The organism is Novosphingobium oxfordense (assembly GCF_044029435.1).
Classification (GTDB): Bacteria; Pseudomonadota; Alphaproteobacteria; order Sphingomonadales; family Sphingomonadaceae; genus Novosphingobium.
Genome location: NZ_CP147005.1, coordinates 60172 through 516484, shown reverse-complemented (window position 1 = coordinate 516484; position 456313 = coordinate 60172). Strand labels below are relative to the sequence as shown.

423 protein-coding genes, 4 tRNA genes, 2 pseudogenes and 2 riboswitches (2 of these 431 running past the window's edge) are annotated in these 456313 nt (G+C 65.0%); of the genes and pseudogenes, 186 read left to right on the top strand and 243 right to left on the bottom strand.

The annotated features are described in order from the left end of the window. From WBP07_RS02395 to WBP07_RS02385, 3 genes are all read left to right on the top strand, one after another. Positions 1-959, top strand: the end of a protein-coding gene (locus WBP07_RS02395) for an HWE histidine kinase domain-containing protein (protein WP_395394047.1). The gene continues 1615 nt to the left of window position 1, outside the view; 959 of the gene's 2574 nt are visible here — the last part of the coding sequence; its start codon lies off the left edge, out of view; the stop codon is at positions 957-959. A gap of 124 nt (positions 960-1083) precedes the next feature. Beyond that, positions 1084-1485, top strand: coding sequence for a hypothetical protein (locus WBP07_RS02390; RefSeq protein ID WP_395394046.1), 402 nt, complete (start codon positions 1084-1086; stop codon positions 1483-1485). Positions 1486-1609: 124 nt separating this feature from the next. After that, entirely contained in the window at positions 1610-2062 is a 453-nt protein-coding gene (locus WBP07_RS02385) for a hypothetical protein (RefSeq protein ID WP_395394045.1), read from the top strand. A 30-nt stretch (positions 2063-2092) separates the two neighbouring features. Here WBP07_RS02385 and WBP07_RS02380 read toward each other — a convergent pair whose 3' ends face one another. Continuing rightward, positions 2093-3091 carry a DNA topoisomerase IB gene (locus WBP07_RS02380; RefSeq protein ID WP_395394044.1) on the bottom strand — a complete coding sequence of 333 codons (999 nt, stop codon included), beginning with the start codon at positions 3089-3091 and terminating at the stop codon, positions 2093-2095. Positions 3092-3224: 133 nt separating this feature from the next. On the opposite strand from WBP07_RS02380, the gene WBP07_RS02375 reads away from it, so the two are divergent. Together WBP07_RS02375 and WBP07_RS02370 are read left to right on the top strand one after the other, a co-directional pair. After that, the gene (locus WBP07_RS02375) at positions 3225-3707 is read left to right on the top strand and encodes a hemerythrin domain-containing protein (RefSeq protein ID WP_395394042.1); all 483 of its coding nucleotides are present in this window, start codon (positions 3225-3227) and stop codon (positions 3705-3707) included. A gap of 154 nt (positions 3708-3861) precedes the next feature. Further along, positions 3862-4326: a pyridoxamine 5'-phosphate oxidase family protein gene (locus tag WBP07_RS02370; protein ID WP_395394041.1), complete on the top strand. Its 465-nt coding sequence runs from the start codon at positions 3862-3864 to the stop codon at positions 4324-4326. An 88-nt stretch (positions 4327-4414) separates the two neighbouring features. Here WBP07_RS02370 and WBP07_RS02365 read toward each other — a convergent pair whose 3' ends face one another. The 3 genes from WBP07_RS02365 to WBP07_RS02355 form a co-directional block, all read right to left on the bottom strand. Then, positions 4415-4825 (bottom strand): DUF2501 domain-containing protein, encoded by a 411-nt coding sequence (locus tag WBP07_RS02365; protein ID WP_395394040.1) that lies wholly within the window; start codon positions 4823-4825, stop codon positions 4415-4417. Positions 4826-4910: 85 nt separating this feature from the next. After that, positions 4911-5336, bottom strand: a complete 426-nt coding sequence (locus WBP07_RS02360; RefSeq protein ID WP_395394039.1) for a response regulator — start codon at positions 5334-5336, stop codon at positions 4911-4913. 46 nt (positions 5337-5382) lie between these two features. Then, positions 5383-6048 carry a sigma-70 family RNA polymerase sigma factor gene (locus tag WBP07_RS02355; RefSeq protein ID WP_395394038.1) on the bottom strand — a complete coding sequence of 222 codons (666 nt, stop codon included), beginning with the start codon at positions 6046-6048 and terminating at the stop codon, positions 5383-5385. 557 nt (positions 6049-6605) lie between these two features. Between WBP07_RS02355 and WBP07_RS02350 the strand changes: the two genes are divergently transcribed. Continuing rightward, positions 6606-7400, top strand: a complete 795-nt coding sequence (locus tag WBP07_RS02350; RefSeq protein WP_395394037.1) for a response regulator — start codon at positions 6606-6608, stop codon at positions 7398-7400. An 88-nt stretch (positions 7401-7488) separates the two neighbouring features. Here the strand turns inward: WBP07_RS02350 and WBP07_RS02345 are convergent, their stop codons facing one another. Further along, positions 7489-7860 carry a PilZ domain-containing protein gene (locus tag WBP07_RS02345; protein WP_395394036.1) on the bottom strand — a complete coding sequence of 124 codons (372 nt, stop codon included), beginning with the start codon at positions 7858-7860 and terminating at the stop codon, positions 7489-7491. A 171-nt stretch (positions 7861-8031) separates the two neighbouring features. Further along, on the bottom strand, positions 8032-9699 hold the full coding sequence (locus WBP07_RS02340; protein ID WP_395394035.1) for a CHASE domain-containing protein: 1668 nt from the start codon (positions 9697-9699) through the stop codon (positions 8032-8034). A gap of 434 nt (positions 9700-10133) precedes the next feature. Between WBP07_RS02340 and WBP07_RS02335 the strand changes: the two genes are divergently transcribed. From WBP07_RS02335 to WBP07_RS02325, 3 genes are all read left to right on the top strand, one after another. Then, positions 10134-10355 carry a NepR family anti-sigma factor gene (locus tag WBP07_RS02335; RefSeq protein ID WP_395394033.1) on the top strand — a complete coding sequence of 74 codons (222 nt, stop codon included), beginning with the start codon at positions 10134-10136 and terminating at the stop codon, positions 10353-10355. Continuing rightward, positions 10348-10893, top strand: a complete 546-nt coding sequence (locus tag WBP07_RS02330; RefSeq protein ID WP_395394032.1) for a sigma-70 family RNA polymerase sigma factor — start codon at positions 10348-10350, stop codon at positions 10891-10893. The genes WBP07_RS02335 and WBP07_RS02330 overlap by 8 nt, the downstream gene beginning before the upstream one ends. Before the next feature lie 107 nt (positions 10894-11000). Then, positions 11001-11780, top strand: coding sequence for an SDR family oxidoreductase (locus WBP07_RS02325; protein WP_395394031.1), 780 nt, complete (start codon positions 11001-11003; stop codon positions 11778-11780). Between the two features lie 25 nt (positions 11781-11805). Here the strand turns inward: WBP07_RS02325 and WBP07_RS02320 are convergent, their stop codons facing one another. From WBP07_RS02320 to WBP07_RS02305, 4 genes are all read right to left on the bottom strand, one after another. Then, positions 11806-12672 (bottom strand): NAD(P)-dependent oxidoreductase, encoded by an 867-nt coding sequence (locus WBP07_RS02320; RefSeq protein ID WP_395394030.1) that lies wholly within the window; start codon positions 12670-12672, stop codon positions 11806-11808. Between the two features lie 145 nt (positions 12673-12817). After that, positions 12818-13420, bottom strand: a complete 603-nt coding sequence (locus WBP07_RS02315; protein WP_395394029.1) for a superoxide dismutase — start codon at positions 13418-13420, stop codon at positions 12818-12820. 314 nt (positions 13421-13734) lie between these two features. Next, positions 13735-14025, bottom strand: a complete 291-nt coding sequence (locus tag WBP07_RS02310; RefSeq protein ID WP_395394027.1) for a hypothetical protein — start codon at positions 14023-14025, stop codon at positions 13735-13737. 74 nt (positions 14026-14099) lie between these two features. Next, a complete protein-coding gene (locus tag WBP07_RS02305; protein WP_395394026.1) occupies positions 14100-14369 on the bottom strand; it encodes a GlsB/YeaQ/YmgE family stress response membrane protein in 270 nt (89 codons plus the stop codon). A gap of 234 nt (positions 14370-14603) precedes the next feature. On the opposite strand from WBP07_RS02305, the gene WBP07_RS02300 reads away from it, so the two are divergent. Further along, positions 14604-15293, top strand: a complete 690-nt coding sequence (locus WBP07_RS02300) for an energy transducer TonB (RefSeq protein ID WP_395394024.1) — start codon at positions 14604-14606, stop codon at positions 15291-15293. A gap of 80 nt (positions 15294-15373) precedes the next feature. Further along, positions 15374-16675, top strand: a complete 1302-nt coding sequence (gene fahA, locus WBP07_RS02295) for a fumarylacetoacetase (protein ID WP_395394023.1) — start codon at positions 15374-15376, stop codon at positions 16673-16675. 45 nt (positions 16676-16720) lie between these two features. Here the strand turns inward: fahA and WBP07_RS02290 are convergent, their stop codons facing one another. From WBP07_RS02290 to WBP07_RS02140, 31 genes are all read right to left on the bottom strand, one after another. Next, positions 16721-17659, bottom strand: a complete 939-nt coding sequence (locus WBP07_RS02290) for an NAD-dependent epimerase/dehydratase family protein (RefSeq protein WP_395394021.1) — start codon at positions 17657-17659, stop codon at positions 16721-16723. Further along, positions 17656-18804: a glutamate 5-kinase gene (gene proB, locus WBP07_RS02285; RefSeq protein WP_395394019.1), complete on the bottom strand. Its 1149-nt coding sequence runs from the start codon at positions 18802-18804 to the stop codon at positions 17656-17658. The genes WBP07_RS02290 and proB overlap by 4 nt, the downstream gene beginning before the upstream one ends. A gap of 114 nt (positions 18805-18918) precedes the next feature. Next, positions 18919-19863 carry a DMT family transporter gene (locus WBP07_RS02280; RefSeq protein WP_395394018.1) on the bottom strand — a complete coding sequence of 315 codons (945 nt, stop codon included), beginning with the start codon at positions 19861-19863 and terminating at the stop codon, positions 18919-18921. Between the two features lie 124 nt (positions 19864-19987). Further along, positions 19988-21043 (bottom strand): GTPase ObgE, encoded by a 1056-nt coding sequence (obgE, locus tag WBP07_RS02275; RefSeq protein ID WP_395394017.1) that lies wholly within the window; start codon positions 21041-21043, stop codon positions 19988-19990. A gap of 156 nt (positions 21044-21199) precedes the next feature. Further along, positions 21200-21275 (bottom strand) — tRNA-Ala (locus WBP07_RS02270). Between the two features lie 211 nt (positions 21276-21486). Further along, a complete protein-coding gene (locus tag WBP07_RS02265; protein ID WP_395394015.1) occupies positions 21487-22263 on the bottom strand; it encodes a hypothetical protein in 777 nt (258 codons plus the stop codon). A gap of 109 nt (positions 22264-22372) precedes the next feature. Continuing rightward, positions 22373-23125 carry a Bax inhibitor-1/YccA family protein gene (locus WBP07_RS02260; protein WP_395394014.1) on the bottom strand — a complete coding sequence of 251 codons (753 nt, stop codon included), beginning with the start codon at positions 23123-23125 and terminating at the stop codon, positions 22373-22375. Between the two features lie 161 nt (positions 23126-23286). Further along, complete coding sequence (locus tag WBP07_RS02255; protein ID WP_395394013.1) at positions 23287-24096, bottom strand: pyrroline-5-carboxylate reductase family protein; 810 nt, start codon at positions 24094-24096, stop codon at positions 23287-23289. A 164-nt stretch (positions 24097-24260) separates the two neighbouring features. Then, positions 24261-24770 (bottom strand): YbjN domain-containing protein, encoded by a 510-nt coding sequence (locus WBP07_RS02250; RefSeq protein WP_395394012.1) that lies wholly within the window; start codon positions 24768-24770, stop codon positions 24261-24263. 194 nt (positions 24771-24964) lie between these two features. Further along, positions 24965-27064: an SPOR domain-containing protein gene (locus WBP07_RS02245; protein ID WP_395394011.1), complete on the bottom strand. Its 2100-nt coding sequence runs from the start codon at positions 27062-27064 to the stop codon at positions 24965-24967. Between the two features lie 372 nt (positions 27065-27436). Continuing rightward, complete coding sequence (ftsZ, locus tag WBP07_RS02240; protein WP_395394010.1) at positions 27437-29020, bottom strand: cell division protein FtsZ; 1584 nt, start codon at positions 29018-29020, stop codon at positions 27437-27439. Positions 29021-29200: 180 nt separating this feature from the next. Then, a complete protein-coding gene (ftsA, locus tag WBP07_RS02235; RefSeq protein WP_395394009.1) occupies positions 29201-30481 on the bottom strand; it encodes a cell division protein FtsA in 1281 nt (426 codons plus the stop codon). Then, entirely contained in the window at positions 30481-31467 is a 987-nt protein-coding gene (locus WBP07_RS02230; RefSeq protein WP_395394008.1) for a cell division protein FtsQ/DivIB, read from the bottom strand. The genes ftsA and WBP07_RS02230 overlap by 1 nt, the downstream gene beginning before the upstream one ends. After that, positions 31464-32426, bottom strand: coding sequence for a D-alanine--D-alanine ligase (locus tag WBP07_RS02225; protein ID WP_395394007.1), 963 nt, complete (start codon positions 32424-32426; stop codon positions 31464-31466). The genes WBP07_RS02230 and WBP07_RS02225 overlap by 4 nt, the downstream gene beginning before the upstream one ends. Then, positions 32426-32944, bottom strand: a complete 519-nt coding sequence (locus WBP07_RS02220; RefSeq protein ID WP_395394006.1) for a DUF4262 domain-containing protein — start codon at positions 32942-32944, stop codon at positions 32426-32428. Before WBP07_RS02220 ends, WBP07_RS02225 begins: the two co-directional genes overlap by 1 nt. Beyond that, positions 32941-33849 carry a UDP-N-acetylmuramate dehydrogenase gene (gene murB, locus WBP07_RS02215; protein WP_395394005.1) on the bottom strand — a complete coding sequence of 303 codons (909 nt, stop codon included), beginning with the start codon at positions 33847-33849 and terminating at the stop codon, positions 32941-32943. The genes WBP07_RS02220 and murB overlap by 4 nt, the downstream gene beginning before the upstream one ends. Beyond that, positions 33846-35267 (bottom strand): UDP-N-acetylmuramate--L-alanine ligase, encoded by a 1422-nt coding sequence (murC, locus tag WBP07_RS02210; protein ID WP_395394004.1) that lies wholly within the window; start codon positions 35265-35267, stop codon positions 33846-33848. The genes murB and murC overlap by 4 nt, the downstream gene beginning before the upstream one ends. Next, a complete protein-coding gene (gene murG, locus WBP07_RS02205) occupies positions 35264-36448 on the bottom strand; it encodes an undecaprenyldiphospho-muramoylpentapeptide beta-N-acetylglucosaminyltransferase (protein ID WP_395394002.1) in 1185 nt (394 codons plus the stop codon). The genes murC and murG overlap by 4 nt, the downstream gene beginning before the upstream one ends. After that, the gene (locus tag WBP07_RS02200) at positions 36445-37644 is read right to left on the bottom strand and encodes an FtsW/RodA/SpoVE family cell cycle protein (RefSeq protein ID WP_395394001.1); all 1200 of its coding nucleotides are present in this window, start codon (positions 37642-37644) and stop codon (positions 36445-36447) included. Before WBP07_RS02200 ends, murG begins: the two co-directional genes overlap by 4 nt. 1 nt (position 37645) lies before the next feature. Continuing rightward, complete coding sequence (gene murD, locus WBP07_RS02195) at positions 37646-38995, bottom strand: UDP-N-acetylmuramoyl-L-alanine--D-glutamate ligase (RefSeq protein WP_395393999.1); 1350 nt, start codon at positions 38993-38995, stop codon at positions 37646-37648. A gap of 4 nt (positions 38996-38999) precedes the next feature. Continuing rightward, on the bottom strand, positions 39000-40070 hold the full coding sequence (gene mraY / locus WBP07_RS02190; RefSeq protein WP_395393998.1) for a phospho-N-acetylmuramoyl-pentapeptide-transferase: 1071 nt from the start codon (positions 40068-40070) through the stop codon (positions 39000-39002). A gap of 17 nt (positions 40071-40087) precedes the next feature. Beyond that, on the bottom strand, positions 40088-41608 hold the full coding sequence (gene murF, locus WBP07_RS02185) for a UDP-N-acetylmuramoyl-tripeptide--D-alanyl-D-alanine ligase (RefSeq protein WP_395393996.1): 1521 nt from the start codon (positions 41606-41608) through the stop codon (positions 40088-40090). Positions 41609-41615: 7 nt separating this feature from the next. Next, complete coding sequence (locus tag WBP07_RS02180) at positions 41616-43079, bottom strand: UDP-N-acetylmuramoyl-L-alanyl-D-glutamate--2,6-diaminopimelate ligase (RefSeq protein WP_395393994.1); 1464 nt, start codon at positions 43077-43079, stop codon at positions 41616-41618. A 10-nt stretch (positions 43080-43089) separates the two neighbouring features. Next, positions 43090-44844 (bottom strand): peptidoglycan D,D-transpeptidase FtsI family protein, encoded by a 1755-nt coding sequence (locus WBP07_RS02175; protein ID WP_395395701.1) that lies wholly within the window; start codon positions 44842-44844, stop codon positions 43090-43092. A 17-nt stretch (positions 44845-44861) separates the two neighbouring features. Further along, positions 44862-45416: a hypothetical protein gene (locus WBP07_RS02170; protein ID WP_395393991.1), complete on the bottom strand. Its 555-nt coding sequence runs from the start codon at positions 45414-45416 to the stop codon at positions 44862-44864. Next, positions 45413-46426 (bottom strand): 16S rRNA (cytosine(1402)-N(4))-methyltransferase RsmH, encoded by a 1014-nt coding sequence (gene rsmH, locus WBP07_RS02165; RefSeq protein ID WP_395393988.1) that lies wholly within the window; start codon positions 46424-46426, stop codon positions 45413-45415. The genes WBP07_RS02170 and rsmH overlap by 4 nt, the downstream gene beginning before the upstream one ends. After that, positions 46423-46971 carry a division/cell wall cluster transcriptional repressor MraZ gene (locus tag WBP07_RS02160; RefSeq protein ID WP_395393985.1) on the bottom strand — a complete coding sequence of 183 codons (549 nt, stop codon included), beginning with the start codon at positions 46969-46971 and terminating at the stop codon, positions 46423-46425. Before WBP07_RS02160 ends, rsmH begins: the two co-directional genes overlap by 4 nt. Positions 46972-47293: 322 nt before the next feature. Beyond that, positions 47294-48043: a DUF4350 domain-containing protein gene (locus WBP07_RS02155; RefSeq protein WP_395393983.1), complete on the bottom strand. Its 750-nt coding sequence runs from the start codon at positions 48041-48043 to the stop codon at positions 47294-47296. A gap of 124 nt (positions 48044-48167) precedes the next feature. Further along, a complete protein-coding gene (locus WBP07_RS02150; protein ID WP_395393980.1) occupies positions 48168-48527 on the bottom strand; it encodes a hypothetical protein in 360 nt (119 codons plus the stop codon). A 16-nt stretch (positions 48528-48543) separates the two neighbouring features. Next, entirely contained in the window at positions 48544-49554 is a 1011-nt protein-coding gene (locus WBP07_RS02145) for a cysteine synthase A (RefSeq protein ID WP_395393977.1), read from the bottom strand. A gap of 198 nt (positions 49555-49752) precedes the next feature. Next, positions 49753-50070: a 2Fe-2S iron-sulfur cluster-binding protein gene (locus WBP07_RS02140; RefSeq protein ID WP_395393976.1), complete on the bottom strand. Its 318-nt coding sequence runs from the start codon at positions 50068-50070 to the stop codon at positions 49753-49755. 105 nt (positions 50071-50175) lie between these two features. Here WBP07_RS02140 and WBP07_RS02135 point away from each other — a divergent pair, with 105 nt between their 5' ends. Then, positions 50176-50793: a DNA-3-methyladenine glycosylase family protein gene (locus tag WBP07_RS02135; protein ID WP_395393973.1), complete on the top strand. Its 618-nt coding sequence runs from the start codon at positions 50176-50178 to the stop codon at positions 50791-50793. 18 nt (positions 50794-50811) lie between these two features. Here WBP07_RS02135 and WBP07_RS02130 read toward each other — a convergent pair whose 3' ends face one another. Together WBP07_RS02130 and WBP07_RS02125 are read right to left on the bottom strand one after the other, a co-directional pair. Next, positions 50812-51936, bottom strand: a complete 1125-nt coding sequence (locus WBP07_RS02130) for an acyltransferase family protein (RefSeq protein WP_395393971.1) — start codon at positions 51934-51936, stop codon at positions 50812-50814. Between the two features lie 2 nt (positions 51937-51938). Further along, complete coding sequence (locus WBP07_RS02125) at positions 51939-52238, bottom strand: 4a-hydroxytetrahydrobiopterin dehydratase (RefSeq protein WP_395393970.1); 300 nt, start codon at positions 52236-52238, stop codon at positions 51939-51941. A 67-nt stretch (positions 52239-52305) separates the two neighbouring features. On the opposite strand from WBP07_RS02125, the gene ccmA reads away from it, so the two are divergent. The 5 genes from ccmA (at position 52306) to WBP07_RS02100 (ending at position 56332) form a co-directional block, all read left to right on the top strand. Next, on the top strand, positions 52306-52884 hold the full coding sequence (gene ccmA / locus WBP07_RS02120; RefSeq protein WP_395393969.1) for a heme ABC exporter ATP-binding protein CcmA: 579 nt from the start codon (positions 52306-52308) through the stop codon (positions 52882-52884). Then, positions 52881-53540: a heme exporter protein CcmB gene (locus tag WBP07_RS02115; protein WP_395393967.1), complete on the top strand. Its 660-nt coding sequence runs from the start codon at positions 52881-52883 to the stop codon at positions 53538-53540. The genes ccmA and WBP07_RS02115 overlap by 4 nt, the downstream gene beginning before the upstream one ends. Positions 53541-53645: 105 nt before the next feature. After that, positions 53646-54788, top strand: coding sequence for a sulfotransferase family protein (locus tag WBP07_RS02110; protein ID WP_395393966.1), 1143 nt, complete (start codon positions 53646-53648; stop codon positions 54786-54788). 29 nt (positions 54789-54817) lie between these two features. Continuing rightward, on the top strand, positions 54818-55441 hold the full coding sequence (locus WBP07_RS02105; protein ID WP_395393963.1) for a carboxymuconolactone decarboxylase family protein: 624 nt from the start codon (positions 54818-54820) through the stop codon (positions 55439-55441). Positions 55442-55879: 438 nt separating this feature from the next. Continuing rightward, positions 55880-56332 (top strand): hypothetical protein, encoded by a 453-nt coding sequence (locus WBP07_RS02100; RefSeq protein ID WP_395393961.1) that lies wholly within the window; start codon positions 55880-55882, stop codon positions 56330-56332. Between the two features lie 25 nt (positions 56333-56357). Here the strand turns inward: WBP07_RS02100 and WBP07_RS02095 are convergent, their stop codons facing one another. The 4 genes from WBP07_RS02095 to WBP07_RS02080 form a co-directional block, all read right to left on the bottom strand. After that, positions 56358-56645 (bottom strand): DUF1294 domain-containing protein, encoded by a 288-nt coding sequence (locus WBP07_RS02095; RefSeq protein WP_395393959.1) that lies wholly within the window; start codon positions 56643-56645, stop codon positions 56358-56360. A 207-nt stretch (positions 56646-56852) separates the two neighbouring features. Next, positions 56853-57734, bottom strand: coding sequence for a transglutaminase domain-containing protein (locus WBP07_RS02090; protein WP_395395700.1), 882 nt, complete (start codon positions 57732-57734; stop codon positions 56853-56855). After that, complete coding sequence (locus WBP07_RS02085; protein ID WP_395393956.1) at positions 57734-60298, bottom strand: circularly permuted type 2 ATP-grasp protein; 2565 nt, start codon at positions 60296-60298, stop codon at positions 57734-57736. Before WBP07_RS02085 ends, WBP07_RS02090 begins: the two co-directional genes overlap by 1 nt. A 4-nt stretch (positions 60299-60302) precedes the next feature. Continuing rightward, entirely contained in the window at positions 60303-63680 is a 3378-nt protein-coding gene (locus tag WBP07_RS02080) for a DUF2126 domain-containing protein (protein ID WP_395393954.1), read from the bottom strand. A gap of 205 nt (positions 63681-63885) precedes the next feature. Between WBP07_RS02080 and WBP07_RS02075 the strand changes: the two genes are divergently transcribed. Continuing rightward, positions 63886-66054 (top strand): RNA degradosome polyphosphate kinase, encoded by a 2169-nt coding sequence (locus WBP07_RS02075; RefSeq protein ID WP_395393951.1) that lies wholly within the window; start codon positions 63886-63888, stop codon positions 66052-66054. A 58-nt stretch (positions 66055-66112) separates the two neighbouring features. Beyond that, positions 66113-67594 carry a Ppx/GppA family phosphatase gene (locus WBP07_RS02070; RefSeq protein ID WP_395393948.1) on the top strand — a complete coding sequence of 494 codons (1482 nt, stop codon included), beginning with the start codon at positions 66113-66115 and terminating at the stop codon, positions 67592-67594. Between the two features lie 123 nt (positions 67595-67717). On the opposite strand, the gene virB11 is transcribed toward WBP07_RS02070, so the two are convergent. From virB11 to WBP07_RS02030, 8 genes are all read right to left on the bottom strand, one after another. Next, positions 67718-68767: a P-type DNA transfer ATPase VirB11 gene (virB11, locus tag WBP07_RS02065; RefSeq protein ID WP_395393945.1), complete on the bottom strand. Its 1050-nt coding sequence runs from the start codon at positions 68765-68767 to the stop codon at positions 67718-67720. A 4-nt stretch (positions 68768-68771) separates the two neighbouring features. Next, entirely contained in the window at positions 68772-69863 is a 1092-nt protein-coding gene (locus WBP07_RS02060; protein ID WP_395393944.1) for a TrbI/VirB10 family protein, read from the bottom strand. 3 nt (positions 69864-69866) lie between these two features. Beyond that, positions 69867-70757, bottom strand: a complete 891-nt coding sequence (locus tag WBP07_RS02055) for a TrbG/VirB9 family P-type conjugative transfer protein (protein ID WP_395393943.1) — start codon at positions 70755-70757, stop codon at positions 69867-69869. After that, positions 70757-72097 (bottom strand): type IV secretion system protein, encoded by a 1341-nt coding sequence (locus WBP07_RS02050; protein ID WP_395393941.1) that lies wholly within the window; start codon positions 72095-72097, stop codon positions 70757-70759. The genes WBP07_RS02055 and WBP07_RS02050 overlap by 1 nt, the downstream gene beginning before the upstream one ends. Positions 72098-72102: 5 nt before the next feature. Next, entirely contained in the window at positions 72103-74520 is a 2418-nt protein-coding gene (locus tag WBP07_RS02045) for a VirB4 family type IV secretion/conjugal transfer ATPase (RefSeq protein WP_395395699.1), read from the bottom strand. A gap of 26 nt (positions 74521-74546) precedes the next feature. After that, entirely contained in the window at positions 74547-74828 is a 282-nt protein-coding gene (locus WBP07_RS02040; protein ID WP_395393938.1) for a type IV secretion system protein VirB3, read from the bottom strand. Beyond that, complete coding sequence (locus WBP07_RS02035) at positions 74828-75136, bottom strand: TrbC/VirB2 family protein (RefSeq protein WP_395393936.1); 309 nt, start codon at positions 75134-75136, stop codon at positions 74828-74830. Before WBP07_RS02035 ends, WBP07_RS02040 begins: the two co-directional genes overlap by 1 nt. 320 nt (positions 75137-75456) lie before the next feature. Continuing rightward, a complete protein-coding gene (locus tag WBP07_RS02030) occupies positions 75457-75831 on the bottom strand; it encodes a hypothetical protein (protein WP_395393935.1) in 375 nt (124 codons plus the stop codon). Positions 75832-76128: 297 nt separating this feature from the next. Here WBP07_RS02030 and WBP07_RS02025 point away from each other — a divergent pair, with 297 nt between their 5' ends. The 5 genes from WBP07_RS02025 to WBP07_RS02005 all read left to right on the top strand — a co-directional run bounded on the left by WBP07_RS02025 (position 76129) and on the right by WBP07_RS02005 (position 82476). Next, a complete protein-coding gene (locus WBP07_RS02025; RefSeq protein WP_395393934.1) occupies positions 76129-77724 on the top strand; it encodes a hypothetical protein in 1596 nt (531 codons plus the stop codon). Between the two features lie 104 nt (positions 77725-77828). Then, the gene (locus tag WBP07_RS02020; protein WP_395393931.1) at positions 77829-80519 is read left to right on the top strand and encodes a TonB-dependent receptor domain-containing protein; all 2691 of its coding nucleotides are present in this window, start codon (positions 77829-77831) and stop codon (positions 80517-80519) included. Positions 80520-80646: 127 nt separating this feature from the next. Further along, a riboswitch (yybP-ykoY riboswitch) is annotated at positions 80647-80779 on the top strand. A 59-nt stretch (positions 80780-80838) separates the two neighbouring features. Beyond that, positions 80839-81414, top strand: coding sequence for a TMEM165/GDT1 family protein (locus WBP07_RS02015; protein ID WP_395393930.1), 576 nt, complete (start codon positions 80839-80841; stop codon positions 81412-81414). Between the two features lie 141 nt (positions 81415-81555). Continuing rightward, positions 81556-81960: a Rap1a/Tai family immunity protein gene (locus tag WBP07_RS02010; RefSeq protein WP_395393928.1), complete on the top strand. Its 405-nt coding sequence runs from the start codon at positions 81556-81558 to the stop codon at positions 81958-81960. A gap of 114 nt (positions 81961-82074) precedes the next feature. Continuing rightward, a complete protein-coding gene (locus WBP07_RS02005) occupies positions 82075-82476 on the top strand; it encodes a hypothetical protein (RefSeq protein ID WP_395393926.1) in 402 nt (133 codons plus the stop codon). Between the two features lie 25 nt (positions 82477-82501). Here the strand turns inward: WBP07_RS02005 and WBP07_RS02000 are convergent, their stop codons facing one another. Both WBP07_RS02000 and WBP07_RS01995 read right to left on the bottom strand, forming a co-directional pair. Then, on the bottom strand, positions 82502-82900 hold the full coding sequence (locus tag WBP07_RS02000) for a nuclear transport factor 2 family protein (RefSeq protein WP_395393925.1): 399 nt from the start codon (positions 82898-82900) through the stop codon (positions 82502-82504). A gap of 83 nt (positions 82901-82983) precedes the next feature. After that, the gene (locus WBP07_RS01995; RefSeq protein WP_395393923.1) at positions 82984-83658 is read right to left on the bottom strand and encodes a response regulator transcription factor; all 675 of its coding nucleotides are present in this window, start codon (positions 83656-83658) and stop codon (positions 82984-82986) included. 257 nt (positions 83659-83915) lie between these two features. Here WBP07_RS01995 and WBP07_RS01990 point away from each other — a divergent pair, with 257 nt between their 5' ends. Further along, positions 83916-84803: a UDP-2,3-diacylglucosamine diphosphatase gene (locus tag WBP07_RS01990; RefSeq protein WP_395393921.1), complete on the top strand. Its 888-nt coding sequence runs from the start codon at positions 83916-83918 to the stop codon at positions 84801-84803. Beyond that, a complete protein-coding gene (locus WBP07_RS01985) occupies positions 84800-85867 on the top strand; it encodes a glycosyltransferase family 4 protein (protein WP_395393919.1) in 1068 nt (355 codons plus the stop codon). Before WBP07_RS01990 ends, WBP07_RS01985 begins: the two co-directional genes overlap by 4 nt. Here the strand turns inward: WBP07_RS01985 and WBP07_RS01980 are convergent. From WBP07_RS01980 to WBP07_RS01970, 3 genes are all read right to left on the bottom strand, one after another. After that, entirely contained in the window at positions 85854-86198 is a 345-nt protein-coding gene (locus WBP07_RS01980; protein WP_395393918.1) for a hypothetical protein, read from the bottom strand. The two genes, WBP07_RS01985 and WBP07_RS01980, sit on opposite strands and share 14 nt — an antisense overlap. A 5-nt stretch (positions 86199-86203) precedes the next feature. Further along, positions 86204-86971: an IclR family transcriptional regulator gene (locus tag WBP07_RS01975; protein ID WP_395393916.1), complete on the bottom strand. Its 768-nt coding sequence runs from the start codon at positions 86969-86971 to the stop codon at positions 86204-86206. A 63-nt stretch (positions 86972-87034) separates the two neighbouring features. Next, positions 87035-88054 (bottom strand): LLM class flavin-dependent oxidoreductase, encoded by a 1020-nt coding sequence (locus WBP07_RS01970; RefSeq protein ID WP_395393914.1) that lies wholly within the window; start codon positions 88052-88054, stop codon positions 87035-87037. A 208-nt stretch (positions 88055-88262) separates the two neighbouring features. Between WBP07_RS01970 and WBP07_RS01965 the strand changes: the two genes are divergently transcribed. Then, positions 88263-89336 (top strand): acyltransferase family protein, encoded by a 1074-nt coding sequence (locus WBP07_RS01965; protein ID WP_395393913.1) that lies wholly within the window; start codon positions 88263-88265, stop codon positions 89334-89336. Positions 89337-89412: 76 nt separating this feature from the next. Here WBP07_RS01965 and WBP07_RS01960 read toward each other — a convergent pair whose 3' ends face one another. Both WBP07_RS01960 and WBP07_RS01955 read right to left on the bottom strand, forming a co-directional pair. After that, positions 89413-90294, bottom strand: coding sequence for a tyrosine-protein phosphatase (locus WBP07_RS01960; protein ID WP_395393912.1), 882 nt, complete (start codon positions 90292-90294; stop codon positions 89413-89415). A gap of 26 nt (positions 90295-90320) precedes the next feature. Next, entirely contained in the window at positions 90321-92606 is a 2286-nt protein-coding gene (locus tag WBP07_RS01955) for a TonB-dependent receptor (RefSeq protein ID WP_395393910.1), read from the bottom strand. 226 nt (positions 92607-92832) lie between these two features. Here WBP07_RS01955 and WBP07_RS01950 point away from each other — a divergent pair, with 226 nt between their 5' ends. Further along, positions 92833-93999, top strand: coding sequence for a TetR family transcriptional regulator (locus tag WBP07_RS01950; RefSeq protein WP_395393908.1), 1167 nt, complete (start codon positions 92833-92835; stop codon positions 93997-93999). A gap of 82 nt (positions 94000-94081) precedes the next feature. On the opposite strand, the gene ssb is transcribed toward WBP07_RS01950, so the two are convergent. The 5 genes and pseudogenes from ssb to WBP07_RS01925 form a co-directional block, all read right to left on the bottom strand. Further along, entirely contained in the window at positions 94082-94684 is a 603-nt protein-coding gene (ssb, locus tag WBP07_RS01945; RefSeq protein WP_395393907.1) for a single-stranded DNA-binding protein, read from the bottom strand. An 81-nt stretch (positions 94685-94765) separates the two neighbouring features. Further along, positions 94766-96610, bottom strand: a complete 1845-nt coding sequence (locus WBP07_RS01940) for a ferrous iron transporter B (protein ID WP_395393905.1) — start codon at positions 96608-96610, stop codon at positions 94766-94768. A gap of 77 nt (positions 96611-96687) precedes the next feature. After that, positions 96688-96939: pseudogene (locus tag WBP07_RS01935) on the bottom strand (ferrous iron transport protein A); the annotation flags it as partial. A 230-nt stretch (positions 96940-97169) separates the two neighbouring features. Further along, on the bottom strand, positions 97170-97850 hold the full coding sequence (locus WBP07_RS01930) for a COQ9 family protein (RefSeq protein WP_395393903.1): 681 nt from the start codon (positions 97848-97850) through the stop codon (positions 97170-97172). A 32-nt stretch (positions 97851-97882) separates the two neighbouring features. Continuing rightward, the gene (locus WBP07_RS01925) at positions 97883-98524 is read right to left on the bottom strand and encodes an ankyrin repeat domain-containing protein (protein WP_395393901.1); all 642 of its coding nucleotides are present in this window, start codon (positions 98522-98524) and stop codon (positions 97883-97885) included. Between the two features lie 117 nt (positions 98525-98641). On the opposite strand from WBP07_RS01925, the gene WBP07_RS01920 reads away from it, so the two are divergent. From WBP07_RS01920 to WBP07_RS01895, 6 genes are read left to right on the top strand one after another with little or no spacing between them, the layout of a single operon-like run. Next, complete coding sequence (locus WBP07_RS01920) at positions 98642-99265, top strand: SCO family protein (RefSeq protein ID WP_395393900.1); 624 nt, start codon at positions 98642-98644, stop codon at positions 99263-99265. Positions 99266-99284: 19 nt separating this feature from the next. Beyond that, on the top strand, positions 99285-99794 hold the full coding sequence (locus WBP07_RS01915) for a YcgN family cysteine cluster protein (protein WP_395393898.1): 510 nt from the start codon (positions 99285-99287) through the stop codon (positions 99792-99794). Positions 99795-99796: 2 nt separating this feature from the next. Further along, positions 99797-100522: a M48 family metallopeptidase gene (locus WBP07_RS01910; RefSeq protein WP_395393896.1), complete on the top strand. Its 726-nt coding sequence runs from the start codon at positions 99797-99799 to the stop codon at positions 100520-100522. A 33-nt stretch (positions 100523-100555) separates the two neighbouring features. After that, on the top strand, positions 100556-101089 hold the full coding sequence (locus WBP07_RS01905) for a hypothetical protein (protein ID WP_395393894.1): 534 nt from the start codon (positions 100556-100558) through the stop codon (positions 101087-101089). Beyond that, the gene (gene ribD, locus WBP07_RS01900; RefSeq protein WP_395393891.1) at positions 101086-102060 is read left to right on the top strand and encodes a bifunctional diaminohydroxyphosphoribosylaminopyrimidine deaminase/5-amino-6-(5-phosphoribosylamino)uracil reductase RibD; all 975 of its coding nucleotides are present in this window, start codon (positions 101086-101088) and stop codon (positions 102058-102060) included. The genes WBP07_RS01905 and ribD overlap by 4 nt, the downstream gene beginning before the upstream one ends. 3 nt (positions 102061-102063) lie before the next feature. After that, positions 102064-102681, top strand: coding sequence for a riboflavin synthase (locus WBP07_RS01895; protein WP_395393889.1), 618 nt, complete (start codon positions 102064-102066; stop codon positions 102679-102681). A gap of 259 nt (positions 102682-102940) precedes the next feature. On the opposite strand, the gene WBP07_RS01890 is transcribed toward WBP07_RS01895, so the two are convergent. The 3 genes from WBP07_RS01890 to WBP07_RS01880 all read right to left on the bottom strand — a co-directional run bounded on the left by WBP07_RS01890 (position 102941) and on the right by WBP07_RS01880 (position 105758). Further along, positions 102941-103471 (bottom strand): GNAT family N-acetyltransferase, encoded by a 531-nt coding sequence (locus WBP07_RS01890; RefSeq protein ID WP_395393888.1) that lies wholly within the window; start codon positions 103469-103471, stop codon positions 102941-102943. Between the two features lie 2 nt (positions 103472-103473). Next, positions 103474-104652, bottom strand: a complete 1179-nt coding sequence (locus tag WBP07_RS01885) for an aromatic amino acid transaminase (RefSeq protein WP_395393887.1) — start codon at positions 104650-104652, stop codon at positions 103474-103476. Positions 104653-105011: 359 nt separating this feature from the next. Next, positions 105012-105758, bottom strand: a complete 747-nt coding sequence (locus WBP07_RS01880) for a DUF1134 domain-containing protein (protein ID WP_395393886.1) — start codon at positions 105756-105758, stop codon at positions 105012-105014. A gap of 322 nt (positions 105759-106080) precedes the next feature. Here WBP07_RS01880 and WBP07_RS01875 point away from each other — a divergent pair. From WBP07_RS01875 to WBP07_RS01810, 14 genes are all read left to right on the top strand, one after another. After that, positions 106081-106172, top strand: a tRNA-Ser gene (locus WBP07_RS01875). A gap of 205 nt (positions 106173-106377) precedes the next feature. Beyond that, positions 106378-106665 carry a hypothetical protein gene (locus WBP07_RS01870; protein ID WP_395393885.1) on the top strand — a complete coding sequence of 96 codons (288 nt, stop codon included), beginning with the start codon at positions 106378-106380 and terminating at the stop codon, positions 106663-106665. Further along, entirely contained in the window at positions 106662-107315 is a 654-nt protein-coding gene (locus tag WBP07_RS01865) for a hypothetical protein (protein WP_395393884.1), read from the top strand. Before WBP07_RS01870 ends, WBP07_RS01865 begins: the two co-directional genes overlap by 4 nt. Positions 107316-107442: 127 nt before the next feature. Continuing rightward, a complete protein-coding gene (locus tag WBP07_RS01860) occupies positions 107443-108180 on the top strand; it encodes a response regulator transcription factor (RefSeq protein WP_395395698.1) in 738 nt (245 codons plus the stop codon). After that, a complete protein-coding gene (locus WBP07_RS01855; protein ID WP_395393883.1) occupies positions 108180-109505 on the top strand; it encodes an ATP-binding protein in 1326 nt (441 codons plus the stop codon). The genes WBP07_RS01860 and WBP07_RS01855 overlap by 1 nt, the downstream gene beginning before the upstream one ends. 149 nt (positions 109506-109654) lie before the next feature. Beyond that, positions 109655-110287, top strand: coding sequence for a hypothetical protein (locus WBP07_RS01850; protein ID WP_395393882.1), 633 nt, complete (start codon positions 109655-109657; stop codon positions 110285-110287). 183 nt (positions 110288-110470) lie between these two features. After that, the gene (locus tag WBP07_RS01845; protein ID WP_395393881.1) at positions 110471-111160 is read left to right on the top strand and encodes a carbonic anhydrase; all 690 of its coding nucleotides are present in this window, start codon (positions 110471-110473) and stop codon (positions 111158-111160) included. After that, positions 111157-112686, top strand: coding sequence for a SulP family inorganic anion transporter (locus WBP07_RS01840; RefSeq protein ID WP_395393880.1), 1530 nt, complete (start codon positions 111157-111159; stop codon positions 112684-112686). Before WBP07_RS01845 ends, WBP07_RS01840 begins: the two co-directional genes overlap by 4 nt. A gap of 294 nt (positions 112687-112980) precedes the next feature. Beyond that, entirely contained in the window at positions 112981-113823 is an 843-nt protein-coding gene (locus WBP07_RS01835; RefSeq protein WP_395393878.1) for a TorF family putative porin, read from the top strand. Positions 113824-114003: 180 nt separating this feature from the next. Next, positions 114004-115446, top strand: a complete 1443-nt coding sequence (locus WBP07_RS01830; RefSeq protein ID WP_395393877.1) for an FAD-dependent oxidoreductase — start codon at positions 114004-114006, stop codon at positions 115444-115446. 51 nt (positions 115447-115497) lie between these two features. Continuing rightward, positions 115498-116811, top strand: coding sequence for a polysaccharide pyruvyl transferase family protein (locus WBP07_RS01825; RefSeq protein WP_395393876.1), 1314 nt, complete (start codon positions 115498-115500; stop codon positions 116809-116811). A 535-nt stretch (positions 116812-117346) separates the two neighbouring features. Continuing rightward, positions 117347-120082, top strand: coding sequence for a S8 family serine peptidase (locus WBP07_RS01820; RefSeq protein ID WP_395393875.1), 2736 nt, complete (start codon positions 117347-117349; stop codon positions 120080-120082). Positions 120083-120585: 503 nt separating this feature from the next. Then, complete coding sequence (locus tag WBP07_RS01815) at positions 120586-120843, top strand: hypothetical protein (RefSeq protein WP_395393874.1); 258 nt, start codon at positions 120586-120588, stop codon at positions 120841-120843. After that, positions 120818-121393 (top strand): calcium-binding protein, encoded by a 576-nt coding sequence (locus WBP07_RS01810; protein WP_395393873.1) that lies wholly within the window; start codon positions 120818-120820, stop codon positions 121391-121393. The genes WBP07_RS01815 and WBP07_RS01810 overlap by 26 nt, the downstream gene beginning before the upstream one ends. A 97-nt stretch (positions 121394-121490) precedes the next feature. Here WBP07_RS01810 and WBP07_RS01805 read toward each other — a convergent pair whose 3' ends face one another. Continuing rightward, complete coding sequence (locus WBP07_RS01805) at positions 121491-121697, bottom strand: hypothetical protein (RefSeq protein WP_395393872.1); 207 nt, start codon at positions 121695-121697, stop codon at positions 121491-121493. A gap of 470 nt (positions 121698-122167) precedes the next feature. On the opposite strand from WBP07_RS01805, the gene WBP07_RS01800 reads away from it, so the two are divergent. Together WBP07_RS01800 and WBP07_RS01795 are read left to right on the top strand one after the other, a co-directional pair. Then, positions 122168-123130 (top strand): sulfotransferase family protein, encoded by a 963-nt coding sequence (locus WBP07_RS01800; RefSeq protein ID WP_395393871.1) that lies wholly within the window; start codon positions 122168-122170, stop codon positions 123128-123130. A gap of 120 nt (positions 123131-123250) precedes the next feature. Continuing rightward, positions 123251-124729, top strand: a complete 1479-nt coding sequence (locus tag WBP07_RS01795) for a hypothetical protein (RefSeq protein WP_395393870.1) — start codon at positions 123251-123253, stop codon at positions 124727-124729. On the opposite strand, the gene WBP07_RS01790 is transcribed toward WBP07_RS01795, so the two are convergent. The 8 genes from WBP07_RS01790 to WBP07_RS01755 all read right to left on the bottom strand — a co-directional run bounded on the left by WBP07_RS01790 (position 124653) and on the right by WBP07_RS01755 (position 135818). Further along, positions 124653-125816 (bottom strand): acyltransferase family protein, encoded by a 1164-nt coding sequence (locus tag WBP07_RS01790; RefSeq protein ID WP_395393867.1) that lies wholly within the window; start codon positions 125814-125816, stop codon positions 124653-124655. The genes WBP07_RS01795 and WBP07_RS01790 overlap by 77 nt on opposite strands. Next, positions 125797-127086, bottom strand: a complete 1290-nt coding sequence (locus tag WBP07_RS01785; protein WP_395393866.1) for a glycosyltransferase family 4 protein — start codon at positions 127084-127086, stop codon at positions 125797-125799. The genes WBP07_RS01790 and WBP07_RS01785 overlap by 20 nt, the downstream gene beginning before the upstream one ends. Positions 127087-127105: 19 nt before the next feature. Further along, positions 127106-127669, bottom strand: coding sequence for a polysaccharide biosynthesis/export family protein (locus WBP07_RS01780; protein WP_395393865.1), 564 nt, complete (start codon positions 127667-127669; stop codon positions 127106-127108). 24 nt (positions 127670-127693) lie between these two features. Further along, positions 127694-128815 (bottom strand): glycosyltransferase, encoded by a 1122-nt coding sequence (locus WBP07_RS01775; RefSeq protein WP_395395697.1) that lies wholly within the window; start codon positions 128813-128815, stop codon positions 127694-127696. 5 nt (positions 128816-128820) lie between these two features. Next, on the bottom strand, positions 128821-131055 hold the full coding sequence (locus WBP07_RS01770; protein WP_395393864.1) for a GumC family protein: 2235 nt from the start codon (positions 131053-131055) through the stop codon (positions 128821-128823). A 40-nt stretch (positions 131056-131095) separates the two neighbouring features. Continuing rightward, positions 131096-132373 carry an outer membrane beta-barrel protein gene (locus WBP07_RS01765; RefSeq protein ID WP_395393862.1) on the bottom strand — a complete coding sequence of 426 codons (1278 nt, stop codon included), beginning with the start codon at positions 132371-132373 and terminating at the stop codon, positions 131096-131098. Positions 132374-132606: 233 nt separating this feature from the next. Then, positions 132607-133971 carry an HlyD family type I secretion periplasmic adaptor subunit gene (locus WBP07_RS01760; protein ID WP_395393861.1) on the bottom strand — a complete coding sequence of 455 codons (1365 nt, stop codon included), beginning with the start codon at positions 133969-133971 and terminating at the stop codon, positions 132607-132609. Further along, entirely contained in the window at positions 133968-135818 is a 1851-nt protein-coding gene (locus WBP07_RS01755) for a type I secretion system permease/ATPase (RefSeq protein ID WP_395393859.1), read from the bottom strand. Before WBP07_RS01755 ends, WBP07_RS01760 begins: the two co-directional genes overlap by 4 nt. A gap of 327 nt (positions 135819-136145) precedes the next feature. On the opposite strand from WBP07_RS01755, the gene WBP07_RS01750 reads away from it, so the two are divergent. Together WBP07_RS01750 and WBP07_RS01745 are read left to right on the top strand one after the other, a co-directional pair. Further along, entirely contained in the window at positions 136146-137597 is a 1452-nt protein-coding gene (locus WBP07_RS01750) for a TolC family outer membrane protein (protein WP_395393858.1), read from the top strand. 133 nt (positions 137598-137730) lie between these two features. Continuing rightward, positions 137731-139032 (top strand): cell wall hydrolase, encoded by a 1302-nt coding sequence (locus WBP07_RS01745; RefSeq protein WP_395393856.1) that lies wholly within the window; start codon positions 137731-137733, stop codon positions 139030-139032. Positions 139033-139038: 6 nt separating this feature from the next. Here WBP07_RS01745 and WBP07_RS01740 read toward each other — a convergent pair whose 3' ends face one another. The 4 genes from WBP07_RS01740 to WBP07_RS01725 form a co-directional block, all read right to left on the bottom strand. Then, positions 139039-139977, bottom strand: coding sequence for an endonuclease/exonuclease/phosphatase family protein (locus WBP07_RS01740; protein WP_395393855.1), 939 nt, complete (start codon positions 139975-139977; stop codon positions 139039-139041). A gap of 77 nt (positions 139978-140054) precedes the next feature. Further along, positions 140055-140981 (bottom strand): glycosyltransferase family 2 protein, encoded by a 927-nt coding sequence (locus tag WBP07_RS01735; RefSeq protein ID WP_395393854.1) that lies wholly within the window; start codon positions 140979-140981, stop codon positions 140055-140057. 133 nt (positions 140982-141114) lie between these two features. Beyond that, the gene (locus WBP07_RS01730; RefSeq protein WP_395393853.1) at positions 141115-141915 is read right to left on the bottom strand and encodes a sugar transferase; all 801 of its coding nucleotides are present in this window, start codon (positions 141913-141915) and stop codon (positions 141115-141117) included. Positions 141916-142478: 563 nt separating this feature from the next. Continuing rightward, positions 142479-143264, bottom strand: a complete 786-nt coding sequence (locus tag WBP07_RS01725; RefSeq protein ID WP_395393851.1) for a sulfotransferase family protein — start codon at positions 143262-143264, stop codon at positions 142479-142481. Between the two features lie 101 nt (positions 143265-143365). Here WBP07_RS01725 and WBP07_RS01720 point away from each other — a divergent pair, with 101 nt between their 5' ends. Both WBP07_RS01720 and WBP07_RS01715 read left to right on the top strand, forming a co-directional pair. Then, positions 143366-143545, top strand: coding sequence for a hypothetical protein (locus WBP07_RS01720; RefSeq protein ID WP_395393849.1), 180 nt, complete (start codon positions 143366-143368; stop codon positions 143543-143545). Between the two features lie 74 nt (positions 143546-143619). Beyond that, on the top strand, positions 143620-145086 hold the full coding sequence (locus WBP07_RS01715) for an oligosaccharide flippase family protein (protein ID WP_395393848.1): 1467 nt from the start codon (positions 143620-143622) through the stop codon (positions 145084-145086). On the opposite strand, the gene glgX is transcribed toward WBP07_RS01715, so the two are convergent. The 5 genes from glgX to WBP07_RS01690 all read right to left on the bottom strand — a co-directional run bounded on the left by glgX (position 145083) and on the right by WBP07_RS01690 (position 154393). Further along, complete coding sequence (gene glgX / locus WBP07_RS01710; protein ID WP_395393846.1) at positions 145083-146894, bottom strand: glycogen debranching protein GlgX; 1812 nt, start codon at positions 146892-146894, stop codon at positions 145083-145085. The genes WBP07_RS01715 and glgX overlap by 4 nt on opposite strands. Then, the gene (glgA, locus tag WBP07_RS01705; RefSeq protein WP_395393844.1) at positions 146891-148348 is read right to left on the bottom strand and encodes a glycogen synthase GlgA; all 1458 of its coding nucleotides are present in this window, start codon (positions 148346-148348) and stop codon (positions 146891-146893) included. The genes glgX and glgA overlap by 4 nt, the downstream gene beginning before the upstream one ends. Positions 148349-148509: 161 nt before the next feature. After that, complete coding sequence (gene glgC / locus WBP07_RS01700) at positions 148510-149769, bottom strand: glucose-1-phosphate adenylyltransferase (RefSeq protein ID WP_395393842.1); 1260 nt, start codon at positions 149767-149769, stop codon at positions 148510-148512. A 50-nt stretch (positions 149770-149819) separates the two neighbouring features. Then, positions 149820-151997: a 1,4-alpha-glucan branching protein GlgB gene (gene glgB / locus WBP07_RS01695; protein WP_395395696.1), complete on the bottom strand. Its 2178-nt coding sequence runs from the start codon at positions 151995-151997 to the stop codon at positions 149820-149822. A gap of 14 nt (positions 151998-152011) precedes the next feature. Further along, positions 152012-154393, bottom strand: coding sequence for a glycogen/starch/alpha-glucan phosphorylase (locus tag WBP07_RS01690; protein ID WP_395395695.1), 2382 nt, complete (start codon positions 154391-154393; stop codon positions 152012-152014). Positions 154394-154692: 299 nt separating this feature from the next. Between WBP07_RS01690 and WBP07_RS01685 the strand changes: the two genes are divergently transcribed. The 3 genes from WBP07_RS01685 (at position 154693) to WBP07_RS01675 (ending at position 159860) form a co-directional block, all read left to right on the top strand. Beyond that, positions 154693-156345 carry an alpha-amylase family glycosyl hydrolase gene (locus tag WBP07_RS01685; RefSeq protein ID WP_395393839.1) on the top strand — a complete coding sequence of 551 codons (1653 nt, stop codon included), beginning with the start codon at positions 154693-154695 and terminating at the stop codon, positions 156343-156345. A gap of 393 nt (positions 156346-156738) precedes the next feature. After that, a complete protein-coding gene (locus WBP07_RS01680) occupies positions 156739-158415 on the top strand; it encodes a TIGR00341 family protein (RefSeq protein ID WP_395393838.1) in 1677 nt (558 codons plus the stop codon). Positions 158416-158543: 128 nt separating this feature from the next. Next, a complete protein-coding gene (locus WBP07_RS01675) occupies positions 158544-159860 on the top strand; it encodes an HD-GYP domain-containing protein (protein WP_395393837.1) in 1317 nt (438 codons plus the stop codon). A 34-nt stretch (positions 159861-159894) separates the two neighbouring features. On the opposite strand, the gene WBP07_RS01670 is transcribed toward WBP07_RS01675, so the two are convergent. After that, entirely contained in the window at positions 159895-160176 is a 282-nt protein-coding gene (locus WBP07_RS01670) for a hypothetical protein (protein ID WP_395393835.1), read from the bottom strand. A 296-nt stretch (positions 160177-160472) separates the two neighbouring features. Between WBP07_RS01670 and WBP07_RS01665 the strand changes: the two genes are divergently transcribed. Together WBP07_RS01665 and WBP07_RS01660 are read left to right on the top strand one after the other, a co-directional pair. Then, the gene (locus tag WBP07_RS01665) at positions 160473-160868 is read left to right on the top strand and encodes a hypothetical protein (protein WP_395393832.1); all 396 of its coding nucleotides are present in this window, start codon (positions 160473-160475) and stop codon (positions 160866-160868) included. Positions 160869-161029: 161 nt separating this feature from the next. Next, positions 161030-161965, top strand: coding sequence for a DUF3011 domain-containing protein (locus WBP07_RS01660; RefSeq protein ID WP_395393831.1), 936 nt, complete (start codon positions 161030-161032; stop codon positions 161963-161965). 24 nt (positions 161966-161989) lie between these two features. On the opposite strand, the gene WBP07_RS01655 is transcribed toward WBP07_RS01660, so the two are convergent. Together WBP07_RS01655 and WBP07_RS01650 are read right to left on the bottom strand one after the other, a co-directional pair. Next, entirely contained in the window at positions 161990-163123 is a 1134-nt protein-coding gene (locus WBP07_RS01655; protein WP_395393829.1) for an acyltransferase family protein, read from the bottom strand. Between the two features lie 206 nt (positions 163124-163329). Beyond that, the gene (locus tag WBP07_RS01650; protein WP_395393827.1) at positions 163330-164895 is read right to left on the bottom strand and encodes a GNAT family N-acetyltransferase; all 1566 of its coding nucleotides are present in this window, start codon (positions 164893-164895) and stop codon (positions 163330-163332) included. Between the two features lie 119 nt (positions 164896-165014). Between WBP07_RS01650 and WBP07_RS01645 the strand changes: the two genes are divergently transcribed. Next, a complete protein-coding gene (locus tag WBP07_RS01645; protein WP_395393826.1) occupies positions 165015-165278 on the top strand; it encodes a hypothetical protein in 264 nt (87 codons plus the stop codon). A 282-nt stretch (positions 165279-165560) separates the two neighbouring features. Here the strand turns inward: WBP07_RS01645 and queF are convergent, their stop codons facing one another. After that, a complete protein-coding gene (gene queF, locus WBP07_RS01640) occupies positions 165561-166022 on the bottom strand; it encodes a preQ(1) synthase (protein WP_395393825.1) in 462 nt (153 codons plus the stop codon). A 197-nt stretch (positions 166023-166219) separates the two neighbouring features. Between queF and WBP07_RS01635 the strand changes: the two genes are divergently transcribed. Together WBP07_RS01635 and metC are read left to right on the top strand one after the other, a co-directional pair. Beyond that, positions 166220-167608, top strand: a complete 1389-nt coding sequence (locus WBP07_RS01635; protein WP_395393823.1) for a hypothetical protein — start codon at positions 166220-166222, stop codon at positions 167606-167608. A 209-nt stretch (positions 167609-167817) separates the two neighbouring features. After that, positions 167818-169038: a cystathionine beta-lyase gene (metC, locus tag WBP07_RS01630; protein WP_395395694.1), complete on the top strand. Its 1221-nt coding sequence runs from the start codon at positions 167818-167820 to the stop codon at positions 169036-169038. Between the two features lie 16 nt (positions 169039-169054). Here the strand turns inward: metC and WBP07_RS01625 are convergent, their stop codons facing one another. Further along, positions 169055-169939 carry a GGDEF domain-containing protein gene (locus WBP07_RS01625; RefSeq protein WP_395393819.1) on the bottom strand — a complete coding sequence of 295 codons (885 nt, stop codon included), beginning with the start codon at positions 169937-169939 and terminating at the stop codon, positions 169055-169057. Positions 169940-170227: 288 nt separating this feature from the next. Next, positions 170228-170974, bottom strand: coding sequence for a helix-turn-helix domain-containing protein (locus WBP07_RS01620; RefSeq protein ID WP_395393817.1), 747 nt, complete (start codon positions 170972-170974; stop codon positions 170228-170230). Between the two features lie 615 nt (positions 170975-171589). Between WBP07_RS01620 and cobA the strand changes: the two genes are divergently transcribed. The 5 genes from cobA to WBP07_RS01595 are packed head-to-tail and all read left to right on the top strand — an operon-like array spanning position 171590 to position 175561. Then, positions 171590-172363: a uroporphyrinogen-III C-methyltransferase gene (gene cobA, locus WBP07_RS01615; RefSeq protein ID WP_395393815.1), complete on the top strand. Its 774-nt coding sequence runs from the start codon at positions 171590-171592 to the stop codon at positions 172361-172363. Continuing rightward, positions 172360-172656 (top strand): DUF2849 domain-containing protein, encoded by a 297-nt coding sequence (locus WBP07_RS01610; RefSeq protein WP_395393814.1) that lies wholly within the window; start codon positions 172360-172362, stop codon positions 172654-172656. Before cobA ends, WBP07_RS01610 begins: the two co-directional genes overlap by 4 nt. Then, positions 172656-174290 (top strand): nitrite/sulfite reductase, encoded by a 1635-nt coding sequence (locus tag WBP07_RS01605; RefSeq protein ID WP_395393812.1) that lies wholly within the window; start codon positions 172656-172658, stop codon positions 174288-174290. The genes WBP07_RS01610 and WBP07_RS01605 overlap by 1 nt, the downstream gene beginning before the upstream one ends. Beyond that, a complete protein-coding gene (locus WBP07_RS01600; RefSeq protein WP_395393810.1) occupies positions 174283-174714 on the top strand; it encodes a DUF934 domain-containing protein in 432 nt (143 codons plus the stop codon). The genes WBP07_RS01605 and WBP07_RS01600 overlap by 8 nt, the downstream gene beginning before the upstream one ends. A 46-nt stretch (positions 174715-174760) precedes the next feature. Beyond that, positions 174761-175561, top strand: a complete 801-nt coding sequence (locus WBP07_RS01595; protein ID WP_395393809.1) for a phosphoadenylyl-sulfate reductase — start codon at positions 174761-174763, stop codon at positions 175559-175561. Positions 175562-175600: 39 nt separating this feature from the next. Here WBP07_RS01595 and WBP07_RS01590 read toward each other — a convergent pair whose 3' ends face one another. Next, positions 175601-176524 (bottom strand): DMT family transporter, encoded by a 924-nt coding sequence (locus tag WBP07_RS01590; protein WP_395393806.1) that lies wholly within the window; start codon positions 176522-176524, stop codon positions 175601-175603. Positions 176525-176526: 2 nt separating this feature from the next. Between WBP07_RS01590 and WBP07_RS01585 the strand changes: the two genes are divergently transcribed. Beyond that, positions 176527-177096, top strand: a complete 570-nt coding sequence (locus tag WBP07_RS01585; RefSeq protein ID WP_395393805.1) for a helix-turn-helix domain-containing protein — start codon at positions 176527-176529, stop codon at positions 177094-177096. Positions 177097-177158: 62 nt separating this feature from the next. Here WBP07_RS01585 and WBP07_RS01580 read toward each other — a convergent pair whose 3' ends face one another. Together WBP07_RS01580 and WBP07_RS01575 are read right to left on the bottom strand one after the other, a co-directional pair. Continuing rightward, entirely contained in the window at positions 177159-177986 is an 828-nt protein-coding gene (locus WBP07_RS01580) for a proline dehydrogenase (RefSeq protein WP_395393804.1), read from the bottom strand. Between the two features lie 10 nt (positions 177987-177996). Then, positions 177997-179127, bottom strand: a complete 1131-nt coding sequence (locus tag WBP07_RS01575) for a GNAT family N-acetyltransferase (protein ID WP_395393803.1) — start codon at positions 179125-179127, stop codon at positions 177997-177999. Between the two features lie 224 nt (positions 179128-179351). Here WBP07_RS01575 and WBP07_RS01570 point away from each other — a divergent pair, with 224 nt between their 5' ends. Beyond that, positions 179352-180548, top strand: coding sequence for an MFS transporter (locus WBP07_RS01570; protein WP_395393802.1), 1197 nt, complete (start codon positions 179352-179354; stop codon positions 180546-180548). Positions 180549-180772: 224 nt separating this feature from the next. On the opposite strand, the gene WBP07_RS01565 is transcribed toward WBP07_RS01570, so the two are convergent. Together WBP07_RS01565 and putA are read right to left on the bottom strand one after the other, a co-directional pair. Then, entirely contained in the window at positions 180773-181312 is a 540-nt protein-coding gene (locus tag WBP07_RS01565; RefSeq protein WP_395393800.1) for a dihydrofolate reductase family protein, read from the bottom strand. Positions 181313-181693: 381 nt separating this feature from the next. Continuing rightward, complete coding sequence (gene putA / locus WBP07_RS01560; RefSeq protein WP_395393799.1) at positions 181694-185299, bottom strand: trifunctional transcriptional regulator/proline dehydrogenase/L-glutamate gamma-semialdehyde dehydrogenase; 3606 nt, start codon at positions 185297-185299, stop codon at positions 181694-181696. Between the two features lie 98 nt (positions 185300-185397). Between putA and WBP07_RS01555 the strand changes: the two genes are divergently transcribed. Then, complete coding sequence (locus tag WBP07_RS01555) at positions 185398-185871, top strand: Lrp/AsnC family transcriptional regulator (protein WP_395393798.1); 474 nt, start codon at positions 185398-185400, stop codon at positions 185869-185871. Between the two features lie 176 nt (positions 185872-186047). Here WBP07_RS01555 and WBP07_RS01550 read toward each other — a convergent pair whose 3' ends face one another. The 6 genes from WBP07_RS01550 to ptsP (WBP07_RS01525) all read right to left on the bottom strand — a co-directional run bounded on the left by WBP07_RS01550 (position 186048) and on the right by ptsP (WBP07_RS01525) (position 195078). Next, positions 186048-187478 carry a protoglobin domain-containing protein gene (locus tag WBP07_RS01550; RefSeq protein ID WP_395393796.1) on the bottom strand — a complete coding sequence of 477 codons (1431 nt, stop codon included), beginning with the start codon at positions 187476-187478 and terminating at the stop codon, positions 186048-186050. 187 nt (positions 187479-187665) lie between these two features. Continuing rightward, the gene (locus WBP07_RS01545) at positions 187666-188343 is read right to left on the bottom strand and encodes a hypothetical protein (protein ID WP_395393795.1); all 678 of its coding nucleotides are present in this window, start codon (positions 188341-188343) and stop codon (positions 187666-187668) included. A gap of 143 nt (positions 188344-188486) precedes the next feature. Further along, the gene (locus WBP07_RS01540; protein ID WP_395393792.1) at positions 188487-189821 is read right to left on the bottom strand and encodes a carbohydrate porin; all 1335 of its coding nucleotides are present in this window, start codon (positions 189819-189821) and stop codon (positions 188487-188489) included. A 54-nt stretch (positions 189822-189875) separates the two neighbouring features. Then, entirely contained in the window at positions 189876-191570 is a 1695-nt protein-coding gene (locus WBP07_RS01535) for a fructose-specific PTS transporter subunit EIIC (RefSeq protein WP_395393790.1), read from the bottom strand. Further along, a complete protein-coding gene (pfkB, locus tag WBP07_RS01530) occupies positions 191570-192562 on the bottom strand; it encodes a 1-phosphofructokinase (protein WP_395393787.1) in 993 nt (330 codons plus the stop codon). The genes WBP07_RS01535 and pfkB overlap by 1 nt, the downstream gene beginning before the upstream one ends. Then, the gene (gene ptsP, locus WBP07_RS01525; RefSeq protein WP_395393784.1) at positions 192562-195078 is read right to left on the bottom strand and encodes a phosphoenolpyruvate--protein phosphotransferase; all 2517 of its coding nucleotides are present in this window, start codon (positions 195076-195078) and stop codon (positions 192562-192564) included. Before ptsP (WBP07_RS01525) ends, pfkB begins: the two co-directional genes overlap by 1 nt. Before the next feature lie 178 nt (positions 195079-195256). On the opposite strand from ptsP (WBP07_RS01525), the gene WBP07_RS01520 reads away from it, so the two are divergent. The 8 genes from WBP07_RS01520 (at position 195257) to WBP07_RS01485 (ending at position 210187) form a co-directional block, all read left to right on the top strand. Next, complete coding sequence (locus WBP07_RS01520) at positions 195257-196267, top strand: LacI family DNA-binding transcriptional regulator (protein WP_395393782.1); 1011 nt, start codon at positions 195257-195259, stop codon at positions 196265-196267. Between the two features lie 4 nt (positions 196268-196271). After that, positions 196272-197135, top strand: coding sequence for a shikimate 5-dehydrogenase (locus WBP07_RS01515; protein ID WP_395393779.1), 864 nt, complete (start codon positions 196272-196274; stop codon positions 197133-197135). Positions 197136-197200: 65 nt separating this feature from the next. Further along, positions 197201-198208 (top strand): class 1 fructose-bisphosphatase, encoded by a 1008-nt coding sequence (locus WBP07_RS01510; RefSeq protein WP_395393776.1) that lies wholly within the window; start codon positions 197201-197203, stop codon positions 198206-198208. A 1081-nt stretch (positions 198209-199289) separates the two neighbouring features. Further along, on the top strand, positions 199290-200618 hold the full coding sequence (locus WBP07_RS01505) for a DNA cytosine methyltransferase (RefSeq protein ID WP_395393774.1): 1329 nt from the start codon (positions 199290-199292) through the stop codon (positions 200616-200618). 9 nt (positions 200619-200627) lie between these two features. Then, on the top strand, positions 200628-202739 hold the full coding sequence (locus tag WBP07_RS01500) for a hypothetical protein (protein WP_395393772.1): 2112 nt from the start codon (positions 200628-200630) through the stop codon (positions 202737-202739). Positions 202740-203143: 404 nt separating this feature from the next. After that, positions 203144-204247, top strand: coding sequence for a hypothetical protein (locus WBP07_RS01495; protein WP_395393770.1), 1104 nt, complete (start codon positions 203144-203146; stop codon positions 204245-204247). Then, complete coding sequence (locus WBP07_RS01490) at positions 204244-209724, top strand: hypothetical protein (protein WP_395393768.1); 5481 nt, start codon at positions 204244-204246, stop codon at positions 209722-209724. The genes WBP07_RS01495 and WBP07_RS01490 overlap by 4 nt, the downstream gene beginning before the upstream one ends. A 10-nt stretch (positions 209725-209734) precedes the next feature. Next, a complete protein-coding gene (locus WBP07_RS01485) occupies positions 209735-210187 on the top strand; it encodes a very short patch repair endonuclease (protein ID WP_395393766.1) in 453 nt (150 codons plus the stop codon). A 93-nt stretch (positions 210188-210280) separates the two neighbouring features. On the opposite strand, the gene WBP07_RS01480 is transcribed toward WBP07_RS01485, so the two are convergent. Beyond that, on the bottom strand, positions 210281-211156 hold the full coding sequence (locus WBP07_RS01480; protein WP_395393764.1) for an FRG domain-containing protein: 876 nt from the start codon (positions 211154-211156) through the stop codon (positions 210281-210283). Positions 211157-211511: 355 nt separating this feature from the next. On the opposite strand from WBP07_RS01480, the gene WBP07_RS01475 reads away from it, so the two are divergent. The 5 genes from WBP07_RS01475 (at position 211512) to WBP07_RS01455 (ending at position 215017) form a co-directional block, all read left to right on the top strand. After that, positions 211512-211973: a hypothetical protein gene (locus tag WBP07_RS01475; RefSeq protein ID WP_395393762.1), complete on the top strand. Its 462-nt coding sequence runs from the start codon at positions 211512-211514 to the stop codon at positions 211971-211973. Between the two features lie 41 nt (positions 211974-212014). Next, on the top strand, positions 212015-212458 hold the full coding sequence (tnpA, locus tag WBP07_RS01470; protein ID WP_395393759.1) for an IS66-like element accessory protein TnpA: 444 nt from the start codon (positions 212015-212017) through the stop codon (positions 212456-212458). Continuing rightward, a complete protein-coding gene (tnpB, locus tag WBP07_RS01465; RefSeq protein WP_395393757.1) occupies positions 212455-212808 on the top strand; it encodes an IS66 family insertion sequence element accessory protein TnpB in 354 nt (117 codons plus the stop codon). The genes tnpA and tnpB overlap by 4 nt, the downstream gene beginning before the upstream one ends. Positions 212809-212900: 92 nt before the next feature. Next, a complete protein-coding gene (gene tnpC, locus WBP07_RS01460) occupies positions 212901-214409 on the top strand; it encodes an IS66 family transposase (RefSeq protein ID WP_395395693.1) in 1509 nt (502 codons plus the stop codon). Next, a complete protein-coding gene (locus WBP07_RS01455) occupies positions 214406-215017 on the top strand; it encodes a UPF0149 family protein (protein WP_395393755.1) in 612 nt (203 codons plus the stop codon). Before tnpC ends, WBP07_RS01455 begins: the two co-directional genes overlap by 4 nt. Before the next feature lie 298 nt (positions 215018-215315). Here the strand turns inward: WBP07_RS01455 and WBP07_RS01450 are convergent, their stop codons facing one another. After that, positions 215316-216425: an IS110 family transposase gene (locus WBP07_RS01450; protein WP_395390983.1), complete on the bottom strand. Its 1110-nt coding sequence runs from the start codon at positions 216423-216425 to the stop codon at positions 215316-215318. An 80-nt stretch (positions 216426-216505) separates the two neighbouring features. Between WBP07_RS01450 and WBP07_RS01445 the strand changes: the two genes are divergently transcribed. The 3 genes from WBP07_RS01445 to WBP07_RS01435 all read left to right on the top strand — a co-directional run bounded on the left by WBP07_RS01445 (position 216506) and on the right by WBP07_RS01435 (position 220297). After that, entirely contained in the window at positions 216506-217138 is a 633-nt protein-coding gene (locus tag WBP07_RS01445; RefSeq protein ID WP_395393753.1) for a hypothetical protein, read from the top strand. Positions 217139-217416: 278 nt separating this feature from the next. Then, positions 217417-218490, top strand: coding sequence for a hypothetical protein (locus tag WBP07_RS01440; RefSeq protein WP_395393751.1), 1074 nt, complete (start codon positions 217417-217419; stop codon positions 218488-218490). Between the two features lie 4 nt (positions 218491-218494). Beyond that, on the top strand, positions 218495-220297 hold the full coding sequence (locus WBP07_RS01435; protein ID WP_395393749.1) for a hypothetical protein: 1803 nt from the start codon (positions 218495-218497) through the stop codon (positions 220295-220297). On the opposite strand, the gene WBP07_RS01430 is transcribed toward WBP07_RS01435, so the two are convergent. The 3 genes from WBP07_RS01430 to traA all read right to left on the bottom strand — a co-directional run bounded on the left by WBP07_RS01430 (position 220272) and on the right by traA (position 225188). After that, positions 220272-221357 (bottom strand): hypothetical protein, encoded by a 1086-nt coding sequence (locus tag WBP07_RS01430; RefSeq protein ID WP_395393747.1) that lies wholly within the window; start codon positions 221355-221357, stop codon positions 220272-220274. The genes WBP07_RS01435 and WBP07_RS01430 overlap by 26 nt on opposite strands. Before the next feature lie 297 nt (positions 221358-221654). After that, on the bottom strand, positions 221655-222353 hold the full coding sequence (locus WBP07_RS01425; protein WP_395393745.1) for a DUF6118 family protein: 699 nt from the start codon (positions 222351-222353) through the stop codon (positions 221655-221657). Between the two features lie 9 nt (positions 222354-222362). Continuing rightward, positions 222363-225188 (bottom strand): Ti-type conjugative transfer relaxase TraA, encoded by a 2826-nt coding sequence (gene traA, locus WBP07_RS01420; RefSeq protein ID WP_395395692.1) that lies wholly within the window; start codon positions 225186-225188, stop codon positions 222363-222365. A gap of 171 nt (positions 225189-225359) precedes the next feature. Here traA and WBP07_RS01415 point away from each other — a divergent pair, with 171 nt between their 5' ends. Both WBP07_RS01415 and WBP07_RS01410 read left to right on the top strand, forming a co-directional pair. Beyond that, complete coding sequence (locus WBP07_RS01415; protein ID WP_395393742.1) at positions 225360-225698, top strand: conjugal transfer protein TraD; 339 nt, start codon at positions 225360-225362, stop codon at positions 225696-225698. Positions 225699-225714: 16 nt separating this feature from the next. Then, complete coding sequence (locus tag WBP07_RS01410; RefSeq protein WP_395393739.1) at positions 225715-225927, top strand: conjugal transfer protein TraD; 213 nt, start codon at positions 225715-225717, stop codon at positions 225925-225927. A 72-nt stretch (positions 225928-225999) separates the two neighbouring features. Here the strand turns inward: WBP07_RS01410 and WBP07_RS01405 are convergent, their stop codons facing one another. Beyond that, entirely contained in the window at positions 226000-226359 is a 360-nt protein-coding gene (locus tag WBP07_RS01405) for a hypothetical protein (RefSeq protein ID WP_395393737.1), read from the bottom strand. 508 nt (positions 226360-226867) lie between these two features. Between WBP07_RS01405 and WBP07_RS01400 the strand changes: the two genes are divergently transcribed. Then, positions 226868-227449: a hypothetical protein gene (locus tag WBP07_RS01400; RefSeq protein WP_395393735.1), complete on the top strand. Its 582-nt coding sequence runs from the start codon at positions 226868-226870 to the stop codon at positions 227447-227449. Positions 227450-227781: 332 nt separating this feature from the next. Next, on the top strand, positions 227782-228000 hold the full coding sequence (locus WBP07_RS01395; protein ID WP_395393732.1) for a helix-turn-helix transcriptional regulator: 219 nt from the start codon (positions 227782-227784) through the stop codon (positions 227998-228000). A 63-nt stretch (positions 228001-228063) separates the two neighbouring features. Here the strand turns inward: WBP07_RS01395 and WBP07_RS01390 are convergent, their stop codons facing one another. Both WBP07_RS01390 and WBP07_RS01385 read right to left on the bottom strand, forming a co-directional pair. Next, on the bottom strand, positions 228064-228348 hold the full coding sequence (locus WBP07_RS01390; protein WP_395393730.1) for a sigma factor-like helix-turn-helix DNA-binding protein: 285 nt from the start codon (positions 228346-228348) through the stop codon (positions 228064-228066). Continuing rightward, positions 228345-229232: an ArdC family protein gene (locus WBP07_RS01385; protein WP_395393728.1), complete on the bottom strand. Its 888-nt coding sequence runs from the start codon at positions 229230-229232 to the stop codon at positions 228345-228347. Before WBP07_RS01385 ends, WBP07_RS01390 begins: the two co-directional genes overlap by 4 nt. Positions 229233-229659: 427 nt before the next feature. Here WBP07_RS01385 and WBP07_RS01380 point away from each other — a divergent pair, with 427 nt between their 5' ends. Then, positions 229660-230313, top strand: coding sequence for a hypothetical protein (locus WBP07_RS01380; RefSeq protein WP_395393725.1), 654 nt, complete (start codon positions 229660-229662; stop codon positions 230311-230313). A gap of 102 nt (positions 230314-230415) precedes the next feature. Here the strand turns inward: WBP07_RS01380 and WBP07_RS01375 are convergent, their stop codons facing one another. From WBP07_RS01375 to WBP07_RS01345, 7 genes are all read right to left on the bottom strand, one after another. Then, positions 230416-230673, bottom strand: a complete 258-nt coding sequence (locus tag WBP07_RS01375; RefSeq protein WP_395393723.1) for a hypothetical protein — start codon at positions 230671-230673, stop codon at positions 230416-230418. After that, positions 230670-230882: a hypothetical protein gene (locus tag WBP07_RS01370; RefSeq protein ID WP_395393721.1), complete on the bottom strand. Its 213-nt coding sequence runs from the start codon at positions 230880-230882 to the stop codon at positions 230670-230672. The genes WBP07_RS01375 and WBP07_RS01370 overlap by 4 nt, the downstream gene beginning before the upstream one ends. Before the next feature lie 79 nt (positions 230883-230961). Beyond that, complete coding sequence (locus WBP07_RS01365; RefSeq protein ID WP_395393719.1) at positions 230962-231171, bottom strand: cold-shock protein; 210 nt, start codon at positions 231169-231171, stop codon at positions 230962-230964. A gap of 199 nt (positions 231172-231370) precedes the next feature. Next, positions 231371-231571 carry a hypothetical protein gene (locus WBP07_RS01360; protein WP_395393718.1) on the bottom strand — a complete coding sequence of 67 codons (201 nt, stop codon included), beginning with the start codon at positions 231569-231571 and terminating at the stop codon, positions 231371-231373. Between the two features lie 59 nt (positions 231572-231630). Then, a complete protein-coding gene (locus WBP07_RS01355) occupies positions 231631-231843 on the bottom strand; it encodes a hypothetical protein (protein ID WP_395393716.1) in 213 nt (70 codons plus the stop codon). Positions 231844-232685: 842 nt separating this feature from the next. After that, entirely contained in the window at positions 232686-232850 is a 165-nt protein-coding gene (locus WBP07_RS01350) for a hypothetical protein (protein ID WP_395393713.1), read from the bottom strand. A 139-nt stretch (positions 232851-232989) separates the two neighbouring features. Next, the gene (locus WBP07_RS01345; protein WP_395393711.1) at positions 232990-233577 is read right to left on the bottom strand and encodes a hypothetical protein; all 588 of its coding nucleotides are present in this window, start codon (positions 233575-233577) and stop codon (positions 232990-232992) included. Positions 233578-234373: 796 nt separating this feature from the next. Between WBP07_RS01345 and WBP07_RS01340 the strand changes: the two genes are divergently transcribed. After that, positions 234374-234592 (top strand): hypothetical protein, encoded by a 219-nt coding sequence (locus WBP07_RS01340; protein ID WP_395393709.1) that lies wholly within the window; start codon positions 234374-234376, stop codon positions 234590-234592. Positions 234593-234820: 228 nt separating this feature from the next. Here the strand turns inward: WBP07_RS01340 and WBP07_RS01335 are convergent. After that, positions 234821-235117: pseudogene (locus tag WBP07_RS01335) on the bottom strand (transposase); the annotation flags it as partial. Between the two features lie 349 nt (positions 235118-235466). Between WBP07_RS01335 and WBP07_RS01330 the strand changes: the two are divergent. Then, on the top strand, positions 235467-236810 hold the full coding sequence (locus WBP07_RS01330; protein WP_395393707.1) for an amidohydrolase family protein: 1344 nt from the start codon (positions 235467-235469) through the stop codon (positions 236808-236810). A gap of 149 nt (positions 236811-236959) precedes the next feature. Then, complete coding sequence (locus WBP07_RS01325) at positions 236960-237592, top strand: plasmid pRiA4b ORF-3 family protein (protein WP_395393705.1); 633 nt, start codon at positions 236960-236962, stop codon at positions 237590-237592. 124 nt (positions 237593-237716) lie between these two features. Here WBP07_RS01325 and WBP07_RS01320 read toward each other — a convergent pair whose 3' ends face one another. The 4 genes from WBP07_RS01320 to WBP07_RS01305 all read right to left on the bottom strand — a co-directional run bounded on the left by WBP07_RS01320 (position 237717) and on the right by WBP07_RS01305 (position 240289). Next, entirely contained in the window at positions 237717-238352 is a 636-nt protein-coding gene (locus tag WBP07_RS01320) for a hypothetical protein (protein WP_395393703.1), read from the bottom strand. A 237-nt stretch (positions 238353-238589) separates the two neighbouring features. Further along, positions 238590-238883 carry a hypothetical protein gene (locus tag WBP07_RS01315; RefSeq protein WP_395395691.1) on the bottom strand — a complete coding sequence of 98 codons (294 nt, stop codon included), beginning with the start codon at positions 238881-238883 and terminating at the stop codon, positions 238590-238592. A 29-nt stretch (positions 238884-238912) separates the two neighbouring features. Further along, positions 238913-240055, bottom strand: a complete 1143-nt coding sequence (locus WBP07_RS01310; protein ID WP_395393701.1) for a tyrosine-type recombinase/integrase — start codon at positions 240053-240055, stop codon at positions 238913-238915. 144 nt (positions 240056-240199) lie between these two features. Next, positions 240200-240289, bottom strand: a tRNA-Ser gene (locus WBP07_RS01305). Positions 240290-240444: 155 nt separating this feature from the next. Here WBP07_RS01305 and hspQ point away from each other — a divergent pair. Then, a complete protein-coding gene (hspQ, locus tag WBP07_RS01300; protein ID WP_395393700.1) occupies positions 240445-240825 on the top strand; it encodes a heat shock protein HspQ in 381 nt (126 codons plus the stop codon). Positions 240826-240912: 87 nt separating this feature from the next. Here the strand turns inward: hspQ and WBP07_RS01295 are convergent, their stop codons facing one another. Then, positions 240913-241791, bottom strand: coding sequence for an ABC transporter permease (locus tag WBP07_RS01295; RefSeq protein ID WP_395393699.1), 879 nt, complete (start codon positions 241789-241791; stop codon positions 240913-240915). A gap of 100 nt (positions 241792-241891) precedes the next feature. On the opposite strand from WBP07_RS01295, the gene WBP07_RS01290 reads away from it, so the two are divergent. The 5 genes from WBP07_RS01290 (at position 241892) to WBP07_RS01270 (ending at position 245986) form a co-directional block, all read left to right on the top strand. After that, positions 241892-242593 carry a GcrA family cell cycle regulator gene (locus WBP07_RS01290; protein WP_395393697.1) on the top strand — a complete coding sequence of 234 codons (702 nt, stop codon included), beginning with the start codon at positions 241892-241894 and terminating at the stop codon, positions 242591-242593. A gap of 4 nt (positions 242594-242597) precedes the next feature. Further along, positions 242598-243320 (top strand): peptidylprolyl isomerase, encoded by a 723-nt coding sequence (locus WBP07_RS01285; protein WP_395393696.1) that lies wholly within the window; start codon positions 242598-242600, stop codon positions 243318-243320. Positions 243321-243392: 72 nt separating this feature from the next. Further along, positions 243393-244280: a GGDEF domain-containing protein gene (locus WBP07_RS01280; RefSeq protein WP_395393694.1), complete on the top strand. Its 888-nt coding sequence runs from the start codon at positions 243393-243395 to the stop codon at positions 244278-244280. Next, positions 244277-244552 (top strand): diguanylate cyclase domain-containing protein, encoded by a 276-nt coding sequence (locus WBP07_RS01275; protein ID WP_395393691.1) that lies wholly within the window; start codon positions 244277-244279, stop codon positions 244550-244552. The genes WBP07_RS01280 and WBP07_RS01275 overlap by 4 nt, the downstream gene beginning before the upstream one ends. Positions 244553-244708: 156 nt before the next feature. Continuing rightward, complete coding sequence (locus tag WBP07_RS01270) at positions 244709-245986, top strand: diguanylate cyclase (protein WP_395393689.1); 1278 nt, start codon at positions 244709-244711, stop codon at positions 245984-245986. A 404-nt stretch (positions 245987-246390) separates the two neighbouring features. Here the strand turns inward: WBP07_RS01270 and pnp are convergent, their stop codons facing one another. The 6 genes from pnp to WBP07_RS01240 all read right to left on the bottom strand — a co-directional run bounded on the left by pnp (position 246391) and on the right by WBP07_RS01240 (position 252918). After that, a complete protein-coding gene (pnp, locus tag WBP07_RS01265; RefSeq protein ID WP_395393687.1) occupies positions 246391-248709 on the bottom strand; it encodes a polyribonucleotide nucleotidyltransferase in 2319 nt (772 codons plus the stop codon). 170 nt (positions 248710-248879) lie between these two features. Further along, positions 248880-249149 (bottom strand): 30S ribosomal protein S15, encoded by a 270-nt coding sequence (rpsO, locus tag WBP07_RS01260; protein ID WP_132265086.1) that lies wholly within the window; start codon positions 249147-249149, stop codon positions 248880-248882. A 5-nt stretch (positions 249150-249154) separates the two neighbouring features. Then, on the bottom strand, positions 249155-250201 hold the full coding sequence (gene truB / locus WBP07_RS01255; protein ID WP_395393686.1) for a tRNA pseudouridine(55) synthase TruB: 1047 nt from the start codon (positions 250199-250201) through the stop codon (positions 249155-249157). Positions 250202-250258: 57 nt separating this feature from the next. After that, the gene (locus WBP07_RS01250) at positions 250259-250930 is read right to left on the bottom strand and encodes a site-2 protease family protein (protein WP_395393684.1); all 672 of its coding nucleotides are present in this window, start codon (positions 250928-250930) and stop codon (positions 250259-250261) included. Positions 250931-251092: 162 nt separating this feature from the next. After that, positions 251093-252013, bottom strand: a complete 921-nt coding sequence (locus WBP07_RS01245) for a hypothetical protein (protein WP_395393682.1) — start codon at positions 252011-252013, stop codon at positions 251093-251095. Positions 252014-252324: 311 nt separating this feature from the next. After that, a complete protein-coding gene (locus tag WBP07_RS01240; RefSeq protein ID WP_395393680.1) occupies positions 252325-252918 on the bottom strand; it encodes a thymidine kinase in 594 nt (197 codons plus the stop codon). 155 nt (positions 252919-253073) lie between these two features. Here WBP07_RS01240 and WBP07_RS01235 point away from each other — a divergent pair, with 155 nt between their 5' ends. Continuing rightward, positions 253074-254813 carry a DUF1963 domain-containing protein gene (locus WBP07_RS01235; RefSeq protein ID WP_395393678.1) on the top strand — a complete coding sequence of 580 codons (1740 nt, stop codon included), beginning with the start codon at positions 253074-253076 and terminating at the stop codon, positions 254811-254813. Positions 254814-254859: 46 nt separating this feature from the next. On the opposite strand, the gene rbfA is transcribed toward WBP07_RS01235, so the two are convergent. Further along, a complete protein-coding gene (rbfA, locus tag WBP07_RS01230; RefSeq protein WP_395393675.1) occupies positions 254860-255255 on the bottom strand; it encodes a 30S ribosome-binding factor RbfA in 396 nt (131 codons plus the stop codon). A gap of 113 nt (positions 255256-255368) precedes the next feature. Between rbfA and WBP07_RS01225 the strand changes: the two genes are divergently transcribed. Beyond that, positions 255369-255689 carry an RcnB family protein gene (locus WBP07_RS01225; RefSeq protein ID WP_395393672.1) on the top strand — a complete coding sequence of 107 codons (321 nt, stop codon included), beginning with the start codon at positions 255369-255371 and terminating at the stop codon, positions 255687-255689. Positions 255690-255755: 66 nt separating this feature from the next. Here the strand turns inward: WBP07_RS01225 and WBP07_RS01220 are convergent, their stop codons facing one another. The 10 genes from WBP07_RS01220 to pspF form a co-directional block, all read right to left on the bottom strand. Next, positions 255756-256286: a DUF1697 domain-containing protein gene (locus WBP07_RS01220; protein ID WP_395393671.1), complete on the bottom strand. Its 531-nt coding sequence runs from the start codon at positions 256284-256286 to the stop codon at positions 255756-255758. A gap of 470 nt (positions 256287-256756) precedes the next feature. Continuing rightward, positions 256757-259573: a translation initiation factor IF-2 gene (infB, locus tag WBP07_RS01215; protein WP_395393669.1), complete on the bottom strand. Its 2817-nt coding sequence runs from the start codon at positions 259571-259573 to the stop codon at positions 256757-256759. A gap of 23 nt (positions 259574-259596) precedes the next feature. After that, on the bottom strand, positions 259597-260325 hold the full coding sequence (locus WBP07_RS01210) for a DUF448 domain-containing protein (RefSeq protein ID WP_395393667.1): 729 nt from the start codon (positions 260323-260325) through the stop codon (positions 259597-259599). Beyond that, positions 260306-261937, bottom strand: coding sequence for a transcription termination factor NusA (nusA, locus tag WBP07_RS01205; RefSeq protein ID WP_395393666.1), 1632 nt, complete (start codon positions 261935-261937; stop codon positions 260306-260308). Before nusA ends, WBP07_RS01210 begins: the two co-directional genes overlap by 20 nt. Positions 261938-261940: 3 nt before the next feature. Further along, a complete protein-coding gene (rimP, locus tag WBP07_RS01200) occupies positions 261941-262501 on the bottom strand; it encodes a ribosome maturation protein RimP (protein WP_395393664.1) in 561 nt (186 codons plus the stop codon). 610 nt (positions 262502-263111) lie between these two features. Beyond that, entirely contained in the window at positions 263112-263474 is a 363-nt protein-coding gene (locus tag WBP07_RS01195) for a JAB domain-containing protein (RefSeq protein WP_395393662.1), read from the bottom strand. Further along, positions 263471-263974: a hypothetical protein gene (locus WBP07_RS01190; protein WP_395393659.1), complete on the bottom strand. Its 504-nt coding sequence runs from the start codon at positions 263972-263974 to the stop codon at positions 263471-263473. The genes WBP07_RS01195 and WBP07_RS01190 overlap by 4 nt, the downstream gene beginning before the upstream one ends. A gap of 20 nt (positions 263975-263994) precedes the next feature. Then, a complete protein-coding gene (locus WBP07_RS01185; RefSeq protein WP_395393657.1) occupies positions 263995-264324 on the bottom strand; it encodes a hypothetical protein in 330 nt (109 codons plus the stop codon). 97 nt (positions 264325-264421) lie between these two features. Continuing rightward, on the bottom strand, positions 264422-264937 hold the full coding sequence (locus WBP07_RS01180; RefSeq protein ID WP_395393656.1) for a LuxR C-terminal-related transcriptional regulator: 516 nt from the start codon (positions 264935-264937) through the stop codon (positions 264422-264424). Positions 264938-265213: 276 nt separating this feature from the next. Beyond that, positions 265214-266269 carry a phage shock protein operon transcriptional activator gene (gene pspF / locus WBP07_RS01175; protein ID WP_395393655.1) on the bottom strand — a complete coding sequence of 352 codons (1056 nt, stop codon included), beginning with the start codon at positions 266267-266269 and terminating at the stop codon, positions 265214-265216. Positions 266270-266428: 159 nt separating this feature from the next. On the opposite strand from pspF, the gene WBP07_RS01170 reads away from it, so the two are divergent. The 8 genes from WBP07_RS01170 (at position 266429) to WBP07_RS01135 (ending at position 270490) form a co-directional block, all read left to right on the top strand. Continuing rightward, a complete protein-coding gene (locus tag WBP07_RS01170; RefSeq protein ID WP_395393654.1) occupies positions 266429-266617 on the top strand; it encodes a hypothetical protein in 189 nt (62 codons plus the stop codon). After that, a complete protein-coding gene (gene pspA / locus WBP07_RS01165; RefSeq protein WP_395393653.1) occupies positions 266614-267519 on the top strand; it encodes a phage shock protein PspA in 906 nt (301 codons plus the stop codon). Before WBP07_RS01170 ends, pspA begins: the two co-directional genes overlap by 4 nt. Positions 267520-267636: 117 nt before the next feature. Then, positions 267637-268077, top strand: coding sequence for a PspC domain-containing protein (locus tag WBP07_RS01160; protein WP_395393651.1), 441 nt, complete (start codon positions 267637-267639; stop codon positions 268075-268077). A 26-nt stretch (positions 268078-268103) separates the two neighbouring features. Further along, complete coding sequence (locus tag WBP07_RS01155) at positions 268104-268403, top strand: hypothetical protein (RefSeq protein ID WP_395393649.1); 300 nt, start codon at positions 268104-268106, stop codon at positions 268401-268403. After that, positions 268400-268675: a hypothetical protein gene (locus WBP07_RS01150; protein ID WP_395393648.1), complete on the top strand. Its 276-nt coding sequence runs from the start codon at positions 268400-268402 to the stop codon at positions 268673-268675. The genes WBP07_RS01155 and WBP07_RS01150 overlap by 4 nt, the downstream gene beginning before the upstream one ends. 19 nt (positions 268676-268694) lie before the next feature. Beyond that, positions 268695-269030 (top strand): hypothetical protein, encoded by a 336-nt coding sequence (locus tag WBP07_RS01145; protein WP_395393646.1) that lies wholly within the window; start codon positions 268695-268697, stop codon positions 269028-269030. Beyond that, entirely contained in the window at positions 269027-269266 is a 240-nt protein-coding gene (locus tag WBP07_RS01140) for a hypothetical protein (RefSeq protein ID WP_395393644.1), read from the top strand. Before WBP07_RS01145 ends, WBP07_RS01140 begins: the two co-directional genes overlap by 4 nt. Positions 269267-269626: 360 nt before the next feature. Further along, positions 269627-270490 (top strand): hypothetical protein, encoded by an 864-nt coding sequence (locus WBP07_RS01135; RefSeq protein ID WP_395393643.1) that lies wholly within the window; start codon positions 269627-269629, stop codon positions 270488-270490. A gap of 445 nt (positions 270491-270935) precedes the next feature. On the opposite strand, the gene WBP07_RS01130 is transcribed toward WBP07_RS01135, so the two are convergent. Next, positions 270936-272987 (bottom strand): NAD(+) synthase, encoded by a 2052-nt coding sequence (locus WBP07_RS01130; RefSeq protein ID WP_395393641.1) that lies wholly within the window; start codon positions 272985-272987, stop codon positions 270936-270938. A gap of 78 nt (positions 272988-273065) precedes the next feature. On the opposite strand from WBP07_RS01130, the gene WBP07_RS01125 reads away from it, so the two are divergent. Then, the gene (locus WBP07_RS01125) at positions 273066-273479 is read left to right on the top strand and encodes a SufE family protein (RefSeq protein ID WP_395393639.1); all 414 of its coding nucleotides are present in this window, start codon (positions 273066-273068) and stop codon (positions 273477-273479) included. Further along, positions 273476-273835, top strand: coding sequence for a YbaN family protein (locus tag WBP07_RS01120; protein WP_395393637.1), 360 nt, complete (start codon positions 273476-273478; stop codon positions 273833-273835). The genes WBP07_RS01125 and WBP07_RS01120 overlap by 4 nt, the downstream gene beginning before the upstream one ends. 41 nt (positions 273836-273876) lie before the next feature. On the opposite strand, the gene WBP07_RS01115 is transcribed toward WBP07_RS01120, so the two are convergent. After that, on the bottom strand, positions 273877-274389 hold the full coding sequence (locus tag WBP07_RS01115; RefSeq protein WP_395393636.1) for a sterol desaturase family protein: 513 nt from the start codon (positions 274387-274389) through the stop codon (positions 273877-273879). Between the two features lie 541 nt (positions 274390-274930). On the opposite strand from WBP07_RS01115, the gene WBP07_RS01110 reads away from it, so the two are divergent. The 8 genes from WBP07_RS01110 to WBP07_RS01075 all read left to right on the top strand — a co-directional run bounded on the left by WBP07_RS01110 (position 274931) and on the right by WBP07_RS01075 (position 279953). Then, entirely contained in the window at positions 274931-275305 is a 375-nt protein-coding gene (locus WBP07_RS01110; protein ID WP_395393633.1) for a hypothetical protein, read from the top strand. Between the two features lie 75 nt (positions 275306-275380). Next, the gene (gene leuC, locus WBP07_RS01105; RefSeq protein WP_395393631.1) at positions 275381-276814 is read left to right on the top strand and encodes a 3-isopropylmalate dehydratase large subunit; all 1434 of its coding nucleotides are present in this window, start codon (positions 275381-275383) and stop codon (positions 276812-276814) included. Positions 276815-276821: 7 nt separating this feature from the next. After that, the gene (locus WBP07_RS01100) at positions 276822-276983 is read left to right on the top strand and encodes a hypothetical protein (protein WP_395393629.1); all 162 of its coding nucleotides are present in this window, start codon (positions 276822-276824) and stop codon (positions 276981-276983) included. Further along, entirely contained in the window at positions 276983-277585 is a 603-nt protein-coding gene (gene leuD / locus WBP07_RS01095) for a 3-isopropylmalate dehydratase small subunit (RefSeq protein ID WP_395393627.1), read from the top strand. The genes WBP07_RS01100 and leuD overlap by 1 nt, the downstream gene beginning before the upstream one ends. A 248-nt stretch (positions 277586-277833) precedes the next feature. Beyond that, entirely contained in the window at positions 277834-278151 is a 318-nt protein-coding gene (locus WBP07_RS01090; RefSeq protein WP_395393626.1) for a DUF1476 domain-containing protein, read from the top strand. Positions 278152-278163: 12 nt separating this feature from the next. Beyond that, complete coding sequence (locus WBP07_RS01085) at positions 278164-278397, top strand: BolA/IbaG family iron-sulfur metabolism protein (protein WP_395330957.1); 234 nt, start codon at positions 278164-278166, stop codon at positions 278395-278397. Positions 278398-278427: 30 nt separating this feature from the next. Beyond that, a complete protein-coding gene (grxD, locus tag WBP07_RS01080) occupies positions 278428-278757 on the top strand; it encodes a Grx4 family monothiol glutaredoxin (RefSeq protein ID WP_395330955.1) in 330 nt (109 codons plus the stop codon). Between the two features lie 401 nt (positions 278758-279158). After that, on the top strand, positions 279159-279953 hold the full coding sequence (locus tag WBP07_RS01075; protein WP_395393624.1) for an NUDIX hydrolase: 795 nt from the start codon (positions 279159-279161) through the stop codon (positions 279951-279953). Between the two features lie 55 nt (positions 279954-280008). On the opposite strand, the gene WBP07_RS01070 is transcribed toward WBP07_RS01075, so the two are convergent. From WBP07_RS01070 to cyoA, 22 genes are all read right to left on the bottom strand, one after another. Beyond that, positions 280009-281280, bottom strand: a complete 1272-nt coding sequence (locus tag WBP07_RS01070; RefSeq protein WP_395393623.1) for an MFS transporter — start codon at positions 281278-281280, stop codon at positions 280009-280011. Positions 281281-281681: 401 nt separating this feature from the next. Then, the gene (locus WBP07_RS01065; RefSeq protein WP_395395689.1) at positions 281682-282008 is read right to left on the bottom strand and encodes a PilZ domain-containing protein; all 327 of its coding nucleotides are present in this window, start codon (positions 282006-282008) and stop codon (positions 281682-281684) included. A 152-nt stretch (positions 282009-282160) separates the two neighbouring features. Beyond that, entirely contained in the window at positions 282161-283456 is a 1296-nt protein-coding gene (locus WBP07_RS01060) for a sugar MFS transporter (RefSeq protein WP_395393621.1), read from the bottom strand. Between the two features lie 246 nt (positions 283457-283702). Then, positions 283703-284713, bottom strand: coding sequence for a bile acid:sodium symporter family protein (locus WBP07_RS01055; protein ID WP_395393619.1), 1011 nt, complete (start codon positions 284711-284713; stop codon positions 283703-283705). 536 nt (positions 284714-285249) lie between these two features. Further along, positions 285250-286575, bottom strand: a complete 1326-nt coding sequence (locus WBP07_RS01050; RefSeq protein WP_395393617.1) for a glycoside hydrolase family 1 protein — start codon at positions 286573-286575, stop codon at positions 285250-285252. Between the two features lie 10 nt (positions 286576-286585). Further along, positions 286586-287431, bottom strand: coding sequence for an alpha/beta hydrolase (locus tag WBP07_RS01045; protein ID WP_395393615.1), 846 nt, complete (start codon positions 287429-287431; stop codon positions 286586-286588). Further along, positions 287428-287910 (bottom strand): hypothetical protein, encoded by a 483-nt coding sequence (locus tag WBP07_RS01040; protein ID WP_395393614.1) that lies wholly within the window; start codon positions 287908-287910, stop codon positions 287428-287430. The genes WBP07_RS01045 and WBP07_RS01040 overlap by 4 nt, the downstream gene beginning before the upstream one ends. After that, on the bottom strand, positions 287910-288698 hold the full coding sequence (locus WBP07_RS01035; protein WP_395393613.1) for a TonB-dependent receptor domain-containing protein: 789 nt from the start codon (positions 288696-288698) through the stop codon (positions 287910-287912). The genes WBP07_RS01040 and WBP07_RS01035 overlap by 1 nt, the downstream gene beginning before the upstream one ends. Continuing rightward, the gene (locus WBP07_RS01030; RefSeq protein ID WP_395393612.1) at positions 288665-290137 is read right to left on the bottom strand and encodes a TonB-dependent receptor; all 1473 of its coding nucleotides are present in this window, start codon (positions 290135-290137) and stop codon (positions 288665-288667) included. Before WBP07_RS01030 ends, WBP07_RS01035 begins: the two co-directional genes overlap by 34 nt. Before the next feature lie 65 nt (positions 290138-290202). Continuing rightward, positions 290203-291036, bottom strand: coding sequence for a fumarylacetoacetate hydrolase family protein (locus WBP07_RS01025; RefSeq protein ID WP_395393609.1), 834 nt, complete (start codon positions 291034-291036; stop codon positions 290203-290205). Between the two features lie 48 nt (positions 291037-291084). Next, entirely contained in the window at positions 291085-291969 is an 885-nt protein-coding gene (locus tag WBP07_RS01020) for a VOC family protein (protein WP_395393607.1), read from the bottom strand. Beyond that, positions 291966-292397 carry a heme-binding protein gene (locus tag WBP07_RS01015; protein ID WP_132261666.1) on the bottom strand — a complete coding sequence of 144 codons (432 nt, stop codon included), beginning with the start codon at positions 292395-292397 and terminating at the stop codon, positions 291966-291968. The genes WBP07_RS01020 and WBP07_RS01015 overlap by 4 nt, the downstream gene beginning before the upstream one ends. Further along, positions 292394-293917, bottom strand: a complete 1524-nt coding sequence (locus tag WBP07_RS01010) for a bifunctional 3-(3-hydroxy-phenyl)propionate/3-hydroxycinnamic acid hydroxylase (RefSeq protein ID WP_395393604.1) — start codon at positions 293915-293917, stop codon at positions 292394-292396. Before WBP07_RS01010 ends, WBP07_RS01015 begins: the two co-directional genes overlap by 4 nt. Positions 293918-294033: 116 nt before the next feature. Continuing rightward, positions 294034-295266 (bottom strand): amidohydrolase family protein, encoded by a 1233-nt coding sequence (locus WBP07_RS01005; RefSeq protein ID WP_395393602.1) that lies wholly within the window; start codon positions 295264-295266, stop codon positions 294034-294036. A gap of 97 nt (positions 295267-295363) precedes the next feature. Then, complete coding sequence (locus tag WBP07_RS01000; RefSeq protein WP_395393599.1) at positions 295364-296293, bottom strand: LysR family transcriptional regulator; 930 nt, start codon at positions 296291-296293, stop codon at positions 295364-295366. Positions 296294-296318: 25 nt separating this feature from the next. Further along, positions 296319-296870 (bottom strand): response regulator transcription factor, encoded by a 552-nt coding sequence (locus WBP07_RS00995; RefSeq protein ID WP_395393598.1) that lies wholly within the window; start codon positions 296868-296870, stop codon positions 296319-296321. Between the two features lie 30 nt (positions 296871-296900). Then, a complete protein-coding gene (locus tag WBP07_RS00990; protein ID WP_395395688.1) occupies positions 296901-298211 on the bottom strand; it encodes an ATP-binding protein in 1311 nt (436 codons plus the stop codon). Further along, positions 298199-298939, bottom strand: coding sequence for an SURF1 family protein (locus WBP07_RS00985; RefSeq protein ID WP_395393597.1), 741 nt, complete (start codon positions 298937-298939; stop codon positions 298199-298201). The genes WBP07_RS00990 and WBP07_RS00985 overlap by 13 nt, the downstream gene beginning before the upstream one ends. Before the next feature lie 22 nt (positions 298940-298961). Next, positions 298962-299342: a cytochrome o ubiquinol oxidase subunit IV gene (gene cyoD, locus WBP07_RS00980; RefSeq protein ID WP_395393595.1), complete on the bottom strand. Its 381-nt coding sequence runs from the start codon at positions 299340-299342 to the stop codon at positions 298962-298964. Further along, positions 299342-299977 (bottom strand): cytochrome o ubiquinol oxidase subunit III, encoded by a 636-nt coding sequence (cyoC, locus tag WBP07_RS00975; RefSeq protein ID WP_395393594.1) that lies wholly within the window; start codon positions 299975-299977, stop codon positions 299342-299344. The genes cyoD and cyoC overlap by 1 nt, the downstream gene beginning before the upstream one ends. 3 nt (positions 299978-299980) lie before the next feature. Next, positions 299981-301987 (bottom strand): cytochrome o ubiquinol oxidase subunit I, encoded by a 2007-nt coding sequence (gene cyoB, locus WBP07_RS00970; RefSeq protein ID WP_395393592.1) that lies wholly within the window; start codon positions 301985-301987, stop codon positions 299981-299983. A gap of 6 nt (positions 301988-301993) precedes the next feature. After that, positions 301994-303286 (bottom strand): ubiquinol oxidase subunit II, encoded by a 1293-nt coding sequence (gene cyoA, locus WBP07_RS00965; RefSeq protein ID WP_395393590.1) that lies wholly within the window; start codon positions 303284-303286, stop codon positions 301994-301996. Positions 303287-303482: 196 nt separating this feature from the next. Here cyoA and WBP07_RS00960 point away from each other — a divergent pair, with 196 nt between their 5' ends. Further along, positions 303483-304796, top strand: a complete 1314-nt coding sequence (locus WBP07_RS00960; RefSeq protein WP_395393588.1) for an MFS transporter — start codon at positions 303483-303485, stop codon at positions 304794-304796. Between the two features lie 253 nt (positions 304797-305049). Then, positions 305050-307488 (top strand): TonB-dependent receptor, encoded by a 2439-nt coding sequence (locus WBP07_RS00955; RefSeq protein WP_395393586.1) that lies wholly within the window; start codon positions 305050-305052, stop codon positions 307486-307488. Between the two features lie 81 nt (positions 307489-307569). On the opposite strand, the gene WBP07_RS00950 is transcribed toward WBP07_RS00955, so the two are convergent. The 6 genes from WBP07_RS00950 to WBP07_RS00925 all read right to left on the bottom strand — a co-directional run bounded on the left by WBP07_RS00950 (position 307570) and on the right by WBP07_RS00925 (position 315596). Next, complete coding sequence (locus WBP07_RS00950; RefSeq protein ID WP_395393584.1) at positions 307570-308979, bottom strand: efflux transporter outer membrane subunit; 1410 nt, start codon at positions 308977-308979, stop codon at positions 307570-307572. A gap of 17 nt (positions 308980-308996) precedes the next feature. Continuing rightward, a complete protein-coding gene (locus tag WBP07_RS00945) occupies positions 308997-312194 on the bottom strand; it encodes an efflux RND transporter permease subunit (protein ID WP_395393583.1) in 3198 nt (1065 codons plus the stop codon). 60 nt (positions 312195-312254) lie between these two features. Then, positions 312255-313502, bottom strand: coding sequence for an efflux RND transporter periplasmic adaptor subunit (locus WBP07_RS00940; protein WP_395395687.1), 1248 nt, complete (start codon positions 313500-313502; stop codon positions 312255-312257). Between the two features lie 32 nt (positions 313503-313534). Beyond that, positions 313535-313951, bottom strand: a complete 417-nt coding sequence (locus tag WBP07_RS00935; protein WP_395393580.1) for a hypothetical protein — start codon at positions 313949-313951, stop codon at positions 313535-313537. Positions 313952-314383: 432 nt separating this feature from the next. After that, entirely contained in the window at positions 314384-315004 is a 621-nt protein-coding gene (locus WBP07_RS00930) for a TetR/AcrR family transcriptional regulator (protein ID WP_395393578.1), read from the bottom strand. 118 nt (positions 315005-315122) lie between these two features. Further along, positions 315123-315596, bottom strand: coding sequence for an Lrp/AsnC family transcriptional regulator (locus WBP07_RS00925; RefSeq protein WP_395327846.1), 474 nt, complete (start codon positions 315594-315596; stop codon positions 315123-315125). Between the two features lie 131 nt (positions 315597-315727). Here WBP07_RS00925 and WBP07_RS00920 point away from each other — a divergent pair, with 131 nt between their 5' ends. Continuing rightward, the gene (locus WBP07_RS00920) at positions 315728-316777 is read left to right on the top strand and encodes a Glu/Leu/Phe/Val dehydrogenase (protein ID WP_395393576.1); all 1050 of its coding nucleotides are present in this window, start codon (positions 315728-315730) and stop codon (positions 316775-316777) included. A gap of 215 nt (positions 316778-316992) precedes the next feature. On the opposite strand, the gene WBP07_RS00915 is transcribed toward WBP07_RS00920, so the two are convergent. From WBP07_RS00915 to WBP07_RS00875, 9 genes are all read right to left on the bottom strand, one after another. Then, positions 316993-317712: a siderophore-interacting protein gene (locus WBP07_RS00915; protein ID WP_395393574.1), complete on the bottom strand. Its 720-nt coding sequence runs from the start codon at positions 317710-317712 to the stop codon at positions 316993-316995. 56 nt (positions 317713-317768) lie between these two features. Next, a complete protein-coding gene (locus WBP07_RS00910; RefSeq protein WP_395393571.1) occupies positions 317769-318674 on the bottom strand; it encodes a phosphate ABC transporter substrate-binding protein in 906 nt (301 codons plus the stop codon). 17 nt (positions 318675-318691) lie between these two features. Continuing rightward, positions 318692-320245 carry an acetolactate synthase large subunit gene (locus tag WBP07_RS00905; protein ID WP_395393570.1) on the bottom strand — a complete coding sequence of 518 codons (1554 nt, stop codon included), beginning with the start codon at positions 320243-320245 and terminating at the stop codon, positions 318692-318694. Positions 320246-320247: 2 nt separating this feature from the next. After that, positions 320248-321105: an HpcH/HpaI aldolase/citrate lyase family protein gene (locus WBP07_RS00900; RefSeq protein WP_395393568.1), complete on the bottom strand. Its 858-nt coding sequence runs from the start codon at positions 321103-321105 to the stop codon at positions 320248-320250. 319 nt (positions 321106-321424) lie between these two features. Further along, positions 321425-322423 carry a protocatechuate 3,4-dioxygenase gene (locus WBP07_RS00895; RefSeq protein ID WP_395393565.1) on the bottom strand — a complete coding sequence of 333 codons (999 nt, stop codon included), beginning with the start codon at positions 322421-322423 and terminating at the stop codon, positions 321425-321427. 312 nt (positions 322424-322735) lie between these two features. Further along, positions 322736-324034 carry an MFS transporter gene (locus WBP07_RS00890; RefSeq protein WP_395393563.1) on the bottom strand — a complete coding sequence of 433 codons (1299 nt, stop codon included), beginning with the start codon at positions 324032-324034 and terminating at the stop codon, positions 322736-322738. Positions 324035-324237: 203 nt separating this feature from the next. After that, a complete protein-coding gene (locus WBP07_RS00885; protein ID WP_395393562.1) occupies positions 324238-325092 on the bottom strand; it encodes an amidohydrolase family protein in 855 nt (284 codons plus the stop codon). Between the two features lie 278 nt (positions 325093-325370). Further along, on the bottom strand, positions 325371-326396 hold the full coding sequence (locus WBP07_RS00880; RefSeq protein WP_395393560.1) for an amidohydrolase family protein: 1026 nt from the start codon (positions 326394-326396) through the stop codon (positions 325371-325373). A gap of 227 nt (positions 326397-326623) precedes the next feature. Further along, positions 326624-327613: an ABC transporter substrate-binding protein gene (locus WBP07_RS00875; protein WP_395393558.1), complete on the bottom strand. Its 990-nt coding sequence runs from the start codon at positions 327611-327613 to the stop codon at positions 326624-326626. 452 nt (positions 327614-328065) lie between these two features. Here WBP07_RS00875 and WBP07_RS00870 point away from each other — a divergent pair, with 452 nt between their 5' ends. Continuing rightward, on the top strand, positions 328066-329322 hold the full coding sequence (locus WBP07_RS00870; protein WP_395393557.1) for a LysR family transcriptional regulator: 1257 nt from the start codon (positions 328066-328068) through the stop codon (positions 329320-329322). Positions 329323-329755: 433 nt separating this feature from the next. Continuing rightward, positions 329756-330505 (top strand): dienelactone hydrolase family protein, encoded by a 750-nt coding sequence (locus WBP07_RS00865; RefSeq protein ID WP_395393556.1) that lies wholly within the window; start codon positions 329756-329758, stop codon positions 330503-330505. Between the two features lie 77 nt (positions 330506-330582). Here WBP07_RS00865 and WBP07_RS00860 read toward each other — a convergent pair whose 3' ends face one another. After that, entirely contained in the window at positions 330583-332454 is a 1872-nt protein-coding gene (locus WBP07_RS00860; protein ID WP_395393554.1) for a TolB family protein, read from the bottom strand. Positions 332455-332772: 318 nt separating this feature from the next. On the opposite strand from WBP07_RS00860, the gene WBP07_RS00855 reads away from it, so the two are divergent. Then, positions 332773-335064: a TonB-dependent receptor gene (locus tag WBP07_RS00855; protein WP_395393552.1), complete on the top strand. Its 2292-nt coding sequence runs from the start codon at positions 332773-332775 to the stop codon at positions 335062-335064. Between the two features lie 81 nt (positions 335065-335145). Here the strand turns inward: WBP07_RS00855 and WBP07_RS00850 are convergent, their stop codons facing one another. The 4 genes from WBP07_RS00850 to WBP07_RS00835 form a co-directional block, all read right to left on the bottom strand. Next, positions 335146-336903, bottom strand: a complete 1758-nt coding sequence (locus WBP07_RS00850) for a tannase/feruloyl esterase family alpha/beta hydrolase (protein ID WP_395393550.1) — start codon at positions 336901-336903, stop codon at positions 335146-335148. Between the two features lie 138 nt (positions 336904-337041). Further along, entirely contained in the window at positions 337042-338862 is a 1821-nt protein-coding gene (locus tag WBP07_RS00845) for an acyl-CoA dehydrogenase C-terminal domain-containing protein (protein WP_395393549.1), read from the bottom strand. Positions 338863-338917: 55 nt separating this feature from the next. Beyond that, positions 338918-341260 (bottom strand): 3-hydroxyacyl-CoA dehydrogenase/enoyl-CoA hydratase family protein, encoded by a 2343-nt coding sequence (locus WBP07_RS00840; protein WP_395393548.1) that lies wholly within the window; start codon positions 341258-341260, stop codon positions 338918-338920. Next, positions 341257-342393 (bottom strand): thiolase family protein, encoded by a 1137-nt coding sequence (locus WBP07_RS00835; protein WP_395393547.1) that lies wholly within the window; start codon positions 342391-342393, stop codon positions 341257-341259. The genes WBP07_RS00840 and WBP07_RS00835 overlap by 4 nt, the downstream gene beginning before the upstream one ends. A 189-nt stretch (positions 342394-342582) precedes the next feature. On the opposite strand from WBP07_RS00835, the gene WBP07_RS00830 reads away from it, so the two are divergent. From WBP07_RS00830 to WBP07_RS00810, 5 genes are all read left to right on the top strand, one after another. Then, a complete protein-coding gene (locus tag WBP07_RS00830) occupies positions 342583-343029 on the top strand; it encodes a DUF2147 domain-containing protein (RefSeq protein ID WP_395393544.1) in 447 nt (148 codons plus the stop codon). A 132-nt stretch (positions 343030-343161) separates the two neighbouring features. After that, positions 343162-344460: an OmpP1/FadL family transporter gene (locus WBP07_RS00825; protein ID WP_395393542.1), complete on the top strand. Its 1299-nt coding sequence runs from the start codon at positions 343162-343164 to the stop codon at positions 344458-344460. An 86-nt stretch (positions 344461-344546) separates the two neighbouring features. Then, on the top strand, positions 344547-346208 hold the full coding sequence (locus WBP07_RS00820; RefSeq protein ID WP_395395686.1) for a long-chain fatty acid--CoA ligase: 1662 nt from the start codon (positions 344547-344549) through the stop codon (positions 346206-346208). Positions 346209-346279: 71 nt separating this feature from the next. Beyond that, positions 346280-346678: a MerR family DNA-binding transcriptional regulator gene (locus WBP07_RS00815; protein ID WP_395393539.1), complete on the top strand. Its 399-nt coding sequence runs from the start codon at positions 346280-346282 to the stop codon at positions 346676-346678. Further along, complete coding sequence (locus WBP07_RS00810) at positions 346671-347528, top strand: acyl-CoA thioesterase (RefSeq protein WP_395393537.1); 858 nt, start codon at positions 346671-346673, stop codon at positions 347526-347528. Before WBP07_RS00815 ends, WBP07_RS00810 begins: the two co-directional genes overlap by 8 nt. Before the next feature lie 196 nt (positions 347529-347724). On the opposite strand, the gene WBP07_RS00805 is transcribed toward WBP07_RS00810, so the two are convergent. After that, positions 347725-348885, bottom strand: a complete 1161-nt coding sequence (locus WBP07_RS00805; protein ID WP_395393536.1) for an isovaleryl-CoA dehydrogenase — start codon at positions 348883-348885, stop codon at positions 347725-347727. Between the two features lie 112 nt (positions 348886-348997). On the opposite strand from WBP07_RS00805, the gene WBP07_RS00800 reads away from it, so the two are divergent. Continuing rightward, a complete protein-coding gene (locus WBP07_RS00800) occupies positions 348998-349897 on the top strand; it encodes a LysR family transcriptional regulator (RefSeq protein WP_395393534.1) in 900 nt (299 codons plus the stop codon). A 59-nt stretch (positions 349898-349956) separates the two neighbouring features. Then, positions 349957-350490: a phosphoribosyltransferase gene (locus tag WBP07_RS00795; protein WP_395393533.1), complete on the top strand. Its 534-nt coding sequence runs from the start codon at positions 349957-349959 to the stop codon at positions 350488-350490. A 180-nt stretch (positions 350491-350670) separates the two neighbouring features. Here WBP07_RS00795 and WBP07_RS00790 read toward each other — a convergent pair whose 3' ends face one another. The 13 genes from WBP07_RS00790 to WBP07_RS00730 all read right to left on the bottom strand — a co-directional run bounded on the left by WBP07_RS00790 (position 350671) and on the right by WBP07_RS00730 (position 367261). After that, positions 350671-351687: an adenosine deaminase gene (locus WBP07_RS00790; protein WP_395393531.1), complete on the bottom strand. Its 1017-nt coding sequence runs from the start codon at positions 351685-351687 to the stop codon at positions 350671-350673. Beyond that, complete coding sequence (gene guaD / locus WBP07_RS00785; protein ID WP_395393530.1) at positions 351684-352982, bottom strand: guanine deaminase; 1299 nt, start codon at positions 352980-352982, stop codon at positions 351684-351686. Before guaD ends, WBP07_RS00790 begins: the two co-directional genes overlap by 4 nt. Then, positions 352982-354328 carry an NCS2 family permease gene (locus tag WBP07_RS00780; protein ID WP_395393528.1) on the bottom strand — a complete coding sequence of 449 codons (1347 nt, stop codon included), beginning with the start codon at positions 354326-354328 and terminating at the stop codon, positions 352982-352984. Before WBP07_RS00780 ends, guaD begins: the two co-directional genes overlap by 1 nt. Positions 354329-354394: 66 nt before the next feature. Beyond that, complete coding sequence (locus WBP07_RS00775) at positions 354395-357607, bottom strand: SdrD B-like domain-containing protein (protein ID WP_395393526.1); 3213 nt, start codon at positions 357605-357607, stop codon at positions 354395-354397. Between the two features lie 323 nt (positions 357608-357930). Then, positions 357931-358872: a hypothetical protein gene (locus WBP07_RS00770; RefSeq protein ID WP_395393525.1), complete on the bottom strand. Its 942-nt coding sequence runs from the start codon at positions 358870-358872 to the stop codon at positions 357931-357933. A gap of 207 nt (positions 358873-359079) precedes the next feature. Then, positions 359080-359610, bottom strand: coding sequence for a DUF4402 domain-containing protein (locus WBP07_RS00765; RefSeq protein ID WP_395393524.1), 531 nt, complete (start codon positions 359608-359610; stop codon positions 359080-359082). Positions 359611-359750: 140 nt separating this feature from the next. After that, positions 359751-360248 (bottom strand): DUF4402 domain-containing protein, encoded by a 498-nt coding sequence (locus WBP07_RS00760; protein ID WP_395393522.1) that lies wholly within the window; start codon positions 360246-360248, stop codon positions 359751-359753. Positions 360249-360435: 187 nt separating this feature from the next. Beyond that, positions 360436-361008, bottom strand: a complete 573-nt coding sequence (locus tag WBP07_RS00755) for a DUF4402 domain-containing protein (RefSeq protein WP_395393521.1) — start codon at positions 361006-361008, stop codon at positions 360436-360438. Positions 361009-361251: 243 nt separating this feature from the next. After that, positions 361252-361815, bottom strand: a complete 564-nt coding sequence (locus WBP07_RS00750) for a DUF4402 domain-containing protein (protein WP_395393519.1) — start codon at positions 361813-361815, stop codon at positions 361252-361254. Positions 361816-361878: 63 nt separating this feature from the next. Continuing rightward, a complete protein-coding gene (locus WBP07_RS00745) occupies positions 361879-362448 on the bottom strand; it encodes a Pycsar system effector family protein (protein ID WP_395393517.1) in 570 nt (189 codons plus the stop codon). A 120-nt stretch (positions 362449-362568) separates the two neighbouring features. Then, complete coding sequence (locus tag WBP07_RS00740; protein WP_395393515.1) at positions 362569-363855, bottom strand: spinster family MFS transporter; 1287 nt, start codon at positions 363853-363855, stop codon at positions 362569-362571. Between the two features lies 1 nt (position 363856). After that, the gene (locus WBP07_RS00735) at positions 363857-364750 is read right to left on the bottom strand and encodes an alpha/beta fold hydrolase (protein WP_395393513.1); all 894 of its coding nucleotides are present in this window, start codon (positions 364748-364750) and stop codon (positions 363857-363859) included. A gap of 198 nt (positions 364751-364948) precedes the next feature. Next, complete coding sequence (locus WBP07_RS00730) at positions 364949-367261, bottom strand: TonB-dependent receptor (RefSeq protein WP_395395684.1); 2313 nt, start codon at positions 367259-367261, stop codon at positions 364949-364951. A 190-nt stretch (positions 367262-367451) separates the two neighbouring features. Between WBP07_RS00730 and WBP07_RS00725 the strand changes: the two genes are divergently transcribed. Both WBP07_RS00725 and WBP07_RS00720 read left to right on the top strand, forming a co-directional pair. After that, positions 367452-368105, top strand: coding sequence for a TetR/AcrR family transcriptional regulator (locus WBP07_RS00725; protein ID WP_395393512.1), 654 nt, complete (start codon positions 367452-367454; stop codon positions 368103-368105). A gap of 143 nt (positions 368106-368248) precedes the next feature. Further along, positions 368249-368884 carry a L,D-transpeptidase family protein gene (locus tag WBP07_RS00720; RefSeq protein WP_395393510.1) on the top strand — a complete coding sequence of 212 codons (636 nt, stop codon included), beginning with the start codon at positions 368249-368251 and terminating at the stop codon, positions 368882-368884. A 436-nt stretch (positions 368885-369320) separates the two neighbouring features. Here WBP07_RS00720 and tilS read toward each other — a convergent pair whose 3' ends face one another. From tilS to WBP07_RS00695, 5 genes are all read right to left on the bottom strand, one after another. After that, positions 369321-370334 carry a tRNA lysidine(34) synthetase TilS gene (gene tilS / locus WBP07_RS00715; protein WP_395393508.1) on the bottom strand — a complete coding sequence of 338 codons (1014 nt, stop codon included), beginning with the start codon at positions 370332-370334 and terminating at the stop codon, positions 369321-369323. Then, positions 370315-371298: a tol-pal system YbgF family protein gene (locus WBP07_RS00710; protein ID WP_395393506.1), complete on the bottom strand. Its 984-nt coding sequence runs from the start codon at positions 371296-371298 to the stop codon at positions 370315-370317. The genes tilS and WBP07_RS00710 overlap by 20 nt, the downstream gene beginning before the upstream one ends. A 171-nt stretch (positions 371299-371469) precedes the next feature. Continuing rightward, positions 371470-372444: a helix-turn-helix domain-containing protein gene (locus WBP07_RS00705; protein WP_395393504.1), complete on the bottom strand. Its 975-nt coding sequence runs from the start codon at positions 372442-372444 to the stop codon at positions 371470-371472. Between the two features lie 239 nt (positions 372445-372683). Continuing rightward, entirely contained in the window at positions 372684-374960 is a 2277-nt protein-coding gene (gene ptsP / locus WBP07_RS00700) for a phosphoenolpyruvate--protein phosphotransferase (RefSeq protein ID WP_395393503.1), read from the bottom strand. 236 nt (positions 374961-375196) lie between these two features. Then, the gene (locus WBP07_RS00695) at positions 375197-375352 is read right to left on the bottom strand and encodes a DUF465 domain-containing protein (RefSeq protein ID WP_395393501.1); all 156 of its coding nucleotides are present in this window, start codon (positions 375350-375352) and stop codon (positions 375197-375199) included. A 313-nt stretch (positions 375353-375665) separates the two neighbouring features. Here WBP07_RS00695 and WBP07_RS00690 point away from each other — a divergent pair, with 313 nt between their 5' ends. Together WBP07_RS00690 and WBP07_RS00685 are read left to right on the top strand one after the other, a co-directional pair. Continuing rightward, entirely contained in the window at positions 375666-375863 is a 198-nt protein-coding gene (locus WBP07_RS00690; RefSeq protein WP_395395682.1) for a YdcH family protein, read from the top strand. A 242-nt stretch (positions 375864-376105) separates the two neighbouring features. Beyond that, positions 376106-376573 (top strand): DUF1465 family protein, encoded by a 468-nt coding sequence (locus tag WBP07_RS00685; RefSeq protein ID WP_395393498.1) that lies wholly within the window; start codon positions 376106-376108, stop codon positions 376571-376573. Positions 376574-376597: 24 nt separating this feature from the next. Here WBP07_RS00685 and glpK read toward each other — a convergent pair whose 3' ends face one another. Then, positions 376598-378085: a glycerol kinase GlpK gene (gene glpK, locus WBP07_RS00680; protein WP_395393497.1), complete on the bottom strand. Its 1488-nt coding sequence runs from the start codon at positions 378083-378085 to the stop codon at positions 376598-376600. A gap of 61 nt (positions 378086-378146) precedes the next feature. Between glpK and WBP07_RS00675 the strand changes: the two genes are divergently transcribed. The 4 genes from WBP07_RS00675 to WBP07_RS00660 all read left to right on the top strand — a co-directional run bounded on the left by WBP07_RS00675 (position 378147) and on the right by WBP07_RS00660 (position 381583). Further along, positions 378147-379034: an MBL fold metallo-hydrolase gene (locus WBP07_RS00675; RefSeq protein ID WP_395393495.1), complete on the top strand. Its 888-nt coding sequence runs from the start codon at positions 378147-378149 to the stop codon at positions 379032-379034. Between the two features lie 99 nt (positions 379035-379133). Next, complete coding sequence (locus tag WBP07_RS00670) at positions 379134-379859, top strand: hypothetical protein (RefSeq protein ID WP_395393494.1); 726 nt, start codon at positions 379134-379136, stop codon at positions 379857-379859. A gap of 86 nt (positions 379860-379945) precedes the next feature. Then, the gene (gene nadA / locus WBP07_RS00665; RefSeq protein WP_395393492.1) at positions 379946-380932 is read left to right on the top strand and encodes a quinolinate synthase NadA; all 987 of its coding nucleotides are present in this window, start codon (positions 379946-379948) and stop codon (positions 380930-380932) included. Positions 380933-381496: 564 nt separating this feature from the next. Further along, a tRNA-Leu gene (locus WBP07_RS00660) sits at positions 381497-381583 on the top strand. Positions 381584-381694: 111 nt separating this feature from the next. On the opposite strand, the gene WBP07_RS00655 is transcribed toward WBP07_RS00660, so the two are convergent. From WBP07_RS00655 to WBP07_RS00645, 3 genes are all read right to left on the bottom strand, one after another. Beyond that, positions 381695-382579, bottom strand: coding sequence for an NTP transferase domain-containing protein (locus tag WBP07_RS00655; protein WP_395393490.1), 885 nt, complete (start codon positions 382577-382579; stop codon positions 381695-381697). Between the two features lie 112 nt (positions 382580-382691). After that, positions 382692-383564 carry a MipA/OmpV family protein gene (locus WBP07_RS00650; RefSeq protein WP_395393489.1) on the bottom strand — a complete coding sequence of 291 codons (873 nt, stop codon included), beginning with the start codon at positions 383562-383564 and terminating at the stop codon, positions 382692-382694. An 86-nt stretch (positions 383565-383650) separates the two neighbouring features. Then, the gene (locus tag WBP07_RS00645) at positions 383651-384214 is read right to left on the bottom strand and encodes a GNAT family N-acetyltransferase (protein ID WP_395393487.1); all 564 of its coding nucleotides are present in this window, start codon (positions 384212-384214) and stop codon (positions 383651-383653) included. A 74-nt stretch (positions 384215-384288) separates the two neighbouring features. On the opposite strand from WBP07_RS00645, the gene crtY reads away from it, so the two are divergent. The 6 genes from crtY (at position 384289) to WBP07_RS00615 (ending at position 389722) form a co-directional block, all read left to right on the top strand. After that, the gene (crtY, locus tag WBP07_RS00640) at positions 384289-385494 is read left to right on the top strand and encodes a lycopene beta-cyclase CrtY (protein ID WP_395393486.1); all 1206 of its coding nucleotides are present in this window, start codon (positions 384289-384291) and stop codon (positions 385492-385494) included. Next, positions 385491-386984 carry a phytoene desaturase gene (locus WBP07_RS00635; RefSeq protein ID WP_395393484.1) on the top strand — a complete coding sequence of 498 codons (1494 nt, stop codon included), beginning with the start codon at positions 385491-385493 and terminating at the stop codon, positions 386982-386984. The genes crtY and WBP07_RS00635 overlap by 4 nt, the downstream gene beginning before the upstream one ends. Next, the gene (locus tag WBP07_RS00630) at positions 386981-387418 is read left to right on the top strand and encodes a hypothetical protein (protein ID WP_395393482.1); all 438 of its coding nucleotides are present in this window, start codon (positions 386981-386983) and stop codon (positions 387416-387418) included. Before WBP07_RS00635 ends, WBP07_RS00630 begins: the two co-directional genes overlap by 4 nt. 1 nt (position 387419) lies before the next feature. Then, a complete protein-coding gene (locus WBP07_RS00625) occupies positions 387420-388016 on the top strand; it encodes a TIGR00730 family Rossman fold protein (RefSeq protein WP_395393480.1) in 597 nt (198 codons plus the stop codon). An 8-nt stretch (positions 388017-388024) separates the two neighbouring features. Then, complete coding sequence (locus tag WBP07_RS00620; protein ID WP_395393479.1) at positions 388025-389014, top strand: phytoene/squalene synthase family protein; 990 nt, start codon at positions 388025-388027, stop codon at positions 389012-389014. Positions 389015-389575: 561 nt separating this feature from the next. Beyond that, positions 389576-389722 carry a lmo0937 family membrane protein gene (locus tag WBP07_RS00615; RefSeq protein ID WP_395393478.1) on the top strand — a complete coding sequence of 49 codons (147 nt, stop codon included), beginning with the start codon at positions 389576-389578 and terminating at the stop codon, positions 389720-389722. A 49-nt stretch (positions 389723-389771) separates the two neighbouring features. Here the strand turns inward: WBP07_RS00615 and WBP07_RS00610 are convergent, their stop codons facing one another. The 3 genes from WBP07_RS00610 to WBP07_RS00600 form a co-directional block, all read right to left on the bottom strand. Further along, a complete protein-coding gene (locus tag WBP07_RS00610; protein WP_395393476.1) occupies positions 389772-391043 on the bottom strand; it encodes a multidrug effflux MFS transporter in 1272 nt (423 codons plus the stop codon). A gap of 326 nt (positions 391044-391369) precedes the next feature. Then, positions 391370-391972: a hypothetical protein gene (locus WBP07_RS00605; protein ID WP_395393475.1), complete on the bottom strand. Its 603-nt coding sequence runs from the start codon at positions 391970-391972 to the stop codon at positions 391370-391372. A 46-nt stretch (positions 391973-392018) separates the two neighbouring features. Continuing rightward, positions 392019-392783 carry a DUF72 domain-containing protein gene (locus WBP07_RS00600; protein ID WP_395393474.1) on the bottom strand — a complete coding sequence of 255 codons (765 nt, stop codon included), beginning with the start codon at positions 392781-392783 and terminating at the stop codon, positions 392019-392021. 72 nt (positions 392784-392855) lie between these two features. On the opposite strand from WBP07_RS00600, the gene WBP07_RS00595 reads away from it, so the two are divergent. Beyond that, complete coding sequence (locus WBP07_RS00595; protein WP_395393473.1) at positions 392856-393164, top strand: alkylphosphonate utilization protein; 309 nt, start codon at positions 392856-392858, stop codon at positions 393162-393164. A gap of 16 nt (positions 393165-393180) precedes the next feature. Here WBP07_RS00595 and WBP07_RS00590 read toward each other — a convergent pair whose 3' ends face one another. The 3 genes from WBP07_RS00590 to thiC are packed head-to-tail and all read right to left on the bottom strand — an operon-like array spanning position 393181 to position 395997. Then, complete coding sequence (locus tag WBP07_RS00590) at positions 393181-393468, bottom strand: hypothetical protein (RefSeq protein WP_395393471.1); 288 nt, start codon at positions 393466-393468, stop codon at positions 393181-393183. A gap of 44 nt (positions 393469-393512) precedes the next feature. Further along, positions 393513-394091, bottom strand: coding sequence for a DUF2199 domain-containing protein (locus tag WBP07_RS00585; protein ID WP_395393468.1), 579 nt, complete (start codon positions 394089-394091; stop codon positions 393513-393515). A 22-nt stretch (positions 394092-394113) separates the two neighbouring features. After that, entirely contained in the window at positions 394114-395997 is a 1884-nt protein-coding gene (gene thiC / locus WBP07_RS00580) for a phosphomethylpyrimidine synthase ThiC (RefSeq protein WP_395393466.1), read from the bottom strand. 48 nt (positions 395998-396045) lie between these two features. Further along, positions 396046-396191, bottom strand: a riboswitch (TPP riboswitch). A 46-nt stretch (positions 396192-396237) separates the two neighbouring features. Here thiC and WBP07_RS00575 point away from each other — a divergent pair. Next, complete coding sequence (locus WBP07_RS00575; protein ID WP_395393465.1) at positions 396238-396870, top strand: SOS response-associated peptidase family protein; 633 nt, start codon at positions 396238-396240, stop codon at positions 396868-396870. A gap of 3 nt (positions 396871-396873) precedes the next feature. On the opposite strand, the gene WBP07_RS00570 is transcribed toward WBP07_RS00575, so the two are convergent. Further along, complete coding sequence (locus WBP07_RS00570; RefSeq protein ID WP_395393462.1) at positions 396874-397281, bottom strand: hypothetical protein; 408 nt, start codon at positions 397279-397281, stop codon at positions 396874-396876. A gap of 129 nt (positions 397282-397410) precedes the next feature. Here WBP07_RS00570 and WBP07_RS00565 point away from each other — a divergent pair, with 129 nt between their 5' ends. The 4 genes from WBP07_RS00565 (at position 397411) to WBP07_RS00550 (ending at position 400023) form a co-directional block, all read left to right on the top strand. Next, entirely contained in the window at positions 397411-398007 is a 597-nt protein-coding gene (locus WBP07_RS00565; protein WP_395393461.1) for a uracil-DNA glycosylase family protein, read from the top strand. 127 nt (positions 398008-398134) lie between these two features. After that, positions 398135-399607 carry a helicase HerA domain-containing protein gene (locus tag WBP07_RS00560; protein WP_395393460.1) on the top strand — a complete coding sequence of 491 codons (1473 nt, stop codon included), beginning with the start codon at positions 398135-398137 and terminating at the stop codon, positions 399605-399607. A gap of 9 nt (positions 399608-399616) precedes the next feature. Further along, complete coding sequence (locus tag WBP07_RS00555; RefSeq protein WP_395393458.1) at positions 399617-399820, top strand: DUF4169 family protein; 204 nt, start codon at positions 399617-399619, stop codon at positions 399818-399820. Beyond that, positions 399820-400023 (top strand): hypothetical protein, encoded by a 204-nt coding sequence (locus tag WBP07_RS00550; RefSeq protein ID WP_395328029.1) that lies wholly within the window; start codon positions 399820-399822, stop codon positions 400021-400023. Before WBP07_RS00555 ends, WBP07_RS00550 begins: the two co-directional genes overlap by 1 nt. Before the next feature lie 202 nt (positions 400024-400225). Here WBP07_RS00550 and WBP07_RS00545 read toward each other — a convergent pair whose 3' ends face one another. Further along, on the bottom strand, positions 400226-400708 hold the full coding sequence (locus WBP07_RS00545; RefSeq protein ID WP_395393456.1) for a hypothetical protein: 483 nt from the start codon (positions 400706-400708) through the stop codon (positions 400226-400228). Positions 400709-400960: 252 nt separating this feature from the next. Between WBP07_RS00545 and WBP07_RS00540 the strand changes: the two genes are divergently transcribed. Beyond that, positions 400961-401989, top strand: coding sequence for an MBL fold metallo-hydrolase (locus tag WBP07_RS00540; protein WP_395393455.1), 1029 nt, complete (start codon positions 400961-400963; stop codon positions 401987-401989). Positions 401990-402610: 621 nt separating this feature from the next. On the opposite strand, the gene WBP07_RS00535 is transcribed toward WBP07_RS00540, so the two are convergent. Further along, positions 402611-403684, bottom strand: a complete 1074-nt coding sequence (locus WBP07_RS00535) for a L,D-transpeptidase (protein WP_395393454.1) — start codon at positions 403682-403684, stop codon at positions 402611-402613. Positions 403685-404039: 355 nt separating this feature from the next. After that, positions 404040-404999, bottom strand: coding sequence for a GAF domain-containing protein (locus WBP07_RS00530; RefSeq protein WP_395393451.1), 960 nt, complete (start codon positions 404997-404999; stop codon positions 404040-404042). 202 nt (positions 405000-405201) lie between these two features. Here WBP07_RS00530 and bioF point away from each other — a divergent pair, with 202 nt between their 5' ends. From bioF to WBP07_RS00500, 6 genes are all read left to right on the top strand, one after another. Next, entirely contained in the window at positions 405202-406365 is a 1164-nt protein-coding gene (bioF, locus tag WBP07_RS00525; protein ID WP_395393450.1) for an 8-amino-7-oxononanoate synthase, read from the top strand. Then, positions 406362-406997 carry an alpha/beta fold hydrolase gene (locus WBP07_RS00520; RefSeq protein WP_395393448.1) on the top strand — a complete coding sequence of 212 codons (636 nt, stop codon included), beginning with the start codon at positions 406362-406364 and terminating at the stop codon, positions 406995-406997. Before bioF ends, WBP07_RS00520 begins: the two co-directional genes overlap by 4 nt. Further along, a complete protein-coding gene (locus WBP07_RS00515) occupies positions 406994-407740 on the top strand; it encodes a methyltransferase domain-containing protein (RefSeq protein ID WP_395393446.1) in 747 nt (248 codons plus the stop codon). Before WBP07_RS00520 ends, WBP07_RS00515 begins: the two co-directional genes overlap by 4 nt. Positions 407741-407747: 7 nt before the next feature. Further along, complete coding sequence (gene bioD, locus WBP07_RS00510) at positions 407748-408392, top strand: dethiobiotin synthase (RefSeq protein ID WP_395393445.1); 645 nt, start codon at positions 407748-407750, stop codon at positions 408390-408392. After that, positions 408389-409642: an adenosylmethionine--8-amino-7-oxononanoate transaminase gene (locus WBP07_RS00505; protein ID WP_395393442.1), complete on the top strand. Its 1254-nt coding sequence runs from the start codon at positions 408389-408391 to the stop codon at positions 409640-409642. The genes bioD and WBP07_RS00505 overlap by 4 nt, the downstream gene beginning before the upstream one ends. 180 nt (positions 409643-409822) lie before the next feature. After that, positions 409823-410482 carry a peroxiredoxin gene (locus tag WBP07_RS00500; protein ID WP_395393440.1) on the top strand — a complete coding sequence of 220 codons (660 nt, stop codon included), beginning with the start codon at positions 409823-409825 and terminating at the stop codon, positions 410480-410482. Between the two features lie 151 nt (positions 410483-410633). On the opposite strand, the gene WBP07_RS00495 is transcribed toward WBP07_RS00500, so the two are convergent. Further along, a complete protein-coding gene (locus tag WBP07_RS00495) occupies positions 410634-411425 on the bottom strand; it encodes a class I SAM-dependent methyltransferase (protein WP_395393439.1) in 792 nt (263 codons plus the stop codon). An 81-nt stretch (positions 411426-411506) separates the two neighbouring features. On the opposite strand from WBP07_RS00495, the gene WBP07_RS00490 reads away from it, so the two are divergent. Then, complete coding sequence (locus WBP07_RS00490; protein ID WP_395393438.1) at positions 411507-412286, top strand: helix-turn-helix domain-containing protein; 780 nt, start codon at positions 411507-411509, stop codon at positions 412284-412286. 219 nt (positions 412287-412505) lie between these two features. Here the strand turns inward: WBP07_RS00490 and WBP07_RS00485 are convergent, their stop codons facing one another. The 3 genes from WBP07_RS00485 to WBP07_RS00475 form a co-directional block, all read right to left on the bottom strand. Then, the gene (locus tag WBP07_RS00485; RefSeq protein ID WP_395393436.1) at positions 412506-413555 is read right to left on the bottom strand and encodes a hypothetical protein; all 1050 of its coding nucleotides are present in this window, start codon (positions 413553-413555) and stop codon (positions 412506-412508) included. A 153-nt stretch (positions 413556-413708) separates the two neighbouring features. Continuing rightward, positions 413709-414539 (bottom strand): type I methionyl aminopeptidase, encoded by an 831-nt coding sequence (map, locus tag WBP07_RS00480; RefSeq protein WP_395393434.1) that lies wholly within the window; start codon positions 414537-414539, stop codon positions 413709-413711. Between the two features lie 226 nt (positions 414540-414765). Further along, positions 414766-415575 carry a PdaC/SigV domain-containing protein gene (locus WBP07_RS00475; protein WP_395393432.1) on the bottom strand — a complete coding sequence of 270 codons (810 nt, stop codon included), beginning with the start codon at positions 415573-415575 and terminating at the stop codon, positions 414766-414768. 89 nt (positions 415576-415664) lie between these two features. Between WBP07_RS00475 and WBP07_RS00470 the strand changes: the two genes are divergently transcribed. The 8 genes from WBP07_RS00470 (at position 415665) to WBP07_RS00435 (ending at position 423447) form a co-directional block, all read left to right on the top strand. After that, positions 415665-417059, top strand: a complete 1395-nt coding sequence (locus WBP07_RS00470; protein ID WP_395393431.1) for a leucyl aminopeptidase family protein — start codon at positions 415665-415667, stop codon at positions 417057-417059. Positions 417060-417122: 63 nt separating this feature from the next. Beyond that, on the top strand, positions 417123-417488 hold the full coding sequence (locus WBP07_RS00465; RefSeq protein ID WP_395393429.1) for an SH3 domain-containing protein: 366 nt from the start codon (positions 417123-417125) through the stop codon (positions 417486-417488). Further along, positions 417488-418411 carry an N-acetyl-gamma-glutamyl-phosphate reductase gene (argC, locus tag WBP07_RS00460; protein WP_395393428.1) on the top strand — a complete coding sequence of 308 codons (924 nt, stop codon included), beginning with the start codon at positions 417488-417490 and terminating at the stop codon, positions 418409-418411. The genes WBP07_RS00465 and argC overlap by 1 nt, the downstream gene beginning before the upstream one ends. 392 nt (positions 418412-418803) lie before the next feature. Further along, positions 418804-419142: a P-II family nitrogen regulator gene (locus WBP07_RS00455; RefSeq protein WP_021233466.1), complete on the top strand. Its 339-nt coding sequence runs from the start codon at positions 418804-418806 to the stop codon at positions 419140-419142. Between the two features lie 217 nt (positions 419143-419359). Then, on the top strand, positions 419360-420769 hold the full coding sequence (gene glnA, locus WBP07_RS00450) for a type I glutamate--ammonia ligase (protein ID WP_395393427.1): 1410 nt from the start codon (positions 419360-419362) through the stop codon (positions 420767-420769). A gap of 196 nt (positions 420770-420965) precedes the next feature. Beyond that, positions 420966-422177 carry a hypothetical protein gene (locus tag WBP07_RS00445; RefSeq protein WP_395393426.1) on the top strand — a complete coding sequence of 404 codons (1212 nt, stop codon included), beginning with the start codon at positions 420966-420968 and terminating at the stop codon, positions 422175-422177. 38 nt (positions 422178-422215) lie between these two features. Further along, entirely contained in the window at positions 422216-422779 is a 564-nt protein-coding gene (locus tag WBP07_RS00440; RefSeq protein WP_395393424.1) for a fasciclin domain-containing protein, read from the top strand. 86 nt (positions 422780-422865) lie between these two features. Next, a complete protein-coding gene (locus tag WBP07_RS00435) occupies positions 422866-423447 on the top strand; it encodes a lysozyme (protein ID WP_395393422.1) in 582 nt (193 codons plus the stop codon). On the opposite strand, the gene WBP07_RS00430 is transcribed toward WBP07_RS00435, so the two are convergent. Continuing rightward, on the bottom strand, positions 423432-424523 hold the full coding sequence (locus tag WBP07_RS00430; RefSeq protein WP_395393420.1) for an acyltransferase family protein: 1092 nt from the start codon (positions 424521-424523) through the stop codon (positions 423432-423434). The genes WBP07_RS00435 and WBP07_RS00430 overlap by 16 nt on opposite strands. A 92-nt stretch (positions 424524-424615) precedes the next feature. After that, a complete protein-coding gene (locus WBP07_RS00425) occupies positions 424616-425125 on the bottom strand; it encodes an Lrp/AsnC family transcriptional regulator (protein WP_395393419.1) in 510 nt (169 codons plus the stop codon). A gap of 117 nt (positions 425126-425242) precedes the next feature. Here WBP07_RS00425 and WBP07_RS00420 point away from each other — a divergent pair, with 117 nt between their 5' ends. Beyond that, the gene (locus WBP07_RS00420; protein WP_395395680.1) at positions 425243-426220 is read left to right on the top strand and encodes a DMT family transporter; all 978 of its coding nucleotides are present in this window, start codon (positions 425243-425245) and stop codon (positions 426218-426220) included. Between the two features lie 189 nt (positions 426221-426409). Here WBP07_RS00420 and WBP07_RS00415 read toward each other — a convergent pair whose 3' ends face one another. From WBP07_RS00415 to WBP07_RS00405, 3 genes are all read right to left on the bottom strand, one after another. Next, positions 426410-426766, bottom strand: coding sequence for a VOC family protein (locus WBP07_RS00415; protein ID WP_395393418.1), 357 nt, complete (start codon positions 426764-426766; stop codon positions 426410-426412). A 40-nt stretch (positions 426767-426806) separates the two neighbouring features. Then, a complete protein-coding gene (locus WBP07_RS00410; protein ID WP_395393417.1) occupies positions 426807-427643 on the bottom strand; it encodes an arginyltransferase in 837 nt (278 codons plus the stop codon). A gap of 255 nt (positions 427644-427898) precedes the next feature. After that, on the bottom strand, positions 427899-429152 hold the full coding sequence (locus tag WBP07_RS00405) for a threonine ammonia-lyase (protein WP_395393415.1): 1254 nt from the start codon (positions 429150-429152) through the stop codon (positions 427899-427901). 211 nt (positions 429153-429363) lie between these two features. Here WBP07_RS00405 and WBP07_RS00400 point away from each other — a divergent pair, with 211 nt between their 5' ends. Then, positions 429364-430260, top strand: coding sequence for an NAD(P)-dependent oxidoreductase (locus WBP07_RS00400; RefSeq protein WP_395393414.1), 897 nt, complete (start codon positions 429364-429366; stop codon positions 430258-430260). Further along, the gene (locus WBP07_RS00395) at positions 430257-431969 is read left to right on the top strand and encodes an amidohydrolase (RefSeq protein WP_395393413.1); all 1713 of its coding nucleotides are present in this window, start codon (positions 430257-430259) and stop codon (positions 431967-431969) included. The genes WBP07_RS00400 and WBP07_RS00395 overlap by 4 nt, the downstream gene beginning before the upstream one ends. A 345-nt stretch (positions 431970-432314) precedes the next feature. Here WBP07_RS00395 and tatC read toward each other — a convergent pair whose 3' ends face one another. The 10 genes from tatC to WBP07_RS00345 form a co-directional block, all read right to left on the bottom strand. Further along, positions 432315-433139, bottom strand: coding sequence for a twin-arginine translocase subunit TatC (gene tatC / locus WBP07_RS00390; RefSeq protein ID WP_395393412.1), 825 nt, complete (start codon positions 433137-433139; stop codon positions 432315-432317). 57 nt (positions 433140-433196) lie between these two features. Beyond that, on the bottom strand, positions 433197-433613 hold the full coding sequence (tatB, locus tag WBP07_RS00385; RefSeq protein WP_395393411.1) for a Sec-independent protein translocase protein TatB: 417 nt from the start codon (positions 433611-433613) through the stop codon (positions 433197-433199). Positions 433614-433633: 20 nt separating this feature from the next. After that, positions 433634-433882: a twin-arginine translocase TatA/TatE family subunit gene (locus WBP07_RS00380; RefSeq protein ID WP_395393409.1), complete on the bottom strand. Its 249-nt coding sequence runs from the start codon at positions 433880-433882 to the stop codon at positions 433634-433636. 130 nt (positions 433883-434012) lie between these two features. After that, complete coding sequence (gene scpB / locus WBP07_RS00375) at positions 434013-434621, bottom strand: SMC-Scp complex subunit ScpB (protein ID WP_395393408.1); 609 nt, start codon at positions 434619-434621, stop codon at positions 434013-434015. After that, a complete protein-coding gene (locus tag WBP07_RS00370; protein WP_395393407.1) occupies positions 434618-435436 on the bottom strand; it encodes a segregation and condensation protein A in 819 nt (272 codons plus the stop codon). Before WBP07_RS00370 ends, scpB begins: the two co-directional genes overlap by 4 nt. 3 nt (positions 435437-435439) lie before the next feature. Continuing rightward, a complete protein-coding gene (gene nagZ / locus WBP07_RS00365) occupies positions 435440-436450 on the bottom strand; it encodes a beta-N-acetylhexosaminidase (protein WP_395393406.1) in 1011 nt (336 codons plus the stop codon). 94 nt (positions 436451-436544) lie between these two features. After that, positions 436545-437369: an SPOR domain-containing protein gene (locus WBP07_RS00360; RefSeq protein WP_395393404.1), complete on the bottom strand. Its 825-nt coding sequence runs from the start codon at positions 437367-437369 to the stop codon at positions 436545-436547. A 3-nt stretch (positions 437370-437372) separates the two neighbouring features. Further along, complete coding sequence (gene argS, locus WBP07_RS00355; RefSeq protein ID WP_395393403.1) at positions 437373-439118, bottom strand: arginine--tRNA ligase; 1746 nt, start codon at positions 439116-439118, stop codon at positions 437373-437375. 118 nt (positions 439119-439236) lie between these two features. Then, a complete protein-coding gene (locus tag WBP07_RS00350) occupies positions 439237-439503 on the bottom strand; it encodes a helix-turn-helix domain-containing protein (RefSeq protein WP_395393401.1) in 267 nt (88 codons plus the stop codon). 394 nt (positions 439504-439897) lie between these two features. Continuing rightward, positions 439898-441127: an amidohydrolase family protein gene (locus tag WBP07_RS00345; protein ID WP_395393400.1), complete on the bottom strand. Its 1230-nt coding sequence runs from the start codon at positions 441125-441127 to the stop codon at positions 439898-439900. A 119-nt stretch (positions 441128-441246) separates the two neighbouring features. On the opposite strand from WBP07_RS00345, the gene miaB reads away from it, so the two are divergent. Together miaB and WBP07_RS00335 are read left to right on the top strand one after the other, a co-directional pair. Continuing rightward, a complete protein-coding gene (gene miaB / locus WBP07_RS00340) occupies positions 441247-442581 on the top strand; it encodes a tRNA (N6-isopentenyl adenosine(37)-C2)-methylthiotransferase MiaB (RefSeq protein ID WP_395393398.1) in 1335 nt (444 codons plus the stop codon). Continuing rightward, positions 442578-443273 (top strand): alpha/beta fold hydrolase, encoded by a 696-nt coding sequence (locus tag WBP07_RS00335; RefSeq protein ID WP_395393397.1) that lies wholly within the window; start codon positions 442578-442580, stop codon positions 443271-443273. The genes miaB and WBP07_RS00335 overlap by 4 nt, the downstream gene beginning before the upstream one ends. 3 nt (positions 443274-443276) lie before the next feature. On the opposite strand, the gene WBP07_RS00330 is transcribed toward WBP07_RS00335, so the two are convergent. Together WBP07_RS00330 and WBP07_RS00325 are read right to left on the bottom strand one after the other, a co-directional pair. After that, on the bottom strand, positions 443277-443870 hold the full coding sequence (locus tag WBP07_RS00330) for a hypothetical protein (RefSeq protein WP_395393396.1): 594 nt from the start codon (positions 443868-443870) through the stop codon (positions 443277-443279). A 212-nt stretch (positions 443871-444082) separates the two neighbouring features. Beyond that, positions 444083-444532, bottom strand: coding sequence for an RcnB family protein (locus WBP07_RS00325; protein WP_395393394.1), 450 nt, complete (start codon positions 444530-444532; stop codon positions 444083-444085). Positions 444533-444812: 280 nt separating this feature from the next. Between WBP07_RS00325 and WBP07_RS00320 the strand changes: the two genes are divergently transcribed. Beyond that, entirely contained in the window at positions 444813-445847 is a 1035-nt protein-coding gene (locus WBP07_RS00320; RefSeq protein WP_395393393.1) for a PhoH family protein, read from the top strand. Between the two features lie 156 nt (positions 445848-446003). Here WBP07_RS00320 and WBP07_RS00315 read toward each other — a convergent pair whose 3' ends face one another. Next, positions 446004-446309 (bottom strand): GIY-YIG nuclease family protein, encoded by a 306-nt coding sequence (locus WBP07_RS00315; protein ID WP_395393392.1) that lies wholly within the window; start codon positions 446307-446309, stop codon positions 446004-446006. A gap of 224 nt (positions 446310-446533) precedes the next feature. Between WBP07_RS00315 and ybeY the strand changes: the two genes are divergently transcribed. The 6 genes from ybeY to WBP07_RS00285 all read left to right on the top strand — a co-directional run bounded on the left by ybeY (position 446534) and on the right by WBP07_RS00285 (position 450798). Continuing rightward, positions 446534-447025, top strand: coding sequence for an rRNA maturation RNase YbeY (gene ybeY, locus WBP07_RS00310; protein ID WP_395393390.1), 492 nt, complete (start codon positions 446534-446536; stop codon positions 447023-447025). Between the two features lie 22 nt (positions 447026-447047). Beyond that, positions 447048-447971 (top strand): hemolysin family protein, encoded by a 924-nt coding sequence (locus WBP07_RS00305; protein WP_395393387.1) that lies wholly within the window; start codon positions 447048-447050, stop codon positions 447969-447971. A gap of 54 nt (positions 447972-448025) precedes the next feature. After that, a complete protein-coding gene (locus tag WBP07_RS00300) occupies positions 448026-448910 on the top strand; it encodes a LysR substrate-binding domain-containing protein (RefSeq protein WP_395393385.1) in 885 nt (294 codons plus the stop codon). A 49-nt stretch (positions 448911-448959) separates the two neighbouring features. Beyond that, positions 448960-449493 (top strand): hypothetical protein, encoded by a 534-nt coding sequence (locus WBP07_RS00295; RefSeq protein ID WP_395393384.1) that lies wholly within the window; start codon positions 448960-448962, stop codon positions 449491-449493. 125 nt (positions 449494-449618) lie between these two features. Next, positions 449619-450377 (top strand): DUF2059 domain-containing protein, encoded by a 759-nt coding sequence (locus tag WBP07_RS00290; RefSeq protein WP_395393383.1) that lies wholly within the window; start codon positions 449619-449621, stop codon positions 450375-450377. 16 nt (positions 450378-450393) lie between these two features. Then, positions 450394-450798, top strand: coding sequence for a hypothetical protein (locus WBP07_RS00285; RefSeq protein WP_395393382.1), 405 nt, complete (start codon positions 450394-450396; stop codon positions 450796-450798). Between the two features lie 70 nt (positions 450799-450868). Here the strand turns inward: WBP07_RS00285 and WBP07_RS00280 are convergent, their stop codons facing one another. After that, positions 450869-451339: a peptidylprolyl isomerase gene (locus tag WBP07_RS00280; protein WP_395393381.1), complete on the bottom strand. Its 471-nt coding sequence runs from the start codon at positions 451337-451339 to the stop codon at positions 450869-450871. 193 nt (positions 451340-451532) lie between these two features. Here WBP07_RS00280 and mgtE point away from each other — a divergent pair, with 193 nt between their 5' ends. From mgtE to WBP07_RS00255, 5 genes are all read left to right on the top strand, one after another. Continuing rightward, positions 451533-453023, top strand: coding sequence for a magnesium transporter (gene mgtE / locus WBP07_RS00275; protein ID WP_395393380.1), 1491 nt, complete (start codon positions 451533-451535; stop codon positions 453021-453023). A gap of 59 nt (positions 453024-453082) precedes the next feature. Continuing rightward, complete coding sequence (tenA, locus tag WBP07_RS00270; protein WP_395393378.1) at positions 453083-453745, top strand: thiaminase II; 663 nt, start codon at positions 453083-453085, stop codon at positions 453743-453745. Positions 453746-453812: 67 nt separating this feature from the next. Next, complete coding sequence (locus WBP07_RS00265; RefSeq protein ID WP_395393377.1) at positions 453813-454214, top strand: DUF1489 family protein; 402 nt, start codon at positions 453813-453815, stop codon at positions 454212-454214. A gap of 194 nt (positions 454215-454408) precedes the next feature. After that, positions 454409-455245 carry an alpha/beta fold hydrolase gene (locus WBP07_RS00260; RefSeq protein WP_395393376.1) on the top strand — a complete coding sequence of 279 codons (837 nt, stop codon included), beginning with the start codon at positions 454409-454411 and terminating at the stop codon, positions 455243-455245. Between the two features lie 290 nt (positions 455246-455535). Then, positions 455536-456313, top strand: the 5' portion of a protein-coding gene (locus tag WBP07_RS00255) for a DUF2268 domain-containing putative Zn-dependent protease (RefSeq protein WP_395393375.1). It continues 155 nt past the right edge of the window; only the first 778 of its 933 coding nucleotides appear in the window; its start codon is at positions 455536-455538; its stop codon lies off the right edge, out of view.

Sequence of the window (456313 nt, the reverse complement as noted above, 5' to 3'; positions counted from 1 at the left end):
TGACGCAGAGCAAGGAAGGCGCCAGCACGATAGACGAATTTGCGGACATCGTCGGCAGCCGCATCCATGCCCTTGCCCGCGCGCACGATCAGGTGACGCAGAAGGACTGGTCCCCCTCCTCGCTCTACGAATTGATCCGCACGGAAGCCGCCGCCTATGCCGGCCCCCATGCGGACGACAGCGCGGACCGCGTGGAGATCACCGGCCTCGACGCGCTGATCGCGCCCGGCGCCTTCACCACGCTGGCGCTCGTCTTCCACGAGTTGACCACCAATTCGGTGAAGTACGGCGCGCTGTCGGACGTACGCGGCACCGTGGCGGTCACGCTGGAACGCGACGAAAGCGGCGCGCTGGAAATCGACTGGCGCGAAGTGGATGGCCCCCCGGTCGTCCCGCCCACCCGGCGCGGCTTCGGATCGACGATCATCGAACGCACGATCCCGCACGAACTGGGGGGATCGGCCACGGTCGCGTTTCCCGCGACGGGCCTTCATGCTCGCTTCGTGCTGCCTTCCGAACATATCGCCGCTTTCGACAAGCCGGCGGCAGAACCCTCCGGGACCAAAGTGCTGCCCGCGCAGGAAGCCCGTTTTTCCGCCGCGCTTCACGCCGGCGCCGCCATGGTGGTGGAGGACAACGTCATCATCGCGATGGAAGCGGAAGACGTGCTGCGCGACCTCGGCTTCGAGGATTGCCGCATCGCCGGCACCGTGGCCGATGCCCTTGCCATGGTCGAAACCGGCGAAATCTCGTTCGCTATGCTCGACGTCAATCTGGGCAAGGACACCAGCGAGCCGGTCGCCCATGCCTTGCGCGAGAGAGGCGTCCCGTTCATTTTCGCGAGCGGCTACGGAGAACGCTCCATGCTGGCGGAAGTCTTCGCCCAGGTTCCCGTCGTCACCAAGCCTTATGGCAAGCGTGACGTACAAGTCGCCATGGCGCGGCTTGCGACCGAATAAGCGCGCCGGCCTGCATCCGGTTTATCGGAACCGGGCATGCCCGCTTTCATGATGTTAATCTATAAGCCGCTGTTCCGGACACGCCAACGTTGCGGACGTTGCTACATTGATGAATGGTCGCTCCATGGCGGCGATAGATGATTGCGATTGGAGTCTTTCCAACCCCGGACCAGACGAACTTATCGTCTGGCTTGAGCCATGGGCTGAAGAGCTTGTGATCCCGGCCAGGTCCAACGTCGCGTTGAAGGCGGTAGGCGGATCCGAGACGCAGGCACTGAGCGACATCGAGTGGGCGTCTGATCATATCGTCGTTTGGGCAAATGCAACTACGGTGGAAGCCTTCGTCGATGGCGTTCTTCAGGACACAACTTCAGCGGTCGTTCCAATACCCGCGGGCCTGAGCAAAGAGATATTGACGGCCCTGTTCGCGGATCAGCCTTCCGCTCGTCTTGGCGGAGCGGCGAACTCTGAAATCGCTCCCACTCCGTGGTGGAAACGGCTTCGAACCAAATTTCGTTTGGGTTGACGTCCGCATTCCCCAACTGCCGAGCGACTTTCTGCCGTTCCGGAATCGCCGACTGAGGCGTCCGGAGCAATTGCCAGAATGCGGACGTCCGTCCATACACCGAGCAAATGCTCAATAGGCCGCGATGCAGATGATGGATTTCCCCGAAGGCCTTATAAATCTCTACCTTACTGAAATCGGCGAGCCATCCGAAAATAGTCTACGGATAGTTGTGGCCGAAGGCGTCCTTGGAATACCATCGCCAATAAAAATCGGAAATATCGATCTTGGTGAAGGCCACCCCATCGAGTTGAATAGTGATAGCCGCTATTTTGAGATAAATTGGGACGATTATGTCGCATATGCTGTCCGCAATGAGAGCTTCTGGAAAGCAGAGCCCAATGAGCCGCAGATGATCAATCATCTTTACATGCGCGCCGATTCTGCATTTCTTGAGTTCGTTTCCACAACCACATTTGCTGACAACGATTACCCCGGTCCACTACGGCATTGGGCTCTGAGCACGCTGACCCACTGTGTCGATGTAGTGAGTGTCCGACCACCGCGGGTTCGGCAATTTAATGCGAAGGGCGGCTAATGCCGTTTCATTGCAAGTAGGCGACGTCCGCTAGCCCCAACTGGCCGCCGGTGGTGCCGCTTCCAGAAAGGCGATCAGGCCGCGCTCCTCTCGCGTCAGCCATTGGGTGCGGCGTGGTAGGCGGGCGGGGAGTTCGGGCACCGGATCGGTCTGGCGCACCAGCGCGATCAGGGCCGGATGAACGTAGGACTTGCGGGCGATGGCGGGCGTGTTGCCCAGCCGATCGGCCACTTCCTCCAGCATCGTCTTCAGGTTCGTGCCCGGCTCCTGCCAGAGCCGGGCGAAAGCGATCGTGCTGGCGGCGAAAGTGCGGAAATCCTTGGCGGAAAAGTCCTCCCCCATGGTTTCGTGGAGATAGGCATTGACGTCCTGCGACCCCACCGGAACCGCGCAGCCTTCCTCGTCCAGATACTGGAACAAGTGCTGGCCCGGCAGGTCCTGCATGCGGCGCACGCAGGAAACCAGCGCGCGGTTGGCGCTGATCACCTCTCGCAACTTGCCGTGTTTGCCGCGAAAGCGCAGGCGCAGCTTGCGTCCATCCAGCGTGGCGTGGCGCATGCGCAGCGTGGTGGCGCCGAAGCTCTTGTTGGCGGCGGCATAGCGTTCGTTGCCGATGCGGATGGCTTCTGCATCCAGCAGCGCCACGATCGAGGCCACCGCCCGTTCCCGGCACAGGGTGGAGCAGGCCAGATCGCGCGCGACGCGTTGGCGCAGGCCCGGCAGGGCGTGGCCGAACGGCGCACAGCGGTCGAACTTGCGGGCATCGCGGTCCGCGCGCCATTCGGGGTGATAGCGATACTGCTTGCGTCCGCGCGCGTCGAAACCGGTGGCCAGCAAGTGTACTTCCGGCTCCGGCGAAAACCAGCAATCGACATAGGCAGGCGGCAGGGCAATGCGGTTGAGGCGGTCGATCTCTTCGCGTTCGGTAATGCGGGCACCATCGGGATCGAAATAGGCCCATTTGCCCGCGCGCGTTCGGCGGCGGGTGATGCCGGGAACGTCGGGATCGGCAAAGCTCAGGAGCGGCATCGGCGGAACGGGCTCTTTCAACGACTGCCCGATGAAAACGCACCAACCGGCGCGAGGTTGTCGGCCGCAGGAAACCTTGCCTTGCCCCGATCGGTTTTCCAGCCATGCGAACCATTCCGAAAGGACCGAGACAATGGCCGATGCCCGCATCTTCAACGTTCTGAAGCACGATCACGACCGCCACCGCCAGATGCTGGCCCAGCTTGCCGAAACGCATGGCGACAGCGCCGAGCGCCGCGACCTGTTCGAAGCCTTGCGCCGCGAACTCCAGGCCCATGCCGCCGCAGAGGAGGAGACGCTCTACGCGACGATGCTGGCCCAACCGGACTTGCGCGACGATGCCCGCCATTCGGTCTCGGAACACAAGGAGATCGACGATTTCCTGGGCGAACTGGTCGAAACCGAAATGAGTTCACCTGGCTGGCTGGTGAAGTTCAAGGAGATGCGCCACCGCTATCTCCATCACATTGACGAGGAAGAGGAAGAGATGTTTCCCACCGCCGCCAAGGCCTTGTCCGCAAAGGCCGAACACGAGATGGCGGCGCGCTTCGAAAAGCGCAAGCCACGGGAATTGCAGGCCGCCGCCCACGAACTTCCCGGCGATGCGCGCGAATAGGCAAAGTACAGTGTCCAGCAATCTCCGGCCATGCCTTTCTATTGAAGCCGGCCGGAAGCTGCGCCGTTACATGACCTTTTCTTCTGGATTCCGCACTGACCGGGAACGCGGCCAGTCTTCATGACGTTTTCTTCGTGACCGAGAGGAGACAGTCATGGAATCCAATGTACGCGAGACGTTCTGGAAAGCCTTTTCCGTCAGCCCGATAGCGATGATACGGCTGGAAGGCGCGCCCTGCCATGCGGAGCCGATGACTGCCCTGCTTGACAAGGAAGCGCATCACGCGGTCTGGTTCGTCTGCCGCCGCGACAATCGCATCGCCAAGGGCGGAAGGGCGATGGCCCAGGTCGTCACGCTGGGCCATGAAGTCTTCGCCTGCGTTGCCGGCGCGCTGCTGGAAGAAACCGATCCCGCCGAGCGCGACCGGCACTGGAACAAGGCCGTGGAAGCCTGGTTTCCGGACGGAAAGAACGATCCGGCCGTGATCATGCTGCGTTTCGAAGTGGATGACGCCGAAGTCTGGACAATGGACATGGGGATCAAGGGCGTATTCCGCCTCGCCACCGGTGGCACGATCGATCCCGCCCGCGTGGGCGAGCACGAAACCGGCGTGGTCTGAAAGTCCGATCTGACGAAACAGCGAACCGCGAGCCCGGCCCTTGCCGGGTTCGCGGTTTCGCGTTTTGGGCTAGAAGCCGGCGCGGCCCCTAGAGCAGCGACCGGGACTGCTTCAGCACCATGTCACAGGCCTTCTGCCGCACTTGCTTGGGCGCTTTGTCCAGCGAAAAGCTCTTGCCGTCGCCGGTCAGGATATTGCCTGAAGAGCCTGAAGTATAGCTGCTGCTGTCAGTCGATACGTCGGGCTTCTTGGTCAGCGCCGAATAGACCGAATTGCTCTGGGCGGAATCGATCAGCTTGTTCTTGGCGCAGTAGGTAAGCACGCCCGCCGCATTGCTGCCGCCCATCGTCGCAAGGTCCGGAACGGCGCTGGGGACCTTCGGGACCTGGGCACCCGCCCCGGTGGCCGACAGCATGGCGAGGCAGAGCGGCGCAAGCATTCGCGCGGCCGCGAACGCGGGAGCGCTATGGGGGGCGCTATGGAACGTGATCGCTTTCATGGGCTGCTTCCCTTGTTGAAACCGGAAAAGCCCCCCGCACCTCTATCTCGATACGCGATTTCGCGGCATCGCGCAGGCCAGCCGGCTATCGCGCTTGCACGGTCGCCGGCTGCAGTGGCTCAAGCCCGCGCGGCCAGGATGCGTCGGGGCACCCGGCCAGCGCATAGGCCACCGCCGAAAGGATCGCCTCACGCGAGAAAGGCTTCTGGACCACGCCCACCGCAGTCGGCGCGGGGCAATCGATCTGCCCCGGATTGGCCGTGACGTAAATCACCCGCGATCCAAACTTCACGGCGATTTCCCGGGCGATAGCAGGGCCGGTGAGCCCGTCGCGCAGGTTCAGGTCTACCAGCGCCACGTCCGGCGCTTCGCCCAGCATGGCAACAGAGGCGGCATCGGGATAAGTGCCGAGCACCGCGTGCCCACCGTCGGAAAGGATATCCTCCAACTGGAGGGCGAGCAGAAACTCGTCCTCCACGATAAGGACTTTCGCTCCCCCGACGGCTTCCATCGAAGCCCCCCCTGCTGCTATCTGGCCCAAGACACGGCAATCCTTGTCATGCGGCGAGTTCGGATCTCTCGTCGGCGTTGGCGATCTTGACCAGCTCTTCGAAGAAGGCATCCACGGCCTCTCCGGTCAAGACGAAATTGTGGCGAAAATCCGGGAGCTGTCCGGATTCGAGAACTTTTGCCAGCATCGCGCGGGCGCGGCAGATCCGGCTCTTCACGGTGCCAAGGGCGATGCCGCAGATCCGGGCGATCTCCTCGTAGGAAAGATTGCCCGCGGCGACCAGGATCAGCGCCTCGCGATAGGTTTCGGGAATGGTGGTCAGCGCGCGCAGCACGTCGGCCAGTTCCACACTGCTTTCCTGGCTGGCTTCGGCGCAGAGAATGCGCTCGGCAGCCACTTCGTCATAGTCGCCATGGAAGCGGGCGCGGCGCGCCTCGCTGTAGAAATGGTTGCGCAGGATCGTGAAGGTCCAGGCCTTGAAATTGGTGCCCGCCGCATAGCGTTCGCGGGCCGCCCAGGCGCGCAGCATCGTTTCCTGCGCCAGATCGTCCGCCCGGTCGCGGCAGCCGCACAGGCCGCGCGCAAAAGCACGCAGATGCGGCGCCACTTCTGCCAGGGCGCGCTTGAAATCACTGTCTGAAAGACGAACTACCACCTGCGCCGCTTCCGCCCGGCGCTCCGTCTGTGCCCCTGCTTCGATCGTTCCAGCCATCGCGATACCCTCCATGTCTGTCGTCCGCTTCGGGATCAGTGCAGGGCAAACGCACGCAACTCGCGGAAAGTTCCTGAAAACGTATGCGCTGCATCGCCATTCTGCCGCAGGGGACACTCGGACGGACGCATTGGCCACGAAGCGCGTTGCGCGAAAAATTACACATAGGCCGGGAACAACAGCCCCCGGGAACGATTGAGGCCAGCAAGCATGACGCCTGAACCCAAACCGGACCGAAAGAAGCTTGGCCAAAAGACCCTTGGTCAAAACAACGACGGCCGAAACGAAAAAGGCCCCCGCCCACTTCTTTCGGTGGACGGAGGCCTTTGGGATCGGATCACCACCGGTTTGCGGGGGGTGGGGAGCCAGTGGTGATACCGTTGGAACGTGCAAACGCTTCGCCGGTTCCCGACCGAATGGCATTGTGCGAAAAAATTTTGGTGTTGCCCTCCCCTCGCGCCACCGCCAGACACTTCGATTGATCGGGGTGGGAATAAGCCGGTTTCGCCGGGAATAAGACAACGGGAAGTAGCTTCCCAAGGAGCCGAGGAATTTCGATGTCCGTCTCTGACCAGATCGCAGCCCAATTGCCCTACTTGCGTCGCTATGCCCGCGCGCTGACCGGATCGCAGCATTCGGGCGATGCCTATGTCCGCGCCACGCTGGAGGCCGCGCTGGCCGACCGCACGCTGCGGGACGAGGTGGCGCAAAGCCGCGCGGCGCTCTACGCCGGCTTCACCCGCATCTGGGCCACCGGCCATGTGGAGGATCCCACCCCGCTTCTGCCGCCCGATTCCGATGGCGCCGAACAAGTTGCGCAGACGCGGCTGGCGAAAGTTCCCCCCACGCATCGCCAAGCACTTCTGCTGACCACGGTGGAGGAATTCTCGCGCGAGGATACGGCCACGATTCTGGGCGTGACGCCTGAGGAAGTGGACGCGCTGGTCATGCAGGCCGTGATCGAGATCGAAAGCGAAAGCGCGACCGACGTACTCATCATCGAGGATGAGCCGCTGATCTCGATGCAGCTTGAAGGGCTGGTGACCGAGCTTGGCCACAATGTCGTGGGCACTGCCGCCACGCATCGGCAGGCGCTGGAAATCTTCGAGCGCAGCCCGGCCGGGCTGGTGCTTGCCGATATCCAGTTGGCCGACGGCAGTTCCGGGATCGACGCGGTGGAAGACCTGCTGCGCTTCGGCGACGTGCCGGTAATCTTCATCACCGCCTATCCCGAGCGGCTGCTTACCGGCGAACGGCCCGAACCGACCTATCTGGTCACCAAGCCGTTCCAGGAAGCAACCGTGCGCGCCGCGATCAGCCAGGCGCTGTTCTTCGCACCGGGCGCTGCCTGACTTGGGATGGATGAGGCACCCCGGCCATCAGGCCGGGGTCGCCGAATGCGCCGCCGACGGGTTCGGTTGAGCGCTTCGGAAATATTCTTCAGTAATATACGGGCCGTTCGCCCGCGTCGATCGGGGGGAGCACCCTGCCGAACCGGTCACGCGGGGCCTGTGCCTCAAAATCGACCTCGGGCGGGGTGAAGCCCAGATGGCGGACAACCGCCTCATGCAGCGGCGTGTCGAAACGGACGCCGGCGCAGCAATCGTGCGACCATACCACCTGCCCGGTGGTCCGCTGGATCCCGCCGAAGGAAATCTCAACCGCGTCGCCCACCACCATCGGAAGCTGCGCAACGTCCAGCATGCCGCCGCCGACCGAGAGATTGTACAGGAAGACGGTGCCGATCCGCTCTCCGACGCGGCAATCGACCTGCTTCTCCACGATATGCCGGTCCCAGGCTCGCGAATCCATTACGTAACCCCCGAATAATATGACCGGGTCGGATTACGGCGCGTTCACTTAAATAAAGATGAAATAATACGAAAGAACGAGCTACGTGTTGGCACGGTTCGATGGCGCGAATGCGTGCTTTCGGGCAAGCAATCGCACCGCGCTTACAGTCCGCCCGCTTACAGTCCGCCCCTACAATCCACCCGGCCGCCGATCATTCCGCAGCGCGAATTCCCGGCTGAAGCGCACCGGGATCTTTAGGCGACATTCGACGCCGGCCGGCCGGAATTCCAGCTCTACTTCGGCTTTCAACTCGTGCGCGACGATCTTTTCGATCAGGTCGCGGCCGAACCCGCGCTTGGCCGGCTCGCTGACCGGCGGGCCGCCTTCCTCGCGCCAATGGACCTGGGCGATTTCGGGCGTAAGGATGTCCCAGTGGACGTGGATGCGCCCGTCGGGCCGGCTGAGCGCCCCGTATTTGGCGGCATTGGTGGCCAGTTCGTGGATCGCCAGCCCCAGCGACATGGCGTCGTTCGGGGCCAGCTTGATATCCGGGCCGGACATTTCGACGTGCCCCTCGTTACCCTCCATATAGGGCGCCAGTTCCGACCGCACCACGTCGCCCAGACCGGCGTGCCGCCAGTCCGATTGCGAAAGCAGGTCGTGCGTGGCCGAAAGCGCGCGGATGCGGGCGGTCAGACTTTCGGTGAAATCGTCGATATCGGTCGCCCGCCGCCGCGTCAGCGCCGCGATCGACAGGACGTTCGCCAGCGTGTTCTTGACGCGGTGGTTCAACTCGCGCGTCAGCGAGTTGCGGATCGAAGCCTGCCCCTGCAGCCATTCCAGCACGCGCCGGTCTTCCGCCGCGCGCCGGGTGATGAAGCGGCCGATCGCCATGACCATCAGCGACGTCAGCGCCCCGAAGAACAGCGTAATGCGCGATGCGGTGGACAGCAGGCCAACCTTGCGGTCGCTGATGACCACCACCCAGGTATGGCTGCCCACATCGATCCGCCGTTCCATCGTCGGCCCGGTCAACCCTTCGGTCTGGCGTTCGGCCAGCAGGTTTTCAGGCGCGACCGAACCGTCGTAGACGGCCACGTCGATCTGGTCGTTGCGGTAAAGTTCGGAGGCGGAGGCCAGGAACGTCTGGGCGCGAAACGGGCTGTAGACGAAACCCTTCACATCACGATGCCCGCCGTTGTTGACGATCACCGGCATGTAGATCAGGAACCCGGCCGCCTTTTCGGCGTCCTGCACCAGCTGGACCTTGCCCGATGCCACCGGCTTGCCCTGCGCCATCGCCCGCTCCATCGCGGCGCGGCGAACCGGCTCGGCAAACATGTTGTAGGCCACTGCCGTCCGGTTGGCCGGATCCTGCGGTTCGATGAAGACGATCGGCGCTGCAAATTCCTCCCCCACACCGGGGCGCGGATGCACCAGCCAGTCGGGATCGCGGCTTTCCTGAATCGCCACTTCGAGTTCGGACAGATGGTCGACCGGCACCAGTGGGGCCCAGCCCATTCCCAGCGAACCGTACAAGTCGCCCCGGCCCTGCAGATCCTCTGCAAAGGCGCGGAACTGGTCCTCGCTCACTTCCCGCTGGCTGGCGAACAGCGCGCCGCCGGCGCGCAGCAGCGCGATATTCTCGGTCGCGCGGCGTTCCAGCGCGGAGGCGATCTCGGTCAGGTTGCGGTCCAGCTCCACCCGGCGGGTCTGCCGGTCGGCCCGCTCGATCGCCATGACCGAGACCGCCGTGGTGATGGAAGCGATCACGAAAAGCAGGAACGGCCAGCCGCGCGGGTATTTGTGGAACCACGCCTGCTTCTGCACCCTGTCCAGCAGAGCCTGGTCAATCACACGGCGGTCCCCGCAGCTTCAAATCCGGTTTCCCGATAGGCATCCCCCGGGCGAACGGCAATTCGCAAAAGGAATCTGTCGCAAAAGGGGGCGGTCGCAATAGGACCAACCCCAAAAAGGCTACGCCCGGAATGAGGAAGGCTCATCCGTTGCAAATCATCGATGCAAGTCATCGTATGCGAGGGAACCTTGGGCGGGGCAGTTTGTTCCAGCCAAAACGATGCTTGCCCTTCGCGCCCCCGCAACGACGCCCGGACATCCGAAAGCGATCCCTTCCGCCGCCCGGCCGAGGATCGACGTGTCCGGGCAGAAGACGGCCGGTTCGACTGCGCAAGCGCCGCGCATGACGTATTTGTAATGCGTGACACTGCCCGCCCCATCCTTGACCGTGCCCCGATCCGTACGCAAGTGAGCAACTCGAAAGGGAGTTCGCATTGAATCAGCCTCCAGCACAAGGCGAGCCGGGTAAGCCCGGCATGCCCCCCGAAACCGGCACCGATACGCATATCGGCGGCGGATCGGGCGCCGGCGTCCGCGAGGGCGAGCCGGGCTGGGCCAAAGGCCTGAGGAAGCTGTACAACTCCGTGGTCGACGAACCGCTTCCGGACAGCTTCAGGGATCTCCTCAAGAAGCTGGACGGAAGCGACGATGACTGATCGCACCCGCGCCTCTCCGGCCGAGGAAGCTTTCCGCATCGAGTTGCTTGGCGTCCTGCCGCACTTGCGCGCCTTTGCCCGCGGCCTGTCCGGCCGGCCCGACTTTGCCGACGATCTGGTCCAGGAAGCGCTCATCAAGGCCTGGACCGCGCGCGAGCGCTATACGCCCGGCACCAACATGCGCGCGTGGACTTTCGCGATCCTGCGCAACCACTACTTGTCCGAACTGCGCAAGAGCCGTCGCCAGACCGATCTGGACGAAGGCACGGTGGAGCGCCTGCTGGTGATGGAGGCGGATCAGGAGAGCCCGCTGCATCTTGGCGACATGGAAGTGGCCTTGCAAAAGCTGGCGCCCGAACGGCGCGAAGCGGTGCTGCTGGTGGGCGCATCGGGTTTCAGCTACGAGGAAGCGGCAGAGATCGCCGGTTGTCCGATCGGCACGATGAAAAGCCGCGTCGCCCGCGCGCGCGGGGACCTGACACGACTGCTGGATGGCGAGCCGGAGCCCAACGGCCCGAAAGGCCGCCGTTCGGGCTGATCGATCTGCCGTACCAGGCTATCCGACTTGCGCAATCGTTCCGAGCACCCGCTTGCCGGCCCGGCCCCGCCACCTTAGGCCGGGTGCCGGTCATCAGGAGTATTGGCATGGATCTCGGCATTTCCGGACGCAAGGCGATCGTCTGCGCATCCTCGCGCGGGTTGGGGCTTGCCTGCGCCACTTCGCTGGCGCGCGAGGGGGTGGAAGTCTGGATCAACGGCCGCGATGCCGGCCGGCTGGACGAAGCCGCCGCCCGGATCGCGGCGGCCACCGGGGCGCAAGTTCACCGCGTGGTGGGCGACATGAGCCTTGCCGAAGGCCGCGCCGCCGTGCTGGCCGCCTGTCCGGATCCGGACATCCTCGTCAACAACAACCACGGCCCTCGCTCCGGCCGGCTTGCCGATCTGGAGCCGGCCGACTGGGAGGCCGCCGTTGCCGCGAACATGATCGCGCCGATCGAGATGATGCGCGCCGTGCTGCCCGGCATGCGCGCGCGCCGCTTCGGCCGGGTGGTCAACATCACCTCCGCGCAAGTGAAGGCGCCGACCGTGGACATGGGCCTTTCCGTCGCGGCGCGGGCCGGGCTGATGGCGATGACCAAGTCCGCGCAGGCCGAAAGCGTGGCGGATAACGTGACGATCAACAACCTGCTGCCCGGCCCCTTCCGCACCGACCGGCTGATGGAACTGGCCAAGCGCCGTTCCGCCGCCGAAGGGATCGATATCGAGGAAGCCTTCGCCCGGATCGGTCGACGCGGCCCCGCAGGGCGCATCGGCGATCCGAGCGAGTTCGGCGATGCCTGCGCCTTCCTCTGCGCGGCGCAGGCCGGGTTCATCTCCGGCCAGCACCTTGCGCTGGATGGTGGGGCCTATCAGGGGCTGATCTGACGGATCAGGGCCTGTCGGGGGCCGATCAGCCCTGGGCCTGCTTGATGGTGAAGTCCGCCATCGAGGCCCAGTCGCGCGCGGCATAGCCGCCCTCTACCGTTGCGCCCATCTGCGCGTGGACGGCATCGAGCATCGGCAAGCGGCCCTGCGTGCCCGGCGCGGTCTCGGCGGCGAGTTCCTTGGCGAGGCGCAGGTCCTTCAGGCCCAGCGTGGCCTTGAAGCCCGGCTCGTACTTGCCCTCGGAAATGATGCCTGAATAGTTCTGGTAGATGCGCCCGCCGAACAGCGTGCCGGTCAGCAGTTCGAAGAACGGTTCCCGCTCCACGCCCAGTCCTTCGGTGAGCACGACGGCCTCTGCCATGCCCTCGATGGCCATGGTGATCAGCATGTTACAGGCGATCTTGGCGGCATTGGCGCGCGGTGCGTCCTCACCCATGTCCCACACCTTGCCGGCGATCGCGGCGAAGACCGGGTCGAGCCCGCCGCGCAGCGCGGAGGGCCCGGCAAGGATCACATTGAGCTGACCCGCCGCCGCCACATCCGGACGGCCCAGCACCGGCGCCGAGAGATAGCCGACGCCCGCCGCCTCATGCCGCTCCACCAGTTCGCGCGCGAAGGCGACCGAGATCGTCGAGCAGACGAGGTGCACCACGCCCTTGGGCGCCGCGTCCAGCACGCCGCTGTCCAGCAGGACTTCCCGGATCGCGCCGTCTTCCGAAAGCATCGTCAGCACCACATCGCTGGCAAAGGCTTCCGCCGGGGTGGAAACCATGTCCACGCCTTCCAGCGTGCCGCCAGAGCGGTTCCACGCGCGCACGCGGTGCCCGGCCTGCGCCAGATTGCGCGCCATCGCAGTGCCCATCGCGCCAAGCCCGATGAATCCGATATCCATGTCAGAATGTCCTCTTGAAGGAAAACCAAGGGATGAGCGCAGGCCCGTGCCCTGCCCTCACCGCTTGGTTCCGCACATGTGAAAGGGCCGGACCGCCTGTGGCGACCCGACCCTTTTCAAAAAACCTGCGATCAGGCTTCCTGGCTTACGCCGGGTAGGTCCAGGCCGTACCACGGTCGAAGTTTTCGCCCGCGAAGTCCCAGTTGATCAGGTTCTCAAGCACAGCCTTCACATAGGCCGGGCGCTTGTTCATCTGGTCGATGTAGTAGGCGTGCTCCCACACGTCGATCGTCAGCAGCGGGTTGACGTCGGTGGTGATCGGGCAGCCGGCGTCGTGGGTCGAGATGACCTTGAGCGTGCCGCCATCGACGACCAGCCAGGCCCAGCCCGACGCGAAGTGGTTCACCGCTTCGTTCGACAGCGCTTCCAGCAGCGCGTCGAGCGAGCCGAAGTCCTTTTCGATGGCAGCGGCCAGCGCGCCGCTGGGCGCGGTCTTGGTCGGGCTCATCGAGTGCCAGTAGAAACCGTGGTTCCAGGTCTGCGCGGCGTTGTTGAACAGCGGGCCCGAAGCCGACTTGGTGATTTCGTCGACCGACTTGTCGGCGTTCGGCGTGCCGGCGATGGCAGCGTTCAGCTTGTCGACATAAGTCTTGTGGTGGGCGCCGTGGTGGATTTCCAGGGTCTTGGCCGAGATATGCGGTTCGAGCGCGTCCTGCGCGTAGGGCAGCGGGATCAGGGAAATGGTCATGGCTGTCTTCCTGTTTCAGGTTATCAAGAACGTAGGCTTCGAAGCATCTGGCCGTTCACCGGCGATCGCGTGGGAGCGACGGCGAACGCATCGAATGGGTCGCGGGCTATGTCTGTCTTATTGCCCGACAATTCAAGCACGGATTGCCTAGAAAACGAAGGCATGCGCAGCTTCTTTCCGACAAATGCAAAGCAAGGAAGGACAGCGGCCATGCCGCCATCCTTCCCGCAAACCTTCCCGGTTTCATTCCCCGCCCCAGATTCTCCGGCAAAACCCAGGAAAACGGGGCGATAGGGCGTCCTGTCAGGGGCGCCTTACTGGGGGTTCTGCTTGACCTCGTTGTCGGCCTTGTTGTGCAGCGCGTCGGCCTTGGCCTCGCCCGTCTTCTTCACGGCATCCGCCTGGGCGTCCATGGAATTGGCGGCGGCGCCGGTCATCTGGTCTGCCTGGTCATGCATGGCGTCGGCTGCGTTGTCGGAGGCCTGCTCCACGGCATCGGCCTGCTTTTCGGTCGCATCGTCAGCCTTGTTGTTGCAGGCGGCCAGGCCCAGCGTGGCAGCAGCGAGTGTCGCGACGGCGACGGTGGTCATGCGGATTGGTTTCATGTCTTTTGCATCCTTCCCTTTGAACACTCCGGAGGGGCACTCGCGTGAGCGAGCCCCTCCGGTCGCCGTTGGACTCAGCGGATTGAGCCGCGGCGGAACAAGTTGACGATCGCCAGCAGGATCACTGCGCCCAGGAACGAAGCGAACAGCGACATGATGTCGAACGCACCGCTTGTAATCGGCGCGCCGCCGATCAGCGGGGTAATCAGCACTCCGGCAATCAATGCGCCGACCACGCCGACGACGACGTTCAGAAACAGCCCTTGCTGCGCATCGGTGCGCATCAGGATCGAAGCCAGCCAGCCGATGACACCACCGACCACGAGGATAAGAAGAAGAGTCATTGTTGCATCTCCGTTATGGGTCGTAGTGATCAGGATAACGGGCTGGAAGAACGGCGGTTCCTGCAGGGGAGCAACATTTCGTCGTATTGGGATCGACTTGGACGAACGGCGAATCCGCCGAAACCAATTGGCTCCGCAACTTGTTCCCCGAACATGAGGCAAGCAGCCGGCAGACCGCGTAGCCCCGCCAGGGCCCCCATATCCGAACTTGCATCCGCGCTTGCGTCGGCATGCGTGGTCGCGGCGGGGTTCGTGGGGCTGCTGTTCGGACTGGACCTGCACATGCCCGCCGCCGCCCCGCATTCGGCGCTGGTGGCGATCGTGCCGACCCGGGATATCGCCACTCCGAAACCGCCACCTCCACCCCCGCCTCCCCAGCGACCGGCGCGCAAGGCGGGCGGCGGGTCGCCCACGCCGGAAGGGAGCAAAGGCGCGCCCATCGTGGCCCCTCCGGCCGCAGTGGTTCTCGCCCCTCCGCCGCCTTTCGCCACTGCCCCGGTCGCAGGCAGTGGCGGCACGGGAAACGAAGGTACCGGCACGGGGAGCGGCGGCAACGGGTCGGGCAACGGGTCGGGCAACGGACGGGGAAGCGGGGGCGGCAGCGGAGCGGGTCCAGGCGGCCCCAACGCGGGCGTGACCACCTATCCGCGCCAGATCGCCGGCAAGATGCACTTCGCCGACTTGCCCCCGGACTTGCGCAAGACCCGCGCCGGGGCGGAACTGACCGTGCGCTATCGCATCGGCACCGATGGAACGGTGAGCGGCTGCACGGTGATCGCATCCAGCGGCCGCCCGGAACTGGATGCCGCCACATGCGACTACATAACCAGCCGTTTCCGCTTCCGCCCGGCGCTAGACGCGGCTGGAAGGCCGACGGCTTTCGTCATGACCGAGACGCAAGGATGGAATAATGGCGCGCAATAATCTGGCACATCCGTCGTGACCTTACCGCCCGCCCGCGCTAATGAACCGCAACGAATAATTGTGAAGGAGCGGAAAGACCCATGCCCATCATCGACCAGACCCACGCGCCCACGCTGCGTTCCTGGGTAGAGAGCGCGAACGGGCATCGCGATTTCCCGATCCAGAACCTGCCGTTCGGCGTGTTTTCGCGGGCTGGCGAGCCCGCGCGCGGCGGCATCGCCATCGGCGCGATGATCCTGGACCTTGCCGCGCTGGCGCAGTCCGGCCTGCTGGACGGCGAAGCGCTGGACGCGGCACGGGCGGCTTCCGGCGACAGCCTGAACCCGCTGCTGGTTATGGGCGCGGCGCCCCGCGCCGCGCTGCGCCATCGCGTCTCCGCACTGCTGGCCGAAGGCGCTGCCGAGCGCGCGCAAGTGGAGCCGCTGCTGGTGCCGATGGCCGATGCCACGCTCCATCTGCCTGCCCGCATCGGCGACTACACGGACTTCTACGTCGGCATCCATCACGCCACCAATATCGGCAAGCTGTTCCGGCCGGACAATCCGCTGCTGCCGAACTACAAGCACGTTCCCATCGGCTATCACGGCCGCGCCTCCACCGTGCGGCCCAGCGGCGCGCCGGTGATCCGCCCGCAAGGCCAGACCAAGGCCCCCGATGCCGAGGCGCCCTCGTTCGGCCCGATCAAGCGGCTGGACTATGAGCTGGAACTGGGCGTGTGGATGGGCACCGGCAACGAAATGGGCCAGCCGATCCCGATCGGCACGGCGCTGGACCATGTCGCCGGCCTCACCCTGCTGAACGACTGGTCCGCGCGCGACGTGCAGGCGTGGGAATACCAGCCGCTGGGGCCGTTCCTTTCCAAGAACTTCCTCACCACCGTATCCCCCTGGCTGGTGACGATGGAAGCGCTAGCCCCGTTCCGTAAGGCACAGCCGCCGCGTCCCGAGGGCGATCCCCGCCCCCTGCCCTATCTGTGGGACGAGGCGGATCAGGCCGATGGCGCGCTTTCGCTGGAACTGGAGGTCTTCCTCTCCACCGCCAAGATGCGCGAAGCCGGGCTCGATCCCGTACGCCTCAGCCACGGCCCCGCTGCCAACATGTACTGGACGATTGCCCAGATGGTGACGCACCACGCCTCGAACGGCTGCGCGATGGCCACGGGCGACCTGCTGGGCACCGGCACGATTTCCGGCCCGGAAGACGGCACGCAAGGCAGCCTGATGGAGATCACCCGCGCCGGGAAGGAACCGATCACGTTGCCAGGCGGCGAAACGCGCACGTTCCTGGAGGACGGCGACGAACTCTCGCTGGCCGGTCACTTCGTGGCGGACGGTGCAGTGTCCATCGGCTTCGGCGCCTGCACCGGCACGGTGAAAGGCTGAAGTCCTCGTCAGAGCTGCGGCGCAGGAGCGTGCCGCGGCTCTCGATCAGAGCCAGCCTTCGCCGCGATACCATTCGGCCGTGGCGCGAAGCCCGTCGGCCGTGGCGATGCGCGGCTGCCAGACCGTGGCAGGCACGCGCGCCTCGGTGCCGACCACCCAGTCGGGATGGCTGAAATAGGTGGCCCGGTCCGCCGTCATCTTGGCATTGGCGCCGCGCAGGAAATTGTCGGCCTTGGCCGCCATCATCAGCGCCCCGCGCGAAAGGCCGATCACGCGCACCCGCTTGCCCATCGCGATGCCGATGGCGCGCGCCGTCTCGTCATTGGCCCAGCCGCCCGGCTGGCCGTCATCGGGTTCGAACACGCGGCCGGTCACCGGCTCGCCCACCGGCACCAGCGCCACCAGCAGCCGCGCCAGATCCTCGACATGGATCATCGAGGCGCGACCGTTCTTGGGAACCGGCACCACGCCCCAGCGGGCGGCGCGGAACAGTTCGAACATCTCCTTGTCGCGCGGGCCATAGATCGCCGGCGGACGCACGATGGTCCATTCCAGCGGGCTGGCCATGACCAGCTTCTCCGCCCGCGCCTTGGACGCGCCATAGGCGGAAAGCTGCGGTTCGCGCGCGGAGAGCGAGGAGACGTAGATGAAGCGAGCAATGCCCTTCACCACCGCCGTCTCGATCAGGTTGAGCGTACCGGCGACGTTGCCCGCCTCGAAACCGGCAACGTCCGGCGCGTTGACCACGCCGGCGACATGGATGATCGCCTCCGTCCCGCGCGTCAGCAGCGAGAGCGAGGCGGTATCGCGCAGTTCCCCGCGCACCCAAGTCACGTGCGGGTCCAGCAGCGGGTTCGGCCCCTGCTCTCGCCGGGTCAGCGCACGCACGTGATAGCCGGCGCGCACTGCCTCCTCGATCACGGATTGGCCGACGAAGCCGGTGGCGCCGGTAAGCGCGATTACGGGACGGTCGCTCTGGTTCATGCTCTTTCCGGTCGGGCCTTCAATACCATCTGGTCACGGTGGACCACGGACGAGCGCGGGGCATAGCCGAGAACGGCCGCCTGCTCACTCGAATGAAGCCCCTTGATCGCCGCACATTCCCCTGCGGCATATTCGGACAGGCCGTGGGCGATCACATGGCCCCGGCTGTCGGTTACGGCTACGGCGTCGCCACGCTCGAACGCGCCGTCCACCCCGATCACGCCCTTGGCGAGCAGGCTGGAGCCGCGCAGCAGCGCCGCCGCCGCGCCATCGTCCACCAGGATCGTGCCGGTCAGCCGCAGGCGGCCGCCCAGCCACGCCTTGCGCGCGCCGGCCTTTCCGCGCGGCAGAAACAGCGTGCCGATGCCGCCGCCGATAATACGTTCGATCGGCCGCTCCACCTGGCCATTGCCGATCACCATGGCGATCCCGGCCAGCTCGGCAATCTCGGCGGCCTGAAGCTTTGAAATCATGCCGCCCGAACCCATGCCGGAGTTCGATTCGGCGCTGGCCATGGCGCGCACTTCGGCGGTTACGCCTTCCACCACCGGGATCATCGCTGCGCCGGGCAGCTTCGGGTGGCGATCGTAAAGCCCGTCGATATCGGACAGCAGCAGCACCGCGCTTGCCTGCGCGGCCTGCGCCACGCGGGCGGCAAGGCGGTCGTTGTCGCCGAAGCGGATTTCCTCGGTCGCCACCGAATCGTTCTCGTTGATCACCGGCACCGCGCCCGCGTCCAGCAGGCGGCCCAGCGTGGCGGTGACGTTCAGGTAGCGCCGGCGTTCCTCAAGGTCTTCCAGCGTCAGCAGCATCTGCGCGGCCGTCAGCCCGTGGGTGCCCAGCAGTTCCGCCCAGAGGCCCGAAAGCGCGATCTGGCCGACTGCCGCGCTCGCCTGCGCATCGGCCAGCGATCCGCGCCCGCCCTTCTCCAGCCCCAGCGTCGCCGCGCCCAGCGCGATCGCGCCGGAGGAGACGACGATAACCTGCTGCCCGCGCGCGCGCGCCGCCGCGATCTCCGCCACCAGCGCGGTCAGCCATGCACGGCGCACACCTTCCGCGCCCACGAGCAGCGCCGATCCCACCTTGACGACAAGGCGAGGGCACAGGACGGGATCGGAAAGGTCTGTCAGACGGGCGATAGGCATTTCCCGCAAGCCTCTAGGTGAAATGCCACGCGCTGGAAAGCGCCCGTATGCGAAACATTTCGTCTCCTGTCTCACCCCGGGAACGATGGCGGTTCAGGCAGTGCTTTTCGAACGTCAGGCCGCCGACGCGCGGCGGGCCTGCCTTGCCCGAAACATCTCGTGCCCGCTCACCAGCAGAATGCCGGCGATCACCATGACCGCGCCGGCGATGAAAGCAGCCTCCAGCCGCTCACCCAACAGCAGCACGCCGAATGCCACCCCGAACAGCGGCGTCATGAACGACAGCACGCCAAGGCGCGATGCCAGATAGACGCGCAGCATGCCGAACCAGACCAGCAGGCTGACCAGCGAGACACCGATGGTCTGGAACGCGAAGCTGAGGCCCAGCAACGGCGTAAGTCGGATTGCCGTCTGCTCCGTCGCCAGCGCCAGCAAGGTCAGCAGCACGAAGGCGCCAAGCAACTGGTAAAGCGTGGTTACGGTGCTGGGCGCGTGGGAAAGCTTCGAGAAGCGCAGCGTCAGCGTCGTCGCGCCCCAGGATGCGCCGGCGCCGATGCCCATCAGATCGCCTATCCACGCCGAATTGCCTTTGCCGCCGCTGCTCGCTCCGCCCAGGAAAGACACCGCCACGCCCGCAAAGGCAGTGACGATGCCCAGCCATTGCAGCGGGCTCAACCGCTCTTCCGGCAGGCCGACATGCAGCCCCAGCGCCGTGAAGATCGGCGCGGTGTAAAGGAAGATCCCCATGTGCGAGGCGCTGGTGAAGCGCAGCCCCTCCCCCATGAACAGGTATTCCAGCGCGAACAGCACGCCGATCGCAAGACCCGGTTTCCATGTTCCGCCGCGCAGCGCGTGCCCTTCCCCGCGCCAGAACACCAGCGCAGCGATCGCCACGGCAGCGATGCCGGAGCGGAGGGCGATCTGCAGCACCGGCGCCATATCGGGCGCGGCGGCCTTCAGCGCAGTCTGCTGCATGCCCCAGATCGCGCAAAGCCCGACCATCATCAGGGCGGCCCGGCCGTCCACGGGCCGGCGCTGGTTCACATGAGAATCCGTCATCGCCCCGCCCCTTAGCGATATCTCGCCGGCAGCGGCAGGCCCAAAATCGCCCGCCATTGCGCCAGGCCTGGCCTCTACCGCTCTATCGCCGGCAAAGGCGGCGCCTGTTACAGAGCAAAAGCAATCAGATCGGCGACCAGGGCTTTGCGTCAACCTCTTCCTGCTCGCCTTCGGGACGTTCGGTGACGGTTGCGGCCGGAAGGTAGTCGATCACCGCGTCCAGCAGCTTCGACATGCCCTTGCCGGTGGCGCCGGAAATCGGGAACACTTCGTGCGCGCCGGCCTTCAGCAATTCCTTGGCGTATTCGGCGGCCAGTTCGTCATCCACAAGGTCGATCTTGTTGAGCGCGACCAGGCGCGGCTTGCCCTCAAGGCCGCCGCCATAGGCTTCCAGCTCTTCCTCGACGATCTGCATCGCCTCCACCGGATCGGTGTTGGAGATATCGATCAGGTGCACCAGCACGCGGCAGCGTTCGATATGGCCCAGGAAGCGGTCGCCGATGCCGGCACCGTCGGCGGCGCCCGCGATCAGGCCCGGAATGTCGGCCAGCACGAACTCGCGGTTCTTGTGCATGACCACGCCCAGCTGCGGACGCAGCGTGGTGAAGGCATAGTCGCCCACCTTGGCCTTGGCGTTCGACAGCTTGTTGATGAAGGTGGACTTGCCGGCGTTGGGCATGCCCACCAGGCCCACGTCGGCCAGCAGCTTCAGCCGCAGCCAGACCCACATTTCCTGCGCGGGAATGCCCGGCTGATGCTGGCGCGGCGCGCGGTTGGTGCTGGTCTTGTAGCTGGCATTGCCACGGCCGCCCATCCCGCCTTCCATCAGCGTGACGCGCTGGCCTGCCTCGGTCAGGTCGGCCAGGACCGTTTCGCGATCCTCGTCATCGATGATCTGGGTGCCGACGGGAACCTTGACGACAAGGTCCTTGCCCGCCGCGCCATTGCGGTTCTTGCCCATGCCATGGCCGCCGCGCGGGGCCTTGAAGTGCTGGGTGTAGCGGAAATCGATCAGGGTGTTGAGGCCAGCCACGGCTTCGAACACGACATCGCCGCCCTTGCCGCCATTGCCGCCATCCGGGCCGCCGTACTCCACGTACTTCTCGCGACGGAACGAGACAGCGCCCGGGCCACCGGCGCCGGAACGGATGTAGATTTTCGCCTGATCAAGAAAGTGCATGGGTTCGGTCCAGCGGATTCAAAGACGGCCACGGGCGGTGCTGCGACAAACGCGGCACCTCTGGCCAGATAAACAAAAAACCCGACCTTGTCGCGCATCCACGCCTCGGGCCGGGGTAGAACCGGTTCGTCCGGTTCAGGTCAGTCATGTAAGGATTGGTGGAGCCGAGGGGGATCGAACCCCTGACCTCGTCATTGCGAACGACGCGCTCTCCCATCTGAGCTACGGCCCCGTTCCATTCCTTTCCCAAGGCGAGTTACCGCATCGGGAGCGCTCCCTTAGCGAGAACAAAGGCGCGTTGAAAGAGCAAAAATGGCGGCGGAGGAAATTTCGGCCGCGCCCCTCGCCCCCGTAGAAACGAACGAACCGGCACGCCTTGCGGACGCGCCGGTTCGAAGAAAACCGCTAGCTGCGGGTTTGGCCCGCAGTTCTAGCCCGCAGCCTTACTGGGCGTAGGCCTGCTGCTGCGCCTTCACGGTCGGCGCAGCCGCCACCGGGGCCGCCGCCGTGCCGCCGGACTGCGGTGCCGCCAGCATCGGCGAGGGTTCGCCGGCACCGTAACGCGCGTTCCAGGCCGCCAGGTCAGCGCGGTACTGTTCATAGGAATTGAAGAATTCCATGTACGGCGCCTCTGCCTTGGCAAGACCGCCAGCGGCATAGCTGTCCAGCTGACTGGCCGGCAACGCCTGCATTTCGGCAGCAAGGCCGATCATGGCATTGCACAGCGCCGGAACCACCGGCGGCAGCGCGAAGAAATTGTAGACCTGCGTCTGGTAGGTTTCACGCGCCTTGGCGCCGCCCTTGCCATAGCGGGTGACGAATTCCTTCTCGACCGCCTTGTTGGTGGCCGCCAGCACCTTGGCATGGCGGACCAGGAAGTCCTTGTACCCAGCCAGGATCGGGCCATGGTCGGGGCCCATGCAGTTCAGCGCCGCCACGTTATAGGCCGAACGCAGGTTCCACAGCGTCTGCGCGGACGAAATGCCCGAATTGACGGTCGTGCGCGCACCGTTTGCACCCAGCGCCGGGATGATCATGTTCACTTGCGCGCCCATCGGCGGCATCGGACGCGGCGGGATCACGACAGCTGGCGGCGGCGGCGGCGGCGCCACGGCCACCTTTTCCGGCCCACAGCCAGCCAAAGCAACGGCGAGCGAACCTGCTGCCAGCGAAAGGCCCCATGCCAGGCCGCGTTTTTTCAGGTTTACCACCCCGTACACTCCAAATTTCCTCGATCTTTACTAACTACCGCGACCGGACGGCAAAGAAAATGCCCGGTGCGACGAATCGAACCGGGCATGGCAACTGCCAGATGTGGAAAACAGTGGATTACCTGCGATCGCCCAGGAAGCTCAGCAGGAACTGGAACATGTTGATGAAGTCCAGATAGAGGCGCAGCGCACCCATCACCACGGCCTTGCCGACGTATTCGGTGCCGCGAACGCTGTAATACTGGTTCTTCAGCGCCTGGGTGTCATAGGCGGTAAGGCCCGCGAAGATCAGCACGCCCAGGATCGAAATCGCCAGCTGCAGCGCCGTGGACTGCACGAACATGCCGATCAGCATGGCGATGATGATGCCGAACAGGCCCATCGTCAGGAACGTGCCGAAGCCCGAAAGGTCCTTCTTGGTGGTGTAACCCACCAGGCTGAGACCGGCGAAGGCCGCGGCCGTCGCGAAGAAGGTCGTCGCGATCGAGGCGCCGGTGAAGACCAGGAAGATCGAGGCCATCGACAGGCCCATGATCACGCAGAAGCCCCAGTAGAGCATCTGCAGCGTAGAGGTCTTCATGCGCTGGAAGCCGAAGCTCATGGCCATCACGAAGCCGAGCGGCGCCAGCATGACCAGCCAGCGCAGCGGGCTGGTGAGCACCTGCACGGCAAGGCCCGACGAAGCGAAGCCAAGCGCAACGACGCCCGAAAGCAGCACGCCGGAGGCCATGTAGTTGTAGATCGACAGCATGTAGCGACGCAGGCCGGTATCGTACGCGACCTTGCCGCCGGCCCTGCCGGATACCGTGCCATCTGGGCTCGGAGACGCTCCGAAGCCCGAACGGGGCTGGGGGTCGTTCCAATTCGCCATGTCACACTCCCTTAGACGGGTCCTCCGCCAAACGCGGGAACCCGGACAGCCTGAATATCGCCTCCGGCGCCCCGTATTTCAAGGAAAACCGGCCATGACTCTTTGTGTCAAAGTGTAAACGGGGTTGGCGACGAAGGAACCGAGCCCCCGCGCCCGCCCGATCAGGCGCGGCGCGCTTCCGCCGCCATCTCCGCATTGCGGTCGTTCGAAGCCTGCATGGTGGCCGCGATCAGCGCCGCCAGTGCGCCATCGGCGTCCAGCACGTTCATGCCCGCGCGGGTGGAACCGCCGGGGCTGGCGACCTTGTCCGCCAGTTCGCCGGGCGAAAACGGCGAGGCCGCCGCCAGTTGCGCTGCCCCCTCGACCATAGCCACGGCAAGGCGCTGGGCCTGCGCAGGCTCGATCCCGAGCTTCACGCCCCCCGCCGCCAGCGCATCGATGAAGCGATAGACGAAGGCCGGGCCGCACCCGGTCAGCGCCGTTACCGCGCTGAACTGCCCCTCGTCATCAAGCCATTCGGGCGTGCCGAGCGGCTCCATCAGCGCCGCCACTTCCGCGCGGCCGAGGTCGTCCAGCCCGCGCGAATCGAGTGCCACGGGGGACTTGCCGATCGCCACCGCCAGATTCGGCATGATGCGCAGGATCGCGCCGGCATTGGGAAAACGGGCGGAAAGGCTGTCGAACTCGACGCCGGCCAGGATCGAGAACAACACCGTGTGCGGGCCGACCAGCGGCGCGATCGCCGGCGCCGCGCCGTCCAGACCCTGCGGCTTGATCCCCAACATCACGGCATCGAAGCGCCCTTCCGCCGGCAGATCCTGAAGCAGCGTCACGCCTTCGGGCACGGATTCGCGCTTGGGATCGACCACTGTGAAGCGCGAAGCGGGAATGCCGCCTTTCAGCCAGCCTTCAAGCATGGAGCCGGCCATGTTGCCGCAACCAACGAGAAGGATGTTCTGAAAGCGGTCCATGTCATTTCCTCAAGCCATCACGCGCCGTCATGCGGCGAACGCGGGCGGCTTAGGCGACCGCCGGGTGCGTGCCAAGACCCAAGCGAGAAGAGGCGGACCGGGCCAGAAACGCGAATGGCCCGCAGCCAGTCCCGTTTGCAGGCCCGCTTTCCGCGAAAAGGCGCTCAGGCCTCTCCAGCAGCGTCGATCAGGGCAGCGGCCAGCGCTTCCGTCGGGGTCTTGTCGCCCCAGAGGATGAACTGGAACACCGGATAGAACCGATCGCATTCCTCGATCGCGGCTTCCACCACGGTCTGCGCCTGTCCGGGGCCAAGCAGCCCGTCCTCGCCGAGCATGAGGCCGTGGCGGTAAAGCACCACGCCGCCGTTCGACCAGACATCGAAATGGCCGACCCAAAGCTGTTCGTTGATGAGCGCCAGCGCCTCATACATGGCCTGACGCTTGGCATCGGTGATGCGCACATCCGGCAAGCAGAGCAATTGGAGCACCCGATCCTCGGCCCGCCAGATCGCCTGGAACTGATACGTGGCCCAGGCGCCCTTTACCTCGCCCGAAAGCTCATCCTCGCTTGCAAGCTCGAAGGGCCAATCGCGCGCTTCGAAGAGTGCCGCCAGCATCTCCACCGGAGCGCTGTCTTCCTCGTCACGGCCGATATCGTCCTGAACCGTTCTCATGATTTCCGACATTCGACCTCCGCAACGCCTGGCCGCATGGATGCTTCGCCTTGCCCCTGCTGCACAATCCGGGTTGCGCGATCGCCTGCGCAAAACTGAACAAGGCTGTTAACAGCGTGTGGATAAGCCCTGTCAGGCGCCGCAGCCACCCATGGCATTCGTCCGCCTGAGAGCCTTACCCAGCCGGAAGGCCTTTACTTGACCGAAAGCGGGTCCACAACCTGCCCTGCCGGGCTGGTCCACGGCAAGGCATCACTGAAGCCCTGCTTCCTGGCATCTGCCATGAACGCGTTGGCGGCCTTCTGGGTTTCAAACGGCCCTATCAGCACGCGGTTGGTGCGGCCCATCTCGCTGACATAGGGCTGACGCCCCTTGAGCAGCGTCGGCGATTGTTTGAGATCGCGGCGCCAGTCGAAAGCGATGGCATCCTTGTCACGACCAACGCCGATCTGCACCCAGATGCGGCTGGGATGCGCGGGCGGCGCGGGTTTCTTGCCCTTGGCAGGCACTTCCGCCTTGCTGCCCGGCTTCGCGTCGGCCTTTGCCCCGCCCTTGGGATCGGGCTTGCCGCTCGCCTTGGCATCCGGCTTCGCATCGTCCTCGGCGTCTGCCTTTGCGCCGCGCTTGGCGGTACCCTTGGCGACGGGTTTGGCGTCTTCCTTGGCCTCGGGCTTCACATCGGCCTTGGGTTCCGGCTTTACCTCGGCCTTGACGGGCACCTTCGGCGCAGGCGGCGGCGCAGGGCGCGCCGGCTCGATCTGACGAATGTCCACCGCGCCCGCAGCAGGCACGATCTGCATGCCCGGCTTGCCCAGGTCCGCGAAGATCTCCGAAAGCGAAGGCTGATGTGCGCTGGGTTCGGGCGGCGCCTCGGCGATGGCCGGCTTGGCCGGAGCCAGCGGAGCGGGCGCCGGCGCGGCTGGCGTGGACGTCGCTGACGACATGGTCGGCGAAGCGGCCGCGATCGGGGCAGTGCCGGCTGGGCCTGCCGTGGTCGGCGCCGTCGAGGTGGGCGCAGTCGCGGTTAACGCCGTTGTAGCCGGGGCACTCATGCCCGGCTTGGGCGCAGTGGTAAGCGGCAATGTCGATGCGACGGCGGCTGGCGGCGTCTGTCGCACCGGCATCGTCGCGACGGGCGCCGCTGCCGTGGCCAGCCGGCCCGCATTCGGGTTGGAAGCCACCGGCGCCAGTTCGCCATTATCGTCCCGCACGATGGTCGGCATCGGCTCGGGCGGAGCGACGCGCGCGGTTTCTCCGCGAGCCGTCGTCGTGCTGTGGGACGAAGCGGGATTGGCGGTTTGCGCCGCGTATTGCGGGGCCTTCGATGCAACGGAATAGGCCGGCGCCGTAGTCCGTGCCGTCTGTGCAAGAGCGGTCGAGGGAGTGCTGCGCGTCGTGGTCGCAGCAGTGGAGCCCTTCCGCCCGCCCCGGCCGCCCGCCTTGCCCGTCGCCGGCTGGTTCGCGGCGACTGTCGCGCGGGAGGCCATGGCCGCCTCGGTAGCGGCCAACTGCGTTGCATAGGCCGAGAGGCGCGAATCGTCGCGGCCGATTTCCGATGCGCGCGGGAACTTGCCGAGGTTCGCTGCGGCAGCCTGCTGCGCGCGCGTCAGGCGCGGCATGTAGCGCAAGTATGGCGCGATGTTCTGCGCCAGTTGCGGCGGCAGGATCGAGTTGGAAACTTCCACCGCCTGCTGCGTGTCGCCGCCGATGGCCAGCGCGAAGGCGCGCGTGCGCCAGCCCGGCTTGTCCTGCTTTTGCAGCAGCGGCATCAGCGTCGTCTGCGCAGAATTGCCATCGCCCGCGATCGCCTGGCTGATGGCCAGACGCATGCGCACTTCGCCGTCGGTCGAACTGCCCAGTGCCATGGCGTAGTAGTGCTGCGCCGTGGCGTTAGCACCTACCAGGTCGTAAGCCAGGCCGCGATCGGCAGCGATCTGCGCGGGAAGCGCGCCAGCCTTTTCGGCCTCCGCAAAGATCGGGATGGCGGACACGGGGTCGCCGCTCATCGCCAGGGCCGCGGCAAGCCCCGCCTTGATATGCGGGTTGCCCGGAGTGATCTCGTCCGCGCGGCGGTAGAAACCGATGGCCGCGTCATAGTCCGCCAGCGCTTTCGCGGCATCGGCGGCATCGACCAGCGCCGCCGCGTCACGCGGATTACGACCCAGGCGCGCCAGTGCGGAACTGAGGCGCTGCGAATCTGCGCCAGGGATGGCCTGAACCACCGGCCGCGCCACCACGGGGGCGCTCTGCGCGGCAAAAGCATGCGGCGCCATCGCGACAAGCGGCGCAAACATCGGAACAGCAAGCGCCGCGCGGATGCGACGACGGGCCGCTTGCCCGATGCCCGAATGCTTCTGCCTGACCGCCAAGTTCCGCGATACCCTTGCTGCCGCGCGCTACCGGCCCAGCCGTCGCGCGCCGATTGATTTCATGGAGGCGGGCCTATGGCGCCCGCAACCTGAACCTCGCGCTAACACGCCTCCTTAGAGCAGTTTCCGATCCGACTGCATCGGATCAACTGCTCTAAGTTTTTGGTTTTTCGCGTTTTCCGAGTCATCAAGTGATTCCACCTGATTAGAAAACGCTCTAGCACGGAGCACGTCAGCCGGCCCTGAAATAGCGACAGGGCGGGCGGCCCGAAAGCCGCCCGCCCCGCGCGATGCCGATTACTGGTTGTTCTGGCGACCGAGGAAGCGCGGGATCGAGATCGATGCCGCATCCTCATCTTCAGCCGAAGCCTCAGGCGCCGCGGCCTTCGGACGCGACAGGCTGGTCATGCGTTCGAACAGCGTGCTGCCGCCACCGACCGGACGGGCCGGAGCAGCAGGGGCCGGTGCCGGCTCTGCCGGGCGGCGCTGGCGCAGCGGCGAGTTCGGCACGGTCTGCCCACCATCCAGCAGCAGTTCGTCCTGCGGAGCGGCCGGCGCTTCGAAACCACCCGACAGGTCAAGCGGCGCACGCTGGCCATGCAGGCCGGTCAGGCTGCCGTAAGCGTCGTTTGCCGCTTCATCGACATGGTCGCCCAGTTCCTCACCCACACCCAGTTCGAAGGGTTCGGCTTCCGGAGCGGCAGCCTGAACCGGCGCAGGCGCAGGCGCCGGTGCGGGAGCCGGAGTCGACAGATCGAGCGGCGCAGGCGCCGGCGTGTAGGCCGAAGGCGTCTGGATTGCCGGACGCACAGGCGCGTGGTGCTCGACCGGAGCCGGGCGCGAAACCATCGGGCGAACCGGGCCACGGCCCGAGCCCAGCGTCATCGGACGTGCAGCAATTTCCGCCTGCTCGGCGCTTTGCTCTATACCGGTGGCGACCACCGAGACGCGGATCTTGCCCTGAAGGTCCGGATTGAAGGCGGAACCCCAGATGATGTTCGCATCGGGATCGACCAGCTCGCGAATGTGGTTCGCGGCTTCGTCGACTTCCAGCAGCTTCATGTCGTCGCCGCCGATGATCGAGATGATCACACCCTTGGCGCCCTGCATCGACACGCCGTCGAGCAGCGGATTGGCAATGGCGCGTTCGGCGGCTTCAAGAGCGCGGTTCTGGCCTTCGCCCTCACCGGTGCCCATCATCGCCTTGCCCATTTCGCCCATGACCGAGCGAACGTCCGCGAAGTCGAGGTTGATGAGGCCCGGCATGATCATCAGGTCGGTGATCGAACGCACGCCCTGCTGGAGCACTTCGTCGGCCAGCGAGAACGCTTCCTTGAAGGTGGTTTCCGCCTTGGCGACCAGGAACAGGTTCTGGTTCGGGATGACGATCAGCGTATCGACGTGCTTCTGCAGCTCTTCGATGCCCGCGTCGGCAGAGCGCATGCGGCGCGTGCCTTCGAACATGAACGGCTTGGAAACCACGCCCACCGTCAGAACGCCCTTGGCGCGCGCGGCCTGCGCGATGATCGGCGCGGCGCCGGTGCCGGTGCCGCCGCCCATGCCGGCGGCGATGAAGACCATGTGCACGCCATCGAGCAGACGCTCGATGTCAGGCAGGGTTTCCTCCGCAGCCGCGCGGCCCACTTCGGGGCGAGCGCCGGCGCCAAGGCCCTGCGTGATATCGGGCCCCAGCTGGATGCGGGTTTCCGCGATCGAATTGTTCAGCGCCTGCGCGTCGGTATTGGCAACGACGAAGTCGACGCCCTCGATCTGCGCTTGGATCATGTTGGCGATGGCGTTGCCGCCCGCCCCGCCAACGCCGATGACGACGATGCGCGGACGAAGCTCTTCGATTGCCGGCGGTCCGATGTTGATGCTCATTTCGTTCTCCTGGCAGGCCCGTGCGCGAAGAAATTTACCTTGACTAGTCTGATTGCATGCTTCGCTTCATCGAAGCAAAGCGTGACGGCTCTTTGTCCACAGCAGAAACCGCCGTTTGCGGCCAATCGTGCCGGTTTTGCCATGGCCCCAGCGAGCCCGGCACCGCATCGGCACGACCGGTCAAAAGTATTCCCTCAGTGCTCTATAGACGCGATTGATCACGCCCAGCCCCGAATAACTTATTGTCTGCTGGCGGTTCTTGCCGAAAGTGCGAATGTCCACCGGGTCCGCCCCGGCATAGAGAACCAGCCCGGCAAGCGTGGAAAAGCCCGGCTTCACGTGCGCCTCTGCCAGTCCGGTCAAGTGCGGCACGCTGCCCACGCGCACCGGCTTGCCCAGCGCGGCCTGCGCATAATCGGCGAGTCCCACCAGTTCGGCGCCGCCGCCAGTAAAGACCACCTGCTTGCCGCGCTGCGCATTGAAACGCATCGCTTTCAACGCCTTGTTTATTTCTTCCATCAGCACGCCCAACTGGCCGGTGATGACACCGATCAGTTCCGCGCGGGGAATGCGGTTCTTGTCGTCGGCATGGCGCGCGATCGGGCCGGCGTTTTCCTCACCCGGGGCGTTGACCGGGATCATCTCGCGATGGTCATGCGGGCTGGCGATGGCCGACCCGTTCACGCATTTCAGGCGTTCGGCCTGGAAGCGGCGGATGCCGAAAGCCGAAGCGATCGCGTCGGTGATATCTGCCGATCCCATCGGGATCGAGATCATGTCGATCAGCAGCCCGTGCGAGTAAACGGCCACGTTCGTCACTTCCGCGCCGAATTCGACCAGCGCCACACCCAGGTCCCGCTCCTCGGGCGAGAGGCACGCCTGCCCGGCCGCGATGGGCGAACCGACAATCGCCTCCACCTCCAGATGCGCGCTCTGCACCGCCTCGGTCAGGTTGCGGATCGGCGCACCGTCCGCCAGCATGATATGGATGTCCACGCCCAGACGCTCGGCATGGAGGCCCTTCGGGTTGCCCACACCATGCGCGCCGTCGAGCCGATACTGCGCGGGCTGCGCGTGCAGCACCATGCGCCCGTCCGGCTGGATCACCTCCCGCGCGGAGACGAGCAGTTGGTCGATATCCTCCTGCTCGATACGGCGGCCGCCGATCTCGGCATCGAACTGGTCGATACGGCTGGCGAGCCCTGCCCCGGAGCAGCCGATCCAGACCTTGGAAACGCTGGTGTCGGCCATCTTTTCGGCACGATCGATGGCATCGCGCACGGCATAGGTCGCGGCGGCCATATCGGTGACGTAGCCGCGCTTGATGCCCTGGCTGGCGCGGTGGCCGGAGCCGAGCACGATCATGTCGCCCATCTCGGACATGCCGGCAACGATGGCGGAGATGCGGAAGGATCCGATGTTGACCGCGCCGAACACGCGGGTGATCCGGGGGCCTGCCATCACTGCTCCTCCGCGTCGGCGGGAATTAAAGTCTTGGGCGCCTTGTCGGCGGAGTCGGCAGCAGCCTGGCCGTGCGGCACGGCTCCGGCGCTGGAGGCGATTTCCTGCCCCTCTCCTTCCGGCACGCGCATATAGATACGATCCGGCGCGCGCATGTCGAACGCCATGACCTTGCCGCCCAGCAGGCGGTTGGTGCCGTCAAGCCGCGCGAACGTGACCAGCGCGCCTGCCGCTTCCTTGTCACCTTCAGGCAGCGCGAGCACTTGCCCGGTGCGGAAGGTCAGGTTCCAGCGACGATTGCCGATCCACTCGGCCTCCTGCACGCCGGGCTGGAGCGCGGGGGCGGCCTGCAACAGGTTGGCTAGCTCCGTCACCTGCTGGCCCGCACCGGGGCCGGAAACGATCAGCTTGCCGCCGGTATCCTTGCGGGAAACCTGCTCCAGTTCGTGGCCAGTCTCGTCGATCAGCACGAACTGATCGTCCTTGCGCAGCACGGCGTGGGCTTCCCGCTCGACGATGTCGATCACCAAGGTATCAGGCAGCTGGCGGGAGACGCGCGCGTCCTTCACCCACGACAGGCCGAGCAGTTCCACACGCAGCGCGTCGAGATCGACTTCGGTCATCGCCCGATCACGCTCGGCCAGCGCCTTTTCGTAGACCTTCAGTTCATTGAGGTGCTTCACGCCGCGCACTTCCACGCGTTTCACTTCGAAGCCCGCATCGGCCGAGACGCGCGCGAACTGCGCATTCGCCAGCATCGGCACGCCGGCGGCATTGGCCACCACGCAGGCAAGCCCCACCGCGCCGCCAAGGATGGCGACGAGGAAGATCTTGTGCAGCTGCTCTTCGGTGAAAGGCAGCCAGGACATCGCCGCGTCGAGCGTCGATCCCGTGGTCGCCTTCGCCTTGCGGACCTTGGCCTTGGTGCCTTGCCGGGCGGCGACTTTCCTTGCGCTCTTCGGCTTGCGCCGGATCGTCTGGCTCATCCATCCCCCTTCGCAGCCTTGCGGGCGCGCGCATCTTCGAGCGCTTCGGCGATGATCGCCTCGACGAGATCGGGATATTCCATGCCGCAGGCGCGGGCCTGTTCGGGCACGAGGCTGAGCGGGGTCATGCCCGGCTGGGTGTTCACTTCCAGCAGGAACAGTCCTTCGACGCCCTGCGTATCGTCCCAGCGGAAGTCCGAGCGGCTGGTGCCCTTGCAGCCCAGCAACTGGTGCGCGCGCAGGGCCAGATCCTTGCATGCCGCCGTGATCTCGTCCGGGATCTCGGCCGGGCAGATGTGCTGCGTCATGCCGTCGGTGTACTTGGAATCGAAGTCATAGAAGCCCGACTTGGGCCTCAGTTCGGTGACCAGCAGCGCACGATCACCGATGACGGCGGTGGTCAGTTCAAGGCCACGGATATAGGGCTCTGCCAGCAGGCGGTCGAAGTGCTGCCAGGGCCCTTCGGTCTCGCGGCCGATCGGATTGCCGTAGTTGCCCTCTGCCGTGACGATGGCGACGCCGACCGACGAGCCTTCGTTCACCGGCTTCAGCACATAAGGACGCGGCAGCGGATCGTGCTCGAAAATCTCGGCGCTATCGACGATGCGGCCGCCGGGCATCGGAATGCCGTGGGGCACGAGCGCCTGCTTGGTCAGTTCCTTGTCGATGGCGATCACCGATGTGGCGAGGCCGGAGTGCGTGTAGGTGAGGCCCATCAGGTCCATCATGCCCTGCACCGTGCCATCCTCGCCCGGCGCGCCGTGGAGCGCATTGAACACCACGTCGGGCTTGGTTTCCGCCAGACGCAGCGCGACATCGCGGTCCATGTCGATGCGCGTGACCTTGTGGCCCTTGGATTCAAGCGCCTTGGCCACGCCCTCGCCGCTCATCAGCGAGACCGGCCGTTCGTTCGACCAACCGCCCATCAGGACCGCGACGTGAAGTTTGGGGAGGGACATCAATGGATACTCGTTTGGTAGAGGGCAGGTTGTTGGGAAATCACGTAATCGTCGCAGCCATTGTCCCACGGGAAAAGGCCTTGCTGCGCGCCGGGCCAAACGATCTGATATGCTTCCTTAACAGCATTCCCATGCTGGCTGCGGTGATACCAGATGGCCCAACCGAGATGCTCCTTGATCGCCACGGGATCAGTCACATGACGCAGGACGCAATCGAAACCTTCCAGAAGCCCGCTGACCACGACCCCCTCGCCAAGCACAAGACCACCCGCACATTGCCGACGCATCTCGTTGACCATAAAGTGCATCAAATCGCGCCGTAGGCCATATACGATGACCTCCGGTTGACCGACCGACACCGGGAAGCCGATCGAATAGGCAAAATCGGGCTCTTTACCGTCAGGATCGAACACGAATTGCGACTGGCAACCATGGTCTCGCACGTTGTCGAGCACCGCTTGTTCCTGCTCGTCAAGTTCGCGCTTTCCGCCCGCAAATTTTCCGAAAACCCCTTTCACGGCCGTCCCACCCGCTGGATTTCCCATTCGAGCGTGACGCCCGACTTTTCCTTGACCCGGCGGCGGACTTCCTCACCCAGCGCTTCGATATCGCTGCTGGTGGCGTCGGCCACGTTGAGCAGGAAGTTGGTGTGCTTCTCGCTCACTTGCGCGCCGCCCATGGTGAGGCCGCGGCAGCCGGCCTCATCCACCAGGGCCCAGGCCTTGTGCCCTTCGGGGTTCTTGAAGGTGGATCCACCGGTCTTGCTGCGCAGCGGCTGGCTGGCCTCGCGGCTGGCGGAGATGCGGTCCATCTCGGTCTGGATCGCCTCGGGCTCGCCCGCCTGGCCCTTGAAACGGGCGGAGACGACCACCGCGCCTTCGGGCAATTCCGAATGGCGATAGGTATAGCCGAGGTCGGCATTGTTCAGCGCGACCAGTGTGCCATCCCGCAGGACGACGTCGCAATCGACCAGCACGTCCTTCACCTCGCCGCCGTAAGCGCCGCCGTTCATGCGCACGAAGCCGCCAACGGTGCCGGGGATCGAGCGCAGGAATTCCACACCGGCAATGCCGTTGTCGCGCGCGGTCGAGGAGACGAGGATGCCGCTGGCACCGCCGCCGCAATCCAGCGTGACGTCATCGACCTTCGCGACCTTGGCAAAAGGTTTGCCAAGGCGGATCACCACGCCGGGCACGCCGCCGTCGCGCACGATCATGTTGGAGCCGAGGCCCAGCGCCATGACCGGAACGGAGGGATCGAGATCGCGCAGAAACGCCTGCAGGTCGGCAAGGTCCTTGGGCTCGAACAGCCATTCCGCCGCGCCGCCGGATTTGAACCAGACGAGCGGGGCCAGCGGCGCAGCGGCCGTCAGCTTGCCACGCACGTCAGGAAGTTTGCCGGAAAGGTTGGCGGTCTCGCTCAAGCGGCCCTCCGCTTGACCACGGCATCGGCAAGGCCGGCCGCCCACTTGGTGATGTCGCCCGCGCCGAGGCAGACGACCATGTCGCCCGGCTGGATAGAAGTAGCGAGTACGTCAGCCAGCGCGTCCGGCCCAGCGATGACTTGTGCCGAACGATGCCCGCGCGCCTTCATGCCCGAAACCATGTGATCGGAATCGATGCCCTCGATCGGCTGCTCGCCGGCGGCGTAAACCGGGGCGGCATAGACCACGTCGGCGTCGTTGAACGCGCTTTCGAAGTCTTCCATGTGATCGCGCAGGCGCGTGAAGCGGTGCGGCTGTACCACTGCGATAACGCGGCCCTTCACGCCTTCACGGGCGGCGGCGAGCACGGCGCGGATTTCCACCGGGTGGTGGCCGTAATCGTCGATCACGGTGACGGCACCGCCCTCGACTTCGACCTCACCCACCTTCGTGAAGCGGCGCTTCACGCCGCCGAACTTGGAGAAGCCGGTCTGGATGCAGGCGTCCGAACAGCCCATCTCCACCGCGACGCCGATGGCGGCGAGCGCGTTCTGGACGTTGTGGCGGCCCGGCATCGGCAGTTCGATGCCCTCGATCCGGCGGAAAGAGCCGTCCCGCTGGCGCAGAGCCACGTCGAAGCGATTGCCGCCCGGAACCGGCGTCACGTTCTCACCGCGAATGTCGGCTTGGGCCGAGAAGCCGTAAGTCACCACGCGGCGGTCGCGCACCTTAGGGATCACCGCCTGCACTTCGGGATGGTCGATGCAGAGCAGCGCGCAGCCGTAGAACGGCACGTTCTCGATGAATTCGACGAAGGAATCCTTCACCTTGTCGAACGAGCCGTAGTGATCGAGATGCTCGGGATCGATGTTGGTGACGACGGCGATGGTACCGTCCAGACGCAGGAACGAACCGTCGCTCTCGTCCGCTTCCACGACCATCCAGTCGCTCTCGCCCAGTCGCGCGTTGGAGCCGTAGGCGTTGATGATGCCGCCGTTGATGACGGTGGGATCGACCCCGCCCGCATCGAGTAGCGCCGCCACCATCGATGTGGTGGTGGTCTTGCCGTGGGTACCGGCCACCGCCACGGTGTTCTTCAGGCGCATCAGTTCGGCGAGCATTTCCGCGCGACGCACCACCGGAATGCGGTGTTCTAGCGCGTAGACGACTTCCGGATTTTCACGCTTCACGGCGGTGGAGGTGACGACGACGGCCGCGCCTTCCACGTTCTCCGCCGCGTGGCCGATCGCAACCTTGATGCCGCGCTTGCGCAAGCCTTCAACCACATAGCCTTCGGCAATGTCCGAGCCTTGCACGGCGTAGCCAAGGTTGTGCATCACCTCGGCAATGCCGGACATGCCGATGCCGCCGATGCCGACGAAGTGGATCGTGCCGATGTCGGTGCCGACGCCCTTCATGCTACGCCGCCCTTGCGTGCGAGGGCTTCGCCGCCCTTGGCGGGCACGGTCTTGTCCATTCGAATTACGTCCATGATCGGTGCCGCGCCGAAGCTTTCGACAAGGTCGGCAAGGTCGCTGGCGGCATTGGGATAGCCGCAGTTCCACGAGGCGTGGGCGGCATTGGCCAGCGTTTCGGGATGAAGCGCCATCGCCTGAATTTGCTTGGCCAGCGTGGTGGCGGTGAAGCTTTCCTGACGGATCGCGCGCGCGCCGCCGGCGGCGACGATTTCGCGCGTGTTGGCGGCCTGGTGATCGTCGGTGGCGATGGGCAGCGGGATCAGGATCGCCGGGCGGCCCACATCGGTCAACTCTGCAATCGTCGACGCGCCGGAGCGGCCGATGAACAGGTGTGCGCCGGCGAGACGCGCAGCCATGTCTTCAAAGTAAGTCGCCAGTTCGGCGGGGATACCGTGGCTGGCATAGCGGGCCCGCACCGCCTCGATATCCTCGGGCCGGCACTGCTGGATCACCTGAAGGCGCGAGCGCAGCGCCGGGGGCAGCATGGCAAGACCATCCGGCACCACTTCGGAAAGCACCCGCGCGCCCTGGCTGCCGCCGGTGACGAGGATGCGCAGCAGGCTGTCCTCGGTGAATTCGGGGAACGGCGCATCGCGCAGCGCCAGCACTTCGTCCCGCACCGGATTGCCGACCAGCGTGACTTTGCCGGAAAGCTTGGGATCAAGGCGATCGACCTGCTCGAATGCGGTGGCAATGGCATCGACCTTGCCCGCGAAATAGCGGTTCACGCGGCCGAGCACCGAGTTCTGCTCATGCAGGATCGTCGGGATGCGGGCCGATCGGGCGGCCAGCATCGTCGGCAGCGCGGGATAGCCGCCGAAACCGACCACGGCGGTGGGCTGGAAGCTTTCGAACAGGCGCAGCGCCATGCGCTTGCCTTCCAGAATGCCGCGCAGGCCCTTCAGCCAGTTCAGCGGATTCTTCCCCGCGATACGGCCCTGCGGCAGCACGTGGGCGGGCAGATAGTCGGGCTTGCCCGGAATCGCGGCGCCGCGCTCATCGGTGATGAGCGCGACGTGATGCCCGCGGCGGTCCAGTTCGGCGGCAAGCGCGAAGGCGGGAATGAGGTGTCCGCCCGTCCCGCCCGCGGCGAGAACGTAGTGGCGGCTGACCAGACTCATGAAGAAACGTCTCCGATGGCGCGCAGCGAGAAAGCCTCGCGCTTGATAAAGGGGTTGCGGCGCGTGATTGCCAGCAGCAGGCCCACCGTCAAGCACATGGCGACAGTCGACGATCCACCGTAGCTGATCAGCGGCAGGGTCATACCCTTCGACGGGAAGAGCTGAAGGTTGACCAGGATATTGATGAAGGCCTGCCCGCCGAACTGGGAGGCGATGCCCGAAGCGGCGAGCACCGTGAACAGGTCTTCCTCGTCCACCAGGCGCAGCATCACCCGCACCAGCAGCGCAAGGTAGAGGCCGACGATCACCATGCAGGCGATCAGGCCGAATTCCTCACCGATGACGGAGAAGATGTAGTCGGTATGCGCTTCGGGCAGTGCCATCTTGCGGATGCCCATCCAGAAGCCCTGCCCGAACCAGCCACCGTTCAGCAGGGTGCGCTGGGCAAGGTCCACCTGGTCGAACGCGTTGCCGCCCGACAGGAACGAATCGATGCGGTTCCGGCCGTTGGCATACGTGAAATACATGACGACGATGCCGCCAATGCCCGCCCCCGCAAACATGCCGATGCGCTTCAGCGGGATGCCCGCCAGCAGGATCATCACGAAGAAGGTGCCGGAAAACAGCATGGTCGAGCCGAAGTCCGGCTGCGCCATCAACAGCGCGCCGATCAGGCCCATCAGGCAGAAGCACAGCGCCACCACCGGAATGTTCGGATCGCGCGCCCGCCAGGACAGGATCCACGCCAGCAGGATCGGGAAGCCCGTGCCCAGAAACTGCGAGGGCTGGAGCGAAATCCCAAAGTGCAGCCAGCGCTTGGCGCCGTTCACTTCCGAACCCACCACCGGCACCAGCAGCAGGCCGAAGATCATCATGCCCGCGATCAGGATGCCCAGCCGCCGCGCGCTGTCCTTCGACAAGCTGGAGGCCCAGAACATCGCGCAGAGCCCCACGAACTGCCAGCGCAAGTGCAGCCAGAAGAAGTAGAGCGAGGGCAGATGTTCCTGCGAAGTCGACAGGCGACGCGCGCTTGCGGGGGAACCGGCCGCAACGGCAATCGCGCCGATCCCCATCAGGATCAGCACGAGGGCCAGGAATGTGCGGTCGATCTCTTGCCACCAGATCGCCAGCTGACCGCGACGGTTGCGGTTGTAGCGGACGTTGGCGGGCGTTGCCCCCGGCACGGCGGTTGCCATCCTAGCGCTTCTCCCCTGCGGTCGCCCCTGCGCCCTGCGTTTCCAGCAGCGCCTCCACGATCTGGCGGAAGGCCAGCCCGCGCGCTTCGTAATCGCGGAACTGGTCGAAGCTGGCGCAGGCGGGCGAGAGCATGACGATATCGCCGGGTACGGCTTCGGCCATGGCTTCGCGGATGGCTTCCGCCATCATCTCGCTGCGGTGGACGCGCGTATAGGGCGCGAGGATTTCGGCAAAGCGCGGGCCTGCATCGCCGATGGTGTAGGCGGCAGCGATATTGCCGAAGAACGGCGCGCACTCGTCCAGATCGTCACCCTTGGGCAAGCCGCCGAGGATCCAGTGGATGCGCGGCTTGGGATCGGGTGGGAACGCGGCGATGGCGGGTGCGGCCGAGGCCGGGTTGGTGGCCTTGGAATCGTTGATGTAGACGACGCCGTTGGCTTCCGCCACGCGCTCCATGCGGTGCGGCAACCCGCGGAACTTGCGCAGCGCCGGCTTCCATTTGGCAGCCGGAATGCCCAGCGCCTCCACAATGGCGACGGCGACGGCGGCGTTCTGCAGGTTGTGCGGCCCCTGCAGCGAGGGCCAGTTCTTCTGGAGTGCAGCGATATCGTGGCCGTCCACTTCGCGCACGAGACCGGGTTCCCGGCGCGCGGTTTCGACGGCGGCGATATCGGCGGTCTCCACATCGCCCTTGCCGAAGACGGCGGGGCGATTGGCGTCCTGCATCTCGAAAAGCCGCGCTTTCGAGGCCGCGTAGGCAGCGAAGCCCTCGTAACGGTCGAGATGGTCGGGCGTGATGTTCAGCAGCGCGGCGACATCGCAGTCGAGGCTGCGGGTCAGATCGATCTGATAGCTGGAGAGTTCCAGCACGTAGACCCCGCCCTCGGGCAGCGGCTTGGCCGACAGCACCGGCACGCCGATATTGCCGCCAACGCGCGCCGCCACGCCGGCCGACTTCAGCAAGTGCTCGACCAGCGAGGTGGTCGTGGACTTGCCGTTGGTGCCGGTGATGCCGACCACGCGGTGCGACGGCAGGCTTTCGCGGGCGAGCGCGAACAGTTCGATATCGCCGATCACCGGCACACCGAAACGGCGCGCAGCTTCGGCGATCGGATGGGTGTTGAGCGGAATGCCGGGCGAGACGATCACGCCGTCATAGCCCGTAAGATCGGCAGTGACGGGATCCGCCAGCTCTACCCGGCCGGCGAGTTGCTGGCGCGGCTCATCGCGCGCATCCCAGGCCATGACATGCGCCCCGCTGGCCAGCAGCGTCTCCACGGCAGCAAGGCCGGAACGCGCAAGGCCGAGGACCGCGTAACGCTTTCCGGCGAAGGCGGGAGAAACGATCACGCGCTTATCGCAGCTTGAGCGTGGAGAGGCCGATCACCGCAAGGACGATCGAGATGATCCAGAAGCGGATGACGACGGTCGATTCCTTCCAGCCCTTCTGTTCGAAGTGGTGGTGGATGGGTGCCATGCGGAACACGCGGCGCCCGGTCCGTTTGAACCAAAAGACCTGGATGATCACCGAAGCCGCTTCCAGCACGAACAGCCCGCCAACGATAGCCAGCACGATCTCGTGATGCGCGGCAACGGCGATCGCGCCAAGGGCGCCGCCGAGGGCGAGGCTGCCGGTATCGCCCATGAACACGGCGGCAGGCGGCGCATTGAACCACAGGAAGGCCAGGCATGCGCCGATGATGCCCGCGCAGAACACGGCAAGCTCACCCGCGCGCGGCACGTGGGGAATGCCAAGGTAGTTGGCATAGTCGACGCGGCCGGCAAGGTAGCAGATGATCGCGAACGTACCCGCCGCGATGATGACCGGCATCGTCGCCAGACCGTCCAGCCCGTCGGTAAGGTTCACCGCATTGCCCGCACCCACGATCACGAAGGCGGCGAAGACGTAGTAGAACGGCCCCAGCGGAATGTACCGGCCCGAAAGGAACGGGACGTAGAGGTTCGTGTTGAGCTGGCTGACGATGATGTAGGCCGCGATCCCCGCCACCACGAATTCCAGCGCCAGGCGAAGCTTGCTGGAAAGCCCGGCGGTCGAACGCTTCGACACCTTGTCGTAATCGTCCAGGAAACCGATGATCCCGAAGCCCACGGTAACGGCGACGCAGGCCCAGACGAACGGGTTCTTCACGTCCATGAACAGGATCATGGAACTGACCAGCGCGGTCAGGATCATCAGGCCGCCCATCGTCGGCGTGCCGCGCTTGGCCAAGTGGCTTTGCGGCCCATCCTCACGGATCGGCTGCCCCTTGCCCTGGCGCACGCGCAGCATGTTGATGAAGCGCGGACCGATCAGCAGGCCGATGCCCAGCGCCGTCATCAGCGCAGCGCCGGAACGGAACGATTGGTAGCGGAAGAGGTTGGACAGTCCCTCGTAGTGGAACCATTCTGCGATCAGATACAGCATCTTGCGGGGGAGCCCCCCTACCCTTCCTGTTTACCGAGATCCGTTACCAGAGAAGCCAAGCCAACCGAGTTCGAGCCCTTGACCAGGATCACATCGCCCTGCTCCAGCCCGAACGCGCGCAGCGCATCGACGGCTTCCCGCACAGTGAGGCAATGGGCGAAGGGCACGCGCTTGCCAAGCGGAACGCTGCCCGTTTTCCCCGATTCCGGGGATTCCGTCGCATTCGCAAGCACATCGCCCAGGATGGCGGCCAGCGCGCTCATCTCATCACCCACCAGAACCGCGTAATCGACCTTCGCCGCCGCCAGCGGCGCGGCCAGTTCGGCGTGGAAGGCGGGGCCGTGCGCGCCCAGTTCCTTCATCGAACCCAGCACTGCGATCCGGCGCGTGGCCGGAGTGCGGCCAAGCTGCTCCAGCGTCGCCCGCATGGAAGCCGGGTTGGCATTATAGCTTTCGTCGATCAGCAAAGCGCGGCGGCGGCCCTCGACGTCGGGCTCCCCACCCGGAACGTCGACCTGGAGCCGCGCGCCGCGCCCCGGCAACCCGCCCATTTCGGCGAGCGCCACGCCTGCGGCGCCAAGGTCTCCTTTGACCGCACGCACCGCGGCCATGACCGCGAGGGAATTGATCACATGATGTTCGCCCGGCGCCGCCACCGTGTAGCAGACGCGCCGATCGCGCATGTCCACCGTCACCAGCGATCCGCCGCCGATGGCCGGCACGGTATCGAGCAGGCGCACGCCGGCATCGGCCGCCTTGCCGAACGAGACCACGTCGAAGCCCAGCGCCTCGGCCGCTTCCTTCAGGCGGTGGAAATAGGGGCTGTCGGCCGGAATCACGGCAACGCCGCCAGGCTCCAGCCCTTGGAAGATCTCCGCCTTGGCGTCGGCGATGGCCTCCATCGAACCCAGCATTTCGATATGCGCGGGCGCGATGGTGGTGATGACGGCAACGTTGGGGCGCACCTGACGGGTCAGCGCGGCGATCTCTCCCGCGTGGTTCATGCCCATCTCGAAGATGCCGAACCGCGCCCGCGCCGGCATCCGCGCCAGGCTGAGCGGCACGCCCACGTGGTTGTTGTAGCTTTTGACCGAGCGGTGCGCATCGCCCCGGCTGGCCCGCTCCAGCGCTTCGAAGATCGCTTCCTTCACGCCGGTCTTGCCCACCGATCCGGTGACGCCGATGATCGGGCCGCGCGCCCGTGCGCGCGATGCCGCGCCAAGGCGTTCCAGCGCTTCGGTGGTGTTCTCGACCAGAATGTGCGGACCATCGACAGGACGATCGACCACGACGGCGGCAGCGCCCTTGGCGAATGCGCCTTCCACGAAGCGATGGCCGTCCATCGCCTCCCCCTTCAGGGCAAAGAACAAGTCGCCAGGCTGAACATCGCGGCTGTCGATCTCGACGCCGGAGACGGTGAAATCGCCGCTCGCTTCCCCTTTCATCACCCGCGCGAGTGTGGCCGCATCCCACAATGCTTGGGTCAAGTCCTCGGCGGCTTCAACGGGCCATTCGAGAATCCGGGCGTGAGCGTTCATGGCATTCCTACCTTCCAACCGTACCGGCCATTTCCCTGGCAACGGTAACGTCGTCGAATGGCAGCACGCGCACGCTGTCGCCGCTGCCGATGATTTGCCCCTGTTCGTGCCCCTTGCCGGCGACGAGGACGATGTCCCCATGCTTGGCTTCGGCAACCGCCGCGCGGATCGCCTCGCGCCGGTCTCCGATTTCACGTCCCTTTCCGTCCATGCCGGCAAGCACCATGGCGCGGATCGCGGCGGGGTCTTCGCCGCGCGGGTTATCGTCGGTGACGATGGCGAGGTCTGCCCCCTCTGCCGCCACCTTGCCCATTTCGGGCCGCTTGCCCTGGTCACGGTCGCCACCGGCGCCGAACACCACGATCAGGCGTCCTTCTACATGCGGACGAAGCGCGGCAATCGCCGCCTCCAGCGCATCGGGGGTGTGCGCATAGTCGACATAGACCGGCGCGCCAACCGGAGAAATCGCCGCGCGCTCCAACCGGCCGCGCACGGTGACAAGGCGCTTCATCGCATCGAAAGTCGTATGGGCATCGCCGCCCGTCGCCAGCACCAGCCCCGCGGCTACCAGGGCATTGGCCGCCTGATAGGCCCCGATAAGCGGCAGCTCGAGCACGCGGGATTTCCCGTCATGCTCGAGCTCCAGCTTCTGGCCGAGTCCGCCCGGCGTGCGACCCGAGAGGCGGATGCTGGTGCCATTGGCACCCACGGTGAATACCTTCAGCCCACGCTTTTCGGCCTGGGCAATCGCCTTGGCCGACCATTCGTCATCGGCCCAGATCACGGCCATGCCGCCATCGACGACCACGTCGTCGAACAGGCGCATCTTGGCCGCAAAATAATCGTCCATGTCGGCATGGTAATCGAGGTGATCGCGCGACAGGTTGGTGAAAGCGCCCGCCGCCACGCGCGGCCCTTCGATGCGGAATTGCGACAGACCGTGGCTCGACGCTTCGTAGGCCACATGCGTCACGCCCTCACGCGCAAGGCCGGTAAGGTTGGCCAGGAACGTGACGATATCGGGCGTGGTGAGCCCGGTCGAAACCGTCTCGTCACTGGTTGTGACGCCCAACGTGCCGATCGAGGCCGCGCGCTGCCCGGCCATGCGCCAAAGCTGGCGAGTCAGTTCGACCGTGGAGGTCTTGCCGTTGGTGCCGGTGACGGCCACCAGCGTTTCCGGCACGGGCTGGAAGAACGGCGCGGCAAGGTGTGCAAAAAGGTGGCGCGGTTCATCGGCGGAGAAGTGGATCGCGCCTTCTACCTTCGCCTCGGCGCTGGCAACGACGGCGACGGCACCGGCCTTGATGGCATCGGCGATATAATCCTCGCCATTGAACTTGGCACCCTTGAACGCACCGAACACGGTTCCGGGCGCGACCTTGCGGTGATCGATGGCAAAGCCCGTCACGTTCACATCCGCGCCTGCCGGAACGGCGATATCAGCAGCAGCGCAGAGGGCATTCAACTTCATTCTTCAGGGCTCACTCTTCAGCACCGCCAGCCGGAATCAGCGGCTTGAGGTCGGAAACGTCGATGTCGCGGGTCTCGTCCGGCATGATGCCGAGCAAGGGCCCGATGCGGGGAACCACGCGCGCCACGACCGGGGCCGCATTCCATGCGGCGGTGCGCTGGAACGAGGTGGCCTCGGTGCCCTGCGGCTCGTCCATCATGGCGATGACGACATAGCGCGGGCGGTCCATCGGGAAAGCGGCGGCGAACGTGGCGATCAGCGAGTGGTGGCGATAACCGCCCGCACCCGGCTTTTCGGCCGAGCCGGTCTTGCCGCCCACGCGGAAACCGGGCGCATCGGCCTTGCGGCCGGTGCCGTAGGACACGATCATGCGCAGAAGCTGACGGATGCGCGCACTGGTCGCTGCCGTGAACACGCGGCGGCCCTCTGGCACCTGACCGGCATCCAGCTTCTTCAGCGTTGCCGGGCGCCAGATACCACCGTTGACGAGGGCCGCATAGGCGGAGGCAAGGTGCAGCGGCGTCACCGCGATACCGTGGCCATAGGCGACGGTCATCGTGCGCAGACGCGGCCATTCGCCACGCGGCCACAGCGGGAAGCCGCGCGCGGGCAGTTCGACATAGGGCCGCTGGTTCATGCCCAGCGATTCCATCGTCTTCTTCAACCGTACGCCGCCCAGTTCGTCAGCGATCTGGGCAGTGACCACATTCGACGAATGGATCAGCGTTTCCAACACGTTGAGCGAGCTGCCATAGTTGTGCAGGTCGTGGATCGTGAAGCCCGCCACATGCAACGGCGATGCCGGCCAGCGGCGGCGCAGATCGGTGATCGTGCCTGCATCGAGGGCCGCCGCGACGGTGATCGGCTTGAAGGTCGAACCCAGTTCGTAGACCTGGTTGGTCACGCGGTTGAAGCCGTGCGGCACGTCGCCCTGCGCGGCCTGCTCCGGCGTGATCATCAGGTCCGAAGGCTGAACATGGTTCGGATCGAACGACGGCAGTGAGGCAAGGCCAAGAATTTCGCCGGAATCGACGTCAAGGATGACGCCTGCCGCGCCCTTCGCCTTGCTGAGCGCCATGCCGCGCGCCAGTTCGTCTTCCAGCGCGCTCTGCACGCGGAAATCGATCGAGAGGACGGAGGGATGCGTGCGGCCGTCCACGCTGGTCAATTGCTTGTCGAACGCCTCTTCCATGCCGACCTGGCCCTTGCCGTAGGTATCGACATAGCCAAGCACGGACGCCGCCATCGACCCTTGCGGGTAATAGCGGGTGGCTTCCATCGGATATTCCAGCGCGGGCTCACCCAGCGCGTGAACCTTGTTGGCGTCTTCCGGCAAGATCGACTTGCGCAGATAGCCCGGCTTGCCCGAGCGCAGCTTGGCGATCACTTCGGCGCGGTTCAGATCGGGGAAGATGCGGACGAGGCCGTCGGCCACCTGCTCCGGCGTGTGGATCAGGGAAGAGCCTTCGCTCATCGCCTTCGGGTTGAACCACAGCGAATAGGTATTGAACTCACGCGCCAGCGGCACGCCGTTGCGGTCCACGATCTCGCCGCGATTGGGCACGAGAAGGCCGGACAGATCGCCATCGCGACCGCCCGGTCCGGTAATGCCCAGCCAACAGATACGCGTCAGCGCCAGTACCCCCACCAGCGCGAAAACCCCAAGGATCCACAGCGTGCGCAGCTTGGCGACCAGCAGCGAGCGCTGCCGGACGTTCACAAGCTTACGCCGCCCGGTGGATACCGTGGTGGGGATCGCGCCCATGGGGAAGGCGGGGGCGTTCACTGCTGGGCAGCCTCCGCCACTTCGATGCGCGCCAGACGCTTGCCCAGGCCGGCAGCGTCACGCAGCATTTCCTCCCGCTCCGGATCGCGGTTCTTCGCGCCCGCGCCGGAAGTGCGCGGCGGCGTGGCCGCGTGCGCGGGATCGACCGGCGAAACCATCGCCAGCAGGCCAGTGCCCTGCTTTTCCTCAGCCCCGTCGCTGCCGGTCTGCTCGGCATTGGCATAGCGGATCGGCTGCGGCGCACCCGGGCCCATCGGCTTACCCAGCGCGGCAAGCTGACGCTCACCTTCAATGTACTGCGCGGCGGACGGTGCCTTGTAGCCGAATTCCAGCTCGTTGAGCTGGTTCAGCGCCTGCTGGTTGGAGCGGGTCTGGAACTCGGTCTCAAGGAAGTTGATCGATTGCTGCACGCGCACGATGTGGTTCTCGGTCGCATGGACCTCGCTTTTCACCGCATTGACCCGAAGCGTGAGCGCAAGCGTGGCCGCGCCGCAAACCAGCAGCACCGAAATCCATCCGATGGAATGGACGCGATCGCGCGTGAGGTTCATGCCGGACTCCTGTCTTTCTGCCGCTTCTGCGTTCTGGGGGGGGCTTGGGTACGCACGGCGCTGCGAAGCGTGGCAGAGCGCGAACGGGGGTTGGCTTCCAACTCGGCCTCGCCGGGGCGGATGGCTTTGGAGAGCTTTTCGAATGTGGGCTGCACACCGCCGACTTGCGGCAGGTGGCGCGAGGTCGTGCCGCCCTGCCCTGCCGCATCACGCAGGAAGCGCTTGGCCATGCGGTCTTCCAGGCTGTGGAAGGTGACGATGGCAAGCCGGCCGCCCTCACGCAGCACGGTTTCCGAACCGGACATGCACTCTTCCAGCTCGTCCAGTTCGCCATTCACATGAATGCGGATCGCCTGGAACGTGCGGACCGCCGGGTCCTTCGGGGCATTGCTGCCCTTGTAGGCCGGGTTGTAGCCGATGGCCTTGCGCACCACGCGGGCCAGGTCCGCCGTGGTTTCCAGCGGACGCGCGGCCACGATGGCGCGGGCGACGCGGCGCGACTGGCGCTCTTCGCCATACTGGAACAGCACGTCGGCGATCTCCGCCTCATCCGCCTCGTTCACGAAGTCCGCGGCGGAGCGGCCGTCCTGGCTCATGCGCATGTCGAGCGGACCGTCGGCGCCGAACGAGAAGCCCCGCTCCGCCTGGTCAAGCTGCATAGAGGATACGCCGATATCCATGACGACGCCGTCCACAGTGGTGACTCCGGCTTCTTCAAGCCCGGCGACGATTTCGGAGAAGCGGCGCGCGTGCAACACGAGGCGCGGCGGGCTGAGGTCAAGCTCGGGCCATTTTCCACGGTTTTCCTCGATCGCGGCAATCGCGTCGGGATCGCGGTCGAAAGCGTGGACGGTGGCGCCGGCATCGAGCAGGCGGCGCGTATAGCCGCCCGCGCCCAGCGTGCAGTCGACGATGACGTCGCCGCCCTGGGGGTTCAGGGCGGCGACGACCTCCTCAAGGAGCACGGGCACATGAGGGACACCCTCAGGAATGGTGCGCGATCCGGTCATTTACGGCCTGCTTTCGCCAGGTCCTTGGCGGCAAGGCTCTTGCAGGCGGTCTGTGCCGCCTTCCAGCTATCGTCCATTTCGTAGAGGCTTTCGGGCGACCACACGGTGAAGAAACGACCGTTGCCGCGGAAGTAGAGTTGGTCGGTCACGCCGGCGAGCGCAGTCAGATCCTCGGGCAGGACGAAGCGGCCCGAACCGTCGAAGGGAACTTCGTAGGAGGCGTAGATGTCGCTTGCGCGCTTGTCGGCATCGAATTCCTTGCCGGCGCGGATGGCCAGATCCTGCTCTTCCTTCAGTTCGTCGGCGAATTCTTCGATGCGCGAAAGGCCGAAACCCACGAGGCAGGGCCAGCGGTCATGCGTGGTCAGGCAGAGCAGGTCCTTGCCGCTCGATTCGCGCACGGTGGGGCGGAAGGCATTGGGCAGCACGAACCGGTTCTTGTCGCGCAGAAGCGAGAAGCCCTGTCCGTTGTATATGTATGGCCGCCCCGCCATGACGATGCCGCCTTGCCCCTTCTTGCCCTGTTGCAGCCGCTCTGCGGCCACTCGTCCCGGTACGTCCGGGCCCGCCTTGGCATGACCGATGTCGCCCCCGCCGCAGCAAATGCCGCAGGGCCCGGCCCCCTCCTCCGGGAGCACGGCAAGACTCAGCCATTCCGATTGCCTTCCTATGTATAGCGGGAAGATCGGGGATTAAAGGGAAATTTGGGGATCAGAGGGAACAATTCGCCGAATTCTCTCCGATTTGGCGCACGGCTCACCCACGAGGATCCGGCGATTAACCTAGAATTAACTCCATAAGTGACTGATTTTAAAGAGATGATACTCCGGGAAAATACGTATCCCAGGCCGCCCCAAAACGCCCCGGTCAATCCCCACTTTCCAGGCGAGAAACCAGCCACGCCAACGCCTTTCGGCGCATGGGCAGGTCAGCCGCACCAGACGCCTCCTCAAACAGCGCCGCGTCAGCCACTGCCAGCACCCTGCCCCTTCCGATCCGGCAATCGGCAAGGATTTCCGCCGATTCAAGGGAACAGGACCCATTGCCGTCCCCGGATTTCCCCGAAGCTGCCGGCATCCCCACCATCCCGCCATTTCCCCGATCGGAGGTTCCATCCCCATAAATCCCCAATAGGCGAAAACGCCCTGGCAGGTTCACCGGCAGCGATCCCTCCCCAAGCGGAACCATGCGTTCTCCGGGCTTTTCGGAAGGGTCGAACCGAAGCTCCAGCCCCCAATGGGCAAGGATCGGGGAAAGCATGGCCATGTCCTGCGGCCGACGCGGATCGCCAAGCGGATAGCGCGAAGGCTGCGTGAGCATGGGATCGACGAACAGCAGCAGCCTTCCGCCCGCCCTAACCCAGCCATCGAGCGCCACGTTTTCCTGCGGCGTCAACGCACGCGGCTGCGCCATGACCAGCAAGGCATCGGCAGGCAGCGGAAAGCGCCCTTGCGCATCGGCAAGACTGTCGAGCGGCAGGACTTCGCCTTGCGACGCCAGCGCATCGCCCGCCCACGAACGCGGTGCTCCGCTCGACAGCAGTTCGCGCGGATCGTCACTTTCATCCCAGAGAATGGGAAGACTGGTACTCAGCCCGATCCGCTGCGTGCGGGACAAAGATTCGCCGCCGTCATGGCAACCGGCCGACAAGGCGAGAAGAAGGCCGGCCCCGGTGAATCGCAAGCTGGTGAATCGCAAGCCGGCGAATCGCAGGCCGGCGAACTGCACTTCCAGATATCGCTTATTGCGCGACGAGCGGCGCAGTCCCGGCGCTGTCCGTGGCATCGCCCGTGGGCGTCGGCGTCGGCGAGGGATCGGCGGCGGGCACCACGCCGATATCCGCCAACGGATCGGCCACCTGACGCTTGGGCTTGGCGTCGGCAGCGACGACCTGCTGGATCGGATCGGCAGCATCGACAAGCCGGGCACGGTCCATGATGATGTTGGCCAGTCCCACGATCAAGAGCATCGCGCAAAGGCCGAAAAGGCCGACCTGCAAGCGATGCACCGCCTGCGCGCGCAATTCGCGCGTGGACGGCGGCACGAAATGCTGGGGAGCAACGGCCGGTTCGATCAGGTTAGGCGGAATGTTCCCTGCCATCGGCAGATCGTTTACCTCAGCTTGCCAGCCAAGGGAAGACGGGGAGGCCCTTCGACTCCAGCCATTCGCGATTGTAGAGCGACGAAAGGTAGCGGAAACCGGTGTCGCACAGGATGGTCGCCACCCGCACGTCGCGCTTGCCTTCGGCCACCAGCTGGCGACCGAGTTCCACCGCGCCCGCCACGTTGATGCCCGAGGACAGGCCAAGGCACAGCCCCTCTTCCGACAGCAGTCGGCGGACCCATTCCAGGCCTTCCTCGTCGGAAATGCGGAACTGGGTATCGATCGGCGCGCCCTCAAGGTTGGCGGTAATGCGGCCTTGGCCGATACCTTCCGCCACCGAATTGCCTTCCGCCTTCAACTCGCCATGGGCGTAGTAATTGTAGAGCGCGGCGCCATAGGGATCGGTCAGCGCGATGGTAATCGCCTCGTCAAAGGCCTTGAGGCCCATGCCGGTGCCCGCGATCGTGCCGCCGGTACCGGCCGCACATGTGAAGCCATCGATCCGGCCGTCCATCTGCTGCCAGATTTCGGGCGCGGTGCTTTCGATGTGCGACTTGCGGTTGGCGATATTGTCGAACTGGTTGGCCCAGATCGCCCCCTCCGTCTCGGCCGCCAGACGGCGCGAGGTGTGGACGAAGTGGTTGGGGTCCGAAAACTTGGTGGGCGGCACCGTCACCAGCTGGGCGCCGAGCGCACGCAGCGTGTCCATCTTTTCCTTGGACTGGTTGTCCGGCATGACGATCACGGCCTTGTAGCCGAGCGCGTTGCAGACCAGCGCGATGCCGATGCCGGTGTTGCCGGCCGTGCCCTCGATCACCGTACCGCCGGGCTTCAGCTCGCCGCGCGCTTCCGCGTCGCGCACGATCCACAGCGCCGCGCGATCCTTCACCGATGCGCCGGGATTGGCGAATTCGCACTTGCCCCAGATCTCGCAACCCGCAGCTTCGCTGGGGCCCTTGAGCAGGACGAGCGGAGTATTGCCGATAAGGTCGAGGGTGGAGCGCTGGGCTGCGGGAGCTGTCATGCCCGCACAACTAGGAACGCGAAGGCCCCGGCGCAAATGATTTGCGCTTTAGTCCGCTAAAGTCAGTGTGATTTTTCGCCCAGCAGACGCCTGAAACACAGGGCGCGAACGCGAGAACGGCAGGTCTGCGCCAATCCGCAAACCCGCCGTTCGCAATCCACCCGGCACTCCACCCGAGGGCGGAAATCGCCGACTTTTTCAGTCTTCCTGCGCGATCGTGACCTTGCAGCCTTCAAGCGCGTCGGTGATCGGCACCTGGCACGACAGGCGCGAATATTCGTTGCGATGGTCGGAACTGTCGAGCAGGTCGTTCTCGTCCTCGCTCATCGCCGGAAGCTTGTCCGCGAAAGCCGGATCGATGTGGACGTGGCAGGTCGCGCAGGAGCAGCAACCGCCGCAGAGCGCCAGAAGCTCATCGAAGCCGCTGTCACGAATCGTTTCCATCAGCGTGCGGCCGACACTGGCCTCGACGGTCGATTCTTCACCCGACTGGTTGACGACAATAATCTGCGGCATTCCCGTCCATCCTTTTCTGATCCAGCATGTATCATAACATGCCCATTCCGGCCTTTGCCTGCGGCTGCTAAAGGCTGCAACCCCCTTTGGCAAGAAAGACGCAAGATGGGCTTGAACGCCGACGCACTGAAACTTGGACTGGACGAAATCGCCGCGCGCGAACCGGCCATGGCGCGCGCGCTGGAACGCGCGGGCTATCCCGAGCCGCGAATCCGCGCGACCGGCTATGCCACGCTGCTGCGCACGATCGTGGGCCAGCAGGTTTCCGTGGCGGCGGCGGCATCGGTATGGAACCGGATGGAGACGCTGCTGGGCGAAGGCATTGCGCCCGAAACCCTGCTCGCCGCCGATTTCGACGCGCTGCGTGCCTGCGGCCTCTCCCGCCAGAAACAGGGTTATGCCCGATCGCTGTGCGAACTGGTGGTAGCGGGAACGCTGGACCTCGAAAACCTGCCCAAGGATGACGAGCAAGCGATCGCCCAGCTCGTGCAGATCAAGGGGATCGGCCGCTGGTCGGCGGAAATCTACCTGCTGTTCGCGGAGGGGCGGCCGGACATCTGGCCCGCCGGGGACCTTGCCGTGCAGGCCGGCATCCACAAGATCCTGGGTCTCGACGCGCGCCCCAGCGAAAAGGAAGCCCGCGTGCTGGCAGAACAGTGGCGCCCGCATCGCGGCGCGGCGGCGATCTTCACCTGGCACTGCTACAACAACCCGGCGCTTTAACGTCTGCCCGAGCGGGGCTCAGGCTTCGGTGCCCCGCTCCCTGCCCATCGTCTCCCTGCCCATCGCGGGCGCGAACATCCGCGCCTCCATCCAGCGCCTTAGCCGGGGCGACTGGCGCTCCGTCAGTAGCGAGATCAGCGCGCAAGCCGCCACCACCAGGCCCAGCAACGCCACGAAAGCGACGGGACTACGCCCCGCAACCAGCCCGTGCGAGCGCGCCAGTTGCAGCAGCGGCCAGTGGAACAGGTAGAGCGTAAAGGAAAACCCGGCGAGCAGCCCGGCAAGGTCCTTCAATCGCATCACCGGCCCTGCAAAGCGCTCCGCCATCGGTCTCAGCGAAACCAGCGCCATCACCATGATCAGGCCCATCGCGAAATCCGCGAAGGCCCATTGCGACCATTGCGTCTGCCCCGGCCACCAGGCCTTGAGCAGTGGGTTGAGCACTGCACGGTCCACTTCAAACAGCGCCAGGGCCAGGCCGAGGCAAGCCGCCATGACCACGGGCGCGGTGGCCAGCGGCAGGCGGCGGGCCATCGGCGCATGGGTCAGCGCCACGCCCATCAACCACACCGGCATCAGCAGCAGGATCGCCCCTCCGGCGGTAATGCAGGCCACCGTGACCGTCGCCACGCGAGCCCAGCCGCGCAGGAACATGGCCAGCGCAAAGATCGCATAGAACCACACTTCGTAGCAGAGCGACCAGTATGGCGGGTTCCACACCGGCGCCGGCATTCCCGGCCAGGCGCTGACGAACGCCATCGGCGGAAGCAGCCGCGTCGCCACTTCCAGCGGATCGTCGGGGCTGTTGTCGATATAGACCCGCATCGGCCCCGCCAGCACATAGGCCGCCAACACCGCGAACAGCAGCGCCGGGATCGCCACCGGCAGGATGCGCGATACGCGTGCGACGAAATAGCGCGGCAGGCTGGACCGGCCGCCCAGCACCGACGTGCTGATCACCAGCCCCGAAAGCACGAAGAATACGATTACGCAGTAATGCTGCATCCGCAGGCCGAACGGGAACGGCCCACGGTAGATGCCCAGTTGCACCGCATGCCCCACCGCCACCAGCAGCGCGGCGCCGAAGCGCGCGAAATCGAGCACGACCGAAAGCGGCCGGGTGAGGAACCTGTCCTCGGCCACGATCAGGCCGCCGGGGCCGCGCCGTCGATAAAGCGGGCCAGAGCCACGTCGCGCTGGCTCAGGCCGCCAGCGTCGTGCGTGGTGAGCGTGATTTCAACGCGGTTGTAGACGTTGAACCATTCGGGATGGTGATCGCGCTTTTCCGCCTCGATGGCGACGCGAGTCATGAAGCCGAACGCTTCGTTGAAATCGGTGAATTTCACTGTCCGCACAATGGCAAGGCCATCTTCGCGCAAGGTCCAGCCGGGCAGCGTGCCCAGCACCGCAACGCGCTCCGCATCGGTGAGTCGAGCGATAGACATATGTCCTCCTCTGCCCTGTTTTGCCTTCGCTTGGCAGCCCCGCGCCTTTCCACTATCGCAGGGCCGCATGCAAGGGGCATCCATCGCTATCGAAGATCTCGCGTGTCGGCGTGGGGACAGGGTGCTGTTCCGCGGCCTCTCGCTGCGGCTTGCCTCTGGGGAGGCTTTGCACGTCACCGGCAGCAACGGCATCGGCAAGTCCAGCCTGCTGCGCATCGTCGCCGGGCTTGCCCCCGCATTTGCCGGGCGCGTAGAGACGAGCGGCGCGATCGGCCTTGTCGATGAACGCCACGCGCTGGACCATGCCCTGCCGCTGGGCCGCGCACTCGGGTTCTGGAGCGTGATCGACCATGCCGCCGAGAGCGGGCTGGAGCGGCTTGGCCTGACCGCCCTGCTCGACGTGCCGGTGCGCTATCTCTCCACCGGCCAGAAGAAACGCGCCGCGCTGGCCCGTCTGATCGGGCAGAAGGCGGCGATCTGGCTACTGGACGAACCGCTCAACGGCCTGGACGGCGATGCGGCGGCGCTGACCGAGGCACTGGTGGCGGAACATTGCGCGGGCGGCGGCATTGCCCTGATCGCCTCTCACCAGTCCTTCACGCTCGCGCACAAGCGCACGCTGGCCCTTGGCGAGCACGCGGCATGAGCGGGCGCTTCCTCTCCCTGCTCAAGCGCGATCTTGCCCGCCTGCTGTTAGGCGGACGCGGCGGCGGTGCGGCGATGCCGGTGCTGTTCTTCCTCTCCGTCGCGATGCTCTATCCCTTCGCGGTGGGCCCCGACGCCCGGCTGCTGGCGCGGACCGGCGGCGGCGTGATCTGGGTTGCCGCCTTGCTGGCGGCGATCCTGCCGCTCGACCGGCTTGTCGAGCCGGACATCGAGGGCGGCCTGTTCGACCAATGGGCCCTGCGCGGCATTTCCGAGGAAATGGTGCTGGCCGTGCGCGTTCTGGCCCACTGGCTGAGCTTCGGCCCGCCGCTGATGCTGGCAGCGCTGCCCGCCGCCGCCCTGCTGGGGATCGACGGGGCGACGCTGCGCACGGTGGAGCTTGGCCTGCTGGCCGGCACACCCGGCCTTGCCGCGCTGGGCGTGACTGTGGCGGCGCTCACTGCCGGCCTGCGGGGCGGTGCCGCGCTCGGCGGATTGCTGGTGATCCCGCTGGCGGTGCCGGTGCTGATTTTCGGCGCGGGCAGTCTCGGCTCGGGTGGACCCAGCGGCCTCGCTCTGGCGGCGGCATCGAGCCTCGTTCTGCTGGCGATAGCGCCCTTCGCCGGTGGCGCTGCTGTGCGCGCCGCGCGGGGCTGAGAACCCGGGCCTCCATCATCGCCCCAGCGGTTGGCGCCCACCCCCTCGCCCCGCATAGTCGCCCCCGGAACGATCCGGCCCAAGCCGGACGCCGGGGAGAGAGCGATGCAGGGCCACAAGGAGCTGATCGAAGACGCGAAACGCCAGACCGGCCTCGAAGACTTCGGGCCGGACAGTTTCCGCGAAGGGCTGGAAATCCTGGTCAATTCGCTGGAACGCGAAGCCCGGCTCAATGCCGTGGGCGAACGCGCGCTGACCGAGCGGATCGTGCTGCACCTCAAGCAGCGCCTGCTGGTGGAAGACTGGTATCGACGCCATCCCGAGATCGAGGACGAGCAGATCATTGCCCCTCTCTTCGGCGTCAGCCTGCCGCGCACAGGATCCTCAGCCCTGTCCTTCCTGCTCGCGAGCGATCCGGCGATCCGTTACCTACGCGTCTGGGAAAGTTCCCAGCCCTGCCCGCCGCCCTCCACCGTCACCGGGCCGGACCCACGTCGCGGCGTCGCGGTGACGAGCGGCGACGCGCTGCTGAAAGGCGGCAAGCGCACCCCATCCGGGATCGATGGCGCGATGGAATGCCAGGACCTGATGGCGCTCGATTTCAAGAGCCAGATCTTCCAGGCCTTCGCCCAGATCCCGCGCTATTCGGACTGGCTGCTGGATGCCGATCATTCCAGCACGTACGCTTATGAAAAGCGCGTACTGAAGCTGCTGCAATGGGGCGCGCCGGCCCGGCCATGGCGGCTGAAGGCGCCCACCCACATGCTCTACCTCGATGCGCTAACTTCGGCCTTTCCCGATGCGCGCTTCGTGATGACCCACCGCGATCCGGCCGACGTAATCCTCTCCGTCGCCACCGTCTACGCCGACATCATTGGCAAGTTCAGCGACCATATCGACATGGCCTACCTAGGCGCGCTCAACTTGCGTTGCTGGTCCGAAGCGATGAACCGCGCCATCGCCTTTCGCGAGAAGGGCAACGACCACCGCTTTTTCGACATCCACTTCCGCGCCATGCACAAGGACCCGCTGGGCGAAGTGCGCGCGCTCTACGCGTGGCTGGGCGAAGAGGTCTCGCAAGACTTCGCGCGGGCCATGGCGGACTGGTGGGAAAGCAACAGCAGCGCGGAGCGCATGACGAAGCCCGATCCGGCCCACTTCGGCCTTGATCCGGCGGCCGTGCGCCAGCGCTTCATCCCTTATCTTGAGCGCATGGAGCGCTGGGCGCCGTTCGACGCGGCGGCATGATCCTTTCCCTAGACACAGGTGATTCGAAAATGAGTAAGGCGATCAGCGGCCGGGTGGAATTCGACGAGGCCGCGCGCATGGCGCAGACGGTGGAGAGCGGCCCGCGCTATGCCCCGCTGCGGTTGGATGAAGTGAGTCCCGAGGGGCAGGAACAGGTCGATGCGATTCGCGCGGCCTTCCACATTCCCGAAAGCCGCCCCTTCCCCGACGTCAGCCTGATCACGCTGCGCCATCCCGGCATGTTCAAGGGCCAGATGGTGCTGGGCATCGAACTGGCGGCACGGGGAACGATTCCCGGCCGTGAGCGCGAACTGATGATCCTGCGCCTTGCCCGCCTGGCCGGCGCGCCGTTCGAATGGTGCGAACATGTCGATATCGGCAAGGCGTTCGGCATCACGACCGAGGAAATCGAGCGCGTGCTGGAAGGCTCCGCTGCCGCCGGCTGGAACGAGCACGAATCGGCCATGCTGCGCGCGGTGGAGGAACTGGTAGCCGATCACTGCATGGCCGATTCGACCTGGGACATCCTCGCGAAGACCTGGGATGAGAAGCAGATGCTGGAAGTGCCGATGCTGGTCGGCTCCTACCTGATGACCGCGCTCCAGCAGAACACCTTGAAAATCCAGCCGAAGGGCGGTTTCGACTACCGCTGACTGGCTTCGCGCGGCGCTGAACCGCCGCGCTTTCCCGCGAATCGACAGAACACCGAACGCGCGCCTCCCCCCGGGTGGCGCGCGTTGACATGTCTGTGGACAACTACTGCACAAGTCCGGGAGATCATGGGGACAGTCGGTGGACCGCTTGTGGGCGTTGCCGGGATATCCCTGTGGGCAAACCTGCGAAAAAACCCTGCATAACCGTGGGATTGGCCGGTAAAAAACGGGCCGGACCGATCTCTGCATAAAGCGAAACACGGTCCGGCCCAGTAGGACAGGAAGGGCAGTCTCGACACCCCATGACAAGTGTCGAACCTGGGTCCTCGGGTGCAGGCTTGACGGCCAGGACAAGCTGCGTATCAATGGCTAATGATAATCATTCGCAAGTTCAAGCCCCTTTTCGCATAACTTGTTTCGCCACCTGGAGACCCTGCCATGTACCAGTATGTCGACCGCCCCCTGAGCAGCCTTGATGAGGGCTGCCGTTTCCTCGTCTGGTCGATGCGGGCCTGGGTCACGACGCTCGCGCAGCGCCGCTGCCCGGCGGAGGCCCTGGCCCCCGCATTCGCCCGCTGGCGGATGATCGGCGGCCTCCAGCCCTTTCACCGCGCCATGCTGATCTTCAACCGCGACGCGCTGGAAACCTTCGCTTTCTGCCCGATGGCCTGCGACCATGTGTCCGAGCATGAGGCGGTGATCCTCGAACTCGTCACCTCGCTGCGCGATCGCGGCGCGCAGGAAACGCGGGGCACGCTGGAACTGGTGGTTCAGGAAGACGCCGTCGGCGACATACTGGAAACGCTGTCCAAGCTGGGCGCCGCGCTGGCGATTGCCGGGATCTTCCCCGGCCAGCCTGTCGCAGCGCGTGGCCTACAGGATCGCGGGTGAGTCGAAACGAATCGGGATGGGCGTTTCAGGGGGCGCCCATCACCCAACAGGCTGCGCCGGCCAGTATCAGGCACTGAAGGCACAGGATCGCCCGCAGGTGGTTCACGAAAGGCTGCTTGCGGGTCTTGTGCCGGAACAGGCGGCGCGCCAGCAGCGCTGCCGGAGAGCCGCCGATGGCGGCGAGCGTCAGCAGGCGACGCTCAGGCACGCGGCCGCCTCCACGCCGCGACTGCGCCTTGTCATAGCCATAGACGGCGAAAGTCCAGAGATTGAGCGCGGCAAAGGCGATGGCAACGAGCAGCGGGGCATTCATAGGCCGCCTCTAGAACCGGTGCGCTTCGGATTGAACCCGAAACCTCTCTGGGCTCACCAGCTGTGTCCCACCAAATCTGCCATCCTCCACCCTCACCGTCATCCCCGCGAAGGCGGGGATCCCGCTTCTCTTGGCGAGCATGGCAGAAAGGCAGCGGGGCCCCGGCTTCGCGGGGATGACGGAGTTCCGTGTGGAACGCATGGGCGTTCAATCCAGCGGCGCGACATCCACCGAGAAGAACATCGTCTGCTGCGACGAGCCCCGGAAAGTTCCGTCCAGCGGCGCGACGTCCGAATAGTCCCGGCCCATGCCGATGAAGATGTGGTCGGTATCGGCCAACATGTCGTTGGTAGGATCGAAGCCGATCCAGCCCAGATCCTCGCCACACCAGAGGTTCACCCAGGCATGCATCGCATCGGCGCCCACCAGCCGCGCCTGCCCCGGCGGGGGCAGCGTGCGCAGATAGCCGCTGACATAGGCCGCCGGAATGCCGTGCGCGCGGGCGGCGATGATCATGATGTGGCTGAAATCCTGGCACACCCCATGCCTTGCCCGGAAGGCCTCGATCGGGGGCGTATCGGCAACGGTCGCGCCCGATTCGTAGGCGAATTGCTCATGGATCGCCGCCATCAGCCGCCGTCCCGCCTCCACCACCGGCATCGATTCGGTCAGGAAGCCGCTGGCCCACATGGCAATGTCCCGCTCCGGCGCAGCGATGGGGGAGGCGAAGCTGTAGGATGCCGGCCCCAGCGCCGAAAGGTCCGGCTTCTGCATCGCCCGCTCACGCAAGTCGGCAAGGGCTGGACCGGTGGAGCCCGTGATGAAGAAGGGCAGCGACTCCTTCTCTATCGTGAAGCGGCTCTCGATCTGAAGCTGGCTGATCGGCTCTCGCAACGAAAAGCGCGCCTCGTTGATGTAATAGCCGCCTTCACGCTCGGCCACTTCGGCGGGCTGCGGATCGACGCTGAGCATGTACCCGGTCATCGTCTGCCCCGGCCATGCCGCCGGGCGCAGCCGCGCGTTGAACTGCGCCAAACGGACCGGTTCGGCATATTTCAGCGTGGTGATGTGGCTGACCGAATAGCGCATCACAGCAGCGCCGTCCGCCGTTCGGCCTGCTCGGGATCGAACTGGAGGAAATAGCGCGCCGAAAGCGCATCCGACAGGTCGTAGAGCTGTTGTTCGACCGTTTCGAGAACCGCGCTGGTCATGTCCTGCGCGGTCGCCGCCTGCAACTGCCCCAGCAGTGCGCGGGCCGCGCGCATCGGCGGTTCGGGTAGGTTATCGTCCCGCCCGCTGGGCAGCGCGGAAAGGTGTTCGACGATCCCGGCGATCTGGAACACCAACGCCCGCGGATTGTCCGGATCCAGCAACAGCAGATCGCGCACCGGCCCGGCCATCGGCCCGGTCAGATAACGCGTGCGATAGATGATCTGGCTGTCGCACAAGTCCAGCAGCACGCCCAGCGCGCCGCTACCGTCATGGCCCCGCCCATCCTGCGCATCCTGTCCGTTCTGGCCATCCCCGGTCGCCGCATCGCCCAAGCTGCGGACCATGCGGCAGATGCCTTGCGCGCGCTCGATTCGCTGGCCGATCTCCAGAAAATGCCACGCGGCGGACCGCACCATGTTTTCGGAAATCAGCCCCGCCAGCGCGCTGAAATGGTCGGTCAACCGGCGGACCGCGCCCAGCAGTGTGGCGGGGCGGTGGCGGTCCACCTGCGGCACCCCCTGGCTCACTAACCGCCAGAAGTCGCGAGCGAAGCGCTCACGCAAGGCAAGGCCCACCATCTGGCGCCGCCGCATCAGCGCCGTCACGCCCCCCGGCAGATCGGGTTCCGCCAAGGCTGCGGCGCAGATTGCCTGCACATCGGGTACGGTCTGGAGCGGTTCGATACTGCCGGCTTCTTCCAGCAAGCCCACCAACGCATCGACCACGCCGCCCTGCTCCGTCGGGCCGCCATCGATCTCTACAGAGCCGTCCAGCAAGGCGCGCAGCACGCGCGTCACGATCTGCGCGCGTTCGTTGTAGCGGCCGAACCAGTAGAGGTTGTCCGCCGCCTGGCTGGCAAGAATACCGCCCCCGCGCGAAATCGGCGGTTCGGGGATCGTGCGCGACACGGCCTGCGCCGGGTTCGACACTTCGTCCACCACCCAGACGTCGGCGGAAATCTCCCCCTCGCCCATCAGCGAGGTCGGCAGCGCCTGACTGGCCGCCAGCCGCGCAAAGCCGCCCGGCATCACCGTCCATGTCCCGTCAGCGTCGCGGGCGACGTAGGCGCGCACAGTGAACGGGCGCGGCACCACTTCGCCATCGACGATGGCCGGGGCGGTGGAAAGGTGGACGATCTCCTGCCCGCAATAGTCCATCGGGCGGCGGCGCAGCGCATCCAGCAGCGCAGCACGCTGCCCGCCGTCCAGATCGGCACCGGCCACCGGCTCCCGCCGTTCCAGCCCCTCCACCGCCTGACCGAAGGCCGGCAGCACCGCCAGTTCATCCAGCCGCGCGGCGACGGTCGCGCTTTCGGCCGCCTGTCCGCACCACCAGGTGGCGATGTTCGGCAAGATCGGAGCCTCACCCAGCAGCACTTGGCACAGGCGCGGCATGAAGGCGGCGAAAGCAGCGCTTTCCAGCACTTCGGTTCCTGGCCAGTTGATCATGCCCACCCCGCCGCGCGCCCAAGCCTCGAACAAGTTGGCGACGCCGAGTTGCGAGCGTGCATCGAAGGCCAGCGGATCGAGCGAGGTGGTGTTGATCCAGCGCCAGATCGAATCGACCCGCTTGGGCCCCGCGATCGTGCCCACCCATAGCCGATCGTCCACCACCGACAGATCGCGGCCTTCCACCAGTGGGAAGCCCAGATAGCGCGCCAGATGCGCCTGCTCCGCATAGGTCTGGTTGAAGCGGCCCGGGGTGAGCAACGCGATGCGCGGCGCCTCCCGCCCGCAGGCCGCGATCATCCCTTCGCGCATGACCGAGAAGAAATCGACGATGCGGCGCACTTGCTGGTCGGCCAGCAAATGCCCGGCCAGCCGCGTCATCGCCAGCCGGTTTTCCAGCGCATAGCCGATGCCGGCAGCGATCCGCACGCGGTCCTGCAGGACGCGCCATTGCCCGCGCGGTCCGCGCGCCAGATCGGCGGAGTAGACCTGGATGAAGCGGGCCTGCCCTTCGCCCGTACCCTTCGCCCGGCCCAGCATCTTGCGCGCGAAGAACGGGCTGCCGGCAATCACTGCCGCCGGCAGATGCCCGTCGCGTACCAGTGTCTGCGGGCCGTAGATATCGGCGGCAAGGTGTTCGAACAGTTCGGCACGCTGGATCAACCCGCGCTCGATGGTCTGCCATTCGCCCGAACCGATCACCACCGGCATGGCGTTGAGCGGCCAGGCGCGCTCCTCTTCCTCGCCCGTCACACGAAACGTCAGGCCCAGATCGGCGGCATTGCGCGTCGCGATCTCCTGAAGCGCGATGGGATCGCCTTCGGACAATGCGGCGAGCCCGGACGCGACTGCCTTCCAGCTAGTCGCTACGGGATCCGCAGCATCGCCGAACAAGTCCCCGCCCGAAACCGCCACCGGATAGGCATCCAGCCAACCGGGCGAGTTTTCGGCCGGCGAGATATCGGTCAGTCCAGAGGGTGGAACGGCTGCCATGGCATCAGCTTGCGCGGGTCGGGCGGCGCAAGTCCAGCGAATAAGGGAATTCGCCCGGCACTTCCTCAGGCGGGGTCACCATTGGCCCCGGCGAATGACCATGCGGCTGGAACCTCGCCTTACGCCGTGCTTCCGCCTCGTACCCGTTGATCGGCACGTCGTCGTAATGGCGCCCGCCCGGATGGGCGACGTGATAGACGCAGCCGCCCAGCGAGCGGCCGTTCCACAAGTCCAGGATGTCGAACGTCAGCGGCGCATTGGCCTGCAGCATCGGATGGAGGCATTCGGCTGGCGCCCATGCCTTGTAACGCACGCCGCCGACGCCTTCGGACGGACCGGTCATCGTCAGCGGCACCCGCCGGCCGTTGCACGAGATCACGTGGCGGCCGGACACCAGCCCACTCGCCCGCACCTGAAGCCGCTCGGTCGAACTGTCGACATAGCGCACGGTGCCGCCGATCGCACCGGTTTCGCCCAGCACGTTCCACGGCTCCAGCGCATGGCTGATTTCCAGCGAGACGCCGCCGCCCTCGACCTCACCATGAACCGGGAAGCGGAACATGCGCTGCGCCTCGAACCACGCCGGATCGAAATCGTATCCCGGTCGGCGCAAGTCGGCGAGCACATCCAGGAAATCGGCCCAGACGAAGTGGCCGAGCATGAACCTGTCGTGCAGTTGCGTGCCCCAGCGCACCAGCGGGCCGGACTGCGGCTCCTTCCAGAACCACGCCATCAGCGCGCGCAGCAGCAATTGCTGGGCCAGGCTCATCTTTGCATCCGGCGGCATCTCAAAGCCGCGAAACTCGACCAGGCCAAGGCGGCCGGTCGGGCCGTCCGGGCTGAACAGCTTGTCGATACAGATTTCGGTGCGATGGGTATTGCCCGTCACATCCACCAGCAGGTTGCGGAACAGCCGGTCCACCACCCAGGGCGCAGGCTGGTCACTGTCCGGCCCCGACACTTGCGAGAGGGCGATCTCCAGCTCGTAGAGCGCGTCGTGCCGCGCCTCGTCGATGCGCGGGGCCTGGCTGGTCGGGCCGATGAACAGGCCGGAGAACAAGTAGCTGAGCGAGGGGTGCCGCTGCCAATAGGTGACGAAACTCTTCAGCAGATCGGCCCGGCGGATGAACGGGCTTTCCAGCAAGCTGGGCCCACCCAGCACGATATGATTGCCCCCGCCGGTGCCGATCGAGCGACCATCGACCATGAACTTATCGGCCGTAAGCCCGATCTCTCGCGCCGCGTCGTAGAGCGTTTCGGTGATCTCTACCGTCTCTCGCCAAGAGGCGGAGGGGTGGATGTTCACTTCGATCACGCCGGGATCGGGAGTGACCTTCAGCACTTGCAGGCGCGGATCGGGCGGCGGCGGATAGCCTTCGATCCGCACGGGCACGCGCTGTTTCTCCGCCACCGCCTCGATCGCGGCGACGAGTTCGAGATAGTCCTCCAGCCGCTCGGTCGGCGGGATGAACACAGCCAGATAATCGCCGCGCGGCTCGACGGTGACCGCCGTGCGCACCGCGCCTTCGATCAGGTGCTGCTCGACCCGCTCGCCCGCCGATCCGGATTGAGGTTGGGCGACCAATTCCACCCGCTGCGCTTCGCTGCCGGTCGCAAGGCGCGTCTCAGTTCCGGCTTCGGGTGCCTGCTCGCGATAGTCCGCCAGCGGTTCGAGCGGCTCGGCCGTGTCGCGCGGGTGGATATAGGGATAGGCCGAGGGCGGCACGTAAGGCAGCGAGCCCAGCGGCAGGCGGTAACCCAGCGCGGAGTCGCCGGAAACGGCGGTAAGAATGCCGCGCCGCACCTGCCAGACTTCACTCTTCCAGCGCGGCGCCTGTTGAACGGACGCATTCCAGCGCTGCACCGGCAGCACGAACCCGGTCGCCTTCTCCAGTCCGCGCCGATACGTGCGGCGGAAACGGCGGGCCAGTTCTTCATCGTCGAGATGCGATTCTTCAGGCGTGGTGTTGACCGGAAGCTCCGCCTCCCGAAACGCCCACCAGTCCTTGTCTTCGAACACCGGCTGCACGAATTCATCGCTCAGCCCCAGCCTGACCGCCGCATCGCGCAACAGGTGCTCGGCGGCGGCGGGGTCGATGCTGGGCACTGGATCGGCATCGCCGCCCTTTTCCAGCGGCTTCTCGCCCGCGATCAGACTGTCATCCCGCCAGATCGGCACGCCGTCCTTGCGCCAATAGATCGAATAGCCCCAGCGCGGCAGCGTTTCGCCCGGATACCACTTGCCCTGCCCGTGGTGCAGCAACGATCCCGGTGCGAACTTCGCCCGCAGCAGGCGGATCAGCTTGTCCGCATAGGCCGCCTTGGTGGGGCCGACCGCCGCGCCGTTCCATTCCGCCGCCTCGAAATCGCCATCGGCAATGAAGGTCGGCTCGCCCCCCATGGTGAGGTTGGCACCCGCCGCGTCGAGGTCGGCGTCGACCCGGTCCCCCAGGTCGAGCAACGCCTGCCAGCGATCCTCGGTAAACGGCTTGGTGATCCGCACCGCCTCGGCAATGCGGGAGACATCCATCTTGAAATCGAAATCGACTTCGGCCGGCTCCGCCATGCCCTCGATCGGGGTGGCGGAACGATAGTGCGGTGCAGCACAAAGCGGGATGTGCCCCTCCCCCGCGAACATGCCCGAGGTTGCATCCAGCGCTATCCAGCCGGCGCCGGGGACGTAAGCCTCTGCCCAGGCGTGAAGGTCGGTCACATCCTCCAGCACGCCCTTGGGGCCTTCCTTCGGCGTCACGTCGGCGACCAGCTGGATCGAATATCCGGAAACGAACCGCGCCGCGAAACCCAGCCGGCGCAGCAGTTGCACCAGCAACCAGGCGGAATCGCGGCACGATCCGATGCCTGCCGCCAGCGTCTCCTCCGGGGTCATCACCCCGGTCTCCATGCGGATCACATAGCCGATGCGCTGTTGCAGCTTGCTGTTGATATCGACCAGGAAATCGACCGTGCGCCCTTCGTATCCGGCATGTTCGGCCACCAGCGCGTCGAACAGCGCCCCCTGGTCCTCCAGCTCGAAATAGGCGGCCAGATCGGCCTTCATCACATCCGAATAAGCGAACGGATAAGTCTCCGCCTCAGGCTCCACGAAGAAGTCGAACGGATTGATGACGGCCAGTTCGGCCAGCAGATCCACTTCGATCGAGAAGTGATCGACCGGATCGGGAAACACCACGCGCGCCTGCCAGTTGCCGTGTGGATCCTGCTGCCAGTTCAGGAAATGCTCCGGCGGGCTGATCTTCAACGAATAGTTGGGCACTGCCGTGCGACTGTGCGGTGCGGGGCGCAGTCTTATGACCTGTGGACCGAGGCGCACCCGCCGAGAGTAGCGGTAACGCGTGAGATGGTGGAGGGCCGCCTTGATCATCAGCAGGGAGTGTGCGTCAAACTATGCTGCACTGCAATGATCTTCCATTGGTGCGGTGCGAGGAACCTGTTAGATTGCGCGAGAGACCTTCAAATGCGGCATTCGGCACGATTGCAGCATTAGGTTCATCGTGGCATGCAAGGTGGTCCAATGCGGGAGTTCATATGTGAACTTCCCGATACTCGCTCGGATGAAGACGTAGGACATGCTGGACATTAACGAAGCGCAAGCCGCCGGTGAGAGCAGCCCGGTGACGGAAGTCGCCACGCTGCCAGCCCGCTATTTCAACCGCGAGCAGAGCTGGCTGGCCTTCAACGAGCGCGTCCTCGCCGAAGCGACCAACCCCAACTACCCGCTGCTGGAACGGCTGCGGTTCCTCTCGATCTCCGGCAGCAACATCGACGAATTCCTGATGGTACGCGTCGCCGGCATCGCCGGGCAGGTGCGCCGCCAGATCGAGGAAATCTCCATCGACGGCCTCACACCGTCGCAGGCCATCGCCATCACCCATGAAAAGGTGCTGGAACTGGAAGCGATCCAGCAGGAAACCTGGGCCGACCTTAAAGTCCAACTGGCCGAAGAAGGCATCCGCATGGTGGGCGAAGAGCCCCTGGATGCGGAGCGACAGGACTGGCTGCGCAGCTATTTCCTCGAACACGTCATGCCGGTGATCACGCCGCAGGCGATCGACCCGGCGCACCCGTTCCCCTTCGTGGCCAACCAGGGCATCGGCATCCTGTTCTCCTTGACCCGCGTGGCGGATGACGCCCCGGTCATGGAAATGGTGCTGATCCCCGCGCCGCTGCCCCGCTTCATCCGCATTCCGGGCGAAGACGCGGCGTGGATCTCGATCGAAGACGTGATCTGCCGCAATGTGGACGAGCTGTTCCCCGGCTTCGTGCCCCACGGCCACGGCGTGTTCCGCATCCTGCGCGACAGCGATATCGAGATCGAGGAAGATGCAGAGGATCTGGTGCGCTACTACCGCACCGCGATCCAGCGCCGCCGCCGCGGCCTTGTCATCGTCCTCCAACTGCAGGGCAAGTTCGACCCCGCGGCAGAGGAACTGCTGCGTAACCAGCTGGGCCTGGACAAGGCGCTGATCATGAAGACGGAAGGGCTGATCGGCTTCTCCGGCCTCTCCGCGATCTGCGACGAGGATCGGCCCGAGCTGAAGTTCGAACCCTATTCCCCCCGCTATCCCGAGCGCATTCTGGAGCATGACGGCGATATCTTCGCGGCGATCCGCGAAAAGGACATCGTCATCCAGCACCCCTACGAAAGCTTCGAGGTGGTGATCGATTTCCTGCGCCAGGCGGCGCGCGATCCGGACGTGATCGCGATCAAGCAGACGCTCTATCGCGCCGGCAAGCAGTCCGCGATCATCTCCGCCCTGATCGGCGCGGCGGAACAGGGCAAGTCGGTGACGGCAGTGGTCGAATTGAAGGCCCGCTTCGACGAGGAGCAGAACCTGCTCTGGGCCAGTCAGCTGGAACGCGCGGGCGTGCAGGTGATCTACGGCTTCGTGGACTGGAAGACCCACGCCAAGACATCGATGGTGGTCCGGCGTGAGGGCGAAGGCTATCGCACCTACTGCCACTTCGGCACCGGCAACTACCACCCGGTCACCGCGCGCATCTATACCGACCTGTCGTACTTCACCGCCGATCCGGCGATGGGCCGCGACGTTGGCCGCCTGTTCAACTTCATCACCGGCTATGTGGAGCCCAAGGGCACCGAATGCCTGTCGATCTCCCCGATTTCGCTGCGATCCACGCTCTACACGAATATCGAGGGTGAGATCGCCAATGCCCGCGCCGGCAAGCCCGCGCAGATCTGGGCGAAGATGAACTCGCTGACCGATCCGGACCTGATCGACAAGCTCTACGCCGCCAGCGAGGCGGGCGTGGATATCGAACTGGTCGTGCGCGGCATCTGCTGCCTGCGCCCGGGCATCACCGGCCTTTCGGAAAACATCACCGTGAAATCGGTGATCGGCCGTTTCCTGGAACATTGCCGCATCTGGGCCTTCGCCAACGGCGCCGAACTGCCCAACCGCAAGGCCAAGGTCTACATCACCTCGGCCGACGCGATGAGCCGCAATCTGGACCGCCGTGTGGAGGTTCTGATCCCGATCACCAACAAGACCGTGCACGATCAGGTGCTGGATCAGGTGATGCTGGCCAACCTGCTGGACACCGAACAGTCGTGGGTACTGCATCCGGACGGCAGCTACGACCGGGTGGGAGAAGTGGACAACCCCTTCAATATTCACCGCTATTTCATGACCAACCCGTCGCTTTCCGGGCGCGGTGCATCGCTTGCCAGTGGACGGAAGGTGCCAAAGCTCTCGCTAAGACGCGGCAACATCTGACATAAGGGGCCACCCGCCCGAGTCTCGGGCAAAGAGGCATAACGACCAAAGACCCCCTATGATCGGCATAAGCCTCAAGAGTGAAAAGCGCGCGATAATCGACATCGGTTCGAACACCGTGCGTCTGGTGATCTACAACGGGCCGCCCCGTGCGCCCGTTGTTGTGCTCAACGAAAAAGTCAGCGCGCGCCTTGGCCGCGACCTCGGCAAGACTGGGGCCATCGCGGAAAAGGCGATGCGCAGCGCCCTCGTCACGCTGGCCCGCTTCGCCGGGCTGCTACGGCTGTTCGAGGTGAAGAACGTCGAATGCGTGGCCACCGCCGCCGCACGCGACGCCAGCAACGGGCCGGAATTCCTGGACGCCGTCCGCGCGCTGGGCCTTTCGCCCCGCCTGTTGACCGGCGAGGAAGAAGCCCGCGCCAGCGCCACCGGCGTGATCGCCGCTTTCCCCGGCGCCAAGGGCGTCGCGGCCGACCTCGGCGGCGGCAGCCTCGAACTCGTAGAGATTGCCGATGGTGAAAGCTGGCATGGCATAACCCTGCCCTTCGGCACGCTGCGCCTGCCCGACTTGCGGGCCGAGGGCGTTACCGCCTTCTCCGAAACCGTGCGCGACGGTCTGAGCCGGGCCGGTTGGGAACAGGGTCGCGGCCTTCCGCTCTACATCGTCGGCGGATCGTGGCGCGCATTGGCGCTTCAAGCCATGCGCGTGCTGGACTGGCCAGTGGACGATCCGCATGGCTTCGAACTGCCCGCCTCCGAAGCGCTGCACCTTGCGCGCGACTTCGCCAAGGGCAAGCTGGGCGATGTGGACCCGCGCATTTCGGGCTCCCGCCTTGCCTCGCTGCCCGATGCGGCGGCACTGATGGTGGAGGTGATCACCCGCATCAAGCCGTCCAAGCTGGTATTCTCGTCGTGGGGCCTGCGCGAAGGATTGCTCCACGCCCAGCTCGATGCCGATGTGCAGGCAGAGGATCCGATGCTCGCCAGCGTCGCCGGCTTCTCCGCCAGTGCCCGCGTCACGGCCGACGATGCCGTCGCCGTTGCCCGCTGGACCGCCGGCGTCTGTCGCGAAGAGCCGCAGGACCGCCAGTTGCGCGAAGCCTGCGGACTGCTCGCCCTCGCCGCCATGCGCACCGAGCCGAACCTGCGGACCGAAGAAGCGATGACCTGGGCGCTGCGCAAGCGCTGGATCGGGCTGGACATGCACGGCCGCGCGATGATGGCGATGACCGTCTTCGCCAATTCCGGCCAGACCGAAGTGCCCGATGCTTTCGCCCGCCTCGCCTCCAAGGAAGATCTGGACCGCGCGATCGGCTGGGGCCTTGCCGTGCGCCTGTGCCGCCGCCTGACCGGCTGTTCCGAAAGCGGCCTGTCGCAGACCTCTCTGCGTATCGAACACGGCTCGCTTGTGCTTACTTTGTCCGAAGCCATGCGCCCGCTCTACAGTCCCGGGGTCGCCAAGGACCATAAGGCGCTGGCGGACTGGCTGGGGCTGGAATGTCAGGTGCGCGATCCCACCGGGCTGGCGATCGTCGATTAAGTTGGCCGATCCTCCCCCTTAGGGGGAGGTGGCAGCGCGAAACGCTGACGGAGGGGTATCACCGCTGAGGTGGACACCCCTCCACCGCCTTTCAGGCGGCCCCCCTCCCCCTAAGGGGGGATTTTACCCTACCAGCGTCGCGCTTTCGGCGATCTGGCTGATCCCGCGCTTGCCGTCGCGGCGGTCTAACTGAACCACGATGTCGATCACCGAGGACGCATATTCCAGCGTTTCCGCGCGCGTCAGCCCGATTCCGGTCTGCATCGACATCAGCGCGATCTGCTCCAACGCGCCGCGTGGCGTGTTGGCATGCACGGTCGAGAACGATCCCGGATGGCCGGTGTTGATCGCGCGCAGGAACGAAACCGTCTCGCTGCCACGCAATTCGCCCAGCACGATGCGATCGGGCCGCAGGCGCAGCGCCGCTTGAAGAAGGTCGTTGGCGGAAACCTTCGCCTCGCCCAGTTCACCCTTCACCGCGATCAGGCCCACGCCATTGGCGCCGGGCAAGTGCAGTTCGGCAGTGTCTTCCACCAGCACCACCCGCTCATGCTCCGGGATTTCGCCCAGCATGGCATTGAGGAAGGTGGTCTTGCCCGTGGAGGTGCCGCCCGAAATCAGGATGGTGCGGCGGCGGCGAATGGCATCGCGCAGGAAGGCGATCGGCTCCGCCATGGGATCAGGCGTCGGCTCTTCCACCGGCTGTGTGATGGGCCCGCGGTCGTAGGCATCCAGCGGCAGTTCCAGCAGGCGGTGACGGCGGATCGCCATCGCCCAATCCGAACGCGTGGCCGGCGGCCCGACAAGCTGGATACGTGCACCGCCGCCGTTCTGGCCGCCATAGCCGGACAGCGTGGCCGAAAGCAGCGGATGTTCGCGGTTGATGCCCTGATGGCTGATGCGCGCCACCTGCTCTGCCAGGCGCTGCAACAGGCGATTGTCCAGCGCCGGCAGCAGCACGCGCTGCATGCCCGAAAGCGCGGCATCCTCGATCCACACCTCGCCCGGCCGGTTGACCAGGATTTCCGTCACCGTCTCCTTGTCGAGCCAAGGGCGCAGCGGCGCGAGATAGGCGTCGAGATAGACGCTGCGCGAAGAAGCGCCCGCCGGCTGCTCGTCCGCTGTCACGGCGAGGCTTGCAGGAGCGCCCTGCAAGGAAAGAACGTCTGCCATCGTCTCACTGTGCCTGGCTGAAATCGAGATCCTTGGCGGTGAAGACGCGGATCGGCTCGCCCTGACGCACGCGGATCGTCGGGCCCACGGTGCCGCTCTGCTGGATCGCCGCCGCCGCTGCCGACTGGCCGCCGCCGACAACCACGCTGGCACCGCTGGACGCGATGGTCGAAAGACCGCCGACGACGGAGAGCAGCATGGCCGAACCGAAGCGTTCGAAGAAGTGGCTGTTCACCTTGCCCGCAAGGCCCGTTTCGCCGCCGAACGAGATGGCCGGCGACCCGAGGTTCACCGAGACGCCGTCCGGACGGATCAGGCGGCTCCAGATCACATAGGCGCGCTTCTGCCCCGCAGTAAGACCGCTCTTGTACTGGCCGATCAGGCGCGAGGAGCGCGGGATCAGCACGCGCTTGCCATCGAAGCTGCGCACGTCGGCGGAAACGATGGCGCGCACATAGCCCGGCACGTCGGTATCGATCGCGGTTTCCAGCACCGCCGGGATCAGGGTGCCCTGCGTGACCGTGGTAGCCGGATCGAAATTGCGCGTGGCAGTGGCGGTGGCGCCGGTTCCGCCGATGCGCGCGGCGAAATCGTCGTTGCCATTGCCGCTTGCCTTGCCCTCACCCGCCGGGCCGACCAGCGGTGCCGCGCCGGGGGCGCCGCCCACATCGAAGACCACGGTGGGGCTGGCATAGGGATTGGCGGCCGGCGCTGCGGCAGCACCGGGCGCGGCGGCCAAAACCGGCGCCGGGGCCGGCGCGGCCAGCGGCGTCGGGCTTGCTTCAGGCTGCGGGGCCGCCTGCGGCACAGTGATCGCGGCCGCCGGAACTGCCGGAGCGGCTGGCTGCGGCGCGGGCGGGATGGCGGCAGGCTTTTCGTTGCGCGACGAATCCAGCGTCCAGAGCGTCAGCCCACCCAGCGCCATCACGAAGACGATGCCGGCGGCAAGGCCAAGCCCATCGGCTTTCTTGCGCTGGGTAACCTGCGGCAGGACATTGCGGGTGGTAAGGTCGATGACCTCCGCACCCTGCCCGTCGCGCGGGTCCGTGGCGGCTTCGGGTGCGATCCGTTCACGCAGCGATGAATTCGGCGCCATGTGTCAGTTCCCCTGTGAAGAAGCAGCGGCAGGAGCGGTGCCGACCGTATTGGCCGCAACGGCGGCGGGCTGCGTTTTTGCACTGGCAGGCTGCGCAGCGGGCTGAGTGGCCGCGGCAGGCGCGGAACTTGCCGCCGCGCTGGCCGGGCGGTTGTTCTCCAGCGTCGCGCTGGCCTTGCCCGAACGCAGGATGATCACCTTGGGCACTTCGGCCACCACGATGGTCTGGCCGCGCACGGCATAGTTCACCGGGCCTTCGTCACCCTTCTCGTTCTGCACGAGGATGGCGGGAACGGCCGTGTTTTCGGGCCAGAGCAGGTAGGTGGACAGGCCATCGTCATAGACCCGCGCCGGCAGCAGCTTGGGGGCACCGGCCGTCTTCCACGAGAAGTTCAGCGCCGCCGCATCAGCCGGCATTGCCAAAGGATCGCCTTCGGCAATCGCCCGCTCCGACGCGTCGAGCGAGGCCAGCGCCGCGCCCGTCGGCACGGCGCCGGGGGCCTCTGCCGGCTCGTCCTTGTAGGTAAAGCGCAGCATGTAGAGCGGGCGCGCCTTGGGCGAGGCGACAAGGTCGAAGAAGTACGTGTGGCGGTTGGTAACCACCGTCATGTTGGTGCGCGCGGAAGGTTCCAGCGGCTTCACGAACAGCAGGTCCGCCCGCTTGTTCGGGGTGATCTGCCAGCTCTGGGAATCGCCCACGGCCACGTTCTCGATCGACTCGCCCTTGCCGAAGGCAATCGTCGCCTGCACGCCGGCATGGCCCTCGATCCGCACCACTTCGTTGTCGGCGAAGGCATGGTTGACCAGCCGCTCATCCGCTTGCGCGGGAGCGGCAAGCGCGACCAGTACCGGGGCAACGGTCGCTGCCAGGGCATGAACCTTGCGGCGGATCATCACGAATTCTCCTTCGCCGGCCGCGAGCCGGTATTTACGCCGTTATTTGCGCCGATATTTCCATGGGCAGAGCGCCCCGTATCGTTGGATGCGCTGCGGAACCGGCTGCCGATGCCGCGCGCGCGCGATGCCGTGCCTTGCGCCAGCGGCTCCAGACCGCCGCCCGAAACCTGCGTCACCACCGTGCGCCGATCGCTGGAATGCGTGGCCGAACCGCCCTCACCCGATGGCGCGGCCGCCATGGCCGCCGCGCTCGCCGCCGAGACCGCCGGCGCACGTCCCGCCGTGTGCGCGGGAACGAAAGGCTGCACTTGTACCGAAGGCGGCGGCGCCGATGCGGCCTGCGACGGACCATCGCCCCGGCCGCGCGAACGCTCGGTATCGGCCAGGCCGAAAACCCGCCAGCCGGATACCAACGTGCCAGCCACCTTGAGCACCATGCCCATCAGCGCCAGATGCACGGCTGCAACCACGAACAGCGCCATGGCCGCGCGCCCGTCGATCTCACCCAGCTGCGCACCCTGCACCAGCGAGGAGACGATCGGTACCAGCAGTTCCAGCGTGATCCCGCCGCCCAGCACCACGAACAGCGGCGTCAGCGCAGTCAGCACCACACCGCGCAGCCAGCCAGCGGTCAGGCCGCGCGTACCGCCGAACAGGCCCAGCACCACGAAGATCGGCCCCAGCGCAACCAGAACGCCCAGCGCGATGCGCGCGGTGAGCAGCACGCCCACGGTGCCGAGCAGCAGCATCAACGCGCCCATCCACATCACGCTGTCGGGCGAGAACAGGCCCTTGCCGCCCGCGGCAGCGGCGGCCTTGATGCCGGTTCCTGCCGCAGCTCCAGCGGCACCCGCCTGCGCGGCGCCGTCGGCTGCGCCCTGTGCGGCATCACCGGCTTGCCCGCTGGCAGCCTGCGACGCTTCGGCAATGGCGTTGAAGACGATGTCGATGCGGTCGCCGAAGATCTGCGTGGCCGATCCCTTCGCGCCCATCAGCACGCCCGCGATCCAGTCCGGCCCGCCGATGGCAAGGTTCCAGACCACACTCTGATAGGCGATCCAGCTGGTTGCGAAGGTCAGCACGAAGCCGATCGTCAGCATGCGCGGCGTCAGGGCCGAAACGCTGAGGCTGGACCGTCCCGACAGCAGGGAGAAGCCGAGAAAAGCGATGTAGAGCGTCAGGACGAGGATCAGCACCGGGGCCATCGCCCCGCCAGCGCCGAACAGGCGGCCGAACGCTGCCGCCGCCATCTCGTTGGACACGCAGTCGACCGCGCGCAACGCCGGGGCTACGCCCTGAGAAGCCAGTTCAGTGAGTTGTTCGCAGGCGGCGCTCATCCGCCCTACTCCGCCGCCTGGCCCCAGGCGGCATCGTCATCCACTTCACCGGGCCACTGGAAGCCCGTGAGCAGCGGATACCATGCCGAAGGCTCGTCGCCATAGCGTTCGCGCAGCTGGTCCAGCTTGCGCACCGTGCTTTCGCGGCCCGAAAGCACGGTCAGCACTTCCGGCATGCCCGAAAGGTCGAGACGAACGACGACCGAAGCGTCCGACTGGCGGATCAGGAAGCAGCGCGAATGCGCGGGCAGCGTTTTGATGACGTCCAGCTCGTGCTGCGAAAGGCCGAAGCCCTCGCAGTAATCCTCGTACCGCGCACGGGCATTGGGCATGAACACCATGGTCGCGGTCTGCTCGACCAGTGCCGTGGCGATCTTGCTGTCCAAGGCGTCACGCGCCGACTGCGTGGCGAAACCGACCAGCGCGTTGCGCTTGCGCAGCGTCTTCAGCCAGTCGCGGATACGCGCGGCGAAGACTTCGTCGTCCAGCGCCTTCCAGCCCTCGTCGATCAGGATCATCGTCGGCTCGCCATCCAGGCGCTCGTCGATGCGATGGAACAGGTACATCATGACCGGCGTGCGCAGGCGCGGGCTTTCCAGCAGCGCGGTCATGTCGAATCCCAGCACGCGGGCCGAAAGGTCGAGACGGTCGTGCTGGTTGTCGAACAGCCAGCCATGCTCGCCGCCCTGTATCCAGGCATCGAGGCGGCTTGCAAGGTCGCCCGGTTCGGGACGACGTGCGCCCGCCAGCAGCTCGCGGAAGTGCGAGAGGCGGCGCAGCGAGGGATCGTTGTGATAGGCCGCGTCGACCGCAGCGGCCAGCGTCGCCAATTCCTCGGGCCCCTTCGCCTCCAGGAGCACGCCCAGCCAGTCGCGCAGGAATGCCCGGTTGGCGGCGGTGTCCGGCAGCGAGAGCGGGTTGAAGCCGGTCGGGTGCCCGGCGGCAACGCGGCTGTACATGCCGCCGATGCCGCGCAGGAACACTTCGGCGCCGCGATCCTTGTCGAACAGCACGGTGCGCGGGCTGAACTTCTGCGCCTGCGCGGCCAAGAAGTTCATGACCACCGTCTTGCCGGAACCCGACGGACCGATGACGGTGAAATTACCAAGATCGCCCTGGTGGAAATTGAAGAAGAACGGTGTCGAGCTGGTGGTGGCCAGCAGCGTCACCGCATCACCCCAGTGATTGCCGCTCGCCTGGCCCATCGCGAAACCGTGGAGCGAACCAAAGCAGGCCATATTGGCACTGGAAATCAGCGCCCGGCGGACGATGTAGGCCTCGTTGCCAGGAAACTGGCCCCAGAAGCCCGGCTCCATGTTCACATCTTCGCGCACCGCGACGGCGCCGGCATCGGCCAGCGCGGCGGCGCAGGAGGCGGTGACTTCGTCGAGCGATTCCAGCGAAGGCGCACGCACCAGCACCGAAAGGTGATGATCGCCGAAGCCGACCGCGCCAGTGCCCAGCGCGTCGCGCGCGGCGCTCATTTCGCGGCGTTCGGCCATCGCTTCCTCGTCCGCCGAACGCAGGCGGCGGATGGCAAGGTCGATACGCTCGCGCGCAATCTGGCGATCACACGGCGCGTAAGTTTCGGTCAGGACCAGTTCGGTGGGCAGGCGCAGCAGCGCGTCGGTCAGCCCCGGCGAGGTCGAGTCCGGATAGTCCTTCAGGCTGACGAGCGAGGCGAAGCTGGATCCTTCGGCGCCGCGCAGTTCCAGCGCGTCCATGCCGAAGCTGATGCGGCGATAGGGCAGCATGTGGCCAAGATCGGTGGTCTCTTCCGGGCGGCGCACGGGGCGCATCTCACCGTTGTAGAGCGCCGAGATCAGTTCCAGCACTTCGGAACAGTTGCCAGCCCCGCCCTCGTAATCGCCAAGGATGCGCGCGCCGTAGGAGCCGAGCGAGGCCACCATCGCCGTCGCTGCCGAACGCAGCGCGCGCACGTCGGCAACGTCCGCTTCGGCCGGGGTTTTTCCGTTATTTTTCATGAAGCGCGAGAGGCGGTCGGCCCAGCCGGCCTTGCCGCGCGCAGGCCGGCGGACCAGGGTAATGAACTGGTCGTTGACGAACAGCGCACCTGATCCGGTCCGCCCTTTCCAGCGGGCATCGATATGCGCGGCCAGCGGATCGTCGAACTGGCCGTCCATCGCGATCTCGACACGGCGGCGGATCACGTGATGATAGAGCACGAAACGCGCATCGAGAGAGGAGCGCAGCAGCACTTCGCGCGTGGCGACGTGGGCGTTCAATTCCTCGCTATCGGCGGTTTCGAAGGCAAGGCCCGGCACTACCAGCGAGAGCATGACCGAACCGTCGCGCAGCAGCACCACGTTCTCGTCGACGAAGGACTGGTAGGGCAGCCGGTCGCCAACCAGCTTTTCCTTCGCTCCCCAGCCCGTCAGCACCGATTTCCTGTTGCCTGACATCGTACCGAAATCCCCCGGCCGCCCGATCAGGGCGAATAGCTGTTGCAGCCCCAGCGCTGCCAGTTCGGCACGCGCGGGCATTTGCTGACTTTGGCAAGCCAGAGATCGAAAATCCGCGGCTCGCGAAGGCAGGCGACATAGCCAATGCCATGGATCGCCAGCGCCGCCGGAAGAGCCCAGAAGTTCTTGGTGATCAGGAAGATTTCCGTCGTCACCAGGCCGTTGATGATAAAGAAGGTGAACGTCACCCCCGCGAACATCTGCGGGCGGGTGAGCGCCCTGTGCACGGGGAAGCGCGCCAAGCTCATCAGCCGGCGGCCGACTGGATGCCGGACACGATCGCGCCGGCGCCGAACAGCACGAAGCAGCCGATGATGACGGTTGCACCGAAACGCCAGTTCATGCGGCCGGTCAGCATCATGAAACCGACTGCGGCAACGGCCATCACGGCAACGGCCGTGGCGACATTGCCCAGTAGCGTGCCTTGAAGCCATCCAAGAGCTGCCACAATCGGGCCGGAACCGGCCGGATCGGCGCGCGTTACCTGCTGCGCCTGCGCCGCGGAGGCCGCAAAAGCGCCGAAAACCCCGGCAAAAACCGAAAGAAGACCGCGCATCTTACGGGTCTGAATCTGAACGAGTCGAATCACCATTGCCCTCCGTATGACGGCCCAGTGCGCCACGCAGATGACAGAAGTGTGACGAGGAGACGACCCTGAACGGGCCAAACCTGTCTCCACACCCCCCGCCCGAGGCACCTGTCAACCGCCTGCACGGAGCCGCTGCCTTCGCGGAAAGCCGGGCGATACGAAGGTCCGCTCCCCAGCCGGCCCGCAAAGGCGGGCGCACTATACGTCAGATCACCCCTTTGTGACTACACCCGATCGCGCACCCGCCGGCAGCGCGCGATCAGGCAATGGAGCAAGCTGTCCGCGCGTCAGCGCGAGGCTTGCGCAGTGCTGCGCAGCATCTTCTGCATGGCCATGCGCGCAGCATCGCGCGAATCGACCCAGCTGCCGTCGGCGAGCTGCAGATCATAGCGATCCTGACTGTCGATAGCGGCGCGATAGGCCAGCAAAGCCTTGTCGGAGCGGCCCGTGGCGGCATAGGCCGCGGCAAGATTGATCAGGGTCGCCGGGTCGCTCGAACGGGCGGCGCCATTGGCCTCCAGCTTGCGGAGCGCCTCTTCCGCACGGCCGGCGGAAAGGTCCTGATAGGCCACATCCACGGTATCGTGCGTCGGCACGTCCGTCGCCAATGCGGCGGGGCTTTGGGCCAGCAGGACGGAGGCGAGGGCGACAGTGAGCGACATGGTTTTTCTCCCGGACAGACAGTGTTGATTGCTTGCAACATCTGCCGGAATTTCGTTGGCAGCAAGAAAATGACGCAAGTGTCATAAAACTGCAATCTGAACGTGAATCAGCGGGAGTTTCGCGAGTTCGAGCACCGAATTGGACCCAAGTGCCGGGCGATTGTCATATTACAGTTATAAATTCGTACATTTCTGTCACGGTTTCGCCAACAAACTGTCACCCCCTCACCCTAGACGCCCCTGACAGCGAAGGCGGACTCGCCGTCTCGTACCGACCTGTGCAACGGGGGAAATCACGTGAAAACTATCCATGGCATGATGCTGCTCGGGTGCAGCGCTCTTGCTCTTGCCGGTTGCGGCGCCGACGACATCTCCTCGCCCGGCGCGGGCAGCATCGTGATCAACAATCCGACGCCGACCCCCACGCCGACCCCGACCCCGACGTCGGGCACCGTGGTCGCAGCAGCCAGCTGCCCCAGCTTCAGCGCCACCGGCGGTCTGACCGACAGCGGCGTTCTCCCCGGCCCCGAAGGCACCTGGCGCGTTTGCACGCTGCCGGCGCTGATCGATGCCAACTCCACCCTGCCGAAGGTTGCCGGCGTGATCTATCGCATCAGCGGCCGCGTAGACGTGGGTTGTGACGGCGGCTTCGCTGCCCCGACTTCGACCGCGACTTTCGCCACCACCACTGCCAGCTGCAATGGCAAGGTCCTGAACCAGGACACCAACGTCACGCTGTCGATCGATCCGGGCGTGATCGTCTTTGGTGAAAACGGCGCCGAGCCGGCCTGGCTTGCCGTGAACCGCGGCAACAAGATCAACGCCAGCGGCACCGCCGCACTGCCGATCATCTTCACCAGCCGCTCGAACGTCGTCGGCAGCAACGACGACAACTCGCAGGGCCAGTGGGGCGGCGTCGTGCTGCTCGGCCGCGGCAAGGTCACGGACTGCAACTACGGTTCGACCACCGCCAACACCTGCGAGCGCGATACCGAGGGTTCGGTCAACAAGGCCGTCTTCGGCGGCAACGACAACACCTATAACGCTGGCACGATGAAGTACGTGCAGATCCGTTATTCGGGCTATGTGCTGAGCAACGGCAAGGAACTCCAGTCGCTGACCGCCGAAGGCGTCGGCACCGGCACCACGCTGGAATACTTCCAGTCGGTCAACAGCTCGGACGACGGTGCGGAATTCTTCGGCGGCGCCGTGAACTTCAAGCACTACATCGCGGTCAACGCCGATGACGACAGCCTCGACATCGACACCGGCCTGCAGGGCGCATTCCAGTACGTGCTCCTGCTGCAGCGCAGCGGCGGCGGCGACGCCATGGTCGAAGCCGACTCCGACGGCGCCGAAGACCAGCTGCCCCGCCAGAAGTCCATCGTGGCCAACTTCACGATGGTCCAGCCGCAGTCCAGCTCGAACAACGATGCCAACGACAAGGCCTCCCTGCTGATCCGTGGCAACTCGGACATCACGCTGGTCAACGGCATCATCAACACGCCTGCCAACGAGTGTCTCCGCCTCAACGGTTCGGGCACCACGCCCGCCACGCTGAAGGCCTACTCGGTGGTCATGAGCTGCAACACGACCAAGTACCTCGACACCGGCACTTACGCTGCCGGCAGCACCGCGGCGCAGTTCGCCACCGGCACCAACAACAACGACGCGTTCACCTCGACCCTGACGAGCACCTTCATCAACGGTACGAACGAAACCGGCGTTGCTGCCTACGCCAGCCTCTCCTCGCTTTCGAGCTACCTCGACAACGTCGCCTACATCGGTGCCGTCGCGAACGCTTCGGACACCTGGTACAAGGGCTGGACCTGCAACAACGGGACCGCAGCCTTCGGTTCCAGCACCAGCTGCACCGCGCTGCCGACTTACTGAACGGGCCGCCCATGACTTTGGGGGGGCGGCCCGGCGTGGCCGCTCCCCCTTTGTCACACTCTCGCATCACGCAAGACATCCTAAGAGTTCCAGGGGGACCAGACATGACCAAGCCGCGGCTCGCCTCGTTGCTGCTGCTTTCCACTACGATCCTAACGCCGTCGCTGGCGTGGGCGCAGGACAGCACGACGACTTCCGCCTCCGATGCCCAGCCTGCAACCGGGGAAGATACCCAGGCCGACGAAGGTCAAGCGCCTGACATCTCGGTACCCGGCGGCGCCATCATCGTTACCGGACAGCGCAACCGCAATGTCATGCGGACTGCCCCGCAAGTCATTTCGGTCCTCTCCACCGAGGAAATCGCCCGCACCGGCGAAGGCGACATTGCCGGCGCGCTCAGCCGCGTCACCGGCCTCTCGGTCGTCGGCAACGGCTATGTCTACGTGCGCGGCCTTGGCGATCGCTATTCGCTGGCCCTGCTCAACGGTTCGCCCCTGCCGAGCCCGGAACCGCTCAAGCGCGTGGTCCCGCTCGACCTGTTCCCGACCAGCATCGTCGCTTCCTCGCTCGTGCAGAAGAGCTATTCGGCGAACTTCCCCGGCGAATTCGGCGGCGGCGTGATCAACCTCACGACCAAGGCGATCCCGGACGAGAGCTTCCTCGAAATCGGCGGCGGCATCGGCTGGGACACCGAAACCACCAACAAGCTGAGCTATAACTACTACGGCTCGAAAACGGACTGGACGGGCTGGGACAACGGCAACCGCTCGCTGCCCTCGGCGCTGAAGGACTATTTCAACAGCGACACCGTCATCAATCCGACCAGCGATCTGGCCCAGCAGCTTGGCGGCCTGCTCGTCAACAGCCGCAATGCGGTGGTCCAGAAGGACAACCACACCCAGCCGAACTGGTCTGCCGACCTTTCGGCAGGCACGTCGTTCGATCTCGGCTGGGGCACGGTCGGCGTGATCGCGGCAGCCGGCTATTCGAACAAGACCCAGACCAAGCAGATCACCCAGCAGCGTGCGCAGGGCCTCACCTCGGCGCAGCTGTTCGAAGACTTCACAGCCGTGAACACCGACAATCGCATCGTCGGCAACGCGCTGCTCGGCCTCGGCCTGGAGTGGGGCGACAACTCGATCCGCTGGACCAACGTCTACATCCACGACACCGACAAGCACACCGGCCTGCGCATCGGTAAGCGCGAGAACAACTCGCAGGCCGACTACATGCAGCAGACCACCGCGTGGTACGAGCGCCAGCTGATCGACACCCAGTTCGTGGGCGAGTTCAAGCCGGCCGACGACACTACGATCGACCTGCGCGCCGGCTATGCCAACTCGAAGCGCCTCGCGCCGTTCGAGATCAACGCCGAATATCTGCGCACCAATACCGCTTCCGACCAGTACGGCGACGATTTCGTCAACCGTCTCGGCAACGGCAACCAGGATCCGACCACGATCACCTTCTCGCGCCTGAACGAGAACGTGTGGTCGGCCGGCGCCGACGTCAGCCATGTCTTCGCCCCTGGCTGGACGGGTACGGTGGGCTATTCGTACCAGATCAACTCGCGCACCAACTCGCGCCGCTCGCTGGCGGTCTATGCCTATGGCGACCAGACGCAGATCTCGAACTTCGGCCTGCTGCGCCTGGACGTCCTGCTGCAGCCGGGCTCCTGGTACCTGATCGACAACGGCGTGAACTACGGCCTCGAACTGCGCGAGCCGGACGCCACCACCGCGGTCTTCGACTCGCGCCTGCTCAACCACGCCTTCTACGGCAAGGTTGACGGCCAGCTGACCGACGCACTGTCGTTCGACCTTGGCGTGCGCTGGGAATATGCCAAGGAATCGACGATCCTGCGCCCGATCGGCCAGGCGGCGTCCAAGGCGACCGACCTCAAGAACGAATACTTCCTGCCGGCACTGACGCTGACTTACGAGATCCAGCCCGGCATGCAGGTCCGCGCGAGCGCCTCGAAGACGATCGCCCGCCCGCAGTTCCGCGAACTGCTGTATCAACCGTACTTCGATCCGGACACCAACCGTACCTACCAGGGCAACCCGTTCCTGGTGGACAGCCAGCTCTACAACGCCGAAGCGCGCTGGGAATGGTACTTCGCGCGTGACCAGCGGGTTTCGCTGGGCGGCTTCTTCAAGCGCCTGAACAACCCGATCGAATCGTACCTGACCGGTACCGAAACCTTCGTCACGTCCTATGCCAACGCGCCGAAGGCGAACCTCTACGGCTTCGAACTGGAAGCGCAGAAGTACGTCCCGCTCGAAAGCATGGGCAAGTTCTTCGAAACGCGCCGCCTGCTGCTGATCGGCAACTACACCTTCACCAAGTCCGAACTGAAGGTGACCGATACCGATACCGTCCGCATCTTCGGCGCCGGTACCGGCACGTCGCTGGCCACCGACTACTTCAAGAACGGCGCGCCGCTAACGGGCCAGTCGAAGCACATCGGCAACGTCCAGATCGGGCTTGAGGATACGGACAGCCTCTCGCAGCAGACGATCCTGATCAACTATGCCAGCAAGCGCGCGGTCAGCCGCGGCCTTGCCAACTCCGGCCAGCCGGACGTGTTGGAAAATCCGGGTCTGACGATCGACTTCGTCGTGCGCCAGGGCATCAAGCTGTCCGAGAACAAGGAAATCGAACTGAAGTTCGAAGCCCGCAACCTCACGGGCCGCAACCATCAGGAATACCAGCAGATGGAAGACGGCCGGGTGAACTACAACACCTACGATCTGGGCCGGATCTTCACGCTCTCCGGTTCGTTCAAGTTCTGAACCTACTCACCCGGGGGCCCTGACCCCTGGCTCATCCTGGAAGGACCCGGCTGCGGCCTTGCAGCCGGGTCCTCTTTTTTTGCCGCGCACATTTTCCTTTACCCGGCCCGACCGGGCGGGCTATGGGCCGCCCGTCATCTGGGGAGTAGCCGCCCGCAACCCCTGCGGGACCCGTCGTCAACATACTTGGTCGAGAGACCATGGCGCACGGGAGGACGGAGCACCGTTCGGGCGAGACCAATGGCGTTGCAGCTCCGTCCGGCCGGGCGGGTTCTGCCACGCTATTGTCTTGTCTGTCGCCCGGCCCGGAGAATTCGCCTTGGAAGCGCTGCTCACCTCTACCGCCGTCGTTGCCCTTGCCGAGATCGGCGACAAGACCCAGCTTCTCGCCATCGTCCTGGCCACCCGTTTCAAGCGCCCCTGGCCGATCGTTGGCGGCATCTTCGTGGCGACGCTGGCCAACCACTTCCTGGCCGCACTGGTGGGCGAACAGGCCTCCGCCTTCCTCAGCGGCCAGTGGTTCCGCTACCTGATCGCCTTCAGCTTCATCGCCATGGCCGCCTGGACGCTGATCCCCGACAAGTTCGACGATGACGATGCGCCCAAGCCCAGCCGCTTCGGCCCGTTCCTTGCCACTGCCATCGCGTTCTTCCTGGTGGAGATGGGCGACAAGACCCAGCTTGCAACGATCGCGCTGGGCGCCCGTTTCCAGAGCGTGCTGCCCGTCATGGCCGGCACCACCATCGGCATGATGATCGCCAACGTGCCAGCCGTGTTCCTGGGCGATGCCCTGATCAAGCGCGTGCCGCTGGCCGTGGTCCGCACGTTCGCGGCACTGCTGTTCCTGGTGATCGGCCTCTGGCTGCTGGCCCAGACCGCCGGCTGGTTCGGCTGATCTCTGCGCCGGCGTCGCGACACCGGCAGGACTCTGGAACGGAGGGGGCATCTTACGCCCCCTCCCCAGAAGACCGATTGTTGACGGGCCCGCCGTTTGCCACAAGGTTCCGGCATTGTGCCTTGGCCGGGAGAATCGCGCATGAAATCCAGAAAGTTGGCCTGCATCGCCGCCGCTACGTCGGCAGCGCTGGTCCCCATCGCTGCCGACGCGGGTTTCTACACCGGCAACGATCTCTATGAGATCTGCTCGGTGCAGAAGGGCGAGAAGGAGTATCTTGAGCGCTCCTACGAATGCATCGCCTACATCACCGGCGCCGTCGATGCCTTCAACACCACGCGCGAGGCGGCCAAGCTCAAGAGCTGCATCCCAGCGGGCGTGACGATCAGCCAGTTGAAGGACGTGACCGTAAGCTATCTGCGCGACAACCCGGAAACCCGCAACAATTCCGCCTCCTCGCTGGTCCTCGCCGCCACCCGCAAGGCCTGGGCCTGCCCGGGCACGACGCCGACACCGGCAAAACCGACTGTGAAGAAGAAACGGTAAGCCGGAAACAACCGCCCGGGCTGAAACTCGGTCACGCCTGGGCAGATCCTCCTCTCCCTGGATTTGCCCTTCTCAGTAGCTTGATTTCCCCAATTCCCGCACCATGTTACGGGCATGCTACCTCATACGCGCGCGATGGTTGCCGCAACCGCCTATGCCTTCATCACCGGCAGGAAAGTTGCAGGCCTTCATGATCACTCGACGGGACGGGACGTGCGGATTGCCGCCGAATCCCGCGGCGATCAGGTGCAGGGGATCGACGGTGACCGCTCGGCCAAGTTCGGCGGCACGCTTCCCGAAATCTATGACGCGGGCGAACGGGCCCATGTCTCGTTCGAGATCGATGGCACCAAGGCGCAGGGTTACGACCGCGCCTCTTCCGGCTTCTACACCGCCCAAGTGAGCGGGCAGCGCGTACAGTTGTATGACCACGACGAGAGCGTCTGGTTCACGTTTTCCGTGCAGGACATGGAAACGACCATCGACGCGCCGGCCGGCACGGAAGCGAACCACTAGGCAACATCGCGCGGCCGCCTGACGTTCAGGCGGCCACTTCCCGCACCAGTGCGGTATCCGCGAACTGGATGAAGCTTGCGATCTTGCCATGATCGTCCAGCGTGATCAGGTCGAACAGTTGCGTGTCCACCGGCGCCTTGCCTTCGGTGGACACGGTTACCCGCCAGCGTGCGGCGATCCGGTTTCCTTCCACCACCGCGTCCAGAAGCTCCAGGTCGCTGAACCGGAAGCGTTCCATCAATCGGCGGATAGTATCCATCGAAGTCGGTGCGTGAAGACCCGCCGAATTGAGCAGAGTCCGCTCGCCGACAAATTCGAAATGCGCGTCATCGGCCCAGTATCTGGCGACATCTTCCTGATTTCCCGCCACGCGGGCAGCATAGACCTGTCTAACCGTGTCCAGCACGGCATCGCGGTCAAGCATGGTCACCTCCATCGGATAGGAGCAGTGACCGAGTTATAATGCAGAACCAGGCCGCATGCGATCCGCAATAGCCGCGATCGCCGTCACGCCGTATCGAAGACGTATCCCAGCGAACGGACGGTGCGCAGCGGATTGCCCGCGCCCACGCCCTTCAGCGCGCGGCGCAGGCGGCCGATCCATACGTCCACGGTGCGCTCGTCCACTGCCGGTTCCTGCTTGCCCAGCGCAGCGATCAGCTGCGTGCGGGTGAAGACGCGGCCGGGATGTTCGATGAAGTACCGCAGCAGGCGCAGCTCGTTGGGCATCAGCGAGATCGGCTTGCCCTGCCAGCGCGCCTGGAATGCGGCAACGTCCACCGTCAGGTCACCCTGCGCCAGCACGCGCAATCCGGTGCTTTCCTGTTCGCCGATGTTGGCGCCCAGCACCCGGTCCAGCAGCGCGGCGCGAGTCAGCGGACCGACGATGTAATCGTCCGCGCCCATGCGCAGCGCGCGCTTGCGGTCTTCCTGGTTGTCTTCTTCCAGCACCATCGTCACATGCGCGTTCTGCGTCAGCGCATCGGCGCGCAGGCGGCGGCAGAGTTCCAGCCCCGACATTTCCGCCAGAACCCAGTCGATAAAGATCCACAGCGCGCCTTCGATCAGCGGCAGCTCTGCAAAGTCGCTCCAGCGGTGCAGCACGACATCGAAATCGTCATGCCGAAAAGCCGCCAGTCCGCCCGAAAGCTCGCTGGTAAGGAAGATGTCGATACGCTGCATGGCCCCCGTTCGCCTGCCCCTGTCATTTGGTGCGAGCGGCTAATTGCCGCGTCAGTGTGACGAACAGGTGACATATCAATGACACAGGCAAGAAGTTGGGCAAGAAATTGAGTCCGGGATGAATCCCCCCCTCCCGCGCCGATTCTGCCGCGCCCGAAACGCGGCGGAATGCTGTCATCGAAGTGACCCGCAACCGTCACGCCGACGCAACGCGATCATGCGAAATATGACAGAGGCGAAACGGGGGTTTTGGACCGATGCGCAACGACGTGCAGACACTACTCGAACGCACCACTGGCGGCGATTTCGGCGGCAACATTCCCGCCTGGCTCGACCTGCCCGACCCTAAAGGTTTCCGCCCAAAGCGGAAATACGAAACCGTCTGGATCTCAGACGTCCACCTCGGCACGCGCGGCTGCAATGCCGAGATGCTGGTGGACTTCCTGCGCTCCATCGAGTGCAAGACGCTCTATCTGGTTGGCGACATCGTCGACGGCTGGCGGCTCTCCAAGGGCTGGTACTGGCCGGACGCGCATAACGAAGTGATCCGCCGCATCCTCAAGATGGCGCATCGCGGCACCCGCGTGGTGTTCGTGGCCGGCAATCATGACGAGATGCTGCGCGATTACGCCGGTCTCACCTTCGGCGGCGTGGAACTGGTGCTGGAAGCCGTCCACGAAACCAAGGACGGCCGCCGCCTGCTGGTCACCCACGGAGACGCGTTCGACGGCGTGGTGCTCTATGCCAAGTGGCTCGCCTTCCTGGGCGACAAGGCATACGGCCTGCTGCTGCGCGCCAACATCGTGTTCAACGCAGTGCGTCGTAAGCTGAAGCTGCCTTACTGGTCGCTCTCGGCCTACATGAAGAAGAAGGTCAAGAACGCCGTTCAGTACGTGTGCAGCTATGAAGAGGCTGTGGCGAACGAGGCGATCTCGCGCGGGTTCGATGGGGTGGTCTGCGGCCACATCCACTGCGCGGAAATCCGCCAGTTCGGCGGCATCACTTATTATAACGACGGCGATTGGGTGGAAAGCTGCACCGCGCTGGTCGAAGATGCCGCTGGCGACATCACCATCATCGACTGGATCGCGGAAACCGGAGGGCACACTGCCCCGGCGGATACCCTTGCGGAGGCCGCCGAGTGAAGCTGACGCTGGCGACCGACGCCTGGCTCCCGCAAGTCAACGGCGTCGTCCGCTCGCTCACCACCACTCTCGACGAACTGACCTTGCGGGGCCACGAAGTCGATACGCTGACGCCGGATCTGTTCCTTACCCTGCCGATGCCGGGCTATGCCTCGATCCGGCTGGCCATGGCGCCGCGTTTCGGGGTGCGACGGATGCTCGATCGGACCCGGCCGGACATCGTCCACATCGCCACCGAAGGCCCGATCGGCTGGGCCGCGCGCGGCTGGTGCCTGGCCCGCGGGGTGCCTTTCACGTCGGCCTTCCACACGCGCTTTCCCGAATATGCCGCCGTCCGCACCGGCATCAGCGCGGAACGTTTCTGGCCGATCATGCAGCGCTTTCACGCGCCCAGTCAGGCCGTGCTGGTCTCTACCGATGGCCTTGCCGCCGAGCTTGCGGGCCGGGGTATCGGCCATACCCGGCGCTGGAGCCGGGGCATCGACCACACGCTGTTCCGCACCGACGGCCCGCGCCATCCGGCGATGACCGCCCTGCCCGGCCCGGTGCTGCTCAATGTGGGCCGCGTGGCGCCGGAAAAGAACCTTGAGGCATTCCTCGACGCCAACGTGCCCGGCAGCAAGGTCGTGGTGGGGGACGGTCCGGCACTGGAAAGCCTGAAGCGCCGCTATCCGCATGTGCTGTTCATGGGGGCGCTGGCGGGCAAGGAACTGGCAAGCGCCTATCGCGCCGCCGACTGCTTCGTTTTCCCGAGCCTGACCGACACTTTCGGCCTTGTGGTGATCGAGGCGCTGGCCTGTGGCACCCCGGTCGCCAGCTTTCCCGTCACCGGCCCGGTCGACATCCTCGGCCGTGACGGCCGCGGGGTAGACGAACCGCTCGTTCGCCCGGCCGGCGCGGTCGACGAAGACCTTGCCACCGCGATCCGCGCCGCCCTGCGGATCGATCGCAAGGACGCCGCCGCACTGGGCCTTCAGTTCTCCTGGGAACGCGCGACGGATCAGTTCCTTGCAGCACTGACGGCAGCGCTGGAAGGCGATCGCGGACTGCTCAGCGCGGCTTGAAGAAGCGCCTGAGATTGATGAGAAGTCCCCCGCGAGGGTGCTTCTCGCGCACTCCGGCCACGCTTGCCTCATTCGCTGTGAGCGCCTCTAAAGGTTCTGGTCGCGGCGGCGATGAGATTTGGCGACGCTCGAAAATTTCGACTTCAGCAAAATTATCGCCCCCATCCCAGATTGTTATAAATTCTTCGGGATGCACATCAATCGAGAACGGAAAGCCATCATCAAGCGTCACGACAGCCTCGCCGCCGGCGGGTACATCATACTGGTCGCAATATGGCTCGATGAAAATAGTCAGCCGCGTAGCGAGATAGTTGCGTATAGGTAACTTCATAGTCTCTACCTGAACCCCAGACTGCGCGAGATCAGAGCCGCTTCGACCATTACCATCCGCGCCAGTTCCGGCAGGCGATCCTTCGCACGCGCCGTTGGTGCGGCAATCACCAGTGCGCCCATCACTTGCCCCGCTGCATCGCGGATCACCGCCGCCGTGCCGGTAACTCCCTCCGCCGCCTGATCGACGGTTTGCGCGAAACCCTGTTCGCGTGCGGTTTCGATCGCCGCCTTCAACCCCGCGCGATCGATCATCGTGGCCGGCGCCAGCCGCTCGGCCGTCAGGCGCTTGAGATAGCTGTCCACGGCATCTGGCGAGCAGGTGGCGAGCAAGGCGCGCCCACCTGCCGTCGCATAGAACGGCCGCCGGTCGCCGATGGAGACGAGGTAGCGCACCACGTGCGCGCTCTCGACCAGATCGACATAGGTCATGCTTTCGCCTTGGGCTCCACCGGGAGGAGCGCTCTGCGCATCCCCCACCCCCAGCAGCACCGTCTCTCCGCTGGCCGCACTGAGCCGGCGCATGCCATCGCGGATCAGGTCCGAACTCTGCAGCCGCCGCCGTGCCTCGGTCAGCGCACTGCCAAGGCCGAAGGCACCGGGCCCCAGCCGCCATGTGCCGTCCGTGCCGATCACGAAGCCCTCGTCCGCCAACCCGCGCAGCAGCGCCGCAAGGCTGCTTTTCGGCGTGGCGAGGCGGCGGCTGAGATCGGCCAGCGAGACCGGCTCGCTGCTGGCGCAGAGCACTTCCAGCAGGCGGATCACCCGCGTCACCGACTGCGGCGATGCCGCCCGCCGTTCACTTATCTGCGCACCCTGCTCCAAGCTTTGCCTGCCTCACCGAAATGCGGGAATGACTTCATCCGCGAAGACCTTGGCATAGGCAAGGAAACGCTCGGCCGGAAGCCCGGGCGGCTTCATCATCGTCACATGTTCGATCGGTGCCTTTTCCCGCAGCCGCCGGAAATGGTCGATCGCCTCGTCCGGGGTCAGGATACGCATCGCGCCGCTGGCCTTGAAGCTATCGAGGTCCATCGCCTTCATCGCCGGATCGTCGATGCCGATCGCGCTGTCTTCCGCCATCCAGGCGGCATAGGAATTGCTGACATGCAGGAAATGCGGCGCCAGTTCCTCCATCGCCGCCGCCTTGTCGTGCGCGACCACCAGCATCAGTTCCTGGATCCAGACTTTGGCCGCCGCCGGGTCCTTGCCCTGCGCTTCCAGCTTCTGGCGGTAGAGCGGCCAGACATCGGCATTGCCGAAGTAACCGTCGCCATATTTCGCCACGCGCTCCATCGCCTTGGGCGCGAAGCCGCCGATATAGAGCGGCACCTGCCCCCTGCTCGACAAAGCCGTGACTTGCGCGCCGTCCAGCCGGAAGTGATCGCCCGCGAAATCCACTCTCTCGCCCGCCCACAGCCGCCGAACCACGTGAAGGAACTCATCGAACCGCGCGCCGCGCTTGCGGAAATCCAGCCCCTGCGCGGCATATTCCCGCGCGCGGTACCCGATGGCGAGGCCCATCCGCAGCCGCCCGCCGGACAGTGCATCCAGCACCGCGCAATCCTCTGCAAAGCGCAGCGGCTCGTAGAGTGGGGCCAGCGCGATACCCGATCCGATCGCCATGCGCTTCGTGCGCGCGGCGATGGCGGCCAGCATCACCAAGGGCGAGGTCAGGTAGCCATCCTCTGCCAGATGATGCTCCGGCACCCAGGCCCCGTCGAAGCCCAGCGCCTCGGTCTCGGCAACCACGTCCAGCACTTCGGCATGCAGCGCCTCTGGCGGCTGCCGCCACGGCGCCGGATTGCGCATGTCGTAGAGATAGCCGAAGCCCAATTCGCCTGCCAATTCGCTCACTCCTGCCCCGCCTGCCGGTCCGGAGCGAGCCTAGCGCCCCGGAAGCGCGCGGAACATCGGGCGGTGGGGCGCCGGGGCGATGATGCGGATCGCGCCCAATCCGCCCTTCCCGGTTCGCCCTACTGGATTCTGCCAATGCCCCGGCCGCGCTGGGCCGGTACGATACCACCGCCAGATTTGTGCCAATTTGCAACAAGAGGTGGCAATCATGAACAAGCTGAACGTGGTTCAGGGGGCGAGAGCCCTCGCCGCCGCATTGGTGGTCGTCTCGCACGGAGAACTGTGGGCAGCCGGGTTCGGCCCGATCGGCCTGCCGGAGCGCGACTTCGGCCTGCTGGGCTCGATCGGGGTCATGATGTTCTTCACCATCAGCGGCTTCATCATGCTTCATGTCCATCACGACATGTTCGGCATGCGCGACGCGCCCGGCACTTTCCTGCGCCGCCGGATCGCCCGCATCGTTCCCCTTTACTGGCTGATGACGATAGCCGCCGCCGCGATCGTCGTGAAGAACGCCCAACCGCTTGGCGTCGCCGATATGGTGCAGTCGTTCCTGTTCATTCCCAGCTTCGGTGCCTTGGGGCTCATGCGCCCGGTGCTGGGAGTGGGCTGGACGCTGAACTACGAGATGTTCTTCTACGCCCTGTTCGCCGCCGCGCTTTTCCTGCGGCGGGGGCTGGCGTTGCTATGCCTGACGCTGGCCGCCCTGCTGGTTTTCGGCCAGATCATCAATCCGGTCTGGAACTACCACGAACCGCGCAACGCCATCGAATTCTGGACCACGCCGCTGCTGCTGCCGTTCCTGCTGGGCGTCGGCTTTGCAGTGGCCCGCCGACGCGTGCCGAACCTGCGCGTCCATCGCCCGGCCCTGCTGATGGCCTGCGGCATCGCGGCGATCGCGGTGATCCAGACGTTGCTGGTCCCGGTCGGCCAAAGTCCCGGTTGGTGGCGCGTAACGCTTCCCGTCGATTCAGCGATAGTGGCGGCATTCGCGATCCTGGCCCCGGGCACGATAGCGGTGCCGGCGTGGATCGTGCTGATCGGCGACGCTTCGTTCAGCCTCTATCTGGTCCATCCGCTGCTGTTCGGCGTGGCCCAACATCTGGGCGGGGTCGCCTTGGGACGCGTGAGCCCGGTACTGGCCCTCGTGTTCTACATGGGCCTGAGCATCGTTGCTGCCGTGGCGCTCTATTTCGCGGTGGAGCGACCGCTGACCCGGCGCTGCGCGCAATTTCTTTCCGGCCTGGGCCGCAAGCGCGAGGCGCAGGCCTCGGCCGCATGACGTTACGAGATCATTGGCCGTTTCTTCCCGGACGTAGCCGCAAGGCAATTTGCGGCCCCGTCCGGGAAGCCCCCAATCAGTCGAGGTACATGGCGCGCAGCTTGGCGATCTGGGCCTGATCCATGCCCATCTCGGTCTTGAAGTAGCCCATCGCGCCGCCGGGATAGGCATCCAGCTTGTTCAGCGCGGCTTCGATGTAGCTGCGATCGGCGCGCATGAAGGCGCCCTGCACCGCCGGCGGCAGTGACAGGAAGGCCTGGCCGGTGGCGGCGTTCGGGCTGGTCTTCGCCTTCTTCATCGCTTCCGGCAGGTAGGTGTTGGTCAGCAGGTAGTCCTGGATCACCGTATCGCGCGGAACGCCCAGCGCGGTCAGCAGCAGCGCCGCCGAAACGCCGGTGCGGTCCTTGCCGGCCGAACAGTTGAAGGCCAGCGGCGCATTGCCGGCGAGAAGTTCGCCAAACATGCGCTTGAACTGCGGCGCGAAGGTCTTGAGCATCATCGGATAGCTGGTGGCCATCATCGTGGTCGCCCCTTCGGGGGTGATCTTGCTCAGGTCCTTCGGCATCAGGCCGATCGCCATGCCGCTGTAATCGTCTGCAAAGACGGTGGGGCCGGTGCCTGCCGCCCAGGGCATCGGCTCCGCCTTGCGCTCACCGGTGTCGCGGTAGTCGCACACGGTCTTCAGGCCCAGCTTGTTCAGGTAGGCAAGGTCGCCCGCGGTCAGGTCCACCATAGAGCCGGAGCGGAACAGCATGCCCCACTTCACAGTGTGGCCGTCGGTGGTGCGATAACCGCCAAGGTCACGGAAGTTGCGGCCGCCTTCCAGCGGCAGCAGACGCTGATGCGCGGGCGCGGCAACGGCGGCCGGCGCCTCGTTCGCGGCTTGCGCCGCGAAGAAGGCCGGGGTGGAGAGTGCGACCACAGCGGCGCCGAGAATGGCGATCTGACGGATCTTCATTGTCGTTTCCTTATTTTCTTTATCGATCAGAACTGCACGGTGCCGGTGAGGCCGAAGGTGCGCGGATCGTTGAAGATGCCGTAGTAACCCAGCGAAGAACCGCCGTTCGCCTTCACGAAGGCATAGCTTTCGTTGAACAGGTTGCGCGCCCAGACCGAGAGTTCCAGCTTGGCGCCGGTGCCCGGCATCTCGATACCGCCCAGCGCGACGCGGCCGTTGACCACGAACGAGGAGTCGGTCTTCGTCGGGTCGCTCGCCATCGAGTACTGGCCCGAGGAATAGTTGCCGTCGAGGTGGAAGCGCAGCGTGGCATCGGCCACCGGCAGTTCGTAATCGATCGCCCCGCTGGCGGCATGGGTCGGCGTGTAGACGACGTAGACCGAGGTCAGCGCGTCGTTCTGGAACGGGTTCTCGGCCGGCGGCAGATGGGTGTGCGTGTAGGCGTAGGAACCGGTCAGCGTCAGGCCCTGAACCGGGGTGACGGTAAGATCGGCCTCGATACCCTTGATGCGGCCGTTGCCTTCGGCATTGGTGGTTTCAAGCGTGGTGCGCGTGGTGTTCAGGACCGGCGCGATGAAGTCTACCTGCATGTCCTTGTACGCAGAGGTATAGGCAGCCAGGTTGAAACGGGCGTGGCGATCGAAGAACTCGGTCTTGGCGCCAATTTCGAAGGTCGAAACCGATTCCGGATTGAACTTGCGATAAGTGAGCGAGCGGCTGTTGGCACCGCCGGCCTTATAGCCGGTGCTCCACTTACCGTAGAGGTGGACGTCCTGCGTCGCGTCGACGGCAAGGTTCACCATCGGATCGAAGCGGTTCCACGCTGCGTCGAGCGTGTACGGGGTGGCGACGCCGTTTACTTCGTCCAGTGCGCCGGTCTTCTTGTCATGCGTGTAACGGCCACCAGCGGTGAGGTGGACGATCTCGCTCAGCATTTCCGGCGTCCAGGTCGCCTGCCCGAACACGCCGACGCTTTCCGTCGTGGCATGGCTGGCGCGGTCCGGGAACGGGATCGACGAGGTGGGCGTGGCAAGGATCGTGTAGCTGGTGCCGTCCGCGTTCCACTTGTTGGTGTACGGCGTCCAGGCGTTGTCGTTCACCTTCTCATGGTAATAGAAGGCGCCGCCCACGAAGGTGACCTGCTTCATCGTGCCGATCAGCTGGACTTCCTGGCTGTACTGCTTCTGCCACGTATCGGCGAGGCTGAAGCGGCTGAAGTTGGTGTTGTTGCTGTAGCCCGGAATGAACACGCCCAGGTTGCTGGAACCGTTGTCGTTCTGCGTCTGGCTGAGCTGGCGGTACGAGGTGATCGACTTCAGTTCCAGCTCGGGCGAGACATTCCAGTCCAGCGTCAGCAGGTGGCCGTGCGTCTTGCCGACGGCCCAGGGCTGCGGCACGCCGATGTTCGCGGTCTTAGCACGATCGGGCTGCATCTGGAGCAGCGGGCCGGTGGTCTTGGTCAGCAGCTGAAGGTAATAGGGCGTGCTCTCGTCGCGCGAGATGTCGAACGAGTAGAGCGCGTTGAAGTTGGTGCTCGGCTGCCACAGCACGCCGGCGTGGAAGCCCTTCTTGTTGTAGGCATTGAAATCGTGCTGGCCGGCCAGCGGGTTGTCCACGGTACCGTCGCGCGTGGTGATCAGGCCGTCCAGCTTGACCGAGATGTTGGCGACGCTCGGCAGGTCGAGGTGCAGGCTGGCTTCGCGCGAACCGTAGTTGCCGACGCCGACACTGGCGCGGCCGTCGAATTCGCCGCTGGGCTTCTTGGTGACGATGCTGATCGCGCCGCCTTCGGTGTTGCGGCCGAACAGCGTGCCCTGCGGGCCCTTCAGCACTTCGATGCGCTCCACGTCATAGAGCGCCGAGCCGAGGCCCTGTGCGCGGCCCATGAACACGCCGTCGATATAGACGCCCACGCCCTGGTCGCGGGCGGGCTGGTTGGCATCGCCCAGCGTGCCGATGCCGCGCATGCCCACGGTCAGGGCCGAGCTGCGCGAGAACATCGGCGCGATACGCAGCGAGGGGATCGAGCCGTCGCCCAGCGATTCAAGGCTGACGACGTGACGGTTGGCCAGGTCTTCCGCACCGACGACCGAGATCGAGATCGGCGTGGTCTGAAGGTTCGTCTCGCGCTTCTGGGCGGTCACGACGATATCGGTCAGGCCCGAGCTGCCGTCGACAGCGCCGTCCGCAGCCGGATCGGCGGCAGCAGCGGCGGGCTCAGCGGCGTGCGCGGCGCCAGCGATGGTGAGCGCGACGAGCGCGGTGCCGGTAAGCGCGGCAGTGCGGAAGGAATCGGCGATACGAACGAACATGGGCAACCCCTGTGATGTCTTCGGGGCGCCGACTAGAACGCTTGTATGGCAAGCTTGTTACGTTTGTATGGAAGTTCAGAGACAGTCTCAAAGCCATGATTGTCATAACTTCGTCGCACATGGCATGATATTGCGCAGTATGCCGATTGCGGCATGGCGGGGATGCAGCAACGGGCCGTTTCGCGTGATGGATGCAGATTTTCAGGACTTTCCTACTCAAAAACGCTTGATAGCCACCGTTCTGGAGCTTTGGGCGACGCAAGGCCACGCGGCGATTTCCGCCCGTCTGTTGAGCCGGATGACCGGCGTGCCGACATCCAGCATCTATCATCACTTCGGATCCATGGAACACTTGTTCCACTCCGCGCAGGGCCACGCGCATGAAGCCGCGCAGGCATGGTGCGCCGATCGCCTGGCCGATCTGACCCACTGGCCGGAGCATGGCGGCGGCGATTCGCTGGCCGCCGTGGTGGCCGTGCTGATCGACGACTGGGCCACCGATGCCCGCACGCTGGCCTTTGCATGGACGCAGTGTCATCTGCTGGCCCTGCGCGACCCCACTTATGTCCCCGCACTGGACGCATGGCGCGACCTCTGGGCCGGTTTCTGGCGCGACGTCTGCGCGCGCGCGGGCCTTGGCGAATTCGCGCGATCGACCGGCCACTTCTTCGAAGGCGCAGCGCACCTGCACCTGATCCGCTGGCGCCGCACGGTCGATCGCGCCGCGCTGGATGAACTCTGCCGCGGCTGGGGCCAGTGGCTGGACGGCAGCCTGTCCGGCGAAGGCGCATGGCGCGGGCTCGCCCGCCAGTCTGCGCAAGAGGCCGAACCGCGCCGCCAGAGCCGCAACAACGTGGCGGATGCGATCGCACAGGCCGCCGCCAGCGTGGTGGAAGAAGGGGGCGTTGCCGCCCTCACCCACCGTGCCGTCGCCACGCGGGCGGAAGTAACGCTGGGCGTGGTCTCCTACAACTTCCGCACCAGCGCCGATTTGGCGCAAGTCGCGTTCGAGACGATCTACCGCAACATCACCGATCACGTCCGCGAGGCTGTGAAGGCCCGGTTGGACCGCGAAGAAGCGATCCTGGCGTGGAAGGACTTCCCCTCTCAGCCCAGCCCGCTGGTCGCCATCGAGGAACTGATGCTGGCCGTGGCGCGCGATCCCGCGCTGGCCGAGTTCGGCCCGCAATTGCGCTATCTGCGCGGACGTACCAGCGGCTTGCAGCTGGCCGCTCTGCTTGGGGGCAATGCGCAAGTCTCTCCGCTGGACATGGCGGTCTATTCCAGCTTCGTGAGCGGCCAGCGCCGGGCGCTGATCGGGCGCGATGTCGCCGAAATCCACGCCAGCCTGGACGAGACCGACCGCCTGCTTGAACGGTTACGGCCCGCCTGAACATCGACCGGAACGGCGGACAGCAAAAAGGCAGCGTTTCCGCTGCCTCATTGCCTTCGATACTGTACCGGTCGCTGACCGATCAGAACGGGATATCGTCGTCCAGATCGTCGCCGAAGCCGCCGCCCGAGGACGAGGGCGTACGGCCCCAATCGTCGCCGCCCGAGGACGAACCACCCGACGATCCACCCGAACGGCCCCAGTCGCCGCCGCCCGACGAGCCACCGCCCGAACGGCCGCCACCGCCGAAGCCGCCGCCCGAACCGCCCGAGGAACCACCCTCGTTCCAGCCGCCGCCGGAGCCGCCACGGGCACCGCCGCCACCGCCGCCCTGCGCGCCGTCCAGCATGGTCAGCACGCCGCCGACGCCGCCCACCGAAACTTCGGTGGTGTAGCGGTCGTTGCCGTTCTGGTCCTGCCACTTGCGCGTGCGCAGCTGGCCTTCGATGTAGATCTTCGAACCCTTGCGCAGGAACCGCTCGACCACGCCGACCAGGCCTTCGCTCTGGATCACGACCGAGTGCCACTCGGTGCGTTCCTTGCGCTCACCGGTGGCGCGGTCCTTCCACGATTCCGAGGTGGCGATGCGCAGATTGGCAATGCGCCCGCCGTTCTGGAACGACTTCACTTCGGGATCGGCTCCGAGGTTGCCGATCAGAATGACCTTGTTGACACTGCCTGCCATGATGGAATCGCTTTCTTCTGAATCTTGGCGCTTGGGGTAGCCAATGGGGGCCGGCGATGCGAGTCTGCCGGCCTCGGTTTTCTACAGCCCCGCGCTCACCGCGATCCAGTAGGTCGCGCCGGCCGCCACGTAGGCAAGGCCGAACAGGTAGGCCAGCATGAAGATCGGCCATTTCCAGCCGTTCGTCTCACGCCGGGTCACCGCGATGGTGGACATGCACTGGGGCGCGAACACGAACCATGCCAGGAACGCCAGCGCCATCGGCAGGGTCCAGCGGCCCTTCAGGCGATCGCCCAGTTCGACGGCCTGCTCGTCCTCGTTATCGCCCGCGTCCACCGCATAGGTCGTCGCCAGCGAGGAGACGGCCACTTCGCGCGCAGCCATCGCCGGGATCAGCGCGAGGGCCATGTCACGGTTGAAGCCGATCGGCTCCACCACCACGGCCAGGCCATTGGCAATCTTGCCCGCGATCGAGGCATCGACCTGGCTCTCGCCCGGCTTGGCCTGCGGGAAATTGAGCAGCACCCACAGCACCACGGTCACCGTGAAGATGATCGTGCCTGCGCGGCGCAGGAAGATCCACGCGCGCTGCCACAGGCCGATCGCCATGTCCTTCAGACGGGGCAGCTGGTACTTCGGCAGCTCCATGATGAAGCCGGAAGCCGCGCCCTTGGTGATCGAATGGCGCAGCACCAGCGCCACGATCATGGCGCCGACGATGCCCGCGACATAGAGGCCGAACAGCACCAGCCCCTGCAGATGCACGCCGCCGCCCACGTCCTTGTTCGGGATGAAGGCGCCGATAATCACCGCGTAGACCGGCAGGCGGGCCGAGCAGGTCATCATCGGCGCGATCAGGATCGTGGTCAGCCGGTCCTTGGGATCGGTGATCGAACGCGTCGCCATGATGCCGGGAATGGCGCAGGCAAAGCTGGAGAGCAGCGGGATGAAGCTGCGGCCGGACAGGCCGACGAACGACATCAGCCGGTCCATCAGGAAGGCGGCGCGGGCCATATAGCCCGATGCTTCCAACGCCAGGATGAAGGCGAAGAGGATGACGATCTGCGGCAGGAACACGATCACCGCGCCAACGCCAGAGATCACGCCGTCGGTCACCAGACCGCGCAGCAGGCCGGGCGGCATCGCGGCCTTCACCGTGTCGTGCAGCCAGCCGGCGCCGGCATCCAACGCGTCGGCAAAGGGCGTCGCCCAGGCGAACACCGCCTGGAACATGACGAAGAACACGCCCATCATGATCAGGAAGCCCAGCCAGGGGTGCAGCAGCACCTTGTCGAGCCGAGCATGAAGACGGTGCCGCTTCGATTCGGACAGGATCGCAGCATCGGCCATGGCATGAGCAGCCACGCGGCGCTCGGTCGGCCCCAGCGCGGTGAGGCCCGGCCCCGGATGGCGCGTTTCGGCCGAAGCGATCGCCTCAGCCAGTTCGACCAAGCCCCGGCGGCGCACGGCCACCGTGGAGATCACGCGCACGCCGAGTTCTTCCTCAAGCACGGCGGGATCGAGCACCAGCCCGTCCCGCTCGGCAAGGTCGACCATGTTGAGCGCGACGACGGTGGGCTTGCCCAGCGCCAGCACTTCCTGCGCGAAAACCAGATGCTGTTCGAGGTTGGAGGCGTCCAGCACCACCACCAGCACATCGGGCATCGCCTCGCCCGCGAAGTGGCCGGCGATGACCTTGGCGGTCACTTCCTCGTCCGGGCTGGTCGCATCCAGGCTGTAGGCGCCCGGAAGGTCGGTCATCTCCACCGGCTCGCCAGTCGGCAGCACCATGCGGCCCGACTTGCGCTCCACGGTGACGCCCGGATAGTTCGCGATCTTCTGCCGCGCGCCGGTCAGCGCGTTGAACAGCGCGCTCTTGCCCGCATTGGGATTGCCGACGAGGGCGACCTTGCGCTGGCGGCTCATGCGGCGATCCCCGGCTTGCCGGAAGTTTCGGCCGGCTTTTCAGCCTCGGCAGACTTGTCCTTCGCGCCGCCGTTCTCGATCGCCTCAACGGTCATCGCGGCGGCATGGGCACGGCGCACGGCCACGGTCATGCGGCCGACAGTGATGGCGATGGGATCGCGCCCGACGAAAACGCCGCGATGCGCGACGGCAACGCGGGCGCCCTCCTCCAGCCCCAGCGCGCGCAAACGGCGCGCCTCCTCTTCAACGAGTACGCTCCAGTCCACGGCGACGATGCGGGCGAGCTGGCCGAGGGGAAGCCTGTCGAGAGTAAGCGAATGAAGACTCATGGGGCTGCGCTGCCAGATATGCACATCGATTGCAACTGGTTCGCAATAGCCTCGCAATTACGGGAGGATAGCGGCACCGGCCTACTCCCCCACCCGATCTCCACAACAGCGTATCCTGGATGGGAGGTCGGCCCCCTCAGTAAAATGGTCCCCCGGACCTTTTTATGTTCTTCGGGGCGGGAGTGGGCCGGTGCCGCAAGCCTTCGACGGATGTCGAAGGCGCATAAGCATCAACGCGCGGGGTAACGCAGGCGGCCCATCAAGCGGACCAGGCTGATCCGCTCCTCCCGCGGGCGGAAAAGCTGCGCCTTGGTCTTTTCGAAGCGCATGATACCTTCGATTCGGCGGTCCAGGAAGGCGCGCGTGTCGGCCTTGGGGCCGGTGGCATCCTCGCTGGTGTCGCTGGCGAAAACCTTCAGCGTGGCGGCGTAGATCGCCCCCAGAGTCGCCCGTTTGGTATAGTGGTTGTAATCGGTCGCCGTATCGCCGGCCAGGCGCCACATGGCGTCCGCGCTACGCCAGCCCAGCCGCGTGGCAGAGATCACGTTGCGCGGCAGCGCCATGATCGCCAGCGCGCGGCTCAGCGCTTCCTCGCGCCCGGTCACGGCATCGAGCCGGGCCATGACGAGGCGGCGAATACGCTCCCGGATCGGCAGGCCCGCCAGCGACGAGGCCGGCGTGGTGCGTGCCATTTCGGCATCGACATGGCCAATCCAAGCCTCGATCATCGCCATCTGCGCAGAGTGAGCGGAGTCCGCCCGGAACGCAAAGCGCGCCAGTTCGGGATCGACGCCGGCAAGGCGCGCGGCTTCCGTCACGGCCTTGTCGGTCCAGCCATCGAACACCGCCGCATCGGCGATAGCCGGGGCAAGCTGGCGGCGCAGTTCCTGAAGCGTTGCGGGTTCTTCCATCTCTCGTACTTTCGCCGCCACAACCATGCCGATTACATTACCGGGCCGTAGACGGCCTTGGCCTTGCCGCCCTTGACGCCGTAGGTCTCCACGGTCTGCGCCAACTGGCTGCCCTTACCGCCTTCGGTATTGGCATAGTCACGCGCGCTGCGGCCGGAATTGTCCGCACGGTCGGCATTGGCGCCGGCCTGAAGCAGCGCCTTCACCATTTCCACGTCCTTGCGGTGCACCGCGAAGATCAGCGGGGTTTCGCCGGCATCGTTCGAAACGTCGGTGGAGGCCTTTGCGTCCAGCAGGATCAGCAGGCCATCGCGCCAGCCCAGGCTGACCGCCATCTGCAGCGGGGTGCGGCCGTGATCGTCCGCCAGATTGACGTTGGCGCCCTTGCCGATCAGGAAGTTCAGCCAGGTGGCATCGCGGCGCTGGGTGACGATCATCAGCGCGGTCTCGCCGGTCGTCACGTCCTTGGCATTCACGATCTGGCTGTTGTCCATCAAGGCCTTCTCGACCTTGTCGCCCTCCTTCTTCTTCACCGATTCGAGGAACTTGTAGCCTTCCGAATAGTCGGCATAGGCGGGCGACGCGATCGTCATGCCGGCAGCCAGCGCGGCCAGCCCCGACACGAGGATCCGGCGCGAAAACCTGTTGGCGTTCCCGGAGATCGTCTTCGACACGTTTGAATTTCCTTCCAGACTGGGCCTTCAGAGCCCCGCGGGCGGCCCCGTCCGTCTCCGGCGGCCAGCCCCGGTGCCTGATAAATCGCACCCTTGCACGCAGCGCTCTAGCAGAGCATGAAGCGCGGCGCCATGACCTACCTTGCCAAGTTCCGCCGCCCGTTTGCACTCGCCGCAATGGCGCTGGCCATCTCGATGCCGCTCGCCTCCTGCGGGAAGTCCGGCGGAGAGGCGCCGCCGCTGGAAGGGGCGGAGATCGGCGGGCCCTTCACCCTGGTGGACAAGGCCGGGCGAACGCACACCTGGGATTCGTTCAAGGGCCAGTGGCGGATCGTCTACTTCGGCTACACTTTCTGCCCCGATGCCTGCCCGATGGACGTTCAGGCGATGATGCGCGGCTTCTCGCTGTTCGAGAAGGAACACACCAAGGCGGCGGAAAAGGTGCAACCGATCTTCATCACCATCGATCCCGCGCGCGATACGCCGGAAATCGTCGGCCAATGGACCGCCGCCTTCGGCCCGCGCCTGTTGGGGCTGACCGGCAGCGCCGCGCAAGTGAAGCAGGCCGCCGATGCCTTCGCGGTCTATTACAAGAAGGGTGAGAACACGCCCGGCGGCTATCTGATGGACCACAGCCGCATTGCCTTCCTGATGGACCCGGATGGAGAGCCGATCGCGATGCTTCCGGTGGACAAGGGGCCCGAAGCGGTTGCCGCAGAACTCGCCAAATGGGTGAGCTGAGCGTAGAATCGATACCCTGATGTCCAAAGAACGGCCCTTCTGGGAGCGGCCGCTCCACACCCTGAACCGTACGGAGTGGGAAGCCCTCTGCGACGGCTGCGGTCAGTGCTGCCTGCACAAGGTGGAAGATGCCGATACCGGCGAGATCTATCACACCAATGTCGCGTGCAAGCTGCTGAACCTGAAGACGGCGCAGTGCAGCGACTACCCCAATCGCCGCAAGTTCGTGCCCGATTGCCTGAAGCTGACCCCGGAAACGGCGGGCAACCTTGCGTGGCTACCGCCCAGCTGCGCCTATCGCCTGCGCGCGGACGGCGATCCGCTGCCCGAATGGCACTATCTGATCAGCGGCGATCGCAATACCGTGCATGAGGCAGGCATGTCCGTCGCCGGCAAGGCGATCAGCGAAACGGTGGCGGGGCCGCTCGAAAACCATATCGTCTGGCCTTACGGTGAGGACGAGATGGAGGACTGGGAAATCGAAGCCGAAGGTCCCGCGCCTTGGAGCACCGGGCGGGAGAACGAATAGGCGTGCTGGACTGGCTGCGCCGCGCTCCCGATGAAGACCCGGTGGTGGAGATCGCCGGGCGCCAGGTACCCGTATTGATCCGCCGCCTTGCCAACGCGCGGCGCATGACGATGCGACTGGCGCCGGACGGCAGCGAGATCCGCATCTCCGTCCCGCGCTGGACAAGAACCGAGGACGCGCTCGCCTTCGCGCGCGCCAAGCAATCGTGGTTGGCTATCCAGATCGAGGCGCTGCCCGAAGCGCAACCGCTGGGCGACGGCATGACGCTGGCGTTCCGGGGCGAAACCCTGGTGGTGCGGCACGACGCCTCCTATCCACGAAAGCCGGTGCCCGATGATGGCGAACTGCTGCTGGGCGGGCCGGCATCCTCGCTGCCCACGCGGCTGAAGCGCTGGCTTGAGACCGAAGCGCGCACGCTGATGGCGGACGATCTGGAGCACTACTGCGCGGTGGCCGGGCAGACGGTACCGGGGCTTGGGCTGTCGAGCGCGAAACGTCGATGGGGGTCCTGCGCGCCCGATGGATCGATCCGCATCAACTGGCGGCTGATCATGGCACCCGATTCGGTGCGTCGATCGGTGGTGGCGCATGAGGTTGCCCACCTCGTCCACTTCGATCACTCGCCCGCGTTTCACGCTTTTCTGGCAAAAATCTTCGAAGGCAGCGTACCTTCCGCCAATCGTTGGCTGAAAGAGAACGGACGTAGCCTCTATGTACCCTTCGGGTAGCGTTCAGTCGCTTTAACGCCTACATAGCGCGGCATGGGTCTACTAAAGCGCACCGGTTACTGGAAAGACGTCAATCCCGTCGGCATGATCGCGGATTTCCGCGCGGTGTGGAAGCAGGCGGGGCACAACCGCTGGCGCATCGCGGCGGTTTCGGCGGCCTGCACCTTCGGCGTGTTCTACCTGATGGTGAATCAGGAGGCCAAGGGCCCGCACCTGCCGCCCAAGGTGACGTGGATCACCGTTCTGCCAGAGCATCGCAGCGATCAGGAGATCATGGCGTCCAACCTTGCCAACCAGCAGCGCAAGGAAGCCTGGGCCGCCGAACTCGCGCGCCGCGACAAGGACGTGCGCGAGATGTACAAGGTGATCGGCCGCTATTCCGGCATGGACGTCGACAAGATCGCGCGTGAGGCAGAGGCCGACGAAGCCGCCCGCAAGGCCGCCGAAGCCAAGCGCATCGGCGCGCCGAAACTGCCCGAAGGCGTGAAAATGCCGAAGTACGATGAGCTTCCCGCGCCCGAAAAGGCCCCGGATCAGGCTCAACAACAGGCCCAGCAACAACAGTGAAGGAAGACGCGCGCTGGCTTTCGGCAGCGGCGGCGCTGGCCGCGCGGGCACGCCCGCTCAGCCGCCCGAATCCCGGTGTCGGCGCGATTCTCGTCAAGCAGGGCAAGGTGATCGCTCGCGGCTGGACCCAGCCCGGCGGCCGCCCCCATGCCGAAGCCGTGGCGCTGGCGTTTGCCGGCGAAGCAGCACGCGGCGCCACGCTTTACGTCACGCTGGAGCCCTGCGCGCATCGGTCCGAGCGCGGGCCCGCCTGCGCCGATCTCGTCAGCGCATCCGGCGTGGCGCGCGTGGTAATCGGCTGCATGGACCCCGATCCGCGCACCTCCGGAGCCGGCCTCGCCCGGGTCCGCGAAGCGGGGATCGCGGCGGAATACCTGCCCTCCCCTGCTTGCGAACGCAGCCTTTCCGGCTACCTGACCTCCAAGCGCCTCGGCCGACCCGAAGTGACGCTGAAACTGGCCCTCTCGCTCGACGGCTGCATGGCCATGGCCAATGGCGAGAGCCAGTGGATCACCGGCGCCGAGGCCCGCGCCCACACCCACGCCATGCGCGCGAAGGCGGACGCCATCCTCGTCGGTGGCGGCACTTTGCGCGCGGACAACCCGCGCCTCGACGTACGTCTGCCCGGCCTTGCCGAGCGCAGCCCCGAACGCTGGGTGCTGACGCGCGGCGAAGCGCCCGAAGGCTGGCGCGCCCTGCCCTCGCCCGAAGCGATCTCGTCGATGGAAGGCGTGCAACACCTCTTCATCGAAGGTGGCGCGGTCACGGCAACGGCTTTCCTCGCTGCAGGGCTGGTCGATCGCCTGCTGCTCTACCGCGCGCCGATCCTTGTCGGCGGCCGTCCCGCCTTGGGCGATTACGGGCTGGCGCGCCTTGCCGACGCGCACGGTCGTTGGCGCCCGACCGAACGACGGCAGCTTGGCAGCGACACACTCGAAGTCTACGACGCCCAAAATTCTAACGGAAAATAGCCCATGTTCACCGGAATAGTCACCGCCGTCGGCGAAATCCGCGAAGCGCGCCAATCGGGCGACCTGCGTGCCGTCATCACCTGCCCCTGGGATCCCGCCGGGATCGCCATGGGCGCCTCGATCGCGTGTTCGGGCGTGTGCCTTACCGTCGTCGACAAGGGCGGCGCGGCGGGCGACGCATGGTTCGCGGTCGACATTTCGGCCGAATCGGTCTCCCGCACGGTCGGCGGCCGCTGGGCCGAAGGTACGCCGCTCAATCTGGAGCAGGCGCTGAAGCTGGGCGACGAACTGGGCGGACACATCGTCACCGGCCATGTCGACGGCGTGGGCACCGTGGTCAGCATCACGCCTGAGGGCGATTCGCTGCGCTTCGTGATCGCTGCACCGAAGGAACTGGCGCCCTATCTCGCCCCCAAGGGTTCGATCACGGTGGACGGCGTCTCGCTGACCGTGAACGACGTGGCGGACCAGAGCGACGGCACCTGCCACTTCATGCTCAACATCATCCCGCACACCGCCGAAGTGACCACCATCGGCGCGCTGAAGGCAGGTGACGGGGTGAACCTGGAGATCGACGTGCTGGCCCGCTATCTCCAGCGCATGCAGTCGCTGCGCGGGTGATCGAAGCGCGGAAGCCCTGAGACACGGATGAGGTTGCGCCAAGATGCCGGTCTGCGCTCACCTTCTGTCCTAACACTATTACACTCGTCGCCCCCGCGAAGGCGGGGGCCCCGCTTACTTTTGCCCTGCCGCGAAGGACAAGCGGGATCCCCGCCTACGCGGGGATGACGGGATTATGTGTTAGGAACGATTCGGACAGCGTCGCCTTGCGGCACTTCCCCCAGCCCGACGCGCGACCAGCGCTTCCTCGTAAGAACCCTTAAGCCAAAGGCCCTGCGGCAAAGCTCTCGCGCGTAATTTCGAAGATCACGTGCGGCACGATCACGCCGCACAATTCACGCTCAAACGTGCGATCGGTCAGGCGGCCACCGATATGCCCCATCGCCTTGCGCGAAATTACGTTGTCCGCGCCGACCTTGAAGATCGCCCGATCGACATGCGCAAGCGCATGGGCAAGCATCAGGCGCTTCATCTCGGCATTGAAGCCGCCGCCCCAATAGGCGCGGGCAAGGAAAGTCCAGCCGATCTCGATTTCGCCGCCCTCAGGCGGGCCATAGCGGCTGGAGCCGATTACGGCCCCGCTCTGCTTGTCGACGATGGCGAAAGCACCGCCCCCTGCAAGGGCATCAGCGAAATACTGGCGGAACACCGGTTCCTGCCAACGATCGTGGGCGGGGTGAACCGCCCAGATCTCGCGGTCCGAAGCAACCGCGAAAAGCGCGTCCCAATCGTCTGCGCGAAGGGGACGGAGGACCAGCCGGTCCCCTTCGAGGACCGGCTGGCGATCCATAGTTAAGCAGTCACGTCCGCAACGGCGGCGATGAACTTGTCGATGTTGCCCATCGTCAGGCCCGCCACGTTGATGCGGCCCGAACCGGCCATGTAGATGCCGTGCTTGGTGCGCATGGCAAGAACCTGGTCCTTGTTCAGCGGCACGATCGAGAACAGGCCGTTCTGGCCGCCCATCGGCGTCAGGTCGGCCGAACCGGCAGTGCCGGCCGCGGCCAGCTTGGCGCGCACTTCGCGCATGCGGTCACGCATTTCGTCCAGCTCGGCCAGCCAGTCGGCGGTCAGCTTCTCGTCTTCGAGGACGAGGCGGACAGCGGCACCGCCGTGATCTGGCGGCTGCGACCAGTTGGCGCGGGCCAGGTTGTGGCCGTTCGACATTACGCGGGCGAGGTCGGCGGGATCGGCAACCATCGCATAGAGCGCGCCGACGCGGTCACGATAGAGACCGAAGTTCTTGTCGCACGAATAGCAGATCAGCGCTTCCGGCACGGCGGCGAGCACGCGGCGCAGGCCGTAGGCATCTTCTTCCATACCGGCGCCCAGACCCTGGTAAGCAAGGTCGAGGATGGGCAGGATCTTCGAAGCGGCGATCAGGCCGGCGATCTCGTCCCAATCGGCATTGCTGTAATCGATGCCGGTGGGGTTGTGGCAGCAGCCGTGCAGCAGGATGGCGTCGCCTTCCTGAGCGTTGGCGATGGCGCCGCGCAGGGCGTCCATATCGACGGTGCCCGAAGCGAGCGCGTGGTTGAATTCAACGACTTCAAGGCCAAGGTCGGCGCAGATCTGGGTGTGGTTGGGCCAGCTGGGGGTGCCGACGATGATGCGCTTGTAACCAGCGCGCTTCACCATGGCGAGCGCGAGGCGCAGCGAGCCGGTGCCGCCGGGGGTCTGCATGCCTTCGATGCGGCCACCCATGCTGGGGTCGGCCTTGCCGAAGACGTAGGGCATCAGCGCTTCGACGAAGCCCATGTCGCCCTCTGGCCCGAGGTAGGCTTTCGAATCCTGCTCGGCGACGAGCTTGGCCTCTGCGGCCTTGATCGAGCGGAACACCGGGGTGTCGCCCTCACCGGTGCGGTACACGCCGACACCAAGGTCGATCTTGTCCGCGCGCGGATCGTCGTTGTGGAGCTTGATCAGCGCAAGAAGCGCGTCGGCGGGCTGTTGCTGAAGGTTCGTAAGCATGGCGGGCGGGCCTTACTCCGGCCGGCTGGCAGGTGCAACCGGGATTGACAGGGAATTGCGAGAAGATGCGATCGGAGTGGCCGAGCGGTCACGAATTGCCTGCGATCAAGCAATTTTCTTGGCGCACCAACGGCGTGCGCCTCAGCCCTCTCGCTCCCTTCACGGTAAGCATCGAGGTCAAACGCAAAAGAGGGCCCTACCAAATCCCGTCATCCCCGCGCAGGCGGGGATCCCGCTTGCCTTGCGCCATGGCGAGACGCTGCAGAAGAAAGCGGGGCCCCCGCCTGCGCGGGGGCGACGATGCTAAGAATCAGCGAGAAATCGCTACCGTCGGGCTTCCGGAAGAAGCCGCGACACCCTTAGAACGGCAGCCAGTTCTGCTTGTGCGAAAACTTCATGTAACCGATGTTCGCGCCCAGACGCAGACCCGCGCCGGCACGAACGGGAATCAGCACCACGTTGCCGCGGCGCAGATAACTGACGGTGAAGCCGCCCACGAGATAGGCCTGCCCCTCGCCCGCGCCGAAGCGGTGGTAGAGGTCCTCGCTGTCGTAGAGATTGTAGACCAGCACGAAGGCATTGCCCGCATTCGCGCCCGCGTCGAAGCCCAGCGAAGGGCCGGTCCAGTAGACAGGCTGCTCACCCTCCACCTTGTGGTAGAGCGTGCCGGAGCCATAGCGCAGGCCCACGGCGATGGCGCCGCCAGCCTCGCGGCCGACGATATAGCCGTTGGGCTCACCCTGCTTCTTCAGCAGATCTTCGATCAGCCCGGCCAGGCCCTTGGCGCCCTTGCCGAACACGCCTTCGGCCGCCCCGATCAGGTCGTCCTGGTGATAGGTTTCCGAACTGCCCGAAGGCGCGGTTGCCGGCGCGGCGGGAGTGGTGCGCCCCTGATCCACGGGCATGCCGTTGCCCTGCGGCTCTACCGGCGTCTGTTCCGGCACCTGTTGGGTCTGTGAATACGTGGTCGGCGGCGTACCGATATCGGAATCGATCGCGGCGTCGGGATCGACCGTCGTGACTTGCGCCATGGCGGAACCGAGCGGCGCGGCGAGCCCGGCCGCCATCATCGCCGCCATCATGGCACCCGTCACGACAACGCGCATACGGCGTCCTTCTGCTGGCGTTTTGACTGGCATTTCCCTCGCTCCCCTGAATATGCGAACCCGCGCACGCAAGCACCGGGGGGCGGCGCATTGCGGCAGTTCACTAGAGAATCCACCCCGCCTGACCCTGCAATGAACGGGCGGCGGAGCGAGTCCAAATCGCGACAGACCGAATCGGCCCGGAAGCGCCCGGAAACAATCCATCGCGGCAAACAGTCCACAGGCATTTGGCCAAGCATTTCACGAAATGCGCAAATAGGGCGAAAGCCCCCCTTGCCCGACCCCGAAGCCCTCGTTATAGGGCGCCTCCTAGCCGCATCACGGAGACGTGGGTGAGTGGCTGAAACCAGCGGTTTGCTAAACCGTCGTACTCTTAAGGGGGTACCGAGGGTTCGAATCCCTCCGTCTCCGCCATGCGGCATTCGGTTTCAGCCTTTTCCCTTTCAGACAGACAGACTGAACCAACCCCTCCGGGGGAACCCGCTTGCACCCGCGCAAGTGTGTTGCCGGATCGTTTCCGATAGTTTCGCCGCAGCAATACTTCGTTACAGTCGTGCATGAAGCAGGACACGCAGCTCCCCCACATTCGGGTCCATCGCAAGTCTTTGGAGACCTGAAAGTGACCAAGTTCCCCGTCCTCGCGGCCGTCGCCGCCCTGTCGCTGGCGCTGCCCGGCGCCGCCATCGCCAATGAAACCATCGCCCACCTGAAGGGCAATCTGGCCGTGCCCGCCCCCAAGGCGAAGACCACGGCTGCCCCAGGCCGTGGCGCCTGCCATCCCGATCCCACCAAGGGCCGCGACTGCCGCCACCGCGCCGCACAGGCCGATGCCAAGGCCGCGGCACTCGCCCAGAACGCGGCTGCCCCCGAAGCCGGCACCCTGGCCGCCAACGAGCGCGCCCGGTGAAGGCCCGTCGCGCGGGCGTGATCGGCATTCTCGGCCTGCCCGCGCTGCTGCTCGCGGGTGAGGCTGCTGCGCGCGACGTGGCAACGCCCACCGCGCAGGACTTCGCCACGCAGACCGCAGTGATCGACGATCCCTCCCAGCCGCACGTGCTGGCCAGCACCCACGCGGTCGCCAAGCGCGGCCACGGCTGGGCGGCATCGCGTTCGGTGGAAGTCGGCCCGGCGCATCTGCGCGCCCATGTCGATCGCGAGACCGGCACGGTGCGCTGGCAGCTCTGGCAGGAAATCACCCATGCGGGCCTTGCTCGCGAGATGACCGGCCTTCGCTTCCATGCCGACGGTGCGCCGGGCGAAGCCACGCTCGCCCATGTCGAGCGCCAGGCGGAACGCTGCCCGGCGCAGGATGCCATGGTCACCGCCTGCACCACGCGCGTACATTACGCCTTCGACGTGCCTGCCGAAACCGTGGCGCGCATGGGCCGCGGCGCGGCACCGATGCCGCTGGCCTTCAGCGACACGATCGGCCGCACGTTCCACGGCGCGATCCATCCGGCCGAAGTCGCCGGGATCGCCGCCGTGGTCGAAACCCTGCAGCCTGACGCTGCACAACTGGCTTCAGTGCAACTGGGTGCCGGGGAAACGATCCGCTGATCGTTTCCCCACAGCGCACGCAACTTTGCCGATTTGCCATTCGCCGCCCCTCCCCCTACATTCAGCCGACGACGAGATCATGACCCAGAGTGTCGCCCCCATTTACCGCCACCTCGACGAAGCACCCATGTCCACCCCAACGATCCTGCTTGTCGAGGACGACGGTCCACTGCGGACCCTGACCGCGCGCGCCCTGCGCCAGAGCGGCTTCAACGTTTTGACTGCCGCCACCGGCGCGGAAATGTGGGTGACGCTGCGCGAAGGGCCGGTCAGCCTTGTAGTGCTGGACGTCATGCTGCCCGGCACCAGCGGCTTCGACCTGTTCCGCCGCCTGCGCCGAGAAAGCGACGTGCCGGTGATCTTCGTCAGCGCCCGTGGCAGCGAAGAAGATCGCGTACTGGGCCTTGAGCTTGGCGCGGACGACTACCTTGCCAAGCCGTTCAGCACCCGCGAACTGGCGGCGCGCGTCAGTGCCGTTCTGCGACGCGGCGGCAACAATTCCGGCCCGGATGCCGCCACTCCCGATGGCGTGGCCGATGGCCGTACCCCCGAATCGATCCATTTCGATGGCTGGAGCCTTTCGATGGCGCGGCGCGAACTGCGCTCACCCACCGGCGCGATGATCGACCTGACCGGCGCGGAGTTCGACCTGCTGGCCACCTTCCTGGCCTATCCGCAGCGCGTGCTGGGCCGTGAACGCCTGATCGAACTGTCGCGCGCGCGGCTGGGCGACAGTTCCGACCGCAGCGTGGACGTGCTGGTCAGCCGCCTGCGCCGCAAGCTTCAGGTCGATGGCGCCGAACCGCCGATCGTCACCGTGCGCGGCGTCGGCTACATGTTCAAGGCCGAGGTCACGCGCGCCTAATGGAATTACGCCGATTCCGCCTGTTCCGGCGTTTCGGCCTCATAGAGCGGCTGATCGCGGTACTCCTGCTGGTCATCCTGATCGATTTCATTGCCAACACGGTGCTGTTCGAGCGGGCCAGCTCGTTCGAACTGCGCCGCGACGATGCGGAACGGATTGCCGAGAACCTGGTGCTGGCGAGCCGGGCGATCGAGCGCGCCTCGCTGGCGGACCGGCCGGGGGTTACCGGCGCCCTGTCCACCCGCCGTTTCGTGCTGGAATGGTCGCCCCCTTCGCAGCGGCGACGCGGTTCCATCGGCCTTGCCAACTTGCGCGCGCAAGTGGTGGAGATCCAGCCGGAACTGGCCCACGCCGATCTTGAGCTTCATCTCGAAACCATTCCCGGGCGCGGCAATATCGGCGGTTCGCTGCGGCTGCCCGATGGATCGGTGCTCGATTTCCGCACCCATGCCCGCGCCGCCTGGTCGCTGACTGCCGGACGCATGGCCAGCCTGCTGGTGCCGGCGCTGCTGCTGGTCTCGCTCGCCTGGCTGCTGCTGCGCGCCGCGCTGGATCCGCTCCGCTCGCTGGTGCGCGCCACCCGCAACCTTGGCGCCGGGCCGCCCAAGCCGCTGCCCGAACACGGGCCGGAGGAAATGCGCGAGCTAATCCGCGCGATGAACGAGATGCAGCACCGCATCCACCAGTCCCTGCAGGACCGGACGCACACGATGCTGGCGATCGGGCACGACCTGAAGACCCCCCTCGCCCGCATGCGCCTGCGGCTCGACGATGGCGACGTCGACCCCGAAGTGCGCGAGGGGCTGGAGCACGATATCGAGGAGATGCGCCTGCTGCTCGATTCGATCCAGGCCTACGTCGAGACCGGCGGCGCCAATATCCCGGCCGAGCGCATCGACCTTGCGGTGATGACCGAAACCTTGGTCGACACCGCCGCAGACCGGGGTGCGAACGCGACGTACTCGGGCCTTTCCTCCCTGGAGATCATGGCCCGTCCGGTCTCGATCCGGCGCGCGCTGTCGAACCTGATCGAGAACGCACTGCATTATGGTGGCAACGTCCGCGTCTCGCTGCGGCGCGACGGCGGCGCGGCGGAAATCACTGTGGAGGACGACGGCCCCGGCATTCCCGAGGACCGCATTACCGACGCGCTGCAACCCTTCGTCCGCCTCGACACCGCCCGTGCGCGGGACACGGCCGGCATGGGGTTGGGCTTGCCGATCGTGCGCAAGGCCGTGCGGCTGGAAGGCGGCACGCTGGACTTGCGCAATCGGCCGGAGGGTGGATTGCGCGCCACGATCCGGCTGCCGTTGGAGGCGGCTTAGGTCGCTAGCCACCCCAGCTTGCCGCCATAATTGCCATGACTTGGCAATACCTTGCCGTCACACTGTCGTGTACAGGCGGGAGAAACGGAATGGGTAGGTTTGTACGATGCGCGGCAATGGGAATGGCGGCGACCATAGTGTCTGGGAACATGCCAGCTTCCGCGCAACCAGTCGTTCCTTCCAGCGGATATAGCGGCGTTGCACCGCAACCAGCGGTCTCCGGCGGAAAGGCTAACGCTCCGACGCTGGTTCATATTTCCGAAGCGTCTCTATCGAATCTGTTCCGCGTTGTTCCCACATATCCACGCGCAAGTTCTGCGGGACTCAAAGTCGTCGGCTCATATACCGTCAAAGAGCCAAGCGGCGCACGCCTCGTCGGTGCATGGTCGCCGGGATATCTGCCCATCACTCTCTCGTTCAGCGACGGCCACTGCTACTCGTTTGAAGCGGATTATTACGGCACGCTGAAAAATGGGAGACTGAACCCGAGCAGCTGCAAATATCGGCACATTGCCCCACCTCCACAGCCTTCGCCACCTGCAAGCGAATCTCTGCGCCTGATCGGTTCGGCGTGGGGCTATGGGGCCTGGATTCGCGAACATGGCCAGGAAACCATCATTACAGCACCTAACGCCAAGACTTTCGAGCCGCTGTTCACCGCCCGCATGACTGTCAGCGCGATCATGGCAATGAATGGCCCCGATGGACCGGGCGGCAACGTAACACTGGTGGGAAAAATTCACGGTAAGCTGACAGTGGTCACCCTAGAAGTCGGCTACTGATTGCCGCTGGCGTGGCCTCGCCCCAACTCCCCCCAAACACACTCCTGCTGCAGCGCAGCAACATTTCCTGACAAACGCGCACGACGGCCGAAAACGACGGGCCATACCTTTCAAACAAGCTCCGCGCGTTTCCTCAACCCCCTTCGATGCGCGCGGGGCACCCTGTCTGGAAAGGTAAAGAGAGTGAACGAGCTGATTGGCCGCGTCTTCCATTTCGAGAAGACCATCTTCCCCGCGAGCAGCGAACTGTTCGGCAAGCTGACCTCTCAGGGTCAGGAGCCCAAGGCCCTGATGATCTCCTGCGCCGATTCGCGAATCGTGCCCGAGCAGATCATGCAGGCAGAGCCCGGCGACCTGTTCGTGTGCCGCAACGCCGGCAACATGGTGCCCCCCTATGCCACGCTGAACGGCGGCGTCACCTCCACGGTGGAATATGCCGTTGCAGCCCTCGGCGTGCGTGACATCATCATCAGCGGTCACTCCGGCTGCGGCGCGATGAAGGCGCTGAGCGACCCCACCGGTCTGGAAACGATGCCCAACGTGGCCGCCTGGCTGAAGCACGGCGCCGCTGCCGAGCACATCGTCAGCACCTGCCACGGCCACCTCGAAGGCGAAGAGCGCGTGCGCGCCATCAGCCTTGAGAACATCATCGCCCAGATCGCGCACTTGCGCACGCACCCCGCCGTCGCTGCTGCCATCGCCCGCGGCGAAATGACGCTGCACGGCTGGTTCGTGGACATCCACGCCGGCCAAGTGCTCGGCCTTGACGGCGACACCGGCCAGTTCGTGCCGCTGCGCGAAAACAGCCCGCTGCCGGTCGCGCTGGCCGCCAAGACCCGCACCGCCACCGAATTCGCCGAGGCTGCGGAATGACTTCCGCCACCCAGAGCAGAAGTGGGCCTTTCGCCCACTTCGGCCGGGACTTCACCGCGTCCATCGTGGTGTTCCTGGTCGCGATGCCGCTCTGCATGGGCATCGCCATCGCCAGCGGCGTGCCGCCTGAAAAGGGCCTCGTCACCGGCATCATCGGCGGCCTGGTGGTCGGCCTGCTGGCCGGCTCCCCGCTTCAGGTCAGCGGCCCGGCCGCTGGCCTTGCCGTCATCGTCTTCGAATTCGTGCGCGAGCATGGCCTTGAAGCTTTGGGGCCCGTGCTGCTGCTGGCCGGCGTTCTCCAGATCCTGGCCGGCGTACTGCGTCTGGGCGGCCTGTTCCGTGCGATCAGCCCCGCCGTCGTCCACGGCATGCTGGCCGGTATCGGCGCGCTGATCGTGATCGGCCAGTTCCACATCCTGTTCGACCAGAAGCCGATGTCGAGCGGGCTGGAGAACATCGCGATGATGCCTGCACGCATCCTCGGCCTCGATCCCACCAACATCGCCTCCACCGAAATGGCGCTGATGCTGGGCCTGCTGACCATCGGCGTGATGATCGGCTGGGAGAAGCTGCGCCCGAAGAACCTGGGCCTCGTCCCCGGTGCGCTGCTGGGCGTGATGGCGGCGACGCTGGTGGCGTGGGGCCTTGGCCTCAACGTCGCGCGCATCGCCGTGCCCGAATCGATCGGTGCCGCCTTCGCACTGCCGACCAGCGCCGCGTGGTTCGCCCCGCTCGCCCAGCCGGCGCTGCTGGTGGCGGCGCTTGCCATCGCCTTCATCGCCAGTGCCGAAACGCTGCTCTCCGCCGCGGCGGTGGACCGCATGCATGACGGCGAGCGTACCAAGTACGACAAGGAACTGCGCGCGCAGGGCATCGGCAACCTGCTCTGCGGCATTTTCGGCGCCCTGCCGATGACCGGCGTGATCGTGCGCAGCTCCGCCAACGTGCAGGCCGGCGCCAAGACGCGTCTTTCGGCGATCCTCCACGGCGTCTGGATCCTCGCCTTCATCGCGCTGCTGCCCTGGCTGCTGCGCGAAGTGCCGATGGCGGCACTGGGCGGCGTGCTGGTCGTCACCGGCTGGAAGCTGGTGAACCTCAGCCACGTGCGTCACCTGTTCCACTCCTACGGCACCTTCCCTGCCGTGATCTGGGCGGCCACGTTCATCCTGGTGGTGACCACCGACCTTTTGACCGGCGTGCTGGCAGGCCTTGCCCTGACGCTGGTGGAACTGCTGCCCCATGCCAGGAACCTGCGCCTGAAGGTGCAGGAACATGACAATGACGAGCACACCCGCCTTGAACTGGGCGGCGGCGCAACGTTCCTGGGCCTCACCCGCCTGAACAACGTGCTGGAGAAGATGCCCCACCACAAGCCGGTCCACCTCGACCTGCATCAGGTGAAGGTGATGGACCACACGACGGCGGAGACCATTCGCGAATGGCTGGGCCGCCGTCGCCAGAGCGGTCAGGCCGATACCGTGACCGGACCGGAGGCGATCCTGCGCCCGCTGCCGATCGCAGCCTGATCGCAAGACCCTTACCAGACAGACCGGCGGACACCCTCACGTCCGCTTCTCCCTGCCGGGCGGCCTTCCCCATTCGGGCCGCCCGGCCTTTCTTTTTCCGGCCCCTTTCCCTTCCATCCGCCGATCGCCTGCACGGCGGATAGCAACACTTTGTCATAGAGCGGCAAGCTGGCGGACAAGCCCGGTCGGTAAGCAGCAATTTCCGGCACGAAACAGGCTCGCCACGCATGCGGGGCCCGGCTGCCGGACGCAGGAAGGAACGCGACCAAATCGAAACATGAGGGCGTTCCGATTATGAATTACCGTCTTGCCACCGGCCTGCTGGGCCTGCTGGGCGCCGCTTGCGCCACCCCCGCTTTCGCACAGGAAGAAGCACCCAAGGCGATCACCGTCTCGGGCAGCGCCGGGCTCGTCACCGACTATCGCTTCCGCGGCGTCTCGCAGACGGACAAGGAAATGGCCGTGCAGGCCGGCGCCACCGTCACGCATGAGAGCGGCGTCTACGTCGGCACCTGGGGCTCGAACCTTTCGGGCTGGGGCACGTTCGGCGGTTCCAACATGGAGCTGGACCTGATCGCCGGTTACTCCACCGAAGTGATGAGCGGCCTGAAGGTCGACGTGGGCCTCACCTGGTACATGTATCCCGGCGGCGCGGACAAGACGGACTTTGCCGAACCCTACGTGAAGCTTTCGGGCGATCTAGGCCCGGCCAGCGTGCTGGTGGGCGTGGCCTATGCCCCCAAGCAGGAAGCGCTGGGCAAAGTCTACGCCAGCGGGGCGGACTATGCGGACGGCATCGGCCGCCCCGGCGCCAAGTCGGACAACTTCTACATGTGGGCGGACGCCAATGCCGGCATTCCCAACACGCCCGTTTCGGTGAAGGCGCACTTCGGCTATTCGAACGGCAATTCCGGCCTTGGCCCCAACGGCACCAGCGTGGCGCCCACCGGCGAATACCTGGACTGGCTGATCGGCGCGGACCTGGCACTGGGCCCGGTGACGCTGGGTGTGGCCTATGTCGATACCGATATCTCCAAATCGGAAAGCGCCTACCTCCAGCCCAATTTCTCCTCCACCAAGAACGGCAAGTCGATCGCGGGATCGACCGTGGTGTTCTCGGCCACGGCGGCGTTCTGACCTCCAAACCCTGTGGGGTGTGATGGCGGGGATCATGGGCTTGCCCCCATGGTCCCCGCACTTGCATCCGCATCGGACTGCAAAATGGGCGATTGATCCGAAATGCACCCATAATTGATGTTCAGGCGGGCCGGGATCGCGCAAGCATTGCCGGGATTTGGCGGGCATTAGGAGCAGGCCTTGCACGATTTCGAAGGTCCCTCACCGATGAATGTCGATACCGCGCTTGTCAGCGCGAACCACGGCGTGGTCGTGATCGGTGCCGGGATCGCCGGCCTTGCCGCCGCGGACCGGCTCAGCGCCTGTGGCCATCGGGTGCGCGTGATCGAAGCCTCTCCCCTGGCGGGCGGCACCCACCGTTCACGCGTGATCGGGCCCTACAGCTTCGATGTCGGCAGCATCTTCTATGAAGACAATGCCTTGCTGTTCGAACTGGAACCGGGCCTGCGGGAAATCTGCCCCAAGGTCCGCCGACTCCAACGCCGCATCGGCCCCGATGGGCAACTGCACCACTACCCACTGGAACCGCGCGATTTCCTGAAGCAGCAGCCGTGGAAGCTGCCATGGTCGCTGCTGGATCTGGCGTTCTCCCGGCTGGCGGTGCGGCGCGACGGTTCGCTGGATGCGATCTGCCGGCAGCGGCTGGGCAGTTCTTTCTTCCGCGCGACCGGGCTGGAATCCTACATCACCCGGTTCCACCACGTCCCGGCGCGCGAAGTGGACGAGACGTTCTTCTTCCAGCGCATGGCCTTCATAGAACACGCCACCCGCCTTGGCGCGATGGCCCGGGCGGCGGCCACAACCGTATTCTCCCGCCAGGCCGCCAGCGCCCGCCCGCGCCGCCCGCTGTTCGTCCGGCCACCGCAGGGTTCGGAGGCGATCTTCACCCCGATCATCCGGCGGCTGGAGGCGCGGGGCGTGTCATTCTCCTTCAATGAGCCATTGCTGGAACTGGGCCGCATCGGCGATCATCACCGCATCCGCACCAGTAACCGCACCCTTCTGGCGGAAGCGGTGGTCAGCACGATCCCGCTGGACACCACGCACCGCGCGCTCACCGGCCAGCCCAGCCGCCTTGTCTCGCTGGGGATGACGACGCTGTTCGTCTCCGCCTCATGGCTTTCGCCCGATGCCGGGAACGTGTTGTTCAACTTCGACCGGCAGGGCCGCTGGAAACGCGCGACGATCTATTCGCGCATCTATCCCGGCACGGGCAGCGGGCGCGAATACTTCGCGGTGGAAACCACGATCCCGCCCGGCGGCCGCCACGATCCGGAAGGCTGCTTTGCCGATTTCAGGGCGCACGTCACCCGGCTGGGCATAGCGACCGGCCTGATCCTGGAAGGGGCGGAGCGGATAGACAATTGCTATCCCCTCTACCGGCCGGGCACCGCCGCCGCACAGGCGCAGGCGCTGGACCAGGTGACCGCCGCCGGGATCATCGCCGCCGGCCGCCAGGGCCGCTTCGAATACCTGCCGACATCGACCGGCGTGATCGCCCGTGTGCGAGAGGAACTTGCCTCGCTCGGCACCCCCATGCCGGATGGCGAGCCGGGGCTGGGTCCGGACGGCGCCCCTCAAGGCGATTGGCCCGGGAACTGCTCCAGAGTGGTGGCCGCCTGAAGCGGCCCGAAAAGCTGCCGACATTCCACCGCTTTCCCACCGGAGCCCCCGATGACGCCCAGCGCTCCTGCTGCCCAGCAGCCTGCCGACACATCGGAGCCGATATCCGAGACGAATGGAGCCACGCCCCCATCATCGCATAGCGCGCGCCGGCTTCGCCTCTTCAACGTGAAGTTCAGCCCGAACCTGGGTGACGGCCTGCTTTCCGAATGCCTTGAACAGGCCTTGGTCGATAGCGGCGCCCATCCGGATACGCACTCGATCGATCTGGCGGCGCGGACCGCGTTCGGGCCGGGATCGCCGGGCCGGGCCACGCAACTGCGCCTGCTCGCATCCCTGCCGCCGCCCTTGCGCCAGTTGGCCGTGCGGGCGCCGCTTACCGTCGCCGCGCACCGGACATGGCGGCCGCACTACGAAGCGGCGCTGGACGGAGCGGACGCCGTGGTGATCGGCGGCGGCAATCTGCTGGCCGACCTCGACCTCAACTTCCCGACCAAGCTGGCGCTGGTAACGGACGCGGCCGCGCGGCGCGGCCTGCCGGTCTTCATCTATGGCTGCGGCGTATCGCCGCGTTGGAGCAAGGCCGGACGCAGGCTGCTGGCCCGCATGTTAAACAGCGGCGCCCTGCACGGCGTCTTCGTGCGGGACGAAGCCTCGCGGCAGGCCTGGGACGGGCTGAGCGGAGCGCGGGCGGGCCTGCCGGCGCAAGTCGTGCGCGATCCGGGCCTGCTGGCGGCCGAACGCTACGGCATACCGCCCGTGGCCAAGCCCTCGCCGCAGGCCACGGTCGGGCTCAACATCACCGATCCCGTCGCGCTGCGCTATCACGCGGACGATGCCCTGCCGGCGCCCGCTCAGGAACGCTGGTACCTCGACTGCGCGCGCGGGCTGCTCGATGCGGGCCATTCGCTCACCGTCTTCACCAATGGCAGCCCGGAAGACCGCGCCTGCCTTGCCCGCCTGCGCCCTGCCATCGAAGCGATGGCGGCCGCCCGCAACGGCGCCGGTCCCGCCGTATTCTTCCCCGAGGCCGCCGATCCGGCGATGCTGGCGCGGCTGATCGGCTCCTTGCGCGGGCTGGTGGCCTTCCGCATGCATGCCGTGATTGCCGCCTATTCCTGCGGCGTCCCATTCCTTGCGCTGGCCTGGGACGGCAAACTTGCCGCATTCCTGCGCTCCGTCTCGCTGGAGACGCACTTGTGTCGCCCGACGGTCACGCCGCCGGTCGAAGCCGTGGCGGCATTGTCGCGCATCATGGCGCAAGGCATCGATCCACGGGATCGAGCCCGGGTGCTGGCCGAAACGCGTGAGGGCGTGGAACGCCTGCAAGCGGCCATTGCGGCCTCCCTCGGTACGCGGCGCTAGTCAGGCTCCGCCCTCCCCGGCACCTTCAAGCGCCGATCTACACCCCAAGACTCGCCCGTTTTCCGCTTTGCACCGGCCCGATCGAGGCCGGTTTTCCGATTCGCACGCCCGATTCGCACATCGCAAAACTCGGTTCGTCGCAAATTCGCATGCCAAGGGCCGTCACGCGCCAATCAGAGTCAGCTTTTTCGCGCCAAAGCCACCCGGAAACCTGCGTAGTCCCCTGACCTGAAAACGCCCCTTCCGGCGTAACCACCCTTTCCGGACAGCGTAAACGCGGCGCCCCGCCGCGCCCTGCCGCCTGCGCGGCCATGCCCCGGTTTGCCCCGCCAAAGAAGATTAACGGCGCGCAAAGCCCTCCGGACAGTCCCTGATCGGGCCGAAAAGAAACAGTACAGATTTCAGGAAGCCAAGACCTAACAGCCGTACACCACGGATAGTTCATCCAGATTCACGATCCGAGCGCAAAAGATCGATCAACAAAACGGAATTTCTAAATCCAAACCAGCAACCCGATCTAGCAAGGATTAAGACAATGACCGATATTTCCGAAAACACCATCACGACTTCGATCGTTTCTCCTGAAGCTTATTACTATAATGATCCGTATGAGAAGAAGGAATGGTATTACGACGGTTCTCTTCTTTCTTCGCTCAGCATCGACGTCTATTCGGTCTGGAAGGACTACACCGGCACCGGCGTGAAAGTTGGCGTCATCGATTCCCAGATCGATTATCGCCACGCAGACCTTTCCGCGGCCTATGACACTTCGGCCGATTACAATTTCGCCCTCGGCACCGACAATCCCACGATCGATGCCAGCAACCTGCCCTATTATCACGGCACCGCCGTTGCCGGCGTGATCTCGGCCCAGGCGAACAACACCACCGGCACCGTGGGCATCGCCTGGGGCGCCACGCTGGTCGGCCTTGGCATCGACTATTCGTCCGATAACGTGTCCGACCAGATCGTCTCCGCGCTCAACAAGTCGGTCGACCTCGACGTCGTCAACAACAGCTGGAGCTTCACGGACAACTTCTCGGACAACTTCGCCAAGCTGCCCGAACTGGGCAAGGCGCTGGTCAACGTCGTGGCGAACGGCCGTGACGGCCTGGGCACCTCGCTCGTCTTCGCCGCCGGCAATGCCGGGATCGGCGGCAGCTCGAACTACCACAACTTCCAGAACTCGCCCTACACGATCGCAGTCGGCGCGGTGAACCCGGACGGCACGGCCGCAGGCTTCACCAGCGTGGGCGCCAATGTGCTGCTCTCCGCCGGCGGCGCGAACGTCTACACCACCACGGTCAACAACCGCTACCTGGACGTGAGCGGCACATCCTTCGCCGCCCCCGCCGTTTCCGCCACGATCGCACTGATGCTGCAGGCCAATCCGAACCTTGGCTATCGCGACATCCAGCAGATCCTGGCCTATTCCGCCCAGCGTCAGGGCCTGTCGGACACCGTCAGCTTCGGCGACGGCTGGCAGACCAACGGCGCCACCAATTCCAACGGCGGCGGCATGCACTTCAGCGACGCTTTCGGCTACGGCATGCTCAACGTGCATGACGCGGTGCGCCTGGCCGAAACCTGGAACCAGCAGCAGACCTACGCCAACCTCTCCACCGTTACCAAGACGGTGAAGCCGGAGGGCGAACTGGTTGCCGGCAGCAACGACCATGTCGGGTTCGACATCAATGTGACCGACACGATCGACGTCGAACATGTGCAGCTTTCGATGGACCTGCGCTGGATCAACACCGGTGACCTGGACGTCTATCTCACCTCGCCCGATGGCACCCAGGTTCGCCTGGTCTATGACCTGCCCGATGTGGGCCGGGGCCCCAGCCTGCGCAACTTCACGTTCGACTCGGTCGCCTCGATGGGTGAACTTTCGACCGGCACCTGGCATGTGGACATCTACAACCGCAATCCCGCCGCGCTGGACCAGACCGGTTCGCCGATGACCAGCATCCTGGACGGCGTAACGCTTACCCTGACCGGCAGCGCCGCCAGCCATGACAACACCTATATCTACACCGATGAACTGGGCACGCTCTATTCCGGCGCCGATCTGGCCGCCCGCAGCGTGCTGAACGACAGCGATGGCGGCACCGACGCGATCAATGCGGCCGCCGTCACTTCGGCCACCACCATCGACCTTACCGCCAAGACGCAGACCACGATTGCCGGCGTGAAGATCGCCCTTGCCGCCAACACGATCGAGAACGTCTATACCGGCGACGGCAACGACACGGTCACCGGCAGCAGCGCCGCCAACGTGATCAGCACGGGCCGTGGCAACGACGTGATCAACTACAGCGCCGGCAAGGACACCATCGACGGTGGCACCGGCACGGACAAGATGGTCTTCGGATGCAGCCTTGCCAGCCTGACCGGCTGCGTCACCAGCACCGGCGAGATCGACCTGACCAGCAAGACGGGCGACGTTTCGAAGATCATGAATGTCGAAACTTTCGCCTTCACGGACGGCACCTACAGCTATGCCGATCTTGCCAAGCTGCTGGGTGCGGCTGCGGTGACGACGCCGCCGGCGACCACGACCACCACCGAAAGCACCTCCGGCTCGGGCACCGGGACGGGAACGGGCACCGGAACCGGCGCCGGCACCGATACGGGAACGGGCGCCAGCAACGTACCGACCACGTTCGACGAGACGACCCGCGCCTATGCCAAGACCCTGACCGGCACCGCCGCGCTCGACAAGATCAACGGCACGGCCCTGGCCGAACTGATCCACGGCCAGGACGGTGACGACACCATCAACGGCAAGGATGGCAACGACGCCATCTACGGCGACAACGGCGACGACAAGATCCACGGCAACAACGGCGACGACTATGTCGGCGGCGGCGCCGGCAACGACAAGCTCTGGGGCGATGCCGGTAACGACAAGCTGGAAGGCGGCGCCGGCGCCGACCTGATCCGCGGCGGTGACGGTGACGACTGGCTGCATGGCGGCGCGGGCATCGACAAGCTCTATGGCGATGCCGGCGCGGATACCTTCGTCTACGACGTCAGCGACCTGGGTTCGGTCGACTATATCTACGACTTCAACGCAGCCGATGGCGATCGCATCCTGCTGACCGGCATGAACACTTCCAACGCCACGTTCGACTTCGTCACCAAGGGCGCCAACATGATCCTGGAAATGCACGATGCCACCGGCACGCATGACATCTTCCAGGTGAAGGGCGCCGGCCTGGGCGACCTGGTGATGGGAGCGAGCGAGCTGGGCCTAGTCTGGGCTTAAGTCTGGGCCTAAGTCTGGGCCTGACACTTCCCACGACACGCTAAAACCACGGCGGGGCCCCGAGAGAATCGGGGCCCCGTTTTCGTGCGCGCCGCATCCACGCGGCCATTTCGGCTCGCATATGGCCAGCCCGAAACACGCGACATTGTGGCCGACATGAACCGGTTTGTTGTGTGACAGGGTAAACACGATACCGATACGGGCCGATCTACGGCGCGCGACCGGCAAATAATCCCGTTTAAAATCATTCGCAAAAACGCCGCAGGGCAGGATTTTGCGCGGTTAACGGCAAGGGCTTGCCACCATATCAGTTCGAATCGGAGCTTGAGCCGTTTGCGTTAGCGCCGATCTGGCACCATTCCGATGTCACCCATGTTCGTGCCGGGGGCAGATCAACACCGGCAGCCTGTCGACATCTTGCGGGGCGATACCGTCCCGTAAAGTGCCTGCAGGCAACCGGGCATGATGTCTGCACCGGGTTCGCCGAAAAAGAAGAAACGGAAATGTCGGCCGGCGATGTCGGTCCCGGAAAGGGGCTGGTGAACCGCCGCCGTACCGACAGACTGCCTCCGTTGGGAGGCGGGCCTGGAGGCGTGCCGACAGGACCGAGCAACCGGGAAGACGCCAAACGGCGCTTCCCGGAAAGGATTGAGCCGCCCCAGGGAAGCACCGAACCACTGACCATCGAACCACGCATCGACACAATGCGCGTTCAAGACGGAAAGGATTTCTTCAATGACGATCATCACGGTTTCTGGTGAAGGCGCGATCAAGGGGAGTTCCGCTGCCGACCAGATCACGGGCGACTCTGCCAGCAACACCATCGATGCCGGCGGCGGCCGCGACGTCGTGCACGGGGGCGCCGGCGACGACACCATCAACGGCGCCGCCAATGCCGACCGCCTCTATGGCGATACCGGCAATGACACGCTCTATGGCATGGGCTCGAAGGACTGGCTCTTCGGCGGCGAAGGCAACGACCTTCTCGACGGCGGTGGCGAGAACGATCGCCTCTACGGCGGCAACGGAAGCGACACCATCATCGGCGGCGACGGCGACGATGTGCTCTATGGCGACAATCCCAACGACGCCAACGACAACGAAGGCTACGCCGATACCTTCGTGTTCGACAACAACGACGGCCACGACAAAGTGTTCGACTTCGAACACGGGGTGGACACCGTCCGGCTGACCAGCGGGACCGGGTACACCCTGTCCTATGTCAGCCACAACACGATCCTGACGTACGGCAGCACTATCGTCACCTTCTACGATGAGAAGTTGACCGACAGCGATATCGTCATCGCCTAACGGCAACGGCGCGCGGGGCGGGAACGGATCGAACCGTTCCCGCCCTCAAGCCCGCGCCACGGCAGACGGTCTGTTCGTGCCCCAACCGGCGGGCGTGCTAGATCAGCAGGAAAGCAAGACCGCCCCAGAAGGCCAGCGAAAGCCCGACGGCAATGCCCAGCCCGATCATCGGTCGACGACCTCGGCCCTGAGCACGACCCCGGGCGAAGACCGCTTCCAGCTCCCGCGTCGAACGATGGGGGAAATCCGCTTCGGCCGTCGCGGAAGATGCGAACGAAGAAGAGAGATCGTCGGTCAGTGTCATAACGGGCACGTCAGATATTCCTTTTCGATTCCCGCGACCCGGATCTACGCCCGGAATGAAAGCGCTTATCGCGCAGTTCTGCTTACGAACCGTAACTTCTGCACCGTTTCGCAGCGGCGTTCTCATAGATCCCGCACCGATTGCGCTTTGCTTTGGCTTGATTTCCATAGGACATCACCAACGCCTTGGTTTTACGCCATTTCCTGACGCAATCCGGCGCCCAAAAGGGAACCTTGCCAGCATGGCCACGGGATTCCAGCGCCGGCTTCCGGCCCGATGGCGTGATTTCGCAGCGGTTTCGCAGAGCAGACTTCGGCAACAAGGTCCGAAACCGATCAGGTTGGCCGGGCCCCGCACTTTCGCAGTCGCGAAGCGCGCATAGAGTTTGCGCCTGTTCGCGGTTCGACCGCGCGGGCTTTCCCGCGGCAACGTCAACCGCCTCGCCACCTGCAGAGAGGCCGGGACTGACGATGGATAGCCTGACGATGGATAATTTCGCGCTCGCCAGTTCCAGCGCCAGCCCTGCACGCGCGCCGGCATATCCCGCCGTGCCGGATCCGCTGGCCCCCAACCTTTTCATAATCGGTGCCTCCAAGGCGGGGTCCAGCGCGCTCCACACATACCTGGGCGCGCACCCCGAGATCTGCATGAGCACCGAAAAGGAACCCTGCTTCTTCGTCGATCGCGACGAACTGGAAAGCGCATGGCCGATCATGGCGCGCCGCGCCTGTTCGCATGACCCGCAGGCCTATCTGGACTTGTGGCGCGGCGCCGAAACGGCCCGCTATCGCGGCGAAGGCAGCGTCTATTATTCGCAGGCCCCGCACCGCAGCGGCATACCAGCCCGGCTGGCCGCCGCCTGCCCGCAGGCACGCATCGTCTATCTCGTGCGTGAGCCGGTGGAGCGCGCGGTGGCGCATTACTGGCAGCGATTCAAGGAGTTCCAGGAACCGCTGCCGATAGAGCGGGCCGTGCGCGAAAATGCGCTCTATCGCGATACGTCGGACTATGCGCTTCAGCTCGATGCCTATTACCGCCATTTCGATCCCGCGCAGATCCATGTGATCGTGGCGGAAGACCTGCGGCATCGCCGGCGGGAAACGATGGCCGAATGCATCGCCTGGCTGGGCCTGGCACCCTTCCGTTTCGACGAAGCGCAACTGGCCGAGCGGCACCGTTCGCCGCCGACCAGCCGGCGCCAGCGCTTCGGCTTCGTCAGCCGCGTTCGGGATTCCGGCTTGTGGTCGCGCACCCGCGAACACTTGCCCGCCGCTCTGGTGGATCGCCTGCGCCGCGCGGCCACCGTTTCTTTCGACAAGGCCGAAGTGGACGAAATGTCCGCCCGCGCCTTCCTGCAAGCGCATCTGGCCCCGCGCCGCGACGCGTTCGAGGTCATGATCGGCCGCCGGATCTCCGCCTGGAATTCGGTCTGAAGCCGTGCCCCGCGCAGGCTGCCACCTTCTTGACCCTTCATCGTTAGCGGCCCCGAAGCCGCCTGCCGCCGCCATGCCCGCTGACGTGCATCGGCCGGCTTTCGCCAAGGAAATGGTCCCATGAACGCCGTTCCGATTGTCCTGTTCTGGATGCTCGCCCTGTGGGGCATGGCCAGTCGCGGGCCGGTGCTGATCTACCTCTATTTCGCGACGATGCCCTTCGGCGCCTTCGCGATCCTGCCCACGGCGATCACGGGCGGCCTGACGCTGACGCCCACGCCCATCGTGGCCTTGCTCATCATTGCGCGAACTTTCGTCAATCGGCGCGGCCCGTCGACATTCCTGGCGCTGGCCGTGCTGCCGGACCGGCTGTTGCTGCTGTTCCTGTTCTGGGTCGTCGCCGGAATCGCCACGGTATTCATGCCGCGCCTGTTCGCCGGCGACGTGATGGTGGTGCCGATGCGCGGCGATCTCACCCAGGCGATGCCGCTGCAGCCAAGCGCGCAGAACATTTCACAATTCGCCTACCTCTCCATCTCCATCGCCTCCGTCTTCGCGCTGACCTGCACGATGCAGTCCCCCACCGCCCGCCAACATGCACTGAAAGCCCTGTGCCTGAGCGGCGGACTGGCCGCGATCACCGGGTTCGTGGACCTTGCCAGCTTCTACCTCCCTCTCGGCCCGCTTCTGGCGCCGTTCCGCACTGCCAGCTACGCACTGCTGACCGATGTCGAAATCATGGGTTCGAAGCGCATCGTCGGCCTGATGCCGGAGGCGTCCTCCTTCGGGGGACTATGCCTGGGATTGCTCAGCGCGCTCTATTTCTACCGCCGCGCGATAGCCGATCCCCGCGTGCGTGACCTTTACGCCCCGATCGTCATGGTGCTGCTGGCCTTGTGCTGCTGGCTCTCCACATCGTCCGGCACGATTGTGGGCGTGGCGATCCTGGCGCTTGTCTGCGCGCTGGAATGGATGCTTCGGCTCAACGTGGATCAGCGCAAGTCGTCACTCTATCGCCGGGGCCTTGCCGCCGAGCTTTCGGTCGTGACCTGCGTGACCATTGGGCTGGCGGTGCTGCTGATCGCCAGCCCGACGATCCTGGATCCGATCCTGACGCTGATAGACCGGATGGTGCTGGAAAAGGGATCGTCCAGTTCGTTCGAACAACGCGGCATGTGGCGCAACGTGGCGATGACCAGCCTGCTACAGACACATGGCTTCGGCGTCGGCCTTGGCGGCACCCGTTCATCCAGCAGCGCGGTCGGCGTCTTCGCCTGCACCGGCGTTATCGGTGGCGCGCTCTACTATGCGTTTCTTCTCCAGACGCTTTTCCGGCGTGCCTACGGAACGACTACCGAAACCCATCTATTGATGGCGGCGTTCCGCTTCTCTTTCGTGGCGCCTTTCATGGTGGCGCTGATGGTGGGCGATGCCGACTTCGGGCCGATCACCGCCTTCTGCCTTGCCATGACGACCGCCCTTGCCATCGCCGCCAAGCGCCCGCCGCTGAGGAACCCTTCCGTCAGGCAAGAGCGGGACGCATCACCTTCTCCAACAGGCGACCAACCGCATCCTGCATCCGCCGTTCCAGCAGAATAGCGAAAAGCCCGGCCAATACCGTGCAGAGCAGGGCAACGCCGATCACCGTGACCATCGGCGGCAGGCCCAACCGGTACGCCAGCCCCAGCAGGAACCCGCCGGTGATCTGGTTCGTCAGGTAGAGCGGATAAGTCAGCAACCCGGCAATGGCGGCGAAGCGGCGGAACCGTTCTCCCGCACCCAGGCGCAGCAATACGCACGCGGTCAACACGATCACCAACCCACCCCACAAGGCTGCGGCGGCCAGCGGATTCTGGCCGTGTTGCGAAACACCGATACTGTGAAGCGCCGCAAAGTAAGTGGAGATCAGACAGGCCACGAAATTGATGGCATAGACCATCGCATTGGTCGCGATCCGCTCTTTCTTGAAAATCTGGTACAAGCTTGCGCCCAAGACAAAGTAACAATTGGTGGTCACCAGAGTTACCTGCAGCTTGTAGGACGAAGCGGCAGCACCGATCCATTGCCCAGACGCGCCCAGCAGGCCCGTCGAACCGGCCAGGACCGTGCCCCAAAAGAGAATGTTGAACAGCGTCATCGCGATCGCGATCCCGGTCATGTTCCCGATCATCCGGCAGCGGATGAAGACATAGATCGCCGCGTAGAACAGGGCTTCGACCACCAGCGTCCACACCGCGCCGTCTATCCACGGCCCCATCGGGAACAGCACCATCGATCGCGCCAGCCGAACCGATGCCTCTGCCGGCGAAAGGATGCCGGTGCCGATCATCACCACCGCCGCCAGCAGCGAGAAGAACCACAGCGCCGGCAGGATCCGCTTCACCCGGCCGATCAGAAAGGCATTGGCGCTTTTCCCCTCGGCAGACATCAGGATCACAAAGCCGGAGATCACGAAAAACACCTGCACGCCCACCCAGCCCGGGCTGGACCAGCCCATGTGCTCGGGAAGGCGCGGCGCGTCTCCGACCAGGGCCCGGATTCCGCGCGTATCCTTCCCCTCCGCCCAGGAAAGGAACACGAAGTGGTAGAACATCACCAGCTGCGCCGCCGCCAGCCGCATCAGATCGAGCGAGGCGATCTCGCGAACGCGGCGGGTGCCGGTGCTTTCAAACGGCGCTTGCGACATGATCGTCCTCCTCGATCGGGAATGGCGTCAGGGATCGGGCCGCCGCACCGTGCAGGACAGTGCGATAGTGGCCGACGATCTGCCCCGCCCAGTCGTCATCGGAACTGCACAAGTCCCGGTATCGGGCATGCCCGGCGGCCGACATTGCGGCCACGGCGGCATTATCCGCATGAAGCCGCGTGATCGCCGCGGCAAAGGCATCGATATCGGTGGTGTCGATCGCCAGGCCAAACCCGGCGCCGGCCACTTCGTCGGCGATCAGCGCATTGTCGCTGACAATGGCGGGTACGCCCGAACCGATCGCCTCCAGCGCGACAAGCCCGAAAGGCTCCGGCCAGCGGCTGGGCATCACCGCCAGTCGCGCCTGCCGCAATGCCCGCGCGATCCCGGCGCGGTCCTGCCGCCCCAGAAAGCGCGCCTGCGGGTTCATCAGCCGCACACGCTCCCGCTCCGCACCGTCACCGACGAAAGTGATCGGCACACGCGCGCGCATCGCGGCAAGCGCGGCAAGATCGGCGCCCTTTTCGGCGGAGATGCGGCCGATAAAAATCACCCCCCGGTTGCCCTCTGCCGCGACCCTCTCCGCGCACGGCGGCGACACCGGATTGCGCACCGCGAAAAGCTTGTCCTGCGGCCAATGGGCCAGCGCGAAATTGGCGGCCTGCCCCGGATGGATCAGCAACAGGCGATCGGCGTTCGCCATGCCGTGAAGCAAGCCCCGCCGCAGCCCCTCCCGCCCGCTGCGCCAAAGTTTTTGCGCGTGCGAGGCTTTGTCGCAGCGGCTGCGCAAGCAAGCCGCCGTCAACGGTTCCAGCCCGCAGGACCGGCCGGTCTGATAGTTGAAGAAGGCCCCGTTCGGGCAGGCGTTGAAGTAGTCGTGCGCATGCAGCACCAGCCGGTCGGAAACCTTGCGCAAGGGCCCGAAGATCGACGGGGTGAGGATCTTCGACCAGCCGTGAACGTGATAGACGGTGCCCGGGCTGTCGTTGCGGGCGATCCATTCCGCCGTCGTGCGCGCGGCGCGCCGGTTGTAGAGCCCCAGCGTCATCGCCCCGATCCGCGATCGTTCCAGCAGGGCCGCCCCGCCCAGCGGCACGAATTCCACATCCTTGCGGGCGAAGCGGCTGCCGTCGTCCCCGGCGATGAAGGTCACCGCCATACCGCGCGCGCGCAGCCGGTCGATCAGCACCTGCACAAGGTAGGACGCGCCGCCCAGCGCCTGGCTGAAATCGTGAAACAGGACCACGCGTTCGGGTAGACGACCGGCCATCGGATGCCCCCTTCCCGCGTCAGAAATATCGCTGGCCAATGCGCACGGTATCGCCCGGCAGCACCGAAGCCCCGCTGGTCAGCCGATAGGGCCGCTCCATCGCGTCACTGGCGTGGCGGATGAAGACCACGCTCTCATTGGCGCGATAGGTAAAGCCGCCCGCCTTGGCGACCAGCGCGTGGACCGACATATGGGCAGCATAGTCGTACTCGCCGGGCTTCTGCACCTCTCCCAGAATGTAGATCGGCCGGAAGCTGGCAATCTCCACCGCGACGCGGGCATTGCGCACATATTCACGGCCCAGTGTGGTGGTCAGATCATCGCGCAACTGGCCAAGCGTCCTGCCGCCGGCCTCAACCTCCCCCACTACCGGCAGACCGATCATGCCCTTGTCGTTGACGGTATATTCGCCGCTCAGCGACGCTTCGCGGAACACGTCCAGCTTGATCTTGTCCCCCGGCGCCAGACGATATTCGACGATGTTGGCGCTGGGCAGAGAGGTCGAGGCGGTGGTGCAGCCGGTCAGCGATGCAAAGCCCAAAAGCAGGGCGGATCCGGCAAGCGTCACAGTGCGCAAGGTCATGACACAAACTCCTTCATAGCCCCATCACGCCGCGACGAGCGGCAGGCGGGCATGGTGGTCGAGGGCGCCCAGGATCCCCCGGGCGAAATTGTCGGGCGCGAAGCGGGCGGCATTGCGAACCGCCGCCTCCGGCCGGAACTGCGGCAGCCACCCTTCGAAGCGTTCGATGGCGTCCATCAGCGCGGCAACGGTCTGTTCGCGGAAGAACAGGCCGGTTTCGCCGTCGATGATGGAATCGGTCACCCCGCCGCGGCCATAAGCGATCACCGGGCGGCCGCTGGCATTGGCCTCCACCGGCACGATCCCGAAATCCTCTTCCGGCGTGAAGACCAGCGCGCGGCAGGTGGCATAGGCCTGCTTCAATTCGGCAAATGTCAGCCGGCGACGCACTTCCACGTTGGGCCCGGCATGGGCGCGGATGTGGCGATACATCTCGCCATCGCCCACCATCAGCGCCGGCACGCCCAGGCGGTTGAACGCCTCCAACGCCACGTCGGCCCGCTTGTAGGGGGTCATCTGGCTGACCCAGAGGTAACGATCCGATACCGCATCCACCGGCGCGAATTCGTCCACCGCAACCGGCGGGTGGACCACTTGCGCCTCCCGCCCCCAGACCTTGCGAATGCGCCGCGCGATGAAGTTGCTGTTGGCGACGATGGCATCGACACGGCTGGCCGAACTGACATCCCACTGGCGCAGCCCATGGAACATCGTGGGCATCATCATCCGGCTCAGCCGCCCGGCGGACGACTTGTAGTCCTGATAATGGTCCCACAAGTACCGCATGGGCGAATGGCAGTAACAGAGGTGGAAGGCGTCCGGCCCGGTGATCACCCCTTTGGCCGGCCCGGATTCGCTGCTGATCACCAGATCGTAGCCGCGCAGGTCCAACTCCTCCAACGCCAGCGGCATCAGCGGCAGATACTTCTGGTAGTGCCGGCGCGCGCCGGGCAGCCGGCCGATGAACGTCTCCCGCACATGGGCGCGGCGGATCTTCTCCGACACCGCGTCGGGATCGTAGACATGGGTGAACAGGTCCGCCTCTGGAAACATGTCCAGCAGGCGTTCGATCACCCGCTCACCCCCGCGCATCGCCACCAGCCAGTAGTGGACCAGCGCCACGCGCGGCGCCCGGCCATGCAGCATCGCATTCACTGGTAGTACGCCATGTAATGGCGATAGAAGCTGGCGGCGTCGCTGCCCCCGAACCGCGCCTGTTTGCGCATGTCCACCCCGTTCAGCACCGCGCCGTAGCTCTTGAGGCGGCGCAACGGCAGCTGCCGCAATGCCGCGCGGACCACGCGATCTGCCGTACGGCGCCAGTGCACGACCAGGATGGCGCAATCCGCCAGCGAGACGATCTCGCGCGATTCGGCGATCGGCAGGACCGGCGGACAATCGAGGATCACCACGTCGAATTCCTCGCGCAGGTGGTCGATCACCTGCTTCAGCCGCCCACGTTCGGTCAGCCGTTCACCGCGCGCGAAGGGCGTAGTGATCGGCACCACGCGCAGGCTGGAATCGGCATCCTCGTACCAGGTGACCCGTCCGTCTTCCGCCAGCACGGCCTCGCGCATGCCCGGCTCGGTGCCTTCCAGCCCGAAGATCTTGCTGAGCTGAGCGCGGATCACGTCGCAATCGACCACCACCACCCGGTCATGCGCCATCGCCAGCGCCCGCCCCATGCAGGCCGCCACGGTGGACTTACCCTCCCCCGGCACGGCGGACGTAATGGCGATGACGGTGCCCGACCCGATGCCCGCATGGCGGATGGAGACGATCACGTTTCGCAAGGCTTCCGCGAACGGACCTTCGGGATGTTCGACAATGGAATCGAGCGGATTGTCCCCACGCGGTTCTACCGAGCCGCAATCGGGCACGAAACCCAGCCCGCGCACACCGATCCGCTGTTCCAGATCATCCAGCGTGGTGACGCCGCGATAGGAGAGTTCGGCCAGGATCGCCACCAGCGCGCCCAGCAGGATTCCCACCACCAGCCCCAGCGCAAGATTGAGCAGCAGATTGGGCGAGGAAGGCAGAATGGGAACGGCGGCGGCGGAAATCAGCCGGGCGGTCGGCTGTTCCGCCCCGCTTCCGGCAACCACCTGGTTCCGGTGTTCCAGATAGGATTTGTAAAGCGACTGAACCGCCTGCGCCCGGTTATCGAGGTCGGCCAGTTTCACCAGCGCCGTATTGTCGCGGCTCAACCGGTCACGCGTGTCCGCACGACTGGCCAGCAGCGATGACAGGCGGTCCGAACTGGCATTGGCCTTGGCTTCCAGCGCGCGCAGCGACCGCTGGACTTCGGCGGCGATCTGGCGATCGACATCGGCGATCTGCTGGCGAACGGTCACCAGATCGGGATGGCCATCGAAATAGCGTTCCGACAGGTCGCGCTCTTTCAGCACAAGCTGCACGCGCTGCGCCCGCAGCGAGGCGACGACTTGCGATCCCGTCGCCTCGCCCACGCCGTCAGCGCCGCCCCTGCGCAGCTGCGCGCGCGCCGATGCAAGCGCCGCCGCATCTTCCGCCGCTTCCGCCCGCGCCACGGCGACCTGCTGGTTGTAGGTGGAGATTTCCTGCTCGGTCAGGCTGGTGGCGGACGAACTGAGCAGCCCGTTGCTGACGCGATATGCCTGCACATCGCGATTGGCAGCGTCCGCCTGCCGGCTCAATTCGTCCACCCGCGCGTTCAGCACTTTCGCCGCAGTGGTGTTGTTGCGTGCGCGCGCCCGCAAGTCGTCGGTGGTGAACAGGCGGGCGTACGTATTGGCCAAAAGTGCCGATCGTGACGCATCCAGATCGGCGATCATGATCCGCAACGTGAACGAGTTGCCCAGCCGTGCAACGCTCAGACGCTGGGTCAGATAGACGATGGCCTTCAATCGCAGCGCCGCAGGATCCAGCGACGTATCGTCCGCCGTGCGTGCCCGTTCGATTCCGATCGAGGACAGCACATTGTCGATCGCGGAGCGCGGCGAGATGATGTCCGCGCGGAACACCGGGTCCTTCATCAACCCGGTATCGTCCAGCACCTGCCCCGTCATCTCGCGCGACTGGATGACCTGGATCTGGGTTTCCACCTCTTCGGAACGCGGGCGCGCCGGATCGCTGGCGGCCGAGTCCTGCGGGACGACGTCGGTGGGCCGGGTGATCAGCACCACATCGGCACTGGATTCGTAGATCCGGGGCAGCGCCGTGGTCCAGACCAGCGCCAGTCCCATGACCACCGCCAGCGTCAGGAACAGCACGGCGGACCGGCGCCGCAGCAGGGCCAGCAGGTAGCCGACCGTGATGTGATCCTCTTCAGGCCGATATCCCGACCCGCTTTCGGCCACTCTCTGCGGAACCACGCCGCGCGGCTCGTAAAGGGCTGGAAGGTTCAAACTCAGGGCTCCTTCGAATAAGCGCGGAACAGGCGGTAAATCAGGGCGTCACCGTCAGGCCGACGGCAGCGCGCAGAGTGGAAAATTCCGGAACGAGCGAATCCCCGCGAACGTCCTGCCGCAACCACGACAGCGACGTTCCCAGCGAGATCCTGCGGCTGAGGCGATACTGGGCCTGCCCGCGCAGGAACTTGCGCGTGGCCCGCGTGCCGGCGCCGCGATAGCGATCGACTTCGAAGCTTCCCTCAAACGAAAGCCGCAGCTGGCGCAGCAGGTCGTAATAGGCGGACAGCGTGCCCATGCTGGCCAGCACGCCGGCCACGCGCGGATTGCCGCTGTTGCGAAACTCCCGGTCCGCCTGCGCGCGCAAGGTCACCAGCGGGGTGACGAACCACTGCACATCGGCATGGAACGTCGCGCCCCGATAGTCCCCGAACAGCGGCGACTTGTAGTCGCGCGATTGGTAACCAACGGCCAGTTCGCCCGACAGCAGAGAGGTTATGGTTCCGCGAACGCCGGCGGCCAGCGACAGGGCATTCGCATCACGCAGCTTGTCGGCCGGGGCCGAAACCGATTCCACGTGATCCCCGGTGCCCTGTACGAACAGGGAGAACCCGCTGAAATCGTAAGCGATCGTCATCGCGCCGTGGATGGTGCGGGTATCGCGGAACGATTGATCGGCCACGCCGCCGCTCTCCAGCTTGACCGGAGAATAGGCCAGCCGTTCGAACGCCGCCTCCGGCTCCAGGCTCAGCCGACCCAGCCCGGCACGCAGCCCCGCCTGCGCCCCGAACCGGCCAAAGCTGACAGGTTCGGCGGCGTCGGGCACCGAACCGGCGCTGCTACGCGGCTCGATCAGGCGGGCATAACCGGCGCGCGCGGTAAAGGCGCTGGCCCTGTCCAGTTCCAGGCGGTTCCGGAAATCGACGGCGAATTCTTCGCTGTTTTCGCTGATGAAGCGCGCAAAGCGCCGCACGGTGGCCTGCCCTTGCAGCTCCGCGCTGTCCCGGCCCTCGTCGTAGCGCAGATCGAACCCGGGGGAGATGGTGGCCACGAAGTCCGAACGGGCACTCGGGCGGTGAAAGACATTACTCTCGAACCCGCCGCTGACCGAAAGACTGGGCAGGCCGAACAGCGGCCCGATCGCGATGGGGCGCTGCTTCAGGTCCGGTTCGGTGCGCGTGCCGGCCACATCGTCGCGCGTCAGCGACGGGTCGATCACGATCGCCGCGCTGGTTGCCCCGTTCTGGGCAAGCGCCGCGCCCGGCACCAGTGCCGCACCCGATGCCATGGCCAGTCTGACGAGCCCCCGCTTCATCGATAAATCCCCCGATCGCCACTCGCCCAGCGAGAGCGCCACCCTGAAAACGCATGCATTCCGGGCGCATCCCCCGCGCCGGTGCAGGCAATCCGAAAGTCCCGGCACCCTGCCATGCGACACCCTGTCAGCCTGGCCTGCGCCGGTTCGGACCATCCCTTACGACACGCCGTCTTCGTCAGAACTCCGACGACGTGCCGCTTTCGGGATTCCCTGCTGGAAAGGTAACCGCGCTATTCACGCAGTGCGCGTTTCAATTGATCCGAAAGAGGGCGAACGATGTATTGCAGGATCGTTCTTTGCTGGGTCTGAATAAAGACTTCGACCGGCATACCCACGGAAAGCTGCGTCTTTCCAAGCTTCCGAAATTCTTCGTCCGGAACGGAGACAATGGCTGCGTAGTAGGCCGTATTGGTTACCCGATCCAGCGTACGGTCCGGCGCCACCTGCACCACGGCGCCTGTCAGTTCGGGAGTCGTACGCGCGCTGAGCGCGGTAAACCGCAAGTGTGCAGACTGCCCCACCGCCACCTGATCGATGTCCGTCAGGTGGATGGTGGCGCGCACGACAAGGCGATCGTGCGTGGGAACGATCTCCATCAGCGTATCCCCCGCCGGCACCACGCTGCCGACCGTGCGCACTACCAGCTTGTCCACGATCCCGTCCTGCGGGGCCCGGATGGCGGTGCGATCGTTCTGGTCGCTGGCCGCCGCATCCTGCTTGCGCAAGTCGGCGATCATCGTTTCCACTTGCGCCAGTTCCAGCGCGGCCTGACTGCGCGCGGCGCTTTGCAAGGATGCCATCTGCACCTGGAATTCGCCGATATGGGCCCGCGCCTCGGTCTGGCTGGAACGCGCAGAGGCCAGATCGGCATCCACGCCCACGGCCGAGCGTTCCAGCGCGTTGAGGCGATCCAGCGTGGTCAGGCGGTTTTCGTAAAGCTGGCGGGTCTGCGCCAGTTCCTGATCGACCAGCCGTTCCTGCCGGGAATAGGCATCGGCCTGGCTGGCGAACGTGGCCAGTTGCGCGTTCGCCTGGGCCACGCGCGCCTGCAGTTGCCGCTGTTGGTCGACGATGGCCTGCCGGCTGAGCTGGAAGCTGCGCCGCTCATCCGCGATGGTCGCGCTCACCTGCGGGTCGCTGCTCCGCGCCAGCAGTTCCTGCGGGAACGCCACTTCCCCGGCGCCGGACTGGATCGCACGCAGCCGCGCCGCGCGCGCCAGCAATTGGTCCAGCCCCAACCCGGTATACTTCGCCGCGGCGGAAGAGACGGTGCTGTCCAGCCGGATCAGTACTTGCCCCTGCCGCACACGGTCCCCATCCTTCACCAGAATCTGCGAAGCCACGCCGCCGAACGGATGCGAAATCTCCTTCACATGCGTCTTCACCGAGACTTCGCCCGGTGCGATCACGGCGCCGGCCATCGGCAGGAAGGCCAGCAGCCCGCCCACGCCGAAGACCATCACCGCCACTGCGCCCACGCCGAAACGGACCAGACGGTTCAACCCCTGTTCCGCGCGCCCGTCAAAACCGGGCGCGGGCGGTGCCAGCGCCGGCAACTGCATCTGCGGCGCCATTTGAGCGATCGGTGCGTTCATGACTGTATCTCCGCAGGAGTGGCGGGTTCGCCGGCGGGCGCGACCGCGGGCGTGGTTTCCGTCGAAGTTCCGGATGCAGGCGCAGAGTTCGCCCCGTCGACCGGCACCGGCCCATCCAGCGAATCCGCCGCCTCTGGCGTGGACGCACGCTCGATCTCCGCGTTGCGGCGCATGCGCCGGGTAAACTCGGCGACACCTTCGAACCGTTCGATCTTGCCGCCGTTCATCGCCAATATGTGGCTGACATGGGCGATCACACTGGGCCGGTGGGCGACCACCACCACCATGCCGCCGCGCTCGCGCACGCCCCGAATGGCGGCGCCCAGCGCCATTTCGCCCTCATAGTCCAGATTGCTGTTGGGCTCATCCAGCACGACCAGGAACGGATTGCCGTAAAGCGCCCGCGCCAATGCGATACGCTGTTGCTGCCCGGCGGAAAGCCCGCCTCCACCGGGACCGATCAGGTGATCGTACCCGTTTTCCAGCCGGACGATCAGATCGTGGCAATCCGCCGCCCGCGCCGCCGCCAGCACGGCCTCGCGATTGGCATCAGCGCGAAAGCGCGCGATGTTCTGCGCGATCGTTCCCCTGAACAGCTCGATCGACTGAGGCATGTAGCCGATGATCGAGGCAAGCTGGTCGCTGGACCACTGATCCAGCGTGGCCCCATCCAGCCGCACAGAGCCGCGCACCACCGGCCACACGCCGCATATCACGCGTGCCAGCGTGGTCTTGCCCGATCCGCTGCGGCCGACCACGGCCAGCGCTTGCCCGGCTACCAGTTGGAAGGACGCGTCCAGCAAGGTAACCGCGCGCAGCCCCGGCGGCGCGGCGGCAACCCCCTGCACGGTCAGGTTGGTGGTGGGCAATGCCAGCCCCATCGGCTCTATCCGCTCCGGCACCGATTCCAGCAGTTCGCGCATGCGGGACAGCGCCTGCCGGCTGCCGATCATCGCCTTCCAGTTGGCGATGATCTGCTCCACCGGCGCAAGCGCGCGCGCAGAGAGGATCGAACTTGCGATGATCACGCCGCCGGTGGCGCTGCCGTTGATGACCAGAAAGGCGCCCAGTGCCAGCGTGGCGGACTGTAGCAGCATGCGGAAGGCCTTGGTCAGCCCCGACATGGTGCTGGAAATGTAGGAAAACCGGTCGTTCGCGGCCAGATATTCCGCCTCTGCCGCGTGCCATTCGGCATGGCGCGCGCTGGCCATGCCAAGCGCTTTCAGCGTTTCCGCGTTTCGCAAGGTGGCCTCTGCCAGCGTCGCCCGCTGCGCGCCGGTGCGCACGGTGGCCAGCGCCAGCGGCTCCGTCAGGCGGTTGTTCACCACCATCAGCGTGACCAGCACCCCCACGCCCGCCAGCGCGATCAGACCCAGGCTCCAGTGAAACAGCGAAAGCACCAGCAGGTAGATGACGATCCACGGCAGGTCGACGATGGCCAGCGGCCCGGCCCCCGACAGGTAGGAACGCACGGTATCGACATCGCGCACGATCTGCGTGCCGTTGGGCAGCGCGCCCCGGCTCAGTTCGTATTGCGAGACGACGTCCAGCACCCGGTCGCTCAGGCGGCGCATGAACAGCGATCCGACATGGACCATGATGCGCCCGCGCACGACATCCAGCAGCGCCTGGAACCCATAGGCCAGCGCCACCAGCACCAGCAGGCTGATCAGGGAGGGCACGCTGCGGCTGGGCAGGACATCGTCATAGACCAGCAGCATGAAGAACGACCCGGACAACAGCAGCACGTTGTAGACGCTGCTGATCGCCAGCACCGGCGCCAGCACGCCCCGCATCGGCGCCACCGCAAACCGCATTTCCGGTGAGAGACGGATGGCCAGGATCATCGCGCTTCTCCCGCCTCGATCGCCGAAAAGGCCGTCTGGCCGATAGCCCGGCGCGATACAGCATCCCGGTTCACACCCCGCCACGCTGCGCGAATTCTGGCCCGCGCGACGTGAATTCTTTCCGAAACGGACATGAATTCCTCCCTAATCGAGCAATCACACCCTGCATCGCACCGGCAATTGGTATAATCACCAAATACTATTAATTCAGTAACCAAATATTGTCCTGCACGAAGTTCAAGAATTTCATCGATAACGGAGGGAATATCGATGCAATCGCGGTCTCCGAAACGAAAAACCAAGCAAAAGTCCGTCGCCATTCTATACATGCTTGCGATCGGAACTCACTCCGCGCCTGTACATGCCGATACTTTGGGGGAGGCCATTGCCAAGGCCTACACGCGCAATCCCGCGCTGCAGGCAACCCGATCGCTGTCGAAGGCCGCGGATGAAGCGGTGGTGCAGGCCAAGGCCGCCTACGGCCCGACGATTGGCATCACCGCCAGCCATACCTACACGACATCGCGCACTTCCATTCCGGGAATATCCGTTTCGGAGCACGGCTTCGCCACGGACGCCGAAATCTCCCTCTCGCAGCCGCTGTTCACGTCCGGGCGACTCGGCGCCGGGGTCGATGCCGCCACCGCCGAACAGTTGGTCGCGCGGGAGGAATTGCGCGCGCAAAGCCAGAAATTGATCCTGGACGTGGTGGATGCCTACGTCTCGCTGCGGCGCGACATCGAACTCTATGGCGTTGCCTGCGACATCTATCGCCTGCTGCTGCAGCAGCGCGACACCACCAGCGCCCGCCTGCGCCTGCGCGACGCTACCGAGCCCGATGTCGCGCAGACCGAAAACCGCATGCAACTGGCCGCCGGTCGCGTGATCGCCGCGCGCGCCGGCGTGGAGGCCAGCGCCGCGCGTTACCGCAATGTCGTGGGCAATTATCCCGAAACGCTGGAGCCGCTGCCCACGCTGGTGGCCCCGCCCACGCTGGAAACGCTTTATGTGGAGGCGGAAAGCAACAGCCCCGCCCTGCTGGCGTCCAAGTTCACCGAACTGCGATCCCGCGCCACGCTGGCCGCCGCCCGTGCGGAACGGGGCCCTTCGATCGATGCCTTTGCCTCCGCCCGCCGCACGCCCCTCAGCGACTATGAGAACGATCGCTATACCAAGGCGCTGATCGCCGGGGTCAGCCTGTCGATGCCGCTCTACACCAGCGGACGCATCACATCCTCGGTGCGAGAGGCGATTGCCCGGAACGAGGCGGACCAGCAACTGATCGAACAGGCCCGGCGCGATGTGCGCGAATCCATTGCGGACGATTGGAACCTGCTGCTTTCGGCGGACCAGTCCCAGCCGCGCTACGATGCGGCGGTGCGCGCGGCGCAAAGCGCGGTGGACGGCGTGAAGCAGCAGGAAACCGCCGGCATCCGCACTTTGCGCGATGTGCTGGACGTCACCAACGACTTGCTGACCGCCCGCACCAGCGCCGCCCAGACGGAGGCGGACGCCTATATCCGCAAAGTCGCCGTACTGCGCGACGCCGGGCTGCTGGATATCGCCATGTTCGAACCCCAAATCGCCTATGACCCCGATGCCTACCATCCGCCGCTGGCGGCGCTGGCGGGGCTTCCGCTGCGCCCGCTGATCGGGCCGATCGACCGGCTGCTGCTGAATCAGGGCGTCAAGCCCGCGAACGTGGACCGGGAAAACGCGGCCACCTATCGCTGGCCCGCGACCGTTCCCGATCCACTCGCCCCGGAAGCGGGCAAATAGGCCGATGGCGCAGGCAGGCGCGCTTTCGCCACGGCTCGACCGGCAGAGGTCTATCGGGCGGCGCCCAAGCCGCGCTATACGCGCGCCGATGGCGGAGCTTACGGCAAGTCCTCAGCTCCGGGCGGGGGGGCTGATGGCCCCGCTCCTGCTCGTATTGCTGACCGGATCCTCGGCACTGGGTGGGGCCGTTGCGGGGGGCAGTGGCACCGCCGCGCCGGTTTCCCGCCTGTTCGCCGGCATGTCCGTAAGCCTGAGCGCCTTCGCCCTTCCCCTGCCCGTCCTACCCGTTCTGCCTGCACCGGCACCAGGCGGCATGCCGGACGATGCCGCGCGGGAGGCGGCGCAGCGGATAAACGCCTCCATCCCCTTTGCCTCCACGCCCGAAAGGCCCGCCGCGCCCTTCCGCTTCGCCGGATCGCCGGAAGACCGCCTGCGCGCGATCGACTGCATCGCCAGCGCCGCCTATTACGAGGCGGGGGGCGATCTGGACGGGCAGCGCGCCGTGGTTCAGGTCGTGCTGAACCGGATGCGCCATCCGGCCTTCCCGGCAAGCGCCTGCGGAGTGGTGTTTCAGGGTGCCGAGCGACAGACCGGCTGCCAGTTCACATTCACTTGCGATGGTGCCATGGCGCGGCGGCCAATCCCCTGGCTGTTCGACAAGTCGCGCGCGATTGCGGCGAAAGCGCTGGACGGCGCCGTGTTCGCGCCGGTCGGCCATGCCACGCATTACCATACGGACTGGGTGGCCCCGCCGTGGAGCGGTTCGCTGGACAAAATCGCGCGCGTGGGGCCGCACTTGTTCTTCCGCTGGCGTGGCGGTTGGGGAAGCCCGGCCGCGTTTCACCAGCGCATCGATCCGGGAGAGCCGATGATCGCGCCGCTGGCGCCGATTGCCGCCAGCATGTCGCCCGATGCAGCCGCCTCCGCAGACGGCGTGCCGGGGGCCGCCGGCGCAGTGATCCCGGCCGTGGCGCTGACCCAGCCCGACGCCATTGCCGCCGCCAGCACCGATCTCACCTCACCGGACCTTGCCGGTGTCGACCTTCACGGTGCCCACCTGAAGCTGCTGAAACCGTCCGGAGACGCCTTCGGCTTCCTGCTGCCACGCGCCATGCCCGGCGCATTCGGCCTGCTGGCGCTGGACCTTTGCCGATCCCGCAGTTTCTGTGAAGTGACGGGTTGGGTGGACGGCGCCGAAGTCCCGCGAAGCTATCCGATCCCGACCAGCGCCCGGCGGACCATGGCGTTTCTCTACGTCCGCGATCAGTCCAGCCACCGCGAAATGATGGCCTGGGACTGCAAGCTGTTCCCCCGCGCCAATCCCGCCGAATGCTTGCGCAAGGTGACCGCGCCAAAGCTTTCCGCAAGCGGCGCGCCCGTGGCGAAACCCGAACCGCCGGCCAGTCCCCTGCAGCCTGCCACTACGCTACAGTAAACGGGGCTACGATTGGCCAGCAGGAACCGGGCCGGTATCCGGACGGCACAAGTCCGCCACATATCCGCGATGGTCCGAACCCAGATCGGGCGAAACGCGCAGGCTTTCCACCTGCCAGTTCCGCCCGACCAGCAAGTGATCGATCTGCCAGAGCCCCGGATTCGTCATGCCGTTCCAGCTTGCCGGCCAGGTCGGGCGGCTGGCGCGGGTGACGGTCAGGCCGTTTCGCGCGGCGAAATCGCGCAAGGTCCACATGCGGGGCGAAAGATTGAAGTCCCCCATCACGATGGCATTCGCGGGATCAGCCAGCGCCGCCTGCGCTTCCAGCAGTTCTTCCTGTTGGCGCCCCAACGGCAGCGGGTGGGAGAGATGCAGGGCGATGACCGAAAACGATCCAAGCGCTCCCCCATCCGCAAACCCCATGCGAACGGCGGACAAGGCGCGGCGATTTTCCGGATCGCCATGGGCCAGCGATTCCGCCTCCGAAGGCGCGATATGCGTGAAAAGCATTGTCGAGCAACGGCCATTGGGAAGGCAACTGCGATGATGGGCGAAGCGCTCCGCCATCATCGCCCGCATGTCCTTGGAACTCTTCTCAAGTTCCGCAAAGCCCAGGATCTGCGGGTGTTCTTGGGCTACCCAGCTTGCAATCGGTTCGGGAGCGACCGGCCCGTGCGCGTTGATCCAGGCAACGCGCAGTCGCGGCGCGGACGGCGCGCACCGGGAAGGCACCGCGCCTGCCGGCAATGTGGCCAGCAGTCCCAGCACCAGACCGCATGCGCCGATGACACGCGCTGAGGTGGTCCTTCGGCGCACCATCAGCGACAGCGATCCCAGTACGACCAGAAGCGCCGCCGGCAAGGCCGCCAGATTGGCCATGTCCAGCAGCGGGAAAGCCCCGCCCAGGCGCCCTGCGGCAAGGACCAGCAACCCGGCCCCCACCACCACGACTTCCAGATAGTTCGCACAACCGCGCAGGCGACTGCCGGATGCGGGGTTACGGCTGCGAAGCGTGCGGTATGTCAGAGACCCTCCACCCTTTCGGGCGTCAGCCGCCCCCGCATCAGATCGGCAATGCCGATCCAGTTGCCTTTGACCCGCCCCACGCGATCCACCCAAGGTTCGGGCCAGAACACTTTGGCATGGTTCGCCAGCAGGTTGCGGGTCATCAGCCGAGCGGCGGTTCCGACCGACATCGTACCCTTGCGGGCAAGATAGGGCGGATTGATGATCTGTGAATAGCCAAATCGCACGCCGGAGATCCGTCCCGACTTGATCCCCATGTGTACGCCGGAAAACGCGAACGTCTTGACGATCCGCCCCTGCCCACGCAGCGAGGCGGCAAAGTCGACATCCTCCTGCCAGCCATAGAGCTTCAGCCTTTCGTCGAAACGCTGCCCGGCGATGGCCGAGGTGCGATAGGCCATGTTGCAGCCATAGAGCCCGTCCAGCGAACAGACGATGCAGTTGGGGTGGAAATCCCGGCTTTCGTGTTCGGCCAGAATATCCCGCGCTTCCGAATGCGAAATGCCGGAGGTGCATATGCCATCGCGCAAAACGTTACCGGTGGCCCCGGCAACATCGGGATGGGCCGCGAAGAATTCCGCGATCTTCTCCACGCTGTTGCGCGCCGGCACGAAATCGTCGTCGTAGAACATGACGACGTCGTACCGCCCCGCCAGCCAGTCCAGCGCGCGATTGCGCTGGGCGCAGAGGCCCTTGGGGCCCATGACCACGTGCACGCCTTCGCTTTCGGCAAAATCATCGGGCAGGTCCCCCGCATGCACCACCGAAAACAGCAGCACATCCGGCCGGCGGGTCTGCCGCGCCATTTCGGCGATGCATTGGGTGATGAGTTCGGGTCGGCCAAGGCTGGCCACCACCACGGCCACGCTTGGTTGCCCCGTGGCTTGCGCCATGGGTTCGATCCGTTCCGGAAAAGCGTTCATGGCCCCTCAGTCCCTCGCTTGCACCAAGATCGCCGCGCATTGCGGCGAAAAGCTGCCCATTTCGTCCGCTTCTGCCCCTGTCGGACGTTTCGAAGAGGCGGTGCTCTCCGCCGCGCGCTAGCGGTTTTTTTTTTCAGTAGGAACCGCGCGCCAGCAGGACCACGGGAACGGTCTTGCAAAGCAGCCAGAAATCCAGAACCACGCCCTTGCGGACCACGTAGGACACATCCAGCTCCACCCGGCGCTGATAGGACGTGTCGCTGCGGCCGCTGGTCTGCCAGAGACCGGTCAGGCCGGGACGGACCAGGCAATAGTGCTCGAAATGCCGGCCATAGCGCCACACCTCTTCCTCGACGATCGGCCGCGGGCCGACAAGGCTCATGTCCCCCCGCAGCACGTTCACCAATTGCGGAAATTCATCGAGGCTGAGCCTGCGGACGATGGCCCCCACTTTGGTGACACGCGGATCGTCGCGCAGCTTGCGCGTCGCGTCCCATTCGCTTCGGGCGGCGGGATTGGCGCGCAGATGTTCGCGCAACAGCGCGTCGCCATCGGTCTTCATCGAACGGAACTTGAGGCAATCGAAGTAGCGCCCGCGATAACCGATGCGCCTGTGCCGGTAGAAGATCGGCCCTGGATCGCCACAATAGAGCAGAACGGCAAGCATCAGCAGTACTGGCAGCAGAAAGACAAGTATTGCCATCGAAGCAGCGATATCGAAACCACGCCAGCAAAGCGCTTCGGCCGCACTCGTCCGCCGGGCCAATGCGATGCCTGGCGTAGGTGCGGCGGTATGGGCTTCCTGGGCGGTTGCCGGCTGGGCGGATTCCGATCGGGAAATCTCAGCCTGCGAAATCTCAGCCTGGACAGCGCCACTCTCGTCCGGTTCGGATCGATCGGTTTCCGGCAGCATCCATTCGGGCAGCGCGGGCACCGGTCTTGACGGACGCAAGTCTTCCGAATCCCATGCCGTTGGATACCTCCGGGCGGCGCGCCCTCCCCTGGGGCCAGCCTCCCGAGTGTCATCGACGACATCGTCATCCTCAAAGTAAAAGCTGCGCAATTCCCCGTCGCGCATTCTGTCGAGATCGGCTTCGCGCAAGCGGGCACCGTCCTGCAAACAGGCTGGTGGAGGCATGGCGGAACCATGACGAAGTATCCGAAGCATGGAACCGGCCATTTCCCCCCTCACACAATAAAAAGAATTGCCCCCTGATTTACCAAACCTATCAACCAACCTTTCGCTGTCGCAACACGAACCCCTTCCAATCCGGATTATTTCCGCGAAACATTGACCGAACTGGAATGAATTACAGACATTAGGGATCAGTACTTGTTACGATGCCCGCAAAGTAAATCTTTCAAGCATTTGCCACGGGCCGATGAAAAACGGCATGCATCGTCATCAACGGCCATTACAGGCCACAACCATCCCGACTTCGAATGTCATGCAATGCTGCACCGCAATATCGCCTGGGAATTGCGGCCAGAGCGCTTTCAACCGAGCAGGAATGCGGCTCGCAATCGCTCATAACGCTCGGCTACGATGGCCTGCCGGCGTGGCGAGAGGTCCAGCGGCGCCATGTATTCCGGCGCGCGGGCAAGGCCGGGTTCGATCCGCCCGTGAAGACCGCTGGCAAACGGATCGCCGCCCCCGCCACGACGGGAAGCCGCCAAGCTGACGTAGCGATTCTCCAGCACCGGTGCGATGTTCAGCCGATCGGAAATCCGGCGCAGCGCCCCTTCGGGATCGCCCATCAGAACGTCGTGCGTGATGCCGACGCGCCGATGCTGCGGATAGCGCGCCCACAACTGCTCCAGCCTCGCCAGACGCATCGCGTAGTAGTCCGCCCCCTCGTCGAGAGTGGTGTATTCGTCGCGATCCAGGCGTTGGAACAGCGACACGATCGAACGGATCGCCTCCTCCGGCCGGCGGATCACGAAGATCGCGCGGGAATCGAAGAAGTCGGCAGGCACCGCGTCGTCGTGACGGTCATGCAGCACTTTGTCGAACAGGAACCCGGCGCCGGGTTTCCAGCCGCCGCGCCGCATCTGGTTGAGCGCCAGCCGGCCCAGTGCATCCCGGCCATCATGGCGGACGTGGGATTCGCCATATCCGCTTACATCCGGCCGGGAACAGAGGATGTTGGCCAGCGCGGTGGATCCGCAGCGCATGTGCGCCAGGATGAACAGGCAATTGGTAAAGCGATAGCGCGGCACCGCGCGGCTGATCGCCCAGCCGGCCGCGCGCTTGGTCGATTCGCGCAATTGCACTGCCACCATATCGAATCCCCCTTGCGCGCCGCCACGTGGCATCGCGCGCTTCCCCTGCGGGCAGAAGCATTGTGGGGGAAGCACGGTCCGCTCGGCAAGCGGCGGCCGGCGTGATCGCCTTCGAAATGGACCTAATTTCGCTGCGGCACATCTGCCGCGGCACAAGCCGCCGCTTGCCGGTCCACACGCCGATCGCTGCCGAAAGCGAGACGGCCCGCCGCCATGCGCCGCGCCCATTTGCCACGAAAAGTGATCTATCGCCGGACGACGCCCATGCGGCATCGACCTAATGGTTTTCCCATGGATGGGCCGCTCCCCGGCCCGCCTCCATCGACGTCGATCACCTGCGGAGCCCTTCATCACCATGACCGAAGCAGTATTGAGCCGGGTCGGACGATCGATGGTGATCCGCAGCAGCGCAAAGGCCATCTTCGCCTTCACCGCCCGGTCGCTGCAACAGGTTTCCACACTGGTGATGACGCTGCTGGCGGCGCGGTTCCTGCCGCCCCCCGAATACGGCGTCTATGGGCTGGGCATCGTCTTCATAATCCTGATCCAGACTTTGACCTACACCGGGTTCTACCAGTTCGTCCTCACCGCGCGCGAGGATGACGCGCTGGTGCTGTCCACCTGTTTCTGGCTGATTTTCGCACTGGTCAGCCTGGCCTCCGGGCTGCTGGCGCTTGCCGCCTATCCGCTGGGATGGCTGTTCCATTCGCCGGATCTGGGCCCGGTACTGCTGCTGCTGCTGCTGATCCAGCCGCTTGCCAGCATCGGCGCATGGTCGTCCGCCGCGCTGCTGCGCCGCAAGGCGGTGATGCTCAATTTCCAGATCATGTTCGCGCAGAATCTGGTCGCGCTGGTGGGTGGGGCCCTGCTGCTGTGGTTCTGGCACTCGCTCTATGCGCTGGTCGCCTTCCGCTATCTGCGCGTGATCAGCGGCACGCTGCTCTATGCCACGTTCGCCAGAGACTGGCCCAGCTGGCGCTTTTCCCAGGCAATCGCGCGCCGGGCGACGACCTTTTCCAGCGCACTCTACGGATCGCGCATGCTGGACTTTCTGGCCCTCTACGCCGCGGACCTGCTGCTAGGCGTGCTCCATTCGCCATCGGCGGTGGGCCTCTATCGTTTCGGCAATCGCCTCGCCACCGGCGCCAGCGAGATGCTGACCCTGACGATGAGCAACTTCGCCATCACCCAATTCGGGGAAGACGCGCGCAAGCAAAACGATCTGGCCCGCACGCTCGCGCGGTTTTCCGGCACGATCGCGCTATTGGCCGGCATCGTGGCGGCCGTGCTGATCGTGTTCATCGGGGACGTTATCCCGCTGTTCTTCAACCCGGCCTACGCGGCCGCGCTGGGCGTTACATATGCCATGGCGCTGCGCGGCCTCGCCGGGACCGGCCAGATGCTGGTCGAACCCGCCTTCTCCGCGCTGGACCGAACAGGCTGGGTCATGCTGTTCAATCTGGCGACCGCCGTCGTGGCGACGACGGCGGTGGTCGTGGCGACGCCATTCGGTCTGGCCGCGCTGGCCTGGACGCAGGCGACAGTCGTGCTCTGCGCCACAGCCTGGGCGTTCTACCTGATGAAGAATCGCGGCGGCATCGACACGGGGCCGGCGGTTCGGAACTTCATCGGGGCCTGCCTGCTCTCGCTTGCCTATGGCCTGACCCTCTATGCCGCCCGGCGCTGGCTGCTGCCCCTGCTGTCGCTGCCACCCCTGCCCGGTCTGGCAGCGGGGCTGCTGGGCGCAACCGCGCTGGCGCTGGCATGTCTGGCCATCGGCGTGCGCCTGCGCCTGTTCAGCCTGAAGGCCTTTTCGGGCTAGAGTAGCCGCTCCGGCACCGAAACCCGGACATCGCGGCGATTGCGATCGACCGTCACGCGGAAAGTGGCGGCGGCGGTTTCGTAGACGAAGCCGGCGCTTTGCGCATTCTCCCAGTCGGCCACCGAAATGTCCTGCCCGTCGGGCCGCAGCCAGCGGATCGGTTCCGGAAAACGACGGAACCAGTGGAGGTGCCGTGCGCGTTCCCCCGCCAGTGCCGCCACATGGTCCTCCAGTTCGCGATCACGGCTTTCCCAGTCCACCCAGCCGATGGCATTGTCCTGACAATAGGCGTTGTTGTTGCCGTGCTGGGTGCGGCCGAATTCGTCCCCCGCCGTCAGCATCACTGTGCCGGTGGAGGCGAACAGCGTGCCTAGCATCGCCTTCAGGTCGGCCTTGCGCGCGGCGCGTATCTGCGGATCGTCCGTCGTGCCTTCCGCCCCGTGGTTCCAGCTGTAGTTCTCGCCGTGGCCGTCTCGGTTGTTTTCTCCGTTGGCCCAGTTGTGGCGGTTTTCGTAGGATACCGTGTCCGCCAGCGTGAAACCGTCATGCGCGGCCAGGAAATTGACCGAGCGGCAGGCGGCACCGGGTTGAACTGGGCCGAACACGTCGGACGATCCCGCCAGCCGCGTCGCCAGCGTGCCGATGCCTTCGTCACCCCGCCAGAAGCGGCGTACGTCGTCGCGAAAGCGGTCGTTCCATTCCAGCCAGTTGCTGGGGAAGTTGCCCAGTTGGTAGCCGCCAGGGCCGACGTCCCACGGCTCTGCAATCATCACGCGGGTGGAGAGCACCGGATCGGCGGCGATCGCCGCGAAGATCGGCGCGGCGGGATCGAAGCCGGGGCCGCGCGCCAGCACCGGCGCAAGATCGAAGCGGAAGCCGTCCACGCCGCATGCCGTCACGAAATGGCGCATCGCGTCCAGCACCAGATCGCGCACTGCCGGATTGGCGAAGTTCAGCGTATTGCCGCAGCCGGTATCGTTGATCAGCGTGCCATCCGGTGCGTGGGAATAGGCCGCATTGTCCAGCCCGCGCAGCGAAACCACGCCGCCTTGCGTGTCGCTCTCCCCGGTATGGTTGAACACCACGTCCAGCAGCACGCCGATCCCCTCGGCATGGAGCGCCGCCACCGTGGCGCGCAGTTCGGCCACGCCGCCCGAGCAGAGGCCGGGATCGAGCGCCATCATCGCCACCGGGTTGTACCCCCAGGCGTTGACGAGGCCGAGCGGCGTCAAGTGACGCTCATCGATCCACGCCACGATCGGCATCAGTTCGACGGCGGAAACGTGCAGCTTCTTCAGATGCGCCAAGACCGCCGGATGCGCGAGGGCGGCTACGGTGCCGCGCATGTCCTCCGGCACATCGGGATGCAGCTTGGTAAAGGCGCGGACGTTGACTTCGTAGACCAGCCCGCCCGGCGCGAAATGAGCCGGCTGCGGCAATACCGGCTCCAACGGCGCGGGCACCACGGCGCGCGGCACGATGTCGGCGGTGTCCGCGCCGAACTGGGCGAGGCGCGGGTCCTGCACGAAGCGACGGTCGAGTTCGAGCGCGCGCGGATCGACCAGCAGCTTGGCGGGATCGAACCACAGCCCGCGCGAGGGCGCCCACTCACCGGCCGCACGGTAGCCGTAATGCAGGCCGGTCAGCGCGCCGGGTAGTTCCAATGTCCAGTTAGGTCCCTGCCGGGTCATCGCGTGGCGCGTCTCTCCCGCGTCGTCGAAGCAGCAGAGCCAGACCATGTCGGCGGCCGGGGCACGCACCGCAAAGCGCGTCACCCCGGCTGCCAGTTCGACGCCCAATCGGCTCATGCCGCGATCTTGTGATAGAGCCTTGCGTAAGCCGCGCCGCTGGCTTTCCAGGAGAAGTCCGCCTTCATCGCGTTGCGCTGGATCGCGGCCCAGGTTTCCGGCTCCTGCCAAAGCTCCAGCGTGCGGGTGAGCGCGGCGGCCATCGCGTCGTAATGGACGCCATCGAACTGGACTCCGGTGGCGACGCCGGCCGCCAGCGCGGCGGGATTGGCGTCGATCACGGTGTCCGCCAGCCCGCCGGTGCGCGCCACCACGGGAATGCAGCCATAGGCGAGGCCATAGAGCTGGGTCAGCCCGCAAGGTTCGAAGCGGGAGGGGATCAGGATCGCATCGCCGCCGCCCTGCATGCGGTGCGACAGGTCCTCGTCATAACCGAACCGCAGGCCGATGCGGCCGGGATGGCGCGCCGCGCCTTCGCGCAGTTGCCGTTCGATCGCACGGTCCCCGGCGCCGAGCAGCGCCAGCCGTCCGCCGATGCCTGCCAAGTGGTCCAGCACTTCGGGCAGCACGTCCATGCCCTTCTGCCAGGTGAGGCGGCTGACGGCGATGAACAGCGGGCCGTCATCCTCGTCCAGCCCGAACTCGATCTCCAGCGCGCGCTTGTTGGCCTTGCGCTTGTCCAGCGTGCGCGCGGTGTAGCGGGCGGACAGCGCCGGATCACTCGCCGGGTTCCACAGTTCGGTGTCGATGCCGTTGAGGATGCCGGAAACCGCATTGCCGCGCGCGATCACCAACCCCTCCAAGCCCATGCCGAAGTTCGACGAGCGGATTTCGCGCGCGTAAGTCGGGCTGACGGTGGTGACCGCATCGGCGCAGGCGAGCCCGGCCTTCAGCATGCCAAGGCCACCGTGATATTCCACGCCGTCCATCGTCCAGGCTGCGGTGGGCAGGCCGGTGCTGGGGAAGATCTCGGCACCGAACCAGCCCTGGAACGCCATGTTGTGGACCGTGACCACCGAGGGGACGCGGCCTTCCTCCCCGCCAAGCGGAGCGAAGCGCAGATAAGCGCAGGCCATCGCCGCTTGCCAGTCGTGCGCGTGCAGGACGTCGAAGCGCTGCGGTTTGCCACGGCTGAGCACAGCACCGCCGGCAATATCGGCAGCGGCCCGGCCGAAGGCGGAAAAGCGCCGCCAGTTGTCGCCCCAGTCGCGACCGGCGCCGTCGGTGTAAGGCGCTCCGTCGCGCGTGAAGAGCAGAGGCGCGTCCAGTACCAGCAGCGGATATCCGTCGATCTTGGCCGAAAGCAGCCGCGCCGGAACGCCCAGAAGCGATTCCCATGCGTGAACCGCTTTCGCCCGCCCGATCGCCTTCAGCACCGAAGGATAGCCGGGCAGCAGCGTGGTCACTTCAACGCCGTTGGGTGCCAGGGCGCCGGGCAATGCCCCGGCGACATCGGCCAGCCCGCCGGTCTTGATTAGGGGAACCGCTTCGGATGCGACCGACAAGACTTTCAATTTATTACCCTTTGACGACGATTGAAAATCCGCCGCAGGCGGATTTTGACGGCACCGGCCCGCTCCCCCACCCGACCTCCCACGAGTGTATCCTGATGGGAGGTCGGGTGGGGGAGCGGGCCGGTGCCGTCTCGAAAATGCGTTTCACGTATTTTCCAAATTCAGAGGTCGAGGCGCTCGATCATGCGCTTGGTGATCAGGCATACGCCATTGTCAGTGCGGCGAAAACGCTGCCCGTCCAGAACGGGGTCTTCTCCCACCACCAGCCCCTCCGGAATGCGCACGCCGGAATCGATGATCACGCGGCTGAGCCGGGCGTGGCGGCCGATGTTGCAGTAGGGCAGGATCACCGCTTCGTTGACGGACGAGTAACTGCCCATCTTCACCCCCGTGAACAGCAGCGAGCGCCGCGCCAGCGATCCGGAAACGATGCAGTCCTGACTGATCAGCGAGGATATCGCCTCGCCCCGGCGGCCATCCTCGTCATGCACGAACTTGGCGGGTGCGGCGACGACGGTGTCGGTCCAGATCGGCCAGTCGCGGTCGTACATGTTGAGCTTGGGCACGGTGTCGGTCAGGTCGAGGTTGGCGTCGAAATAGGCGTCCACGGTGCCGACGTCGCGCCAATATTCCTCGATCTCTTCCGCCGCGCGGATGCAGGAATTGGTGAAGCGGTGCGCCTGCGCCTTCCCGTGCTTGACGATGTAGGGGATGATGTCGCCGCCGAAATCGCGCTTGGAATCGGGCTCCTCAGCATCGCGGCGAAGCTGTTCGAACAGGAACTCCGTATCGAAGACGTAGATGCCCATGGACGCCAGGCAATTGTGCGGATCGCCCGGGATCGTCGGCGGATCCTTCGGCTTTTCCAGGAAAGAGGTGATCACGTCGTTCTCGTCGACATGCATCACGCCGAAAGCGGTCGCCTCCTTCTTCGGCACGACAAGGCAGCCCACCGTCACGTCCGCGCCGGAGTTGACGTGCTGCTGCAGCATCAACTCGTAATCCATCTTGTAGATGTGGTCGCCCGCCAGGATCACCATGTACTTGGGGCTGTACGAAGCGATGATGTCGATGTTCTGGAACACCGCGTCCGCCGTGCCTTCGTACCACAGCATTTCGGAAATGCGCTGGCTGGCGGGCAGAATGTCGAAGCTTTCGTTACGTTCCGGCCGCATGAAGTTCCACGCGCGGTTCATGTGCCGGATCAGGCTATGCGCCTTGTATTGCGTCGCCACGCCGATGCGGCGGATGCCGGAATTGATCGCGTTGGAGAGCGCAAAGTCGATGATGCGGCTCATGCCCCCGAAATAGACTGCCGGTTTGGCGCGATTGTCGGTCAATTCGGCAAGACGGCTACCCCTCCCCCCCGCGAGCACATAGGCCATGGCGTCGCGTGCGAGCGGCGATCCGGAGGTACGCATCTAAATCACTCTCCTTAGGCATCCTGAGCCCCAGACATGGGCGCGCGTGTTCAGTTTCCGTCGAATTCCAGCATGATCGTCGCCAGTGGCGGCAGCGTGACGGTGGCGTGGCCATCGGCAGCGGTAACGTGCCCCAGATTGCCTTTGCCACCGCCGCCGTAGGTCAGCGCATCGGTGTTGAGCACTTCGTTCCAGTTGCCCGCCAGCGGCAGCGGCAGGCGATAGCCGGTCAGCAGCGCCGGGGTCATGTTGGAGATCACGGCGATGGGATTTGCATCCGGAGCTTTGCGCAGCCACGCGAAGACCGAGTTTTCGGCATCGTCCACCACCAGCCATTCGAAGCCGTTGCCGTCGCAATCGCCGGCATGGAGCGCCGGCTTGGTGCGATAGAGCGCGTTCAGGTCCTTCACCAGATTGCGCACGCCTTCATGCGCGGGGGCATCGCGCAAGTCCCAGTCCAGCGCGCGTTCTTCGCTCCATTCGCGGCGCTGGGCGAATTCCTGCCCCATGAACAGCAGCTTCTTGCCGGGATAGCCCCACATCATGCCGTAATAGGCGCGCAAGTTGGCGAACTGCTGCCAGTCGTCCCCGCTCATCTTGCCCAGCAGCGATCCCTTGCCGTGGACCACTTCGTCATGGCTGAGCGGCAGGACGTAGTTCTCGCTGAAGGCGTAGGTCAGCCCGAAGGTGATGTCGTTATGATGATAGCGGCGATGCACCGGATCGCGCGCCATGTAGCGCAGCGTATCGTGCATGAAGCCCATGTTCCACTTGAAACCGAAGCCAAGAGAACTCGCGCGTTTTCCGTCGTCGACTTCGTAGGCCGGCTGGGTGACGCCCGGCCACGCCGTCGATTCCTCGGCAATGGTGATGACGCCGGGATGCTGGCCATAGATCGCGCGGTTCACGGCGCGCAGGAAGTCCACCGCCTCCCAGTTCTCACGCCCGCCCTGCGCATTGGGCAGCCACTCGCCCTCCTTGCGCGAATAATCGCGGTAGAGCATCGAGGCGACGGCATCCACGCGCAGCCCGTCCACGTGATAGCGGTCCGCCCAGAACAGCGCGTTGTTGACCAGGAAGCTCACCACCTCGCGCCGGCCGAAGTTGTAGATCAGCGTGTTCCAGTCGGGCTGGAAGCCAAGGCGCGGGTCGGCATGTTCGTAAAGCGCGGTGCCGTCGAAACGGACGAGGCCGTGCTGGTCGGTGGGGAAATGCGCGGGCACCCAGTCGAGAATGACACCCACCCCCGCCCGGTGCGCGCCATCCACAAAGCGCGCAAAGCCGGCCGGTTCGCCAAAGCGGGCGCTGGGCGCGTAGAGCCCGGTGGTCTGGTATCCCCATGACGGGTCGTAGGGATGCTCGCTGATCGGCAGGAATTCGATATGGGTGAAGCCCATTTCGACCACGTAGGGGATCAGCCGGTCCGCCAGATCGTCCCAATTGAGGAACCAGTTCCAGCGGTCGCGCTGCCATGATCCGGCGTGCACTTCGTAGATCGACACCGGCACCTTGCGCGGATCGACCTTGGCCCAGTGCGCGCGGTGCGCCTCATCCCCCCAGTCCAGCTTGGCCGGATGCGCGGTCATAGAGGCGGTGGCGGGGCGGATTTCCGACATGAAGGCGAAAGGATCGGCCTTCAGCGGCTGCTCCATGCCGTCGGCGCCGACGATGTGGTACTTGTAGGCGCGATAGTCGGCGATGTCGGGGATGAAGATCTCCCACACGCCGATATCCTTGCGATCGCGCATGACGTGGCGGCGCGGATCCCAGTCGTTGAAATCGCCCACAACGCTGACGAGGCGGGCGTTGGGCGCCCAGACCGCGAAGTGGACGCCGCCGGTGCCTTCATGGCTGATGATATGGGCACCCAGCTTGTCGAACAGCCGGAAATGCGTGCCTTGCGCGATCAGCAGATCGTCCAGCGGACCCAGCACCGGCCCGAAAGTATAGGGATCGGTGACCAGCCACTGATGGTGCCCATCCGAACAGCGGTAGCGGATCGGCTGCGGCTGAATGATCAGCTTGCCTTCGAACAGCCCGCGATCGTCCACTTTGCCCAGCAGGCCCAGCCGCCGCCCATCCAGGCTGAACGCCTCCACCTCTTCAGCCCCGGGCAGGATGGCGCGCACGAACGTACCATCGGGCCCGGGCAGGACGCCGAGAAGCGAGAACGGGTCGGCATGAACGCCTTGAAGGAGAGCCTCTATCGCACTTTCCGGTGGTTGCAGACTGTCCTTTGGCTTCACAGAACCTTCCAGATCTCTCTCGCATATTCGGCGATCGTCCGGTCGGACGAGAACCAGCCGACATTCGCAATATTGCGTATCGTCGCCGCACGCCAGCGTGAAGTATCTTCCCACCATGCGTCAACCGAACGCTGCGCGCCGGCATAGCTGTCGAAGTCGGCCGCGCACATGAACCAGTCATGGTCGTAGATGCCGCCGATCAGATCCTTGTAACGATCCGGATCGTCGGGGGAGAATACGCCAGAGGATATGGCGGTGAGCGCCTGGCTCAACTCGCGCGAGCATTCGATCACTTCGCGGGGATTGTAGCCATTGGCGCGCTTCTGGGCCACTTCTTCGGCGGTGAGACCGAAGATCACGATGTTGTCATTGCCCACATGGTCCCGGATTTCGACATTGGCGCCATCGAGCGTGCCGATGGTGAGAGCCCCGTTCAACGCGAACTTCATGTTCCCGGTTCCGGACGCTTCCATGCCCGCGGTCGAAATCTGTTCGGATAGGTCCGCCGCCGGGAAGATCCGCTCACCCAGGCTGACGTTGTAGTTCGGCATGAACACCACCTTCAGCAGCCCGCCGACGGAGGGATCGGCATTCACGCGCCGGGCGATGTCGTTCGCCAGTTTGATGACCAGCTTGGCGTTGTGATAGCTGGGCGCCGCCTTGCCCGCGAAGATCTTCACGCGCGGCACCCAATCCCGCTCCGGATGGCTGCGGATCTGGTCGTAAAGCGCCACCGTCTCGATCAGGTTGAGCAGTTGGCGCTTGTATTCGTGGATGCGCTTGATCTGCACATCGAACAGCGCATCGGGATCGAGGCGCACGCCCATCGTCTTCTTGATATAGTCCGCCAGCGCCACCTTGTTGGCACGCTTCACTTCGGAAATCCGCTCCCCGAACTGTGCGTCCTCAGCAAAGGCGTTGAGGTCCACCAGCTTTTCCGCATCGTCCAGGAACCCATCGCCGATGGCATCGCGGATCACGCGGGTCAGGCCGGGATTGCACTGCTGCAGCCAGCGGCGCGGCGTTACGCCGTTGGTCTTGTTGTTGATGCGAGTGGGATAAAGCTTGTGAAGGTCGGCGAAGACCGTTTCCTTCATCAGCTCGGTATGGAGCGCGGCCACGCCGTTCACCGAATGCGATCCCACGAAAGCCAGGTTCGCCATGCGCACGCGCCGCTCCCCGCCCTCGTCGATCAGCGAGATCGCGGAGATCTGCGCATCGTCGCAGCCCGCCTTGCGCGCTTCACGCAGCACGCGGCTGTTGATCGCATAGATGATCTGCATGTGCCGCGGCAGCATCCGTTCGAACAGCGGCAGCGGCCAGGATTCCAGCGCTTCGGGCAGCAGGGTATGGTTGGTGTAGGATACCGTCTGGCGGCAGATGTCCCACGCCTCGTTGAACTCAAGGCCGTTTTCATCGACCAGCAGACGCATCAGCTCCGCTACCGCGACCGAGGGGTGGGTGTCATTGAGCTGGATCGCAGCCTTTTCCGGCAAGGTGCGGATATCGCCTTCGTACTGGACGTGGCGGCGCACGATGTCCTGAATGGAGGCGGCGGTGAAGAAATACTCCTGCCGCAGCCGCAGTTCCTGCCCGGCGGGACTGGAATCGGCGGGATAGAGCACGCGCACGAGGCTGTCCGCACGCACCTGCTCCGCCAGCGCGCCGAAGTGATCGCCCGCGTTGAAGGCATCCAGCTTGATCGGATCGAGCGGGCTGGCCGTCCACAGCCGCAGCGTGTTCACGCGCTTGCCCTTCCAGCCGACGATCGGGGTGTCGATGGCGGTAGCCTCCACCTGCTCGGCCGGATGCCAGAACACGCCCTCCCCCTCGGCCACGACTTCGCCGCCGAAGCCGATGCGGTAGGTGCTCTCCACCCGCTCGAACTCCCACGGGTTGCCGTGGGCCAGCCAGGTTTCGGGCAATTCCACCTGCCAGCCATCGTCGATGCGCTGGCGGAACATGCCGTTCTTGTAGCGAATGCCATAGCCGTAAGCCGGGATGTCCAGCGTGGCCAGGCTCTCCATGAAACACGCGGCAAGGCGGCCCAGGCCGCCGTTGCCCAGCGCTGCGTCAGGCTCCAGCTCCTCCAGCGCGGCAAGGTCCAGCCCATGCGCGGCCAGCGCCTTCTCGAACTCCCGCGTCATGCCCATGTTCGAGAGCGCGTCACGCAGCAGGCGACCGATCAGGAACTCCATCGAGAGGTAATAGACCCGCTTGCCGCCGGTATCGTACGTCCGCCGGGTGGAATCGAACCAGGTATCGATCACCTTGTCGCGCAGGGCCAGGATCGACGCGGTGTACCAGTCGTACTGCTTGGCCGCGCGCTCATCCTTGCCCACGCGGTTGCGCAGCACGCTGACGATGTGCTTGTCCATTTCGGACGGGGTTTGCACGGAAGCCAGCGGGGAACTGTCTGACACAGGATCGGTAGCCACGGGCACACTCCTGAACGGGCCGACCGCCGGACGATAAAAACGTTCAGCGGCAGCGGTTTACGCCATGTTCGGAACGCCTCGCAGGCGATGCGTCCCTCTCTCTTCCCCGACTTCCACCACCATGGCTAGCACAGCGTTGCAGAGCGGCAAGAGCCATTGTGCGCTGCCGCAAAAAATTCGCCAGCGCATATCGCGCCTGCTATAGCGGCACGCTCCGCCAGCCTTCGCGAAAGGTGCGCATGACCCTCGACCACTCCCTTGCGAATGCCCCCCAGCCCGAGCCTGTCGTGGAGCCCGATGCGCAGCCCGCGCGCCCGTGGTGGCAGGGCGCGGCGATCTACCAGATCTATCCGCGCAGCTTTCAGGACAGCGATGGAGACGGTGTGGGCGATCTGGCCGGGATCACCCGCCGGCTGGACTATGTGGCGGCGCTGGGCGTGGACGCGATCTGGATATCGCCGTTCTTCACCTCTCCCATGCGCGATTTCGGCTACGACGTGGCGGACTATCGCGGGATCGACCCGGTGTTCGGCACGATGGCCGATTTCGACGCGCTGGTCGCCCGCGCGCACGAACTGGGCCTGAAAGTGCTGATCGATCAGGTCTACGCGCATACATCCGACCAGCACGCATGGTTCGCGGACAGCCGCCAGAACCGGGAGAACCCGAAGGCCGACTGGTACGTCTGGCAGGATCCGAACGAGGACGGCACCCCGCCCAGCAACTGGCAATCGGTGTTCGGCGGCCCGGCCTGGACCTGGGACGCGCGGCGGCGGCAGTATTACATGCACACGTTCCTGAAGGAGCAGCCGCAGCTCAACATGCACAACCTGGACGTGCAGGACGCGATACTCGACGTCGCCCGGTTCTGGCTGGAGCGCGGGGTGGACGGCTTCCGGCTCGATGCGCTGAACCACGCGATGCATGACCCCGAACTGCGCGACAATCCGCCCGCACCCGAAGACGGCCGCGTGCGCTCGCGCCCCTTCGACTACCAGATCAAGAAGTACAGCCAGTCTCACCCCGGCATGGTCGCGGTGGTGGAGAAACTGCGCGCGGTCTGCGACGAGTTCCCCGGCGTGCACACCGTGGCCGAGATCGGCGGCGATCATCCACAGGCGGACCGGCGCGCCTATACGGCGGGCGATCACCGGCTGAACAGCGCCTACGGCTTCGACTTTCTCTATGCCCCCGCGCTCACTGCCCGGTTCGTGGCCGAGACGCTGGCGCGCTGGGAACTCGCTCCGGGTGAGACCGGCGGCTGGCCAAGCTGGGCTTTCGAGAACCACGACGCCCCGCGCGCCGTCTCCCGCTGGTCCACGCCCGAAAACCGTGCCGCCTTCGCCCGCGTGAAGATGGCGCTGCTGATGGCGCTACGCGGCAATGTGATCGTCTATCAGGGCGAGGAACTGGGGCTGCTGCAGGACGAGATCGCCTACGAACAGCTTCAAGACCCGGAGGCGATCGCCAACTGGCCGCTCACCCTCTCCCGCGACGGGGTGCGCACGCCGTTCCCGTGGGAAGATACGGCGCAGGGCGGCTTCACCAGCGGGCAGCCCTGGCTTCCGCTCTCCGCCCAGAACCTGTCACGCGCGGTGGCCGTGCAGGAGGCGGATGGGGCATCGCTGCTGCATTTCACCCGCCACGTCCTGTCGCTGCGCAAGGCGATCCCGGCGCTGCATCACGGCGATCTGGTGGACTGCACCGCCGATGGTGACCTGCTCAGCTTCGAACGCGACGCCGGCACGGCGCGGGTGCGCTGCCTGTTCAACCTCTCGCCAGAGCCGATCGACCTGCCCGAACCGGTGGAGGGCATGATCGTGCTTTCGGTGAACGGAGCGGATCACGATCGCCTGCCCGCCTATGGCGCGCTGTGGCTGGGAATCGGCTGATCTTCGACACTTGAATGTGCAAGCCCAGGCACTAGGGCGTAAACTCATAAATGGCACTATCGAGGTTTGAAGCAAAATGGTTCAGTGCCAGGAAGGAAGGCGCCGGAATATGTCGATATTTCAAGACTTCCTGACGCAGCAATGGACCATTTTGGTCAAATCCCGAAGGGACGCCCAAATGGCTTCCATCTCGAACCGAAGTGACCTTGGACGGGCAACCAGCCCGCCCAGCGGCCTCTTCGGCCCGAGCTGTTCGCCATTTGGACGCCTCGATAGTGCCATTTATGAGTTTACGCCCTAGGCTGGGCCCATGCGCACGATTATACCGTTCGCCGCCGGCCCCGCTTCGCGCGCCGCCGCTTCCGCCCTGCAATCGGCAAGGCGCCGTCCTGCATGAGCGGCGATATCAAACCAACCGCCGACGCGGCTTCGGAACCCGCCGCCAACCGCCGCGAAGCACCGGCATGGCTGCGAATTCTGCGCGTCAGGCTGGACCGCTGGCGCACGCGGATGGCCCATGCGGTGCTGCTGCCCGAACTGACGCCCGATCAGGCCTACGACTTGCGCCAGACCGTGCGCAAGGAGGGGGAGCTTTCCAACGGCTACATCCTGATGTGCACGCTGGCCGCCGGCATCGCCATTCTGGGCCTGCTGCAATCCTCCACGGCAGTCGTCATCGGCGCCATGCTGGTTTCCCCGCTGATGAGCCCGATCGCCGCGCTGGGCATCGGCTTCGCATCGCTGGACGGGCAACGCATTCGCGAAGCGGCCCGCGTGGTGGCGATCGGCGCGGCGATCGGCATCGTCACCGGGCTGCTGCTGACGCTGCTGTCCCCGATCCGCAATGCCACGCCCGAAATCCTGTCGCGGACCGAACCCACGCTGCTGGACCTTGCCGTGGCGTTGCTTTCGGGAATCGCGGGCGGCTATGCCACCGTCACCGGCAAGGGCGGCACGGCAATCGGCGTGGCCATCGCCACTGCCCTGATGCCGCCGCTCACCGTCGTCGGTTACGGCATCGGGGTCTTGCAGCCGATGTTCGCGCTGGGCGCCTTGCTGCTGTTTTTCACCAACCTGGCCGCGATCACTTTCAGCGTGGCGCTGATTGCCCGGCTTTCCAGTGCCGCGCGCCCGTTCGGCCGGGTCGAATGGACGCCGCGCTACGTGGCTGCGCTGGTCGTGGCGTTCCTGATCCTGGCAACCCCGCTGTCGATGACGCTGATGCAGCTATCGCAGGAGGGGCGCGTGCGCGCCGCCGCGCGCTCGGCAATCCTGGCCATCGCCGGCGAAGGCGCCACCATCGCCCAGTTGGACGTGCAATCGACGCTGTTCGGGGAACCTTCGGTCAAGGCGCTGGTCGTCACCCCCGCCTATGTCGCCAATGCCCAGGGCGCGGCCGAACTGCGGCTGCAACAGGCGCTGGGCGAACATGTCGGGCTGACGCTCCAGCAGGTCCTGGCCGCCGATGTGCAGGCGCAGACGCGCGCGATGGTCGATGCCGCGATGGAGCGCACTGCCGCCGGCATCGCCGCCGACGTGCCACCCTACAACGCGATCCGCACTGCCATCGGCCTGCCCACCCGCAGCCTGTGGAGCGACCGGGCGCAGCGGCTGGTCTATCTGGAGCCGGTCGCCCTGCCCGGCTGGTCGCTGGCCGATTACCGCGCGGTCGAAACGCGGACGAGCACCGCCACCGAAGGCTGGACCGTCCGGCTGGTGCCGCCGGCGCAGCCGACGCTGACCGTCTGGACCGGCGCCGACGCCGCCGGCCGCCCGGCAGACGCGGTTTCGCCCGATCTCGCGCTTTGGGCCCTGCAGCGCTGGGGCATGGCGAACGTGACGCTTTCGGGAGACGATCCGCAGGCCCTTTCCGCCGTGGCACGCGGCTTCACCGACGCCGGGATCGCCGCGCAGTATCGCCCCCCGTCGGAACCACCTGCGGCGGAAGGAACGCCCGCGAACCGTCCCGCCGAAGACAAGCCGACGGCGCCACTGGTTACCGTGCAGGTCTACCCCGCCAGCCCCACCGGCCAGACGCCGCCCACCAACGAAGCGGGCCCGACGAATTAACCGCGCCGCCACCGCCATTCCGCGCTATTAACCTCTATAATACGAGAACTTACGGATCCCCCCGCGAACGCAGAAACAGCCACGTGCGCGCTATTCGCAGGGGGGTTTCAGCAGATCGCGGGTTCGGCATGGTTCTCAAGCGCATATCTCCGTCGCAAGTCGAAATGGGGATGTTCATCCAGTCCTTTCACGGCAACTGGCTGCGCCACCCGTTCTGGCGCGCGCAGTTCGTGATCGAGGATCGCGACCGGCTGGCCGCCGTACGCAACAGCGAAATCGAAGCGGTGGTGATCGATACCGAGCGCGGCAGCGACATCGCCGGGGAGAATGAAACCGCCTCCGCCTCGGCCAACACCGCGCGATCCAATCCGGCCCAGCCCGCCCAACTGCGCGCCGCCACGCCGCGAAATGGCTCCACGCCCGCCCAGCAACCATTCCGCGGACCGGTCATCGCCAACGGCGCATCGCTGCGCTCCGGCCCGATCCCGATCAGCCGCGAATTCGGCAACGCCCGGCTGGTGGCGGGCAAGGCGCGCAAGGTGGTTTCCCGGATCTTCCTGGAGGCGCGGCTGGGCAAGGCGCCGCGCGTGGTGGAAGTGGCGCCCGTGGTGGACGACATCCACGCCTCCATAGAGCGCAATCCTTACGCCTTTTCCGGCCTGATGCGCTGCAAGGCGGACAGCGAGCCGGTCTATCGCCACATGCTGGCGAACAGTGCGCTGATGGTATCGCTGGCCCGGCAGATGCGGTTGCCGCCTGCTGAATCGCGGCTTGCGGGAATGGCCGGCCTGCTGCTGGACGTGGGCGTCAGCCGGCTGGACGTGGAAATCGCCGAAGAGGCCGGCGGCGTCTCCCGCCTCGATCCCAGGCTGTGGGACCAGCACACTTTCATCGGCCGCGACCTGCTGGAAGCGGCCGGCGACATGCCCCAGGAAGTGCTGCGCGCCGTGGCCCGCCATCACGAGGCGCTGGACGGCAACGGCCGTCCGCTTGGCCTGAAGGAACAGGACCTTGACCTGTTTTCACGCATGGCGGCGATTTGCGATTTCTACGATCTTGCCTGCTGCGGTGCGCTCACCGGTCAGGTGCAGGACCCATCCACCGTGCTCGTCCAGTTGAGCGACCAGCCGGACCGCTACGACGCGAATATCGTCGCCCGCTTCGTAGAGTCCATGGGCGTCTATCCGATCGGATCCTTCGTGCTGCTGCGTTCCGGCCGGATCGCCATGGTGGTCGATCAGGACCCGGAAGAGCCCGAACTGCCGACGGTCCACGCCTTCTACTCGACCGAGACCGAGCGCCATATCAGCGGCCATACCATTCCGCTGGCCCACTGCTTCGGAGAGGATGCGATCGCCGGCGTCGCCCGGCTGGAAGGCCATGCCCTGCCGCCCGCAAAAAGCCTGCGAGAGCGCATTGCCGGGCAGATCCAGCGCATGACCTGAACCGTTCGGAGACTTCAGATCGACCGCGCGGCCGTCACGAGCGGCTCCATCGTCGATCCTGACGTTTCCGCCAGACCCGATCGACCATGAACCACCACATGGTCCCAAAGATCACATCGGCCATGAATATCGCGATGTGCATTCCGCGACCGTCAAGCACGTCGACCAACGGGCGGACGACTAAAAGCTGAACGAGTGATGCCGGGAAGTAACCGATAAACGAGAGTATTCCCCAAAAGCCAGAGTCGATCAGTCCGCTGAAACCCGCCCAGAAGACGCAATTGGCATAAACGAAATAAACGGCCGCGGTGCGCATTCGCGATTGTCTCATCTGCTCGATCGAGCCTTGGTTACGCCGGGTCAGTTATTCGGGCAATGGCCGCTTCCCGGCGACATCCTGTCTTGCCCGGCGCTCCTGCCAGTAGCGGGCAGGCGACCTACACGGTTTGATTTTAAAGCCGTTGGCCCGAACACTTCAACGTTGCGGGCTATCGTTTGCTACCGCATGACGCTTTGCATGGGCTTGATAGATTACTTCGCGGGCAAACACTTCCGCCTTTATTCGCCGCTCCCGAGGCAAGTGGTAGTCGAGCGTTTGAACGGTGCCGCAAGTTGGACCGCTATGCCGGTTTCAAACAACATCGTCGGCGGCATGCTGTGGGGGCGTCTTCGAGTTCGCTACAGGCGTTCGCTGTTCGAGTACAATATGAAGCCGGTTCTATCCGGACGTATCGAGGCTTCATCGACGGGATCGATTTTATATCTGCGGTATGGGGCAACCATTTTCGCTTATATATTCTACGGATTCTGGTATTTTTTGCCTTGTCGATGGTCATGACTTTTTTCGAAGGCGATAAAGTGACGATGTCCGCAGGCAATAATGCGACCATTTTCGCTTTGTTTTTCCTTTCTCCTATTGGGGGGCATGCATTTGGAACGCGGCACGCGGACGAAGAGCTTGAAAGTCTGATCGAATTCGTCGCCCGGAACGCCCAAACCGCCCTTTAGCCGCCGGCTTGCCTGCCGTCCGCCCCTGTCGTCAGACGGCCTGGGATGCAAAAGCGCCCCATGTCGCGCCGTCAATTCGTGTTGTTTGTGTTTCGTTGCAAGATTATAGTCCCGCGATCGATCACGTCCAATTCCGCCTCCTTTCCTGAGAGAGAGATCCTATGAGGGGCAAGGTTACGATGATCGCGGCAACGGCAATGCTGACCGCGCAGCCAATGAGTTCACTCACCGCTCAATCGACGCAGGATGTGCCGATCCAGACGCTTCCGGGGCAAGTCGATCGCCCCGGTACGCGCCCGCCCGGTACGCAGCGGCCGGTCCCCTTGCCCGAACCCATACCCGGCCGCCCGCCCACGGGCCAACCGAACCGGCCGGATGGCTTCGCCGGCCGCCTGACCTGCGAATCCCGGAACAACCGCGTCCAACGGTGCAACGCGCGGACGGAAAATCGCGTGGAACTGCTCAGCAGTTCTTCGGTCTGCACGCGGGGGCGCAGCTGGGGGTACGACCAGCGGCAGATCTGGGTGTCCCACAACTGCCGCGGCACCTTCGGCTATGGCCGTGGCAACAATCATTGGAACGACCGCCCGGGAAGCGGAAACAACAATAACAACGGCGGCGGTCTCAGCACGGGCGCCATTATTGGCGGCGTGGCCGTTGCCGCCGGGCTTGTGACCTTGCTCAACAACCGGAACAGGTCGTCCACGAGCAGCGCGCCGCCGCCTCCGCAACCGACGACGCCGGTGCCGCCTGCCCCCACACCGCCCCCGGCCGAGCCCCAACCCCAGCCACAGCCTCAGCCGCCGGCAGGTCCGTTCCCGCCGGGGCCGCCCGCCGTGGTGGTCGCCGATCTGGCCTCGCTACCGCCCGATGCCCGTCCATCGATGAATACCTGCCTGATGGAAGCCGCGCGCCAGGTGGGCGTTACCGGCGGAACGCAAGTGCGGTTCGACCGGCTGGTACATATCGAGCCGGGCAACGGCGGCTGGCGCTTCCGCGCCCAGCTGATCGCGACTTATCCCGATGCGGAAAGGATGCTGCCACTGTTCTGCCGCGCCACGCCGACGCGGGTGGTGGAACTCGATTTCAGGAACTGATCCAGGTCGGCACGTCCAGGCGGCTTAGGCGGCGGCTTTCGCCGGCACGGGTCTTTGCAGGTTGCTCAGCTTCCTGATGGCACGCGTGAGCGGCCGTTCGACAAGCGTGTGGATGAACGTTCCCGCCGCCAGGCTGGCAAGGGTGGCAAGGACGATGAATGCGGCGCCGTACCCCGCCTTCAGCAGCGGAGCAGATGTGATGGCCAGCCAGTGCATCAGCGGGGCATGGAACAGATAGGTGCTGAACGATGCGTTGCCGATATGGAGCAGCAGGCGCCGGGCCGGAATGTCGCTGCGGTGCCCGTTGCCGGCAGCCAGCAGGCAGACGCAAGTGCAGGTGACGAACGACACGACCTGCCACAGCAGGCTGCCGTTCTGCATCCGCAACTCCCAATAGGCCGTCAGTGCCGCCACCATCAGCGTGATCGCCCCGCCCAATGCTGCCGGCCCGGGAACCGACGGCAACCGGCGAGAGCCGATGGCGATGGCGATGCCCACGGCAAAGAACAGCATGTTCTTGTAGGAATAGAAGGCGATGATCCGCCGCAGTTCCGCGTCCTGCACATGGCCGAGCACCGCCGTGCCGCCCACGACCAGCGCAACGATCGCGGCCATGCAGATGCCCGGTCCGATCCTGCGGGGCAGCAGCAGGCAGAAGCCGAACAAGGCGTAGAACATCATCTCGTACGTGATCGTCCAGCCGACGCCGACGATGGGCGGCATCCGGGGATCGCCGGCATCCTCCACATTCGGCAGGAAGGTGAACGAGGAAAAGATGTGAAAACCGGTGTAGTGCAGGCCTTCCAGCGTGGCGATCGTCATCATCACCAGCGTCGCCAGCCAATACAGCGGCACCAGCCGCGTCACCCGCTTCCACGCGAAATCCGAAACCCGTTCGGCCGGGGCCTGCGCCCTTGTCGGCTCGGTCGTGTACATCATGATGAAGCCGCTGATCACGAAGAACAGGTTCACGCCCATCTTGCCGATCGTGCCGGCCAGATCGAAGAATGGCCCGAACGCCGGATCGTAGGGGACCACTGCCAGCATCGCGTGATCGATCAGCACCATCACCGCGGCCAGGCCGCGCAGCGCCTGAAGACAATCCAGCATTCCCTGGCGGCTTTCGCGACCGGCGCTTGGCTGCTGCATCGTCGTCATGCTTCATCCTCCCCGGCACGGTGAAGATGCCCGTTGGGCACGATGTCATTGGTCGGATCGAAAGCCGTCTGCCCTGCCCGTGCGGTCCCGCATGGGGGCACGGAAAAATAGCACGGGTGCCCCAAGCCCCGGCAATGGTGAGAAATATGTGCCGAATATTGCGGTCATGACCCGCGCGGGCGCATTGTCGCCCCGGCTGCGGAACGTCACCCCGCCTGCTGGGTCCACTCCACGCGATAGAGGTCGAACCGGCGATCCTTCAGGTTCTGCACCGCGCCGGACTGGCGCGCGGTCAGCAGCGCATCCAGGCTGAGATCGGCAATCGCGATCGTCTCCGTGTTCGGCGCGGTGTCCGCCGCCACGCCGTCGCGCGCGAAGGGGAAGTCCGAAGGCGTCAGGATCGCGCTTTCGGCATAGTGCACGTCCATGTTCTCCACGTTCGGCAGGTTGCCCACCACGCCGGAGGTGACGACGTAGCACTGATTCTCCACCGCGCGGGCCTGGCAGCAATAGCGCACGCGCAGGAACCCGCGCCGCTCGTCGGTGCAGAACGGCACGAACAGCATCAGCGCGCCTTGGTTGACGAGGTGGCGCGAAAGCTCCGGAAACTCGCTGTCGTAACAGATCATGACGCCGATCGGCCCGCAATCGGTGGGGATCACGTTGGCGCCATAGCCACCCTTGATGTTCCACCACTTCCGCTCCGAAGGGGTGGGGTGCAGCTTCTGCGTCTCATGCACGGCACCGTCGCGCAGGAAGGTGTAGGCAATGTTGCGGATCTCGCTCTTGCCACCGCGCAGCTTCACGCGCGTGGGGTGCGAACCGCCGATCACGTTGATGTTGTAGCTGACCGCCATGCGCTGCATGAATTCGACGAAACGTCCGGTATAGTCCGCGATCTTCTCGATCGCCTGCGCCGGCTCCAGCTTGGTCTCCTCGATCGAGAGCAGTTCCAGCGTGAACAGTTCGGGGAACACCACGAAGTCGCTCTCGTAATCGGAGGCGACATCGATCCAGTATTCCACCTGTTCCTCGAACTGGTCGATCGTCTCGATCTTGCGCATCATGAACTGCACGGTGGCCACGCGCACGCTGGAGGGGACGCGTTCCTTGAAGCCCGGAATCGCCTTGCCGGTGTCGCGCGGGGCCAGCGGGTTGGTCCAGTACATGATCACGGCGTTGCCGCCGCTTTCCTTGTCGTTCGGGATATAGTCCGGCAGGATCCCGCGCGGTTCGTAGCCCTCGTTCATCTGGAACTGGATGACGGTATCGCGAACCTTCTTGTTCTTCACCGCCTCCAGATAGTCCGCCGGGTTCGGGTACTGGCGCTTGCGGCGCGAATAGCCGGGCATGCGGCCGGCAAAGGCGATGCCCTTCAGTTCGAAATACTGGCAGACTTCCTTGCGCTTGCGATAGAGGCGCTGGCCGATGCGCAGACGGCGATAGTCGGGATCGACGCAGACCTCGAAGCCGTAGAGCACATCGCCATCGTCCGCCGGCGGGCGGCCATAGCCGCCGTTGCTGATCTCTTCCCAGGTATGCGGGCGGAACGCCTGATCGGCGGTGACGATCATCGTCGCGCAGTGGCCCACCACCTTGCCTTCGTATTCGGCGACGAACTGGCCTTCGGGGAAATTGATCACCTGCCCCCGGATTTCGGCGCGGGTGAAGCCGTCCGCCTTGCCGTAGACCTTTGTGGACAGGCGGGCGATGGCGGGCGCATCGGATACGGTTGCGGGACGGATGATGAGCTTGGCTTTGATCTGGTCCATGAACGGACTTTTACGCTTGGGACGGCCAGCGGTTCCAGCCCTGAAAATGAGTCTTTTTTCGCTACTTGGCGGGATATTTCCGGCATTTCGCCCGTTGTATCGGCTGAAAGGAGATAGACGTGAGCGTGACCCTCATCGCCCTTGCCCTGTTTGGCTGCAGCGACGACGGCACCGCCTGCCAGCGCCTGAGCACTCCCATCCAGACCTATCAGACCCGCGAGGCTTGCGCCGCGCGGCTGGAAGATGCGCTGGGTTCGGAAGCGGCGCTGAGCGCGGACGCGCCCACCGTGCAGGCGCAATGCCTGACCTCGCGCCAGCTAGCGGCGCTGGGCACGCGTCCTGTCGATCTCAACCGATTGAACGGGCGCGTCGCCGCCCGTTGAGGCCCCTTGGAGAGGAGCCAGGACAACGTCACCCGGCGCGGACTTCCGGGGAATCGGCCACCAAGGCCGACTGGAGGGAAAGATCGGGGATACGAGGGCGCCGGGTTCCGGCGCCCTCGTTTCGCATTGGCGCCCCAGTTCCTCCCCTGCAAGGGGAGGGGGACCGCCCGAAGGGTGGTGGAGGGGTGTCAGCCTCTCTGTGGTGCATAACCGAACCGGTTACACTCCTCCGTCAGCACTTCGTGCTGCCACCTCCCCTGCAAGGGGAGGAGCGTCCACAGATCAACCCCGGCCGCGGTAGCCCGGCACGCCCTGATCGGGCACCCACAGGCCTTCCGGCGCCGCGCCGGACTGCCAGAACACGTCGATGGGAATGCCGCCGCGCGGATACCAGTAGCCGCCGATGCGCAGCCAGCGGGGCTTCATCTCGTCGAACAGGCGCTGGCCGATGCCGACGGTGACGTCCTCGTGAAACCCGTTGTGGTTGCGGAACGAGCCCAGGAACAGCTTCAGGCTCTTCGATTCGACGATGGTGGCTTCCGGCGCATAGTCGATCACCAGATGCGCGAAATCGGGCTGGCCGGTAACCGGGCAGAGCGAGGTGAATTCGGGCGCGGCGAAGCGCACCAGATAGAGGCTGCCCTGACGGGGATTGGGAACGTAATCCAGCACTGCCTCTTCGGGCGAAGTGGGCAGCGGCACGTTCTGGCCAAGGTGCAGGGGGGAAATGGGAGTATCGGTCATGCTCGCCTTGATAAGTGCCCTGCCCGCTTCCTTCAAGCTTTGCCCGGCCTTCAAGCCCCGGCCTTCGAACGTTGCCCGGCTTCAAGCGCGGAGGTCTTTCGGCTATGACCCCTTTCAATTCGTCGCGGCGGCGACCTATATTAAGACAAGGTTCAGCGCGTGCCCGCTTTCCGCGCTGAGGGATGATGCGGGGCAATATGATCAAGACATGTTTTCTTTCTGCAACCACGGCGCTGGCGGGCGCCCTGATCGTCGCGGGCGGCGCAGGCATGGCGGTGCCGGCACTCGCGCAGGCGAGCTGGAGCCTGCAACCCGGTGCCGACGCCACGAAGGCACAGCGGGCACCCGGTCCCGTGGATGCGCAGAACCCGGTCGTCGCACGGCCCAGCAGCGCGCCGGACGATACGCCCAGCCCGCAAGTGACCCTGCCCGCCGCACCGCCTCCGACGGTGAAGGCGCCGGCCGTGAAGGCGCCCGAAAAGGCGCCGGCAACAACCGCTCCTGCGGCTCGCCCCACGGTCGCCCCAGCACAAACGGCGACGCAAGCTCCGGCGCGAGCACCGGCGCAGGCCCAGACGCCGGCGCGTGAGGCTGCCACATCGGCGGCACCGCCCTCACCCGTGGCCAGCCCGGCGCAGCAACCCACCTTGCAGGCGCCCCTGCCCTCGCCCCCTCCCTCAGCCCCGCCAGTCGGCGAGCAGACCACCACGCCTGCTGCCCCGGTGGAGACGCCCCCCGCCGCTCCGGCCAGCCATTGGCCCGAATGGTGGCTGGCGATCCCGGTCGCGCTGCTGCTGGCCGGATTGGGCGTCTTCGCCCTGCTCCGCCGCCGCGCCGCGCCCGCCACGGCCTGGGCCGAAGCCGGGCTGGAACCGGAGCCCGAGGAAGAGGACGACACTGCCGAGGCCGCGCAGCCGGTGGCCCCGACAGTTGCGCCGGCGCCTTCGCCCGTACCGGCCCCTGCTCCCGCCATCGCAACGGTTCCGCCCCAGCGCGCAACGCCTGCGGCCCCGCCGCCGCCCAAGCCGCTGGTATCTGCAATCGTCAGCCCCCGCCCCGCCCCGGTCGCAATCGAGCGGGCGGAAGTGACGTTCGAACCCGTGCTGATGCGCCAGTCGCTGGTCTACGCCACGCTGGTCTATCGCATGACGCTGACCGCGCCGGCGGAAGGTCTGCCCGAAGGCGCAGCGATCGCCGCCGACATGATTTCCGCCCACGCCTCACTCTCGCAGGCAGAGCAGCTTGCACCCGATCCGGCTTCGGTTCCGCCGCGCCACCGCTTCGATCCGCTTGGCCCCGGCGAAACGCGCGAGGTGAAGGGGGAAATCCAGCTTCCGCTCAACGCCATCCGCCCGGTGCGTCAGGGCAATGCCATGCTGTTCGTGCCTCTGCTGCGCCTGTTCCTGGCCCTGCCCGACGGTTCGATCGAGCGCCGCGTGTTCTCGCTCGGCCTACCGGGTGAAGGCGCAGGCCTGGCACCGGTCCGCATCGACACCGGCCCGCGCGACCATGCGCCGATCCATGCCCGCGAAATCGACGGCGCCCGCTCTCACAGCGGCCCGCATGTTCCGCAAGCGGCGGAGTAACGCACCCTCTCGACCGCTCTCGATCGCAAGTCTAGGGTCGCCCGCAGCGTCGGTTTGAAAATCCGCCGCGGGCGGATTTTGCGGCACCAGCCCACTCCCCCACCCGACCTCCCACGAGTGTATCCTGATGGGAGGTCGGGTGGGGGAGTGGGCCGGTGCCGCTCCGAAAATGCCTTTCAGGCATTTTCAAACCGCTCCCAATTCCGGAGATTCCCTTGAGCGATTTCGAAAATATCGAAGACCTGTCCCCCGCCACCAAGCTCGTCGCCGGGGGGCGCCGGAAGGACTGGACCGGCGCGGTGGTCAATCCGCCGGTCTGGCGCGCCAGCACGCATCTTTACGAGAACACCGCCGCGCTGGCCGAAGGGCCGCGTCATAATGAGGACGGCCGCTTCTTCTACGGCCGTCGGGGCGCGCCGACGCAATGGGCGCTGTGCGATGCCCTCACCCAGTTGGAGCCCGGCGCGGCCGGCACGGTGATCTATCCTTCGGGCGTGGCCGCCATTGTCGGCGTCATGCTCACGCTGCTGCGCCCCGGCGACGAACTGCTGATCACCGACAATGCCTATGACCCCACCCGGTCGATGGGGCTTGGCCTGCTGACCGACTTCGGCGTGACCACCAAGTTCTTCGATCCGCTGGACCTGCCCGCCTACGAAGCGCTGTTCACCGAACGCACCCGCGCAGTGATGCTGGAAGTGCCCGGCAGCCTGTCGATGGAAGTCTGCGACGTGCCCGCGCTGACGCGCATCGCCCGCGAAAAGGGCGCGATCTCGGTGCTGGACAATACCTGGGCGAGCCCGCTGGGCTTCCAGGGGCTGCCCAAGGGCGCGGACGTGGTGGTCATGGCGCTGACCAAGCATGTCGGCGGCCATTCGGACCTGATGATGGGCTCTGCCAGCGCCGGGGCGGAACTCTACGAAAAGCTGCGCAACCGCGCGCAGCAACTGGGCAATATCGTCTCGCCCGACGATGCCGCGCTGGCGCTGCGCGGGCTGCGGACGCTGGGCGTGCGATTGAAGCAGGGCACGGAGACGGCGCTGAAGATCGCCGAATACCTGCAGGACCGGCCGGAAGTCGCCCAAGTGCTCTGCCCGATGCTGCCCGATGCTCCCGGACACAACCTGTGGCTGCGCGATTTCACCGGCGGCAGCGGGCTAATGAGCGTGGTGTTCAAGGACGTGACGATGGCCCAGCGCAATCGCTTCGTCGATACGCTGAAGTTGTTCGGGATCGGCTATTCGTGGGGCGGCTTCGAAAGCCTCTGCATCCCCATCGCCCCGGCCGGCTACCGCTCTATCATGCCCTGGCCGCCCGAAGCGCCGAACCCCGAAGACCGCCACGGCGTGCGCTTCTCGATCGGGCTTGAGGACGCAGGCGACCTGATCGCGGATATCGAACAGGCCTTGGAGGCCATGAAGGCAGCTTGAAGTCGGTTGGAAGAGGTCACGCCGCCACGCGGCGTGGCTTCTCCATTTCCAGACGGTTGCGGCCCTTGGCCTTGGCCGAGAACAACGCCAGTTCGGCACGCTCGATCGTGCTGTCCAGGCTTTCCGCGATCTGGGCGACACTGCCGCTGGCGGTGATCGCCATGCGGCTTTCGCCCACGGTCTGACGCAAATCCGCCAAAGTCGCCACCACGCGGCTGCATATCGCCTGTGCCTGCGAAGGACTGGTACGCGGCAGCAAAACGGCAAACCGCTCGGACCCGATACGCGAAATCAGGTCGTCGCTCCGCAGCATTTCGCGCAGCAGATCGGCGAAGACACGCAGCACATCGTCGCCGGTGTGCTGACCGTACTTCATATTGATGGTGCGAAAGAAGTCGATCGAGAACATCGCCAGGCAGCCGTCCATCTCGGCATCGACCATGTGTTCCAGCATCGAGATGAAGGCGGCACGATTGGTCAGCCGGGTCAGCGGATCGGTGTAGGTCGCGGCGAAAAGCTGGTCTTTCAGCACGCGCTTCTCATCGATGCTGCGCATCACCGCCAGCGCGCCGTAAACCGCGCCCTGCTCATCGCGCAGCGTTCGCGCCTGCAATTCAAACCAGGTATCGCGCTCATCGGTCGAGACGGCGGGAAACTCCACCCAGCGCCCCGCTTCCTGCCCCGCGAGCGCCGCTTCCAGTTCGCTCGCCACGGCAGCGCGGGCGCTTTCGGACACGAGATCGAGCAAGCGGGGCGACGACGCGATCCGCACGCCCAGCCGTTCGATCGCCGGCGAGGCATGAACGATCACGCCGCTCAGATCGGTCTTGAGGATGATGTCCGACGTGGTCTCCGCCAGAAGACCATACAGCGTGCAAGATTCCCGGAATGTGAATTCCATTCCCATGCTCTTAGTGCCCCAGTACCGATGGATCATCGAAAGATCCCAAGGAACAAGCAGTCACCCGAGCGGGTCCGTTAGCAGACGCGCACCCATGAAAATGAGTAGACGGCACCGGCAATCGAACGCCCCCAAATGCGACCTTAACAACGGCTCAAACACAAAACAAGTTAGCCCTGTTACCTAACCTGCTTTGTCTTAAGTAATTGTTATTGCTATATTTACCATCGGAGCACCGAGTCGCAAAGACGATTCTCGGAAAACGCACCAGACCGAGTCGCAACACGATCACAACTCGATCATGATCTTGATCTTGTCCGGTGTCGTTTCGACGGCGGCGGCGATCTGCTCACGGCAGCGGGCGATGAGTTCGGGCAACCCGGCCACCGTGCGCCCGGGGCGCAGTTCGGAGGTGGCTACACCCAGCTCGCGGGCGATAGCCTCAAGGCGATCCTCGATCGGACGGGCGCGGCCCTGTTCCCATGCCCAGACGGTCGGCTTGCTGACGCCCAGCCGTGCGGCCAGTTCGCCCTGCGTCAGCCCACGCTCCTTGCGCAGCCGGTGCAGGCGCTCACCCAGGCTTTCGCCGCCGATCGCAGCCGGCGCATTGCCCGTGCCCGCAGCCTGACCGAAGCCATAACTGGAACCCGGCGCCGAACCGTTCGCCGGACTGTGCCCGCCAACCTCGATACCGGGCTGGACCGCACTGCGAAGCTGCGCGGCGCTCAAGGCCGAACGCGGCAACACCCGGTCGAACGCGCAACCATATAGGTTGCCGCTGGCCCAGATCACCCGCGCCGGGGTTGCCCCCGCTTCGGGCAGGTCCAGCTCGATCGTTTCATCGATCGACAGCGTCGCCGTGCTTTCCAGCAGCAGTCCCGTTTCGGAGAAATTGTGAACCAATACGGGCATTTCCGTACCTGCCGCACTCGACCCTTGGGTTTCGAGCATCAGCTTGCGACGGGGGGCGCGCATGCGGTCGCTGCCGTAGGCGGCAGCTGCGGGGTTAACTTCGAAATGTGCCTCAATGGGCATTGTGCAATCTCCAGGAGGCGCAAAGGTCCCCTCCCTGGGTTAAGATTTGGTTAGCGCACCGACTAATGCTAGCCGGATACGGCTGACCACTTACCCACCCCATCTACCTGCCATTTTCAGCACAAGAACCCACAGTTCACTTGTAGACAGAACAGGTAAGCGCAGACAGCTTCTTGCGATCACTTGCGCCAGATCTGCGCCAGATCATTTTAAGTGCAATTGACAATTATCTGCCGCGCTCATTCCGATTTATTATTAATGCATATTCACCATAACTCTAAATTGCCTTGACCCATCAAAGACTTGCCGAGGCAGCCACCCGAATTATCCGCCAATTTCAAGCCGATAGCTTGAACGAGAATCACTTGCCGGTCCGAATTGCGTTTCCGCTTTCATCCAAACCGGGCGGCAATTCTTTTCTCGCGACGCACCGATCCGCCCGGCACCCTATTTCCTTTATGGCAGATTCAACGAAACGCCGGGCGTCGCCGCCCGGATTTGCGACGACTTGAGGGATTCCCGAAAGGCGGAACAGGCATCCCCTAAAGCCCCCCTTGCCCCCTGCAAAGCCATTCTGGCTGGTATCCACCGGTCTGCGGTATCATGTGCCGCACCATGCAAACGAATCCCGCCTCTATCGGACGCGTGTTCCTGGTCGGCGCCGGCCCCGGCGATCCGGATCTGCTGACCCTGCGCGCCGCGCGGCTGGTGATGAACGCCGCGCTGATCGTGCATGACGGGCTGGTCGATCCCGCGATCCTGGCCATGGCGCGCCCCACCGCGCGGCTGATCTCGGTGGCCAAGGCCCGTTCGCGCCACACCATGAAGCAGGAAGAGATCAACGCCCTCCTCGTGCGTGAGGCGCTGGCCGGTAACGACGTCGTGCGACTGAAGGGCGGCGATCCCTTCGTGTTCGGCCGCGGCGGCGAAGAGGCTGAGGCCTGCCATGCCGCCGGCGTGCCGGTGGAGGTGGTGCCCGGCATCTCGTCCGCGCTGGGCGCTGCCGCCGCCGCGCAGATCCCGCTGACGCACCGCGACCATGCCTCGATCGTCAGCTTCGTGGCCGGCCAGTGCAAGGGCCTGACCGACCAGGACTGGTCCGGCCTTGCCGGCAAGGGCCGCACCCTGGTGATCTTCATGGGCCTTGCGACCGCCGCCCAGATCACCGAAAAGCTGATTGCGGACGGCCTGACGCCCGACGTTCCCGTCGCGGTGATCGAAAAGGCCACGCGTGGCGACATGCGCGTACTGCGCGCGTCGCTTGCCGGCCTTGCAGACCTTGTTGAGCGGGAACGGGTGGCCAGCCCCGCGCTCATCGTCATCGGCGCTGTCACCGCGCAGCCCGATACCATCGTAAGCGCAACAGCGCTGGAGGCAGTACAACAGTGAAGATCCTGACGGGCAACGACCTCAAGACCGGGGCGGTCATCTGGTGGACCGGCGTAAGCTGGTCGCTGGATGTCAACGATTCCGCCGACGTGGGCGAGCATGGCGCCGCCCTTGCCGCGCGTGAGGAAGGGGCTCGCAATGTCGTCGGCGCCTATATCGTCGATGGCGCGAAGACCGAAGAAGGCGTCCGCCCGGCCCACATCAAGGAGCGTATCCGCGCCCTTGGGCCGACCGTCCGCCTCGACCTGACGCTGAAGCCGTCCGACCCCGCAGCCGCAGACTGGGTGATCTGATGTACAAGTACGACGAATACGACCAGCAGATGGTCGACACGCGCGTCGCGGAATTCCGTGACCAGGTCCGCCGCCGCCTTGCCGGCGACCTGACCGAGGACCAGTTCAAGCCGCTGCGCCTGCAGAACGGCCTCTACCTCCAGCTCCACGCCTACATGCTGCGCGTCGCGGTGCCCTATGGCACGCTGAATTCCGCGCAGATGACGCTGCTGGGCGATATCGCGGACAAGTACGACCGCGGCTACGGCCACTTCACCACGCGCCAGAACATCCAGTACAACTGGATCAAGCTGGAAGACACGCCCGACATCCTGGCCGAACTCGCCAAGGTGGAGATGCATGCCATCCAGACCAGCGGCAACTGCATCCGCAACATCAGTTCGGACCAGTTCGCCGGCGCCGCAGCCGAGGAAATCGTCGATCCGCGCCCCTATGCGGAGCTGCTGCGCCAGTGGTCCAGCTTCCACCCGGAATTCCTGGTGCTGCCGCGCAAGTTCAAGATCGCCGTCATCGCGTCCGAAACCGACCGCGCAGCAATGCGCCTGCACGACATCGGCATCAAGATGGTGCGTAACGACGCCGGCGAGATCGGCGCCCAGTTCTACGCCGGTGGCGGCATGGGCCGCACCCCGATGATCGCCCCGCTGATCCGCGACTTCGTGCCGCTGGACCAGCTGATCACGTTCTCGGAAGCGTGCCTGCGCGTCTACAACCGCTATGGCCGCCGCGACAACAAGTACAAGGCACGCATCAAGATCCTCGTCCACGAACTGGGCCGCGACGAATACGTCCGCCAGGTGGAGGAAGAGTTCGCGCACCTGCTGACCCAGCCGATCGAGCCGCCGCTGGCCGAACTGGAACGCATCAAGACCCACTTCGTCGATCCCGGCTTCGAAGCCGGCATTTCGGACGAACTGGACCTGACCGATCCCGACTTCCGCCTTTGGGTGGAGCGCAACACGCATGCCCACAAGCAGGCGGGCTACGTGATCGCCACGGTTTCGCTGAAGCCCGTGGGCGGCATCCCCGGTGATGCCACCGCCGACCAGATCCGCCTGATGGCGCAGCTGGCCAAGGACTACAGCTTCGACGAACTGCGCGTCACCCACGCCCAGAACATCGTCTTCCCGCACGTGAAGAAGGCAGACCTCTACACCGTGTGGCAGGCGCTGGACGAAGCGGGCCTGGCCACCGCCAATCTGGACACCGTGGGCGACATCATCGCCTGCCCGGGCCTGGACTATTGCGCGCTGGCCAATGCCCGCTCGATCCCGGTGGCCCAGAAGATCTCCGAACGCTTCGGCAGCGCCGAGCGTCAGGCCGAGATCGGCGAGCTGAAGCTGAAGATCTCCGGCTGCATCAATGCCTGCGGCCACCACCACGCGGGCCACATCGGCATCCTCGGCGTCGACAAGAAGGGTCTGGAAAACTACCAGCTCCTGCTTGGCGGCAGCGAAGGTGCGGACACCTCGCTCGGCCAGATCACCGGCCCCGGCTTCACCGAGGACGGCGTGGTCGATGCCATCGAAAAGGCCACCGAGGTCTATCTCGCCAACAAGCAGGGCGAGGAACGCTTCCTCGACACCTATCGCCGTATCGGCATGGCCCCGTTCAAGGAAGCGATCTATGGTTGATGTGCAGTTCCGCTTCCGTGAAGACGAAGCGGTGAACGATCCGGCGGTGACCGTCGATTCCTTCGGCGAACAGACCAATTCCACCGCCGTCCGCATCGAGCCGGGCGACGACGCGCGCGATCTGCTGCCGCATCTGGAGCGCCTTTCGCTGGTGGAAGTCAGCTTCCCCGCGTGGACCGACGGGCGCGGCTACTCGTCCGCCCGCCTGCTTCGCGAAGCCGGCTACCAGGGCGAGATGCGCGCGGTGGGCGATCTGGTGATCGACATGCTTTCGCACATGCGCCGCTGCGGCTTCGACGCTTTCGCGCCGGACCGTGCCCTCAACGAGCAGGACGCCAAGAACGCGTTCGACCGTTGGGAGAACGTCTACCAGGCCACCGCCGTGGATGGCCGCCAGGCGATCTGGGCCAAGCGCCACGGCTGATTTCCGCCAAAACGACCGGAAAACTGCCGTCATAAGGGACCACCCGATGACCCGTACCGAAGTGACTCGTATCCGCGATCTGATCGACACCGGCCCTCGTTTCGACGAGGCCGATGCCGTGCGCCTGAACCGCCTGTTTCGCGGCACCGACACGAACGAAATGCTCGAAACGGTGCTGCGCGAAGGCATGGCGGGCGATATCGCGATCGTGTCCAGCTTCGGTGCGGAATCGGCAGTGCTGCTGCACCTGATCGCCTCGGTCGATCCCTCGGTGCCGGTGCTGTTCCTCGACACCGGCAAGCACTTTCCCGAAACGCTCGGCTATCGCGACCTGCTGGTCGAGCGTCTCGGCCTTACCAACCTGATCAACCTCGTTCCCGATGCCGATGAACTGGCGAAGAAGGACGAAAGCGGGCTGCGCTGGTCCTACGACCCAGACGGCTGCTGCGAGATCCGCAAGGTGAAGCCGCTGGAAAAGGCGCTGCTGAACTACGACGCCTCTTTCACCGGCCGCAAGGCGTTCCAGAACTCGGCCCGCGCCACCCTGCCCCGGTTCGAGATCGACACCAGCGATGCGCAAGGCCGCCTGAAGATCAACCCGTTGATCGACTGGAACCCGGAGCGTCTTAACGCCTATATCGCCGAGCACGACCTGCCCCCGCACCCGCTGGTGGCGCAGGGCTATCCGTCGATCGGCTGCATGCCCTGCACCAGCAAGGTTGCGGCAGGCGAAGATCCCCGCTCGGGCCGCTGGCGCGGTTGGGACAAGACCGAATGCGGCATCCACGTCGCCCTGCCGGTGGAACGCACAGAAAAGAACGCGCCGGAATTCGATCTGGACCTGTGAGAATTACGCTGCGGAAGGCCGCCGAACGGCGAACTTCCGCTACGCGGCGTTCGCTGCCCGCTCTCGCTTGGTGCCGGCCTTCGGCAGCTTCAATTCGCTGACGATCACGCCAGCCACGATCAGCACCGCGCCCAGCAGCGCCAGTGCCGGCAGGCGATCGCCCGCGATGCGGCCGACCACGCCGCCCCACACCGGTTCCCCCGCGTAGATGATCGTCGCCCGCGCCGGGGAGACGGACTTCTGCGCCCAGTTCATCGTCAGCTGGATCATGGCGCTGGCAACGCCCAGCCCCACGCCCGCCGCAAGCCATATCCATGAGAACGCCGGAACCTGCTCACCCACCACCGGCATCGCGGCGAAAGACAGCACGCCAGCCGCCAGAAGCTGCACCACGGTAACGCGCGTGGTGTCCACTTCGGTGGCGAAGCGGCCGATCAGCAGGATCTCCGCCGCAATCGCAAGCGCGCTCACCAGCGTCGCCACTTCCCCGCGACCAAGGCCGACGCTCAGCGATTCCGGCCCGGCAAGGCAGACCAGCCCGGCAAAGGCCAAGCCGATGCCCAGCCACGTCATCGGCCGTGGCCGACGCCGCAGCACCAGCCATTGCAGCAGCGGCACCATCGGCACGTAGAGCGCCGTCAGGAAGGCGGAGGTGCTGCTGTTGACGGTCTGCAACCCGTAGGTCTGCAAGGCATAGCCCAGAAAGATGGTCACGCCGATCGCCGAGCCCGCCGCAACTTCCTTGCGAGTCAGCCCGATCATCGCCTTGCGGAACAGCAAGAGGCTCAACCCGCCCGCCACCAGGAAGCGCAAGCCCACGAAGAACAGCGGGCCGCTATGCCGCATGGCCTCGTGAACGATCAGGAAAGTCCCGCCCCACAGCACCGTAATGCCGATCAGAGCCAGTTCCTGAGGGCTGAGAAAGCCTTTGCGCCGGGGAGAGATGTGCAACATAATGCGCATCTATGAGCAATATAGTGCGCAGTCAAGGCGTGCGCGGCGATGTGCTGGCGCATGTATCCAGCAACCTCAAACGGCTTCGCCTTGCGGCGGGGCTCAGCCAGGACGCGCTGGCCAAGGCCTCCGGCGTCAGCCGCCGGATGATCGTGAACCTGGAAGGCGGGGACACCAATATCAGCCTCTCCAGCCTGGACAGGCTGGCATGGGCGCTGGGGGTGGACTTCGTGGCGATGGTCTCCGACCCGGCGAGCAGCGCGCAACGCATCGACGCGCTGATGTGGCGCGGCGCCGATGCGGCCAGCGTCTCCACCCTGCTGGGGAGCGTGCCGGCAGGGGCATCGGCGCAGCTATGGTCATGGTCGCTTGCAGTGGGGGACAGCTACGTGGCCGAACCCGATCCGCAGGGCTGGTATGAGATGATCTTCGTTTCCGAAGGCCGCCTGCGGATCGACAAGGAAGACGGCGCAGTGATCGTGCCCGCGCAGGACTTCGCGATCTACAGCAGCGCCCAGCAATTCTCCTATGCCAATGCCGGAGACACGATCGCGCGCTTCGTCCGCGTGGTGGTTTGCTAGAGCATTTTCTAATCAGGCGAATCACCTGATGACTCGGAAAATGCGATAAACCGATCTAAGCTTCAACCGAACCGATCCGCCAACCACCACTTCGGTAGGTAGGGCCGCTCTATCAGCTTTTCGGCGGCATAGGGCCACCAGCCCGGGCCGAAGGGCCAGTAGAGCCGCATCGGCACGCCCAGTTCCGCCGCCGCGCGCGCGCCGCGGCGCATGGGGAGGCCGCGTAGCTGCTCCAGTTCGCAGGGCGTGCCGGAAGTCTTCAGGATCTCCAGCGCCGCCCGCGCCAATGCCGGATCGTGGGTAGCGACGCCGACCGGCGCCGCCCTTCCCGCCAGCGAATGCGCGAGATCGAGGAAGGCCGTTGCCGAATCTCCCGCATCGCCTCCCGGATCGGCCCACTCGCCCTTGACCAGTCGGACGCGCACCGGGGCATCCCGCAGGCGATCCGCATCGCCCCTGCTGCGCCGCCAGCGCGCGGGAAGCGCGGTGCCGCTGGCGCCGTATTCCGCCGCCAGCCAGGTGACGAGATCGAGCGTCTGGCCCGCCTGCGCATGGGTCAGCGCATCGAACACCACGGTCATTCCCGCCGCAAAGGCGGGCCCGGCAACGGCGCGCAGCAGGCCCTTGTCGAAATGCAGCGGAGAAGCCTTGATCGCCAGGCATGTGCCCGGCACGGCCCCGGCCAAAGCACGCGACAGCGCCTCGCACGCTGCAAGAATCGCGGGCGGCTCTCCATCCCACGCCGGGAAGTAGCTGAGCGTCGCCGCCGTTCCGTGCTTGTGAAGGGCATGTGCAGCCCGCGCCGCGGCCTCTGCGTCAGGCGCCGGAGCCACAGCCTCCACCGCGCGTGAGAGCGCCACGCGCACCCGTGTGCCGATGCCTGCACTCATGCCCCGGCGCTCATGCCTGACCCGCTTTTCCCGGTCGTCGCTGCCACAGCCAGTTGCCCGCCTCCACCACCAGCGCGGCCAAGCCGTGGAGGTTGAACGGATAAGTCTGAATCCGCAGGCAGGCCATCGCCTCGCGGGTCCATACATCCATAATCCACGGCTCCACTTCGCCGAGCAGTTCGATGCCCAGCAGCCCGCGCCCGGTGGCGTCCGCAAGCGCGTGGAGCATCAGCAGGTTGCCAGGCGACATGCGTGAGAAGGCCGTGTCGAAACCGATCTTGAACAGCCAGTAGCGCCGCTGGAACTCGACCGCGAGTTGCATCGCCACCGCCTTGCCGCCGATCCGCATGAAGGCGATGCGGCAAGCCCCTTCGCTGCTCGCCCGGCCCAGAAAATCGCGGAAGAACGCGGCTTTGACCGGATCACACCCTAGCGCGGAGCCGACTTCGCCCTTCCAGCCGCGCCGCTCGATCTCCACCGCTTCGTCGAACAGCGCGTCGAATTCGTCACGGCAGGGGGCGTGCATCTCGAACGTCACCGGCCCTTCCGCCTCCGCCCGGCGGCGAGCGCGGCGAAAGTCGGAACGGCGGCCGGAATTGAAGCGCGCCTCGGGATCGGTGGCGCCGGGTTCGATGGCAATGGTAGGGCAGCCGGTGGCGGCGCGGACGACCAGCAGGCCCCGCCCTTTCATCGCCGTGTGCAAGGCGCGGACGAGCGGCGAATCCGCCGGTACCCGCTCCAGCCGCAAGGGCCGGCGCAGCTTTGCCAGATCGCCCGCCAAGGCAGCGGCCGCCGCATCGTCGCGGCACAGCGCATCGACGGGCTCGTAGACCTGCCGCTCCCCCGCTGCGTGCCAGCGCCCCAGCCATCCCTTGCGCCGGCACAGCGGCAGCAGCGCGAGGACGCGCCCCTTATCCCGCACCGCCGCGAAGCGCCGAACCCGGCCCGCCAGCATCGTGTCGGCCAGCGCGCGGTGGAACGCCAGCATCTGAGAGGGCAATCGCGCCTGCGCCTCCAGATCGCGCCAATCGCTTTCGGCTATCTCGTCGGAAATTCGCCCGAACCGACTGCGGACACGCCTTTCCGACGCGGACCCTTCGGGCCCGGCGGCGCGTTCCACCATCGGTGCTTCGTGGCGCAAGGCCTGTTTCCCTTCACGACGCATGTGTCGTCCCCGCGCCAATGAATACGCCCAATCCACTTATTCGAAGTTAAAACGCAGTCACGGGCGCCCTGAACTGACCGACATCGATGTCGGCAAGTTGCGCCATGCGAATTCGCGCCTGCAAAAAACGCACCAGCGTACGCCTTGGCTTTGCGCCGGGGTGTACTAAGTGCCAGATGCCCCCAATATTGCAGTGCAACATGACCAACCAGAAACACACCCACCCTGCCCTCGTCACCCTAGCGCTGGCGATGGGTGCCTTCGCGATCGGCACCACCGAATTCGCGGCGATGAGCCTTGTGCCCTATTTCGCCCGCGATCTTCACCTGACCGAACCGGAAGCGGGCCACGCGATCAGCGCCTATGCGCTGGGCGTTTTCGTAGGCGCGCCGGTGATCGCGGTGCTGGCGGCGAAACTGGGCCGGCGGGCGCTGCTGATCGGGCTGATGGCCATGTTCGCGCTGGGTAACGGGCTTTCGGCGATGGCCCCTACCTATCCGCTGCTGATCCTGTTCCGCTTCCTGTCCGGCCTGCCGCACGGCGCCTACTTCGGCGTCGCGGCGCTGGTGGCGGCGTCCATGGTGCCGGAGAACCGCCGTGCGCAGGCGGTGGCGATGGTGATGTCCGGGCTGACGGTCGCCACGATCATCGGCGTTCCGGCCGCCAACTGGCTGGGGCAGGCATTGGGCTGGCGCGCGGGCTTTGCGGTGGTTTCGGTGCTGGCGCTGATGACCATGGCCTCCGTCGCGCTGTTCGCGCCGCACCAGCCGCCCTCGGAAGGCGCCAGCGCCGCGCGTGAACTGAGCGCGCTGCGCCGCCCGCAAGTGCTGCTGACGCTGCTGACCGGCGCCATCGGTTTCGGCGGCCTCTTCGCGGTCTACACCTACGTCGCCTCGACCATGATCGAAGTGACCAAGGTTTCGGAAGGGCTGGTTCCCGTAGTGTTGGCGGTGTTCGGCGTGGGCATGACCGTGGGCAACCTGTTCTGGGCCTGGGCGGCGGACCGCGCGCAGAGCCGCGCGGCGATCGGCGCGCTGCTGTTCAGCGCATTTTCGCTGGCGCTGTTCCCCTTCGCGGCGGGCAATATCTGGACGCTGATTCCGGTGATCCTGATGGTGGGCTTCTCCGGCGGCCTCGGCACGATCCTGCAGACGCGCCTGATGGACGTTGCGGGCGAGGCGCAGGCCCTGGCCGCCGCCGCGCACCACAGTGCCTTCAACTTCGCCAACGCACTGGGCCCGTGGCTGGGCGGCCTTGCCATCTCTGCCGGCTGGGGGCTGACCTCCACCGGCTGGATCGGCGCCGCGCTCTCGCTGGGCGGTCTGGCGGTATTCCTGCTGACCCTGGCGCATCACAAGCGCGGGGTTGAGCTGCAGGCGGTTCCGGCCTGCGCGTAAGGGGCGGACGGATACGCAGTCCCTCGCGGACAGCAGGCGTCACCCACCGGTAACCCCGTCATCCCCGTGAAGGCGGGGATCCCGCTTGTTCTTGCGAGCTTGGCGGAAAGATAGCGGGGGCGACGAAGAGTGTGTTGCTGGGGCTTGCCCTAGGAACGGACCGTTCTTTGCAGCCCCAGCCGGCTCGGCTCCGCCACCAAGCTACCCGGCGCCGCTCACTCCAGCTACACCGGATGCCGCCGCTCCAGCCGCATGTGCACGGCGCTCGGCGTGTTCTCCATCTCGGACACGAAATAGTCCTCGAAGGGCATGTCCGGATCGAACAGCGGCGCGCCCTTGCCCAGCGCGCGGGACATGACGCGCAGCCAGATCTCGTCCGCCTTGCCGGTGCTGAGCGCGGCGCTGACCGTCCTTGCCCCGCCGATCACCAGCACCGCTTTCTCGCCCGCCGCTTTCTGGGCGGCGGCCAGGGCGGAAGCGAAATCGGCCCGGAAGTGGAAATGCAGCCGCGCATTCTCCCGCGGGGCGGGAACCGGCGCATGATCGGTGACGACGAAGATCGGCACCTGAAGCATATAGTTGTCCGCATACCAGTCGGGATCGCCCCCCGCCGCGAAGGCATGGGCGCTCATCACCACCGCACCGCAGGCATCGGCCAGCCGCGCCACCATCGCGGCGCGCCGTGCGTCACCGACCGTTACGCCATCGGCATCGCTCCAGTACCCGTCGATGCTCGTGGCAGCCTCTACGATCATCCTGCCCATGGGTGTTACTCCACCTGATATCCTACACCTGTGACGGCTGGTCTCAAAGATGTGAAGAACGCCCGGCTTGAGGAGTTGCCGGAAAGCGGACGAGTCGGGCCTCAGGCGGGATGCGGCGACTGTTTCCGGCGTGTTTCGTTTTCCTACTAGCGTGCGATTTGAAACTCTTGCGCCATGCAGGGCACCTCGACTCGAATTGCGCGCGGGATCAGCGGCTTGCCCTTCGCGGCCGTCGCAAGGTGACGCCTGGGTGATTTTCCCTAGACCGTGTCAACTGTGTCAACCGGACTGCCGCCTTGCGCAAAACGACAGCGGGCCGCCCCCACGAAGGGAACGGCCCGCCCGAGTCGCAGCGAACGATGGATCAGCGCGGGAAGCGCATCAGCCGATCATCATCAGGCTGGCATTGCCGCCCGCCGCAGTGGTGTTGATCGAGGTGGAAACCTCTTCCAGCAGCCACGCACCATTGGGGCCGGCGCTGACGTGCACGGGCACGATCGGGCCCGGCAGACCGGCCACCGCCTCGCACGCGGCGCGAACCGCATCCGCATCACCTTCGACAAGGCAGGCGGCGAAGGGCTCGCCCGCTACGGGGTGGAAGCGCGCCTCGATCTCGGCAGGCAGGCCGCCCGGCACGTCCATCCCTTCGACAGCGGCGGTGTTGCCGGTGGCGAGGACGGCGGCCATCTGCGCGAACAGGCCGGCGCGGGTCGCCGGGCGCAGCAGCACGCGGCCGCGCGGATGGAGCGCGTAGAGATTGCGCTCACCCACCGGGCCGGTCAGTTCGGTTTCCATGCCCAGCGCCGAAGCCGCGCCGATCTTGCGCGCCTCGGCAGCCGCGCTCGCCTCGCCCACGCTTTCCAGCCAGGCCGCGAAGGGTTCAACCAGCGCCGAACCCGGTTTGGCCGCGCCCAGCACTTCGGGTGCCTTGGTGGCCAAACGGCCGAGGTAGAGCGGCCCGCCGGCCTTGGGCCCGGTGCCCGAAAGCCCGCGTCCGCCGAACGGCTGCACGCCCACCACCGCGCCGATGGTGTTGCGGTTGACGTAGAGGTTGCCCGCCTTCACCGCCGAGGTCACGCGCTCGACCGTGGCGTCTAGGCGGGTGTGGAGGCCGAACGTCAGGCCATAACCGGTGCCGTTGATCGCATCGATCAGGCCCGGCAGATCGTCGCGGCGGAAGCGGACGACGTGGAGCACGGGGCCAAACACCTCGCGGCCGAGCTGCGAAATGCTGTCGATCTCGACGATGGTGGGCGCGACGAAGGTGCCCGATGCGCAGTCGGCGGGGATCGCCACCTGCTCCACCTTGCAGCCGCGCGCCTTCATCGTCTCCACATGCGCGGCGATGTTGCCCTGCGCCTCTGCGGTGATGACCGGGCCGATGTCGGTCGCCAAAGTCTGGGTATTGCCCACGGTGAGCTCAGCCAGCGCGCCCTTCAGCATCTTCAAGGTGCGGTCAGCCACGTCTTCCTGAAGGCACAGCACGCGCAGGGCCGAGCAGCGCTGGCCGGCAGAGTCGAAGGCCGATGCGATGACGTCCGCCACCACTTGCTCTGCCAGTGCCGAGGAATCGACGATCATCGCGTTCTGGCCGCCGGTCTCGGCAATCAGCGGAATGGCGCGGCCATCGGCAGACGTGCGGCCCGCAAGCTGCTTCTGGATCAGGCGGGCGACTTCGGTGGAGCCGGTGAACATCACGGCCGCCACTTGCGGCGCGGCCACCAGTGCGGCGCCAACCTTGCCGTCACCGGGAACGAGCTGAAGTGCATCGGCCGGCACGCCCGCTTCGTGCAGGATGCGCACGGCCTCGGCAGCGATCAGCGGGGTCTCTTCGGCAGGCTTGGCCAGCACGGTATTGCCCGCGACCAGCGCGGCAGCGACCTGCCCGGCGAAGATCGCCATCGGGAAGTTCCACGGGCTGATGCAGACCACCGGGCCGAGTGGAACCTGCTCCGCACCGAACGTCGCGCGGGCCTGCTGCGCGTAGTAACGCAGGAAGTCGATCGCCTCACGCACTTCGGCAATGGCGTTGGCGGCGGACTTGCCGGCTTCGCGGATCACGAGGCCCATCAGTTCGCCGATCCGCGCCTGCATCATGTCGGCTGCGGCATCGAGCATCGCGGCGCGTTCGGCCACCGGCGTGCCGCCCCAGCGGCTGATCGCCGCGCGCGCGACCATGACGGCGGCGGCTTCCGGGGCCACTTCCATCACCTTGCCCACCACGTCGCGTTGGTCGGCGGGGTTCAGCACTTCGCGCACTTTGCCCTGCGCATTGGCGGGCATGGCGAACCAGTCGCGCGCGACCGAGGCCTGAAGCGCTTCGGTCAACGCGGTCAGCGCAGTCTCGTCAGCCAGATCGATGCCCGCCGAGTTGCGACGGCCAGCGTAGAGGTCCCCCGAAACCGCGATCTCGCTATGGCGCGCGCCCGGGTGCGGCATGGCGCGGACGACGTCGACCGGATCGGCGACCATCTCGTCCACCGGCACCGCCGGATCGGCAATGCGGTTCACGAACGAGGAGTTGGCACCGTTCTCCAGCAGGCGGCGCACGAGGTAGGCCAGCAGCGTCTCATGCGTGCCCACCGGTGCGTAGATGCGACAGGGACGGTCGAGATTGTCCTTGCCGACGACCTGCGAATAGAGCGGCTCGCCCATGCCGTGCAGGCACTGGAATTCGTACTTGCCGATGGCGAAGTCCGGCCCGGCAAGGTGGTAGATCGTCGCCAGCGACTGCGCGTTGTGGGTGGCGAACTGCGGGAACACCGCATCCGGCGCCGCCAGCAGCTTCTGCGCGCAAGCGACGTAGGACACGTCCGTGTGGACCTTGCGGGTGAACACCGGGAAGTCGGCCAGGCCATCGACCTGCGCGCGCTTGATCTCGGCATCCCAGTAGGCGCCCTTGACCAGACGCACCATCATGCGGCGGCCGGCGCGGCGGGCGAGGTCGATGATCCAGTCCAGCACATAGGGGCAGCGCTTGCCATAGGCCTGCACCACGAAGCCCAGGCCATCCCAGCCCGCCAGATCGGGATCGAGCGCCAGACTCTCCAGCAGGTCGAGCGAGAGTTCGAGGCGGTCCGCTTCCTCGGCATCGATGTTGAGGCCGATGTCGTAGCCCTTGGCGATCACCGCCAGCGCCTTCACGCGCGGCAGCAGTTCGTCCATCACGCGGCCCGCCTGCGCACGGCTGTAGCGCGGGTGGAGCGCGGAGAGCTTGATCGAGATGCCGGGGCCGCCATAGACGCCGCGACCGGCGCTGGCCTTGCCGATGGCGTGGATCGCGTTGACGTAATCGGTGTTGTAGCGGTCGGCGTCGGCCGCCGTAGTCGCCGCTTCGCCCAGCATGTCGTAGCTGTAGCGGAAGCCCTTCTCTTCCAGTTCGCGAGCGCGCTTCACCGCTTCGTCGATGGTCTCGCCCGTGACGAACTGCTCGCCCATCAGGCGCATCGCCATGTCGACACCGCGACGGATCACCGGCTCGCCAGCGCGCGCGACAAGGCGCGTCAGTGCAGCGCCAAGGCCCTTGTCGTCAACGGAACCGACCAGCTTGCCGGTGACCACAAGGCCCCAGGTGGCGGCATTGACGAACAGCGACTTGCCGTTGCCAAGGTGCGCGCCCCAGTCGCCGCCGGCGATCTTGTCACGGATCAGCGCGTCGCGGGTGGCATCGTCCGGGATGCGCAGCAGCGCTTCGGCCAGACACATCAGCGCGACGCCTTCCTCGCTCGACAGCGAATATTCCTGCACCAGCCCCTCGACGCCGGTGCCCTTGTGGTTGGCGCGCAGCGTGGTGACGAGGTTGCTCGCGGTCGCGCGAACGGCGGCGCGGGTAGCGTCGGGCAGCGTCGCCGCAGCCAGCAGCGGGGCCATGCATTCGGCCTCGTCACGGCGATAGGCTTCGGTGATGGCGCGGCGCAGCTCGGTGGGCTGGCGAACGGCGGGGGCGAAGGCGGCAAATGGGGCGGCAAAAGGTGCGGTCTGGGTCATGCCGCCAGAATATCGCGCACGGGGGTGGCGATCCGACTTTTCACGCGGCCAAAACAGGCCATATGGACTTATGTTATGGCCAGCAGTAGTCAATTCGGATGGTGAAACCGATCAGAACAGTCGATCTGGACGAACACGACCGCAAGATCATTGCCGCGCTTCGGGAAGACGGCCGGATGAGCGTGACGGAGCTTGCGCGCGTGGTCGGCCTGTCCAAGACGCCGTGCCAGGTGCGGCTGCGGCGGCTGATCGATTCGGGGGTAATCCGGGGCTTTCACGCGGCAGTCGATCCGGCGGCGCTGGGGCTGGATCACGTGGCCTTCACCGAAGTGAAACTGTCCGACACGCGTGAGCAGGCACTGAAGGAATTCAACGCGGCAGTGCGGCGCATTCCCGAAGTGGAGGAGTGCCACATGCTGGCCAGCCACTTCGACTACCTGCTGAAAGTCCGCACCCGCGACATCCGCCGCTATCGCGAGGTGCTGGGAGAGAAGCTGTCCAACCTGCCGCATGTCGCCAGCACATCGACCTACGTCGCGATGGAAACGGTGAAGGATACGGGGAACGTCTAAACCCCGCCCACGCCGAACCAATCAACCTTAATTCAAAACACCCCGTCGTTCCCGCGAAGGCGGGAACCCCGCTTTTCTTGGCGAGCGGGGCAAGAAGGAAGCGGGGCCCTCGCCTTCGCGGGGGCGACGAGGTGTTTGGTTGTTGCGTGGCGCGTTAAGGTCGGTTCGTGTGCCGTTCAGGCCGCGCGAAGGCCGGGCCGACGATCTTCCTCGATCTGGAACAACCCAGCCTGCGCCGCCAGTGCAGTGGCATCGGACGAAAGCGAGCGGGTGGCCGCCGAAGTCTGCTCCACCATGGCCGCATTCTGCTGGGTCGAACGGTCCATTACGCTGACGGTCTGGTTGATCTCGCTGATGGCGATGGCCTGCGCATCGTTGTCGCTCGCCATGGAGGCGACCAGCTTGTGCACGCGGTCCACTTCTCCGGCGATCCGCTCCAGTTCCTGATCGACGCGGGTGACGGCCGAGGCCGCTTCCTCGATCTCGTTCCGCGTGGCCGAAAGCCCGTCGCGCGCGCGGCGGGCCTCTTCCTCGGACCGCATCGCCAGCGAGCTGACGAGATCGGCCACGACCGCGAAACCGCGCCCCGCCTCACCCGCGCGCCCGGCCTCTACCGCCGCGTTCATCGCCAGAACGCGCGTCTGGAACGCGATCTTGTCCAGCCCTTCGATCACACCGTCGATCCCGCGCGCACTTTCCAGCACGGTGCGCATGGCCTGCACGGCATCCACAGCGACGCCGCGCCCCTGCCCGACGGCATTGAGCGCACCGCCCGCGATCTCCAGCGTCTCCTGCGCGCCGCCGGCAGTGACCTTCACGCGGTCCTCCACCTGCTGCAGCGTCGCCGCCGCCTGTTCCAGACTGGCGGCGTTGCTTTCGGTCCGGCGCGCAAGATCCTCAGAAGCCCGCGCAATCTCGCCCGCGCCACCCTGGATCGCGCCGGAAGTCTGCACCACCGAACCGATCGTGCCGCGCAAGTTGGCAAGGCTCTTGTTGTAGGACTGGGTGAGCGAAAGGTAGGTGTTCGGCAGATCGTCGATCTCATGCACCAGATCGCCATCGGCAAGCCGCGACATCGCCCGATCGAGCGCGCCGATCGCCTGCGTACGCTCGGCCTCCGCCTCACGGAAATAGATCGAGATCGACAGGTCCATGTCCAGCATCGCCGCCTTCACCAGCGCGCGGCTGATCTTGCCGGCATCGGTGCCGGGGCGGAACAGGCGACGCCAGGGGCTGACGGTGCGCTCCACGGCGGCCATGATCTCCTCAAGGATCATCGCATAGCCGCCGATATACCAGCGCGGCTCCAGCCCGATGGTCGCGTGGACTTTGCCGATGCGCGAGACGGCGTCGTAGTAATCCTGATCGAACTTGCCGGTGGAGATACGCATCCAGTGGCCCACCTGCGCGGACTTGGCGGCATCGATATGGCTGTCGCCACGGAACATCCGCACCATCTCCGGGGTGGCGCGAACGCGGGCATAGAAACGGTCGAGAGCGGGGCCGATACACTTGCGCAGAAGGGGCTGGGCAGAAGCAAGCACGCGGCGCTGCGCAGCACTGAACTCAAGGAACGTAAGCCGTTCCTCGATGGTCTTGATGGTCAACTTCATCTCCTTCGCGGGCGGCCGCTCTGACCGAAACAAGGGTATCCCCACGGGAGCTATCATAGGAAGAAATGGGCATAATCCGGGGCCAGCGGCCCGGAATTTTGGCGGATCCGCGTCACACCAAACGATTGCCGTCAATCGCGCGCAGCGGCGCGAACGCAGCCCCCGCAACCATGCTGGCGCCTTACTTGGCCTTGGGCAGAAGCTTGCTCCAGCGCGCATCCAGTTGCGCCTGGGCCTTGGCGCTGGCGACACGCGACACCAGCGAAACGCCGCGCAGCGTGACGCTATGGCCGCCCAGCCAGTGGCCCGAAATGCTGTAGCCGATATCGTAGAGCGCCACGTCTTCGTGCGGCTCTCCATCGACAAGGAAGCGCGTCTTGATGACCACGGGCAATCGCTCATCGCCCCGGCTATCATCGGGAAGCTTCGCGGTGTTACGGACCTTTTGCAGCTCCCGCTCAAACCACTTGCCCTCGATCCGGGGTTCGCCGGTAGTCTCGGCCGGCGCGACGCCCAGCGCGGTGGGGAACAGGATCGTCTGGCTCTGCACGGACTGCTCGGGCGAAGCCGGCTTCAAGGTCAAGGCATGGTCGCCCGAGCCAGTCGCCGCCAGCACCAGCGTCGCCGCGCGGGTGGAAGCGCGCTGGGCATCGGCTTGCTTCACCGCATCGCTGTCGCTGCGCTGGCTCCAGCTGTTCCACAGCGTCAGCCCGGAAATGACGACCGCGATCACCGCCAGCACTTCGCCCAGCGTGATCCAGCGCCGCCGAATGGCCGCAGCCTCTTCGGCGCGCACTTCGGCCTTTTGCTCGGCCTTCGATTGAGGGGGTGATTCCGGGCGGGGTCGATCGTCGCTCACGCGCCCTTCCATCATCTTCGCCCTCGGCGGTCAAGCATTCCTAGAGCAGTTCCCGATCCGATTGCATCGGATCAACTGCCATAAGTCTTTGTTTAACCGTGCTTTCCGAGTCATCAGGTGATTCCACCTGATTAGAAAACGCTCTAGCGCGCAAGCAGCGTCGGCGCGTCGATCGTGAACTTGAAGCCCAGGATCAGCGCGTTCTTGATGTCGGTCGTGCGGAACGGCGCCCCGGTCTGATCGGGATGCAGGATGTACTGCACATTGGGCGATATCCGGACCGCCGGGCCAAGCTGGGCGCCGTAGGCCAGTTCCATCATGTACTGATGCCGGTGGATGTCCGCATTCCCGCCTGCCGAGACCCGCGCCGCTCGCATGCGCTCCATCGCAAGGTCGCTGAAGCGCTGGTCGCTGATCATGAAACCGATGGTATCGGCATCGCGCCCGGCGAAAGTGCCGGTCTGGACCACGCCCATGTCGAAGAAGCGGCTTTCCTCCACCCGGCCGGACAAGTTGGTCATCGCCACACCGAACACGCTGAGGCCACGCTCCGAATGCGGATCGGGCCGCGTCAGCCGCTGGTCGAAGCGGAAGTAGATCCCCGAACGGCCGTTGTGCATCGCCGGGTCTCGCCCGGTCAGGATGGCGATCCCGCCCTGATCGTCGCGCAGCGGATCGGCATAATCACCCCGATCGAACCATCCGCCGAGGATGTAGTGGCCCGGTAGGCGCACGTCCTTGCCCTCTCTCGCATAGCCCAGTTCCCAGGGGACGATCACGCCGGTGGCGTTCTTCGTGCTGAAGTTGAAGCCGTGGTCGCTGGCGCGCTTGCGATCCGGATTGACCTCATAGGCGCCGACATGGACGGTCACGTGCGGCAGCACTTCAGCCTTGGCTCGGATCATCCAGCTCGATGCCGGGAAATACGTGAAGTTGCTGTTCTTGAAGACGAACGTGGGATTACCGCAGCCAGAGTTGCCCTGGAAATTGCAGTAGATAGGCGAGTTCAGGAAGTGGATGTTGGCCTGGCTGCGCCCCGCCTCGATCATCAGGCGGTCGTTGAACAGCTTCTGCTCCCACGTCAGGATCGCGAGGTGGGTGTTCTGCGTGCCCCAGATCTCTTGAACTGACGTGTTGTTGCCCAATGCCAGCGCCGAAAGGCTGTCCCCGTGGCGGTTGGTGATCGCGGCGTGGATCGTCCCGCCACCGATGCCGACGATGCGGTCCATGTCTAGATCGGCGCCGACATAGATCTGCCCGGCATAAGCGGCATCGCGGCGCAGGCCGCCACTGACGATGGTCCCGGCCTCTCCCGTGTAGCTGAGCGCAAGGGTGACCCCGTCATCGGCCAGCGGCTGCCAGGGCTTCGCGGCTTCGGCGGGTTGGTCTTCGGGAGCGGTCTCCTGCGCCATGGCGGAAGACAAAGTGAGGGCGGCGACGCCTGCATAGCAGGCGCCCTTGAGCAATGCGAACCGCATCGAATGAAATCCTCTCGAGGGGGCGACCCGGTCTTGCGCCGGGCCGTAGTTATGTCAGGCCGTGACGGCTTGTGCCGATGCCGCGCGCGGTTTGAGCAGGCCAACGAGCAAGCCGCTCACCAAGACGCCCGCCAGAATGGCCACGCCGTAAACCGCAAGATGGGTCACCGCACCGGGGATCGGCAGGACGAACACACCACCATGCGGCACCTTCAACTCGACCCCCGCCGCCATCGAAATGGCCCCGGCAATCGCGGAACCCGCCATCAGCGCCGGGATCACGCGGAACGGATCGCGCGCTGCAAAGGGGATCGCTCCTTCGGTGATGAAGGCAAGGCCCAGCACGGCGGCGGCGCCTCCGGCCTCGCGCTCCTCGGTCGTGAAACGGTCGCGGAACAGGCGGGTGGCAAGGCCGACGGCCAGCGGCGGTACCATGCCTGCCGCCATCGTCGCGGCCATCGGCGTGTAGACCTGGCTGGAAATCAGCCCGACCGAGAAGGCATAGCCCGCCTTGTTGACCGGCCCGCCCATGTCGAAGGCCGACATTGCGCCCAGGATCACGCCCAGCAGGATCGCACTCGATCCCTGCATCGACCGTAGCCACTCTGTGAGAAAAGCCAGCGCGGCGGCAACCGGCGTGCCCACGGCGTAGATCATCAGCAGCCCGGTCAGCAGCGTGCCCAGCAGCGGCAGGATCAGCACCGGCTTCAGGCCGGCAAGGTTCTTGGGCAGCTTGATCAGCCGATTCAGCGCCTCGACGCCGTAACCGGCGATGAAGCCCGCAACGATGCCGCCAAGGAACCCCGCCCCCAGATTGGCGGCCAGCATCCCGCCGATCATGCCCGGCGCAATGCCGGGACGATCGGCCACGGAATAGGCGATATAGCCCGCCAGCGCCGGCACGATCAGCGCGAAACCACCCTGCGCGCCGATGCGGAACAGGGCGCCCGCCAGCGTGCCCTCGGCCGCCGCGCCATTGGCATTGATGCCCCCCAGCGCGAAAGCCATGGCAATCAACAAGCCGCCCGCGACCACGAAGGGCAGCATGAAGGACACGCCGGTCATCAAATGCTTGTACGGTCCGGCGCGTTCGGTTGCGGCGCCGGCAGCCTCGGCCGAGGGGGCACCGCCCTGCACTTTCGCTTCGCTCAGCGCGCGTTCGATCAGCCCCTTGCCGCCGGAAATGGCCGGCTTGGTGCTGGAGGCGAAGACCCGCTTCCCGGCAAAACGCGCACGGTCCACCTCACGGTCGGCGGCGATGATGACCACGTCGGCGGCGGCGATCTCCTCAGGCGTCAACGGCGAACCGGCGCCGACCGAACCCTGCGTCTCCACGCGGATCGGATAGCCGAGCTGCTTTGCGCCTTCCTGAAGGCCTTCCGCCGCCATGAACGTATGCGCAATACCGGTGGGGCAGGAGGTGATCGCCACCACGCGCGGCGTATCGACGGCCGCTTGCGGCTGCTGCGCAAGCGCTGCGTCCGGATCGGCCAGCACAGCCTCCAGCGTCACCCGGCGATGCGGGGTAAGCGGAAGCGCGGTTCCAGCCTCGTCATTGGCGGCGACCAGCAACAGCGTGTCACCCGCGCTCAACTCCTCGGGGAGCGGATTGAGCACGCCCTGCCCGGTGCGCACCTCGATCTCGATATCGCGGCCCTTGGAACGCGCCGCCTTGCGCAGCGCTTCGCCGGCAAGCACGCCCTGCACGGCGGAATCGGCCGCATCGATAACTGCATAGAGCTTGGCCATTATTCCTCTCCGGCCTTGATTTTGCGCGCCTGTTCTCGTTGCGCCAGCCAGCCCAGCGGCATGAACGGCACAACGCTGACCTCTTCGGCCAAGGCATGGACGGTGGGCAGATCGGGCAGGTTCGGCCCGGCCATGCCCAGCTTGGCGACCGCGAAAGCCGTGGCGAGGCGCGCGGTGCGTTCAAGATCCGCATTCTCACCCAAAGCAGCGACAATCCCGGCAACCATCGCGTCTCCGGCGCCGACCGTGCTGGCCACTTGCCCGATGGCGAGCCGCGCGGTGACGGCGCCTTCATCGGATAGGAACAGCGCCCCTTCCCCGCCCATCGACACGACGACCAGCGAAACGCCGCGCCGATGCAATTCGGTGGCGGCTTCGGCCAGTGCAGCGAGATCGGGCAGATCGCGGCCTACCAGTTGCGCCAGCTCCTCACGATTGGGCTTCACCACATCGGGCAGCACCTCGGCGGTGAGCGCGCATTTCAGCGGCAGACCGCTGGTATCGAGCACCACGCGGCATCCGGCGGCGCGCAGCCGCGCGGTCAGCGTGACGTAGCTGTCGGGCGGGCATCCGGGCGGCAGGCTTCCCGCCAGCACCACCAGATCGCCCTCCTTCGCGGCCTCGCAGATCGTCGCCGCAACCATTTCGGCACGGCCGGTATCGACCGCAATTCCGTCCAGGTTGATGTCGGTGGTGCCCATCACGTCCACCAGCTTCAGGTTGACCCGCGTGGCGCCGGCGATGCGGATGAAGCGGTCCTCGATAGCCTTGGCGGCGAACAGCGCGTCGAATGCGGCCGCATTGTCGCTGCCAAGCAGGCCATAGGCGGAAACCGGCATGCCCCAATCGGCCAGGCAACTGGCGACGTTCACGCCCTTGCCGCCGGCGTTCTGCCGCACCGAGCGGGCGCGGTGAACTTCGCCGACGATCAACCGGTCGAGCGTGACGGTCTGGTCAATGGCCGGGTTGAAGGTGACCGTAAGAGTGCGCATCAGCCTTCCTTCACGTCCAGAGCGCGGATTTCGGCCGCGCTTTCCATGTCGAGCGCCTTGGCCGCGAGCGCACGCAAGTCGTCGAAGCTGGCCTCGCGGATGCGCGCCTTCACGGCCGGAATGTCGCGAGGGGTCATCGATAGTTCGCTGACGCCAAGCCCCACCAGCAGCGCCGCGCCGAAGGGATCGCCGGCAATGCCGCCGCACACGCCGACCCAGCGGCCATGCACCTTCGCACCCTCCACGGTGGCCGCGATCATGCGCAGGACGGCGGGATGCAGGCTTTCGGCATCGCTCGCGAGTTCGGGGTTCTGGCGATCGATGGCGAGGACGTATTGCGTGAGGTCGTTGGTGCCGATCGAGAAGAAGTCGGCATGGGCCGCCAGTGAGCGCGCCTGAATGGCGGCGGCGGGCACTTCGATCATGATGCCCACCGGCACCACCGGCGCATCGAGTTCGACGCGGATCGCCTCACACCGAGCGCGCAAGGCGATCAGTTCGTGGACCGAGGTGATCATCGGGAACATGATCGACAGGTCGCTTCCCGCTTTGGCCGCCTTGGCCGCGCGGTAGAGCGCGCGCAGCTGCGGTTCCAGCAAGTCCGGCCGGCGCAGCAGCAGCCGCGCGCCGCGCACGCCGAGGAAGGGGTTCTCCTCACGCGGCAGGTCAAGGTGCGGCACCTGCTTGTCACCGCCGATATCGAGCGCGCGCACGATCAACGGGCGGCCTTCCAGCGCTTCGGCCATTGCTCGGTAGATTTCGGCCTGCTCATCCTCACCGGGGCTATCGCCGCGTTCGAGGAACAGGAATTCGGTGCGCATCAGGCCCACGCCCTCGCCGCCTTGCGAAAGTGCGAAAGGCACCTGATCGGGGCGGTTGACGTTGGCGGCGATCTCTACGCGGTAGCCGTCGCGCGTTTCAGCGGGCTTGCCACGCTCGGCCTCTTCGGCGGCGCGCTTTTCGGCGAGTGCGACGATCCAGTGGCGCGCGGAGGCAAGGTCCGCGTCGGACGGGTTAAGCCAGACGCGGCCGCTGTCGCCATCGACAATCGCGGTGGCACCGGCGGCAAGGCCCAGCAGATCCGCACCGCCCGCCACCACCGACGGCAGGCCCAGCGTGCGGGCCAGGATCGCACTGTGCGAAGTGGGCCCGCCCAGCGCAGTCGCAATGCCGGCGACGCGGGCAGTATCGAGCGTGGCGGTATCCGAAGGCGACAAGTCCGCCGCGACGAGCACGCAAGGCTCTGCCGGCAGATCGGTCAGCGAACCGGCCGCCAATGCCGGATCGATCTCGGCCAGCACGCGGCGGCCGATATCGTGCAGGTCGGCGGCGCGGGCGGCGAGCACCGGATTGCCCAGCGCCGAAAGCTGGCCGGCGATGCGGTCCACCGCCTGATACCACGACCACGCCACGCCATGCCCCTCGACCATGAGTTGGCAGGTCAGCGTGATCAGGTCGGTATCGTCGAGCAGTTCCGCCTGCGCCTTGAAGATCGCCGCATCGCCCGCGCCCAATCGGCGGGTGGTATCGTCGATCAGTGCCTTCATCTGCGCGCGGGTGCGCGTGAGCGCATCGTTGAGCTGGGTGCCGCCACTGGCCAGATCGGTAGGCCGGTCCGGCACGTCGAGTTCCTGCGCCGACAAGACATGGACTTTGCCGATGGCGAGACCCGGGCTGGCAGCGACGCCCGCAATCATCCGCGCCTCACCCACAGGCTTCCAGCCCCGGATCGGCGCGGCGGCCTTTTCGGCGGCGCGCGCGGCATCTTCCTTCTCGCGCGCGGTCAGGCGGCGGACCACGGCGGCAAAACCGTCCAGCGCCGCCCTCGCCCCTGCCCCTTCGGCGGAGAGAGTCACCCGATCACCAGCACGCAGCCCCAGTTGGAGGAGGGAAACGAGGCTGCGAGGATCGGCGCTCTCCCCGCCGTGGCGCACGCGCAAGCGCACGCCAGAGGCACGTGCCGCTTCGACCCAGGCCGAGGCGGGACGGGCATGGAGGCCGGTTGGGTAATCGACCGTCCATTCGGTGGTTTCAGCATAGTCGGCGGCCGGTTCGGACGGGGCTGAGCCTGCGCCGTCTTCCCAGAGAGCGCGTGAAAAGGCCGTCGGATCGTCGGTGGCGACAAGCGCGGCAAGGCGCGGCTCGTCCTGAATAAGGCGGGTCAGCCGGCGCAGGATGGCGATGTGGCTGTCCGAATTGGCGGCAATGCCAACCACCAGATGGGCGCGCTGGCCGGGGTTCCATTCCACGCCGCCTCGCAACTGGAGGATCGCGATGCCATCGCGGCGGACAAGGCCCTTGTCCTCGCCCAGCCCGTGCGGGATCGCGACGCCGGCGCCCAGGAACGTGTTCGCCACGCCTTCGCGACGGACCATGCTTTCCTCGTATCCGGGCGCAACGCAGCCAGCGGCGACCAGAAGCTGGCCGACCTGGCGAATCGCATCGACCTTGTCTGCCGCACTGGCATCGATTCGAACGAGATCCTCGACCCCCGAGGCGGGCGCATCTGCGAGCATTTCAGGCCTCTCCTGACCGTTTTGACGACGGGTCTGTGTTGCGCATAGAAAACGTTTTCTCACACAACTTGTCAAGACAATGCTTGCGATCTTGCGATGACGTGATGCATAGTCCGCCACCGGAGAGGGGCAAAATGCCCTGGCAAGTGAGAACGATTTCTCAGATGGCGCATCGCTGATGGCAGTTGGAATCAAGGACGTAGCCCGGGTCGCCGAAGTGTCGCCCGCCACCGTCTCCCGCGTACTTTCAGGGCGCAGCGTCGATCCCGCGATGCAGGAACGGGTGCTCGCCGCGGTGAAGTCCACCGGATACCGCCCCAACCTCGCCGCGCGGCGCCTGCGTTCGCAGCACACCAACACCATCGGCCTGATCGTCGCCGATATCCGCAACCCGTTCTTCACCGCCGTCTCGCGCGCCATCGAAAGCCTGGCCGCCGCGCGCGGCATGCGCGTGATCCTGTGCAATACGGACGAAGATCCGATCAAGGAAGCCGCCTACCTCGAACTCATGCACGAAGAGCGGGTGACCGGCGTGATCTTCGCCCCCTGCCGCCAGTGGGTCGAAAAGGCTGAGCGGCTGGAGCCCGGCTATCCCGTGGTACTGATCGACCGCAGCCTGCCTTCCGCGGGGCTCGACAGCGTGTTGCTCGACAATGAGGGCATGGCCGCCGAACTGGTCACGCACCTCCATGCGCAGGGCCATCGCCGCGTGGCCGGCCTGTTCGGCGCCGCCAGCAGCACCGGTGTCGAGCGCCGCGCCGGGTTCGAACTGGCCGCACACAAGCTGGGAATGGAGGCCTCCACCGTCGAGATGCCGCACGCCGCCGACGCGGCAGAACGCGCGGTGACGGAACTGCTTTCCGGCCCGGCCCGCCCGGATGCGCTGGTCGCCAGCAACGGCGTCATGCTGCTGACCGTGCTGCGCGCGCTGCGCAGCCTGAACCTCGACGTTCCGGGCGATATCGCGCTGGCCGGGTTCGACAACAACGACTGGATGGAATTCGTCGGCGGCGGCCTCAGCGTGATCGAACAACCGGTCGAGGAGATCGGCCGCACCGCGATGACCATGCTGCTGGACCGGCTGGACCATCCCGAGGCCCCGGCACGCAAGGTCGTGCTGGCCGGCCGTCTCATTTCACGCGGATCGAGTGCGCCCCGCACCGCCGCCATCCAGACCATCGGAGCCTGACCTGATGACCACTTTCGCCGATAAACAATCGATCGGTCGCGATACGCGCCTGTGCATGTCGCTCTCCGGCCGGCCGGGCAACGCGGGCTCCCGCCTGCACAACACGCTCTATGGGCTGCTGGGGCTGGACTATGTCTACAAGTCCTTCACCACGCAGGATCTTCCGGCCGCGATCGGCGGCGTGCGGGCGCTGGACATTCGGGGCTGCGCGATCTCCATGCCGTTCAAGGAAGCGGTAATCCCGCTGCTCGACAATCTGGAGGATTCGGCCCGCGCGATCGACAGCGTGAACACCATCGTGAACGACGGCGGCGTGCTGACCGGATACAACACGGACTATACCGCCGTGCGCGATCTCGTGTCTCGACGCGGCATCGATCCCGCAACGCCGTTCCTGCTGCGCGGCAGCGGCGGCATGGCCAAAGCAGTAGTCGCCGCCCTGCGCGACCTTGGCTTCCGCGAAGGCACCATCATCGCCCGCAATGCCGAAGCTGGCCCTGCCCTTGCCGAACAATACGGCTTCCGCTGGCTTCCCGAGCTGCCCCAGCAAGGCGCGGCCATGCTGATCAACGTCACGCCGCTGGGCATGGAAGGCGCGCAGGCTGGCGAACTCGCCTTCACCCCCGAACAGATCGCCGCTTGCGAGGTTGCCTTCGACGTGGTGGCCCAGCCCGCCGAAACCCCGTTCATCAAGGCAGCGCTGGCGGCCGGCAAGACGGTCATCTCCGGAGCGGAAGTGATCGTGCTTCAAGCCGTGGAGCAATTCGTGCTTTATACCGGCATCCGCCCGGACGCCGACGCGGTGAATGAAGCAGCCACCTTTGCCCACGGCCCAAACGTCGCTACGCGCTTGCGCGAAGCCGTTTGACGCGGCTGACGCAGAACGTCCATTCGGTTGGACCATAATTGCCGCTCTTCGGTAAGGACCCAGTCATGACACGTACCACGCTCACGCGTTTCCTCCTCGAAAAGCAACGAGAGCCCAACTCCACCTGCCCCGCCGAACTGCGCCTGCTGATCGAAACGGTCGCCCGCGCCTGCAAGGCCATCAACCACGCCATCGGCAAAGGCGCGCTGGGCGATGTGCTGGGCAGCCTGGAAACCGAAAACGTTCAGGGCGAAGTCCAGAAGAAGCTGGACGTGCTCGCCAACGAACTCTTGGTCGACGCCAACGAATGGGGCGGCCACCTTGCCGGCATGGCGTCGGAGGAGATGGACACGATCCATCCGATCCCCAACCGCTATCCCAAGGGCGAATACCTGCTGGTCTACGATCCGATCGACGGATCCAGCAACGTGGACGTGAACCTGTCGGTCGGCACGATCTTCTCCGTCCTGCGCGCGCCCGCAGCATGCGCCGGACGCGAAGTGTGTGAGGAGGACTTCCTCCAACCCGGCACCGCGCAGGCGGCTGCCGGCTATGCGATCTATGGCCCGCAGACGCTGCTGGTGCTGACGATCGGCTCCGGCGTCTACGAATTCACGCTCGACCGCGAACTGGGCGCCTGGATCATGACCGACGGTCCGATGCAGATCCCCTCGGGCACGTGCGAGATCGCGATCAACATGGCCCGCCGCCCGCAATGGTCGCCCGCCGTGGTCCGCTATATCGACGATCGCCTGACCGCGGGCAAAGGTCCCTGCGGCCGCGCCTACAACATGCGCTGGACGGCATCGATGGTGGCCGACGTCCACCGCATTCTGAAGCGCGGCGGCGTGTTCCTCTACCCGGCTGACCACCGCGAATCGGGCAAGGCCAGGCTGCGCCTGCTCTATGAAGCCAACCCGATGAGCTTCCTGATCGAACAGGCCGGCGGCGCCTCTATGGACGGCGCAAACCGCGTCATGGAAGTTCAGCCGATCGGCCTGCACCAACGCATCGGCCTGATCCTCGGCGATCCTGCAGAAGTGGACGCCCTGCGAGAAACCGCACTGGCCTGACACGGAAAGGCCGGGGCGACACCACGTTTGCCTCGGCCGATCCACGGGAAAAGACGAAAAGGCGCAAACACGCCCTTTCAGGCCCGAAGATCGCATACGAAAGCGAGCGCGCCGGCCTGACGCCATGATCTAATTTATTGTTGGAAAAGGCCGATCCTATCTGGATGGCGAGTATCCCGAAGGGAAGCTCTTGGCGGAGAGGGTGGGATTTGTATTCCAATACATAACGTATTGATACAAATCTATTCTACATCTCCGTGGAAACAATGATCCCACACATCTAACCACTCGCACCAAAATACCATAAATCGTCCGGCGCTATAGCGTGATTGAAGCATCTTTTCAGAGATGTCTAGTGGCTTTATTTCTGCCCACTATATTCGATGAGATTTCACAACGGCGCTGCGCGCGTAGGAGCCAACAGGGCACAACGAAAACGAAAAGCCACGGCTCAATTTCCACCAACAAAGCGGCGAGAAGCAGCCCAGCGCGAAGCTTCAAACCTTGCCGCCCGCCACATCGCAGGTAATTTTTGAAGCCGGGGCATGGCTTTATCGAGCCCTTCAATAACTTCTCGCTCGATGTGCGACTAAGCGAGGAACTATTCGACAGCCTGACCGGAACCCGGATATTCCGCGCTACAACTGCAAGCATGTTCGCCGGCAGACATCCCTTGGGCTCGTGCCCTCGGCCGATGAAGCGCCCGATCACTCGCTAGACGGCAGCAAATCCTGAGCGAGGCCAGCCGTTGTGCGTCCTATTCGCCGCTCCAGCGTAGCCTACGGGACGAAGCGCCCGGTTGATGAAGGCGGAACGAGGGGCGGATTAGGTTGCCCTGGACATTGCGCATTTATTGCCTATTTCATTCGATCTCGAGGATTGTCGCACGAGATATTCCTGTTATGTTCTACTGCAGTGCATACTTTGACGGGTAGCGCTTTTGCCTGCGGCTTGGCATTTGGCGTCATGGAAGGCATGGGCTAGCAACGCAAACCTCCGTCATAGACCGCGAAGTTGACTTTCTCTCGCTTAATAACGCGATTAATTTTGGCCAGCCTTGCCATTGGGATTTAAGTTCGTCATGAAATCTTACAATTTTGCGGATTTGTTCTCGGGATGCGGAGGTTTCTCCTTGGGGCTTTCGCAGGCTGGGATGTGTGGCACATTTGCAATCGAGCGTGATGCCATGGCGTTCGAGACTTTCTCTGCCAATTTTCTCGATAGCGACCAGCCCAGTTTCCCGTTCAAATGGCCCCAATGGCTAGAAAAACAGGCTTGGGACATCGAGGAATTGTTGGAAAGGCACAAGGATGACCTGATCGCACTCAAGGGAGAAGTCGATGTCCTGGCAGGCGGGCCGCCATGCCAAGGCTTTAGTTTCGCAGGCCGTCGTGTCGAAGACGATCCTCGGAACCTGCTGTTCGAGAAGTATGTAGAGGTGGTCAAGGCGCTGCAGCCTCAAGCCCTCATCCTGGAGAACGTGCCTGGTATGAAGGTGGCGCACGCTCGCAAGAACGTGATCGAACTGCCGAGACCGGGAAAGCCTAAAGAGAAACCGCGGTCATTCTATGACCGCCTCAAGGAACGCCTCGATGAAGCCGGCTACGTGGTGGACGCCGTCCTATTGGATTCTGCGCGTTTCGGAGTGCCCCAGCGCCGATCACGCTTGATCGCAATCGGTCTGCGGAAAGATCTTCTCGAATGGACGGATGGCGGTCTGGCAAGGGCATTCGTGCTGCTTGAAGAGGCCCGTAGCACGCAATTGCGCGATCTTGGCCTTCCTGAACGGGTCAGTGCCCTCGATGCGCTTTCAGACTTGGAAAAAGAGGGGCGGAAGCTGGCCCCCTGCATCGATCCCATGTCTCGCGATGGCTACGAAGAGGTAAGCTACACTGGCCCCATTACTCCCTATCAGGCGTTAATGAACGAGGGCCATTCGGGACGAATGGATAGCATGCGATTAGCACGTCATCGCGATGACGTGCGCGATCGCTTTGCGCGTATCATAACCGAATGCCGCAAAGGCGTCCGGATGGATGACGAAAGTCGGAAGACTTACGGCCTAAAAAAGCACCGCATCTACCCGATGTCGAAGGAGGACCCAGCTCCGACCGTGACGACACTCCCGGACGACATCTTGCATTACAGTGAGCCTCGGATCTTGACGGTACGGGAATATGCCCGGCTGCAATCATTCCCTGATTGGTTCGCATTTAAGGGTAAATTCACCACGGGTGGAAAGCGTCGGACAAAGGAATGTCCTCGATACACGCAGGTCGGGAATGCGGTGCCGCCGTATCTTGCTAGGGCAATTGGCATTGCAATCAGCAACTTGCTGGAGGAGATTGCCATCGCGAAGAACTATTTTGGCGTCAGGGAAGAAAGCCTGCCAGCTGCCGCGAACGCCTAAGGGGAATGCATGACGGGGGTAGAAGCATCGGTTGCGCCTTACCCGGCGCAACTATTGGATTGGGCGGGTAACCGTTCGGGCGGTGTTCGCCGGCTCTTTGATAAGGATAGCGGACGGCCGGGAGGCATGGTCTTCCGGACAAACCTCCTTCATCGACTCGAGGAATGGGCGCGATCCATCGCCACGGGAGTTGGTAACCAACCTCGCATTCTTTTGCTGGTGGGCGGCCCCGGGAACGGCAAGACCGAGGCGATCGAATCCACCGTGGGTTGGTTGGACGAGCATCTCAAGGGACATGGGAATGTTGTCGCCGACCTGAGGCGATCCTTCTTCCCACCCGACGGCATTCCGGTGCCTCGTCTTGTGAAGGTCGAAGCCCCCGGGGTCGGCCCTGATGGGAATATAAGCCTTTCCATCGTGCAGGACGCATCCACGGTCGTCGGGTCTGGCAGCAAGCAAGCCGCGCAATTGCTACTGGATGAGCTCGAGGCTGCGCAGTCGGCAGGAAAGGGTGATGCTTATCTGTGCTGCGTCAATCGTGGAGTCCTCGACGATGCCTTGATCGAGGCAATCGATTCCGACCGGAATGATGCGCGCACTCTGCTCGAGAGTGTCACGACGGCGGTTAGCTTGGCGCCGGATGCACCGTCGTGCTGGCCGCTGGCAGGCTTCGCCGATGTTGCAGTTTGGCCAATGGACGCCGAGTCGCTTCTTCAGGTGCCTTTGCAAGGGGGGCAGGAGCCCGCTCGTGCCTTGCTCGAAGTGGCGCTTGATCAAGAGAAGTGGCTTCCTGCAGGCGAGTGCACTGCAGGGGACGCGTGCCCATTCTGCGGAAGCCGTGAAAGGTTGTCGCAGAAGCGCGAGAAAGCCGCGCTGCTCCAAGTCCTTCGGTGGTACGAGGTGGCCAGTGGCAAGCGTTGGAGCTTCCGGGATCTTTTTTCGCTATCGTCCTACTTGTTGGCCGGGCACCGGGTGTCCCCGAAGGACGCCGGGCAAACCCCGTGCGAATGGGCGAGCAAGCAAGAGAAACTCGACGAGCAAGCTCGCTCCGGGGCAAAACCGTCGAAGGAACAATCAACCGCCATATTCAACTTGGTTGCTGCGCAATACCAGCACGCCCTGTTCCACTGGTGGGATCGGGATTCCGGTCCTTCCCTTCTCCGCGACATGCGTGATTTGGAGCTCGGCGACGACAACACGGCGATGGGCCTTGCATGGTTCCTGAATGGACGTCGTTCGACCTACCTTCCGGCCATGATCAGTGCTTCGTTGGATGGCATCGCCGAACTGCTAGATCCCGCACTGACAGACCCCAATACCGAGGTGCAGGCGACGAACAACACGCGGTTCGCACTTCGCGAGGTCGATGTTCGTTTCAGCCGTTCCGTGCTTGAAGGTGTCGATTACGTCAGGCGGCTCAAGATCCTCACGAAGGCGGAGATCGACCTACTCGATCGACTCGCAAAGCTCGATGCCACGCTGTCAGTGGCGGGCGTGCGGCGAGGGCGTCCAGCGACCGCGACGAGCGTCCAGCGCTTCATCAGGGATTTCGGTTGTCGCCTAGTTAGGCGTTCACTTGGCGCAAGGACTGCCGAAGTTCTTGATGCGCCCATCCTGAGCGCCTTCCAGCACGTCATCGAGGACACCGCCGGCGATGACTTGTTCGACGTTGCACTGGACGTGGGGCAGCTTCTGAATAACGACAGGGATTTCGAGATCTCGCTCACGACTACGTTCGGGCAACCCCTCCCGCCGGCCATAAAGCGCGCGATGCTTGTAGTGCCTTCGCGATTGGTGAAACCGATGGAGCAGAACAGTTCGGGAAGGCCAGCTTCGCCGATTTGCTTCCTCATGGTCGGTGACGGCAAGTCAGGCCAGCCAATCGCCTTGACCTATGATCTCTTCAAGGCGGTCAAGGAACTCCATAACGGGATGTCGGTCGCTTCGTTACCGCGGACTGTTCTGGCGTTGTTGGACACCACCCGCGCGAGATTATCTGGCCCGATAGTACGTGACGCGCTCCTGCAAGATCAGGCCAGAATAAAGATCGGAACAAGCGACAGCGCCGTCGTGAAGAGACGGCATGGATTTGGAACTCGCAGGGAAGGAAGCGGGCGTTGAGTCTCTCAAAGTTCCGGGAAGAGCCATGGAGGACCTCTCACCCAGCCTACGTTGAGTCCGCCTTGGCAATGTCACCTGCCCCCGAGTACGCGAGCTCAGAGGTTTTGCTTGCATCCTTGTACCGGCACGTGGGGCTGAAGGACGCTACCGAACGGACCGTTCCCCAGGCAGGGCGCGAGTTAGACCGAAGCGTGCAGAAGGCACGAGATCGCGACTGGAAGCCCGACGGAGCCGCACTAGATGCCGATGCCTTCCACTTGCTTCTCCAATCCGTGCTAGAGAGCCCCAAGCTTCCCAACCAATCGTCCAAGCGCTTCGTGCAAGTGACGCCCCTCGTGCCCCAGGCTGCGATTTTCTCGGGTTCAGCCCGTCTGAGCAGCAATTCATGGCCAGCTGGAGGGCTCGTGAGGAAGATGATCTTGCTGGGATCACGCAACCACGACGAGGCAGCCATGGCGTGGTCGGGGCTGTACGAGGCGCTCTCGGTCATCGACGAGGATGACATCTTCGCTCGCTTCCTTCAGTCTGAAATGGAAGCTTGGATCCCGACACCAAACTGGCAGCTTGTCGAAGTCGGCGATGAAGCGGCTCTGGCGCCTAACGACCGGGAGGGCTTGAACTATCCCGCGAAGCGTTTCGTCCATGACCTACAAGCCGTCATCGGGGCAAAACATTCGATGACCCGTCGGCAGTGGACTAGCTTGCTCGAGGCAGTCGTACGTCTAGCCGCAGTCGCCCATGTCGCGTGGCTATGCGAAGTCCACGCTCGCACGTGGGAATGCCTTTCGTCCGCCCTCGCTGGGAAAGGGCCAAATAGTGAGGCTGAAGTGCGCGAGGCGCTATATCCGCAGAGGTTCGAATTCCTGTCCTATGGTGATAGGGCGCTGCCAGGGATCAAGGACCGGGCATCTTCCTTCCTGAGGGCGCGACTTGGGATCAATGCAGTCCTTTGGACGCTCTCTTCCTTGGGTAGCGAAACCAAGCCGCTTTCTTCCGCGGCATCGATCTGGCGAGCATGCGAGGCCATAAGGGCGAATGCCTCGGCGATCGCCGGCACAGAACTTGGGGCGATCGTCGTCGAGGTCTCCGAAAGAGAAACCCGCACGTTGGCGTGCAAGAAGGGCATCGGCTCCAACATCCTGGAGTTTGCCCGCCACGTACTGGGCCAGCGGCAGGCCGCAAATCCCGTCCTTCGTGGGTATGACCAAGGGTTCATCCTTCGAAAGCGAGGAACGAGCAACTCGAGCCCATGGGTCGTCGGGCTCGGCCCCGTGAGCGTTCTGGCGTTGGTCCATTGCGCACTGTCCGGAACAACCGGCCCCCGTTCGGTCCGGCGCTTGTCCCAGCACTTGGCGGGATATGGGGTCGTCGTCGACCACAACGAAATTGCCACGAATGACCTCGGCCATCAGCTGCGGATGCTTGGACTTGTCCTAGATAGCCCCGATGCCGAGAGCGGGATGTTGCTAGTCCCGCCCTTTCCAGCCTCGCAGGAAGAGATTGCATGAACCGCCTTGTCGCCCGGATCGCCGATGTCGTGCGAGAAAAGCTTTCCTTGTCGTTGTCGGAGGGCAAAGGCGAGGTCCGGCTTATCTTCCATGGGCCACCGATGGAAATCCTCGCGAGCGTCTTCGAGCTGTTAACGTCCGATCCGACTGGCGTCGGCGTACCAATACTCTTGCAATTGCCGCAGCTACCTCCAGGCCATGCGAACCCTGCGCTCGGGGATTCTGGGCGTTGCGATGACACGCATCTGCTGAACTTGAGGAATTCGCCATCGAAGCCTGCCTTCGTCGCGCTGGTTCCACCAGGCCAGCACAGCATGCGATCCGTGACATCGACTGCTGATGAGTTTGGCGTCGGCGCGGCCCATAACGGTGGAAACGTCGCGATCGAGGATTGGTGGGCCGACGAGTTCGTCCAAGACGTCGTAGCGTTTGGTATTGGAGAACTGGGCATTGCCGATGCGAGCCAACGGGACGAGGGGCGCAAGCTAGTTGGCAGGGCAGTAGCTGCAGTCGATGACATCGATCCCGAGCGCACGCAGCGGACCGCGGCCTGGCGGATAATATCCCGTATCTATTCAAAAACGCCCATTGAGATGGGATTGCCAGGAGGCATGCTACTCAGTCTGGCATGCGGGCTACCGCCAATGCGGGATGGATCCCTTTCCGCGCGCGAGCAAGGTTCCGTACTCGAGAAGATCGCGGATGCAATGTCCGATGGGTTCGGGCCTGGAATTCGACGCGCGCAGGAGGGCGTCTCGGAAGAAGACAGCCGGAACCTCGAAGCCTTCTTGGACCACCTCAGGGTGGCGTGCGACTTGCAATCGAAATTCGAGCGTGCGCCATCGGCCTTCTATGTGCCGGATAGTGGGCTCGAGATAACAGGCGCGCCCGATTGGTGGCGCTCGCTAAGCGCCGAGAAGTGGGCTGAGCTCTTGACCGAGGACACCGCCTCCCAAGGCGACATCCGCATGGCCTGCTCGAACTTGCTCCTACCAGCGGCGAAGGGCATTCCTGCCTTGGTGGAGTCCTTCGTTGAGCTCGCCTTCGAAGTAGTGGGACCAGACGTTGCTTCCACCCTTGTCACGATAGAGCGAGGAAAGAACGCTAAGATAGGCGAGTTAGAGGTTGGCGGGGAAGAACCGTCACCCGCGAAATTCCTCGCAGACGTGCCGCCTCCGCACAAAGCACCGATCAGGTACTCGGCTTCCGCAGAAAACTTCAAGCCAGGCGCCGTGAAGGTGATTTCCCTCGAGACTTGGCAGCCTGGAATCTTCGTCGCTTGTAGGCTTGCGCGAAAGCTTATCCCACCCCGCAAGCCGACGCGAGCCCCGAAGGGAGCTCCCTCGCTCGAGACGAGCATCTCGGTGCCTGGTGGAGGGCGCTACGAACTCATGGTCTTTACCAGTCCTGGGGTCACCTTGGACACCTTGGCTCGTGGATCCGCAGACGATGTCCTGGGGGATTTGGACCAGGCGCAGGATCTAGCAGTCCGGTTCGTTCGATCGAACCTCCACCAGATCGAGGTCGAGGCTGACTCTAACTTTCAGGTCGACATCGGCTTCGCCAAGACCGATGCGCAGGGCAAAGCCACGCATGACACTTGCCGGGTGTTCCTCGTCGTGGAGGAAGTGGTCGAACTGGGGTGCCGCAGCGAATTCGAGCGCCTGATACGAGCGAATCGCAGAGCCATCGATCCCTCCGGCGCAAAGCCGGTGGTCCAGTTGAATAGGAGCGCACGCTCCTCGAGCCTTCAGGACTGGATGCTAGCGGAAGACTCGGCGGCACGTTCATATCTTCCAGTGGTCCTAGCGGACGACTACGTTAACGCCTGGGCGCAGCCCACTTGGGATGACGGCTCGAGACTGGTCTTTTCCGAAGGGTACTTCCTGCAGGATCCGAGGCCTTCCCCCTCCGAATTCGTGCCGCCCGAAGGCTTCATTGAGGCCCGGCGCTCGATTGCCCGCCGTGTTCTAGGCCAGGGAGACCAGACTGGCCTCGTCGAATCTGCCGAAATAGGGCGGTGGCTACATGACGATGACGAGTTCAAGGCGCTCATCGAGCAGTACCTCGATGCGTACCAGTCTTGGCTCGTCTCGGATCCCGACATTGCTTGTTGGGTCGATGTCGCTGTGGTGGCTTCACTGGAGGATGATCGCCGCACAATATCGCGCGTACCGGACGCAATCCTCTTGTCGCCGCTCCATCCGGCGCGACTGGCATGGCACGCTGTTGCACAATCGGTGCTGTATACAGCGGAGACCGGAGGCACCCCCTGTCCGGCCGCAAGCGTGCTTGATCCTGATTGCATTCCCGATCTGCTCACTCTGGCCCTTCGATCGCCAAGTGGGATCGAACGCGTCGATTTCCTCGCAGTGGAGAATGGAACCGATTACTGGTCCGTCCTCTGGAATGGGGATCGGCTAAGCCGTTTGCCCCAGCGATCCAAGATCGCTCCCTTTGGCGAGGCCTTCGGAATCTCGGTCGGAGGGATTTCAGTAGGTTTCAGCGCCGCGCAGGTCGCTCGTGCACTAGACGATGTGTCGGGCTTGTTGGCAGCAAAGCCGACGGTCGGTGTCGCGGTGGCGAGTGCTGGTGGCGCGACTGATGCATGCAATGAGGGCCTGATTAGCTGGTGTTCCGAAAGGTATCGCGAAAGGAGCAGCAGAGCTCCAAGGCAGGCCGCTGGGCCTCGTTTCGTCGACATCTATGACGATCGCGATGCAGCATCTCGACCCGACGATGCCACCATCGCCAACCTGACGGAAGATACAAAGAACTGCGTGCGTTGGTTCGGTAAGCAGCCTCCGTCCGCTCGACCTGATCTGGGGATCATTGCGCAGCTCGACATGTCGGAGCCCGGCGCGACCGAAGTAGGCGGTAGGTCACCATTGGGGCATGGGGCATTGTTGAGGCACCGGATCAGGCGGCAATTGCCTAACGCGTTCCTGAGCGAAACTCGCCAGTCCGTCCCCGTCCCCTCTTCCGGCGATGTACTTGCAGACAAGGTCGCCGCTTGCGTCGCCACGCTCGAGAGCCTCGGCGAACGGCGGACAGGGATGCGATTCGCCCCGAACGTGAACGCGGTTCGCCACATGCTGGAATCGCGGAAGGCCGACTATGTCGCTGCGTCTTCATCGGCAATCGACCCGGCGTGCTTCTTGGGCGGCTGGTTGCAGGACTCCTACCTGTGGGACTACGACATGCCGTCGTACTCCCATCGTGCTGGCGACACCAATGGCTACTACCTACTGTCGCGGGTAAAGGATTCGGATCGAGAGGCGCTCGCGCGCGCATTGGGCCTGATACCGGGTTGCAAAAGCCTGCAACCTGAATCTGTGCAGGACATCCTGCACGAAATCGCTCGACGTGGAATTCCCACGATTCGTGGTCTGGCAGGCGACAATGCTGGCGCCACCGGTGACCTCGGGCTGTTCGTGGCGGTCCGTCTTCTGCAGGATCGCTTTCGGCTGGAAAACATCGGGGCAAGCCTGCTGCCTGTCATCGAGGCCGTCGATGGGGAAGTCACTGCGTGCATCATCGTGCCCGTCGACCCGTTCCGCGGCTATTTCGCCGACTTGGCGAAGTCGCTGGGGAGTGACCGGAAAGACGCCTCGCTTTCAAGGCCAGACCTGCTGGTCATTGGAGTCAAGGATGGCCCCGGCGGCCTTCGGATCCACCTCACGCCGGTCGAAGTGAAGTGCAGGCCTGGATCCGTATTTCCAGTAGGGGAAGTCGATGCCGCGCTTGAGCAGGCACGAACATTCTCCAGGCTCCTCACCTCAATGCTCCCCCACGAGGGGCAGCCAGCCGTCTGGCGTCTGGCATTCCAGCACTTGCTACTGTCGATCATCGGCTTCGGAATGCGCGTCTATAGCCAGCATGCCGACGTCCAAGGCAAGGATGCCGAGTGGTCTGCACTTCACGAGAAGATTGCCGCGGCAATCCTTGGCACTACGCCATGTGTCTCGGTCGACCAACGGGGCCGGTTGATCGTCGTGGATGATAGCCCGCTCAGTGGTGTCCGCGATCGCGACAACGACACTTTCGACGAAACAGTCACTATTGGAAGCGTGGATGCGGGCCAGATCGTCGCTGGCGACCCCGCGGAGTTCTACGAAACGGTCCGGGCACGCGTGGGCGATTGGAAGCTCTTCCCGGCATCGACTGGGCAGGCGTCGCTTCCGGACGACGCCATGGAAGATGGGCCCCCGGCAGCCGGAGTGGGTGGTGCGACTATTGGGTCGTCGGACATTCTGGTAGTGGAGGCCGCCCCCGCTGGCGCCGCCGGCGAGCCCACGCATTCGGAACTAGTGCCGAAGCAACCGCTGGATGGGAGCGATTGCTCCGGCGTTTTGCTGGAGATTGGCTCGACGATCGATTCGTTCAAGCCAGCCGAAATCAAACTCAACATCTCGGACACGCGTCTTAACCAGCTGAACATGGGCGTGGTGGGCGACCTTGGAACGGGCAAGACCCAGCTACTAAAATCGCTCATCATGCAGATTTCGGGGGCGGCGATTGAAAACCGTGGGATCAAGCCCCGTTTCCTGATCTTCGACTATAAGAGGGATTACAGTAGTCCTGACTTCGTCGCGGCTACCGGAGCGCGGGTGGTCAAGCCCTACAAGCTGCCCTTGAACCTATTCGACACGTCCGCGATGGGCGAGACTGCGGCGCCATGGCTCGATCGATTCCGATTCTTCGCGGATGTGTTGGACAAGATCTACACTGGCATCGGACCCGTGCAGCGGGACAAGCTGAAGAAGGCGGTCAAGGGCGCTTACGAGGCATGCGGCAGCGATAGGCAGCCCACCCTCTACGACGTGCACACCGCATATAGCGAGATCCTCGACGGCAAGTCCGACTCGCCCATGGCGATCATCGATGATCTGGTGGACATGGAGGTATTCGCATCAAGTCCGACGGATACCCTCCCGTTCGATGAGTTCCTCGACGGGGTGGTCGTGATCTCCCTCGATGCCTTGGGCCAAGACGACAGGAGCAAGAACATGTTGGTCGCGGTCATGCTCAACATGTTCTATGAGAACATGTTGCGGACCCCCAAGCGCCCGTTCCTCGGCAATGACCCACAGCTGCGTGCAATTGACTCATACTTGCTCGTGGACGAGGCCGACAACATCATGCGTTACGAGTTCGACGTCTTGAGGAAGCTGCTGCTGCAAGGACGTGAATTCGGCGCCGGCGTGATTTTGGCCTCGCAATATCTTCGCCATTTCAAGGTGAATTCGACCGACTATCGCGAACCGCTGTTGAGCTGGTTCATCCATAAAGTCCCGAACGTCACTCCAACCGAACTGTCTGCGCTCGGTTTCACGGGAGGAGCAGTCGAGTTGGCTGAACGTGTCAAGTCACTTCAGGTACACCAGTGCCTCTATAAATCCTTCGACGTCCCAGGCGAGGTCCTCCGAGGCCATCCATTCTTCGAGATCGCAGCAACCAGGCCTCCCAGTCCTTAGTTCCCCATGCATGGTGGATACCTTGACCCCCGCAGAGCGATCGATGCGCATGGGTCGCATTCGTGCGAGAGACACGAAGCCGGAAGTCGCTTTGCGTAAGGCGTTACATGCGAAAGGGCTGCGATTCCGGCTTCATGGGGCAAAGTTGCCTGGCAAGCCGGACATCGTACTCCCGAAGTACAAGGCCGTGATATTCGTTCATGGGTGTTTTTGGCATCGGCACAAGGGCTGCAAGGTCGCAAGCACACCGAAAACCAATACGGAATTCTGGGTCGACAAATTCGACAAGAATGTCGCGCGCGATGCAAGGAATATTGCCTTTCTTCTTGAGCAGGGTTGGCATGTGCTAGTTGTTTGGGAGTGCGAGTTGTCGACCCGAGCCAAGATCGAGGGTTCGGCTGACGCCGTTGCCGCGTTCCTAAAATCAACTTCACTCTCTTCCCAGCTTCGTCCTTCAAGTTGATGCAGCGGACAGGATCATTGCTGCGAGCGGCGCGAGTTTTCGAATAGGCGGAGGTGAGGCGCTCTATTAGCCCTGCGAAAGGGGCGACTCTGGTCATCCCGCCTCTTTCTTGTCTTCTTCCGCTAACTTCGACGGCAGCGCCGCAATTTCCTTGTCGAACCATCCGTCGCCTTTCGGATAGAGAGCATTGTGACTGACAAGTGGGAAACCTGCTTGCGCCGCCCAGAACGTTTTCGGGTTGAAACGGAATTTCCCAACGAGCCTCCGACCGAAATCAACCTGATACGGCTTCAGAAATTTATGCTGGCTAGCATCGGAAAACTCAGGATACTCGCCCAAGAGATATCCTTCCTGTACGTGGGCGCGAATTGCCGTAGGCGGACAGACACTGTTGAGCCGAACGACCTGCATCGCTGCCTCGGCGCTTGCCGTGACTGCGCCGCTGATGTTTGGGATGGCGATGGCATACAAATACGCGTCGGTCGCATCGGGAACTGTGGCAAAGGACGCTGCTATTCGGAGTGACTGCGAGACGTCAAGCAACGGCGTGGGGCAGATCTCATAGTGCTGAAGAACAGCCCAACGTAACAGGCGCTGCCTGCGCATACGAGTTTTGCCCAAACCTCTGTAATCTTCAAATATTTCCAGCAGAAGTTTCTCGGCCTGCTCCAGCCTACTGAAACGGGTCTCGAGATCGGCAATCCTTGTCTGCTTGCTACCGGCATCAGGCCGGAACATCGTCGGTCGGAGCATAGTCTGCCCCTTCCCATCCCGGTGATCGATGCCCTGCCCGCGAAAGACTATGACGTGTTGCCTCAGACGAAACTGCAGTTCACCAATCTTGCTCGCGAGATCAAGATAGTCAGTCACGAGATGACCAGGATCCTTCCTGATCTCCGCGTTTGTCACACTTGTGACCTTCGGGCGGTCCGCCAGAAACGAAATGAATTTTCCCTTCAACCTGTCCATCAGCTAGTTCCCCAACCTCGCGTCGGAAATTGCCGACCCGGCCCCCCGTACAGCGACCAGCTAGTCCTGCCAGTCCCTGTTGCGTGATATTGCCCGCCATGCGACGGCACAACCGGAGCCGCCTAGGGTCAGCTAGGCACCATCAGGGCGGCGGCGAACACTTTCGACAATCCGGGAGCCGCCGGTCTGCCCCGCATCCATAGCAGCCGTGCCGGAACAACCGTGCCTTCTTGTAGTCCCCCGTCTGCTCCAGTTTGCGATCTCGACACCTGAAGGCTAAGGGCCGACCAATCACAAGTTCTGGCGCAACTCCGCACGGCAACACAGATAATCGGCAGGACTCTCGGGAGGAAGCATGGGTCAGGAATTTAACCTCGTGCGGGCGACATTCGCGTCCGCGTCGCCCGCTCTTGCCGCGTTCGACTACCTGATCGCGCATTCCGGAGCGGCAGGATTTCTCTTCGTACCCCGAACTAACGCCGTCCGGTCCGTCGAACTGCAATGGCCCGATCGCAAGCTCAATCCTTTTTCGGCGCAGGCTCATACCGATCATGTGAACTTCTACCTTCGACGGCCCATCCTCAACATCAATCCCAACCTGTTCGATGCGGCCGTTGCGGCGTTCGGTCCGGTAAAGCCCAATAGTCTAAACGAGTATCGCCGACACCTTCGAACCGTCGCAGATGTCAATGAGATGCTTGGCTTTCTGCGTAAGCAGGGTGCGTGGCCTGACCATCGTCATGACAGGCGCTTCCTTGCAGAGACGTTTCAACCGTTAACGGTGCGAGCGCCCCACGTAGACGGCGCTGATTGCTGAGCCGATGACCCTGCCTTTGATTGGCAGCGGAGATGGCAGAGATGCTCGAAGACGATAACATCGGCTTGAACGGCGATTTAAACAGTGCGGCACAGTGTGCGAATACGCATTGGGACGGTGTGCGGCACAGTGCGAAGTCGGATTTAGCCGAAGCGACAATCCTCTCCCCGCAGAAGCGCAACCGACGGTGGGATCCACGCGAGAAGGCGCGGATCACAGCGGAGAGCTTTGAGCCGGGCGTCAATATCAGCGCGGTGGCGCGGCACCATGGTGTGAGCCCTGGACTGCTCCATTATTGGCGGCGAACGGTGCGCGACCGGGCAGCGATGGAGCCGATCTCGTTTGTGCCGCTGGAAGTCGATGACGGCGTGCAGGCTCCAGAAGGAAGCCTCGAGATTGACTTCGAAGGTGCCCATGTCGTGGTGCGCGGCGCGGTGGATGCGGGTGTCTTGAAAATTGTGTGCGAGGCGCTGCGGCAGGGATGATCGGAGGGCATAGCGATCTGAAGGTCGTGCTGGTGGCGGGACCGATCGACTTCAGGGCCGGTATCAACAAGCTCGCATCTCTGGTGGCCAACGAGTTGGGCCGCGATCCCTATTCCAACGATGTCTTCGTCTTCCGGTCGAAGCGGATGGACCGTTTGAAGCTCCTGCATTTTGACGGATCGGGAACCATCATGGTGACGAAGTGGCTTGAGGCTGGAAAGTTTTTCTGGCCCCCCGTGACAGGCGGGGTGATCAAGCTGACCTCGGCGCAGATGACGCTGCTTCTGGCGGGAATGGACTGGCGCCGGCTCGAGCAGAACCCTGTAAAAAAGCCCGAGATGGCGGGCTGAAAGTGCCGGATTTATTGGGTTTTGACACGATTTTGTGGTAACAAAATCAAGTGACCCTCCCTCCGGAAAATCAGGCTGCCGCACTGGATGCGATGACCCGCCGGGTGGCGGAACTGGAGGCCGAACTCGAGGCGGCCTCCAAGCTGCTGAACACCTACAAGGCGATGCTCTTCGGCTCGCGCTCCGAGAAAGCGCGCATCGTTCTGGACGGCCAAGGCAGCCTCGACCTAGGGGACCTGCGCGCCGTTGACGTGGCCCCAGCAGCCAACGACGATTCGATACCCAAGGGGGCAAAGCCTCGTGCCAGGCGCAACATCGGCGCTCTGCCCAAACATCTGCCCCGCCTCGTTCACGTCATCGAACCTGAAAGCACGCAGTGTGCCTGCTGTCAGGGTGGCATGCACAGGATCGGCGAAGACGTAAGCGAGGCGCTCGACATCGTGCCCGCCATCCTGCGGGTGATTGCCACCGTCCGTCCCAAGTACGCTTGCCGGACCTGCGAGAGTGGCATCGTCCAGGCGCCGGCGCCGCGCAGGATGATTGAAGGCGGAATGGCGACAACCTCGCTGATCGCCTGGATCGTGACACAGCGCTTCGCCTGGTACCTTCCGGTTTATCGCCAGGCCCAGATGCTGGCAGGGCATGGCCTGCAGATTGATCGATCGACGCTAACGCGCTGGCTGAAGTGCGCGGCCTGGTGGCTGGAAGGTCTCTACGATCTGCAACTGCGGGCAATCCATAGTCACCCCCGCATCCACGTCGACGAAACCCGGATGCCTGTGATTGGAGGTGGAAACGGCAAAGTGCGCATCGACCAGTTCTGGGCCCATGGAACCGATGACCGCCCCTGGAACGGGCCGGCGCCACCGGCAGTGTGCTACGTCCATGCCAGATCCCGAAGCCACCGTACGATATCCGAGCAGCTTGGCCGCTATCAGGGCGTGCTCCAGGTCGATGGCTATAATGCTTACAAGGGCCTGGAAAGCCCGGACGGGTTATCCGGAGGCATCCGGCTCGCGTTCTGCCTTGCCCACCTGCGTCGGCGCTTCGTCGACCTGCACAAGAGCACCCGATCGCCAATTACCGCCCAGATCATCGCCCTGCTGGGCCGCATCTATCGGATCGAGGCGGAAATCCGTGGCACCAGTGCCGAGCACCGGCTCCTCACGCGGCAGGAAAAATCCAGGCCTGTCATGGAAGAGCTCAAGGCACTGCTCGACGATACCTTGCCGCGCGTCTCGCAGGTCTCGGATCTGGCAGGGCACATCCGCTATGCTCAGGGCCACTGGCGCGGCCTCACCCTGTTCCTCGAAGATGGCCGCGTCGAGGTCGATAACAATATGATCGAGAGGCAAATGCGCCCGATTGGAATCGGGCGCCGCAATAGTCTGTTCGCTGGCAACGAAGGCGGGGCTCATACATGGGCGGTGCTCGCTTCCTTGCTCCAGACAGCAAAATTGAACGGGCTCGATCCGTTCACCTGGCTGAGCGATGTGCTGACCCGGATCATATCGGGCGAGGTCCTTAACAATGATCTGGACCAACTCCTGGCGTGGAACTGGCGGCCTGCCGAACCTACGGTTATGCGACTGGCCGCATGAGCAGCACCAATCGCTTCAAGCGCCCAAAGAAGCCCAGAAGAGCGCGCATCCTCACGCATGAAAAGCTTGAGGAATGGCTGGCCACTCGCGAGCATCCGATGCCGGGAGTATCGATGATCGACGGCTATCTCGCGGCACTCGTCGTATCGCCCCAGTTTATTCCTCCTGAAGACTGGCTGCGGCCCATAGTCGGAGACGGTATCGCCTGGGCGCCGGATGGCAGTATCGAGGAGGCCGTCCGCAACACGATCTTCCAGCGGTATAGCCAGATTGGCGCGACCCTGTCCGGTGGTCCGAAGCGCTATGCCCCCATTTACATGCGCACGGACGCCGGCGAAGTTCTCCTGGAGGACTTCGCCAATGGCTTCTACCTCGGCATGCGGCTCAGCATCGACGACTGGAAGCCGCACATATCCAATCCGGAAATCGGCCACCCACTGACCGCCATCCTCGGCCATTGCACGACCATGATGCCTGAGGATCAACGCCAGAACGCACTACGCGGCCAGGCCGGTGAAATCCTGACCCAGTCCTGGAAGGTCGTTCCAGAGCTGGTCGAGATGCTTCACGTCAGCATCGGCGGCGCGCGAAACGTCGAAATCCGATAATCAGCAGCGTCCACGTGGGGTTCTCGCACCGCTCTGATGTCCGCTGTCAACGTTTCAAGCACGCGGAAGCGTTCGCCCTGGTGAGCGGCCTATAGTCAGCCGCGCATAGGTGGGGGAGGGACCTGAGAGACGTCGGTGATCAAGCTCTGATACGCGGGTTGGATACCGCATTCCCGATTTTGCGTCCGGGGCTTATCCTGTCTAACATCGGGCGTCGGCGATGCCGGCCACATAGCGCTGACGGATGTTCCCCTGCCGTGGTCCCACCCCCGCCTGTGCGCGGTGGTGGCGGTCTATCTCAAGCGGGCTGCGCCTCCCGGGCGACTGCCCACATAAACCCCGCCAGTTCGCGGGCGATCGCTGCACACACGACAGTCGATTTCTTGCCTCTGGCGCTTAGTGTCCGATAGCGGGAGGTCAGCCGGCTCTGGGCCTTCCATGCGATCTCACGCACCTCAGGGGTGGTTTGTTCGAGGCGGTAGAGCTTCTTAGGTCCAACCCGTGGGGGCATGCGATAGCTCCACGCGCTTTCCACGAGCATGTGACGGACGCGTTTATTGCCAGCCTTTGTGATGCCGCCTCGCCGGATTGTATCGCCCGTGGAGCGTTCGCTCGGTACCAAGCCGACATAGCCCATCAGTTGGCGGGGACTGTCGAAGCGACGCACATCGCCAATCTCGGTTGCGAAGGTGACGGCAACAATCAGGTCTACGCCGCGCAAGGCTTGAAGAGCTCGAACAACCGGCGCTAGCGACCAGGCAGGCAGGAACTCCTCTATTGCCGCTTCAATCCGTTTGATCCGTTCCGTGGACACCCGAACAGCATCAACGAGTTCCTGCAAAGCGATTTGGTGCGCAGGATGATCGAAGCGTTGCTCCTGAAGCCAGCGGAGGTAGCGCATGCTCCACGCAACCTTGCGCGGATAAATCCGCCCATGCTTCAACATGAAACCACTGACTTGTTGGCGGTTCACGCGCTGAGCTTCGACCGCCGCAGTGCGCGTGCGAACCAGATCGCGCATCGCTTCATGGCCCTCGTCTGGGACCCATACTGGCGTAAGTTCTCCCGCGCGAAGCAGCTTCGCCAGACCCACCGCATCCCGCCTGTTGGTCTTTATCCTGTCGCCCGGCTTTCTGGGGATCAATGATGGCGCCACGACTTCGCACGGATGGCCCATGGATCTGATGAGGCGGTAGAGGCCGTAACCCGTAGGCCCCGCCTCGTAACAAAAATGGGCGCCACCATGCTTGTCTACAATCCGCTGTATGACACGCCGCATCGAGTCAGGCGACGCGTCAACTTCGCCCAGATACCGAACTTCACCTCCTCGCTCGTTATCAGCGATCGCGATCGCATTGCGCGACTTGGCGGCGTCGATTCCGACGAAAACACCTGTATAGTTCTCCACGGCTCGTCCTCCTGCGATGAGGATCGGCTCGGCCGGCCCGAGCAACCCTCGGAAGCACAGTGTAGGGCGAGCCACCCTGCATGCCGATGGCGGACATACGGTCTAACTTTCAACCGCTCACTGCTCAGCATCTGTTGCGGGCCGCCGAACGGGTCGCCGCCGGCTACTCACAGCACCGTTTCGGCCCATCGACGGAATATGACCTCCTGTTCGATGGTCATCACTTACCGCCCAAGGCAGTCTTCGGCGTAGCGGCTACAGAAGCACTCGGGTTTGAAGTGGGACCAGAAAATTTCAGCGCCGGCGACAACACGCTCTGCTTCCGGGTACTGCGGGCCAACGGCTATAGGATCGTGCGCAAGGGCGAGGCTGATCCGATCAGTCTTTTCGAACTTTCGGATGAAGATCGCGTCTGGGCCGAGGGGCGGCCCAGATTAGTCACACATATACGTCGAGAGCGCTCCACCGGACTAGCTGCCGCTAAGCGGGATCAGTTCCGCGCCCTTCACGGACGGCTATACTGCGAACGCTGCGGCATGGACCCGGTCAAAACGTTCGGGTCCGATTTGGGGGAAGCATGTATCGAGATTCATCACCGCGACACGCACCTCGCCGAGATGACAGACGGCCATCGAACTAAGCTCGACGAGTTGCAGTGCCTCTGCGCGAACTGCCATCGGGTTACGCATCGCGAGCTCAAGGCGACAAGTTGAGGTAGCCGGCGGTTGTTGGTACAAAACTTTAATTGCGAGACAACTAGACGCCCCTTTCGGTCATAAGGGGCCAGATTGCGCTTCTCAAAAAGCCGACGTTTATTCAGGTTGCTCGCCGAGCCCCACCTCGGGCGGAAACTGAGTGGTTCGCGGACAGACGGGTTTTGTCGCTCGCGGCGCTCCCGCGACATCTTACAGGATATTGCGGGGGGGTGTTGAATCAATTACTTCGCCTTGCGACCGGGTAGGCTTTCTCAGCCTCCAGGGGAGGGGGCCACTTGAGCAACGACTACACTTTTAACATCGTCGGGAACGTGTCCGGCTCGCACAATCGGATCACGCAAATCTATGCGCCAGGCCGTGCAGCGATTCGTCCGAGACAGCTGAGGAGTTTCGGGAACGCACGCCCCTTTAGTCCCGAGTGGCTTATCTATTCGGAACGCAGCGTTCCGTTCCTTGGACGTGACGAAGAGTTGGGCGCCATCAAAGAGATGTTGGACGATCCCCGGCCGTTCCTTTGGTGGGCGATCGTCGGCGCCGGCGGCGTCGGTAAGAGCAGATTGGCTCTCGAAACCCTGCTGCGCATTTCGGAGACTTGGTCGGGCGGTTTCGTTGAAGGGCCGCCCGAACCGGCGGCGTTCGCCGCCTCCCCTCTCACCGAGGACACCATCTGGATCGTTGACTACGCGGCAGAGGACGTACAGCGTCTCCGAACCGTGATCCCGCTCCTCGCGCAAATGGCGGAGGAAGCCGGCAGCAAAATCCGGCTTCTACTTATAGAACGGGGAATAAATGCGCAGACCGGCTGGTGGGTTGACTTAACCGAGGGTTTGAGCAGTACAACCGTTTGGATAAGTCGTAGCCTTTACGAGAAGCCGCTCAATCTCAGCCCGCTAAAGGTCACCGCGCGAGAGTTGCTCAACGCGATCGCTGCTGAACTGCCCCCCAATCTTGCCGATATTCTTAACACTCGGGTCAATGAGCAACGTGACGATGCGCTTGAAACATGGTGCGATGGCGGCAATCCGCTCCTCGTTCAGCTCCTTGCCGCCCGCCTTCTCGATGATCCCATCGGGCTGAACAAAGCGAACACATCCACAAAGGTGGTGGAACTCTATCTGACGCGTGAGCTCGAGCAACTTGGCAGGAAGTGCAGGAACCTCAGCCTGCAACCACGTTTGGCGATCCTTCTTCTCTTCATGACGACCTCCGGGTTTCCGCTCCCAGTGGATAAGTCAAGTCCACCCCGTGCAGACGGCCACGGCTCTACATCGCCAAATGCGCTGCTTGTCGGCGCTTTCCCCCTTCCACCTGCGGTGCAGCCCCCCCCCGAGCCCGCAGGCGAGAGCTGACATTATGCTCATCCTCGCAGACGCCCTCGGCATCGACGATGCCTCCGCCTACTTGGCGCTCTTAGACGACGCCGGATTTAGCGCCTCGCGAAACTGGGCAATGCTTCCAGATCTGCTCGGGGAGACCTTTATTGGATTTGTAGTAAACTCCCCGCTGATCGGGTCTGCCCTGAGGGCCAAGCGGCCAGACTACAAACCCAAGCAACTCTCCCGCGTCTATGCGTCCGCGCTGCATCTCGGCTTGGAGAGGATTGCGATCAACTGGGCAAGGCTACCCGAGGAGACGATCCTTCGATTGCTAGTCGGGTTGAGAGAAGCAGGTCGATCACTTCGGCTCTCCTTAGTGATCATCTGCCAAATCAACTTCGTCCGGCCGAAGATGCTGAGTTTGGACGTTCCTGCGTTCCTGCAGGGCAGCAAAGCACACGGGAACGGAAAGGAACTGGCCCGCGTCTACGAGGCGATCCATGCGGCGATCCTCGATGACGGAGGCGCCGTCGCTCCCAACGGCCTGGTCAATTCGCCTCACCGTTGGCTTATGGCTTATGTCTTCCATCTCGAGGTCCTACCTCCGCGCGCCCAGATACGCCTTGCGAGCCTGATCTGTCGGCTCTGTGACATCCCGTTTCTAATCCGGCGGACGAATGCGATAAGACTCGGTGATGTGGTCGCCCGCGTTCTATCAGCAGCAGTTTCCAACTCGACGTTCGAAAGCTGGCAGCCGTATGCGTCCGAGACCGGTCAGCTTGCGGAGCTTGCGTTAAATTTCACGACAGGCACGCTTCTTCCCGCGCTCCACGCGTCGACCGAGACCGCTGAACCCGAGCAAGACGAGGTCATCGCTCGCATACTCATGTCAGTATCCTTCGGTCTGCTCCAAAAGAGGTTGGATTGCCGCGACACGTCCGTGGAGGTTTTGACGAGGCAGGCGATCCTCGCAGCCTTAGACTTGCAGCTACCGAAGCTAAGGCGTGCGGTCCTTCTTCGCAACGCTGCAGCGCTTCAGGCGCGGACACAGCCGGACACTGTACTTAACAGCTACCTTGCCGCCATCCGCGCGATTTCGGAGCTCGATGAGCCCGACGAGTTGGCGGATACGATCTCCGACGCAATATTCAGCGCAACGGAGTACGGCGACGGCGCCCTTATCGAGGAATTCCCGGCCATCCTCAACAGCTTGCCAGGACCTCCTATTCCAAAGGCAGTTATCCTCGACTATGTCGCGGATCGCCTCGCTACGTTCATCGAAAACGCAGAGCGGAACAAGAGGACAGACAGAGCCGTCCGGCTTGCCATGCTTGGTCTCAGTCTCGCGCGTGGAGTGCAGGAGCCAGAGATCGACGAGGCGCTCGAGGGCGTGCTTGGTAATCTGCTCGCGTTCGCTGTTCAGGAGGCCGGGGCGCGCCCGGCAGTCGTCCGCATGCTCGACGAGGCGCTTGCCCTCGAGATGGTTCAGGCGCCCTCGGCACGCATTGTCGCAGCCGTGATCAGAGCGGCAATGCTAGCGAACCATCTCTGGCCCGAAGTTGCACCATTACCCGCCGGAGTGGTGGTAGAGCCCGCCGGTACAGACGTTTGGGCCCTCGCGGCCCGCGGCATTGATCCCGCCGCTTTCGCTCTTTCGATCCGGAGCATCTCGCGGATTAGGTTGAGGCCGGCGGCTGGGGATGTCTCAGCGCTAGGTGCTATCCTATACTCCATTGAGCCATTCCCCGATCGGCCCAAAAACGAGGATGTTCTGCGCGTGCTTGACGCAGCGCAAACCAACCTTTCCCGACAGGTTACCCAGATCCGAACACTTGACTGATTTCGTTGAAGGAGCCGTTGACGTCGCCGATGACGTTTATCGACGAACCGCTCTGCTGCTCGTTTGGCGATGATGGCCACGTCGCTTGCTCCAGGAATCGCAGAAGGACGTCCGCGGCTGCCCGCGCCGCAAATTGCTTCACGCGGTCGTCCTTGGCGGGATCGGCGTAGTCCATAACACCCTTTACGACGATCCAGCGCGGAACGCTAAGTCGGTGAGCGACCTGTGCGATGGCGGCTGCCTCCATATCGAGCGCCGTGATCGTCCGCACTCCAGCTATTCGCAGGCTATCCCACGTTACTCCGTCTTTTACGACCACCCCGCCGCTCGCCATCGGGCCAGAGCGGATACGGAATGGCAGAGTGACCCACGGCGCCTCGCCATAAGCATAGACCCGGTCTAAGAGCTCCGCTCCGACGGGGGTCAATTGAAAACTTGCACCGCTTCGCTCAATTAAGCCAGCACCCTCCGCACGCTCCAGCGCGGATCGTGCATTGCCATCTGACAGCCTAAGCACCAGACGGTCGGTCGCAGGCATCCTTCCCTCGGCTACTGTTCTGACAACTTGCGCCAGCAGCAGCTCATCCGAGGCCGGGCCGAATGTCGGCAGTCCGTCGGCCCGAAGCTCCTGCGCTAGATGAAGCCAACGATCGTCCATAGGGATTTGACGATGATCTGGCTCGAACCCGGAAGATGTTCGGCGACCCTCATCATGGGCGAACGCGAGTTCGGCAATGACCACGTCTCCCAAGGCGACCTCAGCTGGATTGCCCGCGCAAACACCACACATTGCGATCGCGCGGGGGTTCAAACAAGTCGCAAGGGCACTAGCCAAAGTGGATGCCGCCATCGGCCCCATTCGCGTGGGCCTTGCTGCGATCAAGCGAAGCGCACCTCCCGACGGTAGCGTCAACCGGCCATCCAGTACCGGAAAACCGTCAACTTCCGCGCTCACCATTTCGACACCTTTGCCGGAGAGCGTTTCGAGAGCAGCGTCGAGCTCCATCTTGAGAGCTGCAACAAGTAAGATGTCGACTGGCGATTGTTCTGTATTGGTCATGCCTCACGTTTGAAGCAGCGAGAGCGCTCAGACAAGCATGGATTAAGCCAACGCCGCGCGCGACCTCACTCAGGTTGACGAGATGCGGGGCATCACCGGTGTCTTCATTCGATCCAATCGTCGTTCGACTGATCGGAAAGAAGATTGGTTGATAACGGATCTGCAGGTCGATCTTTCCAAGCTGGCAAGGTCGGGGCTGCGCTGCTATAAAGTAGCGCTAACAGCGTTCATCCCGACCGTGGCAGCCTCGCTGAGCTTGACGTCAAAAACGGACAATCGGGATGCGGCAAGACTCAGTCACTTGGACGTCCGAAGATGAACGCCGTCGGATTTCTGGCTTTTGCCGCAATTCGTTTTATGCCCGCCACAATTTCCCGCGCCCGCGCTCTCGTCGTCTACCGTTCGAATAGCGGCTTTCACCTTCAGCCACCTCTGCAGATCGGCCACTTCCAGAAGCCGCTCGCCAGCGCTCCATTCGTCGAGGCCAAGGATACTGGCAGCCTGATGCTCCGGCCAATGCCAGCTTTCGGGCGCAATTCGGGTAACCACGTCCCGACCGACCACGCCCAGAAAGCATCCCACAACAAGCGTCGCGCCAGCCACAATGGTCATCCACTTCGTCTGCTCCTGCTCCTTGCGAGCCGAGAGGACAACGGTACCAATGGATTCCGCGACGGTCCGGAGGTTACTCTGCGCCCGCTGCCAAGCCTCATGATCAGCTTGGCGCCCATTCCTCCCCGCCGCCTCGATCTGCGCAGCGATCTTCTCCGGTGTCAGCACCATGGCCGGCAGCTCGATGAAATTCTTCACCGCGCCCCGCACCTTCTGGAACTGGCCCTCGATCTTCGCCAGCTCGGGACTGTAATCGCGACCATGCATCTCCTGTAGTTTGACGGCGAGACCGTCGACGGCAGCAGTCAATCCTGCCAGTCGTCGGTCCATGGCCTGGAACGCGGTGGCGGGATCAAGCTCTTCGGGGGTGTTAGGATCTGTCATTCGACCAGCCTAAATCCCAATTCCCCGCGAACGCGAGCGGTCTAACCAGGTCTGGACATCCCGAGACAGCGAATCGTTCTCAGACGATGCCATGCCTCTGTTCGAGCGCTGGCGAAGCAGTGACTCGATCTGGGGATCGCGCTGAAAACTCTTGGCGAGGTAATCGATTCGCTCCGCTACGCGCTCTGCCCCGACTTCGTCGCCGAGCTTGCGCAGGCGCTGGAACTGCCGCGTCTTTGCCTGCCATTCGGCGACGAAGCTGTCGGCACGCTCCATGCCTTCGACACGTAGCTGCCCCTCGATCATCATCGCCTGCATGGTCCGAGCGGTGCGTCCCTTGGCGCTCTCGTCGACCAGCGAAAGATCCTTGGTCATCGCCGTGTGGAGATCGCGCGCTCCATACTCACGTTGCCCATCGAGTTCGGCGGCGGCGCGCTCCAGGGCCTGAAGCTGGTGGGTGATGGGCCTCAGCCCTTGCCGGTGCATCTTGGTGATATCCTGCATCGCGCGCCCATAGCGCTCGACCGCCGCCTCCAGCGGATTGGCGCGCGCCGGCTCGGCCGAAGGCGCCTTGAGCCTGAGCCCGGCAAACGGATCGCGCTTGATGACGACCTCGGCTTGCGGCTCACGCTTCATTTCGTGAGCGGGGGCATAATCGGAGGCCATGTCCTTCGAGCGATCGCGGCTGAGCGCGCGCACCAGCTTCGAGCGATCGGCAAAGTCATCCTTGCCGTAGTGGAGATCGACCTGTTCCCGATGGCGCGACAGCGCCACATAGGTCCCATGCCGATCGAGCCCCGGCGTGGCGAGAACCTGTACCCGGTCCACAGTCATGCCCTGCGCCTTGTGGATCGTCGCGGCATAGCCGTGATCGACATCGGCATAGTCCTTGAGATCGAAGGCGACCGACCGGCCATCGTCGAGCGTGACCGCCATGCTGAAGAGGGAGACGCTGCGTAGCGTCCCCAGCGAGCCATTCTTCACGCCCATGCTGCGCTCGTTGCGGAAGAACATGACGCGGTCGCCCACGGCGAAGGCCCGCTCGCCGTGCTCGACCTTGAGCGCCACATTTTCGCCCAGTTCGCGGGCTTCGCGCATCTTTCCGCGCGCCGCCTGATTCAGCTCGCCCACCTCGTCATTGGTGTGCGTGAGGATAATCCGGCTTGCTTGGGGATTGAGCTGGCGATCACGATCCCACTGGCCGACCAGCGCCTCACGCGCTCCCTCGCGGGTGGCCGCAACATGGACATGCCCGGCGACCTCATAGGCCAGCACCGCCTCGCCGGTCCGCCCAGTGGCCAGATCGCGCGTCGCCTCGCGCTGCCATTCCTCGCTCTGGCGCCGCACCTGCATGATCTCGACGCTGCCATGGCGCTCGGCGATGCTGCGGAAGGCCGCGCCAGCCTCGATGGCCTGAAGCTGCTCGGGATCGCCAACCAGCACGACCTTGGCGCCGCGCTTGTCGGCCTCGGAGATCACCCGCTCCATTTGCCGGGTGCCAACCATCCCGGCCTCGTCGATGACGAGCACCGAACGATCGGTCAACAGTTCGCGATCTTGCGCCCATTGCCGTTCCATGCTGGCGATCGTGCGACTGGCAATGCCCGAGCCGGTTTCCAAACTCTCGGCGGCAATCCCGGAGAGCGCCGCACCGCGCACCTCATACCCGGCCGAGCGCCAGACATCGTGGGCAACACCCAGCATCGCGCTCTTGCCGGTGCCGGCATAGCCGATCACCGAAGAGAGGCCCCGGCTATGGGTCACATTCTCAAGCGCGCCGCGCTGCTCGGCCGAGAGGACAAGGCCCCTCGCCTCAACGCGCGCCAATGCCTTTTCCTGCACGGCACGGCTGACGCCATGGCGGCGCTCGGCATCAAGCTTGATGGTGGCCTTCTCGAGCCGCTTCTCGGTCTCGATCATCGAACGCGACGTGAAGCGATCCTCGCCGCGCCCATCCTTGCCGAGCGCGACCAGCTCCGGCGAGGCGCGCACGGCGCCGAGCACCTGATCGAACTGCTCCTTCCCGTCGCTGTGGCGGTGGACGAACCTGGCGAGGTCGCGCGTGGTGAACGTGGCTTGGCTGTGGGTGATGGCATCGAGCGCGATGGAGGGGGTGGCGAGGATCTTCTCGCCGTTGGCGCGCGCAATCGCCTGGTGCTCTTCGAGCCGCTCGCTCTCCAGCCCCTGCCCCGCCATGCGTGAGGCGGCGGGACCGATCTTGTGCTGCGGCTCCAGCTCGATGCCCTGGGCCTCCAAGGAGCGGTGATCGATCCGCGCATCGATATCGAGTTCGGCAAGTCGCTGGTTGACGTGATTGGCCCAGGCCTCGCGCCAATGGGCGAGCAGTTCGGTGCGGTTCCAGTCCCGCACCTTGGGGCCGAAGCCGTCCTCGGTCACTTCGCGCATGCCCAGCATCACATGAGCATGGGGCTTGGGACTTCCGTCCTCGCCGATATCCCAATGCACATTGAGATCGGCGACCATGCCGCGCGACACGAACTCTTGGGTAACGAAGTCGCGCGCCAAACGAATGCCTTCGGCTTGATCAAGCTCGCGGGGAATGGCGAACTCGACCTCACGGCAGAGCTGCGCGTCCTTGCGTTTCTCGGCCGCCTCGACATCGTTCCACAGACGTTCGCGGTCGAGCCACTGCTCAGGCGCGTTCTCGGGAAGCAGGATCTCCGAGTGGACGACACCCGCCTTGTTGGAAAAGTCATGATCGCGCCCGAGCCGCTCATCGTGCAGCCGCGAGGCGGAACGATAGGCGGCGGCGGCCACCGCCGAGGAGCCGGTAGCGCGCGAAATGACTTTGGCCGAGAAATGGTAGATCGCCATGACGGCGATCCATTTACACCTCAAGCAGCACGTCGGCACGACGTATAAGCGCGCCCTCGAACGATTTCATCGCACTCGGGAACGCGAAATCCCAGAAGATTTCACGCACTTGTACGGCGCTGAGACTCCCGATAGCTGAACTGTCCGCCTCCATCAACGAAAGGACGGACAATGCGCAAACCCCGTGACTATGACGCCGAGCTCAAGGCACTCACCGACAAGGCGCGGCAACTCAAAACCCGCAAGACCATCCAGCTCGGCGAGCTGGTGAACGCGACCGGTGCCGACGCTCTTTCCGCCGAGGTCCTAGCCGGCGCCCTGCTCGATGCCGCCACCACCACCGACGCGGCCAGAAAGGAGGCATGGCGGGGGCGCGGCGCCGCGCTCTTTTCAGGGACCGGCAAAGGCGCTCGCACAGGAACTGGCAGCGAACCTCGCAGCAACCTTGGCAGCGCTGCGGCGGAACCAGGCAGCGCGCAATTGCCACTTGGCGAGCCGGGCGCGGCATGATGCCCGCGCGTGGCAAGTGAAGCGGCGCGAACGCACCCGCCAGCTCATCGAGCTCGGCGGGCTGGTCGTGAAAGCCGAACTGGTCGAGCTGACCGGGGATGACCGCGCGGTGATCCTCGGTCTGCTGGTCGAAGCGGCCGCCAGATTGCGCGGCGAAGATCGCGAGCAAGCGCTGACGCTGTGGCGGCGGCGCGGGGTAAGGGCTTTTAGCGATCCCTTGGATAGTTAAAGGCCTAGTCTCGCAGCGGGGAAGCAAACAGGCGCCCAGTCAGGCGTCTGCTTCGGCTTCGGGGCCAGCCTGTTATCGGCGCGCCGGCTGACATGCCGCCGCGGCACGATCCGCCAGCTCGAAATCGCCGGCCCTGAGCGCTGCCTTCTTGGCGTCTTCGCACCTGCCATCGGCCACAAGGGCGCCGACTTCTTCGCGAAGGCCTTGCTCTTTGCGCACTTCGTCGCGTTCCTCGTTCTTGCCGCGAAGACGCTCGACTTCGTTGAAGGACGAGTACCGCTGCTGCGCCGGATTATCGCCTGACACGCCATCATGGAGGCCACAACTCGTCACGTTGCCGAGGCGATAGCAAGTCGCGGTCTGGGCCATGGCGGGCGATGCAGAAAGAGCCGCCAAGACCAGAGCGGTGGCCACAAGTGCAAGCTTCATCATCACCCCCGAAACATCATTGCCCAGTCACGATCCCAATGACCGGGCATTGAATTTGCGTCAAGAATTGGCTGACGAGGCCTTGGTCGGCCAAGTCTTCGTCTTTGAGCGAGAAGCGGTTAGCGCGGCAGACATCAGCGGTCTATGGCAAGCTTAGATACGGATCCGCCAATACCCTGGTGCTATGCTGCACCGATCTCCCTCGCCCCCCTCACCTGCCGATCCAGTCAGACCTTGGCCTAAGGATTCCCGTCTGTTATCCTGCCAAGGCGCTGCGCAAAGGGCAGCGCCGGGACTGGTAATCCCGCAGATCAAACAAACTCGGAAAACACAGTTTTCCGGGGTGCCGTCGCGCATGTCCAAACCTTCGGGTGAAAGGCGGCGGCGCATGTGATCTGCATGTTACCAGCTCCGGCGGCTCCCGCGCGTTAGCGTGCGGGAGTTCGGGACTGGTCCGCAAGTTGTTCCGAGCCTTCCGCCAACCCGCCTTGATGCGGACCCGGAGGTGCCAATGGACGTTCAAGTTCCTGCTGCTTCACCCGATCAAATCGCCGCAGTGTCTGCGGCGCTCAACTCCTTGCCCAACGACAATTCCGCGCTCGCCGCGCTCTGGAAAATCTACGGCGCCGAGCCGGTGCGATTGCTGCGCACCCAACAGGGCCGCAGCCTCAGCCGCGAGCGGGTCAAACGGGCGGAAGGCTTCATGGGCGGACTTGCCCCTGACGCGCCGTTCCATTGGCACTATTTCCTCTACACGTCGGGGATTGTCGTGCAGCTGGCGCTGTCCTCGCACCTGCTTGATGTCGGGTTTCCGGATACTTGGTGCGCGCGCCACATCAGCCTCCACGTCGACAGGTCGCTTGCCTACGCCAATGTCACGGGCTTCGGTTACGATTGCCCCGAGACGGCGCGGCTGCTGCAGGTACTCTCGCCTTATTGGAAGTGGAACCGCAACCGCCCTGGCGACGGCAATCTGCTCGACGATGGCGGCTTCACGCCCGACGAAGTTCGGACGCTGGTTTCCGCGCTGGTCGAACACGTCCGCCATGTGACCGGCCATGCCCGGCCTCGGCAGCGCGCGATGCGATCCTGATCAGGCGCCCGCAGCAACGGTGCTGCGGGCCCGCCAAACGGCGACAGGGCCGTAAGCACATCGTGCGATTCGCGCGCCGATGAAGGCAACATTGCGTGCGCGATGCCTGCGGTGAGACGGCGTGAGATCGAACCGCCGGTCGCACGCCCCCAGGAGCCAATTTTTTTTGGTGTCCATAGAGTGCCGCCAGCATCCAATAGGGTGCAACCCGATGAATTTGGTCCGCAAATATCGAATAAACGCAAATTAGCGCTATTGCAGGGAGCCCAGTTTAGCCCAATCTTGCTCATGGCCGGCCAGTCCACCTCATGAATAGGAAAGGACAACGCCACATGGATATGAAGCCTCTCGATCGTTTTCTGCGCCTCAATACCGTGCTCGAACGCACGGGCCTGTCCCGTGCGACCCTCTACCGCAAGATCCAGACCGGAACGTTTCCGAAGCAGGTCCGGATAGCCGAACGCTGCTGCGGGTGGCGCGAAAGTGCCATCACGCAATGGATGGACAATCCCATCTCGTACCTCGTCGAAGATTACCCGCCGCAGGCCTGAACAGCCGCCGCGCCGGAAGACAAGGTCGGGGCGCGCCCGCCGCAGCGGGCGCGCCCCGATCCCTTACCAGCCCTTGCGCTCCTGCCGGTACCGCGAGCGCATGATCAAGCCGATGGCTCGCCCGAACTCGATCTCCACCCGGCGAACGCTGATGCCCAGTTGCTCGGCGATCTCTTCATAACTCATCCCCTCGAACCGGATCAGATGGAACACGGCACGCGGGAGCCAGGGAAGCGAACGTACCGCCCGCGCCAGCCGGCGCAGTTCGGGCTGTTCGTACTCGGGAAAAGCATTGCGCAGGAATGCTTCGCGGATGCGCTGTTCCAGCAGATAGATATGCCAGATCATGCCGCGTCCTCCCCGAATGCGAGGAGGAAATCGGCGCCCTTGCTGGCAGCGCTAGCCGCCCGGAAAATCGCCTTCTCGTCGGCGCGGAGGACTTCAAGCCACGATCCGATGTAATCGCTGTGCCGCACCGTGGGCTGGATGCCGAGCGACGCGCAGGCAAAGGCCGAGGTCATCTCGGCAATCAGCTCTTCCTTGGCATACGATGCCGAGCCGTACTTGCCGGTCTGATCGCGGTCCAACCGGCCCTTCCCGCCGACCCAGTGACCCAGCTCATGCAGTGCCGTCCGAAACCAGTTCACCGGCTCATGGAAAGCCGCCTGCGGAGGAACCTGCACATAGTCCTGCTTGGGGGCATAGAAAGCCTCATCCCCGCCGATCCGGAAGTCGGCGCCAGTTGCCGTGATGATCCGATCCACCTCGGCAATCGCCATGACCGGATCAGGCACCTCCGGTTCCTCGGCATACCGCTCGGGTAGCCCTTCGATCTGATCGAGGTTAAACACGACAAAGCGCTTCAGAAAGGCAATCGTCCGGACCTCACGATCCTCGCACCGCGCCTGCTCCGCCTCGTTCCTCGGCGTGAAGCGATCCGCATAGCAGATGACCGTGCCCTTCTCGCCGCGCCGGACATACCCGCCAGCGGCCAAGGCCTGCTTGTAGGTCAGCCAACGCTGCGATGCGAAATGGCGTTCCACCGCCTCGCACCACAGGATCAGCACGTTAATCCCGGAATAGGCCCTCCCGGAAACGGCGTTGTGCGGCATCAGGCACGGGCACCGCGCACTGTCCCAAGGCTGCACCCAGGGAAGCCGTCCCTCCTCCAGCTCGGCAATGATGCGGGAAGTGACCTCACCATAGAGGCTCTGACGATTGGTCCTTTCCATTTCTCCTGTTCCTTTCCTCAACCGCCATTGACCGGCGCCGGGGTGGCGGGGGGCGGCAGGAGCGGACCAAAAGCCTCGCCTGAAATGGCGAGGTGCATCCGAAGGACCGAAATGAAATGGAGGACCTGGGCCCCGCCCAGGTTGCAGCTCGCCATGGCGGGGCTAAGGGGCCGTGACGCCCCCCGTCACCCTGGAGCCGAGGCACACGCCGACGCGCCACAGGCGCGGAGACCGCTGACGGGACGCGGACAGCGTCCCGCCCCGCCAGAGATCGTGACGGCTATGCCGACGAGACGCCGTGAGGCGGCTCGGCCCAAGCGTCAGCGAGGGTAGAGCGCGGCCGTGCGCAAGCGCGGGGCGGCCAGCCGAGCCAACCTCCCGAACGGAATCCATCCCGCGTATCCGAAAGCAGGGATTTTGATGACAAGTGAAGCACATCGCAGATAGTCATCGTCACATGAGCGGACCGCACAGCAAGATCATAGCCGCAGCCGCCAAAGCCGAACTCGCCCCTCTCGGTTTCAAACGACGAGGGCAATCCCGGCTTTGGCTGAAGGATCACGGCTTCTGGCTCAATGTCGTCGAGTTCAAACCCAGTCAGTGGTCGATCGCGGTCGACCTGGGCAACGCGGCCCACTGGCTTTGGGGCGGCTGCGGCTTCATGAGTTTGAACTATTACGATCCGGGTGGTCCCTACACAGAATACCGGGACGAAGATCAGTTCGGCGCGGCAGTCGCCGACATCGCAAGCACCGCTGCCTCACGGACCAAGGAGGTCGATGGCAAGTTCGCGTCATTCGGGGCCATCGCTGACTATGTGATCGCAAAAGCGAACGGTTCGGAGAGGATGCGGCCCAGCTGGTTCGGCTACTACGCCGGCGTAGCCTGCGGCATTCTCGGAGATCTTGATCAGGCAGCGTCATTTCTGCGCGGCATCACCGATGAGAGGGTAATTCCCCGTGCCGAACGCTTCCTGCCGGCAATCGAAAGCCCAATCGCCTTCCGGGAGAAGGCCAATGAAATCGTCGACCAGCAGCGCGCCGCGCTCAAACTGCCGGCACTGACGCGGGGGCCCTTTTAAGTCCTGTAGCGCCAGGCGCTTCTAACATCAGAATTTATTCTTAACATCACAACTGTTAGAAACGCCCTGCGATGCTGGATGAGCTTCCGGATATGCATCCCGCTACTTTGGGGCCACGACCACCGCAAACAGACGGTCAAGGTTCAATTGAAGGTCCTGGACAGCTGGATTTTTGGCATATTTCGGTAAGCCGAGCGGCAAGCTCATGCTTTCGTATATGGCACCTGTCTCTGCCTTGGTCAGGAGGCCTCGCATCTTGAGGATGTTGGCAAGGCTGACGATCCCATTGATGGCGGAAACGTCCGAGGCTTCGCGAGCTTCAATGACGTCTTTTTCGGCCAGGTTGGGAGTACCTGTCATTCCGGGGCAACGCGCAATTGGTCCACGACCAGCCTGTCTTGTTGAGCCAGTTCACGGTTGCGTGTGACCGCAAGTACCTGGTCAGCCATGGTCCGCCAGGCTTTTTCCGAACGCAGTGCGCGGTCCCGCGCGTTATCGAGCAGCGAACAAGCTGCTTCTTGCGCGGCTTGCTCCGCGCGCGCGATGAGAAATTCATAGGAAAGCGCCATAGGCATACACTCGCGGTACGGGGTCAGCGGGGTCAGATGGCCCGGCAGTCGCCTCACGCACTGCCGGGCTATCCGTCGATCAGTCGGCGAGGCTGAGATTGATCGCCGATTCCTTGCCGTTGCGGCCGGACTCGACGTCATAGGACACGCGCTGATCCTTGTTCAGAGTTCCAAGGCCAGCAGCCTGCACGGCAGAAATATGGACAAAGCTGTCCCGGCTGCCGTCATCAGGCTGAATGAAGCCATAGCCCTTGTCTTCGTTGAAAAATTTTACGGTTCCGATAGTCATGAGCGTTTCCTTTCAAGAAACGGTTGTGACCGACAGCGCAATCGCTGACGGACTCTTGCTTCAGGTCGTTACTTGAAAGGATGTCGTCGTCTTGCAGGAATGGGAAAGTGATTTTCCGAACCTGAACCAAAATCGTCGATCCCCCTCGAATTTCAACGAGAGCAGGATTCAAATACCAGATTCTGCTGGTGATGGGATGTCAGGCGCGCACAGCCGCCGAAACCTGTGCCATGCTCCAGGCACAGGCTGCCGCGGCGCCAAGTTCGCGCTGGAAGGCGCCAATCCGGCCGGCGATCGACGAAGCCCGGGCGAGGTGCGCCCGGCGATCGTCATTGCAGACGGAATTATCGGCGCGCATCAACGCATCCTGGTGTGCGGCGTATTCCTTGTTGATATCCATGCGATATCTCCTGCTTGGCGCGCCCATGTCTCATGGGCTCGCCGCGAGTGCTTTCCTGGTCAGTCGACCATCGCAGCGACAAGCCGTCGCAGTTCAAGGGTCGAAAGCATGGCGGAGAAAGTCGAATGCCGCTCCATGGAACCGGTGTCAGCCGAGCTTTTACGCAGCGAGATTGGGCTGAGCTTGGCAGCACCGGTGTTCAAATAATTCATATTATCCTTGCGGGCAGCAGTTTCTGCCCCCTTCTGAAATCGGGTTGGCGCCTGATCCATACCCCCGCGAGACGCTGCTTGCCCCTTGGCCGAGCGTCCGTTCGCGATAGGCCATCTGACCCTTGGTCAGATCGTAAGGCGGCGTTGCCACGCGTATGTGGTTTCCAACGACCGGGTGTATCCGGCAACGGCGGCTTGCAGCTGCCGTGTAGGCGATGATCGGAAGCTCATTGTCGAGGGTCAACACCGAGGCGCCCATATGGCCGGATCTCTTGATCTTGCCTCCGACTGAAATGAGTTCTTCCTTCGCCAAACCAGTTCCTTGCGTACAAATAATCGTCCGCAACCGGGCGTGTCCCGGCGCAGAGCCATGCAGCATGAAATGGAAAAGGCGGGCCGGCAAAGCGGCTATCAAATTCCGTCGCAAACGACGTGAGGCAATTTTTATATAAACCAATGTTTAAAAATTGCAAGCCGGAAACGATGGCGCTTCCATTTATAACTTCGGAGCCCTGTCTTAGAAACTTTGCGATCCGTCAAATTCTGGGTCTGATTTTTAGATAGCTCCCCAGAGCATTCAAACAACCGCACCAGGCTTGAAGTCGGGTGTTCGCGTTGGGCTGGCGCTACGGCGCCTTGAGCCCTTCGCGCTCTGAGATGCTCTGGACCCGTTTTAGGGCTCACTCCCCACCCCGCGTAACGTAGCACCGCAGGCACTCCGCTTCAGCTGCAGCCGACCATGTTGCTTGGCCAAACCGATTTCGTCTTCAGTCAGCAGCTACTCGTGCGAATGTGGTGGTGGTTGCGGACCCGCGCGGCGCCGGTTTCGGTGACGAGTCGGGAGCTGGCGTCGAAGCGATGAGCAGCCCGGCGCCCAGAGCAAGCATCGGGGCCTGTTTCTTTCAGGATTGCGCCTTGCTCAGCAGCAGGGCTTTCGCGTGATAAGCCACGGCTCGCTCACGGTGGGCGTAGACGGCAGCGATGGAGCGTCTGCGCCGCAGCGCTTCCTGCGCCTTGCGAGCTTCCTTTCGCGCCCGGCACAGCAGGCGCTCGATTGAGGGTTTCATAACCGACTCCGTACCTGGGTGAACAGGAAATTATGGAGGGCGGCAGCAAATTCAAAACCCGCTTCGGCGAGGCGTATGGTTCGCGCGCTTAGTTGCTGCAATGCAGCTCGCGCGGCGAGACGAACGGCACCTGTGCAGATCAGTGGGTGCTCTGTCGGGCTGCTTCCAACAAGGCTGAGGAGAGGTCTGAGTAGGTGTAGGGCCCGACGGAGTAGACACTCATCGTCTTCACCGTCACACCAGGTGGCAATCCACCCTCAGGAACATCCAACTGTTCGCCTGCGTCCTCCCGGCCCTCTGCGTCATCGGCGGCGCTGACATCTTGAGACGGGGTTTGCTCGGGTATGTCCGACCGGGAATGAGCATCTATAGCCAGCAGGTCGGCATGGAGGAGTAGCAACTGATCGGCAATCATTTCCAGCGCCAGAACTTTCCGCTCTTCTGTAGTTCCGCCATGTCGGGCAGCAGCGAGACTAATCATTTCAATCTCCTCGAAGGAAAGCGCCGCCTCATCACAGGATGCTACGGAAGGCAGGGGCGAGCGCAGCTCATCCTCCGTCGTAGTTCCAGAATACTGCCGAATATGGTTCCGGCTGCGATAAGCACGCAGCCTTCCAGCGTAATGATCCGCAATCTTGGAATACGCTTCCCGATTCTCTCCGGGCAGAGAGGCTCGTGCGTGGATTAGCGCAAGCTGATGCTGATAGAGTAACTCATTGAGGTCCATGGCCAAGTGTCCACATGGGAGCAACGAGGCCACTTAATATTGAGTCGGGTGCAACCTCGTCCGAGGCGTAATCTTACCATGGACGGGGTAGATTAACTTATTTATTTTCGGGCCTTGCCATGAAGGCGGAGCCGCCCGTTCTAGTGAGGATAGGGCCCGCTTCCGTTTGGCGGCTCTGCCAGCGGAGGCGATACGAAGCGTTGGTGCAATCTGGCGTTTGTGATCGCCATCGATCTTCTGCTTGGCGCCGTCCTGAGGTGGGTCCTGCTCCCGGGAGCCAAAAGCTTTTTCCCAGCCAAAATCAACCGGCTAGTCGCGGCGTTCGACGCGGTCATGTTGATCAGCCGCAATGTTGAAGGGTCACGTCGCGGCCGGGAAGACTATTTCGCAGCGACGAAGACGCACGCCGCGTGGGGCCCGGGGGCGGCCGCAAGATGATGCGCGCCCCTGCTGATCTGCGCCGCCTGCTCGACAAGAAGTGAGATCGCCTCGGCCCCCGCGCCTGCCTGCCAGGGAATCCAGGCCGGACTGATGGATCACCGCGTCGTGAAGGATGTCGAGCTGGGGACCCGCGATATCGTGACCAGCCGGACAAAGTCGGGTTCGATGATAACATGATGTGCAGGCACGCGCGAAAAAAGCGATGGTCCCTATTGGAAGTTCCCCCCCGACTACCGAATCGCTCAATAGGCTAGAGGAAATCTCTAAAAGGAGTATGTTCGCAGACCGCCGCCCAAATGGCCGGCATCTGAGACAACATGTTTGTGCTTGTTCCCGCTGATAGAGGAGCATTCTCATGTCCCGTTTCACCATTGTCCCCTTCGATAAGGCGAAGCCGCCCACAGAGTTCATAGGCAACGATCCCGGCTCTGCACTCGCACTGGTGGAGCGCTTAAATTACGGTGACGCGGACATTTTGGAAAATGGAACATATCTATGCACGGCAACGCTGAGCGAAGGTGGTTTTTGGCTTATCAGCGCGCGCAAAGAGAGCCTTGAGTCGGTGGAAACTTAATACGCAGGCGAGCCGCGCACGTGATCGCCGCCAAACCGGTCCATGAAATGATGCCCCCTCAAGTGGCGCACGCACTAACATTGGTCAGGGTTGCGGCTCTGACAGATCGCGGGAAAACCCGTCTTCAGGCAGCTTGATCGTGGGATGTGAGATTGTGTGGCAGCAATGAGAACGTGACGTCGATCTCGCGGCGGCCGTCGCACCTTTCCGAAACGCCGCGTTGCGCGAATCCATCGCCAGGCCGACGAACCCGCGGAAAAGCAGGTTATAATCCATCTGCTCCATGAGCTGGCGTTCCGAGCGGATCGTATAGAAAGCTTGTAAGAGCAATGGGCGCAGCAATTTCTCGGGCGGGATCGATGGCCGGCCAATGCGCGAATACACCGCATCGAAACCAGCAGACATCACCTCGAGAGCTTCGTCGACAATCGCACGCCCCGCCCGAAGTGGATGGTTCGCCGGAACCCGGGCTTCGCAGCTCACGTAGGAAAACAGCCCTTCGTCCCGTTGATCGCAGCCGCGCATCTCAAATCCTTCAAACCTCAGCCGAGGGACTTGAATCATCTCAAGAGGCTCAAGGGATCTCCGTTTGAGTGATCTGTTAAAAAGCTCGGGTTTCCGCGCGGAGCTTCTACGGGCTCGTCCCCACCTACCTAGGGGCAGCCCCTGATACTGCGATGTCCGAGACTTCGATAGAACGGTCGAACTGGGACATCCGGCCTGTCCCGACACGGCAATTTCCTTTCGACGCGCGAACCGGGGCCGACGCCGCAACGCCCGCCTCACCAAGCGAGCGCTGCCAGGGAGCCCCGCCATGATCTCAATCGATCGTATGCGTTCGTCATCCACCCTTCCGGCATTGCGGATCCTGCGCGTGGCATTGCTGCTGCTCGCGGCGATCGCCGCGCTCATCATCGCCTCCGTCCCCGGTCGCGCGCAGCAAGCCGCGTCGCCCGAGCCTGCGGCGACGCTGTTCCAGAATGTCCGCGTCTTCGACGGCAAGAGCACCAGTCTCTCGCCCCCCTCGAGCGTGCTCGTGCGCGGCAACAAGATCGAGCGCATCTCGACCAACCCGATCACGCCCGACGCGAACACCCGCGTAATCGACGGCGGCGGGCGCGTGCTGATGCCGGGGCTGATCGACGATCACTGGCATACGATGTTCATACGCCCGACGCCGCCGATGCTTATGACCAGCGAACCCGGCTATATCAACCTGCTCGCCGGCGCCGAGGCGGAGGCGACCTTGCTGCGCGGCTTCACCACGGTCCGCGATCTCGGTGGCCCGTCCTTCTCGCTCAAGCGTGCGATCGACGAGGGCCTGTTGCCCGGGCCGCGCATCTATCCCTCGGGCGCGATGATCACGATCACCGGTGGCCATGGCGATTTCCGCACTTCCAACGATTTGCCCCGGGCGATGGGCCAGATGACGCACGGCGAGGAGGTGGGCGGGTTCGCGCTCGCCGACAGCCCCGACGAGGTGCGGTTACGCGCGCGCGAGCAGCTCATGCAGGGCGCGACCCAGGTCAAGTTGACCGCAGGCGGCGGCGTCGCCTCGCCGCACAGCCCGCTCGACGTCTCCACCTTCACGCTCGAGGAGCTTCGCGCCGCGGTCGAAGCGGCCGACAATTGGGGAACCTATGTCTGCGTCCACGCCTACACCCCTGCGGCGATCCAGCGCGCCATCCAGGCAGGCGTCAAATGCATCGAGCATGGCCATCTGATGGACGAGGCCACCGCGAAGATGATCGCCGACAAGGGCGTCTGGCTGAGCACCCAGCCCCTTCTCGATATGAGCATGGTGGCGATGTTGGGGCCTGACCAGCAGGCCCAGTTCGCGCAGGTCGTCGAGGGTACCAACACAGTCTACACACTCGTACGCAAATATCACATCAAGACCGCATGGGGCACCGACATCCTGTTCTCCGCAGCGGGAGCCAGCAAGCAGGGTCATATGCTGGTCGATCTGATGCGCTGGTACACGCCGGCGGAGGCACTGATCATGGCGACCTCGACCAATGCCGAACTGCTGCGCATGTCGGGCCTGCGCAATCCCTATCCCGGCGCGCTCGGCGTGGTCGCGCCCGGCGCCTATGCCGACCTGCTCCTCGTTGAAGGCAACCCGCTCGAGAATCTCAACCTCGTCGCCGATCCGGCGAGGAACTTCGTCATCATCATGAAGGACGGGAAGGTCTACAAAAACACGCTACCGAGCTGACATCGGCATTGACAGTTCGCTTACTCTGTCTTTGCAAAGCCGCGCGTCCAAAAGATGAAAGCACTTCGGCAATGAGGCAATGCGCGCGGAGACGTAATTGACGCGATCACCGGTTGCCCGCGTCAATTACGCACGGCATGTTCCGACACATGCTCGATCCCTTTGCATTCGACAGCTTCATCGTGCGCGCCGAGGTCCATATCCTGGAGATCGAGCCGAAGATCACCCGCACGCTCGACCTGCCAATGGCACTGAACTTCGCCGAACTCCATGAAGTCCTTCAGGCCGCCTTTGGCTGGACCGACAGCCATCTCCATCAGTTCAATGTCGGCGGTCTCATATTCGGTGCACCGGAGTTCGACGAAGACGAACTGTTCGACAACCGGATTTTCGAAGCTACCGAGCTAAGGCTCGTCGATTTCGTTTTTCCCTACGATCCCGACGGCCAGCCACTCGCTATCATTTACGAATACGACTTTGGTGATAGCTGGCGTCACCTGCTTCGCCTCGAACGGCTACCCCGCGAGGAAGGCGTCAAATATCCCAGATGCATCGCCGGCGCGCGCTCAGCTCCACCTGAAGACGTCGGCGGAACCGGCGGATACGCCGATTTCCTGGAAGCTTGGCTCGATCCCGATCATGAAGACCACAAAGCCATGCATCGCTGGGTCGGCCGAAAATTCCATCCCGAGCAATGCAATCTGGACGCTATCAACAAAGCCATTAGCAAAGCCATGCGCGTCTCACGCGGCGACTACAGGTTCCGCCAAGACCGGCCATGATAATTGACGCGATGTGGACACTATAATTGTCCTTGCGCAAAAGGTCCCGCCACCCCCCGGCGGCACCGAATCGGAGGCCGTTCCCCTCTCGTGAGCGGCCTCTTTTGCCGTTTCCCCAAATCGCTCAGCGGTTGGGCGTTTTTCGAACAGCCTTTAGCGCACTCATATCAAAGCCGACTTCTCCAATGCCGCCATCGAAGACGCCGTGCCGATGGCGCACCTTCGCAACGGTGAACGAATCGGATGTGCAGATATCCGTGATCTCAACCCAACCATATTCCGGAAGATCGATGTAGACTTCCAATACCTGCTTGGGCTCAAGCCCATCGAGCCACGTGGTCGCTTGCTGGTAAACTTCTGCGGAAACCGACATAGAAAAATCCTTACGAGACCACGCGATTTCCATCGTGGTATGCCCAAGATATTCGATGTCGCAATTGCGCATGCGGGATGCCTCAGTTCTTTCGAGAGTTTCGCGGTGGCGCGCCCGAGCGCCGGCCCTGCCAAGGACCATTCGCGCTGGCTGGCACCGATAACATCTGCCCTGCGCTTGATCTCCTTGTTCCCTTCTCCAGCGGGTTGGTAGACCCAACCTGCGCCCAGTGATCTTTGGCAAAGGCCGTGTGAGCGAGCAGGTGTCACGTGACGCCTCCATCCTGCCAGCCAGCTTTGGGAACTCCTCGCGCAGCGCATCGGCAACCTGTTCCCACTGCCGGTACGCCGCCTCGGCCGTTTCCTGCGCGAAAATGGTTTTGATCATGGCAATGACAGCGGGACGTTGTTTGAGCGCAGCCTGGGCAAATGCGTGCGCACTGCTAGGATGCTGAAAATACCTGGTGGCAGCCCTCTTTGATCGTCGGCGACGACCAGCGTCAAACCGCGCAGACCCGATCAGTCCGTAAGCGCTGGAAGGCTTTCCAGAAGGGCTCAGCGTCCGACAAGCCCGTGACGACACCCCGAACCTCGCGCTTGCCATCGGTATTGACGCCCCCTTCGATTAACGACGCCATCGAAACGGTCCGTCAGCCCTCGCACTCTTTGAGATAGGCGGCCTCGGTCCATGGTACGGCCACTCCACCCTAAATGGGGCGCGGTCGAAGCGGTGCTCCCGCTCATCGGTTTCTGCAACCAGGCGGCTCACCTGACTCTTTGACAGACTCCTGGCACCGATCGCCTTGACGAGATCGGCGACCGAAACGAGTCGAAAGCACCATAGACCTTGGCGTTCTGGATCGCCGCCGCAAAGGCCTTCTCCGCGGGGTAAGCTCGGGAAGTAGCCGCCGTTGCGCAGTTTAGGGATCGCAAGTTCGATCCCGCCAGCTAGCTCACACAGAATGCGTTCCAGTCATCCATCATCACCCGCCGCTTCTCGAGGAGATTGCCTCGACGGTACGCCGCCTCGGTCTTGCTCTTCACCACGTGTGCAAGCGCCGCCTCGGCAACATCGCTGGGATGCTGGGTTTCCTCGCTGACCCAATCCCGGAACGACGACCGAAAACCGTGCGGCGTGTAGGGTTCGCGCATTTCCTTGAGCAGCTTGGAAAGAGTCATGTCGGACAAGGGGGACTTTGGCCGAGACCCGGGGAAGATCAGGGCCGCCTCTCCGAGCCTTAGTTCCAGACACCGCCGTAGAATTCTCAAGGCCCCATCGTTCAGCGGCACCACGTGCTCACGGTTGGCCTTCATGCGCTCCTTGGGAACAGTCCAGAGCTTGGTCTCGAAATCGATCTCACTCCATTTAGCCTCACGTACCTCGCCTGAGCGAGCGGCGGTGAAGATCGCAAACTGCAAGGCGAGCCGACTGAACGTTTCGCGCTCGGGCAGACGGCGCAGGAACGCCGGGACCTTGTCATAAGGCATGGCGGCGAAATGGCCGTCCTTCTTGGGCTGACGCGGAAGCCCCTTGGTGATCGCGCGCATCGGAGCCTCGGTCTCGCGAAAGCCCGAGGCATAGGCCCAATCGAGAATTGCGCCGACCCGCTGACGGACACGGCGGGCGGTCTCGGGCTTGGAAAGCCAAATCTCCGAGAGGAGATTGCGAATCATCGGGCCTGTGATCTCGCTTACCTGCCGATCACCGATATGTGGGAAGACATAGGCTTCCAATGTGCTGGACCACTGCGCCGCGTGCTTTTCATTGCGCCAGGTCTTGCCGTTGGCGGCGATCACCTTGGCAGCTGCTTCACGAAAAGTCGGTATGCCCTGCGCCTTGCGGCGTTCGAAAATGGGGTCGAGGCCCATCTCCATCCAGCTTCGGATTTCTCTCGCCATCTCCCTGGCGGTCGCGAGCGAGATCTTCGAAGCGCTGCCGAGACCGAAATCTCGCCGCAGACCATGCTTCTGCACCCGGCATATCCAGCTCTTCGAACCGCCTGGCTGGACGACAAGGTACAGGCCCTCGCCGTCACCCACTCGGCCCGGCCGAGTGGCCGCTCTAACGCTCGTTGCGGACAGTTTTCCCATGCCAAAACCTTCCCACATTTCTTCCCACGAAACGAATCGGACGCCGTGCGATGGAGTGGGATGCGGTGGGCTGCGAATCAGGGCATAAACCAAGGAAATCCTTGGATTTATGAGACTGAATCGTGATGTGGCGGGATGGTCCCTTGGCGGAGAGGGTGGGATTCGAACCCACGGTACGGTTGCCCGTACACTGCATTTCGAGTGCAGCGCATTCGACCACTCTGCCACCTCTCCGCTAGAGATGCGATAGCGATGGAAGGTCTCCATCGGGTCGGGAAGCGCGCCTCTAGCTGGCGTAATCGCACTTGCCAACCCCTCTTTTTGCAAAATGTGGGGAACAATCCACAGGCAAGCTTGTGAGCCCCACGACCCAATCCTATATTGACCACATGAACAGGGCGTCGTTCTTCTCACCCCAGGCCGGCCGCGTCATCGATGCGCCGCGCCAGACCCGGGCACGTTTCGCGATAGGAGATGTGGTCCGGCACCGGAATCATGATTTTCGTGGCGTCGTCTTCGACATCGATCCCGTCTTCGCCAACAGCGAGGAATGGTACGAATCGATTCCCGCAGACGTGCGGCCCAAGCGGGACCAGCCCTACTACCACCTCCTCGCCGAGAACGAGGAATCCAGCTACGTCGCCTACGTCAGCCAGCAGAACCTGATGGAAGACGCTGAGGGCGGCCCGGTGGAGCATCCTTCCGTCCCGCAGCTGTTCGAAGCGTTCGACGAAGGACACTATCGCCTGCGGCGCGGGCTGGCGCACTGAGCACGCGGCGACTGCTTTCGCAGGACAACAAAAAAGCCGGCAAGGTCTAACCTTGCCGGCTTTTTGCTGCCGCTCGTTCGCGCAGGCTCAGCCCTTCAGCTTCCAGCCTGAGCGGAGCACGAGATAGACCACCAGCGCGAATACCGCGTTCAGCACGCCGAGGCCGATCGCGCTGTGCAGCACGGCCAGGTTGGAGTTGCCGATGTCGCTCTGGCCCAGGAAGCCGAAGCGGAAGCCCGAAATGACGTAGAAGAACGGGTTGAACCGGCTCACCGTCTGGAACGCAGGAGCCAGGTTATCGATCACGTAGAACGTGCCCGAGAGCAGCGAGAGCGGCGCGATCACGAAATTGGTGACGGCGGCGTTGTGGTCGAACTTTTCCGCCCAGATCGACGAGAGCAGGCCGAGCAGCGAAAGGAACACCGATCCGCACAGGCCGAACCAGATCACCGCCCAGGGGTGGCGCACGGTCAGGTCCACGCCCGGCCACAGCAGCATCGCGCCGCTCAGGGCCAGGCCGACCAGCAGCGCGCGAGTGACGGCCGCGCCGGTCATCGCCAGCATCAGTTCGCCCTCGCTCAGCGGCGGCATCAGATAGTCGATGATGGTGCCCTGGATCTTGCCGGCCAGGAACGAAAAGCTGGAATTTGCGAAGGCGTTCTGCATCATCCCCATGACGATGAGGCCCGGTGCGACGAAGGTGGCGAAGTTCACGCCCAGCACTTCGCGGCCGCCGCGGCCCAGCGCCACCGTAAAGATCACCAGAAACAGCATCGTGGTGATCGCCGGTGCCCAGATCGTCTGGGTCTGGACCTTGAAGAAGCGCTTCACCTCCTTCATATAAAGGGTCTTGAGCCCCAGCCAGTTCACCTGGTGTATCAGGGGCTCTCCCTTTGCCGGGAAGTGGCGGGGCTGCACGATCCCTTCGGGGGACTGCAGGGCGGTCGAATTCGTTTGATCGGCCATGCCCCCGCGAGTATCGGCTGCGGCTTTCCAAGGCAAGCCGTGCGACGGAATTTCGGGGCGATTCTCTGTGAGTCGCTCCCTGCAAGAAGATGGAACTGGAATGAGCTGGACGGACGAGCGGATCGAGAAGCTGACCAAGATGTGGGAGGGCGGTGCCACCGCCAGCCAGATCGCGGACGAGCTTGGCGGCGTCAGCCGCAACGCGGTGATCGGCAAGGCCCATCGCCTCGGCCTGAAGGCCCGCCCCTCCCCCGTGAAGGCGAACGAGAAGCCGGCGCGCCCCGCGCCCGCGCCGAAGAAGGCCAAGCCGGCGGAAGAGCCGGCACCCGCGCCTGCACCGCGCGCAGAGGCTCCAGCCCCGCGCGCCGCGGCACCGACGCCGCCCGCCGCGCCCGCGCCGCGTGCGCCTGAGCCCGCCGCACCGCCCTTCGCGGCCGATGACGACGCACCCGTCGTGCCCAAGGGCCCGCGCATCGTTTCGGTCGGCCCCGGCGGCTTCCTGCGCCAGGGCCCCGGCGATCAGCAGCAGCCGATCCCGCCGGCCCCGCCGCGCCGTCTGGTGCCGGCCAAGCCGAGCCCGGAAATCGCCGACAAGACCAGCCTGCTGGACCTGAACGATCGCATCTGCCGCTGGCCGATGGGTCACCCGGGCGAGCCGGACTTTCACTTCTGCGGCGACAAGGTGAACCCCGGGTTCCCCTATTGCGTGGAGCACTGCGGCCGCGCCTATCAGGCACAGCTGCCGCGCGGTGCGCGCCGTCCCCCTCCGCCGCTGCCGTTCGGCGGACCGCGGGTTCGCTGATTCGATGAGTCTCACGGCACGACAGGGCGTTCGGCATGGCTGGCGCTTTGCCGTGCCGTTCATCGCTGGAACCGCATTGGCCTTTGCGGCCGTTTCGGCACAGGCCCAGGCGCCCGCCACGGCTCCTGCCACGGCCCCCGCCACTCCAGCGCCGGCGGCTACGCCGGTCGAATATGTCTACGTGGCGATGGTCACCAGCCAGGGCACGATCACCCTCGCGCTCGACAAGACCCACGCACCGCTGACCACGGCCAACTTCCTGAAGTACGTGGACGCGAAGAAGCTCGACGGCACCACGTTCTATCGCGCCATGCACCTCGACTGGGGTGACGAGCCGACCGGCCTGCTCCAGGGAGGCCTGCAGGGCATCAAGGTGCTGGCGCCCGTCGCGCATGAGCCCACGACGCAGACCGGGCTGCACCACACGTCCGGCACGATCTCCATGGCGCGCTATGCCCCGGGCACCGCGACCGCCGATTTCACCATCATGATCGGCGATGTCAGTTCGCTGGACGCCAATCCGTCCTCCGACAATCCCGACCTCAAGGCCGGCTTTGCGGCATTCGGCCATGTCGTTTCCGGCATGGACGTGGCCCGCAAGATCTGGGACGCGCCGCGCTCCCCCACCAAGGGCGAAGGTGTGATGCGCGGACAGATGCTGGAGCCGCCGGTCAAGATCGTCAGCGTCCGACGCGTCGCAGCTCCCTCCCCCGCCCCCGCGCAATAAAGCGGGCGGCAGCCTCGTTTCGCGCGGCGAATCGGGCTTAAAACTCCATCTGCTCCGCCGTTTATGCTGCGGATGAGCGCGCACGATCCCGACTTTGGCCACAGGACCAATCGCGGGGGCCTGCTGCACTGGCTTCGGCGCAGCGGGCCGAACGGCGGCGCTGCATCCGGCCGCCCCGCCGCCGAAACCGGCTCCCCCCTCTTTCTGGAAAGCACCAGAGAGCGGCAGCAACGCCAGACGCTGGAGGATATCGGCCGCTTTCTGCTGACGCACCGGCTGCCGATCACACCCTTCACGCTCGAAGCCGCGCACGGCATCATGACCGGCGCCAATGCCCAACTCAGTAAGCTTGTGGCCGAACGGGTCGCCCAGCGCGACGCGATCACGCTGCACTGGCTGGAGGATCGCATCGACGAGCAGGCGCACCGCGACGGCGCCGATCAGGTTCACGACCTGATCCATCGCCTGGAAGCCGCGCTCGGCGAATTCGCCAGCACTACCAGCGCCGCCCGCGCGGCCACCAGCGACTACAACAGCGCGCTGGAAGCCCATGCCGAAGACATCGAGGCCACGCAGGCCATGCGCGAACTGGCCGCGCTGGCCCGCGACATGATCGGCCGCACGCGCGAGATCGAACGCGAACTCAACCGCTCCGAACGCGAGACACGCGCGCTTCAGAAAAGCCTGGACGATGCCCGGCGCGATGCCGAGATCGACCATCTGACCGGATTGCCCAACCGCCGCGCGTTCGAGGCGATACTCAAGCGCCAATACGCCCGCTGCCGCCGCACCGGCACGCCCCTCTGCGTCGCCTTTTGCGACATCGATCATTTCAAGCGCATCAACGACCTGCATGGCCATGATGCCGGCGATCGCGTGCTGCGCGCCGTCGCCACATCCTGGCCGGGATTGCCAGCGAGACCTGCCATGTCGCCCGCCATGGCGGCGAGGAGTTCGTGATCCTGCTGGTCGAAACCCGGCTTGAGGACGCCATCACCGTGATCGACGGCGTGCGGGCGGACCTGGCGGCGCGCAAGCTGGTCAACCGCTCCACCGACACGCCATTCGGCCGCGTGAGTTTTTCTGCCGGACTGGCTGACGTCCATGCCTATCGCGATACCCGCGCCGCCCTGCGCGCTGCGGACGAGGCGCTGTTCCGCGCCAAGGATGCCGGGCGCAACCGCGTGTCGATCGCCAGTCCGGACGAGCACCCGGATGGTACGGAATCCTGATGCGCAGAATCATCCTTTGGTTAACGCCAGTATTCTCCAAATCGAAGAAGCACGCCCCAGAGTTATGATATTGTAATCGGTTCCTGCGGCTTGCGAGAGTTACCGTTTATTAGAGATTCCTACCTAGGCTCTTTCCAAATCGAACCCGGGTGTGGAATGGTGCAGCACGAAAGTATCCTGTCGCCAAACGGAACGGTCACTTTCGCCCGCCGCTTTGCCGTGCATGCCATTCAGGCGATCTGCACGGTCTGCGCGCTGGCGGCCATGTTCGCGGAAGGCACGACGGCCCGCTCGCTGGCCACGGTCGCAGCCGCCTGCGCCCTGTTCACCCTGTTCGTCGGCGTGCTGTTCGGCCGCCGCGCGGTTGCCGAACTGGGCGACCACATCCGCCTGATCGACGAAGCCCGCAACGCGCGCGGACAAGTCGAAGAACTTTTCGCCATGACCGACATGCTCCAGGCGGCCGAGGATCACGAAGATGCCGGCGCCGTGCTGATGGCCACCGCACAGCGCCTGCTGCCGGACTTCGGCGGTGCGCTCTATGTCTTCAACAACTCGCGCGACCGGTTGGACCTTGCCAAGTCCTGGGGCCGCTCCCCCTCGTTCGAGCCGGCAGGCACCCTGCTCCCGGGCAATTGCTGGGCCCTGAAGCGCGGCAAGCCGCATACCAACGATCCCGACAGCGGCGGCCTGTGCTGCATGCACCAGATCGGCGAAGGCTCCACCGTGGAAGTGCCGATGATGGCGCGCGGGCAGGTATTCGGATTGCTCGTGCTGGCCAGCGATGCCCGCAATGCGCTGGAACAGCTGACCGACATACGCCGCACCGCGCAGGCGTTGGCCGATTCGATGTCGCTGGCGCTGTCCAACATCGCGCTGCGTGAGAAGCTGCGTACGCAATCGCTGCGCGATCCGCTGACCGGGCTCTACAATCGCCGCTACATGGAAGACGCGCTGGAGCGGTACATCAGCCTGGCCGAGCGTACCGGCACCGCGACTTCCGTGCTGATGATCGACCTCGACAACTTCAAGCGCATCAACGACGAATTCGGCCATGCCAAGGGCGACGCGGTGCTGCGCGACGTGGCGGCGCAACTGGTGGGCACGCTGCGCCCCTCAGATGTCGTCGCGCGCTATGGCGGCGAGGAGCTGGTGGTCATCATGCCCAAGTGCGGGCTCGACAACGCGGCGTCCAAGGCGGAAATCCTGCGCCAGCGGATCGAGAGCCTGTCCGAAGCCCACGGCGTTGAGATCAGCGCCTCTTTCGGCGTTTCCACCGTGCCGGAAACCGCCACCAACGCCGCCGACGTGGTGCCGGGCGCGGACAGTGCGCTTTACGCCGCCAAGCAGGCCGGCAAGAACCGCGTGATCCTGAGCGAGCGCCGGTCCAAGCGCGATGACAAGCAGGCGCCGAGGTTGGCCGTTACGGGTTGAACTTTTGTTGGGTGGCACTGCCAGGGGCGAGCCCCATCGCTCGTTCGGAATGCCCACCCATCTCCGGACGAAGAACACCCACCCAACAGCATACAACCCCGTCGCCCCCGCGTAGGCGGGGGCCCCGCTTCCTTCGCGCTACACCTCAAGAATAGCGGGGTCCCCGCCTTCGCGGGGACGACGAGGTTTGGTGGTGAGACGGTGTGCTGGCGGACGGAGCCTTAGCGGGTTCAGACACACCAAACTACGCGACCGACTTTTGCGGGCCATTCCTGGTGAGTGACGATCGCCTCCCCCCTAACCGCCCAAACAAAAAGGGGCCGCATCGCTGCGGCCCCTTCTCATTTCTGCTCATGCGAGCCCTGAAGGATCAGTTTTCCTTCAGGCCACTGATCGCGATGCGATCAGTCTTCCTTCAGGAAAGCCGGCATGTGGTCGGGATCGCCACCGCCGTTGCCACCATCGCGCGGGCCACGGGGGCCACGGTCGCCACGGGGACCACGGTCGTTGCCGCCACGGCCACCGTCACGACGCGGACCACGACGGTCACCGCCGCGATCGCCACCACGGTCGCCACGATCGCCACGCGGTTCGCGCGGTTCGCGGGCCGGACGGGTGTCTTCCAGCTCGGCGCCGGTTTCCTGGTCGACGACGCGCATCGACAGGCGAACCTTGCCGCGCGGATCGATCTCGAGGACCTTGACCTTAACTTCCTGGCCTTCCTTGACGACATCGGTCGGCTTTTCGACACGCTCGTTCTTCATTTCGGAAACGTGGACGAGGCCGTCCTTGCCACCCATGAAGTTCACGAAAGCACCGAAGTCGACGATGTTGACGACCTTGCCGTTGTAGATCTTGCCGACTTCCGCTTCCTCGACGATGCCGAGGATCCACTTCTTGGCGGCTTCGATCTGGGCAACGTCGGACGACGAGATCTTGATCACGCCTTCATCGTCGATGTCGACCTTGGCGCCGGTTTCGGCCACGATCTCGCGGATCACCTTGCCGCCGGTGCCGATGACGTCACGGATCTTCGACTTGTCGATCTGGATCGTCTCGATGCGCGGTGCGTGGGCCGAAAGTTCGGTGCGAGCCGAACCCAGGGCCTTGTTCATCTCACCCAGGATGTGCGCGCGGCCGGCCTTCGCCTGCTCCAGCGCCTTGCCCATGATTTCCTTGGTGATGCCGGCGATCTTGATGTCCATCTGCATCGTGGTGATGCCGAGTTCGGTGCCAGCCACCTTGAAGTCCATGTCGCCGAGGTGATCCTCGTCGCCCAGGATGTCCGAGAGGACGGCGAACTCGTCACCTTCCAGGATCAGGCCCATGGCGATGCCCGAAACCGGACGGGCCAGCGGCACGCCGGCGTCCATCATCGAAAGGCAGCCGCCGCAGATCGTCGCCATCGAGGACGAGCCGTTGGACTCGGTGATGTCCGACAGGATGCGGATGGTGTACGGGAAGTCTTCCTTGGCGGGCAGCACCGGGTGCAGCGCGCGCCATGCCAGCTTGCCGTGGCCGATTTCGCGACGGCCCGGGGCGCCGAAACGGCCCACTTCACCGACCGAGTAGGGCGGGAAGTTGTAGTGCAGCATGAACGACGAGTACGACAGGCCTTCCAGGCCGTCGATCATCTGTTCGGCGTCCTTGGTGCCCAGCGTGGTGGTGCAGATCGCCTGCGTTTCACCGCGGGTGAACAGCGCCGAACCGTGCGTGCGCGGCAGGAAGCCGACCATCGATTCGATCGGGCGAACCTGATCGAGCTTGCGGCCGTCGATACGCTTGCCGTCCTTGAGGATGGCGCCGCGCACGATTTCGGCTTCCAGCTTCTTCATGGTCTTGATGGCGACCATCTGCAGCTGCGGGGTCTCGCCGGCGAAAGCTTCCTTGGCCTTGGCGCGGGCAGCGTTCAGTGCGTTCGAGCGGGCCGACTTGTCGGTCAGCTTGTAGGCAGCGGTAACGTCCTTGCCGACGGCCTTCTTGAGCTTCGCCTTGATGTCGGCCGTGTTGTCCGACAGGTCGATTTCCCAAGGTTCCTTGGCAGCCTGCTCAGCCAGGTCGATCACGAGGTTCACGACCTTGCGGCATTCGTCATGTGCGAACATGACGGCACCGAGCATCTCTTCCTCGGTCAGTTCCTTGGCTTCCGATTCCACCATCATCACGGCATCGCCGGTGGCGGCGACGACGAGGTCCAGGCGGCCATCGGCCAGCGCAGCGGTCTGCTTCGGGTTCAGCGTGTATTCGCCATCGACGAAGCCGACGCGGCAGGCGCCGATCGGGCCCATGAAGGGCACGCCCGAGATGGTGAGCGCGGCCGAAGCGGCGATCATCGCAACGATGTCGGCCTCGGTCTCGCCGTCAAAGCTCAGGACCTGGGCGATGACGTTGATTTCATTGTAGAAACCTTCGGGGAACAGCGGACGGACCGGACGGTCGATCAGGCGGCTGGTCAGCGTTTCCTTTTCGGTGGCGCCGCGTTCACGCTTGAAGAAGCCACCCGGAATGCGGCCCGCGGCCGAAAACTTTTCCTGGTAGTGCACGGTCAGCGGGAAGAAGTCCTGGCCTTCCTTCACCGACTTGGCGGCGGTAACCGCGCAGAGCACGACCGTTTCGCCATAGGTGGCGAGGACCGCGCCGTCAGCCTGACGGGCAACGCGGCCGGTTTCGAGAGTGAGCGTCTTGCCGCCCCACTCCATGCTTACGGTTTTGACGTCGAACATAAGAGGTTTTCCTCAGCCCACCGGCCCTATTGCAACGGCGGGGTTTACTGCCGGGTATGCCGTCCCGGTCCGGTATGGAGCCGCTTTTGTGGCCCCCGGGCCCTCCGCCGGATTGCGGACGAACCCCTGATGCAAGAAGCGGCCCGCTAGGGGCCGCCTCCCGTTAGTTCTTACTTACGCAGACCCAGCTTCTGGATCAGCGAGTTGTACCGCGCGACGTCCTTCTTCTTAAGGTAGTCGAGCAGCGAGCGGCGCTTGTTGACCATGGCCAGCAGACCGCGACGCGAGTGGTTGTCCTTGTGGTGAGCCTTGAAGTGCTCGGTCAGGTTGCGGATGCGCTCGGTGAGGATCGCGACCTGAACTTCCGGGCTGCCCGTGTCGCCAGCGACGCGTGCGTTGTCCGAAATGATGTCCTGCTTCTTTTCAGCGGTAACCGACATGTACTTTACTCCGCGACATCCGATAGGTTGAACCCCCTGACGACGCGGGCTTCTCCGCCCGAAAGCTCCATCAGCGCGACGGGAATGGTTCCCTCTCGCGCCCAGTAGAGCCCGTCTTCATGGGGCAGTTCGGTCAGAACGCGGCCCTGACGGACCGCCCTTGCCTGCTCCGAACCGAGGTCGATGGCCGGGATGTCGTCCAGCCCCACCTCCAGTGGCAAGAGTATCTGTTCAAGCGGTGCGCCCTTGCCGATTTCGTTCAATTTGTCCAGCGAAATCGCGTGAGACAGGTCGAACGGACCGGCCTGTATACGGCGCAACATGCTCACCGTTCCGCAGGTTCCAAGCGCCTTTGCGATGTCCCGTGCGAGGGAGCGGATATAAGTGCCTTTGGAGACATGGGCTTGGAGGGTCACTTCCGCCAGGTCCTCCCCGGCACGGGGAGGGGAACCGCCCGCAGGGTGGTGGAGGGGAGTCGCGTCCTCCTCCAATGTCGCCTCTGGCCGCGAGTCCCCTCCACCACCTCCGGTGGTCCCCCTCCCCGTCCCGGGGAGGACCTGCAATTCGAAGATCGTCACATTGCGCGACTTCAGCTCCACGTCCTGCCCGGCGCGCGCGAGGTCGTAGGCGCGTTCGCCATCGACCTTCAGCGCCGAGTAGATCGGCGGCACTTGCGCGATCGGGCCGGTGAAGCGCGGCAACACCGCCTCCACCTGTTCCGAAGTCGGCCGCACGTCGCTGGTCGCGATCACCTTGCCCTCAAGGTCGAGCGTGTCGGTCTCCTCGCCGAAGCGCACGGTGAAGAGGTAAGTTTTGCTGGCATCGAGCATGCGCCCGGTCAGCTTGGTAGCCTCTCCCAGCGCGACGGGCAGGATGCCGGTGGCCAAGGGGTCGAGCGTGCCGCCATGGCCGACCTTCACCTTCTTGCCGTAGCCGGCCTCGCGCAAGTTGCGCTTTACGGCGGCGACGGCCTGTGTGGAGCCAAGGCCCAGCGGCTTGTCGAGGATGATCCAGCCATGGGGCGCCGGGCGGGTTGCGGGAGTGGAAGTCATGCCCTCCCCCAAGTCGCGCAGCGCCGGTTTGTCAACTTCGCTGCGGTTTCCGAACGCTCAAACCCCGGCGACCAGCTTGGCCAGTGCATAATAGTGCTCGCTCATCCAGAGCACCGGCGGTTGCACCAGCCTGTCCACCAATCCCCATTGCGGGAAGAAATAGGGCACGACCAACAGCAACATGATTAACAGCGGGAACCCGTAAGGCCGCAGCTTGGAATAACTATCCGCCAAGCCTTGAGGCAGCAGCCCCTCGATGATGTGCGATCCATCGAAGGGCGGGATCGGCAGCAGATTAAAGAGCGCCAGGAACACATTGATCTTGATAAAGTAGTAGAAGCTCATCGCCGCGAAGTCTGGCACTCCGACTACACGCCCCGACAAACCCCACAGCACCGCGCCGATGGCGGCCAACACGAGATTGCTGGCGGGACCGGCCGCCGCCACCACCATCATCCCCCGGCGCGGATCGCGCAGACGCCAGCGATTGACCGGCACCGGCTTGGCCCAGCCGAAGATCGGTCCCCCGGCCAGAGCCAGCGATCCGGGCAAGATCAGCGTGCCGAATGGATCGACATGACGCAGCGGATTGAGCGAAAGCCGCCGCTTCTCCAGCGCGGTGGGATCGCCGAGCGCAAGGGCCGTCCAGCCATGCGCCACCTCATGAAAGACGATGGCAAGGATAAGGGGAATGATAAGCGCCGCAGCTTGCAGCAGGGTCTGGTTCATGCCGCCGATCTAGGGAGTGGAACGGCTCATCGCAATGAGGCCGGGCCAATTCCGCGCATCCGCACTTGCGACACTCATTCAGCGGATACCGATCGCGCCCCTCTCCCTCGCAATGACGAAGGTGTTTGGGATTTGCCGGCGGCACTTGCGACACCACCTGCCTCAAACAGGATAGCCGAGGTCCTCCAACGGCAAGTCCCGCAGTTCCATCAGACGCCGGTTGCTCTCCGGATAGTGCGCGGCAATCCGCTCACGCAGGCGCGGAGAGAGGCGCGCGGGGCGGTCGGCGATCATCGGCATCCGCCCGGCCAGCCACTTGGCACCGTGACGCAATGCCTGCCCACCCGGCAGGTCGACGATATGATCCTTGTTCGCCACCGACTGCCGCGTGAACAGGTTCACCCCGCGCATCATCGCTAGCCCCGCCGTGCCCAGCGAAGTATTCGCACGCGATCCCTCGGGCGGCAGGTCCTCGATCGAGAGACCCAGGTCCTGCTGCATCCGCTCGATCAGGGCATTGCGATCGCGCAACCACTCGTAGGGATAGACGTGGACGTGCTCCCGCCCGAACAGATCGTCGTAATGGGCGACGAGGCGGTCGTATTCGAAATGCTCGAACTCGAAGACCGGCGCCTTCCACGGCCGCGTCAGCGCGCCGCGCACCATCCGCGCCGTCTCGAAATAGCGATGCTGACCCCAGGTGCCGCCGCCGGAGACATATTGCGCATAAGTGGCGCGGCAGATCTCGAACTGGTTGCGGATGAAGATCACGATATGCGCGTCTGGCAGCACAGCCTTGATGCGCCGCGCGACTTCCGGGGCGAGGAAGCCGTGCAGCCCGCCGTTGTGGAGATAGCCGGAGAGGTTCTCTTCGCTCAGCAGCACCGGCCGATTGCGCCCGCGCAGCGAGAGTACTTCGCTCGCCTGCCGGGGGCAGAAATGCATGCCTGCGGGCTTCAGGAAAGCGTCCTGCACCGTCTGGCGCGGCAGGTAATCGTGGCTGGTGGCGTTAGGGAACAGTTTCTGCTGCAGCCAGGTCGTGGCCGTCTTGTGATATCCCAGATGTACTATCGCATTCTGCATTTCGACCCGTCTGCACCCGTTGTCGCACTGCCAACGAATGGACGACACAAGAGTTGCCGACGAATTTCGCGCAGTTTGCGGCAAGATGACAGCCGCCCGCGAGGAAGCGACCGGGAGATGGGGTGGTTTGAGAGAGCCTGAGGATCGCGGGCGGAGCCAGCCTTCAGCACCACGCTTTCATGGCAACCCAAGCGCCGCCCGGTCACTTCGTCGCCCCCGCGAAGGCAGGGGCCCCGCTTTCTTGAGGCCCGCGAAAAGCACACCGTCATTCCCCTATGCCGGAATGAATGCGGAGCGATCGCCCGGACTACCTAAATCCCCAACGATTCCGAAAAGTGCCGGCGGCACAGCGCCACATAACGGTCGTTACCGCCGATCTCGGTCTGCAGCCCCTCGCGCACACCGGCGCCGGAGGCATCGACCCGCAAGTTCATCGTCGCTTTGCGGCCGCAGTGGCACACCGCCTTCAACTCGATCAGCGCATCGGCAATCCCCAGCAGCACGGCGGACCCGGGAAACAGTTCCCCCCGGAAATCGGTGCGCAGGCCGTAGCAGACCACCGGAATGTCATGCCGGTCGGCAATCCGCGCGCATTGCCAGACCTGTTCGGGAGTAAGGAACTGCGCCTCGTCGATCAGCACGCAGGCCAGCGGTTCCACCGCGTGGACGGCGTTCACCCGTGCGACAAGGTCGGTCCCCGTCGTAAAGCGATGCGCGGCGGCGTGAAGGCCGATGCGGCTTTCGATCGCGTGATCGTCCCCGCTTTCACCACTACCACGGTCATCCAGCGCAGCGGTCCACAGCATCGTGCGCATACCGCGTTCGTGGTAGTTGAAGTTCGCCTGAAGCAAGGTTGCCGACTTTCCGGCATTCATGCTGGCATAGTAAAAATAGAGTTTAGCCATCAAACTGGGGATAACATGCCCACTTGCCCTCCGCACGGGCATGAGTTGCGTTTGTCCCCGCTTGAATGGAAGCGGGCAAGGTTCTCTAAGACAGTATGGCGACAACTCGAAGCTGACGGTGGCCGAGGCTGGGTTGGCCCATGCTGGAGGTGGTGATGAGGAGATGGATCGCCGTCTTCGCGGTCTTCGCACTGACCGCGATCGTTGCTGGCTACGTCGCACTGTTCCCATTCGCATCGCAGGGCTCGCCAGTCTTGCGCCCAACGCTGGAAACGCTGGATCAAACGGCCGCGCGCGTCGTGGCCTTGGGCGGACGCGGGCCCGCCGTGATCGTGCCGCTGGCAGCCGGTGCCGTGCTGGCGCTGTTGCTGGCCGTGGTGGGACGCGGCGGCACGCAGGCGGAGCTTGCTCCGGCCGGCGGTGGCATTCCGGTGCGGGGCGGTTCCTCGCAACAGGGTGCGTCGCGGCAGGGCCGTCGTCGCAAGCTGGTCCATCCCGATCCCGAACTGGTCTGGCGCCCCGAACCCGATCCGGTTGCGCCGGACATGGACCATGTTCCCGGCCTGCCGCGCGAACACGCGCAGGAAGATCTGCTGGTGGCGGAAGCGAACTATCCGGCAGAGCCTGAGCCGGATCCCGAACTGCTGGTTGAAACGGCCCGATCCGGGCCGCGCCACCCGCCGGTGGTGCTGGTACGCCACCCGCGCGAGCGCGACACCGACGAACAGACATGGTTCGACAGCGCAAGCTGGCTCGGCGGTCTGCCCCGGCTGGGAGACCGCGCCTGGCCGCAGGACGAAGCCGGCCCCCTGCCCTTCGCCGCGCAGATCGACCTTGCCGAACTGGCGGCCGCCTTCCCGGAAAGCCCGCTGCCGCTATCGGGCACGCTCGCGTTCTTCCTGGGCAGCGGCGCGGTGATCGAAGTGCCGGAGGCGAACCACCCGTTCACCGCCCCGCCCGCCGATCTGCCCCCCGCTTTCGACGAAGGCGGCTATCCGCTGCCCGAACATCCGTCCCGGTTGTCGCGGCCGTACTTCCCGTTCTGGCCGGTGCGCCCGCTGGCCGTGGAATTGCCGGAGCCCGTTGAAAGCCACGATGCGCGCGCGCTTGAAGCGGCGGAAGCGGCATGGCTCGATGCCCGCGTGAAGACGCGCGACGGTGCCTACGCCGCAAACGAACCCAACGCGCGGCTGTGGTGGCACGGCGTCGTTCATCTTGCCGATTGCCTCCACGTCGCCATGGATGGCGCGGCGCGGCAGGTGGCGATGGAGCAGGACCGGCTGGACGAAGCGCAGGCCCGCCTCAAGGATCTGGCGGCACAACCCAATGCCGCCCCGGCCGACATCGATGAGGCCCACGCCGCCCTCGCCACCAGCGAGGCGGAACTGCCCGCGCTGGAAGCCGAACAGGGCGAACTGGGCCGGATGATCGACGCCATGGAGGGCTTCGTGGCCGGACGCGATCTCTGGGCTCCGTTGAGCACCGAAGAGATGGAGGTGATGGAAGAAGTGCTCGCACAGATCCATCACGACTGCGGCCGTCTGGTGCGCTTCTACGTCCCGCAGACGCTTGGCGCGCTGGCCACGATCTCGCTGCGCGCCATGGTCACCGGCGACGCCGGCACTTTCGCGCAAGTTCCCGATGCCGAACTGGCCCGGATCAATGGCGAGCACTTGCTGGCGATCGGCCACCAGCACCAGTTGTTCGGGACCGGCGCGCCGAGCGGGGCATCCGGGCACCATCCTGCCGACGACGTGCTGCTGCTCCAGCTGGGCTGCGACGATCTGGTGGAATGGAACTGGGGCGAAAGCGGCCTGTTTCAGTTCCGCATCGCCCCAGAGGACCTTGCCGCCGCGCGTTGGGACCGCGTTACGCTGACCTTCGAGCCGGGCTAGATACCTTCGCGGGTATCATCCGGCCATCCGGGCCCGCGAAAACGGCTTACTCGTCCTCAAGGTCGCGCTGCACGCGCGGATCGTTGAGCAGAGCATCGATCCGGCTGGCCTCGTCGAAAGTCTCGTCCGAACGGAAGCGGATCTTGGCGGCGAACCGCAGCTTCAGGCGCTGGGCGACCTCGCGCTGGAAGAACGCCGTATTGGTGCGCAGTGCCTTCAGCACCGCTTCCTCGTCGACGCCCAGCAGCGGCTTCACATAGACGGTGGCCTGCCGCAAATCGGGCGTCATGCGCACTTCGGTGACCGAGACCGTGTGCCCGGTCAGGGTCTCATCATGGACCTGCTGACGGGCAAGGATTTCGGAAATGACGTGGCGCACCTGCTCACCCACCTTCAGGAGGCGGACGGAGTGCTGCTCGGGCGTGATCTGCTGACGGGACATGACGACCTCCATGTGGGCCCCGCGCGACAATTTGCAACAATTGATTACGGCACCCCCCGCCGATCCTGTGGTTAAGGCAGGCATTCCCCCCAATGCTTCAAGGAGCTGACTTAATGCGCAAGTTCACCGCCACCCTGCTCGCCGCAGCGCTTTTCGTGCCCGGTTTCGCAGCGCCCGCGATGGCGGCTCCCGATCATCGTCAGCCGCAGGGCCACTCGGCCCCCGCCAAGAAGCAGGCCCCCCACCGCTTTCAGAAGGGCGAACGGTTCGACCGCACCCGCGCCACGAACTACCAGACCGTCGACTATCGCAAGTACCGTAACGTGAAGGCCCCGCCGAAGGGCTATCACTACGTCCGTTCGGGCAACGACATGCTGCTGGTCGGCATCACCAGCGGCATCGTCGCCGCGGTGACCATGAACATGTTCCACTGATCCTTCAGCGGATCGGCATTGCGAAGGGGCGGTACATGCGCGGCATGTGCCGCCCCTTTTTGCATCTCACATCTTGGCCGAAATGCGCGCCAGAGAGCGGACGTTGCGCGCAGTGCCCCGGCAGCCGAGGCGCTTGGCGATAAAGTCCATCGTCAGCAGGCTCTCGGCCGGCGGACGGGCATAGTCCACGAAAAGACAGCGCTGGCCCAGCGCGAGCTGCTCGCCGCCCAGCTTGCCGTGATCGGCCACAAGCCGGCCGAACTGCTGCGCCGTCGGCTGGCGTTCCAGCAACACGGTATGGACGAAGGTATCCTCGCTGCCGACGAAAGGGTTCTCCTCCACCGCCGCGCGGATCTCGTCGCGATTGCGCACGGCCACGAAGGCGGTCATGTCGAACCGGTCGCGCATCAGGTAGGCGAGCAATTCCTCCAGCCCGTCGCTCGGCCGATCCTCGTATTCGAACAGGACGTTGCCGCTGGAGATCACCGTTTCGGCATTCTCCAATTCCTCTCGCGCGAAGGCATAGCGCAAGTCCGCCATCGACAGGCGATCGCCGCCCACGATCAGAGATTCGAAAAAGGCGCAGTATCGAGTCATCTTGAAATTTCCGGCCTTGGGGGATGAAAACGCGCTGTCACGGTTGAGATTTTCAAATCGCCGCCAGGGCCCGGATGCTGCAACATCCGGGCTCGACGTCTTTTTGGGCCTCATATTTATCGGAAGCCAGCGCCGCAACGCCAGCCTCCTCACCCTCACTTGCGGGTCAACTCGATAAGCTTCACCACAAGTCTCAGCAGCGCGACAAGGAATGTCGCCCCGCCGATCACCAGAAACATCCCGGTTTCAATGCTCAAATAGCATCTCCTGCCCTGCCGTCGCTGGTTGCGAGCCGGAGGCACAGGCGCCGCAATTCCGGGGCATGTGATTAAGATTATGAGGCTTTCGTGCGCGAGCGCGATCCGGGATTAAGGTATCACACGCGAAACGGCAGACGGCCACCGCCGGGTTTCCCCGACGATGGCCGTCTGCCGTTTCGGTGCCTGAAGGGCCATCGGCCCCGGCCGCTATCAGCCCAGCGTACGCTCGCGGTGGCTGACTTCGAAGACTTCCAGGTGGTCGCCCGCCTTGATGTCGTTCGTGTCGGCCAGAACCACGCCGCATTCCAGACCGGCGCGCACTTCGTCCACGTCGTCCTTGAACCGGCGCAGCGAGGAGATCGTCGTTGCCGAAACGATGACGTCGTTGCGGGTAAGACGGGCGCTGAGACCCTTGCGGATGTAGCCTTCGACCACCAGCAGACCTGCCGCCTTGTCGCGCTTGCCGGCCGGGAAGACCTGCTTGACTTCGGCGCGGCCGACGACGGTTTCGATCCGTTCGGGGCCCCAGATGCCGGCCATCTGCTTCGCGACCTCTGCGGTCAGCTCGTAGATGACGTCGTAGTACATCATCGGCGTCTTGGTCTTCGCGATCTGCTCGCGCGCCTTGGCGTTCGGGCGGACGTTGAAGCCGACGATCGGCGCACCCGAGGCCGAAGCAAGGGCAACGTCGGTCTCGGTGATGGCGCCGACGCCCGACTGCAGGATGCGGACCTTGATCTCGTCGTTCGACAGGGCGTGGAGCGCCGTGTTGATCGCTTCCACCGAACCCTGCACGTCCGCCTTGACCACGATCGGGTACTCGATGACGTTCTGCTTGGCCGCCAGGGCCGAGAACATCGTGTCGATGCTGGCGGGCGCGATCGCGGTGCGCTTGGCGGTCGCCTGTTCCTGACGGTAGGCCGAAACCTCGCGGGCACGCTGTTCGCTTTCGACGACGGTCAGCTTGTCACCGGCCATCGGCACGCCGCCGATACCCAGCACTTCCACCGGCATCGAAGGCGGCGCGGCCTTCACCTGGCGGCCCTTGTCGTCCAGCATGGCGCGCACGCGGCCGCTTTCGGTGCCGACGACCAGGATGTCGCCCACCTTCAGGGTGCCGCGGTTGACCAGCACGGTCGCCAGCGGGCCCTTGCCCTTGTCGAGCTTGGCCTCGATCACGGTCGCCTCGGCCTCGCGGTCGGGGTTGGCGCGCAGTTCCATCAGTTCGGCCTGGAGCAGGATCTTCTCGATCAGTTCGTCCAGACCGGCGCCGGTCTTGGCCGAGACTTCCACGTCCTGCACGTCGCCCGACATCGCCTCGACGACGATCTCATGCTCCAGCAGGCGCTCGCGAACGCGCTGGGCGTTGGCTTCGTGCTTGTCGATCTTGTTGATCGCCACGATCATGGGAACGCCGGCGGCCTTGGTGTGATTGATGGCCTCGATCGTCTGCGGCATGATGCCGTCGTCGGCGGCGACCACCAGGATCACGATGTCGGTCACGTTGGCACCGCGCATACGCATCTGCGTGAAGGCGGCGTGGCCCGGCGTATCAAGGAAGGTGACGAGATCGCCGTTCTTGGTCTTGATCTGGTAGGCGCCCATGTGCTGCGTGATGCCGCCGGCTTCGCCCTTCACCACGTCGGTGCCGCGCAGGGCATCGAGCAGCGAGGTCTTGCCGTGGTCGACGTGGCCCATGATGGCGACGACCGGGGGACGCGGCTTCAGCGTCGCTTCGGCATCGACGTCGGTCGAGGTGTCGATATCGACGTCGCTTTCGGACACGCGCTGGATGTTGTGGCCGAATTCGGTGACGAGCAGTTCGGCGGTATCCTGGTCGATCGTCTGGTTGACGGTGACCATCATGCCCATCTTGAACATCGCCTTCACCAGGTCGGCGCCCTTTTCGGCCATGCGGTTCGCCAGTTCCTGGACAGTGATCGCCTCGGGGACGACCACGTCGCGGACCTGCTTCTCACGCTGCTGCGACTGGCCGCCGAAGTGCGCGCGACGCTCCTTCTCGCGGGCGCGCTTTAGCGCGGCCAGCGAACGGGCGCGTGCGCCCTCATCGTCGTTGAGCGCACGGTTGACCGTGAGCTTGCCCGACTGGCGGCGATCGCCGCCCTTGCGGTCGCGATCCGGCGTGCTGCGCGAAGGCGCCGGTGCCGGCGTGCTCTTCTTCACACCGGCCGGGCCCTTGGGCGCGGCAGCCGAAGCAGTCGCCGTGCCGGCAGCAGTGGCGTTGCCACCCGAAGCGGCTTCGGTGCGGCGCGGTTCGGGGCGCTGCACAGGCGTGAAGCGGCGCGGCGCAGGCGCGGGAGCCGGCGCCGCAGCAACCGGGGCCGGAGCCGCCGGAGCGGGTGCGGCAGCGACAGGCGCAGCGGCCGGAGCGGCAGCAGCCGGTGCCTCTGCCACGGGGGCAGGCGCGGCAGCCTCAGGCGCGGCGGGCGCTTCGGGCTCGGCCGCAGGGGCCGGTGCCGATGACGATGCCGGGGCCGGAGCCGTTTCGGGCGCGACGCTCGCGGCAGCGGCTTCCTCGGCCGCACGGGCCTTGGCAGCTTCTTCCTCGACGCGCTTGCTTTCCTGGGCGCGGTTGTCCTCGGCGCGGCGCTTCTCTTCTTCGAGAGCGCGCAGCTTCTCTTCCTGCTCGCGGCGGTTGGCTTCTTCCAGCGCGGCGAAGCGCGCAGCCTCAGCCTCGCGCTGCAGGCGCGCAACGCGTTCCTGCGGCGTTTCGCCCGGGATGAAGGTGGGCTTAGGGGCCGGCGGCGGCGAAGCAGGCTGCGGGGCAGCCTTCTGCGGCGCCGGCGCTGCGGCCTGCGGTGCCGGTGCCGGTGCCGCTTCCGGAGCGGCGTGTTCGGCCGCGCCTTCGGAACCGGGCTTGCCGATCAGGCGCTTCTTCTTCACCTCGACCACCACCTTGTTGGTGCGGCCGTGGCTGAAGGTCTGCTTGACCTCACCCGCTTCCACTGAGCGCTTCAGCCCAAGCGGCTTGCGGCCCAGGGTCGGTTTGTTGTCGGTCTCGCTCATATCTCTCGTTTTGCCCTTCGGTCTCAATTCGTCGTCGCGGAGGCGGCAGCTTGTGCCGGCCCCGGGCCACTAACCATATCGCCCCCGGCCGCATCGGCGCGGGGTTGCCCCTGGAAATGCAGGAGGCGCTGCAACTGCGCCGCGACTCGGTTGGCCGAGCCGCGATCGTTGAGCGCCAGGTGAACGACGTTGTCGCGGCCCAATGCCACAGACAGCGTCTCCCGGTCCAGTGGCAAGCGTGTGCCCTTGAGACCGCTTCCTTCCGCCTCGCTCCCGACTCTCCAGGCCTGGTCGAGCTTTCGCGAGCCGTCTTCGCTCGCATCGGCGGCATGGGCAAGCCACGTGACCCGGCCCTCACGCGCGTTCTGCGCGATGCGGTCCGAGCCCATGAGCAGCTTGCCCGATTTCAGTTCGAGACCCAGCCGATCGGTCAGCGCGCGAATCAGCGCCTGTTCGATCCTGTCGGCAAGGTCTTCGGGAATGGTGAGTTGTGCGCCCTTATAGGCGCGCGCCATCGCTCCCTTTAATTTGCCCTTCGTCAGGGCATTTTCAAGGGTCTCGCGTGAAACGCCGATCCACGCGCCGCGCCCGGGGGCACGCGCGTGGACGTCGGGAAGGACCAGACCGTCCGGCGAAATCGCCAGACGGATCAGGTCTTCACGCGCACCGACCTTGCCGGAGAGGATGCAGGTCCTCTCCGGGCCGGAGCCGTCGATGTCGGAGCTTACGCGCTCATTGCGAGGATTCCGCATCGGCGGCCTCCTCAGCTTGATGGCCTGCTTCCGGTTCGTCTTCGAACCAGTGGGCACGGGCGGCCATGATGATCTCGTTGCCCTGTTCTTCGTTCAGGCCGTACTCGCCGAGCACGCCACCCTTGTCTTCGTCGCGCGCACGCTTGTTCACCGAACCGTCGCGGCGGCGCTGCTCGGTGCGCTTCTTGGCGATCAGCTCGTCGGTGGCGAGGTCCGCCAGATCGTCGAGCGTCTTGATCCCGGCCTTGCCGAGCACGACCAGCATCGCTTCGGTCAGGTGCGGCAGGTCGGCCAGTGCGTCCTCGACACCGAGAGCGCGGCGTTCCTCGCGGCTCGCTTCCTCGCGGCGCTCAAGCGCTTCGTGGGCACGGCTCTGGAGTTCTTCGGCCAGTTCCTCGTCGAAACCTTCGATCGCGGCCAGTTCGGAAACGTCGATATAGGCCACTTCCTCCAGCTCGCTGAAGCCTTCGGCCACCAGCAGCTGCGAGAGCGTCTCGTCGACGTCCAGCTCTTCCTCGAACATCTTCGAGCGCTCGGAGAATTCCTTCTGGCGCTTCTCCGAAGCCTCGGCCTCGGTCATGATGTCGATCTGCGAGCCGGTCAGCTGCGAGGCAAGGCGCACGTTCTGGCCACGGCGACCGATCGCCAGCGAGAGCTGGTCATCGGGCACGACGACTTCGATGCGGCTTTCTTCCTCGTCGATGACGACGCGCGAAACGGTCGCGGGCTGAAGCGCGTTGACCACGAACGTCGCGGTGTCTTCGCTCCAGGGAATGATGTCGATCTTCTCGCCCTGCATTTCCTGCACGACGGCCTGCACGCGGCTGCCCTTCATGCCGACGCAGGCGCCGACCGGGTCGATCGAGTGATCGTGGCTGATCACGCCGATCTTCGCGCGCGAGCCCGGATCGCGGGCAGCGGCCTTGATCTCGATCACGCCGTCGTAGATTTCGGGCACTTCCTGCGCGAACAGCTTCTTCATGAAGTCCGGATGGGCGCGGGAAAGGAAGATCTGCGGACCGCGGTTCTGACGCTCGACACGCAGGACCAGCGCACGCACGCGCTCGCCGACGCGGGCGGCTTCGCGGGGGATCTGCTGGTCGCGGCGGATCACGCCCTCGGCGCGGCCGAGGTTGACGATCACGTGGCCGAATTCGACCGACTTGATCACGCCGGTGATGATCTCACCCACGCGGTCCTTGAATTCTTCGTACTGACGGTCACGCTCGGCATCGCGGACCTTCTGGAAGATCACCTGCTTGGCCGACTGCGCGTCGATGCGGCCGAGGTCCACCGGGGGCAGCGGATCGACGATGAAGTCGCCGATCGCGGCACCCTTCTGCAGCTTGTCGGCCTGCTTGAGATCGACCTGCTTGAAGTAGTCCTCGACATGCTCGACCACCTCGACGACGCGCCACAGGCGCAGGTCGCCGGTCCGCGGATCGAGCTTGGCGCGAATGTCGTTCTCGGCGCCGTAACGGTTACGGGCCGACTTCTGGATGGCTTCCTCCATCGCCTCGATGACGATCGACTTGTCGATCATCTTCTCCGAAGCGACGGAATTCGCGATTGCAAGCAGCTCGGCGCGGTTGGCGGAAATCGCACTGGCCATGGCTTAGTCTTCCTGTTCCTCGACGATCTCGTCGGCCCCGCTGTCATCCAGCGGGCGGGTTGCGGCGATCAGCTTGTCCGTGAGGACCAGCCTTGCGGAATGAATGTCGCCGAGTGGGAAAGTCACCCGGCCGGACTTCTTGTCGTCAACCGTGACCTGATCGCCGTCGAGGCCGACCAGTTCGCCGGTCAGACCCTTGCGATTGCCTTCCACGGGCACCGTCAGGTTCACCTTGACCTCATGCCCGGCCCAGTTGGCATAGTCCTTCGGGCGGGTGAGCGGACGATCGATGCCGGGCGAGCTGACTTCGAGACGATAGGCCTCTTCGATCAGCGTTTCGCCGGCTTCTTCCAGCGCGTCCATACGGTCGGAAATGCGGTGCGACAGCTTCACGCAGTCATCCAGCACGAGCTGGCCGGTCGCCGGGTTTTCGGCCATGATCTGCAAGGCGATCTCATCGTCGCCCACTTCGCTCTTGCCGAAGATCCGCACGCGCACGAGATCGAAGCCGAGGGCGGTGACCTCCGGTTCGATGACTTCAGTAAGGCGTGCGATGTCGGCCAAGCCGTATTCTCCGAATCGATTCGTTGCTCTGCAACCGGACACTTGGGGCAACGCAGTTTCGCGCCGGCCCCTTCCGGCGCCAGCCCGAACCTTGTTTCACCAATGTCGGGATGAGGCGCAGATAAGCGCATTGCCGGGAAAAGGCAAGGGGGAGAGTCTTTGATTAGGTGCGCTTGTCACATCCGTGACGAGCTTGCAGCAGAGTCCCTTGTCCGACCTCACGGTCGGGCAAAACGGGCGGATGCCCGTTTTGAGCGGCACCGGCATGAGTTTTTTGTCGGGTGCGCCTTCGACATCCGTCGAAGGCTTGCGGCACCAGCCCGCTCCCCCACCCGACCTCCCATCCAAGATACACTGTTGTGGGAGGTCGGGTGGGGGGAGCGGGCTGGTGCCGCCGAAACGGGCGAATGCCCGTTTCGCCAGACCGTGAGGTCGGACAAGGGACTCTACCGCAAGGTGCAGGCGGATGCCTGCACCGCACCGGGCGTGAGCCCGGACAAAATCAGTGCAGGCCGGGCGGGATGGTGTGGGGGGGGTGGGGCCCACCCGGCCTGCGTTCGACGACGGAGGGAGTGCCGCCGAACCTCGTCACGGTGATCCGAAGGACTGATCAGGCGGGCTGGGCTTGTGCCGTCTCCGCGATCAGTCCGGCCTGGCGCATGCTTGCAACACTGCGCCCGCCGATCACCAGATGGTCGTACAATTCGAGGTCCACGGCCCGGCACACCGCCGCCAGTTGCCTGGTTGCGATCACATCGGCCCGACTGGGCCGATGGCTGCCGGAAGGATGGTTGTGCGCAAGCACGATACCCACCGCATCACGCTCCAGCGCGCGATGCACAAGCATCCGGTAACTGCCGCTGATGGAATCGACGCCGCCGGCGATGCAAACCGCCTCTCCGGCCAGCCGCCCTTCGCGATCGAAGGGTAATTCCACCAGGATCTCCCGGCCAAGCCGGCCGAGCTGGATCACCAGTGTTTCGAGTAGTTGGCGTGAAAGCGGTCTGACCCGGCAGCACCCCGGGACCAGTCCTGCCAGGAGCGATCGCTGCCATCGCGACGCAGGCGCCGCAGGTGCAATATCGTTCCAAGGATCAGCGCCAGGAGCGCGAAGCCGGTCGGCGTTCCACGCATCACCGCATAGACCAGCGGGGGAATCCCCAGATCCGCCCACCGCGCGAAATGCGCGCTCAGGCTCAGCAGTTGCAGGGAGGTTGCCCATAGCGGCCAGATCCTCAGGGCCTGAAGGGCAAGCCAGCCGAAGCCGAGCGTGCCCACCAGATCGGTCAACAATGAAAAGGGATCGACTCGCCGGAAGCCACTGGGAAGGACAACTTCCGCCAAGGCCGCTATGCCGAGCATCGTCAGGATGACGACGGCGCCCCACCGTTCGGGGGCACCGCCTTTCCACAACGCAAGACCGACCGAGACGATCAGGAGCAGGAAGAACACCAGTTGTTCGGTATTGATCACGCCTGCCCCTCCTTCCGGGCTTATGCGGCGACCGCAGCGTCCATGGTCGCAGGCTCATCCGCGACGCGGGCCTGATCGGGGCAGCGGATCGGAATGTCCATGGTTTCCGCAACCTTGGTGAGATCGCGATGCGCCTTCACGAGTTCGAGACGGGCATCCATAAGCGTGCGCTGCACATTGGCAACACGCGCCATCGGCTGGTGCACCAGACGGGCAGCCTCTTCGGTGGCGACGCGGGCGCGGGCGATTTCCGCCAGCAGTTCGCCCGCCTTGGCGAGCAGTTCGTCCATGTCGTCTTCAACCGAACGGATGCTACGGGTGATGCGCAGGCCGGCAATTTCTGGTGTCATGGCTTCGATTCCCTGTTGCGCCCCGTTCCAGCGGGATGCGCCTGAAGTAAGGTCCGAAGGCTTCAGGACAGAAAATCGCCCGAAAAGACGCGCGCCGCTAGATCAGGTGTCCCAGGGCATCGGCGATGGATAGTGCTGCAACCAGTGTCAGCGCCATCATCAAGGCCAGGACGATCACTGCGACGATGCGTCCGGCACGGCCGAACTTTGCATCGAAAGCCTCCAGGCCTGCCAACCCCGATGGGCGGATTTCCGTCCAGTCCGGATGGCCGACCAAGGGGCGGGCATCGGAGAGAACGAAGACCGGATCGACCGGCAGGTCCTGATCCGGTTCTTCCGCCCGGCCGTCGCGATCGTCGACACGGGAAAAATCATATGGGGGTTTGCCACATAGCTCCACGAGCCGTCCGTAGAGGCGCGCGGTGTCCTTGCGATTGACCGTGCCCCACTTGTCGCGGACCGCAGTAATCCGCTGATCCACGGTATTCGGCGCGATTTCCAGCTCGCGGGCGATTTCCTTGGTCGTACGATGCAGCACCAGCCGGTCGAGAACCTCAACCTGCTTGCCGGTCAGGCTGTCCAGCATGGCTTTGGCCTGTGCAATGTCGGTCACGTGGTACACGCCGGCCCTCAACTCAACACCTGGCAAAAACTACACCCGGCACGGTCTATAACAGAGCTGCCCGCGCCATGCGCAGCCCCCTTAAGCAAAATTTCCCATGAAATTGAAGTCGGCGACGCGAATCTGTCGACAATCACAACGTTTACAGGACTGTATTTTCGGGACGATATTGCGAATCGCCGCCCCTGCCCGATTACGCAATCGATTGCGCGATCAGTCAAAGGCGCCATGCCCGCCCTGCCCCGAAAGGGCAACGCCCGATTCGAATCACCGCCGCCCATCGCCCGTTTCGGCCGAGAGGCAATGGCGCTTCATGGCGTGGCGCAGCTGATCGTAACTGAGCCCGAGCGCGGCGGCAGCGCGGCGCTGGTTCCAGCGATGCCTTTCCAATGCCTCCGTCAGCAGTCGGCACTCGAATCCGTCCACCGCCGCCCGGAGATTGCCGCCCGCCGGCAACGCCTCCGCTTCGCCACCCTGCTCACGCGGCGCCGGCGACATCACGGGCGACACCGGAGCGGGCACCGAAACGGCACGCGGCTCTACCTTGCGCCAGGGATAGTCGAACGGATCGAAGACGATTCGCCCGATCGGCTCCTCCGCGAAACCCCAGCGATAGACCGCGCGTTCCACGACATTGCGCAGTTCGCGCACATTGCCGGGCCAGTCGTGCGCCTCCAGCGCTGCCATCGCCTCCGATGAGAAGCCCGGCCAGCGATCCCACTCCAGCTCGGTCGCCATGCGCCGGCCGTAATAGTCGGCCAGTTCGAACACGTCCCCCTCCCGCGCGCGCAGCGGGGGCAGGTTGATCACTTCGAAGCTCAGCCGGTCGAGCAAGTCGGCGCGGAAGGTTCCCTGCTCCACCATGCTCGGCAGGTCGGCATTGGTCGCACCAACGATCCGCACATCCACCTGCACCGGACGCGAGGCGCCGATCCGCGCCACTTCGCCATATTCGATCGCGCGCAGCAGCCGCTCCTGCGCGGCCATCGACAAAGTGCCGAGTTCGTCAAGGAACAGAGTGCCGCGATCGGCCTCCTCGAACCGCCCTGCCCGTGCGCGCACCGCGCCGGTGAAAGCGCCCGCCTCATGCCCGAACAGCTCGGCCTCGATCAGCGTCTCCGGCAATGCCGCACAATTGAGTGTGATCAGCGGCTCCCCCCAGCGCGGGGAAAGGTGGTGCAGGCGCTGGGCGATCAGTTCCTTGCCGGTGCCGCGCTCGCCGATCACCAGCACCGGGCGGCGCACGGCAGCGGCACGACTGGCCCGCTCAACCGCGTCGAGAAAGGGACTCGATTGCCCGATGAATTGGACTTCGCGCTCCATTCCCAAATATTAGCGAAATTTCCCATTCATTGGCAATTCATATTTCGCGACCGTTTTGGCCAAACGGCTGAAATCACGCATTTCTGCCATTTGTGCAGTTTGGCACACCCCTTGCGAAGCATTGGGCAATCACACTGATCCAACCGAAGGACCGATGCCATGTTGCTCCAACAAGCCCCTGCCGTCAGCCGCGCCGCCGATCGCGCCCCGGTTCGCAGCAAGCTCGACTGGGCGATCCTGATCAGCATCCTGGCCATGGGCTCGCTCAACCTGATCGCGATGAGCGACCAGTTCGCCACCAAGGCTTATGCCGCGGCGCCGGTCTGCTCGGGTGCGCATCTGCAATGAGCAGGCTCGACGCGGAGATCGAAATTCTCCAAACTTCAGGCAACGGCACAGAACACGGCTACGGCAGCCAAGGCTTTGCAGGCCGCGCCCGCCCCTTCGATCCCGCCACCCTGGGCTTCGAAGGTACGGCGCGCAGCAGCAAGTTCGGCAGCTTCGGATCGGCCAGCACCAAAGGAATTTCCACGATGGGTATCTTCTCCCGCACCCGCGACATCATCGCCGCCAACTTCAACGACATGCTGGACAAGGCCGAGGACCCGGCCAAGATGATCCGCCTGATCATCCTGGAGATGGAAGAAACCCTGGTGGAAGTGCGCACCAGCAGCGCACGCACCATTGCGGACCAGAAGGAACTGCGCCGCCACGTCGGCAAGCTGGACAAGCTGCAGGCCGACTGGGGCGACAAGGCCCAGCTGGCGCTCAGCAAGAACCGTGAAGACCTGGCCCGCGCCGCGCTTCTGGAAAAGAAGAAGGCCGCCGACATGGGCGAGCAGCTGAATGCAGAGATCTTCGTGCTCGACGATGCGCTGCGCGCGTATGAAGAGGATATCGAAAAGCTGCAGAGCCGCCTGCGCGAAGCCCGCAGCCGCCAGTCCTCCATCGCGGCCCGCTTGCAGAGCGCCGAAAATCGCGTCAAACTGCGCACCTTGCTGTCGAACGAGCGAGTGGACGAGGCGCTGGTGCGCTTCGAACAGCTCGAACGCCGCGTCGACTATGCGGAAGGCCGTGCCGAGGCGATGAGCCTGGCAGACAAGCGCCAGCCGACGCTCGCCGAAGAGATCGCCGCTCTTGCCGATGGCGACACGATCGAGGCCGAGCTTGCCGAGATGAAGCGCGCGATGGGTACCACCGCCCCCGCCGCAACCTCGGCGACCAGGACCCCGGAAGGCGACCAGTTCTGATCCAGTCGGCGCGCGCCTGGCCTCCCGGCATGCGCGCGCCGCCCGGCCCCTGACAAGGGGCGTGTGACCGGGAGCGGAGGCATTCGCCTCCAACAGTTTCAGGGGAAGGAAACGACAGTGTCACGCGGACATTTCTATCTCGACAAGTCGAACGCCAAGATCAAAGGCGTCTGCGCGGGGATTGCCGATTATACCGGGATCGACGCGTTGTGGGTCCGCCTTGCCGCGGTCCTGCTGACGTTCTTCGGCCTCGCCGGCTTCACCATCGTCGCTTATGTCCTGATCGCCTGGCTGGTGGATGACAAGCCGATGTACCTCTATTCCGAAGAGGAAGAGGATCGCCTGCTGCGCCGCATGGAACAGCGCCGCGTGCGCCACAGCCGCGGGCTCGACCGCAGCCTCAACCGGGGCCTCAATCTCGGCGGCTTCGGCACCACGCGTTCATCGCGCCTGCGCTCGGACATTTCGGATATCGACCGCCGCGTCGCGGAGATGGAAGAACACTACAAGAGCAGCAGCACATCGCGCCTCGCCGCCGAAATCGACAGCCTGCGCTGATCGGCGCGCCAGAAGGACAATAGATCATGGATAACGGCTCGATCGCGCTCCTCATTCCGCTGGCCCCGTTCATCGTCGGCGGCATCGCGATCTGGACGCGCCACCAGCACAAGATGGCCGAACTGCAAATCAAGGCCACTGCCGAGAAGGCCGCGCAATACGCGACCAACGCGCGTGAGCTGGAAGAACGCGTCCGCGTGCTGGAACGCATCATCACCGACGGCGGCTATGACACGGCCCTTCAGATCGAGGCCCTGCGCGACGTTCGTCAGGGTGATGGGCGCGCCATGGAAGAACCCGCGACGGAAAAGGAAACCCGGCAGTGAACTTCGGGGACTTCATGGCCTTCGCCGCCCTGATGGGCGCGCTGATCGCCATCGCCGCGATCCTGGCCGGGGCCTACAAGCGCCGCCTGGCCTTCCTGGAGCGCAAGCTGGAACTGACCGCCGGTCAAGCTGCCGAAAAGGCGGCCCAGTACGCCACTCATAATGCCGAGATCGAGAACCGGCTGCGCGCGCTGGAAACCATCGTCACCGACGGCGCCTGGGACACCGCGCGCCAGATCGAAACGCTGCGCGACGAAACGCGCGCGAACTGACAACAGGGGATATCCGCAAATGGCTCTCGACTTCGTCATGATCGAAGCACTCGCCCCCATTATCGTTTCCGCCACCGCCGTCGTCACGGTCGGCTATGTGGTCAACAACTGGCTGCGCATGCGCAACGGCTATCCGCTGGAGAATTCCTGGGGCAAGGCCATCTACCCCAAGGACAATGGCGAGGCGCAGGCCCGCGTCCAGCTGCTGACGCAGGAAAACGCCCAGCTGCGCGCGGAAGTGAGCGCGATCAAAGACCGCCTTGCCAGCGTGGAGCGGATTGTCACCGACCAGGGTTATGATGTAGCCCGCCAGATCGAAGGCCTGCGCGAGGCCCGGCACGAGGTAACGCAATGAGCTTCTGGACTGCCATCGTCGTCATGTTCGCGATTGCCTGCGGCGTCTGGCTGCGCGCGCAGAAGCTGCGCGGCGAAAAGCTGGGCTTCGACGGCGAAGGCTTCGGCAGCCGCGAGCACGAGCTTGAGGCGGAAGTGGAGAAACTGCGCCAGCGCATCGCCGTGCTGGAACGCATCGCCACCGACGACAAGCGCGGCACGGACCTCGCCCGCCAGATCGAAGCCCTGCGGGACTGAGGTCCTTTGGGCCTACCCCGGCTCCCCCACCTCCGGCGCCGCCCTCACTCACCCCTACTCCCTATCCCCCCGTCGCCCCCGCGCAGGCGGGGGCCCCGCTTTCTTCTGCGCCACAACGCAACGGCCGAAGGAAGAAGCGGGATCCCCGCCTGCGCGGGGATGACGAAGTAAGGTTTGCGGGCTCTTTCCTGCTTCAATCGATAAGCCGATCGGCAAGCTGCCCGCTGGCTACGCACCCTCGCTGTCGCCGCGATTTTGCACTATCCTCCGCAATTGGAGAGGACGAACGCACCGGCACCAAGCCAGCACGTTCGGCTGGGCAAAGCGGCATGGGCACGGGGATTGGCAGAGATCGGGGCGATGCGTAACCGGATCGTCCTGACCGGCGCGCTGGCGCTGAGCCTGACCGCCGCTTTCGCCTGCCCCGGCACCACCACCCATGGCGAGGATATCGCCACCCTGCGCAATGTCAGCAGCCTGTTGTTCGGCATTCTGGCGGGCTTCTTCGTCGCCTTCCTGCTCAATCGCTTCACCGCCATCCGATCGCTACTGTCGCGCGAAAGTTCGATGCTGATGGAGCTTTACCGGCTGGCGCGGGCCTTCGGCCCGGAATTCACGGCGAAGACGGCCGAGCGGATCGACACCTACCTGATCGTCCGCTTCGACGGAGACAATTACTTCAGCTTCACCACGCGCGGCCGCGATGCACTGTTCGGCCTGTTCGACGATCTGGACGGGTTGCCACCGATCACCGTGCAGAACCAGACCACCATGCACCGCAACTTCGTGAATGCCCTGCGCGAAGCGATTGCCCTGCGGCGCGAGACGATCGTCACCGGCACTATCACCGTCAGCCTGCTGCAATGGTTGCCGCTGCTGATGCTGGCGACGATCCTGGTCGCCAGCATCTTCGCGCTGAAGTCGGACTCGGTGATATCCTCGGCGCTTACGGGGATGCTGGTCTTCACGATTTTCACGGTGCTCTACGTGATCAAGGACCTGAGCGATCTGAACCTCGGCGGCGAATTCCTGAAGTACGAGACGATCGAGCGGGTGTTCGAATTCATCGGCCGCCCGCGATACTACCCGCTCTCGCACGTTCGCGAAGGCCTAGTCCCGCCGGGGATCGAACGTTTCCGGCTGGGTGTGGGTGGAAGCGGCGATTACTCGGCCGAGATCGTCGAGGTTACGCGTGAGGAAGCTTTGCAGCGATTGCGGGGGTGATGGCGGGCCTTGCGCTAGCCCACCCCGCTGCGGCTAGGCTCGCCTGCGGCTCACCAAGCCTCGCGGCCCTCCCGCTTGCGGGAGGGCGTATTCGCGCCTCACCGAATTGTTGCCCTGTCTTCCCCTCCCGCTAGCGGGAGGGGCAGCGAGACTTGGCAGCTTGCCTGCCTAGTCGCAGCGGGGTGGGCATGCGCAGAGCTGAAGGCGCAACTCATCCCCTGCAAGGGGAACAACGATACCCGTTCATTTTCCTACTCGGCGCGGCGTGGGTAATTTCGGCTACGTGAACGAAGCCTTTCCCCCCCTCCCCGCAAAGTGTCACCTTGCACCGTCACAAGGTGACACCCCCAACCGCAAGGTGACAGTTCCCACCCAAAACCTGTCACCTTGCCCCCACAAGGCGACAGGTTTTTCGCCTGTACCGTGTCAACTGTGTCAACCGGCCTCAGCGCGGCACGCGGGCTTCCAGTTCCGCCAGCCACACCGCCGCGCTGGCATCGGACGGCGCACGCCAGTCGCCACGCGGGCTGAGCGCGCCGCCGGAGGAGACCTTCGGCCCGTTCGGCACGGCAGAGCGCTTGAACTGGCTGAAGGCAAAGAAGCGGCGCAGGAACTTCTCCAGCCACGAACGGATCGTGGCGAGGTCGTATTCGTTCTTGCGATCGTCCGGAAAACCCGCCGGCCAGGTGCCCAAGGCAGCTTCGCGCCAGGCGTGGAGCGCCAGAAACGCCACTTTCGACGGCTTCTGCCCAAAGCGCACGATATGGTGGAGGAAGAAGTCGTTCAGCTCATAAGGCCCGATCTTCGCCTCGGTGCTCTGGATCGCGCCGTCCGCCCCGGCGGGGACGAGTTCGGGCGAGATCTCGGTGCCGAGGATCGCCAGCAGCACCTCTTCGGTTTCGGCACCGAACTGGTCGGTCGTGGCGCACCAGCGGATCAGGTACTGGATCAGCGTCTTGGGCACGCCGGCGTTGACCGTGTAATGGCTCATCTGGTCGCCGACGCCGTACGTGCACCAGCCCAGCGCCAGTTCGGAAAGGTCGCCGGTGCCGATCACGAAGCCGTCGTGCTGGTTGGCAAGGCGGAACAGGTAATCGGTGCGCAGGCCCGCCTGCACGTTCTCGAACGTCACGTCATAGACGGGCTCTCCGTTGGAGAAGGCATGGCCGATGTCCTGAAGCATCGTCGTCGCGGCGGGGCGGATGTCGATTTCTTCGGCGTGGATGCCCACAGCCTTCATCAGCGTCCAGGCGTTGGACTTGGTGCCCTCGCTCGTCGCGAAACCGGGCATCGTGTAACCGCGAATGAAGCTGCGCGGCAGGCCCAGCCGGTCGCAAGCGCGCGCGGCGACGATCAAGGCGTGGGTCGAATCGAGCCCGCCCGAAATGCCGATCACCATCGACTTGGCACCGGTCGCCTCGATCCGGCGCATCAGGCCATCGACCTGGATGTTGAACGCCTCGTAACAGTCGGCGTCGAGCTTGTCGGCGCGAGAGGGCACGAAGGGAAAGCGCGAAACCGGGCGGATCAGGCCGATGTCGCCGCCGGCCGGGGCATGGCGGAACGACACGGTGCGGAACGTCTCGTCAGGCCGGCCCGCCACTTCGGCTGCGTCGTTGAACGTGGGCACGCGCATGCGGTCCATCATGATACGGTCGACATCGACGTCGGCGATGCAGAGTTCGGCTTCCAGCGAGAAGCGCTCGCTCTCTGCCAGCAGGTCGCCCAGTTCATAGACGATGCCCTGCCCGTCCCACGCGAGATCGGTCGTACTCTCGCCGTGGCCGGCCGCCGAGTAGATATAGGCCGCCGTCGCGCGGGCGGACTGCGAGCGGCAAAGCAAGTGCCGCTCGTCCGACTTGCCGATCACGATGTTGGAGGCGGAGAGGTTGCACAGGATCGTCGCCCCGGCCAGCGCGCCCAGCGAGCTTGGCGGGGTGGCCGCCCAGATATCCTCGCAGATCTCGATGGCGAAGCTGAAGTTCGGCAGCACTTCGGACGCGAAGACCAGGTCCACGCCGAAGGGCACGTCCTGCCCGTTCACGCGGATGGTCTGGCCCTTGATCGTCTTGCCGCTGGCGAACCAGCGCTTTTCGTAGAATTCGCGGTAGTTGGGCAGGTAGGACTTGGGCACCACGCCCAGCAGCCGACCGTGCGCAATGGCGAGCGCGCAGTTGTAAAGCCGCCCCTTGTGGGACAGCGCCGCGCCGACCAGCAGCACGGGCGAAAGGTCCGCACTGGCCCGCACGATCTCCGCCACCGCAGCTTCCACCGCCTCGATCATCGCGCCTTGCAAGTGCAGATCGTCGATCGCGTAGGAGGAGATGCACAGTTCCGGGAAGACCAGCAGGTCCACATGCGCCTCATGCGCGCGCTGCGCCTCTGCCAGCACGGCGTCGCGGTTGAAGGCGACATCGGCGGTGCGAACCTTGGGCGTGGAAGTGGCGACGCGCACGAAGCCGTGTTCGTGCGCTGAGAAGAAGGGATGTGCACTCATGGGCAAATCCCTGACAGGAACCTGCACCAGAGGCAACTTCCCCTTGCCCTCCCCCGTGCCGCGCTTAAATGGCAGGGCATGCGCAGCCTTGACGACATCCGCGAAGAATACGAGTTTTCCGAAGGCGATGAACGCTATCGCCTGCTGATCGGCCTTGGCGCCGAACTCGATCCCATGCCCGACGCGCTGAAGACGGACGCCACCAAGGTGCGCGGCTGTTCGGCCAGCGTCTGGGTCTATCCGATGGCGCGGGAGGACGGCACGCTGCACTTCCTGGCGGACAGCAATGCCGCGATCACCAAGGGCATCGTCTCGCTGGTGATCTCCGCCGTGCAGGACAAGCCCGCCGCCGAAGTGGCGGAGACGGACATCGCCGCCGCGCTGGAGCCGTTCGACCTGAAGAACCAGCTTTCGTCCAACCGGACGCAGGGCGTGCCGAACATGATCGCGCTGATCCGCGAAACGGCAGCCCGCTACGCGAGCACGAATTGAAACACCTCAGCCGCCATGCATGGATGGCGGCGGGGCTGTTCTTCGTGGCTCTGGGCACGATCGGCATCTTTCTGCCGGTGATGCCGACAGTGGTATTCTACCTCGCCGCCGCATGGTGCTTCGGCAAAAGCCACCCGGAATGGGCGGAACGGCTCTACGACCACCCCACCCACGGCCGCCACTTACGCGATTGGCGCGATCGGCGGGCGGTCAGCCGCAAGGGCAAAGTCTCCGCGATTCTGGCGATGAGCGCATCAGTGCCGTTCACCTGGTTCACGGTGGGTTGGCCCTGGGTGCTGATCCCGGCGACAGTGCTGCTGGTGGTGGGGCCGTGGATCTGGACGCGCGCGGAGTAGAAACCGCCCGAATCATGCCGAATCGGCAGGCGAGTCGCCCTTCAGACCGCATCCCGTAGCTGGGCAGCACCGCTTTCACGTTGGGCACGCAGTTCGCGGCTAAGCACGGCAGGATCGCGGGCGATCAAGAAGCCGAAGCTAACCCCGCCTTCCCGCCCCAGCGTCGCATGATGCAGCCGATGCGCCTGCACCAGTCGCTTCGCATAGCCACGGCGCGGAACCCATGTGAAATAGCGCTGGTGCACCAGCCCGTCGTGGATCAGCGTATAGATCACGCCGTAGACAAGCACGCCCAGCCCCATCCACGTGCCGGCTTCCCACGCCTTGCCGCCCATGATCATCGGCGAACCCGCCGCAAACAGCGCAATGCTGATCGCGGCGCCGAACAGGGCGAAGCGGTCGTTCTTTTCCAGCAGCTTGTCGTGCGGCTCATGATGATCGCGATGCCAGCTCCAGCCGAAGCCGTGCATGATGTACTTGTGGCTGGCCCAAGCCACACCTTCCATCACCGCGACGGTGGCAAGCACAATGAAGATGGCGGCTATCGCAGACATGATGCGACTCTAGCCGCCCGAACCGCACTTGTCAGCGGCCAGCATTCTTTTGCACCTGCGAAGGCCACGTGGACGACGGGCAAAAAAAATGGCCGGTCACAAGGACCGGCCTTTTAAAAGTTTGGGAGAGGATGCCTGAAAGGCCCGATCCTTTTGCGTCATGTTGCGCCGCAACACAAATGAGCAGAACGAATGCGGTGTTGCAAAAACTACAACATTCTCATGCGCGCTTCGTGCAACTGCCCGTTCACCGCGTTGACGCGATGAAGCAAGAGACAGATCTGACAGAAGAAATCGGCATGGACCGACCGAATATATACCCCCGCCAGCTCCTGTGTGACGAACTGCGCCCGGATCATATCCTTCAGGCACCCTCTCCCTTGGGTCGCACGGCAATCGTACCGAACAGCCGTTGCGACACTTAGTTACAAATGCGGACAGGACTGTGACCTTTGAGTCGTCTGGCGTTCAGGTTCAGCGATCTAAATCTGAATGAACGGGACAAGCCCCGGAAAGACAATACGAAAAGAAGGAAGTTCCCATGCGCAAGATCGCCCGCTTCATCGCTCCTGCCCTGGTCGCCGCGCTGGGCATCTCGGCCATTGCCCCCGGCATTGCCGAAGCTGCCGCGCCGCACCGCGAAGCCGCCCGCATCACTCCCAATCGCGAAGCGTCGATCCGTGCCGACATTGCCGGCCTGCGCGGCCAGATCGACCGTGCCGCCGCCCGCCGCACGATCAGCCAGCGCGAAGCCACCGGGCTGCGCAAGGAAGCCGCCGACATCCAGCGCCAGCACACTGCCTATGCCCGTGGCGGCCTGACCGCGCGCGAGATGCAGACCCTCCAGACCCGCATCGACAAGGTCCACTTCGCCCTGCGCGCAGAGCGTAACGACCGTAACGGCCATCGCGGTTAAGAATTAAAGTTGCGCGAAAAGGCGCGCCTATCCCCCTTGAATTGCGGGGCAGGCGCGCCTAATCGCGCTTTCATCATGACCAAACAGCCGCGCACCCTCTACCAGAAGATCTGGGATGCCCATGTCGTCGACACCCGCGATGACGGCACCAGCCTCATTTACATCGACCGGCACCTCGTTCACGAGGTTACCAGCCCGCAGGCCTTTGAAAGCCTTCGCGTTGCCGGCCGCCCGGTGCGCCGCCCCGACCTTACGCTCGCGGTGCCGGATCACAACCTGCCGACCACCGCCCGCAAGGACGCCGCAGGCCATGTCCTACCGATTGCCGACCCCGAAAGCGCCCAGCAGCTGGCCGCGCTGAAGAAGAACGCGCCGGAATTCGGCATCCGCTACATCGATTCGACCGATGCCGAACAGGGCATCGTCCACGTCGTCGGCCCCGAACAGGGCTTCTCGCTGCCCGGTGCCACCATCGTCTGCGGTGACAGCCACACCGCCTGCCACGGCGGCCTCGGCGCGCTGGCATTCGGGATCGGCACTAGCGAGGTGGAGCACGTGCTCGCCACGCAGACCCTGCTGCTGAAGCGTTCCAAGACGATGGAAGTCCGCGTCGAGGGCGAGCTGGGCGCCGGCGTCACTTCCAAGGACGTGATTCTCCACGTGATCGGCGTGATCGGCACGGCCGGCGGCACCGGCTACGTGATCGAGTATCGCGGCAACGTGTTCCGGGAAATGTCGGTCGAAGGCCGCCTGACCGTGTGCAACATGTCGATCGAGGGCGGCGCCCGCGCCGGCCTGATCGCGCCGGACGAAGTGACTTTCGACTACCTCGAAGGCCGCCCCTACGCACCGAAGGGCGACGATTGGGACAAGGCCGTGGCCTGGTGGAAGAGCCTGGCGACCGACGAAGGCGCCTCCTTCGACAAGTCCGTCACCATCAAGGCCGAGGATATCCAGCCCACCGTCACCTGGGGCACCAGCCCTGAGGACACCTCGGCGATCGGCGGCATCGTCCCCGCGCCGGAAGACTTTGCCGATGCGTCCAAGCGCGATGCGGTGAAGGTCAGCCTGGACTACATGGGCCTGACGCCGGGCACCAAGCTGACCGACGTGGAAGTGCAGAACGTCTTCATCGGTTCGTGCACCAACAGCCGTATCGAGGACATCCGCGCCGCTGCCGAAGTGCTGAAGGGCCGCCACAAGGCGGACAACGTGAAGTGGGCGATCGTCGTCCCCGGATCGGGTCTGGTCAAGGCGCAGGCAGAGGCTGAGGGTCTGGACAAGATCATCATCGATGCGGGCCTGGAATGGCGCGAACCGGGCTGTTCGGCCTGCCTCGCCATGAACCCGGACAAGGTTCCGGCGGGCGAACGCTGCGCCTCTACCAGCAATCGCAACTTTACCGGTCGCCAAGGGCCGGGTAGCCGTACCCACCTGATGAGCCCCGCCATGGCCGCCGCCGCCGCGGTAACCGGCAAGCTCACCGACGTACGCGAACTGATGGGATAAGCACGACATGACCGACGAAACCAAGGATCTGGCCGGCAAGGCTGCCATCGCTGCCGGTGCCGCGATCGGTTCGGCCGCCATTGCCGCCGCCCTGCTCTTCGTAAAGCGCCGCAACGCGCGCGCGAAGCACAAGCCGCTCCACCCCGAGAAGGCCGCAGAGACCGATTGATGCAACCGATTTCCCACGTCGCCGGACGGGCGATTCCCTTCGGCCGCAAGAACGTCGACACCGACGTCATCATCCCGGCCCACTGGCTCAAGACGATCACCCGCGAAGGCCTTGGCAAAGGCGCGTTCGAGGCTGTGAAGAAGGAGCCCGGCAACGTCTTCACCGATCCCGACTATGCGGGCGCCCCGATCCTGATCGCGGGTGACAACTTCGGCTGCGGATCGAGCCGCGAGCATGCCGCCTGGGCGCTGTTGGACATGGGCGTGACCTGCGTGATCGCGCCCAGCTTCTCCGACATCTTCTCGGGCAATGCGTTCAAGAACGGCATCCTCACGGTGGCGCTGCCGCAGGACGCGATCGACCGCCTGATGGCAGTCGCCCCCGAACAGCCGATCGACATCGACCTGGAGACCCAGTCGGTAACGACGCCGTTCCAGGATCGCTGGACTTTCGAGATCGACGCTTTCCGCAAGCACTGCCTGCTGGAAGGTCTGGACGAAGTGGGCCTGACGATCGCGCAAGCCGATGCGATTTCGGGCTACGAGGCAAAGGCCAGGGCAGACCTGCCGTTCCTTGCCAAAACCCCGGCAACGGCGGCCTGAAGATCCGTGCCAAAGCGCGCTGGAAACGGCGCGTTTTCAAGCAATATCGGCCCGCCTTCCAACCGGAAAGCGGGCCGATATTGCATCCGGCGCCGGAAACCACGCAACAACAGCACGGCGCTTTTGCGACTCATTCTGCGAAACGGGATTGATCGGGTTCAATCCGCGCCCTATCGGCACGTGCTAATCCGTGCTGCACAGTGTATTGGCCCCGTGCGGTCGCACAGTGTATTGACGAAGGGTGCTTGATGACGACTTTCCAGGATCGCGAGCGGGCTGAGGAGGCCAAATTCGTGCATGACGCCGATATCCAGTTCCGCATCCAGGCGCGTCGCAACCGTCTGCTGGGCGAATGGGCCGCTGCGCGCATGGACCTTTCCCATGCCGAGACCGAGGCCTATGCCAAGGCCGTCGTCCAGGCCGACTTCGAGGAAGCCGGCGACGAGGACGTGATCCGCAAGCTGATCGGCGACCTTACCGCCGCCGGCGTGGATACCAGCGAAGCCGAAGTGCGCGCCGCGCTTGAAGCCAAGCAAGTGGAAGCGCGCCGCGCTTTCCTGGGCTGAGGATACTACGCGATGGCCATGTCCGCACCCGAGATCGAGGCTCTCATTCGTGAGGCCCTGCCCGACGCCGTGGTCGAAATTACCGACCTTGCCGGCGACGGCGACCACTACGCCGCGCGCGTGACCAGCGCTGCCTTTGCCGGCAAGCCACGTGTCGCGCAGCACAAGATGGTCTACGAAGCACTGGGCGGCCGCATGGGCGGCGTGCTCCACGCCTTGCAACTCACCACCGCCGTTCCCAACTGAGGTCGGTACTGTTTCTGAAGGTTTCGAAAAATGTCCGACGTCAACGCCCGCATCGGCGAAATTGTAAACAATAACGACATCGTCCTTTTCATGAAGGGCACGCCGCTGTTCCCGCAGTGCGGTTTCTCCAGCCGCGCCGTCGCCATTCTTGAGCGCCTTGGCGCGCCTTACGAGAGCGTCGACGTGCTGCAGGACATGGAAATCCGCCAGGGCATCAAGGGCTTCTCCGATTGGCCGACGATCCCGCAGCTCTACGTGAAGGGCGAATTCGTCGGCGGCAGCGACATCATGATGGAGATGTACGAGGCCGGCGAGCTTTCGCAGCTCTTCATCGACGCGGGCCTCGCTACGCAGGGCTAAGCCCCACCAGCCACCGCGCTACAAGTTCGGAACGCCCGGAGGGAAACCTCCGGGCGTTTTCGTATGCGCGCGGTAAGGCTTCGCCGATGGCGGTTGACGGAGTTTCGCGAATTTCGGGAGTGGAGAGGCTCGGGGAGGCGGGGCCGGGAGACATTCGGCCCCGCCTCGGTCGAGACTACTCGGGGGTACGGAAACATATAAGCACAAGGCGTGCCAAACTTGAAATATAGCGGAAATCTGCGATTTTCCCGCCCTACCCAACCTGCCCGCCGTCAAGGAATGTAAAGTTCCCCGACAATGGTTGCCGGATATGGTTGCCGCCACGGCGACGAATTGCCGCTTTGCCGGCAAAAGCAGGCGATTGCACTTGCCACCACCGACCCGAGACGCATGATCGGCCGATGGACATGTCACCGCCCAGCGATCAGCCGATGCCCGCCGATGGACCGAAGGTCATCCCGGCTGCCACCCTCGTCATCTTCCGCACGGCCACTGCCGGTGGTCCGCCTGAATTGCTGATGGTCCAGCGCGCCAAGGAAATGCGCTTCGCCGGCGGCGCCGCCGTGTTTCCGGGCGGACGGGTGGATCAGGCCGACCGGGAACTTGCTCGCGCGATTCTGCCGGACGAGGCGGAGGAAATCGCCGCTGCCCGCATTGCCGCCATTCGTGAGACGCTGGAGGAAACCGGCCTGATGGTCGCCACGCGCAGCGCCGTCACCGCCGCCCAAGCCGCCGAGGCACGGCAGATGCTGTTGGAAGACGGCCGCCTTGCCCCCGTGCTCGACCATTTCGGCTGGGAACTGGAGCCAGAGCGGCTGAGCTTCTTCGCCCACTGGTGCCCGCCATGGGAAGGCGCGTTCGACACGCGCTTCTTCGTGATCGATCTGGGCACGGGCGCGGTGGACATTCAGGTCGATGCGACGGAGAACACGCGCCTGTTCTGGGCCAGCGCGGCGGGCGCGCTCGCCATGGCGGACAAGGCCGAAATCTCGGTGATCTTCCCGACGCGGCGCAATCTTGAACGCCTTGCCCGCTTCGCCAGCCATCTGGAGGCACTGGACGATATCGCGAGCCATCCGGTCCGCCGCATCCATCCCCGGATCGAAATCCGCGACGGCGCCGAGTGGCTGACGATCCCGGCCGACCTCGGCTACCCGGTGGATGGGCAACCGAGAGCGACCGCGCAGAGGGGCTAGCAAATTAGCCGGTGTCGCATGAAAATCCGCCGGATGGCGGATTTTCATGCAGGGATCAGGCGGGAGCCGCCTCCCCGACGCTAGGGCGCGCCATGCGCCCCCCCGCCGCGTAGAGGCCCAGCAGCATGGCCACCACGAAGAACGCCGCCATGGCGGTGATCGCACCGTCATAGCTCTGCGTCAGCGTGAACACCTTGGCCGATCCGATCACCGAAATGGCGATGAACGGCAGGCCGATCAGCGTGTTGAGGCCGAAGCCACGGCTATAGCTAGCCTGCCCAAAGGCGTCGGAAAGGCCGCGCCCCAATGTCGGGATCGCGCCGGCGCCGTGCAGGCCGATCAGGCCGATCACCACCGCAGTCACCGCGAAAGGCGGGTGCAGCAACAGCAGAGCCCAGAGCACCGCGCAATCGAATCCGATCAACGCCAGCGATCGCCCGCCACCCAGCTTGTCCGCAACCCAGCCGAACAGCACCGATCCGGCGATGCCGACCAGCGACATCATCGACTGAAGCAGTGCCGATTCCGCGCGGGTAAAGCCCCAGGACTGGCCCATCGGCACCAGCAGCGAACCCAGCATGACCGAGCTTGCCATGCTGGCGATGGCGGCCAGGCACAGCGCCCAGAAACGCGGGCGGGAAAGAAGTTGGGCCACGCTGAGCGAGCCGTCCGCCGTGCGCTTGCCGGCGCCGACCGGTGCCTTGCTCTCACCCCCCGGAGGATGGTCGATCGCCATCAGGCAGGCCGGCACCAGCACCAGCGCGATCAGCGCGCCGATGATCAGGTAGATCGTCGACGGATCGAACACACGCAGGCCGCGCTCCGCCAGCCACGGCGTGATCGCGATCACCACCGGCAAGTGGACAAGGCCCAGCGCCAGGCCGCGATTGCGTGCGAACCAGCGTGTGACCAGCGTTGCCGGGCCGATCGAGCCGGTAAGGCTCAATGCCGGCCCCAGCAGCAGACCATAGGCAATCAGATAGAGCGCATAGCTGTGCGTCAGCCCCAGCATGGCGAAACCGCCCGCCGCCAGCAGCGCGCCCACCAGCATCAGCAGCCGCAGCGAGACTTTGGCGATCAGCACACCGATGAACGGCGCCAGGATCGACGATCCCACCAGCACCAGCGGAATGCCGGCCGCAGCGGCCTCCGCACTGACGCCCAGGCGCTGTTCGGCAGGCGCCAGCATGATGCTGAAGGCACCCATGACCGTGCCGATCACGAAGTTATGCGAAAGCCCGGCGATCACGCCCATGCGCTTCGCCAAAGGGTTATTTGGGATCACATCGGCGGGGGAACCCCCGGCGTTGTCGGCAGCCAATGCCATTTCTCTCTCCCGACTCGCCGGCGTTGGTGCCGGACTTTTGCCTTGGAGCGGGGAGCCTAGGCGCTGATTGACGGGTGGCGAGCACGATCGCCCGGTGGGGCCGCAAATACCGCCGCAGCGAAGCGACAGTGTTGATTAGGCCGTAAACTCATAAACGGCCCCATCGAGGTTTGAGGCAAAATGGCTCAGCGCCAGGAAGGAAGGCGCGGGAATATGTCCATATTTCAAGGCTTCCTGACGCAGCGATGGGCCATTTTGGTCAAATCCCGAAGGGACGCCCAAATGGCTTCCATCTCGAACCAAAGGGACCTTGGACGGGCAACCAGCCCGCCCAGCGGTCCCTTCGGCCCGAGTTGTTCGCCATTTGGGCGCCTCGAGGGTGCCGTTTATGAGTTTACGGCCTAGTTACCGATCCGTTCGACCGTCGTCAGCCCGTGGGTGCGAACAAGATGATCGACCACCGGCTGGTAGATCAGCCGGTCGAACTCAACCCCCACGAAGTCCCCATCGACCCAGCGGACGATGCCGGTCAGCCCCTCCAGCCCTTCAGGGCGCACGACCACGCGGGTTCCCACGCGGAAGAACAGGCCGTGGACCCGCAGGCAGCAGCCCTGTGCCGAAATGTCGGAGATTTCCCCCTGATCGCGTAGGCCGTTTTGCGTGCGGCACTGTGCAGACAGAGCGACGGATCTTGAAGAGGCCTGCCGGGGGAGATCGAAGCGGGACATAGCCACGAAATCTATCGAAACGACGGTTTAGGAAGCGTTAATTCCGCCGCTTTTCGCAGTAAAGATGCCCGGAAACGCCAAGCATTCAAACAACAAATTGAATAAAAAGGAAAATATAACTCAGGCTGTATTGGCGCTGCAGCGTGCGGGGATCACGCACCAAGTGGACGGCGTGCATACCATCCAAAAAGGCCGATCACGGCATAGCAGATCGCCGGCAATGCCAGCGCCAGCGAGAGACTGCCGCTGGTATCCGCGAGCAGGCCCGTCAGCGGCGGGATCACCGCGCCGCCCACCACCATCGTGCAGAGCACTCCCGATCCGTCCGGCGCGCGCTCGCCCAGTCCCTCGCAGGCAAGGCTGAAGATCGTGGGGTACATGATCGCGTTTGCCAGACCCACGGCCAGAAACGCGACGCCGGCTGACATACCCGCCGTCCAGACCGCCAGTGCCAGCAGGACGATGGCGGCAACGGCCACGCACGCCAGCGCCTTGCCGGCGTTCACCATGCGCAGCACCCACGATCCGGCGAAACGACCGACCAGCGCCCCGCCCCAGTACCACGGCAACAGCGTGCCGGCGGTCATCTCGTCCAGCCCGAGCACGCGCGGCTGCACCATCCAGCTCACCACCAGCGAGGCCATGGCGTTCTCCACGCCCACGTAGAGGAAGATGCAAAGTGCGCCGAAGGCGAAGCGTGGGCGCAGCAGAAGGTTGAAGCTGCGCAAGATCGGCCCGCCTTCACGCTTTTCGCCGGAGATGCGATTGCGGTTGACCCAGACCACCGCCACGATCACCGCCAGCGCGGCGGCCACCATCAGGTAGCCATGCGCGATCGCCTGCGTCGAGGCTGAGCGATAGCTTTCCAGCGCCGCACCGGAAAGCGCGCCCTCGTTCACGTCGGCCAGTCCGCCCAGCATCAGCATCGCGCCGAAATGCGGGAAAAGCGTTGCGCCCAGTGCGTTGAACCCTTGCGCGAAGGTCAGCCGCGAGGATGCGGTGCGCGCCGGCCCCAGCAGCGAGATCAGCGGATTGGCGACGACCTGGATCAGCGTGACCCCGCTCGCCAACACGAACAGCGCGAGGAGGAACATCCCGAATGTCGCGCCAGTGGCGGCGGGCACGAACAGCAGGCATCCCGCCAGCATCGCGAAAAGCCCCAACGCCGCCCCGCGCATATAGCCGATGCGCTTGACGAGCGCCGCGCCCGGCACGCTCAGCACGGCATAGGCGGCGAAGAAGGCAGTATTGACCAGCATCGCCTCGGCATAGTCGAGCGCGAAGATCGCCTTCAGCTTGGGCATCAAGACGCCGTTGAGCGCCGTAACGCCGCCGAAGATGAAGAACAGTGCGAAGACGAAGACCTGAAGGCCCGGCGCGTCGATATGTCCGGAACTGGCTACGGCGGGATCGGAAACAGGCTCCGGATCGGTGCTGGTCGGAACCATGTCCTTCGCATCCATACGCGCCTGCCTCGAACTGGATTCGTTTCAGAGTTCCTGTGTGGTCATTTCGGGATCATGGCGCCATCACTTTCGTCATTCCCTGGCACCGAAAATCTCGTCGCCCCCGCGCAGGCGGGGGCCCCGCTTTCTTCTGCACCCTCTTGGCCAGCCGCAAGAAAAGCGGGATCCGCGCCTTCGCGGGGATGACGGGTTTTGTGAGGCTAGCGGGATTGATGGGAATTCCTGTCCTCAGGGCGCTTCGACGAGCTCAGCCTGAACGGGTTGGGCAGACTTTTGCGCCTCCCCCTGCGCCGCCAGCCGGCGAGCTAGCACCGCGCAAACCATCAACTGGATCTGATGAAAGAACATCAGCGGCAGTATGATCGCGCCCACCTGCGCCGGCGGAAACAGCACCCCCGCCAGCGGCACACCTGTCGCAAGGCTCTTCTTCGAACCGCAGAACAGGATGACGATCCGGTCCTCGTGATTGAAGCCCAGCATCCGGCCCAGCACATTACCGATCACCATAATGACCGCCAGAATCCCCAGCGACAATGCCGCGATCAGGCCCAGTTCGGCCAGCGTCACCTTGTGCCACAGCCCTTCGAGAACCGCAGCGCCGAACGCCGTATAGACCACCAGCAGGATCGAGCCGCGGTCGGTATAGCCCAGCAGCTTCTTGTGACGGCTGACGAAGCCGCCGATCCACGGCCGCAGCAAGTGCCCGGCGATGAACGGCAACAGCAGTTGCACAGCAATCGCGACGATCGGATCGGTCGAGAAACCCTGCGTCTTGCCGGTGATGAACAGCGCCGTCAGCAGCGGGGTGATGAAGATGCCGGCCAAATTGGAGAACGAGGCACTGCACACAGCCGCGGCCACATTGCCCCCGGCGATCGCGGTGAAGGCGATCGACGATTGCACGGTCGAAGGCAGCAAAGTCAGATAGAGCACGCCCATCGCCAGCGAGGGCTCCAGCCCCGGAATGGCGCTGACGCCAAGGCCTACGATCGGGAACAGCACGAAGGTCAGGCAGGCGACCGTCAGGTGCAGCTTCCACGCCTTCGCGCCATCGATAATCGCCTCGCGCGAAAGCTTGGCGCCGTGAAGGAAGAACAACAGCGCGATGCCCGCATCCGCCACTCCGCCCGCGATCCCCGCCCATGCCCCGCGCGCCGGCAGGATCGAGGCCAGCCCGACCGTCGAGATCAGCAGCAAAAGGTAGGGATCGATGTTCAGGCGGGCGAGAAGGCGGTTCATTCCCGTCCTCTAGACGCTTCGCCCGCCGCGCAAAAGCCCCGCTTCAGGCGTCTTGCCATCGCCTTCCCGGCGGGCGGCCGAAAACGCAGAATGTCGGAAAAAGGGAAAGGGCCGGACGATGATCGTCCGGCCCATTATCGTTTTAGCGCCCTATCGTGATTGCCGCACGGGGGCGGGGTGCCTGCCGCCAATGACGGCAGGGACGGTAGGCAGGCGCCGGCTATCCCCCTTAAATCGGCGCCTGTTCGAACCAATGGCCAATCCCGCTATGCGAACACGCAAGGCACAGATCGGCAAACATGGTTCAGAGATCGAGTTAACAACTATTCAGCTTTCCTCACCCGAATAGCCGGCCAACGCATTTTTAATAAAACCGCATAATATCAATGTCGTATATATCCTCCCCCGCTGGTTAAATTACTGCAAATTCAATCCAGCGACGGCGAAAACTAAATTCCCCGAAAAAACGAATCGTCACAGAATATTACGGGGATGCACCCCTGCCGGCGAGGCAGGGGCATGCACGACCGATCGACCTAGAGCGAATTCCGCTTCGCAATCCCGCCCAGTACCGAGGCGCTGGGCTTGGGCGTGCGGGCGAAGGTGGTGCGGTCCACGCTGCACAGCCCGAAGCGCGGCTTGAAGCCGAAGATCCATTCGAAGTTGTCCATCAGCGACCAGTGGATGTAGCCGAGCACCGGCACGCCATCGTCCATCGCCTGCTTCAACCCTTCAAGCGCGGCCGGAATGAAGCGCGCGCGCAGGCTATCGTCCTCTGTGCCGACGCCGTGTTCGGACACCAGCACCGGAACCTTCGTCGCGCCGTGGACATAGCGCACCGCGCCGGCCAGCGAGCCGGGCCAGACTTCGGTGCCGGACCAGTTGCGGTCTCCCCCGTCCGGTGCCGGAAGGCGGCCCTTGTCGTTCCACACGGCGCGTTCGTAGTTCTGCACGCCGATGAAATCGTCCCCCTTGGCGACCTCCAGCCAGGCGCCGTAGAGATCGGCCCGCACCTTGTCGCGCATCGAGTTCTTGCCCGCCGCCTGGTCGTCGATCACGGACAGGGTGAATCCCACCGGCAGGTCACCGCGCACCGCCTTGATCGCGGCGCGCGCCGCCTTGTGGCCAGCCATCAGCCCATGCTCGATAGCGTCCACGTCTTCCGGCGCGGCGACGTTTGCACAGACGAACTTGTCGACGCCCAGACGTTTGGAGGCGGCGGCCAGCGTGGCGCGCTGCATGTCCCACACCGGTGGGGGCAGGATGGTCTTGAGGATCAGCAGGATGTTCGGCTCGTTCAGCGTCATGGCTATGGAAATGCCATCGGCGAAGGCGCGCGCCACCTTGTCGCAATAGCGCGCGAAAAGCTGCGGCGCCTCGGGATTGGTCCAGCCGCCCTGCGCGCTGAACCAGCGCGGCGCGGTAAAGTGGTTGAACGTCACCAGCGGCTTCAGTCCGCGCGCATGGCACCCTTCGACGATCCGCTTGTAGTGATCGAGCATCGCCTGCGAGAACAGGCCCTTCTCCGGCTCTATCCGCGCCCATTCGACGCTGAAGCGGTAGGAGGTGAGCCCCAGCGACTTAACCAGGTCCAGGTCGGTCGCCCAGAGTTCCAGGCTGTTGCAGGCATCGCCCGAAGGTTCGGAGAACACGCTGGGCTGCACGTTTTCGACGAACCAGGTGTCGGAGGCGACATTGTTGCCCTCCACCTGATGCCCCGCAGTGGCGACGCCCCACAGGAAACCTTGCGGGAAGGCAGGGTTCGCGCGCTTGGCGGCGGCGCGGGCTGCGACGGGGGCCGCCGCGATCATGGCGCCGGCGGCAAGCACGCCGCGCCGATTGAGGCTGGGAAAATCGGTCATCGAAGGTTCCTCAGGAATGTTCGGTGAAGAAGGAGAGCAATTCGTTCGACAGGCGGCGGTCCGCCGTGCCGAGGTGCATCGCCATCGAGTAGTGATTGTGCCCGGAAGCATAGTGCGCGCGCGGCAGGCGGCCGTGCCGGCCGAGCCGGCCTTGCAGCATGCTGGCCCATTCGGTCTGGAAGCGAGGCGGATCGAACTCGGCGCAGGCCATGAACAGTGGCAGGCGCGTTTCCATCACCGCCGTCAGCGGCATGCGCAGGGCATAGCAGTCCTGCGGGCCGTAATAGCGCATGTCCCGCTCGTCGAGCGGGGTGACGCCGTAGAGCCCGGAAAGCAGCGCCGCCCCGCGCACCAGGTCGGCATGATCCTCGCGCGCGTTCATGAACGCGGAAACGTGGACCGCACCGGCCGAAGTGCCGAGCAGGAAGATCCGGTCCGGATCGCCGCCGTGCCCCGCCACATTGGCGCGCAGCCACTCGACCGCCAGGGTCACGTCCTCCGCACCCGAAGGCCACACGTTCTGGGGGGCGAGGCGGTAGTTCATCACGGCGCCCACCATGCCGTTCGCCGCCGCCCAGCGGCCGACATGGGCATTGGCCCAACTCTCGGGCCCGCCCTTGTCGCCGACAAGGAAGCCGCCGCCGTGAACGAACAACACCACCGGGCGAAGGTCTTCGGACTCTTCCGCCCGGTAGAGATCCAGCCGGTTGCGCGCGTCCGGGCCGTAGGCGCAGTCCACTGCCACCGGCGGCATCGCCGCGGCCAGCGGGGCCTGCTCCGCCGCGTAGAGATCGCGCATCGCCGCGACCACTTCGGGGCCGAGATGCGTGCCGAAATTGCGGATCGTATCCGTCATGCCCCCAGCCCTCCGATCCGGCGCGCATACAATGCCGTGATGGCAAGCCGCGTGCAGATAAGCCCCAATGTGGCGCCATAGGCGATCTTGAAGACGAGCGCAGGATGGCTCTGCACACTCGCCAGCGGACCGAACAGGGCCAGCGCCGCCAGCAATGCCGCGCTGCCTAGCCCAGCTAGGACGCTCAGCAGAACGACCCTTGCGATCTCGCCCGCCTCAGGCCCTTCATGCGCGGAGATCACGCCCGCCTTGCGCAGCCTGCCCCGCACCAGAAACGCGGGAACCAGCGATGCCATCAGCGAGACCATCAGGCCTTGTGGCAGGAAATCGAGCGCGAAGCGATCCGGCGCGCCGGTCGCCAATGCCCTGTCCGCCAGTCCGAAAACCAGGGCGAAGAATGCGGCGCTCAGCACCGCATTGATCGCCGCGCTCACCGCCTGCTCCCCTCGGAGCAGGCGGTTCAGCGTTGCGGATGCCATCAGAACTTGGCGTCCAGGCTGATGCCGACATTGCGGTACGACTGCGGACCGTAGATCGCGCCGATGTTGGCCGAACCATCGAAGGGGAAGTCACTTTGCATCAGGCTGGGTTCGTGGACGTTGAATGCGTTCCGCACGAAGACCGCCACGGTGTAACGGTCGTCCGCCGTCTTCACGCCGATACGTCCACCGACCATCCAGTGCGGCCGGAAGGTGGTTTCCGTCAGCGAGTTCGCCTCATAGCGAATGCGCGATTTCCAGACGGTATCCACCGAAACGAAACCACCGAAGCGTTCACCCAGCGGAATGTCGTACTGGCCGGACATCGTGAACTTGTAGCGCGGCGAATAGGCAAGCTGGCTGCCGCCGATATCGGTGCCGTCAGTGCCCAGGAAGCCCCCCGGATATGTCGCCTTGGCATAGATGAAGCCGGTGTTGAGCGACAGGTTATGCGTGATGTTGCCGAAGAAGTTGATCTCCGCACCGCGCGTCTTCACGCCGTTGATATTGGTCTGGTCGCAGGAAATGATCGCATTGCTGTCCACCGTGCACTGCTGCGCCTGGAAGTTATCGATCTTCATGTAGAACAGGCTTGCATCGGCCACCCAACCGCCGAACAGCGTGGCCTTCACGCCAGCTTCGTAAGACGTCGGGATTTCCGGCAGGACGACATAGGGGCTGGCGTTGGTGGGCACCGCAATCTGCCCGCCCTTGAACCCGCGCGAGACGGTGGCATAGGCCATCGCGTTCGACGTCAGGTCATACTGGGCGCCCAGCGCCAGGACCATTTCTTGGTGTTGAGGATCGCGCGATTCTCAATCGAACCAACCGTATCGAACATGTCGAGCGAAAGACGGTCGGTGGTATAGCGCACGCCGCCGATCAGGCGGAACTGGTCGGTAACATGGCCGGTTGCCTGCCCGAAGAACGCCAGTGATTCATCGCGGATGGTAAGGGCATCGGTAACGGTGGGCGGAATTTCGTTGCCGAACAGATTGACCCGGACCGTCTCGGGAATACGCGTCTGCTTCTGATTCGAATAGAAGGCACCGGCGGTGTACTCAATCGGCGAACCGGCGGCTGAACTGACTCGGAATTCCTGCGTAAACAGGCTGAGATTGCGATCGACCGGATCGTTTGTCACCTGGATCGGCAGTGGGTCCGCACGGAACACGTTCGATGCCGCACCGTAACCGGTCTCGATGGATTTACGGACCGAGGTGATGGAGGTCAGCGTGAAGGGATCGGCCTCATAATCGACCTGAAGCGAACCGCCGTAGTTCTCCGCCTTCCCTACGAAGTGGTCGTCCATGCAATACTTGGAATTGCCTTCGCGCGCGGTCACGCCGCAACTGGCGAGAGCCCCGCTGAAGTCATCCGACTTCACGAACGTGAAGAAGTCGCCGCCGTTCTCGTAACGACTCTTGGCATAGTCGCCGATCAGATTGACGGTGACGCGGTCGGTCGGCTCCCACAGGAAGCGGCCTCGCACGCTGTAGCGGTCGGTGTCGTTAAGGTCGCCCGTGGTGGCGTTACGGTTCACGCCCTGGCGCAAGTTGGCGACGCCCGAAACGCGCAGCGCGGCATTGGAGGCCAGCGGCACGTTGACGAGGCCCTGGATCACCTGGTTCCCGTACTTCGAACCCGCCGTGCCGGCGTCCGAAAGCTCGGTACGCAGGCGCGCGGAGAAGGCGGTAAAATCGGGCTTGTTGGTGGTGATGTTGATGACGCCGGCAGACGTCGTCAGGCCGAACAGCGTGCCCTGTGGGCCCTTCAACACTTCGACACGGGCGATGTCGAACAGGTCGGAGATGTTGGCATTGCCCTGGCTGACCTGATCGACGACGACGCCGACCGAGGCGACCGCGCCGGGCGAGAAGGTCTGCGTGCCGATGCCGCGGATCGAGCCGCCACCGCCGGTGTTCTGGCCGGGCGCCTGCTGGATTTCCAGGCTGGGCGCGATGCGGGCGAGGTCGTTGACGGTGTTGACCTGCTGACGCTCCAACTGCGCCGCGCTGGCGACGGTGATCGAGATCGGAACCTCGGTCACCTTCTCCGCGCGGCGCTGGGCGGTGACGATGATGTCGCTGCTGGACGTGGTGTCGGCGGCCTGCGGCGTGTTGGCGGCCTGCGGCGCGGGCGCAGCCGCGTCCTGCGCCATGGCGGGCGTGCCCAGCGCGCCGAGGGCGATGCCCGAGAGCAGCGCAACCTTGCGGATGGTGTTCATGATGTCTCTCCCTTTTATTCTGATTGTTGTTGGATGGGGTCAGGGGATGGGGCCAAGGGGCGGAGTCAGGCTTCGTCGATGACGGGGTTGGTGAGCGTGCCGATCACGCCGATGGAGACTTCCACCGTGTCGCCGGCCTTGAGGTAGAGCGGGGGCTTGCGCTTATCGCCGACGCCGCCGGGGGTGCCGCTGGCGATCACGTCGCCGGGCTTGAGGTCGGTGAACGTCGAGCAGTAGGCGATGACCGTGGGGATATCCCAGATCATGTCGGAGATCGGCTGATCCTGCACCAGTTCGCCGTTCACGCGCGTCTGCACGCGCTGCGAGGCCAGGTCTTCCACATCCGAAGCGACGACCATCGACGGGCCGAAGCCGCCGGTGCCGGGCCAGGTCTTGCCGGGAGTGAACTGGATGTTGTGGCGCTGCCAATCACGGATCGAACCGTCGTTGAACGGCGCGAAACCGGCGACATGCTCCCATGCATTCTCGGGCGCGATGCGGCGGCCGCCCTTGCCGATAATCACGGCGAGTTCGCCCTCGTAATCGAAGCGCTCGCTTTCGGGCGGCCGGACCATGGCATCGCCATCGGCGATCAGGCTGTCGGCCCAGCGGGTGAAGATCGCCGGGTGCTCCTTCTGCTCGCGGCCGGTTTCGGCCACGTGGGTGGCGTAGTTGAGGCCGACGCAGAGGATCTTTTCCGGGTTTGGAACCACCGGCAGCAGCTTCACCGCATCGGCGGCGAACTCGCCCGTCGCCGGCAGTGCGGCAACGTCACCGGCCAGCACGTCCTTCAGCCATGCGTCCGCGCCGGTGGCGCCGAGATCGATCACCTTGTCCCCTTCGAGGCGGCCGAAGCTCTTGGTGCCATCGGGACGTTCGAAGCTGATGTAACGGTTCATGCGTAGTCTCCCCTGCCCCCCGCGTGTCGCGCGGCGGCGGTCAAATGGTCAGAGCGGTGCGGCATCCCAATCGCGGCGGAAGCGGAAGCGCTCCTCGGCACGGCGAAGGCCGTCGAAATCCTTGTCTGAGATGCCCCACTGGTCGATGCGGTTCGGCGGCCAGGTCCAGTCTTCCGGAGCGCCGACCTTGTAGTCTTCCGGCACTTTCTCCACGGCGGTCGAGAATTCGATCACCGGGCCGAACGGGGCGATGAAGTAGGCGTAGACATTGGCGCCGGGGCCGTGGCGGCCAGGGCCCCAGGCGGGCACCAGCGCATGGTCGCGCAACCGGCCGATGCCGCGCATCACTGCGTCCAGATCCTCCATCTCGAAGGCGACGTGGTTGAGCGAGGCGAAGCCGGCGCGGGCAAAGGCGGTGGAGTGGTGGCTGTCGTTGCAGCGCACGAAGACCATGCCCTTGGTGCGGTCCGACACGCGGAAGCCCAGCACGTCCTCCACGGCATCACCGCAGGCCTCGGCATCGGCGGCGTTGAAGACGACATGGGTGAGCTTCACCGGCAGGTCGCGCCCGGCGATCGGTTCGACTTCGGTGGCATCAACGAGGAAGCGCAGGATCGTGCCCTCAGGCAATTCGACCAGCACGCCCTGCCCGCCGCCGAGGTCGTCGCTCGTGGTCGAGCTGGCGGTCCATCCGGCGGCGGTAACGCGGGCCTTCAGCGCTTCCAGTTCCTCCGCCGTGCAGACGAACGTGGTGGAGCGGACGAATTCGTCCTCCGACTTCTCGAAAGCCACAAGGTATGGAAACGGCCCGGATCCGCGCAGGTACCGCGTTTCACCTTTGGATTCAGCGGCGGCCATGCCCCAGATTTCGGTCATGAACGCGGCGGCGGCGGCCGGATCGGGCAGCGCCAGTTCGATGCTGCGCAGTTTCATGCTTCTGTCTCCTGAGAGAGCCCCGCCGCGCGGATGCCGGCGCGGGCGCAGTCGGCGTCGCACTCGCCGGTGTCACCGCTGACGCCGACGGCGCCGATCAGCGTGCCGGCGGCATCGCGGATCACTACCCCCCCGGGAGAGAACGCGATGCGGCCGCCGACGGCAGCGGTGACGCTTTGAAAGAAAACCGGATTGCCCTTGGCCCGCTCGGCAAGCACGGCCGTGTCCGCGTCCATGCCCACGGCGCCTTCGGCCTTGGCCTTGGCAATATCGAAGCGATAGAGGCTCGCCCCGTCCTCGCGTGCGAAGGCGACCGGGTGTGCGCCTGCGTCGAGCACGATCACGGCCAATTGCTTGGCACCCCGGGCGCGTGCTTCGGCAAGCGTGGCGGTGACGATGGTCTGGGCCTGAGCCAGCGTAAGAGTCATGCGGCAAGCTCCTGATGGCTGAAAAGCTGCGCCGCTCGGGCGGCAAGCAGGTCTTCGGCGCTGTGACTGGCGGTTCCGAAGACGTAGTGGTCGGGGCGGATCAGCACGGCGTCGGCGCCGTGATCGTCCAGCCATGCGGTCACCGCGCCATTGTCCGGGAGGGTGCTGGCGGATACGCGCGTCACATCCTTGGCATCGCCCGGCACCGCGTCGTCGCGCACGAAGAGGCGCCAGTCGCCGCCGGTCAGATCGTCCAGCTTGCGGCCGTCGGCCAGCACCGGCTGCACGAAGCGGGCGCCCGCGCCGGAGGTGCCGGACAGGACCACGCCCTCTGCAATCGCCGGGATCAGGTCATGCGCAGTCTCGCCGGACTTGCGGGCGGCTTCCTCGCGGATGCGGGCATCGCGCGCGGCGGCCTCGGCAGGGTCGAGTTCGCAGATGTAGCGCCCGGCGGCGACGGCGGCGCCGATCACGGCGCGGACATGCGGATCGCGCTCGGGCTGGTAGGTCCCCAGCACAGAAGCGTCGGCGCCGTGGTTGGCCACCGCGTCCATTTTCCAGGCCAGATTGGCGACATCGCGCAGACCATGGCACATGCCCTGCCCGAAGAACGGCGGCGTCTGGTGCGCGGCATCGCCGGCGAGGAACACGTCGCCGACCTGCCACTGATGCGCGACGAGGCCGTGAAAGCGATAGGTCGCGGCGCGCACGATCTTGTGCGGAACGTCGGCCATCCACGCGCCGACCAATTCGGCCACCTTCTCCGGCGCCGACATTGCGACATCGTCCTCGCCGGGCAGCAGCATGAACTCCCACCGGCGGTGGTCGCGGCGGCCGGGGACCACAGTGGCGGGGCGCGAGGGATCGCACATCATCACCGAGAGGCGCTGAAGGTCCGCGCCTTCGGGCACGCCGGAGAGCGGCGGGAACGCAACCGGGCCTTCCACTTCGGCGTCGACGACGAGCCAGGGCTCTTCGAAATCAAGATCGTCCAGCGCGACACCCAGCGCCTTGCGGACCGAACTGCGCGCGCCGTCGCAGGCGATCACCCAGCGGGCCTGCACGCTGCGCGTTTCGCCATCCTCGGTATAGTCGACGGTAACGCCGCTCTCGTCCTGCGTCAGGCCGAGAAACGTGGCGCCGAGCACGAGTTCGACGTTGTCCCTGTCCGCAAAGCCTTCGCGCAAGTGGGCTTCGAGTTCGGGCTGGTAGAAGAAGTAGTCGTTGGCCCAGCCATAGGGGCGCGGCTTGCCGACCGTCCCCATGTAGCGGATCACGCCATGGTCGGCGCCGATATGCAGATGGCCGTCGGTGGCGATCATGTCGCCTTCCACCCGATCGATCACCCCGGCGGACTGGAACAGGCGCATCATCTCGTGATCGAGATGGACCGCGCGCGGCAGCGGGTAGTGTTCCAGTTCCCGTTCGAGAACCAGCACGTTGAGCCCTTTCAGGCCGAGAAGGTTCGCGGCCAGCGCGCCCACAGGGCCGCAGCCTACGACAACCACGTCGTACGACATCTTTTAAGACCCTGTTTTGGAGCAATTGATCCGGTTACTTCGGATCAATTGCTCCAAGTTCTTGGTTCGTCGCATTTTCCGAGTCATCAGGTGATTCCACCCGATTAGAAAATGCTCTAGTTCGGTTCGATCTCGGCAGGAGCCTTGTAGAGCGCCCCGCCCTTCATGATCATCTTCAGCCGGTCCTTGTCCTGCAGGATCGCGACGTCCGCCGTGGGATCGCCATCGACCAGCAGCAGATCGGCCAGCCAGCCCTCCTTCACCAGTCCGACTTCAAGCCCCATCAGCTCGCCGCCGTACTGTGTCGCGGAGCGCAGGGCCTCGGCGGGAGTGAAGCCGAAATACTGGACGAAATGCTCTAGATCGCGGGCATTGCGGCCATGCGGATTGAACGGGAAACCGTAATCACCGCCGGTCAGGATGCGCACGCCGCGCGCCTTCAGCGCGGGCACCAGCTTGCCTTCAAGGCCCATGCGTTCGTTCGCGCTGGCCTTCATGTGCGTCATGTCGACATGCGGCGGCGGGTTCGCCTCCAGCGCGGCGACCGAGACGCCCGGACCGGGGGCGTAGAAGAACTTGTCCTTGTCCGCCGCCATGCGATCGACCGTCGCATCGTCTGCGAAAGAGCAGTGATAGAGCACGCGCGCACCGGCATCGAGCGCAAGGCCGATGGCTTCCGGCGAATAGGTGTGCGCGGCGATCCACAGGCCGGCCTCACGCGCGGCCTCTCCGGCGGCTTCCAGTTCGTCGCGGGTGTAGAGCACTTGCATTGCCGAGCCCGGCTTCAGCGCATCCTCACCGGAGACGACCAGCTTGATCGACTTGACGCCCTCATCCTTGCAGTAGGCGACGAAGCCCCGCATCGCGTCGGGCCCGCGCCCGTTGAATACGTCGCCGGTGTCGACGCCTTCGTCGCCTTCCGGGCTGCGTTCCAGGGTGGAAGGCACCATGCGCGGCCCCGGGGTCTCGCCCGCCGCAATGGCCTCTGCCAGTTCCGGCTCGATCATGTCGCCCAGCGCGCCGGCCGAGTAGATCGAGGTGAAGCCATGGTCCAGCAGCACCCGCGCATTGCGCCAGGCGGCGACCTTCAACTCGTCCGGCGGCAGGATGAACTGGTGGTAGATCTTCTCTACCGAGGAGCCCCAGGTGAGGTGCGTGTGCGCATCGACCAGGCCGGGCATCAGCGTCTGGCCGTGCCCGTCGATGGTGACGTCCGCGGTTTCATCCGCCAGCGCATCGTCGCCGTAAGCGACACGGGCGATCCGGTCGCCGTCCACCAGCACCGAGCCGGTCTGGAGAGCGCTGCCGCTGCCGTCGAAGATGGATACATCGCGGATCAGGGTCCGCATCGCTCTCTCCCGTGTGTTCTCTTTCGAATTGAGAACGGTTAACGGGTCAGCGCATCCAAAGTAAAATAATGATATTTCGATATGCCATAGCCAAAAACTATGGAACGGCGGGAAGCGCCGCCAGCATCGCCTCGCCCAGCGGCGACAATGCACCGCCATCCATGCGCAGCACGCCGACGCTGCGTTCGAACACGGCCTCTGCAATGGCGATGGCGCGGATCGAACCATCGGACATGCCATCCAGTGCGACGGTGCGCGGCAGCACGGTAACGCGGTCGGTATCGCGCACGATTGCGCGCGTGGTGAGCAGCGAGTCGCAGCGGATCGTCGTGCGCGGCACCGAAACGCCGGCCGCGATGAACAGGGCATCGACCTGACGGCGGAACGCGCCGCGCGCTTCGGGCAGGACCCAGGGCAGCGCCTCCACCTCGCGCAGCGAGACCCGGTTGCCCAATGCCGCGTGGTGCGGGCCGACGATCAGCGCGAAGGGATCGCGCGCGGCGGTCACTTCCACCATGCCTTCGGGGATGGATTCGATCCGGGTGGTGACCATGGCGAGTTCGATCTCACCCTGCCGCAGCATCTCGTGCAGTTCGGCGTCGGGTCGCTCGACCACGCTCAGTGCGAAATCGCCCATCGCCGCTTCCATTCGCATGATCGCGCCCGGCAGCAGGGTCAACAGCGCGCCGGGGGTGCCGCCGATGCGCAAGGGGCCGGAAATGCGATGGCGGGCGTGCTCCACGTCGCTCACCGCGTCCGCCAGCAGGGTCGCCAGCGCTTCGGAGCGGCGTTGCAGCACCAGCCCCTCGCGCGTCAGCACGATGCCGCCGCGCCCACGCTCGAACAGCACGGTGCCGAGACGGCTTTCCAGCAAGGCAATGGTGTTGGAGACCGAGGGCTGCGACAGGTTCAGCACCCGCGCCGCCGCGCTGATCGATCCGGTTTCACAGACCGCGCGGAACGTCAGCAGCGCGCGCGGATCGACGGCCGGCAGGCGCGCCTTTCGCGGCGTGGAATGGTCGGCCATAAGTCCCCCTCCCCCCGCTTCCGGTCTAGACCTGCCGCTTTTCGAGCTTGCGCGCGAGGGTGCGTCGGTGGAGGCCGAGACGGCGCGCCGCTTCGGAAATGTTGAATTCGCATTCGACCAGCGTGCGGTGGATATATTCCCACTCCAGCGTCTTGATCGAACTCTTGCGGCCATCGACCGGCACGCTGGCATCGCCCTCGCCGCTGGTGAAGGCAGCCTCGATATCGTCGGTGTTGGACGGCTTGGCGAGGTAGTGCGAGGCGCCCAGCTTGATCGCCTCCACCGCCGTCGCGATCGAGGCATAGCCGGTCAGCACCACGATCCGCGTCTCGGGCGAGCGGGCGTGGAGTGTCTGCACCACCGACAGGCCGGAAGACGCGCCCAGCTTCAGATCGACCACCGCGTAATCGAAATCCTCCGCCGAGCAGAGGCTATCCGCCTCGTCCGGGCTGGCGGCGGAACTGACGCGATAACCGCGCCGCTCGAACGAACGGCGCAAGGTACGCGCGAAAGTGGGATCATCCTCGACGATCAGCAGTGTGGCGCTTTCCGCGTCGGTCGCGGCACTTTCGGTCATGGCTGGCTCGGTCAAAAGGGGGCCCCGGCGTTAATCGTCGCCCTTTCTGGGCTCATAGGCCAGTGTAGCAAGGGGAATCGCAAGTTGCACCCTTGCGCCGCGATCGGGCAGATTGTCGACCGCGACTTTGCCGCCCAGCTTGCGGATCACGTTGACCACCAGGAACAGCCCCAGCCCGCCGCCATCGCGCCCCTTGGTGGATGCGTAAGGTTGGCCGACGCGCGGCAGAATTTCCGGATCGAAGCCGGGCCCACGGTCGCTGACAGTGAGGACGAGGCGGCCGGATTCGACCCAAGCCTCTATCACCACCAGATCTGGCGAGACTTCCACGGCATTGTCGATGACGTTGCCGATGACTTGCCTGAGACCCGGATCGGAGACGATCGAGCGGTCCTCATCGATGGAATCGAGGAAGCGCAACTCGCCCGGCATGCGCGGGCGCCATTCGCGCAGGATTTCGCCGATGAAACCGCGCAGGGTGGTGACGGCGGGCGCAATGCCACGCATTTCGCCTGCCGACATCAGGATGCCGCTGACGATGGTTTTGCAGCGTTCCAGTTCGCGGCGCACGTCTACAAGGTCGGCCGAAAGGTCGGGATCCTCGGCAATCGCCGGCTCATGCGTCCAGTCGCCCAGGATCACCGAGATCGACGACAGCGGCGTGCCCAGTTCATGCGCCGCGCCGGAGGCGAGCAGGCCCATGCGGATGATATGGTCTTCCTCCGCCGCCTGTTGGCGCAGCGCGGCCAGCTTGGCATCACTCTCGCGCCGGGTCAGGTCGAGACGCGCGACGAAGACGATCAGTAGCACCGCCGCAAGCACGAAGCAGAGCAGGCTGCCGTAGATGTAGAGCTGGAACGGGTCGCGGGTCTGCACCGGCAGGCGCAGCGGCTCGTAATAGAACGTCAGCAGCAGCACGCAGAGGCAGGCGTTCACCGCCACCAGCGAACTCCACCTGAGGTCCAGGATGACGGCGGCGATAACGATCTGGAGCAGGAACAGGAAGGTGAACGGGTTGGTCGCCCCGCCCGAATGGTAGAGCTGCCAGCACAGCGCGATCACGTCGATCATCAGCGCCGAAAACAGCTCACCCTGCGAGAACGAGTGTCGCCTCAGCACCACGCTGGCGGATACGAGATTGACGACGATCAGCAGCAGCGGCGCCAGCAGCAGCGGCGCCAGCGAAAGCTTCACGCCCAGCACCTGCTGGACGACGACGATGGTGACGAGCTGGCCGACCACCGCCGTCCAGCGCAACTGCGTGAGCAGGACGATGTTCGCGCGGCTGGCGGAACTTCCCGGAAGCCCGCGCGGCGCGAACAGGTCGATCAGCCGTTCCATCGGCGGCGGCGCCAGACGAAGACCAGCGCCATGGCCGACATCGCCGCCATCGCGAACCACGTCAGCGCATAGCTGAGGTGATTGTCGGCAAAGTGGATCTGGGTGAGGCCGGGCACCGGGGCCAGCCCCTTGGGGCGGTTGGCCTGTTCCACTTGCGCATCGACGAAGGCGGGAACGACGGCGCCGATCCCGCGCGCCTGCGCCATGGCGTTGACGTCACGCGAATACCAGCGATCCGCCTGCGGCTGGTTGGACTGGAGCAGGCTGCCCTTCGGCTCGTCCGAACGCAGCAGGCCGACGACGGAAACCGGGCCGGCCGGCGTCGTCGCGCCGGCGACTTTGGCCGTGGTACCCGCCGGCACGAAGCCGCGGTTCACCCAGATCTGCCGTCCATCCTCCAACCGCAAGGGCGTCATCGTCCAGTACCCAGTGCCGAGATCGGTGGCGGCCCGCACCAGCGCGGTCGCCTTCCCCTCGTACTGCCCTTGCAGCGAAACGCGCAGATAGTCGAGGTCGGAGCCCTTCACCCTGGCCAGTTGCACGTCGGCCGGGAGCGGGATCGGCGCGGCGTGAACCCGCGCATCCACGCGGGCGATCAGCGCATGCTTCCATTGCAGCCGCTGCACCTGCCAGACGCCCAGCGCCAGGAACGCGGCAATGGCCAACAACAGAAACGCGGCGAGCCCCCAGGGCCGCCGCGCTTCGTTGGTTTCGATCATCTTGTGCATGATACGCTTGAAACCGTGACGATCAGGGCAGCTGCCCCATGTCGTGCGCGTTCATCGGCATCATGTTGTGGTTCAGGTGGTACATGACCCACAACGAACCCGAGAGCGTGATGACCAGCAGCACGATCGTGAAGATCAGCGCCATGACCGTCCAGCCGTTCTCCGACTTGGTGTTCATGTGCAGGAAGTAGATCATGTGGACGACGATCTGCACCATCGCGAAGGCCATGATGACCAGGGCGGTGGTGGACTTGTCGGCGATCGCGCCGGTCATCACCAGCCAGAACGGAATGGCGGTGAGTACGACCGAAAGCAGGAAGCCGATCACATAATCGCGCATCGTGCCATGGCCGCTGGCGTGCACGTCGTCGACGTGCTCGTTGGGGTGGACGTGGTCGCTCATCACAGCATTCCCATGAGATAGACGAAGGTAAAGACGCCGATCCAGATGACGTCGAGGAAGTGCCAGAACAGCGAAAGGCACATGAGGCGGCGCTTGTTCGCCGGGATCAGACCCTTGGTGCCGACCTGGACGACCAGCGTGAACAGCCAGATCAGGCCGAAGGTGACGTGAAGGCCGTGGGTGCCCACCAGCGAGAAGAACGCGGTGAGGAAGCCCGAACGCATCGGCGTGGCGCCTTCGGCGATCATGTGATGGAACTCATAGAGTTCGATCGACAGGAACGCCGCGCCGAACACGGCGGTAACCAGCAGCCAGATCTGCGTCGCGCCCTTCAGGTTCTTTTCCATGGCAAGCATGGCGAAGCCGTAGGTGATCGACGAGAACAGCAGCATCGCCGTGTTCACCGCGACGAGCTTGAGGTCGAAGAGATCCTTCGGCCCCGGGCCCGCCGCGAAGTTGCCGCCCAGCACGCCGAAGGCGGCGAACAGCATGGCGAAGATGAGACAGTCGCTCATCAGGTACATCCAGAAGCCCAGCATGGTGCTGCCGCCTTCGGGATGGTCGTGCTCGTTCAGGTCGTAGAACGCGGCCTGAAGCTGAGGCTGGGTCAGGGTGACTTCAGCAGTGGCAGTCATCGATCAGGCTCCCGCTGCTGCGAGCTGGCGCGTCCGCTCGGCCTCGGTCGCTTCGACCGTTTCGACCGGGATGTGGAAATCGCGCTTGTAGTTGAACGTGTGGAAGATGGCGTAGCCGATGATCCCGGCGAACGAGACCGCCGCGAGCCACCAGATGTACCAGATCATCGCGAAGCCGAGCGCCGTGGACAGGCCGGCCAGGATGATCCCGGTGCCGGTGCCCTTGGGCATGTGGATCGGACGGAAGCCGGTGGTCGGACGTTCCACGCCGCAGCGCTTCATGTCGTCCCAGGCGTCGATGTCGTGCACGATCGGCGTGAAGGCGAAGTTGTATTCCGGCGGCGGCGAGCTGGTCGACCACTCAAGGGTACGGCCACCCCACGGATCGCCCGTCTCGTCCTTCAGTTCCTCGCGCTTCCAGATCGACACGGCGAACTGGAGCAGCATGGCACCGATGCCACCCGCGATCATCAGCGCGCCGAAAGCGGCAACGATGAAGAACGGCTGGAGCGACGGATCGTCGAACACGCGCATGCGGCGGGTAACGCCCATCAGGCCCAGGATGTAGAGCGGCATGAACGCGAACCAGAAGCCCGGAACCCACAGCCAGAAGCTGACCTTGCCCCAGAACTGGTTGAGCTTGAAGCCGAAGGCCTTGGGCCACCAGAAGTTGATCGCCGCGAAGATGCCGAACAGCACGCCGCCGATGATGACGTTGTGGAAGTGGGCGATCAGGAACAGCGAGTTGTGGAGGACGAAGTCGGCCGGCGGCACGGCGAGCAGAACACCGGTCATGCCACCGATGGTGAAGGTCATCATGAAGGCGACCGTCCACATCATCGGCAGTTCGAACCGGATGCGGCCACGGTACATCGTGAACAGCCAGTTGAACAGCTTCGCGCCGGTCGGGATCGAGATCACCATCGTGGTGATGCCGAAGAACGAGTTGACGCTCGCGCCCGAACCCATGGTGAAGAAGTGGTGCAGCCAGACGAGGTACGAGAGGATGGTGATGACCAGCGTCGCGTAGACCATCGACGAATAGCCGAACAGGCGCTTGCCGCAGAAGGTGGCGGTGACTTCGGAGAAGACGCCGAACAGCGGCAGGATGAGGATGTAGACCTCAGGGTGGCCCCAGATCCAGATCAGGTTGACGTACATCATCGGCGAACCGCCGAAGTCGTTCGAGAAGAAGTTGAAGCCCAGGTAACGGTCGACCGACAGCATCGCCATCACTGCCGTCAGCACCGGGAAGGCGGCGACGATCAGGATGTTGGTGCAGAGCGCGGTCCAGGTGAAGATCGGCATGCGCATCATGGTCATGCCCGGCGCGCGCAGCTTGACGATGGTGGCGATCAGGTTGACGCCCGAAAGCAGCGTGCCGACACCGGCGATCTGCAGAGCCCAGATATAGTAGTCGACGCCGACCCACGGGCTGTACGCCAGGTTGGACAGCGGCGGATAGGCCAGCCAGCCGGTCTGCGCGAACTCACCGATGAACAGCGAGGCCATGACCAGCACCGCGCCCGCCGTCGTCATCCAGAAGCTGAAGTTGTTCAGGAACGGGAAGCTGACGTCGCGTGCGCCGATCTGCAGCGGCACGATGTAGTTCATGAGGCCCGTGACGAAAGGCATCGCCACGAAGAAGATCATGATCACGCCGTGCGCGGTGAAGACCTGGTCGTAGTGGTGGGCGGTGAGGTAACCCTCGCTGCCGTTGAAGGCGATCGACTGCTGGATACGCATCATGACCGCGTCGGCAAAGCCGCGCAGGAACATGACAAGGCCCAGCACCATGTACATGATGCCGATCTTCTTGTGGTCCACGCTGGTGAACCATTCCTTCCAGAGATAACCCCAGAGCTTGAAGTAGGTGAGGCCGGCCACCATCGCCACGCCGCCAAGGGCGACGACGACGAAGGTTGCGAGCACGATCGGTTCCTGTGGCAGGGCGTCCCACCACAGGCGGCCCAATAACGGGCTCCAGTGCGAATGGTCTACGGCTTCCATGTTCTGTCAGTTCCGGGAAATCTGGGAGGAATGCGCAGGAGTGGAGACGGGAGCGGCAAGCGCTTCCTTATCCCGCGAAAGGAAAGGCACGGCTTCCTGCGGCTCCGAAATGCCGGCGCCCGAAAGCGTCTGCATCGAAGCCGGCGCCTTCACCGAGTGATCGGGCGCGGAACCGGGGTTCTGGCGGCAGAGCGCGCGGACCCAGGCCAGCTCGCGCTGGACGGCGGCCGACGGATTGGCGGAGGCACGGACGACGGCTTCGCGGCCGCCGCGGTCGTAGGACAGCATCTCGACATTGCGGATGCCCGCCTTGCCGAGGCCGCCACGGGCGTCGATGGCCATCATTTCGCTGGCGCACATCTTGCCGGGCTGAACGCACATGTTGAGGATGGCGTTATAAAGGTCGGGCGAAACGGCGGCGAAACGGGTGACCGGCACCTTCTCGCTCGGCTTTTCGAGCTGGAGGTAGGCGGCGCGGTCAAGGGTGCCGGCATTGGCCTCGTCGGTGCCGGTCGTGCCGCCCTTCGGCGTCGCGGTCTGCACCGACTTCACCCAGTTTGCGAAGTCCGCATCGGCAACCGCATGAGTGGCGAAGCGCATGTGCGAGAAGCCCGCGCCCGAATAGTTGGCCGAGAAGCCGACCGAATCGCCGGGGCGGTTCATCACCGCGTGCAGGCGCGTTTCCATGCCCGGCATCGCGTAGATCTGGCCGGCCATCTCCGGCACGTAGAAGGAGTTCATCACGCTCGACGAGGTGATCTTGAACTGCAGCGGGCGGCCGGTGGGCACGACCAGCTCGTTCACCGTGGCAATGCCCTGCTCGGGATAGATGAACAGCCACTTCCAATCGAGCGCGACGACTTCGACTTCCAGCGGCTTGACGTCTTCGGCAACCGGGGTCTGGGCGTCGATGCGGCTGATGGTGCGGTAGGGGTCGAGAAGGTGGGTGCTTACCCAGGTCAGGGCGCCAAGGCAGATGATGATCAGCAGCGGAGCCGCCCAGATCAGAAGTTCGAGCTGGGTCGAGTGATCCCAGTGCGGGTCGTACTTCGCGTTCTTGTTCGCGGCACGGTAGTGCCAGGCGAACCACGCGGTCAGCGCCATGACCGGAACGATGATCAGCAGCATCAGCAGGGTAGAGGCGACGACAAGGTCACCCTGCTGCTGCGCGACATCCCCGGAAGGGTGCAGCACGACGGCGTTACAAGCGGACAGCGCACCCGTCAGGGACAGGGCGGCAGCGATCTTGGCGAGCGCGGGCAGGTGCCGCGGCTTCGGTCGGGACTCGGGTGGGCGCATGGCTGGTGCGCCTAAGCCGATGCCGCGGGTGCGAACATAGGACATTTTGTCCAATCCCCTTGACGCCAATCAATGTCGATAGGGCCCCACCATGTACACGGGCGTTTTCGCGCGTCCGCTTTGATTCGTCCGCGACCGGCCTTGCGCGTTCCGCGTGGGTCGGCAACGGACCCGAGACGAAGGCCGCAGAATCGAAATGACCAGCACACCCCAGTCCAGAGACGCCCTGGGCCTGCCGACGTTCAAGGAGCATCACCAGCCCTCCCCGGGTGAGATCGCCATCGGCGTCATCATCGGGCGAACGTCGGAATTCTTCGACTTCTTCGTCTATGCCATCGCTTCGGTGCTGGTCTTCCCGAAGCTGTTCTTCCCCTTCGTCGACGCGCTGACCGGCACGATCTACTCCTTCGCGATCTTCGCGCTGGCGTTCGTCGCCCGTCCGTTCGGCTCGCTGCTGTTCATGGTGATCGACCGTGCCTACGGCCGCGGCACCAAGCTGACGATCGCGCTGTTCATGCTCGGCGGATCGACCGCGGCGATCGCGTTCCTGCCTTCCTATGCATCGGCAGGCGTCACCGCGATCTACCTGCTCTGCCTGTTCCGTCTGGGCCAGGGCTTCGCGCTGGGCGGCACGTGGGACGGCCTGGCCTCGCTCCTCGCGCTCAACGCGCCTGAGAACAAGCGCGGCTGGTACGCGATGATCCCGCAGCTCGGCGCGCCGATCGGCCTGATCGTCGCCAGCCTGCTGTTCGCCTACATGATCCGCGAACTTCCCGCGGCCGACTTCCTCGACTGGGGCTGGCGCTATCCGTTCTTCGTGGCTTTCGCGATCAACGTCGTCGCCCTCTTCGCCCGCCTGCGCATCGTCGTCACCGACGAGTTCGAGACCCTGTTCTCCACCCGCGATCTGCAGGCCGTCAGCGTTTCGGCGACGATCCGCAGCGAATGGCGCACGATCCTTGTCGGCGCCCTCGCCCCGCTCGCCAGCTTCGCGCTGTTCCACATGGACACCGTGTTCCCGCTTTCGTGGGTCTTCCTGTTCACCAACGATTCGCCCACCGGCTTCCTGCTGATCGAAGCCATGGCGGCCGCCTTCGGCTTCGCCGCCGTGATCGCCTCCGGCCTGATCGCGGACCGCTTCGGCCGCCGCAACCTGCTGGGCACCTGCGCTGTCGGCATCGCCGTCTTCTCGGGCTTCGCACCGCAGCTGCTCGATGCCGGTCCGGCCGGCGAAGTGATCTTCATGGTCCTCGGCTTCATCCTGCTGGGCCTTTCGTTCGGCCAGTCGTCGGGCGTCGTCGCCTCCGGCTTCGCGACCGAGCACCGCTACGTCGGTTCGGCGCTGACCAGCGACCTTGCCTGGCTGTTCGGCGCCGGCTTCGCCCCGCTGGCGGCGCTGCTGCTCTCGGCCAACTTCGGCCTGATCGCCTCGGGCGCCTACCTGCTCTCGGGCGCGCTCGCCACGCTGGCAGCGCTCTGGCTCAACAAGGGTCTGGCCAGCCGCAACTGACCGCAGGACCTTCCTTGCAGATTCGGAAAAGGGGCGCTTCGGCGCCCCTTTTTTTGCCCAAACCATTCTGATCCACTCTGTTTCATAGGTAGGAAAACCGGACATTTCCGCGACTTGCCCGGATTTGACCACCTGTTCAAATAACGCCCTCCCGTAGTTTGGTAAAAATGAAGGCATTTCATTTGACAACGCGCCGCCCCGCCTAGCACCCATTCCCCCAATAAGAATTTACAATAAAATGGAGGGAGAGTTCATGCGCGTTTACAAGCAGCTTCTGCTGGCTTCGGCCGGTCTGCTGGGGATCAGTTCCCCGGCACTGGCCCAGGAACAGCAGCAGCCAGAGGCTACCAATGCCAACGAGGCGGCCAACGTCATCATCGTTTCGGCCCGCCGCCGCGACGAAGACGTGCAGGACGTGCCGGCGGTGATCGACACGGTCACCTCCGAAGACCTTTCCAAGCTCAGCATGCGCGACTTCAAGGAAGTCCAGACGCTCGCACCGGGCCTTGAACTCACCACCAACGCCAACGGCATCGGCGGCAACGCCAAGATGCGCGGCGTCAACTTCGACGTGAACGCCAGCGGCAACAACCCGACCGTCGAATTCTACATGAACGACGCGCCGACCACCGCCGGCCTCGTGCTTCAGCAGATGTACGACATCGGCCAGATCGAAGTGCTACGCGGCCCTCAGGGCACCCTGCGCGGCCGCGCATCTCCCTCGGGCTCGATCACCATCACCACTAAGAAGCCGGACCTCTATTCGTACGGCGGCGTCATGGACATGACCGCCAACGACATCGGCACCATCAACTTCAAGGGTGCGGTCAACATTCCGGTGGTCGAAGGCATTGCCGCGATCCGCGCCGCCGGCGTCTGGGACGAGAACGAGGGCGACCGCGTCCGTTCGATCTACGCCAATCCCGATCCGTTCTGGCGCACCAAGAGCGGCCGCCTCTCCGCCCTCGTCACGCCGACCGACTGGCTGCGCTTCGAAGGCATGTACCAGCGTACCGACGTGCAGGGGCGCACGTACGATCAGGTCGCATCGTTCACGGAAGCCAATCCGAACGCCACGCCCAGCCCGGTCGTGATCTCGACCAAGGATCGCCTGTCGATCCAGGAAGATCCGCGCGTCATCCGCCAGTTCTTCGACCTCTACAACTGGCGCGCCGAAGCCAGCCAGTGGGGCCAGCGCCTGATCTATCAGGGCCAGCACTATACCCAGAAGATCCATTCGACCGACAATGTCGACGACGGCAACTTCTTCGCTGGCGACGTCAACCAGGTCACCGATACCTATTCGACCTCGACGTCGCATGAAATCCGCCTGCAGAACGACGAACGCCTGTTCGACATGTTCGACTACGTCGTCGGCTTCTTCGACAACCGCAACCATCCCGACACCACGCTCAACAGCCCGACGATCGTTCGTCTGCCCACCGCGCTCGGCGGCGGAATCGCGCAAGTGGTCCAGACCCCGGTGGAGAGCGAGGGTAAGTCGCACGAGCAATCGTTCTTCGGCAACCTGACCGGACACTTCGGCGGGTTCGAAATCGCCGGCGGCGTGCGGCATATCGATTACAAGAACCGCAGCATTCTCACGGTCAACTCGACCGCGCTGACGGACCGTACCCAGCATGAGAAAGCATGGATCTACAGCGGCTCGCTGAAGTACAACTTCTCGCGCGACTTGATGGTCTACGCCTCGACCGGCAGCTCGTGGCGCCCGGGGATCGACGTCACCGGCGACTTCAACATCGCCCCGTCGGCCCTCGAAAATTCGTTCCTGCACCTGCCGGCCGAAACCTCGAAGTCGTATGAAATCGGCCTGAAATCGACGATGCTGGACGGACAGTTGCGCTTCAACCTCACCGGCTACCACCAGAAGTTCAAGAACTACCCCTACCGTGCGCCGGGTAATGGCGTGTTCTACATCAACACGGTCGCGGTGCGCGACGCTGCCGGTAACGTGACCGGTACGGCGCAACAGGTAAGCAACTTCAACTTCGTAGGCGCCGTCCCCGTAGAAGTGAACGGCGTCGAGGGCGACGTTTCCTACACCATCCTGCAGGGCTGGGATCTCAGCGCGCAGGCCAGCTATTCGATGGGCAAGATCAAGAACGGCACAGTGCCCTGTAACGATCTGAACGGCGACGGCGTGCCCGACGCTGTGACCAGCACGCCTACCCTGGCGCAGATGCAAGGCGCTGTCGGCACGGACAATATCTCGGCCTGCCAGGTCAACCAGCGTTCCGGCTTCATGGCGCCGTTCAGCGCCACGGTGCAGAGCGAGTACAGCTTCCCGGTCCTGACCGGTGCCAATGCCTATGTTCGCGGCCTGCTCACGTACTACGGCAAGTCGAAGGGTGATCCGACCAACGCCTACGACGACGTGCCCGACTATGCGCTGGTGAACCTGTTCGCCGGTCTGCGTGCGGATGACGGTGCCTGGGAAATCGGCTTCTATGCGAAGAACGTGTTCAACACGACCGAAACGCTTACCCGCACGACCCCGCTCTATACCGGCTACCAGCAGCTTGCCTGGGCCGGTCAGTTCAATCCGTCCACCGGTCGTCCGGTGTTCACCGGTTCGAGCGGGGCGACCTACACCAGCACCTACACCGGTGTGACCACCACCATTCCGCGCGAATTCGGAATCAACGTGCGTTACGCTTTCGGCTCGCGCTGATCGCATTATCCGCACACGAAAAGGGGCGGCAAGGCACTGGCCTTGCCGCCCCTTTCTCTTTGGGCGCACCACGCGGAAAGATCAGGTTTCCTGCCAGTTCCCGCCCAGCGCGCGGAACAGGTCCACTTGCGCGAAGGCCACCGCGCGCGTGGCCGATGCATAGTCCGCCTCGGCCCCCGCCAGCGTGCGCTGGGAATCGAGCACGTCGAGCGCGTCGATCTGCCCCCTGCTCTGCCGCGCCATGCTGACGTCCGCCGCGCGCTTGGCCGCATCGCGGGCCGAAGCGAGCCGATCCTTGCGCAGCAGAGCGTTGCGATAGGCGGAAAGCGCCGTCTCGGTCTCTTCCAGCGCGGTCAGCACGGTGCCGTCGAACGTCGCGAGGTCGGCCTTGGCGTCTGCCCGCGCGCCGCCGATCCGCGAACGGATGGCTTCCTGGTTCGGGAACGCCCAGGAGATCATCGGCCCAACCAGCCAGCGCAGCGGTCCGCCGCCGAAGATGTCGGTCACGCCCACCGCCGTGGTGCCGATCGATCCGCCCAGCGTGATCTTCGGGTAGAGATCCGCCGTAGCCACGCCGATCCGCGCGGTATCGCCGGCCAGACGGCGCTCTGCCGCCTTCACATCCGGACGGCGTGCCAGCAGGGTGGCGCCGTCACCCACAGGGATCGGCTGACCGACATCGGGCGTGGTCGTGCGATCGCGCACCGAAGCCGGCAGGTCCTGCGGCGTCCGCCCGGTCAGCGTCGCCAGTCGGAACATCGCCGCATCGCGCGTAGCCTGAAGGCTGGGGATCGCCGCCGCCTGCTGCTCGCGCAGCTGCGTCACGCGGATCACGTCCAGCTTCTGGTTGAGGCCGCGTTCGAAGCGGGCATTGGTGATCCGCTCCGACTTGTCGAGCAGCGCCACGGTATCCTGCGCCACCGCGATCTGCTCGGCCGCGCTGGTCGCATCGACATAGGCGCGCACGGTATCGGCAACCACCGTCACCCGCACCGCATCGGCATCCTCGATCGAGGCTGCAAGATCGGCGCGCGATGCTTCGATCCCGCGCTTCACGCGGCCGAACAGGTCCAGCTCGTAGCTGACCGAAAGCTCGCCATCGACGCGGCGCCCTTCCCGGTCATAGCCCGGCAGCACCTGACTTTCCGAGACGCGGCCGTAGGTACCGCTGGCGTCGATGCCGGTCTGCGGCAACGCGTCGGACTTCGAACCGCGCAAGTTCGCCCGCGCCTTCTCGATCCGGGCCACCGCCACCCGCACGTCGGTATTGGCGGCCAGCGCATCGGCGACGAGGCCGTCGAGCACAGGGTCCTTGTAGAGCCGCCACCAATTGTCGTCCGGCCAGGCGTTGGTCACTTCGGCGGACTGCACGCCCACGAAGGGCGCGCTTGCCGTGGCCGGCGGCGTCGGCGCGACATAGTCGGGTCCGACGGCGCAGGCCGTGAGGCTGGTGGCGACCAGAAGAGTCGCCACCATGTTCTTGATATTCATGGACATCATCCGTCCTTTCATTCCGCCGGAATCACCGCGTGGCTCTCGTGGTGCGGCCCAAAGTCCGACTGGGCAGGCTTGCGCCGAAGGGCCGCCGCGAGCTTGCGGCAAACGACGTAGAAGGTGGGCGTGAACAGCAGACCAAAGGCGGTCACGCCGGCCATGCCGAAGAACACCGCCGTGCCCAGCGCTTGCCGAAGCTCGGCCCCCGCGCCGCTCGCGATCACCAGCGGCACCGCGCCGAGGATGAAGGCGAACGAAGTCATCAGGATCGGGCGCAGACGGGTGCGGGCCGCATAGACGGCGGCTTCCACCGGCGAGTAGCCCCGCTCCTCTTCCGCCTGCTTGGCGAATTCGACCACGAGGATCGCGTTCTTCGCGGCGAGCGCAATCAACACGACCAGGCCGATCTGGGTGAGGATGTTGTTGTCCATCCCACGCAGGTTCACGCCCAACATGGCCGCGAACAGGCACATCGGCACGATCAGGATGATCGATAGCGGCAAGGTCAGGCTCTCGTACTGGGCGGCCAGCACCAGGAAGACGAACAGCACCGCCATGCCGAAGACGATTCCGGCCGTGTTGCCCGCAGTTGCCTGCTGATAGGCGATACCCGTCCACTCATGGCCGTAGCCCGAGGGGAGCGTTTCGTTCGCCACCTTCTCCATCGTCGCCAGCGATTGGCCCGAGGAGTAGCCCTTGCCGTAGCTGCCGTCGATTTCCACCGCCGGGTGCAGGTTGTAGCGCACCACGCGGTAGGGTCCGGTCTCGTCCTTGAAGGTCGCGACCGAGCCGACCGGCACCATCGCACCCGAGTCCGAACGCGCCTTGAGATTGGCGATATCCGCCGTCGATCCGCGATAGGGCGCATCGGCCTGCGCGGTGACGCGATAGGTACGGCCCAAAAGGTTGAAATCGTTGATGTAGGACGAACCGAGGTAGACCTGCATCGCTTCGAAGATCTTGGACGGAGAAACGCCCAGCATATCGGCCTTGCGGCGGTCCACGTCGGCATAGACACGCGGGGTGTTCATGCTGAACAGGGTGTAGACCTGCTGAAGCTGCGGCTGCTGGTTGGCCTGCGCGATCAGCGCGCCGGCAGCCTTTTGGAGTTCACCCAGACCACGGCCTTCCTTGTCCTCCACGATCATGCGGTAACCGCCCGGGGGGACGATGCCGTTGATGGTCGGCGGCGGGATCAGCAGCACTTGCGCCTTGTCATAGCCTTTCATGGCCGCTTGCGCCTGCGCCATGATGCCTTCGTACGTCACGCCGAGTTGCTTGCGCTCCTCGAAGCTCTTGAAGGGGAAGTAGATGGCGGCAGCATCGGGCGCCGCGGTCTGCGACGGGCCGTGGAAGCCCGCGAACATCACCGCGCCGCGCAGGCCCTTGATCGGCAGCAGACGCTTCGCCACGTCCTGCGAGACTTCGTCCGTGCGGCTGAGCGACGAGCCCGGCGGCAGGAAGATCGCGGCCAGGAAGTAGCCCTGATCCTGCTGCGGGATGAAGCCGGTCGGCGTTGCCCAGAACATGCCCACGGTGGCAGCGATGAGGGCGGCATAGGTCGCCATCATCTTCACCGGCGCCTTCACCAGCCTCAGCGTCAATGCTGCGTAGCGATCGCTCATCCGGTCGAAGCCGTGGTTGAACTTGTCCGCTGCGCTTTGCAGCACCTGCTTCCAGCGCGGGGCATTGGCCGGAAGGCCGTGCTTGTCCTTCAGCAGCAGCGCGGCAAGCGCGGGCGAAAGCGTGAGCGAGAGCAGCAGCGAGATCGCGGTGGCCGTGGTGATGGTAACGGCGAACTGCTTGTAGAACTGCCCCGACATGCCGGTGATGAACAACGTCGGCACGAACACTGCGCAGAGCACCAGGACGATGGCGATCAGCGCGCCGGTCACTTCGTCCATCGAGCGCCGAGCGGCCTCGATCGGTTTCATGCCTTCTTCGATGTAGCGTTCGACGTTCTCGACCACGACGATGGCGTCGTCGACGACGATGCCGATGGCGAGGACAAGACCGAACAGCGAAAGGTTGTTGAGCGAGTAGCCGACTGCCGCAAGCATGATCGCGGTGCCGACTAGCGAGACCGGGATCGCGATGATCGGGATCACCGCCGCGCGCCAGTTCTGGAGGAAGACGAGGATCACGAGCACGACCAGGATCACCGCCTCGAACAGCGTGTGATAGACCGCGTCGATCGACTGGCCGATGAATTCGGTGGGGTTGTAGATCACCGAATATTCCAGGCCCTTGGGGAAGGACTTGGCGACATCGTCCATCTCGGCGCGCACGGCCTTCGCCGCGTCGAGCGCGTTGGAACCCGGGCGCTGCAGCACCGCGATCACGACGGTGGGCTTGCCCGAAAGGTAAGTGTTTGTGGTGTAGTCCTGCGCGCCCAACTCGACACGTGCGACGTCGCGCACGCGGACCTGACGGCCATCGGCATCGGTACGCACGACGATGTCGCCGAACTGTTCGGGCGTGTTCAGGCGGCCCTGCATTTCGACGCCCACCTGGTAGGCATTACCCTTGTCGAACGGCGGCGCACCGATCGAGCCGGACGAAACCTGCACGTTCTGCGCCTTCAGCGCGTCCACGATCTCACCCGCCGTCAGGTTCATGGCGGCGGCCTTGTTGGGATCGATCCAGATGCGCATGCCATAGTCGCGCGAGCCGAACAGCTGCACGTCGCCCACGCCGTCCAGACGCGCAAGGCGGTCCTTCACCTGGGTCAGCGCGTAGTTCGACAGATAGTCGCGGTTCAGCGAGCCATCGGGCGACTGCAGGTTCACGACCATCAGGAAGTCTGGCGAGGTCTTGCGGGTGACGACGCCCATGGCGCGCACCGCTTCGGGAAGGCGCGGTTCGGCCACGGCCACGCGGTTCTGCACCAGAACCTGCGCGGCATCGAGATCGGCACCGATCTTGAAGGTGACGGTGATCGTCACCTTGCCGTCGCCGGTCGACTGCGAGGACATGTAGAGCATGTTGTCGACGCCGTTGATCTCCTGCTCGATGGGAGCAGCCACGGTGTCGGCAACGGTTTCGGCGGAAGCGCCGGGATATTGGGCGGTCACCGTCACCGTCGGGGGGACGATGTCGGGATACTGGCTGACCGGCAGGCCGAAGAACGCAAGCGCACCCACCACGGTGATGAGCACCGCGATGACGCCTGCGAAGATCGGCCGGTCGATGAAGAACCGGGAAAATCGCATGGGAATATGCCCCTCTCACGGGGAGCGGTCACGAAATGGACCGCCCCCCTGATGGGTGGATCAATGGGCGATGGTGGCCTGCGCCGCGGCGGGCGAGCTGGGGCCGGAAGCGGCAGCGGCGGCCGCTGCCTTCATGTCGGGCGCGATCTGCCCGCGACGGGTATTGACCTTGGCGCCGGCAACGGCGGCCTGATAGTTGGAGATGATGACGCGGTCGCTGGGCACGAGCCCCGTGCGGATCACGCGCAGACCATCCACCAGCGGGCCGAGTTCCACCGGCTTGGCGGCAACGGTGCCATCCTTGCCGACCGTCAGCACCACCTTGCGCGCCTGGTCGGACTGCACGGCATCGTCGGGCACCAGCAGGGCCTTGACGGTGCCGCCTTCCGCCAGGCGCATGTTGCCGAACATGCCCGGCGTCAGGAACCCGTCCTGGTTGTCCAGCACGGCGCGCACGCGGATCGTGCCGGAGCGCGGATCCAGCCCGTTGTCGGTGAAGTCCAGCTTGCCGTTCCAGCGGTACTGGGCCTCATCCTGCAGGCGCACCTGCACGTTCGTGCCGCCCTGATGCTCCGCCTTGTCGCGCTGGGTCTTGAGGAACAGCGCTTCGGAAGCATCGAACGTGAAGTAGATCGGGCTGACGGCGTTGATCGTGGTCAGTAGGCTGGCGCCGGTGCCGTTCTCACCCGAGACGAGGTTGCCCACGTCCACCCGGCGGTCCGAAATGCGGCCCGCGATGGGCGCGCGCACGGTGGAGAATTCGACGTCGAGCGCGCGCTGGGTAACGCGGGCCTGCGCGGCGCCAAGCTGCGCGCTGGCGGCGCGTACCTTGGCGGCGAGCTGGTCCACCTCGCTGGCGGCCATCGCCTCGTCACCCTTCAGGCCGGCGACGCGGGCATAGTCGGAACGGGCCAGTGCCAAGGCGCTCTGGGCCGATGCGACATCCGCCTTCGCCTCGGCCAGGGCCGCGCGATAGGGGCGCGGATCGACCACGAACAGCGCCTGCCCGGCCTGCACATAGTCGCCATCGCGGAACAGGATCTGGGTGACCGCGCCCGAAACGCGCGGACGCACTTCCACGGTCTTGCTGGGGGCGAAGCGGCCGACATAGTCGTCCCACTCGGTCACGTCCTTCACCAGCGGATTGGCCGCCTGCACGATGGCGGGCGGCATCGGGGCGGCGTCGGCAGGGGCTTCGTGGAACACCTTCCACCCCAGCCCCGCCACCGCGACGAGGGCGATGGCGCCGATCGCCATCCGGCGACCGCTTCCTCGCTTGCGGCCGGTGTCGCCGATCGGCGACGACACCTCGGCCAGTTCTTCCAGTTTTACGGGAGCATTCACGCAGCAAGCCTCCGGACCGGGGCGCGCAGGCGCCCGATAAAATCGATGACGGCGCCGACCTTGGCTTCGCTGTGACCCGCGGCCTGAGCCTCGCGGATCGCCGAGACCGGCAGAGTGTATCCGTGATGCCAGGCCTGAACCGCCAGTTGGCGCAGCGCTTCAAGCTGCTCGTTGGCGAGCATCTTGGAGGGCGGCATGGGGCCGAAGATCAGGCGGGCGAGCCAGCGGCGCGGGCGCTGCGGGATCAGGCTTTTCAGCCCATCCTCGCGCGCCAGTTCGACGACGCGGCGTTCGAGGCGGCTCAGCAATCCGCCATCCGTATCGGACGTACGGGCGGCCGGGATCGGAACCACGTTTGAATTTGCGACGGGCAGCGCCGGGTGCGCTGCATCGGAGAAATCGATGAAGGCCATGTCTGTGCTCCCTGGAAAGAAACCGGCGCGCGCCCCCGGGACAGGAGGGGGAGGTAAGGGCGCGCGCCGGCGGGCTCCGGCGCAAGGGGCACCGGAAAGTAATTGAGTGCAGCCCAGCACCGCACGGAAACAGGGTTCCGCCGCGTGGGCCGCTTTTCGTTTTTCAATGGAGCCGCCCGCGGGGGGTCGGGCGGCGCCGGGGAGGAACTCCGGCCCCGTACTCCCGTTAGACGGCGAGTCGGCTATGCCCTCGTTCTGTACCGATTGGTATATATAGCGGTACAGAAATCGTCAAGCAGTTTTCTGTACCGCTCGGTAAATTTAGGTGCGACGCAGCAATTTCAAGGGCGTGAATGCTGGGTGAATGAAAAAATCATCACCCTCTCCGCGCCTTGGCGGTTGCTGCCTCCCGCTCACGTCGGATTGATTCGCCTATTTACCCGGCCACATGGCGAGGAAGGTATCGACCACGCTTTTGGCTTCCTGCGTGCAGGCACCGCCCTGGGCCTTTACGGACATGCCCTGAAGCACGGTCGTCAGGCAGTGGGCCAAGGCGCGGGGATCGACGGTTCCCGGCAGATCGCCCTCATCCTTGGCGCGCGCGAAACGTTCGATCAGCGCTTCCTCGGTAGCGACGCGACGGGCGACCACGAAGTCGCGGATGGAGGCATCCTCCATCGTGCAGGCCACGGTGGAAATCACGCTGAGGCACCCGTTCGGGTCGTTGCCGCTGCCGCCGCAGTGAGTCGTGATGGCACCGTTCAGCAGCCGCTCTGCCACGCCGCGCGCGGTCGGCGCTTCCAGCGCCTTGCCCACATAGGCCAGCTTGTCGCGCTCGTAGAGGTCCAGCGCCTTCTTGAAAAGCGCCTCCTTGTTCCCAAAACAGGCGTAGAGGCTGGGCTTGGTGATGCCCATCGCCTCGGTCAGTTCGGCCATCGACGCGCCTTCGTAGCCACGCTGCCAGAACACGCGCAGCGCCGAAGTAAGGGCCTGTTCGGGATCGAATTCACGCGGGCGACCACGGGGGGCGGCAATGGAGTCGGAACATTTCATACCGGTCGGTATATAGTTATCCACACCCCCGCCGTCCAGAGGCGTTGCGCGCTATGATAAGTCATAGCCGCCGATAATCCCCGCAATTCCCGGCCTTTCGCCCCCCTGTAATTTTTCGTCACAAATGGTCGAGCGGCAGCGCGGTGGTGAACTTGATCTCCGATAGCGCGACCATCGAGTTGACTTCCTGCACGCCCGGAACTTGCGACAGTTTCTCGAAGAAAAACCGTTCGTAAGCCTCGATGTCCTCAGTGACGATACGCAACATGAAATCCACTGCGCCCATCAGCACGAAGCAATCGAGCACTTCGGGAAAGGCGTTCATGGCATCGGCGAATTGCGACAAGTTGGCGCGACCATGCGCGGTCAGCTTCACTTGCGCGAAGACTTGCGCACGCAGCCCGATCTTGCGCCGATCCAGCACGCAGACTTCGCTGCGGATATAGCCTTCGTCCTTCAGCCGCTGGATCCGCCGCCAGCACGGCGCCTGCGACAGCCCGATCTCCTGCGCGATGTCGGCGGAGGAGCGCGAGGCGTCCACCTGCAGGATCGCGAGAATCTTCTTTTCGTACTCGTCCAGCCCGGATGACATATTCAATTCCAAAATTATCGCATCGAAGAATGAATCATTCCATAGATAGCCCAATCTCCGTGAAATTCGCAATTTTTATCAGGCCAATCACTGCTATTTGAAAACCTCCCCCAAAGGAGGAAGAAGACGAGATGGTAAACACGGTGGATTGCGAACTGGGTGAACAGTTCGTGGTAATCGACGACCCCGAAAGCGGCGCGAAGGGCGTGATTGCCATTCATTCCACTTCGCTTGGCCCCGCAGCCGGTGGCTGCCGCTTCTGGAACTATGCCGATCAGGACGCACTGGCGACCGACGCCCTGCGCCTTGCCCGCGGCATGACCTACAAGAACGCCATTGCCGGCCTGCCCTTCGGCGGCGGCAAGGCCGTGCTCCAGCGCCCCGAAGGCGCGTTCGACCGCGCCGCGATGTTCCGCGCGTTCGGCCGTGCGGTCGAAAAGCTGGGCGGCCAGTACGTGACGGCGGAAGACGTGGGCACCACCATTGCCGACATGCGCGCGATTGCCGAGGAAACCCGCCACGTGGCCGGCCTCGACAAGAAGCCGGGCTTTGCTGGTGGCGACCCCTCGCCCTGGACGGCGCTGGGCATCTTCAAGTCGATGCAGGCCGCCGCGCGCGTGACCCTGGGCTCGGACGTGCGCGGACTGACCGTGGCGCTGCAGGGCACCGGCAATGTCGGTTCACACCTCGCAGAACTGCTCCATGAAGCCGGCGCCAAGCTGGTGCTGGCCGATGCCGACGCCGCCCGTGCAGAGGCGCTCGCAGCCAAGCTGGGCGGCCGTGTCGTCGCGCCGGCGGACATCCTTGCCGCAGAGGCCGAGATCTTCGCCCCTTGCGCGCTGGGCGCCGTGCTGAACGAGAAGACCATCCCCACCCTGCGCGCCCGCCTCATCTGCGGCGGCGCCAACAACCAGCTTGCCACCGAAGCCGACGGTGCGCGTCTGGCCGAGCGCGGCATTGCCTATGCGCCCGACTATGTCGTGAACGCTGGTGGCATCATCAACGTGGTCGCCGAGTATCTTGGTGAGACCGAAGACCAGGTCGGCGGCCGTATCGACCTGATCGCCGAGCGTCTGGGCGAGATCCTGGCGACGGCGGAACGCGAAGGCCGTCCGAGCCATGTCGTCGCCGACGAGATGGCGCAGCAGCTGGTCGCTCGCGGCCGACTGGTGGAAGCGTAATCAGGTCGAGTGGGGCGGGGTCAGGTACCCTGCCCCCTCACCTTTTGTTTTTAAGCCAACCTCCCCACACACATTTCGTCGCCCCCGCGAAGGCGGGGGCCCCGCTTCCTTCCGCCTCGCCGCCAAGAACAAGCGGGATCCCCGCCTACGCGGGGATGACGGGAGTGTTTGGGGTGAAGTAGTGAGGGGTAGTTGGGGCTGGCGTCGAGGCTAGCTCAGCCCTGCGCCTCACCGACCGTCCAATAGCCCGACGACCGCAGCCAACCCAGCGGATGGCCCATCTCGTCGGTCAGCTTGGCACGGATAGCCTGCGCAACGGCGGCCTCCGCCGCGATCCACGCATAGCCCTCGCCTTCCGGCAATCCGGCCTCGCCCAGCGCGGCGAGCAGCGGCGCGGCGTCTTCGCCGTGACCGTCATGCTCCACCCAGACCCAGTTCAGCCCTTCCCGCTCGGGAACCGGCGCACGCTCGATCCCGGGCGCGACCGAGACCAGCGCGGTCACTGGAATACCGGGACGCAGTTCCTCGATCCGGCGCGAGAATTGCGGGATCGCGGTCTCGTCGCCGATCAGCAGGTACCAGTCGAAATCATCGGTCACCACGGCGGAACCGCGCGGGCCGCCGATGTTCAGCACATCGCCGGGCTTGGCGGCCTTGGCCCATGCCGTGGCCGGGCCCGCCGGATCATGCAGCGCGAAATCGATCGCGAGCGTGCGCGCGGCGGTATCGAACAGGCGCGGCGTGTAATCGCGCATGGCCGGTTTCTCATCCGGCCCGGCAGTTTCCGAAGCGAAGAACAGCTTGATGTGATCGTCGGGCGAGGCGCTCTCGAAATCGGCGAGATCCTCCCCCTCCAGCCAGATCCGCAGCATGGCCGAGCCCAAGGGCTCGACACGGCTGACCGTCAGGCTGCGCCGCCGGATCTCCCGGCGCACGCGCTGCACGGAATGAGGGGGGACGGAATCGCGGGCTTGCTGTTCTTCGCTCAGGGTCAGGCTCCGAGGCTTGCCGTCACGTCGTCGAAAAGCTCGTCGACCGTGATCTTGTGGGGGATGATCTTCTGCTCGAAGGCCCAGTCGATGGCAAGCGCGATCCCCTTGCGATTGGCTTCCAGCCCCACCGGCGGGAACGGATCGGGCAGGCCGCCTTCAGTCAGATCGCGGCTCTCCACCACCATCCGGTAGAGTTCCCGCACCACGTCGGGGCGGTTCTTCGTAAGGTCCTGATGCACCACGAACATGTGGTTGATCGGCACCACGCCCTCACGCGCGAACCAGTCCTTGGCGGCGTTGAAGGGATCGGGAATCAGCCGCTCCACGCGCGGGTCCTTGGGCAGATCGACGCCCTGCAGCGTCGCCGCCAGTTCGCCGTCGAGCATCATCTGGCCAATGTCCGACCCCTTGGGCAGGCGCACGCAGTTGGCGGGATCGGTGTATTCCAGCAGATGCCCGTCACCCACGGTCATCCACGTCACCTTGCCGAGATCGACGCCGTATTCATGCTGGAGCACGCCGCGCACCCAGAGGCCGGTGGTCTGCGCGTACGTGCGCACGCCCACTTGCTTGCCCTCGATATCCTTGGGATTGAGATGGCCGAGGTCACGGTTGAAGCCCGCGCAGTGGTGCTGGAAACGGCCCGAGATCGGCGCCGGCAGCAGCACGAAAGGCTTGCCGTAGATCTTCGCCTGCAGGCAGGTGACGATGGCCAGTTCGCCGCAATCGAAGGCATTCTCGCGCAGCATGGCCTTGAAGCCGTTGTGCGCCTTTTCCGGCCCGCAGAAATCGAGGCTGACGATATCGGACGAAACCCGCCCGTCCTTCAGCGCCTTGGTCTGCGGATAATCCTGTACGTTTGCCCTAAGGACGATGTCTTGTGTCAGGACGTCGGTGGTGGTCATGGTGTTCCTTCTCCCGATCAGTAGAGCTTGACTTCGATCAGGCAGGGGCCGTCCATCTCGGTGGAACGTGCCATCGCCTTGTGGAAGTCTTCGGCATTGTCGACCTGCACGCCGGGCACGCCCATGGACTTTGCCATGGCCACCCAGTCGATGGTCGGACGGTCGATATCGATCATGGCCATGGCCTGCGGGCCGGGCTGCTGGCCCGCTCCCATGTTCGTGTATTCGGCCTTGAGAATCGCGTACTGGTTGTTCGCGAAGATGATCGTGGTGATCGGCAGCCCCTCACGCGCCTGCGTCCATAGCGACTGGATCGTGTACATGGCGCTGCCATCGCCCACCATGCAGAAGGTCCGCCGGTCCGGGCAGGCCATCGACGCGCCGGTGGCGACGGGGGTGCCGTAGCCGATCGAGCCGCCCATGTTGTTGATGAGGTCGTGCGGACGCGCGCCCATCGTCAGGCCCATGGTCTGGCGGCCAGTGGTGAGCGACTCGTCGACGAGGATCGCGTTCTCCGGCAGCGCTGCCGAAAGGGCCTGGGCGATGCTTTCGGGGTTGAGCGCGCCGCTGGGCACGCCCGCCTCGATCCGTTCCTGCACCAGCGGCGCAGCGCCCTTCAGGCCCAACGCGTCGATCAGCATTTCCAGGCCGAGCGCGCTGTCCTCGTCATCCGCGACCAGCGAGTGGACCACGGTGCCCGGCGCCTTCAGCAGGCTGGGCTTGTCCGGATAGGCGAAGAACGCCACCGGTTCCTTGGTCTCCAAAGTGACGATGTGCTTGAAGTCCTTGAGGAAGGCCTGCCCCAGCGGCACCGCGTAGGGAATGCGTTCCAGCGGCGTGCGGCCCGCGCCGCGCTCGATACGCGCAGTGAAGAACTGCGAGCCGAGGCGGCAGCCGGTGCCCGCCGCGACCACGCCGGCCAGTTCCAACGCGCGGCCGCGGGTGGCCTTGTTGCCAAGGATCAGCAGCGTGGGCTCGCCCGAGCGCAGGACCTTCGCCACTTCGTCCACGCGCGCCTGATCGGGCGCGGGGCGCGCGCGGGTGAGGCCCTGCGGCACGACCGGAGTTCCGGCGTCCTTCCACGCAGTGTCGCCCGGCAGGATCAATGTGGCGATCTGACCGGGATGTTCGCTGGCCTTGGCGCAAGCGGTGGCGGTGTCCCACGCAATCGTCGTCGCGGACTCGGCGCGGCGCACCCAGTGGCTGAGCGGGCGGGCCAGCCCTTCGATGTCCGACGTCAGCGGCGGATCGTACTTCAGATGCGATGCCGAATGCTCGCCGACGATGTTGACCATGCCGGACGAGGCGCGCTTGGCGTTGTGGATATTGGACAGCCCGTTGGCGAGGCCCGGGCCCAAGTGCAGCAGCGTGGATGCCGGCACGTCCTTCATGCGATACCAGCCATCCGCCGCGCCGGTGCAGACGCCTTCGTAAAGACACAGCACCGACTTCATGCGCGGATTGTCGAGCGCCGCCAGGAAGTGCATTTCCGAAGTGCCGGGGTTCGCGAAGCAAACCTCCACACCGTTGTCGACCAGCGTGTTGACGAGCGTTTCTGCACCGTTGGCCATGATCAGTACCCCGCCAGTTCGCGGCCCTGCCCGACGACGCCGTAGCTGCGCGTCGGCGCGGACATCAGGAAGCGATAGCCCTCACCGATCAGGCGCTCGACGTTCTTGGCATTGGTGTGCGGGTTGCCGACGACGACGTTGTGCTTCTTGCAGACCTCGACGATCCTGTTCATCGCGCTGACCACTTCGGGATGGTCGTACTGGCGCGGGTAGCCGAGGGCCTGCGAAAGATCGCCCTCGCCGATCAGCACCAGGCCGATGCCGGGCACGTTGGCCAGAATGTCGTCCAGATTCTCGATCGCCTCGGGGCTCTCGCACATCATGCCCACCAGCAGTTCGCCATGCGGTGCCAGCGGCCAAACGTCGGCCTTGGCGTAGTATTCGGGCTGCGACAGGCCCCAGTAGCGCGCGGCGGTGGCCGGGCCGTCGCCGCGAATGCCCTTGGGCTCATAGAGCGCGGCGCCGGTCGGCTTCGCATAGCGGGCGGAGGCGACCATGTTGTAGGCCTGCTCCACGGTGGAAACGTGCGGGGTGATCACGCCGTAGACGCCGCGATCCAGCACCTGCTTGGCCTGAAACTGGTTCATCTCGCCGCCGTTCGCCGGGATACGGGCGATCGGGGTGACCGCAGGCGCGACCGAGCCGCTCTCCGCGATCTTCTTGCGGTTGAGCATGTACTGGAGCGCGTCACCCAGCGCGGCCACGTCGTAAGGGTTGTGCTCCATCTCGAAGACAATGCCGTCATAGGGGGCATCGGTCAGTTCCTGCGCGGTCAGCTTGTCGACCTTCGAGAAGCAGGTGAAAGCGGGCTTGCCGGCTTCGAGAGCGCGGATGATGCCGTTGAGGCGCGTCTGGGTCATTGCTTGGATCTTTCCTTTCGGGCTTGCTCTGCCCGTACCTCTTCCCGGGCGGCATCGCGCGATTGATCCAACGACGACCGCCATCGAAAAACCGGCGGGCTGGTTTCGAAACCCGCCGAGGGGGAGAATTCTGACAGACTTGTTGCCGTCAGCCAGCGGGGAAAACCTCCCGCGCCGCGATTAAATGATCCGTCATCCCCGCGCAGGCGGGGATCCCGCTTTTCTTGGAACTGGACGAGAGGGTGCAGAAGAAAGCGGGGCCCCCGCCTGCGCGGGGGCGACGGTGGAGTGTGTGGAGCGCGATAAGCGCGCCGAAGCCTTATTCTTCCGGCTGCCAGTACATGAAGCCCATGCCCTCGCCGGTTCCGGCCTCGGTGCGCCAGCAGGGCACGTAGTCCACCAAGGTCATCTTCGCGCCGGTGTGCTGGAGGGCCATCATCACGATCGAGTAGATCTTCACCTCGCTCGTACCCGACTGGTAGTAACCGTCCGGGATCGCGGCGAGGCCTTCGTAGTCGTAGCTCGCCAGCTTCTCCATCACGTCGCGGTCGAACTCCTCGTCATTGACGAAGTGCGACAGGCCGCCCGAAGCGATCACCGCCACGCGCACGTCTTCCGGCCAGGCCTCGATCGCCTCGCGCAGCACGCGGCCGAATTCGATGCAGCGCGCCATCGAGGGCTGCGTCGGCGGATAGAACAGGTTGAACAGCACCGGCACGTGGCGCGGCACGTCGTCACCCATGATCTGGTGGTAGACGAAGCTATAGGCGTGCGGGACTACCGGATAGTCCGGCGCATAGCCCTGCCGCGATTCCATCCAGGTGTTCTGCGGCCACTTCTGAAGATCGTTCAGGTCGAAGTTGTGGTCCTGGAACGTCTTGATCAGGTATGTGGCGAAGTCCGGATAGGCCTGATGCACCACGTGGTGATCGGGCGCATAGACCGGGCGCTGCGGCGGGCCGTTGTGGACGTCCTCGCCCGTGTAGATCGTGATCGAGGGCGACTGGTCGGGCCAGATTTCCTTCTGGTCCTTGCCCAGCACGATTGCGACATCGACCTTGGCGCGCTTGTAGGCCTCCGCCATCTCGTCCAGCGCGGCGCGGCAGCGCGTGGCGCGCGTCGTGCGTTCTTCCAGCGTCAGGAACGGGGCGAAGGCGGCGCCGCGTTCGGCTTCCAGTTCCGGGTAGGTCCAGGTGCGGTTGCGGTACCAGAGTTCCGGGTTCTTGCGGTCGCGATCGCCGTTGTTCAGCCAGTCCTCGGGGGCCTGACCCAGCATCCCGCTGTGCGGAACCGCCATGCCGAATACGATCTGCGCCATTACATCCTCTTTCAATCAAATCTGCTGCGAACGTGTCGCAGAACTAGGGTCAGGACCTATTAATCACGCCTGCGAGGTTTGAAGCAAAATGGCTCAGGGCGAGGAAGGAAGGCGCAGGAATATGTCTATATTTCAAGACTTCCTGACGCTGCGCTGGGCCATTTTGATCAAATCCCTTCGGGACATTGGAATGCCTCGCAGGCGTGATTAGTAGGTCCTGACCCTAGGGGGCGGCCGTGGCGGCAGCCAATCCAATCTACGCTCCGGGTGATGCAACCCGCCCCCACGGGTGACATCGCCCGGAGCGCAGCGTCACTCGCCTGCTGCGAGTGAAATCTTGGGCGCCCATTCGGGACGCAGCACCAGCCACGTCGTCAGTGCACCGATCACGAGGAAGACGAAGATCACCATCATCGGCAGGTCGTAACTGCCGGAGACATGGAGCAGCCAGCCAGACAGGCTCGCCGCGACGCCGCCGGCAAGGCTGGTCGCCACCTGCTGCACGCCGGTGACGAGGCCCACGGCGGGCGCCGGGATCAGGGTCAGGCGGCAGAGCGCAAGGTTGTTGGCGGTGGCAAGCCCCAGAAACGAGAGCGAGAAGACGTTCCAGAACAGCGCCGCGTTCAGCGATTCCGCCTTGGCGCCCAGCAGCACGGTGCAGGCGCCGATGAAGCCGGCGATGACGAAGGCCTTGCGCACGAACACGGGATCGCCGCCGCGCGCGATCAGCTTGTCCGCCAGCCACCCGGCAATCAGCGCGACGATGGCGATGCCGGCAAAGCTGAAGAAGGTGAACAGGCCGGACTTCTCAAGGCTCAGCCCGCGCTCCTCGACCAGATAGCTGGGCATCCAGGTCATGCAGAAGAACGTGAAGTAGCCGTAGCAGAAGTTCACCACCAGGGTGCCCCAGACCAGCGGGCTGGAGAGGATGCTGGCGAAAGTGACGGACGAAGCCTTGCGCTTGATCGCGGCCATGTCTTCGCGGCGCGGCAGGTCGTTCTTGACGAGGAACATCCACGGCAGCAGCCAGACCAGCCCGACCGCGCCGGTGGCGATGAACATCACCCGCCAGTCATAGGCTGTGATCAGCCACGCCGCGATCGGCGCACCGATGGCGGGGCCGAACTTGTTGCCCATCGCGAACAGGCCGACGGCGGTGCCGCTCTGCCCTTCCTTGAAATTGTTGCGGATCCAGCGGTAGCTCGCCGGCATCACCACCGCCTCTGCCGCGCCGACGATGAAGCGCATCAGCACCAGCGCGAACATGGTGGAGATCAGGCCGGTCACCGCCGTCGCCAGACACCAGAGCACGAAGCAAACCGTGTAGGGCGTCTTCACGCCGTAGCGGTCGACCAGCCAGCCCGCCGGCACCTGGATCAGGCCGTAGGACCAGAAGAACGCCGCGTTCACCCAGCCCCGGTCGATGTCGGTCATGCCGAAGTGCTGGATGAACGGCCCATCGGCGAGAGCCGACGAGATGCTGGTGCGGTCGACGAAGGCGATCATCACGCCCAGCGCCAGCAGCAGCAGCACCGCCCAGGCGGCCGCGCTTGCGGGTGCGGCGGTACTCGCCCTCCTGCTTGCCCCGCCCCGTTCCAGTGCCTTTTCCATCTCGTCTCTCTCCACGTTTATGTCACCTATTGTCGCGTCTGGCGGCCAGAGTCTGTTTGGAAAATGCCCATCGGGCATTTTCAGGGCGGCACCGGCCCACTCCCCCACCCGACCTCCCACTAGTGTACTCTCGCTGGGAGGTCGGGTGGGGGAGTGGGCCGGTGCCGCCAAAATCCGCTTTCGGCGGATTTTCAAACTAATCCTCAGTCGTCCAGAGCGGGGTAGAGTTTCTGCGCCGTCTTCGCGAAGATCCATTCGCGGTCGGCGTCGGTCAGGCACGACAGGCGGTCCTCGGCGGTCGCCTTGATCTCCGCCAGCGTGCCGGGCGAGGTCGGGTAATTCGAGCCCCAGACCATGCGCTGCGCGCCGAACACGTCCACCAGCTTGGGGAACAGCGTCTCGGGCGTGGCCTCGCCCTTTTTCGAATCGCCCATGATGCGCGGGGTGAGCTTCAGATAGATGCTCTCGATCGGCGCGAGGTCGAACAGGCTCTGCGCATTCGCGTAAGGCGCACCATCGGTCACATCGGGGCGGCCGAGGTGATCGAGAATGATCGGCACGTTCGGAAAGCGCTTGGCCAGCGCGGTCACGGCGGCAAGGCCGACCGGGCCGGTCTGGATGCACATGGTCAGGCCCAACTCGCCCAGCAGTTCCCACGCCGCATAGGCGCGCGGATCGTCGAGTTCGCTGGGATCGAATTCCTTGGTCGATCCGCCGGTGAACACGCGCAGGCCCTTGAGGCCCCGGTCCACCCACGAGCGGATCGTATCGACGGCATCGGGCGCCAGCACGTCCACCGAACCCACCGCGATCAGGCGATCCGCGTAGCGGTTGCAGGCATCCACCACGTAGCTGTTGTCGAAGCCATACGTGGTGGAGGAATGGACGACGGCGGCCTTGGCCACGCCCGCCTCATCCATGGAGGCGATCAGCGTTTCCACCGTGCTGGGCCGCTCCTGCGACCAGTCGGACCGCTTTCCGAACAGCGGCGCGGGCGGATAGGCGCCTTCGTCGTCGGAAATGACGTGGGGATGGATATCGACAAACTTGGACGTCATGCACCTGTCTCCGCTGCCGGAAGCGGTCCTTCGCTGCCGGGGCTCTGTTCTGGTTGCTGTCAATTTGCGGGGTGGGCGGCGGCGGCGGGAGTTGATTGTCAGCCGCGAGGCATAACTTCCGCCGCTGTCGTGGACTTCAAGACCGACCTATCTCAAACCACTCCGTCGCCCCCGCGCAGGCGGGGGCCCCGCTTTCTTCTGCCCCACAGCGCGAGGCCGGAAGAACAAGCGGGATCACCGGATTTATGGTTGCTGGGGCGGCAGTCGGGTCGGGGCCCTTAAAGCCCCTTGGCCTTCAGCCGCGCGTCGAGACGCGGATAGACCTTGCGGGCATTGCCTTCGTAGATCGCGAAACGGTCGTCGTCCGACAGCGCCTCGCAGGCATCGACGTAGCGCTTGGTGTCGTCGAAGTAGTGCCCGGTGTTCGGATCGGTGCCACGCACCGCGCCGATCATTTCCGAGCCGAACAGCACGTTCGAAGTCGGCACCACCTTGGTCAGCAGCTCGACGCCGGGGTGGTGATAGACGCAGGTGTCGAAGTAGATGTTGTCCAGCAGCCCTTCCAGCGGACGGTCCATCATCTCCAGCGACATGCCGCGATACCGGCCCCAGTGGTAGGGCACCGCGCCGCCGCCATGCGGGATGACCAGGCGCAGCGTCGGGAAGTCCTTGAACAGATCGCTCTGCAGGATCTGCATGAACACCGAGGTATCGGCGTTCAGGTAATGCGCGCCGGTGCCGTGGAAGTTCGGATTGCACGATGCGGCCACGTGGACCATGCCCGGCACGTCCAGATCGCACATCGCCTCGAACAGCGGATACCATTCCTTGTCGGTGAAAGGCTTACCGGTCCAGTAGCCGCCGGTGGGATCGGGGTTCACGTTCACGCCCACGAAGCCCAGTTCCTCCACCACGCGGCGAAGCTCGGGGATCGAGTTCTTCGGCGGCGCACCGGGGCTCTGCGGCAGCATGGCGACCGGCACGAAGTTATCCGGATACATCTCCGTAACCCGGTAGACGAGGTCGTTGGAGACGCTCGCCCACTCAAGGCTGGTGCGCTCGTTGCCCAGGTGGTGGCTCATCAGGCCGGCGATCGGCGAGAACAGCGTAAGGTCGCTGCCACGCTCCTGCTGGAGCTTGAGCTGGCCGCCCTCGATCCCTTCGCGGATCTGGTCGTCGCTGACATGCGCATCGGCCACGAGCGGCGCGTTCGCCACATCGTCCGCCGCTGCAACTTGCGCGCTGCGCCATTCGCGGAAATGCTTGGGGACCGTCGTGAAGTGACCGTGACAGTCGATAATCATGGGATTCTCCGTGGAATTTCCACCCGACCAGCAAGGGTCAGGATCAAGCAAAATCACCTCGCCAACCTCACCCCGTCGCCCCCGCGAAGGCGGGGGCCCCGCTTCCTGTTTGCATCCCGGCGCGGAGCCAGAAGAACAAGCGGGGGCCCCGGTTTACCCTGAGCGGCCGGCCTGTCGGCCAGCCGAAGGGCAGGGACGACGAGGGTTATGGTTGCAACGCTAAGCTATCAAACGCGCACCGGCGCCTTGGTGGGATCGACGAACAGTTCTTCCATCGTCATGCGGCGCGGCGTCAGGCCCTGCTTGAAGGCAGTCTGCTCCAGTGCCTCGATCGTCGCGCGGTTTTCCTCGATGCCGTAAGGCAGCGGATCGGCGCCGACGATCTCCTGAAGCGCGCGGTACTTGTCCGCCCCCTTGCCGGTCGCCTCGCCCGAATTGAGCTTGGCCAGCCATTCGTCCTTGGCGCGGGTGAAGGCGTCGTTCAGCGAACGCGCGATCCACGGGTGCTCCGCAAGGATCTCGTCCTTGACGACGATGGTGCCGTGCATCGGATAGACGCCGGTGCGGGCATAGTATTCCGCCTCGGCCTCGGCCGCATTCGGGATCAGATCGACATACATGCTGGTGTCGACTTCCTGCCAGCCGCCGGTCGGCGCACCGGTGCGGCCGATGCCGGCCGCGGCTTCGACGCCGGCCTGGATCTGGTCGCTGGCCATCATGTCCGCCAGCGACACGCCTTCGGGGGTGTGCTGCACGTTGGCGGGCAGCTGGAGCTGGGTCACGTGTTCCTCGTCATCGACGATCCAGGTGACCTTGTCGTTGTCCATGCCGTATTCGTCGATGAAGACCTGGCGGATCCACACGCCGGTGGTCACCGAATAGGCGCGCACGCCGACTTTCTTGCCTTCCAGATCCTTCGGGTGGCGGATGCCCGAATCCGGCTTCACCAGCATGCCGCCGTGGTGGAAACGGCGCACCACGAAGATCGGCAGGCCGACGAAGGGCGCGCCATAGGCACGGGCGATGATGTAGGTGGTGGGCGCCAGTTCGCAGACGTCGAACTCGACATCGCGGACCATGCGGCGGAAGGCGCCGATCTGCGGCTTCACCGTCACGAATTCGGCGTCCACGCCCTCGATCTCGATGCTGCCGTCGCGGATCGCGGCAGTGTGCGGATGGTCGGCAATCGCCAACTTCAGGCGGACTTTCTGGCTCAAGGTCGCTCTCCTCGGGGATGAGTAAAGACGGCTATCGGCGTTTGCTGCAACGTCCGATGCCGGTTGACCCGCGAAAAGCGCCCAGCCCGGTTCCAAGTCAACGCGGCCCCATCCCGAACCGGTCGGCGCGAGCGCACAATTTATAGAGGTTGGCCTCTCGGCATCGGGGCCATGTGATAGAATTCGCGCCGCCCGGCATATAAATCCAGCGCCGCGCGCAATAGGTTCACTGACAGGACTGTCGCAGGATGATGCGATGCGGACTCCGCCATCGCCCGAACGATTCGCGGCGCAAGCGGCTGATTTTCGTGGTTTCTCGTCAGAATGTTCGGCGTTCGGGCGTGAGCCACCCTTCCCCTTCTGTCGCAACCGCGAAGGCCGGGGTGATAGCTGCACCCGTTGCAGCCCCGATAAATTTCGCGCTAGGTCCATAGTGGAGAGAGGATCAGAACATGACGCAAACGAGTCAGCAGACGAGTCAGAAGACCTCGGGCCACGAACGCGCCCAGAGCCTGAGCTTCCGCCAGCTTCGCCTGTTCGAGGCGATCGGCGATCTCAAGTCCGTGCGCCGCGCATCGGAAGCATGCAGCCTGTCGCAGCCCGCCGTCACCCAGGCCCTTGCCAAGATGGAAGCGCAGCTTGGCGCCACGCTGGTCGACCGGCGCGCCAGCGGCAGCTACCTCAACGAATTCGGCATGGTGTTCCATGCCCGCGTGAAGCGCTTCTTCGAACAGACCGAGCGCGCCGTGATCGAGATCGGCGCCGCCGTGAATGCCGACGGCGCCCGCGCCATCGTCAACCGCCTCACCCGCTCGCAACTGCGCACTCTGGTCGGCGTGATGGAGCACGGCTCTTTCGAACAGGCGAGCGAATGCTTCGACATTTCCGCCGCCTCGCTCCAGCGTGCCGCGCGCGATTTGCAGGGCAACTTGCGCGTCTCGCTGTTCTACCGCACCGCCGCCGGCATGCTGGTCAGCCCGCAAGGGATCAAGCTGGGCCAGATGATCAAGCTGGCGCTGCAGGAAATCGAATGGGGCGTGGCGGAAATCGACGCCGCGCTGGACGGCACCAGCACCCCCATCGTGATCGGCGCCATGCCCTTCGGCGGCAGCGTCCTGCTCGCCTCCGTGCTCGACCAGTTCCTGGAGAAGTACCCCAGCGCCGACATCCGGATCATGAACGAAAGCGCGGTCGAAATGACCAAGTGCCTGCGCGCGGGCGAAGTGGACTTCGTGGTCGGCCTGCTGCCCGAGGAAGTGGCGCCGGGCCTGGTCTGCGAACCCCTGATCGAAACGCCCTATGCCGTGGTGGCGCGCGCCGGCCACCCCCTCGCCCGCGCCGGCAAGGTCACGGTGGAGGAACTCAAGGCCTACGACTGGATCACCGGCACTCCCGGCTCCAGCCGCCGCGCCTGCTTCGACCGGATTTTCGAGGGCACTTCGGGCCCGCAGACCCATGTCGCCACCTGCGCGCTGCCGATCATCCGCCACCTGCTCAAGCGTTCGGACCGACTGACGCTGATGACCACCTATGAACTCACGCACGAGGAAGGCCTGCGCACCCTGCACTGCGCGCAGATCGAGGCGGTGCCGGCGATCGGCATCACCACGCGCGAGGACTGGATGCCTACCCCGGTGCAATCGGCCTTCATCGACGTGATCCGCGCCCATGTCTGCGCCCCGCCGACGCCGCTGCGGCAGGTGGGGTGAGAGTTCCTTCGGGTCGCCACCGGGAACGGCTCACATTCGATCTGTCCTGACGCTCCAACCTTAAACCTCGTCGTCCCCGCGAAGGCGGGGACCCCGCTTTTCTTGGCAGGCGTGGCGAGAAGGCAGCGGGGTCCCCGCCTTCGCGGGGGCGACGGGGTGGTTTGGGACAGGCCCACTCCTGAAGAAGATTTGCGGATTCCTAATCCTTCCCGGCACGGGGAGGTGGCAGCGACCCATTGTCGTTTTGGGCGCTGACGGAGGGGAATCGCGGCCTCGCGCAGCGTCCGCTTAAACCGAGAGTCCCCTCCACCACCCTTCGGGCGGTCCCCCTCCCCGTGCCGGGGAGGACTTTCGATAGATGGGGACTGAAGTCCTATCACCCGCTCCGCCAGCGCATGGTCAAATCGCTCGCCCGCTCCAAAGGAGACAAGCGATGCCCCTGACCCGCGAACTGACCGTGACCACGCCCGACGGCACCTGCCCGGTGACCCTGCACTATCCCGATGCCAACGGCCCCTTCCCGCCGGTGATCCTCTATATGGATGGCCCCGGCATTCGCCCCGCCGTGCATGAGATCGCCGCCCGCCTTGCGGCATCGGGCTATGCGGTGTTCCTGCCGGACCTGTTCTACCGCGCCGGGCCTTACGCGCCGGTCGATCCCAAAGTCGTGTTCACCAATTCCGCGCTGCGCGAAGTCCATCGCGAGACATACATGGCCACGGCAACCCCAAAGAACGTCATGGCCGACACGGCCGCCCTGATCGCCATGATCGACGCCGCGCCCGAAGCGACGGAAGGTCCGATCGGCGTGGTCGGATACTGCATGGGCGGCCGCCTCGCGCTGATCGCGGCGGCCACTTTTCCCGAGCGGATCGCCGCTGCCGCCAGCTACCACGGCGGCGGGCTTGCCAATGACAAGCCGGGCAGCCCGCACCTCCTCGCCCCGCAGATCAAGGCGAAAGTCTATGTCGGCGGCGCCATCGAGGACGCCAATTTCACCGACGGGCAGAAGGCATCCCTTATCGCCGCACTCAGCGAGGCCGGCGTCGATCACGTGGTCGAGACCTATCCCGCCAAACACGGCTGGGTGCCGCGCGACACCGCCGTCCACGATCCCGCCGAGGCCGAGCATCACTGGCAAACGCTGGTGCCATTCCTCGACAGCGTGCTGAAGCGGGGCTGAGACGCCCCACGAAAAAAGGGAGGACGGCCATCGGCCGTCCTCCCTCAAGGTTTACCCCGTCAGGGGAGAGAGCTTTTTCAGATCAAAGACTTGTCGATGTAAAGAGGCATTGAGTCCTCCCACTTGCTGTCGGTCAGCAGGCGCTTGTTCGCGCCATCGGCGTCCATGATGTAGATCTGGCCATATTGCTGGAACGTATTGTCGTAGAGCGCCGCCTCGTCCCGGAAGCCGTGTTCGGATCCGGACCACATGATGCGCCCGTCCGGCGACCATACGGCATGGCCGTCACTGGCCTTGCTGGTGGTGAGTTCCCGGTAGTCCGAACCGTCCGGCTTGATGGTGCAGACCTGATAGTCCTTGTCGTCCACCTTGCGGGTGAAGACGATGCGCTCGCCGTCGGGCGACCAACCCGGCAGGTTGTCCAGCTTGTCCGTCAGCACGCGCACCTGCTTGGTTTCCAGGTTCATCACGCGCAGGCCGCGTTCCTCGCTCTGGCCCCAGACGCGGAACACCAGTTCCTTGCCGTCGTGCGAGAAGCTGGGGAAGCCCGAATGCACGGTGCCGTCGGTCAGCACCTCAAGGTCGCTGCCGTCCTTGCGCACGCGCACGACCACCGCCTTGGCATAGCTGCGTTCGGCGAACCAGGTGCCGACGCCGAAGGCCAGCCACTCGCCATCGGGCGACCAGCAGGGTTGAAACGCGCCAGCCAGCCCCTTCTGGACCATCTGGGGATTGAGGCCGGACTTGGTATTGTCGAACACCACGCGACGTTGCGACCCGTCGGGCTTGCAGGTGACGATGGAGGAAGTGCCGGTCTGCTTCTCGGTAAAGGCCAGCATCCCCTGGTTGGATAGGATCGGGAACACGTCCATGAAGCGATAGTCGTAGTCCGCGTCCCAGCTGTAGAGCGGCTTGTCCAGCGGGCGGACCGGGCGGAATTCCTGCACTTCGAAGATCACCGACTTGCCATCGGCGGTCCACTGCGGCGAACGCAGGCCCTTGCGCTTGAAGCCGGGGCGGCCGGACGTATAGGCGATCCCCTCATCCGGGCCGCCCTTGATGACGTAGCCGATCTCGTCCTGCGTCACGTACTGGGGCGAGACTTTCAGGTTGCCGCCGCGCGTATGTTCGATGCGGGCGCCGGTCTCCGCATCGACCGAGACGATCTGCGAATCCACGCGGCCGATCCATTCGGGACGGCGGGCGCCCCAGGTGGCCTCGGTGGTCAGTTCGTAGAACACGATGCGCTTGCCGTCGGGCGACCATGAAGGCGAGCCCTGGCACCAGTTCTTGCGCGAGGAGACTTTGGCAAAACCCGTGCCGTCAGGACGGATCTTGTAGATCGACAGTTCCTGGGTGTGTTCCCAGCCCCGGTTCTCGTCATGGCCGCGCCAGCTGGTGTTGGTGTCGCTGGAGAACGCGATCCACTTGCCGTCGGGCGACCAGGCGGGGCGGAAATAGCAGTCCGGGCTGTCCGGATCGCCCTTCACCTGGCCAATGCCGGTCAGCTGCCTGACCTTGCCGCTGGCGATGTCCATCACCCAGACATTGGCCTTGTAGCCATTGCGAGTGGATACGAAGGCCAAGGTCTTGCCGTCGGGCGAGATCGCGGCGGCATCGTCCACACAGGAGCCGCCGGCCACCGTCTTGATCCCGGTGCCATCGCCCTTCGCGACGAAGAGGCTGGAATTGCCGTCGCCCAACCGTTCGGAAGTGAACACCATGCGCGCGCCATCGCGCGAAAGGCGCACGTTGTAGTCATAGGCGCTTTCGGCCAGCACCTTGCGCTCGCCCGTGCCGTCCAGGCCGGCCACGTACAGTTCGGACACCGAAGGGGCGATGCGGTTCATCATCATCACGCCCTTCCTGGTGGGCACCGGCTTGGCGATGCCGACCTGGCTGAGCAGCACAGAGGCCGGAACCACGGCCAGGAAATCTCTACGTTTCACTTTCGAACTCTCCCTGCAAATCCCAGGTTGCCGTTTGGGGGCTTCGCAATTCCTGGCGCGGGCTGAACGGCCCGCTTCCTGTGCAGGCATTCTCATTAGGGCAGCGTCCGGGGCTTTGCATCATGGCTGTCGTTGAAGTTATCGGCGCGGCGCGAGTGCCTATAGCCGCGCGCCGTTCTTCCCGGATTACATCGGCCCCACACCGCTGCTGCCGCGCAGGCAAGTCCTGCACGCGCCGAGATAAAACGACGGCCCGGCAACAGCGGAGGGGGACAGAATCGCACCGGCACGGATGAGGCCGGGAACTGGGAGGAAGCGATGAGACACGACACCACATCCGTAAACCTGCGTCACGTGCTGCTGGGCGGCGCCGCGGCCATGGCCCTGCTGCCACAGCTGGCTTTCGCGCAGGCCACCGCCCAGGCAGGCGATCAGAACAACGGGGCCCAGAACAACGGCGGCGTGGAGGAGATCATCGTCACCGCGCAGAAGCGCGACCAGTCCGCACAGGACGTGCCGATCGCGATCACCGCGCTGAACAACGAACAGCTGCAAAGCGCGGGCGTGCAGAGCACGCTGGACCTGAAGGCCACCGTGCCCGCCCTGAACATCACCACCGGCACCGGCGGCATCGGCCTGCCCCGCATTCGCGGCATCGGGGCGACGGGCCAGGGCCCCAGCATCGAAAACCCGGTCGCCGTCTATGTCGACGGGGTCTACTACGGCGCTTCGTTCGGCATTCTCCAGTCGATGTACGACACCGATCAGGTGGCCGTGCTGAAGGGCCCGCAAGGCACGCTGTTCGGCCGCAACGCCACCGGCGGCCTGATCCAGACCACCACGCTTGGCCCCAGCTTCGACTGGAAGGGCAAGGCGGAAATCGGCTACGGCAACTACGATACGATCCACGCCGCCGGTTACGTTTCGGGCGGCCTTACCAAGACCGTGGCGATCAGCCTGTCCGGCCAGTACGACAACCAGCAGGACGGGTTCGGCAAGAACCTCTATACCGGCAACGATATCCAGACCTCACGCTCATGGGGCGGTCGTGGCAAGCTGCTGTGGCAGCCGAGCGACGCCACCAAGGTGCTGCTGTCGGGCGATTTCAACGGCCGTGACGCCGTTGCGCCGGCATTCCGCAACTTCACGCTGAATGCCCTTGGCGTAAACGTGCCCGCCGCGATCACCGCGCTGGGCGGCGATCCGCACCGCGACATCCTGGCAGACATCGATCCCAAGATGTCCACCCGCGCCTGGGGTACCAGCCTGACGGTGGAGCAGGACGTCGGCTTTGCCACGTTGAAGAGCATCACCGCCTATCGCCATTCGACGTTCAGCTACAACTTCGATCCGGACGGCACGACGATGCCGCGCATCATCGTGGACAACCACCAGTTCGACAAGCAGTTCACCCAGGAAGTGAACCTGATCTCGAAGGATGGCGGCCCGTTCAAGTGGGTGCTGGGCGGCTTCTACATGCACGATAACGCCGGCAACGACGGTTCGCGCACGACGGGCATCTTCACCTTCGGCAACAACGGCTATTCGCAGGACGACAACTCGGTCAAGCTGGACTCCTACGCGGGCTTTGCGGAAGGCACCTATACCTTCGGCGAATCCACGAACCTGACTGCCGGCCTGCGCTTCACCAGCGACCATCGCTCGCTGGATGCCACCGTCACCCAGTTCAACGGCAACGTGCCGCCCGCCGGCCTGACCACGGTGACGACGATCCCGTCGGAAAGCCACACCTTCAACAAGCTGACCTGGCGCCTGTCGCTCGATCATCGCTTCTCGCCCGAGCTGCTGGCCTATGCCAGCTACAACCGCGGCTTCCGCGGCGGCACCTACATCACGCAGTCGACGCCGATCGTGCTGCTGAAGCCGGAGCAGGTCGATGCCTTCGAAGTGGGCATCAAGTCCGACCTGTTCGACCGCAAGGTGCGCCTGAACGTCGCTGGCTATTACTATGACGAGAAGAACATCCAGGTGATGCAGGTCATCTCCGGCGCGCAGACCGTCTACAACGCCAATGCGGCGGAGATCTACGGTCTGGACGCCGATGTGACCTGGCGCGTGACTCATGCCTTCCGCCTGTTCGGCGGCCTGAACTGGACCCACGCCCGCTATACCGACTTCGATACGGCGGTGATCACCACGCCGTTCCCGCTGCCGGCCGGCTTCGTGATCCCCACCGGGCAAACCTGTCTTGGCACGCTGGGCAATCCCTACACCCAGCTGGGCGGCAACTGCCTGCTGATCGGCGATGCCACCGGCAACAAGCTGCAGAACACGCCGACCTTCACGGCCAGCCTGGGCGGTTCCTACGATCTGGAAACCGGGATCGGCCGCTTCACGCTGGCGGGCAACTACTACTACAACTCGGGCTATGTCGGTTCGCCGGACGAGCGCGTGAAGCAGAAGGCGTACAACACCGCCGACGCCTCGCTCACCTGGCATTCCACGAACGACAACCTGTTCGTGCGCCTCTGGGGCAAGAACCTGACCAACGCCTTCTACTGGGGCCAGATCGGCGCCACCAACAGCGGCGACAACGGCACTTACGCCGCGCCGCGCACTTATGGCGTCACCGCAGGGTTCGACTTCTAAGCACGAACCTGCCCAATACGATCCACCCTCATGGCCGGAGTCCCTACGGACTCCGGCCATTCTTGCGTCCGGGCGGGGTCCTTACTGATCGACGAAGACGTAGGGCGCGAACAGGTCCGTGCCCTGCCAGTCGCGCGCGGCCACCACATGGGTGGAAGCGCTGCGCGTCCAGCTGGCCGCGTCGGTATAGCTGCCTGATCCGGTGTGGCTGGCCACCGCCGGCCAGGGATAGACCGGCCGCGTCATTTCCTGCCCGTCCGACGCCGCCTGCGGCGATGCGGCCGCAGCACTTTGCCCGGCGATGCCCTGCGGCTGGCCGAACGTGCTGCGGTGGCGGGTGGAGCCGGTCATCAGCGCCTCGGGCGCATGGCCGCTTTCCACCCAGACCATCATCGCGGTCAGCAGGTCTATGCTCGCCAGCCCTTCCCCGCCGCCGCAGTGGCCGACGCCGGGCAGCATGTAGAGCCGTTCGAAACCGCCCACCGTGCGCCCGCCCATCGTCGAGATCATGGCCTTCTGGTACGAAACCGTATTGGCCGGCGCGATATGCTGGTCAGCCAGCCCGTGCCAGAGGATCAGCTTGTGCCCCTTGGCGGCAAAGGCGCTCAGATCCGGATTGGTGGCATCGAACAAGTGGTGGCGCGGCCGCAGCGCATCCAGCGTCTCGCGCGTGAACTGAAGGTCCGCCAGCGTCGTATCGGGACGCGGCTCGGCAAAGGCGAGGTAGCGCATGACCGGCGGCACCACCATCTGGCTCATCATCCGGCCTTCCGGCCCGCTGGGCACGAAGACGCCGGGCCATTCCAGTTCGGAACCGTAAAGCGGCTGTCCCGCCGTCAGGAACGCCCGCGTCTGCGGGTCGCGCGGCCCTTCGTAGAACTTGCGCGCAACATCGGCCTCCGCCTGGGTCAGGCAGTTGGATGTATCGGTCGCCCCCAGTTCGCAAGTGATGCTGTCCAGATCGAAGCGGCAGGCGGCGGGCAGCGAGATCAGCCCGTCGACCACACCGTCGTTCCGGTCGCAGGCGGCGATCACCGCCTTGTGCAGGATCGGCAGGCGATTGGCGAGCAGGATCGGCTTGCCCGCCGCATCCATGTTCGAACGCGCCATCCAGCCGTGGTAGAGCGTGTTCTGCACGGTGAAGAGCATGGCCGGCGCGCCGGCGATCACGCCGTCGAAATCGTCCGGGAAGCGTTGCGCTTCCATCAGCGCCTCTCGCCCACCGTCCGAACAGCCGTTGAAGTAGGAATAGCGCACGTCCTGCCCATAGAACGCCCGGATCAGCGCCTTCGCCGCTTGCGAGGTGATGTGCTGCGCGCGCCAGGCGAAGTCCGCCCGGCGTTGCGGGTCCAGACCCCAGGCCCCGTCGCTCTCCGCCATGGTATGGCCCATGTCGGTGGCGGCCATGACGAAGCCGCCGTCGTTCAGCACCTTGCACCCGTCCGACGCGCCGGAGCGCAGCGTGATCGCACCGCACAGGCCCCCACAGCCCACTTGCAGGTAGCGCTGGGTCCATGTCTTCAGCGGCAGCAGTACCTGGAAATTGACCGCCGGGGCCAAAGTGCCCTTTACCGAGCAGACGGCGATCCCGTCGCTGGTGGTCTCCGTGGCGGAGGCGATCCGGCTGCCGGCGCCGCCGATAGCAGTCATGTCCGTGCCGGTCAGCGATCCGCAAGTGACCACCGGGGCGATTGCGGCAAGGTCCGCAGGCCCGCGATTGCGAGTCGTCGCAGCGGGCGCATCGCCCATGCCCGAGCAGCTTGCCAGCGCCAAAACGGCAAACAGGCCGGCCACAAGACCTGCCACAGGGCCAACCATCCGATCCCACACGCGCGCCATGGTGTCTCCCACACAACGACGAAGGGGACGGGACGCCTGGGCATCCCGTCCCCCCCGTTGGGAGACTTAAATGAAATTAACCGGCCGACAGCAACCGAAAATTCAGCGAAATTCGCGCCGCGGCCGGACTGACCTGAATCAGAACATGTCCACGTCCAGCGCCATCATCGATGCCTTGCCCGACTTGATCGCCAGGAACGCGGCAGTCGCCTGCGGCAGCAGACGGTCGAAGAAGAACCGCGCGGTGCCGATCTTGGCGGTGTAGAACGCCGCGTCCTCGGTGCCCTGGTCCAGCTTGGCCTTGGCGATCAGCGCCGCCTTGGCGAAGGTGTAGCCCATGGCGACAAGGCCGATCAGGCGCAGATAGTCGGTCGCGGCGGCGCCGGCTTCCTCAGGGTCCTTCATGCCCTTCTGGGCGATCGTTCCGGTGGAGAGCTGCAGCGCGCCGAAGGCCTTTTCCAGCCCCTCGATCATCTTGCCGAAGGTCTCGTCCGCCTTGTTCGCCTCGATGAAGTCAGAGACGGGGTGGAAGAACGAGCGCAGATAGCGGCCGGCATGCGCGGGCATCTTGCGGCCGACAAGGTCGAGCGCCTGGATGCCGTTGGTGCCTTCGTAGATCATGGCGATGCGGGCATCGCGCACGAACTGCTCCACGCCGCTTTCGGCAATGTAGCCGTGACCGCCGTAGACCTGCACGGCCAGGTTCGCGCTTTCATAGCCGCAGTCGGTGAAGAGCGCCTTCACCACCGGGGTCATCAGCGCGATGAAGTCTTCCGCGCGGGCCTTCACGGCCGGATCGGTCGCGTGCTTTTCGGCATCGAGCGCGCGGCTGACCCAGGCGCCGACAGCGCGGCTGCCTTCGTTGTAGGCGCGCGCGGTCATCAGCATGCGGCGCACGTCGGGGTGGACGATGATCGGATCGGCCGGACCCTTGGGGTTCTTCACGCCCGACAGCGAGCGGCCCTGCACGCGCTCCTTGGCGTACCAAACGGCCGACTGATAGGCCGCTTCACCCACGCCAAGGCCCTGGATGCCCACCGAAACGCGCTCGGTGTTCATCATCTTGAACATGGCTTCCATGCCCTTGTTCGCGGTGCCGACCAGCCAGCCGATCGAATCGTCGAAGTTGAGCTGGCACGTGGCCGAGGCCTTGAGGCCCATCTTGTGCTCGATCGCCGCCACCGAAACGCCGTTGGACTGGCCCGGCGTGCCGTCTTCCTTGGGCAGGTACTTCGGCACCAGGAACAGGCTGATACCCTTCACGCCTTCCGGCGCATCGGGAAGCCGGGCGAGGACGAGGTGGATGATGTTCTCGGTCAGGTCGTGCTCGCCCGCCGAAATGAAGATCTTCGCGCCGGAGATCTTGTAGCTGTCGTCACCCCCATTTGCATCTTGGGAGGGAACGGCCTTGGTGCGCAGCATGCCAAGGTCGGTGCCGCAGTGCGGTTCGGTAAGGCACATCGTGCCCGACCAGGTGCCTTCGACCATCTTGGGCAGGTAGGCCTGCTTCAGCGCATCACTGGCATAGCCCTCGATCGCGGTGGTCGCGCCGTGGGTGAGGCCGGGATAGAGGCTGAACGACAGGTTGGAGGAGCAGATCATCTCCTCTGTCAGCTTGTTCAGCGCCTCGGGAAGGCCCTGCCCGCCCCATTCGGGATCGGATGCCAGCGCACACCAGCCGCCTTCGCGGAACATGTCGTAGGCTTCCTTGAAGCCCTTGGGGGTGCGGACCACGCCGTTTTCCAGCGTGCAGCCCTCGATATCACCGCTGCGGTTCAGCGGCAGGAGGACTTCCTGCGCCACCTTCGCGGCTTCTTCCAGCACCGCGTCGACAAGGTCGGGGGTGAATTCGGCCAGCGCTTCGAGATTGCCGAAACCGTCATCCCCATATTTTTCATCACTGTGGAGTTCGTGGAGCACGAACTTCATGTCGCGCAGGGGCGCTTCGTAGACTTGCATGTCACTCTCCTCGCGCGCGCCGCCGGATCACCGGCGGGCGCGCATTCATACCTTATCAGTTACGCAGCGGCTTGCCGGTTTCGAGCATATGCTCGACGCGGGCGACCGAGCGGTCGTCGCGCAGGCGGCCCATGAAGGCATCACGCTCCAGCTTGAGCAGTTCGCCCTCGCTCACCGTGTCGACGAGGTCGAACTCGCCGCCGGTCAGCACGTCGGCCAGAATGCCCGAGACGACCACGTCGTAGTCGGTCGCCATGCCGCGCTTGTGGAAGCCTTCGACCGCAAGGCCGAGTGCGGTTCGGCCACCGGCGCCGGGCAGCTTGAACTCGGGCGCCTCAGGCGGGGTATAGCCCTCGACCAGCGACAGAGCCTTTTGCTTGGCGTCATGCAGCAGGCGATCGCGGTTCATCGAAATGCCGTCGCCCTTGCGCAGGATCATCATCTCGCGCGCCTGCTGGGCAGACTTGGAGACTTGCGCGGTCGAGACCATCTCGAACACCTTGGCGACCGCCGGCATCGGGCCCTTGGGCATGCCGGGGGCATTGCGCCAGCGGTCGATCATCTCGCCATTGCCACCCCAGCCGGGAACGAGGCCGACGCCGCATTCCACAAGGCCGCAGTAGAGTTCGGCATGGGCCTGGATCGCGTCGCAGTGGAGCAGGATCTCGCACCCGCCGCCGAGCGCGAGGCCGGCGGGAGCACCGACCACCGGGAACGGCGCGTACTTCAAGCCCTTGTAGGCCAGCTGTCCACCCGCCACGAGCTTCTCGATCTCACCCCAGGCGGCGATGTTCACCGCGAAGAGCGCGAGGCCGAGGTTGGCGCCTGCCGAGAAAGTGTCGGCATCGTTGTAGACGACCAGCGCCTTGTACTGCGCCGCCACCAGCGGGATGGCCTGCCCGATCAGCTTCATGACTTCGCCGTCGAGCGCGTTCATCTTGCCGGTGAATTCCAGGCAGACGACGCCGTCACCAATGTCCCAGAGCGCGGCAGAAGCATTGCGGATGATCGGCTTGGACGAAAGCTTCACGTCAGCCAGGCGCATCACGCCTTCGGGGCGGACGATGTCGCGGTATTCGCCGTCGAGGCCCAGGAACTGGCGCTTGCCGTTCTCGATCCGGTAGAACGTGCGGTCGCCCGCCACGGTCAGGATCGCGGGCACGGCCTTGCCTTCGGCGGCAAGCCGTTCGGCGAGGTACTTGGCGCCCAGCTTGTCGATCATCTCGAACGGGCCGGACTTCCAGTTGTAGCCCAGCTTCATCGCGTCATCGACGGCAACCACGTCCGAGGCGGCATCAGGCACGAGGCTGGCGGCATAGGCCAGCGTATCGCCCAGCACGGCCCAGGCGTAGGCGCCGATGTCGCCCTTGCTTTCGACCAGCGCCTTGAGATCGCCCTTGGCGGCAGCGCCACGCGGACCCGGCACCTTGATGCTCGGACGGTATTCGCCGCTCTGCAGGTCGATGGTTTCCTTGCGGCGACCTGCTTCCTTGTTGATGCGGTAGAAACCGCCCTTGCCCTTGCGGCCGGTATAGCCCTCGCCGATCATCTTGTTGATCAGCGGAATGTCGCGGGCGATGCCGTGGTAGAGGTCCCCTGCGGGCAGCGTCGAGGTGAGGCTGGCCTGCAAGTGCGGCATCAGGTCGATGCCGACCAGATCGACAAGGCCGAAAATGCCGGTCTTCGGCACGCCCATCGGCTTGCCGGCAATGGCATCGGCCAGTTCGATGGTGATGCCCATGTCGAACGCGGCATTGAGGCCCAGCTGGATCCAGTAGGTGCCGATGCGGTTGGCGATGAAGCCCGGGGTGTCCTTGGCCTTCACCACCGTCTTGCCGAGCGAGACGTCGGCGAACTGCTCTACCTTCGCGGCAACGCCAGCGTCGGTTGCCGGACCCGTGACGATCTCCAGCAGACGCATATAGCGCGGCGGGTTGAAGAAGTGGGTGATCAGGAAGTCGCGCTTGAACGCCTCCGAACGCCCTTCGACCAGATTGGCGAGCGGGATCGTCGAAGTGTTGGACGAAACGGCGGTGCCGTCGCGCTTCACCGCTTCCAGCTTGGCGTAGAGGCCCTGCTTGATGTCCAGACGCTCGATCACCGCCTCGATCACCCAGTCGCATTCGGCAACCTTGTCGAGGTGGTCTTCGATATTGCCGGTCTCGACCAGCTTGGCGGCCGACTTGCTCATGAACGGCGCAGGCTCGGTCTTGAGCATCTTCGCCACGGCGCCTTCGGCAACCACGTTACGGTTGCTGGCGTCCTTGGGAACGATGTCGAGCAGCAGCACCGGCACGCCGGCATTGGCGACCTGGGCGGCGATCCCGGCACCCATGGTGCCGGCGCCGATCACGCAGACCTTTTTGATGATAGCGCCTTCGTTGGAAAGGGGGCTCATTCCACCGACTCCAGGATCGTGGCGATGCCCTGACCGCCGCCGATGCACTGGCTGGCGAGCGCGTACTTGCCGCCTTCGCGCTTCAGCAGCGATGCCGCCTTGCCGACGATGCGCGCGCCGGTGGCGCCCAGCGGGTGGCCAATGGCGATCGCGCCGCCGTCGATGTTCACCTTCGCCATGTCGAGGCCGAGGTCCTTGATGCAGGCCAGCGCCTGCGAAGCGAAGGCTTCGTTCAGTTCGACCACGTCGAGGTCACCGGCCGAGATACCGGCACGCTCAAGCGCCTTCTGGCTGGAGAGGATCGGGCCAAGGCCCATGGTTTCCGGCGCGCAGCCCGATACCGCGACCGACTTGATGCGGGCCAGGATCGGCAAACCGTGGGCGCGGGCATATTCCTCGGTGGTGACGAGCACGGCGCTGGCGCCGTCGGTCAGCGGCGAGGAGGTGCCGGCAGTCACTGACCCTGCCGCATCGAACGCGGGCTTCAGGCCGGCAAGGCCTTCTGCGGTGGTTTCGCCGCGAATGGTGCCGTCTTCGCTGACGATCCCGCCCTTGGTCTGGATCGGCACGATCTCGTCGGTCAGCTTGCCGGCGTCACGCGCGGCGGCGGCCTTGTGCTGGCTGGAGACGGCCAGCGCTTCCTGGTCCGCGCGGGCAATCTGGTACTTGGTGGCGACGTTTTCGGCGGTTTCGCCCATCGACATGTAGGCGGCGCTCTTCTTCGCCAGCTCCGGATTGGGCAGCGGGTTGAAGCCCATCATCGGCACGCGGCTCATCGATTCGACACCCGCGCAGACGAAGACTTCGCCCGCGCCGATGGCGATCTGGCCCATGGCGTAGTGGATCGAGCTCATCGAGGAGCCGCAGAAACGGTTCACGGTCATGCCGCCGACCGAGATCGGCAGGTCCGCCAGCAGCGCCACCAAACGCGCGATGTTGAAGCCCTGCTCGCCTTCCGGGAACGCGCAGCCGACGACAACGTCTTCGATATCAGCGGCTTCGACGCCGGTCTTGGTGATGAGCCCGCGAATCACCTGCGCGGCAAGATCGTCGGGACGGACACGGGCAAGAGCGCCCTTGTTCGCCAGATGGAAGGGCGAGCGGGCGTAACCCGCGATCACGACACTTTTCATGCAACTCTCTCCGTCGGAGCCTCACGCCCCACCACCCATCGGGGGGCGTCACCGTTCTTCCCTAAGGGTGCAATTCTTTCCCTATACGTCAAGCAAATTTTCGGTTACGACTTCGGGACACCTCACCCTAAGGGCCCAGCCCTCGGGGTACAGAAGGTACCGATTGGAGAGATGATGGAAAGGTCGCACATGAGACTTTGGAAACCCGTGGGGACGGCGCTGGTTGCCGCTGTCATGCCCGTATTTCTGGGCGCGAATCCTGCCTTTGCCGCCAGTGCCGACCAGGTCGTCGGCAAGTGGCTCACGCCTTCCAAGCACGGCGTCATCGAACTCAGCCGCTGCGGCGAATCGGTCTGCGGACACGTCGTCGATTCGGACGGCATCAAGGCCAATCCCGACCTGCGCGACGTGAACAACAAGGACGCCAGCCAGCGCACCCGCAAGGTCAAGGGCATGCAGATGGTGGGCGGCTTCAAGCGCCAGGGCAACGAGTGGGTCGAAGGCCAGATCTACAATCCGGAAGACGGCGGCACCTACAAGGCGACGATCACGCCGGTGGACGCCAACACGCTCAAGCTGAAGGGCTGCATCGTCTGGCCGCTGTGCAAGACGCAGACCTGGAAGCGCATTCCCTGACATCGACAAGGCCCGGTGCAACCGAAATTGCGGTGCCCGGTTCTGACGCAGGGAAACAGAGGCTGCCCGCACGCCCCCTGATGCGTGGCAGCCGGATCAAAGGTTCAGGGAAGGAATACAAGGGAGATGAAAATGAAAAAGATTACGGGCCGTATCCTGCTGGCGGGCACTGCATCGGCCATGGCACTCGGCGCTGCCGGCGCTGCCCATGCCCAGGCCTTCTATCTGCAGGAACAGTCGGTGCGCGCACAGGGCCGCGCGTTTTCGGGTGAAGCCGCCGATACCGGCGTGGATTCGCTCTGGTGGAACCCGGCAGCGATCGGCGGTCTTGAGGGCGGCCAGGCATCGGTGCATGCCAGCGTGATCCTTCCCAAGGGCAAGGTCGTGGACGACGGCACGCTGATCAAGCGCCCCGGCCAGGCCGCCACTTCGGTCGGCGGCAACCCGGTTGCCAAGAACCCGATCGACAACGGCGTGCTGCCCTCGGGCGCGATCGCCTATGGCTTCGGCAAGGTCGCCTTCGGCCTGACCGTCACTTCGCCGTTTTCGTTCACCACGAACTACGATGCCGACAGCTGGGCCCGCTATTCGGCGGACAAGACCAAGCTGCGCACGATCGACATCCAGCCCAGCATCGCGTTCCAGCCGATGGAAGGCCTCTACATCGGTGCGGCCGCGAACGTCGAACATGTGGACGCCACGCTCGGCAACTACCTGCCCAACCTTTCGCCGCTGCTGGCCGACGGTCATCAGCAGCTGAAGGGCAGCGGCTGGGATGTGGGCTGGTCGGTCGGCGCCCAGTACCACAACGGCCCCGCCTCGATCGGCGTCGCCTACAAGTCGGCGATCAAGCACAAGCTTGACGGTACGCTGACCATCGACGGCCTGCTGGGCCCGCTTGCCGGGCAGAACACCTCGCTGAACACCACGGCGGAATTCACCACCCCGTGGCAGGCGATCATGTCGGCCCGCGTGAAGGCCACCAAGCAGCTGACGCTGAACGCGCAGGTCGTGGCTTACGGCTGGAGCAAGTTCGACACGATCGACCTTGGCGCCCCGGTCAACACCTCGCTGCCTGAGAACTACAAGGACGGCTTCTCCTACGCCTTCGGCATGGACTACGACGTCAGCCCGAAGTGGACGGTGCGCGGCGGCGTCCAGTACGGCGAAACCCCGACCAGCAGCGGTGACCGCGACGCACGCGTTCCGGACAGCAACCGCTGGAACTTCTCGGCCGGTACCACCTACAACATGAGCAGCAAGATCGCGATCGACGCGGCCGCCTCGTACATCTCGTTCAAGGATGCCCCGATCAACCGCATCACCGCCGCTTATGCCGGCACCCCGGTGCAGACCCCGATCCTGACCAACGGTTCGCTTCAGGACGCCTATGCGATGGTCTTCTCGCTGGGCGCACGGGTGAGCTTCTGATGAGCACTGCGGCGAAGATTGACGACAACTCTCCCGTGAATGGAGGTATTTTGGAAACGCCCCTCTCCTCCCACGTTGCGGATGAAATGCCGCCGATCTCGCCGCGTTTGCTTACCGATCTGCTGGACCATGCCGTGGAAGCCCACGGCGCCTGGCCGGCGATCGACTTCATGGGCCGCAAGTGGTCCTATGCCGAAGTCGGCGACCTCGCGCGGCGTGCCGCGCGAGGTCTCCAGGACCTGGGCGTCGTCAAGGGCACGCGCGTCGGCCTGTGCCTGCCCAACACGCCCTATTACGTGATCTGCTACTTCGCGATCCTGCGCATCGGCGGGATCGTGGTGAACTTCAATCCGCTCTATACCGAGCGGGAGATGGCGCACCTGGTGAAGGATTCCGGGGCGGAGATCATCATCGCCTCCGACCTGGCGCTGTCGCTGCCCAAGATCGAGCCGCTGGTCGGCTCCACCAGCTGCGGCGGCGCGCTGAAGCGCGTGGTGGTCTGCCCGATCGCCGATGCCCTGCCGAAGCTGAAGGGCCGCGCCTATCGCCTGCTGAAGCGCAAGGATATCGCGCATGAGCCGCACGACCTGCGCTTCCTGCGTTTTGCCGATCTTGTCGCGCGCAATGCCGATCCCGATCCGGTCGATCGCAGCCCGCAGGATCTGGCCGTGCTCCAGTACACCGGCGGCACCACCGGCGTGCCCAAGGGCGCAATGCTCAGCCATGCGAACCTGGCCGCCAACTCGGCCCAGATGATCGCCCATGTCGGCCACATGCCCGAAACGCAGGAGCGCACCCTCGGTGTACTTCCGCTGTTCCACGTCTTCGCGCTGACCACGGTGCTGAACTATTCGGTCGACACCGCGGCCGAGATGATCCTGCTGCCGCGCTTCGAGATGAAGTCGTTCCTGGCGACCGCCAAGCGCACCAAGCCCACGCAGTTCTTCGGCGTGCCCACGCTCTACACCGCGCTCAACAACCAGGAACTCCATGGCGAGTTCGATCAGGTGCGCGTCTGCATCTCCGGCGGCGCGCCGCTGCCGCTGGAAGTGCGCCAGAAATTCGAACAGCGCACCGGCGTGCGCGTGGTCGAAGGCTACGGCCTGTCCGAAGCCTCCCCCATCATCGCCTGCAATCCGCTGGAAGGCCTGGTCAAGAACAACTCCTGCGGCCCCGCTTTCCCCGGCACCGTGCTGGAAATCCGCGATCCCGACAACACCCACAAGATCCTGGGCCAGGGCGAGCGCGGCGAAGTCTGCGCGCGCGGCCCGCAGGTCATGTCCGGATACTGGAACCGGCCGGAGGAATCGGAAAAGACCTTCATCTTCGGCGCCCTGCGCACCGGCGACATCGGCTATCTGGACGAGGACGGCTACCTGTTCCTGGTGGACCGCATCAAGGACATGATCCTGTGCGGCGGCTATAACGTTTATCCGCGCGTAATCGAAGATGCGCTCTACGAGCATCCGATGGTCCATGAAGCGATTGTGATCGGCGTCCCCGATGCCTATCGCGGCCAGAGCCCCAAGGCCTTCGTGGCGCTGCACCCCGGCGACGCGCTGGATGCGGACACCCTGATGGCGTTCCTGCGCGAAAGGTTGAACAAGATCGAAATGCCCAGCGCGATCGAATTCCGCGACACGCTGCCCAAGACGCTGGTCGGCAAGCTTTCCAAGAAGGAACTGGTCGAGGAAGAGGCCGCCCGCCGCGCCGCTGCTGCGGATGCCCCGTCAGGTACGGACGCGTGAACGGCGCCGGGGCAGCGTTGAACGGCGGAGAACCGCAGGGCGAAGGCATCCCTGCTCCGGGGGGAGCCGATATGCTGGGCATCCAGGAAGCCGCGACCGAGCTGGGCGTGACCATGCGCACCTTGCGCTTCTATGAAGACAAGGGCCTGATCTCACCCCAGCGCGTGGGCACGACGCGCATCTATTCGAAGCGCGAAATGGGCCGCATGCAGCTGATCCTGCGCGGCAAGCGGCTGGGCTTCTCGATCCGAGAGATCAAGGAATTCCTGGATCTCTACGATGTCGATCCCGAACATCACGAACAGATCCGCACGCTGCTCTCGCGCATTCGCGCCCGGATCGAGGAACTGCGCCAGCAGCGCACCGCGATCGAACAGACGCTGGAGGAAATGCTCTCGATCGAACGCCAGTCGCTGGCGTGGCTGGAAGGTTCGGCGGTAAAGCCGGTGAAGGGTTCGATCGATGAGTGATACGGCCGGCAAGGCCGTCGCCGATCTCGTCGACCTGCTGACTGTCGAGGAGATCGACACCGGCATCTTCCGCGGCGCCGCCGTGTCCGAACAGCCCGGCCGCGTCTATGGCGGGCAGGTGGTGGCGCAAGCGCTTGCCGCCGCCGCGCGCGGGATCGAGCCCGACCGGCAGGCCCATTCGCTGCACGCCTATTTCCTGCGCGCAGGCGATACCGGGCGGCCGATCGTTTACCGCGTGCTGCCGGATTTCGACGGCGGCAGCTTCTCCAACCGCCGCGTGGTCGCCATGCAGGGCGGGAAGCCGATCCTGAACCTGGCGGCATCGTTCCATCGCCCCGAAGAGGGCCTGGTCCACGCCGTGCCGATGCCGGACGTACCGGCGCCGGAGCAATGCCCGGACTTCCGCGCGGCACTGGCCGCTGCCGGTCAGAAAGTTCCCTCCGCCCTGTTCGACCGGCTCGCCGCGTTCGAGATCAAGCCTTGCCCGCCGCTGCCGCAGGGGGACCTGCCGCACCGCTGCCAATGGTTCCGCATGGCCGCGCCGATGGGCGACGATGCGGTGATGAAGCGCGTGGTTCTGGCCTATGCCAGCGACTTCGCGCTGATCTCCACCGCGCTGATGCCGCATGGCATGGGCTTCTTCTCGCCCGGCGTTTCGGGCGCCAGCCTGGACCACGCGGTCTGGTTCCACCAGACCCCGCCAATCGACGACTGGCTGCTCTATTCGATGGACAGCCCCTGGTCCGGCCATGCCCGAGGCTTCGCCCGCGGCGCGATCTATTCGCGCGACGGGACTTTGGTGGCGAGCGTGGCGCAGGAAGGCCTGCTGCGGGTGAAGCCGCAGGGTTGAGGCGAGGAAGGAGCATTGCTCTCCGTGAGAGCATCGCCGTCTCAATCCCACTACGATTGAAAAATCACTCGTCGCCCCCGCGAAGGCGGGGGCCCCGCTTTCTTTTCGCCACGTCAGAAGAACGAGCGGGATCCCCGCCTTTGCGGGGATGACGAAATTTGGCGTAACAGAGGGGCGCGAGCGAGGACGGAGCCACTCAGGCCCCAATCAGCTCCCGCCCGATCAGCATCCGGCGGATCTCGTTCGTACCGGCGCCGATATCCAGCAGCTTGGCATCGCGCAGATAGCGTTCGACCGGCCAGTCCTTGGTATAGCCCGCACCGCCCAGCGCCTGCACCGCCTCGCCAGAGACGCGGAAGGCGTTCTCGCTGGCCAGCAGGATCGCGCCCGCCGCGTCGAAGCGCGTCGTCTGCCCGGCATCGCAAGCGCGCGCCACGGCATAGACATAGGCCCGTGCCGATTGCAGCGCGACGTACATATCCGCCACCTTGGCCTGCATCAGCTGGAACGTGCCGATCGCCGTGCCGAACTGGCGACGTTCGCGCACATAGGGGATCACGGTGTCGAGGCAGGCCTGCATGATGCCGATCTGAAGCCCGGCCAGCACCACGCGCTCGTAGTCCAGCCCGCTCATCAGCACTTTCACGCCGCCGTTCAGCGGGCCCATCACGTTCTCCGCCGGCACGAAGCAATCGTCGAACACCAGCTCGCATGTGGGTGAGCCGCGCATGCCCATCTTGTCGATCTTCTGGCCGATGGAGAAACCGGGCATGTCCTTCTCGATCAGGAAGGCGGTGATGCCCTTCGATCCTGCATCGGCGTCAGTCTTGGCATAGACGACCAGCACATCGGCATACGTGCCGTTGGTGATCCAGAACTTGGTGCCGTTCAGGCGGAAACCGCCCTCGACCGCATCGGCGCGCAGCTTCATGCTGACGACGTCGGACCCCGCGCCCACTTCGGACATCGCAAGGCTGCCGACATGCTCGCCGGAGATCAGCCCCGGCAGGTACTTCGCCTTCTGCGCATCGTTGCCCCAGCGGCGGATCTGGTTGACGCAAAGGTTCGAATGCGCGCCGTAGGACAGGCCGACCGAGGCCGAAGCGCGGCTGACTTCCTCCACCGCGATCACATGTTCCAGATAGCCGAGCCCGGTGCCGCCCCACTCTTCCTCCACCGTCAGGCCGTGGAGGCCGAGTTCCCCCATCGCGGGCCAGAGTTCGCGCGGGAACCAGTCCTCTGCATCGATCTTGGCGGCCAGCGGCGCGATCTGCTCATCGGCAAAGCGGGCGACGCTTTCGCGGATCATCTCGGCGCTTTCGCCCAGTGCGAAATCGAAATCGGGGGTGGCTTTCATGTCTTCTTCCCAAACTTCCACGGCGCATCGGTGCGGCCTTTGCGCGCAAATTACCGGAGGCATCCGATGCAAACAAATTGAAACTTACATGGCCATTGAATAGATTTTACCAATGATAAAGCGCGCGCATATCCGGCACTTTCTGGCCGTGGCCGATTCCGGCAGCTTCAAGCAGGCGGCGGCGCGGCTGCATGTGACCCAGCCCACTGTCTCCACCAGCATTGCCGAATTGGAGCGCCTGGTGGGATCACCCCTGTTCGTGCGCGACCGGCGGCATGTGCGCCTGACCGAGCCGGGCGGCGCCTTCCTGCCCATCGCCCGCGACCTTGAGGCTGGCTTCCGCCGCGCCGACCAGTTCGCCAAATCCTCGCAATACCCCGAACAGCAGCAGTGGCCGGACCTGAAACTGGGCGTGATTCCCACCCTCTCCGGCCCAATGCTGCAAACGATCTGCGCACGGCTGGCGGGGGACTACGGCGTGGAACTGGTGGAGGGCGACGATCACGATCTGCGCAGCCAACTCGCCAGCGGCAAGATCCAGCTTGCCCTCACCCTGCTCGGCAAAACAGAGAGCGGGCCGGACATCGTGCCGCTACTGGAAGAACCCTACGTCGTCGTCATGCCGGGCCATCACCGCCTGGCAGGAACCGCCGAAGTCGCTGCCGGCGAACTGGCGAGCGAGATCATGATCGCACGCCGATCGTGCGAGGCACTGCAACGCACCAGCCGCTTCTTCACCGATGCCGGCGTGCGTCCCCGCTTCGCCCTGCGCAGCGAGAACGAGGATCGCTGCCTGCGCATGGTGGCGGCCGGCCTTGGCATCACGGTGGCCCCGCGCTCGCTCGCTCCGGAAGGGACGGTGACCGCCGAAGTGCGCGACTTCGGCCTGACGCGGCGGCTGGGTTTCATCCTCGCACCGCACCATGCGGGGGAGGCGGAACGGCTGACGGCCACGCTGGAGGGCATCGCTGCAACCCTCTCCGGCGCCCCTTCCTTCAGGCACACAGATTGATCACACCGCGCGAAACCGATAATTCCCCTGCTCAACGCCTTTCTTCCAGGACTTCACCGATGTCAGATTCCGCCGAGCCGCAGCTCCATTTCCTCGAATATTACGAGGATTTCCTCGCCAAGGTTCGCCAGCTTTCGCGCAAGGTGCAGGAGCGGGAGTGGCAGCCGGACTTCGTGATCGGCATCGGCCGTGGCGGGCTGGTTCCGGCCGTCTACATCTCGCAGCAGTTGGACCTGCCGATGCTGTCGATCGACCATTCGGCCAAAGTCCCCGGCTTCGCGGACGAATTGCTGGCCAAAGTCGCCGCGATGAGCGCGGCGGGCACGCGCCTGCTGTTCATCGACGATATCAACGATTCCGGCGGCACCATCGAATACATTCGCGGGCTGCTCGCCAGCAATGGCGGCGTGCCGGAAAACCTGCACTTCGGCGTGCTGATCAACAACAAGAGTTCCAAGGTAGAAGTCGACGTCTGGGTGGACGTGATCGACCGCACCGAGGACAAGCGCTGGTTCGTGTTCCCGTGGGAATCGGTGGGCACGCGCGATGCGATTATTGAGGAAGCCCGCTCGGTTCCCCAGCGGTTGGCCTGAGGGACTGGCCTGAGGGCGCGTTTCCTAACCCACCTTTCCAATACAAACCCCGTCATCCCCGCAAAGGCGGGGATCCCGCTTTTCTTGCGGCTGGACGAGAGCGTGCAGAAGAAAGCGGGGCCCCCGCCTTCGCGGGGGCGACGAGGTAGTATGGATCGAGTATCCGGGGGGCCAGCCGGATCAGCCCTGTGACGCCATGTACGCGTCGATCCGATCGAGATGCGCCGCCACCGCCTCTGCCGGAAGGAACGAACCGGTGAAGCTGTTGCGTGCCAACAGAGCCAGCGCTTCCCGATCCAACCCACGCGCCTTGGAGACGGCACGGTAATTATCCGCCACATAGCCGCCGAAATAGGCCGGATCGTCCGAATTGATGGTCGCCTTCAAACCATGCGCCAGCATCGCATCGATGGGATGGTCAGCCAGATCGTCCACCACGCAAAGCTTGTGGTTGGAGAGCGGGCAGACCGTCAGCGTCATCCCCTCTCGCACCAGCCGCTCGATCAGCGCCGGATCTTCCAACGCGCGGTTGCCGTGGTCGATGCGGTGGACGCCCAGCAGATCGAGCGCCTGATGCACGTACTCGGGCGGGCCTTCCTCCCCGGCATGGGCGGTGATCTTCAGGCCCTTCTCGCGCGCGGCGGCGAAGACGCGGACGAACTTTTCCGGCGGGTGACCCACTTCGGAAGAATCGAGCCCCACGGCCATGATCCGGTCCAGCCAGGGTTCCGCCTCTGCCAGCGTCGCAAGGGCTGCTTCCTCGGACAGATGGCGCAGGAACGACAGTATCAGGCTGCTGGTCAGCCCCAGTTCCGCCTCGGCAGCAGCCATGGCCGAGAGCAACCCCTCGATCACTTCGGAAAACGCCACGCCGCGATCGGTGTGGGTCTGCGGGTCGAACATGATCTCCGCATGGACCACCCCGTCCGCCGCCGCGCGTGTGAAGTAGGCCATGGCCAGGTCGTGGAAATCCTGCCGGGTCAGCAGCACGTTCGCGCCGGCGTAATAGATGTCCAGAAAGTCCTGAAGGTTGGAGAAATCGTAGGCCGCGCGCACTTCTTCCACGCTGGCGAAAGGGATCGACACGCCATTGCGCGCCGCCAATGCGAACATCAGTTCGGGCTCAAGGCTGCCCTCGATATGAAGGTGAAGCTCCGCCTTGGGCAGGCCGGCGATGAAGGTGTCGAGGTCGGTCATGTCTTGTCCCTGTTCCAGGCAGCCCGGTAGGCTAGGCGGCCCAGCAGATAAGTGCGCGCAACGGCGCGGTCGTCCCCCAGCACCTGCAACGCAAAAAGACGTTCGGCAAGACTGGCCCCGCGCGTTCGCCGTGCCAGCAGCGGTGTCGCCGCCGGATCGAGCACCACGAAATCGGCCTCCTGCCCCACTTCCAGGCTGCCCACGCGGTCACCGATGTGGAGCAGGCCCGCGCTGCCCGCCGTCGCCAGCCAGAGCGCGCGGAACGGGTCCAGCGTCGTGCCTTTCATCTGCGCCGACTGATAGGCGATGCCTTGCGTGTGCAGCAGCGAGAACGTGGTGCCGGCGCCCACATCGGTGCCGAGACCAAGCCGCACGCCATGCCGATCCGCCTGCGCGAAATCGAAGAAGCCGGAACCGAGAAACAAGTTCGAACTGGGGCAGACGGCGATGCCCGCGCCGCTCCCATGCAGGCGCGTGCAGGCGCGGTCCGACAGATGGACGCCATGCGCGAAGACCGAGCGATCGGTGACGAGGCCGAAGCGGTCGTAGGCGTCGAGGTAGTCCGTCGCCTCGGTAAAGCGCGCCTCCACTTCGGCGCACTCGCGCAAGTTCTCGGCGAGATGCGTGTGCATCAGCACGTCCGGATGCGCGGCTAGCAAGGCACCGGCGTCAGCCAATTGCGCATCGGTGGAGGCCAGCGCGAAACGCGGCGTGACCGCGTAACCAAGCCGCCCGCGCCCCCGCCAGCGGCGGATCAGCGCCTCGCTCTCCGCACGGCCGGAGGCGAGCGTGTCCCGCAGGCCCTCCGGCCCAAGGTCCATCAGCACTTTGCCGGAAATGACCCGCATCTCCCGCGCCAGCGCCGCTTCGAACAGGGCATCGACCGACTGTTCGTGCACCGTGGGATAGACCAGCGCGCTGGTGGTGCCGTTCTTCAGCAGTTCGTCGAGGAAGAAGGCGGCCACCGCATCGGCATGGGCCTTGTCGGCAAAGGCTTTCTCGGCGGGGAAGATGTGCCGTTCCAGCCAGTCCAGCAATTGCTCCCCGTGGGAGGCGATGCGGTCGGTCTGCGGGTAGTGGACGTGAGCGTCGACGAAGCCCGGCACGATCAGGCCCGGCAGCACCTCGACCGGCACTTCTTCATAGCGATCGGCAAGCTGGGCATAGGCGCCGCGCGCGATGACCACGCCGTCCTCCACCACCAGCAGGCCATCCGCCTCATACCGGACGGCATCGGGATCGGCGCGGGGATCACGGGAAACGGACAGGAATTCGCCGCGAAAGGCGCGGAGCATCAGGTGCCCCCCATCCATACGAAGCGGGCGACGAACAGCAGCGCCAGTATCAGCAGGAACCAGTCCTTCCGCTCCACGGTGCCGCGCACGATCTTCAGCGCGGCGTGGGCAGTGATGCCGAAGGCCAGACCGTTCGCGATCGAGAAAGTGAACGGGATCATCGCCACCGTCAGGAACGCGGGGATCGCGGCCAGCGGGTCTTCCCACTTCACCTCGGTCAGAGGCAGCAGCATCAGCCCGCCGACGATAATCAGCGCCGGCGCGGTCGCCGCCAGCGGGATCAGTTGCGCATAGGGCGCCACGAACATGGTCGCCAGGAACAGCAGCCCGGTGACCACGGCGGTCAGTCCCGTACGCCCGCCTGCCTGCACACCCGCCGCGCTCTCGACATAGCTGGTGACGGTGCTGGTGCCGGCCATGGAGCCGACGATAGTGGCGGTGGCATCGACGATCAGGATGCGGTTCAGGCGCGGAATGCGCCCCTCGCTATCCATCAGCCCCGCCCGCTTGGTCACGGCGACAAGGGTGCCGATATTGTCGAACAGGTCCACGAACAGGAACACGAACAGGATTTCCAGCAGCCCCAGCCCATGGCTGCCCGAAAGGCCGAAGACGCCGGCAAGGTCCAGCTTGAACGCGGTGCCGGTCAGCGCTTCCAGCGAATAAGGCTCCGGCGTCATCGTCACCATGCCGAACAGCCAGGCGACTACGGTGGTGGTCAGGATGCCGATCAGCATCGCCCCGCGCACGTTCCACACGCTGAGCGCGCCGATCAGCACCAGCCCGAACAGCGCCAGCGCCGCGCCGGGGGCCTTCAGGTCGCCCAGCGCCACGAAGGTAGCGGGGTTGGCGACGATGATGCCGGCATCCTTGAAACCGATGAAGCCGATGAACAGGCCGATGCCGCCCGCCACCGCCGCGAACAGGTATTGCGGGATGGAAGCGACGATCAGCTGGCGCACCCCGGTCACGGTCAGGAACAGGAAGGCCACTCCCGAAACGAACACGCAGCCCAGCGCCACCGGCCAGGGCACGCCCATCTGCTGAACCACTGTGAAGCTGAAATAGGCATTGAGCCCCATGCCCGGCGCCAGTGCCAGCGGCGTATTGGCGACGAAGCCCATCAGGATCGAGGCGAAGGCGGCCGCAAAGCACGTGGCCGCCGCGACCGAGGCGACCGGCATTCCCGCCGTACCCAGGATCGCCGGGTTGACCAGCACGATATAGGCCATGGTCAGGAACGTGGTGACGCCCGCCAGCACTTCGGTGCGCGCATCGGTGCCGCGTTCGCGCAGCGTGAACCAGCGCTCCAGCCGGCCGGGGGACGGGGTAATGGTCTCAGTCACGGGTGTCTGCCTTTCGCTGCCCCGGGACCCTACAACGGAACCGCCGGTGAGTGGACTGCGCCCGCTCTATTTCTGCACCACGAAAACATCGCGCGAAAGCGTGCTGCCGGTCGGCCCCACATCGAAGGGGACGGCATCGCGCAGCGCGATGTTCAGCCGCGCCGCCTGATCGGGGTCGATGGCGACCGTGTAATGTCCGGGCTGCACCTGTTCGAACAGGTAGAACCCATCCGCCTCGGTCCGCGCATTGGCCGCGACTTTGCCTGCCGCGTCCAGCAACCGCAGTTGCAAGCCGGAAACCCCGCGCGAGCGTTCCGCTCCTTCGAAATAAGCAGAACCCTCGATCTCGCCCATCGCCACCACCGCGAAATCGGCGCGGTGCACGCGGCCGGGGCGCGGCACCAGTTCGATCCCACGCGTGACCGGGGCCAGCGCGATATCGGGCAGCGTGGTGGGATCGACCTGCACGCTGGCGCGGGTGCCGGCGGGCAGGCCTGTCAGCAGCACCACGCCCGCGCCATCGGTCTCACCCGTGCCGGTGCCCGATCCGAAGGCGACCTGCGGCAGCACTTTGTCCCCCGCATCGAAGCGGCCGTCGCCGTCGATATCCTCGTAAGCACGCAACGCCACCGCGCCGGACAGCGCCTGCCCCGGCGGCGCGACATAGACGCGGTCGGTCAGCGGATCGCGCCCGAAGCCGAAGCCCAGCCGCAGCGCCACCGCATGGACCTTGTTGCGCAAGCCGTACGTGCCATCGAACGCCAGCGTGAAGCGCCGGAAACGACGCTCCGCCGAAAGCCCGAACTGGGTATCGCTGCGCTGAAACGTCTGCGCGACGGAGGCGCGGACCAGCGTGCGATCGTCCACCGAGCGATCCACTTCCAGCGACACCGCCTCGATCCGCGGATCGGGCAGCACGGTATAACTGGTCGAAGCGCGGACTTGCGTGCGCGATCCGTTGAGCGTGGAAAGGTCGAAAGTGCCGATCAACTGGTTGACCGTGCCGCCCCGAACACCCGAACCCGGCTCATACCGCGAATATTCCAGCGTGTTGGACGCCAGCCCCCCTGCCACCCGCGCCGATCCGCGCAGCGATGCGGTGGTCTGCACTTCGCCCGTGGCATATTCGATCCGCCGCGCCCGTGCATAGAGCGGGATCGCCGGCCCGCCCTCCCCCCACGGACGCAGCGTGGCATTGGCATCCAGTTCGGTCACGCGGCGCAGCGGCTGCCCATCGAACACGCGCACTTCGTCCAGGAAATCGCCGCGATATTCGGCACGGGTCAGCGTGAACGAGGCACCCAGCACGCGCCCGCCCAGCCCCGCCTCGATCGCGCGCCCGGCCTTGCCGATCCCGCCCAGCGGCGTCGCCCCGTCCTGCATGGCGAAATCCAGCTTGGCCGCCAGCCCGCCCAGCCCGGTGCGGAGGCCCGCGCTCGCCAGCCAGCGATCACCGAAATCGCTGTCGAACCAGCCGCCGCTCACCACCGCCGTCACGCCCGAGGTCACGCCATAGGCAAGCTGCGCACTCGCCCGCCAGCGGCCATAGTCCAGCCCCGGAATGAAGCGCGGCGCGGTAACGCCCAGCAGGTTCTCGTCCTTCTGCACCGCACCCACGGTGTAGACGACCTGCCCTTTCGCCAGCCGCCCATCGCCCACCGAGATGCGCCGCACTTCCTCGCTACGCTGCCCCTGCGGGCCGTAGAAGACGAGGCGGAACAGGTTCAGGCCGTAATCCACCGGCACTTGCAGGAACTGATACTGGCCATTGATCGCCTGCCGTGTCGACCCCACCAGTACGCCGTTGCGGTAAAGTTCCACTTCGTAGCCATCGGGAAGTTGGCCGCGCAGGTCCACCTTGTCGAACACCGATGCCGCCTCCACCGGGGCATTGGTCAGCGTGCCGCCGCGCCCCGCCACGCCGCGCAGGCCGATGGGGAGCGAAGTGGTGGCCACGTCGCCCAGCGCAAAGGCAGTAGCGTGCAGCGGCCCCAGCAAGTCCGCATCGGGATCGACCCGGCCCAGTTCGATATGCGCGGCGGTCAGCCCATCGCGGGTGGAATGGGTGAGGAAGACTTGCGCGCTCATCCACGCCAGGTCGCCCGCCAGCCGCAAGTCGGTCTCTACCCGCTCGCCCAGCGTGGAATCCGAGACCGCGCGCGCCTCCACATCGGCCATCGGCACCGAGATCGGCAGCCAGGGCGTATCCTCTCGCGGAAAGCGACGCTCGGCATTGGCGGCGGAGGATTGCTCGTTGCCCAGCCGCGCCCGCTCCGCCTCACGCGCAAGGCGATGTTCGAAGGGGAACGGCTCGGTCGTCTTTATCGTGATCGACTGATCGCGCAGGTCCGGCGTCACCGTCAGCGGCAGCAGGTCGCCGATGCGCTCGGCTCGGACGTAAAGCTCGCCGTCGAAGGCGACGGCATCGCCTTTCGCCAGCGAGACCGTCTTGCCGCCCGTCTCCGCCGTGCCTTCGCGCAAGTTGATCGTCAGCCGCCGATTTTCGGAGAGGAACCAGCCGCTGGCGTAATTGCCGTCATCCCCGACAGAGATCGCCAGATCCAGCTGCCGCGCCAGCGCGCCGAGCGGCAGGTAGAGCCCGCCGCGCGTGCCATAGGCGATCACGGTGTCGTCGCCCCCGGTGGTGCCGGTGGCGGCGGCGACTTTCACGGCCAGGATCACCTCGTCGTCGTAAGTGATCACCGGGGTGACGTTGGCGGGAAAAGTCTGCGTGGCGTTGGCCGGGGCGAGTTGAGCGGTACTGGCGGGCGCGGTGTCCTTGGTCGCAGTCGGCGGCGCGGATAGGCCAAAGCTGGGCGCCGGCAGCGCGCGGGTCGTGGCGAGAGATTGGGCGGGTGCCGGACCGCTCGGCGCGGGGTCGGCGGCGGGATGCCTGGGCTGCGCGTCGGCCATGTGAGCAGCAGGGATCGGTTGCTCGCGGACCGGGGCAGCAGCGAGTAGCAACCCCGGATGCGGATCGCCCGTGAAGACAGTCGAAAGCGGCGATGGGAGGGACGCCGCGGCGATGAACGGGGCTGGCGCGGGCAGATCGAGTGCAACGACTTGCGCGGGTGGTGCACCCTCACCGGATGGAAGTAGCGCCGACGATACCGGCACTTGAGACATCGGCGGCAGAGCGAGTTGAACCGGCGCGGTGGAGGGATCGAAGGCCCGCAGCGCCATCGGCAATGGCTCGGTTCCGACAGCCTCAGGCAGTTCCGGAGCGATGACCGCCAAAGCCTCAGGCACCGGGGGCAATTCCAGTTCCGGAGCTTGCATGCGGAAATCCGCAGCCGCGAGAGCAACAGGCGCCGTGGATATCCGCAAGACGGAGCGCCTCGACAAAGAGCGCGGCGCAACCGGCGCGGAGAGCCGTGCGGCCGTCAGCCCCGGTAGTTCGGCCTTGGCGAAACCGGGGTGTGGAACTGGTCGTTGTGCAAGCGTGTGCTGCGGTGCCGGCGGTGCATCAGCCCCAATCGGCGTGAGAGCCTCAGCCGCACGGTCCCCACGTGCCAGCAGGGAGGCGCCGACCAAAAGCGGCCCGAGCGTGGCCGCTCTCGGCAACCCGCCCGGCGCGTCTTCCCGGCCGCCCCGGCCCTGGCTCACGGCACGGTGATATCCCGGCTTGCCAGCACTTTGCCGGGCTCCACGTCGTCATCGGTGTAGGTCACGGTCAGCTTAGCCCCGCTGACCAGCAGGCGCTGATCGGCGGCAGGGTCCAGCGGCACGGTCACTTGCCGCGCATCGATCTCGGTATAGACGCCCAGCCCCTTCAGCAGCGCCAGCGGCGCCTTCACCCCCTGCGCGGTGACGGTGATGTCTCCAAAGGCGGAGCGGGTTCCGGACCGGGTGATCGTCAGTTGCAATCCCCGGCCGCCGCCCGGCAGCGCAATCAGATGGGCATTCTCGATCCCCGCCGTCAGCGTGGTCTGGCCCACGCGCACGATCACCGGGATGGAGATGCCGAAGCGCGGGACGATGCGCACGCCGATGGAATTGGGCTTCTGTGCGCCAGCCGCCTGCTCGATCGAGTAGGAGGCATCCTCCGGCGGCACGGCCACGGCGGAGAAGTGCGCGCGGTATTCGCCCGGCGGGGTATCGGGGGCGACCCGGGCCATGATGCGGATCGTCTGCGCCTCACTGCCGCCCAGCACCACCCGGCGCGGCGACCAGCGCAGCATCGCGGCGGCGCCGTGGACCTTGGCGCGATCGGTGGGATCGACCGTCTCTATATCGAGCAGGCGTCCGTCGCCGGTCATCATCTTATCGGCAATCGTGATGTCGTACTCGCCGCGCTCGATACTGCGGTTGTAGAGCCCGACCGAGGCGATGCGCGCGCGATCGTCGATCACCACGCGCTTGGGATAGAGGTTGATGTCACCCATGCCGCCCACGGCGCCCTCGGGCACGGGTGCGGATGCTTGTGGCGGCGGCGCCTTCGGCGGTTCGTCCTGCGCCACGGCAGCAGCCGCGAACAGCACCGTCGCCAAACCCCCGGCCCGCAGCAGGCGCGCGCCGTTCCCCACTACCGATGCGACGCGCAAGACCTGCGACCCCCGAATGCCCCTAAATGGCATTAACCATGCAACTGCATGGAATCAGGCGCAATCATACTTAAGTACGTGTACGTATCCCGGGAAATACCCGTTGGGCTTTTTCAGAGCATCGCCGGCTCTCTTTCCCACCCGACCTGCCCACCGGGTACAAGTGCAGGCAAATCGAGTGAGAAAGAGGGCCGGCGATGCCGGGAATTACAAGTAGTAGACCGTCAGCGTGAACGTGCCCGAGTAATTGCCCGGTGCCTGATTGGCCGAAACGTTCAACGTGCCCCCAACATTCAGCGTATCCTGCCCGTTGCTGCCCAGAATACCGATGCCGAACGCGCCGGCATCCGAAGTAAAGTCGCTCACCTGCATCGTCGCCGCGCCGGACGAGATCGTCGTGGTGCCGGGCAGTGAGACGATGAACAGGCGGTTGGCCGATCCGTTGAGCTGGAAACTGGCCGCCCCGCGCCCGCCGGTCTGCGGCAGCGACAGGTTGCCGGCCATGCCGCCAGTGCCGCTGACGGCGCTGGTGGTGCTCACCGTCTCGGTGCCCGCCGTGGTCGGCCGCGTGAACGTGCCGAAGCGCAAGTAGGCCAGCGGCACGATCTGCGCAGGCGCCACCACTTCGGCCGTGGCGGAACCCTTTGCCCCCGCCGCCAGCGCCGCCCCCGGCACCAGCGCCAGCAGCGCGGCGCCAAGCAAGCCTAGGGTGGTCCGGTACTTTCTCCTGCCGGTCATCCTGGTCCTTTGCGGCGGTTGGTGGTTAAGGGCTGGTGGTAAGAAATGTCGGCCCCGAGCCCCCCCGGGGCCGACACGGACGGACCTTCGGATGGCGGCCCCCACCGCCCTCCGGAGGGTCCACACCCCAAGAAGCGGGATCAGTTGTAGGTGACGGTGGCGTCGTAGCTGCCGGTGTAGCTACCGGCGGCCTGGTTCGCGGCCACGGTCAGCGTGCCGCCCACGGTGAAGCTGGCCGCGCCCGAAGCGCTCAGCGTGCCTGCGGCGGAAGAGGCCGAAGTGGTGAAGGTCATCGTGTTCGCGCCGCTGGCAACGGTGCTGCCGGTGGTGGAGATCGTGAAGGCGCGGCTGGCGTCGCCGCCAACGGTGAAGGCATCGGCCGAATTGGTCGAACCGGCCACCAGAACGACGCCGCCGGTCTTCGAACCGGCACCGGCCGAAGTGACGGCCACGGTGCCGCCGGTGCCGGCGGTGAACGAACCGAACGCCAGCACCGCGCCCGAAGTGTGCGTCAGCGTGATCGGCGCGACCACGGTGGCGGTGGCGGTGCCCTGCGCGGTGGCGGCAAGTGCCGAACCGGCGAACAGCGGCGAAGCGGCGGCAACTGCCAGTGCGGAAACAAGTGCAAGCTTCTTCATGAAAAGTACCTCCTGAAGTGTTCGGTCGTCCCGACCGCCCGAACTGCACGAGGCGACCCCGTCTCGTGTTGACTAGGCACTTATGCGGAGGGTTCTTACTGAAAAATAATCAATACTTCCATTTCATACCAAAGTACTGGCAGATTCATTCGCTTGTATGAGTAATCCGGCCGAAAATCCCGCCGAATCAACCGTAAACGACTATCACCGGAACTTGCGCGCGATAGTGTGAGGCTTCGGTGCCGGGCGGAATACGCAATTCGCCGCCGATTTCGAACCCATCCCCACCGGCATGATCGAGCACGCCCTGCGCCCCGGCTTGCGGGCGGCTGTCGGTGCGGACGGTGAGGCCGGTTACCGGCAACGTGGGCATGCCATCCGCCGAATGCGCAAGGACCGATTCAGGTACCACCACGCGATAGGCGCGGCCCGGCTCCCCCTCCACCCGAAGGCGTGCGGCATGGGGGCTGGCGCAGTCGGTTCCGTCGGCGATGCAGGCCGAACGCGCGGCGCCGGCATAGCGCGCCTTGCCGCCACCGGGGGCAACGACAAGGCTGCCGCCCTGCGCGCCCACATCCCCCACCGACCCGAAATCGAGGTCCGACAGCGAGCGGACCGACAGCGGATTGACCACCGTGGCGCTGGCAACGCCGCTCGCGCGCGCCGAAGTGCCGCCGCCGTCCGGCGCGCCTTCGCCTTCCGCCGCCAGCGCTGGGGTGGCTCCGGAAAGGGCACCTGCCGCCAGCAGGCCGGCAGCCACGGGTAGAACAGGCGATCGGGACACGGCATTCACTCGCTGCGCGGCGCACGGGCGCCAGTTCCGGTTCGTCCGGCCTGCCCCCTTGCCGGGCGCGAAGGCCCGCAAGCCGCCGCCGCAGAGAAACGGACGGCGGGCGACAGGGTTCCGCGCCCGGTGGAAACCGGGCCATCCCGTTCATTCTAGGAAGAAATCGGCAAGGCCGGCGCTTACGCGCCGCTAAGCAAATACCCGTGCTGAAACAGGTCAGTCCACGCTTATCACGGTGGCGTCGATCGGCAGCGGCATCGCCAACGTGCCCCCGCCATAGCGCCGCGTCAGGTCCATCCGCGCACCGACGCGGAAACTGCGCGAGCAGACCCGCTGCGCACAGCTTTCGAACGTCACCCGCACCACTTGCCCCGGCGTGACCGTGCCATAGCCCGGCAGGTCGGTCTCGAATGCGGAAAGCTTGCCCGAAACCCCGCCGTTGGTGACCGTGCCGGGCGCGGAGAGCACGACCTCCACCGTGATGTCCAGCGGCCGCCGGCTCTCGTTCCCGCGATCGTAGGAGACGGTGAACTGCGCCGGCCGCGTGCTGCTGCCGGAGACGGAGAGCACGCCGCTGTCGGTGACCATGCCGCTGGCGGAGATGCGCCGGCTGCCATTGTCCACCACCACCATTTTCCCGAAATCGAGCCGGACGTCCGCGCTAACGGTCGTGCGTGCAGGATCGGCAGCGACGGGCACGGCAATGAATGCAAGCGCGATCAGCACCACATGGCGCGCGCGCAATTTCCCCGTGCGATTGACCGTCCCGAAGCTGAGCATCCCATCGGCAACCTAACCCGCCCTCGACTTACGGGCCAGCCCCGGCGAATGCGCCGTCCCCTTTCAGGCCAGTCGGAGAAAAACCGCCAGCGCCTGCCGGTTCTCGATCAGGAAAGCGATCATCGCCAGCACCAGCCCGGCGCGAAAACACTGGAACGCAAGGCTGAGAAAGCGGTACTTCTGCCGCTGCAGCACCGTGCCGTTCTGGTAGATATCGCGCAGCATGGTGGTCAGCACCGCTTCGTCGCTGGCGCCGCGATCCAGCACGCGGCGCACGAATTCCTCCTGATCCAGCCCGGTGAACACGCCGAAGAACAGCAGGTTATCCAGATCGTCGTCAGAAAGCTTCGGCGCGCGCGTGCGCGGCATCACCGCGCCCATCGCCAGCATGGCCGAAACGAAGGCGAAGACCACCAGCACCAGCAGCGAATAGCGATAATGCCCGGCATCGAATTCGCGCATCGAGAGCGTGAAGACCAGGAACGTCATCCCCATCAGGATATTGGCCTTCTGGTCGGCCATGCGGCTGAGCGCCATGTGGTTGGTCATGGCCGTGCGCACCATGTGGATGGAATGCACGGAGAATGCGCGCGGCGTGCTGGATGCGCGTTCCAGACTGGACAGTTCGTTCATGGCAGCCCCCTGATCGCCAGCCCCCCGGCCGCGATTTACTGACGTGCCGATCCCTTAGCACCGCACGCGCCGGGGGCACGTGCTCCCCGTCACGGTCACACCATGGTCATGCGGGAAACATCAGCCCTCGCGCACCCATTCGCGGCGCAGCGCCGGCCCGGCCAGCGCCATCAGCAGCGATGCAAGCAAATAAAGCGAAAGGCCGATCAGCATCGAATAGCGCAGCGCCTCCGCCCCCCACACCGGGGTCAGCGCCTTGGACAGCGCGCCCAGCGCATAGATGCCGCCGCCAAGGCCGATCAGGTTGTTGATCAGCAGGAACAGCGCCGATGCCGTCGCCCGCGCAGGCGGTTCGACCAGGTGCTGCACCGCGCTGGTCACCGGGCCCAACCAGACATAGGCCAGGGCTTGCGGTAGCAGGAACAGCACGAAGGCCGTGGGTACGCTGTGCGTCCAGATGCCGCCGGCATAGAGCGGCACCGCCAGCACATAGGCCATGGCCGGCACCCAGCCATAGAACGCACGGTCCGCCGAACCCAGCCGGTCCGCCAGTCGCCCGCCGGCCAGCACGCCCACGGTGCCGCCCAGCAACAATACCGCGCCGAGGAACCACGAAGTCTGCACCAGATCGAGCCCGAAACTGCGCTGGAGCAGGCTGGGCATCCAGAACATCACGCCGTAGCCCAGCATCGAACTGGACGCGGCGCCGAACGAGAGCAGCCAGAACGCCTTCTTGCGCGCCAGCGTGGCCGCCACTTCGGCAAAGCGCACCGTCGGCGCGCTGCTCGCTGCCGCCTTGGGCCGGTCGCGCACGATCATCCGGAACGGCACCGCCGCCAGCAGCCCGGCCAGCCCGACCACCACGAACGCCGTACGCCAGTCCACCCGCGCCGCGACATAGCCGCCCGCCAGCACGCCCGTCGCCGCACCGATCGGGATGCCCAGCGAATAGATCGAGAGCGCGAAGGCCCGCTTCTCGCTGGGGAAATGATCGCCGATCACCGCGTAGGACGGGGCGACGCCGCCCGCCTCCCCCACGCCCACGCCCAGCCGCGCGGCGAACAAGTGCCAGAACCCCTGCGCCGCGCCGCATAGCGCGGTGAACAGGCTCCACACCAGCAGCGATCCGGTGATCACCCAGGACCGGCTGGTGCGATCCGCCAGCCAGGCCAGCGGCACGCCAAGCGTCGAATAGAGGATCGCGAAGGCCAGCCCGCCCAGCATGCCCATCTGCGCATCGTCCAGGCCAAGGTCCTTCTGGATCGGCGCCGCCAGGATCGCCAGGATCTGCCGGTCCACAAAGTTGAAGATGTAGACCAGCAGCAGCATCGCCAGCACCAGATTGGGCGAGGCTGCGCGGCGGGCGGGCCTGTCGATCGAAAGGGTTTCCGTTCCGGCGGCGCTCATGTCAGTCCAGATGTTCCTTGCAGAAGGAGAGGATCGCCGCCAGCGCCGGCACCTCGTCCAGAATCGGGGCGTGGCCGACGCGCGGCACGTCCACATGGGCATAGGGGCCGGAATGGCGACGCGCCATCTCCTGCGCGGTTTCCAGGCTCAGCAGGTCGGACAAGGCGCCGCGCACCACCAATACCGGCGCGGCGTCCAACGCGTCCCACAGCGGCCAGAGGTCGGGCGGCACCGATTCCGGCTCGTCCCCCGCCATGCCCTGCGCGATGGCGGGATCGTAATCGAAGGAGACGGTACCGTCCGCATTCTCGCGGCAGGTGCGGCGCGCGAAGGCCAGCCACTCGGCAGTGCCATAGTCCGGAAAGGCAACGGCGTTGACCGCCCGGCAGCGCGCCGCCGCCTCCATCCACGAAGCCATCGGGCCGGAGGGGCCGACATAACTCTGGATGCGGGCCAGCCCCACGGGATCGAGCACCGGGCCGATGTCGTTGAACACGAAGCCGCTGGCAAGGCCGGGCCGCAGCGCGTTCATCACCATCGCCATCAGCCCGCCCATCGATGTGCCGACCAGGCAGGCGCGATCGATGCCCAGCCCGTCCAGCAGGGCGAACATGTCCTGCGCATAGACGTCCGGCCGGTAATTGGCCGGGTCCGGATCCCACTGCGAAAGGCCGCGCCCGCGCTGGTCCGGCACGATCAGCCGGTAAGTGCCGGAAAGGTGCGCCGCAAGCGGCTCGAAATCGGCACTGTTGCGTGTAAGCCCGTGCATCATCAGCAGCACGGGCGCGGGCCCCTCAACCGCGACGTCACGCGTGAAATCGCGCGCCGGATAGTCGCGGGCGACAAGGTCCAGCCGCCCGCAGGCGCTGCGATAGCGGTGGAGGCTATAGTCCATCCTCGTGGAATCCTCTCGAACCGAATGGTCGTCAAAACGCTGCAAGGGTGGTTCTACATTTAGTTCAGGTGGAGCCGAGAAGCGTGATTTTCGAGCACCGGAGCGCAGCGGACTTAAAGTCCGTGAGCACCGGAGCCCAAAGATTCTCTATTCAAATCGCGCTTCGCAGGCCCGCATGGGCTGAATGTAGATCCGCCCTTAGAACTTCACGGTGCCGGTCACGAAAACCTGACGCGGATTGCCGTAGAACCCGGTCAGCGTGCCCTGCGTGCCCAGGGTCGGGATCGGATTGCCGTTGGCATCGGGGATCACCGCCCCGGTCACCGCATCCTGCTTGATGTAGCTGTAGCCGGAGGTGATGTATTCCTTGTCCAGGATGTTCTTGCCGTAGACGCCCAGCGTCCAGCGGCCGCCCGGCGCCGAGTAGACAAGGCTGGCATCCCACAGCGCATAGCCCTTCTGGTCCAGATAGGGGTTCGGATACTCGAACTGGTGGACCTTGGACCGGTAGGACACCGTGGTGCCGAACATCAGATCGCCCTCGCCCACCGGCAGATCATAGCTCAGCGTGCCGCTGGCGGTCCACTTGGGCGTATTCTGGATATGGCGATAGTCGGCCACGTCCACCGTCTTGCCGGCGATGAACGTCTCGTACTTCAGGAACTTGGCATCGATATAGCCCATAGAGGCGGACAGGCTCAGCTTGTCGCCCGAAGTCGCAAGGTCGCGGCCCAGTTGCGCGGTGGTTTCCAGTTCCAGTCCCTGCAGGCGCGCCTTGCCGGCATTGGAGACGACGCCGCAGAAGGTGGGCACGCCGCTGACGGTGCAGGCGACCGATCCGGGAATCTGGATGTCCTTGTAGTCCATCCGGAACGCCGCCGCCGCCACGTAGAGCGCGCCATTGAACAGGTTGCCCTTGTAGCCGATCTCGTAGCTGTTCACCGTTTCCGGCTTGAAGCTCAGGTAGGCGGCAACTTCGGCATCGCTGGGAATGCCGCTGGGATTGGCGGTGGGCGCATTCTTGCCGACGCCACGCGGATCGAAGCCGCCGCCCTTGAAGCCCTGGCTGTAGCTTGCGTAGATGTTGTGATCGCGGTTCGGCTTGAACGAGAGCGAGGCGCGCGGCGTGAACTTCTTGTAGACCGCGCTGCCGCTGAAATTGGTATCGGTGGAGTACAGGATCCCCGGATTGCCGAAGCGTTCGCCGCCACCGCGGAAGAACGTCTGCTTGACGATGTCCGCCTCACGCTTGTCCCAGGTGTAGCGGCCGCCGACCGAGAGGCTGAACTGGTCGGTGATCTCGTAGGTAACGTCGCCGAAGACCGCCCAGGTCTTGGTGTCCACATCGGCCTCGGTATGCCCGGTCAGCATCGGCAGCAGCGCGGGCAGCGTGGTGTAAGTACGCGAATCGAAGTAGGTGTCGGCGCTGGCGTTCAGCCAGTAGAAGCCGACCAGCGCCTGCAGCGGGCCCTTGTCATAGGCCAGCTGGAATTCCTGGCTCAACTGCTCGTTATCGTAGAACGCGGGCACGTCCAGATCGACGGTGGGGCTGGCGTCGAAGTCGATCGGCGTGGCCGAATGGTCCTTGCGCCAGGCGCTGATCGACTTGAAGGCCAGCGCGTCGGTCAGGTCCACCTTGATGTTCATGGCAAGGCCCCACGCCTCGATATCCTGCTTGGGATCGTCGATGCCGCCGGCGCTGTCGAACACGTCGGGCAGGATCTCGCTGCCCGGCGCGGAACCGGCGATCAGGCGATGGCCGCCGCGCGGATTGCTGCGATCGCGGGTATAGTCGCCAGTGACGCGGATCAGCACCGGCTGGCCGCTGCCACCCATCTCCAAAGTGCCGCGCGCGGCCCAGATGTCCTTGTCGTAATTGTCCTTGCCGGTGGTGATGTTCTCGCCAAAGCCATCGCGCGTAAGCCGCGCCACCGACCCGCCGACCCGGACGATATCGTTGATCGGCGCAGAGGCCGTGAGCACGCCGTCAAGCTGGTTGAAAGTGCCGTAAGTGGCACGGGCCTTCAGCGCGAACTCATCGGGCAGCGACTTGGTCACGTACTTCACCGCGCCGCCGATGGTGTTGCGCCCGTACAGGGTGCCCTGCGGACCGCGCAGCACTTCGATGCGCTCGACGTCGTAGATGTCGAGCACGGCGGCCTGGGGACGGTTGAGATAGACGTCGTCCAGATAGATGCCGACGCCCTGTTCGAAGCCCGAAACCGGGTCCTGCTGGCCCACGCCGCGAATGAAGGCGGACAGGGTCGAGTTGGTGCCTCTTGAGGGCTCCAATGTCACGTTAGGTACCGTCTGGGCCAGATCGGTAATGTCCGCCGCGCCGGAGCGTTCCAGCTGCGCGCCGCTGAAGCTGGTGACGGCGATCGGCACGTCTACCAGACGTTCCTCACGGCGGCGGGCGGTGACGATGATATCGCCCTCCGCCACATTTGCCGGCGCCGTCGCATCCGGTGCTGGCGCTGCGTCCTGCGCCAGCGCGGGCACGGCCGCCATGCCCGCCAGAACCGTCGTCAAAGTCAGGAAATTCTTCGTCGCACGGCTGCGCACGCCGCCCCTCTGCGCCTTTTGCATCGCTAGTCGCTCCCAATGAATCTTATCGTTGAAGGCAGTCATATTGATACTTGAACCAAGTTTCAACATTGAACATTTGCCATGGATCACATCAAGGTCTAGCTGTGTCAAAGTGACCACAGACGCCCCCTCGCCCCCGGTCGACAGCGATCCCGCAGATCGGCTGATTTCGGCCAAGACCCCGCGCACCGAACGTGGCCGCCGCACCTTACGCAAGCTGCTGGACGCGGCAGCGGTGGAATTCGGGGAGCGCGGATTTCACGAAGCCTCGATCACCGGCATCACCCAGCGCGCGGGCACGGCGCTGGGCAGTTTCTACACCTACTTCGATTCGAAGGATGAGATCTTCCGCGCGCTGGTGGACGATCTTTCCGGCAAAGTACGCGAAGCCGCGCGCGACGCCCTGCGCGAACCGCTGCCGGCGCTGGAAACCGAGCAGGCCGCCCTCACCGCGTTCCTGCAGTTCGCGCGCGATCACAAGGAAATCTACCGCATCATCGACGAGTGCGAATTCGTCGACCCCGCCAGCTTCCGCATCCACTATGAATCGACCGCAAGGCGCATCACCGAGCGTTTGGGCGAAGGCGTGCGAAAGGGCGAGCTGCGCGAAGGGCTGGGTGAGGCGCATGCCTGGGCGATCATGGGCATGAACGTGTTTCTGGGCCTGCGCTACGCCGTTTGGTCGGACGATATGCAGCCGGAAGACGTGGCCGATCTTGCCAATTCGATCCTGCGCGAAGGCATCGCCGCGCCAAAAGGCAGCTAACGGCTCAACGCACCACGTTAACGATTGACCCATCAACCGGTCCTAATTCGGGACGCGATTAGTTAACGCACTGGTAACTTCTCCGAGATCGCGCGATAAGCGTCCTCGTGGAAAACAACGCCAATCCCCGCAAGCGCGCCGCAATGTCGGCCCGGCTCCTCCTCGCTTCGGCAGCCCCTGCCGTCGCGGCGATCGTCGGCGTGCTGGTGATGGCCGCGCAGCCTTCCACCCCGGCCAGCGCCGCGGCGACTTTCCATCCTGCCGCTCCGGTCGCAACCCCGGCGAAAGCGGCGCCGAAAGTGGCGGAAGACAGCGCTTTCGTGATCAAGCGCATCCTGCCGATCGAAGGCGCGATCAAGTACGGCGAATGGCACTGGGACGAGACCGGCGCGCCCGCCGGCCCGATCGTCATCACCGTCGACCTCGACGCGCGCGTGATTTCCGTATTCCGCGACGGCTATGAAATCGGCGCCGCCGCCGTGCTGCTCGGCACCGAGGATACGCCCACTCCGCTCGGCGTGTTCCCGATCACCGAGAAGGACAAGGATCACGTCTCCAACATCTACACCGGCGCGCCGATGCCCTACATGCAGCGGCTGACCAACGACGGCATCACGCTGCACGGATCGGAAGTGGCCAAGGGCTACGCCAGCCACGGCTGCGTGGGCATGCCGGACGACTTCGCCGCCAAGCTCTTCGCAGTGACCAAGCTGGGCGACAAGGTCTACATCACGCGCGGCAAGCAGGCCGCCATGGGCGACAACCTCGTCGGGGCGTGATTTCGGCGGGACGATAACGGTGCGACGCGGCGACTAAGCACTGCCCGCCTGCTCTCTAGCCCCATACATTCCTCGTCATTGCAAGCGTAGCGAAGCAATCCAGGGCGGCGCCGAACCGCCTTGGATTGCTTCGCTACGCTTGCAATGACGAAGGGGTTTTGCACGGTTAGTCCGGTCGGGGACTAAGCTGCACGTCCCAACATAGCCCTCCCGTCGCCCCCGCGAAGGCGGGGGCCCCGCTGCCTTCGCGCCACGCATCAAGAAAAGCGGGATCCCCGCCTCCGCGGGGATGACGAGGCTTGGATTTCAAGATGTCGAGTTAGGGGTTGGGGTTGGGTTTGAGCTTGAGCTTAGGATTTAAGGCATCGAGCTTGGCTGTTTTGAGCCCGCGCTACCGGCTCGATCATGGCCCGCCCCAAAAGGCAAAACCGCCCCCTCAGCCCTTGATCTTCTTCGCCGCTCGCACTGGCGCCTTGGCAAAGCTCCAGCCCCCTGCATTGGGCCGCACCACCAGTTCCCCGATCGAAGCCGGCCGCCCCTCGCGCAGCGTATCGAGCAAACGCGCAACGGCACTACCGCGCGGCTCCTCACCGCCCAGTTCGGTGACGCAGCGCGCGAGCACGCGCAAAGCGATCGCACGCGGAGCCTGCGGGCGATAGCGCAGCCCCATAGGCTCCTTCTTGACGCAGGACCGCCATTCCAGCGCCGCCATCCATTCCAGCGCGGCATCGGCGTCAGCCAGATGCTCGGCACTGCGCGCCACGGCGGCAACGTCGATCCAGTCCGCCTCGGCCAGCGCCTTGCGCATGCGCACGCGGTCGAAGCGGTCGTTGGAGTTGCTAGGATCCTGCGCGGCTTCCACGCCCGCCGCCGCGATCACTTCGCCCAGTTCCGAGCGGAGCCAGTCGAGCACCGGCCGCAGCAGCGGGATTGCCGTTTCCGGCACGCGCCCGCGCGCCCGGGTCCCGGCGAGGCCGGCAACGCCGCTGCCCCGATTCAGCCGCATCAGCAGCGTTTCGGCCTGATCGTCAGCATGATGCGCAGTGGCCAACCCGGCAAGCTCTCGCTCGGCGACCCAGCCCGCCAGCGCGGAATAGCGCGCGGCGCGTGCTTCGGCCTGCACATTGCCGGAAGCCACGGTTACGGACAACGTCGCATGGGAAACCCCAAGCCGCGCGCAAAGCGCCGCAACGTCGGCTGCCTCGCCCGCGCTTTCGGCGCGCAGGCCATGATCGACCGTCGCCGCCTCTACCCGACCGGGCAGCGCGGCAGCGGCCAACAGGAGCAAGGCAACGCTATCGGGCCCACCGGAAACGGCTACGCCCAGACGCGCCGAGCCCCGGTCGCCCGCGTCATCCCCTTCCGGCCAGATCGCCTCGATCCCGGCGCGAAAGCGCTCAACCGCCTCCGCCGCCGGGACCAAGCCGGGATCAGGAGCAGGTGAGCCCATTGCGCGTGGTGTCGTAAACGCTCTTGAGACGGCCCGCCGCTTCTGCAGCGTAAGTATCGCTGAATTCGGACAGCGCGATGCAGGCGCGCTTGGTGTCCTTCATCTGCTTCATCGAGATCGCAAGGTACAGCAGGCTGTCCGGCGCGCGATCGCCGCGCTTGTCCGCCTGGTAGTTCTGGACGAACCACTTGGCGGCTTCCAGCGGCTTGCCCTCGTCAAGATAGGCGCGGCCCAGCAAGTTGCGGCCCCAGCTGACGCGCGCGTGCTTGGGATACTTTTCGAGGTAGAGCTTCAGCTGCTGCTCGGCCTCGGGATAGAACTTCGCTTCCCACAGGCGGAAGCCGTAGGAATATTCGTCATCGGCGGCGTCGGCGCTCTGCGGCTTGACGATCGCCCGCACCGCATCGATGCGCGAGTTGGACGGGCCGACCGGCTTGGTTTCCACCGCCGGCTTCAGTTCGGCCGGCTTGGTGGACGGCCTTACCGCTGCCGGCTGGACGCCGTTCATGGCCGAAAGGTTGGACTGCGACGCTGTAGGCTGCGGGCCGGCGGGATCGACCGGAACCGGCGCGGGTGCCGGCACGCCGGCGGCCAGCTTGGCCTCAAGCTGATCGATCCGGTTGGTGTTCTGTTCGACCTGTCCGGTCAGCCGCGCCAGTTGCGCTTCCACCGCGTCCAGACGCACCAGCATGTCGCTGACCGGCGTGGTCGCGGGCTGGCCCGGCGCCGGGGTGGGCGTGGCCGTGGGGCTGGTGATTTCCGGCGCGAAGTACTTGCCGTCGCCGCCCGGGAACACCTTGCGCTGCAGCGCGCGCACTTCGGTTTCCACCTTCTTGAGGCGGGCGTCGGTCGAACCATCCTGCGCCTGCGCGGGCGCAGCGAAGCCCACACCGGCCAGAGCCAGCGCGACAACGCCAGTCGCGGCAAGCCGCATCCGGCGCACGCTGTTCAGTGAAGAAGTCATTGCCAAATCATCTCCGTCTCGGGCGATGCCCGCTGACACGCCCCCTTTTCGCCGCACCCCTGCCGTGCGGCAGGTCGGTCGGCCGAAGGCTGCCCCGGCCGTTCCGAACGGGGCATTAACCAAGCCTGCGGACAAGGGGTGCCGCAAGACGCGCCCCCTGTCGAGGCAGGGTCAGTTGGAAGTCGTGGAAAGCGGCGCGGCAGCGGGTGCCGCCGCGTCGTTGCCGGGAACCGGTGCCGGGATCGCCGCCGTTACCGGCACGGTGGCCTGCGCCGCCGGACGCGCGGGCGCGCGCTGGGCGGAGGGCGCCGTAGGAGCAGGCGTCGCGCCGGGCGTCGCCGCGACCTGCGGGTTGGACCGCGCGGCCAGATCCGCCGGGATGAGCGACACGCCCGACATCACCGTCGGCTTGTCTGCCAGCGCCGGGATCGCGCGCCCGCCCACTGTCAGCGTCAGCGCATCGGGACGGCCGGTGCGAAGCTGCGGAGCCTGCGCATTCTGCGGCACGGTCCAGCTTTCACCCTTCTTCAGCGTGGTTTCGACCAGGCGATTGGCGCCATCGGTAACGCGCACCCACACGCCTTCCTCGGTCGCGGTCAGCACCACCGGCCCATTGGCGGGCGCTTGCGTGGGCGTCGCGGCCGGAACCGGCACGGCCACGCGGGTGGGCGCGACGGCGGGCTTCGGCGTCAGCAGATCGGGCAACTTGCCTTCGGGCGAGAGATAGCTGCCCCAGAAGATCACGAGCAGCACGATCACCACCAGCGCACCGGCGCCAGCGATCCAGGCCAACTTGGCCGAAGGAACGCGCGCGGGATCGCCGGGCTGGAAATCGTGAACCACCACGGGCTCACGCCCGCCTTCCGCTTCCAGCTGGCGGCGGACGATCTCGGCGATCTCCTTCTCGTCCAGCCCCAGCGTGCGCGCATAGGCGCGCGAGAAACCCACGGCATAAGTGCGCGCGGCCAGGTCGCCGAGACGATCCTCCTCGATCGCGGCCAGATGGCGCTCGGCGATCTTGGTCTGGGTGGCAATATCGGCCCGCGACAGGCCCGCAGCCTCACGCGCACGGGTCAGAACGACGCCAACGGTCTCCGTCTGCGCGCCTGCCTGCTCGATCGCCTCTTGATTTTCGACGTTTTCCATTCCGCTCCCGAAGGGAATTTGGCTAAATATGACGGTTCAGAACCGGGATAGACACCAAGCCGGGTGACCTCCCAAAGTCAATCGGGGACCCGATCATTCTCTCAGAAATCTGCGGCGGATGCGACCCCGTGCACGCCGAGTAACATCCCCGCAAGACAAACCCGTGTCAATCGGTGACCTTTTGCCTTCGCACAGCCCTTTTAACACCCTTGTTAAGGGCCGGCAGCCAGGTCAGCCGATCAATCCACCGCTATATCTCGCTCGGCCGCCCAGGCAGTGAGCGCAGCACGCAGATCGCGCGGCGGCGCGGCCAGCCAGCCGTCCATCGCCGCCTTGATTTCCGCCAGGTCCACCTTTCCGATCAGGTCCTTGACCGGGCCGACCGAGGCCGGCGTGATTGACAGGCGGGAAATGCCCAGCCCCAGCAGGGCAAGCGCTTCCAACCGGCGCCCGCCCATCTCGCCGCAGACGGCGATCTCGACATCGTGGCCCTCGCAGCTTCGCACCACGCGGCGCAGGAAGCGCAGGATCGCGGGGCTCAGCCAGTCATAGCGCTCCGCCAGCTTGGGATTGGCGCGATCGGCCGCGAACAGGAACTGGGTAAGATCGTTGGTGCCGATGGACAGGAACGAAATCTTCGGCGCCAGCACATCCAACTGCTCGGCCAGTGCCGGCACTTCCAGCATAACGCCGTAGTGGATCGCTTCGGGCAGCACTTTCTTCTGCTTGCGCAGATAGGCCAGCTGGCTATCGAACACCGCCTTGGCCTGATCGAATTCCCATGGCTCCGCCACCAGCGGGAACATGACGTGCAGGGTGCGCCCCGCCGCCGCTTCCAGCAGCGCACGCGCCTGCACTTTCAGCAAGCCTTCGCGTTCGAGCGCGACGCGCAGAGCGCGCCAGCCCATCGCCGGGTTCTCCTCACCCTCGCCATCGTCGTGACGCAGGTAAGGCAGCGTCTTGTCGCCGCCGATGTCCACGGTGCGGAACTTGACCGGCTTGTCGCCCGCCGCTTCCATCACGTCGCGATAGAGCCGCGTCTGCCGTTCGCGTGAAGGCAGCGTGGCGGAGACGAGGAACTGGAACTCGGTGCGGAACAGGCCGATGCCGTCGGCGCCGGTCATAGTCAGGTTGGCGATATCGTCGCGCAGGCCGGCGTTGATCATCACCTGCACGCGGGTGCCATCGCGCGTGGTGGGATGCACGTCGCGCAGCGCGGCATAGGCGGCCTGACGCTGGCGGCTCTTGGCAAAGCGCGCCTCGAAGGCCTCGATCACGCCGGCAGGCGGGCGCACCATCGTGGTCGCCTGATCGGCATCGAGCAGAAGCTGATCACCCTCTCGCACCACACCGCGCAGTCCGCGCACGCGGCCGAGCACCGGAATGCCCATCGCGCGCGCGACGATAACGACGTGGCTGGTGAGCGAGCCTTCTTCCAGGATCACACCCTTCAGGCGGCGCTTGTCGTATTCGAGAAGTTCGGCCGGCCCGAGGTTTCGCGCGATCAGGATCGCGTCGTTGCGCAGCCCCATCGAGGCGGCAGTGCCAAGCTGGCCGGAAACGATGCGCAGCAGGCGGTTCGCCAGATCCTCCAGATCGTGCATGCGGTCCGCCAACAGCGGATCGTCGATCTGGCGCATGCGCATGCGGGTGCGCTGCTGCACACGTTCGATCGCCGCTTCGGCGGTGAGGCCGGAATCGATCGCCTCGTTGATGCGGCGCGTCCAGCCTTCATCGTAAGCGAACATGCGATAGGTTTCGAGCACCTCCTCATGCTCGCCGCCCATGCCGAATTCCGCCTGGCTGGCCATGCGGTCGATCTGTTCGCGCATCTTGTCGAAGGCCAGGATCACGCGCTGGCGCTCTGCCTCGGTATCCTCGGCAACAATATGCTCGATGGTGACACGCGGCTGGTGATAGACGGCCACGCCCGAGGCAAGGCCCTTCACCAGCGCCAGCCCGCGCAGCTGCTGCGGGCCGGACTGGAGCGAGCCGGCGGCGTGGATATCCTCGTCATCGACAAGGTCGGCATTGGTGATCAGTTCGGACAGCACCATGGCCACCGTCTGCAGCGCCTCGATCTCCACTTCCTCGTACCGGCGCGGCTCGACATGCTGGACGCAGAGCACGCCCACCGCGCGTTCGCGGCGAACGATCGGCACGCCGGCGAAGGAGTGGAACTTGTCTTCGCCCGTTTCAGGCCGATAGGAAAAGTCCGGATGGGCGGCGGCTTCAGCCAGATTGAGCGTCTCGATCCGATCGGCGATCGAGCCGACCAGACCTTCGCCCACCGCCATGCGGGTAACGTGCACGGCCTCTTGCGCCAGGCCGCGCGTGGCGAAGAGTTCCAGCATCCCCTCGCGCAGCAGATAGATCGAGCATACCTCGCTATTGAGGCATTCGCCGATCGTTTCCACCACGTTGTTGAGCTTGGACTGCGCATGATTACGCGAGGCCATGACCTCATGGAGGCGGGTGAGGATGTTCCGGGCTGCTTCGACGGCTCCGCTGGTCATGGCTACCCGAGTAACCCAAAGCGAGCGCTTTGGAAACGCAGCGAAGCCGTGAAATCAGCTGTTATCCTGTGAACTGCACGCTTTCGCGCATGCGATACGGATTCCAAGGTCGAAAACCCGGCCAAAATCCCGGGGTCGGCGGCGCCTTTCCGGGCCCCGCGAAGGGGCCCGCTGCTCGGAAAAATATAGGAAAGCTCCGAAACACAGGCGCCACCGACGTCACCGTCCAGCCACGCTTAGTGGCGCGCCATTTCCTCCTTGAGCTTGAGCTTTCTCTTCTTGAGGGCCTGGATCATCACGACATCAGGCATGGGTCGGCACATTTCGTCATGAATCTGACGCTCCAGACCGGCATGCTTGCTTTGCAGGGAATTGACGTGACGACTATCCATGGACAGTTCTCCTCTTCTCCGGGGGGGGCTGGACCGCACCCGAGCCAGTCTTTTCCGCGAAGCTGACCGGGCCGAAACCCGACGACCGAATGTTCTTTCTGCCACGATGCTCGCGGCATGTTGGCGACTCGGCATCATGCGGATGCGGCGCGAAAGAGATCGAACCACATTCGCGCCATCTTGCGAAGAGTGTGATTGCTTCATATCGGTGAGCTGCGTGCCGCCTGCGTCGAGCGGGTCCGCGCAAAAACAGCTGCAGATGGCGATTTGGCCGGCCGAATCAGGCCGCCAATCGAGACTAGGGAATCCCGGCGTGACCGAAGAGGAAATGCGCAAGCGCCTAGAAATGCTCAAGATCGAACACCGCGATCTTGATGCGGCGATCGATGCGCTCAATTCGGCTGGCGCCGGCGACCAGTTGCAGATCGCGCGGCTGAAAAAACGCAAATTGCGCCTGAAAGACCAGATCTCGCTGATCGAGGATTACCTGATCCCGGACATCATCGCCTGATCCACCGACCCCATGGGCGGGCCAAATGCGTGTCCGCCCGTTTTGAGCGGCAACGGCCCGCAATCCTTCCCCAGACCTCGAAGGCATACCCGGCAAACCGCGATTCCCAGAATTTCCCAATGAATTCAGTTAACCGCCGTTAGCGACGAAGCGTGCCGATCGGGGACAATCGCGAAATAGGCTCGGAAATTTACCTTTGGGCAGTTGTGCGCGAGTCGTTGTTAAGAAATATCGACCGCTGCATGTCCGAAACCGCGACCATAAACCCGCGCATCGTCGACGCCCTCTATTCGGAGGCGCTTCTCCTGTCCGACGAGGTTCGCCACGCCTTTGCGCCGTCCGGCCGGCTGGGCGGCGTGCCGGCGGGCGAGGATGATTTTGCGCGCGTCGCCCTCTCCAGCGAAGGTCTGCGCACGACCACGCGGATGATGCATGCGATCGCCTGGCTATTGAATCATCGCGCCTATTTCATGGGTGAAATCAGCGAGTTGCAGCTGCGCCGCCATGGCCGCCTGTCGCCGGTGATGCGCCAGTCGGACGCGCGCCAGCTGGCCATGCTCGCCCCCGAAGTGGCCACGCTGGTCGAAACCACGCGCCGCTTCTACGACCGGCTGCTGCGGCTGGAAGGCAGCTGGAAACTGGCGGATGAGAAGATGCCCAGCGCGCTGGAGCAGCTTCGCGAGCGGATCGAACGCCGCCTCGCCAGCTAGTACCCAGACGACACCTAAAGCGACCTAGACGGCACCAAGCGCCTTGTTCCAGGCCGCAATCCGGCGGCCGCGCTCGTCTTGCGTCATCCGCGGTGTGAAACCGCTCCGCTGACCGGCCATCGCGCCCGCTGCCGCCTCCAGATTTGCGAACAGACCCGCTCCGCTCGCCGCCAGCATCGCCGCGCCGAGCGCCGTCGTCTCGACGAAGCCGGGCCGCTCCACCGGGATGTCGAGCACGTCGGCGATGTCCTGCGCCATCCAGTCGTTCGCGCTCATCCCGCCATCGATGCGCAAGTGCGTCCAGCGCGCGCCGTCGGCGGCGAAGGCTTCCGCCAGATCGCGCGTCTGCATCGCCATCGCTTCCAGCGCCGCGCGAGCTAAGTGCGCCCGGCTGGCCGCGAAGCTCAGCCCGGTGATCGCCGCGCGGGCGTCCGGCCGCCAGTGCGGTGCCCCCAGCCCCGATAGCGCCGGGACGATGACCACACCGCCATTGTCCGGCACCGAGCGGGCCAGCACTTCGGTCTCCCCCGCCGCGTCGATCAGGCCAAGCCCGTCGCGCAGCCATTGCACCAGACTGCCCGCCACGAAGACCGAGCCTTCCAGCGCATAGGTCCGCTTGCCATCGAGCTGACAGAGCACCGTCGCCAACAGCCGGTGCTGCGAGGCCGGCACCGCATCGCCCATGTTGGCGAGCACGAAGGCGCCGGTGCCGTAAGTCGCCTTGGTCGCGCCGGCCGTGAGGCAGCCCTGCCCGATCGTCGCCGCCTGCTGGTCCCCCGCCACGCCCGTCACCGGGATCGCCGTACCCAGCCATTCGGACCGCGCGATGCCGAGCGCGCCCGCGCTGTCGCACACTTCCGGCAAGGCGTCCTGCGGCACGCCGAACAGATCGCAGAGCCCCGCATCCCAACCCTGCCCCGCCAGGCCCATCAGGGCGGTGCGGCTGGCATTGCCAGCATCGGTCACATGCGCGCCCGTCAGCTTGTAGAGCAGCCAGGAATCGATCGTGCCGAATGCCAGCCGGCCGGCCTCGCCCGCCGCACGCACTTCGGGCACATTGTCGATCAGCCAGCGCATTTTGCTGGCGGAAAAATAAGGGTCCAGCACCAGTCCGGTCGCACCCTGTACCGCCGCCTCATGCCCGGCATCGCGCAAGGCCGCGCAGATGCTCTCCGTCCGCCGGTCTTGCCAGACGAGCGCGCGGGCGAGCGGCTCGCCGCTCTGCTTGTCCCACGCCACCACGGTCTCACGCTGGTTGGCAAGGCCGATCGCCGCGATCCGCGCGGCCCCACCCACTTGCGAGACGGCGTGGCGCGCGCAGGCCAGCACCGATTGCCAGATCTCCGCAGCATCGTGCTCCACCCAGCCCGGCTGCGGATAGTGCTGCGTCAAAGGGCGCTGGGCGGTCGCACGCACGCTGCCATCGGGCGCAAAGACCATCGCCCGGTTGGAGGTCGTCCCGGCGTCGATCACCAGGATCAGTTCGGCCTCACTCAACGCGTTCCGGGCCATCCGCATCTCTCCCGCCGCCGCAAGGCTCGACACCCCGCGTGCAAATCACCATATCGGCGCCATGAACGCACCGGACCTGATCGACAAGCCCTATGCCCTGACCGAGCGGATCGCCCCGCTGGTCCGGCGCGTGCTCGCGCGCAATCCTTCGCCGTTCACCTACACCGGCACGCAGACTTATGTAGTGGGCGACGGCAGCGAGGTTGCCGTGATCGACCCCGGCCCGGCCGACGAAGAGCATATCGAGGCGATCCTGCATGCCGTGGGCGACGCGCGCCTTGTCGCCATTGCCTGCACGCATACGCATCGCGATCACTCGCCCGCCGCTGCCCCGCTGAAGGCGCGCACCGGCGCGCCGATCATCGGCTGCGCACCGCTGACGCTGGACGACGACGGCCCCCGCGCCGACGCTGCCTTCGACCCCGACTACGCACCGGACCGCGTGCTGGCCGATGGCGAGGCGATTTCCGGCGAAGGCTGGACGCTGGAAGCCGTCGCCACCCCCGGCCACACCTCCAACCACCTCTGCTTCGCCCTGCCGGAAACCGGCGCACTGTTCACCGGCGATCATGTGATGGGCTGGTCCACCAGCGTCGTCTCCCCGCCAGACGGCGACATGACCGCCTATATGGAAAGCCTGTCCAAGCTCTACGCGCGTGAGCAGGATGCGATCTATTTCCCCGCTCATGGCCCTGCCGTGGAAAAGCCGCGCCAGCTGGTGCGCGGCATGATCGGCCACCGCCGCCAGCGCGAGCGCCAGATCCTGAAGCAGATCGAAGCAGGTCACCAGACCATCGGCGAGATGGTGCCCCGCATGTACAAGGGCGTGGACGAAAGACTATGGCCGGCGGCAGGACGCTCCGTTCTTGCCCATCTTCTTGATCTGGAAAGAAGAAGCCTTGTAAATCGCGAAAACGACACTTGGACGCTCGTCGCGACCGGACAGTAATTCGTCGAAATCACGTATTACTCGAACCTACTTTCAAGTATTATACGCCCCATCACGAATAATGGGGCCCGTGGATACGGGGAAGTGGGGAGACTTCAAATGGCGACTATGCCTCAGGCGCGGATTCGCGCCTTTTCGTTCTGGCAGAAGATGGCGATCGGGCTTTCGGCCTTCATCCTCTTCGCCTTCGCGCAATTCGGCCTGCGTGGCTTCGTCGATTACGCCCATGCACCGCTGGTCATGCACCTGCACGGCATGGCGATGGTGGCGTGGCTGGGGCTGCTGACCACGCAATCGCTGCTGGCAGGGCGAAGTGGGCCAAGTTCGGGAGGACTGGCCCTGCATCGCCGGCTGGGCTGGGCGAGCGCGGTGATGGTGCCGACGATGGTGGTGCTGGCCAGCGCGCTCTGCTTCACCGCGCTGAAGCTGCACATGTTCCCGCCGTTCTTCACGCCCGCCTACTTCCTGGCGCTGGTCCATGTAGAGGCGGCGTTCTTCGCGCTGCTGGTGTTCATGGCGGTTTCGCGGCGAGGGCAGAGCGACTGGCACAAGCGGTTGATGATCGGCTCCACGATCGTTCTGATGGAACCCGCCTTGGGACGCCTGCTGCCGATGCCGCTGATCGTGCCCTGGGGCGAATGGGTATCGATGGTGGTCCAGCTTGGCGTGGTCCTGCTGATCGTGCGCCATGACCAGCGCGAGATCGGCCATACCCATCCGGCCACCATGGCGGTGGCGATGGTGGTGATCCTCTCGCACGCGATCGTGGAACTGCTGGCGGTCACGCCCGGGTGGATCGCCTTGGCTGCCCGCTTCGCGGCGTGAATTTCCGCTTGGGCATCGCGGCAACCGTCCCTAGATAGGCCGCAAATTCCGGGCATCGAACCGGACCGGCCAGATAGAGGGACACCATGACCGCAATTCCCGCCAACCTTTCCGGGCTCGACCTGCGTGCCGAGATCGAACGGCTGCGCAAGGAGCGCAATGCGGTGATCCTGGCGCACTATTACCAGCGCCCGGAACTTCAGGATCTGGCCGATTTCGTGGGCGACAGCCTGGAACTCAGCCGCAAGGCGGCCGAGACCGATGCCGACGTGATCGCCTTCTGCGGCGTGAAGTTCATGGCCGAAACCGCCAAGATCCTTTCGCCCGAAAAGATCGTGGTGCTGCCGGACATGGAAGCGGGTTGCAGCCTTGAAGATTCGTGCCCCCCGGAAAAGTTCGCCGCCTTCCGCGCCGCGCATCCGGACCACATCGCGCTGACCTACATCAACTGCTCGACCGAGGTGAAGGCGCTGTCCGACATCATCGTCACCAGTTCCAGCGCCGAGACGATCCTGCAGCAGATCCCGGCCGACCAGAAGATCATCTTCGGCCCGGACCGTCACCTTGGCGGCTATCTCAGCCGCAAGTTCGGACGCGAGATGCTGCTGTGGCCGGGCGTCTGCATCGTGCATGAGGCGTTCAGTGAAACCGAACTGCTGAAGCTGAAGGCGCAGCATCCCAATGCGCCGATCGCCGCGCACCCGGAATGCCCGCCGCACATCGTCGACCATGCGGACTATGTCGGCTCCACCAGCGGCATCCTGCAATATGCGAAGACCACCGATGCCGACACGCTGATCGTCGCCACCGAACCGCACATCATCCACCAGATGCAGCTGGCGATCCCGGACAAGACCTTCATCGGCGCGCCGGGCGCGGACGGCAACTGCAACTGCAACATCTGTCCTTACATGGCGCTCAACACCATGGAAAAGCTCTACATCGCCTTGCGCGATCTGGAGCCGCGCATCGAGATCGACGAACAGCTTCGTCTGGATGCCAAGAAGAGCCTGGATCGCATGCTGGACATGGCCAGCGGCACCGTGGGCAAGGGCGATCTCGGCAACCGCTGAGGTTTGTATTCGGGGGCGTGGGCGGGCGATGCGCCTACCGCCCCCTCCCCGCTTCCAGTAGCTACTCCAACTGATCCCATAATCCATCGTCGCCCCTGCGCAGGCGGGGGCCCCGCTTTCTTGGGTCGGTGCGCTGTGCATCGAAGAACGAGCGGGATCCCCACCTTCGCGGGGATGACGGGGGCTTTTAGTGATGGCTTGGGGTGAGGCCCGAATTCCGGGCCAAGAGGAATTCCGGCCAAGAGGTTGGCCCCTCAATGCCGCCTTGCCTCTACGCCCGGAAAAGCGGCCATCACGCGCAAAAATCGGACCGATCCGAGCGGAACCCAGCCATCCTGCGCACCACATTTCGGCTCCACAGCCCATTCGCCCTCACAACCAAACACCGCCGGGCAATTTTCTTTCGCGCTCAATCCGCAGAATTCTGCGATTTCACCTGCAGAAATCGAAAAAATTCGTCCTGTGTATAAATAATCGAACCCGAATCGCTTGCAGGGTCAGGATCTCCTTGATAGAGGCGCCCTCCTACCACGGAGCGGTTGCAAAACGGCTCCGGATGATTGAGCGGTCGTGGCGGAATTGGTAGACGCGCAACGTTGAGGTCGTTGTGGGCGAAAGCCCGTGGAAGTTCGAGTCTTCTCGACCGCACCATCATCCAGATCGGGATCGATAAAAGCCTTCGGGCATCTCCCGATTTTCTTCTGTGGTACTTTCCCTGATACTTGTCTTGATATTGGGATCCCCCTCGGGGCCCTGCTCCGTTCAGGCGTAGGCAGCTTTCGAGCTGCCGTTATTCTCCCGCTTCAGGCTGGCGACTTCGTCATAAACGCCCAACAGCTCTTCGACGATCGCGTAAGTCCGCTCATCATCGACATCGATCGCCTGCGTGCCGTCGGTCAGTTCCACCGCGCGCACCCGCATGCCCAACCGCCGCGATGCGCGTGCCAGCGCGCCGGACAGCGTTTCCATGCCCAGCCGCACCATCAGGAAGCCGACCAGCCCCACCGCGCGCCAGATCCGCATCGCCTCACGGTCGGCCGTGCGGGCGCCGCGAAACACGTTCACCGCATCGACGTAGCGCGGCGACGCCATGCCGTAGAGGTCGCAGGCGGCGAACTCGCCATCGTGCAGCGTTACATAGGCGCAGTCGAGGCCGGGATAGACCGCCTCCACCGCATCGCGGCGGGCCAACGCGAAAGCCACGTCGGCGTTTTCCAGCGCCGCTATCATCGCGTCGATCGAATCCGCCGAAAGCAGCGCGTGATCGGCAGTGGTGACCAGCAGCGGCCCGTCCCAATCCTTTGCCGCCGCGCGCACGCTGGCGGCGATGTCCGCCTGCGCTTCCACCAGCGCCACGGTGCCGCGGCCGGGGGTCTTGGTCAGCACGTCCCACACCGGATCGAAAGCCTCCCGCTCCACGCAGATCGCCAGGCTGGTGACGCGCGGATGCTGCGCGGCGGTCTGCAATATGTGCGCGATCAGTGGACGACCGGCCAGCGGCACCAGGCAGCGGTGACTTTCGCCAAAGCGCTGCGCCAGGCCGTCGGCCCCGCGGCGCGCGGCGCCCGGGCCATGCCCGGCAAGCACCACCAGCCGCAGCGGCTGCGGTTCGTCTTCCAGAGTTTCGGGGATATCCGGAGAAGCCATTACCTCAGCGCCTATGCCGCGCGCGTGTGACAGCGCCGTGACCTAGAGTAAATTGCTCCGGCGCTCCCGATCCGCCGCCCCTTACCTGCCGCCCTCCTACCTGCCGCCCCTCCTACCTGAACGTATACCCGATGCCGAGGCCTACCGTCCACTGGTCCGACTTGCCGCGCAGCGCCGTGAAGGGCGTGTTCTTTCCGTCGTTCAGCATCGCCGAATAGTTGACCACGCCGAACACCGCGAAGCCGCCATCGGTCAAATCGCCCGAAAGGTCGTAGCCCAGCAGCGCGCCCGCGCTCACGGTGTCCCAGCCGGCCTTCGCCTGATATTCGGGCAGCCCGCTGGCGGCCGACTGTTCGGGGGTGACCGAATAGTAATAGTGCGCGTATTCGCTGCCGCCATGATGCGCGCGCACGCTCACGCCCGCCACCATCGCCTTGCTGAGCGGGGTCTTGTAGGTCAGCGACGGGCTCCACGTCATGCCGTGATAGGCATTCACGTCCCACATCACGTCGGCCGAGAGCGTGAGGGAGTCATAGGGATTGAGCAGGCGGTAAGCGGTGACCCCGCCGCTGACGCCGAAAGAGATGGCGGTGTCCAGCTTGCCCGCCGCACGCACCACGTCGTCCTTGATGTTGCGCGCGCGATTGAACGAAAGGCCCGCGACCGGCCCCAGCGAGACGCCGAACTTCGCGTCCTTTCCATCCGGGATCAGGTCGATCGCCAGACCTCGTGCGCGGGGATTCAGGTCGATCCCGTGGTAGGAGCCCTGCACCACCGCGATGGGCGAGAACACCTGATCGTTCGAGCCCTGATAGCTGGGCTGATAGAGCCCGCCCACGCCGACCAACAGATAGTCGCTGGAAATCGAGGTATCGGCATTCGGTGCATTGCCGGCATCGTCGGCATCCTGCGCCATCGCCGGGGCGCACGGAAAGGCAGCCGCCGACAGCAGGGCGACGCAAAGTGCTCTGGGAAAGAAGTGCATGATTTTCCTCTACATCCTCCCACCTCAACGTATGCGAGGATGAGCGGTTGCGAGGACTATTGCACTCGGGCGAACACCGGCTTCGCCTATGCCGCAGGCGCCGGATCGTCGGGAAGCGTACTATCGCCCTCTCCCAACGGGCGCTGCATCAGGAAGACGTCCAGCCACTTGCCATGCTTCCAGCCGGCAGCGGCGAGCGTTCCCACCGGGAAAAAGCCGGCACGCGCGTGGAGCACGACGGAGGCCGGCTCGCTTTCGGCGATCACCGCGAAAGCCTGTCGGAAGCCGCGCGCCTCGCACTGGTCCAGCAGTGCGCTAAGCAACCTGCCGCCGATGCCCCGGCCCACGCAGCCCGGCTCGACATAGATGGTGGTTTCCACGCTGTAGCGATAGCCGGTGCGCGGGCCGTAGCGCTGGGCGAAGCCGAAGCCGATCACGCGTCCTTCACGTCCGTCCTCTTCCACTTCGCGCACCAGCACGAAGGGATAGCCGGCCTCCAGAATCGCGCCGATGCGCCGCCGGGTCTCTTCCTCCCCCGGTGGTTCGGTTTCGAAAGTCGCCGTGCTTTCCAGCACATAGTGCGCATAGATACATGCAATCGCCTTGGCGTCTTCCGGCCCGGCATCGCAGACAGTCAAATCCCCAGTCATCGTCACAAATATGCCGTAATACGGTACGCCTGCCAAGTTGCAGGCGGCGGGTCCCTTCCCTAAACGTCAGGTCGATGGATCACCGCACCTGCACCCTTGCAATCCTTGGCGGCGGCCTTGCCGGATCGCTGATCGCGCTCGCCATGGCGCATCGCCGCCCGGAGGCGCGCGTGCTGCTGATCGAGCGGGGCGAGACGCTGGGCGGCAAGCATGTCTGGTCCTTCTTCGAAAGCGACCTTTCCGCCGAGGGGCGCGAACTGGTGGAGCCGCTGATCGCCGCGCGCTGGCCGGGGTACGAGGTTCACTTTCCCGCCTTCTCCCGCCGCCTGTCCACCCCCTATGCCAGCATGACCAGCGAGCGGCTGGACACCGTCGTACGCGCGGCGCTGCCGGCAGACGCGGTGCTGACGGGCGTGGAAGTGCGCGATGCCAGCCCCACTTCGGTCACACTGGCCGATGGCCGCACGATCGCCGCCGATGCGGTGATCGACGCGCGGGGCACGCACGGCCTGCCGCACATGGCGGGCGGCTGGCAGAAATTCGCCGGACAAATGCTGCGCACCGCCCGCCCCCACGGGTTGGAACGGCCGGTGGTGATGGACGCCCGGGTCGAACAGGCGGACGGCTATCGCTTCGTCTATGCCCTGCCGTTCTCCCCCACCCAGGTCTTCGTCGAGGATACCTACTATGCCGATGGCCCCGCGCTGGACCTGCCGCTGCTGCGAAGCCGCATCGGCGACTATGCGCGCGATGCCGGCTGGCAGGTCGCGGCTGTGGACTATGAGGAGACCGGAGTGCTGCCGGTGATCGCCGCCGGAGACTTCGAACGGTTCTGGACGGCCGCCGAAGTGCCGGATCTGGCGCGTGCCGGGGCCCGCGCGGCGCTTATTCACCCGCTGACGTCCTATTCGCTTCCCGATGCGGTTCGTTTCGCGCATCATCTGACCACTCTCGACAACCTCTCCGGCAACAGCCTAGGAAGGGTCACTCATGCATGGGCCGCAAACCACTGGCGCGGGGGGCGCTACTACCGGATGTTGACTCGCATGCTGTTCGCTGCCGCACCGCCCGGTGCGCGATGGCGCGTGCTCGAAAGGTTCTATCGATTGCCGGAACCACTGGTGGAACGCTTCTACGCAGGCCGCTCCACGCTGGCGGATCGGGCACGGCTACTGATCGGCCGCCCCCCGGTGCCGCTGGGCGCGGCGCTGGCCAGCCTGTCGGGTGGCGGCAGGCCGCTCGCTGATCTGGGAATAGCCGATCCGGGAATGCCGCAATGACCACAGTAGCCTATAGCAAGGCCTGCGTGATCGGCGGCGGCTTCGGCGGCCTTGCGCTGGCCATCCGGTTGCAGAACGCAGGCGTGGAAACCACGCTGGTCGAAGCGCGCGATCAAGTGGGCGGGCGCGCCTGGGTGCGGCAGGAGGAAGGCTTCACTTTCGACGGCGGCCCCACCGTCATCACCGATCCCGCCGCCCTGCGCGAACTCTGGGCGCTGTCCGGCCACGACATGGCCGACGATGTGGACCTGATGCCGGTCATGCCGTTCTACCGGCTGAACTGGACCGACGGGGTGACCTTCGACTATTCGAACGACGACAACGTCCTGCGGCGCGAAATCGCCCGCGTCGCCCCGAACGACATCGGCGGGTACGAAGAATTCCTCCACTATGCGGAGGGGGTCTACCAGGAAGGCTACGTCAAGCTGGGGCACCAGGCGTTCCTGGACTTTACCAGCATGGTGAAGGCGGCGCCGGCGCTGGCGCGCTATCAGGCTTGGCGGTCGGTCTATTCGATGGTCTCCCACTATGTGAAGGACGAGCATCTGCGCCAGGCGCTCTCGTTCCACACATTGCTGGTGGGCGGCAATCCGATGACCACCAGCGCGATCTATGCGCTGATCCACAAGCTGGAAAAGGACGGCGGCGTCTGGTGGGCGCGCGGCGGCACCAACAAGCTGGCGCAGGCGATGGCCCGCCAGTTCGAGCGGATCGGCGGCACCATCCGCCTGGGCGACAAGGTTGCGCACATCCATACGCTGGGCGATCAGGTGACCGAGGTCGAGTGCGAGAGCGGCTGGAAAGCCCGCTTCGACGCAATCGCCAGCAATGGCGACATCATGCATTCCTACCGCGACCTGCTGGCCGGCAGCCTGCGCGGGCAGGAAATGGGCAAGAAGCTGGCGCACAAGCGCTTTTCGCCCAGCGTCTTCGTGGTCCATTTCGGGCTGGAGGGCACTTGGCCGGGCATTCCGCACCACTCCGTGCTGTTTGGCCCGCGCTACAAGGGCCTGCTGGACGACATCTACGAACATGGTGTGCTGCCGCGCGATTTCTCCATCTATCTCCACCATCCCAGCGTCACCGATCCCTCGATGGCGCCGCCGGGCAAGAGCACGTTCTATGCGCTGGTGCCGGTGGCCAATCTGGGCAAGCTGCCGGTCGACTGGAACGAAGTGGGGCCCGTGCTGGAACGCCGCGTACTGGCCGAAGTCAGCCGCCGCCTGATCCCCGATCTGGACGACCGCATCGTCACCAAGTTCCACTATGCGCCGCCCGATCTGGAACGCGACATGGGCGCCTACCGGGGCAATGCCTTCAGCCTGGAGCCGCTGCTGACGCAAAGCGCGTGGTTCCGGGGGCATAACCGGGACGACAAGCTGAAGAACTTCTACCTCGTCGGCGCCGGCACCCATCCGGGCGCGGGCATTCCCGGCGTGGTCGGCAGCGCCAAGGCCACCGCCAAACTGATGGTGGAGCAACTGCGATGAGCCGCGAAGTCAACGCGCTGAACACCGCCTGGGGCTGGACCGGCGTGGAATTCGCGGAGATCGTGGCCCACAGCCTGATGGGGCACATGCTGGTCACCGACAGGGCGGGCGCGTTCCACTACGTCGATCCCGAACTGGGCATGGTCACGCTGCTGGGGGACGAGGCGGCAGCGCGCGACCATATGGCGCAGGACGAAACGCAGGCGATCTGGCGCGCCGACGCGCTGATCGACGCGGCGACCAAGCGGCTTGGCTTCAACGCGCTGGGGGAAGTCTATAGCTTGACGCTTCCGGCGCTGATCGCGGGCGACTATGCGCCCGAGAACCTGATCAAAATCGACTTCGTCAAACTGATCTATCTTACCGGCGACCTGGCCCGGCAGACGCGCGATCTGCCCGATGGTGCGGCGGTGCAATTGAAGGTTATCGACTGAAATGAAGCGTATCGCCGTCTACTGCGGTTCGGCCACCCCCGCCGACCCGCGCTATATCGACCTTGCCCGCGAAGTGGGCGCAACGCTGGCGCGCAAGGGCATCGGCGTGGTCTACGGCGGCGGCCGCCTGGGCCTGATGGGCGCGGTGGCGGCCGGCGCACTTTCTGAAGGCGGTGAAGTGATCGGCGTGATCCCCGAAGCGCTCGTGGGCGGCAACGGCCGCGGCGGCGAAGTGGCCAACAACGACTGCACCGAACTGCACATCGTCAAGACCATGCATGAGCGGAAGGCGGAATTCACCCGCCTGTCGGACGGCTTCATCGTCATCCCCGGCGGCGTGGGCACCATGGACGAGCTGTGGGAAGCGGTAAGCTGGGCGCAGCTGGGCTATCACGACAAGCCGGTGGGCGTGCTCAATTCCTTCGGCTTCTACGACCTGCTGCTGGCGTTCAACCGCCACATGGCCGAAGTGGGCTTCGTTCGCCCGGCGCATCAGGGCATCATCATCGACGATACCGAACTGGAACCCCTCCTCGACCGCATGGCCGCGCATCAGCCGATCGTGCCGATCGTCCGGATGGATCCGAGCACGCTCTAGGACCGGCCATGACGTCCGATCGCGCAGCACTGGTCGAAGCCTCTCGCAAGTCGATCCGCAAGGGTTCGAAAAGCTTTGCGGCGGCCAGCCGGCTGTTCGATCGGACCACGCGCGAACGCGTCTGGCTGCTCTACGCCTGGTGCCGCGCCTGCGACGACATTGCCGATGAACAGGACCACGGCCGCGCCGCGCGCGCGGTGCCGCTGGGCACCCGGCTGGCCCCACAGGACCGGCTGGCGACGATCCGCACCCTGACCGAACTCGCCATGGCGGGGGAGAGCACCGGCACCCCGGCCTTCGACGCGCTGGGCCAGTTGCGCCGCGAAGTGCCCATCGCCGAAGGGCTGGTGGAAGACGTGCTGGCCGGCTTCGCGCTCGACGCCACCGGTTGGCGCCCGCGGAGCGAGGCGGACATGCTGCGCTACTGCTACCACGTGGCCGGCGCGGTGGGGGTGATGATGGCGCTGGTCATGGGCGTGGACGCCGACGACGCGGACACGCTGGACCACGCCTGCGACCTGGGCATCGCCTTCCAACTTGCCAACATCGTGCGCGACGTCTGGGAGGATGATGCCAACGGCCGCTGCTATCTGCCGGAAGAGTGGCTGGCGGAAGCGGACATTCCGCCCGGCGAAGTGACCAAGCCGCACTATCGCCCCGCATTGGTGCCGCTGGTGGCCCGCGCCTGCGCCCTAGCCCGCGAATACGACGCATCCGCCCGCATCGGCGCGGCGCGGCTCGCCTTCCGCCAGCGCTGGGCGGTGCTTTCCGCCGCCGACATCTACGGCGACATCGCGCGCGAGGTGGAGAAGCTGGGCAGCCACGCCTGGGACCACCGCGTGCGCACGTCCCGCATGCAGAAGCTGGCCTTCGTCTGGCAGGCCTGGCGCGAGGCGCGCAGGCCGCCGCACCTCTCAGAAACGCCGCCCCGCCCCATGCCATCGCGGCGCGAACTGGCGGAACTGGCGCACAGCCATCCGGTCATCCGGCCGAGCTGACCCTCCTCCGTCGGCTATAAGGTGCCGGGGATAGCGCCGAAAATCATCGTTTAGCTGGATGACTGAATTAGCCTCGATCCAGTCCGGTTCCACGTTCCACGCTGCCAACCCACACCTTCGTCGTCCCCGCGAAGGCGGGGACCCCGCTTCTTCTTCGCGCCGCTGGACAAGAAAGCGGGGCCCCCGCCTACGCGGGGGCGACGGATAGGGATTTCGGAAGGTCAGCGAATACGCCCCTCGCCCGCGCCAGATTCAGGCGGAGCGTCCACCATACGCCGCTATCCGCCCGACGACAGACAAGCCGCCGGGGTTATCCCGGCCGGCCTGTTTCGCCTGTCATCATCTTGAACGGTGGACCCGAAGGGCGGCAGCGAGATGCGCGCAAGGGGCGATTCGCGGTCGCATCGGGACCATGCCGTGCACGGGCGCGCCCGGCAACCGTTGCACCCTTCGCAATCTGCCGCCCGCCCCGCGCCTGCGGCGAGTTGCGTGCATTACGCACATATGCAGCCAAGTGACGCGACGCGCGTTCTTCCCGTATCCCACCAAGGAGAAGATGCCATGCTTTTCACCATAGCCGCCATCCTCATCATTCTGTGGCTGCTCGGCTTCGTCGTATTCCACGTTTCGGGCGCGTTGATCCACGTGCTGCTGGTGGTCGCGATCGTCGTCGGCCTGGTCCAGCTGTTCCGTGGCCGAAGGGTCTAGTTCGACAGGCGGATAAAAATTCGGGGGCCGCAAGCCCCCGAAATTCGCCTCAGAACTCATGTCCCGCCGTCGGCGGGTGTGCCTTGTAGAAGCCCGGCGGATTGACCCTGCGGAACAGCCGCCCCTTCTCTGAATAGAGCACCAGCGCCAGCGAGGTCAGCCCGCAGACGACCATGGCCGCCAGGATCGGCCGCGCCGTTCCGTCATAGGCCTGCCCGATCAGCGATCCCAGCGCCGCGCCCAGGACCGTCCGCACGAACGACATGACCGACGCCGCCGCCCCCGCGATCCGCGCGAAAGGCTGGAGGGAGATCGCCTGGAAGTTCGCACCGATGAAGCTCATCATGCACATCGTCGCGGTCATCAGCGGGATGAAGACCCACAGGCTCTCTCCCCGCATCGCCAGCACCAGATGGATCGCCGCGAACAGGATGTAGCAGCACAACGCCGCGTGAGAGACGCGGCGGGCGCCGAACCGTTCGACAATGCGCGAATTGGCGAAGTTGCTGCAGGCCATCACCAGAGCCATCGCCCCGAACACCACGGGAAACAGCGTGCCCGCCCCGAAATGCTCGCCCACCAGCTGCTGGGCGGAATTGATGTAGCCGAACAGCGCACCCTGCACGAAAGCCGCGCCCATGAAATAGCCGAGCGAGGCGCGCTCCTTCATCGCCAGCGCCATGTTGCCGGCGATCACGCGCGGCTGGATCGGCTGGCGATAATCGGGATGGAGCGTTTCCGGCAGGCGCAGCGCGCTCCAGCCGAACACCAGCACGCCCATCGTACACATGATCCCGAAGATCCAGCGCCAGCCGGCGAACAGCAGCACGGTCTGGCCGATCATCGGCGCCACCATCGGCACGACCATGAAGGTCATCGCCACCAGCGACTGCGTGCGCGCCATGCGATCGCCGTCGAACCGATCGCGCAGGATGGTCATCGGCATGACCATCATTGCCGAACAGAACGCCCCCATGAACCCGCGCGCGATCAGCAGCAGCGTGAAGCTGCCCGAAATCGCGCAAAGGAAGGCGGTGATCACGTAAGCGCCGATCGCGGTCAGCACCACCGGCCGCCGCCCGAACCGGTCCGCCAGCGCGCCGGGGAACAGCGATCCCAGGCCTGACGAGATCAGGAACACGCCCACGATCAACTGGCGCTGATTGGGATCGGCCAGATGCAGATCGCGCGAAATCGCGCCGAGCGCAGGCAGCATGACATCGATCGAAAGCGCCATCAGCGCCTGGAGCGAGGCCATCAGGATCACGAATTCGACTTCCCCCATCGGGAAGCGGTCGGATTTGGCATCGGGGGAACGCATGACTCGCCCATGCCGCATGTGCGAAAGAAGCGCCAGCCCTAAGGCCAGCCTTGATTAGGGCGTAAACTCATAAATGGCACTATCGAGGTTTGAAGCAAAATGGTTCAGTGCAAGGAAGGAAGGCGCCGGAATATGTCGATATTTCAAGACTTCCTGACGCAGCAATGGACCATTTTGGTCAAATCCCGAAGGGACGCACAAATGGCTTCCATCTCGAACCGAAGTGACCTTGGACGGGCAACCAGCCCGCCCAGCGGCCTCTTCGGCCCGAGCTGTTCGCCATTTGGGCGCCTCGATAGTGCCATTTATGAGTTTACGCCCTAACCTCAGGCGCAGCCTTCGACGTAGGCGAGCACCGGCATCGTGCCGACGTGAACCGCGCTCACCTTGCCGTCATGCCCGATCTCGAACCGCAGGGCGGAATCGCCGCCCTTGGCGTTGGGCGCGGTGATGTACTTGGCCGGTGCCGCCTCGTACTTGTGCGGTTCCTCCCGGAAGCCGGCGAACCACTTCTTCACGTCCGCCTCGCTGGAACCGACGCCGACGCCTTCGACCAGCCTGACCTCGGACCGCTTGCCCAGCGTGATCCGCCGCACCTTCCCCTGCTCGACGATGGCGTAGACGCCGGGATAATCCGGCGAAGTGACCGTGTGGCAGGAATCGGAAACCTGCGCCCCGCGCTCCGCCCAGGACGAGCCGGAGGGCACCGGCGCACCGATGCGCAAGTCGCCCAGCCCCTCCAGCGACAGCACTTTGCCGCCGGCTGCAGGCGTAGCGGTCGGCGCTTCGGTCACGGCCTCGTCCGGCAAGGCAGGCTCGGTCGCCGTCTCGCCAGTCTGTTCCGAGGCCTGTTCGGGCGTCTTGCCCGGCTCGGAGGAACAGGCCGCCAGTGCAACGGCCAGCGCGGACACGGTGAGGAGGTTTTTCATGGCGGCTACAACGTCAGGCAACCGCAACTGTTCCTCCGACATCGCCTCAATCGCCGTTCAGGCGCGCGATCAAGGCCATTGCCGCTGCCGGGGCCCGCTCCTTCGCGCCATTGATGAAGAACACGAAGACTTCCTTGCCGTCATTCGACCATCCCTCGATCTTCTTCGCCCATGCGTCGAGTTCGGCGTCCGGATAGCCCTGTTCGATCTCCGCGCGGGCGTTCTGGAGGCGGGCGTAGACGAAGGGCGCGGCATCGGCCGCCTTGTCGAAGGCCGGATATTTCGGGCTGTCGGCCAGGATCACGGCGACGCCGGCCTTGCGGGCAAGGTCGAAGAAGGCCGGATCGTCGAAGCTTTCGTGCCGCGCTTCGATCGCGTGGCGCAAGTGCAGCCCTTCGTGCTTGTTCGGCAGCAGGGCGAAGAAGGCGGCGATCTCTTCCGCGTCGAACTTCTTGGTGGCGGCCAGCTGCCAGTTGATCGGGGCCAGCTTTGCGCCCAGTTCGACGATGCCCTGTTCCACGAAGTTGGTCACGCTCTCACCCGCTTCGGCAAGGTTCTTGCGGTTGGTGCAGTAGCGCGATCCCTTCAGCGCGAAGCGGAAGCCATCGGGCACGGTATCGCGCCACTTGATGTAGCTGGCGGGCTTCTGCCGGCCGTAGAAGGTGGCGTTGATCTCGGTGCCGGTAAGGTGCTGGCCCACGTATTCCAGTTCCCGCGCCTTGGAGACGGTCTTGGGATAGAACGTTTCCCGCCAGGGGTCGTAGCTCCAGCCGCCGATGCCGACATGGACCTTGCCGATATGTTTGCTCATGCCCGCCCTCTCCTTCGTGCTCGCCAAACCGGGTCTGCCCTGTCATGGGCAGCGATAACAGGAGAATACGACATGTCGGGCGACGACGAAGACTATATCTACGACGAGGATAGCGGCGAATGGCTGCCCGCCTCCGAACTGGCGGCCAAGCAGGCCGCGGCGAACACCGTGGAAGTGCGCGATGCGGTGGGCAACCTGCTGGCGGACGGCGATGCGGTGACGCTGATCAAGGACCTGGACGTGAAGGGCGCAGGCCAGACGCTGAAGCGCGGCACCCTGATCCCCTCCATCCGCCTGACCGGCGACGCGCAGGAGATCGACTGCAAGTATCCCGGCATCAAGGGCCTGGTGCTGCGCGCGGAATTCGTGCGCAAGCGCTGAGTAAACCGGAGCGCCCTTACTTGCGCGACAGGCGCCGGCGATTGGCCCTGACGCGCTTGCCATAGTGGCGCACCGTCTTGCGCGCGGCGGTTTCGGGCGCCATCGGACCGCCCCAGAACAGCTTCACGGCCAGTTCGGCATTGGCCTGAAGCTTTTCGGTGACCATCCGCGCGTTTTCATGGCTGCTGCCGCGCCCGGTCATGATGTCGGTGGTGCGCATGCCGATCACCATCATCGAATCCGCCCATAGGCGGTAACTGTCGCTGGCAAGGCCGAACCAAGCTGCGGTGGGATTGCGCGCCATCGAGTCACCTTTTCATCGAACCGTTGGGCGTGCAATCTGGCATGTCAGCCCGGGGCATGGCCATAGGCGGCAAGGATCTCCAGCACCCGCTCCGCCGAGATGCCGCTATCCTGCGCCAGACCGAGCGGGTGGCTGCCATCCTGCAACCACAGCAGCGGCCGTTGCCCGGGAATCGAGGCCCTTGGCTGAACCCAGACGGCGGGCAGCTCCGAACCTTCCCCGTAACCCAACAGCCGGTTGCAGAGCCAACCGCTCCACAGGCCTTCCTCTTCGTGGGATCCGGAGACGAAGGCAGCCACGTATTCCTCGAAATGGGTGCGCGAAAGCGTGGTCCAGCAGGCGAAATGGAAGGGATCGGCCAACCCGATCACCGGGATCGACAGCACCGCGCGCACCATGAAGTAGCGGCCGGCCAGCACGCAGAAATCTTCGGAAAGGAAATCCCCGTCCAGCCGCAGCGCGGAATTCGGCGCGTGGGCCTGCCCGTGCGGCCAGAGATCAGGCGCGCCCGCCCCCAGCACGAAGGGCCAGCCGTGCGCCGTATCGCACTGCCGGCAGTGCCAACGCCCGCGCTCCAACCGTTGCACGGGCGTTGGCTGCTCTCTCCGGTCGATATCGAGCACGGTCGGCGCGCCTGATCCGGGGTCAGTCGTGCTCGCGGCCGCCGGCCCCCATGTAGAGTTCGCTGCCGGTTTCCTTGAACACCTTGCTCATCTGCGCCATTCCGGCCTCCGCCTCGCTGATGGCGAGTTTTCCGCCCTCTTCCGCCGCGATGAAGCCGGTGCTCGGCTGGTTCTGCTTCGCGGCGAAGTCCCGCACTTCCTGGCTGATTTTCATCGAGCAGAACTTCGGCCCGCACATCGAGCAGAAATGCGCGGATTTCGCGCCCTCTGCCGGCAACGTCTGGTCGTGGTATTGCTCCGCCGTGTCGGGATCGAGGCTGAGGTTGAACTGGTCGCGCCAGCGGAATTCGAACCGGGCGCGGCTGAGGGCATCGTCGCGGACCTTCGCGGCGGGGTGCCCCTTGGCAAGATCAGCCGCATGGGCGGCCAGCTTGTAAGTGACGACGCCCACTTTCACGTCATCCCGGTCCGGCAGGCCAAGGTGCTCTTTGGGCGTGACGTAGCAGAGCATCGCCGTGCCGTACCAGCCGATCATGGCCGCGCCGATGCCGCTGGTGATGTGGTCGTAACCCGGCGCGATGTCGGTAACGAGCGGCCCGAGGGTGTAGAACGGCGCTTCGCCGCAAGCCTCAAGCTGCTTGTCCATGTTCTCCTTCACCTTGTGCATCGGCACATGGCCCGGGCCCTCGATCATCACCTGCACGTCCTGTGCCCAGGCGCGCTTCGTCAGTTCGCCCAGCGTGTAGAGTTCGGCGAACTGCGCCTCGTCATTGGCATCCGCGATCGAGCCGGGGCGCAGGCCGTCACCCAGCGAATAGGCGACGTCGTAGACCTTCATGATCTCGGTAATCTCATCGAAGCGTTCGTAGAGGAACGATTCCCGGTGATGCGCCAGGCACCACTTGGCCATGATCGATCCGCCCCGGCTGACGATGCCGGTCACGCGCTTGGCGGCGAGCGGCACGAAAGGCAGGCGCACCCCGGCGTGGATCGTGAAGTAGTCCACGCCCTGCTCGGCCTGTTCGATCAGCGTGTCGCGGAACACGTCCCAGGTCAGGTCCTCGGCAATGCCGCCGACTTTCTCCAGCGCCTGATAGATCGGCACGGTGCCGATCGGCACGGGGCTGTTGCGGATGATCCATTCGCGGGTGTCGTGGATGTTGCGCCCGGTGGAGAGGTCCATCACCGTGTCCGCACCCCAGCGGATCGACCAGACCATCTTGTCCACCTCGCTCGCCACGTCCGACGCGACGGCGGAGTTGCCGATATTGGCGTTGATCTTGACCAGGAAATTGCGGCCGATCGCCATCGGCTCGCTTTCCGGGTGGTTGATGTTGGAGGGGATGATCGCCCGGCCGCGCGCCACTTCCTCGCGCACGAATTCGGGCGTCACGTAGTCGGGGATGGCGGCGCCCCAGTCTTGCCCGTCGCGCGCATATTCCTTCAGCATCGCGCGGCCGAGATTCTCTCGCTCGGCGACGTATTCCATCTCCGGCGTGATGATCCCGGCCCTGGCATAGTGCATCTGGCTGACGTTCATGCCCGGCTTCGCACGCAGCGGGCGCTTCACGACATTGGGGAATGCCGGGACGCCGCCCGAACGGTCCGGGCCGAGCTGGCCGTTGTCCTCCGGCTTCACCGCGCGGGCTGCGTAGTCCTCCACATCGCCGCGCGCGAGGATCCATTCGCGGCGCTTGGCGGCAAGGCCGGCGGCGATGTCGATGGTGACGCTGGGATCGGTGTATGGACCCGAGGTGTCGTAGACACGCACGGGTGCCTCGCCCGATCCCGGCTCAAGGTGAATTTCCCGCATGGCAACGCCAAGCGGCCCGACGTGAATCTTCTTAGACCCGCGAATGGGCCCAGTGGTAACGCCGATTTCCAATGTGGAATTGATGTCGGCCATAAGCGATTTTCCTTCGGCTTATGGACGAAAGAAAGGTCGCGACAGATAGTTCTGTGGCCCGCCCTTCCCTCCGCCCGTGTTAACGGGTTCAGGTTCAACGGGTCGGGCAGCGTGACCTGCCCCTCTCAGCCATTTGTTTCCGTTCGGCTTTCATGATTCGAAAGCCTTGGGCACAAGCTCCCCGGGGATGGCGGGGACGATAGACGCGGCTTTTGCAGCCGTCTAGGGCCGGAAACAGACATGCCGATGATCTATCGCCTCGACGCGCCTGCCCGCGAAGTCGGCCGTACTTTCGGCCTCAATGCAGGGGACGATCCCTGGCCCGGCGGCTCTGTTTCGGCGGGCGGCTTCGCGCCCGTCATCACCATGGGGCGGGAGTTCGTGGCCGGTCCGCGCCCCGAAAAGCGCCTGCCGCGCCGGATGATCCCGCGCCTTTGGGGCGTGCCGCCACCACCGCAGGGCTGGGATGAACGCCGGCATGGCATCCTGACCGTGCGCAATCTGGAAAGCCCGTTCTGGATCGGCAACTTGCGCAACAGCGAATTCCGCTGCCTGGTCCCTGCCAGCGCCTTCATGGAATGGGCCAAGGTGGACCCGCGCGACGGCAAGCGCCGCCAGTGCTGGTTCGGCGCGACCGACCAGCCGATCTTCGCCATGGCCGGCGTGTGGAAGGATAGCGAAGTGCCCAGCTTCGCCCTGCTCACCACGCCCGCCAATGCCGCGCTGCGGGCCGAGGGGCGCGATACGATGCCGGTGATCCTGCCCGCCGATCCGGCCGCGCACGACCTTTGGTTGCGGGGTGACTGGAAGAAGGCGGCGGACCTGGTTGCGCCCTATTCTTCCTCCCTCACATCGCTCAGGATCGCCGGTTAAGGGTCAGGCGTGCATGAATCCGGGCTGGGCAAGGCCGATCAGCGCCAGCCCGAATATCACCGAAATCACCGCCCAGAGCCGCGCCAGCGGCCCCAGCCGATGCTCCAGCACTTTCAGATAGACATCGGCAAAGGCCAGGATCAGCAGCGCTTCTATACACATCAGCGCGCCCAGCACGTTCATCACCCGCGCCAGCCAATCGGGCGAGCCCCAGGGGTTCACCATGTAGATCAGCGACCCGATGAGGAATTCGATCATCGCCACCGACACCTGAAGCGCCGGCGAGCCGCGCAGCTCATCCATCAACAATTGCCATTGCCCGGGACGGCGCAGCTCTCCGATGCCGGCGAACAGGGCGAACAGACCCAGGAACAGCGCGGACCAGTCCGGCATCAGCGCAAGGTCGTTCATGCGAAGCCTCCGTGCGGGTCAAGTATCGGAAAGAATGATCGTTCCCGCCCGCCCCGTCAATTGCCGGTCGATCTCCTTGCCAATCGCGCAAGGCTTGCCGCAAAGGCCCGGCAGCGCCATCTGCCCCCGGTGACCGAAAGCCCCACCGATCTTGACGACCTGCTCCGCGCGATCCGCGCATGCCGCGTCTGCGCGGGCAAGCTGCCGCACGAACCGCGCCCGGTGGTGCAGGCCGGGATCGGCGCGCGGATACTGGTGATCGGGCAGGCGCCGGGCAGCAAGGTTCACGCCAGCGGCCTCGCCTGGGATGACGACAGTGGAGACCGTCTGCGCGGCTGGACCGGGCTGTCGCACGAAGACTTCTACGATCCGGACCGCGTGGCCCACATGCCCAGCGGCTTCTGCTATCCGGGCAAGGGCAATGGTGGCGACCTGCCCCCACGCCCGGAATGCGCGCCGCTGTGGCATCCCCCGCTGCGCGCGGCCCTGCCCGAGGTGCGGCTGACGCTGCTGGTCGGCCAATATGCGCAGAAGCGTTACCTGCCGCGCAGCTTCGCGGCGAATCTGACCGACGCCGTGCATCGCTGGCGGGAGGCGCCGGAAGGGCTGGTGCCCCTCCCCCACCCGGCATGGCGCAGCCGCCTGTGGATGGCGAAGCAGCCGTGGTTCGAATCGGAAATGCTGCCCGACTTGCGCGCACGCATCGCGCAGGCACTGGGGGATTGAGCGCATCGGCCCAGCCCGCATGGGCCCGCGGATCTGCGACGGGCTGCGCGGCCGCCGGGCCCCTATCTATGGATAAAGGCCGCGCGCCCCCTTGCGCCCGCCCGCCCGGTTTTGCCAATAGGCACCCGTGAGCGCCAACATCGTGATCGGGCAGACGCCGCAGGGCGAACCGATCGATATCGACATCAAGGAACTTCTCGCGACCCGCCTGCTGGTGCAGGGCAATTCCGGGTCAGGCAAGTCGCACCTGCTGCGCCGCCTGCTGGAAGAAAGCGCGCCGATCGTGCAGCAGGTGGTGATCGATCCGGAAGGCGACTTCGTGAGTCTGGCCGAGGAATTCGGCCATGTGGTGATCGACGGCGCCGCCTATGCGGAAGCGGAGATCGTGCGCCTGGGCGCGCGCATCCGCCAGCATCGCGCCTCGGTCGTGCTCGCGCTGGACGAGCTGGAAATCGACCAGCAGATGAAGTGCGCCGCGCAGTTCCTGAACGCCATGTTCGATGCCCCGCGTGAGCAATGGTATCCCGCACTGGTCGTGGTGGACGAGGCGCAGATGTTCGCGCCCGCCGCCGCCGGCGAAGTGTCCGAAGAAGCCCGCCGCGTCAGCTTGGCGGCGATGACCAACCTGATGTGCCGTGGCCGCAAGCGCGGCCTGGCCGGCGTGATCGCCACCCAGCGTCTGGCGAAGCTGGCCAAGAACGTGGCGGCAGAAGCCAGCAACTTCCTGATGGGCCGCACCTTCCTGGACATCGACATGATCCGCGCCGCGGACTTGCTGGGCATGGAGCGGCGGCAGGCTGAATCGATCCGCGACCTTGCGCGCGGCCAGTTCCTGGGTCTGGGCCCGGCGATCAGCCGCCGCCCGGTGGCGGTCAACATCGGGGCCGTGCGCACCGGTGCCAAATCGATCACCCCCGGCCTGATGCCGCTGCCCACCGCCTCCACCGACGAACTGCGGGAACTGCTGCACGACAATCTGCATGTCGAGCCGGAGCGGCCCGAATTCCACCGTCCGCCGCCGCGCCCGACGATCGACATCGACGATCTTTCCGCCTCGATCGAACAGTCGCCGACGCTGGCCGCCGCCCCGGCCCCGCGCCCCGAGCGTCCCGAGCCGGAACCCGAGGAAAACCGCGCGGCGATGGTGGAGATCCTGAACCTGATGGCGAAGGACGACGATTGCTCGTTCCAGCCGGCCACCACGCTGTTCCAGGACTTCACGATCCGCTGCCGCATGAAGGGCATTTCCGTGCGCGGGCTGGATGCCACGACCTTCCGCCGGGGCTTCGCCGCCGCGCTGGCCGGGATCGAGGATCCGGACGACGAAAAGTGGTTCGATCTTTTCAATCTGGCGAAGCACGTGCCCGACGATGCGCTGGCGCCGTTCTATCTGATCGCGCTGGCGGCCATGAACGACAAGCCCTGCCCGGATGACATGGTGCTGGCCAAGACGTACGGCACCAGCAGCCCGCGCCGCGTGCAGCGTCTGCTCGATTTCCTGGAGAAGGACGGGCTGATCGTGGTGCGCACCGATTTTTCGGGCAAGCGCTCGGTCGGGCTGCCCGATCTGGGGGTTACCACCGCGCCCGTCGAGGCGTAGAAGGGCCTTATGGCCGAGATCATCAACCTGCGCATGGCCCGCAAGGCCAAGGCCCGAAGCGAAAACAAGGCGCAGGCGCAGGCCAATCGCGCGCAGCATGGCCGCAGCAAGAACGAACGCAAGGCGACCGAGGCGGAGATCGCCCGGATCGACCGCACGGTCGAAGGCGCGCGGCGCGAACGGCCCACCGAAATCGCGGAGGATGAAGCCTGATGCGCACGACCTCGGGCGAAGCTTCGGTGCGGCTCTACCACCTTGACGGCGGGCCGGAAGGCGGCGGCGTCACCACGCTGTTCTACGGCTCGCTGTGGGAAGCGATGGAAGTCGCCGCGCAGCAGACCGAGGACGTGCAGGACGGCCTGTTCATCGCCACCGACAATGACGTGATCGCCTATCTGGATTTGCTGGAAGGCTGATCTGGGTTCGCTGGACGGCTGAGGCCGGAGCGGTCGCAGGCGGAAAAATCCTCGCCAACCCATAACACTCCGTCGCCCCCGCGAAGGCGGGGGCCCCGCTATCTCTTTTCCAAGCGCGCAAAGAAAAGCGCGATCCCCGCCTTCGCGGGGATGACGATAGGTTTTTGCGCTCGCTGCTCAGCGAAGGCCCGACAGCACCGGCTCAGAACCGCGCCTGCAGCCCCGCCGCGACATAGTGGTCGCCCAAATTGCCCTTCACATCGATATGCGGAAACACCGGCATCGACACCGTGCCGTAGGGACGCAGGTTGTCGCCCGTAAGCCGCGCGCCCACACCTACCGCCAGCGCCATCGGCAACCGGTAGGTCGCCTCCACCTTGGCGAAGATCTTGGTGCCGGAATCGTCGCACTTGCCGCCGGAAACCTGATTGCCGCTCTGCTTGCTGAAGCAGTCGCCATTATCGTGGTAGTAGCCCGGATGATCGCGATCGTGGAAGAACAGGCCCACGCCCGGCGTGATCGCGAAGCCGCCGTCCTGAATGACCGGCACGCCCACGGCCAGTTCGCCGCCCCAATCGCCCTCGGAACGGGCGACATTCGCCTCCGCCGTGACGACGCTGGCCATGGCGGGCGCGGAAGCCGCGGCACCGGCGAGAACCGCAAGCGCGGCGAATGCGAATTTCATGACATGTCCTTGATCTGGAATGAGTGACCCGGACGCCGAGGGTTAGGATTCCCGGCCCTGTCGAGGCAAGGCATGGGGATTCGATCCGTCCCGGCAATGGCTCGCCCCGTCCGGAATGCTTGGGGAAACCGCGCCGTTCGCTGCCTCGGCCACCGTCCTAGCCATCCGAAAGATATGCGCCCGAAACGGAGGCGCACGCTTGTCGCACCCGCTGGCGAAGGGCAAAACAGCGCCTCTTGCCGGGAGAGTGCCATGCTGTTCGAGCAGATCACGACGGGGGGCTGCCAGTCCTATCTCCTGGCCTGCCCCGACACGCGCGCGGCGATCCTGATCGATCCGGAGCTATCGCAGATCGACCGCACCGTGGGCCTGGCCGGACAGATGGGCGTCCACGTGCGCTACGTGCTCGACACGCATACCCATGCCGACCATTTCTCCGCCAGCCGCGAGCTTGGCGAACTGCTTCACGCCCCGGTGGTGATGAACCGGCTGAGCCCCGCGCCCTATGCGCAGATGCGGCTAGACGATGGCGATATGCTGATCGTCGGCAACTTGCGACTGCGGGCAATGCATACGCCCGGACACACGCGCGATTCGATGTGCCTGGTGGGAAGCGACAGGGTCTTCACCGGCGACACGCTGCTGATCGGCGGCACCGGCCGCACCGACCTGCCCAGCGGCGATCCCGAAGCGCTGTTCGACAGCCTGTTCGGCAAGCTGCTGACACTGCCGACCGACACGCTGGTCTACCCCGCGCATGACTACAAGGGCCGCAGCAGTTCCACCATCGGCGCGGAAATCGCCGAAAACCCGCGCCTGCAAAAGACCGACCGAGCCGAGTTCGTGGCGATGATGCAGCAGCTGGACCTTGCCGCCCCCACGCACCTGACCGAAGCGCTGCGCACCAACATGAACGGCGGCAAGACGGTGGCGCAACTCCTGTCGGAAGCGGCCGCGCGAGTGCCGTTCATCGCCCTGGAAGAACTCGCCGCGCGCATCGGCGGCAATGCCGGCGAGTTCGTGGTGCTGGACGTGCGCGAGAAGGACGCGTTCGACGCCGGCCACGTGCCCGGCGCCCTCCACCTGCCGCGCGGACAGCTGGAACTGCGCGTCAATTCGATGCTCTGCGATCCGACCGTGAAGATCGTGACCTGCTGCGAATTCGGCAAGATCTCCACGCTGGCCGCAGCGACGTTGCGCGACCTGGGCTTCGTACGCTCCAGCGCGCTGGACGGCGGCATGACGGCATGGCGGGAGGCGGGGTATCCGTTGGAGGGCTGAGGCGACCCAGCTCCAAGGAAGCTATCCGGACTCGCCGACATTGCGGACGTTCATTCTTGAGCCTAGCTTTCCGACATGCGTGGGCTAGCTGCTTTTCTATCAGTCCTTCTTCTGTCGCCATCGACGGCACGAGCCGAATGCCCTTTGGCTTTGACCGCGAATGATATCGAGGTGGTACGGCCTGCCATGCCGCAACTGCCGGAACGAGACCGAGATCCTTTTCCCGAGGCTAACGTACGCGTGACCTGCAAGATTGAGTTGGGCGGCCGCTTAAGTGCGTGTTCGTCCGACCTTCAGGATAAACGGGGCGCCGCGCTCGCAGCCTATGTCGCCCGATGGAGAGTTGTTGCACCACATCGCCAGAGTTGCCCAACTCGGGGAAGGCAATTCATCGCAAAGTTTGTATTGCGGAACGTAGACTGACCCGGCCTACGCGTCTCGACGCAACTCAGATTCAAACCACCTTAACTCTCGTCATTACCTCAGGAATCCTCGTTGTCGGGGTTTGGAGGGCTCGGCGATGCGACGTCCGCTAGCCCACAATTCCTGCCGTAGAGCAGCCAGAGGCGGCATTCTGGAAACGGCCATTCCAACAACCATTGGATAAAACGCAGGCCAGCCTCACTCCTGAAACACCACCTTGGTCCCCGCCGAAACCATCTGCGCCAGCCGCGCGGCGTCCCAGTTGGTCAGGCGCACGCAGCCGTGGCTTTCGGTCTTGCCGATGTTCTGCGGCTCCGGCGTGCCGTGGATGCCGTAGTGCTCCTTGGACAAGTCCAGCCAGACGACGCCGACAGGGCCGTTCGGGCCCGGCTTCAGCAGCTTGTCCTTGGCGTTCTTCTTGGCATCCCAGAACAGATCCGGATTGAAGTGGTAATCGGGATTGCGCGCCTCTCCCACGATCTTCCAGGCGCCTATCGGCAGCGGATCGTGGCCGCTGCCGGTGGTGACCGGGAACTGGGCGATCACCCGGCCCTGCGCGTCGTAGGCGCGGAGGGCTCCATCCGACTTGTCGACCACGATGTGATCGGCGCGCGGCTGGTCGGCTGCGACGCCAAGGCGGACGAGGGTGTCGGCCCAGCCGGTCTTGTCGTCCGGGATCTGTGCGGGCGCGGCATCGGGAATATCGGGCACGCGCAGGGTGCGCCCTGCCCCCAGCACCGTGCCTGGTGCATTGAGGGCCTGCAGCGTCTCGGGCGTGGTGTGAAAGCGCTCGGCCAGCGCCTCGCTCATGCTGCGATAGCCCAGGTGATCGAACTTCGCCTGCCCGGCCATGTCATGCGGCAGGTCCGGAAAGAACGGGCCGCGCGCGAAAGCGATCGGGATAACCACCTGCCGCGTGGCCGCGCCCATTCCGGCCAACAGCGCCTGCTGCGTCGCCGGATCGAGCTTGCCGGTCTGCGGCAGACCCTGCGCCTGCTGGAATCCGCGCAGCGCCAGAGCGTAAGCGGCGCTTTCCTTGCCATCGATCACACCGGGCGAGAAACCACGGCGGCTGAGCGCCACTTGCGCCCGCAGCGCGGGGCTTTCAGGCATCTTCTGCGCGTTGGGCGCGCTCTCGAACGCCAGCGGGTCGGCCGGCTCAGGGGAAGATGGTGCCTGCTCCGGTTCGCGGCGTTCGGAATGGCACGCGCCCAGCAGGGCTACGCCAAGCAGGGCTACGGGGGCGAAGGAAGCGGGAAGAAGCGGTTTCAAGCGACACCGTACGGGCTGTTTTCGATGCCCATTCAACGCGCGAGGCGCGCGGTGGCTGCAAACCATGCCTGGGGTGGAACGAGGGAAAGCGCCGGCGAGGCCCACTGCGGGGGGATGGGAGAGAGGATAAGCCTCGCCAGCGCCTGAGCTTCCCGAGACGGCGGAGGGAGGAGGCCCCAGGAAGCTGCAAGATCAAATTATGATAACGGTATCAGGCGGACAAGGGCCGGACCCAACTGATGCGCCGAACCTGTCTCGCCAGCGGGACAGGTCTTGTCCATTCCGGACCGATGCTGCGGGTTCGATGGAGCGTGGCCGCTTCACGTCCGGCGGAGTTGCGTCAGGACGAGTCGCATCAGGCCGTGAGACCCACACGCTCCATCCGTCGATAGAATGTCGCCCGGCCGATCCCCAGCAGCCGCGCCGCCGCCGAGACATTGCCGCCCGCCCGTGCCAGCGCCTGCCGCAGCACGGTGCGATCGCCATCGTCGAAACCGCCCGTTCCCGGCTGACCCAGCACATCGCCCAGCGGGCGCGGATCGAGCCGCGCGCCAACTTCCATCCCCAGCCGTCGCCGCGCCGTGCGGGTGGCGCCGATCACCAGATCGTCCCGGTCCACCGCCAGCAGTGACGGGCCACTGCCCGGCCGCTCTCCGGGGGCAAGCACGATCCGCGCATCGGCGAAGCTCTGGCAGAAGACATCGCGTTCGATGGTGCGGGCGGCATCGTGCACCAGGGCGGAAACCAGCAGCGCCATCGCCTCATCCAGATCGCGCCGGGCGCTGGAAACGTTCAGCGCCGCCATGATCTGCCCCTGCGGATCGAAGATCGGCGCGGCCATGCAGGAAACGCCGGTGTTGCGGCTGGCAAAGTGCTCGTCGCGGCGGATCGTGACGGGCCGCTGCTCCACAAGGCAGGTGCCGATGCCGTTGGTGCCCTGCAAGTCCTCGCCCCAGCCCGCGCCAAGCGCGAGGCCGTGGGAAACGAACACTTCGTGCTCGGCATCGCTGGCCCGCATGTCCAGCACCACGCCGTCGCCATTGGCCAGCAGCAGGCAGGCGCCACTGCGCCCCACGCTGCCGAACAGGGCATCGACCACCGGCTGGGCGATAAGCGGCAAGGCGCCGCTTGCCTCTCGGATCATGGCCAGGGTTCTGGCTTCGACCGGATCGGCCTTGTTCAATGCGTCCGGATCGAGCCCATAGCGCAAGGCCGAGCGGCACCACGATGCCGCCACGGGTGACAGCGCGGCTGCGGTTTCAGACCGCACCGTGCGAAGGACAAACTCCCCGTGACGGTAACCCTCGTCCGCCATCGCTTTCCCCTGTTCCGGACGGCAAAACTATATGTGTTTCAAGGCATAGTCGATCATCCAATTGATCGGGAAAAACACCGATATAAGTTCCGCGCCGGGGCATCCCTTCATCCGCCATCCTGCGGCGGATTGACCTGCACACACGTTGCCGTTCGCGATCCGCCATTGTCTCTGCCCGCCGCTTGCCATACCGGCGAGCGCGATGAAGAGGCTCGATTCCTTCCTCGCGGCGTCTCTGGCGCGGATCGATGGCGCTGGGCAGCGGCGCGTGCTGCGCCCTGCTGCGCTGACCACCGCCGGCCGCATCCGGCGCGACGGGCGCGAACTGGTCGATTTTTCCAGCAACGACTATCTCGGCCTCGCCACCCATCCGCTGCTGGCGGAGCGCGCGGCCGAATGGACGCGCGAACATGGCACCGGATCGGGCGCATCGCGGCTGGTGACGGGCACCAGCCCGGCGCATCTCGCCGTGGAAGCGCGGATCGCGAAGTTCAAGCATGCCGAAGCGGCGCTGGTCTTCGCCAGCGGCTGGCAAGCCAACGCTGCCACGATCCCTGCACTGATCGCCGCCATGCCCGGTGTTGCGGTGTTCGCGGACCGGCTGATCCACGCGAGCATGCATGCCGGGGTGGCCATGTCCGGCGCGCGCCAGCACCGGTTCCGCCACAACGATCTCGACCATCTCGAACAGCTTCTCGCCACCAAGGGCGCGGAGGCTCCGGCACGACTGATCCTGACCGAGAGCGTGTTCTCGATGGATGGCGACCGCGCCGATGTGCTGCGCCTGGCGGAAATCGCCGAACGGCACGACGCCATTCTCTACATCGACGAGGCGCATGCGACCGGCGTGCTTGGCCCGGACGGCGCGGGCCTCTCCGCCCTGGCGCCGGGGCGTGTCGATGTCATCATGGGCACGTTCAGCAAGGCGCTGGGCGGGTTCGGCGCCTATATCGCCGGATCGCAAGTGCTGATCGACTATCTGGTCAACGCGGCCAGCGGCATGATCTTCACCACCGCGCCGCCGCCCGCCGTGCTGGGCGCCGTCGATGCCGCGCTGGATCTTGTGCCGGCGATGGAGGCCGAGCGCGCCCATCTCTCCGCGCTGGGCGACCGCCTGCGCGCTGGGCTTGCGCGGTTGGGGCTCGACCATGGCGAATCCTCCACCCAGATCGTGCCCGCCGTGATCGGGGCGGAGGCCGATGCCATGGCCCTCTCCCGCAAGCTGGAGGAAGCCGGCTTCCTCGCCTCCGCGATCCGCCCACCGACGGTGCCGCCCGGCACCAGCCGCCTGCGCATCGCGCTGCGCGCCACGCATTCGCAGGCCGATATCGACGCGCTGCTCGCCGCCATCGAGGCGCATCGGTGAAGCTGCTTTTCGCGCATGGCTGGGGTTTCGACCGGACCTTTTGGCAGCCGCTTGCCGCCTCGCTGGCAGATTTCGACTGCGCAATCGACGATCGCGGTTACTTCGGCGCGCCCATCGCGCCTGAAGTGGTAGGCCCCTGCATCGCAGTGACGCACAGCTTCGGCACGATCCGCGTACTGGCCGATCCGCCGCCGGGGCTGGTCGGCGTGGTCGCGATCAACGGCTTTGCGCGCTTCACGGCGCCGCTCGGCCAGCCGGGCGTGCCGGTGCGCGTGGTGGAGCACATGATCCGCCGTTTCGGACAGACCCCGGCAGGCGTGCTCGCCAGCTTCCACCAGCAGATCGGCGGCACGGTGCCGAAGGGCAAGATCGATGCCGACCTGCTTCGGCTCGACCTGCTGCGCTTGCGCGATGCGCGGGCGCCGCTGCCCAAGGTTCCGGTGATCTCGCTGCAAGGCGGGCAGGATCCGCTGATGCCCGGCCCGATGCGCGCCACCACGTTCGAAGGCGCGGAAGTGCGCCGGATCGAGAGCGAGGCGGGCGGGCACTTGCTCCCGATCGAGGATCCCGAACTCTGCGCCGAAGCGGTGCGCGGGCTGGCGGCGATGCTGACACCGGCGGGGCCGGCATGAACGTCCCGCGCGAGAAAGTCCGCCGCGCCTTCGCCGCCGCGCCTGACTACGACGGCCACGCCCGCGTGCAACGCGAGGTGGCAGAGGCGCTAGCCGCGCGGATCGCCGCTCTCGACCTGTCTGAAAATCCGCGGGTGCTGGAGATCGGCTGCGGCACCGGCTTTCTCACCGAAGCGCTCGGCAATGTCGGGATCGGCGGCGACTGGCTGATCACCGACCTCGCGCCCGAAATGCTGGAGCGTTGCCGCGCTCGCCTTGGCGAGAACGCGCATCGCCGCTTCGCGGTGCTGGATGGCGAATATGGGGCGCCCCAGGGTGCCCCGTTCGATCTGATCTGCTCCAGCCTTGCGGTGCAGTGGTTCGACGATGCCCCCGCCGCTCTCGCGCGCATGGCGGAGTGGCTGGCGCCCGGCGGCCACCTGATCGTCACCACGCTCGGCCCCGGTAGCTTCGCCGAATGGCGCGCCGCCCACGTGGCCGAGGGCCTGAGCGCCGGAACGCCCGCTTTCGCGCCGATCTCCAACTTCCGCGAATGCACCGTCACGGTCGAAAACCATGTGGAGCGCCACGAAGACCCGATGGCGTTCCTGCGCGGCCTCAAGGCCATCGGCGCGCAGGCGGCCGACGCCAACCATCGGCCACTGACACCGGGACAATTGCGCCGCACGCTGGGTCGATTTGCCCAAAGCGGATGCGAAGTGACTTACGAGGTCGTGACCTGTCACGTATGCCGCGCTAGTTGAGCGGCTTATGAGCACCATCATCGTAACCGGCACCGATACCGAGATCGGCAAGACCGTCTTCGCCGCCGCGCTCGCGGGCGCCCTTGGCGCGCATTACTGGAAGCCGGTTCAGGCCGGGCTGGAAGAGGACGGCGGCGATGCCGACCGCGTCGCCCGCCTCTCAGGCCTGCCGCGCGAAAACGTGCTGGCGGAAGCCTATCGCCTCACCACCCCCTGCTCGCCCCACCGCGCGGCGGAGATAGACGGGGTGGAGATCGATCCTGCCCGCCTCGCCCTGCCGCATGTCGATGGCGCGCTGGTGGTGGAAGGTGCCGGCGGCGCGCTGGTGCCGCTGTCGCGCAGCATGACGTATGCCGACCAGTTCGCGCGCTGGCAGGCGCCGGTGATCGTGGTGGCGCGCACGGTGCTGGGCACGATCAACCATTCGCTGCTGACGATCGAAGCCCTGCGAGCGCGCGGCGTGGAAGTGTTGGGCGTCGCCTTCGTCGGCGAAGCTCAGGAAGACAGCGAAGCGACGATCTGCACGATGGGCAAAGTCCGCCGCCTCGGCCGCCTGCCGCATGTCTCCCCGCTGACGCCGGAGACGCTGCGCGAGGCCTTCGCCGCAAATTTCGATCTCAAGGATTTCGTCGTGGAAACGGGGGCGGCATGAGTTCTTCGATCTGGCATCCCTTCACCCAGCACGGCCTGAACGAGCCGGTGCCGCTGGTCACCCATGCCAAGGGCGCGCTGCTCCACACGGCGGACGGGCGCGCGGTGATCGACGCGATTTCCTCGTGGTGGGTGACGACGCACGGCCATTGCCACCCGCGCATCATGGCCGCGATTGCCGAGCAGACGCAGAAGCTGGACCAGTTGATCTTCGCGGGCTGGACGCATGAGCCGGCCGAGGAAGTCGCCGCCGGGCTGCGCGCGATCATGCCGGAAAGCCTGACGCGGGTATTCTTCTCGGACTCCGGCTCCACCGCCGTCGAAGTCGCACTGAAGATGGCGCTGGGCTTCTGGCACTGGCGCGGCGAAAACCGCCACCGCATCGTGGTGATGGAGCATTCCTACCACGGCGACACCATCGGCGCGATGTCGGTTGGCGCGCGCGGCGTGTTCAACCGGCCTTACGACCCGCTGCTGTTCGACGTGGGCCGCATCCCCTTCCCCGCCGCCGGTGCCGAACAGGAAACGCTCGACGCCCTGGAAGCGCTCTGCCGCCTGCCGGACACGGCCGCGCTGATCGTGGAGCCGCTGGTGCTCGGTTCCGGCGGAATGCTGATCTACGGCCCCGAAACGCTGAAGGCGATGCGCGAGATCTGCGCAAAGCACGGCGTGCTGTTCATCGCCGACGAAGTGATGACCGCCTGGGGCCGCACCGGCACGCTCACCGCCTGCAAACAGGCGGGCGTGGTGCCCGATATCCTGTGCCTGTCGAAAGGCCTGACCGGGGGCTCCGTCCCGCTGGCCGTCACCATGGCGGCGGAACCGATCTTCGAGGCGCACCATTCGACAGACCGCGCGCGGATGTTCTTCCACTCGTCCAGCTACACCGCCAACCCGATCGCCTGCGCGGCGGCAGCGGCCAACCTTGCCATCTGGCGCGCGGAGCCGGTGCTGGAACGGGTGAGCGCGCTGGCCGCAAAGCAGGTCGCGTGGATCGAGAAGCTCGACCGGTTCTGCCACTTCGACAATCCGCGCACGCTTGGCACCATCGCCGCGCTGGACCTGAAGACCAGCGGCGAAACCGGCTACATGAGCGACCTTGCCCCGCGCCTGATGGCCTTCTTCCGAGAGCGCGATGTGCTGCTCCGCCCGCTGGGCAACACCGTCTACGTGATGCCGCCCTATTGCATCACCGACGAGGAACTGGCCCGAGTGTGGGATGCCATTGGTGAGGCGGTCATCTCTTTCTAGCCCCGCCTTGTCTCACACAATGACCGGCCAGGTGAAGAAGTGTTCACCCGTGCACAAAAGCTTCTGTCCAGTCCCTGACGAATCGGATACCAATTCGCGCGAATTTTCGCTTCTTGAATTAGCCGTTTCATTGTTTCGGGAGGCGCAAGGGTCTGCCCGGAACCGAGGGGAAGGACCGCGATGACGCTCCGTATCAATTCCGAAGCGCCCAATTTCAGGGCAGAGACCACCGAAGGCCCGATCAATTTCCACGAATGGATCGGTGACAGCTGGGCCATCCTGTTCTCTCACCCGAAAGACTTCACGCCGGTCTGCACCACCGAGCTGGGCTACATGGCCAGCCTCAAGCCCGAATTCGACAAGCGCAATACCAAGATCATCGGCCTCAGCGTCGATCCGGTCGGCAATCACGACCGCTGGGCCGAAGATATCGCGGAAACGCAGGGCACCAAGCCGAACTTCCCGATGATCGGCGATACCGAACTCACCGTAGCCAAGCTCTACAACATGCTGCCCGAAGCGATCGAGGGCGGCGCGGAAGGCCGCACGGCAGCGGATAACGCCACCGTGCGCACCGTCTTCGTGATCGGCCCGGACAAGCGCATCAAGCTGATGATCAGCTACCCGATGACCACCGGCCGCAACTTCGACGAGATCCTACGCGTGCTCGATTCGATGCAGCTCACCGCCCGCCACCGCGTGGCGACCCCAGTGAACTGGCAGGACGGCGAGAAGGTGATCATCGTCCCCGCCGTTTCGGACGAGGAAGCGGCCAAGATCTATCCGGAAGGTTGGGAGACGCTGAAGCCCTACCTGCGCCTGGTAGCGCAGCCGGAGTAAGGCCCAGTCCTCCCCGGCACGGGGAGGGCGACCGCCCGAAGGGTGGTGGAGGGGATTGGCGGTTTACGCAAAAGTCGCGTGAGGACGCGGCTCCCCTCCGTCAGCCGCTTCGCGACTGCCACCTCCCCGTCCCGGGGAGGACAAGCGGGGCTCAAACCGCCTCGATCGTCACCGTATCGATGGTGAACGAGCCATCCGCCTCGATCTCGAACCAGCCCGCCACTTCGGCTGATGCGACGACCTGAAGCGCACGGATTGCTGCGACACGCTCGGGCGGGGTACGCATCCGGGCGGTCCAGGTGGCGAAATCCATGCGCAGCCGTGCAGTGCGAACCTCGCGCACGGCGAACCCGGCGCGGTCGAGCATCGCGATCCACTGTGCCACCGTATAGTCGCGCACGTGGCTGACATCGCGCAGCAGTTCCACCGTCTGCAAGTGCGTGTCCGCCGAAGCGTCGCCGGGTGCGACCACGTCCACGAAGATCGCCGGCGAACCCGGCTTCAACACGCGCCGCGCCTCGCGAAGGCCAGCCTCGGCATCGCGCCAATGGTGGGTGGAGAAACGACAGGCCAGGAAGTCGAAGCCGTCGTCGGCAAACGGCAGCGCTTCGGCGGGCGCCGCTTCCACCGCAATATTCGCAAGGCCCCGCCGCGCCGCTTCGGCCGCGACTTGCTCCAGCATCTCCGGCGAGAGGTCGCAGGCCGTCACCTTCGCCGCGTGCGGAGCCATGGCATAGGCGACATGGCCGCCACCTGCCCCCAAGTCGAGCGCGTGCCCCGGTGCGGCCACGAGCGCGCGGGCGGCGATGGTTTCCAAGTCCGCTCCGGACGCGTGGACGGCGCTGGTTACGTAGGTCGCGGACACTTCCCCGAACTGGCTCTGCGCCAGAGTGTGTTGCGCCGGGTTGTGTTTAGACGGTGCATTCTGGGTCTGATCGGTCATGGTCGATCTCCTTTCGGCGCCCTCAATGCCTTCGATTTAGCCTGTTACAATGGACATAATTATCCTGTTATAAGCGTTGCCATGTCCACCGAGGAACAACGCCGCCTGCTGGGTGCTTTCGTCCGCGCCCGCCGCGAAGGGCTCGCGCCTGAGGGCCACGCCCGCCGCCGCCGCACGCCCGGCCTGCGGCGGGAGGAACTGGCCGCGCGCGCCGCCATCGGCACCACCTGGGTCGCCTGGATCGAACAGGGGCGCGAGGTGCGCCCCTCTGCCGAAACGCTTGGCCGGCTCGCCGGTGCCCTCAGCCTGTCCCCCGCCGAGCGCGACTACCTGTTCTCGCTTGCCGAGCGGCGCGATCCGGCCGATCCCTTCGCGCCTTCGCCTGAGGCCGCGCCACCGGCGATCACTGCCGCCATCGCCGCACTGCCCTTCCCGGCCTATGCGCTCGATCCCGCGTGGTCGGTCTGTGCGACCAATGCCGGGGCGCGGCGGCTGTTTGCCGGGATGTTCGATATGGAGGCCGCGCCCAACTTGCTGCGCTACGTCTTCACGCACCCCGCCGCGCGCAGCCTGCTGCCCGACTGGCACACGCGCGCCATGCGCCTGCTGGCCGAGTTCCGCCGCGACTATGGCCGCGTGATGGCCGATCCGCGCGTGGCGGCGGTGGTGGAGTGGCTACAGGTGGAGAGCCCGGAGTTTCGCGCGGGTTGGGAAAGCCAGTCGGTGCTCGCGCGCGCGGGTGGCGCGCGCGATTTCCTCCATCCGGAGGACGGGTTGCTTCACTTTACCCAGCACACTCTTGCCGATGTGGAGCGCGAGGATTTCCGGCTGGTGTTTCTGGAGCCGGTTGGGGGCGACTGACTTACGGCCTCTCCAAATCCGCCAGACACAACAGCCCTCCGCACCACATAACTCCGTCGCCCCCGCTAAGGCGGGGGCCCCGCTTCCTTCCTCCTCCCCGCGAAGAACAAGCGGGATCCCCGCCTTCGCGGGGATGACGGGATAGGGGCGCTGGATGGAACGGGGCGAGTGGAGCGTGCGGTACAAGCTGCCCCGCCCTTGGGTCCCGCTTTGGAGCCCCTAAAGCTCCATCACGCTGGGCTTGCTGGAGCGTTCGATCATGCCGGTCGTCCGCTCGCCATCCCATTCGTAGAAGGCGTGGCTCTGCTGGACGAGCGGGAAGTCCTTGGGCCAGTCCGGCGGCAACACATGCCCACCGCGCGAGCGGGTGTTGGTGAAGGTCTTGCCGGCAATCTCCACCCGGTGACCGTCGATGGTTTCCAGCACGAAGGACACGTCTTCCCCGCCGGTGACGAAGCGCCGCAGCCAAGGCACTTGCACCGGCCGCGCGGGCGTGCGGGTGCCGTCCGCGTCGATGATCCAGCCCTCGGCATAGTTGAGCGCCCCGTCCTCACGCGGCGGATAGATGTTGAAGCCGAACGCGCGTCCGCTGGGGAACGTGGCGGACTGCCAGCAGTGCCCCCAGAACCCGGCGAAGGCGCGGAAGCCGGTGCGGCGGATGCGCAGGCCGTTGGCTTTGAACGGCCGGCTCTCGCCATTGACGGTGAGCGTGCCGGCGCAGCGGAACAGCTGTTCGTAGCGCGGGCTCATGAAGCTGCCCTGCTCGCCGCCGAGCGCCTCGGCCGCTTCGGGCAGCAGCGATCCCGGTACCCACGGCGGCGCGGCCATTTCCATATCGACGGACACTTCGAGATCGGCCCAGGCCGTTTCCTCGAAGCCGGGATTGTCGATGATCTCCTGCGCGGTGGTCTCCGCCACCTGTCCCTTGTAGGTCACCGTCCAACGGCGGAACGGCTCCACGCATTCGAAGCGCACCGGGCCGGTGCCGCGCACGGTGGGGCGGCCTTCGGCGTCATAGGGCGAATGCGTGTCGCCGTCGCCACGCTTGGAAAGCAGGCGGCCATCGGCGAAGGCAACGTCCAGCCAGAACTCGTGCCGATCCCAGTGAGAGCCTACCGCCTCGACGCCGATGCGCATGGCGAAGAGGCCGTTTTCTTCCTCGATCCAGACGTTCACGGCATCGCGCAAGCCGTCATCGGGCTTTTCGGCCACGACGAATTCGCGATCTTCAGGAACGCCGCCGGTCAGGTCCATCGCTGCAGTCGCCATAGCTCTCCCCTTCGATATTGTCGGGCGGGAGGCTGTCATGACGCGCGCGTCAGGTCACGCCCCGGCACATGCGCCGGAGCGATATCGGACCTGTCTCAAACGGCATTTTCTAATGCGCAGGTGCCGCAAATCCGGCCAGCGGCCGGATTTCAATCAAGCATACGGCGGCTTGTGGAGGCCCTTGGGGCTGGTCGTGAAGATCTCACAACCCGTCTCGGTAATGCCGATCGAGTGTTCGAACTGCGCCGAGAGCGACTTGTCGCGCGTCACCGCCGTCCAGCCGTCCGAAAGCAGCTTCACCGGCGGCTTGCCCAGGTTGATCATCGGTTCGATGGTCATGAACATGCCCGGCTTCAGCAATGGGCCAGTGCCGGGGCGGCCGGCATGCACCACTTCGGGCGCATCGTGGAACAGACGGCCAAGGCCGTGGCCGCAGAACTCGCGCACGACGCCGTAGCGGAACGACTCGGCATAGGCCTGAATGGCCGCACCGATGTCACCCACGCGGTTGCCGGGCTTGGCCTGCTCGATGCCGATCATCAGGCACTCATAAGTCACGTCGACCAGGCGGCGCGCCTTCAGCGAGACGTCGCCGGCCAAGTACATGCGGCTGGTGTCGCCGTGCCAGCCGTCGAGCAGCGGGGTCACGTCGATATTGACGATGTCGCCGTCCTTGATCGTCTTTTCCGACGGAATGCCGTGGCAAACCACGTGGTTGATCGAGATGCAGCACGAATGGGCATAGCCGCGATAGCCGAGCGTCGCCGGCACGGCGCCGCCGTCCAGCGTCAATTCGCGCACCTTGTCGTCGATCTCGGCCGTGGAAACGCCCGGCTGCACCATCGGCGCAATCTCGTCGAGAATCATGGCGGCAAGGCGGCCGGCCTTGCGCATGCCCTCGAAGCCCTCAGGGCCGTGCAGCTTGATGGTGCCGTCGCGCAGGACGGTTTCACTTCCGGGTTCGACGGTCTGGTATTCGGTCATGGCGCCAAGATAGCGAGGCCGGATCGAAATTGCGAATCAGGACTGCGCAGTTGTGGTTGCGTTTCGTCGAAAGTCCGTTTGGAAAATGCCCGAGTGGGCATTTTCATGCGGCACCAGCCCACTCCCCCACCCGACCTCCCATCAGGATACATTGGTGGGAGGTCGGGTGGGGGAGTGGGCTGGTGCCGCAGAATTCGCCTTCAGCGAATTTTCAGAAAAAGCGCCGTCACTTCCCGAGCGAGAAACTCGCGCGATATTGGGGCTTGAGCGCTGCCATCACCGCGCCCGTCACCGGCAGGGTGACCTCGTAGCTGCCCTCCGCATAAGGCCCGGCGTTGTAGGGCGGCACGAGCACGCCGATGCGGTCGAACGTCTGCCCGTTGGTGGAGCCCAGGATCACGACCTGTTCGAGCGGATCGATACAGTCGTTGAACATCTCGTCATTGCCCGGAACCACCGGCGCGCCGCGCCGCTTGCCGCGTTCCTTGTTCAGCGCCGCGCAGAACGGCGTCCGCAGTGCCTTCGACAGCGCCGCCTTGCTGACGAAGAGGTCCACCGGCTTGCGCGCCGTTTCCGCATGGCGGTCCCACAACAGCGTGTCGGACCCGCTCATGCCGTGGGCGCCGCCGGAGAATGTGTAGAACTCGGACGAGATCGAGAGCCAGCCGGGCAGACTGGCAACGACCTTCCAGTCCTCCTGATAGCTGTGCGCGTGGTAGGGGAAGTCGTTCTTCTTGGCCTCGGCCCGATCGTCCTTGGCGGAACCGATCAGTTCGGCGCGCTGCTGCTCAAGCTGCTTGTCCAGTTCCGCCTTCAGGCCGGGGATCGCGCCCGCCGCGTCGGGATAGGCATATTCGAACTCGTAGAGGTCGTTCGCCACCTTGTCCTTGCGGCCGCCGCCCACAGGCACGGCGCTGGCATCGTCGGTCGGCGTACCCGCATTCTCGGTGGCCACAGCCGCTTCGGTCGCCTCTGCGGCAACCGTCTGGGTCGCGGAAGGTGCGGGCTCGCTCTTGCAGCCCGCCACCAGAAGCATTGCTGTTGCAACCGACGCCATCAACCCAGCACGATTTCGCATCATTTTCCTCTCGGCTACCGCTCGCGGGGAGGCTAGAGAATCCTTCCATGAGCGACAAGAACGCATTGATTCAGCCCGACCGTGGCCAGAAGGCCGTGACCATCCACCTTGTGAACAAGGATGGACTGGACCAATTCCTGAAGGGCCTGTCGGTTCCGCAGCGGGCCGCGCTGGATGCGCAGAAATTCGCGGGCGATGCCGGCAGCCATGCGATCGTGACCGATGGCGATGGCTGGGCGGTCGTCGCCGGCGTTGCCGATCCCGCCGCATTGACCAGCTGGTGCCTTGGCAAGCTGGCGGACGTGCTGCCCGCCGGCACGTATCGCTGCTCCGGCGGCGAAGTCGGCAAGGCGATGCTGGGCTGGGTGACCGGCCAGTACCGGTTCGACCGCTATCGGTCCGATCCCGCCGACGAAGGCCCGCGCGTGCTGTTGACCAGCGAGGTCAAGGCGATCGACGCGGCGATCGCTGCCGCCGAAGCCACCGAACTGGTGCGCGATCTGGTCAACACGCCTGCCGAGGACATGGGCCCCGGCCAGCTTGAGGCGGAGGCTGAAGGACTGGCCAAGGCGTTCCGCGCGGAAATCCATGTGACGCGCGGCGAAATGCTCGAACGCGAATATCCGATGGTCCACGCCGTCGGCCGAGCGGCGGGCCGCGCCCATGCGCCGCGCCTGATCGAACTGGAATGGGGCGATCCCAAGCACCCCCGCATCGCCGTGATCGGCAAGGGCGTCTGCTTCGATTCGGGCGGGCTGGACATCAAGCCCGGCGCCGGAATGCTGCTGATGAAGAAGGACATGGGCGGCGCGGCGCACGCGCTCGCCCTCGCCCGCCTGATAATGGCCGCCAAGCTGCCGGTCCGCCTGCACCTGCTGGTGCCCGCCGTGGAGAACGCGATCGCCGGCAACTCCTTCCGCCCCGGAGACGTGCTGAAAAGCCGCGCCGGCATCACCGTGGAGATCGGCAATACCGATGCCGAAGGCCGTCTGGTGCTGGGCGATGCCTTGGCCCGTGCGGGCGAGAAGGAGCCGGAACTGGTGATCGACTTCGCCACGCTGACCGGCGCCGCCCGCGTGGCCGTGGGGCCGGACCTGCCCGCGCTGTTCACGCGCCGGGACGAAACCGCGCAGGAGATTCTGGACGCCGGGCTTGCGGTGGACGATCCCTGCTGGCGCCTGCCGCTCTACGACGGCTACCGCGAATATCTGAAGTCCGACATTGCCGACATCAACAATGCCGGATCCAGCGGCTTTGCCGGATCCAGCACCGCCGCGCTGTTCCTGGACCGCTTCGTGCCGGCCGGAACCGACTGGATTCACTTCGATACTTTCGCATGGCGGCCCGCCACGAAGCCCGGTCGCCCGAAGGGCGGCGATGCTCTGGGCCTGCGCGCGGCATGGCACGTGTTGCAACAGCGCTACACCCCAACGGGCGGCTGATGTTGCGAAATGGACGAGCCCCCGCTAAGCGCGCGCATCTTTGCTTTTGGAGATTCCCCCGCGTTGGCCACTGAGGATTCCTATACCCGCTCCCCGAACGACGGCACGCCTGCCCTGAAGCAGCTTGCCATGACGGGGCCTAGCGTGACCGCGGATCCCGGCTGCCTGCCCGTTCGCGGCGACCTTGCGCACATCAAGCTCGCCGGGCGTTGCTTCGTGCCGCACTATGCGGTGCCGATGCCGCACACGATCCTGGACGGCGCCGTGCTGCGCACTTTCGGGCGTGACGAGGCGGAAGCGATTCGCGACCTGCCGGTGGGCGAGACTTTCAACGTGCTGGACATCGCCGGTCAGTGGGCCTGGGGCCAGCTGGGCGAAGACGGCCAGGTCGGCTATGTTGCCCTGAGCCAGATCGAGACTGTGAAGTAATGGCAAAGAGCGTCTTCATCGACGGTGCCGCCGGCACCACCGGGCTCGAAATCGCGGAACGGCTTGCCGGCCGCGACGAATTCGAACTGATCGTCCTCGACGAAGCGCGTCGCAAGGACGATGCCGCCCGCGCAGAAGCGCTCAACGCCGCCGATTTCGTGATCCTCTGCCTGCCGGACGATGCCGCCAAGGCCGCCGTCGGCATGATCAGCAACGATACCACGCGGGTGATCGACGCCTCTTCCGCGCACCGCGTTGCGCCGGGCTGGACTTACGGCTTCCCCGAAGTGATCGGCCGCGACACCGTGGCCGCCGCACGCTTCGTCAGCAATCCGGGCTGCTATCCCACCGGCTTCATCGCGCTGGTCGCGCCCCTGGTGCGCGCCGGGTTGCTGCCGGCCGACTGGCCCTATGTGTGCCATGCCGTCTCCGGCTATTCGGGCGGCGGCAAGGCGCTGATCGCCCGGTTCGAGGAAGACCGTGACGTGGCGTTCCGCGCCTATGGCCTGGCGCTCGGCCACAAGCATGTGCCGGAAATGACCGCGCATGTCGGCCTTGCCCATGCCCCGATCTTCGCCCCCGCCGTGGTGCCCGCGCATCGCGGCATGCTGGTCGAAGTGCCGCTGCACCTTTCGATGATGGCGAAGGCCGGCACCGCCGCCGAACTGCGCGCCGCGCTCGCCGAGTTCTATGCCGGCAGCCCGGTCGTCTCGGTGGTCGACGACCAGCCCGACGAACTGCTGCTGCGCGCCTCGATGGAGCCGGTCGACAGCCTGACCTTGCGCGTGCTGGGTGCCGGAGACGGTTCGCAGGCCCGCATGGTCGCCATGCTCGACAACTTGGGCAAGGGCGCGAGCGGCGCTGCGGTGCAGAACCTGAACCTGATGGCCGGCCTTCCCGAGACGGCCGGGCTTAGGCTCTAGACAAAAGCTTCTTCCTGAATCACCATGAGCGCCGCAGATCCAACTGGACCTGCGGCGCTTTTCGCATGGGCCGCATGCCGGCGTTAACCGCGCCGCTAACGATCGAGCCCAAAACGCCTTGCACTTAGGCAGCGCTTGCACAATTTTCAGGCACACCCTGCCCATTTCTTGAACAGATGTTGTGCCCATCCATGGGTTTACCCGCATAAGGCTGCTAAACAGCCCTGCAAAAGGTGAAAATCCGGGCTTTTCGCGCCTGCACACTTCGCCTAGGACTGCCCCATCCGCATTGGCACGATTCTTGATGGGAGTCGCGCGCGAGGAAGCTGGTTCCCGGGACCGGACACCTCATCGGAAAGAAGCCGGGAACAAGCGCAGGGGTCTAGACAGGCGTGAAGAAAATCGAAGCGATCATCAAGCCGTTCAAACTCGACGAAGTGAAGGAAGCGCTGCACGAAGTGGGCGTCTCGGGCATCACCGTTACCGAGGCGAAAGGTTTCGGCCGCCAGAAGGGCCACACCGAACTCTATCGCGGCGCCGAATACGTGGTCGACTTCCTGCCCAAGGTGAAGCTTGAGGTAGTCGTGCCCGATGCCCTGGCCGAACGCGTTGTGGAGGCGATTGCCGACGCCGCGCAGACCGGCCGCATCGGCGATGGCAAGATTTTCGTCGTGCCGATCGAAACCGCCGTCCGCATCCGCACCGGCGAGCGCGACGACGACGCTCTCTAAAGAGAGCCGATCGACGCACTGGATTTCGTGGGAGGGGCCGTCCGTCGCCTGACGGGCACGCCTTCCCGCACAGAGATTTTCCGGGCCCGTCCCCTAGCGGAGACTGGACCGGATCGGGAATGGAGGGTCGGGGGGCCGTCCATTCCCGAAAGACACGAATTGCCCAAACTCAAAGTCTCTTTCGGGATCGGAAGAGCATCACTGGAGAACCAAGATAATGGCTAGTGCAAAGGACGTCCTCAAGAAGATCAAGGACGAAGAGATCGAGTGGGTTGATCTGCGTTTCACCGACCCGAAGGGCAAGTGGCAGCACCTCACCATGGTCTCGACGATCCTGGGCGAGGACGAGCTGGAAGACGGCCTGATGTTCGACGGTTCGTCGATCGAAGGCTGGAAGGCCATCAACGAGTCGGACATGATCCTCAAGCCCGACCTCGACGCCGTCTACACCGATCCGTTCTCGGCCACCCCGATGCTGATCCTGTTCTGCGACATCGTGGAACCTTCGACCGGCGAACTCTATGCCCGCGACCCGCGCTCGACCGCGAAGCGCGCTGAATCGTTCGTGAAGTCGGCCGGCTTCGGCGACACCGTGTACGTCGGCCCCGAAGCCGAATTCTTCATGTTCGACGACGTGAAGTTCTACGACGGTTACGAAGGCAACGGCTTCAAGATCGACGATATCGAACTGCCCGGCAACTCGGACAAGTCGTACGACCAGGGCAACCTGGGCCACCGTCCGCGCGCCAAGGGCGGCTACTTCCCGGTCGCTCCGGTCGACTCGGCCGTCGACATCCGCGCCGAGATGGTCACCACCATGCTCGAAATGGGCCTGCCCTGCGACAAGCACCACCACGAAGTGGCCGCTGCCCAGCACGAACTCGGCCTGACCTTCGGTACGCTGGTCCAGACCGCCGACCGCATGCAGATCTACAAGTACGTCGTGCACATGGTCGCGCAGGCCTATGGCAAGACCGCCACGTTCATGCCGAAGCCGATCATGAAGGACAACGGCTCGGGCATGCACACGCACATCTCGATCTGGGACAAGGGCAACCCGCTGTTCGCCGGTAACGGCTATGCCGGTCTCTCGGACATGTGCCTGTACTTCATCGGCGGCGTCATCAAGCACGCCAAGGCCCTGAACGCCTTCACCAACCCGACCACCAACAGCTACAAGCGCCTGGTGCCGGGCTACGAAGCCCCCGTGCTGCTCGCCTACTCGGCGCGCAACCGTTCGGCTTCGTGCCGCATCCCTTACGGTGCGGGCGACAAGGCAAAGCGCGTGGAATTCCGCTTCCCCGACGCGATGGCCAACCCGTACCTGTGCTACGCCGCGTTGCTGATGGCTGGCCTGGACGGCATCAAGAACAAGATCCACCCTGGCGACGCCATGGACAAGAACCTCTACGATCTGCCGCCGGCCGAACTCGCCGAAGTGCCGACCGTTTGCGGTTCGCTCCGTGAAGCTCTGGACTCGCTGGCTGCCGACTACGAATTCCTTCTCGAAGGCGGCGTGTTCACCAAGGACCAGATCGAAGCCTACCTCGAACTCAAGTGGCCCGAAGTGCTGCGCTGGGAAACCACGCCGTCGGCCGTCGAGTTCGACATGTACTACAGCGCCTGATCGCGCTGCCTTCCGAAAGGAAGGGAAACCTCGGTTCACCGAGCGGGGCGTCCGGACTTGTCCGGGCGCCCTTTTTCTTTACCCTCTCCATCGGCCGTCCCCGCCCCGCGCTGCCCCGCTGCGACCATTGGCGACATGACGGCGGGAACAGCGGCCGGTATGCAACCGTTGCCTTTTTCCCGGAAGGAGACCCTGCATGGCCCGCACCCGCAGCACATTGACCATGGGAACCGCCGCCCTTGCCCTGCTGGCGCTCTCGGCTTCCATAGGCGCGCAGCCGCAACCGCCCCAAGACCAAGGGCCGCGGCAAGGATCACCGCAAGGCGACCGCCCCGGCGCATTGGCAGGCCAGGGCCCTCGCGACGCCCCCCGCGACACACCGCATGAGGCCGGACGGCAAAACCCTCCCGGAGACCGCCCAAACGCGCAGCCGCGCCTGCAGGAACAGGGCCGCCAGCCGCAGCGCGATCAGCAGCAGCGCCCGCAAGTCCACTCCGAGGCATCGCCTTCGCGCCCCGACGCGCCCGAGCGGGACGCCCAGCGCGACCAGCCCCGCGATCCCGGCCGCGGCCAACGCCCGGACGGCGACCGCCCGCGTGAGGGCGGCGCCGGCACCCCCGACCAGCCGCGCCAACAGGAAGCCGAGCGCCGGCGCGAGCAGGAGCAGCATTGGCAGCAACAGCGCCAGGACGGCAGCCAGGGCCTCCGGCCGATCCGCGCGGACGTGCGCGAGGTGGCCCACAAGGATACCCAAGGCCGCGAATTTCAGGTGCCGACCAACGATCGCGTCAACGTGGTGACCACACCGGGCCGCTTCGACTGGGCCGGCCAAAGCTCACGCCGCAGCTTCGACGGTTGCCCGCCGGGCATCGCCAAGCGGTACGCGAACTGCGCCCCGCCCACCCTTTCCGAACCGGCCCCTAACCGCTGGAACCAGCCGGGCTGGTACGGCGATTACAACCGCGAATCCGGCTATCGCTATACCGACGGCTATCTGCTGCGCCTGGGCGCGGACAGCGCGGTCACCAGCTATGTCCCGCTGCTTGGCGGTGCCCTCGCCGTGGGGCAGCCATGGCCCGGCACTTACGGCGCCATGGCGCTGCCCGACTATTATTCGCGCTATTACGATCTCGGCCCGGCCAGCAGCTATCGTTACTATGACAACGTGATCTACCGCCTCGATCCGGACGACGCCGCGATCACCGCCGTTGCCGCGCTATTGACCGGAAACAGCATAGAGGTCGGCCGCCCGATGCCGGCCGGCTACGATGTCTACAACGTGCCTTATCGCTATCGCGACCAGTACTACGATGGGCGGGACGCGTTATACCGCTATTCAGATGGGACGATCTATCAACTCGATCCCGCCACCCGCATTGTCCGGGCGGCCATCGAATTGCTCGCCTGACCGGCCCCGTCCCTGCCCCTGCTTCAAGGTTCCCCGCCATGCGCAAAGCCCACTTCGCCACACCGCTGCTTGCCACCGCGCTGATCCTTGCCGGCTGCTCCGGCAAGTCGCCCTCTGCCGATGCCTCCAGCGAAGTGGCGCAAGTGACCCCGGCCAGCGAAACCCTGCCCGAAGTGCTAGACGATGCCGATGGCATGCAGACCATGGCAGAGGCGCTCAAGACCACGGGGATAGAGGGCGTGTTCAACGACAGGGGCAGCTACACGCTGCTCGCCCCGGAAGACGATGCCTTCGATGCACTGGGCGACAAGGCCAAGACGCTGACCGAGGCAAAGGACCACGCCGCACTGGCCGCGCTGGTGCGCGATCACATGCTGACCGGCTACATGACGCCGGAAGATATCTCCGCCGCCATCGCCGCCAGCAAGACGGGCAAGGTGGCGATGCCTACGCTGGGCGGCGGTTCGGTGACGTTCACCAAGACCGGCGATGCGATCACGGTAACCGCTGACGATGGGTCGCAGGCCATGATCGAGGACAATCCCGTTGCCGGCGGGGCCAGCATCGCGATCCCGGTAAGCGGAGTGCTGCGCAAGTTCTGAGGGAGCGCCGCCTGCCTAAAACCGTTTTCCTACAGCCCCACATCCGGCTTACTTGTTGGGCCTTCTCGACATCACGGAGAGGCCCCATGCTGGACCGCAAGCCAATTTTCGATGAAGTCCGCCAGTTGCTCGGACGCAGTTTCAATCCGCAGGACGTCGCCCGGATCGATGCCGCTATAGACCGCGCTCTCGGTACGGCCACTGAGCATGTTCTGGGCAACGCAGGCCGCTTGCTCATCAAGACTTGGGAAGGCTGCGCGAAAAAGCGCGCCGATGGCCGGTTCGATGCCTATCCCGACCCGGGTAGCAGTGACGGCCTCCCCTGGACGATCGGCTGGGGATCGACCGGTACGGACATCGGCCCGGACACGGTCTGGACGCTGGCCGAGTGCGACGCCCGCTTCACATCCGATATCCAACGCTATGTCGACGCCGTCGCGCAGTTCATCGGCACGGCAACTACCACACCCAACCAGTTCGATGCGCTGGTCTCGTTTCACTACAACACCGGCGCCATTGCCGGATCGACGCTCGGCAAACTGCACCGGCAGGGCCAGTTCGCCGAGGCGCAGCAGGAATTCGGCAAATGGGTCTACAACGACCACAAGGTGCTGGAAGGACTGAAGAAACGCCGGGCAGCGGAGGCAGCACTCTACGGCAAGCCTTGACTGAACATTGCTCCGCCGAACGATGCGGCTCTATCGTCGCCCCCTTTGCGCGCTAGGCGCGCATCACGAATTTTCCGGCGGACAGGCTCGTCCCACAGCACCGTGATGAGCAACGCTGCGATTAATGCGACGACGAGGTAGATCGCGAACCACGCAAAGCGTTCCGCCAGCCCAGCCCCTCGCAGCAAAAAAGCCTGAAACACAAAAAGGACAGGGAAATGGATGAGGTATAGCGGATAAGATACGCGCCCCAACCAATTCCACAGACATGATGAGTTGAGCGAAAGCACGCCGGCGATCAAAAGCAGAGGGAGAACAACCAGCACGAGGATCGCGTCCACCACGGCCGTAGGTTGCGGAATCGCAAACACCCCCAGAAGAAGAAGCGCCACCATCGCAAGGCTCGGACGCCGCATCCATCGGTCCATTGCACCTGCGTCAAATGCGCGCCAGAGAATCACGCCCAACGTGAACGACACTCCCGTGCGTGGTATTCCGCACAGCGCGTTCTTCGCCTCGAATCCAACGGAAACCATCGTCCAGCGGAACCCGACCACGATCAGGCATGCGGCAAAGCCCAGCCACAACCAACGCAGGGCGCGGTCACTTGCTCGGGCAAGAAAGAGGGCGAACGCCAAACTCGCCGCGACCTCCCAAAACAACGACCACGCAGGGGGATTCAATGCCCACATAGTGGCGTCCGGCCCATGCAGGAACGGCGCAGGTAGCAACACCAGTTGCGCCGCCATTGCCGGAGCAACGTCAATCCACGCCACGCCTTGCCTGAAACTGAATCCAACCCCGCCCGCCACAATGCCGAGGAACAGCATAGGATAGAGGCGATCGAATCTCGCTTTTGCGAATTGCACCAGCGACATGTTGGAAGCCAACTTCGCTTGATAGGCGTGAGCGATGACAAAACCGCTGAGGATAAAGAAGAAGTCTACAGCAAGGTAGCCGTGCGGAAGCGGTTGGAAGCCCAGAATGCGATGCGAATGATGGACTACGACAGCAAGCGCGGCAACGCCCCGCAGGCCATCAAGTCCGTCGAAATATCTTGGCGCCTTGCTACCCATCGCGGAATTCCCCTAACGGACATGCGCAGCCCGCTAAGGCATGGGTAGCGGCCGACGGTTAACGGTAAGTGGTTTTCCTGACCAAGATGTCGTCAACCCGCCAGTGGGATGACGATGCCGGTATCGACCTTTACCCGATCGAGCGCGATCAGGGACGCATAGCTGGCGATGCACTCGTTCTCCGCAAACAGTTCCCGCGTCAGTGCCTCGTAGGCGCGCATGTCGCTGGTGACGATGACCAGCACGAAGCTTATGCCGCCGGTGACATAGTAGCACTGCTGCACTTCCGAACGGGCGCGGAACAGCGCCTTGGCCGCATCGACGGTGGAGGCGCGCTCATCGCACAGGGTCACTTGTACGATCGAGGTCACGTCCTGGCCCAGCGCCACCGGATCGACGAGTGCCACGTTGCGGGCGATCACGCCGGCAGCCTCCATCGCCGCGATGCGCCGCTGCACCGCCGCGGCCGACAGATTCACCGCCTCGGCAATGCGCCGCTGCGGGGTTCGCGCATCCTGCTGGACGATGCGAAGGATCGCGCGGTCGAACGAATCGAGCCGACGATGCGCTTGCGACGAAGATTTGCTGCCGGATCTGGTCATCCAACGGGTTTTTGTTGCGTTTGATCCCCAAATCAAGAGCGCATGCCTCACTTGGATGATGATATGTCCCACCGGATCGAATGGGGCTGGAGTGTGAAGATGGAACTGGCGGGAAGCATGGCGGCAGACACCACGGCCACGCGCTCGACACTGCTTGGCGTGCTCTGCGGCGCCGGCGCCGGTGCGCTTTGGGGGCTGGTGTTCCTGGCTCCCGAACTCGTGCGCGCGTTCGGTCCGCTGGAACTGACCATCGGCCGCTACGTCTGCTACGGCGCGATCTCGGCGCTGCTGCTGGCACCGCGCTGGAAAGCCGTGACCGCGCAGATCCCGCGCGAAGGCTGGATCGCGCTCATCTGGCTCGCGCTGGCGGGCAATACGCTTTACTTCGTGCTGCTGGTCAACGCCGTGCATATCGGCGGGATCGCCATGACCTCGATCATCGTCGGCTTCCTGCCGGTGACCGTCACCGTCGTCGGCAGCCGTGATCATGGCGCGGTGCCGCTGGCCAGACTGGCCCCGTCGCTGCTGCTCTGCGCGGCGGGCGTGCTGTGCATCGGCTGGCAGGCCATTGCCGCCCCCGGCGATACGCCGCTGATGTCACGCCTGATCGGACTGGCCTGCGCCGTGGGCGCGCTGGCATCATGGAGCGCCTTCGCGGTGGGCAACAGCCGCTGGCTGGCGCGATTGGACACCGTTTCCGCGCATGACTGGAATCTGTTGCTGGGCGTCGTTACCGGGCTTCAAGGCGTGGTGCTGATCCCGCTGGCAATCTGGCAGGCAGATGCCGCGCGCTCGGCCGACCAGTGGACCGGCTTTCTGACCGTTTCGCTGGGGATCGCCGTACTGGCCTCGATCGCCGGCAACGCCCTGTGGAACCGCGCGAGCCGCCTGCTGCCACTGACGCTGGTGGGCCAGATGATCCTGTTCGAAACGCTGTTCGCGCTGGTCTACGCGCTGATCTGGGAACATCGCCTGCCGACGGTGTTCGAAGTTGCCGCCTTCGTGCTGCTGGTGACGGCGGTGCTCACCTGCCTTGCCGCGCATCGCAAGCCGGCGGCAGACCTGGCTCCGCTTGGCGAAGGCGCGGCGCACTGAGGCGCCTTTCCCCTGCCAATCGATAGTACAACATCATCGTCATCCCCGCGAAGGCGGGGATCCAGATTCTTCCTGCCTTAGCGCTTGGCGCAAGAAAGCGGGGCCCCCGCCTGCGCGGGGGCGACGGAGAGCTGTTTCGAAAATCTGCGTATCAATCCACCGGTACCGCCAAGGCTCCGCTCTCAAGCGCTACTCCGCCGGCGGCTCCCACAGTTCCACCGGGTTGCCTTCCGGATCATGGATGCGGGCGAACCTGCCGGTTTCCGGCGTGTCCCATTCCGGATTGGTGATCACCTCGATCCCGGCCTCACGCAATTTGCCAAGCAGCGCGTCCAGCCCGGTCACGCGGAAATTGATCATCCATTGCCGGTCTGCGGGAAAGTAATCCGTATCGTGCGCAAAGGGCATGAACACGGTCGGCCCGGCCTGCTGCGTCCACTGGTAGGGATTGTCCGGTGCGATGCCGAGATGGGTGCGATACCAGTCGAGCAAGGCCTTGGGCTCCCGGGCCCGGAAGAACACGCCACCGATCCCGACTGCCGCCATCACGCTCTCCCGCGCTGTTCCGATTACCCGTTGCCGGTGATCACCCCGTGATCGAGGGCACCCCATCCTTGCGCGCATTGCCGCCAAGATCGTCGCGGCCGCGCGGATTGGCCACGGCAGAGGCGATCAGACGCTCCTGCTCCGAAGCGCTGAAGCGTTCCCAGCCGGTGCGGCCCAGCTTTTCCATCGGCCGGAAGCGCACCTTGTACTGCATGCGCGGCGATCCTTCGACCCAGTAGCCGAGGTAGACGTAGGAAAGGTCCATCTCGCACGCGCGGCTGATATGGTCGAGGATGATGTAAGTGCCCAGCCCCTGCCGCTCATGATGCGGATCGTAGAAGCTGTAGATCATCGAAAGACCGTCGCACTGGCGGTCCGTCAGGCAGGCGCCGACCAGGCGGCCCGGCGTCACGCCGTCTTCCGAAGGCTCGCGATATTCGACCACGTAGCTGGTGACGGGGGTGTGTTCCACCATGTCGGCGAAATCCACCTCGTCCATCGAGGTCATGCCGCCTTCTGGATGGCGCACCGCGAGGTAACGCTGAAGCAACTCGAACTGCTCGCTGGTGGACCACGGCCGGCAGACGGTGGCGACGAGATCGCTGTTGCGCTTGATCAGGCGCTTCTGCGTGCCGGAAGGCACGAATTCCGCCGCCACCACGCGCACCGAAATGCAGGCGCTGCAGTCCAGACAGGACGGGCGATAGGCCACCGTCTGGCTGCGGCGAAAACCGATGCGGCCCAGCGCATCGTTCAGCGAATCGGCGTGGGGCCCCTTCAGTTCGGTGAAGACCTTGCGCTCGCTACGCCCTGGCAAATAGGGGCATGGCGCCGGGCTGGTCACGAAAAACCGGGGAAAGCGAACGGGTGCCGTCACGGGCGCAGTCTATCCTCTGGCTGGCGGAGAGGCGGCCACTGGTTAAGCCTCCTATCCGTGTCTGCCCTGAATATGCATACGGCTTGGCAGCGTTGAAAGTGTTTTAACCACAAATCTGGACCTGTCGGCAACGGAATCGGACGGAGCAACGCCGATTAACCCTTTATTGTCCCGGAACAGGCCGGATCCGCGGACAATGATTTTTTTGAAAGGGCAAGATCCGGCCGAAGATCGCTCTCCGGCCGGATGTGTTCTTCAATCGGTTTCGACCTGACGCACTTCGTAGCCTTCGCGGCGCAAGGCGGAAACCAGCGCGTCCAGTTGTTCCTTGTCGCGCGCCTCGCACTCGATTTCGGTGACGAGGCCCTTGGCCGGCAGGTGGGTGAAGATGCGCTGATGGAACACCTCGATGATGTTCACATTGTGCTCCTGGAACACCTTGGCCACCTTGAACAGCGCGCCGGCACGGTCCTGCAGACCGATCTTCAGGCGCGCGAGGCGGCCCGAGCGGGCCAGGTCGCGCAGCAGCACGTTGGCCAGCAGGCGCGTGTCGATATTGCCGCCCGAAAGCACGATGCCGACCTTGCGCCCCGCGAACAGTTCGCGATTGGCCATCATCGCGGCAAGCCCGGTCGCCCCCGCCCCTTCCACCAGCGTCTTCTCGATCTGGAGAAGCAGCGCCAACGCACTCTCGATGCCCGATTCGCTGACGAGCAGGAACTCGTCCAGCAGACCGCGCAGCACGGTGGAGGTCATCTGTCCGGGCGAGAACACGGCAATGCCCTCTGCCAGCGTGTCCCCGCCGATCGGCAGGCTGGTGCCCTTCAGCAGGTTGTACATCGAAGGGTAGAGCTGTGCCTCAACGCCGATCAGGCGGATGTCGGGATTGATCGCACGCGCCGCGGTGCCCATGCCGGTGGCAAGCCCGCCGCCGCCGATCGGCAGCACCAGCGTATCGAGGTCCGGCACGTCCTCCAGCATCTCCAGCGCGACGGTGCCCTGCCCGGCGGCAACATGCGGATCGTCGAACGGGTGGATGAAGGTCAGCCCCAGTTCGCCTTCCAGCTTGCGCGCATGGGCATAGGCCTCATCGAAGCTTTCGCCTTCCAGCACGACCTTGCCGCCCACGCTTTCGGTCTGCATCACCTTCACGGTGGGCGTGGTGCGCGGCATCACGATGGTCACGGGCACGCCGAGACGCGTGCCGTGGTAGGACAGGCCCTGGGCGTGGTTGCCGGCCGACGCGGCGATCACGCCGCGCGACTTGCGTTCTTCATCCAGCAGCAGAAGGGCATTGAGCGCGCCGCGTTCCTTGTAGGCGGCGGTGAATTGAAGGTTTTCGAACTTGAGCCAGACGTCGGCCCCGGTGATTGCACTCAGCGTGGTCGAATGGAGAGTGGGAGTGCGGACGACCTTGCCAATAATTCGCCCCGCCGCCGCACGAACGTCATCGGCGGTGAGGAGTGCCTGAACAGGCTCCTCGGCGGTCTTGAGCATTGGCTGTTCCATAGAAGGCCGCGCCTAACGGAATGCGATGCAATTGGGAAGGCTCGTGTCATGAAAAAGCGCAATAGGCCGTGCCATGGCAATTTTATTGCATGGAGCAGTTGCAAACGCCGCACTCCAGGCTGCGTCCGGCGATGGTTCGGCACGGCGCAATGCGCGGGATAAGCGCTCCCGCGTGGTTTGCTTTCCTACAAAACGCGCTAGAAAGAATGCCATGAGCGAACGACGCAAGGTTTCCTTCATCGGCCTCGGCGTAATGGGCGGCGCAATCGCGCGGCACATCGCGTTGGCGGGCCACGAACTCACCATCTACAACCGCTCGCCAGAGCGGGCGCGGAAATGGGCGGATGACAATCCGGGCCTGGCCCACCGCATCGCCGCCAATCCGGCGCATGCGGCGCAGGATGCCGAAGTGGTGATCACTTGCGTCGGCAACGACGATGACTTGTCCGAAGTCGTACTGGGCCCCAACGGCGTGTTCCGCATGCTGAAGAAGGGCGCGACCTTCATCGATCACACCACCGTTTCCGCCCGCATCGCGCGGCAGATCTCGGTAGAGGCGCGGGACTTGCGCATCCACTGCGTGGACGCACCGATGACCGGATCGCAGATCGGCGCCGAACAGGGCACGCTCACGCTGATGTGCGGCGGGCGGGATGAAGCGATCGAGGCCGCGCGCCCGGTGATGGAGGCCTACTCCGCCCGCATCGTCCATGTCGGCAAGGCAGGCTCTGGGCAGATCGCCAAGATGGCCAACCAGATCTGCATCGCCGGCAATGTGGCCGCGCTGGCGGAGGCGGTGCGCTTCGCGCAGGCATCGCATCTGGACATGGACAAGGTCTATGAAGCGATTTCCGGCGGCGCCGCGCAATCGTGGCAGATGGACAACCGCTGGCACTCCATGAACGCGGACGATTTCGATTTCGGCTTCGCGATCGACTGGATGCGCAAGGACCTTGGCCTCAGCCTCGACGAAGGACGCGGGCTTGGCGTCTCGCTGCCGGTGGCCGCGCTGATCGACCAGTTCTTCGCCGACATCCAGGCGCAAGGCGGCGGCCGCCTCGACACCAGCGCGATCATCAAGCGTCTGCCGAAAAAGGGTAATCCGTGAATTTCAGGAAAGGCGCGGGGCTCGCCCTGCTGCTCGCTTCGACCGGCATCGCTCATCCGGCGCTGGCCGACGTTCTGGTCGACAACGTCAACGGCGTCACCGGAGATGGCAAGGGCGGCGTGGAGCACTTCGAAGGCTTCCTGATCGACGATCAGGGCCGCGTCGCGCAAGTCTTCCATCATGGTGAGAAGCGTCCGAAGAAGGTCGCCTATCAGGTGGACGGCAAGGGCCGCAACGTGGTCCCCGGCATGATCGACGCGCACGGCCATGTCATGGCGACGGGCTTCGCGAAGATGACGCTGGACCTGTCGATGGCGAAGACGCTGGACGAGGCGCTCTCGCGCGTGACTGCATGGTCCGCCGCACATCCGGACCTGCCGTGGATCCTGGGCAGCGGGTGGAACCAGATGCAGTGGGGGCTTGATCGCATGCCCACCGCCGCCGAGCTGGACCGCGCGACCGGGGGTAAGCCCGCATGGCTCAGCCGCGTAGACGGCCATGCCGGTTGGGCCAATTCCGCTGCCATCGCTGCCGCGGGCGTCACCGCCGCCACCGCCGATCCCAAGGGCGGAGAGATCGTGCGTGCCACCGGCTCCAAGGCACCGGCGGGCGTTTTCGTGGACGGTGCCATGGCGCTGATCGAGGCGCGCGTGCCCAAGCCCCGGCCGGAGGATCGCGACACCGCGTTTGGCGAAGCGCAGCTTGCGCTGCTGGCGCAGGGAGTCACCGCGATTGCCGACATGGGCACCTCCATCGAGGACTGGCAGGCCTTCCGCCGCGCCGCCGACCTTGGCAACTTGCGCATCCGCGTGGTCTCCTATGCCGACGGCATCGACAACATGGTGCTGATCGGCGGGCCGCACCCGACGCCGTGGCTCTATGCCGATCGCCTGAAAATGAACGGCGTGAAGCTCTATCTCGACGGCGCGCTGGGTTCACGCGGGGCTTGGCTTAAAGCGCCCTATGCCGATGCGCCGGGCACCAAAGGCCTGCCGCGCATGGACCAGACGCAGCTGGGCAACCTGATGAGCCGCGCCGCGATCGACAACTTCCAGATCGCCGTCCACGCCATCGGTGATGAGGCGAACGCCACGGTGCTCGATTCGATCGCCGAGCTTTCCGCCACCTACAAGGGCGACCGGCGCTGGCGGATCGAGCATGCGCAGATCGTCGATCCGGCCGACATCCCCCGCTTCGGCCAGTTCGGCACGGTCGCCTCGATGCAGCCGCAGCACGAAGCATCCGACCGGACGATGGCCGAGGCGCGGCTTGGCCCACAGCGGCTTGCCGGGGCCTATGCCTGGAAGTCGATTGCGGCAACCGGGGCGAAGCTGGCCTTCGGTTCGGACACGCCGGTGGAGCCTTCAGAGCCGTTCGTCGGGCTCGCCGTCGCCATTTCCCGTCAGGGCGCGGACGGCCAGCCGTTCAACGGCTGGCAGCCGCAGGAGATCATCTCGCGCGAAGCGGCGCTCAATGCCTACACCACCGGCGCGGCCTACGCGATGTTCGCCGAGGATCGCCTTGGCCGCATCGCCAAGGGCTATCGCGCGGACTTCCTGTTCGTCGATGTCGATCCTATGCTGGCCACGCCCGCTCAACTGCGCGCGACCAAGGTGATGGAGACCTGGATCGGCGGCCAGATGGCGTGGTCCGCGGCGAAGGACCGGATCATTCCGGAGAAGAAGGTTGAGGCCGACTCCGGGCGCTGAGGTCACCGCCTAACGATTCAAGCGCGCTTCGCCGTTTCGGATTTGAGATACGCGGAGGCCCTGCGGAATGCTGGGGCCTCCGCGCTGGAATTGTGCGGCCTGTACGTCAACGATGCGAGCGCAGGAAACGCTACGCCTGCACGTACATCGTGATGGTAGAAGCCGAGAGGGCGCTGCAAATTACCTCGTCGCCCCCGCGAAGGCGGGGGCCCCGCTTCCTTTCTCCGACATTCGCCCGGAAATGCGGAATCCCCGCCTTCGCGGGGATGACGGGGATGGATTTTGGCAGGTCGTTTTCGATCTCAACGGCGGCGAGATATCGTCGCTCGCGGGAACCCCGGCCCCTTACTCGGCGGCCGAACCACCCTCGACCACGGCAGGCACTTCCGCCTCGGCCTTGGCCTTCTCGCGCGCTTCGGAGCGTTCGGTGAACCACATCAAAATCAGCGTGCCCTCGTAGAGCGCCAGCAACGGCACCGCGAGCAGCAGCTGCGAGACGACGTCCGGCGGGGTCGCCACGGCGGCGATGATGAAGATGCCGACGATGGCATAGCGGCGCGCGCCCACGCACTGCTTGCGGGTAATGATTCCCGCGCGGTTGAGCAGCATCAGCAGCACCGGCAGCAGGAACGAGATACCGAAGGCCAGGATGAACTGCATCACCAGCGCGAGGTAGTCACCCGTGCCCGGCAGCGCTTCCAGCTTCAGCCCGCCCTTGTTCCCTTCGAACGTCAGGAAGAAGTGGAACGCGGTGGGCATCACCACGTAGTAGGCCAGCGCCGCGCCCATCGTGAACAGGATCGGCGTTGCAATCAGGAACGGCAGGAACGCCTTCTTTTCCTTGGCATAAAGCCCCGGCGCCACGAAGGCCCAGATCTGGTTGGCGATCACCGGAAACGACACGAAAAACGCCGCGAACAGCGCGATCTTCACTTCCACGAAGAACGCTTCGTAGAGCTTGGTGTAGATCAGCCGCCCCTGCCCCGGCGGGAACGCTTCGGTCAGCGGCCGCACCAGGAAGGCGAAAATGTCGCCCGAGAAGTAGAAGCACACGCCGAACGCCACTGCGAAAGCCATGAAGGCGCGCAGAAGGCGGGCGCGCAGTTCGATCAGGTGATCGAGCAGCGGCGCCTGCGAATTGTCGATGTCGGAGATGCGGAAGGGCTGCATGCGTGCGGCTTTACAACAGAGTGCCGGAAAGAGCGTCGGTAATCACGGCGCCGGACATCACGGCGGCGGGGGCGGCAGGTGGAATTCCGCCTGTTCCGCCTTGGCCACCACGGCCGACTTTTCAACACCGGCCTCGGCCGAATGAGCCGACGCATCCGCGATCGGCTTGTCTTCCGACAGGATATCCGCCGGGGTCACCCGCGCGGGCGGCGGCAGCATTTCCTCAGCGCTGGGCAGAACGGGATTGGCCTTCATGATGGCCTCGTTCTGCTCTCGCCATTTGCGTTCCATTTCCTCCAGCTCGGCCTCGCGCACCATGGCGTCGATGCCGGCGCGGAAGTGCCCGGAGACCTTGCGCATCTTGCCGATCCACCGGCCGGCCGTGCGCATCGCCAAGGGCATGTCCTTGGGACCGATGACCACGACCGCCACGATGACGATCATCAGAAGTTCGGATGCACCGACGTCGAACATGGCGGCGCCCTACCTTGCGCTCAGACCTGCTCGGACTTGTTCTCGGTGGGCGCCGGCGTGACCGGAGCATCCTGCGAAGCGGCGATCTGCGGGGCGGGAGCCGGCGCCGGGGTCGATGCCTTCTTGGCGTCTTCCTCGTTCATGCCTTCCTTGAAGCTCTTGATGCCCTTGCCGAAGTCACCCATGATTTCGGACACGCGGCCGCGACCGAACAGCACGAGCACGATGACCAGCACGATCATCCAGTGCCAGATCGAGAAGCTACCCATAACCTCAACTCCAAAAACTCTGGCCTGATCGGCACCGTTAGCCGTTGGCCGATTCAGACCCTATCAGCCCCATCTAGGGACTTTCATCCCAAGTTGCCAGCCTGTCATCATCCTGACCCACGCCGGTCGTCTATTCGTCGCACTCCGGCTCCGGCGGTTCGTCCGAAGTATCCACCGGCTGGGGGCGCAGCGCGGTCTCGATCATCTCGTCATCGACCGGATCGAGCAAGCCCGCCGCACGCAATTCGTCTATCCCCGGCAACTCCTTCAAGGAGCCGAGCCCGAAATGCGCGAGGAAATCGGGGGTAGTGGCGTAAATCACCGGTCGCCCCGGCACTTCGCGCCGGCCGACCGCGCGCACCCAGCCCGCTTCCATCAGCACGTCCAGCGTGCCCTTGGCGGTCTGCACGCCGCGGATCGCCTCGATCTCGTTACGGCTGACGGGCTCGTGATAGGCGATGATCGCCAGGACTTCGGTGGCCGCGCGAGTCAGGCGGCGCGCCTCTTCCTTTTCACGGCGCAGCAAGTGCGCAAGATCGGGCGCGGTTTCGAAGTGCCAACGCCTGCCCCGCTCGACGAGGCGGATGCCGCGGCCTTCGTAATGCGCCTTCAACTCGGCCAGCGCTGGCCGTACGTCCGCCTTGCCGAGGTGGTTGGAGATCTGGTCCACAGTCAGCGGCTCCTCCGCCGCGAACAGGGTCGCCTCCACTGCGCGAACGAGGTCGTCGGGAACGGTCATGGGCGCAGGGCCTTCAGGCGCAGCGGGCCGAAGGTCTCTTCCTGCGCGATCTCCGCCCTGCCGGTACGCGCCAGTTCCAGCGCGGCCACGAAGCTGGACGCCAGCGCGGAGCGGCGCAGCTGCGGATTGGCCCAGGCCTCATGCGCGGGCGGCAGAAAATCGCGCAGTTCCATCCAGTCCAGCGAGACGCCGAGCATTGAGGCGACGCGGGCGATCGCGCTGTCCAGCGTCATCACCATGCGTTCGCGCACCATGTGCACCACCGGCTGGCTGCGCACTTTCACGTCACCATAAGCGCGCACCAGATCGTACCACGAACACTGCCAGAGCGCCTTGCGCTCCACCCGCAGCCCTTCCGGAGCGCCGCGCAGGAACACGTCGCGGCCCAGCCGGTCGCGCGCCATCAGCCGCGCCGCCGCCTCGCGCATCGCGCCGAGCCGCTGGAGGCGCAGTTGCAGGCGCAGCGCCAATTCCTCGGGGCTGGGATCGGGCTGCTCCTCCTTCGGCAAGAGCAGCGCGGATTTCAGGTAGGCCAGCCAGGCCGCCATCACCAGATAGTCTGCCGCCAGTTCCAGCCGCAGCGCTTCAGCCTCTTCCACATAAGTCAGATAGGCGTCGACCAGTTCGAGGATCGAGATGCGGCGCAAGTCGATCTTCTGCCGGCGCGCCAGGTCCAGCAGCAGATCGAGCGGCCCTTCCCAGCCGTCGATCTCCAGATGGAGCGTTTCCTTGCGGGCTTCGGCGCGTTCCTCGCCATCCCACCCGGCATCGTCGTCGCCGGTATCCTCAGCCGGCAGATCGGCTGGCAAGTCCATGACTCAGGCCGCCAGCGCCAGCAGCGCATCGCGCCGGGCGACGAGTTCGCCATGCGTGCCGGTACCGGCGATGCCGTCTGCCGAGGCGAGCGCGCGCTCCAGCCGCGCCGCCGCTTCGCCGCCCAGCGCAGGCAGGCCCTTGGCGATGCCGACCATGTCGTCCATCTTCGCCCAGCAGTTGAGCGCGATGTCGCAGCCGGCTTCGATGGCACGCGCGGCCAGCTCCGGCACCGAGCCGGAAAGCGCCTGCATGTCCAGATCGTCGCTGAGCAGCAGGCCGGTGAAGCCGATGCGCTTGCGGATCACTTCGCCGATCACGAAGGGGGAGAGCGTGCCGGGGTTTTCGGCATCCCAGGCGGTGTAGCGCACGTGCGCGGTCATGCCGATGGGGGTGTCGTTCAGCGTGCGGAACGGCTCGATATCGAGTTCCAGTTCCTCCTCGCTCACAGTGACGGTGGGCAGTTCCTTGTGGCTGTCCGCCATCGCGCGGCCGTGGCCGGGGATGTGCTTGATGCAGCCGACCACGCCGGCGCGGGCAAGGCCCTGCAAGGTGGCGCGCCCCAGCGCGGCGACACGCATCGGTTCGAACCCGAAGGCGCGATCGCCGATCACGTCGTGCGCGCCCTTCTGCCGCACGTCCAGCGTGGGGTGGCAATCGACGGTAATGCCCACTTCGGCCAGATCCTGGCCCAGCGCCTCCGCATTGTCGCGCGCGGCTTCGATGGCGCTGGCGGGGGCAAGGTCGTAGAGCCGGTCGAACGCCTGGCCCGGCGGGTAGGCCTGCCAGACCGGCGGCTTCATCCGCGCGACGCGGCCGCCTTCCTGGTCGATGCTGATCAGCAGTCGGTCGCGGCCGTGGATCGCGCGCAGATCGTCGGTCAGCGCGCGCATCTGGTCGCGGCTTTCGACATTGCGGCCGAACAGAATGTAACCGGCGGGATCGGCGTCCTTGAAGAAGGCGCGCTCGTCGTCGCTAAGGGTCAGCCCCGAAAGGCCGAAGATCGCGGGTGTCATGCGGATTTGCTCGCAAGTTTGCGGCAAGATCGCAAGGAAAGGCCGCTCGAAAATGTGGAAAGGGCGATCATCAGACCGCCCTTTGCCGTTATCTTCACTGCTTGACCTGGCACCCCAGCCCGGCCGATTTCATGCCGGAGCACAAGGCCTTCGCCGCGGCGAGATCGCCCGGCACCGCCTGAAGACGGAAGACCTTGCCGATATCGGCCTGCCCTTCGACCACGCGATGGCTGACGCCCGAAAGCGCCGGATACTGCACCTTCAGCGTCGCCCAGCCCGCTTCGGCCGCAGCCTTGTTGGCATAAGCGCCGACCTGCACGCCCACGCCGGAAACGACCGGCTCGGGCTTGGCAGTGGGAGTCGGGGCCGGCTTGGCTGAAGCCTGCGCGGAAGGCTTGTCCGCCGGAGCGGGTGCCTTCGCGCCCGGATTGGCAGACGGATTGGCGCTCGAATCGAAACCGGGCGCCGGTGCGTCCGGCTGACCCTGGCCGATCTGCGGTGTGCGGCTCTGTCCTTCGGCCACCGCGAAGCTGGTGTCTCCGGTGCCGGCAACCACATCGCCGCCCGGATTTTCGGGACGAACCTTATACGGCTCCTTCGGCGCCTCGATCACGCCGCCACTGGCGACCAGCGGCTGGTCGTTCTTGTGGCGCGTGGCCCAGAAGATTCCGCCGACGATGGCACCGATGGCGACGAGTGCCAGCACCACCAGCAGCGCCGTCTGGCTACCGCCACCGGCACGCTGCGGTTCGAACTCCTCATCCTCGCCTTCCAGCCAGGGCAGGCGCACGTCCTCGTCGCCAAGGTTGAGCTGCGCCGGCCGCTCATAGCTTTGCGCAGCGGAACGGCCCGCATCGCGATCGCCCTCAGCGGCGATATCCGCGCGCGTTTCGTCCCTATCGTCGCCCCAACCCATCATCGATTACATTTCCTCCACGGCCTCGACGCCAAGCAGCGCCAGACCGTTGCGCACAATCTGCCCGATCTGCGCGGCCAGGAAAAGCCGCGCGGAGGTCAGGTTACCATCTTCCGCGTTAATAAAGCGCTTTTCCACGCGGTCATTGCCCAGGTTCCAGTAACCATGGAACGCAGCGGCCATGTCGCCCAGGAAGAAGGCGATGCGGTGCGGTTCGCGCGCGGCGGCAGCGGCTTCGACGATGCGCGGGAACTGCGCGGCCAGCTTCACCAGCTCCAGCTCTTCCTCGCCCAGCGTTTCCAGATGGTCCGAACCGGGTGCGAAACCTTCGCCGGCGCCCTTGCGCAGCGTCGAGTGGACGCGGGCATTGGCGTACTGGACGTAGAACACCGGATTGTCCTTCGATGCTTCCACCACCTTGGCGAAGTCGAAGTCCATCTGCGCTTCCGGCTTGCGGGTCAGCATGGTGAAGCGCACCACGTCCTTGCCCACTTCGGTAACGACTTCGGCCAAGGTGACGAAGTTGCCCGAACGCTTGGACATCTTCACCGGCTCGCCATCGCGCAGCAGCTGGACCATCTGCACCAGCTTGATCTCGAACGGGGTGGGTTCGCCATCGGCGCCGGTCATGGCGGCAACGGCAGCCTTGATGCGCTTGACGGTGCCGGCGTGATCCGCGCCCCAGATGTCGACCAGCGCGTCGGCGGTCTGCGCCTTCTGGAAGTGATAGGCGAGGTCGGCACCAAAGTAGGTCCAGGTGCCGTCCGACTTCTTGATTGGGCGGTCCTGATCGTCGCCGAACTGGGTGGACTTGAACAGCGGCAGTTCCACCGGCTCCCAATCCTCGGGCGTCTTGCCCTTGGGCGCTTCCAGCACGCCGTCATAGACCAGGCCCTTCGAACGCAGCCACGCCTCGGCCTCGTCCGGCTTGCCCGATGCCTGAAGCTCGGCCTCCGAAGAGAACAGGTCGTGGTGGATACCCAGCAGGCCAAGGTCCTGCTTGATCATCACCAGCATCGCGGCAACGGCCTTCTCGCGGAACAGCGTGAGCCATTCCGATTCGGGCGCCTTGGCGTACTTGTCGCCGAATTCGGCGGCGAGTTGCTGGCCCACCGGCACCAGATAGTCGCCCGGGTACAGCCCCTCGGGAATCGCGCCCACGTCTTCGCCCAGCGCCTCGCGGTAACGCACGTGCGCCGAACGGGCGAGCACCTGCACCTGGGCGCCGGCATCGTTGACGTAATATTCCTTGATGACCTTGTGGCCCGCGTACTCCAGCAGGGTCGCCAGCGCGTCACCGACCACGGCGCCGCGGCAATGGCCCATGTGCATCGGTCCGGTCGGGTTGGCCGAGACATATTCGATGTTCACGGTGGTGCCGCCGCCCACCGTCGAGCGGCCGTAGTCCGCGCCCAGCGCTGCGATCGCGCGCAGTTCGGCCAGCCACGCAGCGGCCGAGAGGCGCAAGTTGATGAAGCCGGGCCCGGCGATCTCCGCCGAAGTCACCGAATCGAGCTTCGACAGTTCCGCCACCAGCGCTTCCGCCAGATCGCGCGGCTTCAGGCCGGCGGGCTTGGAGAGGACCATGGCCGCATTGGTCGACAGATCGCCGTGCGAGGCATCGCGCGGCGGCTCGACCGTGATCGCGCTTCGCTTCAGACCGCCGGGCAGCGTGCCCGCTGCTTCAAGCGCATCGAGCGCGGCGTTGAGGTGGCCTGCGAAGGCGGCGTAAAGGGTCTGGTTATCGCTCATGACGCGCGCGGATAGCCGAAGTGCAGCAAAAGGGAAACAGGCTGCAAGGTGACACTCCAGTTGACACGGTTGACACGGTCCAGGGGAAAAACCGTCACCTTGTGCCCGAAGTGTCACCTTATCGGCCCTGAAGTGTCGCCTTGTAGATCGCGCCGCTACGCTGCACCTCGTCCCAGACCCCGGCAAAACCCTCCCCCAGCCGTTCGCGCAGGCGATAGGCCGACTGCCGGCTCATACCCACTTCCCGCGCTGCCGCCGCGACGGAATGCCCGTGCCCAAGCGCGCGCAGAAACGCGAGCGCCTTGGGCTTGGTCCAGCGATATTGGGAATTGGAGCGGCGGGTGCGGGGCATGGTCATGCCGTGCAGGGTATCGCGGCGGCGCATCTGTAGGAAAACGGTCTCTCCGGGCCTGCGCTGCCGGCCGTTATCGCTTGCTGATGGCAACCGCCGAACCGTCCCATGGGCAAGATCCGGATGCCGCTTGGGCCTGACGATGCGGGAGGAGGTGTAGGAGGAAGAAAGCGTCGCCCCCGCCTGCGCGGGGGCGACGGGGTGGGAGGGCGAAACATCGGACCGGGAGCCGCCCATGCCGGAACGCAAAGGCGGGCTCAGGACACGCTCGCCAGCACATCATCCGCTCCAACGCCCAAACGCTAACGGGCAAAAACGCGGGGACCGGCACAAGCCATCCACTACCACCACCGTCATCCTCGCGAAAGCGGGGATCCCGCTTCATCTTGCGCAGCACCTCACACTGGCTCCACACAACCACGCCCGCTCAATCGGCCTCCCAGAGAACCTCGCCCGCGCGGATCGTCATGGCCACTTTCGAAAACGCCGTGGCATCGGTCGCCGGGTCGCCGTTCAGCAACACCATGTCGGCCCCCTGCCCCTTGGCGATCCGGCCCCGAGTGTCGGACTGACCGAAACGACGCGCCGGCGTTGTCGTTAGAGCGGCCAGCACGTGCCGCCAGTCCATCGCCTGCGCCATCAGGCGATATTCGGCCGTGGGGTCGAACACGTCCATGAAACCGGCGTCGGTGCCGAACAGCACATCGCCTCCGCCTTCGCTCAGCGCGCGAACCTGCTGGACGACGGTGGACACCGGCGTGCTTTCCGCCGGATAGACTTCGAACAGCATCATCGTCGGCACCAGCGCGACATGGGCGGAAACCAGCTTGCGCACTTTCGCAGCGTCCCACGGCCCGGCGATCGGCGCGGCGTGGGCGAGCACGTCCACGCCGTTGTCCACCGCCACCTCCATGCCTTCGCGGTTGGTGGGATGGGCAAAGACCGGCAGGTGATGCCGATGCGCCTCGGCCGTCAGCGCCCGGATCTGGTCGGCGGGCATGACCATGACTTCCTCGGCACCCAGGATCGCCCCGGTAAACAGCTTCACGCCGTTCACGCCCGCCTGCGCCTGCCGGTCCAGCCGCGCCACCGCCTCAGGGGTGGAGCGGATTTCCGGGATCGCGATATGTTCCGCCTCGTAGAGTGGCCGGGCGTAGACCGGGGTGCCGTCCTTCGGAAAGAACGGATCCCCCACGGTCAGGATCTGCGGCCCGGCGATACGATGCGCCCCGATCATGCCCCGCAGCGCGGTGGCGCTGGCGGTGCTGGAGGCCAGATCGAACACGGTGGTGAAACCCCAGCGCGTGAACATGTCGCGCAACTGCCCCTCCAGCTTCGCGGGATCGGCGGCTTCCGGGTGAAGCAGATCGTGCGTCAGCAGATGGACATGGCTGTTCCAGAACCCGGCGACGAGCGTTCGCCCCGCGCCGGAAACGACCTTCATGCCGCGCGGAACGGCAACTTTCGCACGCGGCCCCACTGCGGCGATCCGGCCATCACGCACGATCACGACGCCGTCCTCCAACGCGGGAGCCTGCGGATCGGCATAGATGCGCGCACCGGTTATCGCAAAATCATCGGCCAGCGCCGGTTCGCTCACGAACCACGCGCACGGCCACGCGACCAGCCACGCCGCGACCATTCTCAACCTTTTCATGCACACCCCCGTCAGCCGCCGCACCGCGACCGAGCCGCAATGGAGCGCAATGCGCGGCCCGGCGCAAGGCCCCCACCCGCCCCCTTCAAAACCACCGCAAACGCGTGTATCGGCGCGCGATGCGTCCTAACCAGATTCCCAAGACCTACCGGGTCAAGAGCTTCGGCTGCCAGATGAACGTCTATGATGGCGAGCGTATGGCCGAGCTGCTGGCCGAGCAGGGCATCACCGCCGCGCCGGAAGGCGAAGAGGCCGATCTTGTCGTGCTCAACACCTGCCACATCCGTGAAAAGGCGGCGGAAAAGGTCTATTCCGATATCGGCCGGCTGCGGCGCGAGGATGGCTCCTCGCCGCTGATCGCGGTCGCCGGCTGCGTCGCGCAGGCGGAGGGGGACGAGATCATGGCCCGCGCCCCGGCGGTGAAGATGGTGGTCGGCCCGCAGGCCTATCACCGCCTGCCCGAGATGATCCGCGAGGCCAGCGAGGGCAAGCGCGTCACCGATACGGACATGCCGGCGGAGACCAAGTTCGACGCCCTGCCCCGTCGTCGCCGCTCCGGCCCCACCGCCTTCCTCACCGTGCAGGAAGGCTGCGACAAGTTCTGCACCTACTGCGTCGTGCCCTATACGCGCGGTGCCGAAGTCTCGCGCCCGCATGCGGACCTGATCGACGAGGCGAAGCGGCTGGTCGATGCCGGCGCGCGCGAGATCACGCTGCTCGGCCAGAACGTCAACGCCTGGTATGGCGAAGATGCGAAGGGGCGGAAGGTCGGCCTGGACGGGCTGATCCGCGAACTGGCGGAAATCCCCGATCTCGCCCGCATCCGCTACACCACCAGCCACCCCAACGACATGACCGAGGGCCTGATCGCCGCGCATGGCGAGGTGGCGAAGCTGATGCCGTTCCTCCACCTGCCGGTGCAGGCGGGCAACGACCGCGTGCTGAAGGCGATGAACCGCAGCCACACGGCCGAAAGCTATCTGAAGATCCTGGACCGCGTGCGCGCGGTGCGGCCCGATATCGCGCTTTCGGGCGACTTCATCGTCGGCTTCCCCGGTGAGACCGATGCGGAGTTCGAGGATACGCTGGGGCTGGTCGACGCGGTTGGCTATGCGCAGTGCTTCAGCTTCAAGTATTCGCCCCGCGCGGGCACGCCGGCCGCGACGATGGAACACCAGATCCCTGTCGAAGTGATGGACGAGCGGCTTCAGCGCCTTCAGGCCGCGCTCAACCGCGACCAGTATGCGTTCAACAAGGCCTCGATCGGCCGGACTTGCGATGTGCTGGTGGAGCGCAAGGGCAAGCACCCAGGCCAGTGGCTGGGCAAGTCGCCCTGGCTGCAATCGGTGCACTTCATCGGTGAAGCCACGGTGGGCGATGTCGTCACCGTGGAACTGACCGAGGCCGGGCCGAACTCGATCTCCGCACAGCTGTTGAGCACCGTCGCCGCGTGAGCGAAAGGCAAGCGCTGGTCCTCGTCCCGGGCCTGTCCTGCGACCGCCATGTCTGGCAGGCGCAAGTCGCCGGGCTGGCGGACATCGCCGATGTGTCCATCGGCGATACGCTGAAGGACGATTCGATTGCGCTGATGGCCAGCCGCGTGCTCGACGCTGCGCCGGAGCGGTTCGCGATCGCCGGTTTCTCGATGGGCGGCTATGTCGTGATGGAGATCTGGCGCCGCGCGCCGGAGCGGGTCAGCCGCCTCGCCCTGATCGACACCAATGCCCGCGCCGATACCGAGGAGCAGGCCACGCTGCGCCGCGCCGCCATCGCCACGGCCCGTGCACGCGGCTTCGAACATGTGCTGCGCGGATCGCTGCGCCAGTTGGTCGCGCCGGATTGTCCGGAACCGCTGTTCGAGGACGTGGTGCAGATGGCCCTCCGCGTCGGTTTCGGCACCTACATGGACCAGCAGGCCGCGATCATCGACCGCGAGGATTCGCTGGAGACGCTGGGCTCGGTGACGGTTCCGGCGATGGTCATGGTGGGCGAAATGGACGCCCTCACCCCGCCCCGCCTTGCCGAGGAAATGGTGCAGGCGCTGCCGGCAGCCGTTTACGAAGTCATCGCCGATGCCGGGCACATGGCGCCGATGGAGCAGCCGGAAGCGGTCAATGCCGCCTTCCGGCGCTGGCTTACGCGGTAACGGTCACTCGAACGGCTTGAGGTCGTCGGCAGAGATCAGCGTCTTGCCGATGGTGTCCGAATCGCCGGCCGGTTGCACGGTGGCATTCTCCGGATAGGCCTTGCCGTCGAACGGCAGCCGCTTTGTGCCTTCGGGCATGCCGCCGCCGGATACGGTTACCGCCAGATCGCGCCAGCCGTGGCTCTTGCTGTCCAGCACGCCGACCGGAAGCTGCACGACGCTGACCTCGCCCATCTTCCTGAACCCCGTGCCGTCGCGCTTCAGCACCACGAGGTTGCAGCCGCCAGTGCCGCACATCATCGGCCCGCCGAGGTAGGCCAGCACTTCGGGCGTGCCGTCCCCATCCAGATCGACTTCGGCCGTGGCATATTGCAGCGTGCCCAGGTCGCTGGAGACCGCATCCTTGTAATTGGTGCGGATCCAGTCCTCCACGCTCATCTCGGCGACTTCGGTCGCTTCGGAGGTTTCGCTGGCGGTGGCGACCACTTCGGGCGGAGCCGCTTCCTTCTTGCAGGCAGCCAGCGAAAGCGCGAGCGCGGCGACAGCGAGCGCGGCCGGAGCGGCGCGCACGATCTTCGTGGAATTGGGCCTTGTCATAGGGATAGGCTAGCCGCACTGCCGCCATGGCTGCAAGATCGGCTTGTCGCATAGGTGCCTGTACCCATCATGCGCCCGAGTGATCCGTATGGACGAACAGAAAAAGGCGCGCGGGAAAGAGGCATGAAAAAGGGGTTCCGGCGCCTCACGCTCCGGAACCCCTTCCGCGACCCGCCGGGCGGCGGGGGCTATCTCCTGTGGGGCGTTGCGCCTTACCAGAAGAAGCCATTGAAAACGGTGGCGACGCGGCCGCTGCGCATGTTCACCATGACGACGTCATTGCCATAACGAACCCAGCGGTGACCGGCCTGCGGTGCGGGCAGGCGATAGCGGGCATAGTCGTTCACCCAGTACCGGTTGTTGTAATAGGCCGGCTGGAAACGGTAGCCGACGGCGACCGGGCGATAGGCGTAGCCGCGCGGGCCCTGATAGGCCGGACGGCGATAATCGTTGCGGTGGGCCTGACGGTAGTCACGCCAATCCTCGCGCATTTCCCGGCGATCGTGGCGCGCTTCGCGGTAGTCGCCGCGGCGCACGTCGCGATTCACTTCGCGCTGATCGTGCCGGACCTCGCGCATGGACTGGGCAGAAGCCATGGTGGGGATAGCCAGGCTGGGAACCGCAACGCTCGCAGCCAACACCGCCATGATGAACTTGCGCATTATTTTTCTCCTTGATTAGGCTCACCTTCTTTCGGGCGACCCTAGGTAACCTTGGGGTGAGTTCAGGTTTGAACCCCCGTGCCTGAACGCGGTTGCAACAAAGCGTGCAGGAAACGGTCAGAAGTGTCGCCGGTTTGCGACAAACCGTTCAAACCGCGCCGAAAATGGGGATTATCCACCGTGAAGCGGGCAACTTTCGCATAGGCCCGCCTTGCGCAGTGCGGCATGCAGAGCCATCTTCAAGGCAGGACGAAGAAGCATCCTCACCTGAAAGGAGCGCATGGCCCGCAAAGCAGCCCGTGCCGGAGATCCGGCGCAGTTACGCCCTGAAACCCATCGCAGGGCGCGCACCGAAGTCGAGTTCGACGAACAGACGCTGCTGGGAGCCGTGTTCGGCCAGTTCGATTCAAACCTCGTACAGGTCGAAAACCGGCTCGGCGTCTATATCTCGGCACGCGGTAACCGCATCCAGATCGAAGGCCCGGAAGACGCCGTGGCCCGCGCGCGGGATACGCTGAAAGGCATGTATCACCGGCTTGAGATGGGCCAGGATCTCGATTCCGGCGCGATCGAATCGCTGATCGCGATGTCTTCCGAACCGACGCTGGAAGGCATCATCAGCGGCGATGCCGGCGCCCCGCCGATCATGATCCGCACCCGCCGCAAGACGATCGTGCCGCGCTCTGCCACGCAGATCGAATATATGCGCGCGCTGGCCCGGTCGGACGTGATCTTCGCGCTCGGCCCGGCAGGCACCGGCAAGACCTACCTTGCCGTGGCGCAGGCGGTTTCGCAGCTGATGACCGGTTCGGTCCAGCGCCTGATCCTTTCGCGCCCCGCCGTGGAAGCGGGCGAAAAGCTGGGCTTCCTGCCCGGCGACATGAAGGACAAGGTCGATCCCTACCTGCGTCCGCTCTACGACGCGCTTTACGACTGCATGCCGCCGGAGCAGGTGGAACGCCGCCTTGCCGCGGGAGAGATCGAAATCGCGCCGATCGCCTTCATGCGCGGCCGCACGCTGGCCGACGCCTTCGTCATCCTCGACGAAGCGCAGAACACCACGCGCGAGCAGATGAAGATGTTCCTCACCCGCTTCGGCCAGAACAGCCGCATGGTCGTCTGCGGCGACCCCCGGCAGATCGACATCCCGGGCGGTGAGCGCATGAGCGGATTGGCCGACGCGGTCAGCCGGCTGGAAGGCGTGGAGGGCATCGACGTCACCCGCTTCACTGTGCAGGACGTGGTGCGCCACCCGATCGTGGGCCGGATTGTCGAGGCTTATGAAGGGCCGCTCAGCCAGTACGAGACGCAGTAAAAAGGAAGTGGGGTCCCCGCCTTCGCGGGGACGACGTGAGGTTTGGTGCCAGCGATGCGCTCGAATTAAAGCGCGCGGACTGAATGTTTTTCGATCCGGCAGGCATTCAACAAACCCCGTCGCCCCCGCGAAGGCGGGGGCCCCGCTTTTCTGGCGTCACAACACCCCGCCCAGTTGATCGAACAGGTCCGCCCAATCGGGGGTCATCGTCTCGATTAGCCTTACCTTCCATTCGCGGCGCCATTTCTTGACCGCCTTCTCGCGGCGGATCGCATCCGTGATCTCATCGTACCGTTCCGCGTAGACCAGTCGCGTAAAGCCGTATTCGCAGACGAACGCCGATCCGGCTCCTTCCCGATGCTGCCACACCCGGCGCTGAAGATGTGCGGTTACGCCGGTGTAGATGCCGCCGCGATAGCGATCGCTGGTCATGTACAGCCAGCCGCCTTTGGCTATCGGCATTGCTGGGCCTCAAGAAAAGCGGGGCCCCCGCCTTCGCGGGGGCGACGAGGTTGATGTTGCGAAGTCAGGATCTCCAATCCGCACTCCGCCATTCTTCTGGCCGCCCCCACGTTCAGCCAATTAAATACCCGTCATCCCCGCGACGGCGGGGATCCCGCTTCCTTTCTGCACTTCCACCAACCCCGCCGCTCGACCCCGCGCACAACTCAGCGTAAAGCGCCCCCATGGACCTCGAAATCGATATCGAAGCACCCTGGCCCGCCGAAACCGACTGGGCCGACATCGCCGAACGCGCGCTGGAAGCGCTGGTGGAGGTGGCGCCGGAGCTGGACAACCAGCGGCTGATCACCAGCGTGCTGTTCACCTCGGACGAGGAAGTCCACGCGCTCAATCGCGAATGGCGGGCCAAGGACAAGCCCACCAACGTGCTCTCCTTCCCGATGCTGGACCGCGCCGATCTGCTCGCCCTCGCCGAAGACGGCCCCCCCGAAATGCTGGGCGACCTTGCGCTCGCAGCGGAAACTTGCGCGCGCGAGGCGGCGGACAAGGGCATCTCCGTGGAGAACCACGCCACGCACCTGATCGTCCACGGCCTGCTGCATTTGGCCGGGCTGGACCACGAGATTTCCGACGCCGATGCGGAGGCGATGGAGGCGCTGGAAACAAAGGCTCTTGCCCTGATCGGCATTCCCGACCCATATGGGGATCGCACTTAAACCTCAGGGGTAACCAAGCACGATGGCCGACAATGGCCGCCACACCGAGTCCGGCTCGGGAGATGGGGACAGTACCGGCACGCTCTGGCGTGTCATCCGGCGACTTTTCCAGAACGACGTCGATCAGTCGCTGCGCGCGCAGATCGAAGGCGTCATCAACGAACATGAAGGCGATGCGGAGGATTCCAGCGCCGCCAACGGCGATCTTTCGCCGCTGGAACGGCAGATGCTGCGCAATCTGCTGCATTTCAGCGAGCACGATGCCGACGACGTAGCGGTTCCCCGCAGCGAGATCGTGGCGATCCCCGCCTCTGCCAAATGGGCCGACGTGATCGAGGCCTTTGCCGAACATGGCCATAGCCGCATGCCCGTCTATGGGGACTCGCTGGACGCCATCAAGGGCATGATCCACATCAAGGACGTGTTCCCGATCCTGGCGCGCGGCGAACAGCCGCCGGAGGATTGGTGCACGCTGCTGCGCCAGCCGCTCTACGTGCCGCAATCGCGCGGTGCGCTGGACGTTCTGGTCGACATGCGGGCCCAGCGCACCCACCTGGCCGTGGTGATCGACGAGTATTCCGGCACCGACGGAATCATCACGATCGAGGACCTTGTCGAGGAAATCGTGGGCAACATCGAGGATGAGCACGATGACGCCCCCGAAGAGTTGCTAATTTCGCAAGAGAACGGTATCTGGGACGCCGACGCCCGCGTCGAGCTTGAGGATGTGGCGGAAAGGATCGATCCGCGCCTCGCCGAAGTCGAGGAAGCGGTGGACACGCTGGGCGGCCTGGCATTCGTGCTGGCCGGCAGTGTTCCCGAAGTCGGAACCATCCTCGAGCATGACAGCGGCTGGCGGATCGAGGTCACCGACGGCGACGAACGACGCGTGACGAGGCTTCGGCTCCACCCGCCATCCGAGCAGGCGGAAGAACAACCCGAGTAGCTTCCGGCGCCGCCATTCCGGCCACGTCGTACTCAAAAAAGAAAAGACAGGACATTGCCAGTACGCCGTCTCCCCCCGCTGCGCGCACTTGAAGCCTTCGTCCGCGTCGTCCGCCTTGGTTCTGCCAAGGCGGCGGCCAACGAACTGGCGCTTTCCCCCTCCGCCCTCTCGCGCCGCGTCGCCGCGCTGGAGGATTTCACCGGCAAGCGCCTGTTCACGCGCCAGCACCAGTCGATGAAGCTGACCGACGAGGGCATGGCCTTCTACAACGTGGTCGGCCCGAAGCTGGAAGAACTGGCGGAAGCGGTGGAATCGCAGATCGACCGCGGCCAGGTCCTGCGCCTTCACCTGGGCGTGCCGTCGCTGTTCGGCGGCCAGCGCCTGTTCCCGCGCCTGCCGGAACTGCGCAAGCTGCATCCGCGCCTGCATATCGACATCGACACCGGCACCCATCTGGAAGACCGCGTGGGCGACACCTTGGACGCCGCCATCATCCTGGCGAAGGAACCGGACCCGGCCTACTACCGCATCCAGCTTGACCACAACAAGGTCTACGCCATCACCTCCAAGGAGATGGCGAGCGAGATCGGCACCGTCCCGGACGAGGGCATCCTGTCCAAGCAGACTTTCCTGATCCATCAGGACCTGCCGGAAAGCCTGGACGCCTGGAAGCAGGCCATGGGCATGAACAAGCTGGAACCCGCCTCGGTAGACCGTTTCGACTCCGGCCAGCTGGTGCTGGAAGCGGCTGCGCAGGGCCTTGGCATCGCCATCATGCACGACGATCACTTCCGCCGCAGCCACGACAACCGTCTGGCCCGGCTGTTCGACGTCGATGTCGAAAGCCCCTATCGCTACTGGTTCGTATGCAAGCCCAAGGCGCTGGAAAGCCGCCCGGTGCGCATCTTCCACGAGTGGCTGCTGCAAGCGGGCCTCTAAGTTCGCCTTACCGGCGCATATTCCAATCGTAGTATCCGCCGGAGTTTCAATGCGCCAAACCCTGTTTCTTGCCGCCTGCACTGCTGTGGTTTCCACCTCGGCCGCGCAGGCGCAGGAAGCGGGCGCCACCCCCGTACCCGCCGCCGTTGGCGCGCTTGCGGGGTGCTGGCAAGGTTCCGGCGAAGTCATGGGCAAGGCCGTATCCATCGCGCTGGCCGCCAAGCCGGTGGCGCTTGGCGCGATGTTCACGATCGATGCCGACAGCATCGCCCAAGCCGACCCCACCGATCGCTACGGGGCGCACCTGACCCTTGGTGGAACCAAGGACGGCGGCATCGCCGGCTACTGGGCCGACAGCTTTGGCGGGGATTACACGGCAACGGGGCACGGCGAAGTGCGACCGAGCGGCTTTGACGTGATGTACGACTATGGCGACAACGCCTTCATCAATCGCTGGCGGATCGAAGGCGCCCAGTCCGCCAATGAGCGCCTGAACTGGCAGATCGTCGCTCGATCCAAGACGAGCGGGACGGAAAAGCCCTTCGCCCACTACACGCTCAGCCGAACCGCTTGCCCGCAATAACGGCATCGGCCGCATTCTTTCCGCTCGCGACAACCGCCTGACCTTGCGGTAATTTCATTCCCCAATGCCGCAGCGCACACTATGCAGCGTGGCGCGAATTCCTTCGCGTGATCCGGGGTATATCGATGCGTCCTGTCTTTGTTGCCGCTGCTGCTCTGCTCGTCACTTCCGCGCCCGCCATGGCTGCGGAACCTGCTGCCACTTCCACGCAAATGGCCGCTCCGGCATCCGTGCCGGATCCCGCCCGGCTGGCGGCGGCGCAGCGAACCGTCGATGCCGTTTTCCCCTCGGGCACTTACGCGCGCATGATGCATGGCTCGATGGACAAGATGATGGACACCATGATGGATTCCGTCATGCGCATCCCGCTCAAGGACCTGGCCGGCATGGGCGGGGTCGATACCTCCAAGCTCAGCTCGGGTTCGCTGCACGAGATCATGGAAATCTATGACCCGGCCTTCAAGCAGCGCCTGACGGTGACCAACCACACGATGATGGACAACATGGTCGGGATCATGACCGAAGCGGAACCCGGCATTCGCGACGGCCTCGCCCACGCTTACGCCAACAAATACACGGTGGCGCAACTGGGCGAACTCAATGCCTTCTTCGCAACGCCGACCGGCAAGACCTATGCCGCCGATTCCTACCTCATCATGATGTCGCCTGAAGTCATGGCGAAGATGCAGGACTTCGTTCCGAAGCTGATGAAGCAAATGCCCGCGATCATGGAAAAGGTGAAGACCGCCACGGCAGGGCTGCCCGCGCCCAGGAAGTACGACGACCTTTCGCCGGCGGATAAGACCCGCCTCGCCAAGCTGCTCGGCATTTCCGAAGGCGAACTCGATAAACGCGAGGAAGCCAAGGCGGCGAAGTCTAAGTAACGTTATAAAGCCCACCGTGCGGCGCCTGTTTCTCACCGGGGGGTTGCTTGCCTCCGCCGCCCTTTCGGGCTGTTCGGACAAGCCGCAGATCGCCTGCTCGCCATCGAGAAGCCATTGGTCGCCGCCCGAGGAAATGGGGCCTGAGGCCGTCTACAACACGCTGACACTCGATCGGAACGGCATGGCGTACTGGAACGGCTCGCCCGTTGACGACGCCGTGCTGGACCGGATGCTCAAGGCCACACGGCGCTTCGATCCGATCCCGCAGCTCGTGCTGCAAACGGAAATGGGCATGCCTTGCGCACGGCTCGAAGCGGTTCGGGACAAGATCGATAACGTCTTGGATTGCCGCAGAAACGGACGTGTCTGCAGCGAGGGCGAGAGGACACCCGCCCCCATGCCAGCCCAGCCCCGGTCCTGAAACCGCCAAACGAAAGGGGCGGCTCCTTCACGGAACCGCCCCTTCGCATTTTCAGGCGTTGCGGAAAGGATCAGCCTTCCGAAACGGTCGCCTTCACGATCTTGCCCGGCTCGCGCGGCGGCTCGCCCTTGGGCAGCGCGTCGACGTGGTCCATGCCTTCGACCACCTGGCCCCACACGGTGTACTGCTTGTCCAGGAAGCGCGCATCGTCGAAGCAGATGAAGAACTGGCTGTTGGCCGAGTGCGGATAGCTGGTGCGGGCCATCGAGCAGACGCCGCGCACGTGCGGTTCGGCGTTGAATTCGGCCTGCAAGTCCGGCTTGTCCGAACCGCCCATGCCGGTGCCGTTGGGGCAGCCGCCCTGCGCCATGAAGCCCGGGATCACGCGGTGGAACTTGATGCCGTCGTAGAAGCCCTCGCCCACCAGTTCCTTGATGCGCTCAACGTGGCCGGGGGCCAGGTCGGGGCGCAGCTTGATCTTGACGTCGCCGCCTTCGCCGTTGCCGGTGTCCAGAGTGAGGGTCAGAAATTCGTCGGCCATCGATAGTCTCCTGTTGTCCGCCACCACTGCTTGCATCCGGCGGAACTGGCTTGGCCCCCGATATAAGGCAGATCATGGCAAAGTCACGCACCGGCCGTCGGATGCCCCCTGTGAACATCATTTTTCACCCGGAGGTTTGCCCCTTTGGTTTGCCCCTGTTGCAATTGCGAAATTGGCGCGTAGACCGGCCAGCATGACCGAACCGGATATCGAGGAAGAGCTGAAGGATCGTGCGCCCGATGCGCAGGATGCTCCCCCCGATTCGTGGCCGGAACATGAGCCTGATGAGCCCCGGGATCCCGCTAAGGATTCCGGCAAGGAATCGGACACGCTCGACCGCGACAACCACCTGAAATCCGAATTCGTGCGCAGCGTGAAGGACGCGCTGCACGATGAGGATTTCGAGCGCGTCTACGACCTGGTGGAACCGCTCCACCCGGCCGACATCGCCGACCTTTTCGAGCTGTTCGACGAACGCGAACGCCTGGATCTGGCCCGCGCCATCCGCGACCTGATGAGCGCGGAAGTGATCGCGGAACTCAACGACTGGGTGCGCGAAGCGCTGATGGAGGCGCTGCCCGCCGAAGTCGTTGCCGAGATCGCCGAACAGCTGGACACCGACGACGCCGTCGCCATGCTGGAAGACCTCGACGAGGAGGACCAGCAGGCCGTCCTGGCCGAGATGGAGCCGGAAGACCGCGCTGCCATCGAATCGGCGCTGTCCTATCCGGAAGAGTCCGCCGGCCGTTTGATGAGCCGCGATTTCGTCGCGGTGCCAGAATCCATGACCGTGGGCGACCTCATCGATTTCCTGCGCGAACATCGCGAGTTGCCGACCGAGTTCTGGGAAGTGTTCATCGTCGATCCGATGCACCGCCCGATCGGCACTTGTGCGCTCTCGTGGATCTTGCGCACCCCGCGCAACATCCCGCTCTATGACGTGATGGCGCGTGACCAGACGCTGATCCCGGCAGACATGGATCAGGAAGAAGTCGCGCTGCGCTTCCAGAAATACGCGCTGATTTCCGCCGCCGTGGTGGACGAGGCCGGGCGGCTGATCGGCCAGATCACCGTCGACGATATCGTCCACATCATTCAGGAAGAGGCGAGCGAGGATATCCTGCGCCTGTCCGGTGCCGGCGATGGCGACATCAACGAGCCGATCCTGGTCACCGTGCGCACGCGCCTGGCGTGGCTGGTGGTGAACCTGGGCACGGCGATGATCGCATCCTCGGTCGTCGGGCTGTTCCAGGGGGCGATCGCCAAGTTCGCGATCCTGGCGGTACTGATGCCGATCGTATCGGGCATGGGCGGCAATGCCGGCACCCAGACGCTGGCCGTGGTGGTGCGCGCCATCGCCACCAACCAGCTGACCGATTCCAACACCGTGCGCATGATCTTCCGCGAATTGCGCATCGCGCTGACCAACGGCTTTGCCCTTGGCGCGCTGATCGGCACCGGCACATGGCTGCTGTTCCACAACCCGCTGCTGGGTGCGGTGATCGCGACGGCCATGGTGGTGAACAACCTGACCGCTGGCCTCGCCGGCATTCTGGTGCCCGTGGCGCTGGACCGGTTCCGCATCGACCCGGCCGTATCCTCGGCCGTGTTCGTGACGACGGCGACCGATACGATGGGCTTCTTCTCGTTCCTGGGCCTGGCGGTACTGACCGGGCTGGCGTGATCCTTGCGGCCCGGGCGTGATGGCGCCGGGCCGAATTCCTTTTCGAAAGAAACCGGCCGATGAGCTTCTGCGATACGATCTGGGAAGAACTGGCCCCGCTGCGCCAGTCGATCCTCGACCACCCTTTCCTCAACGAACTCGCGGCCGGAACCTTGGAGGCGGAGAGCTTCCGGCACTACATCGTGCAGGATAGTCTCTATCTGGCCGAATATTCCCGCGTGCTGGCGCTGGCCGCCGCCCGCGCGCCGACGGCGGCCGGGCGTCTGGAATTTTCGGACGGGGCCAAAGTCGCGGTGCAAGTGGAAGAGGCGCTGCATCAGGCCTTCTTCGCGCAGTTCGGCGTCACTGCCGATCGGGCCGAAGCGAGCGAGCCGACGCCGGAGTGCCTTGCCTATACCAGCTACCTTTCCGCGCTGGCCGCCACGCGCAGCTATGAGGAACTGGTGGCGGGCATCCTGCCGTGCTTCTGGGTCTATTGGGAAGTCGGCTGCCACGTGAAGCCGCGCGCCGCCTCTCCCAACACCTACGCGCCGTGGATCGAGACGTATGCGGCCCCCTCCTTCGGCGAAGCGACGGACCGCGTGCGCGCGCTGGTGGACGAAGCCGCGCGCAATGCCACCCCGGATACGCGCAAGGCGATGGCAACGGCTTTCCGCAATGCCACCCGCTACGAATGGATGTTCTGGGATTCCGCCTATCGCCGCGCCGCTTGGCCGATCTGAGCCGATCTGAGGGCCCGAACGCAAAACCCCACTGGTCTGCACGCGCCTGCGATCCTATCTAGCGGTGATGCCGCTGCACATGACCAAGATCGCCTTTTCCGCCGAAAGCCCGGCGAGCCTTCGGGCATGGCTGGAAAGCCACGGCGACATCGGCGAGGCACGGCTGACCACCCGCTACCTGCCCAAGCGGCAGGAAGAGATGGTCGGCGGGTCGCTCTACTGGATCTATGAGCATGCTCTGATCGGCCGATCGCCGATCCTGGGCTTCGAACAGCGCGAGGACGGGCGCTGGTGGATTCGCCTTGCCCCCACGTTGATCCCGGTGGTCACCCAGCCGAAGCGCGCGCATCAGGGCTGGCGCTATCTGGCCGACAAGGACGCCCCGCGCGATCTGGGCGAAGGCGAAAGCGCCGGGGATGCGATGCCGCCAGCCCTCGCCCGCGAACTGGCCAAGCTCGGGCTGGTCTGACGCAGGCTTCGCCCTGTCGCTTGCGGTGACCTTCGCCTTGCCGCTTGCGCTTGCAAGCGCGACGCACCTTCACTAGCTTCCCGCCGTCGCCCCATAAGCCATGAATAGTTCATATGCTGCCGGTACTTACCGTGCAGCCAGCGATCTCCCGTGCCGTTTTCCAATCTCCCAAACCCAATGGAAAGGACCGTGCCATGAGCTTCGTCACCACCAAGGACGGCGTCGACATCTTCTTCAAGGACTGGGGCCCGAAGGAAGCCCAGCCGATCATGTTCCACCACGGCTGGCCGCTTTCGGCCGACGACTGGGACGCGCAGCTGCTGTTCTTCCTGTCCAAGGGTTTCCGCGTGATCGCGCATGACCGGCGCGGCCACGGCCGTTCCTCGCAAGTGAGCGAGGGCCATACGATGGACCACTATGCCGCCGACGCCTTCGCCGTCGTCGAGCATCTGGACCTGAAGAACGCCATCCACATCGGCCATTCCACCGGCGGCGGGGAAGTGGCCCGCTATGTCGCGCGGCACGGCCAACCGGCCGGGCGCGTGGCCAAGGCCGTGCTGATGAGCGCGGTGCCGCCGCTGATGCTGAAGACGCCGGAAAACCCCGAGGGCCTGCCGATCGAGGTGTTCGACGGTTTCCGCGCCGCGCTGGCCGCCAACCGCGCGCAGTTCTACATCGATGTGCCGGCCGGCCCGTTCTACGGCTTCAACCGCCCGGGCGCGACGGTGATTCAGGGCGCCATCGACAACTGGTGGCGTCAGGGCATGATCGGCAGCGCCAAGGCGCATTACGAAGGCATCAAGGCCTTCTCCGAAACCGACCAGACCGAGGACCTGAAGGCGATCACCGTCCCCACGCTCTGCCTGCATGGCGATGACGACCAGATCGTGCCGATCGACGATGCCTCGCGCAAGTCGGTGGAACTGCTGCCGAACGGATCGATTAAGGTACTGGCGGGCTTCCCGCATGGCATGCACACCACTCATGCCGAGACGATCAACGCCGAACTGCTGGCGTTCATCCAGAGCTGATCGAACGGCGCCCATCGCGCCGCAGGTCGGCGCGATGGGTGGTTTGGTCGTAAGCAAAACAGCCCCTCGTTCCACCCTCCCCTCGCCCAACATCCCCCGTCGCCCCCGCGTAGGCGGGGGCCCCGCTTCCTTCTCGCCACGCCCACCAAGAGATGCGGGATGACGGGTTGAGTGGGGCGACGGGTTGGCGTGCGGGCCGACAGTCCGGTTGCTGCGGCGGTCCAGCATACCCGCAGCAACCGAACGCACTGTAATTTGACGCGAACCCGCGAAGCGATCAGCATCGCTCAATGACGCTCCGCCTCGCCGCTTTCGCCCTCTGCCTTTCGGCTTCGCTCTCCGCAGCAGGAGCGGCCACGCCGGCGGCGCCGCAGATCCTGACCGAAGACGTGGACCGCTTCTTCCATCTCTACGACGGCGCCGGCGGCCACCCCACCGCCGAGCAGCTGGATAACGACTACCTCACCCCCGGCTCCGCCGGCCTGCACGAGATCGCCAAGCTGCGCAGCGTTACCGGCGCGCGGATCGTGGCCAACATCGCGGCACACCCCGAAGTCTACGCCGAGGCACGCACTTGCCTGTCCGTGCTGCCCGCCGTGAAATTGCGGCTGGTGAGCGCCTTCGCCAAGCTCTCCGCGCTCTATCCCGACGCCAGGAACCCGCCCGTCACCTTCGTGATCGGGCGCGGTCGGCCGGTGGGGATCACCGATCCCAGCGGGGTGACGATGGGGCTGGAGGCACTCTGTTCGGCGGACTTCATGGACCCGAACGTAGAGGACCGTTTCGTCCACACCATCGCCCACGAATATGGCCATATCCAGCAATCGGCGGAACAGCAGGCGCTGGAACCCGATACGCCGCAGGCGACGGTGCTGACGATGTCGCTGATGGAAGGAGCGGGCGAGTTCACGGCGGAACTGATCTCCGGCGGCGTCGGCAACTATCAGCACGCCGCCTGGACCAAGGGCCGCGAGAAGGAGATCGAGACCGCCTTCCTGCGCGATGTAGACAAGACCGACCTGTCAGCCTGGATGTACAACGGCGTGGGCGACACGGCGCATCCGGGCG

What these genes read in the sequence shown, in the direction of transcription:
- WBP07_RS02060 (WP_395393944.1), bottom strand. Translation starts at nt 69,863, where the DNA reads ATGGCGCCGAATTCATCGCTGCGTGAACGGATCGCACCCGAAGCCGCC.
- fahA (WP_395394023.1), top strand. Translation starts at nt 15,374, where the DNA reads ATGCCCATCATCGACCAGACCCACGCGCCCACGCTGCGTTCCTGGGTA.
- WBP07_RS01680 (WP_395393838.1), top strand. Translation starts at nt 156,739, where the DNA reads ATGAGCGGCGATATCAAACCAACCGCCGACGCGGCTTCGGAACCCGCC.
- WBP07_RS02290 (WP_395394021.1), bottom strand. Translation starts at nt 17,659, where the DNA reads ATGAACCAGAGCGACCGTCCCGTAATCGCGCTTACCGGCGCCACCGGC.
- WBP07_RS01835 (WP_395393878.1), top strand. Translation starts at nt 112,981, where the DNA reads ATGAATTACCGTCTTGCCACCGGCCTGCTGGGCCTGCTGGGCGCCGCT.
- WBP07_RS01535 (WP_395393790.1), bottom strand. Translation starts at nt 191,570, where the DNA reads ATGGCCAAGCTCTATGCAGTTATCGATGCGGCCGATTCCGCCGTGCAG.
- hspQ (WP_395393700.1), top strand. Translation starts at nt 240,445, where the DNA reads ATGAACAGGGCGTCGTTCTTCTCACCCCAGGCCGGCCGCGTCATCGAT.
- WBP07_RS00425 (WP_395393419.1), bottom strand. Translation starts at nt 425,125, where the DNA reads ATGACCAGATCCGGCAGCAAATCTTCGTCGCAAGCGCATCGTCGGCTC.
- WBP07_RS01540 (WP_395393792.1), bottom strand. Translation starts at nt 189,821, where the DNA reads ATGCGGTTCGCATTGCTCAAGGGCGCCTGCTATGCAGGCGTCGCCGCC.
- WBP07_RS01220 (WP_395393671.1), bottom strand. Translation starts at nt 256,286, where the DNA reads ATGACTCGATACTGCGCCTTTTTCGAATCTCTGATCGTGGGCGGCGAT.
- WBP07_RS01590 (WP_395393806.1), bottom strand. Translation starts at nt 176,524, where the DNA reads ATGCGCATTATGTTGCACATCTCTCCCCGGCGCAAAGGCTTTCTCAGC.
- WBP07_RS00495 (WP_395393439.1), bottom strand. Translation starts at nt 411,425, where the DNA reads ATGACCGATCAGACCCAGAATGCACCGTCTAAACACAACCCGGCGCAA.
- WBP07_RS00295 (WP_395393384.1), top strand. Translation starts at nt 448,960, where the DNA reads ATGCGCCAAACCCTGTTTCTTGCCGCCTGCACTGCTGTGGTTTCCACC.
- WBP07_RS00740 (WP_395393515.1), bottom strand. Translation starts at nt 363,855, where the DNA reads ATGAGCGCCGCCGGAACGGAAACCCTTTCGATCGACAGGCCCGCCCGC.
- leuD (WP_395393627.1), top strand. Translation starts at nt 276,983, where the DNA reads ATGCAACCGATTTCCCACGTCGCCGGACGGGCGATTCCCTTCGGCCGC.
- WBP07_RS01580 (WP_395393804.1), bottom strand. Translation starts at nt 177,986, where the DNA reads ATGAGTGCAGGCATCGGCACACGGGTGCGCGTGGCGCTCTCACGCGCG.
- glgX (WP_395393846.1), bottom strand. Translation starts at nt 146,894, where the DNA reads ATGAGCCGATTGGGCGTCGAACTGGCAGCCGGGGTGACGCGCTTTGCG.
- WBP07_RS00910 (WP_395393571.1), bottom strand. Translation starts at nt 318,674, where the DNA reads ATGACCACCACCGACGTCCTGACACAAGACATCGTCCTTAGGGCAAAC.
- crtY (WP_395393486.1), top strand. Translation starts at nt 384,289, where the DNA reads ATGGATCACCGCACCTGCACCCTTGCAATCCTTGGCGGCGGCCTTGCC.
- WBP07_RS02315 (WP_395394029.1), bottom strand. Translation starts at nt 13,420, where the DNA reads ATGACCATTTCCCTGATCCCGCTGCCCTACGCGCAGGACGCGCTCGAA.
- WBP07_RS02325 (WP_395394031.1), top strand. Translation starts at nt 11,001, where the DNA reads ATGGATCTCGGCATTTCCGGACGCAAGGCGATCGTCTGCGCATCCTCG.
- WBP07_RS00620 (WP_395393479.1), top strand. Translation starts at nt 388,025, where the DNA reads ATGACGTCCGATCGCGCAGCACTGGTCGAAGCCTCTCGCAAGTCGATC.
- WBP07_RS00800 (WP_395393534.1), top strand. Translation starts at nt 348,998, where the DNA reads ATGATAAAGCGCGCGCATATCCGGCACTTTCTGGCCGTGGCCGATTCC.
- WBP07_RS00820 (WP_395395686.1), top strand. Translation starts at nt 344,547, where the DNA reads ATGCCGCCGATCTCGCCGCGTTTGCTTACCGATCTGCTGGACCATGCC.
- bioF (WP_395393450.1), top strand. Translation starts at nt 405,202, where the DNA reads ATGAAGAGGCTCGATTCCTTCCTCGCGGCGTCTCTGGCGCGGATCGAT.
- WBP07_RS02110 (WP_395393966.1), top strand. Translation starts at nt 53,646, where the DNA reads ATGCAGGGCCACAAGGAGCTGATCGAAGACGCGAAACGCCAGACCGGC.
- WBP07_RS02175 (WP_395395701.1), bottom strand. Translation starts at nt 44,844, where the DNA reads ATGGGCGCGATCCCCACCACGGTATCCACCGGGCGGCGTAAGCTTGTG.
- WBP07_RS00825 (WP_395393542.1), top strand. Translation starts at nt 343,162, where the DNA reads ATGAAAAAGATTACGGGCCGTATCCTGCTGGCGGGCACTGCATCGGCC.
- WBP07_RS00920 (WP_395393576.1), top strand. Translation starts at nt 315,728, where the DNA reads ATGGTAAACACGGTGGATTGCGAACTGGGTGAACAGTTCGTGGTAATC.
- WBP07_RS01075 (WP_395393624.1), top strand. Translation starts at nt 279,159, where the DNA reads ATGGACATGTCACCGCCCAGCGATCAGCCGATGCCCGCCGATGGACCG.
- WBP07_RS01240 (WP_395393680.1), bottom strand. Translation starts at nt 252,918, where the DNA reads ATGGCTAAACTCTATTTTTACTATGCCAGCATGAATGCCGGAAAGTCG.
- WBP07_RS01480 (WP_395393764.1), bottom strand. Translation starts at nt 211,156, where the DNA reads ATGGACAGGTTGAAGGGAAAATTCATTTCGTTTCTGGCGGACCGCCCG.
- WBP07_RS00485 (WP_395393436.1), bottom strand. Translation starts at nt 413,555, where the DNA reads ATGGCGACTGCAGCGATGGACCTGACCGGCGGCGTTCCTGAAGATCGC.
- WBP07_RS02280 (WP_395394018.1), bottom strand. Translation starts at nt 19,863, where the DNA reads ATGACGGATTCTCATGTGAACCAGCGCCGGCCCGTGGACGGCCGGGCC.
- WBP07_RS01040 (WP_395393614.1), bottom strand. Translation starts at nt 287,910, where the DNA reads ATGGCATCCGCAACGCTGAACCGCCTGCTCCGAGGGGAGCAGGCGGTG.
- mgtE (WP_395393380.1), top strand. Translation starts at nt 451,533, where the DNA reads ATGACCGAACCGGATATCGAGGAAGAGCTGAAGGATCGTGCGCCCGAT.
- WBP07_RS01890 (WP_395393888.1), bottom strand. Translation starts at nt 103,471, where the DNA reads ATGGATCGCCAGCCGGTCCTCGAAGGGGACCGGCTGGTCCTCCGTCCC.
- WBP07_RS01385 (WP_395393728.1), bottom strand. Translation starts at nt 229,232, where the DNA reads ATGGAAAGGACCAATCGTCAGAGCCTCTATGGTGAGGTCACTTCCCGC.
- pspF (WP_395393655.1), bottom strand. Translation starts at nt 266,269, where the DNA reads ATGGAGCGCGAAGTCCAATTCATCGGGCAATCGAGTCCCTTTCTCGAC.
- WBP07_RS02230 (WP_395394008.1), bottom strand. Translation starts at nt 31,467, where the DNA reads ATGAGCCAGACGATCCGGCGCAAGCCGAAGAGCGCAAGGAAAGTCGCC.
- WBP07_RS00445 (WP_395393426.1), top strand. Translation starts at nt 420,966, where the DNA reads ATGGCCCGCACCCGCAGCACATTGACCATGGGAACCGCCGCCCTTGCC.
- WBP07_RS01065 (WP_395395689.1), bottom strand. Translation starts at nt 282,008, where the DNA reads ATGTCCCGCTTCGATCTCCCCCGGCAGGCCTCTTCAAGATCCGTCGCT.
- glnA (WP_395393427.1), top strand. Translation starts at nt 419,360, where the DNA reads ATGGCTAGTGCAAAGGACGTCCTCAAGAAGATCAAGGACGAAGAGATC.
- WBP07_RS00995 (WP_395393598.1), bottom strand. Translation starts at nt 296,870, where the DNA reads ATGACCGAAAGTGCCGCGACCGACGCGGAAAGCGCCACACTGCTGATC.
- WBP07_RS00290 (WP_395393383.1), top strand. Translation starts at nt 449,619, where the DNA reads ATGCGTCCTGTCTTTGTTGCCGCTGCTGCTCTGCTCGTCACTTCCGCG.
- ccmA (WP_395393969.1), top strand. Translation starts at nt 52,306, where the DNA reads ATGCAAGGGGCATCCATCGCTATCGAAGATCTCGCGTGTCGGCGTGGG.
- WBP07_RS01400 (WP_395393735.1), top strand. Translation starts at nt 226,868, where the DNA reads ATGGACGTTCAAGTTCCTGCTGCTTCACCCGATCAAATCGCCGCAGTG.
- argC (WP_395393428.1), top strand. Translation starts at nt 417,488, where the DNA reads ATGGCAAAGAGCGTCTTCATCGACGGTGCCGCCGGCACCACCGGGCTC.
- WBP07_RS00600 (WP_395393474.1), bottom strand. Translation starts at nt 392,783, where the DNA reads ATGAGCAAACATATCGGCAAGGTCCATGTCGGCATCGGCGGCTGGAGC.
- WBP07_RS00775 (WP_395393526.1), bottom strand. Translation starts at nt 357,607, where the DNA reads ATGCAAGCTCCGGAACTGGAATTGCCCCCGGTGCCTGAGGCTTTGGCG.
- WBP07_RS01755 (WP_395393859.1), bottom strand. Translation starts at nt 135,818, where the DNA reads ATGATCCTGGCCATCCGTCTCTCACCGGAAATGCGGTTTGCGGTGGCG.
- WBP07_RS00350 (WP_395393401.1), bottom strand. Translation starts at nt 439,503, where the DNA reads ATGCGCCGCCGCGATACCCTGCACGGCATGACCATGCCCCGCACCCGC.
- queF (WP_395393825.1), bottom strand. Translation starts at nt 166,022, where the DNA reads ATGACCGATACTCCCATTTCCCCCCTGCACCTTGGCCAGAACGTGCCG.
- WBP07_RS01940 (WP_395393905.1), bottom strand. Translation starts at nt 96,610, where the DNA reads ATGAGCCGCCAGCGCAAGGTCGCCCTCGTCGGCAATCCCAATGCGGGC.
- WBP07_RS01445 (WP_395393753.1), top strand. Translation starts at nt 216,506, where the DNA reads ATGCCGATGGCGGACATACGGTCTAACTTTCAACCGCTCACTGCTCAG.
- WBP07_RS00570 (WP_395393462.1), bottom strand. Translation starts at nt 397,281, where the DNA reads ATGAACGACCTTGCGCTGATGCCGGACTGGTCCGCGCTGTTCCTGGGT.
- WBP07_RS00950 (WP_395393584.1), bottom strand. Translation starts at nt 308,979, where the DNA reads ATGAATATCAAGAACATGGTGGCGACTCTTCTGGTCGCCACCAGCCTC.
- WBP07_RS00745 (WP_395393517.1), bottom strand. Translation starts at nt 362,448, where the DNA reads ATGAACGAACTGTCCAGTCTGGAACGCGCATCCAGCACGCCGCGCGCA.
- WBP07_RS01965 (WP_395393913.1), top strand. Translation starts at nt 88,263, where the DNA reads ATGAACAAGCTGAACGTGGTTCAGGGGGCGAGAGCCCTCGCCGCCGCA.
- WBP07_RS00320 (WP_395393393.1), top strand. Translation starts at nt 444,813, where the DNA reads ATGGCCCGCAAAGCAGCCCGTGCCGGAGATCCGGCGCAGTTACGCCCT.
- WBP07_RS01855 (WP_395393883.1), top strand. Translation starts at nt 108,180, where the DNA reads ATGGAATTACGCCGATTCCGCCTGTTCCGGCGTTTCGGCCTCATAGAG.
- WBP07_RS01425 (WP_395393745.1), bottom strand. Translation starts at nt 222,353, where the DNA reads ATGACAGATCCTAACACCCCCGAAGAGCTTGATCCCGCCACCGCGTTC.
- WBP07_RS01775 (WP_395395697.1), bottom strand. Translation starts at nt 128,815, where the DNA reads ATGCTGCATGGCCGGGCGCCGCGCGTGGCGCTGGTCCACTACTGGCTG.
- WBP07_RS00870 (WP_395393557.1), top strand. Translation starts at nt 328,066, where the DNA reads ATGACGCAAACGAGTCAGCAGACGAGTCAGAAGACCTCGGGCCACGAA.
- WBP07_RS01475 (WP_395393762.1), top strand. Translation starts at nt 211,512, where the DNA reads ATGGGTCAGGAATTTAACCTCGTGCGGGCGACATTCGCGTCCGCGTCG.
- WBP07_RS01110 (WP_395393633.1), top strand. Translation starts at nt 274,931, where the DNA reads ATGCGCAAGATCGCCCGCTTCATCGCTCCTGCCCTGGTCGCCGCGCTG.
- pfkB (WP_395393787.1), bottom strand. Translation starts at nt 192,562, where the DNA reads ATGCGCACTCTTACGGTCACCTTCAACCCGGCCATTGACCAGACCGTC.
- WBP07_RS01605 (WP_395393812.1), top strand. Translation starts at nt 172,656, where the DNA reads ATGTACAAGTACGACGAATACGACCAGCAGATGGTCGACACGCGCGTC.
- WBP07_RS01820 (WP_395393875.1), top strand. Translation starts at nt 117,347, where the DNA reads ATGACCGATATTTCCGAAAACACCATCACGACTTCGATCGTTTCTCCT.
- WBP07_RS00635 (WP_395393484.1), top strand. Translation starts at nt 385,491, where the DNA reads ATGACCACAGTAGCCTATAGCAAGGCCTGCGTGATCGGCGGCGGCTTC.
- WBP07_RS00435 (WP_395393422.1), top strand. Translation starts at nt 422,866, where the DNA reads ATGCTGGACCGCAAGCCAATTTTCGATGAAGTCCGCCAGTTGCTCGGA.
- WBP07_RS00360 (WP_395393404.1), bottom strand. Translation starts at nt 437,369, where the DNA reads ATGATGGGTTGGGGCGACGATAGGGACGAAACGCGCGCGGATATCGCC.
- WBP07_RS00345 (WP_395393400.1), bottom strand. Translation starts at nt 441,127, where the DNA reads ATGAAAAGGTTGAGAATGGTCGCGGCGTGGCTGGTCGCGTGGCCGTGC.
- WBP07_RS00470 (WP_395393431.1), top strand. Translation starts at nt 415,665, where the DNA reads ATGAGCGACAAGAACGCATTGATTCAGCCCGACCGTGGCCAGAAGGCC.
- WBP07_RS01810 (WP_395393873.1), top strand. Translation starts at nt 120,818, where the DNA reads ATGACGATCATCACGGTTTCTGGTGAAGGCGCGATCAAGGGGAGTTCC.
- WBP07_RS01565 (WP_395393800.1), bottom strand. Translation starts at nt 181,312, where the DNA reads ATGGGCAGGATGATCGTAGAGGCTGCCACGAGCATCGACGGGTACTGG.
- WBP07_RS01955 (WP_395393910.1), bottom strand. Translation starts at nt 92,606, where the DNA reads ATGTTCGTTCGTATCGCCGATTCCTTCCGCACTGCCGCGCTTACCGGC.
- map (WP_395393434.1), bottom strand. Translation starts at nt 414,539, where the DNA reads ATGACCGAATACCAGACCGTCGAACCCGGAAGTGAAACCGTCCTGCGC.
- WBP07_RS01185 (WP_395393657.1), bottom strand. Translation starts at nt 264,324, where the DNA reads ATGACACCAGAAATTGCCGGCCTGCGCATCACCCGTAGCATCCGTTCG.
- WBP07_RS01780 (WP_395393865.1), bottom strand. Translation starts at nt 127,669, where the DNA reads ATGACCTTGCGCACTGTGACGCTTGCCGGATCCGCCCTGCTTTTGGGC.
- WBP07_RS01655 (WP_395393829.1), bottom strand. Translation starts at nt 163,123, where the DNA reads ATGACGACGATGCAGCAGCCAAGCGCCGGTCGCGAAAGCCGCCAGGGA.
- WBP07_RS01895 (WP_395393889.1), top strand. Translation starts at nt 102,064, where the DNA reads ATGTTCACCGGAATAGTCACCGCCGTCGGCGAAATCCGCGAAGCGCGC.
- WBP07_RS01905 (WP_395393894.1), top strand. Translation starts at nt 100,556, where the DNA reads ATGGGTCTACTAAAGCGCACCGGTTACTGGAAAGACGTCAATCCCGTC.
- WBP07_RS01800 (WP_395393871.1), top strand. Translation starts at nt 122,168, where the DNA reads ATGGATAGCCTGACGATGGATAATTTCGCGCTCGCCAGTTCCAGCGCC.
- WBP07_RS01085 (WP_395330957.1), top strand. Translation starts at nt 278,164, where the DNA reads ATGGCCATGTCCGCACCCGAGATCGAGGCTCTCATTCGTGAGGCCCTG.
- WBP07_RS00685 (WP_395393498.1), top strand. Translation starts at nt 376,106, where the DNA reads ATGTCCGAAACCGCGACCATAAACCCGCGCATCGTCGACGCCCTCTAT.
- WBP07_RS02250 (WP_395394012.1), bottom strand. Translation starts at nt 24,770, where the DNA reads ATGAGAACGGTTCAGGACGATATCGGCCGTGACGAGGAAGACAGCGCT.
- WBP07_RS00790 (WP_395393531.1), bottom strand. Translation starts at nt 351,687, where the DNA reads ATGACCGACCTCGACACCTTCATCGCCGGCCTGCCCAAGGCGGAGCTT.
- WBP07_RS01125 (WP_395393639.1), top strand. Translation starts at nt 273,066, where the DNA reads ATGCGCAGCCTTGACGACATCCGCGAAGAATACGAGTTTTCCGAAGGC.
- WBP07_RS01130 (WP_395393641.1), bottom strand. Translation starts at nt 272,987, where the DNA reads ATGAGTGCACATCCCTTCTTCTCAGCGCACGAACACGGCTTCGTGCGC.
- WBP07_RS01750 (WP_395393858.1), top strand. Translation starts at nt 136,146, where the DNA reads ATGCTTGCGATCGGAACTCACTCCGCGCCTGTACATGCCGATACTTTG.
- WBP07_RS00280 (WP_395393381.1), bottom strand. Translation starts at nt 451,339, where the DNA reads ATGGCCGACGAATTTCTGACCCTCACTCTGGACACCGGCAACGGCGAA.
- WBP07_RS00405 (WP_395393415.1), bottom strand. Translation starts at nt 429,152, where the DNA reads ATGGAACAGCCAATGCTCAAGACCGCCGAGGAGCCTGTTCAGGCACTC.
- pspA (WP_395393653.1), top strand. Translation starts at nt 266,614, where the DNA reads ATGAGCAGGCTCGACGCGGAGATCGAAATTCTCCAAACTTCAGGCAAC.
- WBP07_RS01370 (WP_395393721.1), bottom strand. Translation starts at nt 230,882, where the DNA reads ATGGCGCTTTCCTATGAATTTCTCATCGCGCGCGCGGAGCAAGCCGCG.
- WBP07_RS01295 (WP_395393699.1), bottom strand. Translation starts at nt 241,791, where the DNA reads ATGGCCGATCAAACGAATTCGACCGCCCTGCAGTCCCCCGAAGGGATC.
- rbfA (WP_395393675.1), bottom strand. Translation starts at nt 255,255, where the DNA reads ATGTCCCGTCAGCAGATCACGCCCGAGCAGCACTCCGTCCGCCTCCTG.
- WBP07_RS01685 (WP_395393839.1), top strand. Translation starts at nt 154,693, where the DNA reads ATGACCCTCGACCACTCCCTTGCGAATGCCCCCCAGCCCGAGCCTGTC.
- WBP07_RS00315 (WP_395393392.1), bottom strand. Translation starts at nt 446,309, where the DNA reads ATGCCGATAGCCAAAGGCGGCTGGCTGTACATGACCAGCGATCGCTAT.
- WBP07_RS00710 (WP_395393506.1), bottom strand. Translation starts at nt 371,298, where the DNA reads ATGACTTCTTCACTGAACAGCGTGCGCCGGATGCGGCTTGCCGCGACT.
- cobA (WP_395393815.1), top strand. Translation starts at nt 171,590, where the DNA reads ATGCAAACGAATCCCGCCTCTATCGGACGCGTGTTCCTGGTCGGCGCC.
- virB11 (WP_395393945.1), bottom strand. Translation starts at nt 68,767, where the DNA reads ATGGCAGACGTTCTTTCCTTGCAGGGCGCTCCTGCAAGCCTCGCCGTG.
- WBP07_RS01790 (WP_395393867.1), bottom strand. Translation starts at nt 125,816, where the DNA reads ATGTCGCAAGCGCCGTTTGAAAGCACCGGCACCCGCCGCGTTCGCGAG.
- WBP07_RS01170 (WP_395393654.1), top strand. Translation starts at nt 266,429, where the DNA reads ATGTTGCTCCAACAAGCCCCTGCCGTCAGCCGCGCCGCCGATCGCGCC.
- WBP07_RS02245 (WP_395394011.1), bottom strand. Translation starts at nt 27,064, where the DNA reads ATGTTTGCGCCGCTTGTCGCGATGGCGCCGCATGCTTTTGCCGCGCAG.
- WBP07_RS02020 (WP_395393931.1), top strand. Translation starts at nt 77,829, where the DNA reads ATGACCAAGCCGCGGCTCGCCTCGTTGCTGCTGCTTTCCACTACGATC.
- WBP07_RS01735 (WP_395393854.1), bottom strand. Translation starts at nt 140,981, where the DNA reads ATGAACGCTTTTCCGGAACGGATCGAACCCATGGCGCAAGCCACGGGG.
- WBP07_RS01055 (WP_395393619.1), bottom strand. Translation starts at nt 284,713, where the DNA reads ATGAACCGCCTTCTCGCCCGCCTGAACATCGATCCCTACCTTTTGCTG.
- WBP07_RS01690 (WP_395395695.1), bottom strand. Translation starts at nt 154,393, where the DNA reads ATGGACAAGCACATCGTCAGCGTGCTGCGCAACCGCGTGGGCAAGGAT.
- putA (WP_395393799.1), bottom strand. Translation starts at nt 185,299, where the DNA reads ATGACCCAGACCGCACCTTTTGCCGCCCCATTTGCCGCCTTCGCCCCC.
- WBP07_RS02385 (WP_395394045.1), top strand. Translation starts at nt 1,610, where the DNA reads ATGCAGATGATGGATTTCCCCGAAGGCCTTATAAATCTCTACCTTACT.
- leuC (WP_395393631.1), top strand. Translation starts at nt 275,381, where the DNA reads ATGACCAAACAGCCGCGCACCCTCTACCAGAAGATCTGGGATGCCCAT.
- WBP07_RS01390 (WP_395393730.1), bottom strand. Translation starts at nt 228,348, where the DNA reads ATGATCTGGCATATCTATCTGCTGGAACAGCGCATCCGCGAAGCATTC.
- WBP07_RS01000 (WP_395393599.1), bottom strand. Translation starts at nt 296,293, where the DNA reads ATGGCCGACCATTCCACGCCGCGAAAGGCGCGCCTGCCGGCCGTCGAT.
- WBP07_RS01745 (WP_395393856.1), top strand. Translation starts at nt 137,731, where the DNA reads ATGGCCCCGCTCCTGCTCGTATTGCTGACCGGATCCTCGGCACTGGGT.
- nadA (WP_395393492.1), top strand. Translation starts at nt 379,946, where the DNA reads ATGACCGCAATTCCCGCCAACCTTTCCGGGCTCGACCTGCGTGCCGAG.
- WBP07_RS00935 (WP_395393580.1), bottom strand. Translation starts at nt 313,951, where the DNA reads ATGGCCTTCATCGATTTCTCCGATGCAGCGCACCCGGCGCTGCCCGTC.
- miaB (WP_395393398.1), top strand. Translation starts at nt 441,247, where the DNA reads ATGCGTCCTAACCAGATTCCCAAGACCTACCGGGTCAAGAGCTTCGGC.
- WBP07_RS01490 (WP_395393768.1), top strand. Translation starts at nt 204,244, where the DNA reads ATGAACCGCCTTGTCGCCCGGATCGCCGATGTCGTGCGAGAAAAGCTT.
- ybeY (WP_395393390.1), top strand. Translation starts at nt 446,534, where the DNA reads ATGGACCTCGAAATCGATATCGAAGCACCCTGGCCCGCCGAAACCGAC.
- WBP07_RS02105 (WP_395393963.1), top strand. Translation starts at nt 54,818, where the DNA reads ATGAGTAAGGCGATCAGCGGCCGGGTGGAATTCGACGAGGCCGCGCGC.
- WBP07_RS00615 (WP_395393478.1), top strand. Translation starts at nt 389,576, where the DNA reads ATGCTTTTCACCATAGCCGCCATCCTCATCATTCTGTGGCTGCTCGGC.
- WBP07_RS01715 (WP_395393848.1), top strand. Translation starts at nt 143,620, where the DNA reads ATGACCGAAGCAGTATTGAGCCGGGTCGGACGATCGATGGTGATCCGC.
- WBP07_RS02135 (WP_395393973.1), top strand. Translation starts at nt 50,176, where the DNA reads ATGGGCTTGAACGCCGACGCACTGAAACTTGGACTGGACGAAATCGCC.
- cyoA (WP_395393590.1), bottom strand. Translation starts at nt 303,286, where the DNA reads ATGCGCCCACCCGAGTCCCGACCGAAGCCGCGGCACCTGCCCGCGCTC.
- WBP07_RS02070 (WP_395393948.1), top strand. Translation starts at nt 66,113, where the DNA reads ATGATCGGCATAAGCCTCAAGAGTGAAAAGCGCGCGATAATCGACATC.
- WBP07_RS00840 (WP_395393548.1), bottom strand. Translation starts at nt 341,260, where the DNA reads ATGAGCCCCCTTTCCAACGAAGGCGCTATCATCAAAAAGGTCTGCGTG.
- WBP07_RS00515 (WP_395393446.1), top strand. Translation starts at nt 406,994, where the DNA reads ATGAACGTCCCGCGCGAGAAAGTCCGCCGCGCCTTCGCCGCCGCGCCT.
- WBP07_RS01210 (WP_395393667.1), bottom strand. Translation starts at nt 260,325, where the DNA reads ATGCGGAATCCTCGCAATGAGCGCGTAAGCTCCGACATCGACGGCTCC.
- WBP07_RS01980 (WP_395393918.1), bottom strand. Translation starts at nt 86,198, where the DNA reads ATGAAGTTACCTATACGCAACTATCTCGCTACGCGGCTGACTATTTTC.
- WBP07_RS02115 (WP_395393967.1), top strand. Translation starts at nt 52,881, where the DNA reads ATGAGCGGGCGCTTCCTCTCCCTGCTCAAGCGCGATCTTGCCCGCCTG.
- WBP07_RS01585 (WP_395393805.1), top strand. Translation starts at nt 176,527, where the DNA reads ATGAGCAATATAGTGCGCAGTCAAGGCGTGCGCGGCGATGTGCTGGCG.
- WBP07_RS01415 (WP_395393742.1), top strand. Translation starts at nt 225,360, where the DNA reads ATGCGCAAACCCCGTGACTATGACGCCGAGCTCAAGGCACTCACCGAC.
- cyoC (WP_395393594.1), bottom strand. Translation starts at nt 299,977, where the DNA reads ATGACTGCCACTGCTGAAGTCACCCTGACCCAGCCTCAGCTTCAGGCC.
- WBP07_RS02050 (WP_395393941.1), bottom strand. Translation starts at nt 72,097, where the DNA reads ATGAGCGCCGCCTGCGAACAACTCACTGAACTGGCTTCTCAGGGCGTA.
- WBP07_RS00420 (WP_395395680.1), top strand. Translation starts at nt 425,243, where the DNA reads ATGGCGGCAGACACCACGGCCACGCGCTCGACACTGCTTGGCGTGCTC.
- WBP07_RS01760 (WP_395393861.1), bottom strand. Translation starts at nt 133,971, where the DNA reads ATGAACGCACCGATCGCTCAAATGGCGCCGCAGATGCAGTTGCCGGCG.
- tilS (WP_395393508.1), bottom strand. Translation starts at nt 370,334, where the DNA reads ATGGGCTCACCTGCTCCTGATCCCGGCTTGGTCCCGGCGGCGGAGGCG.
- infB (WP_395393669.1), bottom strand. Translation starts at nt 259,573, where the DNA reads ATGAGCGAGACCGACAACAAACCGACCCTGGGCCGCAAGCCGCTTGGG.
- grxD (WP_395330955.1), top strand. Translation starts at nt 278,428, where the DNA reads ATGTCCGACGTCAACGCCCGCATCGGCGAAATTGTAAACAATAACGAC.
- WBP07_RS02145 (WP_395393977.1), bottom strand. Translation starts at nt 49,554, where the DNA reads ATGACAGCTCCCGCAGCCCAGCGCTCCACCCTCGACCTTATCGGCAAT.
- WBP07_RS00645 (WP_395393487.1), bottom strand. Translation starts at nt 384,214, where the DNA reads ATGACTGGGGATTTGACTGTCTGCGATGCCGGGCCGGAAGACGCCAAG.
- WBP07_RS00945 (WP_395393583.1), bottom strand. Translation starts at nt 312,194, where the DNA reads ATGCGATTTTCCCGGTTCTTCATCGACCGGCCGATCTTCGCAGGCGTC.
- WBP07_RS00855 (WP_395393552.1), top strand. Translation starts at nt 332,773, where the DNA reads ATGAGACACGACACCACATCCGTAAACCTGCGTCACGTGCTGCTGGGC.
- tnpB (WP_395393757.1), top strand. Translation starts at nt 212,455, where the DNA reads ATGATCGGAGGGCATAGCGATCTGAAGGTCGTGCTGGTGGCGGGACCG.
- tatB (WP_395393411.1), bottom strand. Translation starts at nt 433,613, where the DNA reads ATGTTCGACGTCGGTGCATCCGAACTTCTGATGATCGTCATCGTGGCG.
- WBP07_RS02225 (WP_395394007.1), bottom strand. Translation starts at nt 32,426, where the DNA reads ATGTCCCTCCCCAAACTTCACGTCGCGGTCCTGATGGGCGGTTGGTCG.
- WBP07_RS02150 (WP_395393980.1), bottom strand. Translation starts at nt 48,527, where the DNA reads ATGGCAGGGAACATTCCGCCTAACCTGATCGAACCGGCCGTTGCTCCC.
- WBP07_RS01620 (WP_395393817.1), bottom strand. Translation starts at nt 170,974, where the DNA reads ATGCCCATTGAGGCACATTTCGAAGTTAACCCCGCAGCTGCCGCCTAC.
- WBP07_RS00765 (WP_395393524.1), bottom strand. Translation starts at nt 359,610, where the DNA reads ATGACCGGCAGGAGAAAGTACCGGACCACCCTAGGCTTGCTTGGCGCC.
- WBP07_RS00555 (WP_395393458.1), top strand. Translation starts at nt 399,617, where the DNA reads ATGGCCGAGATCATCAACCTGCGCATGGCCCGCAAGGCCAAGGCCCGA.
- murG (WP_395394002.1), bottom strand. Translation starts at nt 36,448, where the DNA reads ATGAGTCTGGTCAGCCGCCACTACGTTCTCGCCGCGGGCGGGACGGGC.
- WBP07_RS01050 (WP_395393617.1), bottom strand. Translation starts at nt 286,575, where the DNA reads ATGACCGATTTTCCCAGCCTCAATCGGCGCGGCGTGCTTGCCGCCGGC.
- WBP07_RS02390 (WP_395394046.1), top strand. Translation starts at nt 1,084, where the DNA reads ATGGCGGCGATAGATGATTGCGATTGGAGTCTTTCCAACCCCGGACCA.
- rsmH (WP_395393988.1), bottom strand. Translation starts at nt 46,426, where the DNA reads ATGACCGGATCGCGCACCATTCCTGAGGGTGTCCCTCATGTGCCCGTG.
- WBP07_RS01155 (WP_395393649.1), top strand. Translation starts at nt 268,104, where the DNA reads ATGGATAACGGCTCGATCGCGCTCCTCATTCCGCTGGCCCCGTTCATC.
- WBP07_RS00530 (WP_395393451.1), bottom strand. Translation starts at nt 404,999, where the DNA reads ATGGCGGACGAGGGTTACCGTCACGGGGAGTTTGTCCTTCGCACGGTG.
- WBP07_RS01915 (WP_395393898.1), top strand. Translation starts at nt 99,285, where the DNA reads ATGTCCAAAGAACGGCCCTTCTGGGAGCGGCCGCTCCACACCCTGAAC.
- ftsA (WP_395394009.1), bottom strand. Translation starts at nt 30,481, where the DNA reads ATGGCAGGCCCCCGGATCACCCGCGTGTTCGGCGCGGTCAACATCGGA.
- WBP07_RS02090 (WP_395395700.1), bottom strand. Translation starts at nt 57,734, where the DNA reads ATGCGCTATTCGGTCAGCCACATCACCACGCTGAAATATGCCGAACCG.
- WBP07_RS00575 (WP_395393465.1), top strand. Translation starts at nt 396,238, where the DNA reads ATGCCGATGATCTATCGCCTCGACGCGCCTGCCCGCGAAGTCGGCCGT.
- WBP07_RS02320 (WP_395394030.1), bottom strand. Translation starts at nt 12,672, where the DNA reads ATGGATATCGGATTCATCGGGCTTGGCGCGATGGGCACTGCGATGGCG.
- WBP07_RS00930 (WP_395393578.1), bottom strand. Translation starts at nt 315,004, where the DNA reads ATGAAATGTTCCGACTCCATTGCCGCCCCCCGTGGTCGCCCGCGTGAA.
- WBP07_RS01325 (WP_395393705.1), top strand. Translation starts at nt 236,960, where the DNA reads ATGCTCGATCCCTTTGCATTCGACAGCTTCATCGTGCGCGCCGAGGTC.
- WBP07_RS01455 (WP_395393755.1), top strand. Translation starts at nt 214,406, where the DNA reads ATGAGCAGCACCAATCGCTTCAAGCGCCCAAAGAAGCCCAGAAGAGCG.
- WBP07_RS00400 (WP_395393414.1), top strand. Translation starts at nt 429,364, where the DNA reads ATGAGCGAACGACGCAAGGTTTCCTTCATCGGCCTCGGCGTAATGGGC.
- ssb (WP_395393907.1), bottom strand. Translation starts at nt 94,684, where the DNA reads ATGGCAGGCAGTGTCAACAAGGTCATTCTGATCGGCAACCTCGGAGCC.
- WBP07_RS00505 (WP_395393442.1), top strand. Translation starts at nt 408,389, where the DNA reads ATGAGTTCTTCGATCTGGCATCCCTTCACCCAGCACGGCCTGAACGAG.
- WBP07_RS02380 (WP_395394044.1), bottom strand. Translation starts at nt 3,091, where the DNA reads ATGCCGCTCCTGAGCTTTGCCGATCCCGACGTTCCCGGCATCACCCGC.
- WBP07_RS01350 (WP_395393713.1), bottom strand. Translation starts at nt 232,850, where the DNA reads ATGAAACCCTCAATCGAGCGCCTGCTGTGCCGGGCGCGAAAGGAAGCT.
- WBP07_RS01920 (WP_395393900.1), top strand. Translation starts at nt 98,642, where the DNA reads ATGAAGCGCGGCGCCATGACCTACCTTGCCAAGTTCCGCCGCCCGTTT.
- WBP07_RS00925 (WP_395327846.1), bottom strand. Translation starts at nt 315,596, where the DNA reads ATGTCATCCGGGCTGGACGAGTACGAAAAGAAGATTCTCGCGATCCTG.
- WBP07_RS01010 (WP_395393604.1), bottom strand. Translation starts at nt 293,917, where the DNA reads ATGTCGTACGACGTGGTTGTCGTAGGCTGCGGCCCTGTGGGCGCGCTG.
- WBP07_RS01990 (WP_395393921.1), top strand. Translation starts at nt 83,916, where the DNA reads ATGCGCAACGACGTGCAGACACTACTCGAACGCACCACTGGCGGCGAT.
- WBP07_RS01500 (WP_395393772.1), top strand. Translation starts at nt 200,628, where the DNA reads ATGACGGGGGTAGAAGCATCGGTTGCGCCTTACCCGGCGCAACTATTG.
- WBP07_RS00590 (WP_395393471.1), bottom strand. Translation starts at nt 393,468, where the DNA reads ATGGCGCGCAATCCCACCGCAGCTTGGTTCGGCCTTGCCAGCGACAGT.
- WBP07_RS01860 (WP_395395698.1), top strand. Translation starts at nt 107,443, where the DNA reads ATGTCCACCCCAACGATCCTGCTTGTCGAGGACGACGGTCCACTGCGG.
- WBP07_RS01025 (WP_395393609.1), bottom strand. Translation starts at nt 291,036, where the DNA reads ATGAACCGTTACATCAGCTTCGAACGTCCCGATGGCACCAAGAGCTTC.
- WBP07_RS01310 (WP_395393701.1), bottom strand. Translation starts at nt 240,055, where the DNA reads ATGGGAAAACTGTCCGCAACGAGCGTTAGAGCGGCCACTCGGCCGGGC.
- WBP07_RS01840 (WP_395393880.1), top strand. Translation starts at nt 111,157, where the DNA reads ATGACTTCCGCCACCCAGAGCAGAAGTGGGCCTTTCGCCCACTTCGGC.
- WBP07_RS02140 (WP_395393976.1), bottom strand. Translation starts at nt 50,070, where the DNA reads ATGCCGCAGATTATTGTCGTCAACCAGTCGGGTGAAGAATCGACCGTC.
- mraY (WP_395393998.1), bottom strand. Translation starts at nt 40,070, where the DNA reads ATGCTGTATCTGATCGCAGAATGGTTCCACTACGAGGGACTGTCCAAC.
- WBP07_RS00695 (WP_395393501.1), bottom strand. Translation starts at nt 375,352, where the DNA reads ATGGATAGTCGTCACGTCAATTCCCTGCAAAGCAAGCATGCCGGTCTG.
- truB (WP_395393686.1), bottom strand. Translation starts at nt 250,201, where the DNA reads ATGACTTCCACTCCCGCAACCCGCCCGGCGCCCCATGGCTGGATCATC.
- WBP07_RS00960 (WP_395393588.1), top strand. Translation starts at nt 303,483, where the DNA reads ATGACCAGCACACCCCAGTCCAGAGACGCCCTGGGCCTGCCGACGTTC.
- WBP07_RS00850 (WP_395393550.1), bottom strand. Translation starts at nt 336,903, where the DNA reads ATGGCGCGCGTGTGGGATCGGATGGTTGGCCCTGTGGCAGGTCTTGTG.
- WBP07_RS01235 (WP_395393678.1), top strand. Translation starts at nt 253,074, where the DNA reads ATGAGGAGATGGATCGCCGTCTTCGCGGTCTTCGCACTGACCGCGATC.
- WBP07_RS00380 (WP_395393409.1), bottom strand. Translation starts at nt 433,882, where the DNA reads ATGGGTAGCTTCTCGATCTGGCACTGGATGATCGTGCTGGTCATCGTG.
- scpB (WP_395393408.1), bottom strand. Translation starts at nt 434,621, where the DNA reads ATGACCGTTCCCGACGACCTCGTTCGCGCAGTGGAGGCGACCCTGTTC.
- argS (WP_395393403.1), bottom strand. Translation starts at nt 439,118, where the DNA reads ATGAGCGATAACCAGACCCTTTACGCCGCCTTCGCAGGCCACCTCAAC.
- WBP07_RS01555 (WP_395393798.1), top strand. Translation starts at nt 185,398, where the DNA reads ATGGTGAAACCGATCAGAACAGTCGATCTGGACGAACACGACCGCAAG.
- WBP07_RS02170 (WP_395393991.1), bottom strand. Translation starts at nt 45,416, where the DNA reads ATGAACCTCACGCGCGATCGCGTCCATTCCATCGGATGGATTTCGGTG.
- WBP07_RS01290 (WP_395393697.1), top strand. Translation starts at nt 241,892, where the DNA reads ATGAGCTGGACGGACGAGCGGATCGAGAAGCTGACCAAGATGTGGGAG.
- WBP07_RS00895 (WP_395393565.1), bottom strand. Translation starts at nt 322,423, where the DNA reads ATGGCGCAGATCGTATTCGGCATGGCGGTTCCGCACAGCGGGATGCTG.
- WBP07_RS02365 (WP_395394040.1), bottom strand. Translation starts at nt 4,825, where the DNA reads ATGAAAGCGATCACGTTCCATAGCGCCCCCCATAGCGCTCCCGCGTTC.
- WBP07_RS00595 (WP_395393473.1), top strand. Translation starts at nt 392,856, where the DNA reads ATGTCGGGCGACGACGAAGACTATATCTACGACGAGGATAGCGGCGAA.
- WBP07_RS01405 (WP_395393737.1), bottom strand. Translation starts at nt 226,359, where the DNA reads ATGATGAAGCTTGCACTTGTGGCCACCGCTCTGGTCTTGGCGGCTCTT.
- WBP07_RS01250 (WP_395393684.1), bottom strand. Translation starts at nt 250,930, where the DNA reads ATGAACCAGACCCTGCTGCAAGCTGCGGCGCTTATCATTCCCCTTATC.
- WBP07_RS01090 (WP_395393626.1), top strand. Translation starts at nt 277,834, where the DNA reads ATGACGACTTTCCAGGATCGCGAGCGGGCTGAGGAGGCCAAATTCGTG.
- WBP07_RS00540 (WP_395393455.1), top strand. Translation starts at nt 400,961, where the DNA reads ATGCTGTTCGAGCAGATCACGACGGGGGGCTGCCAGTCCTATCTCCTG.
- WBP07_RS02260 (WP_395394014.1), bottom strand. Translation starts at nt 23,125, where the DNA reads ATGGCGAATTGGAACGACCCCCAGCCCCGTTCGGGCTTCGGAGCGTCT.
- WBP07_RS01510 (WP_395393776.1), top strand. Translation starts at nt 197,201, where the DNA reads ATGACACGTACCACGCTCACGCGTTTCCTCCTCGAAAAGCAACGAGAG.
- WBP07_RS00545 (WP_395393456.1), bottom strand. Translation starts at nt 400,708, where the DNA reads ATGAAATTCGCATTCGCCGCGCTTGCGGTTCTCGCCGGTGCCGCGGCT.
- WBP07_RS00260 (WP_395393376.1), top strand. Translation starts at nt 454,409, where the DNA reads ATGAGCTTCGTCACCACCAAGGACGGCGTCGACATCTTCTTCAAGGAC.
- glpK (WP_395393497.1), bottom strand. Translation starts at nt 378,085, where the DNA reads ATGGCCCGGAACGCGTTGAGTGAGGCCGAACTGATCCTGGTGATCGAC.
- WBP07_RS00675 (WP_395393495.1), top strand. Translation starts at nt 378,147, where the DNA reads ATGAACGCACCGGACCTGATCGACAAGCCCTATGCCCTGACCGAGCGG.
- WBP07_RS02045 (WP_395395699.1), bottom strand. Translation starts at nt 74,520, where the DNA reads ATGTCAGGCAACAGGAAATCGGTGCTGACGGGCTGGGGAGCGAAGGAA.
- WBP07_RS00500 (WP_395393440.1), top strand. Translation starts at nt 409,823, where the DNA reads ATGACGCTCCGTATCAATTCCGAAGCGCCCAATTTCAGGGCAGAGACC.
- ftsZ (WP_395394010.1), bottom strand. Translation starts at nt 29,020, where the DNA reads ATGAGCATCAACATCGGACCGCCGGCAATCGAAGAGCTTCGTCCGCGC.
- WBP07_RS01600 (WP_395393810.1), top strand. Translation starts at nt 174,283, where the DNA reads ATGGTTGATGTGCAGTTCCGCTTCCGTGAAGACGAAGCGGTGAACGAT.
- ptsP (WP_395393784.1), bottom strand. Translation starts at nt 195,078, where the DNA reads ATGCTCGCAGATGCGCCCGCCTCGGGGGTCGAGGATCTCGTTCGAATC.
- WBP07_RS01245 (WP_395393682.1), bottom strand. Translation starts at nt 252,013, where the DNA reads ATGCAGAATGCGATAGTACATCTGGGATATCACAAGACGGCCACGACC.
- WBP07_RS01225 (WP_395393672.1), top strand. Translation starts at nt 255,369, where the DNA reads ATGCGCAAGTTCACCGCCACCCTGCTCGCCGCAGCGCTTTTCGTGCCC.
- proB (WP_395394019.1), bottom strand. Translation starts at nt 18,804, where the DNA reads ATGCCTATCGCCCGTCTGACAGACCTTTCCGATCCCGTCCTGTGCCCT.
- pnp (WP_395393687.1), bottom strand. Translation starts at nt 248,709, where the DNA reads ATGTTCGACGTCAAAACCGTAAGCATGGAGTGGGGCGGCAAGACGCTC.
- WBP07_RS00605 (WP_395393475.1), bottom strand. Translation starts at nt 391,972, where the DNA reads ATGAAAAACCTCCTCACCGTGTCCGCGCTGGCCGTTGCACTGGCGGCC.
- WBP07_RS00805 (WP_395393536.1), bottom strand. Translation starts at nt 348,885, where the DNA reads ATGAAAGCCACCCCCGATTTCGATTTCGCACTGGGCGAAAGCGCCGAG.
- WBP07_RS00845 (WP_395393549.1), bottom strand. Translation starts at nt 338,862, where the DNA reads ATGCAAGTCTACGAAGCGCCCCTGCGCGACATGAAGTTCGTGCTCCAC.
- WBP07_RS02100 (WP_395393961.1), top strand. Translation starts at nt 55,880, where the DNA reads ATGTACCAGTATGTCGACCGCCCCCTGAGCAGCCTTGATGAGGGCTGC.
- nusA (WP_395393666.1), bottom strand. Translation starts at nt 261,937, where the DNA reads ATGGCCAGTGCGATTTCCGCCAACCGCGCCGAGCTGCTTGCAATCGCG.
- WBP07_RS01650 (WP_395393827.1), bottom strand. Translation starts at nt 164,895, where the DNA reads ATGGACCAGATCAAAGCCAAGCTCATCATCCGTCCCGCAACCGTATCC.
- WBP07_RS01595 (WP_395393809.1), top strand. Translation starts at nt 174,761, where the DNA reads ATGACCCGTACCGAAGTGACTCGTATCCGCGATCTGATCGACACCGGC.
- WBP07_RS00795 (WP_395393533.1), top strand. Translation starts at nt 349,957, where the DNA reads ATGTCAGATTCCGCCGAGCCGCAGCTCCATTTCCTCGAATATTACGAG.
- WBP07_RS00880 (WP_395393560.1), bottom strand. Translation starts at nt 326,396, where the DNA reads ATGATTATCGACTGTCACGGTCACTTCACGACGGTCCCCAAGCATTTC.
- WBP07_RS01885 (WP_395393887.1), bottom strand. Translation starts at nt 104,652, where the DNA reads ATGCTTACGAACCTTCAGCAACAGCCCGCCGACGCGCTTCTTGCGCTG.
- WBP07_RS00330 (WP_395393396.1), bottom strand. Translation starts at nt 443,870, where the DNA reads ATGACAAGGCCCAATTCCACGAAGATCGTGCGCGCCGCTCCGGCCGCG.
- thiC (WP_395393466.1), bottom strand. Translation starts at nt 395,997, where the DNA reads ATGGCCGACATCAATTCCACATTGGAAATCGGCGTTACCACTGGGCCC.
- WBP07_RS01060 (WP_395393621.1), bottom strand. Translation starts at nt 283,456, where the DNA reads ATGGTTCCGACCAGCACCGATCCGGAGCCTGTTTCCGATCCCGCCGTA.
- WBP07_RS01570 (WP_395393802.1), top strand. Translation starts at nt 179,352, where the DNA reads ATGACCAACCAGAAACACACCCACCCTGCCCTCGTCACCCTAGCGCTG.
- WBP07_RS01395 (WP_395393732.1), top strand. Translation starts at nt 227,782, where the DNA reads ATGGATATGAAGCCTCTCGATCGTTTTCTGCGCCTCAATACCGTGCTC.
- WBP07_RS02200 (WP_395394001.1), bottom strand. Translation starts at nt 37,644, where the DNA reads ATGGCAACCGCCGTGCCGGGGGCAACGCCCGCCAACGTCCGCTACAAC.
- WBP07_RS00670 (WP_395393494.1), top strand. Translation starts at nt 379,134, where the DNA reads ATGGCGACTATGCCTCAGGCGCGGATTCGCGCCTTTTCGTTCTGGCAG.
- WBP07_RS00415 (WP_395393418.1), bottom strand. Translation starts at nt 426,766, where the DNA reads ATGGCGGCAGTCGGGATCGGTGGCGTGTTCTTCCGGGCCCGGGAGCCC.
- murC (WP_395394004.1), bottom strand. Translation starts at nt 35,267, where the DNA reads ATGAAGGGCGTCGGCACCGACATCGGCACGATCCACTTCGTCGGCATC.
- WBP07_RS00475 (WP_395393432.1), bottom strand. Translation starts at nt 415,575, where the DNA reads ATGCTTCTGGTGGCGGGCTGCAAGAGCGAGCCCGCACCTTCCGCGACC.
- WBP07_RS02010 (WP_395393928.1), top strand. Translation starts at nt 81,556, where the DNA reads ATGAAATCCAGAAAGTTGGCCTGCATCGCCGCCGCTACGTCGGCAGCG.
- WBP07_RS01785 (WP_395393866.1), bottom strand. Translation starts at nt 127,086, where the DNA reads ATGGCCGGTCGTCTACCCGAACGCGTGGTCCTGTTTCACGATTTCAGC.
- WBP07_RS01505 (WP_395393774.1), top strand. Translation starts at nt 199,290, where the DNA reads ATGAAATCTTACAATTTTGCGGATTTGTTCTCGGGATGCGGAGGTTTC.
- WBP07_RS02125 (WP_395393970.1), bottom strand. Translation starts at nt 52,238, where the DNA reads ATGTCTATCGCTCGACTCACCGATGCGGAGCGCGTTGCGGTGCTGGGC.
- WBP07_RS00720 (WP_395393510.1), top strand. Translation starts at nt 368,249, where the DNA reads ATGTCGGCCCGGCTCCTCCTCGCTTCGGCAGCCCCTGCCGTCGCGGCG.
- WBP07_RS01435 (WP_395393749.1), top strand. Translation starts at nt 218,495, where the DNA reads ATGCTCATCCTCGCAGACGCCCTCGGCATCGACGATGCCTCCGCCTAC.
- WBP07_RS00430 (WP_395393420.1), bottom strand. Translation starts at nt 424,523, where the DNA reads ATGGGTAGCAAGGCGCCAAGATATTTCGACGGACTTGATGGCCTGCGG.
- glgC (WP_395393842.1), bottom strand. Translation starts at nt 149,769, where the DNA reads ATGCGTACCTCCGGATCGCCGCTCGCACGCGACGCCATGGCCTATGTG.
- WBP07_RS01345 (WP_395393711.1), bottom strand. Translation starts at nt 233,577, where the DNA reads ATGGACCTCAATGAGTTACTCTATCAGCATCAGCTTGCGCTAATCCAC.
- WBP07_RS01355 (WP_395393716.1), bottom strand. Translation starts at nt 231,843, where the DNA reads ATGGATCAGGCGCCAACCCGATTTCAGAAGGGGGCAGAAACTGCTGCC.
- WBP07_RS01035 (WP_395393613.1), bottom strand. Translation starts at nt 288,698, where the DNA reads ATGGTCCTGGCGCTGGGCGCCCAGTATGACCTGACGTCGAACGCGATG.
- WBP07_RS02255 (WP_395394013.1), bottom strand. Translation starts at nt 24,096, where the DNA reads ATGGACCGCTTTCAGAACATCCTTCTCGTTGGTTGCGGCAACATGGCC.
- WBP07_RS02375 (WP_395394042.1), top strand. Translation starts at nt 3,225, where the DNA reads ATGGCCGATGCCCGCATCTTCAACGTTCTGAAGCACGATCACGACCGC.
- WBP07_RS02360 (WP_395394039.1), bottom strand. Translation starts at nt 5,336, where the DNA reads ATGGAAGCCGTCGGGGGAGCGAAAGTCCTTATCGTGGAGGACGAGTTT.
- tnpC (WP_395395693.1), top strand. Translation starts at nt 212,901, where the DNA reads ATGACCCGCCGGGTGGCGGAACTGGAGGCCGAACTCGAGGCGGCCTCC.
- cyoD (WP_395393595.1), bottom strand. Translation starts at nt 299,342, where the DNA reads ATGAGCGACCACGTCCACCCCAACGAGCACGTCGACGACGTGCACGCC.
- traA (WP_395395692.1), bottom strand. Translation starts at nt 225,188, where the DNA reads ATGGCGATCTACCATTTCTCGGCCAAAGTCATTTCGCGCGCTACCGGC.
- WBP07_RS00865 (WP_395393556.1), top strand. Translation starts at nt 329,756, where the DNA reads ATGCCCCTGACCCGCGAACTGACCGTGACCACGCCCGACGGCACCTGC.
- WBP07_RS01005 (WP_395393602.1), bottom strand. Translation starts at nt 295,266, where the DNA reads ATGCGGACCCTGATCCGCGATGTATCCATCTTCGACGGCAGCGGCAGC.
- WBP07_RS00705 (WP_395393504.1), bottom strand. Translation starts at nt 372,444, where the DNA reads ATGGAAAACGTCGAAAATCAAGAGGCGATCGAGCAGGCAGGCGCGCAG.
- WBP07_RS00735 (WP_395393513.1), bottom strand. Translation starts at nt 364,750, where the DNA reads ATGGACTATAGCCTCCACCGCTATCGCAGCGCCTGCGGGCGGCTGGAC.
- ptsP (WP_395393503.1), bottom strand. Translation starts at nt 374,960, where the DNA reads ATGACCAGCGGAGCCGTCGAAGCAGCCCGGAACATCCTCACCCGCCTC.
- WBP07_RS02355 (WP_395394038.1), bottom strand. Translation starts at nt 6,048, where the DNA reads ATGGCTGGAACGATCGAAGCAGGGGCACAGACGGAGCGCCGGGCGGAA.
- WBP07_RS00985 (WP_395393597.1), bottom strand. Translation starts at nt 298,939, where the DNA reads ATGCACAAGATGATCGAAACCAACGAAGCGCGGCGGCCCTGGGGGCTC.
- WBP07_RS00890 (WP_395393563.1), bottom strand. Translation starts at nt 324,034, where the DNA reads ATGGAAAAGGCACTGGAACGGGGCGGGGCAAGCAGGAGGGCGAGTACC.
- WBP07_RS00760 (WP_395393522.1), bottom strand. Translation starts at nt 360,248, where the DNA reads ATGAAGAAGCTTGCACTTGTTTCCGCACTGGCAGTTGCCGCCGCTTCG.
- WBP07_RS01515 (WP_395393779.1), top strand. Translation starts at nt 196,272, where the DNA reads ATGACCACTTTCGCCGATAAACAATCGATCGGTCGCGATACGCGCCTG.
- WBP07_RS00630 (WP_395393482.1), top strand. Translation starts at nt 386,981, where the DNA reads ATGAGCCGCGAAGTCAACGCGCTGAACACCGCCTGGGGCTGGACCGGC.
- WBP07_RS01365 (WP_395393719.1), bottom strand. Translation starts at nt 231,171, where the DNA reads ATGACTATCGGAACCGTAAAATTTTTCAACGAAGACAAGGGCTATGGC.
- WBP07_RS02345 (WP_395394036.1), bottom strand. Translation starts at nt 7,860, where the DNA reads ATGGATTCGCGAGCCTGGGACCGGCATATCGTGGAGAAGCAGGTCGAT.
- WBP07_RS02030 (WP_395393935.1), bottom strand. Translation starts at nt 75,831, where the DNA reads ATGTCGCTCACTGTCGCCCTCGCCTCCGTCCTGCTGGCCCAAAGCCCC.
- WBP07_RS01145 (WP_395393646.1), top strand. Translation starts at nt 268,695, where the DNA reads ATGGCTCTCGACTTCGTCATGATCGAAGCACTCGCCCCCATTATCGTT.
- WBP07_RS00490 (WP_395393438.1), top strand. Translation starts at nt 411,507, where the DNA reads ATGTCCACCGAGGAACAACGCCGCCTGCTGGGTGCTTTCGTCCGCGCC.
- WBP07_RS01100 (WP_395393629.1), top strand. Translation starts at nt 276,822, where the DNA reads ATGACCGACGAAACCAAGGATCTGGCCGGCAAGGCTGCCATCGCTGCC.
- WBP07_RS02370 (WP_395394041.1), top strand. Translation starts at nt 3,862, where the DNA reads ATGGAATCCAATGTACGCGAGACGTTCTGGAAAGCCTTTTCCGTCAGC.
- WBP07_RS01270 (WP_395393689.1), top strand. Translation starts at nt 244,709, where the DNA reads ATGGTGCAGCACGAAAGTATCCTGTCGCCAAACGGAACGGTCACTTTC.
- WBP07_RS00610 (WP_395393476.1), bottom strand. Translation starts at nt 391,043, where the DNA reads ATGCGTTCCCCCGATGCCAAATCCGACCGCTTCCCGATGGGGGAAGTC.
- nagZ (WP_395393406.1), bottom strand. Translation starts at nt 436,450, where the DNA reads ATGACACCCGCGATCTTCGGCCTTTCGGGGCTGACCCTTAGCGACGAC.
- WBP07_RS01520 (WP_395393782.1), top strand. Translation starts at nt 195,257, where the DNA reads ATGGCAGTTGGAATCAAGGACGTAGCCCGGGTCGCCGAAGTGTCGCCC.
- WBP07_RS00885 (WP_395393562.1), bottom strand. Translation starts at nt 325,092, where the DNA reads ATGACGTCCAAGTTTGTCGATATCCATCCCCACGTCATTTCCGACGAC.
- WBP07_RS01135 (WP_395393643.1), top strand. Translation starts at nt 269,627, where the DNA reads ATGCGTAACCGGATCGTCCTGACCGGCGCGCTGGCGCTGAGCCTGACC.
- WBP07_RS02040 (WP_395393938.1), bottom strand. Translation starts at nt 74,828, where the DNA reads ATGAGCTTGGCGCGCTTCCCCGTGCACAGGGCGCTCACCCGCCCGCAG.
- WBP07_RS02055 (WP_395393943.1), bottom strand. Translation starts at nt 70,757, where the DNA reads ATGATCCGCCGCAAGGTTCATGCCCTGGCAGCGACCGTTGCCCCGGTA.
- WBP07_RS02075 (WP_395393951.1), top strand. Translation starts at nt 63,886, where the DNA reads ATGCTGGACATTAACGAAGCGCAAGCCGCCGGTGAGAGCAGCCCGGTG.
- WBP07_RS00955 (WP_395393586.1), top strand. Translation starts at nt 305,050, where the DNA reads ATGCGCGTTTACAAGCAGCTTCTGCTGGCTTCGGCCGGTCTGCTGGGG.
- WBP07_RS00900 (WP_395393568.1), bottom strand. Translation starts at nt 321,105, where the DNA reads ATGACCCAGACGCGCCTCAACGGCATCATCCGCGCTCTCGAAGCCGGC.
- WBP07_RS01485 (WP_395393766.1), top strand. Translation starts at nt 209,735, where the DNA reads ATGGTGGATACCTTGACCCCCGCAGAGCGATCGATGCGCATGGGTCGC.
- WBP07_RS02000 (WP_395393925.1), bottom strand. Translation starts at nt 82,900, where the DNA reads ATGCTTGACCGCGATGCCGTGCTGGACACGGTTAGACAGGTCTATGCT.
- WBP07_RS00905 (WP_395393570.1), bottom strand. Translation starts at nt 320,245, where the DNA reads ATGGCCAACGGTGCAGAAACGCTCGTCAACACGCTGGTCGACAACGGT.
- WBP07_RS00990 (WP_395395688.1), bottom strand. Translation starts at nt 298,211, where the DNA reads ATGGAACGGCTGATCGACCTGTTCGCGCCGCGCGGGCTTCCGGGAAGT.
- tenA (WP_395393378.1), top strand. Translation starts at nt 453,083, where the DNA reads ATGAGCTTCTGCGATACGATCTGGGAAGAACTGGCCCCGCTGCGCCAG.
- WBP07_RS01795 (WP_395393870.1), top strand. Translation starts at nt 123,251, where the DNA reads ATGAACGCCGTTCCGATTGTCCTGTTCTGGATGCTCGCCCTGTGGGGC.
- murF (WP_395393996.1), bottom strand. Translation starts at nt 41,608, where the DNA reads ATGAACGCTCACGCCCGGATTCTCGAATGGCCCGTTGAAGCCGCCGAG.
- WBP07_RS01340 (WP_395393709.1), top strand. Translation starts at nt 234,374, where the DNA reads ATGTCCCGTTTCACCATTGTCCCCTTCGATAAGGCGAAGCCGCCCACA.
- WBP07_RS02310 (WP_395394027.1), bottom strand. Translation starts at nt 14,025, where the DNA reads ATGAAACCAATCCGCATGACCACCGTCGCCGTCGCGACACTCGCTGCT.
- WBP07_RS00370 (WP_395393407.1), bottom strand. Translation starts at nt 435,436, where the DNA reads ATGGACTTGCCAGCCGATCTGCCGGCTGAGGATACCGGCGACGACGAT.
- WBP07_RS02080 (WP_395393954.1), bottom strand. Translation starts at nt 63,680, where the DNA reads ATGATCAAGGCGGCCCTCCACCATCTCACGCGTTACCGCTACTCTCGG.
- WBP07_RS02085 (WP_395393956.1), bottom strand. Translation starts at nt 60,298, where the DNA reads ATGGCAGCCGTTCCACCCTCTGGACTGACCGATATCTCGCCGGCCGAA.
- WBP07_RS01360 (WP_395393718.1), bottom strand. Translation starts at nt 231,571, where the DNA reads ATGGATATCAACAAGGAATACGCCGCACACCAGGATGCGTTGATGCGC.
- WBP07_RS00305 (WP_395393387.1), top strand. Translation starts at nt 447,048, where the DNA reads ATGGCCGACAATGGCCGCCACACCGAGTCCGGCTCGGGAGATGGGGAC.
- WBP07_RS02350 (WP_395394037.1), top strand. Translation starts at nt 6,606, where the DNA reads ATGTCCGTCTCTGACCAGATCGCAGCCCAATTGCCCTACTTGCGTCGC.
- WBP07_RS01115 (WP_395393636.1), bottom strand. Translation starts at nt 274,389, where the DNA reads ATGTCTGCGATAGCCGCCATCTTCATTGTGCTTGCCACCGTCGCGGTG.
- WBP07_RS01015 (WP_132261666.1), bottom strand. Translation starts at nt 292,397, where the DNA reads ATGACTCTTACGCTGGCTCAGGCCCAGACCATCGTCACCGCCACGCTT.
- rpsO (WP_132265086.1), bottom strand. Translation starts at nt 249,149, where the DNA reads ATGTCGGTTACCGCTGAAAAGAAGCAGGACATCATTTCGGACAACGCA.
- WBP07_RS00440 (WP_395393424.1), top strand. Translation starts at nt 422,216, where the DNA reads ATGCGCAAAGCCCACTTCGCCACACCGCTGCTTGCCACCGCGCTGATC.
- WBP07_RS02035 (WP_395393936.1), bottom strand. Translation starts at nt 75,136, where the DNA reads ATGCGCGGTCTTCTTTCGGTTTTTGCCGGGGTTTTCGGCGCTTTTGCG.
- tatC (WP_395393412.1), bottom strand. Translation starts at nt 433,139, where the DNA reads ATGCAGCCCTTCCGCATCTCCGACATCGACAATTCGCAGGCGCCGCTG.
- WBP07_RS01880 (WP_395393886.1), bottom strand. Translation starts at nt 105,758, where the DNA reads ATGCGCGTTGTCGTGACGGGTGCCATGATGGCGGCGATGATGGCGGCC.
- WBP07_RS00325 (WP_395393394.1), bottom strand. Translation starts at nt 444,532, where the DNA reads ATGCGCAAGTTCATCATGGCGGTGTTGGCTGCGAGCGTTGCGGTTCCC.
- WBP07_RS01825 (WP_395393876.1), top strand. Translation starts at nt 115,498, where the DNA reads ATGACGCCCAGCGCTCCTGCTGCCCAGCAGCCTGCCGACACATCGGAG.
- WBP07_RS02005 (WP_395393926.1), top strand. Translation starts at nt 82,075, where the DNA reads ATGCTACCTCATACGCGCGCGATGGTTGCCGCAACCGCCTATGCCTTC.
- WBP07_RS00750 (WP_395393519.1), bottom strand. Translation starts at nt 361,815, where the DNA reads ATGCTCAGCTTCGGGACGGTCAATCGCACGGGGAAATTGCGCGCGCGC.
- tnpA (WP_395393759.1), top strand. Translation starts at nt 212,015, where the DNA reads ATGCTCGAAGACGATAACATCGGCTTGAACGGCGATTTAAACAGTGCG.
- WBP07_RS00550 (WP_395328029.1), top strand. Translation starts at nt 399,820, where the DNA reads ATGCGCACGACCTCGGGCGAAGCTTCGGTGCGGCTCTACCACCTTGAC.
- WBP07_RS02095 (WP_395393959.1), bottom strand. Translation starts at nt 56,645, where the DNA reads ATGAATGCCCCGCTGCTCGTTGCCATCGCCTTTGCCGCGCTCAATCTC.
- WBP07_RS00655 (WP_395393490.1), bottom strand. Translation starts at nt 382,579, where the DNA reads ATGGCTTCTCCGGATATCCCCGAAACTCTGGAAGACGAACCGCAGCCG.
- WBP07_RS01960 (WP_395393912.1), bottom strand. Translation starts at nt 90,294, where the DNA reads ATGAAGATCCGTCAGATCGCCATTCTCGGCGCCGCTGTGGTCGCACTC.
- WBP07_RS01725 (WP_395393851.1), bottom strand. Translation starts at nt 143,264, where the DNA reads ATGGTGGCAGTGCAATTGCGCGAATCGACCAAGCGCGCGGCCGGCTGG.
- obgE (WP_395394017.1), bottom strand. Translation starts at nt 21,043, where the DNA reads ATGCACTTTCTTGATCAGGCGAAAATCTACATCCGTTCCGGCGCCGGT.
- WBP07_RS02180 (WP_395393994.1), bottom strand. Translation starts at nt 43,079, where the DNA reads ATGAAGTTGAATGCCCTCTGCGCTGCTGCTGATATCGCCGTTCCGGCA.
- WBP07_RS01140 (WP_395393644.1), top strand. Translation starts at nt 269,027, where the DNA reads ATGAGCTTCTGGACTGCCATCGTCGTCATGTTCGCGATTGCCTGCGGC.
- WBP07_RS00625 (WP_395393480.1), top strand. Translation starts at nt 387,420, where the DNA reads ATGAAGCGTATCGCCGTCTACTGCGGTTCGGCCACCCCCGCCGACCCG.
- WBP07_RS01625 (WP_395393819.1), bottom strand. Translation starts at nt 169,939, where the DNA reads ATGGAATTCACATTCCGGGAATCTTGCACGCTGTATGGTCTTCTGGCG.
- guaD (WP_395393530.1), bottom strand. Translation starts at nt 352,982, where the DNA reads ATGCTCCGCGCCTTTCGCGGCGAATTCCTGTCCGTTTCCCGTGATCCC.
- WBP07_RS01930 (WP_395393903.1), bottom strand. Translation starts at nt 97,850, where the DNA reads ATGGAAGAACCCGCAACGCTTCAGGAACTGCGCCGCCAGCTTGCCCCG.
- WBP07_RS00650 (WP_395393489.1), bottom strand. Translation starts at nt 383,564, where the DNA reads ATGCACTTCTTTCCCAGAGCACTTTGCGTCGCCCTGCTGTCGGCGGCT.
- WBP07_RS01675 (WP_395393837.1), top strand. Translation starts at nt 158,544, where the DNA reads ATGGTTCTCAAGCGCATATCTCCGTCGCAAGTCGAAATGGGGATGTTC.
- WBP07_RS01765 (WP_395393862.1), bottom strand. Translation starts at nt 132,373, where the DNA reads ATGAAGCGGGGGCTCGTCAGACTGGCCATGGCATCGGGTGCGGCACTG.
- WBP07_RS02305 (WP_395394026.1), bottom strand. Translation starts at nt 14,369, where the DNA reads ATGACTCTTCTTCTTATCCTCGTGGTCGGTGGTGTCATCGGCTGGCTG.
- WBP07_RS02330 (WP_395394032.1), top strand. Translation starts at nt 10,348, where the DNA reads ATGACTGATCGCACCCGCGCCTCTCCGGCCGAGGAAGCTTTCCGCATC.
- WBP07_RS00830 (WP_395393544.1), top strand. Translation starts at nt 342,583, where the DNA reads ATGAGACTTTGGAAACCCGTGGGGACGGCGCTGGTTGCCGCTGTCATG.
- WBP07_RS01285 (WP_395393696.1), top strand. Translation starts at nt 242,598, where the DNA reads ATGAGTCTCACGGCACGACAGGGCGTTCGGCATGGCTGGCGCTTTGCC.
- cyoB (WP_395393592.1), bottom strand. Translation starts at nt 301,987, where the DNA reads ATGGAAGCCGTAGACCATTCGCACTGGAGCCCGTTATTGGGCCGCCTG.
- WBP07_RS01815 (WP_395393874.1), top strand. Translation starts at nt 120,586, where the DNA reads ATGTCGGCCGGCGATGTCGGTCCCGGAAAGGGGCTGGTGAACCGCCGC.
- WBP07_RS01670 (WP_395393835.1), bottom strand. Translation starts at nt 160,176, where the DNA reads ATGCGCACCGCGGCCGTTTATTTCGTTTATGCCAATTGCGTCTTCTGG.
- WBP07_RS01020 (WP_395393607.1), bottom strand. Translation starts at nt 291,969, where the DNA reads ATGAAACTGCGCAGCATCGAACTGGCGCTGCCCGATCCGGCCGCCGCC.
- WBP07_RS01045 (WP_395393615.1), bottom strand. Translation starts at nt 287,431, where the DNA reads ATGACGGATACGATCCGCAATTTCGGCACGCATCTCGGCCCCGAAGTG.
- WBP07_RS00265 (WP_395393377.1), top strand. Translation starts at nt 453,813, where the DNA reads ATGCCGCTGCACATGACCAAGATCGCCTTTTCCGCCGAAAGCCCGGCG.
- WBP07_RS01320 (WP_395393703.1), bottom strand. Translation starts at nt 238,352, where the DNA reads ATGATCAAAACCATTTTCGCGCAGGAAACGGCCGAGGCGGCGTACCGG.
- WBP07_RS00730 (WP_395395684.1), bottom strand. Translation starts at nt 367,261, where the DNA reads ATGGCGGCCGTGCCCGCGCTGGCGCAGGACGCAGCGCCAGCACCGGAT.
- WBP07_RS01030 (WP_395393612.1), bottom strand. Translation starts at nt 290,137, where the DNA reads ATGAACACCATCCGCAAGGTTGCGCTGCTCTCGGGCATCGCCCTCGGC.
- bioD (WP_395393445.1), top strand. Translation starts at nt 407,748, where the DNA reads ATGAGCACCATCATCGTAACCGGCACCGATACCGAGATCGGCAAGACC.
- WBP07_RS00835 (WP_395393547.1), bottom strand. Translation starts at nt 342,393, where the DNA reads ATGAAAAGTGTCGTGATCGCGGGTTACGCCCGCTCGCCCTTCCATCTG.
- WBP07_RS01375 (WP_395393723.1), bottom strand. Translation starts at nt 230,673, where the DNA reads ATGACAGGTACTCCCAACCTGGCCGAAAAAGACGTCATTGAAGCTCGC.
- WBP07_RS00810 (WP_395393537.1), top strand. Translation starts at nt 346,671, where the DNA reads ATGAGTGATACGGCCGGCAAGGCCGTCGCCGATCTCGTCGACCTGCTG.
- WBP07_RS01660 (WP_395393831.1), top strand. Translation starts at nt 161,030, where the DNA reads ATGAGGGGCAAGGTTACGATGATCGCGGCAACGGCAATGCTGACCGCG.
- WBP07_RS01850 (WP_395393882.1), top strand. Translation starts at nt 109,655, where the DNA reads ATGCCAGCTTCCGCGCAACCAGTCGTTCCTTCCAGCGGATATAGCGGC.
- WBP07_RS01635 (WP_395393823.1), top strand. Translation starts at nt 166,220, where the DNA reads ATGATCAAGACATGTTTTCTTTCTGCAACCACGGCGCTGGCGGGCGCC.
- WBP07_RS00815 (WP_395393539.1), top strand. Translation starts at nt 346,280, where the DNA reads ATGCTGGGCATCCAGGAAGCCGCGACCGAGCTGGGCGTGACCATGCGC.
- WBP07_RS01995 (WP_395393923.1), bottom strand. Translation starts at nt 83,658, where the DNA reads ATGCAGCGTATCGACATCTTCCTTACCAGCGAGCTTTCGGGCGGACTG.
- WBP07_RS01805 (WP_395393872.1), bottom strand. Translation starts at nt 121,697, where the DNA reads ATGACACTGACCGACGATCTCTCTTCTTCGTTCGCATCTTCCGCGACG.
- WBP07_RS01430 (WP_395393747.1), bottom strand. Translation starts at nt 221,357, where the DNA reads ATGACCAATACAGAACAATCGCCAGTCGACATCTTACTTGTTGCAGCT.
- WBP07_RS01070 (WP_395393623.1), bottom strand. Translation starts at nt 281,280, where the DNA reads ATGGCATTGGCTGCCGACAACGCCGGGGGTTCCCCCGCCGATGTGATC.
- WBP07_RS01280 (WP_395393694.1), top strand. Translation starts at nt 243,393, where the DNA reads ATGAGCGCGCACGATCCCGACTTTGGCCACAGGACCAATCGCGGGGGC.